This is a genomic window from Bradyrhizobium sp. SPXBL-04, assembly GCF_051853035.1.
In the GTDB taxonomy this organism is placed as follows: domain Bacteria; phylum Pseudomonadota; class Alphaproteobacteria; order Rhizobiales; family Xanthobacteraceae; genus Bradyrhizobium; species Bradyrhizobium zhanjiangense.
This window is the reverse complement of sequence record NZ_CP182472.1, coordinates 6104324-6538930: the sequence shown is the minus strand read 5'-3', so window position 1 is coordinate 6538930 and position 434607 is coordinate 6104324. Positions and strand designations below refer to the sequence as shown.

Annotated in this window: 491 protein-coding genes, 6 tRNA genes, 8 pseudogenes and 1 riboswitch (2 of these 506 only partly in view); of the genes and pseudogenes, 247 read left to right on the top strand and 258 right to left on the bottom strand. The window is 63.5% G+C overall.

What is annotated here, in order from left to right; translation table 11 throughout:
* On the top strand, positions 1-125 hold the end of the coding sequence (locus ACNJX8_RS31460; protein WP_439357991.1) for a glycine--tRNA ligase subunit alpha. 811 nt of this gene lie to the left of the window's left edge; only the last 125 of its 936 coding nucleotides appear in the window; the start codon falls outside the window, past its left edge; its stop codon occupies positions 123-125.
* A complete protein-coding gene (gene glyS, locus ACNJX8_RS31455; protein ID WP_439357990.1) occupies positions 125-2224 on the top strand; it encodes a glycine--tRNA ligase subunit beta in 2100 nt (699 codons plus the stop codon). The genes ACNJX8_RS31460 and glyS overlap by 1 nt, the downstream gene beginning before the upstream one ends.
* A 249-nt stretch (positions 2225-2473) precedes the next feature.
* Here the strand turns inward: glyS and ACNJX8_RS31450 are convergent, their stop codons facing one another.
* The gene (locus tag ACNJX8_RS31450; protein WP_128935546.1) at positions 2474-2827 is read right to left on the bottom strand and encodes a DUF1236 domain-containing protein; all 354 of its coding nucleotides are present in this window, start codon (positions 2825-2827) and stop codon (positions 2474-2476) included.
* A gap of 223 nt (positions 2828-3050) precedes the next feature.
* On the opposite strand from ACNJX8_RS31450, the gene ACNJX8_RS31445 reads away from it, so the two are divergent.
* From ACNJX8_RS31445 to ACNJX8_RS31435, 3 genes are all read left to right on the top strand, one after another.
* Positions 3051-3206: a DUF3096 domain-containing protein gene (locus ACNJX8_RS31445; protein WP_008562090.1), complete on the top strand. Its 156-nt coding sequence runs from the start codon at positions 3051-3053 to the stop codon at positions 3204-3206.
* 96 nt (positions 3207-3302) lie between these two features.
* Complete coding sequence (ppdK, locus tag ACNJX8_RS31440; RefSeq protein ID WP_439357989.1) at positions 3303-6242, top strand: pyruvate, phosphate dikinase; 2940 nt, start codon at positions 3303-3305, stop codon at positions 6240-6242.
* 643 nt (positions 6243-6885) lie between these two features.
* Positions 6886-8325 (top strand): cell wall hydrolase, encoded by a 1440-nt coding sequence (locus ACNJX8_RS31435; protein WP_439357988.1) that lies wholly within the window; start codon positions 6886-6888, stop codon positions 8323-8325.
* A gap of 125 nt (positions 8326-8450) precedes the next feature.
* Here ACNJX8_RS31435 and nadC read toward each other — a convergent pair whose 3' ends face one another.
* The 3 genes from nadC to nadA all read right to left on the bottom strand — a co-directional run bounded on the left by nadC (position 8451) and on the right by nadA (position 12278).
* On the bottom strand, positions 8451-9329 hold the full coding sequence (gene nadC, locus ACNJX8_RS31430; protein WP_439357987.1) for a carboxylating nicotinate-nucleotide diphosphorylase: 879 nt from the start codon (positions 9327-9329) through the stop codon (positions 8451-8453).
* A gap of 10 nt (positions 9330-9339) precedes the next feature.
* Positions 9340-10953: an L-aspartate oxidase gene (locus ACNJX8_RS31425; protein ID WP_439357986.1), complete on the bottom strand. Its 1614-nt coding sequence runs from the start codon at positions 10951-10953 to the stop codon at positions 9340-9342.
* Positions 10954-11147: 194 nt separating this feature from the next.
* Positions 11148-12278 (bottom strand): quinolinate synthase NadA, encoded by a 1131-nt coding sequence (gene nadA, locus ACNJX8_RS31420; protein WP_439357985.1) that lies wholly within the window; start codon positions 12276-12278, stop codon positions 11148-11150.
* 340 nt (positions 12279-12618) lie between these two features.
* On the opposite strand from nadA, the gene ACNJX8_RS31415 reads away from it, so the two are divergent.
* From ACNJX8_RS31415 to ACNJX8_RS31385, 7 genes are all read left to right on the top strand, one after another.
* Complete coding sequence (locus ACNJX8_RS31415) at positions 12619-13872, top strand: MFS transporter (protein ID WP_439357984.1); 1254 nt, start codon at positions 12619-12621, stop codon at positions 13870-13872.
* A 41-nt stretch (positions 13873-13913) separates the two neighbouring features.
* On the top strand, positions 13914-14900 hold the full coding sequence (acuI, locus tag ACNJX8_RS31410) for an acrylyl-CoA reductase (NADPH) (protein ID WP_439357983.1): 987 nt from the start codon (positions 13914-13916) through the stop codon (positions 14898-14900).
* Between the two features lie 114 nt (positions 14901-15014).
* Positions 15015-15614 (top strand): hypothetical protein, encoded by a 600-nt coding sequence (locus ACNJX8_RS31405; RefSeq protein WP_128942639.1) that lies wholly within the window; start codon positions 15015-15017, stop codon positions 15612-15614.
* Positions 15615-15778: 164 nt separating this feature from the next.
* Positions 15779-16024 (top strand): DUF6894 family protein, encoded by a 246-nt coding sequence (locus ACNJX8_RS31400; protein ID WP_091892596.1) that lies wholly within the window; start codon positions 15779-15781, stop codon positions 16022-16024.
* Between the two features lie 201 nt (positions 16025-16225).
* Entirely contained in the window at positions 16226-17968 is a 1743-nt protein-coding gene (locus ACNJX8_RS31395; protein WP_439357982.1) for a methyl-accepting chemotaxis protein, read from the top strand.
* A 198-nt stretch (positions 17969-18166) separates the two neighbouring features.
* Positions 18167-20137 carry a methyl-accepting chemotaxis protein gene (locus ACNJX8_RS31390; RefSeq protein ID WP_439357981.1) on the top strand — a complete coding sequence of 657 codons (1971 nt, stop codon included), beginning with the start codon at positions 18167-18169 and terminating at the stop codon, positions 20135-20137.
* A 270-nt stretch (positions 20138-20407) separates the two neighbouring features.
* A complete protein-coding gene (locus tag ACNJX8_RS31385; protein ID WP_439357980.1) occupies positions 20408-22096 on the top strand; it encodes a methyl-accepting chemotaxis protein in 1689 nt (562 codons plus the stop codon).
* Between the two features lie 3 nt (positions 22097-22099).
* Here the strand turns inward: ACNJX8_RS31385 and ACNJX8_RS31380 are convergent, their stop codons facing one another.
* The 7 genes from ACNJX8_RS31380 to ygfZ all read right to left on the bottom strand — a co-directional run bounded on the left by ACNJX8_RS31380 (position 22100) and on the right by ygfZ (position 28881).
* Positions 22100-24793 carry a DUF2339 domain-containing protein gene (locus tag ACNJX8_RS31380; protein WP_439357979.1) on the bottom strand — a complete coding sequence of 898 codons (2694 nt, stop codon included), beginning with the start codon at positions 24791-24793 and terminating at the stop codon, positions 22100-22102.
* 107 nt (positions 24794-24900) lie between these two features.
* Positions 24901-25869 (bottom strand): NUDIX hydrolase, encoded by a 969-nt coding sequence (locus ACNJX8_RS31375; RefSeq protein ID WP_439357978.1) that lies wholly within the window; start codon positions 25867-25869, stop codon positions 24901-24903.
* Positions 25866-26054 (bottom strand): hypothetical protein, encoded by a 189-nt coding sequence (locus ACNJX8_RS31370; protein ID WP_439357977.1) that lies wholly within the window; start codon positions 26052-26054, stop codon positions 25866-25868. Before ACNJX8_RS31370 ends, ACNJX8_RS31375 begins: the two co-directional genes overlap by 4 nt.
* A complete protein-coding gene (locus ACNJX8_RS31365; protein ID WP_128935531.1) occupies positions 26051-26557 on the bottom strand; it encodes a tyrosine phosphatase family protein in 507 nt (168 codons plus the stop codon). Before ACNJX8_RS31365 ends, ACNJX8_RS31370 begins: the two co-directional genes overlap by 4 nt.
* A 205-nt stretch (positions 26558-26762) precedes the next feature.
* Complete coding sequence (locus ACNJX8_RS31360; protein ID WP_439357976.1) at positions 26763-27380, bottom strand: YfbR-like 5'-deoxynucleotidase; 618 nt, start codon at positions 27378-27380, stop codon at positions 26763-26765.
* The gene (locus tag ACNJX8_RS31355) at positions 27377-28003 is read right to left on the bottom strand and encodes a DNA-3-methyladenine glycosylase I (protein WP_128935529.1); all 627 of its coding nucleotides are present in this window, start codon (positions 28001-28003) and stop codon (positions 27377-27379) included. The genes ACNJX8_RS31360 and ACNJX8_RS31355 overlap by 4 nt, the downstream gene beginning before the upstream one ends.
* Positions 28000-28881 (bottom strand): CAF17-like 4Fe-4S cluster assembly/insertion protein YgfZ, encoded by an 882-nt coding sequence (gene ygfZ, locus ACNJX8_RS31350; RefSeq protein WP_439357975.1) that lies wholly within the window; start codon positions 28879-28881, stop codon positions 28000-28002. Before ygfZ ends, ACNJX8_RS31355 begins: the two co-directional genes overlap by 4 nt.
* Before the next feature lie 96 nt (positions 28882-28977).
* On the opposite strand from ygfZ, the gene ACNJX8_RS31345 reads away from it, so the two are divergent.
* The 5 genes and pseudogenes from ACNJX8_RS31345 to ACNJX8_RS31325 all read left to right on the top strand — a co-directional run bounded on the left by ACNJX8_RS31345 (position 28978) and on the right by ACNJX8_RS31325 (position 33307).
* Positions 28978-30312, top strand: a complete 1335-nt coding sequence (locus tag ACNJX8_RS31345) for a dihydroorotase (RefSeq protein WP_439357974.1) — start codon at positions 28978-28980, stop codon at positions 30310-30312.
* Between the two features lie 232 nt (positions 30313-30544).
* Positions 30545-31407, top strand: a pseudogene (locus ACNJX8_RS31340) (sulfurtransferase).
* Between the two features lie 255 nt (positions 31408-31662).
* The gene (locus ACNJX8_RS31335; protein WP_439410291.1) at positions 31663-32352 is read left to right on the top strand and encodes an RNA polymerase sigma factor; all 690 of its coding nucleotides are present in this window, start codon (positions 31663-31665) and stop codon (positions 32350-32352) included.
* A gap of 91 nt (positions 32353-32443) precedes the next feature.
* A complete protein-coding gene (locus tag ACNJX8_RS31330) occupies positions 32444-32977 on the top strand; it encodes a DUF4142 domain-containing protein (protein ID WP_439357973.1) in 534 nt (177 codons plus the stop codon).
* A gap of 9 nt (positions 32978-32986) precedes the next feature.
* A complete protein-coding gene (locus tag ACNJX8_RS31325; RefSeq protein ID WP_439357972.1) occupies positions 32987-33307 on the top strand; it encodes a cupredoxin domain-containing protein in 321 nt (106 codons plus the stop codon).
* Positions 33308-33485: 178 nt separating this feature from the next.
* Here ACNJX8_RS31325 and ACNJX8_RS31320 read toward each other — a convergent pair whose 3' ends face one another.
* The 4 genes from ACNJX8_RS31320 to ACNJX8_RS31305 form a co-directional block, all read right to left on the bottom strand.
* Positions 33486-33752: a hypothetical protein gene (locus ACNJX8_RS31320; protein WP_091892566.1), complete on the bottom strand. Its 267-nt coding sequence runs from the start codon at positions 33750-33752 to the stop codon at positions 33486-33488.
* 291 nt (positions 33753-34043) lie between these two features.
* Complete coding sequence (locus tag ACNJX8_RS31315) at positions 34044-34421, bottom strand: TIGR02301 family protein (RefSeq protein ID WP_128935522.1); 378 nt, start codon at positions 34419-34421, stop codon at positions 34044-34046.
* A gap of 206 nt (positions 34422-34627) precedes the next feature.
* The gene (locus ACNJX8_RS31310; RefSeq protein ID WP_128935521.1) at positions 34628-35062 is read right to left on the bottom strand and encodes an NUDIX hydrolase; all 435 of its coding nucleotides are present in this window, start codon (positions 35060-35062) and stop codon (positions 34628-34630) included.
* 3 nt (positions 35063-35065) lie between these two features.
* The gene (locus ACNJX8_RS31305) at positions 35066-35566 is read right to left on the bottom strand and encodes a hypothetical protein (protein ID WP_128935520.1); all 501 of its coding nucleotides are present in this window, start codon (positions 35564-35566) and stop codon (positions 35066-35068) included.
* Between the two features lie 63 nt (positions 35567-35629).
* Here ACNJX8_RS31305 and ACNJX8_RS31300 point away from each other — a divergent pair, with 63 nt between their 5' ends.
* Positions 35630-36388, top strand: coding sequence for an SOS response-associated peptidase (locus ACNJX8_RS31300; RefSeq protein ID WP_439357971.1), 759 nt, complete (start codon positions 35630-35632; stop codon positions 36386-36388).
* A gap of 114 nt (positions 36389-36502) precedes the next feature.
* On the opposite strand, the gene ACNJX8_RS31295 is transcribed toward ACNJX8_RS31300, so the two are convergent.
* From ACNJX8_RS31295 to ACNJX8_RS31270, 6 genes are all read right to left on the bottom strand, one after another.
* Positions 36503-37696 carry a CaiB/BaiF CoA transferase family protein gene (locus ACNJX8_RS31295; protein ID WP_439357970.1) on the bottom strand — a complete coding sequence of 398 codons (1194 nt, stop codon included), beginning with the start codon at positions 37694-37696 and terminating at the stop codon, positions 36503-36505.
* A 34-nt stretch (positions 37697-37730) separates the two neighbouring features.
* Entirely contained in the window at positions 37731-38660 is a 930-nt protein-coding gene (locus ACNJX8_RS31290) for a glycine reductase (protein WP_128935517.1), read from the bottom strand.
* A 292-nt stretch (positions 38661-38952) separates the two neighbouring features.
* Positions 38953-39534: an NUDIX domain-containing protein gene (locus ACNJX8_RS31285; RefSeq protein ID WP_439357969.1), complete on the bottom strand. Its 582-nt coding sequence runs from the start codon at positions 39532-39534 to the stop codon at positions 38953-38955.
* 9 nt (positions 39535-39543) lie between these two features.
* Positions 39544-39987 carry a GNAT family acetyltransferase gene (locus ACNJX8_RS31280; RefSeq protein ID WP_439357968.1) on the bottom strand — a complete coding sequence of 148 codons (444 nt, stop codon included), beginning with the start codon at positions 39985-39987 and terminating at the stop codon, positions 39544-39546.
* The gene (locus ACNJX8_RS31275; protein WP_439357967.1) at positions 39984-41411 is read right to left on the bottom strand and encodes an FAD-binding oxidoreductase; all 1428 of its coding nucleotides are present in this window, start codon (positions 41409-41411) and stop codon (positions 39984-39986) included. Before ACNJX8_RS31275 ends, ACNJX8_RS31280 begins: the two co-directional genes overlap by 4 nt.
* 23 nt (positions 41412-41434) lie before the next feature.
* On the bottom strand, positions 41435-42421 hold the full coding sequence (locus ACNJX8_RS31270) for an L-threonylcarbamoyladenylate synthase (protein ID WP_439357966.1): 987 nt from the start codon (positions 42419-42421) through the stop codon (positions 41435-41437).
* Positions 42422-42489: 68 nt separating this feature from the next.
* Here ACNJX8_RS31270 and ACNJX8_RS31265 point away from each other — a divergent pair.
* Positions 42490-42566, top strand: a tRNA-Pro gene (locus ACNJX8_RS31265).
* A gap of 76 nt (positions 42567-42642) precedes the next feature.
* On the opposite strand, the gene ACNJX8_RS31260 is transcribed toward ACNJX8_RS31265, so the two are convergent.
* The 32 genes and pseudogenes from ACNJX8_RS31260 to ACNJX8_RS31105 form a co-directional block, all read right to left on the bottom strand.
* Positions 42643-43659, bottom strand: a complete 1017-nt coding sequence (locus ACNJX8_RS31260) for a tyrosine-type recombinase/integrase (protein ID WP_439357965.1) — start codon at positions 43657-43659, stop codon at positions 42643-42645.
* A gap of 26 nt (positions 43660-43685) precedes the next feature.
* Positions 43686-44102 (bottom strand): excisionase, encoded by a 417-nt coding sequence (locus ACNJX8_RS31255; protein WP_439357964.1) that lies wholly within the window; start codon positions 44100-44102, stop codon positions 43686-43688.
* Positions 44089-44376: a hypothetical protein gene (locus tag ACNJX8_RS31250; RefSeq protein WP_439357963.1), complete on the bottom strand. Its 288-nt coding sequence runs from the start codon at positions 44374-44376 to the stop codon at positions 44089-44091. Before ACNJX8_RS31250 ends, ACNJX8_RS31255 begins: the two co-directional genes overlap by 14 nt.
* Positions 44373-44687 carry a hypothetical protein gene (locus tag ACNJX8_RS31245; protein WP_439357962.1) on the bottom strand — a complete coding sequence of 105 codons (315 nt, stop codon included), beginning with the start codon at positions 44685-44687 and terminating at the stop codon, positions 44373-44375. Before ACNJX8_RS31245 ends, ACNJX8_RS31250 begins: the two co-directional genes overlap by 4 nt.
* Positions 44684-45514, bottom strand: a complete 831-nt coding sequence (locus tag ACNJX8_RS31240; RefSeq protein ID WP_439357961.1) for a thymidylate synthase — start codon at positions 45512-45514, stop codon at positions 44684-44686. The genes ACNJX8_RS31245 and ACNJX8_RS31240 overlap by 4 nt, the downstream gene beginning before the upstream one ends.
* Positions 45515-45519: 5 nt before the next feature.
* Positions 45520-45693, bottom strand: a pseudogene (locus tag ACNJX8_RS31235) (hypothetical protein); the annotation flags it as partial.
* Between the two features lie 84 nt (positions 45694-45777).
* Positions 45778-46266 carry a hypothetical protein gene (locus tag ACNJX8_RS31230; RefSeq protein WP_439357960.1) on the bottom strand — a complete coding sequence of 163 codons (489 nt, stop codon included), beginning with the start codon at positions 46264-46266 and terminating at the stop codon, positions 45778-45780.
* A gap of 69 nt (positions 46267-46335) precedes the next feature.
* Positions 46336-47211, bottom strand: coding sequence for a TAXI family TRAP transporter solute-binding subunit (locus tag ACNJX8_RS31225; protein WP_439357959.1), 876 nt, complete (start codon positions 47209-47211; stop codon positions 46336-46338).
* Positions 47212-47395: 184 nt separating this feature from the next.
* Positions 47396-47836: a hypothetical protein gene (locus tag ACNJX8_RS31220; protein ID WP_439357958.1), complete on the bottom strand. Its 441-nt coding sequence runs from the start codon at positions 47834-47836 to the stop codon at positions 47396-47398.
* A 66-nt stretch (positions 47837-47902) separates the two neighbouring features.
* Positions 47903-48313 (bottom strand): hypothetical protein, encoded by a 411-nt coding sequence (locus ACNJX8_RS31215; protein ID WP_439357957.1) that lies wholly within the window; start codon positions 48311-48313, stop codon positions 47903-47905.
* Complete coding sequence (locus ACNJX8_RS31210; protein ID WP_439357956.1) at positions 48310-48639, bottom strand: DUF6197 family protein; 330 nt, start codon at positions 48637-48639, stop codon at positions 48310-48312. The genes ACNJX8_RS31215 and ACNJX8_RS31210 overlap by 4 nt, the downstream gene beginning before the upstream one ends.
* A 2-nt stretch (positions 48640-48641) precedes the next feature.
* Positions 48642-48869 carry a LexA family protein gene (locus tag ACNJX8_RS31205; protein WP_439357955.1) on the bottom strand — a complete coding sequence of 76 codons (228 nt, stop codon included), beginning with the start codon at positions 48867-48869 and terminating at the stop codon, positions 48642-48644.
* A complete protein-coding gene (locus ACNJX8_RS31200; RefSeq protein ID WP_439357954.1) occupies positions 48869-52294 on the bottom strand; it encodes an adenosylcobalamin-dependent ribonucleoside-diphosphate reductase in 3426 nt (1141 codons plus the stop codon). The genes ACNJX8_RS31205 and ACNJX8_RS31200 overlap by 1 nt, the downstream gene beginning before the upstream one ends.
* 4 nt (positions 52295-52298) lie before the next feature.
* Positions 52299-52583: a hypothetical protein gene (locus ACNJX8_RS31195; protein ID WP_439357953.1), complete on the bottom strand. Its 285-nt coding sequence runs from the start codon at positions 52581-52583 to the stop codon at positions 52299-52301.
* Positions 52583-52900 (bottom strand): hypothetical protein, encoded by a 318-nt coding sequence (locus ACNJX8_RS31190; protein WP_439357952.1) that lies wholly within the window; start codon positions 52898-52900, stop codon positions 52583-52585. The genes ACNJX8_RS31195 and ACNJX8_RS31190 overlap by 1 nt, the downstream gene beginning before the upstream one ends.
* Positions 52901-53112: 212 nt before the next feature.
* Complete coding sequence (locus tag ACNJX8_RS31185) at positions 53113-53604, bottom strand: hypothetical protein (RefSeq protein ID WP_439357951.1); 492 nt, start codon at positions 53602-53604, stop codon at positions 53113-53115.
* A 221-nt stretch (positions 53605-53825) separates the two neighbouring features.
* Entirely contained in the window at positions 53826-54269 is a 444-nt protein-coding gene (locus ACNJX8_RS31180) for a hypothetical protein (RefSeq protein WP_439357950.1), read from the bottom strand.
* Entirely contained in the window at positions 54266-54529 is a 264-nt protein-coding gene (locus tag ACNJX8_RS31175; protein WP_439357949.1) for a hypothetical protein, read from the bottom strand. Before ACNJX8_RS31175 ends, ACNJX8_RS31180 begins: the two co-directional genes overlap by 4 nt.
* The gene (locus tag ACNJX8_RS31170) at positions 54526-54981 is read right to left on the bottom strand and encodes a hypothetical protein (RefSeq protein ID WP_439357948.1); all 456 of its coding nucleotides are present in this window, start codon (positions 54979-54981) and stop codon (positions 54526-54528) included. The genes ACNJX8_RS31175 and ACNJX8_RS31170 overlap by 4 nt, the downstream gene beginning before the upstream one ends.
* Positions 54981-55493 carry a hypothetical protein gene (locus ACNJX8_RS31165; RefSeq protein ID WP_439357947.1) on the bottom strand — a complete coding sequence of 171 codons (513 nt, stop codon included), beginning with the start codon at positions 55491-55493 and terminating at the stop codon, positions 54981-54983. Before ACNJX8_RS31165 ends, ACNJX8_RS31170 begins: the two co-directional genes overlap by 1 nt.
* A gap of 6 nt (positions 55494-55499) precedes the next feature.
* Positions 55500-55754 (bottom strand): hypothetical protein, encoded by a 255-nt coding sequence (locus ACNJX8_RS31160; RefSeq protein WP_439357946.1) that lies wholly within the window; start codon positions 55752-55754, stop codon positions 55500-55502.
* A complete protein-coding gene (locus tag ACNJX8_RS31155) occupies positions 55741-55899 on the bottom strand; it encodes a hypothetical protein (protein ID WP_439357945.1) in 159 nt (52 codons plus the stop codon). The genes ACNJX8_RS31160 and ACNJX8_RS31155 overlap by 14 nt, the downstream gene beginning before the upstream one ends.
* Positions 55892-56728 (bottom strand): hypothetical protein, encoded by an 837-nt coding sequence (locus tag ACNJX8_RS31150; protein ID WP_439357944.1) that lies wholly within the window; start codon positions 56726-56728, stop codon positions 55892-55894. Before ACNJX8_RS31150 ends, ACNJX8_RS31155 begins: the two co-directional genes overlap by 8 nt.
* 12 nt (positions 56729-56740) lie before the next feature.
* A complete protein-coding gene (locus tag ACNJX8_RS31145) occupies positions 56741-57697 on the bottom strand; it encodes a YqaJ viral recombinase family protein (RefSeq protein ID WP_439357943.1) in 957 nt (318 codons plus the stop codon).
* 57 nt (positions 57698-57754) lie between these two features.
* Positions 57755-58435, bottom strand: a complete 681-nt coding sequence (dnaQ, locus tag ACNJX8_RS31140; RefSeq protein WP_439357942.1) for a DNA polymerase III subunit epsilon — start codon at positions 58433-58435, stop codon at positions 57755-57757.
* A 234-nt stretch (positions 58436-58669) separates the two neighbouring features.
* Positions 58670-59305 carry a hypothetical protein gene (locus ACNJX8_RS31135; protein WP_439357941.1) on the bottom strand — a complete coding sequence of 212 codons (636 nt, stop codon included), beginning with the start codon at positions 59303-59305 and terminating at the stop codon, positions 58670-58672.
* Positions 59295-59888: a hypothetical protein gene (locus ACNJX8_RS31130; protein WP_439357940.1), complete on the bottom strand. Its 594-nt coding sequence runs from the start codon at positions 59886-59888 to the stop codon at positions 59295-59297. Before ACNJX8_RS31130 ends, ACNJX8_RS31135 begins: the two co-directional genes overlap by 11 nt.
* Positions 59866-60216 (bottom strand): hypothetical protein, encoded by a 351-nt coding sequence (locus tag ACNJX8_RS31125; protein ID WP_439357939.1) that lies wholly within the window; start codon positions 60214-60216, stop codon positions 59866-59868. Before ACNJX8_RS31125 ends, ACNJX8_RS31130 begins: the two co-directional genes overlap by 23 nt.
* A complete protein-coding gene (locus tag ACNJX8_RS31120; protein WP_439357938.1) occupies positions 60216-60623 on the bottom strand; it encodes a hypothetical protein in 408 nt (135 codons plus the stop codon). Before ACNJX8_RS31120 ends, ACNJX8_RS31125 begins: the two co-directional genes overlap by 1 nt.
* A gap of 151 nt (positions 60624-60774) precedes the next feature.
* Complete coding sequence (gene ssb / locus ACNJX8_RS31115; protein ID WP_439357937.1) at positions 60775-61422, bottom strand: single-stranded DNA-binding protein; 648 nt, start codon at positions 61420-61422, stop codon at positions 60775-60777.
* Positions 61423-61483: 61 nt separating this feature from the next.
* A complete protein-coding gene (locus ACNJX8_RS31110) occupies positions 61484-63040 on the bottom strand; it encodes a DnaB-like helicase C-terminal domain-containing protein (RefSeq protein ID WP_439357936.1) in 1557 nt (518 codons plus the stop codon).
* Between the two features lie 204 nt (positions 63041-63244).
* A complete protein-coding gene (locus ACNJX8_RS31105) occupies positions 63245-64009 on the bottom strand; it encodes a hypothetical protein (RefSeq protein ID WP_439357935.1) in 765 nt (254 codons plus the stop codon).
* A gap of 187 nt (positions 64010-64196) precedes the next feature.
* Here ACNJX8_RS31105 and ACNJX8_RS31100 point away from each other — a divergent pair, with 187 nt between their 5' ends.
* Both ACNJX8_RS31100 and ACNJX8_RS31095 read left to right on the top strand, forming a co-directional pair.
* Entirely contained in the window at positions 64197-64808 is a 612-nt protein-coding gene (locus tag ACNJX8_RS31100) for a hypothetical protein (protein ID WP_439357934.1), read from the top strand.
* Between the two features lie 293 nt (positions 64809-65101).
* The gene (locus tag ACNJX8_RS31095; protein ID WP_439357933.1) at positions 65102-65791 is read left to right on the top strand and encodes a helix-turn-helix domain-containing protein; all 690 of its coding nucleotides are present in this window, start codon (positions 65102-65104) and stop codon (positions 65789-65791) included.
* A 24-nt stretch (positions 65792-65815) separates the two neighbouring features.
* On the opposite strand, the gene ACNJX8_RS31090 is transcribed toward ACNJX8_RS31095, so the two are convergent.
* Positions 65816-66190, bottom strand: a complete 375-nt coding sequence (locus ACNJX8_RS31090) for a hypothetical protein (protein ID WP_439357932.1) — start codon at positions 66188-66190, stop codon at positions 65816-65818.
* A 5-nt stretch (positions 66191-66195) separates the two neighbouring features.
* Entirely contained in the window at positions 66196-66465 is a 270-nt protein-coding gene (locus ACNJX8_RS31085; RefSeq protein ID WP_439357931.1) for a helix-turn-helix transcriptional regulator, read from the bottom strand.
* A 17-nt stretch (positions 66466-66482) separates the two neighbouring features.
* Between ACNJX8_RS31085 and ACNJX8_RS31080 the strand changes: the two genes are divergently transcribed.
* Positions 66483-66914 (top strand): hypothetical protein, encoded by a 432-nt coding sequence (locus tag ACNJX8_RS31080; protein WP_439357930.1) that lies wholly within the window; start codon positions 66483-66485, stop codon positions 66912-66914.
* Positions 66915-67061: 147 nt separating this feature from the next.
* Here ACNJX8_RS31080 and ACNJX8_RS31075 read toward each other — a convergent pair whose 3' ends face one another.
* The 22 genes from ACNJX8_RS31075 to ACNJX8_RS30970 all read right to left on the bottom strand — a co-directional run bounded on the left by ACNJX8_RS31075 (position 67062) and on the right by ACNJX8_RS30970 (position 84619).
* A complete protein-coding gene (locus tag ACNJX8_RS31075; RefSeq protein WP_439357928.1) occupies positions 67062-67340 on the bottom strand; it encodes a hypothetical protein in 279 nt (92 codons plus the stop codon).
* A complete protein-coding gene (locus ACNJX8_RS31070; protein ID WP_439357927.1) occupies positions 67333-67656 on the bottom strand; it encodes a hypothetical protein in 324 nt (107 codons plus the stop codon). The genes ACNJX8_RS31075 and ACNJX8_RS31070 overlap by 8 nt, the downstream gene beginning before the upstream one ends.
* Before the next feature lie 207 nt (positions 67657-67863).
* Positions 67864-68622: a hypothetical protein gene (locus tag ACNJX8_RS31065; RefSeq protein ID WP_439357926.1), complete on the bottom strand. Its 759-nt coding sequence runs from the start codon at positions 68620-68622 to the stop codon at positions 67864-67866.
* 634 nt (positions 68623-69256) lie between these two features.
* A complete protein-coding gene (locus tag ACNJX8_RS31060) occupies positions 69257-69766 on the bottom strand; it encodes a hypothetical protein (protein WP_439357925.1) in 510 nt (169 codons plus the stop codon).
* Positions 69767-69837: 71 nt separating this feature from the next.
* A complete protein-coding gene (locus ACNJX8_RS31055) occupies positions 69838-70431 on the bottom strand; it encodes a hypothetical protein (protein WP_439357924.1) in 594 nt (197 codons plus the stop codon).
* Positions 70432-70448: 17 nt separating this feature from the next.
* Entirely contained in the window at positions 70449-70796 is a 348-nt protein-coding gene (locus tag ACNJX8_RS31050; protein WP_439357923.1) for a hypothetical protein, read from the bottom strand.
* The gene (locus tag ACNJX8_RS31045) at positions 70793-72379 is read right to left on the bottom strand and encodes a UvrD-helicase domain-containing protein (protein ID WP_439357922.1); all 1587 of its coding nucleotides are present in this window, start codon (positions 72377-72379) and stop codon (positions 70793-70795) included. Before ACNJX8_RS31045 ends, ACNJX8_RS31050 begins: the two co-directional genes overlap by 4 nt.
* Positions 72380-72444: 65 nt before the next feature.
* Positions 72445-72867, bottom strand: coding sequence for a hypothetical protein (locus tag ACNJX8_RS31040; protein ID WP_439357921.1), 423 nt, complete (start codon positions 72865-72867; stop codon positions 72445-72447).
* A 3-nt stretch (positions 72868-72870) separates the two neighbouring features.
* Positions 72871-73203, bottom strand: a complete 333-nt coding sequence (locus ACNJX8_RS31035) for a DUF7717 family protein (RefSeq protein ID WP_439357920.1) — start codon at positions 73201-73203, stop codon at positions 72871-72873.
* A gap of 68 nt (positions 73204-73271) precedes the next feature.
* On the bottom strand, positions 73272-73682 hold the full coding sequence (locus ACNJX8_RS31030) for a hypothetical protein (RefSeq protein ID WP_439357919.1): 411 nt from the start codon (positions 73680-73682) through the stop codon (positions 73272-73274).
* A 13-nt stretch (positions 73683-73695) separates the two neighbouring features.
* Positions 73696-75765, bottom strand: coding sequence for a hypothetical protein (locus ACNJX8_RS31025; RefSeq protein WP_439357918.1), 2070 nt, complete (start codon positions 75763-75765; stop codon positions 73696-73698).
* 6 nt (positions 75766-75771) lie between these two features.
* A complete protein-coding gene (locus ACNJX8_RS31020) occupies positions 75772-76236 on the bottom strand; it encodes a hypothetical protein (protein ID WP_439357917.1) in 465 nt (154 codons plus the stop codon).
* A gap of 18 nt (positions 76237-76254) precedes the next feature.
* A complete protein-coding gene (locus ACNJX8_RS31015; RefSeq protein WP_439357916.1) occupies positions 76255-78390 on the bottom strand; it encodes a hypothetical protein in 2136 nt (711 codons plus the stop codon).
* Positions 78391-78425: 35 nt separating this feature from the next.
* Positions 78426-79397 carry a M28 family peptidase gene (locus ACNJX8_RS31010; RefSeq protein WP_439357915.1) on the bottom strand — a complete coding sequence of 324 codons (972 nt, stop codon included), beginning with the start codon at positions 79395-79397 and terminating at the stop codon, positions 78426-78428.
* Positions 79398-79406: 9 nt separating this feature from the next.
* On the bottom strand, positions 79407-80849 hold the full coding sequence (locus tag ACNJX8_RS31005) for a hypothetical protein (protein WP_439357914.1): 1443 nt from the start codon (positions 80847-80849) through the stop codon (positions 79407-79409).
* 354 nt (positions 80850-81203) lie between these two features.
* Positions 81204-81398: a hypothetical protein gene (locus ACNJX8_RS31000; RefSeq protein WP_439357913.1), complete on the bottom strand. Its 195-nt coding sequence runs from the start codon at positions 81396-81398 to the stop codon at positions 81204-81206.
* A 1-nt stretch (position 81399) separates the two neighbouring features.
* The gene (locus ACNJX8_RS30995; protein ID WP_439357912.1) at positions 81400-81954 is read right to left on the bottom strand and encodes a hypothetical protein; all 555 of its coding nucleotides are present in this window, start codon (positions 81952-81954) and stop codon (positions 81400-81402) included.
* Between the two features lie 214 nt (positions 81955-82168).
* Positions 82169-82438, bottom strand: coding sequence for a hypothetical protein (locus ACNJX8_RS30990; RefSeq protein WP_439357911.1), 270 nt, complete (start codon positions 82436-82438; stop codon positions 82169-82171).
* Positions 82435-82830: a hypothetical protein gene (locus tag ACNJX8_RS30985; RefSeq protein ID WP_439357910.1), complete on the bottom strand. Its 396-nt coding sequence runs from the start codon at positions 82828-82830 to the stop codon at positions 82435-82437. The genes ACNJX8_RS30990 and ACNJX8_RS30985 overlap by 4 nt, the downstream gene beginning before the upstream one ends.
* Complete coding sequence (locus ACNJX8_RS30980) at positions 82823-83059, bottom strand: hypothetical protein (protein WP_439357909.1); 237 nt, start codon at positions 83057-83059, stop codon at positions 82823-82825. Before ACNJX8_RS30980 ends, ACNJX8_RS30985 begins: the two co-directional genes overlap by 8 nt.
* A gap of 43 nt (positions 83060-83102) precedes the next feature.
* A complete protein-coding gene (locus ACNJX8_RS30975; RefSeq protein WP_439357908.1) occupies positions 83103-84053 on the bottom strand; it encodes a hypothetical protein in 951 nt (316 codons plus the stop codon).
* A 119-nt stretch (positions 84054-84172) separates the two neighbouring features.
* Positions 84173-84619, bottom strand: a complete 447-nt coding sequence (locus ACNJX8_RS30970; protein ID WP_439357907.1) for a hypothetical protein — start codon at positions 84617-84619, stop codon at positions 84173-84175.
* A 97-nt stretch (positions 84620-84716) separates the two neighbouring features.
* On the opposite strand from ACNJX8_RS30970, the gene ACNJX8_RS30965 reads away from it, so the two are divergent.
* Positions 84717-85163, top strand: a complete 447-nt coding sequence (locus ACNJX8_RS30965) for a hypothetical protein (protein WP_439357906.1) — start codon at positions 84717-84719, stop codon at positions 85161-85163.
* Positions 85164-85388: 225 nt separating this feature from the next.
* On the opposite strand, the gene ACNJX8_RS30960 is transcribed toward ACNJX8_RS30965, so the two are convergent.
* From ACNJX8_RS30960 to ACNJX8_RS30765, 40 genes are all read right to left on the bottom strand, one after another.
* A complete protein-coding gene (locus ACNJX8_RS30960; protein WP_439357905.1) occupies positions 85389-85637 on the bottom strand; it encodes a hypothetical protein in 249 nt (82 codons plus the stop codon).
* Between the two features lie 13 nt (positions 85638-85650).
* Positions 85651-85959 carry a hypothetical protein gene (locus ACNJX8_RS30955; protein WP_439357904.1) on the bottom strand — a complete coding sequence of 103 codons (309 nt, stop codon included), beginning with the start codon at positions 85957-85959 and terminating at the stop codon, positions 85651-85653.
* Entirely contained in the window at positions 85938-86489 is a 552-nt protein-coding gene (locus ACNJX8_RS30950; protein ID WP_439357903.1) for an HD domain-containing protein, read from the bottom strand. Before ACNJX8_RS30950 ends, ACNJX8_RS30955 begins: the two co-directional genes overlap by 22 nt.
* 1 nt (position 86490) lies before the next feature.
* Positions 86491-86688 carry a hypothetical protein gene (locus tag ACNJX8_RS30945; RefSeq protein WP_439357902.1) on the bottom strand — a complete coding sequence of 66 codons (198 nt, stop codon included), beginning with the start codon at positions 86686-86688 and terminating at the stop codon, positions 86491-86493.
* On the bottom strand, positions 86688-86927 hold the full coding sequence (locus ACNJX8_RS30940) for a hypothetical protein (protein ID WP_439357901.1): 240 nt from the start codon (positions 86925-86927) through the stop codon (positions 86688-86690). Before ACNJX8_RS30940 ends, ACNJX8_RS30945 begins: the two co-directional genes overlap by 1 nt.
* Before the next feature lie 163 nt (positions 86928-87090).
* Complete coding sequence (locus tag ACNJX8_RS30935) at positions 87091-87273, bottom strand: hypothetical protein (RefSeq protein ID WP_439357900.1); 183 nt, start codon at positions 87271-87273, stop codon at positions 87091-87093.
* Positions 87274-87276: 3 nt separating this feature from the next.
* Positions 87277-87675, bottom strand: a complete 399-nt coding sequence (locus ACNJX8_RS30930) for a hypothetical protein (protein ID WP_439357899.1) — start codon at positions 87673-87675, stop codon at positions 87277-87279.
* A gap of 34 nt (positions 87676-87709) precedes the next feature.
* Positions 87710-87907, bottom strand: a complete 198-nt coding sequence (locus ACNJX8_RS30925) for a hypothetical protein (RefSeq protein WP_439357898.1) — start codon at positions 87905-87907, stop codon at positions 87710-87712.
* The gene (locus ACNJX8_RS30920; RefSeq protein WP_439357897.1) at positions 87907-88113 is read right to left on the bottom strand and encodes a hypothetical protein; all 207 of its coding nucleotides are present in this window, start codon (positions 88111-88113) and stop codon (positions 87907-87909) included. Before ACNJX8_RS30920 ends, ACNJX8_RS30925 begins: the two co-directional genes overlap by 1 nt.
* Before the next feature lie 236 nt (positions 88114-88349).
* A complete protein-coding gene (locus ACNJX8_RS30915; protein ID WP_439357896.1) occupies positions 88350-88937 on the bottom strand; it encodes a hypothetical protein in 588 nt (195 codons plus the stop codon).
* A gap of 54 nt (positions 88938-88991) precedes the next feature.
* Positions 88992-89213, bottom strand: a complete 222-nt coding sequence (locus ACNJX8_RS30910; RefSeq protein WP_439357895.1) for a hypothetical protein — start codon at positions 89211-89213, stop codon at positions 88992-88994.
* Positions 89206-89526: a hypothetical protein gene (locus ACNJX8_RS30905; RefSeq protein WP_439357894.1), complete on the bottom strand. Its 321-nt coding sequence runs from the start codon at positions 89524-89526 to the stop codon at positions 89206-89208. Before ACNJX8_RS30905 ends, ACNJX8_RS30910 begins: the two co-directional genes overlap by 8 nt.
* On the bottom strand, positions 89523-89717 hold the full coding sequence (locus tag ACNJX8_RS30900; RefSeq protein ID WP_439357893.1) for a hypothetical protein: 195 nt from the start codon (positions 89715-89717) through the stop codon (positions 89523-89525). Before ACNJX8_RS30900 ends, ACNJX8_RS30905 begins: the two co-directional genes overlap by 4 nt.
* Complete coding sequence (locus tag ACNJX8_RS30895; protein ID WP_439357892.1) at positions 89717-90322, bottom strand: DUF7007 domain-containing protein; 606 nt, start codon at positions 90320-90322, stop codon at positions 89717-89719. Before ACNJX8_RS30895 ends, ACNJX8_RS30900 begins: the two co-directional genes overlap by 1 nt.
* Entirely contained in the window at positions 90319-90540 is a 222-nt protein-coding gene (locus ACNJX8_RS30890; RefSeq protein ID WP_439357891.1) for a hypothetical protein, read from the bottom strand. The genes ACNJX8_RS30895 and ACNJX8_RS30890 overlap by 4 nt, the downstream gene beginning before the upstream one ends.
* 52 nt (positions 90541-90592) lie before the next feature.
* Positions 90593-90769 carry a hypothetical protein gene (locus ACNJX8_RS30885; RefSeq protein ID WP_439357890.1) on the bottom strand — a complete coding sequence of 59 codons (177 nt, stop codon included), beginning with the start codon at positions 90767-90769 and terminating at the stop codon, positions 90593-90595.
* Positions 90770-90777: 8 nt separating this feature from the next.
* Complete coding sequence (locus ACNJX8_RS30880) at positions 90778-91398, bottom strand: hypothetical protein (RefSeq protein ID WP_439357889.1); 621 nt, start codon at positions 91396-91398, stop codon at positions 90778-90780.
* Positions 91398-91616 (bottom strand): hypothetical protein, encoded by a 219-nt coding sequence (locus ACNJX8_RS30875; protein WP_439357888.1) that lies wholly within the window; start codon positions 91614-91616, stop codon positions 91398-91400. Before ACNJX8_RS30875 ends, ACNJX8_RS30880 begins: the two co-directional genes overlap by 1 nt.
* Positions 91603-91875, bottom strand: coding sequence for a hypothetical protein (locus tag ACNJX8_RS30870; protein ID WP_439357887.1), 273 nt, complete (start codon positions 91873-91875; stop codon positions 91603-91605). The genes ACNJX8_RS30875 and ACNJX8_RS30870 overlap by 14 nt, the downstream gene beginning before the upstream one ends.
* Positions 91875-92198 carry a hypothetical protein gene (locus ACNJX8_RS30865; protein ID WP_439357886.1) on the bottom strand — a complete coding sequence of 108 codons (324 nt, stop codon included), beginning with the start codon at positions 92196-92198 and terminating at the stop codon, positions 91875-91877. Before ACNJX8_RS30865 ends, ACNJX8_RS30870 begins: the two co-directional genes overlap by 1 nt.
* A gap of 717 nt (positions 92199-92915) precedes the next feature.
* Positions 92916-93110 carry a hypothetical protein gene (locus tag ACNJX8_RS30860; RefSeq protein WP_439357885.1) on the bottom strand — a complete coding sequence of 65 codons (195 nt, stop codon included), beginning with the start codon at positions 93108-93110 and terminating at the stop codon, positions 92916-92918.
* 328 nt (positions 93111-93438) lie between these two features.
* A complete protein-coding gene (locus ACNJX8_RS30855) occupies positions 93439-93708 on the bottom strand; it encodes a hypothetical protein (RefSeq protein ID WP_439357884.1) in 270 nt (89 codons plus the stop codon).
* A gap of 178 nt (positions 93709-93886) precedes the next feature.
* A complete protein-coding gene (locus ACNJX8_RS30850; protein WP_439357883.1) occupies positions 93887-94063 on the bottom strand; it encodes a hypothetical protein in 177 nt (58 codons plus the stop codon).
* A complete protein-coding gene (locus tag ACNJX8_RS30845; RefSeq protein WP_439357882.1) occupies positions 94057-94200 on the bottom strand; it encodes a hypothetical protein in 144 nt (47 codons plus the stop codon). The genes ACNJX8_RS30850 and ACNJX8_RS30845 overlap by 7 nt, the downstream gene beginning before the upstream one ends.
* Entirely contained in the window at positions 94200-94400 is a 201-nt protein-coding gene (locus ACNJX8_RS30840) for a hypothetical protein (RefSeq protein ID WP_439357881.1), read from the bottom strand. The genes ACNJX8_RS30845 and ACNJX8_RS30840 overlap by 1 nt, the downstream gene beginning before the upstream one ends.
* Entirely contained in the window at positions 94397-94573 is a 177-nt protein-coding gene (locus ACNJX8_RS30835) for a hypothetical protein (protein ID WP_439357880.1), read from the bottom strand. The genes ACNJX8_RS30840 and ACNJX8_RS30835 overlap by 4 nt, the downstream gene beginning before the upstream one ends.
* Entirely contained in the window at positions 94566-94835 is a 270-nt protein-coding gene (locus tag ACNJX8_RS30830; RefSeq protein ID WP_439357879.1) for a hypothetical protein, read from the bottom strand. The genes ACNJX8_RS30835 and ACNJX8_RS30830 overlap by 8 nt, the downstream gene beginning before the upstream one ends.
* Positions 94835-95044, bottom strand: a complete 210-nt coding sequence (locus tag ACNJX8_RS30825) for a hypothetical protein (RefSeq protein ID WP_439357878.1) — start codon at positions 95042-95044, stop codon at positions 94835-94837. Before ACNJX8_RS30825 ends, ACNJX8_RS30830 begins: the two co-directional genes overlap by 1 nt.
* Positions 95041-95250, bottom strand: coding sequence for a hypothetical protein (locus ACNJX8_RS30820; RefSeq protein ID WP_439357877.1), 210 nt, complete (start codon positions 95248-95250; stop codon positions 95041-95043). Before ACNJX8_RS30820 ends, ACNJX8_RS30825 begins: the two co-directional genes overlap by 4 nt.
* The gene (locus ACNJX8_RS30815) at positions 95247-95657 is read right to left on the bottom strand and encodes a DUF6197 family protein (RefSeq protein ID WP_439357876.1); all 411 of its coding nucleotides are present in this window, start codon (positions 95655-95657) and stop codon (positions 95247-95249) included. The genes ACNJX8_RS30820 and ACNJX8_RS30815 overlap by 4 nt, the downstream gene beginning before the upstream one ends.
* Positions 95658-95660: 3 nt before the next feature.
* The gene (locus tag ACNJX8_RS30810; protein WP_439357875.1) at positions 95661-96149 is read right to left on the bottom strand and encodes a hypothetical protein; all 489 of its coding nucleotides are present in this window, start codon (positions 96147-96149) and stop codon (positions 95661-95663) included.
* A 2-nt stretch (positions 96150-96151) separates the two neighbouring features.
* Positions 96152-96322 (bottom strand): hypothetical protein, encoded by a 171-nt coding sequence (locus tag ACNJX8_RS30805; protein WP_439357874.1) that lies wholly within the window; start codon positions 96320-96322, stop codon positions 96152-96154.
* A complete protein-coding gene (locus ACNJX8_RS30800; RefSeq protein WP_439357873.1) occupies positions 96313-96507 on the bottom strand; it encodes a hypothetical protein in 195 nt (64 codons plus the stop codon). Before ACNJX8_RS30800 ends, ACNJX8_RS30805 begins: the two co-directional genes overlap by 10 nt.
* The gene (locus ACNJX8_RS30795; RefSeq protein ID WP_439357872.1) at positions 96504-96668 is read right to left on the bottom strand and encodes a hypothetical protein; all 165 of its coding nucleotides are present in this window, start codon (positions 96666-96668) and stop codon (positions 96504-96506) included. The genes ACNJX8_RS30800 and ACNJX8_RS30795 overlap by 4 nt, the downstream gene beginning before the upstream one ends.
* Positions 96669-96670: 2 nt before the next feature.
* Positions 96671-97012 carry a hypothetical protein gene (locus ACNJX8_RS30790; protein WP_439357871.1) on the bottom strand — a complete coding sequence of 114 codons (342 nt, stop codon included), beginning with the start codon at positions 97010-97012 and terminating at the stop codon, positions 96671-96673.
* Between the two features lie 85 nt (positions 97013-97097).
* On the bottom strand, positions 97098-97322 hold the full coding sequence (locus ACNJX8_RS30785; protein ID WP_439357870.1) for a hypothetical protein: 225 nt from the start codon (positions 97320-97322) through the stop codon (positions 97098-97100).
* Positions 97323-97466: 144 nt separating this feature from the next.
* Entirely contained in the window at positions 97467-97757 is a 291-nt protein-coding gene (locus ACNJX8_RS30780) for a hypothetical protein (RefSeq protein ID WP_439357869.1), read from the bottom strand.
* Positions 97758-98342: 585 nt separating this feature from the next.
* Entirely contained in the window at positions 98343-98612 is a 270-nt protein-coding gene (locus ACNJX8_RS30775) for a hypothetical protein (protein WP_439357868.1), read from the bottom strand.
* A gap of 48 nt (positions 98613-98660) precedes the next feature.
* Complete coding sequence (locus tag ACNJX8_RS30770) at positions 98661-99092, bottom strand: hypothetical protein (protein WP_439357867.1); 432 nt, start codon at positions 99090-99092, stop codon at positions 98661-98663.
* 117 nt (positions 99093-99209) lie between these two features.
* Complete coding sequence (locus ACNJX8_RS30765) at positions 99210-99776, bottom strand: hypothetical protein (RefSeq protein ID WP_439357865.1); 567 nt, start codon at positions 99774-99776, stop codon at positions 99210-99212.
* A 2011-nt stretch (positions 99777-101787) separates the two neighbouring features.
* On the opposite strand from ACNJX8_RS30765, the gene ACNJX8_RS30760 reads away from it, so the two are divergent.
* On the top strand, positions 101788-102060 hold the full coding sequence (locus ACNJX8_RS30760; RefSeq protein ID WP_439357864.1) for a hypothetical protein: 273 nt from the start codon (positions 101788-101790) through the stop codon (positions 102058-102060).
* A 109-nt stretch (positions 102061-102169) separates the two neighbouring features.
* Here ACNJX8_RS30760 and ACNJX8_RS30755 read toward each other — a convergent pair whose 3' ends face one another.
* The 7 genes from ACNJX8_RS30755 to ACNJX8_RS30725 form a co-directional block, all read right to left on the bottom strand.
* Positions 102170-102355, bottom strand: coding sequence for a hypothetical protein (locus ACNJX8_RS30755; RefSeq protein ID WP_439357862.1), 186 nt, complete (start codon positions 102353-102355; stop codon positions 102170-102172).
* Positions 102321-102500, bottom strand: coding sequence for a hypothetical protein (locus ACNJX8_RS30750; RefSeq protein ID WP_439357861.1), 180 nt, complete (start codon positions 102498-102500; stop codon positions 102321-102323). Before ACNJX8_RS30750 ends, ACNJX8_RS30755 begins: the two co-directional genes overlap by 35 nt.
* The gene (locus ACNJX8_RS30745) at positions 102500-102745 is read right to left on the bottom strand and encodes a hypothetical protein (RefSeq protein WP_439357859.1); all 246 of its coding nucleotides are present in this window, start codon (positions 102743-102745) and stop codon (positions 102500-102502) included. Before ACNJX8_RS30745 ends, ACNJX8_RS30750 begins: the two co-directional genes overlap by 1 nt.
* Entirely contained in the window at positions 102742-103062 is a 321-nt protein-coding gene (locus tag ACNJX8_RS30740; protein ID WP_439357858.1) for a hypothetical protein, read from the bottom strand. The genes ACNJX8_RS30745 and ACNJX8_RS30740 overlap by 4 nt, the downstream gene beginning before the upstream one ends.
* Complete coding sequence (locus ACNJX8_RS30735) at positions 103059-103421, bottom strand: hypothetical protein (protein ID WP_439357856.1); 363 nt, start codon at positions 103419-103421, stop codon at positions 103059-103061. Before ACNJX8_RS30735 ends, ACNJX8_RS30740 begins: the two co-directional genes overlap by 4 nt.
* Positions 103421-103966, bottom strand: a complete 546-nt coding sequence (locus tag ACNJX8_RS30730; protein ID WP_439357855.1) for a hypothetical protein — start codon at positions 103964-103966, stop codon at positions 103421-103423. The genes ACNJX8_RS30735 and ACNJX8_RS30730 overlap by 1 nt, the downstream gene beginning before the upstream one ends.
* Positions 103967-104278: 312 nt before the next feature.
* Positions 104279-104461, bottom strand: a complete 183-nt coding sequence (locus tag ACNJX8_RS30725; protein ID WP_439357853.1) for a hypothetical protein — start codon at positions 104459-104461, stop codon at positions 104279-104281.
* 165 nt (positions 104462-104626) lie between these two features.
* Between ACNJX8_RS30725 and ACNJX8_RS30720 the strand changes: the two genes are divergently transcribed.
* Positions 104627-104929, top strand: a complete 303-nt coding sequence (locus tag ACNJX8_RS30720) for a hypothetical protein (protein ID WP_439357852.1) — start codon at positions 104627-104629, stop codon at positions 104927-104929.
* 111 nt (positions 104930-105040) lie between these two features.
* On the opposite strand, the gene ACNJX8_RS30715 is transcribed toward ACNJX8_RS30720, so the two are convergent.
* The 4 genes from ACNJX8_RS30715 to ACNJX8_RS30700 all read right to left on the bottom strand — a co-directional run bounded on the left by ACNJX8_RS30715 (position 105041) and on the right by ACNJX8_RS30700 (position 106850).
* Complete coding sequence (locus ACNJX8_RS30715; protein WP_439357851.1) at positions 105041-105640, bottom strand: ATP-dependent DNA ligase; 600 nt, start codon at positions 105638-105640, stop codon at positions 105041-105043.
* Positions 105641-105678: 38 nt separating this feature from the next.
* Positions 105679-106014 (bottom strand): hypothetical protein, encoded by a 336-nt coding sequence (locus ACNJX8_RS30710; protein ID WP_439357849.1) that lies wholly within the window; start codon positions 106012-106014, stop codon positions 105679-105681.
* A 55-nt stretch (positions 106015-106069) separates the two neighbouring features.
* Positions 106070-106519 (bottom strand): hypothetical protein, encoded by a 450-nt coding sequence (locus ACNJX8_RS30705; RefSeq protein WP_439357847.1) that lies wholly within the window; start codon positions 106517-106519, stop codon positions 106070-106072.
* A 151-nt stretch (positions 106520-106670) separates the two neighbouring features.
* Complete coding sequence (locus ACNJX8_RS30700) at positions 106671-106850, bottom strand: hypothetical protein (protein WP_439357845.1); 180 nt, start codon at positions 106848-106850, stop codon at positions 106671-106673.
* Between the two features lie 353 nt (positions 106851-107203).
* On the opposite strand from ACNJX8_RS30700, the gene ACNJX8_RS30695 reads away from it, so the two are divergent.
* The 69 genes from ACNJX8_RS30695 to ACNJX8_RS30355 all read left to right on the top strand — a co-directional run bounded on the left by ACNJX8_RS30695 (position 107204) and on the right by ACNJX8_RS30355 (position 155050).
* A complete protein-coding gene (locus ACNJX8_RS30695; protein ID WP_439357844.1) occupies positions 107204-107350 on the top strand; it encodes a hypothetical protein in 147 nt (48 codons plus the stop codon).
* Positions 107347-107490 carry a hypothetical protein gene (locus ACNJX8_RS30690; RefSeq protein ID WP_439357842.1) on the top strand — a complete coding sequence of 48 codons (144 nt, stop codon included), beginning with the start codon at positions 107347-107349 and terminating at the stop codon, positions 107488-107490. The genes ACNJX8_RS30695 and ACNJX8_RS30690 overlap by 4 nt, the downstream gene beginning before the upstream one ends.
* Complete coding sequence (locus ACNJX8_RS30685) at positions 107474-107755, top strand: hypothetical protein (RefSeq protein ID WP_439357841.1); 282 nt, start codon at positions 107474-107476, stop codon at positions 107753-107755. The genes ACNJX8_RS30690 and ACNJX8_RS30685 overlap by 17 nt, the downstream gene beginning before the upstream one ends.
* Positions 107752-108129: a hypothetical protein gene (locus ACNJX8_RS30680; protein WP_439357839.1), complete on the top strand. Its 378-nt coding sequence runs from the start codon at positions 107752-107754 to the stop codon at positions 108127-108129. Before ACNJX8_RS30685 ends, ACNJX8_RS30680 begins: the two co-directional genes overlap by 4 nt.
* Positions 108130-108182: 53 nt before the next feature.
* A complete protein-coding gene (locus ACNJX8_RS30675; RefSeq protein ID WP_439357838.1) occupies positions 108183-108518 on the top strand; it encodes a hypothetical protein in 336 nt (111 codons plus the stop codon).
* Positions 108515-108754, top strand: coding sequence for a hypothetical protein (locus ACNJX8_RS30670; RefSeq protein WP_439357836.1), 240 nt, complete (start codon positions 108515-108517; stop codon positions 108752-108754). Before ACNJX8_RS30675 ends, ACNJX8_RS30670 begins: the two co-directional genes overlap by 4 nt.
* Positions 108754-108942, top strand: a complete 189-nt coding sequence (locus ACNJX8_RS30665) for a hypothetical protein (protein ID WP_439357834.1) — start codon at positions 108754-108756, stop codon at positions 108940-108942. Before ACNJX8_RS30670 ends, ACNJX8_RS30665 begins: the two co-directional genes overlap by 1 nt.
* Positions 108942-109130 carry a hypothetical protein gene (locus ACNJX8_RS30660; protein ID WP_439357832.1) on the top strand — a complete coding sequence of 63 codons (189 nt, stop codon included), beginning with the start codon at positions 108942-108944 and terminating at the stop codon, positions 109128-109130. The genes ACNJX8_RS30665 and ACNJX8_RS30660 overlap by 1 nt, the downstream gene beginning before the upstream one ends.
* Entirely contained in the window at positions 109127-109573 is a 447-nt protein-coding gene (locus ACNJX8_RS30655) for a hypothetical protein (RefSeq protein ID WP_439357830.1), read from the top strand. Before ACNJX8_RS30660 ends, ACNJX8_RS30655 begins: the two co-directional genes overlap by 4 nt.
* Positions 109570-109821 (top strand): hypothetical protein, encoded by a 252-nt coding sequence (locus ACNJX8_RS30650; protein ID WP_439357828.1) that lies wholly within the window; start codon positions 109570-109572, stop codon positions 109819-109821. The genes ACNJX8_RS30655 and ACNJX8_RS30650 overlap by 4 nt, the downstream gene beginning before the upstream one ends.
* A gap of 13 nt (positions 109822-109834) precedes the next feature.
* Positions 109835-109990 carry a hypothetical protein gene (locus ACNJX8_RS30645; protein WP_439357826.1) on the top strand — a complete coding sequence of 52 codons (156 nt, stop codon included), beginning with the start codon at positions 109835-109837 and terminating at the stop codon, positions 109988-109990.
* 2 nt (positions 109991-109992) lie between these two features.
* A tRNA-Gly gene (locus ACNJX8_RS30640) sits at positions 109993-110067 on the top strand.
* 123 nt (positions 110068-110190) lie between these two features.
* A complete protein-coding gene (locus tag ACNJX8_RS30635; RefSeq protein WP_439357825.1) occupies positions 110191-110460 on the top strand; it encodes a hypothetical protein in 270 nt (89 codons plus the stop codon).
* A gap of 11 nt (positions 110461-110471) precedes the next feature.
* The gene (locus ACNJX8_RS30630) at positions 110472-111011 is read left to right on the top strand and encodes a hypothetical protein (RefSeq protein WP_439357823.1); all 540 of its coding nucleotides are present in this window, start codon (positions 110472-110474) and stop codon (positions 111009-111011) included.
* Position 111012: 1 nt separating this feature from the next.
* Positions 111013-111207: a hypothetical protein gene (locus ACNJX8_RS30625; RefSeq protein ID WP_439357822.1), complete on the top strand. Its 195-nt coding sequence runs from the start codon at positions 111013-111015 to the stop codon at positions 111205-111207.
* Positions 111204-111350, top strand: coding sequence for a hypothetical protein (locus ACNJX8_RS30620; protein ID WP_439357820.1), 147 nt, complete (start codon positions 111204-111206; stop codon positions 111348-111350). Before ACNJX8_RS30625 ends, ACNJX8_RS30620 begins: the two co-directional genes overlap by 4 nt.
* Positions 111351-111565: 215 nt before the next feature.
* Positions 111566-112051, top strand: a complete 486-nt coding sequence (locus ACNJX8_RS30615) for a hypothetical protein (RefSeq protein ID WP_439357818.1) — start codon at positions 111566-111568, stop codon at positions 112049-112051.
* A complete protein-coding gene (locus ACNJX8_RS30610) occupies positions 112048-112404 on the top strand; it encodes a hypothetical protein (protein WP_439357816.1) in 357 nt (118 codons plus the stop codon). The genes ACNJX8_RS30615 and ACNJX8_RS30610 overlap by 4 nt, the downstream gene beginning before the upstream one ends.
* A 2-nt stretch (positions 112405-112406) precedes the next feature.
* Positions 112407-112670 (top strand): hypothetical protein, encoded by a 264-nt coding sequence (locus ACNJX8_RS30605; protein ID WP_439357814.1) that lies wholly within the window; start codon positions 112407-112409, stop codon positions 112668-112670.
* 622 nt (positions 112671-113292) lie between these two features.
* Entirely contained in the window at positions 113293-114483 is a 1191-nt protein-coding gene (locus ACNJX8_RS30600) for a hypothetical protein (protein ID WP_439357812.1), read from the top strand.
* Complete coding sequence (locus ACNJX8_RS30595; protein WP_439357810.1) at positions 114480-115613, top strand: hypothetical protein; 1134 nt, start codon at positions 114480-114482, stop codon at positions 115611-115613. The genes ACNJX8_RS30600 and ACNJX8_RS30595 overlap by 4 nt, the downstream gene beginning before the upstream one ends.
* Positions 115614-115844: 231 nt before the next feature.
* Positions 115845-115919 (top strand) — tRNA-Met (locus ACNJX8_RS30590).
* A 184-nt stretch (positions 115920-116103) separates the two neighbouring features.
* Positions 116104-116523, top strand: coding sequence for a hypothetical protein (locus tag ACNJX8_RS30585; RefSeq protein ID WP_439357808.1), 420 nt, complete (start codon positions 116104-116106; stop codon positions 116521-116523).
* The gene (locus ACNJX8_RS30580; RefSeq protein WP_439357806.1) at positions 116520-116852 is read left to right on the top strand and encodes a thioredoxin family protein; all 333 of its coding nucleotides are present in this window, start codon (positions 116520-116522) and stop codon (positions 116850-116852) included. Before ACNJX8_RS30585 ends, ACNJX8_RS30580 begins: the two co-directional genes overlap by 4 nt.
* Positions 116845-117072: a hypothetical protein gene (locus ACNJX8_RS30575; protein WP_439357804.1), complete on the top strand. Its 228-nt coding sequence runs from the start codon at positions 116845-116847 to the stop codon at positions 117070-117072. The genes ACNJX8_RS30580 and ACNJX8_RS30575 overlap by 8 nt, the downstream gene beginning before the upstream one ends.
* An 18-nt stretch (positions 117073-117090) precedes the next feature.
* On the top strand, positions 117091-117642 hold the full coding sequence (locus ACNJX8_RS30570) for a hypothetical protein (protein WP_439357803.1): 552 nt from the start codon (positions 117091-117093) through the stop codon (positions 117640-117642).
* A gap of 25 nt (positions 117643-117667) precedes the next feature.
* A complete protein-coding gene (locus ACNJX8_RS30565; RefSeq protein ID WP_439357801.1) occupies positions 117668-118540 on the top strand; it encodes a hypothetical protein in 873 nt (290 codons plus the stop codon).
* Between the two features lie 15 nt (positions 118541-118555).
* Complete coding sequence (locus ACNJX8_RS30560) at positions 118556-118777, top strand: hypothetical protein (RefSeq protein ID WP_439357799.1); 222 nt, start codon at positions 118556-118558, stop codon at positions 118775-118777.
* 8 nt (positions 118778-118785) lie between these two features.
* Positions 118786-118859: transfer RNA gene (locus ACNJX8_RS30555), tRNA-Cys, on the top strand.
* Between the two features lie 80 nt (positions 118860-118939).
* A complete protein-coding gene (terL, locus tag ACNJX8_RS30550; RefSeq protein WP_439357798.1) occupies positions 118940-120403 on the top strand; it encodes a phage terminase large subunit in 1464 nt (487 codons plus the stop codon).
* A 20-nt stretch (positions 120404-120423) separates the two neighbouring features.
* On the top strand, positions 120424-122055 hold the full coding sequence (locus ACNJX8_RS30545) for a DUF4055 domain-containing protein (RefSeq protein WP_439357796.1): 1632 nt from the start codon (positions 120424-120426) through the stop codon (positions 122053-122055).
* An 80-nt stretch (positions 122056-122135) separates the two neighbouring features.
* Entirely contained in the window at positions 122136-122417 is a 282-nt protein-coding gene (locus tag ACNJX8_RS30540) for a hypothetical protein (RefSeq protein ID WP_439357794.1), read from the top strand.
* A gap of 263 nt (positions 122418-122680) precedes the next feature.
* Entirely contained in the window at positions 122681-122974 is a 294-nt protein-coding gene (locus ACNJX8_RS30535; RefSeq protein ID WP_439357793.1) for a hypothetical protein, read from the top strand.
* Between the two features lie 249 nt (positions 122975-123223).
* A tRNA-Asn gene (locus ACNJX8_RS30530) sits at positions 123224-123300 on the top strand.
* A gap of 147 nt (positions 123301-123447) precedes the next feature.
* Positions 123448-124359, top strand: a complete 912-nt coding sequence (locus ACNJX8_RS30525) for a hypothetical protein (RefSeq protein WP_439357791.1) — start codon at positions 123448-123450, stop codon at positions 124357-124359.
* 97 nt (positions 124360-124456) lie between these two features.
* Positions 124457-125437 (top strand): major capsid protein, encoded by a 981-nt coding sequence (locus ACNJX8_RS30520; RefSeq protein ID WP_439357790.1) that lies wholly within the window; start codon positions 124457-124459, stop codon positions 125435-125437.
* Between the two features lie 81 nt (positions 125438-125518).
* The gene (locus tag ACNJX8_RS30515) at positions 125519-125881 is read left to right on the top strand and encodes a hypothetical protein (protein ID WP_439357788.1); all 363 of its coding nucleotides are present in this window, start codon (positions 125519-125521) and stop codon (positions 125879-125881) included.
* 9 nt (positions 125882-125890) lie between these two features.
* Positions 125891-126319: a gp436 family protein gene (locus ACNJX8_RS30510; RefSeq protein WP_439357786.1), complete on the top strand. Its 429-nt coding sequence runs from the start codon at positions 125891-125893 to the stop codon at positions 126317-126319.
* Positions 126319-126786: a phage virion morphogenesis protein gene (locus ACNJX8_RS30505; RefSeq protein ID WP_439357784.1), complete on the top strand. Its 468-nt coding sequence runs from the start codon at positions 126319-126321 to the stop codon at positions 126784-126786. Before ACNJX8_RS30510 ends, ACNJX8_RS30505 begins: the two co-directional genes overlap by 1 nt.
* Positions 126786-127367: a hypothetical protein gene (locus tag ACNJX8_RS30500; RefSeq protein ID WP_439357782.1), complete on the top strand. Its 582-nt coding sequence runs from the start codon at positions 126786-126788 to the stop codon at positions 127365-127367. The genes ACNJX8_RS30505 and ACNJX8_RS30500 overlap by 1 nt, the downstream gene beginning before the upstream one ends.
* Positions 127368-127369: 2 nt before the next feature.
* Complete coding sequence (locus ACNJX8_RS30495) at positions 127370-128743, top strand: hypothetical protein (protein ID WP_439357780.1); 1374 nt, start codon at positions 127370-127372, stop codon at positions 128741-128743.
* 10 nt (positions 128744-128753) lie between these two features.
* Positions 128754-129116, top strand: a complete 363-nt coding sequence (locus tag ACNJX8_RS30490; RefSeq protein WP_439357778.1) for a GPW/gp25 family protein — start codon at positions 128754-128756, stop codon at positions 129114-129116.
* Positions 129117-129126: 10 nt separating this feature from the next.
* Positions 129127-130002, top strand: a complete 876-nt coding sequence (locus tag ACNJX8_RS30485; protein WP_439357776.1) for a baseplate assembly protein — start codon at positions 129127-129129, stop codon at positions 130000-130002.
* A gap of 3 nt (positions 130003-130005) precedes the next feature.
* Positions 130006-131217: a phage tail protein I gene (locus ACNJX8_RS30480; protein ID WP_439357775.1), complete on the top strand. Its 1212-nt coding sequence runs from the start codon at positions 130006-130008 to the stop codon at positions 131215-131217.
* Between the two features lie 76 nt (positions 131218-131293).
* Positions 131294-133570, top strand: coding sequence for a hypothetical protein (locus ACNJX8_RS30475; protein ID WP_439357773.1), 2277 nt, complete (start codon positions 131294-131296; stop codon positions 133568-133570).
* A gap of 237 nt (positions 133571-133807) precedes the next feature.
* Positions 133808-134566 carry a hypothetical protein gene (locus ACNJX8_RS30470; protein WP_439357771.1) on the top strand — a complete coding sequence of 253 codons (759 nt, stop codon included), beginning with the start codon at positions 133808-133810 and terminating at the stop codon, positions 134564-134566.
* Positions 134567-134589: 23 nt separating this feature from the next.
* On the top strand, positions 134590-134919 hold the full coding sequence (locus tag ACNJX8_RS30465; protein ID WP_439357770.1) for a hypothetical protein: 330 nt from the start codon (positions 134590-134592) through the stop codon (positions 134917-134919).
* Positions 134919-136109 (top strand): hypothetical protein, encoded by a 1191-nt coding sequence (locus ACNJX8_RS30460; protein WP_439357768.1) that lies wholly within the window; start codon positions 134919-134921, stop codon positions 136107-136109. Before ACNJX8_RS30465 ends, ACNJX8_RS30460 begins: the two co-directional genes overlap by 1 nt.
* Positions 136110-136111: 2 nt before the next feature.
* On the top strand, positions 136112-136495 hold the full coding sequence (locus tag ACNJX8_RS30455; protein WP_439357766.1) for a hypothetical protein: 384 nt from the start codon (positions 136112-136114) through the stop codon (positions 136493-136495).
* 15 nt (positions 136496-136510) lie between these two features.
* On the top strand, positions 136511-137830 hold the full coding sequence (locus ACNJX8_RS30450; protein WP_439357764.1) for a hypothetical protein: 1320 nt from the start codon (positions 136511-136513) through the stop codon (positions 137828-137830).
* A 3-nt stretch (positions 137831-137833) separates the two neighbouring features.
* Positions 137834-138919 (top strand): hypothetical protein, encoded by a 1086-nt coding sequence (locus tag ACNJX8_RS30445; protein ID WP_439357763.1) that lies wholly within the window; start codon positions 137834-137836, stop codon positions 138917-138919.
* A 252-nt stretch (positions 138920-139171) separates the two neighbouring features.
* The gene (locus ACNJX8_RS30440; RefSeq protein WP_439357761.1) at positions 139172-140608 is read left to right on the top strand and encodes a phage tail sheath subtilisin-like domain-containing protein; all 1437 of its coding nucleotides are present in this window, start codon (positions 139172-139174) and stop codon (positions 140606-140608) included.
* 96 nt (positions 140609-140704) lie between these two features.
* Positions 140705-141229 (top strand): phage major tail tube protein, encoded by a 525-nt coding sequence (locus ACNJX8_RS30435; protein WP_439357759.1) that lies wholly within the window; start codon positions 140705-140707, stop codon positions 141227-141229.
* Between the two features lie 88 nt (positions 141230-141317).
* On the top strand, positions 141318-141599 hold the full coding sequence (locus ACNJX8_RS30430; protein ID WP_439357757.1) for a phage tail assembly protein: 282 nt from the start codon (positions 141318-141320) through the stop codon (positions 141597-141599).
* 272 nt (positions 141600-141871) lie between these two features.
* Complete coding sequence (locus ACNJX8_RS30425; protein WP_439410290.1) at positions 141872-145522, top strand: phage tail tape measure protein; 3651 nt, start codon at positions 141872-141874, stop codon at positions 145520-145522.
* A gap of 71 nt (positions 145523-145593) precedes the next feature.
* Positions 145594-146100 (top strand): phage tail protein, encoded by a 507-nt coding sequence (locus ACNJX8_RS30420; RefSeq protein ID WP_439357753.1) that lies wholly within the window; start codon positions 145594-145596, stop codon positions 146098-146100.
* Between the two features lie 2 nt (positions 146101-146102).
* Positions 146103-146324, top strand: coding sequence for a tail protein X (locus ACNJX8_RS30415; protein WP_439357752.1), 222 nt, complete (start codon positions 146103-146105; stop codon positions 146322-146324).
* A 68-nt stretch (positions 146325-146392) separates the two neighbouring features.
* Positions 146393-147568: a phage late control D family protein gene (locus ACNJX8_RS30410; protein WP_439357751.1), complete on the top strand. Its 1176-nt coding sequence runs from the start codon at positions 146393-146395 to the stop codon at positions 147566-147568.
* 15 nt (positions 147569-147583) lie between these two features.
* Positions 147584-148756 (top strand): N-acetylmuramidase domain-containing protein, encoded by a 1173-nt coding sequence (locus ACNJX8_RS30405; RefSeq protein WP_439357750.1) that lies wholly within the window; start codon positions 147584-147586, stop codon positions 148754-148756.
* A gap of 4 nt (positions 148757-148760) precedes the next feature.
* Positions 148761-149231, top strand: coding sequence for a hypothetical protein (locus tag ACNJX8_RS30400; RefSeq protein ID WP_439357749.1), 471 nt, complete (start codon positions 148761-148763; stop codon positions 149229-149231).
* A 22-nt stretch (positions 149232-149253) separates the two neighbouring features.
* Positions 149254-149439 carry a hypothetical protein gene (locus tag ACNJX8_RS30395; RefSeq protein ID WP_439357748.1) on the top strand — a complete coding sequence of 62 codons (186 nt, stop codon included), beginning with the start codon at positions 149254-149256 and terminating at the stop codon, positions 149437-149439.
* Positions 149439-149774, top strand: a complete 336-nt coding sequence (locus ACNJX8_RS30390) for a hypothetical protein (RefSeq protein ID WP_439357747.1) — start codon at positions 149439-149441, stop codon at positions 149772-149774. Before ACNJX8_RS30395 ends, ACNJX8_RS30390 begins: the two co-directional genes overlap by 1 nt.
* 133 nt (positions 149775-149907) lie before the next feature.
* Positions 149908-151866, top strand: coding sequence for a hypothetical protein (locus ACNJX8_RS30385; protein WP_439357746.1), 1959 nt, complete (start codon positions 149908-149910; stop codon positions 151864-151866).
* A gap of 30 nt (positions 151867-151896) precedes the next feature.
* Positions 151897-152367, top strand: a complete 471-nt coding sequence (locus ACNJX8_RS30380; protein ID WP_439357745.1) for a nucleoside 2-deoxyribosyltransferase — start codon at positions 151897-151899, stop codon at positions 152365-152367.
* Positions 152361-152891 (top strand): HNH endonuclease, encoded by a 531-nt coding sequence (locus ACNJX8_RS30375; RefSeq protein ID WP_439357744.1) that lies wholly within the window; start codon positions 152361-152363, stop codon positions 152889-152891. Before ACNJX8_RS30380 ends, ACNJX8_RS30375 begins: the two co-directional genes overlap by 7 nt.
* A complete protein-coding gene (locus tag ACNJX8_RS30370) occupies positions 152888-153571 on the top strand; it encodes a hypothetical protein (protein WP_439357743.1) in 684 nt (227 codons plus the stop codon). Before ACNJX8_RS30375 ends, ACNJX8_RS30370 begins: the two co-directional genes overlap by 4 nt.
* Positions 153572-153696: 125 nt before the next feature.
* Positions 153697-153951, top strand: coding sequence for a hypothetical protein (locus ACNJX8_RS30365; RefSeq protein WP_439357742.1), 255 nt, complete (start codon positions 153697-153699; stop codon positions 153949-153951).
* A gap of 291 nt (positions 153952-154242) precedes the next feature.
* Positions 154243-154869, top strand: coding sequence for an outer membrane protein (locus ACNJX8_RS30360; RefSeq protein WP_439357741.1), 627 nt, complete (start codon positions 154243-154245; stop codon positions 154867-154869).
* Between the two features lie 43 nt (positions 154870-154912).
* A complete protein-coding gene (locus ACNJX8_RS30355; protein WP_439357740.1) occupies positions 154913-155050 on the top strand; it encodes a hypothetical protein in 138 nt (45 codons plus the stop codon).
* A gap of 150 nt (positions 155051-155200) precedes the next feature.
* Here ACNJX8_RS30355 and ACNJX8_RS30350 read toward each other — a convergent pair whose 3' ends face one another.
* Genes ACNJX8_RS30350 through ACNJX8_RS30285 form a run of 14 tightly spaced genes read right to left on the bottom strand, consistent with a single transcriptional unit; the run spans position 155201 to position 160928 of the window.
* Positions 155201-155482 (bottom strand): hypothetical protein, encoded by a 282-nt coding sequence (locus tag ACNJX8_RS30350; RefSeq protein ID WP_439357739.1) that lies wholly within the window; start codon positions 155480-155482, stop codon positions 155201-155203.
* Positions 155479-155850, bottom strand: coding sequence for a hypothetical protein (locus ACNJX8_RS30345; RefSeq protein ID WP_439357738.1), 372 nt, complete (start codon positions 155848-155850; stop codon positions 155479-155481). Before ACNJX8_RS30345 ends, ACNJX8_RS30350 begins: the two co-directional genes overlap by 4 nt.
* The gene (locus ACNJX8_RS30340; protein WP_439357737.1) at positions 155850-156479 is read right to left on the bottom strand and encodes a hypothetical protein; all 630 of its coding nucleotides are present in this window, start codon (positions 156477-156479) and stop codon (positions 155850-155852) included. The genes ACNJX8_RS30345 and ACNJX8_RS30340 overlap by 1 nt, the downstream gene beginning before the upstream one ends.
* Positions 156479-156973, bottom strand: coding sequence for a DUF7352 domain-containing protein (locus tag ACNJX8_RS30335; RefSeq protein WP_439357736.1), 495 nt, complete (start codon positions 156971-156973; stop codon positions 156479-156481). The genes ACNJX8_RS30340 and ACNJX8_RS30335 overlap by 1 nt, the downstream gene beginning before the upstream one ends.
* Positions 156970-157206, bottom strand: a complete 237-nt coding sequence (locus ACNJX8_RS30330; protein ID WP_439357735.1) for a hypothetical protein — start codon at positions 157204-157206, stop codon at positions 156970-156972. The genes ACNJX8_RS30335 and ACNJX8_RS30330 overlap by 4 nt, the downstream gene beginning before the upstream one ends.
* The gene (locus ACNJX8_RS30325; protein ID WP_439357734.1) at positions 157206-157490 is read right to left on the bottom strand and encodes a hypothetical protein; all 285 of its coding nucleotides are present in this window, start codon (positions 157488-157490) and stop codon (positions 157206-157208) included. The genes ACNJX8_RS30330 and ACNJX8_RS30325 overlap by 1 nt, the downstream gene beginning before the upstream one ends.
* Complete coding sequence (locus ACNJX8_RS30320; RefSeq protein ID WP_439357733.1) at positions 157472-157984, bottom strand: CHAP domain-containing protein; 513 nt, start codon at positions 157982-157984, stop codon at positions 157472-157474. The genes ACNJX8_RS30325 and ACNJX8_RS30320 overlap by 19 nt, the downstream gene beginning before the upstream one ends.
* Positions 157985-157996: 12 nt before the next feature.
* Positions 157997-158338: a hypothetical protein gene (locus ACNJX8_RS30315; RefSeq protein ID WP_439357732.1), complete on the bottom strand. Its 342-nt coding sequence runs from the start codon at positions 158336-158338 to the stop codon at positions 157997-157999.
* Positions 158335-158970, bottom strand: a complete 636-nt coding sequence (locus ACNJX8_RS30310; protein WP_439357731.1) for an MT-A70 family methyltransferase — start codon at positions 158968-158970, stop codon at positions 158335-158337. The genes ACNJX8_RS30315 and ACNJX8_RS30310 overlap by 4 nt, the downstream gene beginning before the upstream one ends.
* Positions 158971-159153: a hypothetical protein gene (locus ACNJX8_RS30305; protein ID WP_439357730.1), complete on the bottom strand. Its 183-nt coding sequence runs from the start codon at positions 159151-159153 to the stop codon at positions 158971-158973. It abuts the gene before it with no gap.
* The gene (locus ACNJX8_RS30300; protein WP_439357729.1) at positions 159153-159452 is read right to left on the bottom strand and encodes a hypothetical protein; all 300 of its coding nucleotides are present in this window, start codon (positions 159450-159452) and stop codon (positions 159153-159155) included. The genes ACNJX8_RS30305 and ACNJX8_RS30300 overlap by 1 nt, the downstream gene beginning before the upstream one ends.
* Positions 159452-160006 (bottom strand): deoxycytidylate deaminase, encoded by a 555-nt coding sequence (locus ACNJX8_RS30295; protein WP_439357728.1) that lies wholly within the window; start codon positions 160004-160006, stop codon positions 159452-159454. Before ACNJX8_RS30295 ends, ACNJX8_RS30300 begins: the two co-directional genes overlap by 1 nt.
* Positions 160006-160275: a DUF3850 domain-containing protein gene (locus ACNJX8_RS30290; protein ID WP_439357727.1), complete on the bottom strand. Its 270-nt coding sequence runs from the start codon at positions 160273-160275 to the stop codon at positions 160006-160008. Before ACNJX8_RS30290 ends, ACNJX8_RS30295 begins: the two co-directional genes overlap by 1 nt.
* On the bottom strand, positions 160275-160928 hold the full coding sequence (locus ACNJX8_RS30285; protein ID WP_439357726.1) for a hypothetical protein: 654 nt from the start codon (positions 160926-160928) through the stop codon (positions 160275-160277). Before ACNJX8_RS30285 ends, ACNJX8_RS30290 begins: the two co-directional genes overlap by 1 nt.
* A 264-nt stretch (positions 160929-161192) precedes the next feature.
* Between ACNJX8_RS30285 and ACNJX8_RS30280 the strand changes: the two genes are divergently transcribed.
* Complete coding sequence (locus ACNJX8_RS30280) at positions 161193-161501, top strand: hypothetical protein (protein WP_439357725.1); 309 nt, start codon at positions 161193-161195, stop codon at positions 161499-161501.
* Positions 161502-161506: 5 nt separating this feature from the next.
* Positions 161507-162127: a DUF4118 domain-containing protein gene (locus ACNJX8_RS30275; RefSeq protein ID WP_439357724.1), complete on the top strand. Its 621-nt coding sequence runs from the start codon at positions 161507-161509 to the stop codon at positions 162125-162127.
* On the opposite strand, the gene ACNJX8_RS30270 is transcribed toward ACNJX8_RS30275, so the two are convergent.
* From ACNJX8_RS30270 to ACNJX8_RS30255, 4 genes are read right to left on the bottom strand one after another with little or no spacing between them, the layout of a single operon-like run.
* A complete protein-coding gene (locus tag ACNJX8_RS30270) occupies positions 162072-162725 on the bottom strand; it encodes an SLOG family protein (protein ID WP_439357723.1) in 654 nt (217 codons plus the stop codon). The genes ACNJX8_RS30275 and ACNJX8_RS30270 overlap by 56 nt on opposite strands.
* On the bottom strand, positions 162725-163144 hold the full coding sequence (locus ACNJX8_RS30265; RefSeq protein WP_439357722.1) for a DUF6884 domain-containing protein: 420 nt from the start codon (positions 163142-163144) through the stop codon (positions 162725-162727). Before ACNJX8_RS30265 ends, ACNJX8_RS30270 begins: the two co-directional genes overlap by 1 nt.
* Positions 163141-163524, bottom strand: a complete 384-nt coding sequence (locus ACNJX8_RS30260; protein WP_439357721.1) for a DNA ligase LigA-related protein — start codon at positions 163522-163524, stop codon at positions 163141-163143. Before ACNJX8_RS30260 ends, ACNJX8_RS30265 begins: the two co-directional genes overlap by 4 nt.
* The gene (locus tag ACNJX8_RS30255) at positions 163521-163784 is read right to left on the bottom strand and encodes a hypothetical protein (protein WP_439357720.1); all 264 of its coding nucleotides are present in this window, start codon (positions 163782-163784) and stop codon (positions 163521-163523) included. Before ACNJX8_RS30255 ends, ACNJX8_RS30260 begins: the two co-directional genes overlap by 4 nt.
* Positions 163785-164308: 524 nt before the next feature.
* Here ACNJX8_RS30255 and ACNJX8_RS30250 point away from each other — a divergent pair.
* Positions 164309-164557, top strand: a complete 249-nt coding sequence (locus ACNJX8_RS30250) for a hypothetical protein (RefSeq protein ID WP_128935366.1) — start codon at positions 164309-164311, stop codon at positions 164555-164557.
* 112 nt (positions 164558-164669) lie between these two features.
* Here ACNJX8_RS30250 and ACNJX8_RS30245 read toward each other — a convergent pair whose 3' ends face one another.
* Both ACNJX8_RS30245 and ACNJX8_RS30240 read right to left on the bottom strand, forming a co-directional pair.
* Positions 164670-164996, bottom strand: a complete 327-nt coding sequence (locus ACNJX8_RS30245; RefSeq protein WP_128935365.1) for a hypothetical protein — start codon at positions 164994-164996, stop codon at positions 164670-164672.
* Between the two features lie 218 nt (positions 164997-165214).
* On the bottom strand, positions 165215-165439 hold the full coding sequence (locus tag ACNJX8_RS30240; RefSeq protein WP_091892541.1) for a hypothetical protein: 225 nt from the start codon (positions 165437-165439) through the stop codon (positions 165215-165217).
* A 234-nt stretch (positions 165440-165673) separates the two neighbouring features.
* Between ACNJX8_RS30240 and ACNJX8_RS30235 the strand changes: the two genes are divergently transcribed.
* From ACNJX8_RS30235 to ACNJX8_RS30215, 5 genes are all read left to right on the top strand, one after another.
* The gene (locus ACNJX8_RS30235; RefSeq protein ID WP_439357719.1) at positions 165674-166633 is read left to right on the top strand and encodes an N-carbamoyl-D-amino-acid hydrolase; all 960 of its coding nucleotides are present in this window, start codon (positions 165674-165676) and stop codon (positions 166631-166633) included.
* A gap of 941 nt (positions 166634-167574) precedes the next feature.
* Positions 167575-168195 (top strand): TetR/AcrR family transcriptional regulator, encoded by a 621-nt coding sequence (locus tag ACNJX8_RS30230; protein ID WP_439357718.1) that lies wholly within the window; start codon positions 167575-167577, stop codon positions 168193-168195.
* 53 nt (positions 168196-168248) lie between these two features.
* A complete protein-coding gene (locus ACNJX8_RS30225) occupies positions 168249-169442 on the top strand; it encodes an MFS transporter (protein ID WP_439357717.1) in 1194 nt (397 codons plus the stop codon).
* A gap of 138 nt (positions 169443-169580) precedes the next feature.
* Complete coding sequence (locus ACNJX8_RS30220; RefSeq protein WP_439357716.1) at positions 169581-170000, top strand: DUF4118 domain-containing protein; 420 nt, start codon at positions 169581-169583, stop codon at positions 169998-170000.
* A 138-nt stretch (positions 170001-170138) separates the two neighbouring features.
* The gene (locus ACNJX8_RS30215) at positions 170139-170348 is read left to right on the top strand and encodes a hypothetical protein (RefSeq protein WP_439357715.1); all 210 of its coding nucleotides are present in this window, start codon (positions 170139-170141) and stop codon (positions 170346-170348) included.
* 257 nt (positions 170349-170605) lie between these two features.
* Here the strand turns inward: ACNJX8_RS30215 and ACNJX8_RS30210 are convergent, their stop codons facing one another.
* Entirely contained in the window at positions 170606-171583 is a 978-nt protein-coding gene (locus tag ACNJX8_RS30210; protein WP_439357714.1) for a LysR family transcriptional regulator, read from the bottom strand.
* A 120-nt stretch (positions 171584-171703) separates the two neighbouring features.
* Here ACNJX8_RS30210 and ACNJX8_RS30205 point away from each other — a divergent pair, with 120 nt between their 5' ends.
* The 9 genes from ACNJX8_RS30205 to ACNJX8_RS30165 all read left to right on the top strand — a co-directional run bounded on the left by ACNJX8_RS30205 (position 171704) and on the right by ACNJX8_RS30165 (position 181198).
* On the top strand, positions 171704-172741 hold the full coding sequence (locus ACNJX8_RS30205) for a class 1 fructose-bisphosphatase (RefSeq protein WP_439357713.1): 1038 nt from the start codon (positions 171704-171706) through the stop codon (positions 172739-172741).
* A gap of 12 nt (positions 172742-172753) precedes the next feature.
* The gene (locus tag ACNJX8_RS30200; RefSeq protein ID WP_439357712.1) at positions 172754-173629 is read left to right on the top strand and encodes a phosphoribulokinase; all 876 of its coding nucleotides are present in this window, start codon (positions 172754-172756) and stop codon (positions 173627-173629) included.
* Between the two features lie 31 nt (positions 173630-173660).
* The gene (gene tkt, locus ACNJX8_RS30195) at positions 173661-175679 is read left to right on the top strand and encodes a transketolase (RefSeq protein ID WP_439357711.1); all 2019 of its coding nucleotides are present in this window, start codon (positions 173661-173663) and stop codon (positions 175677-175679) included.
* Between the two features lie 12 nt (positions 175680-175691).
* The gene (gene fba / locus ACNJX8_RS30190; RefSeq protein WP_439357710.1) at positions 175692-176777 is read left to right on the top strand and encodes a class II fructose-bisphosphate aldolase; all 1086 of its coding nucleotides are present in this window, start codon (positions 175692-175694) and stop codon (positions 176775-176777) included.
* Positions 176778-176806: 29 nt separating this feature from the next.
* The gene (locus ACNJX8_RS30185; protein ID WP_128935354.1) at positions 176807-178267 is read left to right on the top strand and encodes a form I ribulose bisphosphate carboxylase large subunit; all 1461 of its coding nucleotides are present in this window, start codon (positions 176807-176809) and stop codon (positions 178265-178267) included.
* A 10-nt stretch (positions 178268-178277) separates the two neighbouring features.
* On the top strand, positions 178278-178685 hold the full coding sequence (locus ACNJX8_RS30180; RefSeq protein WP_091892515.1) for a ribulose bisphosphate carboxylase small subunit: 408 nt from the start codon (positions 178278-178280) through the stop codon (positions 178683-178685).
* 99 nt (positions 178686-178784) lie between these two features.
* Positions 178785-179717, top strand: a complete 933-nt coding sequence (gene cbbX, locus ACNJX8_RS30175) for a CbbX protein (RefSeq protein WP_164934624.1) — start codon at positions 178785-178787, stop codon at positions 179715-179717.
* A complete protein-coding gene (gene rpe / locus ACNJX8_RS30170; RefSeq protein ID WP_439357709.1) occupies positions 179714-180451 on the top strand; it encodes a ribulose-phosphate 3-epimerase in 738 nt (245 codons plus the stop codon). Before cbbX ends, rpe begins: the two co-directional genes overlap by 4 nt.
* Positions 180452-180985: 534 nt before the next feature.
* Positions 180986-181198: a hypothetical protein gene (locus tag ACNJX8_RS30165; RefSeq protein WP_128935351.1), complete on the top strand. Its 213-nt coding sequence runs from the start codon at positions 180986-180988 to the stop codon at positions 181196-181198.
* A gap of 20 nt (positions 181199-181218) precedes the next feature.
* Here the strand turns inward: ACNJX8_RS30165 and ACNJX8_RS30160 are convergent, their stop codons facing one another.
* Positions 181219-182055, bottom strand: coding sequence for a universal stress protein (locus ACNJX8_RS30160; RefSeq protein ID WP_439357708.1), 837 nt, complete (start codon positions 182053-182055; stop codon positions 181219-181221).
* A 208-nt stretch (positions 182056-182263) separates the two neighbouring features.
* On the opposite strand from ACNJX8_RS30160, the gene ACNJX8_RS30155 reads away from it, so the two are divergent.
* Together ACNJX8_RS30155 and ACNJX8_RS30150 are read left to right on the top strand one after the other, a co-directional pair.
* Positions 182264-183805 (top strand): Do family serine endopeptidase, encoded by a 1542-nt coding sequence (locus ACNJX8_RS30155; protein ID WP_439357707.1) that lies wholly within the window; start codon positions 182264-182266, stop codon positions 183803-183805.
* A gap of 275 nt (positions 183806-184080) precedes the next feature.
* Complete coding sequence (locus ACNJX8_RS30150) at positions 184081-184443, top strand: hypothetical protein (RefSeq protein ID WP_128935348.1); 363 nt, start codon at positions 184081-184083, stop codon at positions 184441-184443.
* Between the two features lie 6 nt (positions 184444-184449).
* Here ACNJX8_RS30150 and ACNJX8_RS30145 read toward each other — a convergent pair whose 3' ends face one another.
* From ACNJX8_RS30145 to ACNJX8_RS30125, 5 genes are all read right to left on the bottom strand, one after another.
* Complete coding sequence (locus ACNJX8_RS30145; RefSeq protein WP_128935347.1) at positions 184450-184746, bottom strand: DUF6496 domain-containing protein; 297 nt, start codon at positions 184744-184746, stop codon at positions 184450-184452.
* 88 nt (positions 184747-184834) lie between these two features.
* Positions 184835-185029, bottom strand: a complete 195-nt coding sequence (locus ACNJX8_RS30140) for a DUF3072 domain-containing protein (RefSeq protein ID WP_128935346.1) — start codon at positions 185027-185029, stop codon at positions 184835-184837.
* A 31-nt stretch (positions 185030-185060) separates the two neighbouring features.
* Positions 185061-185534 carry a hypothetical protein gene (locus tag ACNJX8_RS30135; RefSeq protein ID WP_439357706.1) on the bottom strand — a complete coding sequence of 158 codons (474 nt, stop codon included), beginning with the start codon at positions 185532-185534 and terminating at the stop codon, positions 185061-185063.
* A gap of 229 nt (positions 185535-185763) precedes the next feature.
* Positions 185764-186006: a hypothetical protein gene (locus tag ACNJX8_RS30130; RefSeq protein ID WP_128939542.1), complete on the bottom strand. Its 243-nt coding sequence runs from the start codon at positions 186004-186006 to the stop codon at positions 185764-185766.
* A gap of 93 nt (positions 186007-186099) precedes the next feature.
* Positions 186100-186357 carry a hypothetical protein gene (locus tag ACNJX8_RS30125; protein ID WP_091892489.1) on the bottom strand — a complete coding sequence of 86 codons (258 nt, stop codon included), beginning with the start codon at positions 186355-186357 and terminating at the stop codon, positions 186100-186102.
* 140 nt (positions 186358-186497) lie between these two features.
* Between ACNJX8_RS30125 and ACNJX8_RS30120 the strand changes: the two genes are divergently transcribed.
* Positions 186498-186719 carry a hypothetical protein gene (locus ACNJX8_RS30120; protein WP_128939543.1) on the top strand — a complete coding sequence of 74 codons (222 nt, stop codon included), beginning with the start codon at positions 186498-186500 and terminating at the stop codon, positions 186717-186719.
* Positions 186720-186816: 97 nt separating this feature from the next.
* Here the strand turns inward: ACNJX8_RS30120 and ACNJX8_RS30115 are convergent, their stop codons facing one another.
* Positions 186817-188307 carry an HWE histidine kinase domain-containing protein gene (locus ACNJX8_RS30115; protein WP_128943171.1) on the bottom strand — a complete coding sequence of 497 codons (1491 nt, stop codon included), beginning with the start codon at positions 188305-188307 and terminating at the stop codon, positions 186817-186819.
* A gap of 13 nt (positions 188308-188320) precedes the next feature.
* Positions 188321-194617, bottom strand: coding sequence for a HAMP domain-containing protein (locus tag ACNJX8_RS30110; protein ID WP_439357705.1), 6297 nt, complete (start codon positions 194615-194617; stop codon positions 188321-188323).
* Positions 194618-194899: 282 nt separating this feature from the next.
* Here ACNJX8_RS30110 and ACNJX8_RS30105 point away from each other — a divergent pair, with 282 nt between their 5' ends.
* Entirely contained in the window at positions 194900-195193 is a 294-nt protein-coding gene (locus ACNJX8_RS30105) for a hypothetical protein (RefSeq protein WP_439357704.1), read from the top strand.
* Between the two features lie 3 nt (positions 195194-195196).
* Here ACNJX8_RS30105 and ACNJX8_RS30100 read toward each other — a convergent pair whose 3' ends face one another.
* Positions 195197-195709 (bottom strand): DUF4142 domain-containing protein, encoded by a 513-nt coding sequence (locus ACNJX8_RS30100; RefSeq protein ID WP_439357703.1) that lies wholly within the window; start codon positions 195707-195709, stop codon positions 195197-195199.
* A gap of 93 nt (positions 195710-195802) precedes the next feature.
* On the opposite strand from ACNJX8_RS30100, the gene ACNJX8_RS30095 reads away from it, so the two are divergent.
* The 3 genes from ACNJX8_RS30095 (at position 195803) to ACNJX8_RS30085 (ending at position 196525) form a co-directional block, all read left to right on the top strand.
* On the top strand, positions 195803-195997 hold the full coding sequence (locus ACNJX8_RS30095) for a hypothetical protein (protein WP_091892476.1): 195 nt from the start codon (positions 195803-195805) through the stop codon (positions 195995-195997).
* 112 nt (positions 195998-196109) lie between these two features.
* The gene (locus ACNJX8_RS30090) at positions 196110-196241 is read left to right on the top strand and encodes a hypothetical protein (protein WP_283806538.1); all 132 of its coding nucleotides are present in this window, start codon (positions 196110-196112) and stop codon (positions 196239-196241) included.
* An 80-nt stretch (positions 196242-196321) separates the two neighbouring features.
* Positions 196322-196525, top strand: a complete 204-nt coding sequence (locus ACNJX8_RS30085) for a hypothetical protein (protein ID WP_439357702.1) — start codon at positions 196322-196324, stop codon at positions 196523-196525.
* A 141-nt stretch (positions 196526-196666) separates the two neighbouring features.
* On the opposite strand, the gene ACNJX8_RS30080 is transcribed toward ACNJX8_RS30085, so the two are convergent.
* Positions 196667-196915 carry a hypothetical protein gene (locus tag ACNJX8_RS30080; RefSeq protein ID WP_164939091.1) on the bottom strand — a complete coding sequence of 83 codons (249 nt, stop codon included), beginning with the start codon at positions 196913-196915 and terminating at the stop codon, positions 196667-196669.
* Positions 196916-197089: 174 nt separating this feature from the next.
* Between ACNJX8_RS30080 and ACNJX8_RS30075 the strand changes: the two genes are divergently transcribed.
* A complete protein-coding gene (locus ACNJX8_RS30075; RefSeq protein ID WP_439357701.1) occupies positions 197090-197248 on the top strand; it encodes a hypothetical protein in 159 nt (52 codons plus the stop codon).
* 148 nt (positions 197249-197396) lie between these two features.
* Here the strand turns inward: ACNJX8_RS30075 and ACNJX8_RS30070 are convergent, their stop codons facing one another.
* The 7 genes from ACNJX8_RS30070 to ACNJX8_RS30040 form a co-directional block, all read right to left on the bottom strand.
* Complete coding sequence (locus ACNJX8_RS30070) at positions 197397-197882, bottom strand: hypothetical protein (protein ID WP_439357700.1); 486 nt, start codon at positions 197880-197882, stop codon at positions 197397-197399.
* On the bottom strand, positions 197882-198229 hold the full coding sequence (locus tag ACNJX8_RS30065; RefSeq protein WP_128935336.1) for a DUF3147 family protein: 348 nt from the start codon (positions 198227-198229) through the stop codon (positions 197882-197884). Before ACNJX8_RS30065 ends, ACNJX8_RS30070 begins: the two co-directional genes overlap by 1 nt.
* Positions 198226-198813 carry a phosphatase PAP2 family protein gene (locus ACNJX8_RS30060; RefSeq protein ID WP_439357699.1) on the bottom strand — a complete coding sequence of 196 codons (588 nt, stop codon included), beginning with the start codon at positions 198811-198813 and terminating at the stop codon, positions 198226-198228. Before ACNJX8_RS30060 ends, ACNJX8_RS30065 begins: the two co-directional genes overlap by 4 nt.
* Positions 198814-198914: 101 nt before the next feature.
* Complete coding sequence (locus ACNJX8_RS30055; protein ID WP_439357698.1) at positions 198915-199805, bottom strand: SDR family oxidoreductase; 891 nt, start codon at positions 199803-199805, stop codon at positions 198915-198917.
* A 205-nt stretch (positions 199806-200010) separates the two neighbouring features.
* Positions 200011-200562, bottom strand: coding sequence for a DUF4142 domain-containing protein (locus ACNJX8_RS30050; RefSeq protein ID WP_439357697.1), 552 nt, complete (start codon positions 200560-200562; stop codon positions 200011-200013).
* An 88-nt stretch (positions 200563-200650) separates the two neighbouring features.
* Entirely contained in the window at positions 200651-200878 is a 228-nt protein-coding gene (locus ACNJX8_RS30045) for a hypothetical protein (RefSeq protein WP_439357696.1), read from the bottom strand.
* Between the two features lie 8 nt (positions 200879-200886).
* Positions 200887-201243 (bottom strand): thiamine pyrophosphate-binding protein, encoded by a 357-nt coding sequence (locus ACNJX8_RS30040; RefSeq protein ID WP_439357695.1) that lies wholly within the window; start codon positions 201241-201243, stop codon positions 200887-200889.
* Between the two features lie 145 nt (positions 201244-201388).
* Here ACNJX8_RS30040 and ACNJX8_RS30035 point away from each other — a divergent pair, with 145 nt between their 5' ends.
* The 8 genes from ACNJX8_RS30035 to ACNJX8_RS30000 all read left to right on the top strand — a co-directional run bounded on the left by ACNJX8_RS30035 (position 201389) and on the right by ACNJX8_RS30000 (position 209302).
* Positions 201389-201763, top strand: a complete 375-nt coding sequence (locus ACNJX8_RS30035; protein WP_128935330.1) for a PRC-barrel domain-containing protein — start codon at positions 201389-201391, stop codon at positions 201761-201763.
* A gap of 15 nt (positions 201764-201778) precedes the next feature.
* The gene (locus ACNJX8_RS30030; protein WP_164934628.1) at positions 201779-201940 is read left to right on the top strand and encodes a hypothetical protein; all 162 of its coding nucleotides are present in this window, start codon (positions 201779-201781) and stop codon (positions 201938-201940) included.
* A gap of 192 nt (positions 201941-202132) precedes the next feature.
* A complete protein-coding gene (locus ACNJX8_RS30025) occupies positions 202133-203287 on the top strand; it encodes an HlyD family secretion protein (protein WP_439357694.1) in 1155 nt (384 codons plus the stop codon).
* The gene (locus ACNJX8_RS30020; protein ID WP_439357693.1) at positions 203284-204903 is read left to right on the top strand and encodes a DHA2 family efflux MFS transporter permease subunit; all 1620 of its coding nucleotides are present in this window, start codon (positions 203284-203286) and stop codon (positions 204901-204903) included. Before ACNJX8_RS30025 ends, ACNJX8_RS30020 begins: the two co-directional genes overlap by 4 nt.
* Before the next feature lie 98 nt (positions 204904-205001).
* Entirely contained in the window at positions 205002-206003 is a 1002-nt protein-coding gene (locus tag ACNJX8_RS30015) for an NAD(P)H-dependent flavin oxidoreductase (protein WP_439357692.1), read from the top strand.
* A 108-nt stretch (positions 206004-206111) separates the two neighbouring features.
* A complete protein-coding gene (locus ACNJX8_RS30010) occupies positions 206112-206531 on the top strand; it encodes a hypothetical protein (RefSeq protein WP_439357690.1) in 420 nt (139 codons plus the stop codon).
* Between the two features lie 113 nt (positions 206532-206644).
* Complete coding sequence (locus ACNJX8_RS30005) at positions 206645-208219, top strand: alkaline phosphatase D family protein (RefSeq protein WP_439357689.1); 1575 nt, start codon at positions 206645-206647, stop codon at positions 208217-208219.
* A gap of 264 nt (positions 208220-208483) precedes the next feature.
* Positions 208484-209302, top strand: coding sequence for an aldo/keto reductase (locus tag ACNJX8_RS30000; protein ID WP_439357688.1), 819 nt, complete (start codon positions 208484-208486; stop codon positions 209300-209302).
* Between the two features lie 65 nt (positions 209303-209367).
* On the opposite strand, the gene ACNJX8_RS29995 is transcribed toward ACNJX8_RS30000, so the two are convergent.
* Both ACNJX8_RS29995 and ACNJX8_RS29990 read right to left on the bottom strand, forming a co-directional pair.
* Positions 209368-209595 (bottom strand): hypothetical protein, encoded by a 228-nt coding sequence (locus tag ACNJX8_RS29995; protein WP_091892629.1) that lies wholly within the window; start codon positions 209593-209595, stop codon positions 209368-209370.
* An 87-nt stretch (positions 209596-209682) separates the two neighbouring features.
* The gene (locus ACNJX8_RS29990; RefSeq protein ID WP_439357687.1) at positions 209683-210135 is read right to left on the bottom strand and encodes a hypothetical protein; all 453 of its coding nucleotides are present in this window, start codon (positions 210133-210135) and stop codon (positions 209683-209685) included.
* A gap of 157 nt (positions 210136-210292) precedes the next feature.
* On the opposite strand from ACNJX8_RS29990, the gene ACNJX8_RS29985 reads away from it, so the two are divergent.
* Positions 210293-210565, top strand: coding sequence for a helix-turn-helix domain-containing protein (locus ACNJX8_RS29985; protein ID WP_128935322.1), 273 nt, complete (start codon positions 210293-210295; stop codon positions 210563-210565).
* A 23-nt stretch (positions 210566-210588) separates the two neighbouring features.
* Here ACNJX8_RS29985 and ACNJX8_RS29980 read toward each other — a convergent pair whose 3' ends face one another.
* Positions 210589-211821, bottom strand: a complete 1233-nt coding sequence (locus ACNJX8_RS29980) for a PLP-dependent aminotransferase family protein (protein ID WP_439357686.1) — start codon at positions 211819-211821, stop codon at positions 210589-210591.
* 51 nt (positions 211822-211872) lie between these two features.
* On the bottom strand, positions 211873-212400 hold the full coding sequence (locus ACNJX8_RS29975) for a DUF3124 domain-containing protein (protein WP_439357685.1): 528 nt from the start codon (positions 212398-212400) through the stop codon (positions 211873-211875).
* 67 nt (positions 212401-212467) lie between these two features.
* Here ACNJX8_RS29975 and ACNJX8_RS29970 point away from each other — a divergent pair, with 67 nt between their 5' ends.
* The 4 genes from ACNJX8_RS29970 to ACNJX8_RS29955 all read left to right on the top strand — a co-directional run bounded on the left by ACNJX8_RS29970 (position 212468) and on the right by ACNJX8_RS29955 (position 217919).
* Positions 212468-214198: a cation:proton antiporter gene (locus tag ACNJX8_RS29970; protein ID WP_439357684.1), complete on the top strand. Its 1731-nt coding sequence runs from the start codon at positions 212468-212470 to the stop codon at positions 214196-214198.
* A gap of 176 nt (positions 214199-214374) precedes the next feature.
* Positions 214375-215451: a 3,4-dihydroxy-2-butanone-4-phosphate synthase gene (ribB, locus tag ACNJX8_RS29965; protein WP_091892435.1), complete on the top strand. Its 1077-nt coding sequence runs from the start codon at positions 214375-214377 to the stop codon at positions 215449-215451.
* A 146-nt stretch (positions 215452-215597) separates the two neighbouring features.
* Positions 215598-216812 (top strand): acyl-CoA dehydrogenase, encoded by a 1215-nt coding sequence (locus ACNJX8_RS29960; RefSeq protein WP_091892433.1) that lies wholly within the window; start codon positions 215598-215600, stop codon positions 216810-216812.
* 183 nt (positions 216813-216995) lie between these two features.
* Positions 216996-217919: an MBL fold metallo-hydrolase gene (locus tag ACNJX8_RS29955; RefSeq protein ID WP_439357683.1), complete on the top strand. Its 924-nt coding sequence runs from the start codon at positions 216996-216998 to the stop codon at positions 217917-217919.
* A 119-nt stretch (positions 217920-218038) separates the two neighbouring features.
* Here ACNJX8_RS29955 and ACNJX8_RS29950 read toward each other — a convergent pair whose 3' ends face one another.
* Together ACNJX8_RS29950 and ACNJX8_RS29945 are read right to left on the bottom strand one after the other, a co-directional pair.
* Entirely contained in the window at positions 218039-218893 is an 855-nt protein-coding gene (locus ACNJX8_RS29950; RefSeq protein ID WP_128939564.1) for a DUF1499 domain-containing protein, read from the bottom strand.
* A gap of 406 nt (positions 218894-219299) precedes the next feature.
* On the bottom strand, positions 219300-220928 hold the full coding sequence (locus ACNJX8_RS29945) for a fatty-acid--CoA ligase (protein ID WP_439357682.1): 1629 nt from the start codon (positions 220926-220928) through the stop codon (positions 219300-219302).
* 65 nt (positions 220929-220993) lie between these two features.
* Between ACNJX8_RS29945 and ACNJX8_RS29940 the strand changes: the two genes are divergently transcribed.
* Positions 220994-222079 carry an extensin family protein gene (locus tag ACNJX8_RS29940; protein ID WP_439357681.1) on the top strand — a complete coding sequence of 362 codons (1086 nt, stop codon included), beginning with the start codon at positions 220994-220996 and terminating at the stop codon, positions 222077-222079.
* A 36-nt stretch (positions 222080-222115) separates the two neighbouring features.
* Here ACNJX8_RS29940 and ACNJX8_RS29935 read toward each other — a convergent pair whose 3' ends face one another.
* Positions 222116-222802, bottom strand: coding sequence for a L,D-transpeptidase (locus tag ACNJX8_RS29935; RefSeq protein ID WP_128935314.1), 687 nt, complete (start codon positions 222800-222802; stop codon positions 222116-222118).
* A 337-nt stretch (positions 222803-223139) separates the two neighbouring features.
* Between ACNJX8_RS29935 and ACNJX8_RS29930 the strand changes: the two genes are divergently transcribed.
* Positions 223140-224117: a magnesium transporter CorA family protein gene (locus tag ACNJX8_RS29930; protein WP_439357680.1), complete on the top strand. Its 978-nt coding sequence runs from the start codon at positions 223140-223142 to the stop codon at positions 224115-224117.
* 206 nt (positions 224118-224323) lie between these two features.
* Entirely contained in the window at positions 224324-224542 is a 219-nt protein-coding gene (locus tag ACNJX8_RS29925; RefSeq protein WP_128935312.1) for a hypothetical protein, read from the top strand.
* Between the two features lie 394 nt (positions 224543-224936).
* Here the strand turns inward: ACNJX8_RS29925 and ACNJX8_RS29920 are convergent, their stop codons facing one another.
* The 3 genes from ACNJX8_RS29920 to pdxH all read right to left on the bottom strand — a co-directional run bounded on the left by ACNJX8_RS29920 (position 224937) and on the right by pdxH (position 227501).
* On the bottom strand, positions 224937-225161 hold the full coding sequence (locus ACNJX8_RS29920) for a hypothetical protein (protein ID WP_439410289.1): 225 nt from the start codon (positions 225159-225161) through the stop codon (positions 224937-224939).
* 907 nt (positions 225162-226068) lie between these two features.
* Entirely contained in the window at positions 226069-226821 is a 753-nt protein-coding gene (locus ACNJX8_RS29915) for an SDR family NAD(P)-dependent oxidoreductase (RefSeq protein ID WP_439357678.1), read from the bottom strand.
* Positions 226822-226859: 38 nt separating this feature from the next.
* The gene (pdxH, locus tag ACNJX8_RS29910) at positions 226860-227501 is read right to left on the bottom strand and encodes a pyridoxamine 5'-phosphate oxidase (RefSeq protein ID WP_128935310.1); all 642 of its coding nucleotides are present in this window, start codon (positions 227499-227501) and stop codon (positions 226860-226862) included.
* Positions 227502-227614: 113 nt separating this feature from the next.
* Here pdxH and ACNJX8_RS29905 point away from each other — a divergent pair, with 113 nt between their 5' ends.
* Positions 227615-228022: an RT0821/Lpp0805 family surface protein gene (locus tag ACNJX8_RS29905; protein ID WP_164934631.1), complete on the top strand. Its 408-nt coding sequence runs from the start codon at positions 227615-227617 to the stop codon at positions 228020-228022.
* 108 nt (positions 228023-228130) lie between these two features.
* Complete coding sequence (locus tag ACNJX8_RS29900) at positions 228131-229096, top strand: DnaJ C-terminal domain-containing protein (protein ID WP_439357677.1); 966 nt, start codon at positions 228131-228133, stop codon at positions 229094-229096.
* A gap of 322 nt (positions 229097-229418) precedes the next feature.
* Here the strand turns inward: ACNJX8_RS29900 and ACNJX8_RS29895 are convergent, their stop codons facing one another.
* Both ACNJX8_RS29895 and ACNJX8_RS29890 read right to left on the bottom strand, forming a co-directional pair.
* Positions 229419-230189: an anti-sigma factor family protein gene (locus tag ACNJX8_RS29895; RefSeq protein ID WP_439357676.1), complete on the bottom strand. Its 771-nt coding sequence runs from the start codon at positions 230187-230189 to the stop codon at positions 229419-229421.
* 103 nt (positions 230190-230292) lie between these two features.
* Entirely contained in the window at positions 230293-230781 is a 489-nt protein-coding gene (locus ACNJX8_RS29890) for a sigma-70 family RNA polymerase sigma factor (RefSeq protein WP_091893603.1), read from the bottom strand.
* 171 nt (positions 230782-230952) lie between these two features.
* On the opposite strand from ACNJX8_RS29890, the gene fabI reads away from it, so the two are divergent.
* The 4 genes from fabI (at position 230953) to ACNJX8_RS29870 (ending at position 234955) form a co-directional block, all read left to right on the top strand.
* Positions 230953-231762 (top strand): enoyl-ACP reductase FabI, encoded by an 810-nt coding sequence (gene fabI, locus ACNJX8_RS29885; protein WP_128935306.1) that lies wholly within the window; start codon positions 230953-230955, stop codon positions 231760-231762.
* A 75-nt stretch (positions 231763-231837) separates the two neighbouring features.
* Positions 231838-232437 (top strand): histidine phosphatase family protein, encoded by a 600-nt coding sequence (locus tag ACNJX8_RS29880; RefSeq protein ID WP_439357675.1) that lies wholly within the window; start codon positions 231838-231840, stop codon positions 232435-232437.
* Positions 232438-232561: 124 nt separating this feature from the next.
* Positions 232562-233650: a chorismate synthase gene (gene aroC, locus ACNJX8_RS29875; protein WP_439357674.1), complete on the top strand. Its 1089-nt coding sequence runs from the start codon at positions 232562-232564 to the stop codon at positions 233648-233650.
* A 114-nt stretch (positions 233651-233764) separates the two neighbouring features.
* On the top strand, positions 233765-234955 hold the full coding sequence (locus ACNJX8_RS29870) for an adenylate/guanylate cyclase domain-containing protein (RefSeq protein WP_439357673.1): 1191 nt from the start codon (positions 233765-233767) through the stop codon (positions 234953-234955).
* A 3-nt stretch (positions 234956-234958) separates the two neighbouring features.
* Here the strand turns inward: ACNJX8_RS29870 and clpS are convergent, their stop codons facing one another.
* Genes clpS through ACNJX8_RS29845 form a run of 5 tightly spaced genes read right to left on the bottom strand, consistent with a single transcriptional unit; the run spans position 234959 to position 237704 of the window.
* Complete coding sequence (clpS, locus tag ACNJX8_RS29865; protein ID WP_091893614.1) at positions 234959-235264, bottom strand: ATP-dependent Clp protease adapter ClpS; 306 nt, start codon at positions 235262-235264, stop codon at positions 234959-234961.
* 43 nt (positions 235265-235307) lie between these two features.
* On the bottom strand, positions 235308-235649 hold the full coding sequence (locus tag ACNJX8_RS29860; RefSeq protein WP_091893616.1) for a DUF190 domain-containing protein: 342 nt from the start codon (positions 235647-235649) through the stop codon (positions 235308-235310).
* A gap of 2 nt (positions 235650-235651) precedes the next feature.
* Positions 235652-236080, bottom strand: coding sequence for a fluoride efflux transporter CrcB (crcB, locus tag ACNJX8_RS29855; RefSeq protein ID WP_439357672.1), 429 nt, complete (start codon positions 236078-236080; stop codon positions 235652-235654).
* A gap of 6 nt (positions 236081-236086) precedes the next feature.
* On the bottom strand, positions 236087-236476 hold the full coding sequence (gene crcB, locus ACNJX8_RS29850; protein ID WP_128935300.1) for a fluoride efflux transporter CrcB: 390 nt from the start codon (positions 236474-236476) through the stop codon (positions 236087-236089).
* Positions 236477-236495: 19 nt separating this feature from the next.
* Positions 236496-237704, bottom strand: coding sequence for an MFS transporter (locus ACNJX8_RS29845; protein ID WP_439357671.1), 1209 nt, complete (start codon positions 237702-237704; stop codon positions 236496-236498).
* Positions 237705-237854: 150 nt separating this feature from the next.
* Positions 237855-237932, bottom strand: a riboswitch (Fluoride riboswitch).
* A gap of 241 nt (positions 237933-238173) precedes the next feature.
* Here ACNJX8_RS29845 and ACNJX8_RS29840 point away from each other — a divergent pair.
* Entirely contained in the window at positions 238174-239052 is an 879-nt protein-coding gene (locus ACNJX8_RS29840) for a DUF1194 domain-containing protein (RefSeq protein ID WP_128935298.1), read from the top strand.
* A gap of 177 nt (positions 239053-239229) precedes the next feature.
* Positions 239230-239865, top strand: a complete 636-nt coding sequence (locus ACNJX8_RS29835; protein ID WP_128935297.1) for a hypothetical protein — start codon at positions 239230-239232, stop codon at positions 239863-239865.
* Positions 239866-239877: 12 nt separating this feature from the next.
* Here ACNJX8_RS29835 and ACNJX8_RS29830 read toward each other — a convergent pair whose 3' ends face one another.
* On the bottom strand, positions 239878-240651 hold the full coding sequence (locus tag ACNJX8_RS29830; RefSeq protein ID WP_128943142.1) for an enoyl-CoA hydratase/isomerase family protein: 774 nt from the start codon (positions 240649-240651) through the stop codon (positions 239878-239880).
* Between the two features lie 16 nt (positions 240652-240667).
* Positions 240668-241480, bottom strand: coding sequence for a nucleotidyltransferase domain-containing protein (locus ACNJX8_RS29825; protein ID WP_439357670.1), 813 nt, complete (start codon positions 241478-241480; stop codon positions 240668-240670).
* A 123-nt stretch (positions 241481-241603) separates the two neighbouring features.
* On the opposite strand from ACNJX8_RS29825, the gene ACNJX8_RS29820 reads away from it, so the two are divergent.
* Positions 241604-242203, top strand: coding sequence for a hypothetical protein (locus ACNJX8_RS29820; protein ID WP_439357669.1), 600 nt, complete (start codon positions 241604-241606; stop codon positions 242201-242203).
* A gap of 16 nt (positions 242204-242219) precedes the next feature.
* On the opposite strand, the gene ACNJX8_RS29815 is transcribed toward ACNJX8_RS29820, so the two are convergent.
* The gene (locus tag ACNJX8_RS29815) at positions 242220-243128 is read right to left on the bottom strand and encodes a GntR family transcriptional regulator (RefSeq protein WP_439357668.1); all 909 of its coding nucleotides are present in this window, start codon (positions 243126-243128) and stop codon (positions 242220-242222) included.
* A gap of 86 nt (positions 243129-243214) precedes the next feature.
* Here ACNJX8_RS29815 and ACNJX8_RS29810 point away from each other — a divergent pair, with 86 nt between their 5' ends.
* Genes ACNJX8_RS29810 through ACNJX8_RS29790 form a run of 5 tightly spaced genes read left to right on the top strand, consistent with a single transcriptional unit; the run spans position 243215 to position 248150 of the window.
* A complete protein-coding gene (locus ACNJX8_RS29810; protein ID WP_439357667.1) occupies positions 243215-244150 on the top strand; it encodes a hydroxymethylglutaryl-CoA lyase in 936 nt (311 codons plus the stop codon).
* Positions 244147-245361 carry a CaiB/BaiF CoA transferase family protein gene (locus ACNJX8_RS29805; protein WP_249760338.1) on the top strand — a complete coding sequence of 405 codons (1215 nt, stop codon included), beginning with the start codon at positions 244147-244149 and terminating at the stop codon, positions 245359-245361. Before ACNJX8_RS29810 ends, ACNJX8_RS29805 begins: the two co-directional genes overlap by 4 nt.
* Positions 245362-245404: 43 nt before the next feature.
* The gene (locus ACNJX8_RS29800; RefSeq protein WP_439357666.1) at positions 245405-246451 is read left to right on the top strand and encodes an ABC transporter substrate-binding protein; all 1047 of its coding nucleotides are present in this window, start codon (positions 245405-245407) and stop codon (positions 246449-246451) included.
* Positions 246448-247296: an ABC transporter ATP-binding protein gene (locus ACNJX8_RS29795; protein ID WP_439357665.1), complete on the top strand. Its 849-nt coding sequence runs from the start codon at positions 246448-246450 to the stop codon at positions 247294-247296. The genes ACNJX8_RS29800 and ACNJX8_RS29795 overlap by 4 nt, the downstream gene beginning before the upstream one ends.
* A gap of 2 nt (positions 247297-247298) precedes the next feature.
* On the top strand, positions 247299-248150 hold the full coding sequence (locus ACNJX8_RS29790; RefSeq protein WP_128935289.1) for an ABC transporter permease: 852 nt from the start codon (positions 247299-247301) through the stop codon (positions 248148-248150).
* A 31-nt stretch (positions 248151-248181) separates the two neighbouring features.
* Here ACNJX8_RS29790 and ACNJX8_RS29785 read toward each other — a convergent pair whose 3' ends face one another.
* The 8 genes from ACNJX8_RS29785 to ACNJX8_RS29750 form a co-directional block, all read right to left on the bottom strand.
* On the bottom strand, positions 248182-249429 hold the full coding sequence (locus ACNJX8_RS29785; RefSeq protein ID WP_439357664.1) for a class I SAM-dependent RNA methyltransferase: 1248 nt from the start codon (positions 249427-249429) through the stop codon (positions 248182-248184).
* A complete protein-coding gene (locus ACNJX8_RS29780; protein ID WP_439357663.1) occupies positions 249422-250156 on the bottom strand; it encodes a TlyA family RNA methyltransferase in 735 nt (244 codons plus the stop codon). The genes ACNJX8_RS29785 and ACNJX8_RS29780 overlap by 8 nt, the downstream gene beginning before the upstream one ends.
* A gap of 28 nt (positions 250157-250184) precedes the next feature.
* On the bottom strand, positions 250185-250739 hold the full coding sequence (locus ACNJX8_RS29775; protein WP_128935286.1) for a nucleoside 2-deoxyribosyltransferase: 555 nt from the start codon (positions 250737-250739) through the stop codon (positions 250185-250187).
* A 181-nt stretch (positions 250740-250920) separates the two neighbouring features.
* Positions 250921-252849, bottom strand: coding sequence for a 1-deoxy-D-xylulose-5-phosphate synthase (dxs, locus tag ACNJX8_RS29770; RefSeq protein ID WP_130220925.1), 1929 nt, complete (start codon positions 252847-252849; stop codon positions 250921-250923).
* Positions 252850-253451: 602 nt separating this feature from the next.
* Positions 253452-253703, bottom strand: coding sequence for an exodeoxyribonuclease VII small subunit (locus ACNJX8_RS29765; protein ID WP_439357662.1), 252 nt, complete (start codon positions 253701-253703; stop codon positions 253452-253454).
* Positions 253704-253776: 73 nt separating this feature from the next.
* Positions 253777-254706, bottom strand: a complete 930-nt coding sequence (locus ACNJX8_RS29760; protein ID WP_439357661.1) for a histone deacetylase family protein — start codon at positions 254704-254706, stop codon at positions 253777-253779.
* Positions 254707-254839: 133 nt separating this feature from the next.
* On the bottom strand, positions 254840-256501 hold the full coding sequence (locus ACNJX8_RS29755; RefSeq protein WP_439357660.1) for a bifunctional metallophosphatase/5'-nucleotidase: 1662 nt from the start codon (positions 256499-256501) through the stop codon (positions 254840-254842).
* Between the two features lie 165 nt (positions 256502-256666).
* Positions 256667-257425 (bottom strand): enoyl-CoA hydratase-related protein, encoded by a 759-nt coding sequence (locus tag ACNJX8_RS29750; RefSeq protein ID WP_439357659.1) that lies wholly within the window; start codon positions 257423-257425, stop codon positions 256667-256669.
* An 82-nt stretch (positions 257426-257507) separates the two neighbouring features.
* On the opposite strand from ACNJX8_RS29750, the gene ACNJX8_RS29745 reads away from it, so the two are divergent.
* Complete coding sequence (locus tag ACNJX8_RS29745; protein ID WP_164934634.1) at positions 257508-257672, top strand: hypothetical protein; 165 nt, start codon at positions 257508-257510, stop codon at positions 257670-257672.
* 15 nt (positions 257673-257687) lie between these two features.
* Positions 257688-258926 (top strand): MFS transporter, encoded by a 1239-nt coding sequence (locus tag ACNJX8_RS29740; RefSeq protein WP_439357658.1) that lies wholly within the window; start codon positions 257688-257690, stop codon positions 258924-258926.
* A 200-nt stretch (positions 258927-259126) separates the two neighbouring features.
* Here the strand turns inward: ACNJX8_RS29740 and ACNJX8_RS29735 are convergent, their stop codons facing one another.
* Positions 259127-260902 carry an acyl-CoA dehydrogenase gene (locus ACNJX8_RS29735; RefSeq protein ID WP_439357657.1) on the bottom strand — a complete coding sequence of 592 codons (1776 nt, stop codon included), beginning with the start codon at positions 260900-260902 and terminating at the stop codon, positions 259127-259129.
* Positions 260903-261148: 246 nt separating this feature from the next.
* Here ACNJX8_RS29735 and ACNJX8_RS29730 point away from each other — a divergent pair.
* Positions 261149-261223, top strand: a tRNA-Gln gene (locus ACNJX8_RS29730).
* A gap of 415 nt (positions 261224-261638) precedes the next feature.
* Positions 261639-262016 (top strand): PRC-barrel domain-containing protein, encoded by a 378-nt coding sequence (locus ACNJX8_RS29725; RefSeq protein WP_128935279.1) that lies wholly within the window; start codon positions 261639-261641, stop codon positions 262014-262016.
* A gap of 216 nt (positions 262017-262232) precedes the next feature.
* Here ACNJX8_RS29725 and ACNJX8_RS29720 read toward each other — a convergent pair.
* A pseudogene (locus ACNJX8_RS29720) lies at positions 262233-263120 on the bottom strand (hypothetical protein).
* Between the two features lie 167 nt (positions 263121-263287).
* On the opposite strand from ACNJX8_RS29720, the gene ACNJX8_RS29715 reads away from it, so the two are divergent.
* The gene (locus ACNJX8_RS29715; protein ID WP_439362000.1) at positions 263288-264463 is read left to right on the top strand and encodes a CaiB/BaiF CoA transferase family protein; all 1176 of its coding nucleotides are present in this window, start codon (positions 263288-263290) and stop codon (positions 264461-264463) included.
* A 34-nt stretch (positions 264464-264497) separates the two neighbouring features.
* On the opposite strand, the gene ACNJX8_RS29710 is transcribed toward ACNJX8_RS29715, so the two are convergent.
* From ACNJX8_RS29710 to ACNJX8_RS29695, 4 genes and pseudogenes are all read right to left on the bottom strand, one after another.
* Positions 264498-265181 (bottom strand): SDR family NAD(P)-dependent oxidoreductase, encoded by a 684-nt coding sequence (locus tag ACNJX8_RS29710; protein WP_439357656.1) that lies wholly within the window; start codon positions 265179-265181, stop codon positions 264498-264500.
* A 1-nt stretch (position 265182) separates the two neighbouring features.
* Positions 265183-266376, bottom strand: coding sequence for a sialidase family protein (locus tag ACNJX8_RS29705; RefSeq protein WP_439357655.1), 1194 nt, complete (start codon positions 266374-266376; stop codon positions 265183-265185).
* Positions 266373-267695 (bottom strand): annotated as a pseudogene (locus tag ACNJX8_RS29700) (sodium:solute symporter family protein). The gene ACNJX8_RS29705 and the pseudogene ACNJX8_RS29700 overlap by 4 nt, the downstream one beginning before the upstream one ends.
* Before the next feature lie 349 nt (positions 267696-268044).
* Complete coding sequence (locus tag ACNJX8_RS29695) at positions 268045-268767, bottom strand: DUF72 domain-containing protein (protein ID WP_128944033.1); 723 nt, start codon at positions 268765-268767, stop codon at positions 268045-268047.
* Positions 268768-268854: 87 nt separating this feature from the next.
* Here ACNJX8_RS29695 and ACNJX8_RS29690 point away from each other — a divergent pair, with 87 nt between their 5' ends.
* Positions 268855-269070: a hypothetical protein gene (locus ACNJX8_RS29690; RefSeq protein ID WP_128935272.1), complete on the top strand. Its 216-nt coding sequence runs from the start codon at positions 268855-268857 to the stop codon at positions 269068-269070.
* Between the two features lie 254 nt (positions 269071-269324).
* On the opposite strand, the gene ACNJX8_RS29685 is transcribed toward ACNJX8_RS29690, so the two are convergent.
* From ACNJX8_RS29685 to ACNJX8_RS29670, 4 genes are all read right to left on the bottom strand, one after another.
* Positions 269325-270473 carry an amidohydrolase gene (locus ACNJX8_RS29685; protein ID WP_439357654.1) on the bottom strand — a complete coding sequence of 383 codons (1149 nt, stop codon included), beginning with the start codon at positions 270471-270473 and terminating at the stop codon, positions 269325-269327.
* A 293-nt stretch (positions 270474-270766) separates the two neighbouring features.
* A complete protein-coding gene (locus tag ACNJX8_RS29680) occupies positions 270767-271855 on the bottom strand; it encodes a mandelate racemase/muconate lactonizing enzyme family protein (protein WP_439357653.1) in 1089 nt (362 codons plus the stop codon).
* Positions 271856-271929: 74 nt separating this feature from the next.
* The gene (locus tag ACNJX8_RS29675) at positions 271930-273123 is read right to left on the bottom strand and encodes a M20/M25/M40 family metallo-hydrolase (protein WP_439357652.1); all 1194 of its coding nucleotides are present in this window, start codon (positions 273121-273123) and stop codon (positions 271930-271932) included.
* A gap of 136 nt (positions 273124-273259) precedes the next feature.
* Positions 273260-274507 carry an MFS transporter gene (locus tag ACNJX8_RS29670; protein ID WP_128935268.1) on the bottom strand — a complete coding sequence of 416 codons (1248 nt, stop codon included), beginning with the start codon at positions 274505-274507 and terminating at the stop codon, positions 273260-273262.
* 301 nt (positions 274508-274808) lie between these two features.
* Between ACNJX8_RS29670 and ACNJX8_RS29665 the strand changes: the two genes are divergently transcribed.
* The 4 genes from ACNJX8_RS29665 to ACNJX8_RS29650 all read left to right on the top strand — a co-directional run bounded on the left by ACNJX8_RS29665 (position 274809) and on the right by ACNJX8_RS29650 (position 279126).
* Entirely contained in the window at positions 274809-276239 is a 1431-nt protein-coding gene (locus tag ACNJX8_RS29665; protein ID WP_439357651.1) for a TAXI family TRAP transporter solute-binding subunit, read from the top strand.
* 155 nt (positions 276240-276394) lie between these two features.
* Positions 276395-276619, top strand: a complete 225-nt coding sequence (locus ACNJX8_RS29660) for a DUF3606 domain-containing protein (RefSeq protein WP_128935266.1) — start codon at positions 276395-276397, stop codon at positions 276617-276619.
* A gap of 175 nt (positions 276620-276794) precedes the next feature.
* Positions 276795-276974 (top strand): hypothetical protein, encoded by a 180-nt coding sequence (locus ACNJX8_RS29655; RefSeq protein WP_091893701.1) that lies wholly within the window; start codon positions 276795-276797, stop codon positions 276972-276974.
* Positions 276975-277218: 244 nt separating this feature from the next.
* Positions 277219-279126 (top strand): outer membrane protein assembly factor BamB family protein, encoded by a 1908-nt coding sequence (locus ACNJX8_RS29650; protein WP_439357650.1) that lies wholly within the window; start codon positions 277219-277221, stop codon positions 279124-279126.
* Positions 279127-279204: 78 nt separating this feature from the next.
* Here ACNJX8_RS29650 and ACNJX8_RS29645 read toward each other — a convergent pair whose 3' ends face one another.
* The 4 genes from ACNJX8_RS29645 to ACNJX8_RS29630 form a co-directional block, all read right to left on the bottom strand.
* Positions 279205-279597 carry an avidin/streptavidin family protein gene (locus tag ACNJX8_RS29645; RefSeq protein WP_249760361.1) on the bottom strand — a complete coding sequence of 131 codons (393 nt, stop codon included), beginning with the start codon at positions 279595-279597 and terminating at the stop codon, positions 279205-279207.
* Positions 279598-279607: 10 nt separating this feature from the next.
* A complete protein-coding gene (locus tag ACNJX8_RS29640; protein WP_439357649.1) occupies positions 279608-281128 on the bottom strand; it encodes a CYTH and CHAD domain-containing protein in 1521 nt (506 codons plus the stop codon).
* Positions 281129-281287: 159 nt separating this feature from the next.
* Positions 281288-281530, bottom strand: a complete 243-nt coding sequence (locus ACNJX8_RS29635; RefSeq protein ID WP_276339323.1) for an HGGxSTG domain-containing protein — start codon at positions 281528-281530, stop codon at positions 281288-281290.
* Between the two features lie 29 nt (positions 281531-281559).
* On the bottom strand, positions 281560-282171 hold the full coding sequence (locus ACNJX8_RS29630) for a hypothetical protein (RefSeq protein ID WP_439357648.1): 612 nt from the start codon (positions 282169-282171) through the stop codon (positions 281560-281562).
* 442 nt (positions 282172-282613) lie between these two features.
* On the opposite strand from ACNJX8_RS29630, the gene ACNJX8_RS29625 reads away from it, so the two are divergent.
* Positions 282614-283585, top strand: coding sequence for a Bug family tripartite tricarboxylate transporter substrate binding protein (locus tag ACNJX8_RS29625; RefSeq protein WP_439357647.1), 972 nt, complete (start codon positions 282614-282616; stop codon positions 283583-283585).
* Positions 283586-283828: 243 nt separating this feature from the next.
* On the opposite strand, the gene ACNJX8_RS29620 is transcribed toward ACNJX8_RS29625, so the two are convergent.
* Both ACNJX8_RS29620 and ACNJX8_RS29615 read right to left on the bottom strand, forming a co-directional pair.
* The gene (locus tag ACNJX8_RS29620) at positions 283829-284290 is read right to left on the bottom strand and encodes an NUDIX domain-containing protein (protein ID WP_128939594.1); all 462 of its coding nucleotides are present in this window, start codon (positions 284288-284290) and stop codon (positions 283829-283831) included.
* 83 nt (positions 284291-284373) lie between these two features.
* Complete coding sequence (locus ACNJX8_RS29615) at positions 284374-285336, bottom strand: lytic transglycosylase domain-containing protein (RefSeq protein WP_439357646.1); 963 nt, start codon at positions 285334-285336, stop codon at positions 284374-284376.
* A gap of 182 nt (positions 285337-285518) precedes the next feature.
* On the opposite strand from ACNJX8_RS29615, the gene ACNJX8_RS29610 reads away from it, so the two are divergent.
* Entirely contained in the window at positions 285519-286553 is a 1035-nt protein-coding gene (locus ACNJX8_RS29610) for a L,D-transpeptidase family protein (protein ID WP_128939596.1), read from the top strand.
* On the opposite strand, the gene ACNJX8_RS29605 is transcribed toward ACNJX8_RS29610, so the two are convergent.
* The 3 genes from ACNJX8_RS29605 to ACNJX8_RS29595 form a co-directional block, all read right to left on the bottom strand.
* The gene (locus ACNJX8_RS29605; RefSeq protein ID WP_439357645.1) at positions 286550-286825 is read right to left on the bottom strand and encodes a hypothetical protein; all 276 of its coding nucleotides are present in this window, start codon (positions 286823-286825) and stop codon (positions 286550-286552) included. The genes ACNJX8_RS29610 and ACNJX8_RS29605 overlap by 4 nt on opposite strands.
* A gap of 77 nt (positions 286826-286902) precedes the next feature.
* Positions 286903-287760 carry a VOC family protein gene (locus ACNJX8_RS29600; protein WP_439357644.1) on the bottom strand — a complete coding sequence of 286 codons (858 nt, stop codon included), beginning with the start codon at positions 287758-287760 and terminating at the stop codon, positions 286903-286905.
* 147 nt (positions 287761-287907) lie between these two features.
* Positions 287908-289098, bottom strand: coding sequence for a urate hydroxylase PuuD (locus ACNJX8_RS29595; protein WP_439357643.1), 1191 nt, complete (start codon positions 289096-289098; stop codon positions 287908-287910).
* 228 nt (positions 289099-289326) lie between these two features.
* Between ACNJX8_RS29595 and ACNJX8_RS29590 the strand changes: the two genes are divergently transcribed.
* Entirely contained in the window at positions 289327-290664 is a 1338-nt protein-coding gene (locus ACNJX8_RS29590) for a PQQ-dependent sugar dehydrogenase (protein WP_439357642.1), read from the top strand.
* Positions 290665-290851: 187 nt separating this feature from the next.
* Here ACNJX8_RS29590 and ACNJX8_RS29585 read toward each other — a convergent pair whose 3' ends face one another.
* Positions 290852-291652, bottom strand: a complete 801-nt coding sequence (locus tag ACNJX8_RS29585; protein ID WP_439357641.1) for an SDR family NAD(P)-dependent oxidoreductase — start codon at positions 291650-291652, stop codon at positions 290852-290854.
* Between the two features lie 253 nt (positions 291653-291905).
* Between ACNJX8_RS29585 and ACNJX8_RS29580 the strand changes: the two genes are divergently transcribed.
* From ACNJX8_RS29580 to cyoD, 4 genes are read left to right on the top strand one after another with little or no spacing between them, the layout of a single operon-like run.
* Positions 291906-292739: a cytochrome ubiquinol oxidase subunit II gene (locus ACNJX8_RS29580; RefSeq protein WP_439357640.1), complete on the top strand. Its 834-nt coding sequence runs from the start codon at positions 291906-291908 to the stop codon at positions 292737-292739.
* Positions 292729-294729, top strand: coding sequence for a cytochrome o ubiquinol oxidase subunit I (cyoB, locus tag ACNJX8_RS29575; protein WP_439357639.1), 2001 nt, complete (start codon positions 292729-292731; stop codon positions 294727-294729). The genes ACNJX8_RS29580 and cyoB overlap by 11 nt, the downstream gene beginning before the upstream one ends.
* Positions 294729-295370 carry a cytochrome (ubi)quinol oxidase subunit III gene (locus tag ACNJX8_RS29570; RefSeq protein ID WP_128944015.1) on the top strand — a complete coding sequence of 214 codons (642 nt, stop codon included), beginning with the start codon at positions 294729-294731 and terminating at the stop codon, positions 295368-295370. Before cyoB ends, ACNJX8_RS29570 begins: the two co-directional genes overlap by 1 nt.
* Complete coding sequence (gene cyoD, locus ACNJX8_RS29565) at positions 295367-295756, top strand: cytochrome o ubiquinol oxidase subunit IV (protein ID WP_128935249.1); 390 nt, start codon at positions 295367-295369, stop codon at positions 295754-295756. The genes ACNJX8_RS29570 and cyoD overlap by 4 nt, the downstream gene beginning before the upstream one ends.
* Positions 295757-295975: 219 nt before the next feature.
* Here the strand turns inward: cyoD and ACNJX8_RS29560 are convergent, their stop codons facing one another.
* Positions 295976-296764 carry a thermonuclease family protein gene (locus ACNJX8_RS29560; protein ID WP_439357638.1) on the bottom strand — a complete coding sequence of 263 codons (789 nt, stop codon included), beginning with the start codon at positions 296762-296764 and terminating at the stop codon, positions 295976-295978.
* Positions 296765-296962: 198 nt separating this feature from the next.
* Between ACNJX8_RS29560 and ACNJX8_RS29555 the strand changes: the two genes are divergently transcribed.
* The 4 genes from ACNJX8_RS29555 to ACNJX8_RS29540 all read left to right on the top strand — a co-directional run bounded on the left by ACNJX8_RS29555 (position 296963) and on the right by ACNJX8_RS29540 (position 302113).
* Positions 296963-298561 carry a GMC family oxidoreductase gene (locus ACNJX8_RS29555; RefSeq protein WP_439357637.1) on the top strand — a complete coding sequence of 533 codons (1599 nt, stop codon included), beginning with the start codon at positions 296963-296965 and terminating at the stop codon, positions 298559-298561.
* A 211-nt stretch (positions 298562-298772) separates the two neighbouring features.
* Positions 298773-299222, top strand: a complete 450-nt coding sequence (locus tag ACNJX8_RS29550; RefSeq protein ID WP_128944011.1) for a hypothetical protein — start codon at positions 298773-298775, stop codon at positions 299220-299222.
* A gap of 82 nt (positions 299223-299304) precedes the next feature.
* A complete protein-coding gene (locus ACNJX8_RS29545; protein ID WP_439357636.1) occupies positions 299305-300324 on the top strand; it encodes a S1C family serine protease in 1020 nt (339 codons plus the stop codon).
* Between the two features lie 58 nt (positions 300325-300382).
* Complete coding sequence (locus ACNJX8_RS29540) at positions 300383-302113, top strand: FAD-dependent oxidoreductase (protein WP_439357635.1); 1731 nt, start codon at positions 300383-300385, stop codon at positions 302111-302113.
* A 289-nt stretch (positions 302114-302402) separates the two neighbouring features.
* On the opposite strand, the gene ACNJX8_RS29535 is transcribed toward ACNJX8_RS29540, so the two are convergent.
* Entirely contained in the window at positions 302403-305879 is a 3477-nt protein-coding gene (locus ACNJX8_RS29535; protein ID WP_439357634.1) for an indolepyruvate ferredoxin oxidoreductase family protein, read from the bottom strand.
* Between the two features lie 163 nt (positions 305880-306042).
* On the opposite strand from ACNJX8_RS29535, the gene ACNJX8_RS29530 reads away from it, so the two are divergent.
* Together ACNJX8_RS29530 and ACNJX8_RS29525 are read left to right on the top strand one after the other, a co-directional pair.
* Entirely contained in the window at positions 306043-306996 is a 954-nt protein-coding gene (locus tag ACNJX8_RS29530; protein WP_439357633.1) for a hypothetical protein, read from the top strand.
* 67 nt (positions 306997-307063) lie between these two features.
* A complete protein-coding gene (locus ACNJX8_RS29525; RefSeq protein WP_128944006.1) occupies positions 307064-307762 on the top strand; it encodes a cysteine hydrolase family protein in 699 nt (232 codons plus the stop codon).
* A 27-nt stretch (positions 307763-307789) separates the two neighbouring features.
* On the opposite strand, the gene soxA is transcribed toward ACNJX8_RS29525, so the two are convergent.
* The 7 genes from soxA to ACNJX8_RS29490 form a co-directional block, all read right to left on the bottom strand.
* Positions 307790-308569, bottom strand: a complete 780-nt coding sequence (gene soxA, locus ACNJX8_RS29520) for a sulfur oxidation c-type cytochrome SoxA (RefSeq protein ID WP_439357632.1) — start codon at positions 308567-308569, stop codon at positions 307790-307792.
* On the bottom strand, positions 308566-308883 hold the full coding sequence (gene soxZ / locus ACNJX8_RS29515) for a thiosulfate oxidation carrier complex protein SoxZ (protein WP_439357631.1): 318 nt from the start codon (positions 308881-308883) through the stop codon (positions 308566-308568). The genes soxA and soxZ overlap by 4 nt, the downstream gene beginning before the upstream one ends.
* Positions 308883-309350, bottom strand: coding sequence for a SoxY-related AACIE arm protein (locus tag ACNJX8_RS29510; protein WP_439357630.1), 468 nt, complete (start codon positions 309348-309350; stop codon positions 308883-308885). Before ACNJX8_RS29510 ends, soxZ begins: the two co-directional genes overlap by 1 nt.
* Before the next feature lie 8 nt (positions 309351-309358).
* Entirely contained in the window at positions 309359-309796 is a 438-nt protein-coding gene (gene soxX / locus ACNJX8_RS29505) for a sulfur oxidation c-type cytochrome SoxX (protein WP_439357629.1), read from the bottom strand.
* Positions 309797-309995: 199 nt separating this feature from the next.
* Entirely contained in the window at positions 309996-311267 is a 1272-nt protein-coding gene (locus ACNJX8_RS29500) for an FCSD flavin-binding domain-containing protein (RefSeq protein WP_439357628.1), read from the bottom strand.
* A 54-nt stretch (positions 311268-311321) separates the two neighbouring features.
* The gene (locus ACNJX8_RS29495) at positions 311322-313508 is read right to left on the bottom strand and encodes a molybdopterin cofactor-binding domain-containing protein (protein WP_439357627.1); all 2187 of its coding nucleotides are present in this window, start codon (positions 313506-313508) and stop codon (positions 311322-311324) included.
* An 11-nt stretch (positions 313509-313519) separates the two neighbouring features.
* Positions 313520-313969, bottom strand: coding sequence for a (2Fe-2S)-binding protein (locus tag ACNJX8_RS29490; RefSeq protein WP_128935233.1), 450 nt, complete (start codon positions 313967-313969; stop codon positions 313520-313522).
* Positions 313970-314313: 344 nt separating this feature from the next.
* Here ACNJX8_RS29490 and ACNJX8_RS29485 point away from each other — a divergent pair, with 344 nt between their 5' ends.
* Positions 314314-315918 carry a B12-binding domain-containing radical SAM protein gene (locus tag ACNJX8_RS29485; protein WP_439357626.1) on the top strand — a complete coding sequence of 535 codons (1605 nt, stop codon included), beginning with the start codon at positions 314314-314316 and terminating at the stop codon, positions 315916-315918.
* A 16-nt stretch (positions 315919-315934) separates the two neighbouring features.
* Here ACNJX8_RS29485 and ACNJX8_RS29480 read toward each other — a convergent pair whose 3' ends face one another.
* Complete coding sequence (locus ACNJX8_RS29480; RefSeq protein ID WP_439357625.1) at positions 315935-317323, bottom strand: MFS transporter; 1389 nt, start codon at positions 317321-317323, stop codon at positions 315935-315937.
* A 1009-nt stretch (positions 317324-318332) separates the two neighbouring features.
* Between ACNJX8_RS29480 and ACNJX8_RS29475 the strand changes: the two genes are divergently transcribed.
* The 4 genes from ACNJX8_RS29475 (at position 318333) to ACNJX8_RS29460 (ending at position 322290) form a co-directional block, all read left to right on the top strand.
* On the top strand, positions 318333-319925 hold the full coding sequence (locus ACNJX8_RS29475) for a hypothetical protein (RefSeq protein ID WP_439357624.1): 1593 nt from the start codon (positions 318333-318335) through the stop codon (positions 319923-319925).
* A 123-nt stretch (positions 319926-320048) separates the two neighbouring features.
* Positions 320049-321032 (top strand): TAXI family TRAP transporter solute-binding subunit, encoded by a 984-nt coding sequence (locus ACNJX8_RS29470; protein WP_420809143.1) that lies wholly within the window; start codon positions 320049-320051, stop codon positions 321030-321032.
* The gene (locus ACNJX8_RS29465) at positions 321029-321658 is read left to right on the top strand and encodes a hypothetical protein (protein WP_245508513.1); all 630 of its coding nucleotides are present in this window, start codon (positions 321029-321031) and stop codon (positions 321656-321658) included. Before ACNJX8_RS29470 ends, ACNJX8_RS29465 begins: the two co-directional genes overlap by 4 nt.
* A 26-nt stretch (positions 321659-321684) precedes the next feature.
* Positions 321685-322290, top strand: coding sequence for a DsrE family protein (locus ACNJX8_RS29460; RefSeq protein WP_439357623.1), 606 nt, complete (start codon positions 321685-321687; stop codon positions 322288-322290).
* A gap of 336 nt (positions 322291-322626) precedes the next feature.
* On the opposite strand, the gene ACNJX8_RS29455 is transcribed toward ACNJX8_RS29460, so the two are convergent.
* Positions 322627-323370 (bottom strand): SDR family NAD(P)-dependent oxidoreductase, encoded by a 744-nt coding sequence (locus tag ACNJX8_RS29455; protein WP_091892681.1) that lies wholly within the window; start codon positions 323368-323370, stop codon positions 322627-322629.
* 143 nt (positions 323371-323513) lie between these two features.
* Between ACNJX8_RS29455 and ACNJX8_RS29450 the strand changes: the two genes are divergently transcribed.
* The 5 genes and pseudogenes from ACNJX8_RS29450 (at position 323514) to ACNJX8_RS29430 (ending at position 329743) form a co-directional block, all read left to right on the top strand.
* A complete protein-coding gene (locus ACNJX8_RS29450; RefSeq protein WP_439357622.1) occupies positions 323514-324284 on the top strand; it encodes a methyltransferase domain-containing protein in 771 nt (256 codons plus the stop codon).
* A 198-nt stretch (positions 324285-324482) separates the two neighbouring features.
* Entirely contained in the window at positions 324483-325484 is a 1002-nt protein-coding gene (locus tag ACNJX8_RS29445; RefSeq protein ID WP_439357621.1) for a DctP family TRAP transporter solute-binding subunit, read from the top strand.
* Between the two features lie 155 nt (positions 325485-325639).
* Positions 325640-326116, top strand: a pseudogene (locus ACNJX8_RS29440) (TRAP transporter small permease); the annotation flags it as partial.
* 219 nt (positions 326117-326335) lie between these two features.
* On the top strand, positions 326336-327616 hold the full coding sequence (locus ACNJX8_RS29435) for a TRAP transporter large permease (protein ID WP_245471180.1): 1281 nt from the start codon (positions 326336-326338) through the stop codon (positions 327614-327616).
* Between the two features lie 198 nt (positions 327617-327814).
* Positions 327815-329743, top strand: coding sequence for an alkyl/aryl-sulfatase (locus tag ACNJX8_RS29430; protein ID WP_439357620.1), 1929 nt, complete (start codon positions 327815-327817; stop codon positions 329741-329743).
* 193 nt (positions 329744-329936) lie between these two features.
* Here the strand turns inward: ACNJX8_RS29430 and ACNJX8_RS29425 are convergent, their stop codons facing one another.
* Complete coding sequence (locus tag ACNJX8_RS29425) at positions 329937-331007, bottom strand: glycosyltransferase family 4 protein (RefSeq protein ID WP_249760393.1); 1071 nt, start codon at positions 331005-331007, stop codon at positions 329937-329939.
* Between the two features lie 159 nt (positions 331008-331166).
* A complete protein-coding gene (locus ACNJX8_RS29420; RefSeq protein WP_164934623.1) occupies positions 331167-331364 on the bottom strand; it encodes a hypothetical protein in 198 nt (65 codons plus the stop codon).
* Between ACNJX8_RS29420 and ACNJX8_RS29415 the strand changes: the two genes are divergently transcribed.
* From ACNJX8_RS29415 to ACNJX8_RS29400, 4 genes and pseudogenes are all read left to right on the top strand, one after another.
* Positions 331287-333050, top strand: coding sequence for an ABC transporter ATP-binding protein (locus tag ACNJX8_RS29415; protein ID WP_128935221.1), 1764 nt, complete (start codon positions 331287-331289; stop codon positions 333048-333050). The two genes, ACNJX8_RS29420 and ACNJX8_RS29415, sit on opposite strands and share 78 nt — an antisense overlap.
* 56 nt (positions 333051-333106) lie before the next feature.
* The gene (locus tag ACNJX8_RS29410; RefSeq protein ID WP_128935220.1) at positions 333107-335311 is read left to right on the top strand and encodes an amylo-alpha-1,6-glucosidase; all 2205 of its coding nucleotides are present in this window, start codon (positions 333107-333109) and stop codon (positions 335309-335311) included.
* 23 nt (positions 335312-335334) lie between these two features.
* Positions 335335-335856 (top strand): PRC-barrel domain-containing protein, encoded by a 522-nt coding sequence (locus tag ACNJX8_RS29405; RefSeq protein WP_164934638.1) that lies wholly within the window; start codon positions 335335-335337, stop codon positions 335854-335856.
* 23 nt (positions 335857-335879) lie between these two features.
* Positions 335880-337192 (top strand): annotated as a pseudogene (locus tag ACNJX8_RS29400) (MFS transporter).
* A 40-nt stretch (positions 337193-337232) separates the two neighbouring features.
* On the opposite strand, the gene ACNJX8_RS29395 reads toward ACNJX8_RS29400, so the two are convergent.
* The 4 genes from ACNJX8_RS29395 to fixL all read right to left on the bottom strand — a co-directional run bounded on the left by ACNJX8_RS29395 (position 337233) and on the right by fixL (position 340648).
* The gene (locus ACNJX8_RS29395; protein ID WP_164934639.1) at positions 337233-337931 is read right to left on the bottom strand and encodes a helix-turn-helix domain-containing protein; all 699 of its coding nucleotides are present in this window, start codon (positions 337929-337931) and stop codon (positions 337233-337235) included.
* Between the two features lie 103 nt (positions 337932-338034).
* Positions 338035-338451, bottom strand: coding sequence for a response regulator transcription factor (locus ACNJX8_RS29390; protein ID WP_439357618.1), 417 nt, complete (start codon positions 338449-338451; stop codon positions 338035-338037).
* 58 nt (positions 338452-338509) lie between these two features.
* Positions 338510-339127 carry a response regulator FixJ gene (gene fixJ / locus ACNJX8_RS29385; protein WP_128939628.1) on the bottom strand — a complete coding sequence of 206 codons (618 nt, stop codon included), beginning with the start codon at positions 339125-339127 and terminating at the stop codon, positions 338510-338512.
* A 3-nt stretch (positions 339128-339130) separates the two neighbouring features.
* Complete coding sequence (gene fixL / locus ACNJX8_RS29380; protein ID WP_128943991.1) at positions 339131-340648, bottom strand: sensor protein FixL; 1518 nt, start codon at positions 340646-340648, stop codon at positions 339131-339133.
* A gap of 204 nt (positions 340649-340852) precedes the next feature.
* Here fixL and ACNJX8_RS29375 point away from each other — a divergent pair, with 204 nt between their 5' ends.
* The 10 genes from ACNJX8_RS29375 to ccoS all read left to right on the top strand — a co-directional run bounded on the left by ACNJX8_RS29375 (position 340853) and on the right by ccoS (position 350395).
* Positions 340853-341686: a universal stress protein gene (locus ACNJX8_RS29375; protein ID WP_439357617.1), complete on the top strand. Its 834-nt coding sequence runs from the start codon at positions 340853-340855 to the stop codon at positions 341684-341686.
* A gap of 42 nt (positions 341687-341728) precedes the next feature.
* Positions 341729-342154 (top strand): CBS domain-containing protein, encoded by a 426-nt coding sequence (locus ACNJX8_RS29370; protein ID WP_091892710.1) that lies wholly within the window; start codon positions 341729-341731, stop codon positions 342152-342154.
* A 309-nt stretch (positions 342155-342463) separates the two neighbouring features.
* Positions 342464-344113: a cytochrome-c oxidase, cbb3-type subunit I gene (ccoN, locus tag ACNJX8_RS29365; protein WP_128935213.1), complete on the top strand. Its 1650-nt coding sequence runs from the start codon at positions 342464-342466 to the stop codon at positions 344111-344113.
* A gap of 12 nt (positions 344114-344125) precedes the next feature.
* The gene (gene ccoO, locus ACNJX8_RS29360) at positions 344126-344860 is read left to right on the top strand and encodes a cytochrome-c oxidase, cbb3-type subunit II (RefSeq protein ID WP_128943989.1); all 735 of its coding nucleotides are present in this window, start codon (positions 344126-344128) and stop codon (positions 344858-344860) included.
* 13 nt (positions 344861-344873) lie between these two features.
* Positions 344874-345038: a CcoQ/FixQ family Cbb3-type cytochrome c oxidase assembly chaperone gene (locus ACNJX8_RS29355; protein WP_063691463.1), complete on the top strand. Its 165-nt coding sequence runs from the start codon at positions 344874-344876 to the stop codon at positions 345036-345038.
* A 6-nt stretch (positions 345039-345044) separates the two neighbouring features.
* Positions 345045-345917 (top strand): cytochrome-c oxidase, cbb3-type subunit III, encoded by an 873-nt coding sequence (gene ccoP / locus ACNJX8_RS29350; RefSeq protein WP_439357616.1) that lies wholly within the window; start codon positions 345045-345047, stop codon positions 345915-345917.
* Between the two features lie 120 nt (positions 345918-346037).
* Positions 346038-347504, top strand: coding sequence for a cytochrome c oxidase accessory protein CcoG (gene ccoG / locus ACNJX8_RS29345; RefSeq protein ID WP_439357615.1), 1467 nt, complete (start codon positions 346038-346040; stop codon positions 347502-347504).
* A gap of 15 nt (positions 347505-347519) precedes the next feature.
* On the top strand, positions 347520-348005 hold the full coding sequence (locus ACNJX8_RS29340; RefSeq protein WP_128939635.1) for a FixH family protein: 486 nt from the start codon (positions 347520-347522) through the stop codon (positions 348003-348005).
* Between the two features lie 12 nt (positions 348006-348017).
* Positions 348018-350207 (top strand): cation-translocating P-type ATPase, encoded by a 2190-nt coding sequence (locus ACNJX8_RS29335; RefSeq protein ID WP_439357614.1) that lies wholly within the window; start codon positions 348018-348020, stop codon positions 350205-350207.
* Positions 350207-350395 carry a cbb3-type cytochrome oxidase assembly protein CcoS gene (gene ccoS / locus ACNJX8_RS29330; RefSeq protein ID WP_439361999.1) on the top strand — a complete coding sequence of 63 codons (189 nt, stop codon included), beginning with the start codon at positions 350207-350209 and terminating at the stop codon, positions 350393-350395. Before ACNJX8_RS29335 ends, ccoS begins: the two co-directional genes overlap by 1 nt.
* Here ccoS and ACNJX8_RS29325 read toward each other — a convergent pair.
* Together ACNJX8_RS29325 and ACNJX8_RS29320 are read right to left on the bottom strand one after the other, a co-directional pair.
* Positions 350373-351575: an MFS transporter gene (locus ACNJX8_RS29325; protein ID WP_439357613.1), complete on the bottom strand. Its 1203-nt coding sequence runs from the start codon at positions 351573-351575 to the stop codon at positions 350373-350375. The two genes, ccoS and ACNJX8_RS29325, sit on opposite strands and share 23 nt — an antisense overlap.
* A gap of 86 nt (positions 351576-351661) precedes the next feature.
* Positions 351662-352141, bottom strand: a complete 480-nt coding sequence (locus tag ACNJX8_RS29320; RefSeq protein ID WP_128943983.1) for a cupin domain-containing protein — start codon at positions 352139-352141, stop codon at positions 351662-351664.
* 237 nt (positions 352142-352378) lie between these two features.
* On the opposite strand from ACNJX8_RS29320, the gene ACNJX8_RS29315 reads away from it, so the two are divergent.
* Both ACNJX8_RS29315 and ACNJX8_RS29310 read left to right on the top strand, forming a co-directional pair.
* Complete coding sequence (locus ACNJX8_RS29315; RefSeq protein ID WP_128943982.1) at positions 352379-352663, top strand: hypothetical protein; 285 nt, start codon at positions 352379-352381, stop codon at positions 352661-352663.
* 81 nt (positions 352664-352744) lie between these two features.
* The gene (locus tag ACNJX8_RS29310; RefSeq protein WP_128943981.1) at positions 352745-353473 is read left to right on the top strand and encodes a peroxiredoxin-like family protein; all 729 of its coding nucleotides are present in this window, start codon (positions 352745-352747) and stop codon (positions 353471-353473) included.
* Positions 353474-353641: 168 nt separating this feature from the next.
* Here the strand turns inward: ACNJX8_RS29310 and ACNJX8_RS29305 are convergent.
* Positions 353642-354805: pseudogene (locus ACNJX8_RS29305) on the bottom strand (IS3 family transposase).
* A gap of 102 nt (positions 354806-354907) precedes the next feature.
* Positions 354908-355795: a LysR family transcriptional regulator gene (locus ACNJX8_RS29300; protein ID WP_439357612.1), complete on the bottom strand. Its 888-nt coding sequence runs from the start codon at positions 355793-355795 to the stop codon at positions 354908-354910.
* Positions 355796-355988: 193 nt separating this feature from the next.
* On the opposite strand from ACNJX8_RS29300, the pseudogene ACNJX8_RS29295 reads away from it, so the two are divergent.
* The 3 genes and pseudogenes from ACNJX8_RS29295 to ACNJX8_RS29285 all read left to right on the top strand — a co-directional run bounded on the left by ACNJX8_RS29295 (position 355989) and on the right by ACNJX8_RS29285 (position 359073).
* Positions 355989-356812: pseudogene (locus ACNJX8_RS29295) on the top strand (3-hydroxybutyrate dehydrogenase).
* A gap of 70 nt (positions 356813-356882) precedes the next feature.
* Entirely contained in the window at positions 356883-358031 is a 1149-nt protein-coding gene (locus ACNJX8_RS29290; RefSeq protein ID WP_439357611.1) for a patatin-like phospholipase family protein, read from the top strand.
* 91 nt (positions 358032-358122) lie between these two features.
* The gene (locus tag ACNJX8_RS29285; RefSeq protein ID WP_439357610.1) at positions 358123-359073 is read left to right on the top strand and encodes an oxygenase MpaB family protein; all 951 of its coding nucleotides are present in this window, start codon (positions 358123-358125) and stop codon (positions 359071-359073) included.
* Between the two features lie 90 nt (positions 359074-359163).
* Here ACNJX8_RS29285 and ACNJX8_RS29280 read toward each other — a convergent pair.
* A protein-coding gene (locus ACNJX8_RS29280) for an IS3 family transposase (RefSeq protein WP_439357590.1) occupies positions 359164-360338 on the bottom strand; the annotation gives its coding sequence in 2 pieces (ribosomal slippage) (positions 359164-360044 and positions 360044-360338; 1176 coding nt in all).
* Between the two features lie 138 nt (positions 360339-360476).
* Complete coding sequence (gene glgA / locus ACNJX8_RS29275; RefSeq protein ID WP_128935197.1) at positions 360477-361892, bottom strand: glycogen synthase GlgA; 1416 nt, start codon at positions 361890-361892, stop codon at positions 360477-360479.
* 194 nt (positions 361893-362086) lie between these two features.
* Here glgA and ACNJX8_RS29270 point away from each other — a divergent pair, with 194 nt between their 5' ends.
* The 8 genes from ACNJX8_RS29270 (at position 362087) to ACNJX8_RS29235 (ending at position 371080) form a co-directional block, all read left to right on the top strand.
* Positions 362087-363283 (top strand): CaiB/BaiF CoA transferase family protein, encoded by a 1197-nt coding sequence (locus ACNJX8_RS29270; RefSeq protein WP_439357609.1) that lies wholly within the window; start codon positions 362087-362089, stop codon positions 363281-363283.
* Positions 363284-363411: 128 nt separating this feature from the next.
* Entirely contained in the window at positions 363412-364947 is a 1536-nt protein-coding gene (locus tag ACNJX8_RS29265) for an ABC transporter substrate-binding protein (protein ID WP_439357607.1), read from the top strand.
* A gap of 7 nt (positions 364948-364954) precedes the next feature.
* A complete protein-coding gene (locus tag ACNJX8_RS29260) occupies positions 364955-365905 on the top strand; it encodes an ABC transporter permease (protein ID WP_128943979.1) in 951 nt (316 codons plus the stop codon).
* Positions 365892-366764: an ABC transporter permease gene (locus ACNJX8_RS29255; protein WP_439357606.1), complete on the top strand. Its 873-nt coding sequence runs from the start codon at positions 365892-365894 to the stop codon at positions 366762-366764. The genes ACNJX8_RS29260 and ACNJX8_RS29255 overlap by 14 nt, the downstream gene beginning before the upstream one ends.
* Positions 366761-367753: an ABC transporter ATP-binding protein gene (locus ACNJX8_RS29250; protein WP_439357605.1), complete on the top strand. Its 993-nt coding sequence runs from the start codon at positions 366761-366763 to the stop codon at positions 367751-367753. The genes ACNJX8_RS29255 and ACNJX8_RS29250 overlap by 4 nt, the downstream gene beginning before the upstream one ends.
* Positions 367750-368721, top strand: a complete 972-nt coding sequence (locus ACNJX8_RS29245) for an ABC transporter ATP-binding protein (RefSeq protein WP_439357604.1) — start codon at positions 367750-367752, stop codon at positions 368719-368721. The genes ACNJX8_RS29250 and ACNJX8_RS29245 overlap by 4 nt, the downstream gene beginning before the upstream one ends.
* Positions 368722-368801: 80 nt before the next feature.
* Positions 368802-369869, top strand: a complete 1068-nt coding sequence (locus ACNJX8_RS29240; RefSeq protein ID WP_128935191.1) for an alcohol dehydrogenase — start codon at positions 368802-368804, stop codon at positions 369867-369869.
* Positions 369870-370000: 131 nt separating this feature from the next.
* Positions 370001-371080, top strand: a complete 1080-nt coding sequence (locus tag ACNJX8_RS29235; protein WP_439357603.1) for an isocitrate/isopropylmalate dehydrogenase family protein — start codon at positions 370001-370003, stop codon at positions 371078-371080.
* 34 nt (positions 371081-371114) lie between these two features.
* On the opposite strand, the gene ACNJX8_RS29230 is transcribed toward ACNJX8_RS29235, so the two are convergent.
* From ACNJX8_RS29230 to ACNJX8_RS29215, 4 genes are all read right to left on the bottom strand, one after another.
* A complete protein-coding gene (locus ACNJX8_RS29230) occupies positions 371115-371402 on the bottom strand; it encodes a hypothetical protein (protein ID WP_128935189.1) in 288 nt (95 codons plus the stop codon).
* Positions 371403-371507: 105 nt separating this feature from the next.
* A complete protein-coding gene (locus ACNJX8_RS29225) occupies positions 371508-372329 on the bottom strand; it encodes an enoyl-CoA hydratase (RefSeq protein ID WP_128939649.1) in 822 nt (273 codons plus the stop codon).
* A gap of 295 nt (positions 372330-372624) precedes the next feature.
* Positions 372625-372996, bottom strand: coding sequence for a helix-turn-helix domain-containing protein (locus tag ACNJX8_RS29220; protein WP_020608151.1), 372 nt, complete (start codon positions 372994-372996; stop codon positions 372625-372627).
* 26 nt (positions 372997-373022) lie between these two features.
* Positions 373023-374072, bottom strand: a complete 1050-nt coding sequence (locus tag ACNJX8_RS29215) for a LysR family transcriptional regulator (RefSeq protein ID WP_091892753.1) — start codon at positions 374070-374072, stop codon at positions 373023-373025.
* 481 nt (positions 374073-374553) lie between these two features.
* Between ACNJX8_RS29215 and ACNJX8_RS29210 the strand changes: the two genes are divergently transcribed.
* Both ACNJX8_RS29210 and ACNJX8_RS29205 read left to right on the top strand, forming a co-directional pair.
* Positions 374554-374820 (top strand): hypothetical protein, encoded by a 267-nt coding sequence (locus ACNJX8_RS29210; protein ID WP_091892755.1) that lies wholly within the window; start codon positions 374554-374556, stop codon positions 374818-374820.
* A 203-nt stretch (positions 374821-375023) separates the two neighbouring features.
* Positions 375024-375755 (top strand): cytochrome c biogenesis CcdA family protein, encoded by a 732-nt coding sequence (locus tag ACNJX8_RS29205; RefSeq protein WP_439357602.1) that lies wholly within the window; start codon positions 375024-375026, stop codon positions 375753-375755.
* A 45-nt stretch (positions 375756-375800) separates the two neighbouring features.
* Here ACNJX8_RS29205 and ACNJX8_RS29200 read toward each other — a convergent pair whose 3' ends face one another.
* Both ACNJX8_RS29200 and ACNJX8_RS29195 read right to left on the bottom strand, forming a co-directional pair.
* Entirely contained in the window at positions 375801-376997 is a 1197-nt protein-coding gene (locus tag ACNJX8_RS29200; protein ID WP_439357601.1) for a 3-hydroxybenzoate 6-monooxygenase, read from the bottom strand.
* A 20-nt stretch (positions 376998-377017) separates the two neighbouring features.
* Positions 377018-377572, bottom strand: a complete 555-nt coding sequence (locus ACNJX8_RS29195) for a MarR family winged helix-turn-helix transcriptional regulator (RefSeq protein WP_164934641.1) — start codon at positions 377570-377572, stop codon at positions 377018-377020.
* A 159-nt stretch (positions 377573-377731) separates the two neighbouring features.
* Between ACNJX8_RS29195 and ACNJX8_RS29190 the strand changes: the two genes are divergently transcribed.
* The 3 genes from ACNJX8_RS29190 (at position 377732) to ACNJX8_RS29180 (ending at position 380658) form a co-directional block, all read left to right on the top strand.
* Positions 377732-378799, top strand: coding sequence for an amidohydrolase family protein (locus tag ACNJX8_RS29190; RefSeq protein WP_439357600.1), 1068 nt, complete (start codon positions 377732-377734; stop codon positions 378797-378799).
* Entirely contained in the window at positions 378768-380126 is a 1359-nt protein-coding gene (locus ACNJX8_RS29185; RefSeq protein ID WP_439357599.1) for an MFS transporter, read from the top strand. The genes ACNJX8_RS29190 and ACNJX8_RS29185 overlap by 32 nt, the downstream gene beginning before the upstream one ends.
* Positions 380127-380193: 67 nt before the next feature.
* Positions 380194-380658 (top strand): DoxX family protein, encoded by a 465-nt coding sequence (locus ACNJX8_RS29180; RefSeq protein ID WP_128935182.1) that lies wholly within the window; start codon positions 380194-380196, stop codon positions 380656-380658.
* Between the two features lie 486 nt (positions 380659-381144).
* Here ACNJX8_RS29180 and ACNJX8_RS29175 read toward each other — a convergent pair whose 3' ends face one another.
* Positions 381145-381489 carry a DUF1236 domain-containing protein gene (locus ACNJX8_RS29175; protein ID WP_128935180.1) on the bottom strand — a complete coding sequence of 115 codons (345 nt, stop codon included), beginning with the start codon at positions 381487-381489 and terminating at the stop codon, positions 381145-381147.
* A gap of 139 nt (positions 381490-381628) precedes the next feature.
* Here ACNJX8_RS29175 and ACNJX8_RS29170 point away from each other — a divergent pair, with 139 nt between their 5' ends.
* The 4 genes from ACNJX8_RS29170 to ACNJX8_RS29155 all read left to right on the top strand — a co-directional run bounded on the left by ACNJX8_RS29170 (position 381629) and on the right by ACNJX8_RS29155 (position 385161).
* Positions 381629-381862 (top strand): hypothetical protein, encoded by a 234-nt coding sequence (locus tag ACNJX8_RS29170; protein WP_128935179.1) that lies wholly within the window; start codon positions 381629-381631, stop codon positions 381860-381862.
* A 387-nt stretch (positions 381863-382249) separates the two neighbouring features.
* Entirely contained in the window at positions 382250-383248 is a 999-nt protein-coding gene (locus ACNJX8_RS29165; RefSeq protein ID WP_249760419.1) for a TRAP transporter substrate-binding protein, read from the top strand.
* An 81-nt stretch (positions 383249-383329) separates the two neighbouring features.
* Complete coding sequence (locus tag ACNJX8_RS29160) at positions 383330-383845, top strand: TRAP transporter small permease (RefSeq protein WP_439357598.1); 516 nt, start codon at positions 383330-383332, stop codon at positions 383843-383845.
* On the top strand, positions 383842-385161 hold the full coding sequence (locus tag ACNJX8_RS29155; protein ID WP_091892777.1) for a TRAP transporter large permease: 1320 nt from the start codon (positions 383842-383844) through the stop codon (positions 385159-385161). Before ACNJX8_RS29160 ends, ACNJX8_RS29155 begins: the two co-directional genes overlap by 4 nt.
* 65 nt (positions 385162-385226) lie before the next feature.
* Here the strand turns inward: ACNJX8_RS29155 and ACNJX8_RS29150 are convergent, their stop codons facing one another.
* Positions 385227-386501, bottom strand: a complete 1275-nt coding sequence (locus tag ACNJX8_RS29150) for a serine hydrolase domain-containing protein (RefSeq protein ID WP_128939657.1) — start codon at positions 386499-386501, stop codon at positions 385227-385229.
* 179 nt (positions 386502-386680) lie between these two features.
* Here ACNJX8_RS29150 and ACNJX8_RS29145 point away from each other — a divergent pair, with 179 nt between their 5' ends.
* Positions 386681-387598 (top strand): intradiol ring-cleavage dioxygenase, encoded by a 918-nt coding sequence (locus ACNJX8_RS29145; RefSeq protein ID WP_439357597.1) that lies wholly within the window; start codon positions 386681-386683, stop codon positions 387596-387598.
* 127 nt (positions 387599-387725) lie between these two features.
* Here the strand turns inward: ACNJX8_RS29145 and ACNJX8_RS29140 are convergent, their stop codons facing one another.
* From ACNJX8_RS29140 to ACNJX8_RS29130, 3 genes are all read right to left on the bottom strand, one after another.
* Complete coding sequence (locus ACNJX8_RS29140; protein WP_439361998.1) at positions 387726-389462, bottom strand: protein kinase domain-containing protein; 1737 nt, start codon at positions 389460-389462, stop codon at positions 387726-387728.
* Between the two features lie 59 nt (positions 389463-389521).
* Entirely contained in the window at positions 389522-390361 is an 840-nt protein-coding gene (locus tag ACNJX8_RS29135; protein WP_128935173.1) for a formate/nitrite transporter family protein, read from the bottom strand.
* A 224-nt stretch (positions 390362-390585) separates the two neighbouring features.
* Positions 390586-390867, bottom strand: coding sequence for a hypothetical protein (locus ACNJX8_RS29130; RefSeq protein ID WP_439357596.1), 282 nt, complete (start codon positions 390865-390867; stop codon positions 390586-390588).
* Between the two features lie 166 nt (positions 390868-391033).
* On the opposite strand from ACNJX8_RS29130, the gene ACNJX8_RS29125 reads away from it, so the two are divergent.
* The 11 genes from ACNJX8_RS29125 to ACNJX8_RS29075 all read left to right on the top strand — a co-directional run bounded on the left by ACNJX8_RS29125 (position 391034) and on the right by ACNJX8_RS29075 (position 404752).
* A complete protein-coding gene (locus tag ACNJX8_RS29125; protein ID WP_128939660.1) occupies positions 391034-392353 on the top strand; it encodes a CmpA/NrtA family ABC transporter substrate-binding protein in 1320 nt (439 codons plus the stop codon).
* A 60-nt stretch (positions 392354-392413) separates the two neighbouring features.
* A complete protein-coding gene (gene ntrB, locus ACNJX8_RS29120) occupies positions 392414-393310 on the top strand; it encodes a nitrate ABC transporter permease (protein WP_128935170.1) in 897 nt (298 codons plus the stop codon).
* 13 nt (positions 393311-393323) lie between these two features.
* Positions 393324-394118 carry an ABC transporter ATP-binding protein gene (locus tag ACNJX8_RS29115; RefSeq protein WP_128935169.1) on the top strand — a complete coding sequence of 265 codons (795 nt, stop codon included), beginning with the start codon at positions 393324-393326 and terminating at the stop codon, positions 394116-394118.
* Positions 394119-394458: 340 nt separating this feature from the next.
* Positions 394459-395850: an MFS transporter gene (locus ACNJX8_RS29110; RefSeq protein ID WP_128935168.1), complete on the top strand. Its 1392-nt coding sequence runs from the start codon at positions 394459-394461 to the stop codon at positions 395848-395850.
* Between the two features lie 122 nt (positions 395851-395972).
* Positions 395973-396401, top strand: a complete 429-nt coding sequence (locus tag ACNJX8_RS29105; protein WP_439357595.1) for a globin family protein — start codon at positions 395973-395975, stop codon at positions 396399-396401.
* A gap of 10 nt (positions 396402-396411) precedes the next feature.
* A complete protein-coding gene (locus tag ACNJX8_RS29100) occupies positions 396412-397629 on the top strand; it encodes an NAD(P)/FAD-dependent oxidoreductase (protein ID WP_439357594.1) in 1218 nt (405 codons plus the stop codon).
* 1 nt (position 397630) lies between these two features.
* Positions 397631-400333, top strand: coding sequence for a nitrate reductase (locus ACNJX8_RS29095; RefSeq protein WP_439357593.1), 2703 nt, complete (start codon positions 397631-397633; stop codon positions 400331-400333).
* A gap of 234 nt (positions 400334-400567) precedes the next feature.
* Positions 400568-401464: an SMP-30/gluconolactonase/LRE family protein gene (locus ACNJX8_RS29090; protein WP_439361997.1), complete on the top strand. Its 897-nt coding sequence runs from the start codon at positions 400568-400570 to the stop codon at positions 401462-401464.
* Between the two features lie 179 nt (positions 401465-401643).
* Positions 401644-402483 carry an aldo/keto reductase gene (locus tag ACNJX8_RS29085; RefSeq protein ID WP_439357592.1) on the top strand — a complete coding sequence of 280 codons (840 nt, stop codon included), beginning with the start codon at positions 401644-401646 and terminating at the stop codon, positions 402481-402483.
* 188 nt (positions 402484-402671) lie between these two features.
* Positions 402672-403613 carry a DMT family transporter gene (locus ACNJX8_RS29080; protein ID WP_439361996.1) on the top strand — a complete coding sequence of 314 codons (942 nt, stop codon included), beginning with the start codon at positions 402672-402674 and terminating at the stop codon, positions 403611-403613.
* A 59-nt stretch (positions 403614-403672) separates the two neighbouring features.
* The gene (locus ACNJX8_RS29075) at positions 403673-404752 is read left to right on the top strand and encodes a zinc-binding dehydrogenase (RefSeq protein ID WP_439357591.1); all 1080 of its coding nucleotides are present in this window, start codon (positions 403673-403675) and stop codon (positions 404750-404752) included.
* A gap of 74 nt (positions 404753-404826) precedes the next feature.
* Here ACNJX8_RS29075 and ACNJX8_RS29070 read toward each other — a convergent pair.
* Both ACNJX8_RS29070 and ACNJX8_RS29065 read right to left on the bottom strand, forming a co-directional pair.
* Positions 404827-406001 (bottom strand): IS3 family transposase gene (locus ACNJX8_RS29070; RefSeq protein ID WP_439357590.1). Its coding sequence is split into 2 segments (ribosomal slippage): positions 404827-405707 and positions 405707-406001, totalling 1176 coding nucleotides; the frame shifts between segments, so codons are not numbered across the junction.
* Positions 406002-406114: 113 nt separating this feature from the next.
* A complete protein-coding gene (locus tag ACNJX8_RS29065; protein ID WP_439357589.1) occupies positions 406115-406576 on the bottom strand; it encodes an Lrp/AsnC family transcriptional regulator in 462 nt (153 codons plus the stop codon).
* 134 nt (positions 406577-406710) lie between these two features.
* On the opposite strand from ACNJX8_RS29065, the gene ACNJX8_RS29060 reads away from it, so the two are divergent.
* Both ACNJX8_RS29060 and ACNJX8_RS29055 read left to right on the top strand, forming a co-directional pair.
* Positions 406711-409074: a transketolase gene (locus ACNJX8_RS29060; RefSeq protein WP_439357588.1), complete on the top strand. Its 2364-nt coding sequence runs from the start codon at positions 406711-406713 to the stop codon at positions 409072-409074.
* A gap of 275 nt (positions 409075-409349) precedes the next feature.
* A complete protein-coding gene (locus ACNJX8_RS29055) occupies positions 409350-410780 on the top strand; it encodes an aldehyde dehydrogenase family protein (protein ID WP_128939669.1) in 1431 nt (476 codons plus the stop codon).
* Between the two features lie 160 nt (positions 410781-410940).
* Here ACNJX8_RS29055 and ACNJX8_RS29050 read toward each other — a convergent pair whose 3' ends face one another.
* Positions 410941-411921 carry an SMP-30/gluconolactonase/LRE family protein gene (locus ACNJX8_RS29050; RefSeq protein WP_439357587.1) on the bottom strand — a complete coding sequence of 327 codons (981 nt, stop codon included), beginning with the start codon at positions 411919-411921 and terminating at the stop codon, positions 410941-410943.
* Positions 411922-412011: 90 nt separating this feature from the next.
* Between ACNJX8_RS29050 and ACNJX8_RS29045 the strand changes: the two genes are divergently transcribed.
* Positions 412012-412836 carry an NAD-dependent epimerase/dehydratase family protein gene (locus tag ACNJX8_RS29045; protein ID WP_439357586.1) on the top strand — a complete coding sequence of 275 codons (825 nt, stop codon included), beginning with the start codon at positions 412012-412014 and terminating at the stop codon, positions 412834-412836.
* A gap of 163 nt (positions 412837-412999) precedes the next feature.
* On the opposite strand, the gene ACNJX8_RS29040 is transcribed toward ACNJX8_RS29045, so the two are convergent.
* The gene (locus ACNJX8_RS29040) at positions 413000-414073 is read right to left on the bottom strand and encodes a LysR family transcriptional regulator (RefSeq protein ID WP_439357585.1); all 1074 of its coding nucleotides are present in this window, start codon (positions 414071-414073) and stop codon (positions 413000-413002) included.
* 113 nt (positions 414074-414186) lie between these two features.
* On the opposite strand from ACNJX8_RS29040, the gene ACNJX8_RS29035 reads away from it, so the two are divergent.
* The 3 genes from ACNJX8_RS29035 to ACNJX8_RS29025 are packed head-to-tail and all read left to right on the top strand — an operon-like array spanning position 414187 to position 416678.
* Positions 414187-415407 (top strand): ABC transporter substrate-binding protein, encoded by a 1221-nt coding sequence (locus ACNJX8_RS29035; protein WP_128939671.1) that lies wholly within the window; start codon positions 414187-414189, stop codon positions 415405-415407.
* Between the two features lie 23 nt (positions 415408-415430).
* The gene (locus ACNJX8_RS29030; protein ID WP_245473255.1) at positions 415431-416111 is read left to right on the top strand and encodes a nitroreductase; all 681 of its coding nucleotides are present in this window, start codon (positions 415431-415433) and stop codon (positions 416109-416111) included.
* Between the two features lie 24 nt (positions 416112-416135).
* Positions 416136-416678 carry a 4-hydroxylaminobenzoate lyase gene (locus ACNJX8_RS29025; protein ID WP_128937504.1) on the top strand — a complete coding sequence of 181 codons (543 nt, stop codon included), beginning with the start codon at positions 416136-416138 and terminating at the stop codon, positions 416676-416678.
* A 188-nt stretch (positions 416679-416866) separates the two neighbouring features.
* On the opposite strand, the gene ACNJX8_RS29020 is transcribed toward ACNJX8_RS29025, so the two are convergent.
* The 3 genes from ACNJX8_RS29020 to ACNJX8_RS29010 all read right to left on the bottom strand — a co-directional run bounded on the left by ACNJX8_RS29020 (position 416867) and on the right by ACNJX8_RS29010 (position 419521).
* A complete protein-coding gene (locus tag ACNJX8_RS29020; RefSeq protein WP_439357584.1) occupies positions 416867-417442 on the bottom strand; it encodes a hypothetical protein in 576 nt (191 codons plus the stop codon).
* A 35-nt stretch (positions 417443-417477) separates the two neighbouring features.
* Positions 417478-418650: a TAXI family TRAP transporter solute-binding subunit gene (locus ACNJX8_RS29015; protein ID WP_439357583.1), complete on the bottom strand. Its 1173-nt coding sequence runs from the start codon at positions 418648-418650 to the stop codon at positions 417478-417480.
* 184 nt (positions 418651-418834) lie between these two features.
* Positions 418835-419521: a GntR family transcriptional regulator gene (locus ACNJX8_RS29010; RefSeq protein ID WP_128935151.1), complete on the bottom strand. Its 687-nt coding sequence runs from the start codon at positions 419519-419521 to the stop codon at positions 418835-418837.
* A 178-nt stretch (positions 419522-419699) separates the two neighbouring features.
* Here ACNJX8_RS29010 and ACNJX8_RS29005 point away from each other — a divergent pair, with 178 nt between their 5' ends.
* From ACNJX8_RS29005 to ACNJX8_RS28990, 4 genes are all read left to right on the top strand, one after another.
* Positions 419700-421418, top strand: a complete 1719-nt coding sequence (locus tag ACNJX8_RS29005; RefSeq protein ID WP_439357582.1) for an IlvD/Edd family dehydratase — start codon at positions 419700-419702, stop codon at positions 421416-421418.
* Positions 421419-421479: 61 nt separating this feature from the next.
* On the top strand, positions 421480-422487 hold the full coding sequence (locus ACNJX8_RS29000; protein ID WP_128939677.1) for a TRAP transporter substrate-binding protein: 1008 nt from the start codon (positions 421480-421482) through the stop codon (positions 422485-422487).
* A gap of 209 nt (positions 422488-422696) precedes the next feature.
* Positions 422697-423275: a TRAP transporter small permease gene (locus ACNJX8_RS28995; RefSeq protein ID WP_128935148.1), complete on the top strand. Its 579-nt coding sequence runs from the start codon at positions 422697-422699 to the stop codon at positions 423273-423275.
* Complete coding sequence (locus ACNJX8_RS28990) at positions 423272-424612, top strand: TRAP transporter large permease (RefSeq protein WP_128943949.1); 1341 nt, start codon at positions 423272-423274, stop codon at positions 424610-424612. Before ACNJX8_RS28995 ends, ACNJX8_RS28990 begins: the two co-directional genes overlap by 4 nt.
* Positions 424613-424629: 17 nt before the next feature.
* Here ACNJX8_RS28990 and ACNJX8_RS28985 read toward each other — a convergent pair whose 3' ends face one another.
* Positions 424630-425424: an enoyl-CoA hydratase/isomerase family protein gene (locus ACNJX8_RS28985; RefSeq protein WP_249760441.1), complete on the bottom strand. Its 795-nt coding sequence runs from the start codon at positions 425422-425424 to the stop codon at positions 424630-424632.
* A gap of 228 nt (positions 425425-425652) precedes the next feature.
* Here ACNJX8_RS28985 and ACNJX8_RS28980 point away from each other — a divergent pair, with 228 nt between their 5' ends.
* Positions 425653-426873, top strand: coding sequence for an NAD(P)/FAD-dependent oxidoreductase (locus ACNJX8_RS28980; RefSeq protein WP_439357581.1), 1221 nt, complete (start codon positions 425653-425655; stop codon positions 426871-426873).
* A 167-nt stretch (positions 426874-427040) separates the two neighbouring features.
* On the opposite strand, the gene rbsK is transcribed toward ACNJX8_RS28980, so the two are convergent.
* Together rbsK and ACNJX8_RS28970 are read right to left on the bottom strand one after the other, a co-directional pair.
* A complete protein-coding gene (gene rbsK / locus ACNJX8_RS28975; protein ID WP_439357580.1) occupies positions 427041-427949 on the bottom strand; it encodes a ribokinase in 909 nt (302 codons plus the stop codon).
* Between the two features lie 18 nt (positions 427950-427967).
* Positions 427968-428861, bottom strand: a complete 894-nt coding sequence (locus ACNJX8_RS28970) for a sugar kinase (RefSeq protein WP_128935144.1) — start codon at positions 428859-428861, stop codon at positions 427968-427970.
* A gap of 219 nt (positions 428862-429080) precedes the next feature.
* Here ACNJX8_RS28970 and ACNJX8_RS28965 point away from each other — a divergent pair, with 219 nt between their 5' ends.
* From ACNJX8_RS28965 to ACNJX8_RS28940, 6 genes are all read left to right on the top strand, one after another.
* Complete coding sequence (locus ACNJX8_RS28965) at positions 429081-429929, top strand: VOC family protein (RefSeq protein WP_439357579.1); 849 nt, start codon at positions 429081-429083, stop codon at positions 429927-429929.
* Positions 429930-430169: 240 nt separating this feature from the next.
* Positions 430170-430877, top strand: coding sequence for a TetR family transcriptional regulator (locus ACNJX8_RS28960; RefSeq protein WP_439357578.1), 708 nt, complete (start codon positions 430170-430172; stop codon positions 430875-430877).
* 486 nt (positions 430878-431363) lie between these two features.
* Positions 431364-432173, top strand: a complete 810-nt coding sequence (locus ACNJX8_RS28955; RefSeq protein ID WP_128935141.1) for an ABC transporter permease — start codon at positions 431364-431366, stop codon at positions 432171-432173.
* 74 nt (positions 432174-432247) lie between these two features.
* Complete coding sequence (locus ACNJX8_RS28950; protein WP_164934645.1) at positions 432248-433240, top strand: ABC transporter substrate-binding protein; 993 nt, start codon at positions 432248-432250, stop codon at positions 433238-433240.
* A gap of 14 nt (positions 433241-433254) precedes the next feature.
* Complete coding sequence (locus ACNJX8_RS28945; protein WP_128937502.1) at positions 433255-434085, top strand: ABC transporter ATP-binding protein; 831 nt, start codon at positions 433255-433257, stop codon at positions 434083-434085.
* Positions 434086-434287: 202 nt separating this feature from the next.
* Positions 434288-434607: the start of a hypothetical protein gene (locus tag ACNJX8_RS28940; RefSeq protein WP_439357577.1), read on the top strand. Its footprint extends 1078 nt past the window's final position; the window shows 320 of its 1398 coding nt (coding positions 1-320); the start codon lies at positions 434288-434290; its stop codon lies off the right edge, out of view.

The following is a 434607-nucleotide window of genomic DNA, read 5'->3' as shown; positions in this document are numbered from 1 at the left end:
ACCTGCTCGACGCGCGCGGCGTGATTTCGGTGACGGAGCGACAGAGCTACATCTTCCGGGTCCGCGAGCTGGCGAAAGCCTGCGGCGAAGCCTGGGTGCACACCGAAGCGGGCGGAGCGGCCTGATGCCCGAATTGTTGCTTGAACTGTTCTCGGAAGAAATCCCCGCGCGCATGCAGGCCAAGGCGGCCGACGATCTGCGCCGCCTGGTCACGGACAAGCTCGTCGCCGAAGGCCTCGTCTATGAGGGCGCGAAAGCCTTCGCGACGCCGCGCCGCCTTGCGCTCACCGTGCACGGCATCCCTGCGCGCCAGCCTGATCTCAAGACCGAGCGCCGCGGACCGAAAGTCGGCGGCCCCGATGCGGCCGTGCAGGGCTTTTTGAAAGCGACCGGTCTGAAATCGCTGGACGAAGCCAAGATCCAGCGCGACCCGAAGGGCGACTTCTACATCGCGCTGATCGAGAAGACCGGCCGCGACGCCATCGACGTGCTCGCGGAAATCCTGCCCGTCATCATCCGCACCTTCCCCTGGCCGAAATCGATGCGGTGGGGCGCGCGCTCGGCCAAGCCCGGCTCGCTCAACTGGGTGCGTCCGCTGCACGCGATCACCGCGACCTTCGGCCTCGAGACCGAAGAGCCCGATGTCGTAAAATTCTCGGTCGATGGCATCGAGGCCGGCCAGACCACCTACGGCCATCGCTTCCTCGCGCCATCAGCTATTTCTGTCCGCCGTTTCGCGGACTACGAAGCCAAGCTCCTGAATGCGAAGGTCGTGCTCGACCCTGACAGGCGCAAGGACGCGATCCTGACCGACGCCAAGCAGCTTGCCTTCGCGCAAGGCTTCGAGCTGGTCGAGGACCAGAACCTGCTCGATGAGGTCGCAGGCCTCGTCGAATGGCCGGTCGTGCTGATGGGCTCGTTCGAGCAGGAGTTCTTGAAAACTCCCGACGAGGTGATCCGCGCCACCATCCGCAACAACCAGAAGTGCTTCGTGGTGCGCGACCCCAAGACGGGCAAGCTCGCCAACAAGTTCATCCTCGTCGCCAACATCGAGGCGACCGACGGTGGTGCGACCATCATCGCCGGCAACGAGCGCGTGATCCGCGCGCGGCTCAGCGATGCAAAATTCTTCTACGAGACCGATCTGAAGACGAAGCTCGAGGATCGGCTGCCGAAGTTCGAGCAGATCGTGTTCCACGAGAAGCTCGGCGCGCAGGCGGAGCGCATCAAGCGTATCGAACGCCTCGCCGCCGAGATCGCGCCGCTGGTCGGCGCCGATGTCGCCAAGGCGATGCGTGCCGCACATCTCGCCAAGGCGGATCTGCTGACCGAAGTGGTCGGCGAATTCCCGGAAGTGCAGGGCCTGATGGGCAAGTATTACGCGTTGGCACAGGGTGAGGATGCATCCGTCGCTGCTGCCTGCGAGGAGCATTACAAGCCGCAAGGTCCTGCCGATCGCGTGCCGACAGATTCGGTCAGCGTGGCTGTGGCGCTCGCGGATAAGATCGATACGCTCGTCGGCTTCTGGGTCATCGACGAGAAGCCGACGGGCAGCAAGGATCCGTATGCACTGCGGCGGGCAGCACTCGGGGTGATCAGGCTGATTGCCGAGAACGCGTTGCGTTTGTCGCTCATGGAGGTGGCGGCGTCTGCACTCGCCGGCTTGTCGGTCAAGCCGGCCGATGCTCAAAAGCTTCCGAGTGACCTGCTCGCCTTCTTCGCCGACCGCCTGAAAGTCCAACTCCGCGAGCAGGGGGCGCGGCACGATCTCGTCGATGCCGTGTTCGCGCTCGGCGGCCAGGACGATCTCCTGTTGATCGTCCGCCGAGTCGAGGCGCTCGGCAAGTTCCTCGATAGCGACGATGGCAAGAACCTGCTCGCCGGCACCAAGCGCGCCAGCAACATCCTTTCGATCGAAGAGAAGAAGGACAAGCGCACGTTCGACGGCGCGCCCGATGCTGCGCTCTACAGCCTCAACGAGGAGAAAGCGCTGGCGAAGGCGATCGGTGAGGTCAAGGCGGAAGCGAGCGCTGCCGTCGCCAAGGAAGACTTTTCCGCCGCGATGAGCGCGATGGCGAAATTGCGTCCGCCGGTCGACGCGTTCTTCGACAAGGTCCGCGTCAATGACGACGATGCGAAGGTGCGCGAGAATCGGTTGAAGCTGCTGAACGAGATCCGCAGCGCCACGCGGGCGGTGGCGGATTTCTCGAAGATCCAGGACTGATCGCGCAGGAGGCTGTCGTTCCGGGGCGCGCGGAGCGCGAGCCCGGAATCCATTCATCCTCATGCGCTGCGGCCCGATGGATTCCGGGTCCACGCCTTCGGCGTGTCCCGGAATGACGGCTATTGGTGTGGCGCAAAAAAGCCCCACCCGGCGGGGGGAGGACCGGGCGGGGCCTGATGTCCGATTAATACTGCTCGCGCCAGCCTGATGTGGCGCGCCGGACATCTAGTCGATCTCAGGTCGTCGATCTCAGTTCAGCACCTCGACGATGCGGCGTGAGCGCGGTTCGACCAGCACGGTCTCGCCGTTCACGACGGTGTAGCGATAGGTGGTGGCGCCGAAACGTTGCGGCACGTCATAATAGGTGATGCCGCTCTCGGGTAAGATGGCGCCGACCACCACGCGATCCGGGATGCGGAAGGGCGGCACACGTTGTTCGACGACATAGTCGCGGAAGGCTACCCGCTGGTCGGCCGCAATGGTCGGGCTGCTGTCGACCACGGCGGGCGCGCGTCCCACCGTGACATCGCTTTGCGCCTGTGCCGCGAGGGGCGAGCCGATCGCAACGCACAGCGCCGCGAGGGCAAGAATCCTGTTTCGCATGGGCAACTCCTTCGACGTGATGTTCGGCAAGCGCCAGTGGCGCATTCGGTTGCCAATGCATGCGACTTCGCAATGTTCCGGGAAAGGGCCTGCCGTATCCGCGGCAATTTCGGGCAGTTTTCGCGAAGCCGGGAACTCGCATCGGTCTTACGCGTCTCTACTCGCGGAACCGGGGCCGCTATGATCCGCCCGCGATTCGTCCACCTCCACAGAAAGATAATTCATGCACATCACCGTCGCCCACATTTCGCCGATCCTGTCGTTGATTGCGGGCGTGCTCATCCTGATCATGCCGCGACTTCTCAATCTGATCGTCGCGATCTTCCTCATCGTGAACGGCGCGATCGGGCTCGGGCTCCTGAAGTGGCTCCGCTTCTAGGCGTTCACTTTTCGGAACTGTCCGTCTTGCGCGGGCCCGCCCAAAATGGTGTAAGGCCCGCGATTTCCCATTCCTCTCGCAGGTTGTGTGCAAGCTATGGCCAAAGCCGCTTCGAAGCCGAAGAAAATGCCAGCGAAAATCCCAGCGAAATCAAAGTCCTCCGCCGCGGCGAAGGCCGCGCCGCCGGCCCGCAAGGCGCTGGCCAAGAGAGCGCCGAAGCCGGTCGCCAAGCCCGCTGCGAAGTCCGCCGCCAAGCCGGCGGCAAAGGCCGTGACCAAGGCGGCTCTGCCGAAGGTCGCTGCGAAGCCCGCACCGAAGAAGGCTGCGCCCGCGAAGGCGGCGCCAGCAGCGGCCAAGGCCGGCAAATGGGTGTTCACGTTCGGTGACGGCAAGGCCGAGGGCCGCTCGGAAATGCGTGACCTGCTCGGCGGCAAGGGCGCCAACCTCGCCGAGATGGCAAATCTGGGCCTGCCGGTGCCTCCGGGCTTCACCATCCCGGCCTCGGTCTGCACCTATTTCTACGCACACGGCAAAACCTATCCGAAGGAACTGCAGTCGCAGGTTGAGAAGGCGCTGGAGCATGTCGGCAAGTTGACCGGCAAGGTATTCGGCGACACCAAGAACCCGCTGCTCGTCTCCGTGCGCTCCGGCGCGCGCGCCTCGATGCCGGGCATGATGGACACCGTGCTCAATCTCGGCCTCAACGACCAGACCGTGGAAGCGCTGGCCGAGCTGTCGGGTGACCGTCGCTTCGCCTATGACAGCTATCGCCGCTTCATCACCATGTATTCGGACGTGGTGCTCGGCTTCGAGCATCATCATTTCGAGGAAATCCTCGACACCTTCAAAGACAGCCAGGGCTATACGCTCGACACCGATCTGTCCGCCGACGACTGGGTCGAACTGGTCGGCAAGTACAAGGACGCGGTCGCCCGCGAGACCGGCAAGGACTTTCCGCAGGATCCGCACGACCAGCTCTGGGGCGCGATTGGTGCTGTGTTTTCCTCCTGGATGAACACGCGCGCGGTGACCTACCGCAAGCTGCACGACATCCCGGAATCCTGGGGCACCGCGGTCAACGTGCAGGCCATGGTGTTCGGCAACATGGGCGAGACCTCGGCGACGGGCGTTGCCTTCACGCGCAATCCCTCGACCGGCGAGAGCAAGCTCTACGGCGAGTTCCTGATCAACGCGCAAGGCGAGGACGTGGTGGCGGGCATCCGCACGCCGCAGGACATCACCGAGGAGGCGCGCAAGGAATCGGGCTCCGACAAGGCGTCGATGGAATCGGCGATGCCGGAGGCCTTCAAGGAGCTGACGCGGATCTACACGCTGCTCGAGAAGCACTACCGCGACATGCAGGACATGGAGTTCACGGTCGAACAGGGCAAGCTCTGGATGCTCCAGACCCGCGGCGGCAAGCGCACTGCGAAAGCGGCGCTGCGCATCGCGGTCGAGCTCGCCAATGAGGGCCTGATCTCGAAGAAGGAAGCGGTGACGCGGATCGATCCGGCTTCGCTCGATCAGCTCCTGCATCCGACCATCGATCCCAATGCCAAGCGCGACGTGATCGCGACCGGCCTGCCGGCCTCGCCTGGCGCTGCGTCCGGCGAGATCGTGTTCTCCTCGGATGAAGCGGCCAAGCTCCAGGCCGACGGACGCAAGGTGATCCTGGTCCGTATCGAGACCAGCCCGGAAGACATTCACGGCATGCATGCCGCCGAAGGTATCTTGACCACGCGCGGCGGCATGACCTCGCACGCGGCGGTGGTCGCGCGCGGCATGGGCAAGCCCTGCGTCTCCGGCTGCGGCACCATCCGCGTCGATTACGGCCGCGGCACCATGAGCATCGGCTCGCGCACCTTCAAGACCGGCGACGTCATCACCATCGACGGTTCGCTCGGCCAGGTGCTCGCGGGGCGCATGCCGATGATCGAGCCGGAGCTGTCCGGCGAGTTCGGCACGCTGATGAATTGGGCCGACCAGGTCCGCAAGATCGGCGTGCGGGTCAATGCCGATACGCCGGAGGACGCGCACACCGCGATCAAGTTCGGCGCGGAAGGCATTGGCCTCTGCCGCACCGAGCACATGTTCTTCGAGGAGACGCGCATCCGCACGGTGCGCGAGATGATCCTCTCCGAAGACGAGCAGTCGCGCCGTGCCGCGCTCGCAAAGCTGCTTCCGATGCAGCGCGCCGACTTCGTCGAGCTGTTCGAGATCATGAAGGGCCTGCCCGTCACGATCCGGCTTTTGGATCCTCCCCTCCATGAATTCCTGCCGCACACCCATGCCGAGGTCGAGGAAGTGGCGCGCGCCATGAACACCGACCCGCGGCGCCTCGCCGACCGCGCCCGCGAGCTCTCGGAGTTCAACCCGATGCTCGGCTTCCGCGGCTGCCGCATCGCGATCGCCTATCCTGAAATCGCCGAGATGCAGGCGCGCGCGATCTTCGAGGCGGCGGTCGAGGCGCAGAAACGCACCGGCAAGGCCGTCGGTCTCGAGGTGATGGTGCCGCTGATCGCGACCAAGGCCGAGCTCGACCTCGTCAAGGCGCGGATCGATGCCACCGCGCAGGCGGTGATGCGCGAGACCAATACGAAGCTCGCCTATCAGGTCGGCACCATGATCGAGCTGCCGCGCGCCTGTCTGCTCGCGGCCGAGATCGCGCAGTCCGCCGAGTTCTTCTCGTTCGGCACCAACGATCTGACGCAGACTACATACGGCATCAGCCGCGACGACGCGGCGAGCTTCCTCGGTCCTTACGTGACGAAGGGCATCCTCTCGGTCGATCCCTTCATCGCGCTCGACCAGGAAGGCGTCGGTGAGCTCGTCAAGATCGGCGTCGCGCGCGGCCGCAAGACGCGGTCCTCGCTCAAGGTCGGCATCTGCGGCGAGCACGGCGGCGATCCCGCTTCCGTCGCCTTCTGCCACACGATCGGCCTCGACTACGTCTCCTGCTCGCCCTACCGCGTACCGATCGCCCGCCTCGCTGCGGCGCAAGCCGCGCTCGGCAAGGAGATCGCGAGCCAGGCGTAAGCGACGAGGTCAAATGTTGAATGCGAAGAGGCGGGGCCCAACCCCGCCTCTTTCATTTTGCGCCGTGCTGTATCCACACCGTCATTGCGAGCCCAACGGGTCCGCGCGAAGCGCGGCCCGATGACAGGCTCCGCGAAGCGATCCAGAATCTTTCCGCGGAGCGATTCTGGATTGCTTCGTCGCAAGTGCTCCTCGCAATGACGATCGTGTTGCATGTGCCTCGCGCCACACACTCAGTGTCATCGCCCGGCTTAACCGGGCATCCAGTACGCCGAGACGGCAGTGTCTGAATCGAGAAGCCGCGGCGTACTGGATGCCCGCCTTCGCGGGCATGACATCGGTTATGTGGAAACGCTTTGCGCAAACGCCAACAACGGAACTCATCACACGTCCCGTAATGATACGTGCGTACAAGAGTTCCTTCACCATATGCGTTGACCCATTATTTACCGCTTCACCTCGCTCGGCATTTACCAGCACGCGCGATCACTCCGTGAAAACACCTGTGTTCGCTTGAGTGTGCCGTGCGCGCCACGTCGATTAACGCCCCGGCAACCTAAATTAGATACTTACAATAAAGATCGAATTGCACGGACGTACTGCCGTTCGATTTTTCTGGCGTAAGCGTAGCGTGAGCGTATCGATGTCAGTGTTGCGTAACCATCCGAAGGGCGCGCGGTTCGCGTCCTTCGGCATCGGTCTCTGCATCTTCGCATTGATGCCGAGAGAGACCGGCTATCAGGACATTGCCTCGCTGCTGGCGCGCCAACCCGGCGTCGCCGAGCGGTGGCAGAAGCAGGTGTATTCCGCGGCATCCTCGATCCAGCTCGCCACCTACAGTTTTTCCCGGCCGATCGGCACCTCGGTTCCGCAGAGCGCGATGGTTCGCCTCGCCAGCATCGATGGCCGCGACGTCACCGGCGCGATCAGCCGCAATCCGGCCCTGCAGGCGCCGCCGCGCTACCAGGCCGCCGATTTTCCCAAGGTCGATCGCTCCATGAAGGGTGATCGTCTCGCGATCGTGACGCCGACGACGTCTCCCGATGCGGCTACGCCGCCGGCAGCGCCCGCGCAGGAAGATCCTGCGACGTCGAACAGCTCCGTGTTCGGCGCCAAGACCGCCACGCTACCGCAGCCGATGTCGCCGGAGTCCGCGGCCGCGCTCGATCCCGAGCTCCAGGAAGCGCTGCGTGCGCCGCCGCTGCCGCAATATACCAATGCGCCGCAGGCGAGCGATAGCGCGCGCGCGTTTGCGGTGCAGCCGCCGGAAGCGCTGAAGCAGGCCACCGCGCCGGCGCGCGATCCCTTCACCGTCAAGACGTCGAACCTGTTCTTCGGCAGCTCCTCGCTCGGCGGCAATCTCGAAAGCATCGAGAGCTGGCAGCCCGGGGCCGAGCCGCTGATCGTGATACCTGATCCCGATATGAAGGTGACGGCCTCGCTGTCGCCGCCGACAGCGGAGATTGCCAAGGACGTCGAAAGCGGTGAGAGCGTCGCGCCGAAGGGCGAGGTCAACGCCGACAACCAGCGCGCCAGGTCGCCGGCAGAGCGGCTCGCGCTCGACGACAAGTCGCGCGCCAAGTCCGAGAAGTGTCTCGCCGAAGCGGTCTATTTCGAATCGCGCGGTGAGGCCGTGCGCGGCCAGATCGCGGTGGCACAGGTGGTGATGAACCGCGTCTTCTCGGGCAAATATCCCGACACCGTGTGCGGCGTCGTCTACCAGAACAAGTACCGCCATTTCGCCTGCCAGTTCACCTTTGCCTGCGACAACAATCCGGACGTGATCCGCGAGCCCGAGATGTGGGAGCGCGCGAAGAAGATTTCGAAGGCGATGCTCGATGGCCAGATCTGGCTGCCCGAGGTCGGCAAGTCGACGCACTACCACGCCTATTGGGTGCGCCCGTCCTGGGTCGCCGAGATGAAGAAGATGTACAAGACCGGCGTGCACACCTTCTATCGGCCACGCAACTGGGGCGACGGCAGCGAGGAGCCGAGCTGGGGCACGCCCGCGCAGACCGCGGCGCTTTCCGCCGAGCTCGCGCAGGAAGCCAAGAGTTCCGCGGAGATGGGCGAGCGGCGGTAGCGCCTTCACGAAAGACCGTCATGCCCGGGCTTGCCCCGGCCATCCACGTTCTTCGCGCTGTGCCGCAAGACGTGGATGGCCGGGACAAGCCCGGCCATGACGTTGTGGAGGCGCTAGTGTTCCAATCACGCCTCGATGTCCAACGCACAGTCGAAATTCGGCGCCGAATGCGTCAGCGCACCGGCCGAGGCGTAGTCGACGCCGGTGGCCGCGATCGCCGCGATCGAGTCCAGCGTGACGCCGCCGGACGCCTCCAGCTTGAGGCGGCCCTCGGTGAGCCTCACTGCCTCGCGCAACGTCGCGATATCCATGTTGTCGAGCAGCACCGCGTCGGCCAGTCCGGTGGCCAGCACCTCGCGCAGTTGCGCAAGCGTGTCCACTTCGATCTCGATCTTGACGAGATGGCCGGCATGAGCGCGGGCGCGCTCCAGCACGGGCCGGATGCCGCCGGCGACCGCGATGTGGTTGTCCTTGATCAGGATCGCATCGTCGAGGCCGAAGCGGTGGTTGAACCCGCCGCCGCAGCGCACGGCATATTTCTCCAGCGCCCGCAATCCCGGCGTGGTCTTCCGCGTGCAGCAGATGCGCATTTTCGTGCCTTCGGCGCGCGCGACATAGTCGGCCGTGAGCGTCGCGATGCCCGACAGGCGGCCGACGAAGTTCAGCGCGGTCCGCTCCGACGCGAGAATGGCGCGCGCAGGCCCGGAGATCGTCAACACCTGCTGTCCGCGGGCAACCCGCGCGGCGTCGCGGACATGCGCGCGGACCTCGATGTCGGGTGAGAGCTTTTGCAGCGTCGCCAGCGCCAGCGGCAATCCGGCGATCACGCCGGATTGGCGCGCGACCAGGATCGCCTGCGCCGTCGTGGCTTCCGGAATCGTCGCCAGCGAGGTGACGTCGCCGGCGCGCCCAAGGTCTTCGTCGAGCGCGCGCTGCACGGCCTCGTCGATGGCGAGCGGCGAGAGAAAGGCGTCGGGATAGAGCAGTGAGGTTGCGGTGATCATGAGAACTCCGTCAGGCCATGATGGGTTGCGCGGTGTGCGGCATTGAGTGATCGGCGAGGCCGTCGGCCACCTCGCGCACTGCGGCGAGCGTGGTCATCGTTCGTTGCGCCAGGGCAGGGACTTCCGCCGGATGGTCGGAGCGGAAATGCGCGCCGCGGCTCTCCTGCCGGCTCCAGGCCGCGGCCGCGACGAGCAGCGCGGACGTCGCCATGTTGCGTAGCGCGATGCTCGTAGCCTCGCGTTCGAGCGCAGCGAAGCTGTGGACGGCCTCGGCAAGCCCGTCACTGTGGCGGATCACGCCGACGCGTGCGGTCATCACCGCCCGCAGCCGCTTCACGGCCGCAGCATCGGGCGCACCGCCGTGCGGCGTCACCAGCGCGTCCGGAAGCCGGGCAGGCGCGGGGGCGGCGCAGCCGTCGATGTCCTCAGCGATGCGCGCGGCGTAGACCACGGCCTCCAGCAGCGAATTCGACGCCAGCCGATTGGCACCATGCGCGCCGGTGGACGACACTTCGCCGCCGGCCCAGAGCCCGTCGATCGAGCTGCGGCCGCGCGCGTCCACTGCGATGCCGCCCATGTGGTAATGCGCGGCCGGCGCGATCGGGATCGCCTCTGTCGCGGGATCGATTCCGGCGGCGATGCAGCTCGCATGCACGGTCGGAAACTTTTCGGCGAAGCGCGTCCCCAGCGCCTGTCGCGCATCGAGGAAGGCGCCGCGCCCGGCCGCGATCTCGGCGAACACGCCGCGGGCGACGATGTCGCGCGGCGCGAGCTCGGCGAGCGGATGGCGCGCCGGCATGAAGCGCTCACTGTGGCGGTTGATCAGCGTCGCGCCTTCGCCGCGCAGCGCCTCGGTCGCAAGCGGCGCCGGATCACGCCCGACCATGATGGCGGTCGGATGGAACTGCACGAATTCGGGATCGGCGATCACGGCGCCGGCGCGAGCGGCGATCGCAAGACCCGAGCCGCTGGCCTCGAGCGGATTGGTGGTGGCGGCATAGAGATGCCCGAGGCCGCCGGTGGCGAGCACGATCGCGCGCGAGGCGAGGATGATCGGCCGTGCAGCGGGATTGCCGGCCTCGCGCAATTGGAGGCCCGCGACGGCGCCGTCTTCGCTCAGCAGTGCTTCGGCGACGAGACCTTCTATGATGCGGATCGACGGCGTGCGGCGCACGGCCTCGCTCAAGGCCGCGATGATCGCCGCGCCCGCGCCGTCGCCGCGCACATGCACGATGCGCCGGGCCGAGTGTGCGGCTTCGCGTCCCACTGCGAGCTTTCCTTCGAGGTCGCGATCGAATGGGACGCCATAGGCGAGAAGGTCATGGATTCGCGGCGCCGCCTCCCGCGCGATGCCAAGTGCGACGGCTTCATCGACGAGACCGCCCCCGACGGCAATCGTATCCGCGGCATGCGCTTCCGGCGTATCGCCTTCGGCCACCGCCGCCGCGATGCCGCCTTGCGCCCATGCCGATGATGCGCCCTGTCCGAGCGGGGCCGCCGAGATCAGCGTCACCGGCCGCGGCGCGAGCTTCAGCGCGCAAAAGAGTCCGGCAAGGCCGCCGCCAACGATGACGACGTCGTCGGTAGCGCGGGTGAGATTGTGGATGTTGTTTCTTGTTGTCATCGCTATTTCCTCTTGCTCCGCCGTCGTCCCGGCGAAGGCCGGGACCCATACTCCGCGGCAGCAATTGTTTGGCTCAGCTGCTCAACGTCGGTTTTTTGCAACCACGTCGGCCTGTGGTTATGGGTCCCGGATCTGAGCGCGCTTGAGGCGCGCTTGTCCGGGACGACGGCTGTGCGTGTTGCAGCGTCTTGCTCTCAATTCTTCAGATTGATCATCCGCTCGACCGAGCGCCGTGCGCGCATCGCGAGCGCGGGGTCGATCGTCACTTCCTCGCGGAGCGTCCGCAGGCTTTCCAAGATGTTGGCAAGCGTGATGCGCTTCATGTGCGGGCAGAGATTGCAGGGGCGCAGCATCTCGACGTCGGGCAGTTCCGCCCGCACGTTGTCGGCCATCGAGCACTCCGTGATCATCACCAGCCGTCGCGGCCGCTTGTTACGCACCCAGTTGATCATGTGCGCGGTCGAGCCGGTGAAATCGGCCTCCGCCAGCACGTCGGGCGGGCATTCGGGATGCGCGATGATCTGCACCGTCGGATCGCCATCGCGAAGGTTGCGCAGCTCGTCGCCGGTGAAGCGCTCGTGCACCTCGCAGGCGCCCTTCCAGGCGATGATCTTCACGTCGGTCTTGGAGGCCACGTAGGTGGCGAGATAGCGGTCGGGCAGGAAGATCACGCTTGGCGCGTTCAGGCTCTCGACCACCTGCACCGCGTTCGACGAGGTGCAGCAGATATCGACCTCGGCCTTCACCTCGGCCGAGGTGTTGACGTAGGCGACGACCGGCACGCCGGGGAATTTTTCGCGGAGCAGGCGCACGTCGGCGCCGGTAATGCTGGCGGCGAGCGAGCAGCCGGCCCGTGAATCCGGGATCAGCACCGTCTTGTCCGGGTTGAGCAGCTTCGACGTTTCCGCCATGAAGTGCACGCCGCACTGGACGATGATGCCGGCCTTCACCTTGGTCGCCTCGACCGCGAGCTGGAGCGAGTCGCCGCCGATGTCGGCGACGCAATGGAAGATCTCCGGCGTCTGGTAGTTATGCGCGAGGATCACGGCGTTCCGGGCGCGCTTCAGCTCGTTGATCGCCTTGATGGTCGGCGCTAGCAGCGGCCACTCGATCGGCGGGATCACGTGCTTCACGCGTTCGTAAAGGGATGCAGTGGCGCGCTCGACCTCGGGCGTCCAGTCCAGCGAGGGCATTGGCAGCGCGGCTCCCGCTCGGGAGGGCGCGGCGCGAGGGGAGCTGATGTCTTGGACATTGACTTGGCCATCGATTTGGCCGTGCGGCCGGTTGGCGAAGTCGTCGGGACCGTAGATTCCAGTGATCGGCATCGAAGCCTCCCTTGCATGCCAATTATGCTCAATATGAGTATATTTTGGGCCCGAGTAATCCGGCCGAAGGCCGGAGCTGGATGTCATCGAGGCTCAAATATGCTCAATATGAGTAAATCTAAGATAACACGCTCCGCCGAAGATCGCTAGGCCCCATCGCACACATTCCCGTCAAATCGCCCGGAGTGAGCCGGGCGAGGCCGCGTGAAACGCAATGCTCTCGCGACAGCTCCTCGTGGAATGCAACCGCTTTTGACTTGGGATTTTCATGCAGATGCATTAAACGACCTGACTCGTGGCTTCCTATTTGCGAATCCGCCAACGACAGACGAGGAACACCATGTCGACACAGATAGGCGAGCTCGCTCCGGTCTCACGTTCCTCGACCTGGCGCACCCCGGCCGTCATCATTCTATGCGGCTGCGCGATCGGCATGCTTGGCTTCGGCCCGCGATCGGCGCTCGGCTTCTTCGTGCAGCCGATGAGTCATGAGTTTGCCTGGGGCCGCGACGTGTTCGGCCTCGCGATCGCCGTGCAGAACCTGCTGTGGGGCTTGGGCCAGCCCCTCGCCGGCGCGGTCGCCGATCGCTTCGGCCTGTTCCGGGTGATGTGTGTCGGCGCTCTGCTCTATGCCGGCGGTCTGCTCTTGATGCGCTACTCCTCGACCCCGCTGTCGCTCGACATCGGCGCCGGCGTCATGATCGGCTTCGGCCTCGCCGGTTGCTCGTTCAATCTGGTGCTGTCGGCGTTCAGCAAGCTCCTGCCGGCCGAGAAGCGCGGCCTTGCGCTCGGTGCCGGCACCGCGGCGGGATCGTTCGGCCAGTTCCTGTTCGCGCCGATCGGCGTTGCGCTGATCGACAATTTCGGCTGGCAGCAGGCGCTCTCCGTGTTCGGCTTCCTGATGCTGCTGATCATCCCGCTGTCGCTAGCACTCTCGACGCCGCCGGTCGCAAGCCCGGCCAACACGGCGCCTGCGGATGAGCAGACCTTCACCAAGGCGCTGGCGGAAGCCTTCGGTCACCGCTCCTACGTGCTCTTGGTGCTCGGCTTCTTCACCTGCGGCTTCCAGCTCGCCTTCATCACGGTGCATCTGCCGGCCTTCCTGGTCGATCGCGGCATCTCGGCGCAAACCGGCGGCTGGGTGATCGCGGCGATCGGCCTGTTCAACATCATGGGCTCGTTGAGTGTCGGCTACCTCCAGAACACGCTGCCCAAGCGCTACATCCTCTCGACGATCTATTTCACCCGCGCGCTCGCGACGCTCGCCTTCATCTCGTTCCCGATCACGCCGTTCTCGGCGATCGCATTCGGTGCGATCTCCGGCCTGACCTGGCTGTCGACGGTGCCGCCGACCTCGGCGTTGGTGGCGCTGATGTTCGGCACGCGCTGGCTCGCAACGCTCTATGGCTTTGCCTTCGTCAGCCATCAGGTCGGCGGCTTCCTCGGTGTCTGGCTCGGCGGCGTCGTGTTCGAGCGCTTCGGTTCCTACACGCCGATCTGGTGGCTCTCGATCCTGTTTGGCGTGCTCTCCGCACTGATCAATCTCCCGATCGTGGAGAAACCGGTCGCACGGGCGGTTGCGCAGCCGGCCTGATCGGCTAAACATTCCCGACAAACAAGTCAGGGAGTTCAGTCGTGGCCACGTTCAAGGCAATCCGGATCGACAAGGCGGACAAGGGCACCACCGCGCAGCTGACGCAGTTCGACGAAGCCGAGCTGATGGACGGCGACGTCACCGTGCGTGTGGAATGGTCGACGCTGAACTACAAGGACGGCCTCGCGCTCACCGGCAAGGCGCCGGTGGTGCGCCGCTTCCCGATGATCGCCGGCATCGATTTCGCCGGCACGGTTGAAGCGTCCTCGCACCCGCAGTGGAGGGCGGGCGACAAGGTGGTCTGCACCGGCTGGGGCATGGGCGAAACCCATCTCGGCGCCTATGCCGAGAAGGCGCGGGTGAAGGGCGACTGGCTGGTCGCGCTGCCGCAGGGCCTGTCGGCGCGCGACGCCATGGCGATCGGCACTGCCGGATTCACCGCGATGCTGTCCGTCCTGGCGCTGGAGAAGCACGGCATCTCGCCGAAGAGTGGCCCGGTGGTGGTGACGGGTGCCGCCGGTGGCGTCGGCTCGGTTGCGACCGCGGTGCTGTCGAAGCTCGGCTATCACGTCATCGCATCGACCGGTCGCGCCTCGGAGGCAGACTATCTGAAGCACCTGGGCGCAGCCGAAGTGATCGACCGCAACGAATTGTCGGCACCGGCGAAGCCTCTGGCCAAGGAGCGCTGGGCGGGTGGCGTCGATAGCGTCGGCTCGACCACGCTCGCCAACCTCCTGTCGATGACGAAATACGGCGGAGCGATCGCGGCGTGCGGCCTGGCGGCCGGCATGGACCTGCCATCTTCTGTCGCGCCTTTCATTTTGCGCGGAGTGTGCCTTCTCGGCATCGATTCGGTGATGTGCCCGATCGAGCCGCGGAAAGCCGCCTGGCAGCGCCTGGCGTCCGATCTCGACCGGACGAAACTAGCTGAAATCACTCATGAAATTCCGCTTGTCGAGGTGCCCGATTGGGGCGCGAAAATTCTGGCCGGCGCGGTCCGCGGTCGCATCGTGGTAAAAATAGTCTGACGGCGTTCAGACTTTACCAACCAAGCTGCTCCAATCTTGCCATGGTTAGTATGGTAAGCAGCGGGTAAAGAGAGATAAGGCATCGCCCGCCGCGGGGTTGGTTCGGAGTTGAGCATGCTTGCGCGTATTGTGTTGGGGGCTGTCACGGCGGCAGCGACGTTTGCGCCGGCCATTGCCGGAAGCATGAATGCAGACGAGGCGCGCCGCTTCGTCGCCGGCAAGGTGTTTGCTTTCACCTGTTTCGACGGCACCCGCGGTGCGGGCCGCATCCTCGACGACCTCGGCGCCGCCGGCGCGGTGCAGTTCTCCGGCGCAGGCCCGGTGAAACATCTCCGCCTGCCCGGCAACACGCTCCAGATTCGCGGCCAGAACGTCTGCGCCTCGATCAAGGGCATTCCGTTCGAGCCTTGTTTCAACCTGGAAAAGACCGACGAACGCAGCTTCCGCGGCTCGGTGTCGGGCATGGGCTTCGCCTATTGCGACTTCCACCATCAGGGCGGCAATCAGATGCTGATGGCGCGCGCCGTCGCGCGTCCGCGCTCGCTGCGCTCATCGGAGCGCACAGGTTCGATCGGCGCGCCCAACACAGAGGTCGCCGCGCGGGTCGAGACGCCGCGTGTCGAGAGCGGTCGCCTCGAGCCGGTAAAGTCGGAAGCCAAATCGGAACCGGCGAAGACCGAGGCTCCGCTGGAGCTGCGCCGCTCGACTCAGTGAGCTGGCTGCGCGGGGCAGGCCGCGCACTTTGTCGTTAAAGATCCCTATCGAACACGAAGCCGCCGCGCCGTAGTCATACGGACGGCGGCTTTCATGCGTTGGTAGCTGTTCGCGTCCCAGTTTGCGTACGGCCGGGGGACGCGGCCCTACGCAAGGGTTCAACGATGTCGCTGTACTTTTTCCGCATCAGCACCGGCCGCTATTCCGGCGCTGCCGACCAACCTTACGAGTTCGAGGATCGCGCAGCGGCCTGGACCGAGATGACCGAGGTTTGCGCCAATCTGCTCGGCGGCATCGCCCGCGGCCTGAAGCCGAATGCCGAGTGGCGCATGGAGCTGCTTGACGAGAACAAGCAGCCGATTTTTCGCGTCAGCCTGGTTGGAGAGGCTGTCGGATGCAAAACGTCCTAGGTCCGACTTCAAGCTGCAATTTACAACTATGACGAGACTATCCTCGTTCAATTTCAATTATTTAGCGCGCAAAATCAGTATTTCTGCGAGGGCGCTCATTAACCAAAAGGGGAACTCTGACCGATAGGCTTTCACGGTAAGGGCGATCAACGTCCAAGCGGCCAGCAATGACTTGGCAGCTCGTTGCTTGGGAAACGTACCATGTTGAGCCTTTTTCAGGATATGCGGATCGGGACCAAGCTGGCGATCGCTTCGGCTCTCGGAGTGCTCCTGGTTGGAGCCATGATTGCGAGCCAGATGCTCGGCAATGCGAGCATCCGCGAGACCAGCCAAAGCGCACTTGCACAGCAGGAGATCGCGCGCGACGCAATCAGGGCCGAAGTTGCAGTTCGCGGCATGCAACTCGCAGTGCGAGACCTTCGTCTCGCCAATAGCGCGGCCGATCTTCACAAGGCCAGCCAGAGTCTCGGCGATCAGCAGAATTCGATGAGCATGCTGGTCGAGGCGATGCTGAGGCTTTCTCACGCGGCGGAGAATCGTGTCCGCATGGAGAAACTGAGATCGCTCGCGGCGGACTATGGCGAAGCTGCGCAGCAGATTGCCGGTGTGCGCGGCGAAGCCGTCGCCGTCGCCGCGTCTGGCCCAGACGGCGCGACGCGCGCCGCGAAGCTCAATGACGAAGGCATTCGCATCGCGCGGGAGGTTACCCTGCCGATCGCAGCCCAACTCGACGCGCTGATCAGCCAGATCGCCGACTATGCGAGACACAAATCCGACGAGGACAACGCCGCGGCTGCTGCTCAGATGAGATCGAGCGAGCAGATCGGAACGGCGGTCGGCGCCTTCGCGGCGCTCGTTCTGATCGGCTCCTGGCTCCTCTCCTTCCTCAGCATCGCGCGGCCGATCCGCGCGCTCACCGTGGCCATGGACAAGCTCGCCGGCGGCGATTTTTCAGTGGTGCTACCCGGGCTTGGTCGCAAGGACGAGGTGGGCGGCGTTGCTGCTGCCGTCGAGAAATTCAAGATCGTGTCCGAGCGGAAGGCGCAAGAGGAGGCCGAAGCCAAGATCAGGCAGGACCAGATCGCGGCCGCGCGACGCAAGGCCGAAATGCACAGGCTCGCCGACAGTTTCGAATCCGCCATCGGCGAGATCGTCGAGACCGTCTCTTCGGCCTCGACCGAGCTCGAGGCCTCGGCTTCGACGCTCACCTCGACCGCCGAGCGCGCGCAGGAGTTGACCACGGTGGTTGCTGCCGCCTCCGAAGAGGCCTCGACCAACGTGCGGTCGGTGGCATCCGCTACCGAAGAACTGTCCTCATCGATCAACGAGATCAGTCGTCAGGTTCAGCAGTCCGCGCGCGTGGCCAACGAAGCGGTGGGCCAGGCTCGTGTCACGACCGAGCGGGTCAGCGAGTTGTCCAAGGCGGCGACGCGCATCGGCGACGTGATCGAGTTGATCAATTCGATCGCTGGCCAGACAAATCTGCTCGCACTCAATGCCACGATCGAGGCCGCCCGCGCCGGCGAAGCGGGCAAGGGGTTTGCGGTGGTTGCCTCCGAGGTCAAGGCCCTGGCCGAGCAGACGGCCAAGGCAACCGGCGAGATTGGGCAGCAGATTTCCAGCATCCAGACCGCGACCGAACATTCGGTCGGCGCGATCAGGGACATCAGCGACACCATCGAGAAGCTGTCGGAGATCTCTTCGACGATTGCGGCGGCCGTGGAAGAGCAGGGCGCCGCGACGCAGGAAATTTCCCGCAATGTGCAGCAGGCTGCAGAAGGCACTCATCAGGTGTCGTCCAACATCACTGACGTGCAGCGCGGCGCAAGCGAGACCGGCTCGGCGTCCTCGCAAGTCCTGTCTGCCGCGCAAATGCTGTCCGGTGACGGCAACCGCCTCAAGCTCGAGGTCGGCAAGTTTCTCGGCTCTGTGCGCGCCGGCTGACGGTGGCGTCTTGAGCAGACCCCGATCTGCAACCGCCGCGCGCGAAACTGCGATGGTTGCGCGCGTTCGTATTTCGACGCCGCGACCGATGCGCGCAGGGTTAACCTTCCGGAAAAGCGATGCAGGCATGATCTCCGCAATATTCCGGGCGCTGAGTCGCCCTTCATGTATTGCGTCTCAGTCGTTGGAGCACATTCAATGAGCGGCATTTCCATTCGCCTCACCCATAAGGTCATGGCGATCGGACTCTTCGGCCTTATCGGTCTCGCCGCCTTCGGTGCAATCTACGAGATCGGCAGCCTCTCCCAGGATGCGTCGCGCGAGGTTGCCAACCGCGCCCGCGCGATCGCTGATCTCGACAAGCAGCTTTCGATCGAAATGCTGGAAGCGCGCCGCAACGAGAAGAATTTCCAGCAGCGGCGAAACGAAAGCTTCGCCAAGGCGCATGCCGAGCTGATCGGACCGATCAATCGTGATTTCGACGATGTGGAGCGGTTGTTGACGACTGGCGGCATGAGTGCGCTGTCCGACAGGATGAAGCAGGCCCAGACCGGCTTCAAGCGCTATGCCTCGGATTTCGGCGCCCTGGTGGCGGCCGAGACCAAGCTCGGCCTGAACGAGACGCTCGGCCTGTCCGGCTCGCTCCGCGCCGCGGCGCACGACATCGAGACCAAGCTGAAGCAGATCGACGATCCGCGGACGACGAGCTGGATGCTGATGATGCGCCGGCACGAGAAGGATTTCATGCTGCGGCGCGATCCAAAATACATTGCCGAGATGAAGAAGGCGGCGGCAGAATTCTCCAAGGCGATAGAAGTCGTCGCGGTCCCTACGGCGGCGATGAACGACATCACCGCCAAGCTGCAGAAATACCAGTCCGAGTTCGCGGCCTGGGCGGAGACCGCGCAGCAGACTGCGGCCCTCGACGCCAGCATGATGAAGACGTTTCGCGAGCTGGAGCCCGTCATGGCGGAAGTGCAGAGCGCCGTCGATGCCATGCAGAAGCAGACCGATGTTGCCGAGGCCGCGACCCGCGATGCCGTACGTCTGTGGATGATGGTCGCCTTCGGCGTCACCGTCGTCGTGCTCGCGGCGGTCGGCTTCCTGCTCGGACGCTCGATCTCGAACGCGCTCGGCGCCATGGTGGGCGCGATGACGCGGCTGGCGCGCGGCGAGCTCTCGATAGCTGTTCCCGGTGTCGGACGCAGGGACGAGATCGGCGAGATGGCCGGCGCGGTCGAGGTGTTCAGGACCAACATGGTGGAGGCCGAGCGGCTGCGCGTCGAGCAGACGGAGGCCGATGCACGTGGGCCTGAACAGCGCAAGGCGGACATGCAGCGGCTTGCCGATGCCTTCGAGGGCGCGGTCGGCGAGATCGTCGAGACCGTGTCATCGGCGGCAACCGAGCTCGAAGCATCATCCAACACGCTGACTGAGGCCGCCGAGCGCGGCAACGGGCTCGCCACGGCTGTGGCTGCAGCCTCGGAGGAGGCCTCCGCCAACGTTCAGTCGGTGTCGGCTGCAAGTGAAGAGATGACCTCTTCAATCACCGAGATCAGCCGTCAGGTGCAGGAATCGGCGCGGGTCGCCGACGTTGCGGTGGAACAGGCGCAGCGTACCAATGCGCGCGTCGCCGAGCTGACAAAAGCGGCGGGCCGCATCGGCGACGTGGTCGATCTGATCAACACCATCGCCGCCCAGACCAACCTGCTGGCGCTGAATGCGACGATCGAGGCGGCGCGGGCGGGCGAGGCCGGCAAGGGCTTCGCCGTGGTGGCGACGGAAGTGAAGGCGCTTGCCGAGCAGACCGCCAAGGCGACGGGCGAGATCGGCCAGCACATCGGCGCGATCCAGGCCGCGACGGAGGACTCCGTCGGCGCGATCAAGGAGATCGGTGACACCATAGCGCGCATGTCGGAGATCTCGTCGACCATCGCCGCCGCGGTCGAGGAGCAGGGCGCCGCGACGCAGGAGATCTCCCGCAACATCCAAAACGCCGCGCAGGGCACCTCGGAGGTCTCGGCGAACATAGGCCATGTCCAGCGCGGCGCCGGCGAGACCGGGGCTGCTTCTGCGCAGGTGCATTCGGCCGCCCAGTCGCTCTCGCAGGAGAGCAACCGGCTGAAGAGCGAAGTGGCGCGTTTCCTGGAGTCGGTGCTGGCCGCGTGACGACGTCGGCCCTGGCGATGTTGCTATGCATGAAGCACGGCGCCGCGCGAGATCTGTGCAGCTGCAGCGGATGGTCGGGGAAAATAGCGATTGTCGGGACGTCCAATAGTTTTACGTAGGACCATGTTAACGCCTGCTTGCGAATATAGGGCGCAATTCTACGGATTAAGAACCAGCCAGCATTGTTGAACTGACCTCCGCCCGGTCGTCCGTCGTGACGCTGTGGCGCAGGCGACGTGCGCGCTGCCAGCTATCATCGGGATTCGTGTGATGTCGAAGTTGTCGATCGTGTTCAAGCTGCTGACCGTGTTGTCGGTCCTCGTGCTCTCGCTCGCCGGTGTCGGCGTGACGGCGATCGGCACGATGCAGAACATCAACGCCCACACCGTCGAGATTGCGCAGAGCTGGTTGCCGAGCGTGCGTGCGCTCGGCTCCATGCGCGCCGACATCAACGAGCTGCGCGTCGCGCTGCGTCTGCACCTGATGCAGGATACCGCTGAAGGCAAGGAAGCCGCCGAGAAGCGCCTGGCCTCCTTGCGCGAACGCATCGAGAAGACCCGCAAGGTCTACGAGCCGCTGATCACCGCTGCCGAGGAGCGCTCGCTCTACGGACAATGGGCCAAGGCGTGGGCTGAGTATCTGAATGGCGTTCAGGACGTGATGGCGCTGTCGCGCAAGAGCGTCGGTCGCTTCCCGACCGATGCCAACGAGCTGTTGCAGACCAAGGTCGCGAAGATGGCCCAGGCCGCCGATCCCCTGCTCCAGAAGGGCATCGAGTTAAACAATCAGGGCGCCGAGCTGGAGACGAAGCAGGCGGCCGACAGCTACGCCACGATCTTCCGCGTGCTGGTCGGCATCATCGTGCTCTCGGTCGTGATCGCGATCGGCGCCGCCTATTATCTCGTGCGCGACGTCTCCCGCGGCATTGCTTCGATCATCCGTCCGATGCAGTCGCTCGGCGAAGGCGACCTCTCGGCCGAGGTGCCGCATCGCGGCGAGAAGACCGAGATCGGCTCGATGGCCGATGCGCTGCAGATCTTCAAGGAGGCGCTGATCGCCAAGAAAACCGCCGACGAGGCAGCGGCGCGCGACGCCGAGGCCAAGATCGAGCGCGGTCGCCGCGTCGACGCCATCACCCGCAAGTTCGAAGCGATGATCGGTGAAGTGGTCGGGACCGTGTCGTCGGCCTCGACCGAGCTGGAGGCATCGGCGACGACGCTGACCAACACGGCGCAGCGCGGCCAGAAGCTCGCGACCGTCGTCGCAGCTGCCTCCGAGGAGGCCTCCACCAACGTCCAGGCCGTGGCCTCCGCCTCGGAGGAGCTGTCCTCCTCCATCACCGAGATCAGCCGCCGCGTTCAGGATTCGGCGCGGATGGCCGCGGAAGCCGTCGAACAGGCGGCGCGGACCAACGAGCGCGTCAACGCGCTGTCGCAGGCGGCGGCCCGCATCGGCGACGTCGTCGAGCTCATCAACACCATCGCCGGCCAGACCAATCTGTTGGCGCTGAACGCGACCATCGAGGCGGCACGCGCCGGCGAGGCCGGCCGCGGCTTCGCCGTCGTTGCCTCGGAAGTGAAGGCGCTCGCCGAGCAGACCGCGAAAGCGACCGGCGAGATCGGAGCGCAGGTGTCGGGCATCCAGGCCGCCACGCAGGAATCCGTCAGCGCCATCCAGGAGATCGGCGGCACCATCGAGCGGCTGTCCGAGGTCTCGGCGGCGATCGCCGCCGCCGTCGAAGAGCAGGGCGCGGCCACGCAGGAGATCTCACGCAACGTGCAGCAGGCTTCGGTCGGCACGCAGGAGGTCTCGATGAACATCACCGACGTGCAGCGCGGTGCGACCGAGACCGGCTCGGCCTCGACCGAAGTGCTGTCGGCGGCCAAATCGCTGGCGACCGACAGCACCCGCCTGAAGGTCGAAGTCGCGCAGTTCCTGGAGTCGGTCCGCGCCGCCTGATCCTCAACTGCCCGTCTGTGGAACCGGCGGCGGTGCGACCTGTCGCCGGAACAGGATGCGCTGGTAGAGCCAGCCGATCGCCACCAGCACGACGCCGAGGCACATGAACGACAGCGCGCGATAGACGCCTGTCAGCGTCCACACGTCGATGACGAAGGCTTTGAGGATCGTCAGCGCGATGACGGCGGCAGAGGCCAGCCGCGCGCGCTCCGAATTGACCAGGATGCCGACGCCGAGCAGCACCACGCCGAAGGCGAGCCAGCCGATCGAATAGGTGTATTGCTCCGCGCCTGTGGTGCCGCCGTAGAGCAGGACCGGGCCGTGATAGAAGCGGCGGATCTCCAACGTCACGTAGGTGAGCGCAAACACCAGTGCCCCGCCCGCGATCGTATTGGCGTAGGCGACGGGGCGATGTCCCGCCACGGCGTAGGACAGCAGCAGCATCAGCATCGCGGGGAGCGCGTAGCCGAGCAGCAGCAGGTTGAACACAAGGCCGCCGACATTGACGCTGGAGAACAGCAGCGGGTTGTCCAGGATCAGCAGGCCGAACACGCTTATGAGCGCGGCGATCGCGCTGAGCGCGATCGCGCCGACATTGTGCACGATGCTGTGGCTGCGCAGTCGCAGGCGCTCCAGCCCGATCGCTATCGCGAGCGTGACGCAGACCTGCAGCGCGAACTCGAGCAGCGACGGCGGCGAGATCATCTCGCCACCGGTCGCAAAGTGCCGGATCTCCATGAAGGCGAGCAGCGCGGTGAACAGGATCGCGGCGGTCTCGACCATGCGCAGCGGCGGATCGTCGGCGCCGCGGCGCAGGAAGATGCTCGCGCCCCAGAACGATGCCGCCGGCAGGCCGTAGCCCCAAAGCAGCCAATTGAAGATCGGCGTGGTGCCGACGGCATCGCCGACGATGCGCGGATCGTAGGCTATCCGAGCGGTGACGATGCCGGCAAAGATGGCGGCGAGCCAGCGCAGGAACGGGATGGGCCGCTGCATCGAGATCCAGGCGGTGCCGAGCGACATCAGCGCGAGCGCGATGGTGAGCCAGCCCTTCTCCAGCGCGAAGGTCAGCGCCAGCGCCAGCGCGCCGAGCGTGCCGGTCGCGAACAGCGCCGTGGAGATCATGATGCCCGGCCGGGTCTCGCGGCGGGTGAGCGATTCGGTTGCAGCACCAAAGGCGGCGGCGAGCAGCACGGCGAGGATCGCAAACGGGATCGAGCGGTCGAGATGGGCGATGCGCGCATAGAGCGCAACCAGGATCGCGATCGGTGTGGCGACCGCCGCGGCCGACCACACCACGGGAATGACAGCCGAATTCGACCGGCCCTGCGCGAGGAAGCCGGCGATGCCGAAGCCGGCGGCGAAGGCCGCGGCCATCACCAGATGCAGCGTCACGGAGCTGTCGATCGCTGCTGGCCCGACACCCGGCAGGGGACCGCCCGGCAGCACCAGCATGTCGGGATTGGCCCGCACCGCCCATTCGGCGAACACGATGAAGACGGTTGCCGCGGCCGCGCCCAGCGCACCGGTTGCTGCCGGCCCACGCCAGGCGACGAGCAGGGTCGCGCCGACGAGTAGCGTGAAGGCGATCAGCGCCAGATCGGCATGCGCGCTCGACAGCACGATGATCATGGCTGCGAACAGATAGGCGCCGAGCGAACTCGACGACACCGGCTCGATCTCGCCGTCCTCGATGGTTGGGCCGAACATGAAGCCGCAGACGACGAGGAGGGAAGCGAGCGTGAAGCCCGCAATGACGTGGAAGGCGTGCGGCGCCACCTGCAATTCGGGCTCGAGCCCCATGAAAGTCCAGAGCACCGCGAAGACGATGGTGGTCACCGCGAGCCAACGCCACAGCCGGATGCGGGCGAGGCCGAAGCTCGCGGCGGTCACGATCGCGAGATAGATGTAGAGCGCCCAATAGTCCGGCTTGCCGCTGGAGACGAGGACCGGCGTCACGAACGCGCCGACGACGCCAAGGCCCGCGAGCGCGGGCCCATGCAGCAGCGCAGCGGCCAGCGTGCCGAGCGCGACGAGGCCGAGCAGCACGAAGGCGGTGGCGGGCACGAGGAAACCGTAGAGCGCATAGGCTGCATAGATGGTCGCGAACGCCACCGCCGTGCCGGCCGCGGTGAGGATCGCTGGGATGTTGGCGATCGGCAGCGCCTGGATCGTCGAGATGCTTTCCTTGCGCCGCGTCCATTCGCCGGCACCTAGCAGCGCCAGCGCGAACAGGCCGCCGAGGAATACGCGCACGCCGGGGCCGACAAGGCCGGCCTCGATCGAATAGCGCACCATGAAGAAGCCGCCGAGCGCGAGTGCGAGCCCGCCGATCCACACCACCCAGCGCGTGCCGAGTCGCTCCTCGAAGCCGGGTGCGGATGCAGGCAGCGGAGGCGGTGCAGCGGCCTCGGTGCTCGTTTCGAGCGGCGGCGGCGAAACAGCTTCGATGGCGGGTGGCGGTGCCGGCTCAGCTTCCGGCGCAAGCGGCGGCGGCTGCGCCGCAGCCGTCGCGGGCGCCTGCTCCCACGTCGGCGTGAGTGGCGGCGGCTGAACCCGCCGCTGCGCGTCAAACGTCTCTTCGAGCGAGCTTAGTCGGCGGCGCAGTTCGGCTGCCTGACTGGAGGCCTTGATCGCGACGAGGAAGGCGGCGATCGCAATGATCAACGCAAAGACGTCAAACGGGCCGTCGAACATGAAGCCTCCGGGCAACCGGCGGGCAGGGCCGATCGCGAAATCTTACAATCTTAGTTTGGAGCATGACCTTGCTCGGAAAACCGCTTACGCACTTTTCCGGATCATGCTCAGCGCCGGGAGCGTACGCGCAAGCCCGGCGCGGGCCGCTCCTGGAGCACGTCGCGGCGGAAGCGATAGAGCGCCGCCGGGCGTCCGCCGGTCTGTGTCGACATCGCCCCGGTCGGTTCGACCAGAGCTTCCGTTTCGACGAGGCGGCGGAAATTCTGCTTGTGCAGGTGGCGGCCGGAGATGGCCTCCACCGTATGCTGCAATTCCGTGAGTGTGAACTCGGCGGGCAAAAGTTCAAAGACGACAGGACGATACTTCAGTTTTGCACGCAGCCGCGCGATGGCTGTGGCGAGGATGCGCCGGTGATCGAACCGCATCGAGGTCCCAAGCGCGGGAAGCGTCTTGCGCGCTAATGCCGCAGGCCTGCCGTCGCGCCGCGCCTCCTCGATCAGCCCGGCCTCGTACAGGAGCTCATAGCGGTCGAGCACGCGCTCCTCGTCCCAGGGCGCACCGTCGAGACCGAAATAGAACCGCACGCGATCCTTCCGCGGCAGCGCGCGCGTCGTCTCCGGTGTCTCCTCCTCGGCCCATTTCATCAGCGCCGGGATGATGTCGCGGGCGATGATCTCTGGCGGCTGCTCGCGCCAGTCTTCCCAGGGGAAGAAGCGATACCATGGCTCGAAGCTCGCGCCTGTCGCGGCGAGCTCGCCATCGACGGCGCGCGTCAGCGCCAGATAGCCGATCGACACCATGTGCGCGCCGGTGTGGGCGGCTTCGGCATGACGGCCGCGGTCGCCGAACGTGTAGAGTTGCTCGACATAGCCAAGCCGCAGGCCCGCCTGTTGCTCGACCCAGGCGCGCAGGCCGATCTCGAAGGTGCGATGGGCGAGCGCATCGAACGGCCCGAACGGCAGGCCGGCAAGCCCGTCACCGGCGCGTGCGGTGAGGATCTGCGGTTCGTGGTCCTCGATCGCGACGATCGCGGCGGTCAGGCCAATCTCGATCGGCGTCAGCAGCTTGTCTTTCATGCGATCATGATCGCGGGTGTTCCAGCAAACTCGTCATGCCCGGGCTTGTCCCGGGCATCCACGTTCTTCGTACTGCTGGAAAGTTCGTGGATGGCCGGGACATAGGCGAGCGAAGCGACGCCGTCCTTCAGACCGCTATGCCCGGCCATGACGGCAACACCTGCGTTGTCGCGCGCAGCTGTCATTCGAGCTCGATCACGAAGGGGCGGCCCTCGACCATCATCGCGCCCGGGCCCATTTCGTCGAGCGCGCGCAGCATGCGGCCGTTGCGTCCCAATGCACGATCGGCGAGGCCGACGATGCGCCGGTTCGGCGAAGCGATCGGCGAGGCCGCGCGGATCTTCTTGGCGATCTCGATCTCGTCGCGGTTCGGATTGAGCGCGCATACCGCTGCAAACGCGCTGGCGGTGGAGCGGCTGATGCCGGCGTAGCAATGCACCACCAGCGGCGCGCTGCGGTCCCAGCCGCGCACGAAATTCAACACCTGCTCGATATGCGTCTCTGACGGTGCGACGAAGCCGTCCATCTCCTCGGTGATATCGTCCATCGACACCTTGAGATGGTTGGCCGGCAGCACGGACACGGGCCGCGCCACCTGCTCGACATTGGCCATCACCGTCAGCACGTGGCTGGCGCCAGTGAGGCGGACGGTTTCGGGAAGTGCGGCGAGGGAACAGACGTGGATCATGGCGGACCTTTTTGGCGCCGATTATAGCGAGCGGCCGTAGGGTGGGCAAAGCATCCCACATTGTCGTCCCGGCGCAGGCCGGGACCCATAACCACCGGCCGGCGTGACTGAGGCGGTGGCAACTCCCAGTCTTCGCAAAACCCCTTTCCGGAGTATGGGTCCCGGCCTGCGCCGGGACGACAACAGAGATCGAGGCACCACTGCCCTACGCAATCACCGCGCCAAACCGCTCCAGGAACTGCTTCTCGGCCCGCGCCGCGGTCCAGGGCGTGAGATAGTCGCGCCGGACGCTGTCGGGTAGGCCGGGATCCTTGCCGAACAGGCGCCGTGCCTCGCTCTCGCTGAAACCGGCAAGCTCGGTCGCCTCCAGATAAGCCGCGCCGCGATCGGCAGCCTTGATCGCCTGCGTGATCTCCTCCGGCAGCACCGGCGGCAGCCCGAAGCGGACGTGGATGGCGCTGAGCAGGCGTTTCTCGACCGTTTTGTAATGGCCCTCGAGCACGGCCTTGAACGGCGAGATCATGTCGCCGATGACATACTCGGGTGCGTCATGCAGCAGGGCTGCGAGCCGCACGCGCTGGTCGACGCGCGGCATCTCATGCCGCATCACGGTCTCCACCAGCAGCGTATGCTGCGCGACCGAGAAGATGTGGGTGCCGATGGTCTGGCCGTTCCAACGGGCCACGCGCGCCAGCCCGTGCGCGATGTCGGCGATCTCGACGTCGAGCGGGGAGGGATCGAGCAGATCGAGCCGCCGGCCCGACAGCATGCGCTGCCAGGCGCGGGACTGCGCATCGCGCGCGGTCTTCTTCTCGGCTGTCATTTGGCCTTGAGGCGCGGCTTGCGCTGCGTCTTGCCGCAGGTCGCGTGACAATGGCAGTCGACCAGATGGTCGTTGACCATGCCGGTCGCCTGCATGAAGGCATAGACGATGGTCGGGCCGACGAACTTGAAGCCGCGCGAGGACAGCTCCTTGGAGATCTGCACCGACAGCGGCGTCGAGGCTGGTACGCTCGCGCTGGTCTTGAAATTGTTGACCTTGGGGCGGCCGTCCATGAAGTCCCACAACAGCTTCGAGAAGCCCGGTCCCTTCTCCATGATCTCCAGATACGATTTTGCGCTCAGGATCGTACCGTCGATCTTGGCCTTGTTGCGCACGATGCCGGCATCGTTCATCAGCGCGTGCACCTTTTTGTCGTTGTAGCGCGCGATCTTCTCCGGCTGGAAATCGTCGAAGGCTTTGCGGAAATTGTCGCGCTTGCGCAGGATCGTGATCCAGGAGAGGCCGGCCTGGAAGCCGTCGAGGATCAGCTTTTCGTAAAGTGCGCGGTCGTCATACTCAGGCACGCCCCATTCGGTGTCGTGATAGGCGACATAGAGCGGATCTTCGCCGGGCCAGGGGCAGCGGGTCTTTCCGTCGGGATGCAGGCGAGGAGCGCGGCTCATGCGATGGGTTGCTTCGATGGAATGCGGACGATGTCGGGTTCGGCGAGCGTCAGCGCGAGGCCGCCCGCGGTGAGCGGCTGGCCCGCATCGAGCGCATCGGCGACGCGGTCGACACGCACCAGCGCGATGCCTTTGCCGCCGGCGGTCGAGCCGATGGTGCCGACCGGCTTGTCGCCGGCGAGAATGGTGGCACCAATCTCGGGCGAGGGTCCCTCAAGCAGCACCTTGACGCTGCGGGTGCGCGCGGTGCCGCGATGCTGCATGCGCGAGACGACCTCCTGGCCGACATAGCAGCCCTTGTCGAAATCGACGCCGGCAAGCCGGTCCATATTGGTCTCGTGCGGGAAGGCGTCGCTGTACATGAAATCGAGCCCGCCGCGCGGCACGCCGAGCGCGATGCGGTGAGCCTCGTATTCGGCGGCATCGACCAGCTCGGCGCCGATGAGATCGGACAGCTTCTGCTTGAGATCCTCGGGGATCAGGATGCGATAGCCGAGCTCATTGTGGCGCGGATCGGCGAAGCCGAGGTCGGGCTGAGCGGCAGGCTGGCCGTCCCAGGCTGCGAGCACGCCCAGAGCATCGGAGAGGTTTTCCACCGTGACCTTGGCGCGCAGCTTGTAGAATTTCAGCTTGGTGGCGAGGCCCTCGGCCAGCGCTTTCGGGCAATCGATCAGGAACCCGCCGCCATGGCCGGCGGGCACCTCCGTGATCAGGAAATCGACGATGATCTTGCCCTGCGGCGTCAGCAGCGCGCCGAATCGCCCCAGGCCCGGCTTGAGCCTGTCGACATCGGTGGTGACGAGGCCGTTGAGGAAGTTGCGCGCATCCTCGCCCGCGACCTTGACCACGCCCCGGTCGGGAAGAAACGCTGATTTCATGCGAAAATCTCTTGCGACATGTTGCTCCGGAACGTAAGCCCGCAAGGCAAAAACGACAAGACCTCGAGCCCTGCGCTTGGGGATGAGAGAGGCCCCATGACCCAGCGTTTTGACGTGATCCTCAAAGGCGGCACCGTGGTCAACCAGGACGGCGAGGGCCTGCGCGATATCGGTATCACGGGTGGCCGTATCGCCGAGATCGGCACGCTGTCGCAAGCCAGCGCCGCGGAGGTGATCGACTGCAAGGGCCTGCACATCCTGCCCGGCGTGATGGACACGCAGGTGCATTTCCGCGAGCCCGGGCTGACGCACAAGGAAGACCTCGAGACCGGCTCGCGCAGCGCCGCGATGGGCGGCGTCACCGCCGTGTTCGAGATGCCGAACACCTCGCCCCTCACGGTGACGGAAGCCGAATTCACCGACAAGGTGAAGCGCGCTCGTCACCGCATGCATTGCGATTTCGCCTTTTTCATCGGCGGCACCCGCGAGAACGTGCAGGATCTGCCGGTGCTGGAGCGCGCGCCGGGCTGCGCCGGCGTCAAGGTGTTCATTGGCTCCTCGACCGGCGCGCTGCTGGTGGAGGACGACGAGAGCCTGCGGCGCATCTTCCAGGTCATCCGCCGCCGCGCCGCGTTCCACGCCGAGGACGAGTACCGCCTCAACGACCGCAAATCGCTGCGCATCGAGGGCGATGCGCGGTCGCATCCGGTCTGGCGCGACGAGACCGCGGCGCTGATGGCGACACAGCGCCTGGTCAAGCTCGCGCATGAGACGGGCAAGCGCATCCATGTGCTGCACATCTCGACCAAGGAAGAGATCGAGTTCCTGCGCGACCACAAGGACGTCGCCTCCTGCGAAGCAACGCCGCATCATCTCACGCTGGCCGCGCCCGAATGCTACGAGCGGCTCGGCACGCTGGCGCAGATGAATCCGCCGGTGCGCGGCGCCGATCACCGCGCCGGAATCTGGCGTGGCATCGAGCAGGGCATCATCGACGTGCTCGGCTCCGACCACGCCCCGCATGCGCTGGACGAGAAGCAGAAGACCTATCCGGCCTCGCCCTCCGGCATGACCGGCGTGCAGACGCTGGTGCCGATCATGCTCGATCACGTCAATGCCGGCCGGCTGTCACTGGCACGGTTCGTCGATCTCACAAGCGCCGGCCCCGCGCGCGTCTACAACATGGCCTGCAAGGGCCGCATCGCCGCCGGTTACGACGCCGACTTCACCATCGTCGACCTGAAGCGCAGCGAGACCATCACCAACAAATGGGTCGCATCCAAAGCCGGCTGGACCCCCTATGACGGCGTCCGCGTCACCGGCTGGCCCGTCGGCACCTTCATCCGCGGCCGCCGCGTGATGTGGCAGGGCGAGCTCGTGACGTCTTCGCAAGGCGAGCCGGTGCGGTTTCTGGAGACGCTGAAGGCGTAGGGGATTTTGCTCGCGGCGCTGCCGTGCTGCGCGTGAGATGGGTAAATTGTGCTACACCCTCAGTGTCGTCCCGGCGAAGGCCGGGACCCATAACCACAGGGAGACGTTTGGCGAAGACTAGTCGTTGCTGGGCCTTCCCTCGGTACGAATACCTACGTCCACCGATAGATCACGCGGTATGGGTCCCGGCCTTCGCCGGGACGACATTGAGGAAGCATGGGAGAGCATTCAATTGACTCAACCCCTCATCACCACCGAGCAACTCGCAGGCCTGCTCGGCGATCCCGACCTCCGCCTCTACGACTGCACGACGTACAACGAGCCGGTGCCGCCGGGCAGCGACGTGCCGTATCGAGCGGTGCCCGGCGACAAGACGTTTGCGGCCGGCCACATTCCCGGCGCCGATTTCCTCGATTTGCAGGGCGAGTTCTCCGACACCTCCGCACAACAGTTTTTCATGATGCCCGATGTGGCCCAGTTGGAGGCTGCCTTCGGCCGGCATGGCCTCGATTCATCCAAGATCATCGTGCTCTACAGCATCGGCACGATGATGTGGTCGACGCGGTTCTGGTGGATGCTGCGCTCGCTCGGCGTCGATGCGCGTGTGCTCGACGGCGGTTTCGACAAATGGAAGGACGAGGGGCGGCCGGTCGAGAGAGGTGCGCCGAAGGGCTATCCTGCCGCACGTTCAAGGCCGCGCCGCGCCCAGGCTATTTCGTCGACAAGAACATCGTGAAGGCCCGGATCGGCGATCCCGCGGCCGTTATCGTCAACGCGCTCGGTCCGCAATTTCATCAGGGTCTCGAGCCGAGCCGCTATGGCCGGCCCGGCCGTGTGCCGGGCAGCGTCAACGTCCCAGCGGCGTCGCTCACCAATGCCGACAAAACGCTGACGACGCTTGCAGAAGCCGAGGCCAAATTCACCGCCCAAGGCGTTACGCGCGATAAAAATGTGATCTTGTATTGTGGCGGCGGCATCTCGGCGACGATCGACCTGCTCATGCTGACGCAGCTCGGCTACGATAAGCTCACGCTCTATGACGCCTCCATGGGCGAATGGGCGAGGGATCCGGCGCTGCCGATCGAGACGGATTAGGGTGCTTACTTACGCTCCCCTGAAGGGGGAGGGTCGGTCGCGCGCAGCGCGAGCGGGGTGGGGTGACAGTCTTTCGCCATTGGCGGTGCCCGTTTGGAGAGATCACCCCACCCCGCTTCGCATTGCGCTTTGCTCCATGCGAAGCGACCCTCCCCCTCCAGGGGAGGGTCGGAGCCCCGAGTAAGAATGTTGGGAACCTTTTTCCTGGGCCTGCATCCAATGTCCGGAACGAGGCGAAATAAGCAGGTACCAGCCATGCAACGGACCGCAGCCGGCCTGTCCGCCGGCGCCAGGACATTGGAAGCCGAACTGATCGACCGGGCGCGGGCGCGTGACGAAGCCGCCTTGCGCGAGATCATGCAGGCCAACAACCGCAGGCTCTATCGCCTCGCGCGCGGAATCCTGCGCAGCGACAGCGAAGCCGAGGACGTGGTGCAGGAAACCTACGTCCGCGCGTTCACCCGTCTCGATGGCTTCCGGGGCGAGGCCGGGTTGTCGACCTGGCTGTCGCGCATCGCCATCAACGAGGCGCTCGGCCGGGTGCGCAGCCGAAAGCCCGATGTCGAGCTCGGTGCGATACCAGATGCCGCGCTCGACGCGCAGATCATCAAGTTTCCCGTTTCTCCCGCAGGTGATCCGGAAAGGACAATGGCCCAACGTGAAATCCAGCGCGTCGTCGAACGCGCCATCGACGAGTTGCCGGATGTCTTCCGCATGGTGTTCGTCGCCCGGGTCATGGAAGGCATGAGTATCGAGGAGACCGCCGATCTGCTCGCCGTCAAGCCCGAGACGGTGAAGACGCGGCTGCACCGCGCCCGCACCATGCTGCGCGAGAACGTCGAGAAGGAGATCGGCCCGGTGGTGATGGATGCGTTCCCGTTCGCCGGGTGGCGCTGTGAGCGCTTGACTGAAGCAGTGCTGAAGCGGCTCGGCTTCGGCAGCTAAAGTTTTCGGGAACGTTTGCGCGAAATGCCCATCCAACTCCTGTGAAGCAACGCGCCGGCCCAAACGTCCGGCACCACAGGAGTATCAAGCCATGTTTTTCCGATCGAGCGCGGCGATCGCCGCAGCCGTCCTGCTGTCGAGTCCTGCGCTGCTGCACGGCGCTCGCGCAGCCGACAAGCCCACCGATCCGCAGATCGCCCACATCGCCTACACCGCGGGCGTAATCGACATCAACGCGGCCAAGCAGGCGCAGAAGAAAGCCAAGAACAAGGACGTCAAGGCCTTCGCCGAGGACATGCTGCGCGACCACGAGGCGGTCAACAAGCAGGCGCTCGCGCTGGTCAAAAAGCTGAACGTCACGCCTGAAGATAACGACACCAGCCGGGCGCTGTCGAAGCAGGCGAGCGACAAGATGGCTGAGCTCGACAAGCTGAGCGGCGCCGCCTTCGACAAGGCCTATGTCCAGAACGAGGTCGCCTACCACAAGGCGGTCAATAGCGCGCTGGAGACCCAGCTCATTCCGTCCGCGAGCAATAACGAGCTGAAGAGCCTGTTGCAGACCGGCCTGAAGATCTTCCAGGGTCATCAGCAGCACGCCGAGCACGTCGCGGCCGAGCTGAAATAGGAGGGTGCGATGAAGCCGGGACGCCTCGCTTCGATCGCGCTTGCGGTCATGGTCCTGTCAATCGTCGTCCCGGTGCGTGCGGCGACCATTCAAATCACGATGGACAATCTCGTGATCTCGCCGGCCGAAATGTCGGCCAAGGTCGGCGACACCGTTGAGTGGATCAACAAGGATATCTTCGCCCATACCGCCACCGCGACCAACGGCGATTTTGACGTCCCTCTGCTGCCGAAGAAGTCGGCGACGTTCGTTGTGAAGAAGGCGGGAACGGTCGATTATTACTGTCGCTATCATCCCAATATGAAGGCGACGCTGAAAGTCGAGCCCTGATGCCTGGGCGTGCATTCCCGATCGCATCGGGAACGTCTCCCGGTCATCGCCAGACTAATGCTTGTCCGCGTTCAATCGCTTCCATGCGATAAATCGCGGCAGACTTCGCGAGCACTTCGCAAAGTCATTCATCCGTGAACTGGCCCCGTCCCGTGGCGGGGTCATTTTTCGAAAACGGTTATTGCCTGGAGAGGCTGACCGAGAATTCGCCGTTGCGGATGCGGCCGGGAAAGCCCTCGACGAATTTCGCCACCGCGTCCTCGCCGTAGGTGCCGACGAGTTCGGCAAAGGCCGCGAACAGGCTTGCCTGCGCCAGGCAGTCGCCGTCGACACCTTCATGGCGCGCCTCGGCCCATGCCTCATTGAGATAGCTCAGTGCGGCCTGCTTCTGCTCGTGATCGGGCAGTGGCGCGCGGGCGGGGGCGTAGGAAATCGGCTGGCTCATGAAACTCGATCAGGGCTGGGGCGCGATCCACGGCGATGCGCTGTGCGAGAGGTGTAGCACGGGCGTTAACGACCGCTAGGCCACATCTTTAAGAACGGTTAACGGCTGTGAACAAAATCGATGACAGAGTTCCAGCTACCGCCAAACCCTCATGGTGGGGAGGCGCGCAGCGCTGTCTCGAACCATAGAGGCCCACGCTGTTGCAGCCGGGCTCTTCATCCTTCGAGACGCCGCTTCGCGGCTCCTCAGGATGAGGGACTAGCAGCGCAGGGCGCGATTGAAAGAAAGAGTCTAGTTCGCGTAGCGCGCCGTGAGATCGCGCGAGATCTTCGAGCCTTCCTCGATATAGCGGCGGATCGCCACCGTGGCCGCCGGCGTGCAGCTCCGATAGGTCTGCTGGAAGCCGTTATAGCCGCGGTTGAAGCCGGCGATCATGCGGGTGCGGCGCTCGCCGGAGGGGGTTTCGGCATCGATTAGCGCCTGCATCTCGTTGCGCCATTTGTTGCCCTCGTTGGACCCGCAGATGCCGCGCAGATAGTGCAGCCCGCCGAGGATCTCCGCCAGCCGCTGCAAATCGCCGTCAAACGGCGCTGCCCCCTCCTGGCCCCGGGCGGGCACGGAGGCGCAGGCGAGAATCAGGACAAAAATGGCCAGAAATCGCGTGGACATCGCCGGGTGTATGCCCCCTTCGCTCAATGGACGCAAGGCGAGCCACGGGAGCGGTGCGCTCCCTCCTCCGCTTGCGGGGGAGGGGTGGGGAGAGGGTGCTTCCGCGGGCGAGAAATCCCCAAGAGGAGAAAACCCTCACCCGCCGCGCTCTCGCGCGTCGACCTCTCCCGCAAGCGGGAGAGGTGCAGCGGATCTCGCGGCTCGCTCTAAGCCCCAATCAGACGCCGCGCCGACTGAATGACCTCCTCCAGCCCCCCGGTCAGCTTGAGGTCGGCGAGGCCTGCCAACGCGTCCGGGGCAATCCAGCGGTAGTCGTCGAGCTCGTCGTTCAGAACGGGTTCCTTGGCTACCCAGCGGGCGGCAAAGGACATGATCAGGTAATGACCGGCTCCGGCCGCCGCCGGCAGCACCTCGCGCCAGCCAGCGAGACCAATGATCTCGATGGCGAGCCCGGTCTCCTCATCGACCTCGCGCAGCAGGGCCTGGTGCAGCGATTCGCCGAACTCGACCCGGCCGCCGGGCAGCGAATAGAACCCTTTTGCGGGCGAGCGGGCGCGGCGGGTTAGAAGCACCTTGCCGTCGCGAAAAATCGCGGCACTGACCGCAATCTGGGGGTGAGCAGGCTGGACCGCCGAAACCACGGCTCAGTTCGCCATGATGGTGTCGATGTCGGCTTCGGCGCCGCCATTGATGATGCCGCCGCAGGCCGCGATCAGCGGCTTGACCCAGGCCGTGGCCTGCTCGGCGAGCCGGACGCGCGTCGTGTCCTTCTCGACCTCGCGCATGGCCGAGCCGACCGCGGTCAGGATCGACGTCATGGTATCCGTGATGTGGTCGAACTGGGCGCGCACGTTGGGATCGGCCTTCTCATAGGCCTCGATGGCGAGGTCGCGCGCCCTGAAATTCGACGCGGTGAAATGCTCGGCATAGGACAGTGGCGTCCAGGTCAGAAAATCTTCCGCGCATTCCGGCATGTCGGGGACCATTTCCAGCAGCATCACGGCTTCATTGAAATGGTTGAGATAGTCGGTGGCAAGCCCGGTCCGCGGATTGATGTTGGCGACGCGCAGCCGCTCGGCCCAGGCGGCGGCCTCGGGGCCCGTCTGTACATGCGTCCGCGCGGGCTGGGAGACCGTTGAGCTCATCGGCCGCAGTGTTAACGTTCGGGGTTAAAAGGACCTGAACGGACCCTATATAGATACCCCAGGATGTGTGGACGCTTCGTCATAACTTCGGCCCCCGCGGCTTTGCGGCAACTGTTCGGCTATGTCGAGCAGCCGAATTTCCCGCCCCGGTACAACGTCGCCCCGACGCAGCCGATTCCGGTCGTGCTGATCGAGAACGGCGCACGCCATTTCCGCCTGATGCGTTGGGGCCTGCTGCCGAGCTGGGTCAAGGACCCCCGCGGATTTACGCTCCTGATCAACGCCCGCTCCGAGACGGCGCTGGAGAAGCCCGCCTTCAAAAAGGCGATTCGCCGCCGGCGCGGCCTGATCCCGGCGGACGGCTATTACGAGTGGAAGGCGGAGGGTAGCCGCAAGCAGCCCTTCTTCATCCATCGCGCCGACGGCGCGCCGCTCGGCTTTGCTGCGGTGTTCGAGACCTGGGTCGGCCCGAACGGCGAGGAACTCGACACGGTCGCGATCGTCACGGCGGCGGCAGGCGAGGATCTCGCCGCGCTGCATGACCGCGTGCCCGTCACCATCAGCCCGCGCGATTTCGAGCGCTGGCTCGACTGCCGCAGCGACGAAATCGACGCGATCCTGCCGCTGATGGCCGCCCCGCGCATCGGCGAGTTCGCCTGGCATCCGGTCTCCACCCGCGTCAACCGCGTCGCCAATGACGACGAGCAGTTGCTGCTGCAGATCAGTGCGGAGGAGATGGCGGCGGAGGTGGTGAAGCCGAAGAAGGTGGCGCGGAAGGCTGCGGTTACCTCGGTGGATGACGGGCAGGGGTCGTTGTTCTGATCGCCGATGCCGTAGGGTGGGCAAAGCGAAGCGTGCCCATCATCGTGCGCCAAGCAATCGATAGGTGGTGGGCACGGCGCGTTGCGCCTTTGCCCACCCTACGGCAGCGGTGTTTCACACAATCTCCCTTGCCCGCAGCGCTGCGATCTCCGCCGCATCGAATCCCAGCTCGCCCAGCACCGCATCCGTATCCGCGCCCAGCTCCGGCGCCATGTGGTCCAGCTTGCCGCCGCCATGGGCGAGCTTGAACCCGCTGCCGGCAAAGCGCAGGCGCCCATAGGGCGTGTCCAGCTCCTGGATCGCGCCGCGTGCCTTGATTTGCGGGTGGTCGATCACCTCCTCGACCTTCCAAATGCTGGCGCACGGTGCGCCGGCGTCTTCCAGGATCGTCTCCCATTCGCGTGCCGGCCTTGCCGCCAGCGCTTCCTCGATGATGGCGCGGAGCGCGCCCTCGTTCTCGTTGCGGGAGAACCAGTCGGCAAAGCGCGGATCGCTCAGCGTGTCCTCGCGGCCGAGTGTGCTGATCAGCGCGCGGTACTGCTTCTCGTTGTTGACCGCGAGCAGGATGTGGCCGTCGCCGCATTTGAACAGGTTGGCCGTGGTCCTGCGGCTCACCGCCTGGTTGCCCGAAAGTGTTTGACGGTGGCCGGCGACCGACCAGTCCGCGATCTGCCCTGACAGAAACGCCATCGTCGCCTCCAGCATGGAGACGTCGATGAGCTGGCCCTTGCCGGTGCGGTCGCGCTGATACAGTGCGCTCGACACGCCAAACGCAGCGGTCGCGCCCGACAGCACGTCGCACACCGCAAAGCCCGCGCGCGTCGGTCCCGTCTCGGGATGGCCGGTGATCGCCATGATCCCGGACAGCGCCTGCATCTTGCCGTCATAGCCGGGCCGCAAGCGGTCCGGGCCGGTCTGGCCGAAGCCTGATACGGCGCAATAGATCAGCTTCGGATTGATCGCCGAGAGCGCCTCGTAGCCGATGCCGAGCTTGTCCATCACGCCGGGGCGGAAATTCTCCATCACGACGTCGACGGTCTCTGCGAGCTTCTTCACGATCGCGATCGCCTCCGGCTTCTGCAGATCGAGCGTCAGGCTGCGCTTGTTGCCGTTGATGGCCTGGAATGCCGGCGCCAGCCCGCGCTCGGCCCATTCGCGGCTGAGCGGCGTGCGGCGCATGTCCTCGCCCTCGCGCCGCTCGACCTTGATGACGTCGGCTCCTAGCAGCGCGAGCTGATAGCTCGCATAGGGACCGGCCAGCACTTGCGTGAAGTCCAGGATCTTCACGCCCTCGAACGGTCGCGTCACGTCGCTCTCCCTTTTTCTTCGTTATCGGAGGACGTCAGGCGGCGCGGTTGCCGCGCGCGATCTCCTTCTGCTTGTCGAATTCGGCGCGGCGCCGCGCCAGCTCTTCCGGCGAAAGCTGCGCCACGTTGTTGTAGTCGAGCTTCCAGGAGGCATCCTCGCTCCAGCGCAGCGGCGACTGCATCGTCGTCTGCGGACCGCTTGCGGTCTCCAGCAGTTTTAGCGCGAGCTCGAGCGTCTGCGCCTGCGAGGCGATGTCGTGTGGCTTGCCGGCGGAATTGCCGAGCGGGAAATCGGAGAACAGGAAGCGCGGCACGGCCGCGTGCTCGATGATGTCCTTGGCGCAGCCCATGATCACGGTCGGAATGCCGTTCCGCTCCAGGTGCCGCGCCACCAGCGCGGTGGTCTGGTGGCAGACCGGGCAGTTCGGCACCAGCACGGCGACGTCGACCTTGTCGGCAAGACAGCGCGCCAGGATCTCCGGCGCGTCGGTATCCAGCGTGACCCGATGGCTGCGGTTGGTCGGTGCGCCGAAGAAACGCGGCGCGACCTCGCCGATGCGGCCAGCGGCGCTGGCCATCAGGAGCTGCGGCAGCGGAAACCAGGTGCCGCTGTCGGTCGCGCTGGTGTGCTTGCGGTCGTAGCCGATGTGCGAGATGCGAAGGTCGTGCTCTTTCGACGTGTCGCCGTCATAGACCTGGTAGAATTTCGCGCTGCCATTATACGCCGCGCCCGGCCCCTGATCGCCCTTGGCCGGATCGAACGGCGCCGCGGTCGTGATGATCGTCACGCGCGACTGCGCCAATGGCTTCTTCAGCGGCTGGAACGGTGCCTCCGTGTAGTGCGCCCAGCGATAAGGCGTGGTGTAGCCGATCGCCGCGTAATAGTCGCGCGTGCGCTGCATGTAGGGCACGGGCGAATCGTAGTCGGGCGCAAAGCCAAATTCGTCGTCGCGCGGAGCGGACATGGGCGCGTCTCCTGGTTCTTGGTTAGGGCCCAGACTAGAGATAGTTTTCGAGTTGCTCAACGGGGAGTGGGGTGGCGCAGGCCAGAATTGCAGATGAGGATGATGCGAGGCGCGGATTCTTACTCTCCCCTGGAGGGGGAGGGTCGGCTCACATGGAGCGTAGCGAAATGTGAGACGGGGTGGGGTGACGGTCTCTCCACATCCAACAGTGCCCGAGTGGAAAGATCACCCCATCCCGCTCGCGCTGCGCGCGATCAACCCTCCCCCTCCAGGGTAGGGTGAAGAGCGTCACCTACCTGAACACCTGCAGTGCCACATACTGAAGCAGCATGATCGCCTTGGCGTCGATGATGCGGCCGTCTGCGATCATCGCCAGCGCCTCGTCGATGGAAAGCTCCAGCACCTCGATGTCCTCGCCCTCATGTTCGAGGCCGCCGCCGTCGCTGACCCGCATCTCCGGCTCGTATTCGGCGACGAAGAAGTGCAGCTTCTCGGTGATGGCGCCGGGGCTCATGAAGGCCTCGAACACCTTGTGGACGTCGTGCAGGCGATAACCGGTTTCCTCCTCGGCCTCGGCGCGGATGCGCACCTCGGGGGCGGCATCGTCGAGCACGCCGGCGGCCGCTTCGATCAGCAGATCGTCGTAGCCGCGGATATAGGCGGGCAGACGGAACTGGCGCACCAGGATCACCGTGCGCCGGGCGCGGTTGTAGGGCAGCACGGCCGCAGCGTTGTCGCGCTCATAGGTCTCGCGGTGCTGCGTCTGCCACTCGCCATTGGCGCGCCGGTACTCGAGCGTGGTGTTCTTCAGGGGAGTCCAATTGTCGGAGAGCACGCGGACGTCCTTGATGCGGACACGGTCGGAAATGGTCATGGCTCGATCTCAGTTGCTTGAAGTCGTGGCGCGGCCGTCGAGCCACTTCTGGAACATCACCGAGGTGGATTCCTCGAAGCCCAGTGACTGGTAGAACGCATTGGCCTGCGCGTTTTCGCGCCGGACCAGGAGCTGGAGCTTGAGAATTCCGGCCGCGCGCAGCCAGTCCTCGGCCGCTGTCATGATGACGCGGCCGTAGCCGCGCTTCTGGCAGTCGGGATCGACGGCGACGTAATAGACCCAGCCGCGATGGCCGTCATGGCCGACCATGATTGTGGCGACGGTCGCGCCATTGTCGCGGCCGAGCAGCACGGTGGAATTGTCGCGGCGCCGCGCCAGCGCGATGTCGGCATGCGGATCGTTCCAGGGCCGGGTCAGGCCGCAGCGCTGCCACAGCGCGACGACGGGCTCGATGTCGGCATCCGTGATGGCATCGATCGTAAGGGCGCTCACAGCACCTTCCCCGGATTCATGATTCCCAGCGGATCGAGCATCGCCTTGATCGACCGCATCAGCTCGATCGCGGTCTTGTCCTTTACCTCGGGCAGTTCGTCGCGCTTGAGCACGCCGATGCCGTGCTCGGCCGAGATCGAGCCACCCATGCGCAGCACGATCTCGAACACGACCGCGTTCATCTCGTGCCAGCCCGCCAGGAAATCCGCACTGTTGGCGCCGACCGGCTGGCTGACATTGTAGTGCAGATTGCCGTCGCCGAGATGGCCGAACGGCACCGGCCGCGCGCCGGGGATCAGCTTCACCACGGCAGCATCGGCCTCGGCGATGAAGGCGGGCACGGCGGCGACGGGCACGGAGATGTCGTGCTTGATCGAGCCGCCTTCCGGCTTCTGTGCCGCCGACATCTCGTCGCGCAGCTTCCAGAAGCCGGCGCGCTGGGTGAGGTTGGCCGCGATCACGGCATCGTCGACGATCTCCTCTTCCATGGCGCGGGTCAGGATCGTCTCCAGCGGCGTGCGCGCATCCTCGCTCGGAGAGGACAATTCCATCAGCACGTACCAGGGATGCTTTTCTGCGAGCGGATCGCGCACGTCGATGCCGTGGCGGATCGAGAAATCGACCGCCATCTGCGACAACAGCTCGAAACTCGTCAGCGCATTGGCGGCCTCGCTTTGCGCGATCGTGAGCAGCCTGAGCGCCGCTGCCGGCGACTTCAGCCCGACAAAGGCCGTTTCGACCGCCCGCGGCTTCGGAAACAGTTTCAAAGTCGCCGCCGTGATGATGCCGAGCGTGCCTTCGGCGCCGATGAAGAGGTTGTGCAGGTTGTAGCCGGTGTTGTCCTTCTTCAGCTTCGACAGCACGTTCAGCACGCGCCCGTCGGCCAGCACCACCTCCAACCCCAGCGCCATCTCGCGCGCGACGCCATAGGCCAGCGCAGCGGTGCCGCCGGCATTGGTCGAGAGATTGCCGCCGATGGTGCAGCTGCCTTCCGCGCCGAGCGAGAGCGGGAACAGCCGGTCCACGTCGGACGCCTTCTGCTGCGCGATTTGCAGCACGACGCCGGCCTCGCAGGTCATGGTGTTGGAGGCGGTGTCGACCTCGCGGATCTTGTCGAGCCGGCGCAACGACACCACGACTTCGCCATTGTGCGGCGTCTGCCCGCCGACGAGGCCGGTATTGCCGCCCTGCGGCACCAGCGCGATCCTGTGCGCGGAGGCGAGCTTGCAGATCTCCGAGACTTCAGCCGTCGAGCCCGGACGCAGCACCAGCGGCGAGCGGCCGTGAAACAGATTGCGCTCCTCGGTGACGTAAGCCTCGATGTCTGCGGCATCGGTGATCGCGTGGCGCTCGCCGACGATCTTGCGAAATTGTTCGATCAACTCGGGCGCAAGCGGCGGGGTGGCGGATTGATTGACGTTCATGGTGTTGTCTCTTCTTAAGCTTCTTATCGCGCAACCGCAGCCCGGCGCAGCCGGTCGTTGATCGCTTCGCCGAGTCCTTCTTCGGGGATCGTCATCACGGCGATCGCGCGTGGCCCTCTGGCATCGAGGGCGCGAAGATAGCCGAACAGATTGGCAGCGGCTTCATCGAGATCACCGGCGGGCGACAAATTCATGACAGCGGCGGCTTCAGCGCCAGGCGGGTGCACCGGGCCGAATGCCAGCAGCGCTTCGCCCGGCGCCACCTCGCGCGCATTGAGCCGTACGGCCGCGCGCGGCGCATAATGCGAGGCCAGCATGCCCGGCGCCAGCGGCTGGCTGTCCTTGCTCTCGGCCTCCGCGGGCGGCCGCGCCAAGGGCGCGCCGAGCACGGCCTCGATTCGCTCACGCGACAGCCCGCCAGGGCGGAGCAGCATCAAGGTCTCGAAGCAGCCGACAATCGTCGATTCGACGCCGACCTCGACGGAGCCGCCGTCAATGATCAGATCGATCCGCCCCGCAAGGTCGCTTTCGACATGGGCGGCCAACGTCGGCGAGACATGGCCGGAGATGTTTGCGGACGGCGCCACCACCGCCCCGCCAAAAGCGCGCAGGATCGCCTGCGCCACCGGATGGGCGGGGATGCGGATCGCGACCGTGTCGAGGCCGGCGGTGGCGAGATCGGCCACCGGGCAGTCGTCCGTCTTCGGCACCACCAGCGTCAGCGGCCCCGGCCAGAACGCCTCCGCGAACTTCAGGGCGCGTGCATCGAACCGGCCGATCCGCCGCGCGGCGGCAACGTCCGCGACATGGGCGATCAGCGGATTGAACGCGGGCCGCCCCTTGGCGGCGTAGAGATGGGCGATCGCGGCGGCATTGGCGGCATCCGCCCCGAGCCCATAGACCGTCTCGGTCGGAAACGCGACCAGCCCACCGGCCGCGAGCGCCCGGGCCGCGGCCGCGGCGGCAGCCTCTCCGGCCGGTAAAATCAGCGTTTCAAGACCCGTTTTCACAGGGATAAAATTCCTCAACTCGGCCGCTTGCGGTGCGCGAAACCCGACGCTATAAGCCGCCTTCTTGTCGGAGTGTGGCTCAGCCCGGTAGAGCACTGCGTTCGGGACGCAGGGGTCGCAGGTTCGAATCCTGCCACTCCGACCAACAATTTCAGATACTTAGCAAATTCCATTTCTTCAACCCCCCGAAAAACCCCACGAAGAATAGCCACCCCCCGGGTTTAGGCTGCGGCTTTCTTCTTCGCGGTCTTCTTCGAAATCTTGGCGACAGCGTCTGCCATGTAGTCCGGATGATGGTGGCCGTAGACGCGCTCCAGCACCTCGACAGTCATGCCCAGGTAGCCAGCGGCGGTGTAGATGTTGGCGCCCTGCTGCATCAGCCAGGTGGCCGCCGTGTGCCGCAGCGTGTGCGGCGTGACGTTGCCGCCAGCCTCGACGCTGGTGTCGATCTTGGCCCCCGTGATGACCGTCCTGAAAGCCTTCTTGACGCTCTGGACGGGCTTCCCATTCCACTCGACAAAGTGCTCCTTGGCGATGCCGAGGCGCGCCCAGCGCCGCATATGGGCCAGCAGGCCGGGCGGAATAGGAGCTGGTGGCTGCCGCTTGTTCGTCGCCTTCTTGCCGATAGGCTTGCGGTAAAACAGGCCGCGATCCAGGTCGACGAACGCTTTCCCGACCGCGCGCTTCGTGGCGGCAGCGGCGAGAGATCCAGCTCGGGTTCCCGTGTAGCAGCCCATCAGCATGAAGCGGGCGACATGGCGCAGGGTCCGGCGATCGGTGATGACCTTCTGGCCCTTGTTAGGACCGACGTGGATGGTCTGCACCTCGCGGTACCGGTAGGCGTACCAGATCGCGGCAGCCGCCTCGTCTCGCGTCAGCCACCGTTCTCGGGCCTCGCCCTTCTCAGGAAGCCAGACACTGACGTTGCCGCGGTGCAGGTTCTCAGCCGCGTGATGATTGATCGCTGCTCGCAATGCTTCCAGGTCGCGACGGGCGCCGCCCTGTCCGCCGCCATTCTTCTTGCGATGGGTGACGTAGCCCTTGCATAGCTGGGTGTTGACGTCGGCCAGCACCTTGTTGCCGAAGTACTCGGACAGTCGAGCAATGCGCTGCTCGGTCTCGCGCTCGTCGGCAGTCTTGTCCTCATCCGGCTTGTCGGGGTCAATCTTGTGATTGAGGTAGACCAGCAGGACCGTGGCGCAGACGATCTCCTTGATGTCGTCAGTGGTGTGAGCCACCTGCGCATGCTTGGTGATGTAGTCGCTTAGCGCCTGCTTCGCTTCGATTGGAGGCTGCGACTGAGACGGGCTTGCAGCAACTCCTGTGGAGACCTCGGCGCTTCCATCCCGGATGACCCAGACGGCTCGGGAGTCGAGCTTGCCGTTCTTGTAACGAGCTTTCCGCCGGGCGAGGTGAGGCCCTTGGCCGGTACGCGACATAACTTCCTCATTTCATCAATATCGGCGAGCGTGGTGTACTGCTTGCCTGCGATCAGTTCAATGTTGAGACGACCCTTCGCCGCCTCTCTTCTGAGTCCGCGCAGCCCGATCGAGCCGTCCGGAAAGGCGATGCGAGCGGCGTACTCCAACCGCAGTGGCGTATCTCGATAGACGACGCCGATCTCAGTCTGGATTCCGCCAGACTGGATCTCGTTGTCATTTGCGTGCTCAGGCGTCTTCATCTTGGAACTCGAACAACGGGTCTCGTGTCAGTTGGCAGAGACGGCGTACCTCGTCGGCCTCGTCGTTCTCACCGTAGTCGCAGTCGCCGCACCGGGTGCATTTGTGGACCGGCACCGAGCAGCTGCACAGGCCTCGTTCGCCGTCGCAGGAGGCGCAGAAGCCGCCGACCGACTGCATGTCGCACCCTAGCTCCCGGCAGGTAGCGGTCGCCGCGATCATCTCGAGTCGGGCGACCTCGGCCTTCGCGGCCTCGATCTGATCGGCTAGGTTCATTGCTTCTTTCCGAAAACTGTATCGATGGTGGGACCGTCCTCCGGCGGCGCAGTCCAGACCCTCGTATGCTTGTTGCGGCGGCCCTTGACGCGGAACTCCTGCTCCTGCCGGGCCCGGTTCAACTTTGCAGCCATCAGACGAAAGCCTGCCAGTTCAGCCTCGTCTGATGACCTGAAATATTTCGGCCTGCCTTTCTCGTCCAACACCCACTGCGGCGGATCGCCTGGCACGGCGAATGTCGACATGTAGATGCCTGGCATCTCCTGGTGACTGACGACCGCCGAATAGTAGGAATTGGCGATTTTTGTCATACAGCCACCTGCGCTTTGATCGAGGGGTGGGGGTCGTAGCCCACCAGCTCGAAGTCTTCGTATTGGAAGTCGAAGATGCTCTTCACTTCGGGATTGATCTTGACGATTGGCAGGGATCGGGGTTCGCGGAAGAGCTGAAGCTTCGCTTGCTCGATATGGTTCAGGTACAGATGCGTGTCGCCGAACGAATGAATGAACTCACCGGGCTTCAACCCAGTCACTTGAGCGATCATCATGGTGAGCAGCGCATACGACGCGATGTTGAACGGCACCCCGAGGAAGACGTCGGCCGATCGCTGGTATAGCTGGCAGGACAGTTTCCCGTTCGCCACGTAGAACTGGAAGAGGCAGTGGCAGGGCGGCAGCGCCATTTGGTCGACATCTGCGGGGTTCCAGGCGCTGACGATCATGCGGCGAGAGTCGGGGTTGCGCTTGATCATCTCGACGACATTGGCGATCTGGTCGATCGGCCGGTTCACCTTGTTGATGAACTCGAAGTCCGGACCTGCATCGACCCAATTCGGCCAGCTGCGCCACTGCTTTCCGTAGACCGGGCCGAGATCGCCGTTGGCATCAGCCCACTCGTCCCAGATCGTCACGCCGTGGTCGTGCAGGAACTTGATGTTGGTGTCGCCACGCAGGAACCAGAGCAGCTCGATCGCGATCGCCTTGAACGGCAAGCGCTTCGTCGTCAGGAGCGGAAAGCCTTGTGCCAGATCGAACCGCATCTGGTGTCCAAAGATCGAGAATGTCCCGGTGCCCGTGCGGTCGTGCTTTTGCACGCCGTTGCGCACGATGTATTCGAGCAAACGTTTGTATTCAAGCATTTGTTTCAGTCCCTTTCGACGATTTCGAGGGCGGTCTCTGGATAAATTTGCACAGAGCCAACTTCACGTTCGCTCTCGACGGCGTAGCCAATGGGCGTCAGGGATGTGCTGTAAAATCCACAGATTTTGCCTTGCCACTGTGAGCCCTTCTTCTTCCGAACCCGTTCACCTATTTTAAACTTGCCTGCAATCATGTTGCATTCCCCTGCAAAATGCGCTTTGCTTTGTCTTCGCTTTCGAACGAGTAGTGATCGGCCATGCCCCTATGCAGTCTCCGGCTTGATCGGGATCGACTTCAGGAGCAGATCCACCTGTGCCTTGAGCTGCCGGATCTCGTCGCGCTGAGCCCGGTTCTCAAAAAGCTTCTCATTGTTGGACGAAATCAGCTCCTTGATGCGATCGTCCGCGACAGACTCGCGGATGAAGTAATCTTCGATGGCCTCAAGCAGGCGCGGTAGCGAACGCATCAGGCCGGTCAGGAAGCGAGCGCGCTCGGCGGCGTCAGGGGTATTCCCGGTCATCGCCAGAACGAGTCCGCTCTCGGCGCCTCGAACCGAATGCATCACCGTCTTCTCCGGCAGCTCGATCCGCTCGCGGGTCTTCGCCAAGTGCGTCTTCATCTCCTCGACGTGCTGGTCGTCCGTCAGCTCGGCTGATCCGGTCCACTCCGGGTCCTGCACGAACTTGAGGAACTTCCTCGCCTCTCGGACGAAGGAGAGCATCTCCTGATCTGTGTTCTGCTTGTCTGACATCGTGGGTCTCCAAAAATTTCCAAACAGAAAAGAACGGCCGCCCCGTAGGGCGACCGTGCGAGCAAACCGTTATTGCGGCTTGGCGAGCTTCTGGATGTCGGGCTTGGCAGCGTTGAAGCCGCGGAGGATGTGGTTGTAGTCGTCCTCGTGGGCGTTGATCCAATCGACGTTGGCGACGAACACCGCATCGACCTGCACCGTGCCGACAGACTTCGTGCCGTAGACCGTGCCGGACGGTTGGATGCGCGGATAGGTGTCCGCGGGGATCTCGCCGTAGGTGTAGACGGGCTGCTTGCGTGCATCGAGCGCCGTCCTGGTCATGTCGCGGTCGTCGGTGCCCACCAGGATCACGGTGTCGCCGGCCTTCTGCACCTCGTTCTTGATGAACGGGGCATTCAGCGCCGTGACGATCAGGCCACACTGCACGAGCGTGCCGTCAGCGACAGCCGAGAGCATGCGGTCACCCGAGAGCGGGGACGTGCTGATCTTGCCGTAGCGAGCCTTGTCAGCCATCACGAAGCCGGCCCAGGTCGTGTTACCGCCGGAGCCGTCAGCACCGACCGCGACCGTCATGTCGCTCTTGAGGTTCACCATGCGACCGAGGTCGTATTTGCGGTTACAGATCATGTGGACCTGCTCTTGATAGAGCACGCCGGCACGCTCCAGCGTCGAGATCGCCTTGGCGTTGCGCGCCGAGTAGACCATCAGAGCGTCGGACTGGACAAAGCCGCCGTCACACTCGCCGGCCACGATCTTGTCGAGGTTGTCGATCGAGCCCTTCGTGTAGATGACGTCCACGTTCTGAGCGCGCTGCTTCAGGTAGTGGCCAGCCTTGGCATAGTTCAGTTCGGCATTGCCGGTGCAGAGCCGAAACTTCTCGGCCGCATGGGCATTTGCGGTCATCGCGCTCAGGGCGAGCGCAGCGATCAGCAAGAGCTTCTTCATGTAGTTCTCCTTTTGGATGGCCCCCGCATCCGCGGGGACCAGTTGCATTCAAACAAACGCGAGGGGACTAAAAGAACCAGCGGGAGATGGGCTTCCGCAGGGTGATTTTGACGGCGACGGTGATCAGCAGGTACAGGCCGCACGCATCGAGAAAATGGTTGGCGAGGAAGACGCCGTACATGGCTTATGCCTCGGCGGCCGACGACTCGGTCGAAGCCTCGGGGGCCGTGGTCACCTCGGGTTCGACGGTGTTGGGCAGGCCGGTCGCTGCGTTGTACTTCTGGTCGGGTCGGCGAGCGACGCGGGTCGGGTCGACACCATCCATCAGCAGGCGCTTGGCCTCGTTGATCAGGAAGCAAATCGCGACAACGCCATTCGGGATGTCGGTGCCGTAGCTGCGGAATCCGCTCCAGTCCTTCGGATAGGTCTCCGGGATGACGTGGAAGGCGTCAGCGTTGGCCTGGCGGCGATCCTTAACAGCGGTGAGCAGCGCATAGCCGGCGCCGAACAGCTGGCCCTGCGAGATGTCGGCGCGCTCGTTGTTCGGACCCCACATCTGGTTCTGGAGTTCGAGTTCCGCGTTGATCATCTCGAAGATTTTCGTCTGAGCTTCAGTTGCGTCCAATGGTATTCTCCTTTGCAGTGGTATTTGCATTCAAGCGCACAAGAAAGCAAGCGAAATTTCGCCTGGTCAGTACTTCTTTCCACCCTTCTTCACCCGGTTTTCGGCCTTGTGGTCCGGTCGCACCAGGTTGAAGGCAGACTTCTCGCGGGCAGCAGCGCCGAGGTTGAGGGTCAGCGCTCCGCCGAGGTCGCCGATCCGGATCAAGGCGTCCGCCAGCTCGACCTCGAGTCCCTTGCGGTGAGGCAGCTTGTCGTCCATCAGATCCTTGCGGTCGGCTTCCATCGCCTCGCAGATCTCGCTGACCGTCAGCAGCAGCTTGGTGGGGACGATCAGTTCCTTCTTGCGAAGGTCTTCTCCGGTGGCCGGGTCGGTCCACCAGTGCTTGTTCATCTTGTGGCAGATCGCCACCAGGGCGTTGACCGATCTTTCAAGCTCGATCAGGTCCGCCTCTGTAAAGTTGTCGTTCGCTACAGTCACGATGCCTCCTTAAATCGGAACTCGTCAGCTAGGTCCTCGAACATCCTGACCACCTCCTTCTGGTGGCGGCCCGACTGGTCATTCCAGTCGAACGGGTGCTTGCCCAGCTGACCCTTGATCAATGGGACGAAGCGCGCATACGCGCCTCGATCTTCTTGTCCAGCAGCCCGGCGGATCGCTCCCTCGATGTCGAATGAGCGCGCCGCCTGGCTGAATACGGGGACCGGTTTACCCTGCCGATCCCGAGCGCATGTCTTCTGCGTCCACCTGCCGGGCTTGGAGAACAGCAGCAGGCAGCGCTCCACAATCTCCAGCTCTGTGAACATGGCTACGCCAATGAGATTGACCTCTTGCCCTTGGGGGCGAAGTTGACGTGACCTCGCTCCTTTAGGCACCGCACCGTGTAATGCACCTGGCTGACGGACTTCATGCCCGCCAGCTTCATGATCTCACGGAAGGACGGACCGACGCCGTCCGCGCGACCAGACAGTTCTCGGATTGCTCCGAGAACCTTTGCCTGCGTCTTGGTCAGACCAAGCTTCTGTTGCTCTTCCATCAGGAGCACCCCGTGGTCTCGCCACACGTCTCACACTTCAAGCAGGTGCCGTTACGCACCATCGTGAAGCTGGAGCAGTTGCCGCAGCTATCGCCCGTGTAACCGGACATCTTGGCCACCGAGCGCTGATCGGGCAGCTGAGCGTTCTGGCTGCTGGCGATCAACACGTCGGGCTTCATTTCCATGTTGTGGAAGGTGCCCGCGAGCTTCTCCAGCGCCGTATCGCTCAGCTCACTCACACCACCCGGACCGACCGAGGTGTTCTCGCTCTCGTCGGGGGTGACGTGAGCCAGGTCATCGCGATTGGCATAGTTGATGCCGAGATCGCGCCAGACGAAGTCGATGATCGACGATGCGTTCTTGATCCGATCGTGCGACTGGACGAAGCCAGCCGGCTCGAACTTGAAGAACGTGAAGGCGTCGACATACTCCTCGACCGGCACCCCGTACTGGAGACCGATGCTGACCGCGATCGCGTAGGCGTTCATCATGGACCGGAAGGCAGCGCCCTCCTTGTGCATGTCGATGAAGATCTCGCCGAGCCGACCATCCGGGTACTGCCCGGTGCGGAGGTAGACCTTGTGACCTGCCACGATCGACTTCTGCGTGTAGCCTACGCGCTTGTCAGGCAGTCGCTCACGCTTACGCACGATCTTCTCGACGACCTTGACGACGTCCTGCTTGACCTCGACGAGGGTGGGCTCGCCGACCTCGTCCTGATCATCGACCAGAGCGGAGGTGAGCGGCTGCGACAACTTCGAGCCGTCGCGATAGATCGCGTTGGCCTTCAGACCCAGCTTCCACGACATCATGTAAGCCTTGCTGATGTCCGCCACGGTGGCATCATTCGGCATGTTGATCGTCTTGGAGATCGCACCCGAGATGAACGGCTGAACCGCAGCCATCATCTTGATGTGGCCCTTCCAGTGAATCGATCGCGTGCCGATCTTGCCGCACGGGGTGGCGCAATCGAAGACCGGATACTCGTCGGTCGACAGATGCGGGGCGCCCTCAAGCGTCATCGTGCCCACAGCTCGGATGTTGGCCTGCTCGATCTCCGGCTCGCTGAAGCCCAGCTTCGACCAGTCCGTCAGGAAGTTGATGTGAAACACCTTCTTGACGGCCTCGACGCTAACATCGACACCAGCTGCGCGACCGGCGATGGCGAACTTCGCCGGCAACACACCCGTGCCAACGGCGTAGTCCACGATCTCGTTGATCGGTCCGACGTCGTAGCCGAGCGACTTCAGAGCAGCCGGGACCGCCTGGTTGATGATCTTGAAGTAGCCGCCGCCGGCCAGCTTCTTGAACTTCACCAGAGCATAGTCCGGCTCGATGCCGGTCGTGTCGCAGTCCATCACCAGGCCGATCGTCCCGGTCGGAGCGATGACCGTGGTCTGAGCGTTGCGGAAACCGTAGTCCGCGCCCATCTTCAGGACATCGTCCCAGATCGAGGCGGCGGTCTCAGCCATCCCCTGCTGGTACTGATGATCCCAATCCAGCCCGTCCGGACGGATGGAGAGACCAGCATAGGCGATCGAACCGCTCTCCTCTGCCGCAGCGTGATGGTTGTGCATCACTCGCATCATCGAAGCGGCGTTCTCCTCGTACTTCGGGAACGCGCCCAGCTCCTGCGCCATCTCGGCGGAGGTGCGGTAGGCCACACCCGTCATGATCGCCGAGATCGATCCAGCGAAGGCACGAGCCTCGTCGGAGTCGTAGGCGAGACCTGCCGACATGAGCATGCCGCCGAGGTTGGCGAAGCCGAGACCGGTCGTGCGATACTCGTAGGAGAGCATCGCGATCTGCTTGGACGGGAACTGCGCCATCGTGATCGAGATGTCGAGCACGATCTGGATCAGCCGGCAGGCGTGGATGAAGCTCACCTCGTCGAACACGAGCGGGCCATTGCCGTGCCGGGTGGTGAACTTGATCAGGTTGGCCGAGGCCAGGTTGCACGCCGTGTCGTCCAGGAACATGTACTCCGAACACGGGTTTGAGGCGCGGATGCGCCCGCCAGCCGGGCAGGTGTGCCAGTCGTTCATGGTCGTGTTGAAGTGCAGGCCGGGGTCAGCCGACTCCCAGGCAGCGCGACAGATCTGATCCCAGAGGTCGCGGGCCTTGATGGTCTTCATGACCTTGCCGTCTGTCCGGCTCTTCAGCTCCCAATCCATGCCGAGCTGAACGGCCTGGAGAAAGTCGTCGGTCACCGACACCGTGTTGTTCGAGTTCTGACCCGACACGGTTTCGTAGGCAGCCGACTGCCAATCGACATCGAACTCGGGGAAGTCGAAGGGCTGGCCGTCCTTTGCGAGTTGGATCACGCGCTGGATATAGCTGTCCGGCACGAAGGCTTTGCGAGCCTGACGGATCTCCGCCTTGCCGTCACCACCCAGGCTGATGGCCAGGTGCAGAGCTTCCAGCCACTTCTTCGTAGCCTTGGAGCCGGCCACCAGAGCAGCAACCTTCTTCTCTTCCTCGACCTTCCAACCGACGTACTCCTGAACGTCCGGGTGATCGACATCGACGACGACCATCTTGGCCGCGCGCCGCGTCGTGCCGCCCGACTTGATCGCACCAGCTGCCCGGTCCCCGATCTTGAGGAACGACATCATGCCCGACGACGTGCCGCCGCCCGACAGCTTCTCTCCCTTGCCACGCAGGCTCGAGAAATTGGTCCCGGTTCCGGAGCCGTACTTGAACAGGCGGGCTTCGCGGAGCCACAGGTCCATGATGCCGCCGTCGCTGATCAGGCTGTCATCGATCGACTGGATGAAGCAGGCGTGCGGCTGCGGGCGCTCATAGGCCGACATGGATGGCACCGAGGTCGGCACGACGAAATCCTCGTCGTTGACCCAGAAATGACCCTGCGCCGGACCGTCGATGCCGTACGCCCAATGCAGACCGGTGTTGAACCACTGCGGGGAGTTTGGCGCAAACATCTGAGCGGCGAGCATGTAGCGAAGCTCATCGAAGAAGGCGAGGGCGTTGGCCTCGGCGTCCTCGTTGAGGTCTGCCATGGTTACGTACTGGCTCATGGTGCCCGGCTTGAAGTAGCCGTGCTTCCAGCCCCAATAGGTCCAGCAGCCGGCGAGGCGGTCGAACACCTGCTTGGCCGAGGTCTCTGAGGTCAGGTAGTCCTTGGCGTAGTCGGCGGGGTAGGGCATCGCCACGCTGCGCTGCAGCCACTCGGGGACGCCGTCCTCCTGCACCTTCACCAGCTCCCGCGGGACGCCGGCCTTGCGAAAATACTTTTGCGCCAGCACGTCGACGGCGACCTGCGACCAGCCCTCGGGCACCTCGATGCCTTCCAGGCGGAAGACGACCGAGCCGTCCGTGTTCTTGATCTCGCTGGTGGCATTGCGCCAGCCGATCATGGCGTAGGGCGAGACGCCTGCCTTCGTGTATCGTCGTTCAATTCTCATTCAGTCACTCGTCTTTCGGTAGGAAAACGCAGTAGGGCCAGTCGGGCGGAAGCGGGTCGTAGTCGGACGTCGGCTTTGACGGCGGCGCCCATGTCTCGATGCGGTAGATGCTGCCAGCTGCCGTCCGGAAGACGTTGGGCTCGATCTCTTCCACGACCTTCGCCGTGTAGATGAACCAGCCATCCCGGTACTGCTGCTTGGTGTCTCCACGAATCACGCCGCGCAGCGAGAAGCCGCCGGAGGGGATGGAGACACGCTGGGCCTTGTTCAGCGTGCCGCGGATCTGCATCACGCTGCTCGCCGATAGGACTTAGAGCGATCGATGCGCTGCTCGTACTTCAAGGGCACGAACTTGACCGGCAGCTTGCTCAGCTCCTTGAGGAGGGCCTGGTACTGCTTGGCCTCTTCGTGGTTGTTCGGATCGAGCTTCCGGAGCTTGGCGGCGATCTCATCGACGGCCTTGTTCTCGTCCTTCGTCAGCCGGCGCGTGGCATGGATCGCGCTGCCGAACGGGCTATAGGTGAATTTCTGCTTGATGGTGCGCTGCCGGCCCATCAGCAGGCCGAATGCTCGCAGCAGGCTATCGTGGGTGGTTCTGACTTCCATAGTTTCTCCTTTTGCATTCAAGCAAGCTTCACGACATGTCTCTGATGCGACGTCGGATCTGTTGTCGTGCGTAGTTGGACGAGTAAGGAGTCCGTGGCGACACCGCGACCGGCACCGACATCCATTTTCCCCTGACTCGAAATTCTATGAGGTGGTGCTTCTTGTCGCGGCCGAATGTGAAGGCTTCAATCTCGCCATCGGCCTTCAACTGTTCAGCGACCTTTTTCACCTCTCGAACGTGATTTCGCATCTTGCTTGCCCCGTTTCGGAAACGGCCTCTTGGGCCATGCTTTCTTCCGTCGAGGCGGCGCGGGCGGCTCCGCATCCGGATCACCTTTGGCCAGCATTCGACGCTTGAACTCTTCGGTGTCCTTCGCAATCCGCTTGGTGCGGGCGATTTCTTGCACGTCGCCACGGGTCAGCTCCTCGCGGGAGCCGAACGTCTTCTTGGCGTGGCAGTCGGCGTGCTTCGCAAAGATGAACTCCGGATCGTTGGATCGCGGAGTGACATCCTTGGCTTCAGCGTCCCAGCATCGCAGCTGGATGGCGGGGACGTGGTCGAATTGTGTGTCGTCGAGCTTGCCCAGTCGCTCGCCGCATTTGGAGCAGAGGCTGTGTTGTCTGATCACCACCTCCAGCTTCACGGTCACCGGGATGGCCTTCCGGAAGCCTGGAGGAGGGGCAAGGTCGAGGACGCTGGTCATTTGCGTTTCCTATTTGCATTCAAGCAAACAGTCAAGCAAATGTTTACGGGTCCGGGAGAGGGAGCGGCACTCTCCCGAGGCAGCCATCAGGTGTGGGATCACCTGGCTTCCAGCCGTGCTCCCGGGCGCAGCCGTAGCTCTTGGGACAGCCCTCAGGAGGGCAGAACAGCTTGCCCTGCTGCTTGCCGCAGAGCCAGCTCGCCCATTCGTCGAGACCGCCCTCAGCCATCGACCCGCTCCGGATCGACGAAGAAGCGATACTCCAGGCCTTCGCGGTGCCACTGCCCGTCGCACACCGCGATCATCTTGTAGCTGGACAGAAACTCTTCGTCTGTCATGTCTTCGCCATCGTACAGCTCGCGCAGCTCCTTGGCCGGCACCAGATCGTTGGTCCAAACCAACTCGGAATTGCCGACCTTGATCCGAGCGATGTCGGTGAGGCTGTTCTCGACCTGGGAGATGGCGTGTCTGAGGTCAGCCAGCTCCGAGAGGAACATGGCGGCATTGTTCGGCCCGCCGCCGGGCGAGGTGCTGTCCAGACCGAATCGACCGATCTTTCCGAAGATGCGAAGGCAGCGGCCGATCACTTCGACGACCTCGCCGGACTCCTCGACGACTCTGACGGTCTTGCCGTCGACCGTAGTGGGGAGATATTTCGGGTTCATTTCAGGGTCTTCATCTCGATCTTGAGGGTGGTGAGATTGTTGCCGATCAGGTAGGCGAGGACGTTCATGGCCTTGAAGTGCCAGACCCTGGTGCCGTCCTCCTTGACGACATTGAGCCTGCCGCGTGGAAACCGCGGTGGCGGCTTCCATCCCTTCGGCGTGGTGAGCAAGATTCCGGCGTCCTCGATCGGCCACTTGTTGAGTGTGTGGAAGTTGATGTTCTCCACACACTGTCTGGCGATCTGGTCAGCGTTGTTCACGCGGCTTCCTTCCTGGGGAAACGCGCCGCCAGCTCGGCCTTCACGCGGTCGACGATGCGGCTGGAGAAGTTATCGGGGTGGCGCGGGTCGGTGATGATACCGTCCGTGATCTCGACGCCGTCATCGACGCTGAAGGCGGTGTGCGGATTGTCTGCGTGCCACAGGCCGTAATAATTGCGGATGCCTCGATCGGCATACAGCAGGCAGCCTGCATGCTCCGGCGGTTCCGGGGCGTCCTTTGAGAACGGCATCCGGCGTCCAAGGTACGGGAACTTCCAGCTCCAGGGATCTAGCCATCGCCGCAAAGCAATCTCGTCGGCAGAGACACGCTTGATCACGTCGGCAACGATGCCGTCCTCATCGAGGTAGGAGCCAAACCACTTGTCGGCTTGCGGTTTCTCGGTCTTGCCGAGTCCGCGCATCAAATTGGAAAGTTTGTTCAGCAGATTCATTACGCAACCTCTCGGCGGGGACGCTCGTCATTGTCGTTGGCGGCGTCTTTGTAGTTGGACTGAGCCCGGGCTTCCTTCAGCAGCTCGTCGAGATCGAGCCCGGGGATGATCACGGAGGCGACGATTTCCATCGCCCGGTCGAAGTAGACCTTGAACTCCTCCTCCGGCATCGCGTCGAACGCAGTGGAAGAGGGGACGTAAATGAACTCGCCCTCGGTGGTGAGGATCGGCTCCGTCACGTTGCAGGCCAGCAGCAACGTCTTGTGGAGGGCGTCCTCGGTCGAGAACTTGTCGGTGTTCTGGACGATGATCCGCAGCGTCACCCGGTACAGGCGATGCCGCGGCCCGCTGCGGGGCTGGGCGAGTTGGATCCGGAGAGGAACGCCCTCCGGAAAGCGTTCGAACATCTCGACGTCGTAGCCAGCATGCGGAAGCAGGACCGCTCCGATGCCGTCCAGGAATGCCTTTCTGAACAGCATCCACTGGTTCTTGGACTTGTTGCTCTTGCTCATGTGACCTCAGATTGCAGCGCGCTTCTTCGGCTTCGGCTTCCGCTTTGGAGCCGGCTCCGGAGGCCGCTCCTTGGCGACTTCACCCAGGTCTCGGATGTGATCGCGGCAGGCATCAGCCAGCATGTCGATCTGCTCCCGGGACAGCTCGTATTGCTCCCGGTGGGCGGTCTCTTCCGTCCACCAGGCACGCAGGCCGCTGGCGCTGCCCGACAGTTTGATCGCGAACAGCGCCAGCTCGCAGTAAGCCTCAGCTCGGGTCATGCCACTTGCCGAGGAATCTGGCTGCCTGCTCATAGAACTCCATCCAGTCGCTCTTGAACGTCGTGTTCTGATTGGCCTTCAGGAAGTTGCGATGGAGCTTCTTCGCCAGCTCCACCGCTTCGGTATCAAACGTCAGATCAGCCATTCGCGGCTTCCTTCTCCGGCTTCTTCCAGCCCAGATCGTGCAGCTTGTCGGTGGCGAAGCCGCGCAGGTCGGCGACCTCATCCTTCGACATCTCGGCCATCGCGTCCTTGATGTCCTTGCTGTTCATCAGGTCCGTGACGTCCTTGATCGTCTTGCAATTCCGGATCTTGGTCTCGCAGGAAACGATCAGGTCCTCGATCCGCTGCTCGGTCGCGGTCTTGCCGCCGTCGCCGCCGTTGTCCCGCTTGTTGTCGTTGCTCGCCTGGTCGCGGCGATCATCGCGATGGTCGTCGCGGCGATCATCCCGGCGGTCGCTACGGTCGTCGTCGGCATTGACCTTCTTGAAGTCGTCAGCTTCCTCAGACGAGTAGGCATCGCCGTGCAGATCTGCCAGCTTGAGGATTACGCGATCCTTCGCCCGCTTCTCCGCCATCGCCCAGGGATAGGCAGCCTGGCCACCCGTCACGATGTAGTTGCCGAAGGTGCCGTCCTTCGGCTCGCGGACCGGCTTTCCCCAGTTGTTCTTGCGGCCGGTGTCGACCATCTGCATGATCTTGGCTTCGCCGATCGACCACTCCATCTTGCCGTTGAACCTGCCGACGACCATGATGACGGCCTCATCCGCTTCGGCGCGGATGATCTGGGGCTTCTCGTACTCGATGCCCATCGCGGCACCGAGGCGCTCGACATCCTTGTGCTTGACGACCGGGGTGCCCTGGACCTCCCAGATGGCATCCTTGTCGACCGGCACATTGTGCTTGTCGAAGACGTCGTAGATCTTGTCGAGCTTCGCGCGGTTATCGGCGCTGTTGTTCTTCCGTCCAGCCATCGTGGCCTCCGTTTATGCCGCTTCGGAAGCGGCGGGTTTGTCGTTGGAATTGGCGGGCTTCTTGCGAGTTGCCCGGGTCTTTTTTGCCGGTTCTTTTGCCGGTTCCTCGGCGCCAGACTCGGTCGACGGCGGCAGGTTCGCGGCCCGCTCGACCGCATCCTTGATGGCCTCCTCGTCGAACTTGATCAGCTGCTTGCCGTCCTTCGACAGGTTGATCGAGACGCCCTTGCCGGTTGCCGACTTGGCGTCAGCGGGGAAGAGCTTCTTGATCGCCTTCTTCGCCTTGTCGTGTTTCTCGACTGCCGGCTTGGTGCTGAGCAGGGTGAACGCAAGGTCGCACCACTCGTTGTTGGTGCTCATGTCGTGGATCTTGATGCGCTCGGCGACCGGGATCTCGACCTTGGGAGCGCCGGGCGTGCGGCCGGTGACGACGCAGTCCCAGAAGTCCTTCTCGGCTTCCAGCAGGGCGAGCTGATAGAACAGGTCGGCCTCGACATCGATGATGACGTGCTGGGCCGCGCCGGTCAGGATCGACAGATAGCCCTTCGGCAGATCCGTCACCATCATGTTGTGCTGGACCTGCGGATAGTACTTCTCGTAGGCAGCTTCCTTCGAGAACCCGAAGGGGAACATGAACTTGAACTCGGCGATGGCGATCGGGTCCGACTCCGGAGTCCGGCGGACCAGACCGTCGAGCGTGGTGTGCGCCTTGTCCCAGGCGTAGTAGTGGACCTTCTTCTGCTCGTCGGTCACGAGCAGATCCATCTCGTCCTCAAACAGGTCGGCGTTCAGCGGCTCGGTCAGGTTGCCGAGGTTGATCAGGATGACCTCACTGAGATCCTCAGGGATCACCTCGCCGCGCTTCTCCAGCCACAGGCGCTCGATCGCATCTTGATCACCGGACATGATGATCTTTGCGTCCGATCCGCCGATCGACTTCATGCGGGCGGCGCGAGCCTCTTCGCTCATGCCGATGTGTCCAGTACGCCTGCGCATTTTCGCTATCCTTTGCATTCAAACAAGTGGTTAAACGTACTCACGCCAGATGGCCTTATCGCCGAGGGTCTCGACGAAGGCTCTGTGCGCAGCGATTTCCTCGTTGGTGAGCCGGCTGGGCAGCGGTGTTGGCCGTTGCCTGGCAGGCTGCACCTCAGTCTCAACCTCCTCGCCGCCGAGAAGATCGAGCTGCATGCCGTGTTGAAGGCCGCCCTGCAGCTCGACATAGACCTGAGCCAGAAGCTCGGAGTCGACGAGAGCGCCGTGATGCTCAGATCTTCTCGAAGCATCGATGTTGTATAGCGAGCACAGCGCATCCAGCGTGTGCCGGCGACGAGGGTGGACCTGCTTTGCCAGCGCCAGCGTGTCGACGACCTCGTTCTCCAGAGGATCGATGCCGAGTCGGTCCAGCTCGGCGTTGATCATCGGGATATCGAACCCGGCGTTGTGCGCCACAAGCCTGGCGCCCTCGATGAAGCTCAGGAAGCGGTTATGGATCCGCTTGAACGTCGGCTTCGTGCGAAGAAACACGTCGCTCAGGCCGTGAACCTTATAGGCCTCCTTGTGGACCGCCCGCAGCGGATTGCAATACGTGTGGTACGTGCGGCCGGTCAGGACGCGATCGACCATCTCAACACAGCCGATCTCGCAGATCCGATCTTCCTTTCGATCGAGCCCGGTCGTTTCAGTGTCGAGGATGATCTCCCTCATCGTCGTAATGGTCTCCTGGTGAACGGGTCGATGCCGTCTTCCCGTATCTGAACGAAGAGTTGTTCTTGTGCTCGATCCAACACCGCGTCTGCAGCGGCGTGATAGGCGGATCGTGCCAGCTCGATCTCGTGAGGCGAGGCGGCGGCGAGGACAGTCGCCTTGAACCGCTCAAACGTTGAAGCCTGCACGCAGAGAGCGGCATGCAGGTTCAGGTGAGCCTCGGCTCCTTCGTCACTACGCTGCGTCACGGAAGAGGGAGGTCTTGAAGGTGATGCCGGTACGCTCCTCGAAGCGTCGGATCAGGGCGATTGCTTCGTCGGCCGTGAACTTGGTGTAGAGGCCGTCAAGCGAGGGTGCCTGGTCCTTGAAGAAGGTCGAGGAGGGCTTCTCGATCGGATAAATGTCCTCGAATTGGAGGAGCATCAGGACGGTCTCATTGCCCGCGATGCGAATGGTGTGCAGGTCGTCGGCCTGGAGGTAATAGGACTCACCGTTCGAGAAGCGGAAGCGGGCCGCCTCGTATAGGCATTCCTCACCGGCAAAGGTGAAGCCATTGCCGCCGTTCATCGGCGTGCGGTACTCGAACCAGTTGAACATCTGACCCTTGGTCAGATCGTCGGTGCGACGGAACGTGACGTTCTCGACGGCGCCGGCAGCGACGTAGGTCTCAAAGTCGTAGCGGTGATCGTGCGGGGCGACGACCTCCGGCAGCTTGTTCACGTCACCGTCGAAGAAGTACAGCTTGACGGTTTCTGTCGGCGTCCGCTGGAGGCAGAGGTAGTGGAAGCCCTTCTGGTGCATGTCCTTGAAGGAATGTTCGACAACGTGGTCGATATCGATTCTCTTGGGCAGCGGCAGGTCAGTCAGCATGAGAGTAAACCTCTTGGAAGGAGATGCCTTCACCCGGCACAATGCCGAGTTCGTTCTTCAGGCCGGTCAGGATGAAGCCGACTGTCCGGACACGGATTTCGTGGATGTTCTGGCGGTGCGGCTTGCGCGTCGGGCAATAGAGCCGATGAACGACTTCCGTATCTCCACCACGAGCCAGCGCGACAGCTGCTTTCGTAAGTCGATCCGATAGGCGCGCATTGCTGCACCAGCGCAGCCACTCAAGGACACCAAGGGCTCGCTCGATGTCGTCTTTCTGGATGCCATATCTCGCGACCCCATCGAACGGCTTCATTCCCGACATCAGTCGGTTCTTCTCGATGTCGATCAGTTCGGCGCGGGACATGCCGACCATGTTCCAGCCACCTGATCGCTGGCCTGACGTCAGCCAGCGACGATCCTGGTCAGGCGTCTTGTCGATGACCTCGACGGCATCGACGAGCAGCTGCCAGATGACGTCGGAGTGGCGGACGCGATCGCCGTGAAGGGCCCAGGCCAACTTGCCACCGTAGGCAAGCCAGCCGAGAGCCTTCGTGCGATCCTCATGCGGGGACGAGGTTGTCATTCCGGATTTCCGAGACCGTGGGTTGGCCGCCGGAGGTCCGGCGACGGGTTGCGCGGTATTCGAAGAGGTTCGTTCCGATCCGGAGCTGCGTCAGGTGAAGCAGACCTTCTTTCGAGTCCTTGAGGACCCGATCCGCAACGAAGTTGAGTGCTTGGATGCGGGTGCGCAGTGCGGACCGGAGAACATCATCCGCCGGCACTTCGACTGAGCGGTCGAACTGGAGGTCTCCCTGCCAGTAGACCAGGACGTCACCCGCGGCGGCGTCCTTGACCCAGTCGTAGTACTCAGAGAGCGCGCCCGGACCGACTTCCAGGACGGTTCTCGTCATCACGCCACCAGCTTCGTCAGCAGATCAGCGTGGATGCCGACGAGAACGGTCATGTTCTCGATGACGCGGCCGAGCTGTGCGACGGCGCCGACCTTGTCCTCTTGGGGCATCTCGATCGGATCGAAGTCGAAGTCCGGATCGAACACGACTTCCAGCTCATCGTCCTCTTCGTCCTCGAGGTCATCCTCGTCGCCGCTGTCCCTGGCGAGGCCGAGATCGAACTCGGAGTTCAGGTTGCCATTGAGAGCGTCCTGCTCACCGAGGCAGACGCCTGGCGGACAGTCGCACAGGTCAGCCGGCGCATCGGCGATGCTGCCGAGCAAGCTCAGGAAGGTGATCAGCTCAGCGGGCATTCCGGCCAGGGCCAGAGCTTCCGGGCTGAGGTCGGCCGGGTTGAAGGCTTTCATTCGTACTCCGTTTGCAATCGTGCAAATCATTGAATTTGAAAAGGGGCGCCCTGGCACGCACAACCAACAGGGCGCCCCTCGGTATTCCCCGCTCAACGGGGAAGCTCAGAGCATGCCGAACCTCAATCGATCCAGCACGGACAGCCGATCGTTAAAACGGGATGTCATCATCCATGTCGTTGCGACCGCCGCCACCCGTGTTGCGGCTGTTGCCGCCACGGTCATCGCGATCGTCACGGCCACGGCTGCTGCCGCGGCTCGCACCGCGATCATCGCCACCACGGTCATCGTCGCGGCCACGGCCACGGGAGCCACGGTCATCACCGCCGCGATCATCGCGATCACGGTTCGACGAGCGGCCCGAGGAGCGGCTGCCACGGTCGTCATCGCGGTCACGGCTGTTGCCGCCACGCGAACCGCCACGGTCGCCGCCGTTGTCGTTGTCGAACGACAGCTTCATCAGCGCGTCGATCGAAGCGAAAGCGGGGATCACGATCTCGGTGGCGTAACGATCCTTGCCATCCTGATCTTCCCACTTGCGGGTCTGGATCTTGCCCTCGATGCGGACGAGGTCTCCCTTCTTGAGGTAGTCCTCGACGAACTTGATCGTGTTCTCATTCCAGACCACGATGTTGTGCCACTCGGTCTTCTCGACCTTCTCGCCGGTTCGCTTGTCCTTCCAGCTCTCGCTGGTGGCGACGCTGAAGTTGGCGACGGAAGAGCCGTTCGAGAGGTTCTTGACCTCGGGGTCTTTGCCGAGGCGGCCGATCAACTCGACCTTGTTCAAACTGGAAGCCATAGATCTTCTCTCCTTCTGTGGTTTGCATTAGCAGGTCGTTTGCATTCATGCAAGCGAAAAATTACGAAAATGGTTTGACAAACAGCCCGGTCCGCTCGTCAAACGACAGGGTTGCAATGCCGGTGTTGCCGGCGATCCGCTTGAGACGGACCTTGCAGATGTCGATCTCACGAGCATACGGGTCCTCCGGATCGCCGCTGTGAACGACGACGCCGAGATCCGCCTTGTTCGCCCAGTGGGCGGAGTCCGATATGTTGTAGAGACCCGGCTTCTGGTCTGCTGCCAGCTTCGTCGGATGCGCCACAACCACCACGCAGACGCCAAACTGTTTGGCGAAGCGCTTCATCTTCTTGATCATCTTGCCGACGTACTCGGTCAGCGAGAGGTTCATGGGCCTGTTGTGCTCCAGCTCGTTCCACGGGTCGATCAGCAGCAGCTTCACGCCGTCGCGGAACACGGCGGTTGCCGCACGCTCCAGCAGGAAGTCGACGTCAATGTCGAAGTCCGTGGTCTCGTCGTAGTCGATGAACTGGAAGTAGCGCTCGACGAATGCCTCGGCCCGCTTCTTCTCCTCGAACGTCCAGTCCTTGCGCGGCTTCTCCAGGAAGGCCGTCATCAGCTCGTGCGCCAGGAACGGCTTGACGTCCTTTTCGCCCGAGAAGATCGCGACCGGCCACTTGTGCTTCTTGGCGAGCAGCACCGCGGCCTGGTTCATCAGCGTGGACTTACCGACGTTCGGTACGCCCGTGGCGATGACGAACTGGCCGGCGTAGAACTTCATCAGGGCGTCCAGCTCGTCCGACAGGCCGATCTCGCACATGACCGGGATCTCCATCTCCGGATAGTGGGAGAGGCGGAACAGACCGGTGACGGGCCAGGGCTTGGCATTGTCGATCATCTCCCGGACGCGCTCGGCGCCGAGATACTGCTTGACCTCGTTGAGGTCCTTACAGGCTCTGAACTTGCCCTTGTTCTTTTTGTCGGGGACAACCTCGTCGCTGGGGTACTCGGTCCATAGGCACTTGGCCGCGCCGATGCGTCTGACCAGCTCCTTCGCCAGTCGGCGGCCGGGCTCGTCACCATCTGTGCAGATGATGTGGTGCTTAACCTCCATCAGCTGGCCGTAGAGCCGAGCCATGAAGGCGAACTTGTCGTCGTCCTCGGGATCGATATCGCTCGCGTCATCAGGGACGTGGATCAGCTTGCCCTTGGCGTCGCGGGCCGGCGGCGCCCCATCGGGCACTGAGATGATCGTCTCGTAGCCGGACTCCTTGCCGGCCTGGACGTCGAACTCGCCCTCGCACCAGATCAGCGACTCCTGCCCCTCGCGGAGCATGTGCATCAGGTCGGGATCGAACAAGACGTCGGCGTTGAACACCGTCTTCACGGCGTCCTTGCGCTGCATGAAGCGTCTCTGGCCATCTTGCGACCAGCGATACTTCGTGTTCACCTCTTCGCCCTGCTCGAAATAGGGCCAGCAGAGGATGTTGCCATTCTCGTCAGGTACGATTGACCCATCGCGCAAGCGACGCCCGCTGTAGAGCCCCATAGCCACCGACATTTCCACGTTGAGGCCGCGGTCCTCGATCCCCCTCGCGTGTTTTTCGCTTAGACTCATTCTCTGATCCAACCCATCCGCAATTTTTGCAGTTCCAAACGACGCCACTGTTGTCGATCTTCACCGACAGGCAGCGGATTTTCTTGTGAGCGCCCTTCCGCTTGTGCGAGCACTGCGGACAGAGCGTGTACTGGTTGCCGAATTTGATGGAACGAAGCTTGATCCCTTCCTCCGACAACACCTTCTCGATGTCCACGCCGGCCATCAGATCGCGACCCGCTTGGTGCTGCGGGGTTTGTCCGGCGGGCTTTCGCTTTCCCACTTAGCCTTCTTCAGCCAGCGGAAGGCATGCTGGATGAATTGCTCGTTCTCGCGATCCTTCTTGACGTCGGCGTTCATGCGGTCGGCGTACCACTTGGTGCCGGCCAGGATGTCCTCGAAGGCGACCTCGTCCTCTGCATGGATCCGATCCAGTGCAGCTATGGCTTCCTTCCGGCTGTTGCCCCGACGCTTCGGATAGGCCTTCCAGAACTGATCGCGATAATCCTCGGGCCACACATGCTTGCGCGGCTTTGCGGTTCTCGCTTTCGGTTCATGGTGGGGTTCTAAGTTATGGTTCAAGGTGTCATCCTGGCCAACACCCCTCTGTTCGCCAGCATTACAGCCGGAGTCATCCTGGCTGACTCCCCTGTCATCCTGCCGAACACCGGGGGTGTCATTCTGCCGAACACCCTCAGGCCGATCTTTCCGCGGTACGAAGGGCGGGCAATTATCGGGGTCTTTGTAGAAGAGAGTCTGATCGACGGCCGGATTCTCGTCGATGAGGAGGTGATATTCTGACGACCTGGTGCCGCCATTGGCGTGCTTGCGGCCGGTCATCTCGATTAGACCGATGTCCTGCAGCTTGCCGAGATTGATGTTCACTGTTGGCCGGCTATAGCCTGTGATCAGCGCGATGATCGATTGCCGGGGAAAGCAGGTGTCCTCATCACCCGCGAAGTCGGCCAGCGTTCTCAGGATGTTGCGCATGGTCGATGTTACTTCCTCGCACGGCCCAAGGTGCTTGGCCCAGTTGATTGCTCTGATGCTCATGATGTTCCGATAGTTGCTCGCCGGTTTGACACCGTCGCGAGGGTGGTGTATTTGCACGAATGCAAATCAAAATGCAAGCCACGACATGTGGTTGCTGCGTCTTTCGAGTCACACCAGGGAACTCATGAACCGCATCCTCGTCGCCGGCCTCGACCCGGCGTTCGCCGGCTTTGGCATCAGCAGACTGTGGCTCGATCTAGATACCCTGGAGTTCACGTTCGACCGGTTTCGGACCATCTGGACCGAGAAGCTGGCAGGCAAGAAGAAGGTCGTCAGGCAAAACTCCGACGACCTCCGCCGTGCGATCGAGCTGCACGACGGGCTTCACGAAGAGCTGAAGGGCTGCACCGTAGCCTTCGCGGAAATCCCATCAGGATCGCAGCGAGCCCGCGCCGCCTACGCTTTTGGCGTGGTGGTCGGCATCCTGTCATCGGTCAAGATCCCATTGATCCAGGTTATGCCCCTGGAGACGAAGCAGGCGTCCGTGGGGAGCAAGACTGCCGAGAAGCCTGAGATCATCGCCTGGGCGGCGAAGCGCTTCCCTGAGGCTCCCTGGCAGCTCTACGAGGCCGATACGCGGAATAAGACCGGCAAGATCGTCAACCGGGCCGGAGACCTGCACATCGACAACGAGCACGTCGCGGACGCCTGCGCAGTGCCGCATGCTGGCATTCACACGCCTGAGTTCAAGCAGCTGCTTGCACTGCTGAAAGCGACTCAACTAAACTGTGGTTGATAAGCCAACACTTGTCACCCCGGACAACAGTCTGATATTGCCGGCTTTTCCAACGTTTTCAGAACGTAAGGAGAACAAAAAAACATTTGCAATCCGTCGAAACCTTCGGTATTCGGCCTCGTTAGCATCCACGCAAACGATGGGGTCCGACACGGATGTCTGCAAATAACATGCTTTTGAGAAGTGATTGACCGTTCAAAATTGCACACACGGACCCACCCGGGTCATCACTAAGAACTTGTTATGCGAACCATGTTGGTGGAGGATCGCAAATGGCATTGTCGGCGTCCGGTATGAAAAAAGCCCAGACTACGAAGGAAATCGTGATCGAGTGGATCGATCACATTCTGGACCGCAAGAAGTGGACCGGAACAGATCTCGCTCGGGCGGCAGAGTTGGCTCCGTCGACGATCCTGCGCCTGCTCAACAACCCCAAGCACCCTTTCGTCCCGACCGTCTCGACCCTGCAGAAGATCGCCACTGGCTCCGGCTATCCGATCCCGAAGAAGGTGATGGCCGCACTCGGAGCGGCGGAGGGTGAGGGGACAGCGAGCGACGAGCCGGAGAACGTTCGGCGCGTGAACTTGCGGCCAGCTCGCCAGCCGACCGTCGAGCTTCGACATGTGTCCTCGCTGCCTGCCGCGCTACAGTCTGCGGCAAGCCCACGCCGTGAGGGTTACGCGCCGGCTCCGCCACAGCTGGAGGGGGATGAGACGGCGTTTGCGTTCCACATGCCGGACAACTCGCTTGGTAACTGGGCCAAGACCGGCTGCCTGATGTATGCCACCAAGCGCCGCGATCCCGTTCCTGGTGATCTGGTCGTGATCACCGACAAGAACGAGAAGACTCGCGTTCGAATGCTGTTGGACATCACGGAAGCCGGACTGAAGTTGTCGAAGTCGATGCCCGAGAAGGAAGACGAGACGCTTACATTCGACGAGATCAGCGAAATCGCCATCGTGGCGATGACCTGCCGGATCTGATAGAGGGTCGCCGATCGGCGGCCCTCACTTCAATTCAAACATCTTACTGACGCGATCAAGCATCTTCCTGATCGTTTCTGGTGGCGACGTCATCACGTCGATGTTGAAATCTTCTTCGAGCTTGGCGAGCTGTTTGAGCCAGGCCTCGGCCTCGCTCACTGCTGCGCGGTCGACCTGCGGCTCCCAGCGCAGCCGCTGGACCTCAATGGCCGTCTTCTGGATCTCGAAGTCCAGATAGTCCAGAAACTCTCGCAACTGGACCCTGACCCGATCGATCGCCGGCTCGATCACCATCAGAGAGTCGCAGATCTCTGACATGATGAGCGGAAGTCGATCCTTGAAGTGCGCGTTGATCGGACGCGCCAGCGGTGGCTTTGGTGCGGCGACGTCACTTTTCATCATCATCAACTTTCCTTGGTGCGTAGTGCTTTCATACGACCGCGGCTGGCGAGCACATGGAGATCAGCCTTGGTCGGCTTGAAAGGCTGTAGCCCGCGATCAATCGCGGACAGCGCGAGCGCCGTCGTTTTGGTGGCGCCGTTGACCTCGTATTTACCGACCGCCTGGGTCGTAAGCCCGAGCCAGTCGGCAAGATCTGCCTGCGTCAGATTGCGAGAAACGCGAAACGCCTTGACTTCGTCGCCGCTTAGAAACTTCTTCGAACTGTTGGCCAATTTCCTGACCTCACACAATGTTCTACGACCGCATTCGCGCAGGTCCTGTTTCGGAAAGAGCCGCCGGCAGGTGGGCGCACCACCATGCCAGCGACACCGGTTCATTCAACACAAGCTGGAACTGGGCGGCTACCGATACCGCAGGCGGGGCACCATCTCCTGGCGCCCCCCCTGTTTTTCAGCGTACGCTCGAATGTTCTCGACGCTCCAGGAAAGAACTGAGCGACGTGTATCCGACTGCCAGCGGCAACAGCAGCCTTGACCAGGGGCGACCCGCGCCCGGCCAGATGCTGCTGAAGTCTTCGTTCAGGGTGATCGTCCTCGCAGAAGCCGATGTAATGACCCGCATGTTTGTAACTCGGATCGAAGTGAAGGACATAGACGCTCATTTGCTTTCCCGCAATGTGCATTTTTGCGCTAGGCAGCTTGTGCAATCGGCGCAGGCCTGATTTGCGCTTGGCGCCCTCGTGCCCACTGATCGCGAACTTCCAGTAGAAGCTGCGCGCGGGGCTTCGGCTCGGTTGAGACCTGGCGCCATTTCGGGCCAGGCTTGCAAAGCGCCCACACCACGAACAGTGCAGGCATCGGCTTCGGCTTCATTGGGACTCCTTGGCTTTGATGAAGTTGTTGATGGGGCCGTCCAGTTCGTCGAAGACGTTCACGATCGAACGGTCGCGCTCGCTGTTGACCCAGATCACGACGGTCACGGCGACACCCTGGTCATTGGTGTACCGCTCGATGTGATCGACAGTGCCGACAGCGCCTGTCGGCATCGTGTGTTCGATGTCCTCGTGGTCAGCGCCCATCGTCTCGATGAGCAGCTCGACGTCCTGACCAGGTACAAAGCCGTGCCATTCCTTCAACAGGTCAGGCATCGACCTTGCCCTCCAGCTCGGCGGAGAGCTTGAGAGCGCCGGACAGCACGCTCTCGATGTTCATGGTGTGATCGCAGATCACATCCCATCCGTACTCGCCATAGACCAGGAAGACCCAACCCACCGACTTGCCCCCCTTGCAGAGGTAGAGCTTGTCGGAGTCTGTTGAGAACATGGCGCCGAGAATCATCTCTGCGTCGTCGCTGTCCTTCAGCGGAAAGTCCATGCCGTCGTAGACATCGATTTTATAACCCGCAGTTATGGCGTCTTCGATGATCTTGCGAGCGATCTGTCGCTCGGCTTCTGCAATTTTCATTCCGTACTCCTCAGGCGAAATCGAGTTCGCCGTATCCGTCTTCTGTGAAGCGGTTCGATCGACGATGTTCCCCGGATCGCCGGGGAGAAGACCTCCGTTCCCCTCTGCTGGTGTTGATGACCTCGCTGACACTGGTGTCATCGAAGTCTTCATCGAGCAGCGTGACTGTGTCCCAGCTGTCGTCTGCCGGTCGTATCGGCCGCCTTTTCATACTGCCTCCTTGGCGCGCTCGTAGTTCTTCGCGCCTGCTCCGTGAGCGATGATGGTGATGTCAGCCTTCGCTGCAGACCGCGCGCCGCCGCAGAGCATGCACTGGGCGCATTGGGTGGCCTTGCCCATCTCCTTCGAGGCAGGGCAGTGGCCTTCGCCGGTCAGCTTGGGGTCGGTCCTTCCGCGAACACGGAAGGTGCGGAAACCGAGAGCCTTCGCTTCCTCGCGATCATGCTCACTGTCGCATGACGCCATGCAGAATGCCGAAAGCATCGGATACTGGCGCCACAGATGCGTGTAGCCGGACAGTTCGGTCACCAGATCGAGCGCCTGCTCCCAGACCGTGAAGGGGACTGCTCCGGGGTCGCCGTAAGCGCCGAGCCGAACCTTGCGGTGAGCCAGCAGCTTGCGCGCCTTGGCGAGGGGAATGTCGGGATAGATGCCGCGGGAGAACGCATCCCAGACCACGCGCGGGCCCTGGAAGAGGGTGACGTAACAGGAGCGACCCACGTTCTTGCGCTCGCCGGTCTTCGGATCGGTGACGACCTTGCCGCGGTGAGCGCACCCGGCGCAGATCGATACGTCAGCGCCAATCTGAACCGCGGTGAGGGGGTTCATATCGGAACGCAGGACATACACCTGAATCATGCTGCCGGTTTTTGAATTGTTGCCACCTGTAAGAAGCCCAGTGGCGATGACGACGATTGGTTCACCGTCCACCTCGGACGGACCTCGATAGAGAACGAATCCGTTCATTTGTCTCTCCGTTTGCATTCAAACAAACCCCATGCCAAGCCAAGCCACGCCGGGCCTCGCCATTGGGTGCCCAGCCATGCCTAGCCATGAATTAGTCAAGCCATGTCAAGCCTTGCCCGGACAGGACGCGCCACGCCGCGCCACGCCCGACCCAGACGAGCCATGAATTAGTCCAAGCCTCGCCCCGACACGCGGAGCCTTGCAATGCCCTGCCGAGCCATGCCTTGAATGAGTCCAAGCCCATCCGCGACTTGCCCGGCCCAACCTGGCCTTGCCAATCCTCGAATTAGTCCAAGCCTTGCCTGGCCTCTCCTAGTCTGGCCATGCCCTGCCATGAATGAGTCCAAGCCATGCCAAGCCCTGCCTTGCCGAGCCATGCCCCGCCTCGCCGAGCCATGAATTAGTCCAAGCCATGCCGCGTCAAAACACGCCAGGCCTTTCCTCGCCGTGCCTAGCCTCGCCTTGAATGAGTCCAAGCCTTGCCCCGTCATGACAAGTCCAGCCGTGCCTCGCCATGCCTTGTCCTGAATTAGTCCAAGCCACGCCGTGCCCCGCCATTACTTGCCCTGCCGCGCCATGCCTCGCCTCGCAAGGTAGCTGGACCGGATCTTCTGAAAATCCGGCCCATGGTTCGTCAGGTGTTTCGTCCACTAGACTCGATCGCCTCGATGCGTCGCCGCAGCTCGGAGATTTCGTCGGACGTCGAACTCTGCACCTTCTTGTTGGTGATCTGCGCCTTTCGCAGTTCGTCGACTGCAGACGATACCTGGTTGAGACGCTCATCGTGCATCACTGCGATGGTGGCGAGTGTGACCAGGCCGCCTTCGACCTTGTCAGCCCACTTGCGATCCTCGGGTGACATGATCGAGCGGTCTGACAGCTTAACGAGATTGAGGCCTCGTTTGATGCTGCGGACACCGCGCTTGCGATGGTTCTGGCCGATCTCGACCTGCTCGACTCCGGCCGTCAGACGGTAGCCGTCTCCGCGATATGAGCGCAGAACACAGTGTCGCGTCTTCGCCAGCTCGTTGCTGGCACGATTGACGGCCGGATAGTACGATTGCAGCTCGCTGCCGACCAGGACGCTCTTTAGGCGATCGTGGCTGGCAACATCGCCGATCGAGATCTCCTTCGCGTCAATCATTCTGACGACCTCATCGTATATGAGGCGCCAGATCGGACGGCCATCGTTCCGTTTTGCTGTGAACGCCATTTTTATGCCGCCTCCTTCGCGACCTCGCTGACCAGTATCTTGGTTTCGTAACGGCCCCAGCCGTTGACGCGGTTGTCGCCAAGGCCCTCCACGCGACCGGCCAGCTTGACGATTTTCTCGAAGGCGTCGAAGTCGAGCACTTCAGTCATCAGTTCCCAATCGATCACGACTGCCCAGTTGCGGAAGATCGGGCGAGTGCGAACGACGCGACTGGTGCCAACAGTGACCAAGGTCTGATCCCTGAAATCGTCGCGCTCTAGCAGCTCTTCCGGCGTCTGTGGGCCGGTGAAGATGAGGGGAACATGGATGTCGAGCGGAGACAGAGCGCGGCTGACAGACTTTCCTTCCTTCGTGATCTTGGCGGCGCCCAGGAACGACTTCAGGACATTTGCTGTCGGCATCACGATCTGATTGTCGTGGACGTAGAGCGATCCCATCCACTCGAGGCGGGCCATGTCGCGCCGGTCGTCTTCGGTCTTCTTGCGCTTTTTCGAGATCTCGGCGATCCGCTTCGCCCAGACGTTGTCAGGGTTAGCGAGCTGAATGTTGTGCAAGAGAAGTGGCTTGGTGCCAGTGATGGTGGTGCGGATTTCCATGGTGACGGTCCTTTCAGTTAAAAGAATCTCGGTTCCGTGAGCGCCAGTTCTTGCTGGGCTCGTCGGAGCTGGTTGGTGACGATGCGAATCTGCTTGCGCTTCCGGGCCTTGAAGTCGTTGATCGCGTCTTCTTCGGTCTCGGAGAACTTCTTCTTGAACGCGGTGAGCAGCTGAAACTCTCCGCACACCCAGGCGCCCTTGGGCGTCCGGCGATCGACGGGGTACCAACGAAGCTCCAGGCGAGGGTCAGTGACCCCGTACTGCTCGCGGTCCGCGTCGATGATGTAGGAATAGCTCTGGGCCTCGCACCGCCAGAGGACATCGCAGCCCTCTGGCGGCTTGCCGTGCGGATAGTGCAGCTTCACGCCGCCTTCTCCTTCGGCTGCTTCTCGTTGTCATTGACCGCCTTCTGCTTCGGCAGCGGAGGCAGGAGGTCGATCAGCTCACCCATTGAGCGGGTGGCTGCGACGTATTGGAGGTTCTTCTCCTGCTCTTGCTCCCAGTCTTGGGTGGCATACTTGGACGGACAGGTGTTGAACCGGTCGAGCCAATAGACCCGCTTCCATTCCCGGCCTTTCGATCGGTGGATGGTCGACAGCGTCAGGATGCCGGTGACGTTGTCAGCGAAGATGTTGTCGATGTAGGCGACGACGTCGGTGATCCGAAACAGCTTGGCCTCACGGCAAGCGTCCATCACGACCTTCAGCGTCTCGACCTTGTCCTCGGCCTCCTGGACCTTGGCCATCTTCTTCTTGGGCAGCCACTTCGCCCGTTCCTTCTCCAGCCACTCCTCGAGTTTTTCTTCGAGCGCGGAGATGTTGGAGATTGACTTCCAGCGAGTCGCCAGCTTCTTCAGCTGCTCGCCGATGTCGCGCCCCTCGATCCGGCAGGGGATCTTGGCGCGGATCAGAGCGAATGCTGCGGTGACGAGCGGCCGGGTGTTGCGGCAGAGGATGGCGGCGTCACCGTCGAGACGAGCCGGGTTCTCCATCATCTTCTCGAACGACTCCAGCGTGACCGATCCATCGGGCGAGGAATCGTGAGCCTGGATGTGGCTGACCCAGGCCTGAGCCATCTTGACCACGTTCTTCGGACACCGGTAGGTGACCGTCAGCGGCATCTCCTTGGCGCGGAAGTCCTGCTTGATGATCTCGATCGAGTCGTTGTCGGCGCCCGTGAAGCCGTAGATCGCCTGATGTGGATCGCCGACAGCGAACAGCCGGCCGCGGGGCTTCATCAGGCAGCGGGCCAGCAGACGGCGAACCGTGTTGGTGTCCTGCGCCTCGTCAATCCAGACGTTGTCGAACTGCCAGAACCTGATCTTGTAGAGCAGGGGAAGGTAGATCATGTCGTCGAAGTCGATGATCTCCGGCTCGGAGTTGGAGGCCTTCAGCACCTCGATCGCCAGCTCGATCAGGGCGTCGGACTTTTTGGCTAACTCCTCGCTATCGAATAGGTCGAAGTGCTCGACAATGTCCTCCCAGATAGAGGTGTCGTCGATGTGGCCTTCGCCTTCGATTCCGAGGCCGCTCTGCTTGGCGAGCGATACCAGGTGGCAAACCACCGACATGTGGAAGGCCAGCTCAGGACTGATCTTGTTGCTCTCGACCCATGCCGCGGTAATGTTGGCGACCTTGTCCTGAACGACGCGGACCTTAGGGAAAGCCTTGCGATAGTTCCGCAGGCCGATCGCATGGACCGTGGAGGCCTCGGCCTTCTTCCAGTCGATTCCGGCCTTCTGGAGCTTGCCCTTGATCTCCTCGGCAATCTTTTTGTTGAAGGCGAGGATGATCGAGGAGCCGGTCATTCGCTCGACGGTCTTGAGGATGGTGGTCGTTTTGCCTGCGCCGGCAACGGCGATCAGGACCAGGGAACTTGTGCCGTTCCAGGCCTCCTGCATGAAGGCCGACTGTTGCGGCGATGGAACAAAGATAGCGGGGGCTTGCATGGTCCTCGTCTCGATCGGGTGTGGGTGACGGTTAGCATTGTGTTTGCATTCAAGCAAACAAAAAATCAAACGTCGACGGTTTCATTGGTCAGTGCCGCAGCCATCTGCTCAGGAGCGAGGCTGGCGACCAAGCCGGGCATCTCATGCTGCCGCAGCAGCTTCAGAGCCTTGACGATGCGGTTGGCCATCTCCTCGGATCGCGGCTTGGCGACCAGCTTGCGGTCCTCGAAGATCAGCCAGCAGTTGTCGTAGATGTCCTGGATCGCGAACACGACGTCGTTGTCGCCGAAGAAGACCGACTTGATCTCAGGCGTCAGGTACTGCGACTGCACCATCGACGCATAGCAGTGCTTGCTGAGTAGCCCCTTCTCGATCAGGCTCTTCGCCGAATTGACGTTGCCCTTCGAAAGGTACAGCGTGTTCATAGGATCGGCCAGCACACGAGCGACGATGCGCTCCTGCAGCTTAGTCAGCGTCTTCTTAGACATGGATCACCTCCGGAGATAGGCTGGGCCATACGTGCCCATGTTGGCGAGGCCGTTGTGTTCGTCGAAGATGTTGCCTCGGGCGTGCTTGGCCGGCTTGGACCAGCTCGCCGGCATCAGGACGTCGCCGGTATTCTTGTCGACGAAGGCGTGGACGCTTCCATCACGACGGACGCGCCAGCGAACCTTCATCTCTTCGAGTTTGAACTCCGGCTTCGGGAGACGCGGATAGTGCTGCGTCATGTGCTCGTGGTTGATACGCTGACAGCCTTCGAAGAAGGTCTGCAACGCAGGTCCGAACTCGCGCTCGAACTTGGTCAGAAACGGTGCGGGTGGCATTGCATTCTCGGTGGGGTTTGCAGGCAAACAAACGGCCGGGCAGCATGAGCCACCCGGCCAGATGTCGATTACAGTTCGGCGACCGCCTTGCGCAGATCGTCGAGCGACATGTTGGAGAGCTTCTCGTCCTCCTTCACAGCGATCAGCGAGAGCAGCTTCTGCTTCTTCTCGCGGTCGGCCGCCGCCGTCGCAGCCTTCTCGGCCTCAGCCTTCTTGGTCTCGACGATGTGCTTGACGATATCGAAAGCGAGCTGGTTCTCGTCGTCCTGCTTCGTCGTGGACGTGCTGAGCCACGGCAGATCGTCATTGGTGGTGCTCTTGAGCCGGGTGTTCAGCTCGCGAGCGATGGCGGTGAGGTCGGCGCCGCTCTTTGCCTTCGTGGAGATCGGAAGATCCCACACCTGCTCGACCGACAGAGCGCCGATCGGGGAGGGAAATCGAAGCTTCAGTCGGGCAGCCTTTTCGAACAAGTCTGACATTGTAGTCCTTTCCTTAGAAGACGACCTTGAGGGTCCGGTTGAAATTGCCAGCCACCTTGACCACGAGGTCAGCACGCTGCGTGCTGGAGAACCCGAGGCCGCTGACCTGGTCGGCCGACTTTTCGGCCTTCATCTTCGAGCCGACGAGGTTGATGACCTTGCGGTGCGGTTCGAGGTCCTGACGCAGGAACTCGTTGTAGAAGCCGCGCGCTTCGCCATCGTTCTGACAACCATCGATCATGAAGAAGTAGTGCTTGTTGCCCGCACCGCTGTTGCCCCAGAAGTTCGGGGACAGCATCACGGTGTTGACCTTGTGGAAGTCCTGGGTGTCGAGGCCCCAGATCTTCTTGGTCGACTGGGTCGACGCCATCGAGTTGAGCATCGTGAACACGCCATTCCGCAGCTCGACCCGGGCGACGGTGACCCATTCCTTCTGCTTGAGCGGAGCGGGATGCTCGAACTCGTAGGTGTTGCCGGCAAACTCGATCTCGGCGCTGAAGCCGGAGTCGGTCGGCTGGCGGTGCGACCAGTTGTGGATCTTGAAGGTGTAGACACCCTCCGGCATACGCTTCAGGTCGGGGAACGTGATGTTCTCGACCGGAACGTAGCCAGCAGGCGCGGCGTCGACATAATCGACGTCCTGGATGCCGCCCGATAGGTGATCGTTGCGCTGGTTCCAGCCGATGCGGCGTCCGGCGGGATACCGATCGTGGCAGCCGTCCTTGTGCTCTCGCGTCCCGGGCATGAACACATGCAGGTCCATCAGGCTGGCATTGCGGCCCAGGTGATTCCACATGTGGGTGAACCGCAGCACGCCGTCGACGCGACCGCCGCGCTCCTGCACCTTCTGGCGCATGGACGAGTCCGCCATGTCGCCATTGTAGGACCACGAGAAGTTGTTGCCCCACTTGAACAGCGGCTCAGCGGTCGGATCGACCGGCGCGATCAGGCTGACCAGATTGCCGACGTGGCGGTTCTCCAGCATCACCTCCAGCGATTGCGCCCGTGGCACGACATCGGAGAGAAACTTCTCGATGCCGATCTCCTCGACCTTGTCGAGCTTGCGCACCGTCTTCTTGACCGGCAGGCTGTCGAAGACGTCGCCAGCGATCACGCTGCGGACCGAATGGTCGGCGAACAGGATGTCGGCCGCGGAGATGTCCGTGAGCCTGGCATAGCGGCGCTCCAGGGCGGAGGTGAGGCCCAGCTCCTGGACGGTCTCCTTCGCCTTCTTGATCATGGCCGGCGTTACCAGCGCGGTCGGCCGCTTGTAATTCTCGGGCGCCATGATCGACTTCTCGAACTTCCGGACCGCGTCCTCGAGTTCCATGCCTTCCGACAGGTCGATCAGCAGCGTGCCGATGCCGGTATTGCGAATGCGGGTGACAGAGCCGGGGTTCGCCTTGATGGCCAGCCAGATCCACGGATCTCGCGCGCCGTCAGCCAGTTGGTCGTAAGCCTGCTTTGCCTTGCGGAAGGCATCGACCGCGAACTTGTGCTCGGTGCCACGATAGAGCGAGTTCTGACCGATCAGCTCCAGGACGGTGTCGACCGCATCTATCGTCAGCTCAGTCAAGCCGCGCTTGAAGACGTCGTAGGTCGAGCGCGTTTCGCCGAGGCGCGGACCGATCTTCGCCTTCGCCACGATGACTTCCTTCGGCATGCGAACGTGGAAATGCTCCCAGGTCTGGACCTTGCCGAGGACGTCTTCGAAATTTTTGTCGGTGCCGGCCGAAGTCTCCGAGGTCAGAAACTCGTTGACAATCGGCTTCGACTTAACGACCGACGCCATCACGGCGGAGACTGCGGCGTAGGTCGGGTCGCTGATCGCGCCATCCCAGATGGTCACGATGTTGTGGTTGTCGTCGATCGAGACGACGTTACCCACCGCGCGGATGAACTGGCGGCAGCAGCTGCAATCGTGCTCTGTGCGCTCGCGGTACACCGGATTGGTGCCGGCCGGGAAGGCGCCGATATAGGTTGACCAGAGGTCATCCTTCTCGACATCGGTGCAGAAGAGCTTGCCGGCGCTCATCGCCTTGAACTGCTTGGCGACGGCGTTTTTGAACAGGCAAAAGTCCATAGTGGCTCAATCCTTGATGATTTCTTTGATGGATGCGTTGGCGACGAAGCCGAGGAAACCGTCCTCGGACTCGACCATGATCGTCTTGTCCGTGTCGTCACGGTCGGAGTCGCCGACCATGTAGATGCCGTCCGGCGCATCCTCGTCGCCCTCGACGCGGACCTTGTCGCCGGGATTGACGACGAGGACCCGCATTGCGTCGGGGTTGGAGGCTGCCTTGTCATGCCAGACCTGAGACAACTGCTCCCCGTCCAGGAATAGGCCATCCTCGCTGAGGACAGCCCTCCCTTCGGTGGCGTCATTCACCGCAACGCGAACGTCCGTGAGGCGGACTATTTCGTCTTCGTCGTCACACCCTTCGGTGAGGCGAGACTTCACCTGATCGAATGCCGGGTGATCCACCGCCAGGGTCCACGGACGACCCTTGGCGAGGAAGAAGATGGACGTGTCGGTGATTACGCTGCGGATCATGTTGCGCTCCGTTTGGCCTTAGGCCGCTTCTTCGAATTGGTCATCGAGGAGGTCTTCGACACATCCGATGACCTCCTCGTTGTCGTTGGCGGGCTCGGGTCGGGCGAGCAGCTCGAAGTAGTGGTTGAGCTTGCCGGCCTTATCCTGACCGCGGTGGGTGTAGTCGTAGGCTTCGAGAATGCCCTTCAGCAGCATGTATTCGTTGCAGAGGAGGGCGTAGCGACGCTCGATCGCGGCGATCGGGCAATCGACTTCCGGCTTGTTGACCTCGACGCCGATCTTCCTCAGCACCGAGAAGGCGCGGTCGCTCTCTGTCGACGCCGTGGAGTTGGTCTCCAGTTGCCGATAGAGGGTCTTCAGATCGCGAATGAACGCCTGGACGTTCTCAGGCGCCTTCATGATCCGCATCCGAGCCAGTTCCTGGAGGTTGTGGTTCAGATTGTTGAGCGACTTCTTGTGCAGCCCGGTGAACTCCGCGACGTTCACGCGGCTCCGGATCGCCTCGATCATGTCATCGGCCAGCATGCTCCAGTCACCCGGAACCTCCTGGTCGATCGACTTGACGAGGATCACCGTGCCGACTTCGAGAAGACCGAACTCGACTGCGGCCATCGTGAAGCTCTCGACTTCGCTGAAGCCGATGGACCCGATATGAGCGTCGTAGATCTTGTACCAGTCGTTGCCACCGCGGCGACGGCGGTACGAACCGGGGGTGCTCTCGACCATCAGGCCGCCCTCGGCCAGGTCGACGTCCTGGGTGATGCGCTGGAGCCGGCCGCCATTGGTGACGACGAGCGTCTTGCGCTTACGGATCGTCTTGCTGACCCGCTTGGTGACCGGCACCTTGTAGGTGTCGAGATCGACGATCTCGGGATTGCCGAGGGCATTGATCACCTGGTCGCGGAACAACCGCTTGCAGCGCACCCAGAGGACCTTCTTCCCGACCAGCTGGGCCATGTGGAATCGGCTCAGCGAGTAGCTCGGGTTGTGCTCGATGACGACCGTGGCATCGGACGCCCACTTGGTTCGGACCGTGCAGTCCTCGAACTTGTCGAACTGCTGCCAGCCCTCCGAGAGGGTGTCCATCTTGCAGTTGTCCTTGCTGAGGTGCAGCTGGATGATGCGATCATTCCAGCGGACCACGTTTCGCAGGCTCTGCTGCCGGCTGCTGCCGAGCATCTCGGTCTCGGTCTCGAAGATGTCCGCCGCCTCGAACAGGGTCTCGGCCGCGTCCACCTTGGTCTGGAGCTGGCTGATGAACGTATCCTCGTACTGCTTGACGAGAGACTTCAGCGTGGTCCGGGTGGTGTCGTCATAGGCCAGCTCTTCTCGGGACAGCGTGACCTTGAGCGAGCCGATCGGGGCGTCGAACAGCACCTCGTCGCTCGTGTCGAGGAAGCCGCTGTTCTCGATCTGGCGCAGATCGAAGGGGTACATGACGCAGCCCATGCGAACCCGCGGACCGTAGAACGGCACGCTCTGGCCCTTGAACTTCGTCCAGTTCTCGCCCTCGGTCTCGACGACCGGGTCTTTCCAGCTGACCGCTTCACGCGGGAAGATGTTCGGACGCGGGTTGAACGACCACAGGATGTCGCGTGCCCCCTGGTGGAAGTCGTCGATGTCCTCGCGGCGGACAGCGAACGAGACGTCCAGTCCGTTTCGCTCCTCGGTCGGAGCCTCAGCCATCAGGCGCATGACCGGCGCGCCGTCCTGGGCCAGCGAGAGCACGTAGGCTCGCATGACGCCGTCGTGGTAGGATGTGACGTAGTAGGAGCCGGCACCGGTATCGCCGATCAAGTAGGCGAACGGGCTCTTGGAGCCGAGGCCCCAGCCGCCGACCTGGTCGTTGGTGGCGCGCTTGGTCGAGGCGTAGAGGCGAGCGTAGACGTTGACCATCTGCTCGTGGGTCATGCCCGGGCCGTAGTCACGGACACGGAACACCGGGTTGAGCCGGGTGGGAAGATGAACCTCGAAGTCGCCGCGGGATGCGTCCCAGGCGTTAGTCGACAGCTCGCGGATCGGATAGCGGATCTTGTCTTTAGCGAGACCCGAAATCTGAGCGTAGAAGGCCACGCTGTTCGCCTCGAAGGCGATCTTGATCTCGTCCTGCACGCCGGTTGCAACGTCGACGTGATCCTTCATTCCAAGCTTCATGTGGTCAGTTCCTTGTTCGTGTTGTCAGGTTGAGATCAGGAGGCCTTGCTGAACAGGTCGTCGACGTCGTCGAAGACGCTGCCCAGGGTGGGCTGCTTCTGGCCGTAGATCGCATCGTGGAGCTGATCGAAGGTGACGCCCGTGTTCTCCAAGAACGCGGCGACCTTGTCGGCGTGGTGCCAGACGAGATCACGCAGGGTCTCCTCCCGGCGGTAGCGCAAGCTGCCGAAGGAAGATTTCCCAATATCCTTCATCGTCAGCTTCCGCTTCTCGGGCGCTAAAGGGTCGCGTTCGATCACCACCTTTGACTGATCGAACTGGATCATGTGGTTGCGCAGCTCGATCAGATGGTGGGTATCGAGCGCCTCGTGCGGCCGGTGCTCGTTGTAGTAACCGACCGCGATGTTGGTGCATTCCGCCACCAAGCCCCGGTACTGCTTGGTATCGGTCAGCACGCCCTTGTCGGACGGCTTGAACCGGTTCGGCAGCTGCAATGCCACAGAATCTGCGAAAGCATCGGACGCCGTCCTAACGCCCTGGTGCGTGATGATCTCGGTGGTGCCGCGGCGGTCAAAGGCGATGGCTGCCTGGATGTTCTTGAGTAGACCTGGCTCCTTCTCGACGATGGCGCGAGAGCCAACGCACCCGATCTCCTCCGCGAAGTGGAACACGTACAGGCCCGGCACCTTCGCCTTGATCATCTCCGACATGATCCAGACACCAGCGGCGCAGTCGGCGCCGAGGCAGCTGGACTTGGAGTTGGCCGGCAGCGAGATGAACTTCCCGTCGTAGTCCACCTTCTGATAGCCCTCCGAGTGGTGGACGCTGTCGGTGTGCGACGACCAGAGCACTGTCGGATCGTTGCCGATCGTCAGGCGCCAGTTGCCGTGCTTGTCCATGGTCGCGCCCAGCGGGATGATGAAGCGCTTGATGAACTCCATCTCGGAGCCGGAGCCTGCCGGGCGCCGGTAGGAGAGCATGGAGATGATGGTTTCGATATCAGACATGGATGTCCCTTAAGCAGCGCGGCGGCGGCGATTGAGGAGGAGGTCGTTGACGGTGGGTTGGTTTGGGTCGAGCAGCTGGACCTCATCGACGATGAAGCCGTCTGCGGTGTTGCCGCTGAGGGTGGCGATGGCCGTGCGGTCAGGCCCAGAAGCCGGATCAATGCCGATGATCTTTTTTCGGCTGCGAGGCTTCTTCGGCGGCTCCTTCGGCCCCAGGTCGACCTCGTCGTAGTCGGCGTTGAGACGATGAACCCACTTGCCGGGCTTCTTCTCGATCAGCTCGGACTTGGGCCAGTGCTGGCCGTTCACGGAACAGGTTTCGCCGTGCTCGGCGAAGTATTCCTTCGACCAGCGCTGACCGTCGCCGAGGATGACGATCTCGGTCTTGGGCCAGGTCTTGCCGCTGCCGTCACAGGTGAAGGCATGTCGCTGGATCGCTGACGCCGACCAAAGCTCGTCGGCGCCATGCACGTACCGCATCTCGCGGACCTGCACTGCGATGTTCAGCTTCGGACAGAGGGCTTGGATATAGGCTAGACCGCTCGACGAGCTGGTTACCCAATGATCGCTGTTCTCGCGAGCCTCGACCGTTTCGAAGTAATCGCCCTTGTCGATCGCCACGGTGATGTCGTCGAAGTAAGGCATGACGAACGCATCGCCGTGTGGCACCTTCAGGAGGCGTGCCCCGACAAACACGTTCTTCTTGGCGTTGGTGCCCTCGCGCAGGTCAATGTAGCCTTCGTTCGCCAACGCAGTCCGCATCGCTTCGACGGCGCCATAGCACCGGCCGTGAAGCTTCTTCTCAGGCCAGCACAAAGCACGGGACTGGATGCGACCACGGTTGTTCTTGGTGTAAGCTACGGCCAGATCGCCAGCGCCGTAGGGCCCTGTCGGCCACATGGGTAGGCCGTTGAAGTTATGGTCGCCGTCCATGCAGGAGTCGGGACCGTTCTTGTAAACGTACTCGATTTCCTCCGGCGTCCTGGCGTAGAAGATCTCGCCGCTGGGGTCGATCGCAGCGATCAGCGTGCGGCGCCTGGCGTCGGTGATGTCTGCGCTGCCCTGAACACCGCCCTCGTAATAGGCGGTGATATAGCGACCTGGCTTGATCGCCGTGAATTTCTGGATGATCCCGTTATCTTCGCTCTCGATGTAAGCGATCATGCTGGGATCGTTTGCCCATAGGTGGGCGAAGTGATCCGTGATCGGCGGCAGGTCCCACTTCTTGGGAAGAGGGGTCAGCTCGCCGGACTCGAGCTTGGCCTGGATGGTAGCGCGCCAGTCGCCGGCCTGCGCCTTGCGTCGGCATTGCACCTTCGCGCCAAGCTTCGTTGCGGCGTCCTTGGATGCCTTGGCTGCATCCGCGCCCTTGTCGAAAAGTCCGTAGTCGGGCAGCGGCGTCTCGACGAGGTTGTTGTCGGCGTCGCGGTCCAACCTGACCAGGTAGAACATCGTTTGCTCCGTTTGCATTCAAGCATGCCGGCAGGCATGGCTTTCCCGTTGATTGGCCCGCGGAACCCCAATTTGGCTCCGCGAACCGCGACCAGCTCTGTTTGCATTCAAGCAAGCAAAAGAGCAAGTGAAATCTCAGCCCAATCGAGGGCAATGTGCTGCAGGTCTATCCCTTGAATTGAAAAGGCGAAGCCAGAAGACGGCATCGCCGAATTTGAGAACAATCATTTTTGACGCCTGTTTTTTTACTCTTACTTTCCCGCCCAGAAGTCAGAGGTCTTTGCAATGGTGAAGCTTTCAGTTCGAGTTCAGGTTCAGTCTCGCCGGCTCACCGCATCGGCCGGCTCTCTTGGTTCAGTCCTCCTTGTCCACGTAGTCGATGATGAATGTTGCAAGGCCATCTTCGTGGGCTGCGTCGCAGACCTCGTCGATGCTCTTGTACTTGCCGTGCCAGCGCTTCCCGGGCCACTTCGCCCTGAGAGTTCGGTCCGGCGTCAGCCTGGCGCTGAGCACAGGCTTGCCAGCTTGTTCGTCTGAGACGTCGGACATGTCACTCGTCCTTCCAGTTGATGGTGAGTTCGCCGCCGAAATACTCGACAGCCTTGGCGATACGATCCCACCGAAGCGGGGCGCCCTTCTTGACCGCTGTGATGCAGTCAGAGGCGAAATAGTTCTTGGTTCCAAGCTCCCGATCGAGCGCCATGATCGTCATGCCGTCTTCGAGGCATCGATCGCGGATCGCGTCGATGATCTGGTTGCCCGTGCGGGTGTGCGGCTTGCTGCGTGAGCGCAGCTTGATGCCGAGCGCCTTGGCACGGCGGAACACCGTGTCGTAGGTGCGCCCAGGCATCTGCTTGGCGATGTCGGTGGCGCACAGCGTCTCGGCCAGCCGCCGCAGCTTGCGGTCCTCAACATCGTTCCATGCGGTCGGCCTGAGATAGGTCCAGCCGGTCTTGTCTCTCATCGACACGATGGACGAATGAGAGCGTCGCGGCAGCAGCTTCATCAGCTGTGTGGCCGACTTGTCGCGGCTATCCTTCAGGACGTTGCGCTCGGCGTCGGTCCATGGGATGCCGCCGGTTCTGATGACCTTCGGCTTAGGCAAGCGCTCGCTTGTAGGAGTCAACGAAGCGACGCTCGCTCCGCCGATCTCGACCGCGCTTAGTCTTTGCAAATGGTTCATGGTGACGTTTCCACGTACTGGCCTCCATCAGGAAGCGGAACGCAGCTCCGAGGCTACGGGCTGATCGCGACCCCCTATCGCAGGGGTGCCTCATCCTCAGGTAACGCAGTTTCATCGAACCCATCGTTCGCCTCCTTCATGCGATTGCCCGTCGTCTGATGGTGTCCACGATGCAGTCGTATTCCATCGGGTTGTTGTCCTTGATGAACTGCAGCGCCCTTTGGTGATAGACGCTACCGGCGTCGGCATAGGTGACGACCAGACGCCAGACGTCGATGTCGGTGTTGAACTTGCCGGCATCGTCCATCTTTTGGATCTGCCAGGGACCGTTCTCGCTGCCGAAGCATTCAAAGATGCTCCAGCCCTCGTCGATCGCCTGACCGTTGTCGAATGCCGACCCGATCATGCCGCCTCCTGAAGTCGCGGGATTTCGTGGCGGTAGAACTGCGGTTTCGGCGCCTCGTACCAGAAGGCGACACGCGGCGGCTCCTCGTAGACGGCGATCACGATCGGGTTGGCCTTGCGATACCAGCGCGCAGCCTTGCGCAGCGTACGTCCGCTCTCGCGGGCAGTGTCGATGATCAGGAGCCGGAATTTCTCGGGGCACAGCTGCCCGAACGGGATGAACGGGATGTGCAGCATGTGCGAGGTGTAGACCGCGGCGATTGCGCCAGACCGGCCCGGACCCGTGACAGCGCCGACGCTGTCCACGTTGTGCTCCTGCAACGCGATGCGCAGCTCGGAGGCAAACTCTTCTTCGCTGACGATGCGGACAGTTCTTCTGCTGGGCTCAGTCATGGTGCGGCTCCTGGTCGGCGTTGAGTTCGTTGACGAGAACACGTTCCGGAAAGTCGGGCGGCAGGCCGTACGCTTTCAGCGCCAGCTCGACGATCGGTTGAAATTCCTGGGGCACATGGCCTGGTGCTTCGCAGATCACGTTGATCAGGCGGCGCGACGCCTCGAAGGCGTGGAAGGCATCCTTGACTTGGGCATCGTCACCCAATCTTCGGGGCATGTTCGTCTCCATCGGCGGACCCGCCTCCCGAAGGAGACGGGCCGCTGTTGCGGGCTCAGTAGCGGACGTTCTTGTTCAGCGCCCAGTACGGGCCGTTGCCGTCCTTCGGGTCGAGGTACAGCGACTTGCGGCTGTCGCGGCGCATCTTCACGATGGTGCAGACGCGGACGCCGAAGCCCTGACGGTAGGCGTGGACGGTCTCACCGACTCGACGCATCCGGCTGGCGACGTACATCTCGGTCGGCGCTGCCTCGATGGCCGGCGCTGCGATTGCGGGCGCCTGCTCGTCGTCGTGCTCCTCCGCCTCGTCCTGCCCGTCGATGCCGTCGTGGACGCTGCCAGCACCAGCCACATCGGTGACGACCGGGGCGGGCTCCGCCGCCTTCGGCGCCTCGATGAGGACCGGGAAGATGCCGGCGATGTCCTTGACGTCCGTCTCGCCGCGGGCCGCGTCCTCGGAGAGGTACAGCTCCTCGTCGACGACCAGGTTGCGACCGTCACGACCGATGACGACGAACCGGGTGGCCGGGTAGATCAAGTCCTGCTCGACCTTGAAGTCGCCACAGGACGAGTTACCGTCCGTGTCGAACTGTGCCAGGCACTGCTCGCCGTCCTTCCAGAAGCTGATCGCGACGGGATAGAGGCTGCCCTTCAGGATCGTGACGATCTGGGAGCTGTCGTAGGGCTCCTTGTCGTCAGAGATGCTGTACTCGTCGTGGTCGACGACGACGAAGGGCTGGTTGAAGTCGATCAGCCCGATCGGGTACTGCGGGACGCTGGGTGGCGTCTCGGGTGCCGGCGGGATGATCTCGCCATTGAGCGGCGCTTCGGGAGCGAAAGCCGGAGTCTCGGCGATGACAGCCGTCTCGTTGACGACAGCCTGGGCGAGGACTTCGGTGGTCGCGATGGGAGCCTCAGCCAGCACGACGGGAGCGGGCTGCTCCTGCTGCACCAGCTGGTCGGCCACGTCGCGGTAGCGGAACGGGTCGTTTGCGGTCGGATCCATAGTTTCTCCTTCGGGGTTGCGTGCCGGGTTCGAAAACTCACCCCCGTCGTGAGGGCGGCGCGCTGATCAGAACGGGGGTGTTTGCATTCACTTGCATTCAAGCAAGCGGAAAGGCATGGCTATGCCGTGAGGTCGACCGATTGATCGAGACCAACAGCGCTGCGCCAGTCGGGATTGCCTGTCGTCAGGAAGCTGTCGATCGCCGCGAGCGCAGCGCCCGGCGTGATGTCGTCGTAGGCCACGTCGTCGAGGTCATCCATGGGCGGGAAGAACAGTGCCTTCAGCGCGCCGGACGATTGCTTGTTCACGTATTGGCCGGCTGTCGAAGCCGTTGTTGTGCGGTCGCGGTTCATTGCGTGCCACATCCAGCCACCGATGCAGCAACTGGTCCCGCACTCCGAGGAATGCTCGGGAAAGTTCATGTTGAACCCGTCCGGATGCTCGGCAGCGCCGGAGGGATCATGCTTGAATGTGCCGGTAGCGAAGAGTCCCCTGATCTCCAGGAGCGCTCTGTGCTCGGACGGGGTGATCTCCAGCGCCTGGGCTGAGAGGGTCGGCTTGTTCATCAAAACCTCCGTATGGGTGCGTCTCGAATAGGGGGCGTTTGCAGTAACCGCAAGAGTTAATTTGCACGAATGCAAAAATTCTGCTAAGTGATTGGGAATGCAGAAGACTGAGATTGTTTTTGGACTCCCATGGCTTCAAGAGAAGCGGGAACGCGCCATCTTTAAGGAACTCAGCTTCGCCTGCGTCTATGTGGTCGGCCCCTCCGGGGGTCGGCCGCTACGCATCAGCTGGGCCAAGCAGCTGAAGGACAAGCTCGCCGAGCTTCAACCCGGCTACTGGAGACCTTTGTCCGTTCATGATGTCCTCTGGACAGCGGGCGACATGCTCGCAGTCCGTGTTCTGAACGAAGCCACCGCGACCCTTGACAAGGCGAAGCGCAGGCTTACCGGCGACTGGTTTGACGTGACCCCAGAGTACGCTCAGCAAGTCCTGCGCCTCGCCGCGGAGAAGACCGGCACACCGACCTTCACCCACATCGAGATGCTCGACAAGGTGAAGGCGGAGCGCAAGCGTCGCAATGACCTCACGGTCAAGAGTGCTTGATCACCTCGGGCCGGTATGCAGCGTTCCGGCCTCGTCGTAGTGCCAGATGCACTCTCGGCCTTGCCAGCATTCCCAGCGCATCCACGGTGTGATGTCCCACTCTCCGAGCTTGAGAGTGGCTGTGATACCAGCAGCACGCGCTGCCGGCACCAGGGCATGAGCTGTGCTTCGCCGCAGCTCTCCCGTCGTTGGGTTCCTGAAGACGTATTCGTACTCGTTCATGGCTCAGCTGGCGTTGTTCGTCTGTGAGACCGAGACGACCTTCGGGATGAAGACCGACTTGATGATGGACACGGCCATGAAGAGGCCGACGCACTGCCAGAAGCCGGGCCTGAGATAGGGAGCCGGCAGCCAGTAGAAGAAGGTCTGCCCGATCTCGAACACGCTCCAGATCAGCCAGAAGGGCACTGCCATGCTGGCGGCGACCAGGACCGAGATCAGCCAGCCGATCACGGGGATTCCATTGATGTTCACTTCGTCGTTCTCCTCAGTTGCCGATTAGAAAGTCCATGAGACGATCTTTCACATCGTGATCGTCACACTGAATGGTGATCTCGGTGCCGCTGCACGACACTGTTGCTGCCAGCAGATCGGGATGGGGGAGGTGATCAGTGTCGACATGACGCTGACCACGGCTTTCTTTGATGCGGTCGATCTCCGCCTGCGCCTGCTTCAGCGCCTTGTTGCGACGGTCTTCCATCGCCGCCTTGAAGAAACGGCCCTTGCCGCTGTAGCTGACCCAGCACGGCGGATCGATCGTGTAGGCCAGCTCCTTTACGTCTTGCTCGTAGGGCATAGCAGCTCCTGCTCAGCTCGAACGACGCCGTCCGACGCCTCCTTCCAGATGCCGAAGCAGTACTGGCGGACGTTGGTGAGGGCCGGCATCAGCGCCAGCTTCTCGGGGATGTAGACCTTGGAGGCGAACCCACGATCGTTCTCGACGATGTCCCGAGTGTTGCTGATGGTGTCGGCGCACTTGATCATCTGTCCGCGCCAGGACGCACCGGCCAGGTACTGCCGATCGAGGCGTTTGCGGATCGGGCGGAGCCCGTGCTCAGGGCGGCTCACATCCGTCACCTCAAGCACCAGGTCGGCGACGCCAGCGCCAAACTCGTTGGCGATCATCCCATAGCGGACGTTCGTGTCTTCGAGCACGTCGTGGAGCCAGCCGGCGGCGACCACGTCAGCCGTTGCCGAGTAGCGCAGCAGGATCGTGGCCACCTCTTGCAGATGGTGCCAGTAGGGTTCGCCGGTATACTTGCGCTTCTGGTCGCCATGCGCCTTGATCGCGTATTCCCTGGCTCTTCCGATCAGGTCCATCTCCATGTCAGGCAGCCCTCTGGTTGTCGTTGACCGGCATCGAGATCTTAGAGAGGTCCACCGCCAAGACGTGGATGTCCTGCGTGATCTGCTCCTTCCAGCCGAAGCCGGAGACATCTCGGTGCATGTGGGGGAAAGTGCGCTGTCCGAGGACAACGGTCGTGAAGGGCAGTTTCGTGCCCGGCGGAACGCCGATGGCGAACATCAGATCCTCCTGAGTTTTTGCCGCTGCGTGGTGCTCAGTCCGAGCAGCAGGCAGGCCAGCTCGTGGCCTTCTGTGTCGCCCTGTTCGAGGGCGCTCTCGATGCAGAAGCGGACGTGCTTGTCGCGAACGTTGCCGTCTTCCATGACGAGGTGGAGCACACCCCAGGCCGGGTTGGCTTCGCGGTAGGCACGGAATTGATCGACGACTTCGGCGACGGAGAGGGTGTTGCTGGGCTTCATTTGCAATATCCTTGCACGAAAGCTAATTGCATTCAAGCAAAGATTATGGCACACCAGACCAGCGCCGAGATGCCGATCGCGGTCAGGATGGTCCTGGAACTGATGAACTCGGGCGCTGGAGCCTGGAGCATGCTGCTTTCCTTGTTGATGTTGGTGGATTGGATCAGGCGAAGCCTGCGGCCTGGCCCGACTTCATGAGGATGGCGACGAAGCCGAAGTCCCAGGATCGATCGTCATTGCGCTGGCGGGACGGCTTGACCCGGTAGCTGTCGGCGCGGTTCTCGCTGACCGCCTTCTGAGCGGCGGACTCGGCGGAGCGCGGAGAGATGTAGAGCTGCTTCTCCATCGCTCACTTCCTCTTCATGAAGCCGACGTTGAGCATCACAGCCCCGTACTTCTTGCAGAAGTAGCCGTCGCCCTTCTTGATCTCACCTAGCAATTCTTCGAGGTTATTGCGGACCTGCTGCGTGACGGACGGGATCAGCTTGGTCCGGTCGTACTCATTGCCCATGATCGCGAAGATAGCGTTCACCGTGGCAGGGCCGTACGTGTCGTAGTCGGCGCCCATCTGATCGGCCTTGAGCTGGCCGCTACCTTCGATGTACTCGAAGTCGGGACACTTCATGAGGACGGTGTAGCTGATCGTCGCCAGCGCCACGAAGTCGCTATTGACGTTGCTGGCTTCGGCAGGAGAAATGAAGGCAAGCGCCAGCGTTACCGCCGACGCAGCGAGTGCGTGCAGTTTCATAGTAGATCTTTCGATGTGGTGAGGTTGGGACGGTCTATCGACCGGTGGTCTCGCCTTTGCCGTCCAGGGCGAGCTGGAGCTTAGAGATCAGATCTCGCGCCTGGTCGGGCGTGAGAAACTCGGCATTCCGGTATCCACCGCGAGGACCTTTCGCGCTGAGCCGGATAACTTCTTCGGACTGCTTGTAGGAAGCCACGTCCGTCGTATCGAAGACGACGTGCTGGTGAGCCATCACTGCACCTCGCCGCAACCGTTGCAGATGTAGGCCTGCTGATCCTTGTGCCAGTCCCATTCGGACTCCATGCCGGCTTCTTGGCATGAGCAGCCGACGTCCTCGGCTTCGTAGATCGGATCGCCTTCCTCATCGTCTTGCGGGCCGATCAGCAGCTCCTGACGTCGGCGCTGCAGCTCGGCCAGCTCTTTATCGCTGATGCTCATGATCGAAACTCCATGGGGAAACGGGAGACTGACGTCGGACACGGACGAAAGCCGAAGGACGATGCACAAGGAACAATGAACGACAGCTCATAGGGCCGGTAACGATGGACAAAGCCCACACTGATGGGGGCCATAGGGTTATCCGGCTAACGAGGAGCGTTTGCTTGTGAAAGCTGTTGCCAATGCAGTCCGAGGACTACGGGGTGTGTCTTTCGTTCAGTCTCCCGCCCACCGCCTTAGAGGACGCCGAGCTGCCGGAGCAGCTGACTGTCCTCGTCGGCGATCTCGATCTGCACCGACGCATTCTTGCCGGTGCGGCTGTCTTCCAGCGTCTCCAGCAGACGCTTCCAGCCGGTGACGCTTTCGGATGCCTTGTCCCGCAGCTCGGGGAGCACGACCGACACGTTCACCGCGCGCTCCGGCCGACCGTAGCCGGCGGACTGGCCGGTCAGGGCCTGCTTGCTGTAGCTCAGCTCGGCCGTGAGCTGATCGATCTCCGGCGTCACGCCGGCCGACGCCAGCTTGCGGTACAGCGCGATCATGCGGGTGGCGTGCGCAGCCTCAGCGAGGTACTGCTCGACATCGCTCTCGATGTTCGCCTTGGCGATCTTGGTGCGGACAACCGCCAGGATCTCCGAGAGCTTCTGGTATTCCTCGACGCGCTTGATCAGCGCCTCGGCGCCGGGCTTGAGCGCCGCGGTCGGGTCGGTGAGGTTGGCGTCCACGAGGAGCGAGACCTGGACGGCGGTCGGCAGGTCGACCTTGGCGACCAGGGCTTCGAGTTCCTTGCGCAGCTTGAGCGCACGCTTCAACGAAATCTTCACGATTGTTCTCCTTTGCTGTCGGTGTTTGCATTCAAGCAAGCGACCTGTCAAGTTTTAACGAGGGGTAGGGAGGCCTTCCTCCCTGCGGACTTCGGCGTCCCTGATCTTCAGCAGCGCGATGTCCAGGCTGTCCCGCAGACTCCTTGCCTGGAGTGGCGTGAGTGGCTCAGCGCAGCGGGTGCCGCCGCGAGGCCCGCTGATGAACAGCATGACCACGTCATTCTCGCCGTCGTCGTAGGCGTGGCCTGCGCTGTAGGCGTTAACGAACTCACGCATCGTCGTCCTCCTCCTCTTCCTCTTCCTCGTCCTCTTCGAGGTCGGGATCGGGCAGGTTCTGGAGCTTTTCGATCAGCTCGCGGGAGGCCTTGGCGTCGTCCGGCCGGTCATTGTCGTCGTCGATGTCCTGCACGGTCGACAGGGCGCCGATGATGTGGTCGAGATTGTCCCGAAGCAGCTTCTCGATGCCCTTCAGGCGGTGAACTTCCGCGACGGCGATGTTGGTCACCAGCTCGGCACCGTCCTCGACGGCGATGTTGATGCCGAGCGCCTCGTTCACGTAGTCCATGTAGTCACAGGCGGATACGGTCATTGTTCCTCCCAGGATGCCATCCATCCGGAGATGAGGCCTATGGTCAGCGATAGCCAATGGCCCGCATAGATGAACAAGAAGAGGTTGACCCCGGCGATGTACAGGCTGGTTGATCGCCCGCTCATGGTGAAGCTGAAGATCAGGTAGCCGACCCAGATCAGGACGGCGTATATCCATTCGTAGTCGGTCATCATTTCTTCTCGGGGTTGGGAATTTCGGTGTCTCGGGTCATGTCGATGACGAACCCAAAGCCGGCTTTCCGTTTCGAATACAGCTCACCATCGACGATGAACCACTTCTCTGATTTGTCGGAGGCGCGGCGAGCGAGGACGCCAACCTTGCCCTTCGGCACCCAGCTCGCCCAGTCGCCCCAGGCAGCAGCACCCACGTAGTTGTTCTCGTTCTCCAGATCGAAGATCTGCTGATCGCGAACGATTGACATGCCCTTTTCGAGGATTGTGCCAGTGAAGCTCTCGTAGGCACTCGGGTGCCAGTTGCGGAGCGTCTCGATGGCAACCTCGCACTCAATCCGATCAGGCTTGCCTTCGGTCTTGATGATGCGCTGGAAGCCGATCGGATGAACCACGGCGGCCTTCGCCCAGTCGCAGTCCTCCTCGTACCAGCCGCCCTCGTTGCGCATGTATTTCGGCACGGCGGCGTTGCGCTCGCGGGACAGCTTGATGCCGCCATGCCCTGCCGTCGAGACCTGCCAGATGCCGGGCGCCAGCTCGCGTTTGTCCTGGATGGCGCCCCAGGGCGAGGTCTTGGGGCATTCGCTTCGTTCGTATGCGCTCATGGGATCACCAGATTAGTTTCGAAGTTCTCGTCATGGGCGGAGAGAACCTCCGTCCAATCGTCGATCACGCCGTTGATCGCATCGACCAGATGGGTCGGCACGTAGACGGTGCAGGGGTAGGTTTCGACCGCGTCGATGGTCTTGTGCATGAAGTCGATCGCCTCGAAGCGGACCTCGTGTGTGACGTCGTCGGGGTGGTCGACAAGCCACGCCGCCAAGTCAGACAGCTCTTCCTCACTGGCGGCAACGAGCCGGCCAGAGCGATGATTGTCAGGCATCGCTCTCGGCCTTGTTGTTCTCTTCCCATGCCAGATGGCGGTCCAGCTCGGCCGCCAGCTCGTATGTGTCGCGGTACTTGCCGCCGCGATAGCCCTTGCGGGGTATCATGTTCAGCGCCTGCGACACTTCACGCAGCAGCTCCAGGCGCGTCAGTTGCCGTTCTCGCATTGTGATGCTCACTTGAAGTCGATCAGCTCAAGCTCTTCGCCGAGGGACTTGATGAATGCGGCTGGCTCCTCGCCAACCTCGAAGGCGTTGCGGACGGAGTCGATATGGTCGTTGACCAGGCCGCGATACTTCCACTGCGACTCGGCCTGGCTCTCGCACTCGTCCTCGAACTTGCGCCAGCAGAACTCCTGCGCGACCAGCTGGGCAGCGCTGTGCGGATCGATCAGGCCCTTGCCCGTGTAGATGTAGTCGCCGCGGTACATCGAGACCTTGCCGTCCTTGTCGACAGCGTGCGACAGCATGCACGGGATCACCTCCCAGTCGTACGACCACCAGGAGAAGAACTCCTCGTCGTCTTTGGTGAGGAGGTCGTAGATCTCCAGGCACCACAGGCCGAGAACGATCGACTGCGAACGCATCTCGCCGGACCCGGTGTCCTCGCGCAGCTTGATCCAATCGACGCGGAGGGCGGCGTGGGAATTGGGGTTCTTCGCGGCCTCTTCCTCGAGTTTTTCGACGTCCTTCTCGTTGCCGAGCGTCCACTCGTTGAGGCATTCCCACACGCAGAGAGCAGCCTCGACCTGGACCGGCGTGAAGGTCTCAAACTTTTTCTTTGCCATCTTCGCCATCACTTCCGCTCCTCGATCTTCTGCTGAATTTCCTTGGCCACTCCGACCCAGGCCTCGCCATTGATCATGGCGCTGTCGACCTGGGCCGGATCGACTTCCGAGATTTTCTTCGACCACTTGTCGAGTGCATCGATCACGAACACCTGGGCGAGGGCGCCGTACCGGCTAAACTCCATCAGGTCGGTGACGAACTGGACGTTGGTCTTAGGCTTGGGCATTGGCCTGCTCCGGCGGTGTTTCGGTGAGGTCTGCATTACTGATCCAGATGAAGCGATAGATCTTGTCGTGATCGAACAGCGCTTTCGTCTTGCTCAGCAACTCGACGTCTCGCCAGTGAACGGCATAGCTATCGCCCCAGCCGGTGCGCTGCCGCTCCACGCGGGTGCCGCGCCTGACCGCCAGCTTGTGGATGTCCTGGTAGGTGATGACGAGGTCGCGGGCGACGTACTTCCATTGCGGTGGGATGATCTTGTCCATCACGAGAACTCGTAGTGCGCGATGGGGTAACCGTCCGCGTCAATCTCCATGCGGTCGCCGTACGCAACGCGCCCGTCATGCTTGGAGCGGATCATGTCGACGAAGTCAGTCAGCTCGTGATGGTGGCCGTATTCGTCGACGATGGGCTTGTCCTGCAAGAACTCCAACCACGCCTTGGCGCTGGTCAGTCCCTCTTCGCGATAGCCGCGAAACTGGAAGCGCCATCCAGCGCTGCTCTTACCGATGTGGACGACTTCTGAAGTTGTCTGTCCGCACGTCGGGCAGCAGGGCCGCGGCCGGTCGACGTAGTAGTTCGTTCCCATGTGCATTTGCCTTCAAGCAAGGCCCAAGGCGCACCTCGGGCGTGAATTGGGTTGGTGGGCTGGGCGTGCTTCACTGGCCTTAATGAGGGCCTCCACCGTGTCCAGCTGTCGCTACCACCATCGCGACCTCTCCGAGGTCCGGGCCTGAGTTTTGCCGAGAGCGCTCGGCTTCACTTCATGGGGACGGCATCCCCACTAGCCCGGCGCTACCCGGGCTCGTCTCTTCCGGAGCATTTAGCTCCGGTATCTTCACTTCGGGAAACCAGTGGGTCGGCGTCCAGTCGTACTCCTGGCAAACCGCCCAGTGAGAGATGCGCCAGCGCCATTCCGGCGGTGTATCTGGCGTGGCATAGACCACGGCAGTCCACTTGCCGTCCGTCGCCAGAATGCGTGTGTCATACGGCGCGGTCTCGATAGGCTCTTGGCGCATCTCTCACCTCGAATTGCACCAGCGGATTGGGTTTGCCCGCCGCTGGTCGGGCTGTGCGTCCGGTCGCTCGCGGCTTCACCGGTCCAAAGAAAAACTCAGTCACTCTCGTTCGGGTTAAACAGTGGGGGTCGCTTACTTCATGGCCTGTCTCCTCTGCACTTATGTGAGCGCGGTGGACCATCCGATTTGGCAGTTACCCGGCTCAACCGGGATTAGCTTGCTGTGTGTGGGGATGACCGCGCTCGCATAAGAGCAGGGGAATGGCCGGATAGCGCCGGCCTCTCCGGTCACTTCAGGGTCGCGACCCAGTTGCCGCCGCGATCAGCCAGCTCGTAGGCGTAGCGGAAGTGGTTGCAATTGATCGTGAAGCCGCGGGACATCACGAACGGAACGAGTGACGACACGCTGTCGCACCGCCAGCCGTTCGATCGAATAAGCGCGACAGCAGGATCGACGATCGAAAGCGGGAGGCTCTTGCTCATGATCGCGTCAGGCTCGATGGGAACGCTCTGAGCATATGCTCCCGGTGTCGAGAGGAGCAAAGCGACGATAATCGTGAGGGTTTTACGCATTAGTGTTCCACTATTGAATGATGGCCGGATAGCGCCGGCCTCGCCACTGCGTTTGGGTCGCAGCAACCAAATACGCCGCCCATTTCTCCGGGCTCGCGAACTTCACAGTCATGTCATGGGTGGCTATCCTGGCCAGGCGCGGACCATGGGCGCCTATAGCTAAGCCGTTTGATGAGTGGCCCTGCGGCTTTCCCCTGCCTTCGTGTGCAGACCGCTTTACTGCACACCGGGGACCTCGCTACCAGTTGATGTCAGACGAGAGGATGTCTCGCGTGGCAGTCTTCCAGTGATGAGATACCTGACCGCTTTCGATCGCGATCAGGCGCGCCTCCTTGCGGGTGACGAAGCGACCCGTGGAGGTGAGGAAGCCGTCGACGTCGCCCTCCTTGCTGATTCGCGGATCGGGATCGCTCGGGTCGAGAGATTGACGGAGCTGGTAGTGCGAGCGGAAGCCGCTCTTTACCTCGCCATCGCGTTTAATGGCTGTTTCGGTCAGTCGTTCGGTCATGGTCATCCTTCCTCGGACCAGCGATTGGTCCGCCAGTGGAGGTCGCTCTCGCACCACAGGCGATCGCTGACTCGGACTCCTTCCAGCATCCGTTCGTGTGCTGTGGTTGGCGGATTGAGATCCTCGCCGCAGTCGGCGCAGACGTCGTTCCCATCATTCCAGTGGTTCGATGGGCACTTCATCGCGGCTGCACCGACTTGATGCCGAGCAGGCGCAAGGCACGCTTCACCCGACGCGGATCATGGGCCATCTGGCCGCGATGCTTGAGCACCTTGCCCTCGCGGGAGACGATGATGTCGGCAAACTGCACCGCTTGGGTCGGCAGCTGCTCCAGTTTCTTGACGACGATCAGCATGTCTTCTCCAATCCTCGCAGTTCGACTTCGAGCGGGTGGTAGTCCTCGAACCGCGCTCCTGCCCAACCATTGCGGGACATGTCGGACAGGGCGCGGATGATCTCCAGGCGGCGCCGCCTGCGCTGACGCTCGGTCATCACAGTCGCCAGTGATTGATGCGAGCGCGCTGTTCCTCGCGGTTGTCGTTGCTCGGCGACGTCTCGGTGTAGTCGAGCGGATCGATGCAGCCGATGAAGGCCGGATCGACATCGACCTGCATGTTCCCCATCGGGAGCGAGCAGGGCAGTCTGCATGCGGCGTTGTAGGCCGCATCAGTCTTGGCGGTGAGCACGGTCATGCTGCGTCCTTGTCGACGAGTGTGAGTTGATCCTCGGTGCGGAGCCACTTCACGCGGTCTCCGTCACGGACGATGTATTCGCCCTGGCTCATGCCGACGATCTGGCCGACGAACGCAGCCTTCTCGCGGTATCTGGCAGAGCGGACCCAGTCCTTGTCCTTGAACTTAGGCACGGCCGATCTCGCCCCACGGCAGCTCCAGGGCGCGGACCATGTGCGCCGACGTGAAGGCGACGAAGGTGTCGAACTCCATGCAACGGGCAGCGGTCGCGCGGTTGACGACGTAGTGCCGGCCGCCATCGTCCTTGAACTCGAAGGCATCCATGCCCAGCTCGCAGAACGTCCGCGTCGTCCTGGCCGCACGGTGCTGGCTCTCGATGATGGCCGGATCGGTCTGGAACGGATCGGCCGGGTGGAATGGAAGTGACGACAGCATCAGCGCCTCCCGACATGCAGGGTGGTGGTTTCAGGGGTGAGGAACGCGCGGATGCCGTTCGTCAGCTCGGTGTCATCAGCGCCGTTGGCAATCAGCTTCTCGGCGTGGGCATAGACTCGCGGGATCGAGGTCATGGGGATCAGGATGCCGTTCACGGCACGCTGGATGCGTGCAGCGTCGATGTCCTTCTGCTTCTTGGTGCGCTTCATCGGCGGCGCTTCCTTTCGCGGTTGTCGAGTTTGTGCTCGCAGGCGAGCATGTGCATGATGCTGGCGCCGAGTTCGCTCGCGGCGTCGGCATAGTTGAGGTCCGTCTTGACATCGTGCCCGTAAGCGACGGTGAAGCGGTCGATCCCCTGCTGAAACAGCTGGATCGGGTACGGACCGTTCTCGTGCTCGAAGCAGAGCTTCATCATCGCGGCGGCACCCGGGTCAGGCCGAGTTCCTCGCGGGACTTCGCGAGATCGATAGCTTTGTCGAAGACGGCAAGGATGCCTTCGTGCGCCGGCTTGCCGCCGACGCTGCTGCCATCGCCGTCATTGATGCTGACGTAGCTGTCTTCGCCGGTCAGGTACTGGGCGGCCCGACGCATGATCCGCGTCGCATCCCAGTAGTTCGGCCCCCTGTTCAGGGAGCCGTCAGCCTCGGCGGTGACACCGGCCGCCAGAGCGATCGCGCCATCTGCACAGAAGCAGACGGCGGACTCGGAGGTGATCATGACCGCGTTTCCGGACCGGTCCCGGGCATGGGCACCTTGCGTCCAGTTGGTCGGGTCAGCGATCTTCGCTCTGGCGGCGGCGAGCAGCTCGGAAATCTTCGTCATGGTTCAGGCTTCCACGGATTGCCAGCCGGCCGGCACGCGGCGTGCCTTAACCTGCTCGATGGCCTTGGGGTTGAGCTTGTGGACAGCGGAGACGCTGTTCAGCGAGATGGCGAGGCCGGCGTAGTTCCAGCTCCGGTCCTCGGTCCAGTTGTGATGCTCGTCGTGAACCTTCTGCAGGCTCTTGAGCAGAGGCAGATGTTCGGCGAACCACGACGGCAGACCTGCGAAGTAGACCAGCAGGTTCTCGATGCCCGAGCCGCCGCCCTTGTAGGTGCTGCCGAGCTGGGTGAGGTCATCCATCGCCGGGCTGTATTTGTCATCCGGGATGAAGTGGCCGGCGATGCATTCGCGGCCGGTCTCGTTGTTGCGGTACAGGCAGGCGTCGCCATAGGACCGCATCCTGGTCGACGGACCGTCCGTCGTGGCGAAGTAGACGCAGGCCTGATCGAAGATTTCCTGCGCGGTCGGGGTGTGATCGAAGACGTGCGGCATTGTTATCTCCACATGGCGAAAGCGGCACGGCAGGCGCCGGCCTCGTTGAAGCTGCGAGCGGCGGCGCGGGCGATGCGGAGGGACCGCATGCAGACCTGCTCGATGATGCCGTCGCGGCGGACCACGATCAGCGTTGGGATGGGGCGGGGAACTGAGCGGAGCTTCACAGGCATGCGATCAGCTCCTCGCCGTAGTAGCGCTTGGCCTTCTCGACGAAGCGGGGCTTGGCTTTGCCGCCTGCGATTTCGATCGCGGTCAGCTGGGCGGCGAGCCAGCTCTCGGCCGGCAGTGCCTTGTGGAGCGGATCGGCGCGGAACAGGCGCTCGATGATGGGTCCGATCTCGGCAGCGGTTTTCACGGCTGCACCTCGGGGACCGGCCGGACCAGGAACAGGACGCGGCACATCATGCGGTAGCAGCGGCGCATGGCATGCGGATCGTGCGAGGAGCGCCAGCGACGGCTGAGGCGTTGGTGCAGTTCCGCGATCTGGTCGGCGGAGAGGAAGGACAGGGTTCGCATGATCAGTTCCTCGGTAGCGCGGTGGTGACATCGAGCACGATGTCGGGCTTCGCGAGGTGGCGGTCGAAGGTCAGCTGCTTGCGACCGAGGCGGAAGGTGTCGGTGTGGAAGGTCATCAGCACGAAGCCACGGTCCTTCAGCTCCTGTCTCTCGACGGGGTCGAACCACGCCTGAAACTGAGCGAGCGAGGCGAAGCCGCACTGCTGGCCGTTGACGCTGCCGATGTCGTCTTCGATCGGCGGCGGGTGGCCGGGATCGCAATGGCGAAATCCCAGATCGCCGATGCTGTTGGGGCCAATGTAGGGGCCTCCACCTTCGGGGTGCTCAACTCTGTAGACCAGCATGGTCCGCTCCGTTTGCGTTTGCGCTGTTTGCATTCAAGCAAGGCAAAAAGCAAGCGCAATCTGCCTTGGACGTAATTTTGCGGGATCACCCCTTCACGCGGACGGCGTACTCGTCCTTCGTGTACCCCTTGACGTAGATCACGCGCAGCATCTCGTTCATGATCCTGCGGACTGACTTCGGGTCTGCGCCGTCAATGGTCTCGTGAATGTCGACGACCACGTTGTTCTCCCAAACGACCAGGCGCACGTTGCCTCCCGGCATGGGGAGCAGTTTCAGCGTCAGTTCCTCGGGCGGATCTTCGGCGGACATCGGGGCTAACCTCTTGATTTTCATTTGCATTTGTGCTATAGAGATGCAAATGGAATTGCTGTCTCCGAGCGCTCTCGCGAGCGTTCTCGCCGCCTTCAGCGCCCTCTTATTCGGGGCGCACATGGTACAGGCGTACCGCGGGAATTAGGGTCGGGGAAATTCCAGAATAATTCCCGATTTAGGGGCCGCCGGGGTATTTTCCGGACCCCGATTTCGAATTTCGAAGGCCGCCTCCAGCTCCTCGATCGTGGCCGTGATCACCGCCTCGGACACACTCCGAGAGAAGAGGACACAGAAGGCCTCGGCCAGGATCGCCGCCTGCTTGGCGGACTTGCCGGTCCGGTCTTGAAGGCTCGTATAGAGCACACGAAGCCGGTCCCGAGCATTCCCGGGCCGCATGCCCAGAGTGGCACGAAAGCCTATAAATCCAGACATCAGACGAACTCCTCCATTCGCGGGCCGCCGGCTAAGCAGACCACGCAGATTAAGATCCCATAGGGGGCGCATAGAGAGGGGGAGAAGAGACTGGCCAGTGGTTGAGCCTGATCTGTGTCAGGGCACTGCAAGCCAGCCTTACGCACACTGAGGGCGCATACAGGCCCAACGAACGCACTAACGAGGCCGAAACAGAGGAAAGTTGGTCGAATCGAAACCACGCTTCCCATAAAAGGCATCAATTAAAATCGCCAAATCAGCCCCTCCGAGCACTAGATCTAGTGCTCTAGAGGCCAAAAGTGTCCCCAAACAGGGGGTCTAGACCCCAAAAACGGGGGTACAGCCACTATATGTGGTAATTGGCCTATCTAAGCAGGCGCTCCAGCGTGGCGATTTGGGGTTCGAGGCCGGACTGGGAGGCTTTGCCGCCCATGTGCCAGCCGGCCCATGCAAATGCGCAAAGGAAAATGCAAGCGACGGGGACGGGGATGACGAGCGCGTTCAATCTTCTCACGGGGGTTACTCCATTTACTGGGGGTCAGGATCGCCAGCCGGGTTGGGGGCAGAGACCCGGCGCTCTGTGGTTCAGAGATAGATGGCCTTGCCGTCCTTGGAGACGGTGCGGGCGCCCTGATAGGGCGTGGTCATCCAGAACTGGGCGTCGAGGGGCGCGGTATGGCGCATGCGGGAGCCGGTGATGACCGCGTCCTCGAGATCGTCCGTGTAGTAGGCGCTCGGCTCGGCATCGCGGTAGCTCAGCTCGGCGAACGCGACGCGGTAGTCGCCAGCTTGCGTGCGGCCGATCCGCATTCCGGACAGGGTGAGGCGTTGACGAGCCTCGGTGAGGGTCATCATGGGACGGACTCCAGGCGTTGGTTGGGAGGTGGACGGGAGGGTGAGGGGCTACGCGCGCTTCTTCGGGGGCACGAAGCGGGCGTCTTGGGTGGCGACCAGCATGGCGCCGGTGATGTGGGTGCGGTTCTTGGCGACCGTGCCAGCCCACCACGAGCCGATGTGGTTCTTGGGCGGAGGGATGACGACCGGTGCGAAGCCATCCGGGTTCTTCTTGCGGATGAGCGGACGCGGGGCGGGCGCAGCTGGGGCGGGGGTGCCGTAGCGAAGCCGGGCGCGGGCGATCTCGACCGTGTTGCGGGTGGCGACGACCTCGCCCGTGACGCAGTCGACAAGCCGGGCGTTGGCGGGTGATGCCGCGAGCATGAGGAGGGTGGCGTGGCTCAGGGTGTATTCGAGCCGGGTACGGCGCTTGCCGACCGTGGGCGTGACCCAGCTGCCGCGTGGGCAGGTTTGCAGATAGACCTTGCGGGGTGCAGTCATGGCAGACTCCTTGCGTGAGGCGGGAAGGCCGGCTTGCGGCACTCGCGTTTCAGGCAAAGAAAACCCCGCCCAAGGGCGCACCTCGGGCGGGGGTAGAGTCGGGGGAGGATGGAGGGGTTAGGCGGCCTGCTTCTGCTCGGCAGCCGGAGCATCGGCCGGAGCGGTGGCGGGGGCGACGGTGGTCGGCTCGGCATCCGGGCGCAGGTTGACGAGGCCCGCGATCAGCGCGGTGTGGTCGCGGCCGGTCTCCTTGGCATCCTTCTCCAGAGCCTTGACCCAGCGATCGAACGACTTGCCGATCTCCATCGGGACGTAGGCAGCCTCCGGCTTGAACTTCCAGAAGGGCGTACCCATGGCCTTGGCGATCTGGGTAGGACGTTCGCCCGCGTAGCGGATGGCGCCCTTGTCGTCGAACGCGACCGGACCGTGGGCTTCGAACCACGCACGGATGGCGTTGGTGCGGACCATGTCACCGACCGACTCGAGGAGCGTAGTCACGAGTCGCACATCCTTGTGCTTGCCGACATGGGCGAGGACAGAGCAGGCGAGGAGATGAGTCTCAGCTTGCGCGCTGGCCATGGTCGTCTTGAGCGTGGCCAGACGCTTGGTGATATTGCCCGCGCCTTCCACAAGCTTGAGAGTGGCGGAGGTTTGGGGCTTGGTTGCAATGGTCTTGGAAGACATAGTTCGACTCCTGTTTGACAATGTGGGTTGATAGGGGTCACGCCTATCGGGAAACGGTCCCGATTGAACCGCTTGCCGATAGGCAGACTCCGGGCGCCGTTTGAAGCGACGCCCGGAGAGAGTGCGGTGATTGTGTTTTGTTACCCGGGGGAACCGGCCTAACTAGTTCCGTTCATGTCCGGCAAAGCGAAAACCGACGCTGCAAATTCAATTGCGCGTTTGATCGGTCCGCCGCGATGCTAACTCATGAAAGGCTATGGAAAGCCGGGACTAACCCGGGGACGATACGCAACCCCAAAGCATGCCATTGCGGATAGGGGTTATTCGGAAATGTCGTATCGTCCGGAGACTAGCCAAATCGAAAGAGGCCCAACTAACCTTGCCGCTTGCGCGACTACGTTCCGGTTAGCGGCGCCGCTTATCCCGTCACATTCGGGTTTAGTACGGCGCGCCGTTACTGGCATTACTGGCCATGCATTGAAAATCGTGCAATTGCCGGACTCGGTCCGGAACGACTCTAGCGTCTCAATTGCACCATTTCCGCATAGGTACAGGGTTTTCGACTTAACTACCTTTAGTACACTAGGACTCCGTCGCGAGGGGTTGAGTCCCTCCGGCGGCTAGTGGCGTTACCCGTGCTTCCCGTCAGGGGGAAGCTTTCTAGACCGAAACTTGCGCCACATATTGCCAATTGAATGGCTGCAAATCGCCTTGTCGCGGTCCGGTTTCGATCCCGGGGTTAGAGGCTTTAGGCAAGAGGCCTAACGCCATTCCACCGCGCAAGCACACTTAACGGTTTCCCTCGCTTGGCTATCGGAAAGCATGCCATGCATGAACGGCTATTCGCCTCTTTCCATCGGTCCGGTTTGTCACCGTCCCTCGCTTCGCTACCGGTCAGGGTTTCCCCCAAAGGCTTTCGGCCCTAGTCCCGTGCTTTGCTATGTCCGCTTGGTTTCGGTCCGGGTTTGCTGCCATGTTGCCAAGCTTTGCAGCCATCCAACATGAAACGGAAACGCGGTCCGGAAACCGTCAAAGGAAAGGGAAAGCCCCTCCGCCTTTGGCGTCTCGAAACTCCGTTGTTTCGATGGATTGACAATAGCGAATGAAATCAGAGTTGCAAACGAGAAAAAAAGTCCAATGATTTCAACGGTTTAGCGAAGTGGAAAATCCGAAATCATCGATTTTCGGAGATCGATCGATCATGAAAAGCTCAATAAATTCAATTGGTTAGCATCAATGCAAATGCCGAGTCGTCAATCCCTCGGATTGAGCCTCTAGAGTATTCGAAAAACCCTGATTTTCATTAGACTTTCGTCTAGTCCCGAGCCCTTTTGCGAGGAGAAAAATATTTCAAAGTTTCGAGCTTTGGGGGAAGATTTTTTTATTGACATAGCCCCCTCGGTTGGCCGTCCCACTCATACTTTCGACCCCTAAAAGGCCATTTTCCCCGCAGTGGCAGGGACTTGCCCGAACGTACCCGTCGTGACCGAGAAACAGGGGCTGTGTGCGTTAGAACTGGCGGCCCGCGACTGGCGTACCCTGGACTGGCAGGCCGCTCCTGGGGCTTCCCTGGCCGTTTGCATTCGGGGCTGTCCGAAAAACGTATGCAAATTTCTGACAGGGGGTGGCCTGCAAAAAGACCCCACCCGGTTTTGGGGCCCCATGTCCGCGCCGCGAGCCCCAAAAGGGCAATTGCAGCGAGGGCTCCGCCCTGAGACTGGCCGATCCCCTGGCCGATCTTTTTGCCGCATGGCCGGCGAGGGCTTCGCCCTAAGAATACCAGGTCCGCCGCGCCGCCGGCTGCCGCCGGATTGCCGGTTTATTTGCCGGTTGGTGACATTGACAGTACCGATGTTGTCGAATGTAGCGAGCGCTCCGCGCTACCAGCTCTTCACAGGCATCGCGGGGTCGATCAGTTCGGGCTGGCGCACCAGCAGCGCGGCCACGCCGACCAGCAGCAGCATCGAGGCGGCCATGATGGCGATCCAGAACTGTCATCCATGAATGGCCAATGCGGGTCGCCATCTCGCGTTCCATGGGTAGCGAGCGCTCCGCGCTGATGGTAGTCAGACCCGAGCACGGAGCGACGCAAATGTCATTCAGCAAATACGAGTTCCGGGTCGAGCTGTGGCGCTTGATCGAGAAACATCTGGCCAAAGCCGACACGGCCTTAACCTACTGCGAGATCGACGGGGAGCTGGAGAATGCGGAGGTTCGCCTGACCCGACTGGCCGACAAAATCCCCGACGAGGAGTTCGACAAACTGGATCCCATGGATCTCTAAGCCCGTGTGGCTGGTGAGCGCTTCGAGCTGACAGCAATTCCTATGCGTCCCGACGCCGCGTTCGGCCTTGAATCCGCTTGGCCAGTTCCTCGTACTCCTCCGCTCCGCGCTATTTCCAGTCAATGTTCGGCCTCTTCGGGTCGCGCCAGGATTGCCGCGGCGTGCCGCGATGCGGCTCCCAGTCCTTGGCCGCCGCTTTCTCGGCCGCCTTGCGTTTCTTCTTCCGGCTGTCGATCACGCGCTGACGGTACAGCGGGCTCTCAAGGGCCTTGGCCGGGGCGCTTCGCCGCTTCATTTTCGATCGCCTTCCAGATTTGCTCCGGGATGAAGTAGTGGTCGCCGTCGAGTTCGTAGACCCGGGTGCCGCCGTAATCCGCGGTGAGCTTGCCGCTCAGAACGGCGCGAACTCCTACCGCGTTGCTAACGGAGTGGCCGCTCATCACCGCACCACGATCAGGTCGTCGAGCGAGAAGCCGTCCGTCCATCCGCTGGCGTGCTTGATGTCGTCGGCGGACGCGATGCCGACGTTGATCCAGCCCATGTCCTGATACTCCCAGGTCATGGACACGACCACGTACTCGCCGGGCCACTCGCCGGAGAACTGGCAGGACGGGCTGACGGTGACGCGGCTGCCGACGCGGATCTCGGATAGCTCGATCTCCTGGCGCATCTGCTCGGTGTTCACGGCAGCTCCTCCGGCCGTGGGGTCTTGAGACCCTGGAGGATGCGCCACCACACGCCGGCCCCGCTCTCGCACTCCGAGACGGGCGGCACGGCGTCGAGACCCAGCTTGCGCTGAACCAGCTTGCCGAGAGTGCTGTCTTCGGGCCATGAGCCAGCCTGGCCGAGTCGGCTGAGCACGAGCCCGCTGGGGATCTCAGCCTCGCTGCGGATCGCCGCGATCAGTCCGAACTCGAACTCCAGCGAGTCGATTAGCATGCGGCGCAGCTCCTCGATGCTACACCGGTTGATGTAGCTGGGGTCGACGTAGCTCTTGGTCACAGATGGTCTCCCAGGCGCCGCTTGAACTCGCGGAGGAAGGCGTTGGCGTCGTTGAGATCGGCCGGCAACTCCGTTGCCCAGCTGACCGAGATGCGGCTGATCGGCGTCGGGATCGCGAAGATCGTGTCCCGGAAGAGCCACAGGAATTGGCGGCGGCTCTGGAATGGCCGGAACCGCTTGCCGCGGATGACCCTCTCCTCACCGGGTAGAGGATGCCGCCACTGGAAGCTCTGCAGCTGGGCGCCGAAGCCGCCGATCCATGTGTAGAGCCGGCCGCCCAGCCAGTAGAACCGGTCGTCGAAGTAGGGCGACGCGAGCCCGTGACCGTTGCCGAAGATCTTGTGATCGAGCCAGAGCATCAGAACAACATGCCTCCGGCAGAGACGAACTCCTCCGGCTTCGGCGGCGCGACCTTCTTGTCTGTCTTGAAGTCGTGCTTGTGGTTTCGGGCCTTGTGGGGCTTCTCAGACTGCGGCTGACCCGCGAGCGCTGCGCGCTCTTTCTCACTCAGAACCTCGCCCGGGCGGTAATGGGCCGCGACCGCCATGCACATCGCGACGAAGTAGTCCTCGGAGTAGTCCCACTTCATCTCGTTGACGACTTTGTGGACCCACTGCACGTTGCCCTTGATGTAGCCACGGCTCGAGTCCCGCCGGTCGAGCGAGGCGGTCGGGTTGCAGGCCGCCCAGTCGATGATCAGCGGCAGGCCGGAGATGGCGCACTTGCCCTCCTGCACGGCGAACAGCTGCTCGATGTACTCGGCGTCGATCTCGAAGGAGAGGCCGCGCTTCTCTGCGCCGGCTCTGGCGAGCCTGGTGCGCTCCGACCACACGGTCTGGGTTTTCGGCCTTCCGCGGCCCTGCTTGGGAAGTCGGATCTGGTCTTTGAGGGAGCGCTGTGCCATCGTTCCGCATTAGCATGAATGCAAACGCGAGGCAAATTTTTGGCCCCCAAGGCACTGCCCGCTGCGGGCCGTCCGACACGCCGCTGGCAGCACCTCAGAGGATGTCTAGCCCTTGTCCGGATCTGATGATCGGGCCGACACAAGCGGCAACCGCCGCCGGGTGTCGGCGTTCCCGCCGTTTGCAGATTTTGTTTGCAGTTGCATTTGCGGAACGGTTTCATGTGAAACAAATGCAAGCGGGAGCGGGGCGGGCGCTTCGCGCCAGAGCAAACCAGTTCCGCGGCGGCCGGCGGTCAGCCGAGGCGTTCACCTTCAGCGCTGATGGCCCAGGCTGATGCCGAGCACATGCGCCTTGGTGCGAAGAGCCGGCACCGTGCGCTTCATCTGCTTGGCGATCTTGTCGATCGGCGTGCGAGCCTTCGAGTGGGCCTTAAGCGCCTTGATGTCGTCGCGAGTGTACTCGCGGCGGGCTGTCGCCTTCTTTTTTGCCGGCATAGATCCTCCTATGGCACCGAAGCAGTCAGGTGCAGGAGGGAACGGGCTCAATGTGACCACAATGTGTTTTCAAGCAAATTTGCTGCAATTCGCATTTGCGGAGCTGCCTTGCATTCGGGTATAGGTCGCGCAAGAACCATGGAGCCGCCTGCTGCGTTGCCCGCGATGGAAGACGGCACCTACCTCTACGATGAAATCGCAAATGTCGCGGTCATTGCTCCCGCGGTTGCCGCAGTCATGATGCTGTGGTGGATCGAAACGACGATGGAAGGAGGCATGACCGATGCGGGGGTCACAGTCGAGCAGCTGCGACGGCTGCTCGGGATGCGCGACGTCATCCGCAAGATCATGACCGGACCTAACCCCGGCGAGGAGATCGTCGCTTGGGCGATGCGTGGCTGGAAGGCCGAGGTGATAAATCTCGACGACTTCAGGGCTGAACGCGAGCGGCAGAGGACCGCCGAATGAGCTGCCCCCGCTGTGACATGAAATGCCAGTCGGTCGAAGAGTTGAGTGACGGCCGGCGCGTCTACCGCTGCCGCTTCTGCCGACACCTGGTCTGGCTCGTCCAGTCTGAGCTTATCCGAACTGATCGGCCACTCGACCGAACGCTGGGTGCGCCCGGTTCTTCACCTTGATCCAGTCGCATACTCGAGGTCGGTAGCCGCGCTCGCGGTGCTTGGAGACGATCCCCTCCAGTCCCATGTCGCAGGCGGCTCGGAACAGCTTCGGTCCCCAGTCACCACGCTCATAGGGCGCCACGAAGATGCCCTCCGGCCGCCGCTCCAGAATCTTTGCGAGCCGGTCCTTGCGGTCATCGAGCTTCATCAGTCGCAGGTCATCGCCGTCGAGCGACACGATGTCGAAGGCGTAGAGCTGGGCGTCCTCGTTGTACTTGCCGGAGTGCAACCAATCGAATTGCGAGACGCCGCGGACATCGAGCACGCAGATCTCGCCGTCGATCACGAAATGTCGCTGCTTCATCCGCCGCGCCGCCTCGGCGATCATCGGAAACCGCCAGGTCCAGTCGAGGCCGGCTTTCGAGAGCACCTGCACGACGGCGCCATTGCGTACCACGCGCCCGCGGTAGCCGTCGTATTTGATCTCGTGGATCCAATCAGGACCGTCTGGAACAGACTTCTTGGCCGTGGGCCTGCAAAATTCAAAGGATTTGGTCATGGCCGGCATCTATGTACGGGCGGCCAAATGTGGAGTCCTCAGATTAGCTTCAGCTGGACGCCGATCTTGCGGCCGAGCTGCCCTTCGATGAAGTCCTTCACGGCCTCGCTGACCTCGTGGTCCTCAGCGGCGATCCGGCGCTCCAACTCCCGTGCAATGTCCTCGCTCGCGTCCCTTGACCATCCCTCTACCGGATTGAAAGCCACGACCCGGAGCACCTGGTCATACTCGCCGCTCAGCAGATCGTTGATCAGGGTGGCGCGGTCGATGCCTTCATCGGTCTCGCGGAACGCGGCGCCGCCCCGAAAATCCTCAAGGACGAGGTAGAAGTCCTTGTCGAGCCGGTCATTGGGAATGATCGAGGGCGAGGGCATACGCGGAACTCCTTTGCCGGAGTCCAAGATAATCGAGGCATCGCCTGATTGCGAATCACTCCGCGCCGATGCCGCGGTGCGCCGTGTAGACGTGCCGATCCATGCCAGCCGCCGTGGTCAGCGTCTCGCCGCAGAAGCATCTCGACTGGCCATTGGCCCGCTGGGTCGGCAGCGGCAAGTGCTCGGCGTGCATTCGCTCCTTCCAGGCGTGCCAGTCCCTGTTCTTCCGCCAAAGCTCAAAGTGCGCCTCGGTGCGGGTGGCCGACAGCTTGTTCCAGTCGCGCTCGAACCCGGCTCTGGCGTCCTCGAAGGTTTCGGCCACGCCGTTGGTCTGCTGGCCTGGGTCGCAGCCAGGTTGGAAGCCGCAGCTCCAGCCCCACTGCGGGGCGTGGGTGGGAGCACCGGCTCGCTTGCCGATGTGGCCGACCCTGACATCGCCCCAGTAGACGAACCATCCGCCGGCTTGGTGCGGGTCCTTGTCGGGCTTGCGGTGGAGATGGGTCACAGAGTCAGCGCCGCTAACAGGGGGGTGTTCGTCTGCCTAACAGGGGGTGTTCGTCTGCCCAACATAGGGGTGTTAGCCTGGCGAACACCTTGAACCTTTACCTTAGAACCCCACCATAGATCCAAGTAAGGATTCGTCGCTCCGCTCGCCCTCAGGCCGTCAGTTTCACATGAAGGACTTTTGCGATCTCGATCGGTTCCGCGAGTCCCTCCTTCACGAGGTCGCCGGCCGCCACCAGGTTCTCGATGGTCACCTGGATCGGGGCGCGCTTGCGCTGGAGAGCCTGGAGCAGAGCCAGGCGCCGGGTGGTGTCTTCGTCGGTCGTCGTCATGGCCGGCAATGTAGCCGACCGGCCGGAAGTTTCAACAATTGGGTCCGAAAAGGGTCGGAACTGTTGAAACGGGCCGTTTGCATTTCGATTCCGGGAAGGGGTTGACAACAACCACCCCCCTGCTGTAGGACTTGCTGTACCGTTAGCATTCGTGCAAACGGAAAGCCCCAAGCCCCAGGACATGGTCCGGCCATCAGCCGGAACATTGGGCGGTGCCCGGACCCACAAACCCCATGCTATCCGGCACGCAGGCCGTAAGACCCTCAGGGCAGGTAGCGTTCGAAGCCCGGACAGAGCCAGGCGACAGGAGTTCGGCATGTCCGGGGACTTGCTTGAATGCAAACGGAGGAGCCATGAGCACTGAGCTGACCCAGTACGTCGCCTACGTCGGCGCCATGGCCCTGACCCCCGCGATCGGTTTCGTTGTGCTCGGCTGCTTCTGGCTGGTCCGCAGCGCGGGCGAGGCCATCTTCCGGCGGATCGCGAGGTTTCCCTCGTGACCGCTGACATCGAATTTCTGGCCGTGCTGTCGAGAACGATCCTGCAGCTGATGCTGCTGACCGGTTCGGCCATCGCAACCATCCTCGTTGTGATCCTGATCTTGAAGCTGTTCGGAGGTCTCAATGACCGACCGCGCTGACGAGATCATAGACGCAGCCGAGCGCGTGCTCCGCGATCGCCGCGGGCGCTCCGCACCAGTTCAAAATCAAGCCCCTGTCTCGGACTGGGGACCGCTGTACCGCTACATCCAGGGCGTGGTGCTCGGCGCCGTCGCTGGCCTGATTATCGGCTACGGCCTCGGCGTAGCGTTCCCGCAGGACACCTGCAAGGTCCGCGCTTCAGCGTCGCATCTGTCGGTCTGCCTCGACGGCCAGATCGCAAAAGCCAAGGGGCTAATGCGATGAGCGTCGGCCAGAGCAAGGGCATCCGCGCCCGTCAGGGCAAAGCCAACGGCGCCATGCAGCGGACCGACCGGATCCTCGCGGATCGCTGGCGCGACCTCGAAGTCAAAATCGACGGGACGCCGCTGCCGGTCCTCGACTTCCATCTGCCGGTGCCAGGCCCCGATCTCGACGACCCGTACCTGCTGACGACCTACTCGGTGACCAACCAGGTCATCAAGGTCGAGGACGAGCTGACCATGACCGATGAGCAGCAGGAAGAGCTGTCTAAGTGGTGGGCCGACCGGATGCAGGAAGAGTTCATCCGCCAGATGACCGGCGGATCGGGCCCCAGCGAATACCAACACAGCCTGCGTGCGGCAGGCGCCAAAGTTTAACCAGAGCCCGTGGTCTGCCCCAGGCAGCCCGGGTCACCATTTCGAGGCCGTGCATGCCCGCCACTTCGCCCATCCCAGCTGATCTCGTGAACATCGCACTCGATGCGCTGGACGCTGAGGTCAAGCTGTGGCGGCGTGTGCCGTGGGCGCCCGGCCACATTCGCCTGATGCGATACTCGGAGCCGATGGATGTCGGCCCCGCTGAGGTCTCCGTCGAGGCCAGCATCCAGTGCCACGACGTGCCAGAGCGCATGGCCGACGACATGATCGTCCGTTTCGCCATGGAGAAGGCGCTCGAAGCCGCGATCGGCGCGATCTCGGTCGTGCCGTCGTTGCCGAAGCCACGCGCCAAGCGGAAGAAGCCAGCGAAGAAGGCGGCCAAGAAATGATCGGCCACCTGTTTTTCCTGAGCCTCGGCGCCTTCATCGGCTTCGTGTTGGCGGCGCTCATGAAGCGCCGGCCCCGCGGCAGCGGCATCAGCGCCGAACTGGCCGAGAAGATGAGGACGCCGCTCTACATCCAGCACGCCAAGGCGCTTGCCAAATTCTATGGTTACGATCCCGAGAGCGAGTGGCACCGCTTCAAACACAGGGCCATCGCCGAGATCATCTACAAGGTGCGGTAATGGAGCAGCTCTTCTCTGCGGCCCACGCAGCATCGCGCATGTACGCCCAGAGCTGGCGTCGCGGCAACATAGTCCGCGCCCAGAACCAGCTCCGGAAGGACAAGCTGAGCAAGCGTCTGGTCAACTTCTATCTCGATGACATCGATCGCGAGATCGACTTCATCATCTTCGAGAAGGATGCAGCCTGATGGCTCGATCCTCGTACGTCTACATCGTCCAATCGGCGGCGACAGGAACCCCTGAGGCGGCCTTCACGGTCAAGCACGAGCTGGTCACCTGGCTCGGCAAGCGCGACCCGCTACGGCCGCCCTACCGCATTCACCGGATGCGCGATGGCGGCAAAGAGCCCGAACGCAACGAGATCATCGAGCTATGACTACGCTGGTTTATCGCGATGGCGTTCTCGCGTCGGACACGCAGATGACGTCGTCCTGCATCATGGGCCGGAACGCGGTCAAGATTGTGCGGCGCGACGACGGCGTGCTGGCCGGCGGCACGGGCGACTTCGCCTGGCTCCAAGCCTTCCATCGCTGGTTTCTCGACGGCGAGCAGGGCGATCCGCCGGCCATCGACGAGGACAGCGTCGGGCTCATCGTCCGCAAAGGCAAGCCCTTCGAAGCCTTCGAGACCAACGGCACCGTGGAGTCCCGCGGCCCCTACATCGCCTTCGGGTCCGGCAAGCACTTTGCGCTAGGCGCGATGTTCGCCGGAGCTTCAGCAGAGGAGGCCGTCCGCGCCGGAATGCACTTCGATCCTTTCTCAGGCGGCCGGGTGGTCAGCCTGAGCCACGACCTCAAGCGCAAGCGGAAGCGCAAATGACTGATCCGATCTCGACCAGTCCGAAGGCTATGATTGCCTTCGAACTGATGAAAATTCTCGACCCGCTCGTCGGTGTTGCCGAAGCTTCATTTTTCATGCAGCGCGGCAACGACCTCCTCGGCGGCACGACCCCTGTCTCGGCAATCAAAGAAGGCCGGATCGACGAGGTGCGCCGTGCCGTCCAGGCGGTCGCGATGGAGAAGGGCATCTTCGCCGAGCCCTGGCTGCCGCCGAAGACCCGACGCTGAAAAAGGAAACGAAATGCTCGACGCCATCTCGATGAAAGTAGCCTGGCTGCTCCCGCGCAGCATCGTCTACTGGGCCGCCATTCGGCTCGGCTGCAATGCTACGCAGGGCCAGTACAGTGACCAAGTCGTCCCTGAGCTGAACTTCGTCGAAGCACTCAAGCGCTGGTGATTGCTGGGGTAGCTCAACGGTAGAGCGCCACGCTTCCAACGTGGTGGTTGTGGGTTCGAGTCCCACCCCTCGCTCCAGGTCCAGCATGAAGAACAAAACCCGCAAGCCGGCGAAGCGGTATTGGCCGCTCTCGTGCGGCTGCTGCGACGGTCGTGACTGTCGCGAGACCATCACACATCAGATCGAGTGGCGAGAGGCCCATGACGAGATTGCAGAAGACCGAGCCCTGGTGCGCGGTGATCGCGCCGACTGAGGACGTCGCCCGTCAGTACATGGACGCCTTCGGCTTGTCCGCGGAGATCTGGAAGCCGTTGATGCTCAGTCAGAGCACGATGGGCTTCCAGTTCGATCGCATCGTCATCATCCGCCCGCACTGGCGCACGACGCCGGCCGAGATCAACGAGTTCGAGCGCCAAGTCTCGGACTGGTTTCTCCGCGTGAACCGCGGCGGCGTCATCAAAGTCATCTGAAAGGGAACGTCATGGACAGCGCGCAGGTCACGGACCACACGTCAGTTTCGATCTGGAATAAGCTCAATCCGCTCTGGTGGCTCGTCGGCGACGAGGGCTGGAACGTGCCGGCCGTCAATAACGGCGAGCCGTATCTGCCCGAGGTCACCAACATCTGGCTGCGGCGCTTTTACTGGTTCTTCTGCCGCAACCCGCTGATGAACTTCGTCGGCTACATCCTCGGCGTCGAGGACAAGAACTATACCGTCTATGGCTCCGACCAGGTGCTCCGCACCACCGGACGCGACTGCACCCTGCAGGCCTTTGGCTTCCGCTGGGCGGTGCTCGCCCCTGGCTTCAGCCTGGGCGCGCTGATCGTCTCGATCATCGTCGCGGCGCTCGGCTGGTTCGTCCACCCGATCTTCTACGTCGCGCTCGCAATCAGCGCCTTCAAGGCGATCGGCTTCCTGCCGTTCGTCAACTACTGGAACGGCAAACTCGAGTTCTACATGGGCTGGCGGCCGGCGAGCGGCGGCTTTGGCACCAAGATCGTCTTCGCTGGAGGTATCTGACATGTTGAGCATCAAGGAACGCCTCTACCTCCTCTACTTCCAGCTCGCCTGCATGCTCGTCGCCTTCAGCGCCTGGCTCACTCACGTCATCACCTGCATCAAGGATGATCGCATCGCCTTGCTCATCGCTGGTGCGATTGCATTCCCGATCGGCGTGATCCACGGCTGGGGTATCTGGCTGGGCTTCTGGCCGTGATCAGCTGGGACGCGCTTCTCATCGCCGCCGCCGTCGTTTTGGGGGCAGCCATCATCTCCAACACCATCGAGAACGTCGTGAGCGACTTCGCCGAAGAGCTATTCGAGCGATGGGACGCCTTGGACGACGAAGACGAAGGATAATATGCCGTTTCCGTTCTGCTTCATCATGTTCAGCTACGCGGTCTGGCAGGCGTCCATCGAGCGGGCTTTCGATCTGAACCCGTCCGAGGTGCGCCATGAGGCCAAGAACCTTTGACCTAGTCCTGGTGCCGCTGCTGATCGTCATCCTCCTCGTTTCGATGGCGCACCTGTTCAGCTGACGACCAGCCCGGCTCCCAAAAATACCGAGCACGAAAATGAAGGCTCTCAAAGCACTGGCCCTCGCGGGCCTGGTGATGATTTCGGCTGTCTCGCCATCGCAGGCCCTGGTCATAAAGAACGATCCCGGCGGCGTCATCGTCGATTTCGTCAGGAAGTATTCCGACATCCGCGACAGCAACGAGATCGTCGTCGTGGACGGTGAGTGCGACTCAGCATGCACCCTGTTCCTCGGGATCGTGCCCCGTAAGAACTATTGCATCACGCCCAACGCGAAGCTCGGCTTCCATACGGCGTCCGAAAAGAGCACCAACAGATTGACGGGGAAGATCAGGTACACGCACGCGCCCGAGTTTTCGGCGCTGATGTGGAACCTCTACCCCGCGCGTATCCGCACCTTCCTCAAGGTGGTCGGATGGAACGGCGACGATGCAGAGATCGCGCACCCGCAGATCGTCTATCTCGGTCCGGAGCAGCTCGGCGAGCTTGGTGTTCGCTCCTGCGGTCCTGGAGATCTCTCGTGAGCCGTTCCCGAAAGCTTCCAGATCGTCGGAAGCTGCCGCGACTGATCAAAGTCGGCATAAACGAGTACCAGCTTTTGGATATGGATCCGGAGGAGGCTGACAAGCTCGGCGTCGCCGGTACATGCAACGTTTTCGACTTCAAGGTCTGCGTTCGCACGGACCTTCCGGACAGCGGCTACGCAGAGACGCTGGAGCACGAAATCAATCACGCCTGCTGGGAAGCCGCCAAGCTGAAGAGCAGAGCCAGCGAAGAGACCGTCGTCAACCGACTGACCCCGGTGATGATGATGGCCCGTCGAGACAATCCGGAAATTTACGCCTGGATCGACCGGGCTATCGCTCAGAAAGCCTGACCATGCTCAACGCAATGGTTGCCGCTACCAAGCGGCATGCAGAGGCGATGATCGCCCTGCTGAAACTGAACCCGCACGAATGGCAACCCGTCGTCTACGGGGAGCCGATCAAACAGCTCTTCGGTCACGCCAAGCTCATCCGCCCCAGCGAGGGCGTCGAGCGATCGCACTGCGACTGGGTGCTTGGAGTGCTCGTCCCAAACCTGTGCCTGACGGTGACCACAGTTCCTCCAAACTGGCGGATCCCGCAGGAGCACGTCCAGTAAAGAAACAATAATGAAAAAGCAGACCCCGTTCGGGGAAATGGACAGCATGTCGATCGAGCGCTTCAAGGCGCTCGGTCTCTACCGTACGAAGCCGACCCGGCAACTGCGGTCGCGAGCATGGTGCTCTAAGCCATGACGAAGAAGCATCTCAAACACATCAAGCCGGTGTCCAAGGGCACCAAGGCTACGGAGCTGCGCCTTGAGCGCAAACGTCGGCGTCGACGCAAATCCGCAGGCTCGTGATCTACGAATAACTCGGAGCACAGAACAGGGAGCGGCGACATGAGAGCGCCGACCGACTGCTAAGGCCCGACTGCGGCGGGGATTTCTCCTCCTTTACCCCGCCGCGCCCGAGGACAAATCAGCTCAGCTGCAAAACTCGGGCGCCTCCCGTTTCTGCAGAACTAGACTCCGAAAAGAAAAATCTCATGAAGAAGATTTCACGAAGACTCTGGGCCGCGATGCGGCGACTAGAGCACACCAAAAAGCGTCGAGCAAATCCGTCGCTCAATGCGCCATACCAGGCTCCTGATGGATTTTATTGGGACTTCGTAACTTCAGCCGGAAAGACCGTGACCAACAACGGCGCTCGGGTTGTAGCTCTGGTGAGGACGACCTAATCATGTCGATCGAATTGAAAGGTCTTCTCAATGGGTCGTATGTCCCAGTATACGTTATTGGCGATGACACCGACGACGCTGTTATCAAGTTCAGATCGAGCAAGAACGGAAACGACTACGATGCCAAGATCGTCTCGCATGACGGCGGCGTAACCGGGGTATTTGGTCATGCCTTTCTGTCGTACTCTGCTGGTCGCCACGCGTTCATTGGCTGGGACGGAAACGAGCAGGCTCGTATTTCCACAACGCCTCTGGCCGTAAATTTCGTTGAGTTTGCTGGCGGCACGACGAACAAAGGTGCGAACATCTTCACAGATGGCGCCGATGCTAACGTGCCACTAAATCTTACCGTGAAAGGAACCGCCGGTTTCTCGTTCGGCAATGAGAGCGGTGCGCTCTTCAATATCGGTGATCCAGGGGCGCTTATAACGTCTAACGCGACGCATTACCCCGGCACCGCGTTGATCCCTCCCGGCGTCGACACGTCAGGCGCCGATTGGGCGGTCACGCGTGATCGCAATATCGTGCTCAAAGTATCGAACCCAAGCCCGTCGAATCCAGCGACCGGCTATGTTAAGATCAATGCAGGCACGGGCGCCACGCCATTCCCAGGGCTCACGGTTGATGGCGCCAACGCGAACATCCAGCTCGCGCTATCGTCGAAGGGCACTAGCCTCGTATCGATTGGCAACAGCGGGCAGGGCAATGTCGCCTATTTCAGTGCTGGCGGGCTGATTGCGAACCGCTGGTCGGTCCAGGCCAATGCGACTGGTCAAGAGATCAACATCGGCCCGTCGTCTGATAGTGAGAGCACTGCAATCGCGCGCCTGAAGGCTTCCTCGACGCAGTTGTGGAAGTCAGACCAGATGGCGTTCCAGAACGTCATCGCCAAGCAGGGTTACTCGATTGTCGTCGCGACGGCGGCTGGTAACCACACGGTTGGAGCGGGTAAGTCCGGCATCGTCTACAACCCCGCTGGCACCATCGCATCGTTCACCGAAACACTTCCCGCTTCGCCGATTGACGGGCAGGAATGCGACTTCACGACCACACAGACCATCACGGCCTACACGCTCAGCCCGAACTCCGGGCAGTCTATCGCGTCTGGCGCCGCACCAACGACACTGACCCCATCCACGCCTTTCAAGATGCGGTATGTCAGTTCAATCACGACATGGGTTAGGTCAGCATGACAGTGACGGGTATTACGGCCGGAGCGATCCGGTGGGATGCTTGGTACGACGCATCGGCGGGCGGCGCACCAATCCAAGCGCAATACGCGCTGAGCCCAACGAAGTGGCGCTACAAAGCTCCGTGGTTCGCCGCCAGCAAATCGTCGTTTCTGCAACTCGCCGTAGGGTCGCAGGCCAATATGGACCTTGAATGCCAGCTCGCGGCTGCGGCCGGACTGAAATATTGGGGATTCGTCTGGTATGGCCCCTACGCCGATGGCACGTCGGGCGCAGGTTCGACGATGAATAACGCGTGGAATCTCTTCCAGGCAAGCCCCAACAAGGGGCTCATGAAGTGGTGTGGCATCATCGGGACGTCCTACTTCGGGACCGCTTCGGGCTTTAACAGCAACACCGCCAAGTGGCAGGCGAACGTAAACCAGTGGGTCACCTACTTCAAACAGTCGAATTACCTGACTGTTCTGGGAGGTCGTCCTGTGCTTTACCTCATGTACAGTGCGGGCGACTTGACCGGGTGGTTTAGCGGCTCAATCGCAAACGTTGCCGCGGCGATTTCCTATCTGCGTTCGCAATGCACGGCGGCCGGTCTTGGCAACCCGTACGTGGTCCTCATGGCGGGGAACGGCGCGACGGCCCACCCCACCCTCGTATCTATCGGGGCTGACGCTCTGTCGAATTATACGTCTTCGTGGAGCTATGCGGCCACGCCGGACACGTACAGCAGCCTCGATACGCAGTCGCAGGCATTCTGGCCGAGCTTGGCGTCCCAGGGCGACGCGATCATCCCGATCTGTCAGATCGGTTGGGACACGAGAGCGCGGAAGGACTACCCTGAGAGTTGGGTCGGAGGACAGCCCCGCGTCGGTAAGCGACAGACCGCAGCTATAGCCACGCCGAGTCAATTCGCCGCGCACGTTACCGCCGCCATCAATTACATCGGGGCCAACCCGTCGATCTGCCCGTCGAAGACGCTCTTGATGTATTCGTGGACGGAATGCGACGAGGGCGGCGCGCTCATCCCGACAATCGGGGATCCTCCCGTTAACACCAACTACAACAGCGGATATAGTGGAGTTCAGACCAGCAACATGCTGAACGCGCTGGCTCCTGTATTGCTCGGTTCTGCATAGCGAGCGGCGACATAGAGCGCCGACTGCCTGCTAAGCCCGGATGCCGGTGGGGAGTTTTCCTCCTTTCCTCCCCGCCGGCAAGGACTTCATCAAGGTCACCAACTGAACGTTTCCTCGGTCCAGCCGATCGTCACCTAAGGACATAGGGGTGGCTGGTTAAACAGGAGCCATGCGTCCAACCGAGCGCTCGCGTTGTCGAGCACAGCTCGCCGCCCATCGGCGGCGGGCATTGCCTGGGTAGCTCAGTGGTAGAGCAGCGGGGTCATAATCCGCATGTTGCAAGTTCAACTCTTGCCCCCGGCACCAATTCAAGCCGCAAGGCGCACGCCATCCCCAACATAGGCGTCCCGACGACTGGGTAATCCGTCGCGTGAAGAAATCGGGTGGGGCTCCATCCTGCATCGGCGTAGCTCAACGGTAGAGCGCAGGTCTCCAAAACCTTGAGATCCAGGTTCGAATCCTGGCGCCTTTGCCAACTTTCAGGCTCATCATGTTCATCTTCGATATCCTGCTCGGCCTCGTGCCGAAGCTCGGGACGTTGTTTCTCAATTATCTCGGCAAGAAGTCAGACAACGAACTCGAAAAGATCAAGGCGACGATCGGCGGGGATGTCCAGCTGAACGTTGCCGAGCTTCGCTACAAAGTCGAGGTCGCCAGAATGGCGGCTGACATGCGCAGGGACGATCGCGAGCACTGGTTCACCGCATGGATGGTGCCGTGCGCCTTCGCGATCTTCATCATCCACATCGCAGCTGTCGTCTTCGACAGCATCCCGCTGCTCGGCCACGAGGTCGGAAGCTGGCAGGTAGCCAAGCTGCCAGGCCTGTACGCCGACATGCAGTACAACATCGTGATGACGATCTGTGGCGTGGCCGGCGTCGCCTCACTCAAGAAGATCTTCTCCCGATGAAGTCTATCACCGACCACAACGTGGTCGCCGAACTCTCTGCGGCCAAGACCCCAGTCATCATCAAATTCGAAGCAAAGTGGTGCCAACCGTGCAAGGCGATGACCCCAACGCTGAACGCCATCGAGCAAGAATACGGCCAGCGCGTTCAATTCTTCACCGCCAACGTCGAGCACTGCGATCTGATGGCCCAGCGCTACCAAGTTTCGCAAATTCCGGCGCTTTTGGCGGTCGAAAACGGAGTGGTTCTGGCGAAGCGCGTCGGATCCGATTCCAGACAGGAAATCGCTCAGTGGATGCGCCAGTCAATCCCGGGCCTAAGAGATGACTGACGAGCGTGACCGCTTCGTCGTCGACTTCTATGCGATGTGCATCGTCTACGACGGAGGGTTCTCTGTGCCGATCGTCGGCATGATCGATCGCTTCGACATGGAGACGGACGATCCCGACGAGGCTGAAGTGCTGTTGGTCCGCTTCCCGCCTGATGGAATCATCCTCACCATGCTGATCGACGATCTCGACATGGTGATTGACCGAACCGGCAGCGCCTAAAGAACAAGAAGAAAAGCAATGACGGATTTACCCAAGCGTCGCCGGGGACGGCCGACGAAGGAGGAGGCTGCTGCCCGTGAGGCGGCGGTCAAGGCGAAAGCGGAGAAGGATGCTCAGGAGACTGAGTTCCTCGACGACGTCCTCGCTCAACCTATCAAGCGACGCGCCGCCCAGGCGAAGCTCCAGCCCGACGAAGACACGCTCCGAACAATCGGAGAATTGGGCAAGCTGTTCTGCACCCAGGAAGAGGTCGCCGCCGTGCTCGGCGTGTCACGCAGAACGTTCCAGACCTTCATCTCAGAGTGCCAGGAAGCCCGCGACGTGTGGGACGACGGCCTGATGCACGCCAAGGTCTCGCTCCGTCGGAAGCAGCTCGCGCTCGCCGACAAGAATGCGCCAGCCGCGATCTTCCTGGGCAAGAACTACCTCGGCCAGAAGGACGAGAGCACGACCAACATGAACATCACCAAGCCCGTCGCCGAAATGAGCGAAGCGGAGCTGATGGAGATCGCCATGCGCAAGTCGGGCGCCGACGCCAAGCCGCAGGCCAGGAAGGACAGCGTCCACTGACAATCGCAACCGTAAGAGCTTGCCAATGATTCACGACCAGAAGCGAGCCCGAGCGGTGGTGCTGAACGAAGGCATTCGTCAGCAGCGCAGCCAAGTCCTCAACGGCTGGCAGCCAAAGAATTTCTCAGAGATCAAGCGTGAGGTGCCGGAGGAGCCGCTGCCTCCTGCGGCGCAACCACCTGACATGCAAACCGATCTACCAAAAAGGAAGGAACTAACCATGGGTCTGCCCCATCTCGTAATCGTCGGCGCCGACAAAGGCGGCGTCGGCAAGACCGTCGTTGCGCGCACCGTGCTCGACTATTTCAAGAGCGTCGGCGTTGATGCCCGCGCGATCGACACCCAGATGCCGGCCGGCAACCTAATTCGCTTCCACAAGGACGTGACCGAGGTTGTCGACCTGTCCAGCTCGAACGGTCAGATCAAAGTCTTCGACTCTCTGCCGAAGCACGCGGTCACGGTGATCGATATCCAGGCGGGCCTGCTCTCGCCGACGCTGACGCTACTCAGCGAGATCGGCCTGCTGTCCATGGTTCAGGACGGTAAAATGAACGTCACGACTATGCAGGTCATCGGCAGCACGGTCCAGTCGCTCGGTGAGATCGAAGGTGCCGCCAAGATACTGGCGGGCTCTCGCCACTTCATCGTCAAGAACCACACCAACGACGCAGCGTTCTTCGCTGGTCTCAACGTGGCGACCGACGCCATGAAGGCCGGCACAGCGCTGATTGACATCGCCAAGCTGGACGAGCGCGCCACCGAGTACGTGGAGGCCTCCGCCACCTCGTTCTCCGACTATGCCAAGAACGGCGACTCCTTCGTGATGAAGGGCAAGGTCGGCCATTGGCTGAAGGGCGTGTTCGCTCAGTATGACCTGGCGAAGCTCCACATCGCCTAACAGAAAGAAACGCACATGACTGACATCAGCCTTCGCTACCAGAAGATGGAGGTCTCCGACACGCGCCTGATCACGGTCTCGGACTTGGTCCAGGACACTGACGGTTCGTGGGTTCGATCCGTCCGCTTCTATGGCGACCCAATCGTTAACGGAGCGCCGACCGGTTTCGTCGAGATCCTTACGCGGTCCGACAACAAGGATGACCTCGAAATCCAGGCTCCGGGCTTCAAGTACTAAAGCCCATTGACGCGGTGGCCGAGCGGTCAGGCAGCGGACTGCAACTCCGCGCAGGCTGGTTCGACTCCAGCCCGCGTCTCCATTCTTCACTCTGGTCGAGTTGCCCCTTCTGGGGCATTAGCGCATTGCGCCTCGACCGGAGTCTAAACTCCGGAAGTTATTGTGAACGATCTTATCGACGTCTCCCCCGAGGAGGCGGCGGCCGAAATCCTGCGTCGTAGGAGGGGCCGCGAGCACCTCATCGACTTCACCCAATACACACTCCCTAAATACAAAGCGGACCCGTTCCACAGGCTCGTCGCCGAGAAGCTGGAAGCGGTTGAGCGCGGGGAGATCAAGCGCCTCATGCTTTTCGCGCCGCCGCGGCACGGAAAGTCCGAGCTGTCGACACGGCGCTTCCCGGCCTACTTCATGGCCCGCAATCCCGAGAAGAACGTGATCTCGGCGTCGTACAACGGCGACTTCGCGACCACGTTCGGACGGAACGTTCGAGACATCGTCAAGGGGAAGGAGTTCGCAACTCTCTTCCCCGACGTGAAGATCAAGTCCGACAACCGCGCCGCAGACGAATGGGCGCTGGACAGCGGCGGACAATACTTCGCGGTGGGCGTCGGCACCGGTACCACCGGTAAGGGTGCCCACCTCTTTCTGATCGACGACCCGATTAAGGACCGCAAGGAGGTCAGCTCCGCCAACTTCCGTCAGGACCAGTGGGATTGGTACCGCGACGTCGTCTACACCCGTCTCGAAGAGGACGCCGCAATCGTCCTCACGCTGACGCGGTGGCACTACGACGACATCGCCGGCCGGCTCATCGAGCTTATGAACGAGAAGAAGGGTCTCCCCTGGGAAATCCTATATCTGCCGGCGCTGCCCTACACCACGAAGATCAAGCGCGACGACGGCACCGAAGAGCTGATCCTGAATGAGGATGGCACGGTCCCAGGAGATCCGCTCGGCCGCAAGCCAAACGAGCCGCTGGCGCCGCAGCGCTTCTCCTACAACGCGCTGATGGACCGTCAGGACGTTCTCGGCGAGCGCTCCTTTGCCGCGCTCTACCAGCAGAAGCCGATGGCCGACGACGGCGGCATGTTCAATGCCGAGTGGTTCAAGGCTCCGACCGAGCTGCCGGCACGTCGCACCAAGGTCCGTGCATGGGATTTGGCCGCGTCAGCTGACGGCGACTACACGGTCGGCGTCCTGATGTCGAAGGACCAGCACGGCGTCTTCTACATCGAGAACGTGATCCGTTTTCGCGGCACTCCGCTCGAAGTCGAGAAGAAGATCTTCGAGACTGCCAAGAACGACGGCCGGTCCGTCCAGATCATCCTTCCCCAAGATCCGGGCCAGGCAGGCAAGAGCCAGGCCCAAAGTTTCATCCGCCGGCTCGCCGGCTACATCGTCAAGGCTGTTCGCCCCACAGGACCGAAAGAGACCCGCGCCGCAGCGTTCGCTGCGCAGTGCGAGGCTGGCAACGTCAAAATGGTAACCGCTCGCTGGAACGACTGTTTCACCGATGAGCTGGAGACCTTCCCCCTCGGCGTCAATGACGACCAGGTCGACGCCGCCGCCGACGCATTCAACGCGCTCCTCGGTCCCCGCAAAGCCGCAGTCCTTGACTGGTAACGTCAGGACCACCCCGCCAAATGGCCGATAACACGAACCAGTTCGTCTACGTTCCCTCACCGCAGACCGGCAACCCCGGCCAAGTCTCCAATGCCTTCACGACAATGCAGACCCGGACGGCGCTGCTCCGCGCTGTCTATGGCGGCACGGAGACCATGCGCGCCAAGGCGCAGGAGTTTCTTCCGCAGTACGAGAAGGAGTCCGACGCTCGCTATCAATCGCGACTGAAATCCACATTCGCTCTGAACAAACTGCGTGAAGCTGTCGATGCCGCCTCAGCGAAGCCATTCCGCACGATGCTCAAGGTGGTCGATCCGGGTAACGACCAGGACCTGCCGCTTTGGATCCAGGACATCGACTTGCAGGGAAATCACCTGCACGTCTTCGCTCACCAACTCTTCAACAACGCCATGCTCGACGGCATGGCCCACGTTCTGATCGATCATCCGTCGACGTTCAATATGCCGAATCTCGCGGCGCAGAAAGCCTCGGGCGCTCGCCCGTTCTTCAAGTTGTACAAGGTCGACGACGTTGCGGCTGCTTACGACGCCTACGTCGGTGGCGACGTCAAGACGTGGCATGTCCGCATCCGCGGCTTCCGCGCCGATCGCGACGGCTTCAAGGAGAAGAGCTACAACCAGTTGCGCGTCATCGAGATCGACCCCACCAAGGGGACCGGAATCGTGCAGCTTTGGGAGCAGCTCGCATCGTCGGGCGGCGGCAGCTGGAACTTCATCAGCGAAGAACCGCTGAAGAACATGCCGGAGGTGCCGTTCGTCACGCTGTATGCCGGCGAAAAGGAGGCCGACTATCAAGTCAAATCCGTCTTCCAGGACCTCGCCTACAAGCAGATCGAGCACTGGATCTCCAGCTCGGATCAGCGCTCCATCCTCTCGGCCGCCCGCTTTCCCATGCTGGCGTGCTCCGGCGTCCAGATCGACCCGGAGGACGAGGCACAGTTCGCCATCGGCCCGTACAAGGTGCTCTATGCTCCGGAGGCCAATGGCCGCTGGTACTACGTCGAGCCCCGCGGCACGGCGATCGAGAGCGGCGCCAAGGATCTCGACCGACTCGAAATGCAGATGGACATGATGGCGCTCAACCCGGTCACGGGCACGCACCGTCAGTACGTTCCGCAGAACGAGCGCGACATCCAGGAGACCCGCGTTCACTCGGTCGTCCACGACATGGCGATCAACTGCCAGGACGCCATCGAGAAGTGCATCCTGTTCATGGGACAGTGGACCGGTAAGGACCTGACCCAAGCCAAGGCGATCCTCAACACCGAGTTCTCGAACACCAAGGACCGGCTGCTGGAAGTCGCCCAGCTTGTGAAGATGTGGGAAGAGCGTGGCTTGTCGCGGAAAGCCCTGTTAACCGAGGTGGTGAACAGGAACTTGCTCGGCGACGACTTCAGCCTGGATGACGAGCTGGCGTTCTGGGCCAAGGTCGACCAGCTGAACATGGAAGCAGCGGACGGCATGCTGCCAGGTCGCTGGACCCAGGCCGATCCGACGAAGGAGCCGGTCGGTGGCGGGTCATCCTCGACCCCAGCAGCTGACCCGAATGCTCCGGCCACACCCGGAGCCGCTCAGCCGCCGAAGACGTTCGACTTCCCGAAGGGCCAAACTCGGCCGACGAAGCAATTCTAGTTTCGTTTTCACCATGGTTTGCACTGCGAAAGCAAATATCGTTGACTCGGTGCAAACCGGCATGCTACTGACCGCGCCCCATGGCTGACCTGACCCTGAAGCTCGAAGTCTCCGAATATCGCTGTGAACCCTGCACCCAGCAGCAGGGCACGGTGGTGCGGGAACTCGTGCAGATGATCCCCAAGTCAGTCGTGGTGTTCGGCAAGCTCGTCGGCCCGGCATACTGGTGCTGCCCGATCTGCTTCGAGCCGAAGTTCGACGCCAAGACGAGGAAGCCGGTAAGTGCTAAAAGGCCTGTGGAACCAGACGCGAGCGGACATCAGCGCCGCTCTGGAAAAAACCAAATCCGGGTCATCAAGTAGCGCTCCGCCGCTGCCCGCCGGCTCCCTGAATCAGCCAGATCCCACCGTGAAGCGGATGGCGGACGATCTGTCCTTCCTCCGCAGGAAGTCGGAAGCTGAGTCGTGGGGCGCACTAGTCGGGGTGCTGTTCCTGGTAGGCCTAGTTTGGTGGATTTTCCACTCCTGAGGCCGTTTTCCGGGTTTGCATTTTCAATTCCCGAAAGGGGTTGACACGGAGGGGGTACCCGTGCTAGTTCATTTGCTTGAATGCAAATGGAGTGACAGTGAAGCTCTTCCGACGCAAAAACACCCTCGCTGAGGCATTTCGCCTCCCGCTTTGGGGTCAAATCGCCGAGGACACCCCGCCGCACTGGCTGGTGAGCCGCATGCAGGCGGGAGAGCTGGAGATCAATCGGCTGGGGGGTCTGACCATGCAGACGCCCTTCGGCGTGCTCCAATGCGCCGCTGGCGACCTCGTCCTCCTCTTCGCCGACAATTCCATCGGGTTCGAGAAGCCCGACACGTTCGAACTCGAGTTCGAACCCGTCACGATCGAGCTGCTGCAAGCCGCCGCGTGACCCAACGAGCGTGGCAGCGGGACCGCTAGTTACCCCGTGATGCTCTAACCACCCTTGAGCCCGTTCAGGACCGTCCTGGGCGGGTTTTTCTTTGGGCCTGCGCCTTTGACGGCAGCGGCCGAGAACCCATCCAGATCGCGCTCCCCGTTGGGTAGAGCGCGGTTTCAGCGGTCTCAGTTCGCATCCCGCACAAGACGAGCAGAGATACCCAAGAGCGTGCCGCACGCCCGCGCCGCCGCTGAACGATTTTGGCAAGTAGCTCAGATCGGTAGAGCGCCTCGCTGTTACCGAGGATGTCGCAGGTTCGAGTCCTGCCCTGCCAGCCACCACACAAGTTTCGCCAGCACTGATCAACCGAATGCCGGGATGGCTTCGGAACGATCGCCGCTGGCTCCTACGATTCCCCGACTCCTCGGGGATATCGCCGGCTCTCACGACGGGATGTCTGAGGGCCTTTTATCACGAGGGGCGGGATGCCCCGCATTTCCGGGATGGATATGCTCAAAGCAGTCGTCAAAGATATCAACGAACTCGATGAGGGCCTCCGCGGCTATTACGTGCAGAAGGACGGGAAGTTCTTCCTCAACGTCACGCCGGTCGAAGGTTACGAACTCGACAACGTCACGGGGCTCAAGACCGCCCTCGGCGCGGAGCGCAACAGCGTCGCCGTGCTCAAGGAGCAACTGAAGCCCTACGAAGGCCTGGACGTCACCGCGGCTCGCACCGCGATGGAACGCATCACCGCCTTCGGTGACATCACGCCGGAAGCCGCGAAGACCGCGGTGGAAACGGCGCAGCGACTGTCTGCACTCGATCCCGAGAAGCAGGCCGAGCAGATCGCCAACACCAAGCTCGAAACCATCAAGGGCCAGCTCTCCGCTCAGTACGGACTGAAGGAGACCGAGTGGACCACGAAGGTGAAGGGCCTGGAGGATTCGGTCTCCAGCCTGACGGGGCAACTGAAGAAGATCATGGGCGAGAGCCTGATCCAATCTGAAGTCGCCAAAGCCAACCCCCTGGACGACGCGCGGGATGCCGTCGAACTCCTGGTGGGCAAGTTCGTCCGCACCTCCATGAAGGACGGCAAGGTCATCACGGAAGTGATCGACACGAACGGCAACCCCCGCATCAAGGACGTGAACGGCACGCCGTTTACGGTCGCCGATCTCGTTGCTGAGATCCGCGAGAAGTCCGCATCTCTCTTCAAACCCGACGAGAAGCGCGGACTGGGTACCAACCCGACCAATCAGGGCACCCAGCCGGCAGGCGGGGTTGTGAATCCCTGGGCCGCGGAGACCCGCAACATCACCCAGCAGATGGTGCTGGAAAACACCAAACCCGATTTGGCCAAGCAGCTCAAAGCAGCGGCCGGCGTGAAGGACTAAGTCCTCCCGCCTTCCAACACGCACGCGCCCGGACCTGTGTCCGGGCGTTTGCTTGAATGCAAAAGCTCGCGGCCAGTCATCACAACAAGAGTGAGAAATGACTGCCACTGCTCTCGCGGACATGATCGTCCCGACCAAGTTCAACAAGTACGTTCAGGTCCTGTCGACCCAGAAGTCCGAACTGTTCCAGTCGGGCATCATCACCGACCTGTCCAGCGTCATCGACGCCGAGATCGAAGGTAAGACGGTCAACATGCCGTTCTTCAACGACCTCGACGCCTCCGACGCCGAGCAGATCCTCGATGACTCGACCGATCTGACCGTCAGCAAGATGACGACCGGCCAGGACGTGGCCGTGAAGCTTCTGCGCGGTAAGGCGTTCGGCGCCACCGACCTCGCGGCCGACCTGTCGGGCGCTGATCCGATCGACGCGATCGCCAACCGTTTCGCCGACTGGTGGAACAAGCGCATGCAGACCGCGTTGCTCGCGACCCTCGCTGGCGCGATGGGCTCGGCCAGCATGGCTGCGAACGTCAACGACATCTCCGGCCTGACCGGCGGAGCCCAGTACTTCGACGCCGACTCGTTCATCGACTCCGCGTTCTTGCTCGGTGACGAGCAGGGCGGTCTGAACGCCGTCGCCGTCCACTCGCTGACGCTGAAGGCGATGGTCAAGGCTGACCTGATCGACTTCGTGCCCGACAGCCAGGGCAAGCTGACCGTCCCGACCTACCTCGGCAAGAGCGTCATCGTCGACGACTCGATGCCCGTGTCGGGTGCCGGCGCGACCCGCATCTTCACCACCTACATCTTCGGCCCCGGCGCGATCGGCTACGGCGAGCGCTCCCCGAAGACCCCGGTGGAGGTCGAGCGCCAGGCTCTGAAGGGCATGGGCCAGGAGTACATCGTCAACCGCCGCCAGTGGGTCATGCATCCCCGCGGCGTGAAGTGGCTCGGCGCCAACCAGGCAGGCGTGACGCCGGCCAACACCGAGCTGGCGGACGCCACCAACTGGCAGCGCGTGTACGATCCCAAGATCGTCCGCATCGTCGCCTTCAAGCACATGCTGGCGGCCTAATCGTCTCTGACGGTTAGTATGTGAAACACAAGACCCTCCTCGGGAAACCGGGGAGGGCTCTTTGTGACTCTGGAGACAATCATGTTTGGATCGAAGGGCTTCCGGATGCGCGAAGCCGCGGCATTCCGCCGTAACCGCAACCAGCGACTCGTTTCGGAGGACATCCGCAATGCTCGTTTCGACAACATCAATGGCCGGGCCGCGCCGAAGGCGGAAGCGCCCGTCCAGTCCGAGCCGGAGGTGAAGGTCGAAGCGCAAACCGCCGTCGAACAGGCCGAAGAGACGCAGGTCGAGCAGACCGAGGCTGATGCAGACGCCGCTGGCGACGATGCTGGTGACGCTGAAGTCGATGGCGAAGGCGACGAGGACGAAGGTGAGGCTGATGCCTCAGCCGACAAATCCAAGAAGGCGCCGAAGAAGAAGGCCGGCAAGGCCAAGAAGTAAGGACCTGTGATGGGCTACGCGACCAAGGAAGACATCGACGAGCTTTACGGCACCGACCTCCTTGTTCGCGTAGCCGATTACAACAAAGACGGCACCCCGGACCCAGAAGTTGTTGCCAAGGGCCTGCAGGGCGCCGACGAAATTTGCGACGCCTATCTGTCGGCGATGTACACGATCCCGGTCGTCCCGACGCCCGGCGTGGTGAAGAACTGCGCGATCGACATCGCCGTCTACAAGATGGCGCTCGGACTGACCAGCCGAACGACCGAGATGCGGACCCGCTACGAGGACGCACTGGCGCTGCTGGAGAAGATTTCAACCGGCAAGGTCGGCCTTGGGCTGCCGCCGGAGACCACCGACAACGGTGACGGCACCAGCACCACGACCAACCCGAATGCCAGGCGCTCCGGAGGGTCATTCGACTGCGGGAGGGCCTAATGGCTGGCCTAAAGCTCGAAATAGACAGTCACGACATACGTCGGCTGACCAAACGCATTGAGACCCTGCTGCACGATGTGCTCGAAATGCACGAGGTGTACGGGCAGGCCGCCGAATACATGAAGCGGTCTACCGTGAACCGCGTACTGCGCACCAAGACATCTCCGGAAGGAGAGCGCTGGGAAGCGCTTCGCGATGTGACGGTGAACCTGAAGGGCAACGACACCATCCTGTTCGAGTACGGGGATCTGGCCAGGAGCATTCAGGTCTCTGACGTCAGCAACGACGGCTTCGAACTGATTGCCGACTCCAATCACGCCTCATTCATGCAAGAGGGCGTCAAGCGCACCCGCGGCATGATCAAGGGCAAGACCATCCCGCCGCGGCCCTTCATGGGCTTCTCGGACGAAAATAAGCGACGGATCGCTACGATGATCCGTGACTATCTGGCCCATGGAGGCGACTGATGAGCAAGATCGTCGACTTCCGGCAACGGATCATCGACACGATCAAGGGCATGTACCCCGACATGGATGTCGATTGGTACGATGGCCTGTTCGACGAGCACGACATCGCTGACTGGACGGTGAAGACGCCGTCCGCGCGTGTAGCTGTGATGAGCACGACCGGTGAGCACGAAGTGACTGGCGAGCTGAATGCGCGCCTCCGATGCGTGGTCGTCGTGATCGACGAGAACCGGTATGCAGCCCTCGATGGCGATGCTCGTGCCTGGGAATACGTCGAGAACATCGCCCTGAAGGCGAACCTGAACAAATTCGGCGACCCGAACGCGGCGCCGGCAACCATGGTCAAGTTCCGCAGGATCAGCCAGCCCGTCCTCCGCCGCGAGGGCGTGTCAATTGGCGTTGTGGAATGGGAGAGCGATCTCACGATCGGCACCAACCGCGTCCTGACACGGGACTTCTTCTACCGTCCGGACGGCACGATGATCACGCAGACGCCGCAGACGGTTCACACCAGCGGCTACGTCCACAACGCCACTGGCGCAGCGGAGACCGAGACGACGGACTTCACTGTCGAGGAGTAGCAATGAGAGCCCTTCTGGCGATCGAGCGCCGCATGCAGGACCTCGAACGCAAATTCGAGAACAAGGAGCGGCTCGGCAAGATCGTCGCGGTCAAGTACGAGAAGGATCGCTGGTACGTCAAAATGAACGACGGCCAGGACCAGACACCCAGCGGATCGCAGTCAAACGCCGATCCGATGAACGGCGAGGGCACCGTCAAGAGCGACTGGCAGCCCTGGCAGAGCTTCTCGCACGGCACGATGAAATTCTCGGTGCCCCCGAAGGTCGGTCAGGAAGCCCTGATGCGATCGGTCGGCGGCCAGGCCGAGCTTTCGACGGTCGAACCGTTCCACTACGGACCCAAGACGCCGTCTCCGCACGGCAAGCAGGATGAGACTGTCGGCCTGATCCACGAGAAAGAGGATCAACAGCACTGGCAGCACTCGACCAAAGACACCAACCACCTCATCATCAAGACCAAGAAGAAGTCAGGCGGCATCGGCGGCCTCGGCGACATCGGCGGACTTGGTGACCTCGCCAACATCGGCCAGATGGCGGGCTTCAGCGGCCTGGACTTCTCCGGCATGCTGGGCAGCCTCGGCAATCTCGGCAATCTCGGCAGTCTTGCCAATCTCGACATCTCGAACATCGCCAACCTGACCGGCATAGCCGGCCTCGGCGACATCGCCAAGCTCGCCGACTTCGGCAGCATGGCCAAGATGGTCGGCCTGCCTGACATGGCACAGCTCGGCAATCTAGCCGGCATCGCCCAGCAGGTCACGGGCGCCGGGCTCACGAGCCAGGCCGGTCAGATGATCGGCGGCGGCGCGGGCGGAGGTGCAGGCATCCCCGAGAGCCTCGGGGGCAAGAGCAAGGAAGACGCTCCCAAACTGCCGGACGTTCCGGAGGAGGGCGACGACGGCGTCACGCAGGTGAAGTCGACCAAGGAGTTCATCCTCAAGACGGTCGGCAAGAGCAAGTCGTATTACCGCCAGGACGAGAACAAGGTCCACATCCGGTTCGGTGAGGACAACGCCAAGGCCGACGTTCTCATGGACGAGAACCAGGTCAAGATCCAGTTCAAGGACAAGAAGGCCGTCGTCACCTGGAAGGAAGACCAGCTCAACGTCACCTACGGCGAGGACCAGTCGAACATCCAGCTGACCGACGAGGAGATTGTCATCACGCAGGGCAAGGACGCCTCGCGTGTCACGATCCAGCAGGACTACGTCGAAGTGAAGGGCGCTGCTGAGTGCTCCTGCGGCGTGGACGGTCGCTGGGTCTACATCAATCAAGGCCGCGTCAATCTCGGCGTCTCCGGTCCCAAGGAAATGGCCGACAAGCGCGTCATGACCGAGGCAGGACCGTCAGAGGTCGTCTGGGCCAAGACCGCCTAACGGAGGAACAATGGCGACGTCGCAGTCGACCGAGCACCTGGTCGACGTCGACCGCTTTACGGGCGAGTTGATCCAGGGCTGGGAGCGCATCAAGCAAAGCATCTACGTCATCCTCACCACCAGGCTGCGCACTCGTTTGATGCGCCTGTGGTGGGGATCGAAGTTCATCGACATGCAGGACAAACCTGGCAACCAGGAAGTCATCATGGCCGGCATGATGGCCGCGATCGCGGCGATCAACACCTACGAGCCCGAGTTCAAGGTGACGCGCGTGTCGATCGATGAGTTCGATGCATCAGGGAAGATCACGATTACGATCGAGGGCGTCGACCTCGTGGATGCCGCTCTGAAGCGGACGAAAGTATCACTCTAGCGAGGGTCAAATGCCCAACTACACGTCGCCCGCGCTGTATATCGACTTCGCGCGACTACCACCGCCGGACGTGGTCGAGACGATCGTTTACGAGGACCTGCTTCAGCGTTACAAGGACGAGGTCATTGCCAAGGACCCGAGGCTCGCGGCGGCAATCAACCTCGAACAGTCGCCAACGAACGTCATCCTCGAACCTCAGGCATACGGCGAGTTGCTCGTTCGAGCCCGCATCAACGCGGCGGCCAGGGCAGTCATGCTGGCCTTCTCGAAGGGCGCAGACCTCGACAACCTCGCCGCCTTCTTCGGCGTTCAGCGCGCGGCCGGCGAGACCGACGACAGCCTGCGGCGCCGGGCACAGCTCGCTCCAGAGGCGTTTACGACCGCCGGTTCTGAAGGCGCCTACATCTACCAGGCGCTCACCGCCGACGTCCGGATCCGGGACGCCACCGCCGTCAAGATCAATGAGCGCGGCGGGGTTCAGGTCACCATCATGCAGAATGGTTCTGACCCGGTTCCGACCAAGGACATCATCTACAACGTCATCACCAGGCTGAACTCGAAAGGGATCAAGCCTCTGACGGACGTCATCACGGTCGTACCGGTCAAGGTGCTGAAGCAGCAGATCGTTGCCAATGTCACCCTGTATCCCGGTCCCGACGCTTCGCTCGTCATGGCCGACATCGGCAAGGCGCTCAACCAGGTGCGTGCCAATGTCTCCCTGATCGGGCGGGACCTGACACGGTCAGCAATCATTTCGGCCCTCAATCAGGAGGGTGTCCAGTCCGTCGATCTGATCTCGCCGGCACAGAATGTGGTGGTGGATAACAGCCAGTGCGCGCTCATCGAGTCCGCTACGGTCAATCCGCTGCCGACCCGGATGGAGTAAGCGATGGCGAACACTCCGACCCGGTTGATGGACAACATCCTGGCGCCGAACGCGACGGTCTTCGAGCGTACGCTCGCCTCGCAGGTCGATCGCCTGCTGGACCTCGACATTCCGATCCGGCTGCTGTGGGATCCGTGGCGATGCCCTGAGAACCTGCTGCCTTACCTGGCATGGGCTCTCTCGGTCGACATGTGGGATCCGAGCTGGCCGATCACCAAGCGCCGCAGTGTGATCGCCAATGCGATCAAGCACCACCAGATCAAGGGCACGCTGAAGTCGATCGAGACCTATCTCGATCTTATCGGCAGCCAGGTGATCAAGGCAACGGTGCCGCCTGCCAAGCTGTTCTCCGGAGCTTCTCTCACCAAGGAGCAGCGCGAGGCATGGCTCAGCCAGCTTCCTCAGGTCAGGATCTACCAGAATTACCTTCTGGGCGCCGGCAAGAAGCGGATGTTCTCGGGCGGGGCGCGCTATCACAGCTTCCTGGAGAACAGGTTCACCTGTCCGAATGATGCCATCACGCGGCTTTCAAAGAAGTCGGTCTGGGTCGTTGGCGGCGTGGAGCAGGACACCAGGATCGAAGTTGACCGCGGACAGTACCGCCTCTTCGTGAAGGCGCATCTGCCGTACTCGATCTTCTGCAACCGGCCGCTGAACCTGAAGAAAAAGTTTCCGGTTCCGTCGACCGCCTACAAGCGCATCATCACGATCGCCCCGCTGGTACTCAGCCCCTGGCGAATTGCCGTTGGACCGTCGCTTGAGCCGGTATCGACCACGCCAGAGATCGTGACGATCACCGGCAAGGAAGGTCATGCAGTCTATAGTGGCCGGCCGATCCACAAGCGCTACTACGTTCCGTCGATTGCTCCATATCAGACCTTCGAGCGATACGCGATCAATGATGGCTCCATCCAGATGCCGCAGCGACCGACTGTCCAGTTCATGGGGGTCGGACGATATGGCATCCAGCCGCACTCGGCAGAGCTGAAGGTGCGGATGCAATCCAGGTGGAGCAGGTTCAAGGCTCGGCTGGGGCAGCCGTTTGCTCCGAGAACCAGCTTCTTTACGCCGCACGACGGCCGCCTGATGCTGGAAAACCGCAAGGCTATCATGGCTGCCAAGCGCCTGAGCGACAAGATCGTCCTAGACACCAACACCAAGCCCGGGTTCATCGCCGGGCTGCCGAAGTTCGCTGGCGATCCCATCGTCATTTGATCTTTTACACCCCAAACGCACATAGCCCATCGTCGCGGGACGGTGGGCTTTTTCGTGCCCAAAACAGAGGCCTTAGATGGACCGCGAAGTAATCTTTAGGGACTATCAGGAACAGGTAGCGACCGACCACAACAACATCCAGGACTACGTTCAAACCGCGATGGACAACATCGTGCATGACGCAGTCGCCGCTACCCGGAAGTATTCTGGCCTGATGGCCACCAAGACCGGCCAGGTCGAAGTCACGGTTGGCGCCGGACGGGTGTATGACGCTGGTGCCGTCTATAACCTCCGTTCAGTTTTGACGCAGTCGCTTGCAACCTACGTTGCTGCCGCCGCCCGTCGAATGGTCACCATCTCCGCCTACGGCCAGACCGTAGAGACCGATGTCGAGACCCGCGACTATCTGACCGACGTTGACACCGGCACCGTCGAGCCGCGTGCTGTCGCGATGACGCGCTCGCGCGATGTGCAGATCGTGTTTACGGCCGGCGCAGAAGCCGCCGATCCGGTCCCGCCCGCAGTGCCGGCCACGCATGTCGTGATCGCGAACATCCTGCTGGATACCACCCAGATCATCTCGATCGACATGCAGGATCAGAACGCGGTGGTCTCCACCGACGCTCTCGACATCCGCACCGATCTGCTCGAAGCTTTCAAGGCGATCATCGAGCCGCGCGTCACCTCGCTGGCCTCGGACCTAGCGGACCTCGCGAACCGCGTCTCGGGCCTCAGTGACAAGCAGGATCTGTCCCGGGTGGTCGAAGATCTCGCCCGCGTCAAGGAGAGCCTGCGCTATCCGTCCGACGCTTCGGGCTTCGACGCCGACTTCTTCCTGGACATCAACAAGTCCGACACCACCAACACCCTGCTCCTCGGCTACGACACGAAGATCCAGGAAGGTATCCGCTTCCCCGACGCGAATGCCAACCAATTCGAGATCTCGCTGTTCTCGGCCAACGACCCGAACGCCTCGAACGTCGGCGGCTTCTTGATGCCGAAGTATATCGAGGTGGTGAAGGTCCAGACCGGCGCCTACAAGGAGTCGCTCGGCATCGCCCAGTACGGCTACCAGGTCCACAACATGCAGGTGGGCTACATGTCCCGCACGCGCCTGCGGTACGGCGGTGGTCTCGAGGTCTGCACCAACGGCAACAACTACAACATCCCGGGCCAGCCCGCGAACGCGACGAACCTGTACGACTTCGGCAGCGTCGGCTTCACCACGTACTACCAGAACTACCAGGACACGGCTCCCGGGATGCAGTGGCATCAGGGCTACCGCACCGACAACTGGTGGCTGGACACCTGGGAAGAGCCGTTCATGTACGATGTGTACACGAACCAGGCCATCACTGGCGCTCAGGTCGCCCAGACCTTCCTGGTCTCCAACGACATGATCGCGACCCGGGTCGGCTTCTACATCACCGCCAAGGGTGCCAACGAAGACATCCACATCGCGCTCGCGGAAGTCACCGCGGGCCAGCCCGATCTCACCAAGGTCTGTCTGAAGACGGTGTATCCGCAGGCCTCGATCGTCAACGGTTGGAACACGCTTCCGATCCAGCCTACCTTCCTGGCGAAGGGTAAGCGGTACGCCTTCGTGTTCATCTCGAACGCGAACCACCAGATCGGCATGACCTCCGGTCAGAGCTACCTGGACGGCACGTTCTTCTACTCGACGGACGGCCTGTACTACCTCGGTGACCTCACCAAGGACATGATGATCCAGGTCTACGGCGCCCAGTTCGCCGCGGCCCAGGTTGCGATCGAGTTCGCTCCGATCACGCTCGACGGCGGCTTCCGTACCGTCGACATCCTCACTGAGCAGTGGGTACCCGGCTCGTGCGATCTCGTCTACGAGATGCGCCCGAACGGCTCCGGCCAGTGGGAGCCTCTCGTTCCGGATAACTCCGGCGTTCTGGCCCAGGCTCCGCCGCTGGCGCAGTTCAGGGCTCGCTTCGTCGGTACCCAGGACATGATGCCGATCCTGCATCTGACGGGATCTCGCGTCACGGTCTACCGGCCGAAGACGGCGTTCAAGCACGTCTCCAAGGCACAGACTGTTCCGGCGATGTCGAGCACCGCCAACAACCTGGTCATGGAGATCCTGCTCGAAGGTTTCGACTCGACGCCGCATACCTACGGCATCACGGTTCGTGTTGGATCGACCGAGTACAACCCGGTCACCACCGTCTCCGCCGTCAAGGATGCGACCGCCAAGCGTGTTCAGAAGACGTTCACCTTCAGCCTCCCGGCTGGAACGACGTCCTTCGTGATCGAGCAGACCGGCACCACCAACTCGCCCCAGGTGACGTATCACGTCGCCGAGCGCGTCTACTACACCAAGTAAGGCTCAAACATGGCAGACACGAACACCGCAGCCGCTCCGGCGGCTGCTCCTGCTGCTGCGCCCGCGGCTCCGGCAGCGCGCACTCCGGATCCCAAGAAACGCTACAGCATCAAGCTGGGGCGTGCCGCTCAGGTTGCGCCCGGGATCTGGGCAAGTCCAAGACACGAAGTCACCGTTTTCGGAGATGTTGTCTCAGCGCTCGGTGATGCCGTCCTCAGTTTCGAAGAGGTCTAAGGAATGGCCCGCCGATTTCAGCAGATCTATCAGGTCAAGCCGAGAGACAATCTCGGCGACCCCGAGTATTGGAATCGGCGGTTCGATGACATCGATCGTCGCGTTTCCTCGAACGAGGATGAACTCGATTCGATCGGCGGTCTAAGCACCTACATCGAAGGCCTCGCGCTTGACCGGTTGAACCTGGTTCTGGCGCCGGCCCTCGACAAGGTGGCGCTGGTATCCCGTCAGGGCTTCCTTGTCGTCCACCCGAATACCTCGATCACCCTCGATACGACGACCAGCCAGACTTTCGTGGTCAGCGACACGGCAGAGCGCGAGCTGTTCGAGCCATCACCGTTCCTGACGGTCTGCCGTGTTGGCAGCCAGAACGACTACGCATTCGCCAAGCTGATCTCATACAGCAAGGATACGGGCGAGCTGGTGATCCAGCCGGTTGAGATCCACGGAAATCCCGGCCCGTTCACCGATTGGGTCATCTATGTCGGCACCGCCATTTCACAGGCGGTGGTCGACATCCTGGCGCAGGTGCAGTCCGCACGTACCGACGCCATCGCCGCTAGGGACGCCGCAGCTGCAAGCGCTGTTCAGACCGCCAGTGACGCCGCCGCTGCCCACGCCGACCGACTCGCAGCTGACGCCTCTGCATCCGCCGCAGCGACCATGGTTGCCAACGTAACGGCAGGGTCATCGCCGGGTGTGAACGACACGCTGGTGAACACCCTGAACACAGCCATTGGCCTCGCCATCGCTCTCGGCTGACCGTCAAGATTTAAGGACCATCAATGCCTCTCGCTCGCTTTACGACTCGCAACATCGGCACGGCGTTGACGGCGCTGAACACGGCTGTCCCGGCTGGCAGTAGTTACACCGTGATTGGTATGTCGATGTGCAACACATCGCCCAACCCGATCTCCGTCGACCTTCTCCTTCGTGAGACGGGTCCGAACGACACCTACGTGCTGAAGAGCTTCACGATCCCGGCCGGCGAGACCCTGTTCCCATGGGGGACGCTGGGCAAGGTCGCCATGATCGCTGGAGACCAGGCCTTCGCCAAATCAAGTGCCGCCGCATCCCTCGATGTGGTCATGCCGTATTATCAGAGTGGTGCATAATGACTGCGTTCGCAGGACCGGGTCCGGCTTCACGTCCGCTCACTGAGGCCGATATCGTCGCTGCGGGCGACAGCCGATATCTGAACATCAAGCCAGAGTCATCCGGCGCCCGTCAATCGCAATCCTCCTACCTCGATAGAGCCTCCGCCCGCGCTGTTCTTGGCGTCACCAAGAAGAATTACATCATCAACGGCGGGATGCAGATCTCGCAAGAGAATGGCTCGACTGCTGGCACAGTAAATGGATTCTACCCGGTTGATCAGTGGACTCTGGCGACGACCGCAGGGGTATCATTCTCTGTCGCACAGGTTGCAAAGCTGACGCCTGGAGGTTCACCCAACCGAATCCGCGTGACTGCAACTGCTGCCGTCACTCCAGCTGCCGGCACCTACACCACCCTTCGACAAAAGATCGAAGGGGCGAGAATGGCCGATCTCCTCTTCGGAACTGCTTTGGCCAAAACGATCACGATCCAACTTGGCGTGAACGCTCCCGCCGGCACCTATGGCGTGACCATCTTCAACGGCGCCACGAACCGCTGCTACACTGGGCAGTTCACCATTGCGCCGGGGGAAGCTGGCACTGACGTGGTGAAGGCAGTGGTCATCATTGGCGATACTACCGGAACGTGGGCGACCGACAACACCACTGGCATTCAGCTTGATATCGTGTTGACCTCAGCAGGCTCAGTGCAGACCGCTCCAGGTTCGTGGGGTGTGCCAGGTGGATTCTTCACCAACGCACAGACGAACTTCTTCGCCACCAACGGCAACGTGTTCGAACTGTTCGACGTTGGACTCTATGATGGTTCGGTGGCCCCTGTGTTTCAGCTTCCAGACTACTCAAGCGAATTGGCTCTGTGTCGGCGCTATTATCAGAACCTTGTCGGTTCGGGTGTCAACGCTTCGCTCGCCGCCGGGGTGTGTCATAGCAGCACGTTGGCTTTGGCCACTTGGGTGTTTCAGCCGTCCATGCGTGCGACACCCACGATATCGGGCACCGGATCGGGTGGTTTGCAAGTTCGCACCAACGGAACAAGTATTTCGGTTTCGAGTATCGGCACCAACGGTGTCACTGCCCAGTCCGCAACAGTATCTGCCATCGTGTCAAGCGGCATGGTCAGCGGTCAGGGGTGTCAAATTGAAATCTCTGTGGCCGGCTCTGGCCTCTTTGCCAACGCAAGGATGTAACAATGTCTGACTATCAACTCACCGAATCCGATACCGTCATTCGCTTGGCCGACAGCGCCTGCATCCCGAATGATCTGGCGAACGTCGATCGCCAGGCCTACGAAGCCTGGCTTGCGGCCGGCAACACGCCCGATCCCTACGTTGCTCCGCCGGTTCCCGTGCCGACGAGCTGCACCAAGCTCGGGCTCAAGCGCGCCTTCGACGAGATCGGCCAGTGGTCCGCTGTGAAGGCGAACATCGCTGCCAATCCTGCAACCCAGGAAGAGTGGGATCTCTGCATCGAGGTCAAGCGCTCCGATCCTCTGGTGCAGGGCATGATCGCGTCGATGAATCTGACCAGCGATCAGGTCGACAATCTTTTGATCCGGGCGAACGCGCTCGTCTAAACAGGAAATCCCACCATGTCAGGTTTCGTCGGCAACGGCCCCAATGGAGTGGGGCGGTTCGCGCGGTTTCAGTTCTCGGCAGCCGCAAGGCAGGCCACGTTCGGCGGCACCGACAAGAATGGCCTGACGCTGCGTTACACGCCCGGTCAGGTCGAGGTTAGTCTGGACGGCTCCTGGCTGTCGCCCGATGACTACATCGCCACCGACGGATCCACGATCACGCTTTCGCGCGGCGCGAATGCGGGCGACACCCTCTACGTCTTCGCGCCGACCAATTTTGGCGTGGCGGACTCGGTCTCCTTCCTGGCGCCGCAGCAGCTTTCCGCCGCTCAGCAGGGGCTCGCGGCTGCGAACCTGGGCGCCTTGAGCTACTCCGTGGTCCAGGCGACAACCGCGGTTCAGCAGGCGATCGCGCGCGCCAACGCCGGTATCACGAAGAAGAACTACATCATCAACGGCGGCATGCAGATCTCGCAGGAGAACGGGACGACTGCCGTCACTGCGGTTGGATCTCATCCGGTCGATCAATTTGCAATGCGCGGCAACACGCTTCCCTGGTCGGCGGCCCAGGTTGCGAGCCCGACGCCTGGCGGATCACCGAACCGCATTCGTGTCACCTCAACTTCGGCGCACGCTCTCGCGGCGGGAGACCTCACGGCCATCTCGCAGTCGATCGAAGGTCAACGGTGCGTTGATCTGAAGTTCGGACAGTCGGGTGCAAAAAATTGCGTCTTACAGTTCGGGGTGAAGGCGCCCGCAGGAACATACTGCATCACCGTTCAGAACTCAGCTTCGACGCGCTCATACGTCGCGGAATATACAATCTCGGCGGGACAGGCCAACACCGATATCATGGTGTCGATCCCTATTCCCGGAGACATCGCTGGCACCTGGAACACCGACAACACAGCAGGGATCATCATTTGGTGGACCCTGACTTGCGGTAGCTCTTTTCAAGGACCGGCGGGTTCTTGGCAGGGCTCGGCGATCTACGCGACATCGAACCAGTTCAATTTGCTCGCCGCCAATGGCAGCGTCTTCGAACTGTTCGACGTTGGGCTTTACGAAGGCAACGCTGCGCCGCCATTCCAATTGCCTGACTATGCCGGTGAGATCAGCTTGTGCAAGCGATACTGGCAGCAGTTGCAGTCATGGGTCGTTGACACGGGTGTGCAGGTTTTCTCCACAGTGTTGCCGGTGAAAATGCGAGCCACACCTACGTTTACCGGGGGTGCAGCAGGCTTCGCGGCCAACGGCTTCACAGATGGTCAAAGCGGGTATTTTTCCCAGACCTCCCGTGGTGCTCAGACAATCAACGCGAACGCGAGGCTTTAATCTATGACACGCGCCTTCGAACGCGGGCTCTCGCAGTTCCGCAAGAACTACATCATCAACGGCGCCATGATGCTGTCGCAGGAGAATGGAACGACGGTAGGAACGGCGAACGGCTACTTCCCTGTCGATCAGTTTTATGCGGCGTTCAGCAATTCGGGCACCATCAGCATGGCACAAGTTGCTAGTGCTACGCCCGCAGGATCGCCCAACCGCTTGCGTGTTACGGTGACAGCCGCTGACGCTTCGGTTGCTTCCGGTGACTTCTTGAACATCACGCAACCTGTTGAGGGGTTGAGGATTGCTGATCTGAAATCTGGATCGGCTACCCCCAAGACAGTTGTTTTGCAATTCGGTGTTAAGGCGCCTGCGGGGACCTACTGCGTTGCGTTCAGAAACGGTGCTCCAAATCGGAGCTATGTTGGCGAATATACGATTTCGGCAGGAGAAGCTAACACCGATGTCGTAAAGACGATCAATTTAACGCTCGACAACACCGGGACTTGGGCGATCGACAACACTGCGGGTGTGTATCTGTCCTGGTCGCTTATGGCTGGCTCTACCTACCAAACCCCAGCAGGTGTATGGACTGCTGGAAACTTCTTGGCTAGTGCCAATCAATTCAACTTCATGGGCACCAACGGCAACGTGTTCGAGCTGTTCGACGTTGGTCTCTATGAAGGCACGACGGCACCTGCGTTCCAGGTTCCCGATCCGGTGATCGAGCTACTGCTCTGCCAGCGGTATTTCTGCTCCGACTTCGCAATCAACACGCCTCCTGCTGACAACATCCAAACTCAGAAGTTCTTCGGCTCGGCGGTGAACAGCGCTGGTCTGGCGTCGCAGAAACTCAAATTCCCGGTCACGATGCGGGCTGCGCCGACAATGACGTTCTATGCGTCCAACGTGAAGGCGTCCCCGGTCGCAGGTCAGTGGCAATGGTTCAACGGCTCGGCCTATGTCGATGGGTCCGGGATCAGCACATTCATGGTCGGAGCAGACGGATTTGGCGCCTCTTTCTCCACGTCAACGGTCACCACAAACAACTCCTACCTCGTCGCGGGTAGCTGGAAAGCCAATGCGAGAATGTAACCGATGACACGCGCCCTCGAACGTGGCCTCAAGCAGGTCCAGAAGAACTACATCAGCGGCGATCCAAAGCTCCTTCACCAACAACCGTAGCGCGCTGTTCTACAAATCCGCGAACGCCACAGGCAACGGCTACTTTGAAGACGAATACGTGCTGAACGCGAGAATGTAACGCCTCGTCGAGACCCTAACTAACCAACCAACCTCCACCAGGCCGCCCTCACGGGTGGCTTTTTTCGTTTGGGAGAACCCTACGTGACTGTTCAATATCTCCACGGCATCGAGACGATCGAACTCGACAGCCCCTCGGGACCGGTTGAGACCGTCAAGTCGAACGTGATCGGCTTGGTCGGCACCGCCCCTGACGCCGACCCGAATATCTTCCCGCTCAACACTCCGGTGCCGGTGTTCGCCGACGCACTGAAGGCGGGTCAGCTGAAATCCACGGGCACGCTGCTCGACGCCGTCGACGCGATCTACAGCCAGAAGTCGGCTGTCGTTGTCGTGGTCCGCGTCGAAGAGGGCATGACCCAGGAAGAGACCTGGTCGAACGCCGTCGGGTCGCCGTCAGGCAAGACCGGTATCTGGTCGCTGCTCAAGGCGCGTCCGATGCTCGGCCTGGTGCCGAAGCTCCTGGTCGCCCCCGGCCACACCTCTGGTCGCCCGAGCAACGGCATCAAGAACCTCGTGATCGCCGACCCGGGCTCGAACTACGTCCTCGCCACCACGACCATCACGATCGACCCGCCCGCAGCGGGCGGACGTCAGGCCACGGCTGTGCCCCAGGTGGTCGCCGGCAAGCTGACCGGCGCGATCATCACCGACCCCGGCTTCGGCTACGACACCGTCCCCACCGTCACCATCGCTGGTGCAGGTGCGGGTGCCGCGGTCACCGCGACGGTGGACCACGTCGCCAACCCGGTCGGTGTCGCGATGGCTTCCATCGTCGATCGCCTGCGCGCAGTCGCCTTCCTCGACGGCCCCGGCACCTCCTACGAGGACGCGGTGTCCTATCGCCAGGACTATGGCAGCCAGCGCATCTCGATCGTCGACCCCGGCGTTCTGAGCTGGGACATCGAGAACTCCATCTACGTGACGAAGCCTGCTTCGGCCTACGCGGCCGGCATCCAGGCGCGCATCGACGAGGAGAAGGGCTTCTGGTACTCGTTCTCGAACGAGCTGATCCAGAACATCGGCGGCCCGGCGCGGCCCGTCGACTTCATGCCGAACGATCGCGACTGCGAAGCCAACCAGCTGAACAGCCAGCAGATCACGACCATCATCCACGATGACGGCTTCCGGTTCTGGGGTCTGCGCAACACCGGCACCGACCCGCTCTGGGCTCAGCTGTCGGTCCGCCGCACCGCTGACATGGTCTACGAGAGCCTGGAGCGCGCTGAGCGTTCGCGCCTCGACAAGCCCTTCAGCCTGCAGCTGCTGTCCGGCATCCAGGGCGACGTCAACAAGTACCTCCGACTGCTCCGCGCTCGCGGTGCTCTGATCGGTGGACGGGCGTGGATCGACCCGACCATCAACACCCCGGCGACCTTCGCTGGCGGCGAGCTGACGGTCGACTTCGATCTCGAGCCCCCGGCCTGCTTGGAGCACCTCCAGTTCCGCGCTCGACGAAATCCGAACTACTACAACGATTTCATCGAAGAGTTCACGCGCACGATCGCCAACAACGCCTAAGGCGTAGGCGCTCCGCAGCATCAACCACAACACAGCTAGTCATGAGCCGCTCGGTCCTGATGGGCCGGGCGCGCTCTGGCGTGGCCGGAGACATAAATGAGCAATCTTCGCGACAGCAACATCTTCCAGGACTTCACGGTCTGGATCGACGACATCGGCAAGATCGGCGAGGCCCCGAACTTCCAGCCGCCCGAAATCAACATCCAGACGGAAGAGTTCCGCGGTGGTGGCATGGACGGCACGGTGGAAATTCCGTACGGCATCGAAAAGATCGAGTTCGACTTCAACCTCCATACCTGGGACGAGCAGGTCTGGTCGAACCTCGGCTACGGTCCCGGTTCGCTTGACGTGCCGATCACCTTCCGCGGTTATCTTCTGACCGCGAGCGGCGCCGAGAAGGGCGTCGTGATCGAAACCCACAGCCTGATCAAGTCGATCAAGCCGAGCCGCGTCGAGGCCGGCAAGAAGGTCGACATGGCCGTCAGCCTGTGTGCGAACTATTTCCGTCACGAAATCGACGGCAAGACCGTCACCGAAATCGACGTGTTCAACAAGATCACGGTCATCGGCGGACAGGACCAGAGCGCAAACGCTCGGCGGATCCTCGGCTTCACCTACTAAGGCGTAGCTGCAGAGATCGGACTACCCACTGGCCTCGCCTTAACTGGCGGGGCCTTTTTCTTTCTGTGCAAGACAAGGCGTGCAAACTATGGCTACCGACAAGAAGAACTTCCCCCTCAAATTCCCGTTCGAGCACCGCGGTGCGACCTACATCGAGTTCAAAGCTCGTCGGCCGAAGGTCCGCGACATCCGCACGTTCATCAAGAACGTCGAGAAGGACGGCATGGGCGCGATGGAGAAGGTGCTGGCCGACCTGTTCGAGGTCGACACCGTCGTCATCGCCGAAATCGACTCCGAGGACTTCGCCCCCATGAAGCAGTGGTTCGAGGGTTTTTTGGAACTCATGACGAACGTATCGGACGAATCCTAATCGACAGCTTCCCGATCTTCGAGCGCTTCCACTGGACGCTCGAAGACGTGGAGAGGCTGGAATGGGACGACTTCATCGCAATTGCTGAAGGCGTCCACGCGCTGAACATGCGCGACGCCGAAGAAATGGCACGGATACGTGCAGCTCAGGGCCAGAAATAGCCCTGAGCATCCTTTTTTTTGACTCCGGGGAGCGGAATGTCCGACAACAATCTCGACATCAGGGCGCGCCTTACTGGCGAAGACAAGCTGTCCCCGACCGTCGTGAAGCTTTTGGCGAAGATCAAGAGCCTCGAAGACCGGATGGCCAGCTTCGGAAAGAAGGCCAGGTCGACCATCACCGATATCCCGATGGAAGGCTACATCAAGAAGCTCGATAAAACGGGCAGGTCTCTGAATGGTCTCACCCAGAAGCACTTGACCTGGGCCAAGCAGAACAACGTTCTCAACGAGAAAGCCGGCCTCACCTGGGGTCTGCTCACCAACGAAATCATCAAGCTGCAGAAGCAGCACGAGAAGCTCGAAGGCGTCAGGAAGCGCGGAACGAAGAAAGAGCGCGACCGCCTCGAAGGGCTGCTGAAGATGCACTACAAGAACGCTCAAGCGTTCATGTATCTCCACAACAAGGTTGGCGACGATAAACTCAACCTCTCGCGCCGCATCTATGAGCAGGAGCAGAACCTGCTGGCGGCCCACCTGCGCAATGAGCAGATCAGGCAGCGTCGGCACTTCACGAACATTGCCCGTATGCGCCGTGAGGCGATGGGCGCGTTCGGCTCAATGTCCCGGATCGGAAATCGAGCCGCCCCATACGCCGTCGCCGCAGCTGGCGCAACGGGATACGGCGCCGTCAGCGCCTTCAGAACGCGCATGAGGGCAGACACCGCAGAGACGAACCTGCGGATGTTCGGCGAAATGAGCCAGGATGAAGTGCGCAAGATGCGCCAGTCCTACGGCAACGGAGCGGCCATCAAGTACGGCTTATCGCCCGACAAGATGATCGACGCCTACACCGAGGTCATCAAGGCCGGTGTTCCCAAGGATAAGGCGCAGGCCGTCACCGACACCATCTTGAAGTCTGGGGCGGGTCTCGATCTTGATCTGAAGGAGACGACCAAATTCGCCACTCGTGTGGCGACGCTTACGCAGGACATGTCAAAACTTGATCCTGACAAGCTGAAGAGCGTTCTCAACGCGGTCGCAATCGCCAACATCGATACGGCTGCCGACTCGAACGAAATCATCGCTGCCAACCGCAGGGCGGCCGGCGTCCTCGTCAACAAGAACTTCAAGGCCGAGGACCTTTCTGCCTTCACGTCGATCGGAGTTTCGGCCGGTCTTCAGTCGGCAAAGGCCGGCTCGGCGATCCAGTTCATGTACAACGAACTGGCCGGCGCCAAGAACGCGAGGGGCAAGCGCGCGCAAGACCTGGCCCAGGTCGGGAATATGCTTCACATGGGAGGCCGCGAAGGTCTGTCCCGCAAGATGTTGGCTAGTCCGGCCGACACCATGATGGAGATTTTCAAGCGTATCTCCGGCATGAACCCGCAGGATCAGGCGAAAGCGCTGAATCTGTTGGGTATGCGCGAGTGGCGTGATGAGCTTGCTGTCTTCGCTAAGGAATACCCCAATCTCGTCAAAGTTCTCGCGGACATCCGCGATCCAAAGAACAAGCTGAAACTCGATGAGATCAGTGCGCAGAAGCTGAAATCGCTTAGTGGTCGGTGGAAGTCGCTGACTTCTGCAATGGCCCTGATCTGGGAAGCGGCCGGCGCCGGTCTTGAGAAAGCGTTCGGAGAGATCTCGGAGTTCTTTACCGGATATCTCCAGAAGTTCGATACGCAGAAAATCTCCTCAATCGTCGAGGGGTTCACGACCGGTCTCGTCCAGGGCCTCGGTTACGAGAACTGGACCGCGATGCTCAAGGACTCCTTCGGTGATCCGAAGGACTTCGATGCAGCCGGCTGGGCCGAAAAGGTCCGCCTGTTCACGAAGGGGTTCATGTCAGAGCTGGTCAAGATGTGGCATGTTGCCTCTGAGATGTTCAACGGAGCTGCAGCCGCGTTCGGCGGTAGTGATCCCGAAGCGCTTGGACGTTTCACCGGACACATCCTCGAACTGATCGTTGCGCTGAAGTCGATAGGCACGCTTGCCGAGACGATGAACAACGTCATCACCTTCTTCAAGGGTTTCGCCGCTATCCTTGGCGTGCTCAAACTCACCCCCGTCATGCGGTTCATCGCTGGGTACGCCGGAGCTGCTCCCGCAATCGCTGGAGCGACCACGAACCAGGAAGACGATGAGCTGAACAACGGTGCCGACAAATGGAAGATGCTCCGTGACAAATACGGGCAGGCGACCATCGACGCAGCCCGTAAGAAGTACCAGCCCTGGTATCAGTTCGGCAAAGGCTACGCTGGTGAGAACGAGCAGTGGATCAAGCAGTATCTTGAGGAGAAGGCGAAAGACCCGAACTTCAAGAAGTCCAGCTACACCGGCTCGACCGACTTCTCTGGTCGACGTCGAACCAGCGATCTGGCTGACAGTCTGACCAAGTTCACCGGCAAGGTTGAGCGCGCAGCGTTCATCAATAGCGGCCCGGGCGGTCTGCAGTACGCAGCGCTCGGCGGCGGATCTGGTCGGGGGCTTAGCGGCTCAGGTGGGGGCAGCCTTGGCGGTCGCATCATCGGAGGCGTTCCCGCTCTGCTCAAGAGCACTCCGGGCAGCGCGCTGCCGAACATGGGTATCGGCCCGAGCGGCAGCATCATCCGGCGCGACAAGATTCCGTCGTTCGGCGGCGTTGGGCCGGGTGGCATACCCGGCTCGCTGAACAAGGGAGCGTTCGAGAGGACGTTCGCTGGAACGCCGCTCGCAGGCAAGTACGACTCGGTCGTGGCGGCTGCTCGAAGGGCAGGTGTAAGTCCGGCGCTGCTTGCGTCTGTGATGGCTCAAGAGACCGGGCGCGGCAAGCACATGTTGGGCAATAACCCCGGCGGCATCATGGGCAAGGGCGGGTTGATGCAGTTCGGCGATCTTGATGCCGGCATCGACAGGACGGCGCTTGCGGTCGCGAAGAACTACAACGCGGCCGGCGGAGACCTCGCCAAGATGCGTGATCGTTACGCACCTCTGGGTGCCTCGAACGACCCGAGGGGTCTGAACGGCTCCTGGCTCCCTGGCGTCCAGAAGTTCATGGGCGAGATGGGTGACGGCACGCAGGTCGCGAGCAACTCGGCTGCGGCGATTGCGCCTGGCGTCACTCCAGGCCTGGCTGACAAGCTTGGACTCCGCGGCAAGGCCAACTTCATGCATGGCCAGTACGGCGGTGTCGGAGAGAACCTGCAGACGATCACACTGGCATCCGGCAAGAAGCTGACGGTCAACGCCGCGGCGGCAGAGTCCTTCAAGGGATTTGCCGACGAGCTTGAAGCCTCCGGCTACAAGATCAGCTCCATCGGCGGCTTCGACAAGCGCGGCAAGCGCAAGGGTGGCGGCTGGTCGCAGCATGCCTACGGCAACGCGATCGACATCAACCCTGGAAAGAACGCTCAGGACGGCACGGGTCGAACCGACATGCCGGCGAACGTTCGCGACATGGCGGCCAAGTACGGCCTGTCATGGGGTGGCGATTGGTCCAAGAAGTACAACGATCCGATGCACTTCGAGTGGAATGGATCGCAGCCCTGGAAACAGAAGGGCGTCACCGATCAGGTGCCGCCAGCGAGTATGATCCAGAACGTTCCGCCTCCGGCCTCGCCGGCAAGCGGAATGCTGCAAACGATGAATGGTGGCGGCGGTGGCCCCGTCCAAATCCACATCAACGGCAGCAGCCACGATCCGGAAGCGCTGGCAACGCTGGTGCAGCGTCGCATCGACGAGTCCATGAACTGGCGCACCCACGACACCTCGTCGGAATACACCTAAGCCCCGCGGGGCAACAACTAAAGCTCGGCCCTGCGGGGCCGGGCTGCTACTCTCAAAAATCAGAGGAAATAATGGCTGAAGTGCTGCTCGGTCTCGGATCTCAAGATCCTGCTGCGACCGACGAGACCGGATTGATCCTCTTCTACGTGCCACAGAAGGGCATCGACACCCCAAACTTCGAAACAATTCAGCGCGACGCGCAATACACCTGGACCTCGGCCGATCGCCTATCACGCGATCCTGCGATGCAGTTCACAGGTCCAGGCGAGGACAATGTGGTCGTCGACGGTCGCATGTTCCCTTACCATTTCGGCGGTCTCTCAACGATTGAGCGCATGCGCGCCGCGGGCCGCGCCGGCAAGCCGATGATCCTCGTCAGGTTCTACCCGCTGACAAATCCAGACGGGTACGGCTCAGAGGTGCTTGGCAATTACGTCATCAGACGAGTCCGCACCGTCGAGTCCAAGATCGGCGTGATCGGCATCGCACACAAGATCGACTTCACGCTGGAGCTTCAGCGTTACGGCGACGACCTAGCGTCAACAACCGATCTCCTTCAAGAGGTCCTCACGAGCTAATCATGTCGACGTACATCACAAAACTCTACGATCGACTCGATCGCATCTGCTACGCCCGCTACGGCTCGTCGGACAACGATATCGTCGCTTGGGTGATCGAGCAGAACGACGGCATCGAGCTGCAAGGGATCGTGCTGTCCATGGGTCTGATGATCAACCTGCCGGAGCCGCCGCGAAAGCTGAAGCAGGCGCCGGTCATCCCCCAAATCTTCCTCTGGAAGTAACACCAGCATTCAAAGCGAGCGCATTGGCCGTCCTCCGGGGCGGCCTTTTTGCGTTTTAGGAGGCATGAGTGACCACCGGTTACACCCCGATCTATCAGGTCTACAAGGGCGCTGAGGACATCACCGGCCGGCTCAACGACCGCACGTTACAGATCAGGGTCGATCTCCAGTCCGGAAACGGCAATGACGACCAATGCACGATCATCATCGACGACCGGGATTGGCGCGTCGCGAGGCCGCTGACTGGCGAAGATATCCAGGTCTGGCTCGGCTATGAGGAGGTCGGTCTCGCCTATATGGGCACCTTCGAGATCGACGACGTGACGTTCCTGGGTCCACCTCGGCAGATCAAGTTGGTGGGAAAGTCGACCGGCTCCAGCGACATTCAGAAGGCCCCGGCGATCAGGGAGTACGCGAACTTCACGATCAGCCAAATTCTTGGCCACATGGCGGGGCAGACCGGTCTCGCAACAGCAATCTCCGGTGACCTCGGCAATATCCAAATCCCTTTCAAGAACCAGATCACCAGCAACCTCCACATGATCCATGAGCTGGAGCGCCTCACTGGCGCTGTGGCGAAGGTGGTTGATGGCAAGCTGATGTTCATCAAGCGGGACGGCGCAGAAACAGCCAGCGGCACGGCTCTTCCGACCCTTGTGCTACATCCCGAGCATTTCGGCACCTGGCAAGTCCGCTACACCAGCAAGCCTGGATACGGCGAGGTGAAGGCCGCGTGGTTCGACAAGGACGAAATGGTTCGCAAATGGGTTGGATCAACAGTCACGAGCGGCGATGGTGGCGTTGGTCTCGCGAAGAAGTTCGGCGGTGCATTCAACATCGGCCAGCTCTTCAACTCCGAGGCTGAGGCCAAGGCTGCAGCAGCATCGCAGGCCGAGAACTTCAAGCGGGCCGAGGTTCAGGCAGTGTTCGATCTGGCCAAGGGCGATCCATGGATCAGGGATCAGCAGACGTTGCTCGTCACAGGCATGCGTGACGGTATCGACGGCTCGTACGTCATCGACAAGGTCACCCACAGTTACATCAAGAGCACCGGCATCAAATCGCAGATGGAATGCAAGGCGCCGGGTGACGGCACCAACTACGAGGAAGCGTCCACGGAGTTCATGCGGCCAGGTCCGGGCGAAACGCTCGGCGAGTACCTGCGCCTACACCCCAACGTCAATCGATGGGATCTGTCCCAGAGCGACATCGACGCGATCAATCAGGGTGGTTTCGACCACTAACCAAACGAGTATCAGATGTTCAGTCAAGAAATCATCGACGCCATTGTGGCGGCGGCGAAGGCCGAAGGCTGGCCCGCTTCAGCGCTGCTGGCAGTCGTGGAGTGCGAGACTTCAGGAAAGCCTTTCGAGCAGGACAATCACACCCCCTCTCTGCTCTTCGAGCGCCACAAGTTCTACTCGGAACTTCAGAAGCATCAGCCGAGCAAGCTCACCGCGGCGATCCGTGCCGGGCTCGCGATCCCGAAATGGAGTCGCAACACCCAGTACAAGGACCAGGGCACGTCTTCCGGCCGCCTAAACGTCATCGCGAAGGCGAGGGCGATCGACGAAGAGGTCGCCAACCGTGCGGCGTCCTGGGGCCTTGGCCAGACCATGGGCTTCAATGCCGAGAGCCTGAAGTATCCGAACGCGACTGAGATGGTCGCCGAGCTGTCGAAGGGTATCGCCGAGCAGGTCGACGCGCTGGTCCGCGAGATCAAGGTGAACCACCTCGACAAATATCTCATTGCGAAGAACTTCGCGATGTTTGCCCGCGGTTATAACGGCGCCGGCTACAAGCAGAACAACTACGACACCCGCATGAAGACTGCGGACGATCGCTGGGGGCGTCGCCTTGGGCAGATCGCGTCGGGTGAGTTCTATCCGAAGCCGGGCAAGACGATCACCATGGTCTATCAGACCAAGCTGAATGAACTCGGGTTCAAGGTCGGCAAGGTCGACGGCGACTGGGGCGACCTGACCACGGGTGCGTGCTCCGCATTCCAGCGGCGCGAGGGCCTGAAGATCACCGGTCACCCGAACGATGAGACCACGGCGCTGCTCGACAAGAGCGAGGAGCCCCGCGAGATCGCTCCCGAACGTCAGACAGCCACGGTCGATGACCTGCGCTCTGCAGGCTCTCAGACCATCCAGGCTGCCGACAAGGGCTCACTGGTGTCGAAGATCCTGGTCGGCGCTGGCGCCCTCGGAGGCGCTCAGCAGAGCGGCGTCCTCGATCAGGTCCAGGGCATGGTCGACAAGGTTCAGCAGCTCCAGGGCATCGTGGACAGCGTCCATAACCTAGTTCACGCGCTCGCGCCCTACTGGTGGGTCGGTGTGATCGCGGTCGGCTTCGTCACCTGGAAGCTCTACGGCGACGTGATCAAGCGTCGTCTGCACGACCACCAAACCGGAGTTCACCTTGGATAACGTCATGGAGAAGGCCGCTGCCATCAGGGACGCGGTCACCTACTACTGGGCAAGAGCCACTGCGTTGTTCGCGAGCAAGGCTGTCAGGGTCGGTCTGGCCCTGGCAGTGGTCGCGGCGATCGCCGGCTACGCCTATCACTGCGGTGCCGCCGGCAAGGCCGAGCTGAAGGCTCAGGTCCGGCAGCTCCAGGAAGATCTGCGACAGGCCGACGAACGGCCGGCGCCGCAACCTGCAATCCCCTACTGGCAGTGCAACGGTCCGAAAGAGACCCGCCACCCGCAGTGCCCGGACGAGAGCGCCGCCGATCAGCGCGGCGAAGAGCTGGCTCGAAAGCTTGTCGAGTCCGAAGAGGCGAAAACCCAACTTCAAAGGAAGGTCAAGGACTATGAAACGCGGCTGGCTCGCCGGCCTGCGAAGGGCGGGGCTTTTACTCTGTCTCCCGCTGACGCTCGCAGCCTGTCAAACGTCCGGTAGCAACGCTCCCATCGAGCGGCGCATGGACGTCACGCCCTGCCTGAAGGTCGCCCAGACGGTCTCGCTGCCGTCCATCAAAGCCGGCATGGATGCCCGTGCTGTCATTGCCAGGTACCGGCAGGCACTCATCGACGCAAACACCAACATCGACGACACCAAGGCCTGCATGGCCCTGCTCGATCGAGCAGAGACGGAAGGCTATTTCTAATGACTGACTTCAGCGACATGCTGCCGTACATCGGGCCCGTGGGGGTCCTGTTCGGCATCTTCTCGGGCGTCTGGTATCGCGTCGAAGGGAAGATCACCGCTGGTGTTGCCGACGCCAAGGCTGCGGGCCTCGCCGCGGCTAAGAAAGCAGAAGAGGCCGACAAGGCCCTGAACGAGTTCAAGCTCAAGGTGGCCGAGGAGTACGCCTCCTGGGACACCGTTCGCTCGATCGAGGCCCGCCTTACGGAGCGGATCGACGGCCTGTCCGAGCAGGTCATGAAGATGCCCGACACGATCGTCGCGCGCATCGTCGACATGATCAAGCTGTCCAAATAAACCGACCGCTCAGGCCCTCGGCCAAGAGCCGGGGGCCCTTACCCCATCAGTTGCATGAATGCAAGTAAATTTGCGTTTTGTTTGCATTCGTGCTAGTGCGTTATGGAGAAAATCCCGTAAATCATAGGGTTCCATGACGTTCCAACCGCTTCCCATTGAAGAGCGCGCCCGCAGAAAGCAGGTTATCGAGGATCTGCTGAAGCAGGGGTATCACCCCCAAGGCTCGCGTGGGGGCATCGCCTCCGCGACCAAGACTGCCGAGCGCGTCGAAGGCATCAACTATCCCAACTGGGTCCGCGCCGAAGAGGCGCTGAAGCGCAAGCGCAAAGAGAACTATGCGGTCAACTGGTCGCTCTACGTTCCGCCTGAGCCCAAGGCTACCGTCACCTCATGTGGCGAAGAACTGTCCGCCGAACAAGTCGACCCGCTGATCCGGGCGAAGACGCTCTCGGCCGAGGTTACCGAACTCATCACCCGATCGAACTACCCCGTCATCAACCCGGAAGCCGTCATCGTCGACACACCGATGCTGCGGAGCTGGTCCACGAAGCATCGTCGCTACGAGGAAAAGGAAGGCAAGCCGCGGACCTGGATGGTCGAGACCCTGAGGGTCGAGGCGATCAAGGACTCACGCAACCGGAACTTCATCTTCACGGGCGCACAGAACGATGCGCTGCTCCATGAGGAGTTCTGGGCCAATCTGCAGGCCTACGCCGCCTACATCAATGCCGAGATCGTCGTCGGCCCCTGGACCTACGAGACCCAGTGGTGGTCCGAGAACGACCCGCAGGCGCGCGAGTACGCGCCCGAGCTGCAGGAGCACCTGTGTTTCGGCCAGATGAAGATCGGCGACAACTTCGTGTTCTGCGGCGAGATGAACACGCTGCCGACCGCGGCGCAGCCGATCTCGGATCTGGTCACGTATAGCCGTGGCCGCTGGGCCGTGTTCCCGCACGCCAAGCGCCAGCTGAAGTCCGTCCCGTCCACCGATCCGACAATCCAGGCCCATCAGGTCATGACGTCGGGCGCCTGCACGCGGCCGAAGATCATCCCGCGTAAGGCGGGCGTGAAGTCGCTGTTCCACCAGGTGGTGGGCGCGACCGTGGTGCAGTTCGACGAGGAGGGGGACATCTTCTGCCGCCAGATCACGGCCGGCGATGACGGCGCCTTCTATGACCTCGACGCCCATGTGGCCAGCGGGGAAGTGACCACGGGCCATCGGGTCCGTGCGATTACCTATGCCGACATCCATGTCCGCAAGCTCGATCCCGCCAACACCATGGCGACGTTCGGCTGGGACATGCGTGGCAACCAGGCTCAGTACCGCAATTCGGTGGTCCACGTTCTCCGGCCCGAGAACCAGATCTTCCACGACATCTTCGACAACGAGCCGGGCAACCATCACCACGTCGGTGACAACGCCTACAGCTACGAGATGGCCTTCCGCGGGCGCGACAGCATCGAGCAGGAGGTCTATCAGTGTGGCGACTTCCTGCTGCGGACGACTGGCGAGGACAGCCAGGGCATCGTCGCAGAGGGTAACCACGACATCGCTCTGGAGAAGTACGCCCGCGAGGCGCGCTACCGGAACGACGGCATCAATGTCCGCTACGGCCTTCAGCTGGAGGAAGCGTACCTCGCGCACGTCGAGGAGCGCTCGATCGCGCTCGACAACGGCCAGCCGGTGCCGCGCTTCTCACTGTTGGAGCACGCGATCCGTCTGAAGTTCCCGCAGATCGGCTCCAAGGTCGAGTGGTGCCACGACGGCTACAGCCGCCTGATCGACGGCATTGAGGTCGGCAACCACGGCTTCCGCGGCGCGAACGGCGCCAAGGGCACCGTGACGGGCTTCGCTCGCATGGGTCGCAAGATGACCATCGGCGACAAGCACAGCCCCGAGATCCTGGAGGGCGTGTACGTCGCTGGCGCGATGAACCTGCGGCACGGATACAACAAGGGGCCGAGCGGCTGGGCCGTGACACACGTCGTCCAGTACGCCGATGGCAAGCGCACGCTGATCACGCTCCAGAAGGGCAAGTGGCGCCCTGAGCGTCCCATCATCCGCATGCCGGCGCCGTCTTTGGCTGCCTAATCGTTTGCTTGAATGCAAAAGGAGAACTGCATGAAGCCGCTCGTCTACCTCGCTGGTCCGATTTCCGGGCTGAACTTCGAGGGCGCCACGGACTGGCGGCAGTGGGCGAAGGCTGAGCTGCACCAGTTCGGGATCAAGGCGCTCTCGCCGCTCCGCGAGCAGGAGCACCTGAAAGAGGTTGGCGTCTTCACGAACGCCGCCAAGGAGACCGCGCGCTTCAAGTCGCCGATGTCCATGCCGAAGGGCCTGACGATCCGCGACCGCTGGGACGCAATGCGGTGTGACGTCCTTCTGGTGAATCTGCTGATGGCGCCGAAGGTCTCGATCGGCACGGTGATGGAGATCGCTTGGGCGGACTCCAAGGGCATCCCGATCGTCTGCGCGATCGAGGACGACGGCTCCAATGTCCACGAGCACGCCATGCTCGATCACTGTGTCGGCTACCGCGTTCCCGACCTCTGGGACGCCGTGGATGTCACGCGGCAGCTGCTTGCATGCTGACCGTCGAACGCCTGAAGCAAGTGCTGCGCTACGACGCCGAGACCGGAGAGTTCACCTGGGTCTCGCCGCCGGAAGCAGTAGCATGGATGGCAGGCAAGCGGGCCGGATGCCTGTGGGATCACGGCTACCGTGTGATCGTGATCGATGGAGTTCGCCACTACGAGCACAACCTCGCGTGGCTCTACATGAAGGGGGAGCAGGCGCCTGAGGGGCTCACAGTCGACCACGAGGATCGCAACCGCGGCAACAACCGCTGGCGCAATCTCCGCTTGGCGACACGGGCTCAGCAGAACGCCAATCAAGGCGCGAAATCGACGAGCAAGACCGGTGTCCGCGGCGTCCACAGCGACGGCAAGGGCAAATTCAGGGCTCGCATCAAGATCAACGGGAAGTCCGTCAGCCTGGGGACTTACCGCACAGTCGCGGAGGGTGCGGCAGCTTACGAGGCAAAGGCCAAGGAGCTGTACGGCGACTTCGCATGTCCGGGCGCTTGCGTGAATGCAAATTTAAGGAGTGCAAAATGACGGTAGTTGGATTGTCGGGGTTCGCTCAGTCTGGAAAGACCACGGCGGCGCTTTATTTGGAGAAGAAGTACGGGATCAAGCGGCGCCACATCGCCGAGCCGCTGCGGGCCATGCTCGCGGTGTTGATGCAGGCGAACGGCATGAAGGCCGACGAGATCACCGACTACCTGGAGGGCTCGAAGAAGGAGCAGATCGTGCCGTGCCTCGGCGTCACCTCGCGCTACGCTCAGATCACGCTCGGCACCGAGTGGGGCCGCGAGCTGATCAGCGAGGACCTGTGGTCGAACACCTGGGCCGCCGGCGTGAAGGACGGGGAGTCCGTTATGAACGACTCCGTGCGTTTCCCGAACGAGGCGGATGCGATCCGTGGTCTCGGCGGCGTCGTGATCATGATCAAGCGCCCGGGCACGCGGCCGGCAAAGTTCAAATGGGGCAAACTCGGCGAGTTCCTGTACGACAAGCTCGGTCTGCTGTGGGGCGTCCACGACAGCGAGCGCATCGATCGCATCAAGCCGGACTTCGTGATCCACAACGACGGGAGCCTGGAGACGCTCTACGCCGACCTGGACAAGGCCATGGCGACGCATTTCAGCCGCGTGCAGCTGATCAGCTTCAAGCACTCGCGGCAGGCCATCGCCGCGGCGCACGGGCTCGCGCTCGCAACGGGGCTCAGCCTCTAATGGCTGGGCTCGGTCTCCGTTGGAAGGCGGACAGCAGGCCGCAGCGCCATGGGTGGGCTCCAGGTGAGTACGTCCATAGCCGGTGCGAGGGCGAACTGTGCAAGGGTCTGGAGGATTCAAGCTGGGTGGGCGCCAAGCGCGCCTGGATGTGCGCCGACTGCGCCTATGCGATGCCAGATCCGGTGCCAGTCGATCGCGTGCAGAACGTCGTGGCGCAGCTGATCCTCGACCACAAGGACAAGTGGGGACAGGCGCAAGACAGGCCACAGCTCTTGGGCTGGTTCGTCGGGCGGGCCATGAAGGCGCTGGGCGGCAATGCCGACCCCGATGAGGTCTTCGAGAAGGTGATGCGGTCAGTTTCGACTGGGGGGAAACTTTAAACTCGGGTTGGCTTTCAATTGCAATCAGTTCCCTGATAGGATATCGGTTGCGTTGATCCGGAGCTTGGTTGGTTCGGATCAGCGCACTGCGCGTCAAAACACGGGACCCCGCTATGTCGGGCGGCCCACCAAATACAACACCCCGCCAAAGTCCTCGGGTAGCTCCCGGGGGCTGGGGAAATACGTGGGGCGTGCTTCCGTGTTTTGCGCGCAACCAACCGTCCCGGCGCCAGGGCCTCCTGGCGCTGAGCGCGGTTGCGTCTTTGAAAACACGGAAAGGAATATTCCAAAATGCGGCGTTTATTACTGGGGGTTCTGCTCGCGGGCGTTAGCCTGCCAGCGGTCGCAGCCGATATGGCTGCTAAGGCGCAGCCTGGCTATGTGGCCAGGAATTTCGACTGGACTGGGTTCTACGTCGGAGCAAACGGGGGCTACGGGTTCACCAACACCGATGGCCTGGACATGAAGGGCGGCTTTGTCGGCGGCCAACTTGGCTACAATCTTCAATCCGGGATGGTGGTCTACGGGATCGAGGGCGATCTCCATTGGGCTGACATTTCTCAGTCAGTCGGAGTCGCAGGCATTGCCTCTGCAGAGGCGAGGATCCAAGCCTTCGGAACGGTGCGCGGCCGGATCGGCGTCGCCTTCGATCAGGTCTTACTCTACGGCACGGGTGGCGCCGCATTCGCCAATAACAAGCTCACGGCGACGCTGGGTGCCGCTTCAGTCTCTGACACACAGTGGCATGCCGGATGGACGGCTGGAGGAGGCGTCGAGGTCGCCTTCAACCGCAACTGGTCGGGCAAGGTTGAGTATTTGTTCAATCGCTTCTCGAGTCAGGACTATTTCAACGGCGTGATTTCCAGCGGTGATGTCGATCTCTCGACGATCAAGGCCGGCGTCAACTACCGCTTCTGACGGTCGTCAACCTAGGCAACTACACAAAATCATTGGAGACATCATGAAGAAGATTCTTTTCGCGCTTTCCGCACTGGCTCTCTTGGGCACTGTCATTCCGGCCAAGGCAGGATGCCCTGCCGGAACGCGCTACGATTGCTCATCGACCTACAACGGCAAGCAGTCCTGCGGCTGTCGCTGATCGTCCGATACGTCCTCTTCTGCCTCATCATGGCGCTCGCCGTTGCTTGGGGCTACTTCACATCCTTCATCGGGGCGCAGTGAACATCGCCTCAACGACTTCTGAGGCCCGGCTGAACGCCGGGCTTCATTGCTCTTAGGCGGATGTCCGTCAGAAAATCCGCAGTGTTGCGCGCGAAATCTTCCACGGGATGAAGCTGCTGGGCCCATCACCGATCTTCTCGGTCGAGAACTTCAGGTCATCCAGCGTGATCTGTTGCCTGATTCGTTCCAGGGCCTCCTTCTTGAACTCCTCCTCGCCACGCGGCAGCGGATGCGTGCGGCCGAACTCCAGCTTGCGCTTGCCCTCGCTCTTATGGCGCACCTCGTAGCCGTGGTACTCGAGGATTTTGATCACGTCGACGAGGGGGTAACCGTAAACTGTCTCTCTCATGAGCGCTCCTTGAACCAAGCCTTGATGAATGCGTCGAGCTTCGGCGCGCGGCGCGGCAGTTGCGCCAGGCCGGTCCCGATCCCGTCCTCAGGCACGATGACGGTCTCGCCTTGGGCCAGCAGGCGAGCGACCTTAGTCAGGTCTTCAGTGACCCGGGCCCAGCAACTCGGATCGTCGTCGAAGAAGTCGGTCGTGTTATTGCTCGGAGCCCATTTGGTTACGACCCCGATTGCGTTCGACTCTCCGCGCATCTCGCGCGCCTGGCCGCCGTATCCGATCCGCAACACGTTGTCGCCGAAGACGTAGAACTTGTCTCGGTTGTTCCGCAGGTCCTGCCGGCGGATAAATTTCTGATAACGGATCGGCATCACGACTCCGACGTGGTGTGGTTGCGTTCGACGCCGCGGGGCACATATTCCCACCGCGGGAAAACGTGGTTGATCGAGTTGCCCTCCAGGTCGTAGCGATGCTCGGAGACCGAGACCTTCACGAAGGTCCGCATCCCGGGTGTTAAGTTCTCCGCGACGCGGTGGATAACGAACTCGTCCAGGCGCAGCAGATGCTTATCGGGGTAGGTGACGATCTGCGGCTCGTACGCAGCGGCGGCCTCCATCTCAGCAAGCGAGGCATGGTGGTCTCGCGAGAACGGGCGCAGCTGATTGGGCTGCCAGAACTCGGTGCCGCAGCGATCAGACCAGATGTAGTTGAAATCATCGGTCATGTAGCCGTCCGAGTGCCATCCCGGTCGATTGCCCGGATTATCCTTCGAGACCCACAGCGTCTTGGCGGTCAGATAGACGTAGCTGTTCACCCAGCGATCGTTGTCGAGGTCGGCGTCCACAGCGGCGATTATCGGCATGAATTGCCGAAGGTTCGCCGGGCAGCGCTCCATCTGCTGACCAGGCAGCTTGATCGGGCAGTACATCCAGAACATCATCTCCTTCGGGGAGAGGTCGATCAGGCCGAGATCGATAGGCGCGGTGCCGTAAAGTCCCATCAGGCGATCTCCTCGAAGATGTAGAGGCCCAGCTCCTGCTGGACGAACACGGCGCAGAATCCGACGTAGCGGAGGTTCAGGTTGTCGGGGATCTTGCCGCCGCACTTGAACGCCCAGAACTTGCGCTCCTCGTCCGGAACGTCGGTCCGCACGACAGCCCACAGCCAGAACATGCCGCCCTGGTCCTGCATGCGGATTATCTCGGCGCCCTTCGGGAGCCTCATCGTGAACTGCTCCAGCACCGGCATCTGGTATTTGAAGATCACGCGGCCGGTCGCGTCGGACATCTTCTTGCCGCGGGTCTTCTCGTCCCACTGGTCAGCCTGGGTCGGCACAGGCATCTTCAGCATCCGCTCTTGGCAGCGCCGGCACTTGCCGCAGCCGCTGCCGATGCTCATGTCGCCCTTGCACATCGGTTCACCGCGCAGGCGATCCTCAGCCTCATGCAAAGCGCCGAACTCCCGCTCATAAGCGGCTCCATCAGACAGGCTCAAATCCCACCTCCAAATTCTTCCCAAAGCTTCGTCCGCGCCGTCTCGCGGAACTCCTCCGCTGCCGCCACGGCCTTCTTGCTCGTGGCGTGGCAATCCTCCTCAGCCTCCGAGAGCTGGCAGACCATGCCGGCGACGGTCGGCACGTACTTGGTCCGGTTCTCGAAGTGCCGCGGCGAGGCCCGACATTTGCCGGTCGCCACGATCCTCAGTCGTTCTTCACGCGACTCCGTCATCATTCATCACCGACGTGCTGCAGGAGCGTCATCCCATCGTGAGTGCAGCAGTAGCCGGCACCACGCGGGCCATCTTCACACCACAGCCCCTTACCGAACTCGGCGAGCCCCTTGCGGGCCAGGGCTCGGACTGACCGCCGCACATGCGACGGATCAAGTCCGGACCTCTGAGCGATCCCGCGGAACGACAGGTAATTCCCGTCGTCCGCGTAGACCTGGCCAAGCGCGCGGAGAGCCTTCAGCTCTCGTTCGCTGACCGGAATGCTCATGTCGGCGAAACCCATGCCCTGATGCGGCTGCGCGGATAGACGCTCTCGGCCACGCGGTGACCGTGGTTGCCGCTGATGACGATCGGATCGCCGTTCTTGGTAAAGCCCGATACGATGCCGACATGCCCGCCGCCGCGGCGACCCATGGTCACGACGGCACCGACTTGCGGCGCGATGTGCTGGTGCTTCTCCCACGAGAGGGCACGATCATCGACGTCCTGTGCGCCCGTTACCTTCCGAAGAAAGGCCGAGCACCACAGGCTGGAGCGCACCCCAACCTCATGGGCGGTGTCGCCGACGAACTGCCGAGCGCGCTGAACGAAACCGCCGCCGGCCGAGAAGCCCTGCTGGAAGCCGCCGAAGAACGACTGCTCCTGCGGAGCCGTGACCTCGATCTTGGCCACGCGAGCGTGATGATGATGATGATGATGCCTCGGACGGGCCTCTGCGGCCGAAAAAGAGACAGCGAGGATCGCGGCGCCGATCAGCGCCGTGGTCAGTTTTCTCAAGATACTCTCCTGTTATGCGAGGTGGTCGGGCCAGCCAGCCGGCGCCGTTGCCTCGTTGGATTGGCGCCGTTCAGCGACGGCGCGACGATCAGCCTCTACGGCTGCGTAGGTCGGCAGACGGGTCCACTCGTCGTCGTAGACGCGGGCGAGGGTCTGCTGGACCTGGGATGAGAACAGGCGCGCGGCCTGCTCACCCATTTCAGCGAGCACCTTGTCTCCGAACGTCATTTTGAACGTTAGGGGGTGCTTCGCTTCCGTGCCGTCCTCACATCGGACAGCAACGAATTTGATCGGACCTGCAATCAGTGTCGTCACCGGGATGACAGTCACGCGCTGGGTGTTCTGGTCGGTCATGCTGCAATCTCCGCGGCTTGCTTGTTGTCGTTGTCGAACTTGGTGATCTCGTTGCCCCAGGCGTCCCAGCCGGGGCGCTGCACGCGGGCGAAGATGTCGGCCTTCGGATATGGCCCAGCCATCTTCGCGGCATCGACGTAGCCCTGCTCGGGCTTGCGGGAGTGCTCGCGGCGCGTCTCCAGGATCGCGGAACGGATGTTGCGGCTGTGGATCTTCGGCTTGCCGATCTTCCCGATCAGGAAGGGCTCGTGGCAGTTGCGCAGGACGTAGCCCGTGCCGAAGGTCGGCTTGCTCATGTCCTTGACCATCTTCACCCACACGCCCTGAGTGACGTAGGTGACACCCCAGTGGTCGAAGCAGGCTCTGGCCGCGTCGTACATGGGAGCCGTGGCGTACAGCCAAACCCACATGCCATCGCGATGCGCGAGGCGCTCGACATCGAGATCGAAGATGTCTTCGAGCGTCATGCAGTCGTAGTGCTGCTCAGCCGACTTGCCCTTGCCGGCCGCTGAGTAGGTCTTGAACGTCCACGGCGGGTCGATCTTCGCGAGGCCGTAGTGGTTCTCCTTCAGCGGCGCGAGGTTGAAGGCAGGAGCCGGCATCTTGGGGAACGGCTTGATCATCATTTGCATTCAAGCAAGCCTCTGGGCACGACGAGTCGCTTCCACGGCACGGATGCCGTAGACCACGATGCCCGAGCCAGGGATCTCAGCCAGCTCGACCGCCGACACATTGTCCCGCTCCAGGATCTCGATCGCTCTGCGCTTCGTCGCGTCCATCTTCCTGCGCTTGAAGCGCTTCATCAGCTCGAACATCACTTCCCCAATTTCTCTTTCCATTCACGGGCCTCGGCCAGCAGCCGAGGATCGATCACCTTGCGCTCATCCTCCGCCATGATCGCCTGCACCAGCAGAGCGTCGGGGAGGGTGGACATGCAGGGCTGTTTCTTGTTCTCGCGCTTGCAGCCCGGCTCCGTCAGCTTCTCGCGGACCACGAACATCTCGCGGTCGGGCCCGAAGCGTTCGATCAGGCCGGCGATCTTCATCCGGCCCTCTCGATCACAGCTGGCGCACTTCACCCTGACGTAGGGCAGGGGCCATTCGCTGAGTTTCATCAGAACTCCGCAGGCCTGGTGGTGTCGATCAGATCGCAGGTCACTCCGACCTCGTCGTAGATCGACTGCGCCTCAGCCAGCGAGTCCTTCCAGCGCTCCTTCAGCTCTTCAGGCAACTCGGGCGCAACAACCCGCGTGATGCCGGTCTGGACGACGTGCAGAGAACATCGCTTGCAGGTCAGGAACGGCCAGGTGTAGAGCGTGTAGCTGTGCAGCGGCTCGCGAGCTGTCAGGATCGCATTGATCTCGCCGTGAACCACGAGGTCGTACTTGATCTCGCGGGTGTTCAGGCGATGATCGGTGTCAGCGATTCCGCGAGGGAAACCGTTGTAGCCGAGGGACGCCACCGTGCGGTCGGGGCGCACGATTACGGCGCCGACCTTGGTGCTCGGATCCTTCGACGCAGCAGAGGTCGACTTCGCGAGGCCCAGGAAATACTGGTCCCACCAGAGCTGGGAGCGCTTGTTCGTCTTGATGGGCTCGGGCTCGGGCTTCGTCACGGGGTAGAGGTTGTCCGCCTTGTTGCGAAGGTCGTCGTGATCCCACTTCGCCATTACGAGATCACCTTCAGGCTCAGGATGCAGTAGCCGGGCGAAAGCACCGCGCTGGAGAAGGCGCACGGCACGGTGCGGTTGGTGATGTAGGTGATTTCGACCTCCTGCTCGTCGCCCGTGTAACAGCCGTTGATGTTGTCGTATTCCTGGAGGATGATGGTGTCTCCGATCTGGAAACCCTCATCCTCCCGCACGTCGTGAAGCTTCCGCCCGGCCTTGATCGCCTGGAAGAAGTGGGTCCAGGACTTCTTTCGCCACTGCTGCGACATCAGCGGGTCTCCACCTGGTTGAAATGGTCGTAGCCGTCGCTGTCGATGCCGGTCGGGCACTTCGTGACCTTGCCGGCCGCAAGTGCTGCGGCAGCCAGGTCCAGCATCTCGGTCGTGATCACGCCCTGGACGCCACGACGACGCATCGTCGTCATGATATTGGCTCGGCTCTGGATGCGCGGGGAGAGCGTCTCGATCAGGTCTGTGCTCGGCAGCGGCTTCAAGTCGATTTTGCGCTCGACATAGATCTTCTTCTGCCGACCGGGCAGTTCCACGCCGCGAGCGGCTGCTGCCTGCTCGATGGAGAGGCCAGCGTCGATCTCGGCCTTCGTCCGCTTGAAACGCTTCAGTGCCTTAATCTCGACAGGCTTTGCGGCTTTCACGGCTGAAGGCTTGTTCATCTTCGCCGCCGGTTGCGGGAAGTTGGCTCGAGCTTCCATCGCCTGCTCGATGGTCAGACCGAGTTCCAGCTCCGTCTTGGTGCGACGAAACCGCTTCGCCTTTTCTGGCGCGACGGGCATCGGCGCTTGTCCTGCGTTTACAACCACGGTTGGCGTGATGGCTCGTTCCTGTTCGGGCGCGGTCTCCGAAACCTTCGCCTGGAACGACGGCAAAACCCTACCTATCAAGGCTCTGAAGCTCTTTCCGAACACTCTCGCTCTTCCCCTTTTCGTTTGCATTCTGTGTTTGCATTAAAGCAAATTGAGACAGAAAGCAAGAAGTCATACCAACCCAGGTTGCAGGTTCCCTGTTTCTGGAACTACCTACTATCGTAGGAGTTTCGGTCGATGGATTTCCGCGGTGCGGTAGTTTTACGGTGCGATACAACTACTTGCATTTGCCTGCAAATCTCATTAGCAATCTGCACAAGAGGCAGGCACCGCTGGTTGGGGCCCGGAATAACGAGAAACACGAAAATGCAGACGACTTTTGAGTACCGCTCCTATGTCATCAGCCATGACGGGAGCGCCTTCAGAGCGCAGCCCATGGACGAGGAGCCCCTGTCGATCAGATCAAAGAACCTGCTCCGCCTTACCCGCTCGATCGATGCCCTTTGGAATGTGCTCGAAGGAAAAGTCGCTGCGCCCTCGTGGCTCTATCAAGAGACCGACGTGGTCGATCTCGATGCCGCTTCGGAAGCGATGCTGGTGGTAGATCACGGGAAGGCAGTACCGATGTTCCCTTTAGGGCCAACGGTAGGGCTTCCCGCTCGCGCCGCGGCCTGAGCGGAATGGGGGGCGTCATGGCGACTGTGTACCGGAACTACGTTATAGCCAGATTGGGCGACAAGTTCGTGGCTCAGTCCCGAGACGATGAATGCATCCTCGTTTCGTCGACGCAGCAGCGGCTGCACACCGCGATCGATGATCTCTGGGCCTCGCTGGATCGAGGTGTCGAGCCAGCATGGTTCTCGGGCAGCACCTCGATCGACCTCGATACGTTCGGTCCTGAATCGGTGTCATCGAGCGCTGACCCTCCTGCTCCTACGGCGAGGCCTGAGACGCACAAGATCAGCTACTGGCTATTCGGCCTGACAACGCTTTTGGTCTCAGCGTCGCTCTCCTACCTCATGGAGACGTTCGCATTCCCTATGCGCGTCGATGCCATGCTGACGCTCGGCGTTTGCGCCGTCGCGGTGTACGGCAGGCGATACGCGCTGATCGCCACCGCGATCGCCGCCCTCGTCTTGAACTTCTTCGCCACCGAACCGTTTCTGGAGTTCTCGATGCCAACAGCCAGCGAGATTGCCTTCTCGGCATTCAATTTGCTCGCTTCGATCGGCATCCCCGAACTGCTCAAGAAGAAATGTCTTCAGGCGAAGCAGGAAAAAGGCCGTACTGGACGCACCTGATTGTCATGTCCTGGGTGCCGCTGCCGCCGGGGCAGGCGACAGCGAACTGAGGCCGACCTTCTCGTAGCATTTGTTCATTGCGTACATGGCCAGCCAGCGTGTCGTAGAGCTTGCCATACTTGTTTCTTCTGACGACCGCACCCGGCCGATCGATGTTGTCCCAATCGGCCGGGTAAGGGTCGACCGCGACACCGCGGTCCTCAGCCCACTGGCGAGCCAGCCTGTCGGCTCCTGACGCCTCCCCCTCAATGATGCACGTAATCCGGCGACGCGCATGGAGGGCGTCCAGACCGCGATACAGGGTGCTTCTGGCGGCATAGTTACGACCACCGAACACGACCACGCGGAAGTTTGCCTTTAGCCAGATCAGGTCGCCGTGGCAGGCCTGTGGATGGCAATAGCAGAGGAGGTCACGGCCAGCTAGCGCCGAGACGTCCAGGTCCGGGAGCTGCGAGCACTCGAACTTCCTGATCACCTCATCTCTGGTGCCGCAGGGTCCGATGGCAAAGTGGTTGCCATACGGCGAGCCGCGGCCGATGTAGACCGCGTCTGCCGGCGCGTCGCCGTGATGAATGTTGTAGACTCGAGGTGCAGGCATCAACCACCCAGCGCGTTCTTCATCCAGCTCAGCTGCTGGCCCATCATCAACCCCTTCATAGGGACACTCACCTTGCTGAAGCGTCGGTATAGTTCGTCCATCAGGAAGCGGCGATAGTTCTCACCGGCCAAGACGACCGCAAGGTCGCCTCGCAAATCCCACTCCCCGATCTGGTCGATCACGTTTAGAGACCACTCGAAACGCTCGTCAACTTTTGCTCCATTGAGGGTCGCTTCGTATGGCGCGATGCAGTGGCGCGGCTCAATCATCCCGTGGAGCGCCGACAGGATGAACCATCGGTCGGAGTTGCGACGTGCGTACTCGGCGGCCATCCGGAACCATGGCGAGATGTAGAGGTGCTCGGCCAGGTCGGGCTCGTCAGCCTTGGTCTTGACGCAGGACACGAACGCGACCCTCATGAGCTGACTCCTGCCCAGTGCAGATTGAACTTCTTCTCGAAGGTCCAGTTGTTGATGCGACCGACCTGAGACGGCTGGACGCGGCTCTGGCGCATCCAGGCATAGGCGGCGTTCTCGGCAAAGGCCGTGACCTTCACATGGAAGCCGCTCGCCCGGATCTCGCCCGGCGAACCGAGCATAAACTGCCGGACTGGATCGAGCCCGCTCCAGGCGCCGGCCACGCGCCGGCACATGTCGTCGAAGTCGTGGTCCGACATGAATGAGTGGTCGTGCCGGTAGTAGAGCAGGGACGCCACGACGATCTGTCTGGCACAGAGGTCGAGCGAGGGTCCGGCCTCGGCCTTCGGCGGGTCAACAAACAGATCCAGAGTCTCAGTCATCGGAAGCTCTTGCAATAGTCGCCGCTGGAGAAGGTGCCGGACGGGCAGGGTTCGCCCTTGATCTTCGGGTAAGCCCGGGGCGTGTCCTTGTGGAGCGCCTCGCACTTGTTGCCGAGACCGACGTAGCCGGTGGGGCAGGTGCCATGCCGCGGGAGGGTCTCGCGACCGTCCGGAAGAGGCCGCGGGTAGGGGTTCTCGGCTAGTGCAGCAGAGGTAGTGATGAGAGCGGCGCACGCGCCTACGATGATCGTCTTGATCATGAGTTTTTGTCCTTGAAATTTGGTAAGATGTAGGGGCGCAGGTTCAGGAGAACGAACCGCTACCCCCCGAAAACCCCACGAAGAATAAGGGGAACAAAAAGGGAAACCGCGGTCTGAAACGGTCCAAAAAGGTCAATAAAATCAATGGGTACCTAACAGGGGCCCACGTTCGGGACGCAGGGGTCGCAGGTTCGAATCCTGCCACTCCGACCATTCTTCCAAAAGTCGACGTATTCCCAGAGGCTTGGCAGACCGGCCGCCGGCGCCTCGGGAGTGCCTTTTTGCAACGATTTTCGGGGCGGGTCCACGGCCGATTTGGCCCAAGCAGGGACGTCTGTGCGCGTGGCATGGCTCGCGCGGATCAAGGCGTTTTCCGTCCACGCCGATTGCGGTCGATCCTGTGCAGGCCACGAGGTCGCGCAGGTTGGCGCATCTGACCGGCCCGCAGCCCTGGCACTCCGTTTGCTCAGTCATGACCAAAGGCAGCCCCTAGCGGAGGGACTGTTTCAGGTTGAGGCAAAACAATGAAAGAAGTGTCCCGTTTCGGCTCCAATGGAGAGCTTCGGCTGAGCGCGCTGATTGCGGATCTGTGGTGGCGCGTTCAGCTCATGAACTCCGATATCCTCGAAGAAGAGGCCAAGGCCGGGGTGTTTGACGTGAAGGACCCGTCCTATCCGTTGCTCGCGATGAACCTTCGCGCGCGACGTGAGAATCTCGTGTCGACGATAAACGCGCTGGAGCAACGCGCGAAATCGGGCCGCGCCGCGGCGTGAGGTCGGTGCTCTGGCTGCGCGCCAATGGTTGGGTTGGTTGACCGGCCGCCTGTTTCGGCAATTTGGCCCGCGTCGCCCACGGCAACGGCCTGGGCCGCAAGACACAGCGAGATCACCGCCGCGCCACCAGCACGCCGACCAAAAACGCCACCATCAGCGACGGCAGCGGCGCCTCGCGCACCATGCCGCGGACGATGTCGGGCCAGTGCGGGGCCGGGACGAGACTTGGCGACCTGACGTCGGCCAGCGGCGTCATGCCCCATTCCGAGGCGAGGTCGGTGATCTCGCGTGTGGCCAGGCGCGAGCCGTCGCGGACGCGGAAGATGGCGGCGTCGGATCGGTCGCGCGGCGCGAGCGCCATCAGCGTCGCGATCGCGGTGCGCAACGTCATCTCGCCATAGCCTTGCAGCCTCACCGACTCCTCGGGGTCGGACGTCATGCGAAATCCCTCACGGCGCGAAGTGGCGCGCGATGGTGAATGCAGCCGCCGCGCATAGGACCAGCGTGGAAATCGCGCCGGTGACGCCGCGCGCAAGATGGGCCCGCGTCAGGTGCCTGGTCATGATCTTGCTCCATGTTCAGCATGGAAATGGTGGTGCGCGAGGTTGGTTCCTTGCGGCACGCGCGAATCGCGAAAGGCCTGATGACTTGCCCTGATTACTTGCGCAGCAGCTCGCTCAGGGCGGCCGTCGCCTCGGCGCAGCGGATGTCGTCGATCTCGCGCGACAGGCTGAGCGCGCTCGATCTCAGCTCTTCGATCTTCCAGCTCTCGGGATGCTGGCTTTCGAGCTGGCCGAGCCGCTTGTTTAGCTCGTCCAGTCTCGACTGGAGCTGCCCGATGCTGGCGGCCCCATTCACTTTCCAAACGCGCTGTGCACGCATCGTATTTCCCCTGCTGGTCTCACGGCGTTGTGAGAGCGGTTCGTGGCCGGAATGGGAGTTTCTTTTGTCCGGCTTCAGACGGTGGGGAACCGTTGCAGATTGGCAACGAAGTTCCCTTGTTTTAGCGCGCAATCGCATGATGAGACCTGCAGGCACAGAATTTGATTCCAACCGGCAAGGTCGTGGGTGTTGCCGCGGTATCGGCGAACCGCAAAGCGAATAAAGGAAAGACGCGTGGCGAGATTTGTGAATGTTGCGGCCGGTCAGCTTGGCCCGATCGCGAAAAGCGAGACGAGGACCGAGGTGGTGGCGCGGTTAATGACCATGATGCGCCGGGCGCACGCAGACGGCTGTGACCTGATCGTGTATCCCGAGCTCGCGCTAACCACGTTCTTTCCGCGCTGGCATTTCGAGAATCAGGCCGAAATCGACAAATTCTTCGAGCGCGAAATGCCGGGGGCGGAGACGCGAGGCCTGTTCGACCTCGCGCGCGAACTCGGCATCGGGTTCTATCTCGGCTATGCCGAGCTGGCGGTCGAGGCAGGGATTCTCAGGCGCTACAACACCTCCGTCCTGGTCGACAGAAGCGGCGCGATCGTCTTGAAATATCGCAAGGTGCACTTGCCCGGCCATGCCGAGCACGAGCCGTGGCGCAAATTCCAGCATCTGGAGAAGCGCTATTTCGAGCCTGGCGCAGGTTTTGGTGTGACCAGCGCCTTCGGCGGCGTGATGGGCATGGCGATCTGCAACGACCGCCGCTGGAGCGAGACCTACCGGGTGATGGGCCTGCAGGGCGTCGAGATGGTGCTGATCGGCTACAACACGCCAGTGCACAATCCGCCCGCACCCGAGCACGACCATCTCTCGCTGTTTCACAACCATCTGGTGATGCAGGCCGGCGCTTATCAGAACGGCACTTTCGTGGTCGGCGTCGCCAAGGCCGGCATCGAGGAGGGCGTGGAGCACATCGGCGGCAGCTGCATCATCGCGCCCTCGGGCGAGATCGTTGCGAGTTGCACGACGAACGGCGACGAGATCGCGATCGCCCGCTGCGATCTCGATCTCTGCAATTCCTACAAGCGGACGACGTTCAATTTCGACGTCCACCGCCAGCCACGGGCCTATGGGGTGATCGTCGACCGGAAGGGCGTGACGACGATGGCGGATGGGTCGCCGGTGCCGCCGAAGGCGTGATTGGCCTCGTGCCTTACCTTGCGACGCTGCTTCTCCGATGTCGTCCTGGCGGAGGCCAGGACGATGGAGCTTCGTTGCCCGACGGGCAAAACACCCGGTACGGTGTCAAGCGGCTCGGTCAAGAATATTCCACTTTACCGAAATTCGGATTTGTCGTATGTGTCGTTCATCCCGGCTCGCCCTTGAGGGGCGATCATGTGTCGTGATGATCGCAGAGTCGGGCTTGCGGTGGACGCGGCAGCGTCGGGCGCGAGAGCTGCGGGCAGGGCGGATTGCTCTCCGTGAGCCCTTAAGGCTTCGCGCGTACGGACGGCGCTGTCAGGTTCGTCGTGCCAGCATTTCGATGGCAAGGTGCACAACGCCGTCGAACCCTGTGGCGCAGGCGAACCGCGCGTACGGCAAAACCGTGTGGTCCTGGTCGTCGTTGCTACGGTCAAGCCCTGGCGGATGCGGCATTGGCGTCAACCGGCGCGGTGTCCGTGACTTTCGCCGGGGTGAGGGAGGCCAGAAGGAACTCGGCTCCCGGGAGAGCGCGGCATAAGCCGTCAAACCACTGCGCAGGGAAGGCCGTGTGTTGGGCTTCACCTGTATGCTGCTGTGCGGTCTTCTCTGCGTGTGCTTTTCGCGCAGCGGACCGCGGGTGCCGCCGGCACCCGGCCTTCCCTGCGCCCTCTTGGCTTTAGAGGGGGGAGAGATCAAGCAAAGCTCGGGCGAAACGCGCCGCGAGGATGCGAAGGCGTGTCTGCAACGCAGATGCGAATTGGAGAACGACGCCATTGCCCCTTGCTCCGTCATTGCGAGGAGCCCTTGCGACGAAGCAATCCAGAGTCTTTCCGCGGAAAGATTCTGGATTGCTTCGCTGCGCTCGCAATGACAATGCTAAAGTAGCGTTCACAACCAAGTGTCTTTATTCGGAAACGTTCATTCCCTATCATGCCGCGATGCAAAAAGCTGCCCGCCGATCTCAGTCTGCCGCCCGTCCGCCCGGCCGCCCCCGGGAGTTCGACATGGATACCGCGCTCGACAGGGCCGTGCGCGTGTTTCGCGAGCGCGGTTATCATGCCACCTCGATCGGCGACCTCACCGCGGCGATGCGGCTGGCGACCGGGAGCGTCTACAAGGCGTTTCGCGACAAGCATGCCGTGTTCCTGGCCGCCTTCGAACGCTACACCACGCTGCGCCAGGAGCAGACGCACAGCGCTGCGGCGCGCGGCGCGAACGGCCGCGAGCAAATCCGCAACGTGCTCCTGTCCTATGTCGAGCATTCCCAGGGCACCGAGGGGCGGCGCGGCTGCCTTGTCGTCGGCAGCGCGGTCGAACTGTCCGCGCTCGATCCGGTGGTCGGCGCCCGCGTCAATGCGCAGCTCAAGACAAACGAAAGCTTCATCGCCGGCCTCATTCGCAAGGGGCAGACCGATGGCTCAATTCCCCGCCATGTCGCCGCCGACGACACCGCGCGGCTGATGATCTGCATCACGCAGGGCATGCGCGTCGTCGGCAAGGCGCGCCTGCCGCTCGACGGGATGCGTCTGGTCGCCGTCGCGATGAAGCTGCTCGCCTGAATTTTTTGTCATATTAGGGAATAATCATTCCCTAATCCTGGGGGACCATGTGAATGACGATGAATGCCACGATCGAGACCGCGCCCGGACCGGACGCGGTGTCGCAGCGCCTGACCTTCGTGCTTGCCGCGGCCTGTGGCATGGTCGCCGCCAACATCTATTATGCCCAGCCGCTGATCGCGCCGATCAGCGCCGCGCTCGGCCTGTCGCATGCCGCCGCCGGGCTGATCGTCACCATGACGCAGATCGGCTATGGCGTGGGGCTTCTCTTCATCGTGCCGCTCGGCGACCTCGTCGAGAACCGCTCGCTGATCTGCTCGGTGATCGCGCTCGGCGCGGCGGCGCTGCTTGCCGCGGCGTTCGCGACCCACGCGCTGCCGTTCCTGATCGCCGCGCTGTTCATCGGGCTCGGCTCGGTTGCGGTGCAGATCATCATTCCCTATGCCGCGCATCTGGCGCCCGAGGCCATCCGCGGCCGCGTCGTCGGCAACGTTTCGACCGGCCTGATGCTCGGCATCATGCTGGCGCGCCCGGTGTCGAGCTTCGTCACGGCGGCGCTGTCGTGGCACGCAGTGTTCTTCGGCTCGGCCGGGCTGATGATCGTGCTCGCAGCCGTGCTCTGGGTGACGTTGCCGCAGCGCAAGCCGGTCGCGCGGATGCATTATGGCGCGTTGCTGCTGTCGATGCCGCAGCTGGTGCGCACGACGCCGCTGCTGCGCCGCCGCGCGCTTTACCAGGCGAGCCTGTTCGGCTGCTTCACGCTGTTCTGGACGGTGGCGCCGCTCCAGCTCGCGGGCGCGTTCGGCTTCACCCAACGCGGCATCGCGCTGTTCGCGCTCGCCGGCGTCGCCGGCGTGTTCGCGGCGCCGATCGCAGGACGGCTCGCCGATCGCGGCCATAGCCGCATCGCGACGCTGATCGCGATGCTGCTCGCGGCCGTCGGATTCCTGATCACGCATGTCGGCGCGGCCGGATCGGCGCTGAACCTCGCCTGCCTGGTCGTGGCCGCGATCGCCATCGACATCGGCGTGCAGGGCAACGTCGTGCTCGGCTTCCGCGCCATTTTCCTGCTCGGGCACGAGCACCGCAGCCGCCTCAACGGCCTCTACATGGCGACGTTCTTCGCCGCCGGCGCCGCCGGCTCCGCGCTCGGCGCCTTCGCCTTCGCGCAAGGCGGCTGGACGCTCGCATCGGCCATTGGCCTTGCCCTGCCGGTGGCCGGCTTGGTCTATGCGGCCACCGAGTAGCCGCCGGCATGGCCGGAATGGTGCGATACGGCCCGTTTACCAACGCCGCGAGCCCGCAATTTCCGGCTCGCGGTCCGGCCGCCGCTGTAGTACTTTGGTCGCAAGCGGACCTGGTTAACAGGCGGCAGGGGGAGGCTGATGAGGCGTACGGGGCTGTTTGGCGTACCGCAGGTACGGCCATGGTCGTGGCAGGCGTTTCTGCTCGGATTCGTGGCCGTCGCGATGTCGGCGCTGCTTCAGGGGATTTGTGTTGCGCTAGGCGCAAAACTCTATTTCGCGGCGTTCTTGCCCGGCCTTTTCGTGCTCGGGCTTGTCGCAGGCGTGCCGGCGGCGACCCTCGCCACGCTGCTGACCATTCCCCTGGTGTGGTGGGCGTTCATGCCGCCCTTCTTCGAGTTCAATGCGCTGACCAGCGCGAACACCGATTCCATCAACCTGTTCTGCCTGCTGGCCGTGCTGCTGATCGGCCTCGCCGATCTCTGCCGCGAGACGATGGCGATCGTCAGCCGCGGCGGGCTGCAGCGCCCGGGCGAGAGCGCGGCAACGAATCCGCAATAAGTCGGCTTTGCACGACCATACGCGTTGCGCGCGCGCAACAGTTCGGCAACCATCCGCGAGCTTGCCGCGCGCCGCTAACTTTTCGAAAAAGATTTGGCCGCAGTTTCTCCCGCGGGAATGACGAGGGAGTTTTCGGACATGAACAGCCAAATAACCGGGCACGCCATCTTGGAGAACGTGCGCCGCTACCGCGGCATCGCATCGCTCTATCGCCAGACCGCAGCATTCCGCCCGGGCCAGAGCTGGTCGCTGCTGGAGCAGGCGAGGGATTGGGAAGCGCGGGCGCTGTCGGAGCTGGAAGCCTATTTCGCGGCCCGCGCGGACCACGCGGCCCCACTCGCGGCCTGATCGTTAACCATCGGCGCGGCCTCGGTCCATCTTGCCGAAGGTGCGATCGTCGGATCGTGCACGGGACACCACGCGGCGATTTCGGAGTTGTCTCGGCGCGCGCCTGTGCTAGCAACGGCTCAACGAGATCCTTCACGTCGGCCGGGGCAAGCGATGATCACCTTCAACCGCATCTTCACGACGGAGCGCCTGCTCCAGATCATCGTGGTCCTGATCGCGACGATCGCCATGAAGCTGATGAGCTGAGCTTCGGCTGCCTATCGCCCGCCGAGTTCGGGCACCTCGGGCAGATAGTTCGAGCCTTCCGAACCCAGAAAATCGAACATCGCCTGCGCCGGCGGCAGCAGCACCTTGTCGCTGCGGCGGATCACATACCATTGCCGGACGATCGGCAGGCCGGCGACGTCGAGCACGATGAGCCGGCCCTCGGCGAGCTCATGCGCCACGGTGTGCGCCGAGATGAAGGCGATGCCGAGCCCGGCGATCACCGCCTGCTTGATGGTCTCGTTGCTGCTCATCTCCATGCCGATGATCGGCTCGAGATCCGACTTCTGGAACATGCCTTCCATCAGCGTCCGCGTGCCCGAGCCCGGCTCGCGGGTGAGGAAGGTCTCGTGCACGAGGTCGGTCAGGTTGAGGCCGGAATCCTTCTCCAGCCAATGTCCCTTGCGCGCGACGATGATGTGCGGATTGCGCCCGAGCTGACGGACGTCGACCGTGACGTCGGCCGGTGGCCGACCCATCACGGCGAAATCGAGGTCGTAGCCGTGCATGGCCTCGCGGATCTCCTCGCGGTTGCCGATGGTGAGCTTGATCTCGATCTTGGGATAGCGCTTCGAGAATGCCGCGATCGCGTGCGGCACGAAATATTTTGCGGTCGAGACCGCGCCGAGCTGCACCGTGCCGCCGGTCCGCCCCGCCAGCAGGTCGAGCGAGCCCTGGCAGTCCATGATCGCGGCCTCGACCCGTTCGGCCAGCGCCAGCACCTCCTTGCCAGCCTCCGTCAGCAGCATGCCGTCACCGGTCCGCTGCACCAGCGGCAGGCCGGCGAGGTCCTGAAGCTGCCGGAGCTGCTGGGTCACGGCGGGCTGCGTCAGCCCGAGATGGCTGGACGCCGCCGTCACGCTGCCCTTGGCCGAAAGCGCCGCGAGCGAGCGCAGCTGCCGGATCGTCAGATGCCGGAGCTGGGCCGCCGCATGGCCGGGGCCATTATAAGAAAATTCTTTGGGGCTCATTATGAATAGAAATTTTCCTTATTAAGCCGGCCCTGTCAATCTCGTCGTGCTGGGACGGACCGCATCGACCCTCCAAGGGGGAGGGAAATGGATGCGGCGCCAGCAAGGGGATGGACGCAGATGACCGGGCAACTCAGGCTGGACGACCACCTTCAACGGTACTCAGAGACCGCACCGCATGCGCTCGCCGTGGCGGCCGCAGTCGATGCCATCGCGGCAGCAGCGGTCGAGATCGCCGATCTCATCGCCTCCGGCGATCTCGCCGACGCCTCGGGCCTGACGACGGGCCGCAACAGCGACGGCGATGTCCAGCGCGATCTCGACGTCCAGGCCGATGCGATCCTGCGCCGCTGCCTCGTCAGGCTGCCGATCGCGGCGCTGGCGTCGGAGGAGATGCGCGAGGCCCAGATCGTCGACCGCGAAGGCCGCATCTGCGTCGCGATCGATCCGCTCGACGGCTCCTCCAACATCGACATCAACATGACCGTCGGCACGATCTTCTCGATCCTGCCGGCACCCGATGATCTCTCACTCGCCTTCCGTCAGCGCGGCTCGGCGCAGCTTGCGGCGGGCTTCGTCACCTACGGCCCGCAGACCTCGCTGGTGCTGACGCTCGGCGACGGCGTCGACATCTTCACGCTTGACCGTAAGGCGGGCTGCTTCCGCCTCGCGCGCAGCGGCGTGCAGATCTCCGAGGCTTGCGAGGAGTTCGCGATCAACGCGTCCAATCGCCGGCACTGGGATGCGCCGGTGCGCGCCTTCATCGACGAATGCCTCGCCGGTGTCGAAGGGCCCGCCAACCACGATTTCAACATGCGCTGGATCGGCTCGCTGGTCGCGGAGGCCTATCGCATTCTCACCCGCGGCGGTGTGTTCCTCTATCCCTCGGACGCGCGACCCGGCTATGGCGACGGCCGCCTGCGCCTCACCTACGAGGCGCACCCGATGGCGATGATCATCGAGCAGGCCGGCGGCTCGGCCACGACCGGGCGCGAGCGCATCCTCGAGCTGTCTGCGCAAAGCCTGCATCAGCGCGTGCCGCTGATCATGGGCTCGAGCAACGAGGTGCGGCGGGTCGAGGAATTGCATTGCGATCCCCTGTTGGTTGCCAGCGTCTCCGCACCGCTGTTCGCGCGGCGCGGATTCTTCCGGCTCTGAGCGAGGCGTCCCATGTCCAGGAAGCATCCGATCATCTCGATCACCGGCTCCTCCGGCGCCGGCACTACCTCGGTCAAGAAGACCTTCGAGCAGATATTTTTCCGCGAGAAGGTCAACGCCGTCTACATCGAGGGCGACGCGTTCCATCGCTACGACCGCGCCGAGATGCGCGCGCAGATGGCGAAGGAGGCCGAGCGCGGCAACAAGCACTTCAGCCATTTCAGCCCTGAGACCAATCTGTTCGAGGAGCTGGAGCGCGCGTTCCGCGACTACGGCGAGACCGGCACGGCGGTGACGCGGCATTACGTCCACGACGCCGAGGAATCCGCGCTGCATGGCGCGGCACCCGGCACCTTCACCGAGTGGAAGCGGCTGCCGGAGAGTTCGGACCTGCTGTTCTACGAGGGCCTGCACGGCGCCGTCGTCACCGACAAGGTCAACGTCGCGGGCTATGCGGATCTCAAGATCGGCGTCGTGCCCGTGATCAATCTCGAATGGATCCAGAAGCTGCACCGTGATCGCAGCGCGCGCGGCTATTCGACCGAGGCCGTCACCGACACCATCCTGCGGCGGATGCCCGACTACATCCACTACATCTGCCCGCAATTCACCGAGACCGACATCAACTTCCAGCGCGTGCCAACGGTGGACACCTCCAATCCGTTCATCGCACGCTGGATCCCGACGCCGGACGAATCGATGGTCGTGATCCGCTTCAAGAACCCACGCGGGATCGACTTCCCCTATCTGCTCTCGATGCTGCCGCAAAGCTGGATGTCGCGCGCCAATTCGATCGTCTGCCCCGGAGCCAAGCTCGATCTCGCGATGCAACTCATCCTGACGCCGCTGATCATGCAGCTGATCGAGCGCAAGCGGAGCCTGAAGTGATGCACAGCAACGACAACAACGGGAGGATCCGATGAATATCTCGGTTCATGCCGAAGCCGACCTTACGGCGGTCACGCATAACGATCTCGCCAACGCCGTCCGCTTCCTCGCGGTGGACGCCATCGAGACCTCGCAGTCGGGCCATCCCGGCCTGCCCATGGGCATGGCCGACGTCGCGACCGTGCTGTTCTCGCGCTTCCTCAAATTCGACTCGGCCCATCCCAACTGGCCCGACCGCGACCGCTTCGTGCTGTCGGCGGGCCACGGCTCGATGCTGCTCTATGCGCTGCTGCATCTGACCGGCGGCGATGTCAGCCTCGACGACATCAAGGCGTTCCGGCAATGGGGCTCCAAGACGCCGGGCCATCCGGAATGCGGCCACACGCCGGGCGTCGAGACCACGACTGGACCGCTGGGGCAGGGGATTGCGACGGCGGTCGGCATGGCGCTCGCCGAACGCATGGCCAATGCGCGGCATGGCGACGGCCTCGTCGATCACTTCACCTATGTGATCGCCGGTGACGGCTGCCTGATGGAGGGTATCAGCCAGGAGGCGATCTCGCTCGCCGGTCATCTCCAGCTAGCGCGTCTGATCGTGCTTTTCGACGACAACGGCATTTCCATCGACGGGCCGACCTCGCTCGCGACCTCCGACGACCAGCTCGCCCGCTTCGCCGCCTCCGGCTGGTCGGTGCGCCGTGTCGATGGACACGATCCCGAAGCCATTGCACAGGCGATCGCGGAGGAGCGTGAGACCACAAAACCGTCGCTGATCGCCTGCCGCACCATCATCGGCTATGGCGCGCCTGATAGACAGGGCACCGAGAAGGCGCATGGTGCGCCGCTCGGCACTGAGCAGACCGCGGCCGCGCGGCGGGCGTTGGGCTGGGACTATCAGCCTTTCGTGGTGCCGCTCCCGATCTCGAAGGCGTGGCGGATGATCGGACAGCGCGGGCAGGTCGCCCGTCTCGCCTGGCTCGATCGCTATGAACGTGCGACGCCCGAGCAGCGCGACCTGTTCGTCGAGGGTAAGGCCGTCGCCTTGCCGGGCGCCTATGCGCTGGCTGCGGCGAAGTTGCGCGAGCGCTTCGCCAGCGAGCGTCCGAAGATCGCAACGCGCCAGGCCTCGCAACAGGTGCTCGACGGCATCGCCGGGGCGATTCCGGGCTTGGTCGGCGGCTCCGCCGACCTCACGCATTCGAACCTCACGCATGCCAAGGTGCAGGCTCCCGTCACACGCGGGGCGTTCGCCGGCGACTACATCCACTACGGCATTCGCGAGCACGGCATGGCTGCCGCGATGAATGGCCTCGCGCTGCATGGTGGCTTCATCCCCTATGGCGGCACCTTCCTCGCCTTCTCCGACTACAGCCGGCCGGCGATTCGCCTTGCGGCCTTGATGCGGCTGCGCGTGATCCATGTGATGACTCACGACTCCATCGGCCTCGGCGAGGACGGCCCGACGCACCAGCCGGTCGAGCATGTCGCCGCACTGCGGGTGATCCCGAACCTTCTGGTGTTCCGCCCCGCCGATGCGGTGGAGACGCTGGAAGCCTGGGATTGCGCACTCACCTCCGAGAGCCGTCCGTCCGTGTTGTGCTTGTCGCGTCAGGCCTTGCCGACCTTCCGCAGCGATGTCCGCGGCAGAAATCGCGTCGCGCGCGGCGCATATCTCGTCGTCTCCCCTGACGGCGGCCGCGACGTGACGTTGATCGCGACCGGCTCGGAAGTGTCGATCGCGCTGGAGGCGGCCCGCCTGCTCGCGACCGAGCACATCCGCGCAGCCGTCGTCTCTGCACCCTGCTTCGCTCTGTTCGAGGAGCAGCCGGACGACTACCGCGCCACGGTGCTCGGTACTGCACCGCGTGTCGGCATCGAGGCGGCCGTAGCGGGTGACTGGCCGCGCTGGATCGGCACTGAGGGCGAGTTCGTCGGCATGCGCGGCTTCGGCGCCTCGGCGCCGGCGCCCGTGCTGTACCGCGAGTTCGGCATCACACCGCAAAGCATTGCGGAAGCCGCCCGGCGGGCGATCGCCCGGAAGAAACAATAAGGAGGATTAATCGTGGCTCGTATCACCCTTCGTCAATTGCTCGATCACGCCGCCAGCCACGGCTACGCGGTGCCGGCGTTCAACATCAACAACATGGAGCAGGGCATCGCGATCATGCAGGCGGCGGCCGAGGTCGATGCGCCGGTCATCATGCAGGCCTCGCGCGGTGCGCGCAGCTATGCCGGCGATCTCATGCTCTCGCACATGATCGATGCGCTGGAGCGGACCTATCCCGACATTCCGCTCTGCATGCACCAGGACCACGGCAATGACGAGGCGACCTGCGCCTCCGCCATAGCCCATGGCTTCACGTCGGTCATGATGGACGGCTCGCTCAAGGCCGACGCCAAGACGGCGGCCGATTATGACTACAATGTCGCGATCACGCGCCGTGTCGTCGACCTCGCCCATTGGGTCGGCGCATCCGTCGAAGGCGAACTCGGCGTGCTCGGCTCGCTCGAGCATGGCGGCGGCGAGCAGGAGGATGGTCACGGCGTCGAGGGCAAGATCAGCCACGACCAGCTGCTGACCGATCCGGACCAAGCCGTCGATTTTGTCCGCGCGACGAAGGTCGATGCCCTGGCGATCGCGATGGGCACCTCGCACGGCGCCTACAAGTTCAGCCGCAAGCCGGATGGCGACATCCTGGCGATGCGGGTGGTCGAGGAGATTCATCGCCGGCTGCCGAACACGCATCTCGTCATGCACGGTTCGTCCTCGGTGCCGCAGCCGCTGCAGGACATGTTCAACCAGTTCGGCGGCGAGATGCCGCAGACCTGGGGCGTGCCGGTCGAGGAGATCGTGCGCGGCATCCGAAGCGGCGTGCGCAAGGTCAATATCGATACTGACTGCCGTCTTGCGATGACTGCGGTATTCCGCAAGGTCGCCGCGCAAACGCGCTCCGAGTTCGATCCACGAAAGTTCCTCAAGCCGGCGATGGATGCGATGCGCGAGCTTTGCCGCGAGCGCTTCGAGCAGTTCGGGACGGCAGGCCACGCCAGCAAGATCAAGGTCGTCCCGATGAGCGAGATGGCGCGGCGCTATCGCGCCGGCGAACTTGATCCGCGCATCGACGCCCGCGAACCGGTCGCTGCCTAGTCATTCAGAGAGAAGAGCAGGAGAGAGTCATGAACGCACACGCAGGAACCGTTCGCGGCAAGGAACGATATCGCTCGGGCGTGATGGAATATAAGCGTATGGGCTATTGGGAGCCCGATTACACGCCAAAGGACACCGACGTCATCGCGCTGTTTCGTGTCACCCCGCAGGAGGGGGTCGACCCGATCGAGGCGTCGGCTGCGGTCGCCGGTGAATCCTCAACCGCGACCTGGACCGTGGTGTGGACCGATCGGTTAACCGCGGCAGAGAAATACCGCGCCAAGTGCTACCGCGTCGATCCGGTCCCCGGCTCGCCCGGCTCTTACTTCGCCTATATCGCCTATGACCTCGACCTGTTCGAGCCAGGCTCGATCGCCAACCTCTCGGCCTCGATCATCGGCAACGTGTTCGGCTTCAAGCCGCTCAAGGCGCTGCGTCTGGAGGACATGCGCTTCCCGGTCGCCTATGTGAAGACGTTCCAGGGACCGGCGACCGGCATCGTGGTCGAGCGTGAACGGCTCGACAAGTTCGGCCGCCCTTTGCTGGGTGCGACCATCAAGCCCAAGCTCGGTCTTTCGGGGCGCAACTACGGCCGCGTAGTCTACGAGGCGCTGAAGGGCGGGCTCGACTTCACCAAGGATGACGAGAACATCAACTCGCAGCCCTTCATGCACTGGCGTGACCGCTTCCTCTATTGCATGGAGGGCGTCAACCGCGCGCAGGCGGCCTCGGGCGAGGTCAAGGGCACCTATCTCAACATCACCGCGGCCACCATGGAGGACATGTACGAGCGCGCTGAGTTCGCCAAGGAGCTCGGCTCGGTCGTGGTCATGATCGACCTCGTGATCGGCTACACCGCGATCCAGTCCATGGCGAAGTGGGCGCGGCGCAACGACATGATCCTGCATCTCCATCGCGCCGGCCACTCGACCTATACGCGGCAGAAGAGCCACGGCGTGTCGTTCCGCGTCATCGCCAAGTGGATGCGGCTCGCCGGCGTCGACCACATCCATGCTGGCACCGTGGTCGGCAAGCTCGAGGGCGATCCGAACACCACGCGCGGCTATTACGACGTCTGCCGCGAAGATTTTAACCCGACGAAGCTAGAACACGGCATCTTCTTCGACCAGTCCTGGGCGAGCCTGAACAAGATGATGCCGGTCGCCTCCGGCGGCATCCATGCCGGGCAGATGCACCAGCTGCTCGACCTCTTGGGTGAAGACGTCGTGCTGCAATTCGGCGGTGGCACCATCGGCCATCCCATGGGCATTGCGGCCGGCGCGACCGCCAATCGCGTGGCGCTGGAAGCGATGATCCTCGCCCGCAACGAGGGCCGCGACTACGTCCACGAAGGGCCGGAGATCCTCGCCAAGGCGGCCGAGACCTGCACGCCGCTGAAGGCCGCGCTCGAAGTCTGGAAGGACGTCACCTTCAACTATCAATCCACCGACACGCCGGACTTCGTGCCGACGGCGCTGGAAACCGTTTGAGGAGATTCACATGAAACTGACCCAGGGCTGCTTTTCATACCTGCCCGATCTGACCGATGACCAGATCTACAGCCAAGTGCAGTACTGCCTTGCCAAAGGCTGGGCGGTGAACATCGAGTTCACCGACGATCCGCATCCCCGCAACACTTATTGGGAGATGTGGGGCCTGCCGATGTTCGATCTCCAGGACGCCGCCGGCGTGATGATGGAGCTCGCTGAGTGCCGCAGGGTGTATGGCGACCGCTACATCCGCATCAGCGGCTTCGATTCCAGCCACGGCTGGGAATCGGTGCGCATCTCCTTCCTCGTCAACCGGCCGAAGCAGGAAGCGGAGCTCGAGCTGGTGCGGCAGGAGGTGGGCGGCCGCGCGATCCGTTACACCACCGTGCGCCGACCGGCCGCGCACGCGTCAACTTAAGGCATCCGCTTCCGCGCGGAGCTCTCCCTGCTCCGCATCCTTGGCGGACCACTGCTTCGCCGCTCCCCCCGCGGCGAAGCCCTTTTCTTCGAGGTGCCGATGCTCGATGTGCCCCACGCAACGACGACCGAACACAGCGAGACCAGTTTCGATCTCCGCAAGGAGGCCGAAGCGGCTGGGATCACCGACACGCTGCAACAGCTCGAGCAGGAGCTGGTCGGATTGAAGCCGGTAAAGAACCGCGTGCGCCAGATCGCCTCGCTGCTGTTGATCGAGCGCATTCGGCAGCGCGCTGGATTGGCCTCCGCGCCGCCGACGCTGCACATGTCGTTCACCGGCAATCCCGGCACCGGCAAGACCACGGTGGCGCTGCGCATGGCCAAGATCCTGCACGGCCTCGGCTTCGTGCGACGAGGGCAGGTGATCTCGGTCACGCGCGACGATCTCGTCGGCCAGTATATCGGCCATACCGCCCCGAAGACCAAGGAGATATTGAAGAAGGCGATGGGCGGCGTGCTGTTCATCGACGAGGCCTATTATCTCCATCGCCCCGACAACGAGCGCGACTACGGCCAGGAGGCGATCGAAATCCTGCTCCAGGTGATGGAGAACCAGCGCGAGGATCTGGTCGTGATCCTCGCCGGCTATGGCGAGCGGATGACGAGCTTCTTCGCCTCCAATCCCGGCTTCCGCTCGCGCATCGCGCATCACATCGAATTTCCGGACTATGCCGAAGCCGAGCTGCTCGTCATCGCCGAGCTGATGCTGAAGGAGCGCGGCTATCGCTTCTCGGCAGCGGCGCGCGAGGCGTTCGAAAAATACATCGCGCTGCGCCGGACCCAGCCGTTCTTCTCCAATGCGCGCTCGATCCGCAACGCCGTCGACCGCATTCGCCTGCGGCAGGCCGATCGCCTGGTGTCCGATCTTGATCGCATGCTCGACGTCGCCGACCTCGAAACCATCGATCCCATGGACGTCCTGGCGAGCCGCGTCTTCAGCGGCGGCGCCGACTCGCGGAGTGCAAAATCATGACGAGAGAGATGATCATTGCTCCTTCGATCCTGGCCGCGGATTTCGCGCGTCTCGGCGAGGAGATCGCGGCGATCGATACGGCCGGGGCCGACTGGATCCATTGCGACGCCATGGATGGACACTTTGTGCCGAACATCAGCTTCGGCGCCGACGTCATCAAGGCAATCCGGCCGCTCACGAAGAAAGTCTTCGACGTGCATCTCATGATCGCGCCTGCTGATCCTTACCTCGAGGCGTTCGCGAAGGCCGGTGCGGACGTCATCACGGTGCACGCCGAAGCCGGCCCGCATCTCGACCGTTCGCTTCAGGCGATCCGCGCGCTCGGCAGGAAAGCCGGCGTTAGCCTGTGTCCCGCAACGCCGGAGAGCGCGATCGAATATGTGCTCGATCGCCTCGACCTCGTGCTGGTAATGACGGTCAATCCCGGCTTCGGCGGCCAGTCCTTCCTCGACTCCCAGCTGGCGAAGATCGCACGGATCAAGGCCATGATCGGCGACCGGCCGATCCGGCTCGAGGTCGATGGAGGTATCACGCGCGACAATGCCGCTGCCGTGGCTGCAGCGGGCGCCGATACGCTCGTGGCGGGGTCCGCCGTGTTTCGCGGCAAGAGCGCCGCCGAATACGCATCCAATATTGCGGCCATTCGCACCGCCGCCGAGGCCGGCCGGGTTCCAAAGACGAAAGATAATGCTGCGCGGCCGCTGCGCGTCGGAGAAAGTGCGCGCATCCGGTAGACTACGGAGAGCATCACCAGGCGATTACGCCGAGGTATCGATCGCTTCATAGCGCGCATTTTTCTCCGGGGTCCTACGGAGAATCCAGCGCGAATCGGCAACACCCTTCATGCCAGGGTAACCAAGAGCGCCGAAGCACGCGTTCGATTAATGCGCCGCGCTACAATCTGTGGTTTAATAACTGCAGAGGCGTGGATGCACATTCAATATCTCCATTGGAATGCTGCCCATGGCTGGCGCGGAGCTGATCCACTGCTCGGGCCCGCTCAGCTCGTGCTCTAATTCGGCAGCCGTGAGGAGCTATCTCGATCTCGTCGGCGTGACCGTCGAGCGTCGCCTCTATGCCTAGCCCTTGATGGGTGCGGCGGGAATTCAGAGCGAGAGTCCGCTTCGACTGGAACTTTGGCTTCCTTGGGCATTTGCTAGAACTAGCTGAAGTCGGCGCCGCGGCGGGCGCAGCAAAACTTTTGCATGACCGCCATCGGCCTGACGCAAATCGGGGCAATAAGCCCTGTGAATGCGAGGGAGGGTCTCATGGAGAACGTACGTCGCTACCGGGCGCTGGCGTCCCTCTGTCGTCAGCAGGCCGCTTATCGGCCGCTCCAGAATTGGGAGCTCCTCGGCCAGGCCGAACATTTCGAATATCTCGCGGAAGTCGAGCTCAAGGCGCATTTCGACGCGTGCAATGCACAAGGCGGCGAGGACGTCGCTGAAGCCGGGCCATTGAAGACACCTGCCGCGGCGTAGCAGCGGCGGGCCGGCTCGGCTCAATGCGACATCAGCGTCGGAATCGTCATGGCCTCCAGCATGCCGCGGGTGACGCCGCCGAGAAAGCGCTCCTGCAATCGCGAATGGCCGTAGCCGCCCATCACCAGGAGATCGAGGCTCTCATCGGCCGCCAGAGACAGGATCGTGGGCTGGATGTCGGCGCGCGTGGCCGACAGGCCGACCGTGCGGGTCGAGAGCCCGCGCCGGCCGAGATGTCTTGCCAGATTGGTCGCTGAAGCTTCGCCGCAGGCCGCATCGGCTTCGTTGATCGTGATGATCACGATTGCCTCGGCGCGGGCCAGGAACGGGGCTGCGTCGCGCATTGCGCGGGCAGCGAGGGGGCTGCCGTCCCAGCAGATGCCGATCCGGTTCGCCTTGAAGGTCCCGCGGAAGGTGTACGGCAGGAACAGCACCGGGCCGCCCGCCTGGAACAGGATCTCGCCGGGCATGTCGTTGTCGAACGAGCCTTGCGTCGGATCGGGCTGGAGCACGATGCTGAGGTCGTGTAGTCGCGCCATCTCGCCGAGCGTGCCGGCTCCATCCATCGGGATCGCGCCGAGCGGGTGGCAGGCGTGGGAGATGCCCGCGTTCACCGCTTCGCTCCTGAATATTGCGAGCGCGGCCTCGGCCCGCTCCATTGCGCGCTCGCGTTCCAGCTCGAACACGGCCGCCGCGGCGGCGCCACCCTCCACGACGTAAGCCGCACTGGTTGCGATATAGCCGACCGCGACCGCGTCGAGATGGGCGTTGAGGTGCGCCGCGAGCGAGATCGAGCCATCGATCGCGGGACGCATCGGACGCTCGGTCGGGATGTGGACGAGAATGTCTTTGTACATGGCGCGCCTCCGATGAACATCATCCGGTGACGCAGTTTTTCACTGCACGAAGGACCTGCGTTGAGCTGCATCAATGTGCAGCGACGAACTCGCCGCGGGGCCCGGTCCCAATCCTTTGCCAAGATTTAATCGCCTGGACGGGACGCCGTAAGGTGGCAACGCCCATGTTACGCGCAAGGCGACACCTGCTCAACATGGACATTTCGACATGAACGATCGCGTCAATTCCGACACCCCCACGTCCCGCAAGATCTTGAGGCCGCGCAGGCTCACGCTGCTCGGCACCGCAGCCGCGCTCGGCGCGGCCGTGCTGGCGGCTGCTCCCGGTGCTTCGCCATTCGGCCTGACCTCCTTCGTCGCGCCGGCCCAGGCCGCGGAAACGCCTGCGACCCCGCCAGGCTTTGGCGATCTCGTGGCCAAGGTCAAACCCGCCGTCATCTCGGTGCGGGTCAGAATCGACCAGGACAGCGACAAGAGCGCGATGCTGCAACAGAACCGGATGGATTCGGACGAAGACTCGCCGTTCGACCAGTTCTCGCGACAGTTCGGCTTCCGCTTTCCCGATGGCATGAACGGCATGCCGCGTCAGCGCCACCAGATGATCACGGGCGAGGGCTCGGGCTTCTTCATCTCGGCCGATGGCTATGCCGTGACCAACAACCACGTCGTCGATCACGCCGAGTCCGTGCAGGTGACCATGGACGACGGCACGACCTACACCGCGAAGGTCGTCGGCACCGATCCGAAGACCGATCTCGCGCTGATCAAGGTCGACGGCAAGAAGGATTTTCCGTTCGTCAAATTCTCCGACCAGAAGCCGCGCATCGGCGATTGGGTGGTCGCGGTCGGCAATCCCTTCGGGCTCGGCGGCACCGTCACCGCCGGCATCGTCTCGGCCAGCGGCCGCGACATCGGCAATGGTCCTTATGACGACTTCATCCAGATCGACGCGCCGATCAACAAGGGCAATTCCGGCGGTCCCGCTTTCGACATGAACGGCAACGTGATCGGCGTGAACACCGCGATCTTCTCGCCCTCCGGCGGTTCGGTTGGCATCGGCTTCGACATTCCGGCCACGACCGCAAAACTGGTGGTGGCGCAGTTGAAGGACAAGGGCGCGGTCACCCGCGGCTGGCTCGGCGTGCAGGTGCAGCCGGTGACGTCGGAAATCGCCGATAGTCTCGGACTGAAGCAGGCGCGCGGCGCGATCGTCGACAATCCGCAACCCGACAGCCCGGCGGCGAAGGCCGGCATCGAGGCGGGCGACGTCATCACCGCCGTCAACGGCACGGCAGTCAAGGATTCCCGCGATCTCGCCCGCACCATCGCCACCCTGGCGCCCGGCAGCTCAGTCAAGCTCGACGTCTTCCACAAGGGCGAGAGCAAGACGGTGACGCTGGCGCTCGGCGAACTGCCGAACGAACGGCAGGCTCAGGGCAAGGCCTATGACGGCAAGGTGCAGCCGGGCGCCGGCATGCCGCGCCTCGGGCTTGGTCTGGCTTCGGCCGGCGATGTGCAGGGCGCCGGCCAGAAGGGGGTCGTCGTCACCGAGGTTGATCCGGAAGGGCCGGCCGCGCAGCGCGGCATCAAGACCGGTGACGTCATCCTCAATGTCGGCGGCAAGGCCGTCAGCAATGTCGGCGAGGTGCGCTCGGAGCTGGCGCAGGCCAAATCGTCCGGCAAGCGCAGCGTGCTGTTGCAGATCAGAAGCGCGGATGCCACCCGGTTCGTCGCGGTGCCACTCGCGTAAGGCGAACCTCGATCGGTACAATTCAAAAAGGCGGCCCCTTGGGCCGCCTTTCGCATTCGCACTCAAGATTCCCACAGGTCACCCGATAACATTCTCGTTAACGGCAGGGAGGGTGACCCGGTTCGTCCGAAAAAGCCGTGTTCGGCCATCACACTTTCTGGTCGGGCATCTGCTCGGCGGCAACGCAGCCGCGGAGTGGGCCCGCGAGCGTGGAACCTTCGAACCTCCGGCCGCTTTGTGGAACTGGCCGCTGGTTCACATTGATCGGTGCCGACATGGATCGATTGAAGCTCTCGCTGATGAGTACGCTGCTCGTGGCGTGGTTCGTGCTGCCGGCTGGAAACGCCTTCGGGCGCGACGATGGCCGCTATGCGAACTCGCCCCTGAAGCCATGGTTCGACAGCCTGCGCAGCCACCTCGGTCCGTGCTGCTCGGATGCGGACGGCTTTGCTGTCTCCGACCCAGATTGGGAATCGCACAACGGGCATTACCGCGTTCGGCTGGACGGACAATGGGTCGAGGTGCCGGATGAAGCCGTGATCACCGAGCCGAACCGCGCCGGCCGCACCATGGTGTGGCCGGTGAAGACTGCGTTCGGGATTTCGATCCGCTGCTTCATGCCGGGCAGCATGATCTGACTGAGGTCAGCGCGACCGCTTGCTGGATTTGCGCTTCGACGATTTCTTGGAAGATTTCTTGGAAGATTTCCTGGACGTCTTCTTCTTGGACGTCTTCCGCTTCGAGGCCTTCTTCGGGACCTTCTTGCCCTTCTTGCGGGCCTTCGACAGCCCGATCGCGATCGCCTGCTTGCGGCTCTTCACGCGTCCGCCGCGACCGCCACGTCCGCTCTTCGCGGTACCTTTCTTGTAGCGCCGCATCTCGCTTTCGACATCGCTGCCGGAGCTGCGCGAGTAGCGGCGCTTCTTTGCCTTGCGTGCCATGCCTGTTCTCCCTTGGCGGAGGGAGAACCATTCGACACTGGCATGGTTCCGACAGCACGCGTGCAATGTTCCGGGCGGTGAAGGCGGCTCAGAACGAATTCGCCAACTCGATCTCGGCCTCCAGCACCTGAATGCGCCGCGCAGCCTCGGCAGAGGACAGATCTCGCGCATATTGTGCCGGCTGATAGGCCTCTTCGCTCAGCCGCTTCAGCCTCAGTCCCTGCGCCCGTGTCATCTGCTCGCCAAGAAAAACCCTGGCGTCGTATTTGGCCTGGACCTGCATGTCGCTCCTCCGTCCTTGAAATCTGGCTTGACTATATGTTCTTATTTTGTTCTAACAAGCCATGGACAACAGAATTAATGAAATTCGGCGTAAAATCAGCGCTTTGAGGCTGGAAATGGCCGATGTCGAGGCGTCTGTGCGCGCTCTCGTCAACGGCGATTGCGACTGCACCGAACAAGCTCTGGCGCAGATCAATCTGCGCCGGAAGATCAACCTGCTTATCGACGAATGGAAGTCGGCCGGGGGCGGCGATGTCCTGCCCGACGTTCGCGACCGGATGCGTCTTCGCTCCTTGAAGAATGTCGACAAGCCGGCGCGCGTGTTGGCCCGCCGCTGAGACATCGGGGGCCGCGCGGTGGAGGAAGACCCGGACAACTACCGGATCCTGAAATTGCGCGCGTAGATTCTCGAACTGGGCTCCGCCATCCGGCAATTGCAGCGCGAGGGCCTCGACGACGCTGCGGCCCAACTCCTGATCGCGCGCAAGCGGGCGCAGCTCGATCATCTCGTTAAGACGAATTCCGCGGCAAGCTGTCTTAACATCACTGACATCCGACGCAGCTAAGGCGTTCGCGCAAGCGACAGGCTGGAGATTGTCGATGCTGTCGGAGGATCAGCGCGCCGACCATGTGGCGCTAGCCTAGAGCGCGAGGGAGAGGGCAAGATGAATCGTCGTCGTCCTCGAGTGAAGAGCCCCGCGCTGAACGCGGGACTCTCACCGTGCCAGCCAGAGCTCACTTGGTGTTGCTCATGCCGCCCTTGTTCGTCATCGTGCCGCCCTGGTCGGAGCCGGGGCCAGAGCCGCCTTGACCGGAGGGATCGGCACCCTTGGAGGACTTGGTATTCGCGCCCGTGGTCTGCGACGATGACATCGAGGATCCATGTTTGGCCTTGTGCGACTTCGCCTGCACGGCGAACGGCGCGGCGGCGAGGCCCGTTGCCAACATTGCGGTGAGGACGAGCTTGACTGTCTTCATATGGGGGAACTCCCTGGGTTAAATTGACGCAGGAGGCCAACGGCCGTTCCTCGCAGGAGTTCCCAACAAAACTTCTCCACGCGTCGCAACGCTTCAAGATTGCTTGTTCTCTTCGAGGATGAACACGATGCCGGTGAGCGTCGCGCCGATCGCGAAAGTCGTCACCAGCGTGAGAGCGAAGACAATAGCGGCTTGGCTTCCGCCATGGCTCAGCAGGTTGGCGACGGCTGGATTGGTCAGAATGAGTGCGAGGCTGAAGGCGAGGCCGAGGGCTGCACCCATCATCGCATGTGTCATCAGCTTGATAAGGCCGGTGGGAGAGATCAGGTTCGACGACTTTTTCGCGCGCATGGAACTATGTCCCGATCTGGCAGGCAAACGCGCGCGATCGCCATTGGTTCCATCAGGATGAAGGGATTGTCATCGTCTGCTTCATCCGACGTTCATGCCCGGCTTGCGAAGATGAGCGCCGTCAACACGGGAATATCGATATGGGCAAGGTAGTCTTTCTGTACCGCTCGCTGGCCTATCGCAACGCGGCCGCGGACATCCTGCGCAAGGCGCGCAAGCTCCCGCGCGGCGCGGAACGAAGCGCGGCTCGCCACTATGCGAAGGCGCTACGCGATCTCGCTCGAACGGAGGCTTGGCTCGAAGGACGCGTCGCGCGCGATCCCCGGACGGAGCAGCGCATGACGAGCGCGGCGTCCGGCTAGAGCTTTCCGTTCCGATTGAATCGGAACGGTAGCTCTCGATTCTTCGCTTGACGCGTTTTCTTGACGCGAACCGGTCACCACTTCGCTGCAAAACGCTCTAACCGGATGCGCGCTGCAATTCGGCCGCGGCGGCGGCATCGAATTTGCCGGGTGCCGTCGTCGCCACCGGTTTGCGTGTCAACGGCACCTCCAGGCGGCACAACAAGCCCTCGGCGCGCCAATCGAATTGCGCCTGTCCGCCAAGCTGGGACTCGACGCTTGCAAGCAGACTCCGCGTGCCGAAGCCGCGGGATTTCGGCGTCCTGACCAGCGGGCCGCCGGATTCCTCCCAGGTCAGTGTGAGGCGGTCGTCCTCGGTCTGCCAACCGATCATGAGCCGACCGGATCGCGTCGACAGTGCGCCATACTTGGCCGAATTGGTGAAGAGCTCGTGCAGCGCCAGCGCCAGCGTCTGGGCGGTCGCCGGCAGCAACTGAACCTCGGGCCCGGCAAGCTTGATCTGGCCGCCTAGCGAATAGGGCGCAAGCTCCTCGTCGATCAGCTTGGAGAGCTCGGCGCCCTGCCAACTCGACAGCGACAGGATCGTGTGTACGCGCGCGAGCGCATTGATGCGCCCCTCGACGGCATTGACGTAGGCCTTGACCTCGTCGGCGCGGGTAAGGCGCACGATCGATTGCGCCAGCGCCAGCGCATTCTTGGCGCGATGATCGACTTCCCGCGCAAGGAGATTCTGCCGCTCCTCGGCACGCTTGCGTTCGGTGATGTCGACGGTGACGCCGCTGACACGAACCACGCGACCACTCTCGTCAACCGTTGCCGCCGCGGTGCCGACGCACCAGCGCACATCACCGTCGGGCCGCACGATGCGGAATTCCGTTTCGTAGGCGCGTGCGCCCTTGTTGAACTCGGAGATCGCCTTGCGCAACTGATCGACATCATCGGGATGCAACAGCGCCTGAACGTTGGCCGGGTTGACCTCGAAGCTCTCCGGGCTGACCCCAAAGATGCGATATTGCCCCTCGTCCCACATCCAGTCGCCGGTGATCCAGTCCCAATCCCAGGAGCCCATCTTGCCGGCGGCGATCGCCATGCTGCGCCGCTGCTCGCTTTCGCGAAGCTTGGCGGTGGAGTTTTCCAGCTCGGCGGTGCGTGCGCGGACGCGGTCCTCGAGCTCCTGGTTCAGTCGTTCGAGCTCGCGGGTCTTGCGATAGAGTTCGGAGAACACCTTGATCTTGGCGCGCAGCACCTCCGGCACGACGGGCACCGGAACGTAGTCGACTGCGCCCATCTCGTAGCCACGCAACCGGTCGATATCGCTCACCTGAATGGCCGAGATGAAGATCATCGCGGTCTTCTGGAAGCGCGGATGCTCGCGGATCATCGCGGCGAGTTCGAAGCCGTCGAGTTCGGGCATGCAGACGTCCACCAGGATGACCGCGATCTCGGTCTTGAGCAGAACCTCCAGCGCTTCGCGTCCAGACGAGGCGATCACGAGGTTCTCGCCGAGATCCTTCAGGATCACCTCATAGGCCAGCAGCTTGGCTGGCTGGTCGTCGACGAGCAGGATGTTGACCTTCTCTTGGTCCATTCGCGGATCCAACTCAGCGGTGCAGCCACATGCGGATCGCAAGCAGCAATTGATCGGTGTTGACGGGCTTGGCGAGGTAGTCGGACGCGCCGGCTTCCAGGCATTTTTCACGGTCGCCCTTCATCGCCTTGGCGGTCAGCGCGATGATCGGTAGCCGCGCGAAGGCCGGGTTCTCGCGGATCACACCCATGGTCTGATAGCCATCCATCTGCGGCATCATGATGTCCATCAGCACGATGGCGATTTCCGGATTGGATTCGACAAGCGCGACCGCCTCGCTGCCGGTCGTGGCCGTCAGCACCTTCATGCCGCGCCGTTCCAGCACGCTCGACAGCGCGAAGATGTTCCGGGCGTCGTCGTCGACGAGCAGGGCCGTCTTGCCGATCAGGTCCTCGTCGGAACTGTTCAGCTTCTCCAACATGCGCTGCTTCTCGATCGGTAGTTCCGTGATGACACGGTGCAGGAACAGCGCGGTCTCGTCGAGCAGGCGCTCTGGCGATTCCACTCCCTTGACCACGATGCTGCGCGCCATGGTGTGGAGTTCCGCATCCTCTTCCGCCGAAAGCTCGCGGCCCGTGAACACCACGACCGGGACGTTCGACAGCGCCTCGTCGTTGCGGATCTCGTCGAGCACCTCGAAGCCACTCATGTCGGGCAGCCGCAGGTCGAGCACCACGCAATCGCAAGGGGATTGACGCAGTGTCGAGAGCGCGCCGGCACCGGTATCCGTCGTCACGATCTCGATGTCGTCGTGATGCAGCAGCTCGCGGATCGAGAGTTGCTCGGCCTCGTTGTCCTCGACGATCAGGAGTCGCTTGCGCCGCGGCCGCGCATATTCCTTGATCTGCGTCAGCGCGGCGGAGACGCCTTCCGTCGTTGTCGGCTTGTTGACGAAGGAGAACGCACCGCGCGCCAACGCGTGCTGGCGGTCCTCGTCGAGCGTGATGATCTGCACGGGAATATGGCGGGTCAGAGGATTGTGCTTGAGTTGGCTCAGCACGGTCCAGCCCAGCATGTCCGGCAGGAACACGTCGAGAGAGACGGCCGTCGGCTGGTACTGCTTGGCGAGCTCCAGCGCTTCGGCGCCGCGGGCCGCAACCAGGACCTTGAAGCCCTTGTCGCGGGCAAGATCGACGAGCACGCGCGCATAGTGCGGATCGTCCTCCACAATAAGGAGGATGGTGTCGCCGGGCTCGAGGTTGAGCCGGTCATCGGGAAGCTGCTCGATGACGCGCTGCTGGTCGGGCGCGGCCGACTGCAGTGCCGGCGGCTGGCTGTACTGCTGTGGCGCAGGCGCCGCGCGCGGCGCGAGCGTCGGGCCGGAATATTTCAACGGCAGGTAAAGCGTGAATGACGAGCCCTTGCCCGGCGAGCTGCGCAGGTGGATTTCGCCGCCGAGCAGGCTTGCGAGCTCGCGGCTGATCGCAAGCCCGAGGCCCGTGCCGCCATATTTACGGCTGGTGCCGGCGTCCGCCTGCTGGAACGCCTCGAAGATCAGCTTCTGCTTCTCCAGGGGAATCCCGATGCCGGTATCGGTCACTTCGAACGCGATCACGGCCGGCGCGGAGTTCAGCACCGGGTGATCCGTCCCCCAGCCGCCGACCGCACCGGCGACCTTCAGCCGCACCTCGCCTTCGGCGGTGAACTTGAAGGCGTTGGAGAGCAGGTTCTTCAGCACCTGTTGCAGGCGCTTGGAATCGGTCACGATACTGCGCGGAAGGTTCGGATCGATGTCGATCTTGAACGCCAGATTGCGGTTGTCCGCCTCGTGCCGGAACGGCCGGCCGACGGTCTCGAGCAGGTTCGCGGTCAGGATTTCCTCGGCATCGACCGTCACCGTGCCGGACTCGATCTTGGAGAGATCGAGAATGTCGCTGATGAGATTGAGCAGGTCGGTGCCGGCGCCATGGATGGTGCGGGCGAATTCGACCTGCTTGGCGGAGAGGTTACCGTCCGGATTGTCGGTGAGCTGCTGCCCGAGGATCAGGATCGAATTCAGCGGCGTGCGCAGCTCGTGGCTCATATTGGCGAGGAATTCAGACTTGTATTTCGAGGTCAGTGCGAGCTCGGTCGCTTTTTCCTCCAGCGCACGGCGGGCCTGCTCGATTTCCTGGTTCTTGCGCTCGACCTCGACGTTGCGCTCGGCGAGCTGCTGCGCCTTCTGTTCGAGCTGGTCGTTGGTCTGCTGCAATTCGCGCTGCTGGGTCTGGAGCTCGCCGGCGAGCTGCTGCGATTGCTTGAGCAGGCCTTCGGTCTGCATCGTCGCCTCGATCGAGTTGAGCACGATGCCGATGGAGTCGGTGAGCTGCTCCAGGAACGTCATCTGCGACGTCGTGAACGATATCAGCGAAGCAAGCTCGATCACGGCCTTGACCTGGCCCTCGAACAGCACCGGCAGCACCACGAGGTTCTTCGGTGCGACGCGGAGCAGTGCCGAGTTGATCGGCACCACGTCGGATGGAATGTCGGCGACCAGGCGCGGCCGCTTGTCGAGGGCGCATTGGCCGATCAGGCCTTCGCCGAACTGAAGCACGCGCTGATAGGGATAGATACCGTCGCTGGCGTAGGACGCCAGCAGCAGGAGCTGAGAATTGTCCTCGTTCTCGACCTGGTAGATCACGCCGGTATGCGCGTTCACCAGCGGCGACAATTCGGTGAGCAGCAGCCGGCCGACAGTCGTGAGATCGCGCTGGCCCTGGAGCATGTTGGTGAATTTCGCGAGGTTGGTCTTCAGCCAGTCCTGCTCCGTGTTCACGTCCGTCGTCAGACGGAGATTCGTGATCATCGTGTTGATGTTGTCTTTCAGCTCCGCGACTTCGCCGCGGGCATCGACCTGGATCGACCGCGTCAGGTCGCCTTTGGTCACGGCGGTCGCGACTTCCGCGATCGCACGCACCTGCGAGGTCAGGTTGGCCGCGAGCAGATTGACGTTGCCGGTGAGGTCCTTCCAGGTGCCGGCGGCGCCGGGCACGTTGGCCTGGCCGCCGAGGCGGCCCTCGACGCCGACCTCGCGCGCCACCGACGTCACCTGATCGGCGAAGGTCGCGAGCGTCTCGGTCATGTTGTTGATGGTGTCGGCGAGGGCTGCGACCTCACCGCGCGATTTCATCGTCAGGTTCTGCTTGAGGTCGCCGTTGGCGACCGCAGTCACGACCTTGACGATGCCGCGCACCTGCTCGGTCAGGTTCGCGGCCATGAGGTTCACGGTATCGGTGAGGTCCTTCCAGGTGCCGGCAACGCCAGGCACCTGCGCCTGTCCGCCGAGCTTGCCTTCGGTGCCGACCTCGCGCGCGACGCGCGTGACTTCGCCGGCGAAGGCGTTGAGCTGGTCCACCATGGTGTTGATGGTGTTCTTCAGCTCGAGGATTTCGCCCTTCACGTCGACCGTGATCTTGCGGGACAAGTCGCCACGCGCCACCGCGGTGGTGACTTCGGCGATGTTGCGGACCTGCGTGGTGAGGTTCGCGGCGAGCAGGTTGACGTTGTCGGTGAGGTCCTTCCAGGTGCCGCCGACGCCGGGCACGACGGCCTGACCGCCGAGCCGGCCCTCGGTGCCGACCTCGCGCGCCACGCGCGTGACCTCGGCGGCGAAGGAGCGGAGCTGCTCGACCATGGTGTTCAGCGTGTCCTTCAAGAGAAGAATTTCGCCGCGCACGTCCACCGTGATCTTCTTCGAGAGGTCGCCGCCGGCGATCGCGGTCGCCACCTCGGCGATGTTGCGGACCTGGGCCGTCAGGTTGGAGGCCATGAAGTTGACGTTGTCGGTGAGGTCCTTCCAGGTGCCGGCGACGCCGGGCACTTCGGCCTGACCGCCGAGCTTGCCTTCGGTGCCGACCTCGCGGGCGACGCGCGTGACTTCGCCGGCAAAGCCATTGAGCTGGTCCACCATGGTGTTGATGGTGTTCTTCAGCTCGAGGATTTCGCCCTTCACGTCCACCGTGATCTTGCGGGACAAGTCGCCACGCGCCACCGCGGTGGTGACTTCGGCGATGTTGCGAACCTGGGCCGTGAGGTTGCCCGCCATCGAGTTCACGCTGTCGGTGAGATCCTTCCAGGTGCCGGCGACGCCGGGCACGTTGGCTTGACCACCGAGGCGGCCTTCGGTGCCGACCTCGCGCGCGACGCGCGTCACCTCGCCCGCAAAGCGGTTGAGCTGATCGACCATCGTGTTCAGGGTGTCCTTGAGCTGGAGGATCTCGCCGCGCACGTCGACGGTGATCTTGCGCGAGAGGTCACCGCCGGCGATCGCGGTCGCGACTTCGGCGATGTTGCGCACCTGGGCGGTCAAATTGCCCGCCATCGAGTTCACGGAATCGGTCAGATCCTTCCAGGTGCCGGCGACGCCGGGCACGCCGGCCTGGCCGCCGAGCTTGCCGTCGGTGCCGACCTCGCGCGCCACGCGCGTCACCTCGCCGGCGAAGGCGTTGAGCTGGTCCACCATGGTATTGAGCGTTTCCTTCAGCTGAAGGATTTCGCCCGAGACGTTCACCGTGATCTTCTTCGACAAATCGCCCTTCGCCACCGCGGTCGCGACTTCGGCGATGTTGCGGACCTGTCCGGTCAGGTTCGAGGCCATCGAATTGACGCTGTCGGTGAGGTCCTTCCAGGTGCCGCCGACGCCGCGCACGACGGCCTGGCCGCCCAGCTTGCCTTCGGTGCCGACCTCGCGCGCGACGCGCGTGACTTCACCGGCGAAGGCGTTGAGCTGGTCCACCATGGTGTTGATGGTGTCCTTCAGCTCCAGGATCTCGCCGCGCACGTCCACGGTGATCTTCTTCGACAGGTCGCCGCCGGCGACCGCCGTCGTCACCTCCGCGATGTTGCGGACCTGCGCGGTCAGGTTCGAGGCCATCGAGTTGACGCTCTCGGTCAGGTCCTTCCAGGTGCCGGCGACGCCGAGCACGTTGGCCTGACCGCCGAGCCGCCCCTCGGTGCCGACCTCGCGGGCGACGCGCGTCACTTCGCCGGCGAAGGCGTTGAGCTGGTCGACCATGGTGTTGAGCGTTTCCTTCAGCTGAAGGATCTCGCCCGAGACGTTGACGGTGATCTTCTTCGAGAGGTCGCCGCTGGCGATCGCAGTGGCGACGTCGGCGATGTTGCGGACCTGCGCGGTCAGGTTCGACGCCATGAAGTTGACGTTGTCGGTGAGGTCCTTCCAGGTGCCGGCGACGCCGGGCACCTGGGCCTGGCCGCCGAGCTTGCCTTCGGTACCGACCTCGCGCGCCACGCGCGTCACTTCCGAAGCGAACGAGTTGAGCTGGTCCACCATGGTGTTGATGGTGTCCTTCAGCTCCAGGATTTCGCCGCGCACGTCCACGGTGATCTTGCGCGAGAGGTCGCCGCGCGCCACGGCGGTGGTCACGTTGGCGATGTTGCGCACCTGTGCGGTCAGGTTGCCGCACATCGCATTGACGCTGTCGGTGAGGTCCTTCCAGGTGCCGGCGACGCCGGGCACGATCGCCTGGCCGCCGAGCTTGCCGTCGGTGCCGACCTCGCGCGCCACGCGCGTCACTTCGGAGGCGAAGGAGCGGAGCTGGTCGACCATCGTGTTGATGGCTTCCTTGAGCTGGAGGATCTCGCCGCGGACGTCGACGGTGATCTTCTTCGACAGGTCGCCATTGGCGACCGCGATCGTCACCTCGGCGATGTTGCGAACCTGGTTGGTCAGGTTGTTCGCCATCGAGTTGACGCTCTCGGTGAGGTCCTTCCAGACGCCGGTCACCTCGGGCACCTGGGCCTGGCCGCCGAGCTTGCCTTCGGTGCCGACCTCGCGCGCCACGCGCGTCACCTCGGAGGTGAACACGCCGAGCTGCTTGATCATGGTGTTGACGATGGTCGCCGATTGCAAAAACTCGCCGCGCAGGGGGCGGCCGTCGACGTCGAGCTTGACGGTCTGGAGCAGGTCGCCTTGCGCCACCGCCGCGACTGCACGCGTCACTTCGCGGGTCGGCCACAACAGGTCGTCGATCAGCGTGTTGACGGACCCTTCCATGTCGGCCCAGGAGCCCGAGGCGAGGCCGAACTTCACGCGCTGGCGGGTCTTGCCCTCGCGGCCCACCACCTGGCCGACCAGCTCGAGCTGCTGCGCCATGCGCTGGTTGGCCGCGATGATTTCGTTAAAAGTGTCGGCGATCTTGCCGTCGATGCCGAGATAGTCGCCACTCATCCGCACGGAGAAATCGCCGCTACGCATTGCCTGCAAGGCAAGCAGCAATTCCGCCCGGGAATCCTGCTCCAACGTACCGTTGGGTTTTGGCTTTGGGACGCGACGACCGGAGCGTGATGCAGTGCCGGGATCGAGGTCGCTCATACTGATTCCCCCGCAGGCGTCGGCCGAATCCCAGGCAAGACGCGTTTGGTCAAAATAGAGCGTCAGCCAAATTCGAAATCAAGCGCCAAGGTTGCGGCGCAGGGAAATGGAACCTGCTTTGCTCAGCCCGGTTCTACTAACCGCGAACGATCGGCCTGGTTCCACGCAAGTTCCAAAGAATTTGGCCTCGGCGGCCCCCATTGGTCGGTGCCTCGCGGACCACTCCTCGCGGAACGCAGCAGGAGCCCTGCGGTTAGCCCGCAAAGAACAGGGAGAGCGCAGATGAAAGCTGGATTGGCCGCGATCGTCGTCATGTTGCTTGCCGGATCGGCCTTCGCACAGGGCGGGGCGCCCAGTGGCCGGGGGGCCGTGACCGGCGATCCCGCCGCGAGCTCGGCCACGCCTCGCGCGGATCCGTCCACCACGGGAACGGCGACCCGATCGAACCCGAGCGGCAGCGGCACCTCGACCTCGGGCGGCAAGGATGACAATGGCGATGCAGGCCGGGACAGAATGCCTGAGAGCGACCGGACCGTGCGGCCGCAGAGTCAGCAGCATCATCCGAATGACAAGTAAAGGCTACTTGTCCGCCATGGTGCGCTCGGCAGCCTTGACCTGCGCACGCAGCATCGGGAGCTGCTCGCGCGCGAACGCCGCAAGCGCAGCATTGTCGGGCGCCTTCAGATAGCGTTCAAGCAAGTTGATAGCCGCTTCATATTCGGGAATCTGCGAGGCATAAAAGCTTCTGACGTAAGTCGGTCCGTCCGAAGTTTCGGGTTCGATGAGGCTCGCGCTTGCCGACGCCGCCTTGCTGACGCGGGGCTCAGCACCGATCGTCTCTTGAATCTGTTTCAGCGCCTTGTCGCGCTTGGCTGCTTCTTCAGCCCGCAGCGCAGCAAGGTTCTTGACCTCCGTGTTGCCCTTCAGGTCGGTACTCTCCAGCAGACCTTGTTGGAAGCGGCTGAAAGCGTAGAGGCCGCCGATGACGTCGGTTGCGCTCGGCATGCGGTCGCCAAGGTTTCGCTCGCCAGTGCTGTCGGCAGGGGCCGCGGTGCTGATGAACACCAGGACTATGGCGACGAGAACTCGCATCGGTATCAATGACGGATGACGTGCAAAGTTCCCCGAACGTTACGATCCGGTAAGGGCATTGCGACCCGAGAGTTCCGTCCCCACGTCTTTCGCATGAAACAGTCTGACATTTTCAGAGACAACGCCGACAACTGTCTTCAGCTCGCTGAGCGCGCGGAAGGGAAACCCGCTTACAGGCGCTATTCGCGCATGGCGGACGCCTGGACGGCGCTTGCGACGGAACAGGATTGGCTCGATGGAGAAATCCCGCCCGTGACGATCCATATCCCTCAGAAACAGGACAGATAGTCGTCCTCGTGAAGCCGTGTGTGAGACCGCGCACGGAATGCAAGAGACCAATCCAGGATCATCCGTGAACAGTCGATCGCGTTGATTTTCGATTCCAGAAGGAGGTTTCGCAATGACTCCACGTCTGGCCCTTCTTTCACTGATTCTCGCTTTTGGCGTTTCGGTCGCCTTCGCAACGGTAACGACGGTACGGCAGGTGCATCTGGAAAATGCATCGGCTGCGGTCCATGCGGCACACAGCTAGCGTCGGGGTGCTCTCGCCCGGAACAATCGACGTGCCAGCGCGTAACCGCTGCGAAACATCAAGAGAGGCGAGAGCAGATCATGGCCCATTCCGATCACGGCATCGTCAAGGACAAGCGGGCGGAGGAGCAGCCGCGCGACAAGCGGCGTGCGCAGTCCGTGCACAGGACGGATCCTAAAGGTTCGCCGTCGCGGGAGGCGACACGCGATCCCAAGCTGAGCGATGATAGTAAGACGCCAGGCTCCGGCGCGATGCCGGACGGTTCGAGCGACGCTACGGGTTAGCGCTTACGAGGAACGAATTCCCGCGCGAAGAGTCGACGGATTGCTTCCGGTTGTCATGCCCCCGGTGCGCCGGAAGCAATCTCCAAGGACGGCCCTGGCACCCCCGTGCCAGGGTCGTTTGTTTGTGGAGCGTCCTATGGCTTAGTTCTCGGTCCCGCCGTCGGGATCGCCCTGAGTATGTCCGTCAGGTCCGCGGCCAAATACGCCGAAGCTGCTCGACTTCACGCCGGCTGCCGCATCGACGCCCACGGCGGCGAGCCCGAACTTGAGGAGTTCGCGGACAGCTGCCGCCCGTGTCGGCATGCGGTGTTTGAACCGGAAATCATCGATGGCGGCCAATTCTTGTGGCGAGAGCATAACCTGAAGGCGCTCGGCGCGAAGGTCGTTCATGGTCAAACACGCAAATTGAGCAAGTTGAGTAGTTTACTCAATCGACGAATTTGGCGGGAGTTCCACAAGAGTCGAAATAATCACCAAATGAGTAAGAATAGCAAATAAAATCAATAAGTTAATATTGAAACCAGTCGTGTGCTGGCGCATTTCCCATGCGAAGGGAGAGAGGCCATGACAGAGGACGTCAGGTTGCCCCGCAAGCTTTCCGAAGAGGCAGAAGCATCGAAGCCCGTGCGCCCCAGCCATCAGAAGGTGATCGAGGAGGTGGAGCGCTGGGCGAACAGCCCGGGCCTGCAGCCACCGAGGACGGAAAATGCGAAGACGTTCTGAACCACACACATTTGAGCAACGGCTCGAGGCGCAGAGGGTGCGGCTCGAGCACGAGATGGCGAGGCTGCCGGACGGGCGGCAACGCGATTGCGTTGTTGCACGTCTCGAACAGCTCCAGACTGCCGCCGAGATGTACGATTTCCTGATGCTACGGCAAGAAACTCCAACCCCTCGCTGATCGCGCCCCGCGTTCGGGCTGCCGGCGGCCCGAGGTGACGCGAAGCTTCCGCCTCAGCCACCATGCCGACACGGACACCATGGCCCAAGCCAGAATGGCGGCGGCGAATGCCCCGGTGATGCTCGCCGACACCACGACGTAGAAGACCGCTGCGAACGCTGCGAGGCCAATACTTCCGAGGCCGGCGCCCGCCGCGTCCAACGCTGCAGCCTGCTGCCCGCGTCTTCGCCCGCTGAGGCCGGCTTTTTCCTTGGCGCGGCGTTCATGGCGCTCGATCAACGTCGCGCTGGCGCAGAGGATGGCGGGAAGCGCGAGAAAGAGTCCGCCGATCGCAACGCCAAAATGGCTGCCGATCAGGCCCGCCGCTACCGTCGCGAGGCCGCCCAGCACGAAACGCGCCGCGTACTCATACCAATGCGTCTGCTTCAGCGCGGATGATGACAGCTTGACCAGCATCAGGCGGCGCCTCCGAACCCGGCAAGCAACCCGAAGGCGACCACGAGCCAAACCGCAAATGCGAGAATGGTGGCCGGCAGCGTGGCAAGACGAAATCTCATCAGGAGGTGGCAGACGGCGAGGCTGTAGCAGCCGAGGGCGACCGCGCCATAGATCATGGTCCAGCTATCCGCCGCGGCATATTGCGGGCCGTGCTGAACGACTGCGATGCCAAGCGTGGCGAGTGCGACCGACGGCGCCGCACCGAGAAGCCCGGCAAAGCTCTTCGGCCGCAGCATGTCGCCGACGATCGCGAACGCGGAGACGATCAGGCCGCCGGCGACGAAGCGCACGAGATATTCCGTCATGGCCGTCCCCGCGAGGCTGGAGGCCGCTGCTGCCGTGACTTTGCCAGCGTGAACGGCCTGAATAATCGCTCGACGACGATGCCAAGGGTGAAGCCCGCCACCACGTCGCTGGCCCAATGTGCAAGCACCACGACGCGCGTCAACGACAAGGCCACGGCAAGGCAGCGCACCAAGCGGCGCGGGACCGGCGGCAACAGGCCGGCGGCCGAGGCGAGGGCGCCCATGTGCACGGCGTGACCTGAGGGAAACGCATCCCGCGGGCGCCCCGAATAGGGAATCCCGCGCCGGTGGCCGCTAACCGTCAGACGGTCCGGCCTCGTCTGATCAAACAAGGATTTCAGAGCATGCGGCAGCACGGCCGTCGCCAGCGATACCATCAGCAAGTGATCGGCGATGCGACGCTTCTGCGGTTGCTGTAGCCGGGTGTAGAGCCATCCTGCCGTGGCGAGCGCGACGAGCACATGCTCGTCGGCACCCCAGGTCAATGTCTGGGCGACATGCTCGAGTCCCGAAGTGGTGTTGTGCGCGATCTCGTTCGCGATCGCCGCGTCGATCCGGGTGGGTTTGATTGCTACGAGCGCCATCAGTCCGCCGGCGAGAAGTCCTCCATGTCAGTTTTGTAAAACTCGGAGACAAAGAAGGTTCCTCAGTTTCAATCGCGTGGTATCAGCCCGCCGCGCCGCGACTATGGCTGTCCGGCTCCGCCGGCGGAGCCATACACTTGCCCGGTTGCATAGCTTGCGTCAGCCGCGGCAAGCTGCACGTAGATCGATGCCAGCTCGACCGGCTGGCCGGGACGACCGAGCGGTGTCATGCCGCCGAACTTTTCCAGCTTCTCCATCGTGGCGCCGCCGGAGACCTGGAGCGGCGTCCAGATCGGTCCGGGCGCGACGCCATTGACGCGGATGCCCTTGGAGGCGAGCTGCTTGGCCAGTGACTTCACATAGTTCATCGTCGCCGCCTTGGTCTGCGCATAATCATAGAGATCCGGCGAGGGATCGTAAGCCTGCTCGGAGGTCGTGCCGATGATGCAGGAGCCCGGCTTGAGATGCGGCAGCGCTGCCTTGATGATCCAGAACGGCGCGTAGACGTTCGTTTTCATGGTGGCGTCGAAGTCCTCCGACGAGACGTCGAGGATGGAGGCGCGCGTCTGCTGCCGCGCTGCGTTGTTGACGATGATATCGAGCCCACCGAGGCCTTGCACGGCCTGCTCGACCAGCTGCTTGCAGAAGGCCTCGTCCTTGAGATCGCCGGGGATCGCGAGCCCGGTGCGCCCTTCCTTCCTGATCAGCGCGATCACTTCCTGCGCATCGGGCTCTTCCGCCGGCAGATAGTTGATGGCGACATCGGCGCCTTCGCGCGCATAGGCGATCGCGGCGGCGCGGCCCATGCCGGAATCGCCGCCGGTGATCAATGCCTTGCGGCCGGCGAGCCGGCCGGAGCCCTTGTAGCTGGTCTCGCCATGATCCGGCCGCGGCTCCATCTTGCTGGCAAGGCCCGGCCAGGGCTGCGCCTGCTTCTTGAACGGCGGCTTCGGATAGCGGCTGACGGGATTGATCAGGTCGTGCTCAGCCATGGACGTATCTCCTTTAGCCGTCGAGGCGGCCAGCGAAGCCGCCGCGAATGTTGGCTCGCGGCGTGGACGACGTGCCGGCGGGATATCGAGGTCGTGTCTTGCTGCGCCATGAGGATCTCCGCGATTCTGTGATCCAACGTGCGGAGAAGGGCATCGTTGCTGAGACGAGGAGGACGCCGGCAGAGTCGGCGTCCCCGGTCGAGACCTACTTGGACTGACCGACGCTCGGCGCCTTACCGAGCTCCTTGGCCATGTCGAGATGGTGCTTGAGCGCCGGCAGCGTCTTGCCGGCCCAATCCTTCAGTGCGGCATTATCGCCGCCCTTGGCATAGCGGTCGAACAGGGAGACGGCGTCCTGATGGGCGCTGACCTGGTAGGAATTGTAGTCCGAGCTGAAGTCCTTACCGGTTGCGCTCTTGAGCTTGTCGAGCTTGCTTTGGTGCGAGCTGTCGAGCGCCGTCGGCAGCGTCGCCTGGACCTTGCCGTTGCCAACCAGTCCCTTCAGCTCGCCGCTGGTCTTGGTGTGATCGGTCACCATCTGCTGGGCGAAGGATTTCTTCTGCGCATTGCCCTTCTGCTCGGCGAGCTTGCTCGACTCGATCTCGAACATGTCGCTGATGGCGACCTCCTTGACGAAGTCGGCGGTCGTTGGCGCGACGCCGAGCGCCGAATTGACGCCGGTCTTCTCGCCCAGCGATTGGGCCAATGCGGGGCCTGCAAGAAGCACGCAAGCAACGGCGACAATGGTTCGTTTCATGGTCCGATCCCTCTAATTGGTTGCGCAGCCACTTGCCGCGCCATGTTGCGCCGATCAACACGCCGCAAGGGCCGAGGTTCCTAGCGGACTAGTCCGTTGGATGGCGCCCCGTGCGCGGATTGATGGGATCGGTCGGCTTGCGTCGAAGCCGCTCGGGCAGAAACGCCTCGGCCGGTGCGGCGGTGGCGTCGGCACGCACGTCGGCATGACGCTGTGCCCGCTCATGCGGCGTCCGGTTGTCGTTGAAACGCCACTTCACGTCGACGCCGTCGACGGGGTCGTTGACGCCGTGCTGGATGTCGCGGAAGTCACTCATGGTTCACCTCATTGCTTTCCGGCCAGAATCGATTCGAGCACCTGCCGCGCAGCTCCCTTGATCATCCCGCTCTCGTTCGGATCGCCCTTCATCAGAGCAAGCGAGAAGTTCTTCGCCTGCTGCAAGGTGATGTGCGGCGGCAGCGGCGGCACCTCGGGATCGGTTTTCACTTCCAGCACGACAGGCATATCGCTCGCCAGCGCCGCCATCTCCTCGTGCCGCGCCTGCACGAAATTCATCTTGCTTTCGGCCCGGCTCATCGCGCCGAACACGCCGTTGATGCCGTCTCCGGGATAACCGAAGATTTGGCGCACGCCCCATTGATGCAGGCGCCGAACGATGAAGTCGGAGACGGTCTGAGACATTGCGCGTGGCTCTCCAGGTTCGAACCCAGTTAGCCTCAGAACCTGTTGCCTAAGGCGATGTTCCCTGGCGCTTGCGGAACACACGCGCCGGAACGATCGCTGACCCCTCGCGGTTGATTCACAAATGGCTGAGTGGAGAATTACGATGCTGAATCAGGGCGAACTGGACCGGAACGAGATGGGCCGCCTGATCGGGAGCGACAAGGTCGAGGGAACATCGGTCTACGGGGCCGATCGAAACAGGATCGGTTCAATCGAACGCGTGATGATCGACAAGATCACTGGCAAGGTCTCTTACGCAGTGCTTGGCTTCGGCGGATTTCTCGGCCTCGGCAATGATCACTACCCATTGCCCTGGCAGTCGCTGAAATACGACACCGAGCTTGGCGGCTATGTTACCGCAATTACCGCGAAGGATCTGGAAAGCGCTCCAAAATACGGCGAAAAGACCGAGTGGAACTGGAGCGATGACGCTGCTGTACGCGGTATCAATGCCTATTACGGCGTCCCCTTCGTGTAGCAAAAGGACGATGCGATGAGCAAGGAACGGCCCACCGACGATCCCCGGGATCGGAACGACTGGGGCTCGCACAGACAGACGGACAAGCCCTGGAAGGGCAATCCGGAGAAAGAACAGGTCTCGAACAAAGAAGTAAAGCCCGATCTCGAGAAGTGGCACGAGACCAAGACGCACTAGTGGTGCGCATTTTCCCGTAAGACCATCGAAGCGTGGCACGCCAGCGCCGCGCTTTTTTGCTGCACCGTGTTCACGAATGGCAGCGGCGTTCCAGCAAGACGGAACCATGCTTCTGCGCTGTGGTTGGGCTCCCGGCGCGCGAGCTCGGCTCAATCGGCTCGCGGCCGGTAGTCCCGAGAAAAGGTGTTCAGCGTGGATGCTCAAACCCGGGAGCGTGGGCCGTCCGCGGAGCAGCCGCAGAGGGCGAAGGAAGCTCCGACCACGAATCCTGATCAAGCCCGCGACGTCAAAGACCAGCCGGACAAGCCGGCGCCGCCGTTGCGCGCGCGGCTTCGCGAGCATTGGCTGCTCACAACTGGCGGCGCCATTTTGCTGATCGCGGCGCTGGTCGGCGGTCTGCTTTATTGGCTTGAGATCCGCCATTACGAATCCACCGACGACGCTTTCGTCGCCGCGCGCAGCTTTTCCGTGGCTTCGAAGGTGGGTGGCTACGTGACTGACGTTCCGGTCACGGATAACCAGCACGTCAATGCAGGAGATCTGCTCGCCAAGATCGACGAGCGCGACTACCGGATCGCGGTCGACCAGGCCAACGCGCAGGTCGCGGTCTCCAAGGCGAACATCGACAATGTCGAGGCGCAGATCGTTTCGCAGGAGGAGCAGATCAAGCAGGCCCAGGCTCAGCTCGAGCAGGCGCAAGCCCAGCTCCAGTTCTCGCAGGAAGAATTTGCGCGGGCGCAGGATCTGGTCGAGAAGGGCGCCGGCACCGTGCAGCGCCAGCAGCAGACCCGTTCCGATCTTCAAGCCCAGCAAGCCAACACAGAGCGCGCGAGGACCGCAGTCACGGCGGCACAACTCGGCATCAAATCGCTGCAAGCGCAGCTCGAAGGCGCCAAGGCGCAGCTGGAGCAATCGCAAACGCAGCTCGATCAGGCCAAGCTGAACCTGCAATATACCAGCGTCGTTGCCGCGCAGTCCGGCCGCGTCGTCAAGCTGAGCGGCGCCAAGGGCACATTCGTCACCGCCGGCCAGAGCCTGATGATGTTCGTGCCCGACGAGGTCTGGATCGTCGCCAATTACAAGGAGACGCAGCTCAACGACATGCGTCCGGGTCAGCCGGTGGAGATCCGCATCGATGCCTATCCCGGCCGCAAGCTGACCGGCCACGTCGATTCGGTGCAGCCGGGCTCGGGCACCGCGTTCAGCCTGCTGCCGGCGGAGAATGCCACCGGCAACTACGTCAAGGTGGTACAGCGCGTGCCGGTGAAGATCGTGATCGACAATTGGCCGCCCGATCTGCCTGTTGGTCCCGGCATGTCGGTCGTGCCCTGGACCAGGGTGCGATGACGGACGTCACGCAAGGCGGCGCGTCCGCCGGCGGCTGGTCGCCGGAGCGTTCAGCGGCGGGCGGGCACAATCCCTATCTGATTGCCTTCGTGGTCTCGATCGCGACTTTCATGGAGGTGCTTGACACCACCATCGCCAACGTCGCATTGCGCCACATCGCCGGCGGGCTCGCGGTCGGCATCGACGAGAGCACCTACGTCATCACCAGCTATCTCGTCGCCAACGCCGTCGTGCTGTCGATCTCGGGCTGGCTATCGACCGTGATGGGACGCAAGCGCTTCTACATGATCTGCGTCGCGACTTTCTCGGTGGCCTCGCTGTTGTGCGGATCTGCCTGGAGTTTGCAGTCGCTGGTGCTGTTTCGCATCCTTCAAGGCCTCGGCGGCGGCGGCATGGCGACCAGCGAGCAGGCGATCCTTGCCGATTCGTTTCCGCCGCAAAAACGCGGCCAGGCCTTCGCCATCTATGGCGTCGCCGTCGTGGTCGCCCCAGTGATCGGCCCGACGCTCGGCGGCTGGATCACCGACACCTATTCCTGGCATTGGGTGTTCCTGATCAACGTGCCGATGGGTCTGATCTCGCTGTTCCTGGTCGGCACGCTGGTCAAGGAGCCGTCGGGCGCGGAAGAGGAGAGGGCGGAGCTGCTGAGCAGAGGCCTGCGCGTCGACTACATCGGCTTCCTGCTGGTCGCGATCGGGCTCGGCGCGCTCGAATTCGTGCTTGACGAAGGTCAGCGCAATGATTGGTTCGGATCGAACATGATCCTGTTCTTTGCACTTCTTGCCGCCTTCTGCCTGCTCGCATTGATCCCATGGGAGTTGATGCGGGATGATCCGATCGTCGACATCCGCCTGATCGGCAGGCGCCAGTTCGGGTCCTGCTTCCTGGTCATGCTCGGCACATTCGCGGTGCTGATCTCAACGACGCAGCTATTGCCGCAGCTTTTGCAGACGGAGCTGGGCTATACCGCCATGCTTGCAGGATTGGTGCTGTCGCCGAGCGGCGTCGTGACGATGATGTTGATGCCGGTGGCGGGACGACTAGTCACGATCGTGCAGCCCAAATATCTCATCATGTTCGGCGCTGCGACTGCCGCACTTTCCATGTGGCATCTGACCGGGCTTACCGGGGAGATCACCTACGGCTATGCCGCGCTGGCGCGAATCTATCTCGCGGTCGCTCTTCCGTTCCTGTTCCTTCCGGTGACGACGGCATCCTATGACGGCTTGCCACCCGAGAAGACCAACCAGGCCTCCGCCCTAATCAATGTCGCGCGCAATATCGGCGGCTCGATGGGGGTTGCGCTGGCGCAGACGCTCCTGGCTCAGCGCCAGCAATTCCATCAGAGCCGTCTGATCGAGCACGCTGCGCCCTCGGATCTCGGCTACCAGCAGACCATCGACGCGATGACGCGCTACTTCCAGGCCCAGGGCTCGAATGCGAGCGATGCGGCGTCACAGGCGATCGCCTGGGTCGGCCGCACCTTGCAGCAGCAGGTCGATCTGCTCGCCTATATCGACGTGTTCTGGATGCTCGCGATCGTCGCTGTACTGATGATTCCCACGGCGGCGGTGCTGCGCCCGATCGATTTGAGCGCGCCGGCGCGGGGGCACTGACGCGCCCTCCACCCGTCCGGAGAGAAATGGTGACCGTGGCACGAGACTGCGGCTAGACTGAACCTGACACCAGGCAAAATTCCGGGAGGAGAAACTAAGTGAAGACCGCGATCACCGAACTGTTCGGCATCGAGCACCCGATCATCCAGGGCGGCATGCATTTCGTCGGCTTTGCCGAGCTGGCTGCCGCCGTCTCCAATGCCGGCGGGCTTGGCATCATCACCGGGCTGACGCAGAAGACGCCCGAGCTGCTGGCCAAGGAGATCGCGCGCTGCCGCGACATGACGGACAAGCCGTTCGGCGTGAATCTCACCTTCCTGCCGACCTTCTCGGCGCCGCCTTATCCGGAATACATCGCGGCCATCATCGAAGGTGGAATCAAGGCGGTTGAGACCGCGGGCCGCAGCCCGGAAGCATACATGCCGGCGCTGAAGGCGGCCGGCATCAAGGTCATCCATAAGTGCACTTCAGTCCGCCACTCGCTGAAAGCAGAGCGGATCGGCTGCAACGCCGTCAGCGTCGACGGGTTTGAATGCGGCGGCCATCCCGGCGAGGACGACATTCCCAACATGATCCTGCTGCCGCGCGCTGCGGAAGAATTGAAGATCCCGTTCGTCGCCTCCGGCGGCATGGCCGACGGGCGCAGCCTCGTCGCGGCGTTGTCGCTGGGCGCAGCCGGCATGAACATGGGCACGCGCTTCATCGCCACCAAGGAAGCGCCGGTGCATCAGAACGTCAAGAATGCGCTGGTCGCCGCCACCGAGCTCGACACCCGCCTGATCATGCGGGCGCTGCGCAATACCGAGCGCGTCCTGAAGAACGCCAATGTCGACCGTCTGCTCGAGATCGAGCGCGAGAAGGGCGCCAAGCTCACGATCGACGACATTCACGACCAGGTCGCGGGTGTCTATCCCAGGATCATGCTGGATGGTCAGATGGACGCGGGCGCCTGGAGCTGCGGCATGGTCGCAGGCCTCATCCACGACATTCCCTCCTGCAAGGAACTCGTCGACCGCATCATGAGCGAGGCGGAAACCATCATCCGCAGCCGCCTGATCGGGTTCCTGGATGGGACAGGGACGACGCGAAAGGTCGCCTGACATCGCCAAACTTCTTAACCACGGCGGCAATTGGCCGCTGGAATTGCGCGCGACGCCTCCTAAATACGGGTAAATTGCCCCTTTCATAATCGATTTCAGGAGGCGTCCGTGGTCCTGAAAAGCGTTCCCTTTGCAATTGCCGTGGCCCTCGTGCTCGGAGGGGCGGGCATCGCGCGCGCTGACGACTACAAGCCTGACGAATATCTCGGTCTCGATCTGTCCAAGGCTGTGCTATCGCCCAAGCGGCTCGGTCCGGAGACGAAATTCGCGCCGGTCGCTTTGGAGGCACGCGGCGGCAACGAGGCGCAGGCGCGCGCCGAGCCGATTGACGTGCCGAGGAAGGTTGCCGCTGAACGCGTGCACGTGGCCGAGCCCAAGGTCGGCCATGCCCGGAGCGCCCAGCCGCGCGGTGCGGCGCGCACCAAACTCTCACGTCGTCACGGCAATCCGCTGGACGCGCAGGCAAGGGACACGCGCATCCAGACCTGGCCGTGCCGCTCCGGCGGCATCTGCAACTGGAAGCGCTAGCTCATAGGCGTCATCCCTGCGTCGCAAAACCGTAGGCGCGCAGTCAAGAAACCGTAAGCTGGAAGTCAAGGAGCGCAGGCACCTTCCGTCGCGATTCGACGAAGGTTTCCTGAATGGCAACGCTCCGCGCCGCGCGGGCATGGACCCGGCGGCAATTTTTGGTTCGCTCGACCTCCAGCCTCGCCATCGCCTCGCTTGGGACGCTCGCAAAGCCGCATCTCAGCCGCGCCGCCGATCGTCCGCAGATCACGAGCGGCATCCAGTCCGGCGATGTCTCTGACGGCGCCGCCGTGATCTGGGCGCGCGCCGACCGGCCGGCGCGGATGCAGGTGGAATGCTCGACCGTCGAGAGTTTTAAGACGATCATTGCGTCGGCTTCGCGAGATGCGCTGCCCGATGCCGACTTCACTGCAAAGCTGCTGCTGAACGATCTGCCGCCCGGGCAGGACATCTTCTATCGCGTGCGCTTCGACGATATTGCGACCGGTATCGCCGGCGAGAGCCGCATCGGCCATTTCCGCACAGCACCGATCGCGGGCCGGTCGATCTCGTTCCTGTGGTCCGGCGATACCGCGGGACAGGGCTGGGGCATCGATGTCTCGCGCGGCGGATATCGCAGCTATCGCACCATGCTCGACAACCGCCCGGATTTCTTTATCCACTCCGGCGACCACATCTACGCCGACTGCACCATTCCCTCCGAGCAGAAGCTGCCGAACGGCGAAATTTGGCGCAACATCGTCACCGAGGAAAAATCCGAGGTCGCGCACACGCTGGCGCAATTCCGCGGCAATTACAAATACAGCCACCTCGACGAACACTTCCGCGCCTTCCATGCGGAGGTGCCGATGTTCGCGCAATGGGACGATCATGAGGTCACCAACGACTGGTCGCCGACCGGCAGCTACGACGCCGCCGGTTATGAGGACGACGGCACGCCGCTCCTGGTCGCGCGCGCCCGCCGCGCCTTCTTCGACTTCATGCCGATCCGCGACATCGGCGCGCAACGGGGCCGGGTCTATCGCAAGATCGCTTACGGCCCTCTGCTCGACGTCTTCATGATCGACATGCGCAGCTATCGCGATGAGACCTGGAACAAAGGAAACGACGATCGCGGCTGGATTCTCGGCGCTGAGCAACTCGCCTGGCTCAAGCGCGAGCTCGCCGCCTCGCGCGCAACCTGGAAGGTGATCGCGGCCGATTTGCCGATCGGCCTGATCAGCCTCGACGCCGTTGCGCTCGGCAATGGGCCGCCCGACCGGCGCGAGCACGAGATTGCCGATCTGCTGGCGTTCATGAAGCGCGCTGGAATCCGCAATATCGTCTGGCTCACCGCCGACATGCACTACACCGCCGCGCACTACTACGATCCGAACAAGGCGCAATTCCAGGATTTCGATCCGTTCTGGGAGTTCGTCTCCGGCCCGCTGCATGCCGGCACCTGGGGGCCGGGCGAGCTCGATGATACGTTTGGTCCGGTCGCTATGTACCAGAACGGCTGCAGCGCGGCGCAGGGCGAGAATCTCGCTCCCTGCTTCGGCCTGCAGTTCTTCGGCCGGGTCGACATCGACGGCCGCAGCGGCGTGATGACCGTGACCCTGAAGGACGTCGACAACCGTGACCTTTGGTCGGTCGATATCGTGCCGCGGCCGCCGGCCCGACCGGCTGTGGTGGCGCAGCATTCGTGAGGGACGACCGCACTGAGCCCTGATCGTCATGCCCGGGCTTGTCCCGCGCATCCACGTTCTTTGTGCCGCGGGGCAAGGCGTGGATGGCCGGGTCAAGCCCGGCCATGACGATGGGGAAGCATCGTGCGCCCCAAAGCTAACCCGATCTTGCTTGGCCGCCCGGCGCCGCCCGCGCTATGGTGGCCACTCCCACCACTTCCTTTCCATCACCGAAGAGTCTGTCACCGCGCGTCCGGCGGGATGAATGACGTCAGGAGCCTGTTCATGGAGCATCTGAATACACAGGGCATCAGCATGCCTAAGCTCGGCCTCGGCACCTTCCGCATGCAGGGCGACGTCTGCCGCGCCGCGGTCGAGAGCGCGCTGTCGATCGGCTACCGCCACATCGACACCGCTGAGATGTATGCCAACGAAGAGTCGATCGGTTCGGCCATCGCCGCTTCCCGCGTGCCGCGCGGCGAGCTGCACGTCACCACAAAAGTCTGGCACGAGAATCTGGCGCCGGAGGCGATCCGTCGCGCTTTCGACGCCAGCCTGAACAAGCTCAGGCTCGACCATGTCGATCTCTATCTCGTGCACTGGCCGTCGAGAGCCGCCAATTGGGGCGCGGTGTTCGAGACCCTGATGAAGCTGAGGGAGGAGGGACGCACACGGGCGATCGGCGTTGCGAACTTTACCACAGCGCTGCTCAAGATCGCCGTCGAGGACATCAAGGCGCCGATCGCCTGCAACCAGATCGAATATCATGCCATGCTCGATCAATCGAAGGTGCTGGCCTATCTCAACGCCAAGTCGATCCCGCTCGTCGCCTATTGCCCGCTGGCGCAGGGGCGCTTCGCAACAGATCCGGTGCTGAGCGAGATCGGGATCAAGCACAATGCGACCGCTGCGCAGGTCGCGCTGAAATGGCTGCTCGATCAGAACGGCGTCGCGGCGATTCCGAAGGCCTCGCGGCGCGAGAGCCAAAAGGCCAATCTCGATGCCCTGAAGATCACGCTCGACGACGCCGACCGCAACAAGATCGCCGCGCTGCCGAAGGACAGGCGCTGCGTTAATCCCGGCTTCGCGCCAGCGTGGGATTAGCCCCGAGTGCTTTCGAACGCAAAGAGATGGCCCCGTAAGGGGCCATCTCCACGCTGCGTTGCGCATCAGTCCCAGTGGTGGCGATGACTGCGCTTGATCACGACGACCTTGTCGCCGCGATGGTGCCAGCCGCGATGCCAGCCGTAGTCATGGTGCATGCGATATTCGGCGCGTGCGCCGTACGGGCCGTGATGATGACCGCGTTTGATCACCACCGTCTCGGCGCTCGCCAGCGTCGGCGCCGCGATCACCAGCGCGCCGAGAGCCGCAACCACATAACCAAGCCTCTTCATGATGTCTCTCCTCCAATCGAATGCACATCTAAACCGCGCGTGCACGCGAACGTTCCGGAGGAACTGCGGGAGAATTCTGAACGGCTGTTAATCGCAGCGTTGCTGCGCCGGTGTCTGCGCGCCGGTCGCGACGTATTTGCCGTCCCTGATCGTGTACTCGCCGCGCTCGCTGCGATTGTAGATCGCGCGCAGGCTGCCATCCTTCTGCAAGAGGAGTCCAAATTCGCGCGTCTGATGCAGCGAGGGGAAGAACACCATCACATTGAGCAGGCCCTCGGCATTGACCGTGGCGGAGACGACCTCGTTCTCGTCCCTGGCGTCGCCGAAGTTGCGCCCGTACATCACCCGGCCGTCCTTCCTGATCTCGTAGGTCAAGAGCGCGCGCTTGTCGCGGTCGGGCCGAACCGCGCAGTCGACCGCCCAAGAGCCGAGCAGGCCCCATTGTCCAACTGTCGCCGCAAGCGTCTCGGCACGCGTCGCGGACGCGAGTGCGACCCACAGCAGCGCAGCCGCGATCCAGCGGCTCAAACAACCCGTCATGTCCTGGCAAGCCCCGCCTCGAAGAATTCCAAAGTGTAGCATCCCGCGCACGGCCGTCCACGCCAGCTGCCGATCGCGCGCGAATTTGATCCGCGTCAATGAGGCCGGCCGTTTCCGGGGTAGGATGTGCTTCCCGAAGGCGAACGTGGATAGACCAATGCTGAATCAAGTCGTGGATTTTGCGGGCGAAGTGCTCCCGGGGAGCTGCGCCGTGCCGCCTTATTCCGAGACCGCGTTTCTGGCCGAGCTGGGCGAGCGCTTAAGGTCCTCGCGCACGCGCTGCGACCTGTCGCGCCGTGAGCTGGCCCGCCGCTCCGGGATTTCCGAGCGGTACATCGCCCAGATCGAGGCCGGCAAGGGCAACGTCTCGATCGTCCTGTTGCTGCGGCTGGCCTCCGCGATCCACGGCAGCCAGCCCCAAGTGGCTTAATATCAGGCGGCTTAATATCAATATCAGGCCCGCTTCTCCACATTGGCGCTACGGGCCGGCACGCCAAATTCCTTGCGGCAGACCTCGGCCAGCACGGCGACGCCCTCACGGATCTGCTGATGCGTCGGGCTCGCAAAGCACAGTCTCAGCCGCGAGCTGGAATGGTTCTTGTTGGTCGACCATTCCGGCCCCGGATTGATCGAGACGCCGGCGGCAAGCGCGGCCTGATAGAGCTTTAGCGTATCGACCTGGTCGGGCAGCTTCACCCAGAGGAAGATGCCGCCCTTGGGCTCCTCGAATTCGGCCGCCGTCCCGAACTGCTCGTTGAGGGCTTCCATCAGCGTATCGAGCTTGGTGCGCAGCGCCTTTGTCAGGGCCGGCACGTGGGTGGAAAAATGCGGCTTGCAATAGGTGGCGAGCACCATCTGCTCCAGCGCGCCCGAGCCGGCATCCGTCTTCAGGGCCAGCATCCGCGACATCACATCCCAGGGCGCCACGACGAAGCCGACGCGCAGTGCCGGCGCGATCGATTTCGAGAACGAGCCGATATGGATCACGCCGCCGTTTCGGCTCATCGCATGGATCGCAGGCGGCCGCTGGCCCGACCAGACGAGATCGGCATAGCAATCGTCCTCGAAGATCGGCACGCCGTATTCCGATGACAAGCGCAGCAGCTCCGTGCGCCGGTTCTCGGGCATGATGCTGCCGGTCGGATTTTGGACGGTCGGTATGGTGTAGATGTATTTGGGACGGATGCCGCGGCTCTTCAGGTCGGCCAGCGCGGAGGCCAGCGCGTCCATGCGCATGCCATCCTTGTCGAGGGGGATGCCGACCACATTGACGCCGAGCCGCGCCAGGCGCGTCAGCGCGCCCTGATAGCTCTCCTGTTCGAAAATCACGGTATCGCCGCGCGTCAGCAGCGTGGCGTTGACGAGATCGAGCGCCTGGAGCGAGCCCGAGACGATCAGGAGATCGTCGACCGTGCAGGTGATGCCGGCATCGCGCTTGAGCTTTGTCACCAGGAATTCGCGCAAGGGCAGGTAACCCTGGGGACCGTGCGCCAGGCCGTAGGTGGCAAGTGAGCGGCCCTCGCGGCGTAGTACCGTGTTGGTTGCATCGATCAGATCATCGAGCGGCACCTGCTCGGAATCGTTGTTGCCGCCGACGAAGCTGTATTTGGCAAGGCCCGTCCAGCGCGCAGTGGGGGCCGGCAGCCCTGCGGGAAACAGGGGCGCGAAATCGAAGCTGGAGGTCATGGGCGTTCCTCGTCTTGTTCTTGTTGGTGGCCGGCGTTGCACCGGCCTATCTTACTTCCTGCTGGCCGTCCGGGTCGGACGTCCCTGGCTGATGAAAGCGTAATGCGCATTGGCGACGCCGCCAACCATCAGGGCTTCGACCACAGGCTCGGCGATCTCGCTTGTTGCGGCCCAGTCCACGAGAAAATTGGCTCCGGTGCCGCCGCGGACGTCGTCGGTCGGAATGAAGATCGAGACGGTGGCGAGCGGCCTCAAGGCGACCGGCGCCTTCAGATAGCTCTCGACTTGCTTGCCTGCGGTGTCGAAATAGGCGATGCGTTTGACCACCAGCGGCCGGGTCTCGGAGGCGTTGTGCACGCTCAGCGTCACAGAGAAGTCGACACGCAGCTTGCCCTGGCTCATCGCGACGCTGGAATAGGCGGGCACGTAGAACCCGCCGGAGACGGCGAGTTCTTCCTTCGGCAGCGCGGTTAGCGAATCAGCAAAGTTCTGTTCGATACTGACCTTGGATTGCGCGGCGGCGGGCGCGGCGTAGGCGAGGGGGCATAGCAGCATTGCCGCGAGGAGCCCTTTCCGCATGTGACGAATTGCTCGCTTGCCGCACCGCAACCCGTCTCTAGGGTGCGGCAAAACGGACCAATTTGGCATGCACGAGCTCATTCGCGACATCACTCTCTGTATCCTGTTTGCCTGGATGCTGGGCCTCCTCGCCCATTTCTCCCGGCAACCCCTGATCCTGGCCTACCTTATCGCCGGCTTCTGCATAGGTCCATTCGGCGCCGGCTGGGTGAAATCGCAGGAATCGATCAGCGTCATCTCCGAACTCGGCCTGATCTTCATGCTGTTCATGATCGGGCTGGAGATCGACCTGAAGAAGATCGTGCGGGCAGGAAAGGTGATCCTGTTCGCGGCGGGCGGCCAGCTGCTCGGGGGCTGCCTGCTCGGGGTCTTGTTCTTCGTCGGCATCGGCCTGTCGCTCGGCGGCGGGCATTTCGATGCGCTCTATCTCTGTGTCGCCTGCGCGTTGTCGAGCACCGTCATCATCGTCAAGGTGCTCTACGAGAAGCGCGAGCTCGACACGCTGCCGGGCCGCATCACCCTCGGCGTGCTGGTGCTCCAGGATATCTTCGCCATCCTGTTCCTGGCGGTGCAGCCGAGCCTTGCCAATCTGCAAGTCAGCGTCATCCTGCTCTCGATCGGCCGCGTCGCGGTGCTGGTCGCCGCCGCGCTTCTGGTCAGCCGCTACGTGCTGCCGCGCCTGTTCCACCAGATCGCACGGCGGCCCGAGCTGATCCTGCTCGGCGCGCTCGCCTGGTGCTTCCTCGTCGCCGAAACTGCGGAGCGGCTGTCGCTGTCGCGCGAGATGGGCGCGCTGATCGCCGGCGTCTCGCTCTCGACCTTTCCTTACGCGCTCGACGTCACCGCCAAGGTCACGACGCTCCGCGACTTCTTCATCACGCTGTTCTTCGTCGCGCTTGGCATGACCATTCCCGTGCCCGGTCTCTCCGTCATCGGGCTGGCCTTGATGATCGCGGCGTTTACGGTGGTGAGCCGCCTCGTCACCACCTTCATCCCGCTCTACCTGATGAAGCAGGGGCTTCGCGCGAGCCTGTTGCCGGCCCTCAACCTCGCCCAGATCTCCGAGTTCTCGCTGGTGGTGATCCAGACCGGCATCGCCGACCACCATATCGCGCCGGAGACGGCGAACGCGGCCTCCTTCGCCTTCGTGGTGCTGGCCGTGCTCTCGACCTTCGTGATGACGCGCAGCGACGAGATCACCCGCTGGATGATCGGCCCCCTGAAGCGGATCGGCCTGCGCGACCTCGATCATGGCAGCGGGCATGCCGAGGAGGCCCATGGGGGCGGCCATGGCGAGGCCCGCCGCATCGTCATCCTCGGCTTTTTCCGTGCGGCGAGCGCGCTTTTGGCCGAGATCGAACGGCAGGCCCCGGTGCTGCTGGAGCAGATCACGGTGGTCGATTTCAACCCCAATGTGTACCAGACCCTGCTCTCGCGCGGCCTGCACGTGATCTATGGCGACATCAGCAATGTCGACACGCTGCTCCATGCCGGCGTCGGCAAGTCCGAGATGATCATTCTCAGCGTGCCGGATTCGCTGCTGAAGGGCGCCACCAACGAGAAGCTGGTCCGCCACGTCCGCGCGCTCAACCCCACCGCCCTGATCGTGGCGACCGCCGACCTCCTGGCCGATGTCGGCGAGCTCTACGAGGCCGGCGCCAGCTATGTCACCGTGACCCGGCTCAGCGACGCCCACGAGCTGTTCACGGTGATCGAAGCCGCCCAGGCCGGCCTTCTGGCCGACAAGCGCGCCGAGCTCGATCAGCGGCTCGGCGAGCGGCGCGAAGTGCTGCCGTGACCGCGCCCGGCCGCCTTCCTTTCCGGCGGTCGGTGCCTATATCCCTGGTATCTTCGGTGCAAGCCTGAACCACCCTGGCAGGCCTGCCGTCCGGCATATGTGGTTGCGCTGGGAAGACTAGCGCCCCGGCTCAAGTCCGGCTAAGCCTCCCGGCCATAACCGATAGAGATTGGGAAATGCCCGATAGCATTCAGGAAGTCTTGCAGGCCTTTGCCCGGGGCGAGCTTGTCGTCGTCACCGATGATGAGGACCGCGAGGGCGAGGGCGATCTGATCGTCGCTGCCTCGCTCTGCACCGCCGAGAAGATGGCGTTCATCATCCGCCACACCTCCGGCATCGTCTGCGCGCCCGTGACCACGGAGGACGCGCGCCGCCTGCGGCTCGATCCGATGGTCGCCCACAACGATTCCGCGCACACCACGGCGTTCACGGTCTCGATCGACTACAAGCCCGACGGCGGCACCGGCATCTCCGCCGAGGAGCGCGCCTCGTGCTGCCGGGCGCTGTCCAATCCCAATGTCGGCGCCAACGACTTCGCCCGCCCGGGCCACATCTTCCCGCTGATCGCCAAGGATGGCGGCGTGCTGCTGCGCTCCGGCCATACCGAGGCCGCGGTCGACCTCTGCAAGCTCTCCGGCCTGCCGCCGGTCGGCGTCATCAGCGAGCTCATGAACGACGACGGCAGCGTGATGAAGGGCGAGCAAGTCGCCCGCTTCGCCGCCGAGCACAAGCTCAAGCACGTCACCATCGCGGACATGATCGCTTACCGCCAGGGGCGCGAGAAGCTGATCGAGCGGGTCTCGACCTTCGTCACCGAGAGCCCGATCGGGCCCTTGCAGGGCTATGCCTATCGCTCGCCGTTCGATTCCATCGCCCACGTCGCCTTCGTCTACAATGGCGTCGGTGACGGCAAGAACGTGCTGACGCGGTTTCACAAGCCGAACATCGTCAAGGACGCTTTCACCGGCCACAAGCGCATGGCGGCGGTGCTCGAGCATTTCAAGAAATCGGGGCGAGGCGTGCTGGTCTACCTGCGTGATGGCGCAGCCGGTGTGCCCGTGGAGCCGCTGCCGGACGAGACGTCCACGGAAGCCGACCGCAACCGCCAGTGGCGTGAGGTCGGCGTTGGCGCGCAGATCCTGCGCGATCTTGGCGTCACCTCGATCCGGCACCTCACCTCTTCGGTGCACGACTACAAAGGCCTGTCAGGCTTCGGCATCGAGATCGTCGCCAACGAGCAGCTCGAAAGCTGACACGCAGCGTAGAGGCGAGGAGATTGCGGGTTCGACGTTTCGCCTCGCCCCGGAATGACCGAAACCAGGATGCAATTGCACTTGTTGCCGCGGCGCTTTAATTTGTCGGGCAATTTATGACGGAACCAGACGCGAAAGGACGTTTCATGAGCGTGCGCCCTCAGGCCAAGGACAAGCCGGCTGCGGCTTCTTTCCAGTGGGACGATCCGTTCCTGCTCGACGAGCAGCTCACCGAAGACGAGCGCATGGTGCGCGACACCGCTCGCGCCTACGCCCAGGACAAGCTGCTGCCACGTGTCTCCCAGGCCTATCTCGAAGAGAAGACGGACCGCGAGATCTTCAACGAAATGGGTGAGCTCGGCCTGATCGGCATCACGCTGCCCGAGGAATATGGCTGCGCCAATGCGAGCTACGTCGCCTATGGCCTCGTCGCGCGCGAGATCGAGCGGGTCGATTCCGGCTATCGCTCGATGAACTCGGTGCAGTCCTCGCTGGTGATGTATCCGATCTATGCCTATGGCGACGAGAACCAGCGCAAGAAGTACCTGCCGAAGCTCGCCAGCGGCGAGTGGGTCGGCTGCTTCGGCCTGACCGAGCCCGACGCCGGCTCCGACCCGGCCGGCATGAAGACCCGCGCAGAAAAGGTTTCGGACGGCTATCGCCTCACCGGCAGCAAGATGTGGATCTCGAACGCGCCGATCGCCGATGTGTTCGTGGTGTGGGCCAAGTCGGCGGCGCACGACAACCAGATCCGCGGCTTCGTGCTGGAGAAGGGCATGAAGGGCCTCTCCGCGCCGAAGATCGGCGGCAAGCTGTCGCTTCGCGCCTCCATTACCGGCGAGGTCGTGATGGACGGCGTCGTGGTTCCCGAAGACGCGCTGCTGCCCAACGTCTCCGGCCTGAAGGGCCCGTTCGGCTGTCTCAACCGCGCCCGTTACGGCATCTCCTGGGGTGCGTTAGGGGCCGCCGAGGACTGCATGCACCGTGCCCGCCAGTACACGCTCGACCGCAAGCAGTTCGGCAAGCCGCTCGCCGCGACCCAGCTGGTGCAGAAGAAGCTCGCCGACATGGAGACCGAGATCGCGCTCGGCCTGCAGGGCTCGCTTCGTGTCGGCCGCCTGATGGACGAGGGCAAGTTCGCGCCCGAGATGATCTCGATCATGAAGCGCAACAATTGCGGCAAGGCGCTCGACATCGCCCGCACCGCCCGCGACATGCACGGCGGCAACGGCATCTCGATCGAGTATCACGTGATGCGCCACGTCCATAACCTCGAGACGGTCAACACCTACGAGGGCACCCACGACGTCCACGCCCTGATCCTGGGCCGCGCGATCACGGGCATTCAGGCGTTTTTCTAGTCGCCGCTTTCTTCGGCTGTGGCTAGTTTGCTCCGTTGTCATCGCCCGCCTTGTGCGCAATGCGCACTGGGGCGGGCGATCCGGTATCCCAGAGACCTCGCCTTCGTCACAGGCGCCGCGGCGTACTGGATGCCCCGCTTTCGCGGGGGACGACGAAGAGTGTGGGTACGCACAGGAAGTCCCATGTCCGACAATGACGACGTCCCGTTCAACCGCAACTTTCCGCTGAGGCCCGGAATCGTCGAGGAGGTCCGCCCCGGCGTCCGGCGCGTGCTCTGTAACAATCCGAGCCCTTTCACCTTCACCGGCACGGTCAGTTACATCGTCGGCACCGGCAATGTCGCAATCATCGACCCCGGCCCGGACGACGCGGCGCATGCGGCAGCGCTGCTCGATGCCGTGCGCGGTGAGACGGTGAGCCATATCTTCGTCACCCACACCCACCGCGACCATTCGCCGAACACTGCGCGGATCAAGCAGGCGACCGGCGCGCCTGTTTATGCCGAAGGCCCGCACCGTGCCTCGCGCCCGCGCTTCGAGAGCGAGAAGCACAATCCGGAATCCGGCGCCGATCGCGATTTCGCGCCCGATGTCAGGATCGCCCATGGCGACGTCGTCGAAGGCGCCGGCTGGCGGCTTGAGGCGGTGGCAACGCCCGGCCACACCGCAAACCATCTCGCCTTTGCCTGGCCCGAGCGGAAACTCAACTTCGTCGGTGATCACATCATGGGCTGGTCGACATCGATCGTGGCGCCGCCCGACGGCTCGATGATCGACTATATGGAGTCGCTGGACCGCCTCGCGTCCCGCGAGGAGGACCTCTACTTCTCTGGCCATGGCCCGGAGATTCCGGACGGTCCGCGCTTCGTGCGCTTTCTGATCCGTCATCGCAAGGCGCGCGAGGCCTCGATCCTGCACCGCCTTGCCAAGGGCGAGGCCGACATCCCGACCATGGTGCGTGCGATCTATATCGGGATCGATCCCAGGCTGACGACCGCCGCCGGCTACTCCGTGCTGGCGCACCTGGAAGACCTGGTCGCACGAGGCGTGGTCGCGACGGATGGCGATCCCGTGATCGGCGGAACGTATCGGATGGCTAGCGCCTAGTGTCCCACTGTCGTTCCGGGGCGATGCGCAGCATCGAGCCCGGAATCCATTCATCCACCGACGCTGCGGCCCGATGGATTCCGGGTTCGATGCTGCGGACCGCCCCGGAATGACAGCCGCTACTTCTTCACCGTCTTCGCCGGCGCCTTTGGCGGCGCGACCGGCGTCTTCTTCACCGGCTTGAGCGCATCGGCATCGGCGGCGGTGTTGAGATCATCAATGAATTTCTTGACGCGGGCAGCGTTGCTGCCGAGGTCGCTCTCGAAATAGCGCGAGGCGGAGCGGATATCGACGCGGGAATCATCGCCATCAGGCACGACCCGGATCGAGATGTCCTCGCGGAACCCCATGATCGGCGTGCGCGCGACCGCCTCGATGCGACCGATACGGCGCGGCGGCTGCGGCGCACGCTCGTCGATGACGAGCCATTTGCGCTTGGTGACGAGCTGGCGCGCGATCGCATAGGCGCGGTCAGCCGGGATCTCCAGCTCGATCGGCTCGATGTCGGGGTAAAACTGGCGCTGCTGCTCGGCCGAATAGAGACCGGCATAGACCGCGGTGTTGGTGCCATCGCCGGTGCGTATGGGCGCCAGCGCGTCGAAGCGCGGCGGGTCGATCGGGTTGGTGGTGATGTCGTGGATCGCCGGCAGCTTACGATATTGCAGGGCGAGATAGGCGGGATAGGCGAGGATCAGCGCATCGATCAGGAAAGCGAGCAGGATGCGCGCCATGCCGCGCGAGCCGTTCTGCCAGATCGCGGCAAAGCCGGCGAGCCCGAACAGGATCGACAGACCGGCAATCGCGAGCCCGCCGAAGAAGGCCATCAGCGCCGGTTTCATCTCCAGGAAGTCGAAGCGGACGATGATGATCGAGACCACCACCGCCACCACCGCGAACACGGCCAGATTACGCGCCCAGCTCGCGAGGCTGGACACGGGCTCCGACTGATAGGGAGCGGAAAACCTGCGGGCCATCGGGTGAGCTCTGCCGGGTGTTGCGGGCGGCGCCGGCCGATCTGGCGCGGCTATGCGCCGTTGAGACCACGGCCCGAGGGCAAATTCAAGGGTCGTTCACCCTCCCCTGGAGGGGGAGGGTCGATCGCATATGGCGTGAATAATGCTTCGGCATCGGCAGTGGGCTCCCTCTCCCGCTTGCGGGGGAGGGCGGGGGTGGGGGTGCCTCCGCGTCGGGATTGTCGAGAATTGCGGAGGCGATCCCAGTGCGGTGAGAGCCCTCACCCGCCGCGCTCGGGACGATGCTTCGCATCGCCCGGGACGCGTCGGCCTCTCCCGCAAGCGGGAGAGGCGGAGCAAACTCGCGGGTGGTCCCCGCGAAATCCATATGCGATAGCCCTACCCTCCAGGGGAGGGTGGCACCGTCTTACGCCGCCGCGTTCGGGAAGCGGTAATCCTTGAACTGGTCGCGCAACTCCGTCTTCAGGATCTTGCCCGTCGCGGTGTGCGGAATGCCCTCGACGAAGACGACGTCGTCGGGCATCCACCACTTGGCGATCTTGCCGTCCATGAACTTCAGGATGTCCTCGCGCGTGGCCTGCTGGCCCTGCTTGAGGTGCACGATCAGGAGCGGCCGCTCATCCCATTTCGGGTGGAACACGCCGATCACGGCGGCTTCGGCCACGGCCGGATGGCCGACCGCGAGGTTTTCGAGATCGATCGAGGAGATCCACTCGCCGCCGGACTTGATCACGTCCTTGGAGCGGTCGGTGATCCGCATGTAGCCGTCCTCGTCGATGGTCGAGACGTCGCCGGTGTCGAAGAAACCTTCCTCGTCGAGGATGTTGGCGTCGAGCCGGTAATAGGCCTTGGCGACGGCTGGGCCGGCCACCTTGAGGCGGCCAAAGGTCTTGCCGTCCCAGGGCAGCTCCTTGCCGGCATCGTCGGTGATCTTCATCTGCACCGCGAACGGCGCATAGCCCTGCATCTGGAGCACGTCGAGCCTGGCGTCGCCGGTCGCGTTCTGGAACGGCGGCTTCAGCGCCGCGACGGTGCCGATCGGGCTCATCTCGGTCATCCCCCAGGCGTGACGGACGTTCGAGCCCATGTCGAGGAAGGCCTTGATCATCGAGCGAGGCATCGCCGAGCCGCCGCAGATCACCATCTTCAGGTCGGGCAGCTTCAGATTGTTGGCGGCCATGTGCTGGAGCAGCATCAGCCACACCGTCGGCACGCCCGCAGTGTGTGTCACCTTCTCGGTCGAGAGCAGTTCGTAGACCGAGGCGCCGTCGAGCTTGGCACCGGGCATCACCAGCTTGGTGCCCTGCGAAGGCGCGGAGAAGGCGATGCCCCAGCTGTTGGCGTGGAACAGCGGCACCACCGGCAGCATCGTCTCGGAGGCGCTGGTGCCGAGCGCGTCGACATTGTTGGCCATCAGCGCGTGCAGCACGTTGGAGCGATGCGAGTACAGCACACCCTTCGGGTCGCCCGTCGTGCCCGACGTGTAGCACATCGCAGCTGCCGTGTTCTCGTCAAAGTCCTTCCATTTGAATTTGCCGTCGGCCTGCGCGATCCAGTCCTCGTAGGCGACCACATTCTTCAGCGTGGTTTCCGGCATATGCGCCTTGTCGGTGAGCACGACATAGCGTTCCACGCTCGGAAGTTTGTCGGCGATCTTCTCCAGGATCGGAACGAAGGTGATGTCGGTCATCACGATGCGGTCCTGCGCATGGTTGATGATCCAGCCGATCTGCTCGGGGAAAAGGCGGGGATTGACGGTATGGCAGATGGCGCCGATCCCCATGATGCCGTACCACACCTCGAGATGGCGCCAGGTGTTCCAGGCGATCGTTGCGACGCGGTCGCCGAGCTTGATGCCGTCGCGCTCCAGCATCTGCGACACCTTGAGCGCGCGCTGGTGGATCTCGGCGTAATTGGTGCGATGGATCGGCCCCTCGACCGAGCGCGTGACCACCTCCTGCTTGCCATGAATCCTGGCGGCGTGTTCGATGATCCGGTGGCAGAGCAGGGGCCAATCTTGCATCAAACCGAGCATTCTGACGTTCCTCCGAGAAGTCGCTGGGCGCGTTATCGCTCTCAGCCTTGGGCCAAACAATTGTGATGAGTTTTAGCCTGCCGGACTTTCGCCGCAAATGGTCTTGTCGCGGCTATATGTCCACCGGGGCGGCAATGGTTACCGCCGCGCTCGCGCTGTCGCTTGTGTTCGCCGAGAGGGCTGAGGCGCGGAAATATCCTGCGCCATGGGATATCTTCGGCCTTGGTACACCACGACCGCGCGCAGCCGTTCGTCACGCCAAGATTCCACTGCCAAAACCGCGCCCCGAACAGGCCCCCAAGGCGTCGGACGAGGGGGCGCCGGAGCCAGAAGGCAAGCCATCCGAGGACAAGCCAAGCGCCGACAAGCCCGCCGAGGCCGCGCCGCCGCCCGAGAAGCAGGCCTCGGCCTGCCGGCTGGCGCTGACCGAGGAGATCGCGATCGCGCCGTCGATTCCGGATATCCGCGGCCCCGGCGCCTGCGGCGGTGAGGATCTGGTGCGGTTAGAGGCCATCGTGCTGCCGGACAAGCGTAAGGTGGCGGTCAAGCCGGCGGCGATCCTCCGCTGCACCATGGCGTCCGCGGTCGCCGATTGGGTGCGCAAGGACATGGTGCCGCTGGCGGCGAGCCTCGGCTCCACCATCAGCGACCTCGACAATTTCGACAGCTTCGAGTGTCGCGGCCGCAACCGCGTCGTCGGCGCGATGCTGTCCGAGCACGGCAAGGCCAACGCCCTCGACGTCCGCGCCATCAAGCTCGCCAACGGGCAGTCGATCGGCCTGACCGACCGCACCATGTCGCGCGACGTGCGCGAGCGCGTGCTGCATTCGGTGTGCGCGCGCTTTTCCACCGTGCTCGGCCCGGGTTCGGACTGGTACCACGAGGACCACATCCACCTCGATTTGGCGCAGCGGCGCAATGACTACCGGATCTGCCAGTGGAACGTCTGGGATCCCCTGCCGCAGGTCGCCCCGCTGTTGCCGGCGGAGCGCCCTGAGGAGGCACCGCCGCGCGAGGTCGCGGCCAAGCCCGACGGCAAGGAGGACGCCGACGAAGGGGCGGCGGACAATCCCCCTGCGCCTGCGGACAAGCCGTCTGCTGATGGCAACAAAGCCCGGTCGCACAAGCCGGCAACAAAAAAGCGCCGGTAAAACCGGCGCTTTTGGATGTCAGAGATCAGGACGCGATCAGTAGCTGCCGGCTTGGCCGGTTTGGCTGCTGCCGAGCGCCAAGCGCGAATTATACGGCGAGTCGCCATGCTTCGGCTCGAGCACCACGACGATGGTGCCGACCTTGACGCGATTGTAGAGGTCGATCGCGTCCTCGTTGGTCAGGCGGATGCAGCCCGACGAGATCGAGGCGCCGATATATTCCGGCTGGTTGGTGCCGTGGATGCGGAACAGCGTGTCCTTGCCGCCCGAATAGAGGTACATGGCGCGGGAGCCCATCGGATTGTCCGGACCCGGCGCGACATAGGTCGGCACGCCCAGGCGCGAAATCTCGCCGGGGGTCGGATGCCAGGCCGGCCATTCGGTCATGCTGCCGACCTTGGCAATGCCGGACCAGGCCATGGCCTCTTCACCGACGGTGATGCCGTAGCGGATCGCCTTGCCGCCCTCCAGGACGTAATAGAGGTAGTGGTTGTCGGAATCGACCACGATCGAGCCCGGCGATTCCTTGCGGTGATACTCAACGATGGCGCGGCGGAACGGCTCGGCGACGGGGGTGTTTTCGTACCGGACCTTGGCGAGGAGTTCCTTGTCCTTCGGCTTGAAGGCTTTGGTGTCGGTCGCCTCATAATGCGTGGCCTGCATGCAGCCCGACAGCATCAGGCCGGCGGCCAAGATCCCCAATTTAACTTTCAGCGACGACATGGTTTGTGGTTCCAATCGAAACAATACCGTGCGGAAGGCCTGAGCTTAGCGCCCAAGTTCCTCGACTCCGTTAATCCCATTATCGTTGAAATCTGCCACAATTCCAGCACTGAAGCCTTTATCCCGCGCTGCAAGACCCCAGCTGTGGCTTTTCTGCCGCAAGTTTTGCGGCGCTGTGTGGATTTTGCGGCAGGCGGCTCCGAACTGTCGATTCCGCGCCACAGTTGAGCCGCGCCCCCGCCATAAATACCAACGCTTCGTTAATCCGGTTGTCATCGTGAACTTGTCAGAATCGCGCTAAGGGCTGTCATTCTGTCGCAGGTTCTCTGGAGTTGTCATGTTTTCGGTGTTTGTTCCCTCCGAGGCCTCCCTCAAGAAGGCCGTCATCGAAGATCTCACCGCGCTGCCGGAGAGTGCGGTCTGGATCGACCTCGTCAACCCGAGCGCGGCCGAGGACAAGGCGGTGGAGCGGCTGGCGGGCATCGCCATCCCGACCCGGGAAGACATGCAGGAGATCGAGATCTCCAGCCGGCTCTATATCGAGAACGGCGCGCGCTACATGACCGCGACGCTGATGTGCCACTCCGATACCGACATGCCCCGGACCACGGCGGTGACCTTCATCCTCGGCGACCACCGCCTGGTGACAGTGCGCTACGATTTGCCGAAGCCATTCGCCCTGGTCGAGGCCAAGCTCGGTCGCTCCTGCACGCCTTCCATCACCGGCGAGATGGTGCTGATGGAACTCCTGGACGCCGTGATCGACCGCTGCGCCGACATTCTGGAGCGCTGCGGCGCCGAGATCGACCAGGTCTCGCACGACATCTTCGAGCCCGAGAGTGAGCGCCACGGCCACGCCAAGCAATATTCCCAGATCCTGATCTCGATCGGCCGCAAGGGCGATCTGACCTCGAAGGTTCGGGAGAGCCTGGTGTCGATCGGCCGCGTCGTGACGTTCCTGTCCGCAGTGGTCGAAGGCGTGAAATGGTCGAAGGACATGCGCGAGCAGCTCAAGACCATGCAGCGCGACGTGGCCTCGCTGACCGATCACGCCTCCTATCTCTCCAACAAGATCACTTTCGTGCTCGACGCCATGCTCGGCGTCGTCAATCTCGAGCAAAACAACATCATCAAGCTGTTCTCGGTCATGGCTGTTGTCCTGATGCCGCCGACGCTGATCGCCTCGATCTACGGCATGAACTTCAGGGTGATGCCGGAACTCGAATGGATCCACGGCTATCCGATGGCACTGGTGATGATGCTGATCGCGGCGATCGTCCCGTACTGGATCTTCAAGTGGAAGAAGTGGCTCTGATCTCCCGCGCTCTCGGAAAATAGCTACCGAGACCTTACGCGGTTCGCAAAGACACGGTCGATCGTGTCGCAGAATAGAGCGGGATTGCGGCGGTGCCGTGATGTGTGCTCTGTGCCCCAATTCCTCCGGTAAAATTTGAGCGGTGGGCTGAACGTTTGCGCGAAACTTGTCTGCGATAAGCAGCGTGTTAGCCGCGAGGAACAGCCATGGTTGAAAAACACATAACGACGCCCCGCAACGTCATCGATCTGGCGAACTATCGTCAGGCCGTGACGAGCGGCAAGGCGCCGTCGTTGTCGGCACGCCTGTGCCGGCACTGTGGTGCTCCGCTGCTCGACGGCGAAAACGACGACGACTGCTCGACTGCATTGAACGCCGCCGCTCCGCGGCTGCGTGAACGGTCGCGTCGGATTCGACTCGATTGAGGAACGGAAGGAAGGGCGGGCGATCCAGGTCTTGCGGCGGCGTTGTCTGGATCGCCTAGCTTCCGTCTTTCGGAAAATCAGCTAGCGCTTCACGATATGCGCCGTCGAGACGATGGTCTCGGCGATGGCGCCGTCACGGCCGGACGAAGCGAGATGCTCTCCGACGTCGCGCAGCACACTCAAATTGGCAGGCGCCGATTGAGGACGCTGTCGCCGTAATTCGTGGACTGTCGCCGCAATTGCACCGCCTATTCTTCGCTCGGCGAAGCTTGATAAGCTGAAACCGAAACTGTGATGCCGAACTCTGCAAGCATTGCAATGAGTTCGCCGTCGAATGTCGCGCCTTTTACCGGCGGTCCATCCATGATGATTCCAACGTCGAGATTCGGGGCTTCTACTTCACCTGGGTGCTGAAGCGCGTATGCAAAGCCCTCCCTATTTCGGCGATGAACTGCTTGATTTGTCTCATAAGCTCAGTACGGCTCGATGCATCAGCGACATCGTAGAACAACTGCTCGCGCCCATCATCCGATACTTCCTTTCGATAGAAGGGAACGGTCAGCTGGTCAGCAATGCCGGTCTCAAGCGGCCGGCCCACGATCTGCAAAACACACAGCATAGCTTCCTCACATAAGAGGCACCGGGAAAGGCATCAGCCGTCCTCCACCACCTCCGGGCGTACCTAGCCGCGGCCCTAGGAGGTTGTAAACAAGAAAACATGCAACGCTAAAAATTCTGCTGAATTGAGCGTGTCCAAAAATGGTCACGTTTGTCCGTCCTGCAAAACACCGCGCGACGGCAACAATCGCTGTCAAGAGGCTGGTGCAAAAATATTCCGCTTTACCGAAATTCGGATTTGTCGTATGTGTCGCCCATCCCGGCTCATCCTTGAGGGGCGATCGTGTGGTCGTCATGTTTCGCGAGCCGGGCTTGCGGTGGACGCAGCAGCGTCGGGCGCGAACAGCCAGGGCAGGGCGGATTGCTCTCCGTGAGCCCAGGGCTTTGTGCGGACGGACGGCGCTGTCAGGTTCGTCTCGCCTGTAAGTTTCCGGCTCCGTCGACGAGGCTGGGAAAACTGCGGCGAAATGGCGGGCCGTGCGTACGGCAAAACCGTGTGGTCCTGGCCGTCGTTGCTACGGTCAAGCTCTTGCGAATGCGGCAATCGCGTCAACCGGCGCGGTGCCGGTGACTTTCGCAGGCGTGAGGGAGGCCAGAAGGAACTCGGCTCCCGGGAGAGCTCGGCATACGCCGTCCGACCATCGCGCAGGGAAGGCCGAGTGATTGGCTACACCTGTATGCTGCTGTGCGGTTCTTCCTGCGTGTGCTTTTCGCGCAGCGGACCGCGGGTGCCAGGTCAGCACCCGGCCTTCCCTGCGCCCTCTTGGCTTCGAGGGTGGAGAGATGAAGCAAAGCTCGGGCGTAATACGCCGCGAGAATGCGAAGCCGTGTCTGTAAACCGAGAGGCGGGTTGGTTGCCGACGAGATCGCCCATTGCTCCGTCATTGCCGCGCAGCGACAAGAACGGATCAAACGTGCTGGCCGCCGTTGATGTGGATCTCGGCGCCGTTGACGTAGGAGCTCGTGTCCGTGCACAGCACGTAGATGATCTTGGCGACCTCGTCGGGCGTGCCGAGGCGATGCATCGGGATTTGCTGCTCGACGATCTTCTCGGTGCCGGGCGAGAGGATCGAGGTGTCGATCTCGCCGGGCGCGATCGCGTTGACGCGCACGCCGATGCGGCCGAAGTCGGAAGCCATTTCGCGCGTCAGCGCGGCGAGCGCGGCTTTGGACGTCGCGTAGGCGGCACCCGCGAAGGGATGCACGCGCGAGCCCGCGATCGAGGTGACGTTCACGACCGATCCCCTAGCCGCCTTCAATTCCTCGATCAGCCCGCGCGCCATCATGATCGGCGCGAAGAAGTTGACGTTGAAGACATGCGTCCAGGTGTCGAGGTCGGTGTCGACCGAGCCGAGCCGCGCGCCGCCCGCGCCCTTCGGCGAGATCGCGGCGTTGTTGACCAGCGCATGCAGCGTGCCGCCCTCGAGCCGGCGGCGGATCTCGGAGATCGCGCGCGCCGTATCCCCGGGATCGCCGAGGTCGACCTGGATATGGTCCTCGGGGCCTGCATCCCACGGGCAGTCCTCCGGGAAGGCATGCCGTGAGCAGGTGATGACGCGCCAGCCGGCCGAGGAGAAACGGATCACGGTGGCGTGGCCGATGCCGCGGCTGGCCCCGGTCAGGAGCAGCGTACGACGCGGCACATTGGACGAATGTGGCATGGACATCTTTCAGGTCGGCCCAAAGCTAAAGACAAGGCTCAAGGATACATCCGCGTCTTGGACCATTTCTGGCCGGCCGCGTCACGGCGAAATTCGATGCGGTCGTGCAGGCGGAATGGGCGGTCGTGCCAGAACTCGATGCGCACCGGCGTGATGCGCCAGCCGCTCCAGCCCGGCGGCCGTGGCACTTCGCCGATGACGTATTTGGCCGCGACTTTAGCGATGGCCTGCTCGAAGGCGAAGCGGCTCTCCAGCGCCTCGGATTGCTTGCTCGCCCAGGCGCCGATCTGGGCCTGCTTGGGGCGGGTGGCGAAATAGGCATCGGCCTCGGCGTCGGTCACCGGCGTCACGTTGCCGCGGATGCGGACCTGACGGCGCAGCGACTTCCAGTGAAAAAGTAATGCTGCCTTAGGATTTGCGGCGAGTTCGCGGCCCTTCTGGCTGGCGATGTGGCTGTAGAAGACGAAACCCTCGGTATCGAAACCCTTCATCAGCACCATGCGCACGTCCGGAAGCCCGTCGGGGTCGACGGTCGCGAGCGCCATCGCGTTCGGATCGTTCGGCTCGCTCTTGATCGCCTCGTTCAGCCAGGACTCGAACAACGCAAATGGCTCGTCGGCGGCGGTGAAATCACCGGATGTTAAGGGTGTCTGGTGTTTCATCGATGTCGTGTCGGTCATGTCTGGAGTCCGAGTTGCGTCCCGCGGCCCAAAACGCGCTATTGTCCGCTACCGCCCTATATAGGGCATGGGGACGCGTTGGCCTATCGGTGATCCGTCCGTCCGGCTTCGTCATGACGATGATTCTAATCGGGCTTGGTGCCGGCGGTTGCAGCTTTTCGCGCAACGACAGCAGTGCCTATGCCAAGGCCGACGACAGCGACCTGACCGGATCGATCGCGCGGCCGGCGAAGGACGCCCCGCCGACCGAGACCGATCTCGCCTTCGCCCGCAACGCCGCCTCCGACGTCCTCAGCAAGGGCGACAAGGATTCCAGCCAGCACTGGGAGAATCCGGAGACCGGGGCGCGGGGCTCGGTCACCCCGATCGCCCAATCCTATGCCGCGGAGGACGGCCGCAAGTGCCGCGACTTTCTGGCGAGCTACGTCAACGGCAATACCGAAAGCTGGCTCCAGGGCGCCGGCTGCCAAAGCAGCCGTGGCCGTTGGGAGATTCATACGCTAAAGCCGTGGCGGAGCTAGGATCCGGCGCGGGCCCTAGTTGCAAAAATGCCACTCTCTCCCCACATGATCCGCAGGTGGGGCGGGGAGCCCTTTGAACAATTCGATTCCGTGAAGGAGACGTGACGGATGCGCGACCCCTATGAGGTCTTGGGGGTGCCGCGGAGCGCCAACGCTGCCGCCATCAAGAGCGCCTATCGCAAGCTTGCCAAGAAGCATCATCCCGACAGCAACAAGGGTGACCCGAAGGCCGCCGAGCGCTTCGCCGAGATCAACTCGGCCAACGAGATTCTCGGCGACGAGGACAAGCGCAAGCAGTTCGACCGCGGCGAGATCGACGCCGAGGGCAAGCCGCGCTTCCAGGGCTTTCCGGGGGGCGGCGGGCCGCGCGGGCGCGCGGGCCCCGGCGGGTTCGAGAGCTATACGTTCCGGAGCGGCGGTGCGGGTGCCAGCCCGGGCGGCGGCGCGTTCGAGGATATCCTCAACAGCATGTTCGGCGGTGGGATGCGTGGCGCGCGGCCCGGGGCCGGGGGCGGCGCCCAGTTCGACTTCGACACCGGCGGGATCGGGCTCGATCTCGACGTGAACGTTGCCATGTCCGTCTCTCTGGAAGAGGCGGTCAAGGGCGGCGAGAAGCGTGTCCGGCTGCCCACGGGCAAGGAGCTGAACGTCAAGATTCCGGCCGGTGTCACCGAAGGCCAGCAGATCCGGCTGCGAGGGCAGGGCGAGAGCGCACAGGGCCATCCGCCCGGCGATCTCCTGATCACCATCAACATCGCGCCCCACCCCCACTTCAAGGTCGAGGGCACGGACTTGCGGATCGATCTGCCGGTCACGCTCTACGAGGCGGTGCTCGGCGGCAAGGTCCGCGTCCCCACCCTCGGCAATGCCGTGGAGCTCTCGGTCCCTAAAAACACATCCAGCGGCCGAACCTTCCGCCTCAAGGGCAAGGGGCTGCCGAAGGCCGGCGGAGCCGGAGACCTCTTCGTCGTCATCAGGATTATGCTACCGGACGGGAACGATGCCGAGCTTGAGACATTGATGGAAAAGTGGCGGGACCAACATCCCTACAATCCGCGTAGCGGGCTCGGCTAGGGCGCTATCCGAGGCCGCCTCGACGATCGGAGCATTCTCTTCCCGAAAGGATGATGCTCAACATGCGCCTGAAGCGCGGTAGCGCTTCAACGCTGACGTTTGAGGCGCGTCGACTGTCCGGCGGGGCAGCCGATAAGAAGGTGCGGCCTCGAGAGGGGGACCAGCGCGGTACCAAAAACCCCAATCGAGGCCGCCTGCGTCGATCGGCGGATCGAACGCTGCTCATTTTCGCGTGATCATCCGGTGCGATTCTGAGACGCGCCGATGTCCTGATTCCAAATTTTCGATGTCGGAATCGAGGCATCGCGCTTGCAGGGGTTGTCTAGGTACCGTGCTTCTCTGCCTGGTCGTAGACGGCCTGCGCCACCTTGGTCAGCCGGTCGCGGTCGGCGCCGCCGCTGACGACGTAACCGACGCCGCGCTCGGCCCAGAACAGCGCGCCGTCCTTGTCCGTTTGGGCGTAGCGCATCTGCGTCGCACCATTCTCGGTCTTGGCAGTGTAGATCGTGTACCGCTCGCCCGAGGCGCCCTCATACATCAGGAACGACGCCGGACCTTTCGGCCCCGGCAAGAGCCGGCCGCCGACGAGCTTCAGCCCGCTCGCCTCCAGGTTCGGCGCGAACACGGTCCAGCCGCAGCGCCGGGTCAGCCAGGCCTGGAGATGGTCGCGCTCGTTGCCGCCGACCTCGACGGGGTGGCGGACCTCGACGACATAGAGGCGGTGGGCGTCGAGTGCGTCCGCCGTAAAACTCTGGAAGGTCGAAGGCGCGTTGGCGGCGCCATGCGCGATCCAACCGGTCGTGCCGCCGGCGACGAAAGCAACCAGCACAGCCGCGGCGGCGCCATAGAGCCATTGCCGGGGTCGGCGCTCCAGCCGCTCGAGCTCCAGCCGTGCCGGCACCGGCTCCTGGGCGACGGCATCGTAGCGGGCGTGCAGCATCTCAGCCATGGCGCGCCAGGATTGCACACGCTCGGCCTCGTCAGGATGGGCGGCAAGCCAGGCCTCGACATCGGCGCGACGTTCGGCCGGCAGCTCGCCGTCGACATAGGCGTGCAGCTCGTCTTCGGTGATCGGAATGTTGCGGTCGTTCATATCGGTCGTCTCTGGCTCTGCGGCCCAAAATGTCCTTCGTGGCTTAACGTCGCCCGCTCCATCGGCATGTGGGCGGACAACACGCAATGCATCAGCCCTGCCATCATTTCACCCGCCTGAGCGCCGGGCGCGCGCCCTCCAGCGAGGCTTTGACGTGGGCGCGGGCGCGCGCCAGGCGCGACATCACGGTGCCGATCGGCACGCCCTGAATGTCGGCGACCTCGCGATAGCTCATGCCCTCCAGCATCACCAGCAGCAGCACCGAACGCTGCTCCTCGACCAGCGTCGCCAGCGCCTTCTCGATGTCGCGCCCTTCGGCCTCGGTCCCGCTGGCATCCGGATTGTTCTCCGTCAGCGGCATGAATTGCGGCCGCCTGGCCAGTGAGCGCCGCCGATTCTTGTTGAGGTTGGTCAGGATCGTGTAGAGCCAGCTCCTGACGTCGCCCCCGAGGAACAGACGCTCAGAACGAAGCGCGCGTACCAACGTATCCTGTACCAGATCGTCGGCCGCATCCGCGTCGCGCGTGAGTGCGCGGGCATAGCGGCGCAACGCCGGGATCATGGTTTCCACACTCTGGCGAAACGCATTCATTGCGGTTTTCACGTCCCGGTATTCGGCGCGAGCGCCACAACGATCATAACACCCGAATGAAACGGCTATTCCGGCGCTCGAAACAGCGTTAACGCCGCGTATTAGGACTGTACCGCGAAGGAGGGCTGGTGTACCTCCAGACCTTAACCCGCTCGATGGGACGTTGAAAAAATGGCGCAGAATTCAGGTCTGATGCAGGGCAAACGGGGCGTGATCCTCGGCGTTGCCAACAACCGATCGATCGCCTGGGGCATCGCCAAGGCATGCCGCGCGGCCGGTGCCGAGCTCGCCTTCACCTATCAGGGCGATGCGCTGAAGAAGCGCGTCGAGCCGCTCGCCGCGGAGGTCGGCGGTCTCGTGCTCGGCCATTGCGACGTCACGGATGCCGCCACCATCGACGCCGCCTTCGCGGTGCTGAAGGAGAAGTGGGGCAAGATCGACTTCCTGGTGCACGCGATCGCCTATGGCGAGCAGCTCGACGGCCGCTACGTCGACACCACGCAGGAGAACTTCTCGAAGTCGATGCTGATCTCGTGCTACTCGTTCACCGCGGTGGCGCAGCGCGCCGAGAAGCTGATGACCGACGGCGGCTCGCTCATCACGCTCAGCTATTACGGCGCCGAGAAATGGATGCCGCATTACAACGTCATGGGCGTGGCGAAAGCCGCGCTGGAAGCCAGCGTGCGCTATCTCGCCGCCGATCTCGGCGAGAAGAACATCCGCGTCAACGCGATCTCGGCAGGTCCGATCAAGACGCTCGCCGCCTCGGGCATCGGCGATTTCCGCTATATCCTGAAGTGGAACGAATACAACGCGCCGATGCGTCGCAACGTGTCGACCGAAGACGTCGGCGGCAGCGCGCTGTATTTCCTCTCCGACTTGTCGCGCGGCGTGACCGGCGAGGTGCACCACGTCGATTCCGGCTATCACGTGCTCGGCATGAAGCGCCCGGACGCGCCGGATATCTCACTCGGCGGGTAGAGCATGATCCGGAAAAGTGGGAACCGGTTTTCCGGTAAGATCATGCTCGAACAAGAAGACTAGCCTTCGAACCGCATGCCCGTGCCCACGATCTACTTCCTGCGCCACGGCGAGACCGAGTGGAACGCGCTCGGGCGGCTCCAGGGCGCCCAGGACATTCCGCTGAATGCACGCGGCCGCGGGCAGGCCGTGCACGCGGCCGGGGTTCTGGCCGATCTGTTCAGGCGCGACAGCAAGGACAAGGCGGCGCTGCCCTACGTGTCGAGCCCGCTCGGGCGTGCGCGCCAGACCATGGAACTGGTGCGCCGCAAGCTTGAACTGCCGCTTGCCGATTATTCGCTCGACGACCGCCTGCGGGAGATCGGCTACGGCACCTGGGAGGGGCTGACCCTGGCCGAAAGCGAGGCCTCCGATCCCGAGATCTATGCAAGGCGCCTCGCCGACAAATGGACGGTCGCGCCAATCGGCGGCGAGACCTATGCGGCTGTGCAGCTGCGCATGCTCGATTGGTACGAGTCGCTTCTGGTCGATACCGTCGCGGTCGCCCATGGCGGCACTTGCCGGGCCCTGATGGTGGCTTTGGGCATCGAGACCCCCGCCGGTGCCGCCGAGCTCTATATCGAGCAAGGCGCCGTCTACGTGTTCCGCGACCGCCGGCTGGAGAAGTTTAGTTAGCCTGGAACGCGGTCATTGCGGGTTCGATGCTTCGCATCGCCCCGGAATGACCGAGTGTGTGTTTGACCCGGGTGTTCCCCCGCGTTACCACCACAAGTCAGAACTGACTGACGAGTAGAGACGGATGTCCTTCAACACCTTCGGCCACATGTTCCGCGTCACCACCTTCGGCGAGAGCCACGGCGTGGCGATCGGCTGCGTGGTTGACGGCTGTCCGCCCATGATCCCGCTCACCGAGGCCGACATCCAGGGCGATCTCGACCGCCGTCGGCCCGGCCAGTCGCGCTTCACCACCCAGCGCCAGGAGCCGGACCAGGTGAAAATCCTGTCCGGCGTGATGGCGCATCCGGAGACCGGCGTGCAGGTGACGACGGGCACCCCGATCGGGCTCCTGATCGAGAACACCGACCAGCGCTCGAAGGACTATTCCGAGATCAAGGACAAGTTTCGCCCCGGTCATGCCGACTTCACCTATGAGGCGAAGTACGGCCTGCGCGACTATCGCGGCGGCGGGCGCTCCTCGGCGCGCGAGACCGCCACGCGCGTTGCCGCCGGCGCGATCGCGCGAAAAGTGCTGCCCGACGTCAAGGTGCGCGGCGCACTGGTGCAGATCGGTCCGCACAAGATCGACCGCGCCAAATGGGACTGGGACGAGATCGGGAAAAATCCATTCTTCTGTCCCGACAAGGACAAAGCTGCGTTCTTCGAGACCTATCTCGATGGTATCCGCAAGAGCGGCTCCTCGATCGGTGCGGTGATCGAAATCGTCGCCGAAGGCGTGCCAGCGGGCCTTGGCGCGCCGATCTATGCCAAGCTCGATTCCGATCTGGCGGCCGCGATGATGACCGTCAACGCGGTGAAGGGCGTCGAGATCGGCGCCGGGTTCGGCGCGGCCGAATTGACCGGCGAAGAGAACGCCGACGAGATGCGCACCGGCAATGACGGCACGCGCTTTCTCTCCAACCATGCCGGTGGCGTTCTGGGCGGCATCTCCACCGGACAGCCGGTGGTGGTGCGTTTTGCGGTGAAGCCGACCTCGTCGATCCTCCAGCCGCGCCGCACCGTCGATCGCAAGGGCACTGATACCGAGATCGTCACCAAGGGCCGCCATGACCCCTGCGTCGGCATCCGCGCCGTCCCCGTAGGTGAGGCCATGATGGCCTGCGTGCTGGCCGATCACTTCCTGCGCGATCGCGGGCAGGTGGGACGTTAGTTTTTTCACCTCTCCCGTAGGGAGAGGTGAGCACACCGCCGATAACGCGCCCTGTCGCGGTACTAGCCCACCGCGCAGCTTGACGGGCCCACAACTTCGTCCGCAAATGCGGGCATGAACAGCTCCGAGCTCCAGCGCATCTGCAACTGGCTGATCGGCGGTGCCTGGTCGTCGCTAGAGCCGGCCGAGATGATCGCCGATTTCTGCGAACGTCTGGTCGCGGCCGGCCTGCCGCTGTGGCGGTTCGGCATCTTCATCCGCACGCTGCATCCGGAAATCTTCGGCCGCAATTTCATCTGGCGGCAGGGTGGGGAGGTCGAAATCGGCAGCGTCGATTTCGAGATCCTGGAGACGCCCGAATTCGCCCGCAGCCCGCTCCGCATCGTGTTCGAGCAGGGGGTGGAGGTCAGGGGACGCGCGAACGATCCCGACAGCAAGCGATTTCCGTTCCTCGACGACATGCGCGCCGAAGGCGCGACCGACTATATTGCCGTGCCGGTGCCTTTTCTCGATGGCTCCATCCACGCCACGAGCTGGATCACGCAGCATCCCGGCGGGTTCAGCGACGACGACATCGCGGCGATCCGAAGCATCATAGCGCCGCTCGCGCGCGTCAGCGAGATCATCAGCCTGCGACGCACCGCCGAGATGCTACTCGACACCTATGTCGGCAACCGCGCTGGCGCACGCATTCTCGGCGGCCAGATCCGCCGTGGCCACACCGACACCATGCAGGCGGTGATCTGGCTCTCGGACCTGCGCGGCTTCACCGCGCTGTCGGACCGGCTGCCGGCCGAGACGGTGGTGGCAATCCTCAACCATTATTTCGACTGCCAAGTCACCGCGATCAGGGGTCATGGCGGCGAGGTGCTGAAATTCATGGGCGACGGCCTGCTCGCAGTGTTTCCGATCGATGAATATGTTGGCGATGCCGCCCATGTCTGCGCGCGCGTGCTGGAGGCGGCGCGTGAATCGCGCGCCAGCGTGGAGCAACTCGCGTTTCCGGTCGGCGATGTCGTCGAGCGCTTCCGCTTTGGCGTCGCGCTGCACATCGGCAACATCCTCTACGGCAATATCGGGGGCGGTAACCGGCTGGACTTCACCTGCATCGGCCCCGCCGTCAATCTCGCGGCCCGGCTGGAGAAGATCACGGGGCGGCTGGGGCGGACCGTCGTCGCCTCGGAAGGTTTTGCCAATGTCTGCCACCACAACTGGCACGAACTCGGCGAATTTCCGATCGCAGGATTTTCCAAGGCACAGCGCGTGTACGGGCTGGCGGAAGAAACGCACGCGATGGCCGGCTGAGCCTTATTCCTCCGGCTCGGTCGTGAACAGCAGCGGATAGCCCTTGGCACGGCCGGCATCGGTGGCACGCGTCGCCTTGGTCTCGGCGACGTCCTTGGTGAACACGGCGACGACGCAGGTGCCCAGCTTGTGCGCGGTGATCATCACCTTGTAGGCCTGATCCTCCGTCATGCGGAATTCGGCCTTGAGCACCATGGTGACGAATTCGCGCGGCGTGTAATCATCGTTGATCAGGATGACCTTGTGCAGCCGCGGCCGCTCGACCTTGGTCTTCGTCCTGGTTTTCGGTGTGGTAACGGTATCGTTCATTCCGCCTCCCAGACACGGCGGGCTCGGGTTCCTGCTGGAGCGATCAACTCGCGGCCTTCGCACCATATTGCAGGACCTGCACCTTCTCCAAGGTGATCAGGCCGCTCGACATCATGCCATCAAGGATGGGCAGGAATGCGTTGATGTTGTCCTCGCTGTCGACGATCTCGATCAGCAGCGGCAGGTCTTCGGAAAGTCGCAGGATCTTCGAAGTGTGGAGCCGGCTCGATTTGCCGAAGCCCATCGGACCGCGCAGCACGGTGGCGCCGGCGAGGTGCCGCTCGCGTGCCGTCATCACGATCGCTTCATAGAGCGGCTTGCCGTCGAAATGGTCGCTCTCGCCGATGAAGATCCGGAGCAAAACGGCCTGAGCGGGGATTTGCATGATCAACTCCTTGTCAAGCGGTTGTAGCGGCTCGCCATCATATGCCCGAGCCACGCCGACACCAGCCAGCAGATGACGGACGCTGCGACATAGGCAAGTGCCGTGTACTTCATGCCGCCGTGGAGGAGGCGGAAGGTCTCCAGGCTGAACGTCGAGAACGTGGTGTAGCCACCGCAGAACCCGGTCATGACGAACTGCCGGTGCTCAGGACGCGCCAGCATGCGGCCGTCGGGGCCGGTCAGCGTCGCGTAGAAGCCGATGATCAGCGATCCCGTGGCGTTGATGAACAGCGTAGCGAAGGGAAAGCCCGGTCCGGTGTCGAACGCGAGACCGACCAGATAACGGGTCAGTCCGCCGACGATGCTGCCGGCGGCAACCCAAGCGTAGAGTATCGCGCTACGCCAGCGCTCGGCGGAGGAGGGGACGGCCATGCGCTTCTATCCTCCAAGCCTGTCCGCGAGGAGGAAGCCGCAACTGACGGCCGCAAGGCACAGCCCGACCGAGAGCACGACATTGCCGAGTGCGGAGAGCGGCTCGCCGCTCCGCGCCAGCGTCAGGGTTTGCAGGCTGAATGAGGACACCGTGGTGTAGCAGCCGAGAAAACCGGTCACCGCGAACAGCCAGGGGGTGGGCGCGGCGAAGGCCGAGCCGGGATGGGTCGCGAGCGCGCCGAAAATGCCGATCAGGAAGGCGCCGGTGACGTTGATGGTCATGGTGCCCCACGGAAACGTCTCGCCCAACCGCCGCGCGATCGCGCCGGACACGAAATAGCGCGCACAGCCGCCAAGCATGCTACCCATCATGATCGCAAGCACCCCACTCAGCACGACGAAAAACTCCCCGTCATCATTTTCGCTCTGCTGCCAGACCGTTCCTGACGGCAAGCAGCCCCATGAGCGAGATCAGCGCAAAGCCGAGCCCCGCCAGGAACGTGCCTGCCGGACCATAGGCATCCCACAACGCGCCGGCGATCACGCTCGCAGCCAGCAGGGCCAGACCCGTGAACAGGTTGAAATAGCCGAATGCGGTGCCGCGCAGGCTCGGCGGCGCGGCATCGGCGACGAGCGCCGAGAGCAGGCCTTGCGTCAGCCCCATATGCAGCCCCCACAGCACGACGCCGAGCGCGAGGCCTGCAAGGCTCGGGAGCAGTGCCAGCGCGAGGTCGGCGCCGGCGAGGAAGATCAGACCGAGCGCGAGCAGGCCGGTCCGGTTGATTCGATCCGACAGCACGCCGGCGGGATAGGCCGACAGCGCATAAGTGACGTTCATCAGCACCAGCACCGCCGGCACCCACATCGGGTTGAGCCCGATGTTCTGCGCGCGCAGGATCAGGAAGGCCTCGCTGAAGCGCGCGAGCGTGAACACGACACCGACCGCGACGACGCGCCAGTAGACCGCCCCAAGCTGCCGCATCGCGGCAAGATTGAGCGGGTTCGTTGCAGGTTTGCGGTTCGGATCCGGCTCCGGCTCGTGCACGGCGAAGGCGATCAGGCCGAAGGACAGAAAGGCCGGCAGCACCGCCACCCAGAACACGATCGTAAAATTGTCAGCTGTCCACCACATCATGCCGATGGCCGCGAGCGGCCCGACGAAGGCGCCGATGGTGTCGAGCGATTGCCGCAGGCCAAAGCTCGCGCCGCGCAGACCGATGGGCGCGATGTCGGCGATCAGCGCATCGCGCGGCGCGCCGCGAATGCCCTTGCCGACGCGGTCGATGAAGCGCGCCGCCACCAGCCATCCGACGCTCGGGGCGAGCGGAAACAGCGGCTTGGTGAAGGCGGCGAGCCCGTAGCCGAGCGCGGCGAGCAGCTTGCGGCGGCCGAGCCAATCCGACAACGCGCCGGAGAAGATCTTTGTGATCGAGGCGGTCGCCTCGGCAATGCCCTCGATGAAGCCGACCGTGAGCGTGGAGGCCCCGAGCGCGGTGACGAGATAGACCGGCAGCAGCGCATGGATCATCTCGGAGGAGATGTCCATCAGCATCGAGACGAAGCCGAGCACCCAGATTCCCCTGGGCAGCGAGGCGCGCGCAGCATTCGGTGTCGTCGTGGTCACGTCTTCACTTTCTCCTGGCCTTGGCTTGACTTTCTCCTGGCCTTGGCTTGCTGGCCCAGTTTCCTGCCTTCGCCATCAGGCAACAAAAAACCCGCCATCGGCGGGTTGGTCCATGCTCCCACCAAAGGCAGAGGCTCAAAGATTGCCCCACCTCAAGCAGGAGTCATCAGCCCAGTACGATCATCGACCGCCGGGCGGTTGTCGGGGGACTCCATCCCCATCTGTGCATCCAGCCTAGCATGGAAATTGCGCCGGACAAGTGGGCCGGCCGCGCTGTCCCTAGGCGTCATTCTGCGCGCTTCGCGCGAGCTCTGGAACGACGGTGGCGGTCTCGCTGCGTGTTCCAGTCACTCGAAGCGAGGCAACACAGCGGCGATCCTAACTCGAATGTGAAGCGCAAGCGATCTTCGCACTTTGCGGCAAGGCGATTGCATGTCACCATCGCGTCATACGACGGGAGACCGCTGCGATGCGCTTGCTGTTCTCGATCGGGGCTGTGCTGGTGGCCGGCGTGCTTGCCGGAGGGGACGTCGCGGGCATCGCGGCGCCAGGGCCTAAATTTGAGCCGCCCAAATCTGAATCGTCTCAAAATCAGCCGCAGCGGCTGGCTGCCGACAAGGATGCACAGACGGTCGATGTCGAACTGATCCTCGCGGTCGACGTCTCCTACTCCATGGACATGGACGAGCTCGCGGTCCAGCGCGAAGGCTATGCGCAGGCGATCCAGTCCAAGGAATTCCTCCAGGCGCTGAAGCTCGGTCCGAACGGCCGGATCGCCGTGACCTATTTCGAGTGGGCCGCCTCCAGCGACCAGAAGATCATCATCCCCTGGCGCCTGATCGACGGCCCCGAGACCGCGGATGCGGTCGCCGCCGAGATCTTGAAGACGCCGATCCGGCGTGCCTCGCGCACCTCGATCTCCGGCGCGATCATGTTTGCGATGCCGCTGTTCGACGAGGATCCATATCGGGGCTTGCGTCGCGTGATCGACATTTCCGGCGACGGCCCCAACAACAATGGCACACCGGTCACGGTGGCGCGCGATGCCGCGCTCGAGAAGGGCATCGTCATCAACGGTCTGCCGATCATGGTCAAGGAGCCGTCCTATTCGACTATGGATATCGACAATCTCGACTTCTACTATGAGGACTGCGTCATCGGCGGTCCCGGCTCTTTCGTCATCACGATCAAGGACCGCGACAAGTTCAAGGAAGCGATCCGCACCAAGCTGCTGATGGAGGTCGCTGGCCGCATGCCGGAGCGCCCCGTGATGCGGGTTGCGGACAAGGAGCCGCGCGTCAGTTGCATGATCGGCGAGAAGATCTGGTCGGACCGCTGGGGTCGCTGATAGCGTACCCCGTTGGGACCTTTCGCCTCATCTCGCCCGACGGTTGAATTTAACCGCTCGTTAACCGGCACATGGCCCTAATCCGGTTGTTTCAGTTCGTTTCCGACTGCCGTTTTGACGTTGCTGTCGGGCGCACGAACGAGAGCGGGTGCGTCGAACCCGTCCACCGAGCAGACCATGGCCATCGTCACGTCGAGCACCAGCCAGATTTCGCCCGCCAATGAGCGGGTCTTTCACCAGAGCAAATTGCTCGGTGAATGGAAGGGCAATTGGGTGGGCAACAACCAGCCCGTCGGCTTCAAGGTCGTGAACATCCGCGGTGCCCGGGCGCAGGTCGAGTACACCCATAACGGGCATACCGAGCGCGGCTTTGCCGAGGTCAATGGCTCGCTGATCACGTTCGGCGGGGTCACGGTCGGCACCAAGGACGGCAAGAGCATGGTGCTGTTGTTCTCGGTGGGCGGCGCTGGCAAGCAGACCGCGAACCTCGAGAAGCAGGACCCGCCGGCTTCCGACAGCCGCCTCATGGGAAGCTGGGGCGGCTATTCCAGCGATAACGGCAAGAGCGCGAGCTTCAAGGTGCTCTCGGTCAACGGCAAGGAAGCCCAGGTCAGCGTCACCACCGACGGCGTCACCCGCCAGGGCACCGGCACCGTCTACAAGAACGTCATCATGTTCGGCCAGGCGCAGATCGCAACCGATGACGGGCAGAACGGCAAGATCATTTACCAGGTCGGCACGAAATCCTTCATGGTGCCGGTGACGAAATATCCGCCGGCGGACTCCTCGTCTTCGGTCGACAAGACCGCCTGAAGGCTGCCGTCCTCACCATTTCGGCGGCCGCTTCTCCACGAACGCTCTCAAGCCCTCCTGCGCCTCATCCGACGTCGCGACATTGCAGAAATCGTCGACGGCGCTTGCAATGCTGCGCCGATAGTCGAGATCGATCTGGCGCATGAAGGCGGCGCGGCCCATCCGCAGCACTGCGGCCGATTTGCCTGCGAATTGCGCCGCGAGCCTTGCGACCTCGGCCTCGAGCTCCGCATCGGCGACGACGCGGTTGACCACGCCGAGCTCGCGCGCCTCCGCGGCGCTGAAGACGCGGCCGGTGAACAGCAGCTCGAAGGCGCGGTGACGTCCGACGATCCGCGGCAGATGGGCATAGTGGATCGCCGGGATGACGCCGACGTCGATCTCGGGATAGCCGAACGTCGCGCTCTCGGCCGCCAGCACCACATCGCAGGACACTGCCATGGTCATGCCGCCGCCCCGCGCCGCACCGCCGACGGCGGCGATCGACGGTTTGCCGAGCCGATACTGCGCGTCGTAGAGGTCGATATAGAGCGCCTGGAGGAATTCGCGGATCTCGGCGCCGGGCTTGCCGAGCAGGATGTCGAGATCGAGGCCCGCCGAGAAGCGCTTAGGGATAGCGCTCGCCAGCACGACCACGCGCGCCTCGGGATCGTCCGCGGCGCGGCGGAGCGCCGCGACCACCGCGCGGATGAGTTCGAGGCTGAGCGCGTTGACGGGCGGGCGGCGCAGCGTGATGCGGGCGATGTTGCCTGCACGTTCGTAAGTGACGGGACTATCCGATGTCACCGGATTCTCCATACCTTTAAGATGTCAGCACCTTCAACTGCCGGTCGATCCTGCGCAAGGCCTCACAAGCGGGCGCAAAGGCACCGTCGCCGATCAGCCGCCAGACCGTGTTTGCCTGCTCCTCCAGTTGCGGGATCGTCAGCGGCAGTCCAGCCGCCTCCTGCAGCGCGCCCTTTTCATTGATGAGATAGCGTTCGTTCAGGGCGAACAGCACCTGCGCAATGCAGGCGAGCGATCTGTAGAGGCATCCCGCGATGTGGGTCCGCTCGTCACGGGCCGCCGCGAGCTCGGCATTTTCGATGCTGAACAGGATTTCCCACTGGAAGCGCCGGATCAGGGCGCGGCGCAGAGCCTGCGGATAGGGAAGTGCGATTGATTTGAGCTGAGCGATCAAACCCTTCGGATCGTGCAGCGGCTGACAATACGCGATCTCACCCATCCAGATGGCCGAGCAGAAGCCATGCGGATGGCCGGGCTGGTAGGCCATGAGGACCGTACCGCTCCGGCAGGCTGCCATGACGCGCTCGACGTTGTCGGCGTGACGGTACAGCAGATCGACCTTTTGCCCTTCAACCGACAGCCAGGCTCCGCCGACGATCCACGATCCCCATTCGTCATATTTTGTCACGGTCGTGGCGCCAGGATCGTCGGCGATTTCCTTCACCACAGTCAGGAGTCGATCCGTATCGAGCGGGCCGGCGTTGGAGCAATACAGCCCGATGTCATAGTCGGAGGAGGGATGCACGTTACCCCGCGCGCGTGAGCCACCGAGCACCACGGCCTGAACGCCCGGTACTCCGGCAAGAATGGGTGTCAGGCGGGTGGGCAAGGGATCTGGGGACATCAGTTGCAGCTCTCCGGGAGGCTCGGGCCGTGACGTCGGCGCGGTCGCACCGCTGGCATTGGTGATGTCCGAGGAGTATAATTTGCAAAACTCTCGACGGTAACCTGGATGTTCAACTTCGCACGTTCACGCGCTCTTGCAACTCTCGCCGTGCTCTGCCTCACCGGCGCACCGGCTCATGCGCAAGTTGCGCCGCTGCGATATTGGATTCCCGGCGGGCCTTTCGGCCTCAGTGGTGGTGCCGGGCAGAGTTCCGATACTTACGGCGGCTTCTCGAGCTTCAATGCCGGCGATGCGGGTTGGCGTACCAGCTATGCGAACGGTTTCTTCGTCGGCAGCGAGCGCGGCAATTTTGGTTTGAGCGGCTTCAATCAGGCCGGCTCGGCCGGCAATTTCAGCGCGCTGTCCTATGACAGCACGCAGTTTGGCTACAACACCAAGACGGCGGGCGGCATGCCCGTCACGTTCTTCGCCGGCTTCGACACGCTGAAATTCGGCAACGGCATCGGCAGCTCGCTGGCGCCGCTGACCTCCAGCGCCACGCCCGGTTATGGCGCGTTCGCGGGTGTCGAGTTCAAGCCGACCTCCAATCTCAGCCTGTCGTTCGGTGCCGGCTTCATCCAGCAGCAGTCGGGACGCATGGACAGCGACATCAACTCCTCGATGCTGCCCGGCGAGTCGCCGGCGTTGGGCGGCTTGCGTCGCTGAGCAATCCCCACAGGCATCACGACAAGCCCGCCACCAGCGGGCGTTGCAGGTGCCGGGCCATCAGGTCGGCCGCCTCAGTGTAGCGTCGCGTCTCCAGGACGTCGAGCAGGCGCAGATGCTCGCGCACGTGCCGTCGCATGCCGTCGCGGTCGGCGAAGCTGCGATAGGCGAACAGGCGTCTGATCGAGTTCACGCGCTTGAGCGCTTCGAGAAAGAAGGGATTGCCGGCGCCGCGGATGATCTCTTCGTGGAATTCGCAGCCGGAGTGAAAGATCTCGCCGATCGTCATCTTTTCGAGCTCGCCTTCGAAGACGCGTTGTTGGCGCTCGCGCAAACGTACGATCACCTCCTGCGGCAGCGCAAAGCCCGGCTGCGCGATCGCCGCCGGCTCGATCACCGCGCGAAATGCCTTGGCCTTGGCTTGGGCTTCGGGGTTCGAGACCGTCTCGGCGAAGCGCCAACCATAGCCGGGCAGACGTGCGATCCAGCCCTCGGCGGCGATCCGGTCGAGCAGCCGCTGCAGCTCGGCCCGGCTGAGCCCATAGCGGCGCATCAGCTCGGCCTCGGTGACGTCGGCCGGTAGCCGTGTTGCGAGCACGTCGCCTGCGATGGTCGCATAAACCTGCTCGTTGCGCCTGACCGCCGCGAGCGCCGGTTGGGCTGCGCCGCTGGTGGGGTTCTTTGCCAGCACAAAGCCGCGATGCGGCTCGCCGCGCGCCAGCCCCGCCGCTTCCAAGGCCTTCAGGCCGAGCCGGATCGGTGCGCGTGAAAGGTCCAGCGCATCCGCAAGCCTTTGTTCGATCAGGCGGTCTCCGGCCTTCATGCCTTCGCGCCGGGCCAGCGCCATGATCAGGCCGGCGAGGTGCTCGGCGCGCTCGGAACCGTTTTTGACGCTGCGCTGTCGGGAACTGTCGGATGCGATCATTGCAGTGCACGCAAGTTTTGGGGCTTGACAGACTGTCCCATGGATTGTTCTTTTATGCAACAATATACAATCATAGGGAGAGCCCGATGGCGCGCGCGCCCGATGTCCACATTTGCGAGGTTGCTCCCCGCGATGGTCTGCAGAACCTGGACATCTTCGTTCCGACCGAAGCCAAATGCGCGCTGATCGACACGATCGCCGCCGCCGGCATGCGCGAGATCGATGCCGGATCCTTCGTTCCGCCAAAGGTCGTGCCGCAATTCGCCGACGTCGACGCAGTGATGGCGCATGCGCTCACGCACAAGTCCGCAACCATCGGCGCGCTGGTACCGAACCCGAAGGGCGCCGAGCGCGCCATCGCCGCAGGCGTCAACGCCGTCTATTTCGTCATCTCGGCAAGCGAGACGCACAACCGCGCCAATGTGCGCCGCACAGTCGATGAGCAGATCGAGGGATTTCGTGCGGTCCGCGCCGCGATCGACGCCCGGCCGGTGGAAGAGCGACCGCAACTGATGGGCGCGATCTCCACCTCCTTCGGCTGCTCGTTGGAGGGCGAGGTGAGCGAGGCGGCGGTGTGCCGTGTGGCACGCGCTTTTGCCGAAGCCCGCGCCGACGAGATCGGGCTTGCCGACACCGTCGGCTATGCGACGCCCAAATCGATCCGGCAGATCGTCGCGGCCGTGCGGCGCGAGGTCGGGCCGCAAATGACGCTGCGGCTGCATCTGCACGACACGCTCGGTGCGGGCCTTGCCAATGCCGTCGCCGGCCTCGAAGCGGGTATCCGCCGTTTCGACGCCGCGGTGTCCGGCCTCGGCGGCTGTCCCTTTGCTCCCGGCGCGCGCGGCAATATCGTCACCGAGGATCTCGTGTTCATGCTGGAGCGCATGGGACTCTCCACCGGCATCGACCTCGACCGCCTGATGCAGACGCGCGAGATACTCGCCCGCCATATCCCGGCAAAACATTTGACGGGGCATCTGCACGAGGCCGGCATCCCCAAGGTCCTGCGGAGCGCGGCATGACCAGGGCTGCGCGCGAGACGCCATCGGAGCTTCGTCCGCTGGCAGGCCTGCGGGTCATCGAGTTCAGCCAGATGGTGATGGGGCCGAGCTGCGGCTTGATCCTCGCCGATCTCGGCGCCGACGTGATCAAGGTCGAGCCGCCCAAGGGCGACCGCACCCGCTATTTCAAGGGACCCGCCGCCGGCTTCTTCGCCACCTACAGCCGCAACAAGCGCAGCATCGCGCTGGATACATCGACCGCGGAAGGCCAGACGATCGCACGCAGGCTGATCGAGAACAGCGACGTCCTGATCGAGAATTTCCGGCCGGGCCTGCTGAAGCGGATCGGCCTCGATTACGAGACCGTCGCGGCCTTCGCGCCGCGCCTGATCTATTGCTCGCTCAAAGGCTATTTGCCCGGGCCTTACGAGAACCGCCTCGCGCTCGACGAGGTCGTGCAGATGATGGGTGGCCTCGCCTACATGACCGGCTTGCCCGACCGTCCCATGCGCGCCGGTGCCTCGGTCAACGATGTCATGGGCGGCATGTTCGGCGTGATCGCAATTCAGGCTGCGCTCGCCGAGCGGCAGCGCACCGGCCGGGGTCGCTACATCCAGAGTGCGCTGTACGAGAACAACGTGTTCCTGATGGCGCAGGCCATGATGTGCGAGGTGGTCAGCGGCCAGCCCTCGATCCCATATTCGATCAAGGACAGCCCATGGCCGGTTTATGATCTCTTCGATACCAGGGACGGCTCGAAACTGTTCGTCACCATCGTCGGTGAAGAGCAATGGGCGGCATTCTGTCGCGCCTTCGATCGCGAAGCCTGGCTCACTGATCCGCGCTTCGCGACGAGCAACGACCGCGTCGATCATCGCGGCTGGCTGATCCCCGAGATCGCGAAGATCTTCAAGCAATGGGACAAGGCCGATCTCGCCGCGCGTCTCGAGCAGCTCGATCTGCCCTATGCGCCGGTGAACAAGCCCGGCGATCTCTTCGATGATCCGCATCTCAACCAGTCCGGCGGCCTGACCGATATTCGGCTGCCTGACGGCGGCGAGGCCAAGACGCCGCTCTTGCCGATTTCCATGGACGGAAGGCGCCTGCCCAACCGCTACGATCCACCTGAGATCGGCGAGCACAGCGGCGAGATCCTGAGCGAGATCGGCATGTCGCCGAATGAGATCGAAACGCTGCGACAGGCAGGGACGATCAAGGTCGCGCCGTCCTGACCGATCGGCGCAATCGAACAAAGAAACAAGGGAGGAGGAGCACATGAGCATTACCAGGCGCCAGGCGCTGATCGCGGGCTCCGCATGGGCCGGCGCATCGCTGCTGCCGGGGCAGCTGCGCGCCGAGGCCAAGCAGGTCTCGCTCGCCTTCGGACCGGTGTCGCCGGTCTATGCCATCGGCATGATCGCGGAGCTGAAGGGGTACTTCAAGGACGAAGGACTCGATTCCAAGCTCGTCACCGGCAATGCCGGCACATTCGGTCGCCAGACCCTGGCGGCGGGGCAGGCGCTGTTCGCCCATGGCGATGCCAGCCACCCGCTCCAGCTCAGTGCGCGCGGCAAGCCCTGCAAGATCCTGCTCGCGACCGAGATGGTGTGCTCCTACGCCAGCATCATGGTCCGGCAGGACCTCTACGACGCCGGCATCAATTCGGTCGAGAAGCTCGCGGATTACAAGCGCACCGATGGCGCCAAGCCGATCGTCGCCGCGACCGCGATCGGGTCGGGCACCTGGGTGTTCGGCACTTATGTGTTCGAAGCGCGCGGGCTCGGCGGCAAGGTGAACTGGGTCGCGGGCGGCGGGACCAACACCATGTTCCCCTCGCTCCAGACCAAGCAGTTCGACGCCATCATGGCGCCGCCGAGCTGGATCGTCGAGGTCGAGAAGAAGGGCTTTGGCCGGACGATCTACGACACGTCCAAGCCCGGCGTGTTCGAGAAGGATTTCGGCGGGACGTTGCCCGTGCTGGTGATCTACACGCTCCAGGACACGATCGAGCAGGACAAGGCGATGGTGCAGGCCTATGTCAATGCGATCCATCGCGCGATGGCTTTCGTGAAGGCGACGCCGCTCGCCGAGGTGCAGGCGCTGGTCACGCCGAAATATTTCTCGGGCATCGATCCCGACGCGGTCAGCGTCGAGCTCGGCTTCGACAAGTCGACCTGGGCCTATGACGGTGTCATCGACAAGCCCGCGTTCGAACGTGGCGCCAAGCCCTGGTACCGCAAGGGAACTGATATTCCCGAGACCAGATACGAGGATGTCGTCGACATGAGCTTCCTCCAGGCAGCCAGGGCAAAATACAAATGATCGCCGCGCCAGGTCAGGGCCTCGCGCTCGCGCGCGACGAGGATCAAACAGCGGCGGCGCGCACCCGCATTGCCGTGCTGGGGCTCGCCAAGCGCTTCAACGCGTCCGGCCGCGAGTTCGTGGCGGTCGATGACGTCTCCTTCGAGGTCAAGCAAGGCGAGTTCGTCGCGCTCCTCGGTCCCTCCGGCTGCGGCAAGAGCACCATTCTCAACATGGTCGCAGGGCTATTGCCGCGTTCCGGCGGACGCATCCTGATCGATGCGGACACGGTCGAGACCGGCAAGATCAACCCCAGGGTCGGCTATGTCTTCCAGCGCGATACGCTGTTTCCCTGGCGAACCGTGGAGCGGAACATCGGCTATGGGCTGGAGATCGCGGGACTGCCGAAGACCGAGCGCGCAGGGCGCGTCGCTTCGGCGGTCGAGAAGGCCGGGCTCTCGGGCTTTGCGCAGAGCTTTCCGCGCATGCTGTCCGGCGGCATGCGCCAGCGCGTCGCCTTGATGCGCACGCTGATCCTGGAGCCCGAGATCCTGCTGATGGACGAGCCGTTCGGCGCGCTCGACACCCACACCAAGCTGGAGATGCACAAGACGCTGCTGGAGATCTGGGAACGCGAGCGGCAGACCGTGCTGTTCGTGACGCACGATCTCGGCGAAGCCTTGACACTGGCGAGCCGCATCATCCTGCTTTCGGCGCGGCCCGGGCGTCTCAAGGAAGACTTCGACGTCGCCATCCCGCGTCCGCGCGATCCCGTGGCCGTGCGTGAGACCGCCGAATTCGGCCGCCTTTATTCCCACATCTGGCATTCGCTCGGCGAAGAGTTCCGCCGCACCAGGGCCGACTGACCATGTCCAACAGCCGCACCGTCATCCTGTTCTGGCAACTGGCCATTCTCGCGGCCGTTCTCGTCATCTGGCAGTGGGGCTTCGAATGGAGCAAGGCGCTGCTGCCGAAGGCCTACGTGCCGAAAATCCTCGATCCCTATTTCGTCGCCAAGCCGTCGCTGATCTGGCAGAGCTTCCTGCGGCTTGGCTGCTTTGCCGATACCAGCGGCTTTGCCGCCTGTATCAAGGGCAACGACAACAATCTGTGGCTTGCGACACTCGTCACGCTGAAGAACACCTGGTGGGGATTTTTGTTCGGATCGGCGAGCGGCATCGCGGCTGGCCTGATCCTCGGCCGTTCGGATTTCCTTGCCCGCGTATTCGGGCCCTACATCGTGGCATTCAATTCGATCCCGCGCATCGCGCTGGTGCCGCTCGTCATCCTGATCTTCGGCCTCGGCGATCTCTCCAAGATCGCGACCGCCTGGCTGGTCGTGTTCTTCGTGGTGTTCTTCAACACCTTCGAGGGAACGCGTGCGGTCGACCGCGACCAGATCGCCGCCGCTCGTCTGCTCGGCGCCAGCGAGTTCACCGTGCTGCGCACGGTCGTGATCCCCTCCGCGCTCGCCTGGGTATTCGCCTCGCTGCTGCCGGCGGTGTCCTTTGCGTTGATCGGCGTCATCGTCGGCGAATTCATCGGTGCCGAGCGCGGGCTCGGCAAGCTCATTATCGAAGCCGAGGCGCGGGCCAATGCCAGCGAGATGATGGTCGCCATCTTCGTCATGATGTTCGTCGGCATCCTGCTGGCGATCGCGGTGCGCTCGCTCCAGTCCTACCTGCTGCGATGGCAACCGCAATTCGAGCCGTCGACATAGCAGTCCGCACGGAATTGGGGGGCGGGTTGCGTCACCGGCTGAACCGCGCCACCAGCTCCACATGCGGCGTGTGCCGGAACTGGTCGACCGGCACCACCGCCTCCAGCCGATAGCCGCCGTCGATGAGCAGTCGTGCATCGCGGGCGAAGGTCGCGGCGTTGCAGGATACGGCGACCACGACGGGCACCTTGCTTGCGGCAAGCTTCAGCGCCTGCGCCTGGGCGCCCTGGCGCGGCGGGTCGAACACCACCGCGTCGACGTCGCGCAGCTCCTGCGGCATCAGGGGACGGCGGAACAGGTCGCGCGGCTGGGCTTTGATCGGCTTCAGGCCGGGCGTGCGCGCCGCTTTCGCCAGCGCTGCGATCGCGCCGGCGTCGCTGTCATAGGCGGTCACGCGCGCCTTCTCGGCCAGCCTCAACGCGAACGGGCCGACGCCGCAGAAGAGATCGACAATTTCCTTGGCCTTGCCGACGCGCTCGGCGACGAGCGCGGCCAGCGTCTCTTCGCCTGCGACGGTCGCCTGCAAGAATGAGCCCGGCGGCAGCGTCACCTCAGCGCGGCCCATCTTTACCGCTGGTGGCAGGCGCTGCAGCACCAGCTCGCCATGCCGCGTCAGTCGCGCCAGGCGGTGCTGCTCGGCGACGCGGGACAACGCGGTCACCAGCGGCGTCGGCAGCGGGCCGGAGCCGCGCACATCGACATCGAGGCCGTTGGTGGTGGCGGTGACCTGGATGTCGAGCGGCTTCGTCACCGGCATCTTGGTCGTCAGCGGTTCGGCCAGCGCCCAGGCGGCGTCGATCGCGCCCGCGAGCGCGGGATCGAGGATGGGACAGCGATGGATCGGAATGACGTCGTGCGAGCTCGTCGCGGAGAAGCCGACCTTGAGAACGTCATGCGTGCCAAAGCGGCCGTGCAGCGTGATGCGCCGGCGCCCGGCGCCGTGCGCATCGACCAGCGGCGCCACCTCGCAATCGACGCCGGCCTGCGCCAGCGTCTCGACCACGATGCCGCGCTTCCAGGCGTGATAGGGCTCAGCCGCCCAATGCTGGATGGCGCAGCCGCCGCAGACGCCGAAATGCGGGCAGAACGGTTCAATGCGCTCGGGGCTTGCGACGTCGATCGCGAGCAGCTTGCGGCGGTCGGGATGGTGGCCCGCGACGTGATCGACCTCGACGGTCTCTCCGCCAAGCGTATAGGGCACATAGATCGCTGCGCCGACGTCGAGGCAGACACCGTCGCCGCGATGGCCGACATGATCAATCGTCAGGCGCTCAACCACGGCGCGCGCCCAGGAAGAATTCGATGTTGCCGTCACCGCCCGTGATCGGTGAGGGGAATATCTCGATGTCGGTGCAGCCGAGCGAAGCGGCAAAGGCCGCGATGTCGTCACAGATCTCCCGGTGCACGGCGGCGTCGCGGATGATGCCCTTCTTGTTGTGCTTCCGCTCGGCTTCGAATTGCGGCTTGATCAGCGCCAGCAGGCTCATGGGTGCCGCCGCCAGCGACAATGCCACCGGCAGCACCGCCTTGAGTGAGATGAAGCTGACGTCGATGACGACGATATCGGGCCGCGCCGGCAGACGCTTGCCTTCGTAGGACCTTATATCGGTCTCCTCCATCGACACGATCTTGGGATGATCGCGCAGCGAGGGATGCAATTGGCTGGTGCCGACGTCGATGGCGAACACCAGGCTTGCCCCGTTCGCCAGCAGCACCTCGGTGAAGCCGCCGGTGGAGGCGCCGACATCGAGGCAGACATGGTCCTCGATTTCAATCGGGTAATGCTCCAGCGCGCCGGCGAGCTTGACGCCGCCGCGGGAGACATAGGGATGCGCCGGCTCGGCCTGGATCACCGCGTCCTCGGCGATCGTCTCCGACGGTTTCAAAACCGGCTTGTCGTCAGCCGTGACCAGGCCGGCCTCGATCGCCGCGCGCGCCCGTGCCCGGCTCTCGAACAGGCCGCGCTCGACCAGCAATACATCCGCGCGCTTGCGGGCAGGGGGCATCACGCTCTCATGGGCACGACTGAGGTGCTTATGTAGCGATCAATCGCGCAGCCGCCATCCGGACGCAAGCCTCGAAGGCGGCGAGATCGTGCCAGACATCGATCGGCATCTGCGCCGGCGTCACCAGCGGGCAGCCGTGCAGTTCCAGCGCATGGATCATCATGAGGTTGTCGACGAGACCAAAATCCTCGACCGTCAGTCCCTGCGCATCGACCAGTCGTCCGTCCTCGGAGGCGACGTCCATGAAACGGCCGACGCGGTCGGCATAGACGGCGCCGTCATTGGAATAGGCGAGGCAGAACTTACGCCGCCCGGCCATGTAGCCGAGCTCGTAGACGGTGCCGGGATCGGCGCCGGCCCCGCGGAACGGGGTGAGGTTCGCAATGATGGCGTCGGCCTCGTCCATCATCGCCTCGTTGCCGCAAAAGATCTGCCGCGAGACATCGGGCGCGGTGAGGTCGATGGCGTTGTCGAGGGGATAGAGGCCGGTAAGGCCATGAGCCGTGCAGATATCGACCTTGCGGCGGCCGATCTCTACCGCGTCCGGCAGGAACACGTCGGGGCCTGCCAGATAGATCTTCATGGGAGTAAAGCCGAAGAAATTTGGATCGAGATGTGAGCCACGGCACGCGCTCTGCTCCTCCCCCCGCCTGCGGGGGAGGGGTGGGGAGAGGGTGTCTCCGCAAGCGAGAACCCCCAAGAGGAAAAACCCTCACCCGCGCCTTCGGCGCGACCTCTCCCGCGAGCGGGAGAGGTGAAACCCATCAAGCCAGCTTGACCGTCTCGGCCTTGACGTCCTTGCCGAGCGCTTCGAACACCTTGGCGACGATGCCCTTGGCGTCGAGACCGGCGCGGGCGTACATCGCGGCGGGCGTGTCGTGGTCCTGGAACACGTCGGGCAGCACCATCGAGCGGAACTTGACCATGCCGCTGTCCAGCACGCCCTGATCGGTCAGGAACTGCGCGACATGCGAGCCGAACCCGCCGACCGAGCCTTCCTCGATCGTGATCAGGATCTCGTGGTCGCGGGCGAGCTTGAGCACCAGCTCGGTGTCGAGCGGCTTCATGAAGCGCGCGTCCGCAATCGAGGTCGACAGGCCGTGGGCTGCGAGCTCGTCGGCCGCCTTCTCGCATTCGGCGAGGCGCGTGCCGAAGGAGAGCAGGGCGATCTTGCTGCCCTGGCGGATCATGCGGCCCTTGCCGATTTCGAGCGGAATGCCAACCTCGGGCATGTCGATGCCGCGGCCTTCGCCGCGCGGATAGCGCAGCGAGCTCGGGCGGTCGTCGATCGCGACCTGGGTCGCCACCATGTGCACGAGCTCGGCCTCATCCGCGGCCGCCATGATCACCATGTTCGGCAGGCAGCCGAGATAGGCGTTGTCGAACGAGCCGGCATGGGTCGCGCCATCGGCGCCGACCAGGCCCGCGCGGTCGATGGCGAAGCGGACGGGCAGGTTCTGGATCGCGACGTCATGCACGATCTGGTCATAGCCGCGCTGCAGGAAGGTCGAGTAGATCGCGCAGAACGGCTTGTAGCCTTCGGTCGCAAGACCGGCGGCGAATGTCACCGCGTGCTGCTCGGCGATGCCGACGTCGAAGGTGCGGTCGGGGAACGCCTTGTTGAAGATGTCGACGCCGGTGCCCGACGGCATGGCCGCGGTGATGGCGACGATCTTGTCGTCCTTCTGCGCTTCCTTGACGAGGCTCTGGCCGAACACGTTCTGGTAGGCCGGCGCGTTCGGCTTGGCCTTGGCCTGGGTGCCGGTGGCGACATCGAACTTGACCACCGCATGATACTTGTCGGCGGACGCTTCCGCCGGGCCGTAGCCCTTGCCCTTCTGGGTCACGACGTGAACCAGGATCGGGCCTTCCTCCATGTCGCGCACGTTCTTCAGCACGGGCAGCAGGTGGTCGAGATTGTGGCCGTCGATCGGGCCGACATAATAGAAGCCGAGCTCCTCGAACAGCGTGCCGCCATCCATCATGAAGCCGCGGGAGTATTCTTCGACGCGGTTGGCGCGGTTGGCGAGGATCTTGGGCAGGCGCTTGTTGATCTGCTTGGCCGCATCGCGCAGCGTGCGATAGGTCTTGCCGGAGTAGAGCCGCGACAGATAGGCGCTCATGGCGCCGACCGGCGGCGCGATCGACATGTCGTTGTCGTTGAGGATGACGATCAGGCGCGAGTTCATCGCACCCGCATTGTTCATGGCCTCGTAGGCCATGCCCGCCGACATCGCGCCGTCACCGATCACGGCGATAACGTTGTTCTTGCCGCCGGAGAGATCGCGCGCCACGGCCATGCCGAGGCCGGCCGAGATCGAGGTCGAGGAATGCGCCGCGCCGAACGGATCGTAGTCACTCTCGCTGCGCTTGGTGAAGCCGGACAGGCCGCCGCCGGTGCGCAGGGTGCGGATGCGGTCGCGCCGGCCGGTGAGGATCTTGTGCGGATAGGCTTGATGGCCGACGTCCCAGATCAGCCGATCGCGCGGCGTGTCGAAGACGTAATGGATCGCGGTGGTGAGCTCGACCACGCCGAGACCCGCGCCGAAGTGACCGCCGGTCACCGAGACAGCATCGATGGTCTCCTGCCGCAGCTCGTCGGCGACTTGGCGAACCTGCTCGATCTTGAGCTTGCGCAGGTCTTCCGGCGTCCGGATGGTGTCGAGAAGCGGCGTTTTACTGTATGCGTTCACGGCCATTTCCAATTTGTCAGCGCCGGAAGGTTCCGGTGCGCGATGGGTTTGCTCAATATCGGCGCAGCGCGAGTCCCCAAACCGTCGGAGCCACCTGCATGGGGCCAGGCCCCGTCTTCAAGCTTAGGTAAGCTTAAGTGCGCTCCGGTTCAGTCTCTGTGATCCCTGTCACTTAGATCGGCTTCGCCCGTCCCAGCCAATTTCATCAGCAGTTTGAAGCGCTTGTCGTCGGTAATCGTTGCCCACGCAAGGCTTACAAAAAGCCACACTCCGCGCAGCTTTACACCAAAGCTTGGGCCAAAGCCAACCCGCCGGGCCGATTGGGGGTATGCAGGTGCAACCGGCGGGCCGGCTTGGTTAACTGCGGCCCGTGACGAGGGGTTCCGGGCTCGTCCGGTTTCTTGGCGGACTTTTTGCCAGAATCAGATCTTTTTCGTCCTCGGAAGGCCTCGATCCGGAACGACCCCCACCCAGCTCCCACCCATGGAACCGTCACGCTTCGAGGGACGGCGCCGTGCGATCATGAAAAATGCAGCCGGCAGCGCTCCCTGTGCCCTGTTAAAGGGACAAGCGCGGTCAGAAACCGAAGGGGGGAACTCGGCTTACTGGACGTCGAGCGGTGCGGTGCCGATGGCCTGGCCGCTGGCATCGGTGGTGATCTTGTCGACGCGGGCCTCGGCCTGACGCAGCAGGTCCTCGCAGCGGCGCTTCAGGGCCTCGCCGCGCTCATAGATCGTCACGGATTCCTCGAGCGGCACCTTGCCGTCTTCGAGCCGCTTCACGATCGTCTCGAGTTCCTCGATCGCGCGCTCGAAGGTGAGCCTGGAGACGTCGATTTGGGTATTTTCGGCCATATCCGTTTCCGATTGCCCGATTCGCTTCACATGAGCAAAAGCAGAATTTTGCGGGCTTAATGTGGCGGGTCCGTCACGCGCCCATCAGGGCGCCGACATGCGCCGTAACAGATTCTTTCAGCCCTTGCAGGTCATAGCCGCCCTCGAGTACCGAAACAATGCGGCCCCCTGCGGTCTTGTCGGCGAGGTCCATCAGCTTGCGCGTCACCCAGGCATAGTCCTCGGCGCGCAGGTTCAGCGAGGCCAGCGGGTCGCGATAATGCGCGTCGAAACCGGCGGAGATGATGAGGAGCTCGGGGCTGAATTTTTCCAGCTGCGGCAGGATCAGATTCTCGAACGCGTTGCGGAATTCCGGCCCGCCGTCCTCGGACGCGAGCGGCACATTGACGATGGTGTCGTGGTCGCCGCGCTCGCTCTTGGCGCCGGTGCCCGGAAACAGCGGCATCTGGTGCGTCGAGCAGTACATTACGGTCGGGTCCGACCAGAAGATGTCCTGCGTGCCGTTGCCGTGATGTACGTCGAAATCGACGATGGCCGCGCGCTTGATGCCGAATTTGCGCTGCGCATGGCGCGCCGCGATTGCGACATTGTCGAAGAAGCAGAAGCCCATCGGCTTGCCGATCTCGGCGTGATGTCCGGGCGGGCGCACCGCGACGAAGGCGTTGCGATGCTCGCCCGCCATCACCGCTTCGGTGGCCGCGACCGCGCCGCCGACGCCGCGCATCACCGCTTCCCAGGTGCCTGGCGACATCGAGGTGTCGCCATCGAGATAGACTTGGCCGCTGGTCGGCGCGATGTGGCGCAGCTCGGTGACGTAGTGCTCGTTGTGGCACAGCGTGACGAGATCGAGATCGCCCTCCGGCGCCTGGTCGCGCGCCAGAAACTGGAAACGCTCGTGCGACAGCGCTTCCTCCACCGCGCGCAGACGATCCGGCCTTTCAGGATGTCCCGGCGGCGTGACGTGGTCGAGGCAGGCCTTGTGGGAGAGAAGGAGCGTGCTCATCAGGTCGGCCTCACAGAAAACGGCTCTTGACGTCGCTTGGCGCATCCGGCGCCAAAACGCAATGCAAAACCCAATCTAGGCGTTTGGACGGCAATGGCAAAGGGTCGTCCCGCGCCGGCCCGTTTGATCCGGATCAATTCACCCGCAGGATGCGGGTGGGCGGTAGCGGACCGATCGGCCCGTGCGCCCGGAAGAACGCGAACAGCGCGTCGGCGTCGTAGCCGCCATATTGCGGCGCCGAGCCCTGTTTGGCGACGGTAAAGCCGTCGCCGCCGACGGCGAGGTAGTCGTTGAGGGTGACGCGGTAGCCGCTTCCAGCTTCGATCGGCCTGCCGCTGAGCGTCATCTTCTCCGGCATTACGCGCTCGCCGAATGGTTTCGCCGCATCCCAGGCATAGCTGAATCCGTTCGACACCTGCAGGATCCGCGGCCGCTTCGGGTCGAGCCATTGCTGTTCCAGCAAGTCCTTGAGCTGGCGGCCTGTGAGCGTCATGGTGACGAGACGGTTGCGGAACGGCTGGCTGGCGAAGACATCGCCAAATGTTATCGCGCCGTTCTCCTTGGGAACGATGTCGGTGCGGATGCCGCCGGGATTGGTGAGCGCGATCACGGCGCCGCCGTCCTTGGCATCGCGGGTTGCAAGCAATTGCGCATCCGCAATGATGTCGCCGAGCGCGCTTTCGCCGGCCTCGTTCGGAATGCGCGACAGCGTCTGCGTCACCGATCCGGCCGGCCGGTTGGCGATCGGCGCCGACAGCTTGTCGTAGGCCTCGATCAATGCGGTCTGCTCGGCATCCTTAGGCAGCGAGGCATTGGCGACGATGACGTTCTCGGCCCTGGCGCTGACGATGTCGTGGCTTGCGGGATCGAGCTTGAGGTCGATCGCGGTGACCAGTGTGCCGAATTTGTCGCCGCTGGTGACGAGCCGTCCATCGATATTGCAGACATAGGCGCGATGGGTGTGACCGCTGACGACGACGTCGACGGCGCGATCGAACTTCTTGACGATGTCGACGATCGGGCCCGAGATGCCGGGACATTCGTTGTAGTCGCCGGCAGGCTCGCCGCCTTCGTGGATCAGCACGACGATCGCTTCCACCCCGCGCGCCTTTAATTGCGGCACGAGCGCATTCACCGTCTCGGCTTCGTCGCGGAATTCGAGACCGGAAATGCCGGCGGGCGAGACGATGCCGGCGGTGCCTTTCAACGTCAGTCCGATGAAGCCGACGGAGATGCCGTCGAACTCCCTGATCTCAAACGGCGGCAGCACGCTTTTGCCGGTCGCGGTCTCGATGGTCGAGGCCGCGAGATAGCGGAATTTGGCGCCCGTGAAGGGATGCGGCCCCTGGCAGCCGTCGACCGGATGGCAGCCGCCGTTCTGCATCCGCAAGAGCTCGGTCTTGCCCTCGTCGAATTCGTGATTGCCGACCGAGGTGATCGCAAGACCCATCATTGACAGCGACTCGATCGAAGGCTCGTCGTGAAACATCGCCGACAGGAACGGGCTCGCGCCGATCAGGTCGCCGGCAGCGACGAAGATTGTGTTCCTGTGGCCTTCGCGCAGCTGCTTCACCAGCGTCGCCATGTATTCGGCGCCACCGGCCGCCACCATCACCTTCTTGGCTCTATCCTCGGGATCTCCGATGCGAATGCCGCCCGGCGGCGGACGCAGATTGCCGTGGAAATCGTTGACCGCGAGGATGCGCAGCTCGACCGGCGCGGCGGTCTGGGCCGAGGCGGGGAGGGCAAAGGTAAGGGCGAGTGCGAAGGCGGTCAGGCGGAGAAGATGTCGCATGGAACCAGATTAGATGTTCGGCGCGAAGATTTCACGAAGCCTTCTGTTGCGTGCGGCGACTGCCGCGCACTCCCACCCGCCCCTTGAGGGGGCGGGTCGGTTCGCATGAAATGCGAACCGGGGCGGGGTGACCCTCCAGGGGAGGGTGGCAGCAGCGTGCTCACCTCACCGCTTCTTCCGGTTCGCGAACGCATTGAACGCCGCCACCGCTTCCTCCGACTTCAGCCGCTCGCCGAACAGATGGCCTTCCTGGTCGATGCGGCGGGTGAGCTCCTCGGGCGGAGCGCGCAGCAGTCGGCGCGAGGTCGCGACCGCCTCGGCCGGCAAGCGGCAGATCTCGCGCGCCACCTTGCGCGCCTCGACCTCGGTGTGGCCCGGCGAGACCACGGTGTTGACGAAGCCTGCGGCGTGCGCCTCCGCGGCGGAAAAAGTCCGCCCCATCACCAGCATCGCGAAGGCGCGCTGGTAGCCCATCGTGTTCGGCATCAGCAGGCTGGCCGCGCCGACTGGTACGAGCCCGAGATGGATATAGGGTGCGGAGAAGGTCGCAGCGTTCGAGGCGAGCACATAGTCGCAGTGGAACAGCATCACGGTGCCCATGCCGATCGAGGCGCCGTCCACGGCGGCGATGATTGGCTTGGCATTGAGGGCGAGCGAATAGAGAAACTTGGCGCCATTCGACAGCATCTCGGGCTGCGAGGCGTCGGCCTTCAGGAAATCTTCGATGTCGTCGCCGGCGGTGAACACGCCGGAGCCGCCGGTGATGATCATGCAGCGAATGTCGGAGTTGCTCTGCGCGGTGTCGATCGCGTGACTCATCTCCCGATACATGTCCTGCGTGATCGCGTTCTTCTTGCTTGGACGACGCAGGGTGATCACGCGCGTTCCACGCTCTTCGGTGACGACGATATTGCCATTCGGCATGAGAGCCCCCTGCGGTCGCCGCGGCGCTTGCCTTTGGCGTGACTCACGAAACGTCAGCCTACATCATCTTGCAGGCGTGCCAATGCGCTGGCTCAAGCTTTTCGATGCCGATCTTGTGACGCAGGTACATGGCGCCCGCCGCATCGGTGGGGTCTCGCTATTGCGCGTTGCAACAAATGGCTACAATGTTTCAATTGAAAAACCGCTGGTTGTGGGGCACGATCGCACATTGCACCGTTTGCTTTGACCGATTGCTCGATTGATGATTGCCAAAACTGGTGTCGACGAATCCTCGCTGCACTACCGCGGCTGGCGCGTGGTGTTGGCCTGCTTCCTGATGGCTTTCTTCATGTTCGGCTTCGGCCTCTACGGCCAAGGCGTCTATCTCGCCGAACTGCAGCGCGCCCATGGCTGGCCGGGCACGCTGGTCTCCGCGGCCAGCACCTTCTCGTTCCTCCTGACCTCCGTCCTCGTCATCTTCACCGACGATCTGCTCGCCCGCATCGGATTGCGCGCGCTGATCCTGTGCGGCCTGTCGGCGCTCGGTGCTTCGACCGTGCTGCTGGCGCTGATGCAGACGCCCTGGCAGCTCTATCTGGCCTATGCGCTGATGTCGGTCGGCTGGACCGGCATGGGCACCGTGGTGATCGCGACCGTGCTGAACTCCTGGTTCGAGCGGCGCCGCGGGCTCGCGCTCAGCCTCGCCTTCAACGGTGCGACCTGCGGCGGCATCGTCCTCGTCCCGCTGCTGCTGTCGCTGACCGGCAGCATCGGCTTCCGTTTCGCGATGCTGGCGGTCACGCTCGCAATGGTGCTGCTGGTGCTGCCGGTGGTCGTGACGTTCATCGGTTGGCCCGCCGGGACCTCGCTGGCACCGGCCGGACGTCCGTCCAGTGGCGATGCGGCCGCACCCGGCCAGTCGCGCAAGGCGCTGCTCGCCAACGCAGCGTTCTGGACCATGGTGCTGCCGATCGCGATCGCGCTGCTGGCGCAGATGGGCTTCATCATCCATCAGGTGACGTTTCTCGAGCCGCTGATCGGGCGCGCCAGCGCGGGCCTCGCCGTCACTCTCATGGCGGCGATGGCGGTGATCGGCCGCCTGTCGCTCGGCCTGTTCGTCGACCGGCTCGATCCGCGGCTCGCCTGCGCGGCGTCGATGACGAGCCAGGCCGCGGCTCTCTTCGTGCTGCTCCAAAGCACGAGTCCGACCGTGCTGCTGGCCTGCTGCGCCGTCTACGGCTTCTCGATCGGCAACATGATCACGTTCCCGCCTCTGATCATCCAGCGCGAGATCGGCGCTTCTGCCTTCGCGGCCGCGATGGGGCTCGGCACCTCGATCAGCGGCATCGTCAGCGCCTTCGGCCCCGGCATCGTCGGCCTGGTGCGGAGCTTTACCGGCAATTACACGACGGCGTTCGCGCTGTGTGTGGTGCTCGATCTCGTCGCGGCGGCGGTCGTGTTGTGGCGGCCGGGGGGAAGGGCGGATGTCGAAGCTTCGTAGCCTGGAGCGCGGCGCAATCCGGTCGTGTGTGGTACGCTCGTCCCACACATTCGGCGTCATCGCCCGACTTGATCGGGCGATCCAGTACCCAGTGGCGTCAGTCGCTTATCGCCGCGGCGTACTGGATTCCCCGCATTCGCGGGGAATGACAGCGGGGAGGAGGTGAGATCTCCCATCCCAAACGCGGCAGTGCTTCGCGCCTACAGCAGCACCGCATCCGCCGCCGCGACCGACTCCGCACTCTCCGTCACGGTGCGCTCGAGCGAAGGCGCCTGCACCGTGATGTTCTCGGCGAAGAAGCGGGCGAGCGAGACGTAGCGCGCGGCGTCCGTAGTGCCGTCGGCCTTGGCGGCGAGCGCCTCAGAGGCCAGCATGCAGCCGCCGAGCGTGGCGCCGAACTGCTGCAGATAGGGCGTAGCTCCCGCAAGCGCCTCGTTCGGCGCGGACGTAACGCGCTCCAACAGCCATTTGCTGGTGCGCGTCAGCGCTTCCACCGCCTCGCGCAGCTTGGTGGCGGTGGTGCCGAAGGCGGGATCGTTGGAGGCCTCGACTTGGCTGACGATAGCCGAGAGCTCGTCGAGCAGCGCCCACACCGCCGCACCGCCATTGGCCGCGAGCTTGCGCGTGACGAGGTCGATCGCCTGGATGCCGTTGGTGCCTTCGTAGATCGCGGTGATGCGGGCATCGCGATAATGCTGCGCAGCGCCGGTCTCCTCGATGAAGCCCATGCCGCCATGCACCTGCACGCCGAGATAGGCGACCTCATTGCCGATGTCGGTGGAATAGCCCTTCGCGATCGGCGTCAGCAGCGCCGCGCGTGCGGCCGCATCGGCACGCACCTTCGCGTCCTTGGCGCGGGTGGAAACGTCGATCGCGACCGCGGTCGCATAGCAGATGGTGCGCGCCGCCGCGGTCTGCGCCCGCATCCGCATCAGCATGCGCTTGACGTCGGGATGGACGAAGATCGCATCCGAGCCGTCGCCTTTCTTGCCGACCGCGCGGCCCTGCTTGCGCTCTTGGGCGTAGGACAGAGCCTGCTGATAGGCGCGATCGGCGACGCCGACGCCCTCGAGGCCGACGCCGAGGCGGGCCTGGTTCATCATCGTGAACATGCAGCGCATGCCCTGATTCTCTTCGCCGATCAGGAAGCCGATGGCGCCGCCATGATCGCCCATGGTCATCGTGCAGGTCGGCGAAGCATGCATGCCGAGCTTGTGCTCGACGCCGCTCGCATAGATGTCGTTGCGCTGCCCCAGCGAGCCGTCGGCATTGACCATGAATTTCGGCACGAGGAACAGCGAGATCCCCTTGGTGCCGGCGGGCGCGTCAGGCAGGCGCGCCAGCACGAAATGCACGATGTTGTCGGTCATGTCGTGCTCGCCATAGGTGATGAAGATCTTCGTCCCCTTGATGCGATAGGTGCCGTCGGCCTGCCGCTCGGCGCGGGTGCGCAGCGCGCCGACGTCGGAGCCGGCCTGCGCCTCGGTGAGTTGCATCGTGCCGGTCCACTCGCCGGAGACGAGCTTCTCGAGATAGATCTTTTTCAGCTCGTCGCTGCCATGCGCCTCCAGCGCCTCGATCGCGGAGGCGGTCAGCAGCGGGCAGAGGCCGAAGGCGAGGTTGGCGGCGCTCCAGATCTCGGTGCAGGCGGCGTTGATCGCAAGTGGCAGGCCTTGGCCGCCAAAACCTTCCGGGCCCGAGACAGCGTTCCAGCCGCCCTCGGTCCAACGCTTGTAGGCGTCCGGCCAGCCCGGCGCGGTCGTGACCTTGCCCTCGCTCAGCTTGATGCCGTGCTCGTCGCCAACCTTGTTGAGCGGCGCCAGCACGTCGGACGCGAACTTGCCGGCTTCCTCCAGCACCGCCGCGGCAATATCGGCGTCGAAATCGCCGTAATGGCCGGCCGCCACGGCGGCCTTGAGGCCCGCGCCGTGGTTGAGCGACAGCAGCATGTCAGAGATCGGCGCGCGGTAGGTCATGGCTCACTCCCGTGGACAAAATATTGGCGCCGTATTCCCATGAAACGGGGGCGGTCTCAATGGCCGGGAGGCGGGCCGGCCGGGAGCGGGGCCATCGCCGTGCCTATAATATAGAGTGAGGAGGGGAGGGTCGCCCGCCCGTGTGGTATTTTGCCCCTCCAGGCGGTTGAAATGCCGCGTCGCTCCCTATAGACCGGCAGCACCTGAGGGGAATCCGCGGTAGCCCGATCTTCCGTCGTTCCCTGTTGGGGCGTAGCCAAGCGGTAAGGCAGCGGATTTTGATTCCGCCATTCGGAGGTTCGATCCCTCCCGCCCCAGCCAGATTGCCCGCCCCGCCTGAGACCACTCCCGAAATCAGCCTGGCTGGGGAGCTGCCGGGTCTGGCGCGGCCTCGTCATGCAGTGAAGTCGCATCGGAGCGCGACCGGCCGTCCGGGTCTCAGCGAGATGCGCGCTGTCGCTCGAAAGTGTCGTGGCAGACCGACGAAGCCCGCGACGTGGAGCGTGCCTGCACCGTCCTCGTTGGGCGTCCTTTCGTAGCTTCTTTGTCGGCCTGTCGCCCCGGCTCTTGTCGCCAGATGTGTGTGCCTCCCCGGAGCGACCAGGGCTGGGTTGTCATAGTCGGTGTCAGCGACGACAGGTTGATGATCGGCGCTGCGACATGTTCTCCCAAGACAGGAACGCCCTCGGAGCGGCCGAGTTAGGCCGACAAAACCACTTGTGAAGGAGACAAGGTCATGGCCCGCGCAACAGCACATCCGAATCATCAATGCATCTCAAGCGAAGATATTCAGGGAACCAAGGTGTATGGTGCAGATGGAAAGAATATCGGTGAGGTTGATCACCTCATCATCGACAAGGTGTCAGGCCGCGTGGCTTATGCCGTCATGAGCTTCGGCGGATTTGTTGGCTTGGGTCACAGCCACTACCCCATTCCCTGGGGCGCTCTGACATTTGATACGTCGCTTGACGGTTTTCGAACCAACATCACCGAGCAACAGCTGAAGGATGCGCCTGAGTTCAGCGATGACTCCTGGCAGGATCGAGACTGGGAAACGCGAACTCACCGCTATTATGGGATGCCCACCTATTGGGAAGGGCGAGGTGGCCTATAACGCCTGGCGGCGCGTCGGAAATTTCCAATCGTGAGTGCCAGCTGAATTGATCAGCCGGCCCTCATTGGATGCTGTCGGATTTGATCCTGCCGACAGACGCTAGAATAATCCGGCCCCGAAGGGCAGCGTTAGTGCAAAGTGTGCAGCGGTTTTCCTCGCGACAAACGCCGAACGCGTTTGCGCGGAGATCATGCTCAAACGTTCAGCCAGCGCTCCCTATCCCTCATACTGGTCCGGCCCCATTGCCCAGGCCGCCTCGTCGTGCCCGTACGCATAATTCCGGTTGTTGATCGCCGGATTGCGATTGACCATCGGGCGCATGAACATCGGATGGGTGGCGCTGCGCACCTCGTGCTCGACGGTGAAGAGGTGCTTGCCGCTATCAAGGTCGACGATGTCGCAGAACCGGTACTGGTATTGATTGTCCTCGCGGGAGATCAGGCCGCGCGCCAGCAGCTTGCGGTACGGGCCCGAGAAGTCGGTGATGTACATCTGCACATGGTGGCCGTCATAGTCGCTGTTCAGCCGATCGGTCTCGCGGAACAGCAGATGCTGGTCGCGGCCCGTCTTCACCGCGGCAACCTTGCCGTTGCCGTTCCGCAAGTCGGCGGGCATGCCCATGACTTCAGGATAGAACGCGCAGATGCCGGCCGCGGAGCCCACCGGCACGTCGAACTCGACATAGGGAATGCCGAGCGCGATGCGCCCGAAGCGCGCAGCGTCCGGCTCGTAGCAGCTCAGGCGGTTGCCCCACGGGCAGGTCGCCTCGACATGGTCGTTGCGCTCGGCGAATGCGAAGGCCGTGCCCTCGAGCTTCTTCGCGACCGATGCGAGCCGCGCCAGCAGCGCCTCGCGGCCCGCGATGACCAGCCCGATATGGCCGCGCAGCACCTGCGGCCTGCCGCTCGGCAAATGAAACTGGCTTCGCCCGGCATTGATCCACATGTTGGTGTCGGACACCATCAGATAGGGATCGCGGGTCAGCCCGAGCCCCGTGACGTAGAACAGGGTCGCCAGGCGCTGGTCCGGGACCTACACGTTGACGTGCTCGAAATGGATCGCATTCCCGAGATCTTCGGCTGATCGATCGAATGGCTGCGGCATGGATGTGTGCTTCCGGCTGGAGGATCTAGGGCCATACTAGAGCAGAATTTCCGTCCGCCGAAACTGGTCGCCGTTCACATCTCGCGGGCTGGGCATCATGTCCATTGCCGCCTTGCTGTGGCGGGCAGTCCCTGTAATCTGACGAAAACATTGGGGAAGGGATCGATCTGGACGGCGTCCGCGTTCTCGATTTCGGGCGCTATATCGCAGGTCCCTATTGCGCGACCTTGCTGGCCGAATTCGGCGCCGAGGTCATTCGCGTCGAAAAGCGCGACGGCAGCGAGGATCGCTTCGTGGCGCCGGTGGGCGAAGATGGCGAAGGCGCGCTGTTTCTCCAGGTCAACCGCAACAAGAAGTGCATCACGCTCGATCCGATGAAGGCGGAGGGGCAGGACGTGATGCGCCGCCTGGTTGCCACCGCGGACGTGGTCGTCGCCAATCTGCCGCCGCAGACCCTGCGCGCGATGAAGCTCGACTACGAATCCTTGAAGGCGATCAAGCCCGACATCATCCTGACCACGGCGACCGCGTTCGGCGGGCCGGGGCCCTGGTCCGACCGCGTCGGCTTCGACGGCGTCGGCCAGGTCATGTCGGGGTCGGTGTACATGACGGGCGCGGGCGATCCGCCGTATCGGGCCGCGGTGAACTGGGTCGATTTCGGTACGGCGCTGCACTGCGCGTTCGGAACGCTCGCCGCGCTGATCGAGCGCGGCAAATCCGGGCGCGGGCAGGTCGTCGAGGGCGCATTGCTCGCAACCGCCTTGTCCTTCACCAATGCCACGCTGATCGAGCAGGCGGTCATCAACGTCAACCGCGTGCCGACAGGCAATCTCGGCCAGACCGCGGCTCCAGCCGACATCTACCGCACCAAAGACGGTTGGGTGCTGTGCCAGGTCACCGGTCATCCGCTGTTCAAGCGCTGGGCGAGGCTGATGGGCGAGGAGGAGCAGTGGCTGAACGATCCGCGCTTTGCCGACGACATCAGCCGCGGCAACAACGGCCCCATCATCAGCGAACGGATGGCGCGCTGGTGCGCCGAGCGCACCACGCAGGAGGCGGTCGACACGCTGGGACGTGCGATGATCCCGACCGGACCTGTCCTCAGCCCGCAACAGGCGCTGGACCATCCGCACATCCGTGCCGCCGGCTTCATGCAGGACGTCGATTATCCCGGCCTGCCGAAGCCCGCACCGGTCGCTCGCGCCGCCGTGCGGCTGTCGGAGACGCCGGGCGACATCGCAACGCGTCCGCCGACGCTCGGCGAGCACACCGATCTCGTCCTGACTGAGCTCGGCTACGACGAGGCCGCGATAGCGGCGCTCCGGCAGGGCGGCATCATCTAGCTATCACGGTGCAAGCTCCGGGATGGCGGAGCATTCAAAGCGAGCTGCCGCCGCAGATGACCAGCTGCTGTCCGGTGATGGCGGCGGCTTCCGCCGAGAGCAGGAAGGCGACTGCGCCAGCAACTTCCTCGGGGCGGATGTAACGGCCGATTGGCGGCAGTTTTGGTGCAACATCAGCGCGCGAGGGATCCTTCAACATCGGCGTCTCGGTCGCAGCTGGCGCAACCACGTTGACCGTGACGCCGCGCGGCGCGAGCTCGATTGCCCAGGACCGGGCCAGCGCGATCAGCGCCGCCTTCGTCGCGGCATATTGCCCGCGGCCGGACGCACCAGATGCGGTTCGGCTGCCGATGAAGACGATGCGCCCTCCTTTCGGCAGGCGCGGTGCCAGCGCGTCGGCGAGGCGCTCGGCGGCGTCGACATGCAGCCGCCACATCGCCGCTCCCTCCTCGTGGTCGAGCAATCCGAGGTGACCGACCCTCAGCATGCCGGCGGCATGAACCAGTGCGGTCGGCGCGATGCCCGCGACGGCGTCCGCGATGGCCCCGACGTCGGCAAGGTCGAGCGACACATGATCGAAGGCCGGATGCTCGAACGACCCGGGCCGGCGGCTGATGCCGGTGACGCGCCAGCCGTCGCGCAGCAGCCGCTCGACGATCGCAGCGCCGATCCCCGAGCTGGCGCCGGTGACGAGGGCGTGAGGCCTCATGTGCATCATCTCAGCCCCGGGCGGCGCGCGTCACCCATGGTTCTGTCACGCGTACATATTTGATGGCGCGGCGGTGGAAGGTGAACGCCATGTGGAGCGCGCCGTCGGCGGTCTGCTTGACGGTCGGGTAGGATAGCTCGCGATTGCTTTGCTCGCGCGAATTGTTGGTCATGCAATAGCCGTCGCCGGTCTCGACGTTGCGCCTGGTCCAGCTCCGTCCACCGTCGGCCGAGACCGCCAGCGTCATCGGTGCCCGCGGCGCGCCCCAGAATGCGGTGCGTCCGTTCGCCGTGCTGGCGTCGGCGGCGAGAACCGGTGGCAGATCGTCCTCGATCTCGTCATACAGCGAGAGGCGGCGGCCGGTCGCATCATTGGCGCTCGAGTCGTTGAACACGAGTGCGAGATGGCCGTTCACGAGCCGCGTAAACTGGATAGATGAGTTGTTGTTGGGAAGCGCGGTCGCAATCGGCGCTGACCAGGTGCGGCCGTGATCCGCGGACCTGCTCTGATAGATGTTGTCGGCCCAGCGGCTGCGATACAGCGCGAGCAGCGAGCCGTCGTCGAGGCGCGCGATGCACATATGCACACAGCCGCGGCTGCCGGGGACGTCGACATCCCGCCAGGTCGCGCCGGCGTCCGACGAGATCTTCACCGCGCTGGTGTCCTCGTCGCCGTTCCATTTCCGGCCTGGCGTGCTGTGGCAATAGAACACGGGCAGCAGCCAGTCGCCATTGTCGAGCACGACGACCGGCTGGCGGATGAAGGTGCCGCGGCCGCGCTGCTCCGGGAACAGCGTCTCGATCGGGCCCCAGCTCTTGCCATTGTCACGCGAGAGACGGCGGCGGATCAGCGCGGTGTCCTGGTTTCCGGCGAGCTGAGCCGTCCACATCAGCCACAGCGTGCCGTCGGGAGCGGGAAACAGCACCGGGTTCTGCTCCGAACGTCCCTTGTCATCGGAGAGCTTTTCGGCCGGCGACCACTGTGTCGCGCCACGGGGGAGGCGTGAAAAGTAGATGGAGATATCCGACATGCCCTCCTGCGTGCCGCCGAACCAGACGCAGGCCAGATCGCCGCCCGCGAGCGGCATAAGATTGGCGGCGTGGTTCTGCACGCAAGGCGAGGGAATGAAGGCGTCGAACCGCTCGGGATCATCGGCCACCGGGCGGAGGACCCCATCGGCGACGATCTCCATGTCGGCGATCATGTCGAAGTCCTTTCCAACAGGGCGTTTGGTTGCGCCGCCTGCGGCGTCGCCGGGGCGGTGGGCGAGCGGCCCAGCACCAGGCGCTCGATCGCCATCACGATCAACGGCGTCACGGCGGCGACGTACATGTTGTCGATGCCGAACGGATTGCCCAGCAGGTACCAGACCGTGGTCGACACCGCCGCGCCGATCAGCCCGGCCGTGGCGCCGCGGTTGCTGGCAAACAGCGGCAGATAAAAGCCCATCATCGCCACCATCGTGATCGACAGCCGCAGTGCGCGCGTGAAGAACGACAGCTTGAGGATCTCCGGAACGAAGAAGACGAAGACCAGCGGCACGATGCCGATCAGCACCGAGAACACGCGGGTCATATTCAGCTCGCGCTCCGGCGTCGGCTTCCAGTAGGGAACGTAGAAGTCGCGCACCACGAGCGAGGCGATCGCGAGCGCCACCGTGCAGACGCTGACGAAGATCGAGGCGACGAGCGAGGTCGTCACGAAGGCCGAGGCCAGCGGCGGCATCTTCTCGAGGAACACCGGCAGGGCGTAGAGGCTGTTCATATCAGGATAGAGGAATTTCGCGGCGACCCCGATCAGTGCGAGAAGGATGCCGAGCGGCAGGCAGAACGCGGCGGCATAGAAGGTCGCCTTGCGGGCGTCGTCGGCGCTCGGCGTCGAGGAGATCGCCTGGACAATGAACTGCGTCGAAAAGATCGCGCCGACCGTGCCGAAGGTCCAGGCGAAGATGGTCGCAAAGCCGATCTTGCCGTCCCAGCTGAAATAGTGCACCGGCAGCTTGGCCCGCATCGGCGCAATCCCGCCGGTCAGCGACATCGCCACCGCAAAGATGATGAGGATGCCGACGACCTTGATGGCGCTGTGCAGGATCGTCACCCAGGCGACGCCCTTCAAGCCGCCGAACACGTAGTAGAAGGTGCTGACGACGGCGATGACGCACATCGCAACAGGCAGGCTGACATGCAGCGCCGTGGCGATCGCGGCTGCCCCGCTGACGTAATTGCCGACATTCACCAGCAGCAGGGCGTAGATCATGATCACCGATACCGTGAGCATGGTCGACTTGCCGTATTTCTACGCGATCGCGGCCGAGATGGTGTATTCGCCGGAATTGTAGAGCTTCTTCACCATCAACAGCCCGAACAGCAAGAAGCCGATCGAGGCGCCGAGCACGGCCCAGCCTGCCGCGATGCCCGACTGGAACGCCTCCTGCGCCGTGCCGACGGTCGACTTGGCCCCAACGAATTCGGACATCATCAGCACGCCGACGACGACGGCCGGCATTGCGCGCGCGCCAGTCATGAACTGGTCGCTGGTTCGGCTGCGCAGTTTCAGCGTGAGCCAGGACGTGAAGGCGATATAGGCGACGATCATCGTGACGATGAGCGTGCTCTCGCCGTTGAGGATGGCTTGCATCGTTGACGTTTCCTCTGGTGACGGACGCGGTGTTGTGGAGCCCGCTCTGGTCCAAGCAAAATGTTCGGAATGCGAACAATTGTTGTCAACGTCTATTAGACCTCTCAAGACGCCGTGCGTCAAGCGCACGGGCGCGCCGCGAGGTCGGAACGCGCGGGGCAGCGGGTGTCCGTTTCCTTCGTCCACGGCGGGAATCAAAAGGTCGAGCTATGCGGGGCGAGCCGGCGTCCGCCTGCTACAGCAATTGCTTCAACGCCCGTGCATCGGCCGGTGCCGCGCTCTTCTGGTCGTTGTCGAAATAGACATAGACGTCGCAGCCCTGCCGCTTCCACGATTTGATCCGCCGCGCCCATTGCGCGAGCGTGGCTTTGGTGTAGTGCCCGTGATAACGCCCGCTCGGCCCGTGTCCGCGCACATAGACGAAATCCGCCGTGCGCTTCCATGGTGCCGGCGCATCGTGATGGTCGGACAGGCACAGCGAGATGTTCTCGTCGGCCAGCATTCGCAGAATGCGCGGCTGATACCAGCTCGGATGACGGAATTCGAAGCTGTAACGCCGTTTTCCGGACAACAGCTTGAAGAAGGCGGCGAGGCGGTCGGCGTCCGCCTCGAATTGCGGCGGGAGCTGGAACAGGATCGGGCCGGCCTTGCGGCCCAGCCGTGAGATGCGATCTTCCAGTAGCTCGAGGCTGTTGACGGAGCGGCCCGACAGGCGCTTCCAGTGCGTGATGAATTTCGACGCCTTCCAGGCGAAGACGAAATCGCGGCCGGTCTGCTCGCGCCATCCTTTCACCGCCTCCGGCGTCGGCGTGCGGTAGAACACGCCGTTCAGCTCGGTGGTGTCGAACTGTCCGGCGTAGTAGCGCAGCTGCTCCTTCAGCGTCACGCCCTCGGGAAAGAACGGGCCTCGCCAGGAGGCGTAATGCCAGCCGGAGGTGCCGATCAGAACGCGCGCCATCTTTTACGTGCCATTCGTTGCAATTTGCCGGAAGGGAACGTCCGTGCGGCCGATACGTTGCTCTTGATCAACGCAGGACCGGAACCGATGTACGCGCTGTTCGAAGGCAACAAGCAGATCGGCAGTCCCTTTCCGACCGAGAAAGAGGTGTGGGAAGCCGCCTTGATCGAGGGATTGGTGACCGACGTCCCGGTCGCCGACGAGGAAGGCGGCCGGATTCTGCCGGCCGGCTATCACGTCAAGCGGGTGGACGAGGTTTGCGAGCCGCGGCCGGATTGGAAGCTGCCGCGCGAGATTTCCTGAACGGGCCTAGAGCGAGATGGCTTCAGGTTGAATCACTTGAAGCGCCGCCGGCTCCGTAAACCTCTCCCGCTTGCGGGAGAGGCGTAGGCTGCCTTCGGCGGCCGTCATCTCAAAAGACGCCGAGGCAGAGCCTCGGCTACGGCGAAGCGCCGGGTGAGGGCTGTTTCCTCATCGGAAGTGCCCCATTGGGGAGACACCCTCTCCCCAGCCCTCTCCCGCAAGCGGGAGAGGGAGAAACTCAATCTCATTGCGCTCTAGTTCGACGCCAGCGCCGTCTTGGCGACCTCGGCCATCCAGCTCGATGCGACCGGGAGGATCGCGTCGTTGAAATCATAGCGCGGGCCGTGCAGCTCCGCGCCGTCGCGCAAGTCCCCATTGCCGATCCAGACGAAGGCGCCCGGCCGCTGCTGGAGGTAGAACGCAAAATCCTCACCGGCCATGCTGGGCGCGAGGTCGCGCCGCACCGGAGCCTGCACCTTCTCTGCGGCGATGCGGGCGAGGCCCGCTTCCGCCGACGTGTTGATCACCACGCCGACACCCATGACGATCTCGGGCGTGACCTTGACGCCAAAGCTGGTCGCAATCCCGGCGCAGCTGCGCTCGATCCCGTCGAGGATGGTGTCCTTGACCGCGTCGCGGTGGTATCGCAGCGTGCCGCGGATCGTGACGCGTCCGGCGATCTGGTTCGGCGCGGTGCCGCCTTCGATCGTGCACAGCGAGAGCACGGCGGTGTCGAGCGGATCGACGCCGCGCGCCACGATCGATTGCAGCGCCACGATCAAATGGCCGGCCGCCATCACTGGATCGCGCGTCAGATGCGGCATGCCGGCATGCCCGGCATGGCCCTCGATGGTGATGGTGATGCGCCCGCCGGAGGCCATGACGACGCCGTCATGGACCGCGATGCTGCCGGCGGCAAGGCCCGGCCAGTTGTGAAAGCCGAACACCCGTTCCATCGGAAAGCGGTCGAACAGCCCGGCCGCGACCATCGCGCGGGAGCCGCCAAAGCCTTCCTCGGCCGGCTGGAAGATGAAATCGACCGTGCCGTTCCAATCGGTGTCGGCGGCGAGCAGCGCCGCCGCACCGAGCAGCGAGGCGGTGTGTCCGTCATGGCCGCAGGCATGCATCACGCCAGGCGTTGTCGAGGCGTAGGGCAGGCCGGTGTCCTCGGTGATCGGCAACGCATCCATGTCGGCGCGCAGGCCGACGCGCCTCTGCGCATGCCCGCGCATCAAGGTCGCGACGATGCCGTGCCCGCCGATGCCTGAGACGAAGGGAATGCCGAGCTCGGTGAGCCGGTCCTGCACGAAAGCGGCGGTGGCCTTCTCCTGGAGGGACAATTCGGGATGCGCATGCAGGTGCTGGCGCCACGCGGTCAGTTTCTGGTGCAGCTCGGGTGTCAAGGTAGAGGCTCTTGGGTGATGTCGGTTGCGGCTATCATATCGAAGTCTGCGACCTGTGCATCCAGCAGACGAGAATAGCACGCGTGCAGCAACAATCAGTCTGATGACGGCCGATGAGCCCAATCTTGCCGCGGCCCCACTTACCTCTCCCGCCTGCGGGAGAGGTCGGCGCGTAACGCCGGGTGAGGGTTCTTTCCGCCTAGGAGATTGTCCCGTTGCGGAGATCCCCTCTCCCCAACCCTCTCCCGCAAGCGGGAGAGGGAGCGCACCTCGTTCGCGGCCACGATTGAACCCTACCCCGTCAGCTTCGCCAGCCCGTTCCAGTCAAAACCGATGCCGTGGCCGGGCCGGTCCGGCGCCAGCGCCATGCCGTCCTTCAGCACCAGCGGATGCTCGATATATTTGTCCAGCCCGAAACCATGCGCCTCCAGATAGGAGCGGTTCGGACAGGCCGCGAGCAGATGCACGGTGATGTCGTGCGCACCGTGGCTGGTGACGGGCAGGTTGAAGGCCTCCGCCAGCCGCGCGATCTTCATGAACGCACTCACGCCGCCGCAATTGGTGACGTCGGGTTCGGGATAGGACACCGCGCCACTGGCGATGTAGTTCTTGAACTCCCACAGCGAACGCAGATTCTCGCCGGCCGCGATCGGCACGCCACCGGCCTGCATGATCCGTGCGTGGCCTGCGACGTCATCGGGAATGATCGGCTCCTCGAGCCAGGTGAGGTCGTAGGGAACGAAAGCACGCGCGGCACGGATGGCCTCCTCGATCGTCCATTTCATGTTGGCATCAGCCATCAGCGGAAAACCGTCGCCGAGATGCTGCCGCATCGCGGAAACGCGTGCGACGTCGGATTTCAGGTCGGGCCGGCCGACCTTCATCTTGATGGCGCGAAATCCCTTGGCGAGATTGCCGTCGGTCTGCTTGAGCAGCGCGTCGACGGACAGATCGAGGTCGATGCCGCCGGCATAGCACGGCACGGCCGCGTCGAAACCGCCGAGCAGGCGGAACAGCGGCAGCTTGGCGCGCCGCGCCTTCAGGTCCCACAGCGCGATGTCGAGCGCGGAGAGCGCCAGCACCACCGGCCCGCCGCGGCCGCCATAATGCAGCGCCCACCAGAGGTGATGCCAGATCGCTTCGGTGTCGTCGGCCTCGCGTCCCTCGATCAGTACGGGGATCTCGCGCTTGAGGATGTCGGCGACGGCGCCGCCATTGCGCCCGACGGTGTAGGTGTAGCCGACGCCCTCGGCGCCGTCGGCATCACGGATGCGGCAGGTGATCAGCTCGAACGCGGCGATCTCGCCATGGGTGGAGTCGGAGAGCGTGATGGGGAGGGGGATCCGGTAGAGTCCGGTCTCGGTCGTTGCGATGCGCGCCATGGTTCCTTCCTGCGTTTTCTTTGCAGGCTAGGACGGTGCGCACCGGCGGGCAAGCGCGCACCGTGCAGGGCGGGTCACCGCATCGTCGCGAGCTGAAGCGCGAGCGCGCAGGCGCGGTCATATTCGTCGAGATTGATCCATTCGTCGATCGTGTGCGCCTCGTTCTGCCCGGCGCCGAAGGTCACGGTCGGAATGCCGTGGCGGACCATCCAGTTGGCATCGAGGCCGCCATTGGCGGCGCGGACGTTCGGAGTTCCACCTACGGCAGAGACCGCCGCGATCGCGCGTTTGACCACGGGCAGGCTCTCCTTCATGCGGAACGGATAATAGTCGGTCTGCGCCTTGAACTTGACCTTGCCGGATTTGCCTTGCGCGTTGGTGACTTTCTTGGCGGCCTTCTCGAACGCGGCCTTGTAGGCCTTGGTGATCTCCTTGAAGAACTTCCCGTCATGGCTGCGGCATTCGCCGCGCACATGCACGTAGTCGGTGACGACATTAGTGGCATCGCCCGCCGGGCGGCCCTCGCCGCCGGTGACGGGACCGACATTGCTGGTGCCTTGCTGCTTGCCCTTCACCACCTTGCCGAACCAGCCGCCCGCCTTCACCTCGGCGAGCGCGAGCGCCATGATCATGGTCGCGGAGATGCCGCGCTCCGGCGCCACGCCGGCATGCGAGGCGCGGCCGAAGATCTCGACGGTCCAGCGGTCGGCGCCGACCGCGCCGATGACGACGTTGGAGGCCGAGCCGCCGTCATAGTTGAAGGCCATCATCGGCGCGCCGAGCTCGTCGAGCTTGACGTGGCGCGCGCCATAGAGCCCGCTCTCCTCGCGCACGCAGAACAAGAGCGTGATCGGCGGATGATCGAGCTTCTGCTTTTCGAGCTCCGCGGCCAGCGTCACCAGCACGCCGCAGCCGCAGCGATTGTCGCCGCCGAGCGCGGTCTTGGCCTCGTTGACGATCTTGCGCCCCGATTTCTTAGGTCTCGCGCCGGCGCAGAGCGGCACGGTGTCCATGTGGGTCATGAACATGATGCGCGGCTGGTTGTGCAGCGCGCCGCGGCCGGGCAGGTCGACGATGAGGTTGCCGGTCTCGGTCGGCACGGGAATGCGCGTGTTGGCATCGTCGAGCCGGATCGCCTTCGCCGGCACGCCGCTCTCCTTCAGCGCGGCCGTGAGCTCTCGCCCGATCGCCGCCTCTTGTCCCGTCACGCCCTCGACGGAGAGGAAGCGCATGAGGCGGTCGGTGGCGGCTTTGGTGTCGACGGGCATGAGTGATTCCTTTGGCGAGCGGGGCGCGTCATCCTAGAGCATGATCCGGAGAAGTGTGCAGCGGTTTTCCGAAAAGATCATGCTCAAACAAATAACCTAAAGCTGCGATGACGATTCATTCTGATCTCATCGCGCTTTATGGACTTGGCGAGGTGTAAGCCAAGAAGATCAGCACGCCGAATGCCAGCATGGCAGCCATGAACAGCAGCACCGCCGGCAGCCCGGCGAGTGCCGCCACCGCACCGGTGACCGACTGCATCAAGGCCGCGCCGAGAAAGAACGCGAGGTTCACGGCCGCGAGCGCCTTGCCCGCGGTTTGCGCATCGACCAGCTGCCGGGACATGCCGAACAGCAGCGGCTGCGCGGAGGTCGCAAGGCCAATGAGCACGAACAGCACGAGGTCGTATTGCGGCGGCATCATCGGCATGCCGAACAGCACGGAGACCGCGTAATGCGGCGCCCCCAACGCCATCAGCGCCAGGAGCAGCGCCCCGACCATATGCGAGGCCGCCACCAGCGCGCGGCGGCGGCCCAGCCTGCGGTCGATCATGCCGATGCAGAGAGGACCGGCGATCATCGCCAGAGTGAACGCGCCGAGCTGGTTGCCGGCCTCGACCCGCGACAGGTCCTTGACCTGCATCAGCCACGGCCCGCCCCACAGGCCGCGCAGCACCAGCGAGCTCGCGAGCGACACCAGCGCCAGCGCGATCAGGCCGCGCAAGGGCCGTGACAGTCCGAGCCGGAGCACCTCGATCATCTGCGATAGCGGCGAGGAATCGTCCTTGTGCTCGGCCGCCTGGTGCGGCACCAGCGCGAACACGGCGAGCGCCACCGCGATGCCGCCAGCTGCGGAGATCCAGAACCCGGCGCGCCAGCCCCAAGTGTCGACCACGAAGGCGAGCGGGCTCGACGACAGCAGCATGCCGATATTGCCGATCGAGAGGATCGCGCCCGACCATAGCCCGAAGCGGCCGGCCGACAATTGCTTGGCGGCAAGAGTCATCGGGCACATCAGCATGCCCGAGGTGGCAACGCCGAGCAGCACCTGCCCGACCGCAAAGCTCGCAGGCCCGGTCGCAAACCCCGACGCGATGGCGCCGATCACGGTTCCCGCGAGCAGGCTGAGCGCCACCGGCCGCACACCGAAGCGATCCATCGCCGCGCCGACCGGAATCTGTGCCGCGGCAAAGGCGAAGGGATAGACCGAGGTGAGGCTGGCCAGCGCCTGCGGCTCGATATGGAAATCCGCCGCCATCAGGTCGAGGCTGACCGCCGGAATGGTGCGCAGCAGGGTCGAGAGCATGTGCCCGCAGGCCAGCGCAAGCAGCGCAAAGATCAGCGCGCGGGTGCCATCTCCCGCGTCTTTCGTGGCAGCGGTCGTCATGGGCGTCCCGTCCCGAGAAGATTTCGGATCGGCGTACATGATCGCGGGGCGGGCGCCAATGGCGGCAGCGGGACCCCCTCATTCCGGAATGTGGCTTCTCTGGATCACCGCGCGAATGACCACGTGCAGGCAGCCGGCCATCAGCATGACGCTTGCCGAGTGCCGGCCGTCACGACGGCGCGCTTGGCAGGCGTTCAGGCCTCGGACGGTTGTGAACCAGGACGGCCGCCAAGACGTTATGCTCGGGAAAACGTGGTATCCTGCCAAGCGGGAGGCGCCTCGATCTGCGGCGGCAGCGGCAATGTCCTCGTCCGAGAGTCCAAGTCAGACGACCAGTGACGCGGCCCGCCGAGAGCGGAGAAGGAGCAATTCCTTACTGCTGGTCCTCGCCGTTGGATTTCTTGTTTTTGGCGCCGCAGCGGGTGCACTCTATTATGCGTTGCGGCCGGACGTTCTCAGGATCGCCGTTGGACCGCCGGGCAGCGACGACTACAAAGTCATTCAGGCGATGGCCGATGCCTTCGGCAGCGAAAGCCGAACGATCAGGCTGGCTCCGATCAAAACCGAAGGGGCGGTGGAGTCTCTCGCCCTGCTTGGGGCCGGCAAGGCGGACCTTGCCGTCGGCCGGGGCGATCTGGAAATGCCCGCCGCGGCGCAGACCGTCGCCGTCTTGCGCAAGAACTTCGTTGTGCTGTGGGCGCCGTCTGGGCTTGCCGGCAAGAGTTCGAAAAGAAAGAGCCCGCCGAAAATCAAGGAGGTCGCCGATCTCGCAGGGCGCCGTGTCGGCGTGATCGGGCGGACCGCGGCGAACGCCGCGTTGCTGCGCGTCATCCTGAGCGCCGCCGGAGTGCAGGCGGACAAGGTCGCGGTGACGCACTTTGGCACTGAACAGATCCAGGAGCTGGCGCGCGATCGCACCCTCGATGCATTCATGGCGGTCGGGCCGCTCGACAGCAAAATTACAGCGGACGCCGTCGTCGCAACGGCGCGGGCACGCGGCGAGCCGAAGTTTCTCGCCATCGAGACATCGGAAGCGATCGCCCTGAAGCATCCCCGCTATGAATCCGAGGAGATTCCGCCCAGCGTCTTCAATGCGGATCCAGCTTGGCCGGATGACAAAGTCGAGACGGTCAGCGTCAGCCATCTCATCGTGGCGAGAAAGACCTTGTCCGAAACGACGGTCGCCGCCTTTTTCCGGCAGCTCTTTGCCGTTCGCCAGACGATCGCGCGGCTGGCCCCCGGCGCTGCACACATCACCAAGCCGGACCTCGAGAAGGACACCGAGCTGCAGGTCCATCGGGGAGCGGCGGCCGTCATTGACGGCAATGAACGCACCTTCCTCGACCGGTATGGCGATTACTTCTGGTTCGGGCTCCTGCTTCTCTCCGGAATCGGCTCGGCCGGCGCCTGGTTGCGCCGCTATTTGAACCGCGACGAAAGGGAGGACAACACCAGCCATCGCAAGAGAATCCTGGCCATGGTGTCCAGCGCGCGGACCGCGGAATCCAATCAGGAACTTCTGGCCCTGCAGCGTGAGGCCGACGCCATCATCGCTGAAACGCTCGAGTGCTACGATGACGGCGCTATCGAGGGAGAGGAGCTGGCGGCATTTGAGCTGGTGCTCGACCTCTTGAGCAACGCCATTGCCGAGAGGCGAGCCGCGTTGCAACGCGCCACCCTCGAAACCGTTCGCGGCGCGGTAGCGGGCCATGGCGTTACGCCGCGCGGATAAGGTCGGCCATCTCAACCTGTCGTAGCTGGCTCCGCGGTGCCCGCGACGGCTGCCATCGCCGCCTCGCCGTACTCATCGCCGTTCGGGACTTCGGTCGGCGGACGATAGGAACAAAAAAGACATCGTCGCTCTTACCTCGGTCAGGAGATCTACTCATGCTGTCCTCAAGACCACCACGGCCCATTCGCACAACGCTCGATCTTACGAACGCAGTGCAGGTCAAGTCCGTACGCAGGCGGCTTCGCATCTCCAATACCGATCTGGTCAGGATCGTCGACAAGATCGGCAACTCTCTAACGGCCATAGAGAAGGAAGTGGAGATCGAGAAGCTGACCGTTCAGCAGTGTAATGCCAAGGATACGCCCACGACCCTCGAATAAATTCAAGTCATCAAGTCGAAGAGGAGAATTGCGATGAACGGCCTGATTTACCTCATAGGGCTCGTCGTTGTGATCGCGGCCATTCTTTCGTCTTTGGCTTGCGATCACCGTCTCGGTCCTGCAGGCTGACGCACTGGCGATCCGGTGACGTCATTCGCAATTTCGCGTGCAGAAAATGGATGATCCGCACCAGGTGAATACCATCATCGCCACGACGGTTTGCGCGTTCTTCAAGGGACATCCTGACGTCCAAATCGGAACCGAAGAAGCCAAGCTGCTGGCCAAGCAGATCACTGAAGCGCTGAACGAGGCTGGGCTGCAGATTGCTGCCGTCAATGAGATCACGCCGCGCTAGCGCGGACATCAATCCGCCTAAAGTCCCGATGAATCCGCCGAAGCGCCTACGAGGCAGACGCCGCCGCAAGCGGATAAGCCGCGGCGCGGGCGGCCCGTGATAGGACCGTATCGGGAGAATGATCCCCTCCGGTAATCCTGGATCGCTCAAGCTCGCTTTGGTTGTTTATTCGTGGTACGCGTTGACGACCGCGCGCTGATCTTCTGTTGCCGAAGCAGGCTTCAGTTATGCGAGGGAGGCGAGAATGACGGGTACGGCCAGGCGCCGCTCTGGATGCACGCTCTCCGCACGCCTCCTGCTTGGAGTGGGCATATTGCTCACTGGCGTGCTTCCGGATCATGCGGAGGAGGCGCTAAACTCGCGTGGCGAGGCGCTCTACCGCACGCGCTGCGCATCGTGCCACGAGGGTGGTGTGGCACGCGCGCCTGACGCCAACGCGCTGCGGCAATTCAGGCCTGAGCGGATGAGCTTTGCCTTGATGTTCGGCATGATGAGCCAGCAGGGGCGCGACCTGAGCCAACGCGAAATTCAGGCCATCGTTCGCTATCTCGTCGGGACAGCGCCGGAGCAGCAGCAACCACTGCCGGATTCCACGTGCGGTGAGCGGGGCCCCGCGCTGGCGGACGCTTCGTTGCCGCGCTGGAACGGCTGGGGCGTCGACATCGCTCAACACCGGTTTCAACCCGCTGCCATGGCCCAGCTTTCGCCGGACGATGTTCCGCGCCTGAAGCTCAAATGGGCGTTCGGCTTTCCCGGCGATACCAGAGCCTACGCGCAGCCGACGGTTTGGGGCGGCCGGGTCTTCGTGGGCAGTGCAGGGGGCAAGGTCTATGCGCTGGATGCCAGACTTGGCTGCCAGCGCTGGGTGTTCGACGCCGGCTTCGGCGTACGCACCGCGATCACCATCGGCGAGGATGAGCGGGGAACGACCGCCTATTTCGGCGATCAACGCGGTGAAACTTATGCGCTCGATGCCGAGAGCGGAAAGCTGCTGTGGAGGCAACGTGTCGATACGCATGCGGGGGCCGTCATTACGGGCGCGCCGACATTGGCCAATAATGTGCTTTATGCGCCAGTCTCCTCCGTCGAAGAGGTATTGGCGATCGACCCACGCTATTCTTGCTGCACCTTCCGCGGTCTGATCGCCGCGCTCGACGCCAGGACCGGCGAGGTGCTGTGGCGCGGCTATGTCAGCCCGCCGGCCCAGCCAATCCGCCTCAACGAGATCGGTGTCCAACTCTTCGGACCCTCTGGCGGCGCGATCTGGTCGTCGCCGACCGTCGACCTCAAGACAAGTCGGATCTATGCGACGACGGGCGACAGTTATCTGGACCCGGCCTCCACGACCTCCGACGCGTTTGTGGCCTTCGATCTGGGCACCGGACGGCTCGCCTGGTCGCGGCAGCTGACCGAGGGTGATGCCTACAACATCGCGTGCAGCAGCCAGTATCGCGCTAACTGCCCCGGCACCAAGGGTCCCGATTTCGATTTCGGCTCCTCTCCGATGCTGGTCGATCTACCTGACGGACGTCGTGCGCTCATTGCCGGCCAGAAATCCGGCATGGTGTACGCGCTCGATCCGGACCGCGATGGAGCCATCATCTGGCAGCGCCGGGTGGGGCTCGGCAGCACGCTCGGCGGCGTGCAATGGGGCTCGGCTGCGGATGATGCGAACGTCTATGTCGCGGTGTCGGATGTCGGCATGAAGCCCGTGCCTCCGGCCGCCGCCGGCGCGCAGAAATCGGTCTTCGGGATACCCATGAAGCTCGATCCAAATCAGGGCGGCGGGCTGTATGCGATGAACCAGGCGACGGGCGAGATCGTCTGGCACGCGGCACATCCGGGCTGCGGAGATCGGCCGGGATGCAGCCCTGCGCAGTCGGCTGCGGTAACCGCCATTCCTGGTGTGGTATTCTCCGGCGGACTGGACGGCCACCTGCGGGCCTATGCCGCCAAGAGCGGCGAGATCATCTGGGACGTCGACACCATGCGGGACTATGCGACCGTAAACGGCGTGTCGGCGCATGGCGGCTCGCTCGATGGACCGGGACCGGTGATCGCCGGAGGCATCCTCTACGTCAACTCGGGCTACACAAATTATGGTACCGCGCCCGGCAACGTGCTGCTCGCCTTCTCCGTGGACGGACAGTAGGGGGAGTTTTCGCGCAACGCGGCTGGAATTCACGAGAAAGTCCGCTGTGCGCCGTAAGCAGAGCGAAGCGGACACGATTTATGATGGGCCGTAGCTCCGTTCGAACGTATCGACGTTCGTGGTCACGGCGCGCCACCAATTCACCGGTTTCAGCTTCGCCGGCTCGCCCTCCCTGGACGCGCGCAGCGCCTGGTCTGCGACCACGAACCAGGCGGTCTCCATCTTTCCGTGACGCAGCAGTCCGGTATAGGAGACGGCCCGGTCGCCCGTCGCAGACGAGCCTACCGCGACAAAGGCGATGCAATTGCCCCTGTGAAACCCGGTGACCGGCACCGCTTGCCCGTAAAAGCCGCTGTCTTCGAGCGCGGTCTCGAAATTCCCCGCGATGCGGCCGTTCGCATCATCAGTGATGCGCAAGATGGAGCCGAATTGATTTCGCCAATTGCCGACCCAAGCCACATCGGATCCCATGTCGGTTCTCCTACGCTCGTCCATTCGGCGCCGCGCGCAGCCGGCGCAATCGATGCAGCTCCTTTGCTGCGTCCTTCATCAGGCCGTCCGCGGCCTTGCGTTCCGCACCGACGATGAAGCCCGCTGCGAAAGCCTGGGCGCGGCGGTGCGCAGGCGGCGCCGTCAATGCGGCCTCCGTCGCCAGCTCGCGATGCGCCATGAAGTCGTTCAGCGATCCCAGCGCGGATTGAATCTGCTTCAGCCGGTCGGACAGGGCTGCGAGCTCGTTCTGGTCGCCATCGCTGTAGAGGCTCTCGAAGAAATCCACGGCGTAACGAATCTTCTTGATCTTGATCCGCAGCTTGTGACGCTGCATCGGATCGAGATCGTTCAGTCGATTGCCCTGCTTGCGCGCCTTCCGGATGCGCCGATCGAGAATCTCCGCAGCGTAGGCGGCGATCGCGCCATCGTCATCGGTGTGAGGCCGTCCGCCTTCGATCCACTCGATCACGTCGATCAGCAGGCGGCGGTAACGCCCCGACATCACCGCCTCGCGTGCGCGCTCGAATGCCGCCTGTCGTTGCCCGGAGAACCTCTTGCGGATCGCGCGGGCGCCGCGTCGCGGCACGTCCTGCTCGGTGATCGGCCGGATGCTCTCGTTCAGGAACACGTCGATTTCACGCGCAGGCGCCAGTTCGCCCGTGAGCCATTTCAGCTCGGCCTTGATCCGCGCAGTGCTCGCGCGCGGCAAGATATCGGCGAACAGCGAGATGGCCGCCCGCAGGCGCCGCAGGCCGACGCGCATCTGATGGACTCCTTCGGCGTCCATGTCACGCACCGGATCGGCATTCGCCGTGACGTGACGCAGCGTCGAATGCGCGATGATCCGGAAGGCCTCGCGCGGCGACAGCCCAGCCTTCAGCGCGATCGGCTCGGCGCGTTGCGCGCCGCCGCCACTGCCCGCGACGAGCAGATAACCTCGCTCGGCCTTCGAGCGCAGATCGAGCTCTGCCCCAGTTCTGCGCTCGACATCGCGGGCAAGGCGGAACAGGTCTGCAACATGGCCGGACTTCAGTTCCAGCTCCAGCTCGGCAACCGGCCGCGAATGGCGTCCGGCGCTGATGCGACCGCGGTCGACCGCAAGTTCAATCTGGCTCTTCCTGACGCGTCGCGCCTGCGCCATGCGATGAATGTCGGTCCGGAAGACCGGCTTTAGCTTGCGAGGGAGCTTTCGGGTCGCAAGGTCCTGGAGCGGCGTATGCCTCGTCTTGCTCAGGTCGGGGTTTGCACCGGAAACCTCGTGCTCCCATTCGCCCCGCGTCACGCTGCCCGCGCCGCCGGCTTTCACGGTCTGCACGTAGCGGCCCTCGATCTTGCGGACGCGCAACGTCACGCCATGGCGTTTGAGCTTATGCTTGGTCGTATCGTAGTAGGTCGACGCGAGCGACTGTTCGCACTGGTCGCCGCGCCGCCCGCTCAAACGGCCCTTCCGCAACACTGACGACAAGTTTCGCGGCGCAACGCGGAATTTCAGTTCCGTTTCGGAGGTCATGGCGAATTCTTCCATTTGTCGAATTCAAAGCGATGCCAGTGCGGGAAGTTCCGACGCCGCGATGCAATGGCTCACAGACGGACCGTATGGGAACATATGGACCGTTGATGGATCATTGAGTTGTCGAATTCCTGAAAATCGCTACCGCCCCTCCGTGGGCTAGCCCGACTTCAGCTCGGCCAGCAGCTTCCTTGTCTCGCCGAGCAACTCCCGGATCGCCCGCTGCTCCGCGAGTCCGTCTTGCGCGAACGCGCCATGCTTCCGCGCATTCTGATTTCCCCTCGGTGCGCCTGATCTCCGTGCGCCGCCGTGCATGCGGCAACGGGCCTTGCCTTGCCTCGCCGGCGCGCGGCAGACGGTACCGCTGCGCGTCCGTGCGCCGCAGCGTGGGCTCGACTGCATGGCATCTGTATTGCGGATGTGATCGCGGCTCATGCGCTGGCGCCGTTCTCTGCATTCGCAGTCTTATCCGTCGCGCTCGCCTCCGCCACGATCACGTTCGCGTGCTGCGTGACGTTGCCCACGATTGCGCTGCCGCCGTCCTGCACCGACACATTCTGCACCGTGATGGCGCGCTCGCCATTGCTGCGGTGGCGGCTGAGGGCCTCGATCTGGGCTGCAAAAGTGCGAGCCAGCCGGGTCAATGCGCGGGTGACGCCTTCCTGCTGCTGCAGATGGTCGGTGAAGGCGAGGCGGCAGGCGGAGCGCATCGCCGCGACGTGGACGGACACCATCTGCGCCACCAGCATGGCCTCGACCGAATCCCTGGGTGCGATGCTCTTCATCATCGAGATCATGAAGGCGAGGTTGGCCTCATTTGGCTTCTGCTCGATCACGCTGGCCTTGAGCAATTGTTGGAGGATGCCGTGCAGCGCGTCGCGATCGACGGCGCCGAGCGCCTCAGCCAGCAGCCGCTCGCCGGCTTGCGGGTCGGGATGTTGGATCTCCAGGCGCCGCCGGGTGAGCTTGATCCGGGGCGTGGGTCTGCTGCAATCCGTTGCCGCGATCGGTAACGTGCTGGTGCGATGGGGAGTTGACGTCATGTCCTAAGGTCCTTTGCGGGCGCGAGCGCTTGCGGCGCGAAGCCGGTCGCGCGCGTGCCGCGCGGTGATTGCAATTTTCAGATGTCGATGAAGGACTTACGCGCAACCAGCTCGCGGCGTGCAGGGCTGAAATGGCCTGGGCGCTCACGGCTGTTGCGATCATGCCATTATGCCGGTGTTTTGCCCGACGTGTCAATTCGAATTCGCAATACCAGAAATTCGCCTTGTCCTGCCCAAGTCCTTGTTTCGACAACGGTCGGCTACTGTGCATGGGGTTGTTTTCGCATTTTTTGTTGCGGAGCTGCTCTTTCGTGCCGCGCGGCGGAATGCCGACGCGCAAACGCGATTGCGAATTCCGGCGCCGCCGCTCATCATCGACCTTCGAATGCGTCGCACCAACAAGCATGCACAAGCGGCGCGATGAGGTCTGGGGAGGGAACGAATGCAACGAACGCTTCGCCTGTTGGCGATTGTCGCCGGATTGTGCGTCACGACACAGGCGCTCGCGCAGAAATATCCGGCGCGCCCGGTCAAGATCATGGTCGGCTTCAGCGCCGGCGGCCCGGTCGACGTTGTCGCGCGCATCATCGGCGATCGCTTAAGCAACAAGCTCGGCCAGCCCTTCGTGGTCGAGAACCGCGCCGGCGCCAATGGCATGATCGCCGCCGAAGGCGTCGCGCGTGCGGAAGGCGACGGCTACACCATTCTCGCCTGCAACTCGTCCACCATCACGCTCAACAGGACGCTGTTCAAAGATATCCGCTACGATCCGGAGAAGGATTTCGCGCCGCTCACGACCGTGGTCTCGGCGCCGCTGGTGCTCGTGGTCAATCCGGAGAATCCCAAGACCGCCGGCATCAAGACCGTCGCCGATCTCGTCGCCGCCGCGAAGGCCGCCCCCGGCGCGCTCGCTTACGGTTCGGGCGGCAACGGCAATCTCGCCCATCTCGCCATGGAGCTGCTCAGCCAGAAGGCCGGCATCAAGATGATCCACGTGCCTTATCGCGGCGGTTCGGCATCCGAGGTCGGCCTGCTCGCGCAAGAGGTGCTGGCGGTGTTCGATCCGCTCTCTGCCGTGCCGCTGGTCAAGGCCGGCAAGCTGCGCGCGCTTGCGGTGTCCTCAGCCGAGCGGCTGCCGGCGCTGCCTGATGTGCCGACCGTCGCGGAAGCCGGCTATCCCGGCTTCGACATCTCGTTCTGGGTCGGCTTCTTCATGCCGAAGGCGACACCGGCACCGATCCTGGAGACGCTGCACCGGGAGATCGTCACCGCTGCCAAGGATCCGGCGGTTGAAGAGAAGCTCGGCTCGCAGGGCGTGGTCAGCGTGCTCAGCCCGACTGAGTATGCCGCCAAGATCGCGAAGGAAACGAAGGAGCTTGCCGAAGTCGTTGCCGCCGCGATCAAGGCGGAGTAGGAAAGTCTGGCTTTGCTCGAAATAGCCGTCATCGCGACGCGCCTATTCGCCACCGGCTCTTCTTAACCTCTCCCGCTTGCGGGAGAGGTCGGCGCGTAGCGCCGTGTGAGGGCTCTTTCCTCTTGGGGATTGTCCCGTTGTGGAGACACCCTCTCCCCAACCCTCTCCCGCAAGCGGGAGAGGGAGCGCACCTCGTTCGCGGCTGCCTTCGAAGCTCGCGATAAGCCGGTGTAAGCGACGCGCCTATTCGCCGCCGGCCAGTCGCTGTAGCCGATCAAGCAGCGGGCGTTGTCCTGCATTGATCCTCTCCTGCGCCTCTTTGAGCGTGAACCATTCGGCACGATCGACCTCCGGGAAGGTCTGCCGTTTGCCGCTGCGGGGCGGCCATTCGATCTCGAAGGTGTTGCTGCGAAGGCTGCTCGTATCGATGTCGAGCTCGGCAGCAAACGCGGTGACGAGCTTGCCGCCGCGCTGCTTGACCTCTCCAAGCGCGATCAGCGGCACGGACAGCTCAAGCCCAAGCTCTTCGGCAAACTCCCGCCGCGCGGCGATTTCCCCATCTTCTTCGTCCGCATATTCGCCCTTCGGGATCGACCATGCGCCGAGATCCTTGTTGCGCCAGAACGGCCCTCCAGGATGAACGAGGAGAACCTCGAGCCTGCGGCGCTTCCGATAGGCGATGATCCCGGCACTCTTCAATGGCATCGCAAGTTCCGTGCAGACACAGGGTCCATCCCCCTGTCCGGGAAAGTGGAACGGAGCGTTTTAGCGCTCGCGCGGCTCCAAAACTAGCCGGAAGGCCGTTCGCGCGATGCGAAGCGGATGGCGCGGGCCTTCGCACTGTTGCCGGCCGCGCGTGCTGCAATCATGCTGCGCGCCTTGCCGTGCGCCGAAGTGTTCTTCCGGAGCATGGTTGCGAATCGCTTGCGGGCGCGGCTCGCCATCAGTCGCGCGGCAAGCTGTTCGGCTTTGCGGATGATGGTCGTGACCGATGGCGTCAGGTTGACCGGAACCCAGGCGACATCCCTGGCTTTCGAGAGGCTGCCGATGCCTTCGCACGGCGCCTCGCGCGGCAAGTCGATCCGGATCGCGAGCGCTTCCGCGCGCTCGGTCCAGTCCTCGGCCTTGGTGCCGGTGATGATGCGAACATAGTCGCGCGTCTCGCGCGGCAGCTCGCTCTCCTTGGCAAGCCACTTCTGGATGCGGCCGGGACCTGCATTGTAGGCGGCTGCGGCGAGGCCGAGATTGCCGAAATCGTCACGGAGCTTGCGTAGGAATTTTGCCGATGCCGGCAGCGCCTTCATGGGATCGAAGGGATCATCGAGTCCGACCTCGGCGGCGGTCTCCGGCATGAATTGCGCGACGCCCTGCGCGCCGGCGTGGCTGACTTCGTTCGACTTGAAGCGGCTCTCCTGCCAGATCAGGCGCGCGAAGAACGGCACCGGAATGCCGCTGGCCTCGGCGGCTTCGCGAAGCGCGTGGCAGAATCGGTCTGTCGGTGAAACCGGACCCTCGGCGACGGTTTCGGCCGCGCGCGGCGGCTCGCTATTCTCCTCAAGGGCCGCGTGTGCATTGGCGAGCTCGACGGCCTGCACGCTGGCGAGGAAGAGTTCGACCACCGGAACAAGTGGCGAGGCATGATTGTTCTGGAGAGTAGTGGTGTCGAATGCTGATGTTTGCCGGGACGCCGGCGGATCGAGGTCGCACATCAAAATCATGAACGCGGCGCAAGCCGCGACGACAAATCGCATTTGCTGGGGCAACCTCGAACTGTGGGATGAACGGCCAGCGATGCGCCGGCGATAAGGAATTCTTAACCGCGCGATTGCGGCAAAGCTGCGGTCTCATGGGTTCCGTCGGTGTTACTACGGTGTTTCCAAAGAGAAACTCTCCGCGGTTTTGCGGATCACTTTGCGAATTGGGACGAGCCATCATGATGCGATGGATGCTTGGTGCGGTGATGTCGCTCTGGATCTTCTGCCCGGCACTCGCGGGCAATCTCGACGCAGTGGCGGTGAATGATGCTGCGCGTCCCGAAAAGCAGCCGGCGACCGATAAGCTCAACGCTTCGGTGACGAAGCTTCAGATCCTGCTCGATCGTGCGCAATTCTCGCCCGGCCAGATCGACGGCAAGTTCGGCGAGAACGCGCAGAAGGCGATGAAGGCGTTCGCCGAGCAGAACGGGATCGCCTTCGACAAGACGATTGCCCCGGAACTGTGGGACCAGCTGAACGCAGCGAGCGAAGGTCCCGTCGTCGTCGACTACACGATCACCGACGCAGACGTGAAGGGGCCGTTCCTCAAGAGGCTGCCGGCCAAGCTCGACGAGATGAAGTCACTGGAGGCGCTGAGCTACACCAGTCCGCTCGAAGGGCTCGCGGAAAAATTCCACATGAGCGAGGAGCTATTGAAGACGCTCAATCCAAGGAAGGCTTTCGACAAATCCGGCGAGACGATCGTCGTGGCCAACGTTCCGGCGCAACGGGAGCTTCCGCGCATTGCGCGGGTCGAGATCGACAAGACGCGAGCGACGTTGAAGGCGTTCGACGGCTCCGGTCGTCTCATCGCGTTCTACCCGGCGACAATCGGCAGTCCGGATCGTCCGACACCGATGGGGACGCTGAAGGTGACCGGCACCCACGAGCAGCCGACCTATCACTACAATCCCGAGTACAAGTTCAAGAGTGTCAAATCCAAAAGGCCGTTCGACATCAAGCCGGGGCCGAACAATCCGGTGGGTTCGTACTGGATCGGACTGTCGGCGCAGGGCTACGGCATTCATGGAACGGCAGAGCCCGACAGGGTCAGCAAGTCCGCGTCTCACGGCTGCATCAGGCTCACCAATTGGGATGCGCGTGTGCTCGGCGAGAACGTGAAGCGCGGCACACCCGTCGTCTTCCTCGATGCGCCGACGGATACGTCCTCGAGGCAGCAGGGCAAGACGGCCGGCAGCCGCGCCTCGAATTAGTCTTTCGGAAAATCCTTGCGCATCGCGATCTCGGCGGCATCGCCGGGCGACAGCACGGTCTGGTCGAAGGCCGGTTGCGGCTTCGTCATGATGTCGTAGAGCGAAATGCCTTTGATCGGCTTGCCCATCAGCTCGCGGACACAGTCGGCGAGCGTGCCGTTGTAGACGAGATAGGGCGGGCCTCGGTCCTTCTGCCTCTGCCCCTTCAGCGACGGCCACTTCTTCAGTTCGGCCGGCGCGTCATAGGCGATCGGCGATCCCTCTTCGAACATGCGCTTGGCTCCGGCGGCTTGGACTGCCGGAAATCCTAGAGCCGCTGGGTAAATACGCGTTAAAGAATTAGTTCAAATCAGCTCGCAATGAAGGCGAGCAGGGTGCCGTTGGCCTTGGCCGGCGGCACGCAGATCGCAGCTCCGCTGCGCACAGCGACTGATCCCAGCGCCTTCTCGGTTGCCGCGAGATCGCCGCTGATGAGCACCAGCGCCGCGCCGCCGCGCTCTGAGAGGCCCGCGAGCGGCACGCCGGGATAGCGTTTGCCGAGCTGGTCCAGCGTCAGATAGACGAAGTCGGCACGGTCGCCGCCGGAGGGCACGGTGACCGCGCCGTCGGCAGCCGTTTTCGGCTCGCGGTCGATCAGCCGGCCGAGATGCGCGGCCTCGTTCGCAGGCTCAGGCGTTGCGATCAGCGTCTGCTTGATCCGCCTGGTCGCATTGGCGTGCTTCATCAATTCGGGAATCCACACCGTCTCGCGAGTCTTGTGCTGGCAGGCGAAGATACGCACGCCGCCGGGCGCTTCCGCGGTCGGCCACATGAAGGTACGGAATCTCGCCGCCGAGACCGTGCCATCAGGCAGCGTCACCGGCCGTTCGAAATCGGTCGGGCCGATCGGCGCCAGGCCGCGTGCGCGGATCTCCTCGGCGCCGGCGGCGGAATCGATTGCGGTGAAGGCGATGCGCTCGATGCCTTCGCCGTGCTTGTCGAGAAAGGCGCGCGCCGGGGCATTGAGCTCGGTCGCAGCGAGCACGCCGAGCAGCTCCATGTAGTCGGGGTCGAACATGATGGTGTAGTTGCCGGTGCCCATATGGACGCTGTGGGTGCCGCGCGGGGAGACGGTGAAGCCGAGCTGCCGGTAATTCTCGGCAGCCTGGTCGAGATCCTTCACCATGACCACGGCGTGGTCGATACCGATGACGTTCTTGAGAGCCACTGTTCTTTCCCCGCGCATGCAACTGACTTTGGCCGCGGCGGCGGCCACGGCTCCTGTCTACGCCGGATAGACGGTCGAGTCATTTTCAATTCGGTGGGAGATGCGGGAATTTCATTCCGCGAAATGCCGTGCCGACGCGGGACGGCATCAATGCGCCTGCTCGACATAGGCGGCGAGAATGGCGCGCTCCTCGCTGGTCATCTCGGTGACATTGCCCGGCGGCATCGCATTGGACCAGGCCGCGACACGCCCGATCAGGCGGATGTTGCGATGGATGTGCTCGGGCGCGTCAAGCAATATGCCTTTCGGCGCAGTGACGATGCCGGCCCAGACCGGCTCGGCCGCGTGGCACATGCTGCAGCGGGACATCACGATCTCCTCGACATTGGCGAGCGTCGGCTGTGCCGGCAGCGCGCCGGTCTTGACGTCGCGCGGTCCGGCGGCGGAGAGGAAGAGGATCGCGATCACGCCGATTGCTGCGACGCCCCACACCCACCACGGCGATTTGCGCCCCGCATGCCGCGCGTTGAAGAAATGGCGGATCACGGGGCCGAGCGCCAGGATGATCGCGACGATGATCCAGTTGAAGCGCGTGGCGTAGAGCAGGGGATAGTGGTTGCTGATCATCAGCACGACCACGGGCAAGGTCAGATAGTTGTTGTGGACCGAGCGTTCCTTGCTGGCCTTGCCGAGCTTCGGGTCGGGCGCCTGTCCCGCGATCAGGCTGGCCACGATCTTCTTCTGGTTCGGGATGATCAGCGCGAAGACGTTGGCGACCATGATGGTGCCGATGATCGCCCCGATCTGGTTGAAGGCGCCACGACCGCTCAGCACATGGGTGAAGGCGTAGGTCAGCGCGACCAGGAACAAATAGCCGCCGATAGCGAAGGGCAGCTCGCGCTGCGCAAGCCCAGAGCGGCACGCGGCCTCATAAAGCAGCCATGCCAGAGCGAGGCTAAAGAAGCTGAACAGGCCGGCCTGGAATGGCGTGAGGTCGAGGATCGCCTTGTCGACCAGAAATAAATCGGCCTCGAGATAATACACCACCACCATCAGCGCGAAGCCGGACAGCCAGGTGGTGTAGGCCTCCCATTTGAACCAGGTCAGCTCGTCCGGCATCTGGCTCGGTGCGACCAGATATTTCATGATCCGGTAGAAGCCGCCGCCGTGGACCTGCCAGGCCTCGCCCTGCACGCCATCAGGCAGGTCGCTTTTGGGCCTGAGGCTGAGATCGAGGGCGATGAAATAGAATGAACTGCCGATCCAGGCGATCGCGGCAACCACGTGCAGCCAGCGCAGCAGCAGGCTCGTCCATTCCGATATGACGGATCCCCACATGATCACCCCATCAGCCGCGACACCAATGCCGCAGCTTTGAACAACCGCCGGTCGCGCCCCGCCAATGTGTCGCACCGATCAGCCGCATTTTCCAGTACGATGGGCCGCGGCTGATGCCCATCGTACGGGCATGAGCTGACGTGGAATTCGGCAGGCGCATGACCTGCCGCAGAACGGTTGCGGGTTGTCGCATATTGACGTTTGAGACGTGCAGGCCGGGAGGGAGACGTGAAGAACAGACTATGGTTCGTTGCGCTGTCCGCGGGATTGCTGGTCGCGGCTGCGACCAGCGCACGAGGTGAGCCGGTGCTGCAGGGCAAGGACGCCTATGGCGACTGGCGGGCCGACAGGCCTGGCACGGTCAGGTTGATCCGGCCACAGGATCTGGTCAGGCCCGGCGCGACGCGGTCGGTTGCAAGCTCCGCGCGCGTGGTGCCGCGTCCGCCCGAGGCTGCGCTCCAGGTGCCGACTGGATTCAAGATCGAGCTGTTCGCCGAAGGCTTGCGCACGCCACGCGTCGTGCGGATCGCGCCGAATGGCGATGTCTTTGTCGCGGAGACGCGGGCCGGCAACATCCGCGTGCTGCGCGCGGGCGATGGCGGCAAGGTGACCAACGAGGTGTTTGCCAGCGGACTGAGGCAGCCGTTCGGCATCGCCTTTTTTCCGAACGGCGACAACCCGCAATGGGTCTATGTCGCCAACACCGACAGCGTCGTTCGCTTTCCCTACCAGGCCGGCGATCTCAAGGCACGCGGCAAGGCGGAAACGATCGTGGCAAGCCTGCCGCATGATGGCGGCCATTCCACCCGCGACATCGTGTTCACGCCGGACAACAAGCGCATGCTGGTGTCGGTCGGCTCGCTCAGCAACGTCGCAGAGGGCATGGGCACGCCGCCGGGCGGGATGGAGGCGTGGTCAAAAGCGCAGCCGCTTGGCGCGGCCTGGGCCAGCGAGACCGAGCGCGCCGCCGTGCTGGTGTTCAATTCTGACGGCAAGGAGCGGAAGATCTACGCCACCGGACTCCGCAACTGCGTCGGCCTCGCGATCCAGCCGCAGACCGGTCTGCCCTGGTGCTCGACCAACGAGCGCGACGGCCTCGGCGACGATCTGGTGCCCGACTACGTGACCAGCGTGAAGGAGGGCGGTTTCTACGGCTGGCCCTGGTTCTACATCGGAGGCAACGAAGACCCGCGCCACGCCGGCTCGCGGCCGGACCTCAAGGACAAGGTGACGGTGCCGGATGTGCTGATCCAGCCGCACTCGGCCTCGCTCGGCATGACCTTCTACCAGGGCACGCAGTTTCCGCCCGAGTACCAGGGCGACGCCTTCGCCGCCCAGCATGGCTCCTGGAACAGATCAAAGCGCACCGGCTACAAGGTGATCCGCATCAAGATGAAGGACGGCAAGCCGACCGGGGAGTACGAGGATTTCGTCACGGGGTTCGTGGTGAGCGACACCGAGGTGTGGGGACGGCCGGTCGGAGTGACCGTGGCGAAGGATGGATCGCTGCTGGTATCGGAGGACGGCAATGGCACGATCTGGCGGGTGACGCGCGTGCCGCAATGACACTGCACCCTCCCCTGGAGGGGGAGGGTCGGTCGCGCGCAGCGCGAGCGGGGTGGGGTGATCTCTCCACTCGGGCAGAGTTCGATGCGGAGAGACCGTCACCCCACCGCGCTACGCATTGCGCTGCGCTTCATGCGTGGCGACCCTCCCCCTCCAGGGGAGGGTAAGTGCAGCGTCCCTTTGGCACTCACCCCCGCCTCACGCTCGCCCCACCATCCACTGGCAGTGTCACGCCCGTAATGAAGTTCGCTTCATCTGATGCCAGGAACAGCGCGGCATTGGCGACATCCCATCCGGTGCCCATCTTCTTGCGCAGCGGCACCTTGCTGTCGCGTTCGGCTTCGACTTCGGCGCGGGTCTTGTGCCATTCGCGGGCGCGGGTATCGACCGCCATCGGCGTGTTCATCAGGCCGGGCAGGATGACGTTGGCGCGGATGCCGTATTCGGCGTTCTGGTAGGCGAGCTGTTCGGTGAAGGCGATCATCGCCGACTTCGTCGCCTTGTAGGCGACATAAGGGTAGGTCGTGATCGCGGCCATCGAGGAGATGTTGATGATGGCGCCGCCTCTCTGCGCGCGCATGATCGGGATCACCTCTTTCGCGGCGAGAATGCAGCTCTTCAGGTTGATGGCGACGACGCGGTCGAATGCCTCTTCGGTCAGCTGCAGCAATTCGGCATCGCCGCCGGAGAGACTGACGCCAACATTGTTGTGCAGCACGTCGATCCGGCCCCAGCGCGATTGCGCGTCCGCGACCATCGCTTTGATGTCGGCGGCTTTGGTCACATCGGCCTTAAAGGCTGCGGCCGTGCCCTGCTCCGCGGTGATCATCGCAACCGTTTCCTGCGCCGATTCCAGCTGGTGATCGACGCACAAGACCTTGGCCCCCTCGCGCGCGAAGGTAAGCGCGGTGGCGCGCCCGTTGCCCATGCCCTCGCCGGGGCTCTGGCCGGCGCCGACGACGATCGCAATCTTGTCCTTCAAGCGCATCTCGGTTCACTCCCGGGCTCGGTCTGTTCATTCAGTATTTTCGTGCAGATTAGCAATCGCCCCAATCGGAGAGAAGGGCGCGCCTCTGCGTTCATGTCATTGAGATCACGTGGAATTGCATGTTGCGCCCGGCCCATCGCGCATGGCTGACCCTTTGCGGTTCAGGAACCGTTTTCAGGCAATCGCGTTTGTTGCGGAGCCTTTCCCGCGCTAGGCTCTGTCCCGGGGCTTCCCAACCGCCAGTGGCTCGCCGATGAATCTGTTCGATCCGCAAGGGCCTGTGGCTGCGGCCAACAGCACCATCCTGGTCGATTCCGTCTTCATCATGCTCGTGATCGTGGTGCCGACCATCGTTGCGATCCTCGGCTTCGCGTTCTGGTTTCGCGCGTCCAATCCGAAAGCGCGTTTCCAGCCCGACTTCGTCTATTCCGGCCGCGTCGAGATGGTGGTGTGGGCGATCCCTGCGCTCACCGTCATCCTGCTCGGCGGCGTCGCCTGGATCGGCTCGCACCAGCTCGATCCCGCAGCGCCCGTGCCAGGCACCGGCAGCCCGGTGCGGATCCAGGCCGTCTCGCTCGACTGGAAATGGCTGTTCATCTATCCGGATCAGCGCATCGCCACGGTCAATACGCTGACCGTACCGGCGGGCGCCGAGCTGAATTTCCAGCTGACGTCGTCGAGCGTGATGAACACGTTTTTCATCCCGCAGCTCGGCAGCATGATCTACACCATGAACGGCATGGTGACGAAGCTGAACCTGCGCGCCGACAACGAGGCCAAGCTGCAGGGCCTGTCGGCGCATTTCTCCGGCGACGGCTTCCCCGACATGATGTTCGACGTCAACGTGATCTCGCCGCTCGCCTTTCCGGAGTGGGTGGCGACCACGGCGAAGACGGACGCCGTGCTGAATGCGGACAGTTACACAAAGCTGATGCAGCAAGGCGTCGAGACGGGGCGGCCGACCTATCGGCTCGAAGATCCGCGTCTGTTCGACCTGATCGCGACCCAGCATATTCCGCCGGGTCCTGGACCGGAGCTCGCATCCGAAGCGGGCCGGTCGCACAGTGGAGGCCACGATGCTCGGTAAGCTCGACTGGTCCGCCATTCCGTTCGATCAGCCGATTCCGCTCGTTGCGGGCGCTGTGGTGCTGGTCGCAATCCTGGGCGTGCTGGCCTGGGTCGTGATCAAGGGGCATCTGCCCTATCTCTGGCGCGAATGGATCACCAGCGTCGACCACAAGCGCATCGGGGTCATGTATGTGCTGCTGGCCTCGGTAATGCTGCTGCGCGGCGGCAGCGACGCCATCATGATGCGAATCCAGCAGGCCGTCGCCTACCAGTCGCAAGGCTATCTGCCGCCCGAGCACTACAACCAGATCTTTTCGGCGCACGGCACCATCATGATCTTCTTCGTGGCGATGCCGTTCGTGATCGGGCTGATGAACCTGATCGTGCCGCTCCAGCTCGGCGTGCGCGATGTCGCGTTCCCGACGCTCAATTCCGTCGGCTTCTGGCTGACCGCGACCGGCGCGCTGCTGGTCAATATCTCGCTCGTGGTCGGGGAATTCGCGCGCACCGGCTGGCTCGCCTTTCCGCCGCTCTCGGAATTGTCCTACTCGCCCGGCGTCGGCGTCGATTACTACGCCTGGTCACTCCAGATCTCCGGCGTCGGCACCCTGGTCGCCGGCATCAATCTTGTCACCACCGTGCTGAAGCTGCGCACCAAAGGCATGAACTATCTCCGCATGCCGATGTTCTGCTGGACCACGCTGGCCTCGAATCTCCTCATCGTCGCGGCGTTCCCGATCCTCACCGCCACGCTGGCGATGCTGCTGCTCGACCGCTACCTCGGCTTCCACTTCTTCACCAACGAGGCCGGCGGCAACCTCATGATGTTCATGAATTTGATCTGGGCCTGGGGCCATCCCGAGGTCTACATCCTGGTGCTGCCGGCCTTCGGCATCTTCTCCGAGGTGGTCTCGACCTTCTCCGGCAAGGCACTGTTCGGCTATCGCTCGATGGTGCTGGCCACCATGGCGATCTGCGTCATCTCCTTCATGGTATGGCTGCATCATTTCTTCACGATGGGAGCTGGGCCCGACGTCAACGCCATCTTCGGCATCGCCAGCATGATCATCGCGGTGCCGACGGGGGTGAAGATCTACAATTGGCTGTTCACTATGTATGGCGGCCGCATTCGCTTCGCGACGCCGATGCTGTGGGCGGTCGGCTTCATGGTGACATTCATCGTCGGCGGATTGACGGGCGTCCTACTCGCGGTGCCGCCGGCCGATTTCATGCTTCACAACAGCATGTTCCTGGTGGCGCACTTCCACAACGTCATCATCGGCGGCGTGCTGTTCGGCGCTTTCGCCGGCTTCGAATATTGGTTTCCAAAGGCGTTCGGTTTCCGTCTCGACGAACGCTGGGGCAAGGCTGCGTTCTGGTTCACCTTCCTCGGCTTCTTCATCACCTTCATGCCGCTCTATGTCGCCGGCATGCTCGGCATGACGCGCCGCATGCAGCACTACGATGTCGCGGTCTGGCGGCCCTGGATGCTGGTGGCGGCGGTCGGCATGGCGGTGCTGACGATCGGCGTGATCTGCCAGATCATGCAACTCGTCGTCAGCATCCGCGACCGCGAGGCCCTGCGCGACCGCACCGGCGATCCCTGGGACGGCCGTTCGCTGGAATGGGCGACCTCGTCGCCGCCGCCGGTGTTCAACTTCGCGTTCAATCCCGATGTGCGCGGCGAGGACGCCTATTGGGAGATGAAGGCCCATGCCAAGCAGCAACTGCTCGAGCACGAAGAGCCGGAATATCAGGACATCGAGATGCCCCGGAATTCGCCGACCGGCTTCGTCTGCGCGTTCTTCGCCACCATCATGGGCTTCGCGCTGATCTGGCACATCTGGTGGATGGTGATTTTGGGCGGCCTCGGCGCCTTCGCGACCTTCGTCCTGTTCGCCTGGCGCGACCATGACGAATACGTCATCCCGGCCGATCAGGTCGCCCGCATCGACCGCGTCAATCTGGAGGAACGGCGCAGGCTCGTCAGCATGGCGGGGGCCGTCTGATGTCGATGACCGCGACCGCTGGCCACGCCCATGCCGATCCCCATCACATCGGTGTCGTCATCGAGCATACCGGGCCCGCGCCGAAGCGGATCGTGACCGCCTACGGCTTCTGGATCTTCCTGCTCTCCGACATCGTGATGTTCTCCTGTTTCTTTGCGGCCTACGCCGTGCTGGCCGGCCAGACCGCCGGCGGCCCGAAGGGCTCGGAGATCTTCGACCAGAAGAACGTCGCGATCGAGACGGTCTGCCTGTTGCTGTCGAGCTTCACCTGCGGCATGGCCAGCATTGCCGCCGACGTGCGCAACCGGTTCTGGTTCTATCTCGGCATGGCCGTGACCTGCGTGCTCGGCCTCATATTCCTCACCATCGAGTTCCGCGAATTCGCCGACCTCGTCGCCCGTGGCTATGGCCCGTCGCGTAGCGCGTTCCTGACCGCGTTCTTCTCGCTGGTCGGATGCCATGGCCTCCACGTCTCGGCCGGCGTGTTGTGGCTGCTCACCATGATGGCGCAGGTGTTCGCCAAGGGCTTTCGTGCCGACATCCAGCGGCGGATGATGTGCTTTGCGCTGTTCTGGCACGCGCTCGACATCATCTGGGTCGCCGTGTTTTCCGTGGTTTACCTGCTTGGGAGTGCGCCATGAGCGATCAGACGCATGAGTTGGTCAAACACGACCTCGCGCCCGGCGAGGAAGAGCAACACAGTGTCGGCGTCCGTATCCTCGGTTACGTTGTCGGTCTTGTCCTGGCCCTGCTGCTCACGGCGACGTCGTTCTTCATCGCCGGCACCGATCTGGTCTGGCAGCCGTCCATCCCCGTGGCGCTGATCGTGCTCGCGATCGCACAGATGGGCGTGCATCTCGTTTTCTTCCTGCACATCACCACCGGCCCCGACAATACCAACAACGTGCTGGCGCTCGCCTTCGGCCTCCTGGTCGTCTTCCTGGTGGTCGGCGGCACGGTCTGGATCATGGCGCATCTGAACGCCAACATGCCGCCGATGGACCAGATCATGCAGATGCGGAGTTAGGGCCCCGCCCAAAAAAGAAGAGCCGCTTGTGATGACAAGCGGCCCAAGTCTAGGGAGGAAACGCCCGAGCAAGGCAATCGGACCGAAGTCGGATTGCTGCCAAGGAAACGCTCGCGCAAGGCGCTTGCGTAACCATACAAATGGCGCAACCCCCGATCGAGTTCAATTCCGGATCAATACGGTCTCGGACTACCACTCACGGATGTGTGAAGGAATTTTTCACTTCGGCCGACGGCAGTTGTAGGCCCTGCGGAAGCCGGCGGCCTGCGCGTCATCCTCCGAGCAGAACCAGCGGTCGGGCTTGGTGGTCGCCGGATAGCTCGGGCAGCCCCGCAAATGATAGATGCCGATATTGCCGGTGACGCGTGCGCGCACCGCGAGCTTGCCCTTGATGCTGCAACTCGGCGGCATCGTCAGCTCCTCCGGGAACAGCACGGCGCGGATCTCCTTGTCGCGGTCTGGGCGGCACGCGGCGCCGAGGAGCGCGCCGTCCTTCTTGCCGCCACGGAAATCTTGCGGTGCAACAAAGCAGCCCTTCCAGATCCCGACCGCCGCCGTCTTGGCTTCGGTGGCCGCCGGCTTGACGTTGGCCTTGATCGGCTCGCGCGCGAGGGCAAAGCCGAGCTTGATCAGCTGCTCGTTCAAGCTGGCCTTGTCGCCCTCGGCCGTGCAGATGGCGCGGTGCCGCTTGCCAAAACTCTTTTCCGGTCCGACGTCGTCACAGCGCACCGTCCGTTTGCCGATCAGCTTCGCCAGTTGGTCACGAGCCTCGATGCCGCAGGCCCAGGAATCGGCGTGATCGTCGATGCAGACCTGGTCCAGCTCGGGTGCGTCGACGCCGTCGAGCCGGTAGGTGACGTCGCCGAGCTGGATCGAGTTGCCGTCGCGGACCGTCGCGGCGGCAGTCAGCGCGGAGGCCGGCCCCGACGAGGCCAGAAATCCGGACAAGGCGAAAAACGAAACGAGCGCAAAAGCGCGGGCGGGGGCAAAGAAATTTCGGATGGACATACGATCTCGCTATCGATGGCTCGTGCGCCCTGTTCCTAGCATCCGGATGTGGCGATACCAATGGTCTGCGCCCTGCGAAGTGCGACATTCCGGCCTCGCGGCTTTACTCAGCCATTGCTCTGATCCTATCGTTCGCGGGCCTTGCGGATTGCAGAGGCCGAATCGCCCGGAAGCGGCGAGGGGGAGGACAAGGTTGCAATGAAAGACCCCGTGGACGTCCTGATCATCGGCGCCGGCGCTTCGGGCGCGGCGGTGGCGTGGTCGCTGGCCGAGACCAAGATGCACATTCTCTGCCTTGAGCAGGGCGGCTGGATGAATCCGGCGGAATATCCCAGCACAGGCCGCGACTGGGAGGCCAAGTTCTACGGCGAATGGTCGTCGAGCCCCAACGTTCGCGGCCGGCCCGAGGACTACCCGATCAATGACGACCATTCGCCGATCAAGGTCGTCAACTACAACGCGGTGGGCGGCTCGACGGTGATGTACACCGCGCACTGGCCGCGGCTGCATCCGTCCGATTTCAAGGTGAAGACGCTCGACGGCGTCGCCGACGACTGGCCGATCGACTATGACGCGCTGACTCCGTTCTTCGAGGAGAACGACCGGATGATGGGCACGTCGGGCTTGTCAGGCGATCCGCTTTCGCCGCTGACGCATCCGCCGATGCCGCAGCAGCCGCTCGGATTGTCAGGCGCCATCATCGCCAAGGCCATGAACAGGCGCGGCTGGCACTGGTGGCCGTCCGACACGACGGTCGCGACCATGGATTACGAGGGCCGGGCGCGCTGCATCAATCTCGGCCATTGCACGCCGGCCTGCGCGCAAGGCGCAAAGTCTTCCACCGACATCACCTATTGGCCGCATGCGATCCGCGCCGGCGTCGAGCTGCGCACCCATTGCCGGGTGCGTGAGATCACCACCGACGAGAACGGCATGGCCTCGGGCGTGGTCTATTACGACAAGGACGGCGTCGAGCAGTTTCAGCCCGCGCACGTCGTCATCATCGCCTGCAACGGCGTCGGCACGCCGCGACTGCTGCTGAACTCGGCCTCGGGGCGCTTCCCGAACGGCCTTGCCAATTCGTCCGGCCTCGTCGGCAAGAACCTGATGTTCCATCCCTATGCGCAGATCTACGGCTATGTGAAGGAGCCGACGGATTCCAACCGCGCGCCGCCGACGTGCCTGTGGAGCAAGCAATGGTATGACACGGACCTGTCGCGCGGCTTCGTGCGCGGCTACGGCGTGCAATTCGTGCGCGGGGCAGGGCCGGTGTTCGAGGCCGTCGTCAGCGAGCAGAAGGGCATTCTGCCCTGGGGCGCCGATCACCATCGCGTCTTTCGCAAGCTCAATGGCCATCGGCTGGGTTTCTCCGCGATCTGCGAGGACCTGCCCGAAGAGCACAATCGCGTCACGCTCGATCCCGTGCTGAAGGACAGTCACGGCATTCCCGCGCCGAAGATCGACTATACGATCAGCGAGAACAGCCGGAAGATGATGGAGCATGCGCTGGCCCGCGGCCGCGAGGTTCTCGAAACGGCGGGGGCGGCCGACATCTGCATCAATTCGCCGATTCCGTGGGGCGGCTGGCACCTGCTCGGCACCGCGCGTATGGGCACCGATCCCGAACGCTCGGTCGTCAACGAATGGGGCCGTTCGCACGACGTGAAGAACCTCTTCATCGTCGACGGCAGCATCTTCGTGACCTCGGGTGGGGTGAACCCGACGTCCACCATCCAGGCCCTCGCGCTCTACATCGCCGATCAGATGAAGCAGCGCCTCGCCAATTTGTTCGACTGAGGCGCGTGATGGATGCACCGAACCCGCCACGAACTCGCTGCACCTCTCCCGCGTGCGGGAGAGGTCGACGCGCTCGAAGAGCGCGGCGGGTGAGGGCTCTTTCCTCTGGAGGCGTCTCTTTGCGGAGACACCCTCTCCCCAACCCTCCCCCGCAAGCGGGGGAGGGAGCGCACCGTCACCCTTAGCCGCAACGTTCCGACGCGAGGCCCCAATGACTGATCAGCTCACCCTCACGCCTCGGCAGCGCAAGGACTTGCGCACGATCGCCGCGATGATCATTCCGGCGAGCGAGGAATACCGCGTCCCGGGCGCCGATGACGACATCATCCAGGCCGACATGCTGGCCACGCTCGGCCGCGACACCAAGCTGGTGGTGGCAGCGCTAGATCATCTGGCGCGGCTCGCGGGGATGCCGCTTGCCGATCTCGAGCCTGCCGCGCGCGATGGCGTTGCGCAGGAGTTCCGCAGCTCTGGCGGCGTCGCCGCCGCAACGCTCGTCCGCGTCGTGCTGCAATGCTACTACCGCGACGACCGCGTGCTGGGCTCGCTCGGGCTTGAGCTGCGCGCACCATTCCCCAAGGGCCACGTGCTCCCGGATGGAGACTGGTCGCTGCTCGATCCGGTCAAGGCAAGAGGCGGCTCGCTGAGGCGGGCCCCCTAGCAGCCCAGCTCTGCGCCCCGGTTGGGCCACTTGCGCTGGAGGGAACAGGCCACCATCTGTGTGAGCCTCAAGGACTCTTGCCATGTTGGACTTCACCTCAGATATCGCCGGTGACGCATCGTCATCGCGAACGACGGCGTCTGCCCCGGCCGATGACCGGGCCTTGCTGGATGCCTATTCCAATGCCGTGATCGACGTGACCGATCGCGTCGGCCCGGCGGTCGTGCGGGTCGAGACCGGGCCGAAAGTGCCGAACGGCCGCGAGCGCGGTGGGCTCGGCTCGGGCATCGTGATCTCGCCGGACGGACTCGTCCTCACCAACAGCCATGTGGTCGGCTCCTCCAAGGAGATCCGGCTGCGCGACGTCGAGGGCCATGTCGGCGATGCCCAGGTGCTCGGCGTCGATCCCGACACTGACCTTGCGCTGCTGCGCGCCAATGGCGTGCGCCATTTGCCCTATGCTGCGCTGGGCAATTCCAAGAACCTGCGGCGCGGTCAACTCGTGATTGCGATCGGCAATCCGCTCGGCTTCGAATCGACCGTGACCGCTGGCGTGGTCTCGGCGCTCGGCCGCTCGATCCGTTCGGTTAGCGGGCGCACCATCGAGGACGTGATCCAGACCGATGCCGCGCTCAACCCGGGCAATTCCGGCGGCCCGCTGGTGTCCTCGAATGCCGAGGTGATCGGCATCAACACCGCTATCATCAACGGTGCGCAAGGCATCTGCTTTGCGGTCGCCAGCAACACCGCGCAATTCGTGCTGTCGGAGATCATCCGCCACGGTTACGTCCGCCGCGCCTATATCGGCGTTGCCGGGCAAACCGCGCCGGTCCCGCGGCGGCATGCCGTGCTGGCCGGTGTCGAGAACAAGATGGGCGCGCTCTTGATGCAGATCGAGCCGGACGGCCCGGCCGCGAAAGCGGGCCTGTTGCCCGGCGATGTCGTCGTCAGGCTCGACGGTGTCGAGATCAACGGCGTCGACGACCTGATCCGCGTGCTCGACCGCGACCGCATCGGCCGGCGGCTGGCCATGAACGTATTGCGGCTCGGACGCCTGCGGGCGATCGACATCGACCCGGTCGAGCGCAAGAAGGCGCGCTAGCTGCGGGCCGGTGAGCGAGGTATGACGGGGTCATGCCTCGCTCCCGGAACCTTGCCGCATGATGCCGGCACATGAGACCTACGATGTCGTTGTCATCGGCGCCGGTGCCGGCGGCATGACGGCGGCGGCCGTTGCGGCCGCCGAAGGGCTGCGTGTGCTGGTGATCGAGAAGACCGCCTTCGTCGGCGGCACCACCGCATGGTCCGGCGGCACGGTCTGGATCCCCGCCAATCCCAAGATGAAGGAGGCGGGGCTGTCCGACAGCGTCGCGGACGCCGTGCAGTATCTGTCGAGCACGGTGCCCGAGCCGGCCAATGCCGGCCTGCGCGCCGCCTTCCTCGCGCGCGGACCGGAAGCTATCGCCTATCTCGAAGCCAACACCGAATTGCGGCTCCGGCCGGTGAAAGCCTATCCGGACTATTATCCGGAGCGGCTGGGTGCGACGTCCGGCGGCCGCGTGCTGGAGCCGGTGGCGTTCGACGGCACGCGGCTTGGCAAGGCTTTTGCGCGCTTACGGCCGCCGCTGCCGGAATTCACGCTGTTCGGCGGGATGATGGTCAACGGTCTCGACAATTCGCATCTGCGCCAGGTCGGAAAATCACTGCGATCGACGTTACGCACAGCGCGGCTGGTTTCAGCGTATGCGTGGCAGCGCTTGCGCGCGCCGCGCGGCACCACGGTGCATCTCGGCAATGCGCTCGCCGCGCGGCTGTATGCCTCGCTTCTGGCGCGGCGGGTCGAAATCCTCTTCAGCGCCGATGTCGAGGATTTGTCGATGCAAGGCGATCGCGTGGCCGGTGTGGTGATCCGACACGGCGCCCGCGATCGCCTGATCGCGGCGCGCCGCGGCGTGGTGCTCGCGACCGGCGGCTTCTCGCACGATGCGCGCTTGCGCAAACGGTTCTTCCCGGCCGCTGCCGGTTTTGTTTCGGCCACCAACCCATCAGGGACAGGCGACGGGTTTCGGCTTGCGGCTGCTGCCGGTGCCGCGCTCAACACGGACGCGACCAGCCCGGCCTATTGGGTGCCGGCCTCGTTGTTCCGCCGTGCCGACGGCAGCCGTGGCGTCTTCCCGCACACGGTGACCGATCGCGCCAAGCCCGGTGTGATCGCCGTCAACGCCGCAGGCCGGCGCTTCGTCAACGAGGCGCTGTCCTACCACGAATTCGTGCTCGCCATGCTGCGCGACGGCAATGGCGAGCCGGACCGGCCGTTTTACCTCATCTGCGACCGCGAGTTCCTGTGGAGCTACGGTCTCGGCCGTATCAAGCCGTTCACGCGCAATTATCGGCGCTATGTGGCGAGCGGCGAGTTGATCGAGGCGCCTGACGTTGCGCAGCTCGCGGCGAAGATCGACATCAAACCGTCTACGCTCGCGGCGACGATCGCGGCCTACAATGCCGGTGCGAAAGAGGGCCGCGATCCCGAATTCGGCCGCGGCAGCACCATCTACCAGCGTCATCTCGGCGATGCCGCTCACAAGCCAAATCCTTGCGTCGCGCCAATTATCCGCGCGCCATTCTTCGCGATGCGCATCCATCCGGCCGATCTCGGCACCGCGATCGGAATGAAGGTCGATGCGCAGGCGCGCGTGCTGCGCGCGGATGGCACGCCGATCGTCGGCCTCTATGCCTGCGGCAACGACATGGCCTCGATCATGAACGGCAACTGTCCGGGCCCGGGCATCACGCTGGGGCCAGCGCTGACGTTCGGGTACATCGCGGGGCGGCATTTGGCGGAGGGTGGTGTAGCGTCGATCGCATCAAGCGTTGCCACGACGTCGGTCTAGCCATCTCCACCGCAGTCATGCTCCGCGAAGGCGGGGCATCCAGTACGCCGCGGCTTATGGGCTTAATCACAACTGTCTCGGAGTACTGGATCGCCCGGTCAAGCCTGGCGATGACACCGAGTGTGTGGCGAGCGCATTCCACAATCTCGTCATTGCGAGCGTAGCGAAGCAATCCAGGTTACCTCTGCGGAAAGACTCTGGATTGCTTCGTCGCATCAGCGCAAAATTGCTACGCAATTTTGTCGCGAGCTCCTCGCAATGACGGCGTAGAGACAGCTCGCGCTTCCCGTCATTCCGCAGCCGCCGCAAAGCGGCTGTTCTCCAGTTCCGCCTCCAGCCGTGCTGTCTCGGCCGCCGCCTGCTTGATGTTGGCTTCCTTGACGTGACCGAAGCCGCGGATCGTCTCCGGCACGCGCGCAAGCTGTGCCAGCAGCGGGATCTGCTCGGCCTTCAGTCTCGCAATCCGCTGATCGATCATGCCGAGATAATTCTCGATCAGCTTGCGCTCTGTCTTGCGCTCCTCGGTGCGGCCGAACGGATCGAACGCGGTGCCGCGCAGGAATTTGAGCCTCGCGAGAACGCGGAAAGCGTGGATCATCCAGCCGCCGAACTCCTGCTTCTGGAGCCGGCCCGTCGCGTTATCGCGCTTCGCAAAGATCGGTGGCGCCAGGTGGTATTTCAGCGTGAAGTCGCCGTCGAATTTTTCCGACACCTTCTTGGCAAAGCTCCCGTCGGTATAGAGCCGCGCGACCTCATACTCGTCCTTGTAGGACATCAGCTTGAACAGGTTCTTTGCGACGGCCTGCGTCAGTTCCGTGGAGCGCGGCGAGGCCGCGCTCTCCGCCTTGCGCACCTTGGCGACAGCTGTAAGGTAGCGCTCGGCATAGGCCTTATCCTGATAGCCAGTCAGGAACTCGGCGCGGGTCGCAATGACATCGTCGAGTGACTTCGTCGGCGCGGCCGCTCTGTTCTTGAATTGGAGCACGCTGCGCACCCGCGACATGTCGTGGGCGGCGAGGCGGCCCCAGGTGAAGGCGAGCTTGTTCATCTCGATCGCGGCGCCGTTGATCTCGATGGCGCGGAGCAGGGCCTCCAGCGACAGCGGGATCGCGCCCTTCTGGAAGGCGAAGCCGAGCATGAAGGGATTGGTCGCGATGCTATCGCCCATCAGCGCGGCGGCAATGCCTGTCGCGTCGATGATGTCGAGGTTCTTGTCGCCGATCGCGTCGCGCAGCACGGTTTGCATCGCGCCCATCTCGAAATCGAGATCGGGGTTTTGCACGAAGCTCGCGGTCGGCTGCAGGTCGGCGTTGATATAGGCCCTGGTCACGCCGCGCTCGGCGCGGCTCAGCGCAGTGGGACCGGCTGAGACGATCATGTCGCAGCCGAGGATGACGTCGGCGCCGCCGGTGGTGATGCGGACGGCGGAGATGTCTTCCGGCTTCGGCGCGATGCGGACATGGCTCATCACGGCGCCGTTTTTCTGCGACAGGCCGGTGAAGTCGAGCGCCGAGCAGCCGCGACCATCGACATGAGCGGCCATGCCGAGCAGCGCGCCGATGGTGATGACGCCGGTGCCACCGATGCCGGTGACGAGGATGTTGTAGGGACCGTCCAGCTCGCGCGCCGGCGGTAGCGGCAGGTCGGCGAACAGCTGGCCGGAATCGACCGCTGACGTCTTCACGCGCTTCAGGCTGCCGCCATGCACGGTGACAAAACTCGGGCAAAAGCCCTCGACGCAGGAAAAGTCCTTGTTGCAGTTCGACTGGTCGATCTGACGCTTGCGGCCGAACTCGGTCTCCAGCGGTTGTACCGAGACGCAGTTGGAGGCCTGAGAGCAATCGCCGCAGCCTTCGCAGACGAGCTCGTTGATGAAAGCGCGTTTGGCCGGATCGGGATAGAGCCCGCGCTTGCGGCGGCGGCGCTTTTCGGCGGCGCAGGTCTGGTCGTAGATGATGACCGTGAGACCCTTGATGTCGCGCAGGTCGCGCTGCACGGCGTCGAGCTCGCGGCGATGGTGGATGGTCGCGCCGTGCGGGAAGTAATTTCCTTGCGGATATTTGCTCGGATCGTCCGAAACGATCGCAAGACGCTTGACGCCTTCGGCCCAGACCTGATGCGCGATCTGCGCGACGTTGAAGCTGCCTTCGGCCGGTTGGCCGCCGGTCATGGCGACGGCGTCATTGTAGAGGATCTTGTAGGTGATGTTGATGCCGGCGGCGGAAGCGGCGCGTAGCGCGAGAAGACCTGAGTGGGTATAGGTGCCGTCGCCCAGATTCTGGAAGATGTGCTTCTCGGTGGTGAAGGGCGATTGCCCGATCCAGTTCACACCTTCGGCGCCCATATGCGAGATCAGATCGGTGCGGCGCGTCGGCATGCTCAGGGCCATGCCGTGGCAGCCGATGCCGGCCATGGCGCGGCTTCCTTCGGGCACGCGCGTCGAGGAGTTGTGCGGGCAGCCCGAGCAGAAGAACGGCGTGCGCGCGAGCTTGATTGGCGCGCTGGTGGTGACAGGCTTGTCGAACGCCTCGAGCCGCGCCAGGCGTTGTTCCAGCACCGGGCTGTGATGGCCGAGCTTACGTAAGCGCGCCACCAGCGCAGAGGCGACGATGGTCGGCGTCAGCTCGCCCTCGCTCGGCAGCAGCGGTGCACCGCGCTCGTCGCGCTTGCCCGTGACTGTCGGGCGCCTGGACGCATCGATGTTGTAGAGGATGCGCATGAGCTGGTCTTCGATGAAGCCGCGCTTCTCCTCGACCACGAGGACCTCCTGAAGGCCCTCGGCGAAACGCTTGGCGCCGCTTTCCTCCAGCGGCCAGGTCATCGCGACCTTGTAGATGCGCAGGCCGAGATCCTGCGCGTCCTTGTCGGTGATCCCCAAGTCGGCGAGCGCCTGGCGCAGGTCGAGATAGGCCTTGCCGGTGGCGACGATGCCGAGCCGCGCGGGCTTGGAATCGAGCACGATGCGGTCGAGCTGGTTGGCGCGGGCGAAAGCCTGCACCGCCTCCATTTTCGGGCCGAACAGGCGCTTCTCGGCGTCCAGCGGTGGATCCGGCCAGCGGATGTTGAGGCCGCCGGGCGGCATCTCGAAATCGTCGGGGAGCACGATCTTGATGCGTTCGGGATCGCTGTAGATCGATGCCGAACTCTCCACGGTCTCGCTGATCGCCTTGAAGCCGACCCAGCAGCCGGAGAAGCGCGACAACGCAAAGCCGTAGAGGCCGAGGTCGAGATAATCCTGGAGCGTGGCGGGATTGATCACGGGGATCAGCGCCGCGGCGAACACCTGCTCGCTCTGATGCGCCAGCGTCGAGGACTGGCAGCCGTGGTCGTCGCCGGCCAGCGCCAGCACGCCGCCATTGAGCGAGGTGCCCGCTGCGTTCGCGTGCTTGAGCGCATCGACCGAGCGATCGACGCCCGGCCCCTTGCCGTACCAGATGCCGAACACGCCATCGACCTTGGCGCCGGGAAACAGGCCGACCTGCTGGCTGCCCCAGACGGCGGTCGCGGCCAGATCCTCGTTCAGGCCGGGGACGAAGGCTATGTCATGCTGCTGGAGGAAAGACTTCGCGCGCCACAGCGCGTGGTCGTACATGCCGAGTGGGGAACCGCGATAACCCGAGATGAAGCCGCCGGTGTTGAGGCCCTGGAGCCGGTCGCGTTCGCGCTGCAACATCGGCAAGCGGACCAGGGCCTGGGTGCCGGACAGGAAGATCCGCTTCGATTCGAGCCGGTATTTATCGTCCAGCTCGACCTGCATCAGCGTCATTTCGGAAGTCCTCGGCTCTCGTTGGGCGTGGGGTTTGCGCTGCGGGAAGGATTGCGGCGGCGCGACGCGAATTGTGACAGTCAAAGGCATGCACGGGCGAAGTCAATATCGCTGGCCGCATCCGTGGCGCTCCTGCTAGTCATGGCTGCTTGTGGAGAACACCATGGCTGCAAACGCATTCGACACCGAGATCACTGAGACGGCCGAGGCCCTGATCGGGCCGTGGCGCCGGCCGCGCCAGATGCTGCAAGCGCAAACTTACGACGCGCACGCCTCGATCCATGACGACGCAACCGCACAGAAGCTCGGCTTCAAGGGCGGCACCATCGAGGGGCCCACGCATTTCAGCCAGTTCGCGCCGCTCGGCGAACGGCTGTGGGGACGCGCCTGGTTCGAAACGGGGTGCCTCTCCGCGCATTACCGCAGCGTCTGCTATGAGGGTGAGGAGGTGCAGGCGATCCTGTCGAAGCCGCTGCCTGCTACCCGCCAATGCCAGATCCAGATGGTCAAGCGCGATGGCACCGAGGTGCTGCGCGGCACAGCCTCGGTCGGCGAGCCGCACGCAGCGACCGCGCTCGAAGCACGCCTTGGCGAGCTCAAGCCGCTCGCCGATCCCGTGATCCTGCGCGACGTGAAGGTGGCGCAGACGAGCAGGCGGCAGACGGTGCGGATGGCGTTCGACCAGATCATGGGCGACCTCTATCCGTTCTCTCTCCGGCAGAAGCTCGCCGTGATTACCGAAAACTCGCCGTACTATTCCGGCACCGACAATCCGTGGCGCAAGCCTGTTATCCCGATGGAGATGCTGAGCGTGCTGTTCCAGTACCGCTCCAAGGACGATCCGCTGCCGGCCAAGGGCCCGGCGGTCGGCCTGTTCGCCGATCAGGAGATCAGGCTGGTGCAGGGGCCGCTCTTTGTCGATGAGGACTACGAGGTCGAGCGGGAGGTGGTCGCGCTCTCCGGCAGCCGCCGCACGGAGAGCGCCTGGGCCAAGACGCGTGTGTTCGACAAGGCGGGCACGATGGTAGCGACCATGCTGCTGAACATGGCGACGCTGAAGGAGTCTTATGCGCCGTATGAGGACGAGTATCGGCGGCTGTACGGGGCGGGAGGGTAGGGGGCCGAGCGGTGGCACGGCGCTTGCAGAAGTTCCAGCAACGGGTGTTCTTGCAGGGGCTGGCATCATGCTGAACTCAACCAAACCGACAGGCGGCGTCATCAGCGCCGAGCCTGAGCCGATCAGGCTCGACTGGCCCGCCACCGCGCTTCTCATCATCGACATGCAGCGCGATTTTCTCGAGCCAGGCGGCTTCGGCGAGACGCTCGGCAATGATGTCAGCCAGCTCGGGCGCGCGGTGAAGCCGATCGGCGCGGTGCTGAAGGCCGCGCGCGACACTGGCATGCTGGTGATCCACACCCGGGAGGGCCATCTGCCTGACCTCTCCGACGCGCCGCCGGCGAAAGTCGAGCGCGGTGCGCCGTCGTTGCGCATCGGCGATCCCGGCCCGATGGGGCGCATCCTCATCCGCGGCGAGGCCGGCCACGACATCATTCCCGAGCTCTATCCGCTCGACAGTGAGATCGTGATCGACAAGCCGGGCAAGGGTGCATTCTACGCCACCGAGCTCGGCAACGTCTTGGAGAAATACGGCATCGAGAATTTGCTGGTGTGCGGCGTCACCACGGAAGTCTGCGTCAACACCACCGTGCGTGAGGCCAACGACCGCGGCTATCGCTGCGTCGTCATCTCCGACGGCTGCGCATCCTACTTTCCCGAGTTTCACGAGATGGGCCTGAAGATGATCAAGGCCCAGGGCGGCATCTTCGGCTGGGTCGCTAGCTCGGCCGCAGTCCTGGAGGCGATGAAGGCTTCGACGGCTTAGACGACAGCCAGTCCAGGCCGTTATCGCCTACGGCCGCACCGCGGGCGTCTCGATCGGCAGGCCGCGCCCTCGCGACATCAGATAAAGCTCGAGCGCGACAAGCTCGGGCGAACCGTAATCATAAGCCTGAGCGCGCACCCCGGTCATGCAGCTGCGCAACCGCCGCTCCAGCGACCCCAGCGTCTGCCATTCCAGGCGGTAGAGCGGATAGCCGGTCGGCTGTCCCTGCGTGATCGGCGCGCCGGCAAGACGTTTGTCGAAATTGTCGTCATGGCAATTGGCGCAGGCGAGATTGAGCTGGCCCTCGCGCTGCATGAAGAGGTCGCGGCCCTGTTCGATGAAGGGTTTTACCTGCGGATCATCGCCAGCGGTGATCGGAACGCCGCGCGATTGATGGGCGACGAAGGCGGACAACGCCAGCAGGTCGCGGCTCTCATAGGGCAGCGGCGTCGCCTGCTGGTGATTGCCGCGACAGAGGTTGATGCGCTGGTCGAGCGTGACGGGACGGCCGAGCGCCTTGTCGAAAGCCGGATAGCGCGCCGCGACACCCTTCATGCTGCTACGTGCATCGCCATGGCAATCTGCGCAGGATTTCTCTGCACTGCCGGTGTTCTTTCCCCACAGTGCCTGACCGTCGAGCACGAACAGCATGCCCGGATTGGACGTATCATCATCCTGCATCGCGCGCGTGTCGGGTCCCATGAAGGAATAGCCGGAGCGGCGCGCCTCGGGCGGGATTTCACCTGCGAGGAGGGCAGGGACCGTGGCGGTCAGCGCCGCCACCGCTATCGCGCGCCAAGACTTCATTCGACGATGATCGATGCCGATGCGGTGGACGAATAGCCGTTGTCGCCGATCCATTCGAACTCGAACTTGCCGCTCTTCTTGGCCACAGTGAAGAAGGACAAATATGGATTCGCGGCGATCGCCGGAAACAGATCGGCGCGAAAGATCTCGGCGCCGTTGTAGCGGCAGCTGAAGCTCGTGATGATGTCGCGCGGCACCAGCTTGCCGTCCGCGGTGTGGCGGAAGCCGGTCTCCATGATGTGCGAGGTCAGCGTGCGGATCTCGATGATCTCGCCGCGTTTGGCCTTTGCGGGAACGTTGATGAGGGCGGCCATCAGTTGATCTCCTCGGTGCAGGCGGCCAACGTCACGACGACGTCGGCGACGACCTGCCAGAAGCTGTCGTCGGACAGGCGCGCGATCGCCACCACCTTCTGGCTGTCGGCGAGCCGGATCCGGGTCGAGACCTGGGCCCGGCCGGACGAAGGGCCGAGATGGAAATTGCCGATGTTCGGCTGCGGGTTCTTCTCGTTGAAGACGTGGATGGTCTTGACGTAATCGTCCGCCGTCATCGGGCTTGCGACGCTCACCGTCATCGGCACCGTGTTGCCGTTCTCGACCAGCGGCGGGATGTCGAGCTTGACTTTGCCCGTGCGAATTTGCGCCTCACCGACGATATTGCGGATCGCGGTGGTGAGCATCGCGGGTGTCGCCTCGACCGGCCGCAGCGTCACGATCGGGATCGCGCCGGCGGCCGTCACGCTGCCGGCAAGGCTCAAGAATTGGCGTCGCGTGGTCGGCATGATCAGTCCTAGTCCCGAAGCGTTGCAAGAAAGGCCACGATGTCCTCGATCTCCGCAGCCGATAATATCGGCTTGCCGGCGAAACTGCGTCCAACACGCACGAGGTCATCCTTGCGATAGTAGGACGGCATGATGGTCTGCGGGTTGAAGTGCGACGCATCGACCAGCCGAAGCCGTAACTGGCTCGCCGTCCAGCGGTTCCCGGCACCGGTGAGATCGGGCGCAAGATCACCTTGGAAACGCGTTTCTGGGAAGGGACCGGAATGGCAGAGGATGCAAGTCGTCGTGCGCGCCAGCATCAGCGCGCGTCCGCGCGCGGCATCGCCCGGCGAGCCCGTGAGGGAAGCCGGAATGCCATCGCCGACGATTTTGTAAGGCACTAGGTCTTCGGCAGTCGCACCACCCGCAAGTGTAAGATTTGCCGCGACCAGCGCAGCGACAATCAATCGGTTGTGTGACGAGAAATCTAGCCGCGAGCTCCACTTACCTCTCCCGCTTGCGGGAGAGGTCGCGCCGAGGGCGCGGGTGAGGGCTCTTTCCTCTTGGGGGTTCTCGATTGTGTAGAAACCCTCTCCCCAGCCCTCCCCCGCAGGCGGGGGAGGGAGCGCACCGGATTGGTGGTGACAGCTTCGTCTCACCATTGCATTAGCCAAAACAATCCGCCGTAATGGTTTGAAACCAGTGCTCCGCCTCGGCTGCCTCGCGGGTGCGCAGCTCGCGCGGGGCATCGACCGGGCTGGTCGCGCCGCCTTCGACCTCGGCGAAGATGTCGCCTTTCGGCTGGTAGTTGCCGGCAAGCGAAAAGCCATAGCCAGGTGCGACGGTGGTGTAGCAGACGCCCGTCAGCCGCGGCGCTTCCGGCGTGCGGCCCGCGAGCAAAGCGATGATCGCGGCGGCGCAAGCCTTGCCTTGCGCGCTTGCAGCGGAAGCCGATTTGGGAATGCCGCCGCCGAGGCAGGCGTCGCCGATGACGTGGATGTCTTTGACGAGCTTCGATTCGAAAGTGACAGGATCAATCGGGCACCAGCCGGTGGCATCCGCAGCGCCTGCGATCTCGGCAATGCGCCCGGCGCGCTGCGGCGGAATGACGTTGGCAACGTCAGGCGTGTAGTTGCCGAACTCGGTGACGATGGTCTTGCTCGCCGCATCGACCGAGGTGACGCGGCCGCCTTGCGACAGCGCGACGCGCTCGATCATGTCGCCGTAGAGCTCTTTCCAAGCTCTCTCGAATAGCCGCTGCTGGGAGAAGGCGTCCTTGGCATCGAGGATCAGGACTTTCGAGCGTGGCTTCGTGGTCTTGAGATAATGCGCGATCAGGCTGGCGCGCTCGTAAGGTGCCGGCGGGCAACGCGAGGGATTGGCCGGGATCGCAATCGCGACCGTGCCACCGTCCGCCATCGCCTCCAACTGCCTGCGCAGCAGCAGTGTCTGCGGACCAGCTTTCCAGGCGTGGGGCATCTTTTCCGACGCAGCGTCGTCGTAGCCGGGCAGAGCCTCGACATGGAAGTCGATACCGGGCGAGAGCACGAGACGGTCATAACCAAGCGCTTCGCCATCGGCGGCCGTCACGCTGCGCTTTTGCGTGTCGATGGTCGTCGCAGCCTGAGCGACGACGCTGATGCCCTCGGCGGCGAGCTTATCGTAACCGAACTGCTGCGCTTCCATATCGCGCAGGCCCGCGATTACCTCGTTGCTGAAGGGGCAGGAGATGAAAGTCCTGTTCGGCTCGATCAGGGTAATCTGCAATTTCGCGTCAGCGCGCTTGAGTGCGCGGGCGCAAGTCGCGCCGCCAAAGCCGCCGCCGACCACGACAATGCGGCCCGCCGATTGCGCGCGCAGGATCGAAGGTGCGGCGAGCGATGTGGCCGCGGCGGTGATGCCGAGGATGGCATTCCGCCGTGTCACCGACGCGTTCATGAGTCTTGTCCGGAAAAATGCTGCGGCTGCCATTGTGGCAGCCGCAGCGCTCTCTTAAGCGAAGGTGATGTTCTGGTCGCGCAGCGGCACCGAGCGGATGCGCTTGCCCGTCGCCGCGAAGTAGGCGTTGAGCACCGCGGGCGCCGCGACGCCGATGGTCGGCTCGCCGACGCCGCCCCAGAACCCGCCGCTCGGCACCATCACCGTTTCCACTTTCGGCATCTCGTTGATACGCATCGAGTTGTAGGTGTCGAAGTTGGTTTGCTCGATCTTGCCATCCTTGACGGTGCAGCCGCCGTAGAACAGCGCGGAGAGGCCATAGACGAAGGAGCCCGCGATCTGCCGCTCCACCTGCGCCGGATTGACGATATAGCCGGGATCGGTGGAGGCGACGATGCGATGCACCTTGATCTTGCTGCCGTCGGTCACCGAGATTTCGGCCGCGCCGGCGACGTAGCTGCCATAACCCATGACCTGGGCGATGCCGCGATAGACGCCCTGCGGTGCCGGCGTGGTCCAGCCGATCTTCTCGGCGACGGCATTGAGCACCGCGAGGTGCTTGGGGTGATTGCCCATCAGCTTGCGGCGGAATTCGAGCGGGTCCTGGCCAGCGGCCTGGGCCAGCTCGTCCATGAAGCATTCCATGTAGATCGCGTTGTGATTGACGTTAACGCCGCGCCAGAAGCCGGGCGGAACGTGCGGGTTGCACATCGCATGCTCGATCAACAGGTTCGGCACTGAATAGCCGAACGCGGCCTCGCCGGATTGGGCGACGCCCTGGAATGCGGCCGGATCCATGCCGTTCTGCAGCGCTTCGGGGCGCAGCGAGAACAGGATCGACTGCCCGGACAGGCGGTAGTGCAGCGCGACCAGATTGTTGTTGGCGTCGAACGCGCCGGTCATCTTGCACTGGGTGATCGGATGATACCGGCCGTGCGCCATGTCCTCTTCGCGCGACCACAACAGCTTGATCGGTGTGCCCGGCATTTGCTTGGCGATCATGACCGCCTGACGGACATAGTCGGTCTGGCCGCGCCGGCCGAAGCCGCCGCCGAGCATCACTTTGTGCACGTCGCACTTTTCCGCCGGCAAGCCCGACGCCTCCAGCACCGCCGCGAAGGCCGCCTCGCCATTCTGCGTGCCGCACCAGACCTCACATTTGTCCGCCGTGTAGAGCGCGGTGGCGTTCATCGGCTCCATCGTGGCGTGGTTCTGGTAGGGATAGCTGTAGATTGCCTCGATCTTCTTGGCGGCACTGGCGATCGCGGCCTTCGCGTCGCCGTTCTTGTTGCCGACATAGGCCGGCTGTGCGTCGTCGAGGCCTTCAGTCAGCCATTTCGCAATCGACTCGCTGGAGACCTTGGCGTTGTCGCCCTCATCCCAGACGATCGGCAGCGCCTCCAGCGCGGTCTTGGCGTGCCACCAAGTGTCGGCAACGACGGCGACCGCGGTGTCCCCGACCTTGACGACCTTCTTGACGCCCTTCATGCCGGAGATCTTGGACTCGTCAAAACTCTTCAGCTTGCCGCCGAACACCGGGCAGTCCTTGATCGCGGCGTTGAGCATGCCCGGCAGCTTGACGTCGATGCCGTAGGTCATGGCGCCGGTGGTCTTGTCGGCGGTGTCGAGCCGGTTCACGCCCTTGCCGATCAGCTTCCAGTCCTTCGGATCCTTCAGCTTGACGTCCGCCGGCGGCGTCAGCTTCGCCGCAGCCTCGGCGACCTTGCCGTAGGTCGTGGTCCTGCCCGAGGGCGCATGGGTGATGACGCTGTTCGCGGCCGTGCATTCGGATGCCGGCACTTTCCACGCATCGGCGGCGGCGTGGATCAGCATCACGCGCGCGGTGGCGCCGCCCTTGCGGACATAGTCCTGCGAGGAGCGGATGCCGCGGCTGCCGCCGGTCGAGAAATCGCCCCAGACACGCTTGCGGGCGACGCTCTGGCCGGGCGTTGGATATTCGGTCGTGACCTTGGTCCAGTCGCATTCGAGCTCCTCGGCGACGAGCTGGGCGAGGCCGGTCAGCGAGCCCTGGCCCATCTCGGAGCGGGCGATGCGGATCACGATGGTGTCGTCGGGCCGGACCACGACCCAGGCGCCGACCTCGGGCGAGCCGTCGGCGGCGCGGACCACGGCGGGGCCGCCGAAAGGAAGGTCGAAGCCGATTGCGAGACCGGCACCGACCGCGGCCGTGCCGATGACGAAGGCGCGGCGGTTGAGCCGCGGCGAAACATGCTTGTTCATGTGGGATTTCCTTACGCGCTTGCGATCGTGTGGATCGCCTCGCGCACCTGCTGGAAGGTGCCGCAGCGGCAGATATTGGTGATGGCCTCGTCGATGTCGGCGTCGGTCGGCTTCGGCTTCTCGTTCAATAGTGCCGCGACCGCCATGATCATGCCGCTTTGGCAATAGCCGCATTGCGGCACGTCCTGGGCGATCCAGGCTTCCTGCACCTTGTGCAGCGAATTCCCGGATGCGAGCCCTTCGATCGTGGTGATCTTCTTGCCCTCGGCCTCGCTGACCGAAACGCCGCAGGAGCGCATAGCGACGCCGTCGATGTGAATCGTGCAGGCGCCGCATTGTGCAATGCCGCAACCATATTTGGTGCCGGTCAGGCCGGCATTCTCGCGGATCGCCCAGAGCAGCGGCGTATCCGGCTCCACGTCGAGGGTGAAGGTTTTTCCGTTGATTGTTAGGTTTGCCATCGCAAGTCCCCTGATTGGCCCAATCCACCGATTGAACTCAGCGGCGCAATGTGTCCGGCAAACTGGAACCGTTCAAATCAAGAGTCCGCGGGGCGGGGTGGCCGGGATGCATGGCCCTCCTGCTTGAAAGTATGGACCGGGGCGTTGTTTTGCCTCATCCCTTCTCAATCGATTCGGATTGGCACCTCTTCCGTGGGCGCCAATCCACGGTTTGAGGCGACGTCCGGCCGTGAACGCTGGTTCCGGGCCGCATCGCCGCTGTACAGCGGCGACAGTTTGTCCCTTTTGCCGGGGTGCAAGACGCAGGCGCTTTGATACACTGCGCCGCCGCCAACAGGAGTTCCATGAACGTGCCGAGTCCCTGCAACGTGCTGATGCTCTACCCGCTGTTCTCGGCGGAGTCCTTCTGGACCTTTGGCGAATCCTGCAAAGTGTTGGGCGTCAAGCGCCCTGCCGCCCCTCTGGGCCTGATCACCGTTGCCGCGATGCTGCCCGAGAGCTGGACGGTCCGGCTGATCGATTGCAACACGGCGCCCCTCGGCGACGACGATCTCGCCTGGGCCGACGTCGTCTTCACCGGCGGAATGCTGCCGCAGCAGGCCGACACGCTGCGTCTGATCGAGCTCTGCCGCGCGGCGGGCAAGCCGGTGGTGGTCGGCGGGCCCGATCCCACCTCGAGCCCCCACATCTACGAGCGGGCCGACTTCCGGGTGCTCGGCGAGGCCGAGAGCGTCATCGACCAATTCATCACAGCCTGGGACAGCGGCGCACGGTCCGGCGTCTTCACCGCGCCGAAATTCCAGGCCGACGTCACCAAGACGCCGGTGCCGCGTTTCGACCTGCTCAAGTTCGACGACTATCTCTATCTCGGTGTGCAGTATTCCCGCGGATGTCCGTTCACCTGCGAGTTCTGCGACATCATCGAACTCTATGGACGCGTCCCACGGACCAAGACGAACGAGCAGATCCTGCGCGAGCTCGATACGCTCTACCAAATGGGCTATCGCGGCCATCTCGACTTCGTCGACGACAATTTCATCGGCAACAAGAAGTCGCTGCGGCTGTTCCTGCCCCAGCTCGCCGAATGGCAGCGCGTCCACGGCTATCCGTTCGAATTCTCCACCGAAGCCTCGGTCAACCTCGCCGACGATCCGGAGCTCTTGGAGCTGATGGGGGCGGCCAATTTCTTTGGCATCTTCGTCGGCATCGAAAGTCCGGATCCGGCAACCCTGGTCGCGATGCGGAAGAAGCAGAACACCCGGCGCAACATCGCCGAGAGCATTCACAAGATCTACGCCGCCGGCATTCTCGTCACCGCGGGTTTCATCGTCGGCTTCGACAATGAGAAGGTCTCGATGGCGGAGTCCATGATCGAGTTCATCGAGGAGGCCGCGATCCCCGTCAGCATGGTCGGCCTGCTCTATGCCTTGCCGAACACGCAGCTGACGCGCCGGCTGGAGCGCGAAGGCCGGCTCCACGCGGGCCACGATGTGGCGCCGACCATCGGCGCCGATCAGTGCACGGCCGGGATCAACTTCGATCCGGTGCGCCCGCTGCGCGACATCCTGATGGACTACAAGCGGGTGCTTGAGCACATCTACAGCCCGGCAGCGTATGCAGGACGCGTCGACCGTTTGATGACGCTGCTCGATCGCTCGCGGCAGCGCCACGAGCTCGCGGAAGGCGATATCCGCGCCAAGCTCGGCGCGATGGAGACGGTGCACCGTGTGGTCAGCGCCCTTCCCGAGGCGCGCGGGCCGCTGTGGCAGACCTTCATGAACTGCGCCAAGCGCGACACGTCATCGGCACGCATCGCCGTGCAGATGATCGCCGCCTACGCCCATCTCGGACCGTTTTCGCGCAAGGTCATCGCTGCCATCGATGAGCGCTTGGCGGCGCTGGACAACGAAACCGTCGCTCCGGCGACTGCCGACGTGACGGCGGCCTGACACCTGGCTTGAGCGGTTACTTCACTGCCAGTCGCAGGAAGCTCATCACGCTGCCGAGCGCGGCAAAGCCTGCGCCGAGCGCCAGCGCCAATGTCGCGCCGTCGTGGCCCGCGAGTGCGAAGCAGGCCGCGGCGAGCGCGGCGCCCGTGGTCTGGCCGGTCAGGCGCGCGGTGGCGACGATGCCGGAGGCGCTGCCGCTGCGATGCGGCGGCGCGCTCGACATCACCGCCTTCATGTTCGGCGCCTGGAAGAAGCCGAACCCCATGCCGCAGATCACCATCCGCCAGATGATGTCGGCAATGGCGGGATTGGCCGGCAGCATCGCGAGCAGCGCCATGCCGAGGCCGAGCAGCACGAGGCCGATGCCGCCGAGCAGGCCGACCGCGTGGCGGTCGGACAGGCGTCCGGCGATCGGCGCCATGATGCCGACCACCAGCGGCCATGGCGTCATGAAGAATCCGGTCTCGACCTGCGAGCGCCCGAGCACGTCCTCGAAGTAGAACGGCAGCGAGACGAAGGCGAGACCCTGCACCGCAAAGGAGCAGACCGCTGTCGCCGCCGACAGCGCGAACATCGGCCGGCTGAACAAGTCGATCGGCAGCATCGGCGCGGGATGGTCGGCGTGGCGGCGCGTCAGGATGAAGCCGAGCGCGAGCGCCGAGACGAGCTCGATGCCCACGACCACCGGCGACAAATTGTGCGCGGCGCTGCCGATGCCGGTGATGAAAAGGCCAAGGCAGGCCGACGCCAGGATGGCGCCGAGAAAGTCAAAGCCGTGATCGGCGCGCGGTGTGTTCGGCAGCATCGCAAAGCCGATGCCGATCGCGACCAGGCCGAACGGGATGTTGACGGCGAACAGCCACGGCCACGGGCCGAGCGCGAGGATGGCGGAGGCGATCGAGGGTCCGAAGGTGAAGGCGGTCGCGACCACCAGCGCGTTGTGGCCGAAGCCGCGGCCCAGCATCCGGCCCGGATAGACGAAGCGCACCAGCGCCGTGTTGACGCTCATGATGCCGCTGGCCCCCAAGCCCTGCAGCGTGCGCGCGAGAAGCAGGCTGTCCAGCGACCACGCCACCGCGCAGAACAGCGAGGCGACGGTGAACAGGATCAGGCCGCCGAGATAGATGCGCTGGTGACCGACGATCTCGCCGAGCGCGCCGAGCGGCAACAGCGTCGCCACCAGCGCGATCTGATAGACGTTGACGACCCAGACCGATTGCTCCGGCGTGACATGCAAGTCGGCGGCAATCGCAGGCAGGGCGATGTTGGCGATCGCGGTGTCGAGCGAGGCCATCGCGAGCGCGGTGAAGATCGCGGCGATGGCCCAGCGCCGCTGCGCGGCCGGCAGGCCATCGGACGTGGTGTGATCGGGCTCGCGCGCCGCGGCAGGTAACGTGATTGTCATTCTCTTATTGTCATTGCCTGGCGTGTTGCTCCGGCGGCGTGGCCAAAAGGGGCTTTCGGCATGTACTACGGCCGGGCGGCCTGCCACAGAGACAAGCACGCATGCAGTGTATGCGCCGTCCGCGGCTGTGCGCTCAGACAAAAAGTGCGAAAACAACCCCATGCACAGTAGAGATGGGCTTGATCGACAAGGGATTTTCAAACTGCACCCGGGATGACACCCGTCGTCGCCGCGACGTTGACACGTCGGGCAAAACACCGGCAAAATGCTATGCTGCCAGCGAGGGGTCACAAGGCCCGCATAGGTTCGCTTGAATGCGCGATGTCCGCTTCGCGAGCAAGTTCAGCGCATCCGCTCATCTCATCGCCACGCGCCCAACTGACCGGATGCTCGCTGTCGTCAACTGATCCGGACGACGTCAGCTCGTTGAGCTCATCGCGCCACCTCTCGCCCGTGTAGTCCAGGGCAGCGTCAGCGCCGAACCTGATCGCAAATCGTCGCTTGTCTGCGGTCGATGCCGCCGCGATCACCCGAGGTGCGGGCCTGCCTGTTATCTCGATTGCGATGTGGCCGAGCGGCACATCTACTTCGCCGTTAGCCTATGAATTCGCACGACCGCGCCAGGAGAGGGGACCTCTTCCCTAAGGGGAAGACAGAGCGCGCATTCATCTGTTGATGGCAATGTTGAACAGCGCGCCAGACCGCGGCGCGGCCTTCGAACTGGAGTTCCGTCGGGATGGACCAGACGTGCTTCGGCCAATGCTCCGGTGCCGGCTATGCCGTACCGGTTGATTTAATTTGACTTTTGCGCAGGGTCAAAATTATATAGTTAATATATTTAATTATTTAATAATTATAGACAGTTATTTCGATCTAAGCGTGTTCTGATCGAGGACTGTAACCATGCGAACAGGCCGGGCCATTCGCTCCACTGGAGTTGCTGTCGAGAGAGGCGTGATCCATGCGCCGACCAATTGAGACTGCACCGAGGAACGGAGAAGGCATCTGGGTGGAAGATGCGACCGGGGCTGTTGAGGTCGGCCATTGGTCATCGGAGGCAGGCAAATGGGTCTGGCAGGACGGCTCTCCAATCAATCCTGCGCCGACCCATTGGTGTCCCGTGATCGAGGATGTCGATCCAGAGGAGGAACGATCGGGCAGTTGGCTTGTGGCGGTGGCAATTTTTGTTCCCGTCATCCTCGTTGGGGCTTCCTTGCTCGGGGTGTTCGAGCCATTCCACCCTCAACCCTTTCCGGACATGACGCGCGCCGGCGACGAGAGCGCCCTCAGCCTCAATCAGCGGCCGGAAATCACGACCGGATCGCTAGCTCTCCTTCAGCGCGAAACGGCCGGAGCCCTGATGCAGGCGGAGCCGGCAAGCGTGGTGCGACCACAGCCGCGGCTGGACGAAGAGGCTCCGCGCATTGAAGCGCTCGCCAACGAGCTGGCCGAGGCGAACAGAGAGCTCGACGAGGCAGTCCAGCGCACGCAGACGGCGGAACTCGCCGGTGAGGAGCTGCGGAAATCACTTCAACAGGAGCAAGCCCACAGCGCCGAGCTCGCGAACGAACTTGCCGGAGCCCGCCGCGAGATCGATGCCGGTAAGGCACAATCCCGCAACGCGGACGATGTGGCCGCGCAGCAGAGAGAGGCGGCGGCGGGAGAGATCGCAGAACTGCAGCAGTCCCTGCAACAGGAGCGGCAAAGAAGCGGCCTCCTCGTGAAGCAGGCGAACACCGCGCAGGCAGCAGCGGCGAACGCGGAGCAGGAACGCCACGAGGCGCAGGCACGCGCCGCCGCACTCGCGAGCGAACTTGCCGGAATTCCTCGCGGATCGCTCATGGCGGAAGCTGCGGCCGCGGAACAAACGGAGGCGACGGAGCGGGAGATCGCAGAGCTGCGGCAGTCTTTGCAAGATGAGCAGCGGAAGAACGCCGACCTTGTCGCCGAGGCCAAAGCGGCGAAGGCGGCAATGGCCAATGCCGAACAACAACGTCGCGCTCTCGAAGAGGCCCAGGCGCACGCCGCCACGTTGGAAAGAGAACTCGCTGAAACGCGCCGTGAGATCGAAACCCGAAACGTGCAATTGCGCGAGGCGAACGATGCGACCTCGCAGCAGAGACAGGCCGCAGACCGAGAGATTGCTGAACTGCGGCAGTCGCTGCAACAGGAGCGGAGCGCGACCGAAGCCAAGCAAAGAGACCGCGCATCGGCATGGGCCCCCACCGATGCGCGCCTTCCGGTGGAGCAAGCAAATGAAGCCCCGATCTTGCCGGCGACGCAGAACGTGGAAGTGACCGCAGCGGAGCCGCCGACAGCCGCAAACCAAAACGAGGCGGAGGCCCGATTGATCCCGCGCGCCAGGGCGTTGCTCGATCAGGGTAATATCGGTGCGGCGCGCATCGTCCTCGAGCTCGCGGCCGAGAAGGACATTGCGCAGGCAAGTTTCATGCTCGCCGAGACATATGATCCGGCGATTTTAGCCGCCTGGGGTACCTATGGAACGCGCGGCGAAGCGGCCAAGGCGCGTGAGCTCTACGCTAGGGCATACCGGGGCGGTATTCGCGAAGCGAAGGAACGGCTGGATGCGCTGCAGCGCTGAGAATGGGCTCGTTGCATTTCGGCGGGACGAAAGGTTGTGGTGGCTGATTCAGAAGGGAACGACATGAACAAGGCGCCAAAGTCACTCTCGTTGCTCCTGCTCACTTGGTTGGTGCCGGTTGCGATGATGCTTCAGACGGCCTGCTTGGAAGCGCAAACCGCGAGAAATACCAGGGCCGATGCTCAGCTCGTCCGACGGCCGCTCCCGCAAGAGAATGAAAAGGACCGGATGAATGCCTGGACGGTCGGGCTCGCCGGCGGCCTGCTCGAGGGCGCGCCGATCCGCCTCGCCGCCGAAATGGCGCGCGTCGTCGACGACGGAGCAGACCTGCATCTTCTGCCGATCGTCACCCGGGGCGCCACCGACAATCTGAATGCGCTGCTCTATTTGCGTGGCGTCGATACCGCCATCATCAATTCCGACGCGCTCGAAGAATATCAGGCTCAGGCACCGCAGATCCGGAGCCGCATCACGTATCTGCTCAATCTCTTCCCATCCGAGCTGCACATTTTTGTGCGACCGGAAATCGCGAGCCTGCAGGATCTTGCCGGCAAGAAGGTGAACTTCAACACCCTGGGCACCGCAGCTGCCTATTCAGGACCACTGATCTTCAGCCGTCTCGGCATCGACGTCGACAAGACATTCATTCCGCATCAGGTCGCCCTGGAGCAGATGCGCAAAGGCGAGATGTCGGCCGTCGTGTTCATCACGTCGAAACCCGTCGACGCCTTCGTAAAGGGCCGCTGGGAGGCCGGATTCAAGTTCCTCCCGGTGCACTACGACAGGAAGTTCGAGGACTATTATCTGCCTGCGACCTTGGACCCCAATGAGTATCCCAATCTGATCAAGCAAGGCGAGCGGGTCTCGACCATCGCGGTGCCGACGGCGCTCGTTGCGTTCAACTGGCCGCCACGCTCCAATCGCTATCAACGTGTGGCACGCCTTGTCGAGTACCTGTTCTCGCGAATCGACCGCCTGCAGGCTCCGGGCTTCGATCCGAAATGGCGGTCGATCAATCTCGCGGCATCCGTTCCCGGGCTTACCCGCTTCCAAGCCGCGCAGGAATGGCTGGATCGCAAGGCGCGCAGCGTACAGGCGGGGCCATGAAGACTGCCGCTCCTCGGCTCGCCGTCGCCTTGAATGTCGCCTGCGGAATCGCTTACGCGCAAAACACTGGCGATCCCATGGAAACACTTCGGGCTTGTTCGGCGATGGAGGGGCAAGCCCGGCTGGAATGTCTGCAAGACTTATCACGTAAGATCCCACCGCCAAGTCGGCGGGGGGCAGATGACGGCTGGCTGGTCAGCGAGACCACTTCGCCGGTGGATTATCTGCCGATCGTCACCGCCACCACCTCATCCGTCAGCGGCTCTGATGGCGCCGCGATGCAACTCGCAATCCACTGCCGCAGAGGCCGCACGGAAGTCGTAGTCACCGGACCGGCGCTGTCACGCAGTGCCAACGAATACGTCATCTCTTTTCGGCTGAATGCGGATACGCCAATGCAACTCACGGCATCGTCGCCCTCATTCGGCTCCGGCGTCGCTTTCGGGGGCGACGTCGTAAAGTTGCTGAGCTCGCTACCCGACGACGGTCACATCGTTGTGCGCCTTTTCACCCGCGCTGGTCCGGTGCAAGACGGACAATTCCTGCTCAGCGGATTCGAAAATGTGCGCAAGAAAATGGCGGCTGCATGCAAATGGCCCCATGCCGTCGCCAGACCAGCAAGGTGATGGGCAGGGAAAATGGGAGATACGAGATGATCAATCCAAAATGGGCGATGGCAGTCATCAGCGGACTGGCGATGCTGCTTCTGATCGGACCAAGCGCGCAGGCGCAGCAGGACAACCAGTTGATCCCGCAGGTGCGTGAGAAGAGCCAAGCGAGCAACCCGAAGCATCCGGCTCGACAGAAGCAGGTGAGCAAGCCGGCGATCAAGCAGGATCCTGCGAACAACACGAAGATGGCTGAGGCGACGAAAGCCGAGAGCGCCAGGAAGCCGCACCGGCTGATCCTGCAGGTCAATTCCAACGAACCTGCGATGATGAACCTCACACTCAACAATGCGACCAACGTCGCGCAATACTACCGCGGTCTCGGTGAACCAGTATCGATCGAGGTCGTCACTTTCGGTCCTGGCCTTCACATGCTGCGCGATGACACCTCGCCGGTGAAGCCGCGCATCGAGGTGCTCGCGATGAGCCATCCCGAAATCTCCTTCAAAGCCTGCGGCAACACCCAGGAAAACATGCGCAAGGCGGAGAACAAGGACATCAACCTGATTCCACAAGCCACGGTCGTCAAATCCGGTGTCGTCCGCGTCATGGAGCTGCAGGAACAGGGCTGGAGCTACGTCAAGCCGTGAGGTCCGGCGGCAAACCGGACATGGCGTGCCTTTCTCGGGCCGACCGGATTCGGGCCAGGGGAATCGCATATGGTGTCCACGCTGCGGCGGCATCCGCACTGGGCTCCCTCTCCCGCTTGCGGGGGAGGGCTGGGGTGGGGGTGTCTCCGCGGCGGGATTGTCGAAAAATGCGGAGCTGTCCCTGGGCGGCAAGAGCCCACCCGCCGCGCTCGGGACGATGCTTCGCATCGCCCGGGACGCGTCGGCCTCTCCCGCAAGCGGGAGAGGCGGAGCAAGCCCGCGAAAAGTCCTCCTAAAATCCATATGCGATAGCCCTGGGATTCGGGAGTCCGCCTCCTAGAACTGATACCGCCTTAGTCCCCCGTCCACCGGGATCACCGTACCCGTGATGTAGCGCGCCACCGGTGAGGCCAGGAACACCGCGAGCGCCGCGAGATCCTCCGGCTCGCCCCAATAGCCGACTGGGATCTCTTCCTCCGCGAAGCGCTCGCGATAATCCGGCGGGTAGTTGCGGCGGATCTGCTCGCTCATGATGCGGCCGGGCGGGATGCAGTTGATGGTGATGCCGTGCGCGCCGATCTCGCGCGACAAGCCCTTGGCCCAGGCGTGCACGGCGGCTTTCGCGGCAAAGGCGGCGTTGAGGCCTTCCGGCTCGGACTTTCCGGTGATGTTGACGATGCGGCCCCATTTGCGTTCGATCATCTGCGGCAGCAGCGCATGCGCGATGCGGCGGTAGCTGGTGAAATTCAGCGCGATGGCCTCGTCCCATTTGCTGTCGGGCGCATCGACGGGGAGGGGACGGCTGCCACCGGCATTGTTGACGAGGATGTCGACATGGCCGAGCTCCTTGATTGCAAACGCCGCGATCCTCTCCGCGGCGTCCTTCGCCATCACGTCCTGCTCGAACGGCGTTATCAGCCCGCCGCCGACTTCTTTCACCAGCTCGGCGAGCAGATCGGTCCGCCGCGCGACGCCAACGACGCGCACGCCTTCGGCAGCAAGGCCCTTGGCGATGGCGCGGCCGATGCCGATGCTTGCGCCCGTGACGACTGCGGTTTTCGATTTGAGCCCGAGGTCCATGGTCACACGCTCTCTTGTTGTTTCTTGGCTGTTGCTTTCGTTTCCTGCCCCGTCCCGCGGGCTTTGCGAATTGCCCGACCGGGACGAGCAGTGGTAACCAAGAGCTTCGGCGAAGGAAACACGAAAAAGAAAAGGCATCAGCGATGGTCTGGGACCCGCAGCAATATCTGAAGTTCTCCGGCCACCGGCTCCGGCCCGCCGTCGACCTGTTGATGAGGATTCCGGATTTCGCTCCGCGCGCGATCGCCGATCTCGGTGCCGGCGCCGGCAATGTGACAAAACTGATCAGGGAGCGCTGGCCGGATGCCATCGTGACCGGGGTCGAGGGCTCGGCCGAGATGGTCGCGGCCGGCCGCAAGGCCGCGCCCGACGTGGAATGGTCACATGAAGACCTCGGCCATTGGCGTCCAGCGAAGCAGTATGACCTGATCTATTCCAATGCCGCACTGCACTGGCTGCCCAATCATGCGGCACTATTTCCGTCGGTGATGGAGAAGGTGACGCGTGGGGGCATGCTTGCAGTGCAGATGCCGCGCAATTTTACCGCGCCGTCGCATGTGCTGATTGGCGAGACCGCGCTGAACGGTCCCTGGCGGTCCAAGGTCGAGCATCTCGTCACCCCGCCGCCGGTCGAAGGGCCGGCCTTCTATCACGACCTGCTCGCGCCGCTCTCGCAGAATATCGACATCTGGGAAACTGAATATCTGCAAGTGCTCGAAGGCGAGAACCCGGTGAAGGAATGGACCAAGGGGACCTGGTTGACGCGCTATCTCGATGTCTTGCAGGGTGATGAGAAGGCTGCGTTCGAAGCCGCCTATGGGATGCGGGTCGCAGGGGCCTACCCGAAGAATGCGGCGGGGCAGACGCTGTTCCCGTTCCGGCGCCTCTTCATAGTCGCCCAGCGCAAAAACTGATGGCACTGCCGCAATGCGGCAAAAGCGCTCGTTTCCTTGGACTGAAGCGGGCGCCGGGTTGCGCATCCGGCAGCGGTCAAGTTAGCTTGGCTGCGGCAAATTGGGCTTAGGTCTAGTTGTTCGGGTGGCGGATTGCTGCCACTACTGACCTGAAAAACAAAAAGACCCAGTTTAGACAGGTTGTTGGGAGGTTACTTCATGCGCAAGCTGCTTCTTGCAGTCGCCGCCGCGGCTATTCTCTTGGCCCCTGCCGTCGCCCAGGCTCAGAATCCCATCGTCATCAAGTTCAGCCACGTCGTCGCCAACGACACCCCGAAGGGCAAGGGCGCGCTGAAGTTCAAGGAGCTCGCCGAGAAATACACCGACGGCAAGGTCAAGGTCGAAGTCTACCCGAACTCCACGCTCTACAAGGACAAGGAGGAGATCGAGGCGCTTCAGCTCGGTTCGGTGCAGATGCTCGCGCCGTCGACCGCTAAATTCGCGCCGCTCGGCGTCAAGGAGTTCGAGGCGCTCGACCTGCCATGGCTGTTCAGGGATGACCAGACCTACGCCAACGCGATGAAGGGCACGGTCGGCAAATGGCTGTTCCAGAAGCTCGAGGCCAAGGGCATCACCGGGCTCGCTTATTGGGACAACGGCTTCCACATGCTCTCCGCCAACCGCCCCTTGTTGAAGCCGACCGATTTCCAGGGGCTTAAATTCCGCATCTCCGGATCGAAGATCGCCGACCAATATCTTCGCATCATGGGTTCGATCCCGCAGATCATGGCGTTCTCCGAAGTCTACCAGGCGCTGCAGACCGGCGTGGTCGACGGCTGCGAGAACACGGCGTCCAACTACCTGACGCAGAAGTTCTACGAGGTGCAGAAGGACATCACCGTGTCCTATCACGCGCATCTGCAATATGCCGTCATCGTCAACGCGAAATTCTGGTCGGGCCTGCCGCCCGACATCCGCACCCAGCTTGACAAGGCGATGGCGGAGGCGACCGACTACACCAACTCGATCGCGCGCCAGGAGAACGAGGACGCGCTGGCCGAGATCAAGAAGACGGGCAAGACCAATCTGCATTATCTCACCGATGCCGATCGCAAGGCGTGGCAGGAGGCGATGCAGCCGACCTACAAATGGGCGAAGGGACGGGTCGGGCAGGAGGTGCTCGATCTCCTCGCCAAGGAACTCGACGTCAAGATGAACTGACGGCCGCGCCCTACTAAGAACAACAACAACGGTCGGGGGTGATCGCACTCCCGGCCGTTTCGCTCTTGAATGGACGAGCCAATGCTGGGGGGACCAAGTTGCTGCGTGTGCTGAATCGGGTGCTCGATCATCTCGAGGAATGGCTGATCGCGACGATGATCGCGGCTGCGACGTCGCTCATCTTCGTCGCGGTGCTGCATCGTTACGGCGCCGGCCTGTCAATCGATATCGCCAGATGGGCGGAAGCCCGCAATCTGGCCTTCCTCGCCGTTCCCGCGCGCGCGACGTTCAGCTGGCTTGCCTCGCTCGACCTGTCCTGGGCGCAAGAGCTCTGCATCTACATGTTCATCTGGATGGCGAAGTTCGGCGCCGCCTACGGCGTGCGCACCGGCATCCATGTCGGCGTCGACGTGCTCGTCAACATCCTTCCGGGCGGATCGCGCCGCCGCGTCATCACCTTCGGGCTGTTGTGCGGCGCGCTCTTCACCGCCATCGTGAGCTATTTCGGTGCCGCGTTCGTCAGCCAGATGTGGCAGACCGGCCAGCAGTCCAACGATCTCGAAGCGCCGATGTGGGTGGTGTATCTCACCATCCCGCTCGGCTCCGGCTTGATGTGCTTCCGCTTCCTCCAGGTCGCGTGGTCGTTCTACCGCACCGGCGAGCTGCCGCATCACGACATGGCGGGCGTCGAGGGCGTCGAGGCGGACCCGGTGCATCCGGCCCCGGTCACACCCAGCCAGGTTGTCCGGGACGAGCGTAGCCCGCTCGGCTGGATCCTGATGCTGCTGCCGGTCCTGATCGTCGCCCTGTGCTTTGCGCATGCCGGCCACGTCATCACGCTGCCGCATGGCCTGCGCGTCGTCATCGTGTTCGCACTTCTGCTCTCGTTGATGCTGACGGGCATGCCGATCTCGATCGCGCTGGGTCTCACCGTGCTCAGCTTCATGTTCACGCTGACCGATGTGCGAACGGAATCGGTGGCGCTGAAGCTGTTCACCGGCATCGAGAATTTCGAGATCATGGCGATCCCGTTCTTCATCCTTGCCGGCAACTTCCTGACCCATGGCGGCGTGGCGCGCCGGATGATCACGTTCGCGACCGCGCTGGTCGGCCATTGGTACGGCGGTCTCGCTTTGTCGGGCGTGGTCGCTTGCGCGCTGTTCGCGGCAATTTCCGGCTCGTCGCCGGCGACCGTGGTGGCGATCGGTTCGGTGATCCTGCCTGCGATGGTCGCGCAAGGGTTTCCGAAGCGGTTCGGGGCGGGGGTGATCACGACATCGGGCTCGCTCGGCATTCTCATTCCGCCGTCGATCCCGATGGTTCTCTACGCCGTCTCCACCAACAGCTCGGTCGGCAAGCTCTTCATCGCCGGCATCGTGCCGGGATTCGTCCTCGCAACGCTGCTCGGCGCCACAACGTTCTATCGTGCCTGGCGCAACGACTATCCGCGGATGCCGAAGGCCACGTTCCTCCAGCGTCTGGATGCGTTCCGCAAGTCGATCTGGGGCATCCTGCTGATCGTGATCGTGATCGGCGGCATCTACAGCGGCTTGTTCACGCCGACCGAAGCTGCGGCTGTCAGCGCGGTCTACGCCTTCATCGTCGCGGTGTTCATCTACAAGGATCTGAAGCTGCGCGACGTGCCGCGGGTGCTGCTGTCATCGGCGAACCTTTCGGCGATGCTGCTCTACATCATCACCAACGCCGTGCTGTTCTCGTTCCTGATGACCTACGAGAACGTGCCGCAGGCGCTGGCGCAATGGATGATCGACCAGGGCTTGGGGTGGATCGGCTTCCTGCTCGTCGTCAATCTGCTGCTGCTGCTGGCGGGCAACGTGATGGAGCCGTCCTCGATCATCCTGATCATGGCGCCGATCCTGTTTCCGGTCGCGGTCAAGCTCGGCATCGACCCGATCCATTTCGGCATCCTGATGACGGTCAACATGGAGGTCGGGCTGTGCCATCCGCCCGTCGGCCTCAATCTCTACGTCGCCTCAGGCATCGCCAAGATGGGCATCACCGAGCTCACCGTCGCGGTGTGGCCTTGGCTGTTGACCATGCTGACGTTCCTGGTGATCGTGACTTATTGGCCCGGCCTGTCGTTGTGGCTGCCGACGCTGCTGGGGATGTAGCGGCTTAACCCCGTCTCGTTCTGGGGAGAGGGCAAATCATAGCCCGGATGGAGCGCAAGCGTAATCCGGGACTTTCCCGCGTCTGGATCGAAACCCCGGATTGCGCTTCGCTCCATCCGGGCTACGGTTCGCTCCTTCCTCCGATGGCAATCAACCGCGAGATGCGGTTAGATGGCCGCGACAGGCCGGAGAACAGATATGACAGAATCCAGCAGCGAGCCGAAAAGCGCAACGCCGTCCGTCATCGCGCAACACGAGGCCATGCTGAACGCGCTGCCGTTCTCCGACACGCGGGATTTCGACGATGCGGCGCGCGGCTTTCTCGGCACGATCGAGAACGCGACGGTCACACATCCGCAGGGGCGGACGGTCTGGAGCCTTGCGCCCTATGGCTTCCTCGCCGAGCAAGAAGCGCCGCCCACAGTCAATCCGAGCCTGTGGCGGCAGTCGCGGCTCAACATGCATCACGGCCTGTTCGAGGTCGTGCCGGGCGTCTATCAGGTGCGCGGGCTCGACATCGCCAACATGACGCTGATCGAGGGCGACAGCGGCGTCATCGTCGTGGATACCCTGACCTCGATCGAGGGCGCGCGCGCCGCGCTCGATCTTTACTTCAGGCATCGTGGCAAGCGCCCGGTCGCGGCCGTCATCTTCACGCACACCCACACCGATCATTGGGGCGGCGCGCGCGGCGTGCTGGAGGAGGATGCGCTGGCGACTAGCCGCGTGCCGATCATCGCGCCGAACCTGTTCATGGAGCACGCCGTCTCCGAGAATATCATCGCGGGACCGGCGATGCTGCGCCGGGCGCAGTACCAGTTCGGCCCGTTCCTCGCCAAGGGCGCGCGCGGGCAGGTGGATTGCGGCCTCGGCAAGTCGATGGCGGCAGGCTCGGTCGCGCTGCTGCGCCCGACCGATTTGATCATTGCCACCGGCGAGAGGCGCGTCATCGACGGCGTCGAGTTCGAATTCCAGATGGCGCCCAACAGCGAAGCACCGGCGGAGATGCATTTCTTCGTCCCGCGCTACAAGCTTCTGAACCTCGCCGAGAACTGCACCCACAATTTCCACAATCTGCTGCCGTTCCGCGGCGCCGACGTGCGCGACGCGCTGGCCTGGTCGAAATATCTGGGCGAGGCCCTGCTGCTCTGGGACGGCAAGGCCGAGGCGATGTGCGGCCAGCATCACTGGCCGGTGTGGGGGAGGGATCGGATCGGCACCATGATCCGGCAGCAGCGCGACCTCTACAAATTCGCGCACGACCAGACCATCCGCCTGATGAACCACGGCCTCACCGCCGCCGAGATCGCCGAGACGATCCAGCTGCCGAAGAGCCTGGAGGCCGCCTGGCACGGCCGCGGCTATTACGGCCACATCCGGCATAATGTGAAGGCGATCTACCAGAAATATCTCGGCTGGTACGACGCCAATCCGGTCAATCTCGACCCGCTGCCGCCAGTGGAGTCAGGCAGGAAGTATGTCGAGTACATGGGTGGCGCAGATGCCATTCTGGCGCGGGCGCGGACGGATTTCGACAAGGGCGAGTTTCGCTTCGTCGCGCAGGCGCTCGGCCATCTCGTCTTCGCCGAGCCGGACAATCAGGCGGCGCGCGCGTTGCTGGCGGATACGCTCGAGCAGCTCGGTTATGCCGCCGAAAGCGCGACCTGGCGCAACGCCTATCTGTTCGGCGCCCAGGAATTGCGCCAGGGCATGCCGAAGGTGTCGGCGCGCCCGCCGATGCCGCGCGAGACGCTGGCCGCATTGCGCACCTCGCAGCTCTGGGACGTGCTCGGCATTCGCCTCAACGGCCCGAAAGCGGAAGGCAAGCACATCGTGCTGAACTGGCGTTTTTCCGACACCGGCGAGACCTTCGTTCTCAATTTGGAGAACTCTGCGCTGACCTACACCGAGGGCGCGCAGGCGGACGGCGCCGATGCCAGCTTCACGCTGGCGCGCTCGACGCTCGACGAAGTCATCGCGAAACAGACCAGCTTTCCGGAGGCGGTCGCCGCCGGCAAGATCAAGCTATCAGGTAATCCGATGCGGCTCGCCGAACTGATGGGCCTGATGGACGAATTCCCGCGCATGTTCGAGATCGTCGAGCCGAAGCGGACGGGCGTGGTGTAGGGCGCCGTTGACGACTTCTTCCCTTCTCCCCTTGTGGGAGAAGGTGGCGCGAAGCGCCGGATGAGGGGTCTCTCTCCGCGAAGAGCCTTTGGATGTGGAGGCAACCCCTCACCCAAACGAGTTTGTGGCCCGGTTCTCGCAGCCCTCTCCCACAAGGGGAGAGGGCACATCGATTGGCAGCGGCGTAGAAGGCCTACTCCGCGCTGCTCACCAGCTTGATCCGCGGTGCTTGTTCCTCGGTCAGGCTGCGATAGGCGGCGAGATAGTCCAGTGCCATGCGCCGCGCCGTGAAGCGCGTCTCGAACTGCTTGCGGATCGCGGCGCGGTCGAGCTGCGGCAGGCGCTTGATCACCCCTGCCGCGCTGATGACGTCCTCGACCACGAAGCCGGTCAGGCCTTCGTCGATGATCTCCGGCGCCGAGCCGCGGTTGAAGGCGACGACCGGCGTTCCGCAGGCCATGGCTTCGATCATCACGAGACCGAACGGCTCTGGCCAGTCGATCGGCAGCAAGAGGCCGAGCGCGCCGCTCAGGAAGTCCGATTTCTCGTGATCGCTGATCTCGCCGATGAACTCCACCAGAGGATTGTTCTCGATCATCGGCCGGATCAGCTCATCATAGTAATCCTGGTCGGCGCGATCGACCTTGGCGGCGATCTTTAGCGGGATGCCGCAATGGGTCGCGATCTTGATGGCGCGGTCGACGCCTTTCTCCGGCGCGATGCGGCCGAGCACGGCGAGATACTCTTGGCGAGTCGGCTTCGGCGTCAGCAGATTCTCCGGCAGGCCGTGGTGGATCGTCGTCACCCAGTTTGCCTGCGGCACCGGTCGCCGCTGCGCATTGGAGATCGAAATGACGGGCATCTTGGTGAAGGTGTTGAAGACCGGCTGATGCTCCGGCAGGTCCAGTCGGCCATGCAGCGTGGTCACGAACGGCGTCGGCTGCCGGTGGAACAGCGACCACGGATAATAATCCAGATGGAAGTGGAGGAAGTCGAACTCCTCATCGTCACATTTCTGCCGCACCCGCTCCAGGAGCACCATGTGCAGCGCATTGGGATCGCGCACGGAACCGTCGAGACGGAGTGCCCGCGGCCATAATGCATCCAGCTTTGCCGAGGTTTGCGAGTCGCCGCTGGCGAACAGCGTCACATCGTGTCCAAGGGCCACCAGCTCTTCCGTCAACCAATGCACCACCCGCTCGGTGCCGCCATACAGCTTGGGTGGAACAGCCTCCGTCAACGGAGCAACCTGCGCGATGCGCATCTCACCATCTCCTTTGTGCGATCATGATCGAAGAGCCCCCGCCAGTACGGCACCGGCAATGCCAGACAAGGGAACGTTCCCGCACTTGCGAAGTTCCTTCCTCCAAACGTTACATATTCGACACGTGCGGGGCCGTCTCGATGCTGCCATCACATCTTCTCAGATCGTCCGCATCCGCATGTCGTGATCGCCCCGCCCGGGAACCGAGGCGAAGCGGTCGATGTTCAGTTCGATCGGTAAACAACATCCGAAAATCATCACGACGGGGTCGGTAGCCATATGGATCAGCTTTCTGGATACGCGCGCAGGCCATTTGCCTTTGTCCTGCGCTATCTCCGGCGTCGTCTTGCGTCGCATCTGGTGATCCTGACCGCCGTCGTGGCAGCCGTTGCCTGCTCCGTGGGCACGCAGTATGGCGTCAAATCCCTGGTCGACAGTCTGTCCGCCGGACCATCACATGGTGGCAGCGTATGGCTGGCATTCATTTTACTCATGTCGCTGATCGCCGCCGACAACTTCCTGTGGCGGATCGCGAGCTGGACCGCGAGCTTCACCTTCGTCCGGGTCACGGGTGATTTACGCCGTGACATATTTCGTCATCTGACCGGTCACGCGCCGAGCTACTTCTCCGATCGCATGCCGGGCATGCTGACAAGCCGCATCACGGCGACCTCGAACGCGGTGTTTACGGTCGAGAACATGTTCGTCTGGAACGTGCTGCCGCCCTGTATTGCCACAGTTGCGGCAATCATGCTGATTGGAACCGTGAGTCCCTATATGGCGCTCGGCCTGATCGTGATCGCCGGTGGCATGGTGATCGCGATGTTCCACCTGGCCGCCGCCGGCAAGCCGCTGCATGACGATTTCGCCGACAAGGCGGCCGTGGTCGACGGCGAGATGATCGACGTGATCAGCAACATGCCGCTGGTGCGCGCTTTCTGCGGCATCAGCCACGAGCATGAGCGCTTCGATGCGACGGTGAACCGGGAGCTCACCGCGCGCGGCCGCAGCCTGCGCTATCTGGAGAAGCTGCGGCTCACGCATGCCGGCGTGACCGTCGTGCTGACGGTGGCGCTGATGGCCTGGGCGATCACGTTGTGGCAGCGGGGTGAGGCGACCACCGGCGACGTCGTGCTGGTCTGCACCCTCGGCCTATCCATTCTCAATGCCACGCGCGACCTCGCGGTGGCGCTGGTCGACGTCACTCAGCACGTCGCGCGGCTGACCGAGGCGATCGCCACGCTGCTGGTGCCGCACGAACTGCGCGATCACCCCGAGGCCGAGCCCCTCGTCAAGAGCGGCGCCGCGATCGCGTACAACAACGTCACCTTCGGCTATCCCGGCGGCGAGAAGATCTTTGAGCGGTTCAGCCTGCGCTTGCAGCCCGGCCAGCGCGTCGGTCTGGTCGGCCAGTCCGGCGGCGGCAAATCGACGCTGTTCACGCTGCTCCAGCGCTTCTACGATACCGACGAGGGCAGCATCACCATCGACGGACAGGACATCTCGAAGGTGACGCAGCTGAGCCTGCGCGAGGCGATCTCGGTCGTGCCGCAGGATATCTCCTTGTTTCATCGTTCCATCCGCGAGAATATCCGCTATGGTCGCCCGAACGCGACCGATGACGAGGTGCTGCGCGCGGCGATCGCGGCGCGCTGCGATTTCGTCGAGAGTCTGCCCGACGGCCTCGACACCATGGTCGGCGACCGCGGTGTGAAGATGTCGGGCGGCCAGCGCCAACGCATCGCGATTGCGCGCGCCTTCCTCAAAGACGCGCCGATCCTGCTGCTCGACGAGGCGACCGCAGCGCTTGACAGCGAATCCGAGGAGGCGATCCGCGAGGCGCTGTCGCGGCTGATGCGCGGCCGCACGGTGATTGCGATCGCGCACCGCCTGGCGACGCTGCGCAATTTTGATCGCGTGGTGGTGCTCAAGGCCGGTAAGATCATCGAGGACGGCGCGCCCGACCGGCTGATGCAGGCTCACGGTCCCTACCGTGAGCTGGTGACGCAGGAGATGAGCCGGCTCTCGAAGTTCGCCGCGTAGATCCAGCAGTCGCGTTCGTTGGTTGCGTTTCGAATCAAGGCGCAGGGGAGCAGCTCATGGCAGCCGAAACCGTAACCCAGATCATTTCGATATCGCAGGCGGCGGAAGCCGTCGCGGAGCAGACGTTCTACATTCCGATGACGGGACCCGCCGCCCGGCCGCGGCGGTCCCTCAAGCACGACGACACCTTCATCGTGCTCGACAGCCACGGCGACATCGGCGCTTCGGCGGGCGGGCCGGACGGGCTGTTTCACCACGACACGCGCTATCTGGCGCGGCTGGAGCTCGTGCTCGACGATCTCCAGCCGCTGCTGCTCGGCTCGAATCTGCGCGACGACAATTCGGCGTTGACAGTCGATCTGACCAATCCCGACATATACCGTCAGGGCCGCCTCGTGTTCCAAAAGGATCTGCTGCACATCGTGCGCACGATCTTCCTGTGGCGCGGTGCCGCCTATCAACGCATCGGCGTGCAGAACCACGGCGATGCGCGCGCCAGCTTCGAGTTGACGCTGCTGTTCGACAACGACTTCGCCGACCTGTTCGAGGTCCGCGGCGAGCGGCGCCCGCGCCGCGGGACGGGCACGAGCCGGCTGCTCGGCCCGACCGACGTGCTGTTCGGGTATCGCGGCCTCGACGACGCCGAGCGCACCACCGGCCTGCATTTCGACCCGCGCCCGACGCGGCTGTCGGTCAATGCCGCGACATGGCAGCTCGAGCTCGACCCGCACGAGGCCAGATCGCTGTTCGTCGCCGTCTCCTGCAACCGACCGGTGACGGAAAAGCCGGCGCGGTTCTTCCAGGGCCTCCTGGCGCACCGCCGCGAGATGCGGCAGTCGACCATGGGCGCCGCCAGCATCGAGACCTCCAACAACATCTTCAACGAGGTGCTGTGCCAGGCCATGGCCGACCTCAACATGCTGATGACGGAGACCCCGCAGGGCCGTTATCCCTATGCCGGCATACCCTGGTACTCGACGACGTTCGGCCGCGACGGCCTGATCACTGCGCTACAGATGCTCTGGATCGATCCGCGCGTCGCCAAGGGCGTGCTCAGACGGCTCGCGCATTTCCAGGCGAAGGCGATCGATCCGCTCGCCGACGCCGCGCCCGGAAAGATCCTGCACGAGATGCGCGGCGGCGAGATGGCGGCGCTGGGCGAGGTGCCGTTCTCCCAATATTACGGCAGCGTCGATTCGACCGCGCTGTTCGTCCTGCTCGCCGGAAGCTATTTCGAGCGCACTGGAGACGAGGCCACGTTGATCGAGCTGTGGCCGGCGATCGAGGCGGGGCTCGCCTGGATCGACGGTCCTGGCGATCCCGATCAGGACGGCTTCGTCGAATACCAGCGCGCGACGGAAAAGGGGCTGGCCAACCAGGGCTGGAAGGATTCCTACGACGCGATCTTCCATGCCGACGGCCAGCTCGCGGAAGGCAACATCGCGCTCGCCGAGGTCCAGGGCTACGTCTACGCGGCCAAGCAGCTCGCCGCGCGCTGCGCGCTGCGGCTCGGCAAGCCGGACCGCGTGCGCCAGCTCGAGGCCGAAGCCAAGGCGCTGGCCGAGCGCTTCGAGAAGGCGTTCTGGTGCGAGGAGCTCGGCACCTATGCGCTCGCCCTCGACGGCAGGAAGCGCCCCTGCAAGGTGCGGACCTCGAATGCCGGGCAGGTGCTGTTCAGCGGCATGATCCGCGAGGATCGCGCCCGTCTCGTCGCCGCCGATCTGATGCGGCCGCATTTCTATTCGGGCTGGGGCATCCGCACCGTCGCGCAAGGCGAGGTGCGCTACAACCCGATGTCCTATCATGACGGCTCGATCTGGCCGCACGACAACGCGCTGATCGCGCTCGGGCTCGCGCGCTACGGCCTCAAACATTCGGTGGCACATGTCTTCAAGGGGCTGTTCGACGCGGCGACCTACATGGACCTGCGCCGGCTGCCCGAATTGTTCTGCGGTTTCCGGCGCGAGAAGCGGCGCGGCCCGACGCTCTATCCGGTCGCCTGCGCGCCGCAGGCCTGGGCCAGCGCGACGCCGTTCACGCTGCTGGAGGCGGCGCTGGGCATCGAGTTCGACGTGGCACGCTGTGAGATTCGCCTGCGCAATCCGCATCTGCCGACGTTTCTGAACGAGGTGATCCTGCGCGATCTGCGTCTGGGCGGGTCCAGCGTGGATCTGCGCGTCAGCCGCCACGGCGACGACGTGGCGCTGGAGGTGTTGCGCACGCGCGGCCAGATCCAGGTCTCGATCGTGCTGGCGCGCTAGCGGCGCGCCGAGAGGAGGGTGCGATGCGTGCGATCGGAGCGCTAATCCTGGGCATAGCCATCGTCTCGGGCCTGGCGGTGGCGACCTCGCACGCCGCGGAAGATCAACCCGCGGGCGCGAGCGAAGCGAATGCGCCGGCGACGGCACAGCCGCCGGCCTCGACCGTTCCGGTCACCCCCAAGGATGCCGCCCCGCCGCCCTCGGTGACCATCATCGGCGCAAGCGAGGCGCATGGCGTCCTCGGCCGCGACGTGCGCAGCGCCGCCGGTGAAGACATGGGCCGCATCGTCGACGTCATCGTCGATCGCACCGGTCATGTGCGCGCGGCGGCGATCGATTTCGGCGGCTTCCTCGGCGTCGGCAGCCGCAAGATCGTGGTGGACTGGAACGCGCTGCGTTTCGGCAAGATCGCCAACAAGAAGGACAGCATCACGCTGGAATTGACCAAGGCGCAGGTCGCGGCCGCGCCGGAATACAAGGAAGACACGCCGATCGTCGTGCTCGGCGCGTCCGGCAGCCTTCAGCCGCTGCAAGCGATTCAGTGAGGTGCCCGGAGGGCTGACCGCCTGTGCTGTTGTCGAGGAAGCCGAAACATGCAGATCGCGACGGCCGCGTTGAGCAGAACAACGTCGCCGCGCCGCCGGCTGCAGGCCTTCCGGCACCGTCGCGCCAGAGCCTGCGCGGGCTCGACTGGTTCATCTTCTTCCTCGCTGATGTGCAGACCGGATTCGGTCCGTTCATCGCGGTTTATCTGACGACGCAGAAATGGACCCAGGTCGAGATCGGCCTCGTGCTGTCGATCGGCGGCATCGTCGCCCTGATCGGGCAGATGCCGGGCGGCGCGATCATCGATGCGGCCAAATCGGAACGGCTGGTGGCCGCCCTTGCGATTGCCACCATCGGCTGCTGCGCGCTTGCCTACGCCGCGATGCCGATCTTCCCCGTCGTGGTGACCGCCGCCACCCTGCATGCGATGGCGAGTTGCGTGCTGGGGCCGGCGATTGCGGCGATCAGCCTCGGCCTCGTCGGCCCGATCGCGATCGGCGAGCGTCTCGGCCGCAATGCGCGCTTTGCCTCGCTCGGCAACGGCGTTGCGGCGGCGGTGATGGGCACCGCCGGTTACCTGCTGTCGAGCCGCTCGGTCTTCCTGGTCACCTTCCTGCTCGCGATCCCGACCCTGATCGCGCTTTCGCGCATCCGCGAGCACGAGGTCGACATTAGACGCTGTCACGGCGAGATGCCGCCTGAAGCCGCGGATCGCGGCGACACCAATGTCTGGCACCTGATCCGGCAGCGTCCGCTGATCGTGTTCGCGCTGAGCGTGCTCTTGTTGCAGCTCGCGAATGCCGCGATGATGCCGTTGATGGCGAGCGCGGTGACGGCGCGGTCGAGCCAGTGGGCGACGGTGCTTGTCGCCTTTTGCATCGTCGTTCCGCAAGCGATCGTGGCGCTGCTGTCGCCGAGCATTGGACGCAAGGCGCAACTCTGGGGCCGGCGGCCGCTGCTCCTGATCGGATTCGGCGCGCTGACGATTCGCGGCCTGTTGTTCGCAACCGTGCGCGATCCCTATCTGCTCGTGCTGGTGCAGGTGTTCGACGGCCTCACCGCGGCCGTGTTCGCAGTGATGATTCCGCTGATCGTCGCCGACGTCGCATTCGGCAGCGGCCACTTCAACCTGGCGCAGGGCATCGTCGGCACGGCGACCGGCATCGGTGCGTCCTTGAGCACCGCGCTTGGCGGCTATGTCAGCGACAAGTTCGGCAACGCCACCGCCTTCATCGGACTGTCCGGCATCGCCGCCACGGGGCTTCTGCTGATTTTGTCGTGATGCCGGAGACGCGGCGCGCGGGTATGACCGCGACCAAAGAGATGGCCGACTGAACGAATTCAGCCGGCCAAGTAGGTGGGGACGAAAGAGAGATCAGGCGTCCAGATTGTGCAGGCGCTGGCGGTTGCGCAGCACGATTTGGCGGGCGCCGGAGAAGCCCAGGATGCCCTGGGTGTGAAGCTGCGACAGCGCTCGCGACACGGTCTCGAGCGTGAGGCCGAGATAGTCGCCGATGTCGCGGCGGCACATCGGCAGCGCCATCATGCCAGCAACGGCGAGGCGGCGGTCCATTTCGAGCAGGAAGGTCGCAACGCGCTCCATCGCGGTCTTGCGCCCCAGCAGCAGCATGTGGTCCTCGGCGTGGCGCAGCTCGGAAGCCGTCATGGCCCAGAGCTTGCGGGCGACCTGGACGTCGATGCCGGCGGCCTTCTCGAGGCTGGCGCGCTTCACGAGGCGCACGGTGGTGTCGATGATGGCTTCGGCGGCGAGGCGGTGAGTAGCGCCGGATTCGAGCCCGAACACGTCGCCGGGAAGATGGAAGGCACCGATCTGGCGGCGGCCGTCGGAGAGAAGCTTGTAGCTGCGCACCGCGCCGGTGATGACCTGATAGACATATTCGGCCGGCTCGTCCTCGCCATAGATCTCCTCGTCCTTGCGGTAGGAGAACTCCGTGGCGACGAGGCCGACATGGCCCGTGATCGCGCCGAACTGGTCGGTGACGGGATGGGCAGGAGCAATCTTGCCACCAATCTGGGTATTGATTGCCTTGGTGTTGATCGTCTGGGTCAGCATCTGCGCCATCTCCGTTGTGATGACGCATTGGTACGCGGTATCGGGGGCTTCGAAAATTTCGAGCGATATCTTAAGGGGGTTGCCTTACGTAGAATCCCGTAGGTCAGGCGTGGCGGTGGTCCTGGATGGCGCGGCGGATGCGCTTGAGCAGGTTTTCGTCGAGAAGCGGCTTCAGGACTACGTCTTTCACCCCGGCCGCGGCCGCCCGGGCCGAGATGTTCTCGTCCGGATAGCCGGTGATCAGGATCACGGGGGTCTCGCCGTCGGACTGGCGCAGCCGGCCGGCGAGCTCGATGCCGTTGATGTCGGGCATCTTGTAGTCGATCACGTAGCAGTCCGCGCCCGGAGCGCCGCTCGCGTTGAGCAGGGCCGTGCCGCTCCTGAAGGTCCGCACGGCAAAGCCGTCGGTCTCCAGCAGGAACCGCAGGGATCCCAGGACGGCGGCATCGTCGTCGACCACATAGACGGTGGGTCTTGTGGGAGACGACGGCCGCGCATGGTGTGAGCTGACCTCGATCATGCTGCTTGACTAGCACGGGTCTCGCCAAGGGCCTTGACCTGCCTCAAGGCTACCTGGCTCAATCGTTGAGCATGCCGGCGCGCATCGCCATGCGGACCAGCTCCGAGAGGCTGCCCGCCTGCATCTTGGTCATCACATTGGCCCGGTACACCTCGATGGTCCGCGGGCTGATGTCGTATTCGCGGGCGATCAGCTTGTTGGAAAGGCCCGCGATCAGTCCCTCCATGACCTGGCGCTCTCTCGGGCTCAAGGAGGCGACGCGGGCGGCGATGTCCTGCGAAATGGCCTCACTCTTGGCCGCCGGTTCGGCCTGGCGGATCGCCGTCTCGATCATGGTGATGAGACGATCGTCCTCGAAGGGTTTCTCCAGGAAGTCGACGGCCCCGAGCTTCATTGCCTCGACCGCGAGCGGCACGTCGCCATGCCCGGTCATGATCAGGATTGGAAACGGGCTGTTCTGCGCCTTCATGCGCTTCAGAAGCTCGATCCCGTCAAGGCCCGGCATGCGCACGTCGGAGACGACGCAGCCGAAGGCGAGGCCGGGCAGGGTGTCGATGAAATCTTTCGCATTGTCGAACAGCGTGACGCCGAAGCCGGAAGAATCCAGCAGGAAGTTCAGCGAGTCCCGCATCGCAGCGTCGTCGTCGATGACGTAGACATGTCCCTTGTTGGTCATGAATCAGTTCTCGTCGGCTGCTGGCAAGGTGAAGCGGAATGTCGCCCCGCCCGATGCGTTGCTCTCGGCCCACATGCGGCCGCCGTGAGCCTCGATGATCGAACGGCTGATCGACAGCCCTACGCCCATGCCGGTTTCCTTGGTGGTGAAGAAAGTTTGAAACAGGTTTGGAATGACGTCGTCCTGGAAGCCGGAGCCGGTGTCGGAAACCTCGACCTCGATCATGTCGTCGGCAACCGGCTTGTTGGCCACCACGAGCTCTCGCTGCGGCGACTGCGCCATCGCTTCCAGCGCGTTGCGGAACAGGTTGACCAAGACCTGCTGGACCTGCACGCGGTCGGCCAACACGAGGTCCGCCTTCGGATCGAGATTGAAGCGGAGCTGGACATTCTGCTCGCGCGCGCCGGCGAGCCCGAGCGCGCCGGCCTCCTCGATCAGCTTGGACAGGCTCTCAATCCGCTTTTCCGACTCGCCGCGGGAGACGAAGTCGCGCAAGCGGCGGATGATCTGGCCGGCGCGCAAGGCCTGCTCCGAGGCGCGGTCCAGCGCGCTTTCGATCTTCGTCGTATTCGGATCAACGCTGCCGGCAAGCAGACGCCGCGATCCCTTCATGTAGTTGCTGATCGCCGCCAGCGGCTGGTTGAGCTCGTGGGCGAGCGCCGAGGCCATTTCGCCCATCGCGGTCAGCCGCGAAACGTGGACGAGCTCCGACTGCAGCTGCTGAAGCCGCGCCTGGGTCTGCTGATGTTCGGTGAGATCGCGGACGAAGCCGGTGAAATAGAGCTCGCCGCCCCGTTGCGTCTGCCCGACGGAAAGGTGCATCGGGAACGTCGTGCCGTCGCGGCGCTTGCCGGTCACGATGCGGCCGATGCCGATGATGTGGGGATCGTTGGTCTTGAGGTAACGCACGATATAGCTGTCGTGACGCGATTGATCAGGCTCCGGCATCAGAATGCTGACGTTCCGACCAATGGCTTCCTGCCTGCTGTAGCCGAACAGCCGCTCCGCGGCGCTGCTGAAGAGCTGCATGATGCCGCGCGAATCGATCACGATCATCGCGTCCGGCACCGTTTCGAGAATCGAGCGAAGATGATTCTCCTGAGAGCGCAGGGCCTCTTCCAGATGTCTTTCCTCGTTGATGTCGAGGAATATCCCGCTGAGATGACGTGGCGAGCCCGAATCGTCTCGGATCACGCCGGCCCTGGCCCGGATCCATTGGCCCTTCCCCGAAGGACCGCCAACCTTGAAGGACACGTCGAATCCTGCGCCGTTCTCCGAGCTGCGCTCGATTCCCTGCAAGACGCGGTCCCGATCGCTGGGGGCCAGCAGCGACAGAAAGAGATCGTGGCTGACGGCATCATCCCCCGCGAGGCCAAACAGCCGCTTGGACATCTCGGACCATTCAAGGTCCCGAGTTCGCAAATCGAGATCCCAGGTGCCAACCCCAAATCCCTCGATGCGGAGCCGGAAATGCTCGCCCCGACCATCGTCCGCCGGATGGGTTACGCGGGTCGGCGCCAAACTTCACTCCTCGCTAAAGCGCGGTCGGCAGGATGCGCTTACCGCTCATGACAATGTCGCTCAAGGTTCGTTCGGAGGCAAGCCGGATTGAATTCATTGGCGGAATTCCTGCGACATGACGGCCGGCGATTTGATCTATCTCATCCTGCCTTGCGTCGGCGAGGCTAGATTTCGCGGCAGTTCATTGCCTGCCGGAGAATCCCGATGACATATGCGACCGTGATGGTCAGCCTCGCGCTCGATCAGTCCAACGAGGCGCGCCTTCAGGTCGCGGGCGAGCTCGCCGAGCGATTCGAGGCGGCCATCGTCGGCGTTGCCGCGGCTCAGTTCGCGCCGCCGCTTTATTTCGCCGACGGCGCCGAAGCACAAGTGCTGATCGAGGACGGCGAAGCGTCCGTCAAGCGGCGGCTCGCCGGTCTCGAGGCGCAGTTCCGCGCCGCCACCAGGAATCGCGGCGGACACGCAGAGTGGCGCAGCGCCATGGATTTTCCGATGCGTTTTGTCCTGGAGCAGGCGCGCTGCGCCGACATCGTCATCAGCGGCGGACAGAGCCCCGCCTTCTCTGACGCCTTTGCGCTCGCAAGCGCCAAGGACCTGGTGATGCAGGCTGGCAGGCCGCTTCTGGTCGTTCCCGATAACGCCAATTGGCTCGATCTGCGCAGCGTGCTGGTGGCGTGGAAGGACACGCCGGAGGCGCGGCGGGCAGTCGTCGACGCGCTGCCGATGCTGCGCAAGGCGAGGGACGTCACCATCGTCGAAATTCCGGAGCAGGGCGACAACCGCTCGGTCGTGATGGCCGGCGTCAGCGACGTGGCCGCCTGGCTCGCCCGTCACGGGGTCACCGCGACAGCGCGCGTCTCGGAGGCGGCGCGGAACGGAAGCGCTGCCGCGCAATTGGACAAGGTCGCCGGCGACGTTGGCGCCGGCCTGATCGTTGCGGGCGCCTATGGTCATTCGAGATTTCGTGAACTGATCCTGGGCGGCGTCACCCAGTATCTGGTCACACAATCTGCCCGCAGCGTGCTGCTGTCGCACTGAGGGCCGGCCGCCCGGCCAGTAGCGAATCGAGGAGGACGCGCCATGTACAGATTTCTCGAACAAACCGTCGACCGCTACATGACACGCAACGTCAAAACGGTGCAGCGCGACCGCGACTTGCTCGAGCTCAGCGAGATGTTCGAGACCGACGACTTCAACTCGTATCCGGTCGTGGATGACGGCCAGGTGGTCGGCATCGTCACCAAGTTCGACATCCTGAAGTGCTTCGCCTTCACGCCGAGCCAGATGCTGCCGCGCTATCCCGACTTGATGAGTCGCAAGATCGGCGACGTCATGACACCCGAGTTCATCTATGTCGGCCCCGAGACGCGGCTGACGCGCGTGCTCCAGATCATGGTCGAGCACCGCATCAGGAGCATCATCGTGCTCGACGGCGCGCAGAATCTGGCCGGAATCATCGCCCGCGAGGACGTCATCGCGGCGCTCAAGGCGACGGCGCGGGACTGACGCGATGCCTTTCCCCTTCTCCCCTTGTGGGAGAAGGTGGCGCGAAGCGCCGGATGAGGGGTATGTCTCCACAGAGACGCCGTTCCCCGCCGCACCAACCCCTCACCCAAGCGAGTTTGCCGCGCTGTCCTCGCTGCCCTCTCCCACAAGGGGAGAGGGCACTTTAACTGGCCGCACCGAAAAAATACGGAGGAACCCAGAAAATATTCGTCGGCTACGGCTAACCTCCAAGGCCATCTTGATTTCAATCAATTCCCCGCGAGGGTGAATGTGGTTTCTGGCGTCGTGTTCTTTCGAGAGAGAATCCGCATGAGCCAGCCCTCCATCTCCAAATCCATGACCATCGGCGAAAGCGGCCTGTCTGTCGTGTTTGCAGTCGCCGCCTTCCTCTGCGTGATCGCTGCGGCCAAGGCGCTCGATGCGCCCTTTGCCTTCCATGCTGCGCTCAGCGCTGCGGCGAGCCTGGCTGCGGTGTTCTTTATCGTGAATCGCTATTTCGAACGGCCGGCCACGCTGCCGCCGGCGGAGATCAATGGCCGGCCCAACTACAACATGGGGCCGATCAAGTTCACCGCCTTCATGGCGATGTTCTGGGGCATCGCGGGCTTCCTCGTCGGCCTCATCATCGCCTCGCAGCTGGCCTGGCCCGCGCTGAATTTCGACCTGCCCTGGACCAGCTTCGGCCGTCTGCGGCCGCTGCACACCTCCGCGGTGATCTTCGCCTTCGGCGGCAACGTGCTGATCGGCACGTCGTTCTACGTCGTGCAGAAGTCCTGCCGCGCGCGTCTGGCCGGCGATCTCGCGCCCTGGTTCGTCGTGATCGGCTACAACTTCTTCATCCTGATCGCCGGCACCGGCTATCTGCTCGGTGTCACCCAGTCGAAGGAATATGCCGAGCCGGAATGGTATGCCGACCTCTGGCTGACCATCGTCTGGGTCGCCTACCTGCTGGTCTTCCTCGCCACCATCTTCAAGCGCAAGGAGCCGCACATCTTCGTCGCGAACTGGTTCTATCTCGCCTTCATCGTGACGATCGCGGTGCTGCATCTCGGCAACAATCCGGCGCTCCCGGTCTCGGTGTTCGGCTCGAAGTCCTATGTCGCCTGGGGCGGCATCCAGGATGCCATGTTCCAATGGTGGTACGGCCATAACGCGGTCGGCTTCTTCCTGACCGCCGGCTTCCTCGCCATCATGTACTACTTCATTCCGAAGCGCGCCGAGCGGCCGGTCTATTCCTACCGGCTGTCGATCATCCACTTCTGGGCGCTGATCTTCCTCTACATCTGGGCAGGTCCCCACCACCTGCACTACACGGCGCTGCCGGACTGGACGCAGACGCTCGGCATGACCTTCTCGATCATGCTGTGGATGCCCTCCTGGGGTGGCATGATCAACGGCCTGATGACGCTGTCGGGCGCCTGGGACAAGCTGCGCACCGATCCCGTGCTGCGCATGCTCGTGGTCTCGGTCGCCTTCTACGGCATGTCGACCTTCGAAGGTCCGATGATGTCGATCAAGGTGGTCAATTCGCTCAGCCACTACACCGACTGGACCATCGGCCACGTGCATTCCGGCGCGCTCGGCTGGGTAGGCTTCGTCTCCTTCGGCGCGCTCTACTGCCTGGTGCCGTGGGCCTGGAATCGCAAGGGCCTCTACAGCCTGAAGCTCGTCAACTGGCACTTCTGGATCGCCACCCTCGGCATCGTTCTCTACATCTCGGCGATGTGGGTGTCCGGCATCCTCCAGGGCCTGATGTGGCGCGCCTACACCTCGCTCGGCTTCCTCGAATATTCCTTCATCGAAACCGTCGAGGCGATGCATCCCTTCTACATCATCCGCGCCGCCGGCGGCGGCCTGTTCCTGATCGGTGCGCTGATCATGGCCTACAATCTCTGGATGACCGTCCGCGTCGGCGAGCAGGAAGTCCAGATGCCCGTCGCTCTTCAGCCGGCGGAATGAGGAGCTCAAGCAATGTCATTCTGGACACGCCATCAAGTCTTCGAAAAGAACTCGATCATCCTGGTCGTCGGCATCCTCCTCGTGGTTGCGATCGGCGGCCTCGTCGAGATCACCCCGCTGTTCTACCTCAAGAGCACGATCGAGGCGGTCGACGGCGTCAGGCCTTACACGCCGCTGGAGCTCGCCGGGCGCAACGTCTACGTCCGCGAAGGCTGCTATCTCTGCCATTCGCAGATGATCCGCCCCTTGCGTGACGAGGTCGAGCGCTACGGCCACTTCTCGCTCGCCGCCGAGAGCATGTTCGACCATCCGTTCCAGTGGGGCTCGAAGCGCACCGGTCCCGACCTTGCCCGCGTCGGGGCGAAATATTCCGACGACTGGCACGTCACCCATCTGACCAACCCGCGCGCCATCGTGCCGCAATCGGTGATGCCGGGCTATCCGTTCCTGAGCCACACCGAGGTCGATCCGGACACGATCGCCGACCACATGCGCACGCTGAAGGCCGTGGGCGTGCCCTACACCGACGACCAGATCGCGAGCGCAGGCGCCGACCTGAAGGCCCAGGCCGATCCGGACAATGCCGGCGGCGATGCCTTCAGCAAGCGCTACGCCAAGGCCGTCGTGCGCAACTTCGACGGCAAGACCGGCACGCCGACCGAAATGGACGCGCTGATCGCCTACTTGCAGATGCTCGGCACGCTGGTCGACTTCAAGCTCTACAACGAGAAAGCCAATCTTCGCTGAGAAGGCATCAACGATGAAAGCTATCCTGACAGTCCATAATCTCGCGTCCGAGCTGGTGACGACGATCTGGACGCCGGTGTTCGTCGCGATCTTTCTCGCGATCATCGCCTACGCATTTTGGCCCCGTAACAAGGCTGCGTTCGACGAAGCAGCGCACCTGCCGTTGCGGGAGGAGTGAGAGACCATGACCGATCATAGCGAAGTCGATACCGTCACCGGCAAGTCCACGACGGGACACGAATGGGACGGCATCAAGGAGCTCAACACGCCGCTGCCGCGCTGGTGGGTGATCGCCTTCTACCTCACCATCGTGTGGGCGATCGGCTACTGGATCGTCTATCCGGCCTGGCCGCTGATCGCCAGCAACACCACGGGCGTGTTCGGCTATTCGTCGCGCGCCGACGTCGCGGTCGAGCTCGCCAATCTCGAGAAGATCCGCGGTGACAAGATGGTGGCGCTGGGCGCAGCCTCGCTGGCCGACATCGAGAAGGACCCCGCGCTGCTCGCGCTCGCCCGTGCCAAGGGCAAGACCGTGTTCGGCGACAATTGCGCGCCGTGCCACGGCTCCGGCGGCGCCGGCGCCAAGGGCTTCCCGAACCTGAACGACGACGACTGGCTGTGGGGCGGCACGCTCGACCAGATCATGCAGACCATCCAGTACGGCGCGCGTTCCGGCCATGCCAAGACGCATGAAGGCCAGATGCTCGCCTTCGGCAAGGATGGCGTGCTGAAGGGCGACGAGATCGTCACGGTTGCCAATTACGTGCGGTCGCTGTCGGGCCTCTCGACCCGCAAGGGCTTTGATGCCGCCAAGGGCGAGAAGATCTTCGCGGAGAATTGCGTCGCCTGCCACGGCGACGGCGGCAAGGGCAACCAGGAGATGGGCGCGCCGAACCTGACCGACAAGATCTGGCTCTACGGCTCGGACGAGGCGAGCCTGATCGAGACCATCAGCCAGGGCCGCGCCGGCGTCATGCCGGCCTGGGAAGGGCGGCTCGATCCCGCCACCATCAAGGCGATGGCGGTCTACGTTCATTCGCTCGGCGGCGGCAAATAAGCCGATCCACGGCCAACGACTTCCGGCGGGGGCGAAGAAAAGCGCCCCCGTTTGCGTTGGATCAAGGGACGTGCCGGCGCCGAGTCTAGGTTTGATCGCACCTCTTGAGAAGATTCCGCGATGAACAAGACCGTCAACCCGAACGAACTCAAGCCGGCGGACGACAACGCGCCGCTCTACGCTGCGCGCAAGAAAGTCTATCCGCAGAGCGTCTCCGGCACGTTCCGCCGGATCAAATGGGGTCTAATGGCGTTCTGCCTCGGCGTCTATTATCTCCTGCCGTTCGTGCGCTGGAACCGCGGCCTCGGCGCGCCCAGCCAGGCCGTGCTGATCGATCTCCCCAACAGCCGCTTCTACTTCTTCTTCATCGAGCTGTGGCCGCAGGAGGTCTACTACTTCACCGGCCTGTTGATCGTCGCCGCGGTCGCGCTGTTCCTGATGAACTCCATCGGCGGCCGGATCTGGTGCGGCTACCTTTGTCCGCAGACGGTGTGGACCGACCTGTTCTATGCCGTCGAGCGTCTCGTCGAGGGCGACCGGCGCGAGCGGATGAGGAAGGACAAATCGTCCGACTGGCTCAAACTCGAGCGCATCTACGAGATCGTGCTCAAGCACTCGATCTGGCTGCTGATCGCCTGGTGGACCGGCGGCGCCTGGGTGCTCTATTTCAATGACGCGCCGACGCTGGTCAAAGAGCTCGTCACCTTCCAGGCGCCGATGATCGCCTATGTCTGGATCGGCATCCTCACCGCGTCGACCTATGTGCTCGCCGGCTTCATGCGCGAGCAGGTCTGCACCTATATGTGCCCGTGGCCGCGGATCCAGGCGGCGCTGACCGACGAATGGGCGCTCAACGTCACCTATCGCTACGACCGCGGCGAGAAGCGCACCTCGGTGAAGAAGGCCGCGGAGCTGCGCGCCCTCGGCCAGCAGGTCGGCGACTGCGTCGACTGCTATCAATGCGTCGCGGTCTGCCCGACCGGAATCGATATCCGCAACGGGCCGCAGCTCGAATGCATCCAGTGCGGACTCTGTATCGACGCCTGCGACAACGTGATGACCAAGATCGGTCGGCCGAAGCGGCTGATCGGCTACGACAACGACATCAACATCCAGCGCCGTCAAGAAGGCAAGCCGCCGATCTACCGCATCGTTCGTGCCCGCACGATCGTCTACAGCGCGATCATCGCCGCGGTCGGCGGCATCATGATCTATACGCTCGCGACCCGCAGCTTGCTCGACGTCAACGTCCTGCACGACCGCAATCCGGTCGCGGTCAAGCTCAGCGACGGCTCGATCCGCAATGCCTACACGGTGCGTCTGCTGAACAAGAGCGGCTACGACCGCGTCATCGCCATCGACGTGGAGGGGCCAGTCAACCCGACGATGCACGTCGTCGGCGTCGATTCGGTGACGCCGGACCGCCCGATCATCGTGATTCCGCGCGACTCCACCAGCGAACTGCGGCTGCTCGTCACCGCACCGGCCGAAAATAATCCGGAGAAGTCGATTCCGGTCCGCTTCCACGTCATGGACATCGGACTGGGCGTCGCCGCGAGCGCCACCGACAATTTCGTCGCGCCGTAAATCCAGGAGACTGTCATGTCATCCAAGCCGCTGACCGGAACCAAGGTGTTCCTGATGTTGGTCGCCTTCTTCGGTCTCGTGATCGGCGTCAACGTGACCATGATGAAGCTCGCGATTGCGACGCTGCCCGGTACCGACGTCGACAGTCCTTATGCTGCGGGCCTCACCTACGACCGCGAGATCGCGGCGGCGCAGGACCAGGCGCTGCGCAAATGGAAGGTCAACGCCCATGTCGAGCGCCGCAACGACGGCGGCGCCGTGCTTCAGGTCGAAGCACGCGATGCGAGCGGCCAGCCGATCGCCGGACTGAAGTTCGGCGGCCGCCTGGAGCGGCCGACCGACAAGCGCGCCGATCTCGCCGTCGAGCTCACGGAAGCCGGCATCGGCATCTATCGCGGCCATGCCGCCGCCGTCGCGCCCGGCCAGTGGGATCTGGTGATCGAGGGCGAGGCGCGGGGGGCACGTGTGTTCCTGTCGCGCAACCGCGTGATCCTGAACTGAAGGGATTTCGTCATGCAGGTCACGCGGGATTTTTCGCACTACGTCCGGACCGCAGGCGATGGCCTCCAGCACATCGATCTCGCCGTCGAAGGCGTCCATTGCGCCGGCTGCATGGCCAAGATCGAGCGCGGGCTGTCCGCCATCCCTGATGTCACCCTGGCGCGGGTGAACCTCACTGACCGCCGCGTCGCGCTGGAATGGAAGGCGGGCACGCTCGATCCTGGCCGATTCATCGATCGGCTCGAAGAGCTCGGCTACAAGGCCTATCCGTTCGAGACCGAGAGCGCGGAGGCAACCGAGGTCGCCGAATCTCGCTTCCTGCTGCGCTGCCTCGGCGTCGCCGCGTTCGCCACCATGAACGTGATGATGCTGTCGATCCCGATATGGTCGGGCAACGTCTCCGACATGCTGCCCGAGCAGCGCGACTTCTTCCACTGGCTCTCGGCGCTGATCGCGCTGCCGGCGGCGGCCTATGCCGGCCAGCCGTTCTTCTGTTCGGCCTGGCGCGCGCTGGCGGCCAAGACCACCAACATGGACGTGCCGATCTCGATTGGTGTGATCCTCGCGCTCGGCATGTCCGTGGTCGAGACCATCCACCACGCCGAGCACGCCTATTTCGACGCCGCGATCATGCTGCTGACGTTCCTCCTGGTCGGCCGTTTCCTCGACCAGAACATGCGGCGGCGGACGCGTGCGGTCGCCGGCAATCTCGCGGCGCTGAAGGCGGAGACGGCGGCCAAGTTCGTCGGCCCCGATGAAATCTCGCACGTGCCGGTGGCGGCCATCCATCCCGGCGACATCGTGCTGCTGCGCCCCGGCGAGCGCTGCGCGGTCGACGGCACCGTGATCGAGGGACGTTCCGAGATCGACCAGAGCCTGATCACCGGTGAGACGCTCTATGTGACGGCCGAGCAGGGCACGCCGGTCTATGCGGGGTCGATGAACATCTCCGGCACGCTGCGGGTGCGGGTCTCGGCGGCGTCGGAGGCGACGCTGCTCGCCGAGATCACGCGGTTGCTCGACAACGCGCTCCAGGCGCGCTCGCGCTACATGCGGCTCGCCGACCGTGCCTCGCGGCTCTATGCGCCGGTGGTCCATGCGACCGCGCTTCTGACCATCCTCGGCTGGGTCATCGCGGGTGCTGGGTGGCACGATGCGATCGTGACCGGCGTCGCCGTGCTGATCATCACCTGTCCCTGCGCGCTCGGGCTCGCGATCCCGACGGTGCAGACGGTGGCCTCGGGCGCGATGTTCAAGTCCGGCGTGCTGCTCAACTCAGGCGACGCAATCGAGCGGCTGGCCGAAGCCGACCATGTCATCTTCGACAAGACCGGCACGCTGACGCTGCCCGATCTCGAAGTCATGAATGCCGCCGACATCCCTGCCGATATCTTCGCGCTCGCCGGCCGCCTCGCGCTGTCGAGCCATCATCCGGTCGCAGCCGCAGTTGCGCAGGCTGCCGGTGCGAAGTCTCCGATCGTCGGCGCTGTCGAGGAATCCGGTCAGGGAGTCCGCGCGACCGTCGACGGCGTCGAGCTTCGCCTTGGCCGTCCGCCGTTCTGCGGTGCCGAGACGCTGGTCGGCGGCGCCACGCTCGATCCCGAAGCCTCGATCGTGGCATTCAGCAAGGGCAACGAAAAGTTCATCCTTTCCGTCCGCCAGGGCCTGCGCCCCGACGCGCAAGCCGTGATCACGGCGCTGAAGGCGCGCAACATCGGCGTCGAGATCCTCTCCGGCGACCGCGAGCCGGCGGTGAAGGCGGCGGCGCACGCGCTCGGCATTCCCGAATGGCGCGCCGGCGTCACGCCGGCCGACAAGATCGCGCGGATCGAGGAGTTGAAGCGGCGCGGCGCAAAAGTGCTGATGGTCGGCGACGGCATGAATGATGCGCCGTCGCTGGCGGCGGCCCATGTCTCGATGTCGCCGATCTCCGCCGCGCATCTGAGCCAAGCCACCGCCGATCTCGTCTTCCTCGGCCGGCCGCTCGCTCCAGTCGTCGCCGCCATCGACTCCGCGCGCAAGGCGCTGCATTTGATGCGGCAGAACCTCTGGCTTGCGATCGGCTACAATGTCCTCGCCGTGCCGGTCGCGATCAGCGGTGTGGTGACCCCCCTGATCGCGGCGGCTGCCATGAGCGGATCGTCGATCCTGGTGATGCTCAATTCGTTGCGAGCGCGCAGCGCCTCGCGGGAGATGGCGTGATGGAGATCCTGGTCATTCTGGTTCCGCTGGCGCTGGCTCTCGGCGGTGCCGGTCTCATAGCTTTCCTCTGGTCGCTGCGGAGCGGCCAATACGACGATCTCGACGGCGCCGCCTGGCGCGCGATTGTCGACGACGAGCCGCCGCAGCAGCAGGCGCCGACTAGCGCTAGCGCTTCAAGTCAATCGTGAGCAGAGCTGCGGCCGCGAGGGCCAGACCCACGCCGGCCACGCAAGCCTGCCAGCCGAAGGCGTCGAACAGCCGTCCGAGCACGGCCGTGCCGACGAGCCCGCCGCAGAAATAGCAGGCGAGATAGGTGCCGCTGGCGATGCCGCGGCCGTCGGTGGCCGCCTGTCCGACGAAACCGGTGGCGGTCGCTTGCGCGAAGAACGTGCCGACACCGACCAGGACCATCCCCGCGAGCACCGCGCCCAGATGCGGCGTCAGCATCAACGGCAAACCTATCCCGGCGACGGCGAGCGAGCCCCAGATCGTCGGCCGTGGTCCGAGGCGCGATGCTATTCTGCCCGCTAGCAATGTCGTGAGCACCGAGGGCAGGAAGACGACATAGACGAAGCCCAGACCCATCATGCCGAGCGATAGCGGCGGCCGCACCAGAATGAAATTGACGAACGTGAAGGTGCCGATGAAGGCGAACAGGATGCAGAAGCCGATGCTGTAGGCGGCGCGCAATCGAGGGTCGCGCCAATGTGCGAACATCGCGGCGAGCGGCGACCCCGTGGCGCTCATCGCATGCGTCGGCTGGACGTGCTTGATGGTGACATAGACCAGCGCCGCGCCGGCGAGATTGAGGGCAGCGAAAACGTAGAAATTCCACGCGAGGCCGAGGCCATCGGCGACGGCCGCTGAGATCAGCCGACCAACGAGATTGCTGGCGACGTTTCCGGTGATATAGGCGGCAAACGCGCCGCCGGCGTCCATCGCGCTGCATTGCTCGCCGAGATAGGCGAGCGTCAACGCGAAGGCGGATGCCATGCAGAGGCCCTGAGCAACGCGTAAGGCGGTAAAGACGGCAAGATTGGGTGCGGACGCCAGGAGGCTCGTCGGAATCGCAAGAAGTGCCAGGCTGAGCAAGATGCCATTCCGACGATTGATATGTGGGCTGAAGAAGCCAACGACGAGGCTCGCGACGGCCATGCCGAAGGTGCTGGCATTGACCGCGAAGCCCATCGCCGCCGGCGTGACGCCATAGTGGCGCGTCAGCGAGGGTAGGATCGCCTGCGTCGCGAACAGGTCGACGACAGTCAGGAATGCGGTGAGGCCGATCACGAGCGAACGCAGCGCGAGACCTGGGGAAAGCCCATCCATGGGCACCGCGCCCGGTTTGATCGGAGTGGAAAGATCGATCATGGCACGCTTGTCCTGTGAGGGATGTGGCGCCCGGCACGAGATCCGGGCACCACATCGGGTAACGATACGCTGGGGCCGTGCGCTCGTTACATGTGGTGGTCGTTCGGGTCCTTGCGGACGTCGCCGACATAGAGAATGACGGTCTCCTTGCCGAGGTTCTTCCACCAGTGCGAGGTGCCGAAGACTTCGGGACGGATGTCGCCAGCCTTGTGCACGATCGGATCGGCGCAGTTGGAGGCGTATTCGACGATCTCGCCCTGCTGCACGAAGATCAAAGCAGGGCGGTCGTCATGGCTGTGCCAGGGCACGATGCCGCCGGGCGCGATCGTCAGCTTGCGGAAGCGCAGCTCGCGGCCCTCGATATGCGCCGGCTGCTTGCCGAGGTCGATCGCACCGAGCGTGACATCGGTGACGCCGACCGGCTTGTAATCGACCATCTGCTGGGCGTTCGGCTTGATCTTGTCGGCCGGACATTCGCCGGCGAAAACCGGTGTCGCAAATGTCAGCGCCCCGAGAACGGCAACGCCTGTCCAAACCACGCGCGACACGATGTGATGCCTAGACATGGGAACTCTCCTGTGTTGGCCGCAACCGTGGTGGTCGCCGGCTATGGCAGGAGCTTCGTCGAGACCGCGTCGATGTTGAAATGCCGGCTCGCTTTCGATGCGATAGCCCGGCGCTATGTTGATGCGCCGCGGCTATCGAACCGATTGGGCATCGGCATTTCCGCCTCCGGGGGATCTGGCGTCCGATGGCAGGACGCCCGATTGGCGGGCGTTCACGTCAATCCGGAGGAGCATCTCATGACGAAAGTGTCCAAAACCCTGATCTTTAGCGCGGCCTTCGCCGTCATCGCCACGTCGGCCTTCTCGGAGGCCGCCTGGGACTTCAAGGCTGGCATGGCTTACGTCTATGGCGGACCCGGCAAGATGTCGGCGATGGCCATGGCGCCGGCCGAGAAGAACCACGACGCCATGATGAAGAACGCGAAGAGGGTTCCCGACAACACCGTCTTCTTCATGGACAAGGGTACGCTGTACTCCACGTCGGGGCGGCTGGATCCGACCGGAAATTTCTACGTGAACTGATCGCGTGCGCAGGACGGCCGCCCCCTTGCGGGCGGCCCGACCACGCAACTAATATTCGTCCCCTGAACGCCGGAGCAGAAGATGACGTCTCTCTCGCCCGCCGACGCCGAACAGCTCAGGCTTGCTTTCCAGCGCTGCCGCGACATGGACGGTACGCTGAACGACCAGCTCCGCGCCTATGCCGACGCCAGCCGGAAGGTGTTCCCCGCCTATGGCGAGGCGGTCGATCGCCTGGTCGCGCGGTTAAATGGAAACGGGGGTGGTGAGACGGCGCCGCGTCCGGGCGATGCGATGCCGCCGTTCATGCTGCCCGACGAGAGTGGACGTCTCGTCGCGCTGAATGCGCTGTTGGAGAGCGGCCCGGTTGCGGTGATGTTCTTCCGCGGTCATTGGTGCCCGTATTGCCGGCTCAATGTCCGCGCGGTGGTCCAGGCACTCGGCCGCATCAAGGCGATAGGGGCACAGGTCGTCGCAATCGTGCCGGAAACGCAGGAATATACGCGGCAGCTGAAGTCAGACGCCGGTGCGCCGTTTCCGATCCTGACCGATCTCGACAACGGCTACGCGCTCTCGCTCAATCTCGCGATCTGGCTCGGCGCCGAGATCCAGCATCTGTTGTCCTATCAGGACATGGCGAAATTCCACGGCAATGACGGCTGGGTCCTGCCGATCCCGGCCGTGTTCGTGGTCGGACGCGACGGCCTCGTGAAGGCCCGCTTCGTCGATCCCGATTTCCGCAAGCGCATGGAGATCGATGATCTCCTGGCCGCGCTGGAGGATGCACGCAGGGGAAAGCTGAGCTTCGCATAACGCGCTTTCCTCCCTTCTCCCCTTGTGGGAGAAGCTGGCGCGAAGCGCCGGATGAGGGGTTCTCTCTGCGCCCTCGATGCAAGAGACTAGCGCGCTGAGACAACCCCTCACCCGTCTCGCCGCTGTCGCGGCGAGCCACCTGATCTTCCCCCGAAAAAGTGGACGGGCTTAAGCGGCTTTTAGCTCCATCTCGATCGGGGCGATATATCCGATCGCGGAATGGAGCCGGGTGCGGTTGTAGAAGCCCTCGATGAAGGCGAAGATATCGCGCTGGGCCTCGGCGCGGGTCTGGTAGTCGCGATGGTGAACGAGCTCGGTCTTCAGGGTATGGAAGAAGCTCTCCATCGGGGCATTGTCGTAGCAATCGGCCTTGCGGCTCATCGATGCAACGATGCCGGTGCCCGTGAGAACGTCGCGATAGGCGTGTGAGGCATACTGCACGCCGCGATCGGAGTGGTGATCAATCCGGCCTGCGGCCGTTGCTGCTGGATGGCCATCGTCAACGCCGCGGATGCGAGTTCGACTTGCATGTGATCCCGCATGGCCCAGCCGACGATCTTTCGACTGAAGAGATCCATGACGGCCGCCAGATACAGCCAGCCCTCCGCGGTCGGGATGTAGGTGATATCGGCGAGCCAAACGCGGTTCGGGGTTTCCGCTGTGAAGTCGCGCGCGATCAGGTTCGGGGCGATCGGCAGGTCGTGACGGCTGTCGGTGGTGCGCACCCGGCGCGGCGGCGCCGTGATGGCGCGGATACCGTGCCGGCGCATCATCCGCTCGATCCGCGGCTGGCGCCACGGCCCTGCGTCCGCAGCACGGCATGGACGCGGGGACTGCCGTAGCGTCCGCTGCTGTCGTGATGGGCCTGCCGGATCGCAGCCAGCAGCGTGGCATTGGATTTGGTCCGCTGACTCGCCGGGCGATCGCGCCAGGCGTAATAGCCGGCCGGCGAGACCTTAAGCACGGCGCACATCAATCGTACCGGATAGGCGTCGCGATGGTCCTCGATGAAGCGGAAGCTCATGTCCGGGTTCCGGCAAAGATCGCGATCGACTTTTTTAAAATGTCGCGCTCCATGCGCAGCCGTTCGTTCTCCTGGCGCAACCGGGCGATCTCCGAAGCCTGGTCCGCCGACATCGGCGTCGCCTGCGTGGTGGGGCGCCACGCCGCCGATGCCGGCTGCTGCCCGGCCTTATCCACCCAACGCCGCAGCACCGAGTCGCGCAGCCCGAGTTCCTTGCCTACCGACGTGATCGAGCGACCGCTCGACACCACCAGCTCAACGGCCTGGCGCTTGTACTCTTCGGTAAATGACCGACGTTGACGTTCCATTCGACACCTCCGGGCTCAATGAGCCTACTACAGGTGTCCACTCATTCGGAGGAGGTTCACACCCTCTCCCGCAAGGGGAGAGGGGAAGAAAGAGCGTCCGCACTACCCCGCCAGCTCTCGCCAGTCCGCGCCGCGCAGCATGCGCATCACGGCATTGCCCACTGCCGTGCGCTGCCGGCCGGCCACCCCGTACAGGCTGACGGTACGGCGGGCGTCCAGCCCCGTCACCGCGGCGCGCGTCAGCCGTTCCGGCACGGCCGAGGTGTGCGGCACCATGGCGATGCCCATGTCGGCGTCGACCAGCTCGATCAGATCGCGCTCGTTCGAGACTTCGTGGCCATGTTCGATGTCGATGCCGTGTTCGCGCAGGCTCGCAGAGATCCGGCCGGAATGCTCGCAGAACGTCCGGCTCAGAAGCTGCTCCGATCGCAAGTCCTCCAGTTCGACCGAGCTGCGGCCGGCCAGCCGATGGCCATCGCCGACGACGAGCTCAAAAGTTTCCGTGAATAGGGGCCAGGCGTCGAGCCGCTCCCAGGCCTCATCGATCTCGGCGGCAATCCCGAGCTCGGCCTCGCCCTTCTTCAGGAATTCGCCGACCTCGCGGCTCGTCCCGCGCAGGAAGCGGAATTCGAGCCGGTTGAACTGCCGCCTGATCTGGTTGAGATGGGGAATGAGCAGCGACAGATCGATCGAATGTGTCAGCGCAATGCGGAGCGCGCCGATCTCACCGCTCTTGAACGAGGAGGCGAGGGAACGCGCGCCGACGGCGGCGTCATAGCACTGCTTCAAGAGCGGATGCATGCGCTGGCCGAGCTCGGTCAGCTGCGCAGCCGGTCGCTCGCGACGAAACAGGTCGCCGCCGAGCTCGGCCTCGAGCTGCTTGATCGCGCGCGTCAGCGACGGCTGCGTCACGTTGCACTCCTCGGCGGCACGCGTGAAGTTCAACAGCTGCGCCACCGCGAGGAAATAGCGGACCTGATGCATTTCCATGGATCGGCTCCCCAGCAGGATCGGGCAGCAGAACTCTAGCCGATCGGGGCAGGGAATGACATCCCGGCCGCAATAGCGGGCGCGTATGGTTTCGGAAGCCAGGCGGCATTTCCATTCGGGCCGGCGCCGCTTCATGGTCCTGCGAAAGCGGGCGCCGGGGCCAAGCCCAGCGATCGCCAATGGAGGATCTCGCATGAACATATCGCTGAAGCCACAGACGTCTCAACCTGCGCGCGCGCTGGCCGGAAAGGTTGCGCTGGTCACGGGCTCGACCAGCGGCATTGGGCTCGGCATCGCATGGGCGCTGGCTGCCGCGGGTGCCGACATCGTGCTCAATGGCCTCGGTGTCGCGAGCGAGATCGACCGGACGCGCGAGCAGCTCGCCGCCGAATTCGCATCAAGGCGAGCTACTCGCCCGCAGACATGACTAGGCCCAAATCGATCGCCGAGATGATCGCGGCCACCATCGCCCAATCCGGCCGGCTCGACATCCTCGTCAACAACGCCGGCATCCAGCATGTCGCGCCGCTCGACCAGTTTCCAGTCGAGAAATGGGACCAGATCCTCGCGATCAATCTGACGTCCGCCTTCCACACCACGCGACTCGCGTTGCCGGCCATGCGCCGGAACGGTTTTGGCCGGATCATCAACATCGCCTCTGCGCATGGTCTGGTCGGCTCGCCGTTCAAGGCGGCCTATGTCGCCGCCAAGCATGGGATCGTCGGTCTCACCAAGGTGACGGCGCTCGAGACCGCGGAGGAGGGCATCACCTGCAATGCCGTCTGTCCGGGCTACGTCTACACACCGCTGGTCGAGGCGCAGATCGACGGACAGGCCAAGGCGCACGGCGTCTCCCGCGATCAGGTAATCCGTGACGTGCTGCTCGTGCAGCAGCCGAACAAGCGTTTCGCCACGGTCGAGGAGCTTGGCGCGCTCACGGTGTTCCTGGCGACGGAAGCGGCCGCTTCCATCACCGGCATTGCGCTTCCGGTCGATGGCGGCTGGACCGCGCATTGACATGGGGCGGCGCAACAAGCTGCGGCGGACTGCGAACATTCGATCGGCGCAAGCTCATGAGGAGCGAGACATGAACGGCATGCAGGACAACGCGCAGAACAATGGTACGGACCTGCCGGGCCAGGTCGTGCTGGTGCTTCAGGGCGGCGGCGCACTCGGGTCCTATCAGGCCGGGGTGTATCAGGCGCTGCACGAGGCCGGCATCGAGCCTGACTGGATCATCGGCACCTCGATCGGCGCTATCAATGCGAGCCTCATTGCGGGCAACGCGCCTCGGCAGCGACTCGCGCATCTGAGGGAGTTCTGGAAACGGATGGAGCAGAATCCGATCTGGAATTTGCGCACCGCGTTTCCCGGCTTCAACGAGAAGCTGACCTATTGGTCGACGGTCACCAACGGCATTCCCGGCTTCTTCCGGCCCAATCCGCTGGCGCATGCGGGGGATTCCTTTCCGCTCGGCGCCGACCACGCTGGCTTCTATTCGACTGCGCCGCTGGAGAAGACGCTGCTCGAACTCGTCGATTTCAGCCTCGTCAACCGCTGTTCGCCGCGCTTGACGGTCGGTGCGGCTCATGTCCGCACCAGCCAGATGCGCTATTTCGACAGCCGCGACGGTGATCTCTCGGTGAAGCACGTCATGGCCTCGGGCGCGCTGCCGCCGGCCTTCCCTGCGGTGCGCATCGACGGCGAGCTCTATTGGGACGGCGGCATCCTGTCCAACACGCCGACAGAGGCGGTGTTCGACGACAATCCGCGTAAGGACTCGCTGATCTTCGCGGTGCATCTGTGGAATCCGGTTGGAGCCGAGCCGACCACGATGGCGGAGGTGCTTAACCGTCACAAGGACGTGCAATATTCCAGCCGGATCGCCAGCCAGATCGCGCGCCAGCAGCAGGCCCATCGCCTGCGCCACGTCATCAACCAACTCGCCGCGCGATTGCCCGAGCGCGAGCGCAGCGATCCGGCGGTGCGCGAGCTCACGAGCCATGGCTGCCCAACGCGCATGCATGTGGTGCGCCTGCTCGCCCCGCAGCTGGACCGCGAGAGCCACACCAAGGATATCGATTTCAGTCCGTCAGGCATCATGCAGCGCTGGGATGCAGGCTATGCCCACACGAGATCCGTGCTTGCGCGAAAGCCGTGGATCGGTGAATTCGATCCGCTCGCCGGCGTGGTGCTGCACGAGCATATGGACGTGCTGCCGATTGCGGCGGAGTGAGGGCCTTGTTCTTCATTGTTTTACGTGATGACGATTTCGCAGCGGCGCGGTCCGGGGTATTGTCGCCGTGTCTTCGTCGCGAGGCTTGCAATTGGTCGGTGAGAAAGATCTGGAGGCATCGCTCGAAACGCTGCGTGCGAACGCGGCGGGACGGGTCGCCGGCGTGTTCGGTCCGTCCTCGCTGACCTGGCGGATCGACCGGGAGGCCGTGATCTTTCTCGGCGCCGGCCGTGCGCTGTTGCTGCAACTGGCGCATCCGTGGGTGGCGGCCGCGATCGCCGAGCATTCGAGCACCCTTGCCGACCCGATCGGCCGCTTCCATCGCACTTTCGACATCGTCTTTACCATGGTGTTCGGCTCGCTGGACCGGGCGCTGCTGTCGTCCCGGCAGCTGCACCGGCGCCACAGCATGATCATTGGCGAGATGCCCGAGACCGTCGGTCCGTTCGCGGCCGGCTCGCGCTATTGCGCCAACGACATTCCCTCGCTCCGCTGGGTCCATGCGACGCTGGTCGAGACCGCGCTGATGGTGCATGATCTGGTGCTGCCGCCGCTCTCGGCGGAGGAGCGCGAGCGCTATTGGAGCGAGGCCCGGCTGTACGGCGCCCTGTTCGGACTGACGGGGGATGATTTGCCGGCGGACTGGTCCGGCTTCGCAGCCTACAATGCGGCGATGGCGCAGTCGGATACGCTGACCGTCAGCCCAGCGGCGCGCCAGATCGCCGAACAGATCTTCAGCGGCGCCCGCCCCTGGTTGCGGCCACCGCGATGGTACCGTGCGCTCGCGGCACGCATGCTGCCGGAGCGACTGCGCGCCGAGTTCGGCCTTATGCTTGACGAGCGCGACATCAGAGCTGCCGACAATGCTCTGACCTGGATCAGGCGCGTCTATCCGAAACTGCCCGACCGGCTGCGCTATGTCGGCCCCTATCAGGAGGCGCAGGCGCGCTTGCGGGGCGAGCCGCAGCCCGACTGGATGATCCGGTGCCTGAACCGCGCCTGGATCGGGCGGCCGCAGATGGACGTGCGCGGGAAGGGGTGAAGTCCTCCGCTGCTGCCAACAACTTCCGTCATTGCGAGGAGCCCTTGCGACGAAGCAATCCTGATCTTCCCCCAAAAAAGTGGACAGCGTTCAAGCCGATTTTAGCTCCATCTCGACTGGGCTGATATAGCCGATGGCCGAGTGTCTGCGGTGTTGATTGTAGAAGCCCTCGACGTAGGCGAAGATGTCGCGCTCAGCTTCATCGCGGGTCGGATATTGACGGTGATGGATCAGTTCGGACTTGAGCGTGTGGAAGAAGCTTTCCATCGGGGCGTTGTCGTAGCAGTCGGCTCTGCGGCTCATCGAAGGCCGGACGCCGGCGGCTTGCAGCGCTTGGCGGTACTCGGTTGAAGCATATTGGATGCCGCGATCGGAGTGATGGATCAGGCCGGCGCCGGGCTTTTGCCCCTTGATCGCCATCCTTAATGCGGCGAGCGGCAATTCGGCGCGCAGATGGTCGTCCATCGCCCAGCCCACGATACGGCGACTGTACAGATCCATGATGGCGGCCAGGTACAACCATCCTTGGCCGGTCCAGACATAGGTGATGTCGGCGAGCCAGACCTGATTGCGCATGGCGGCCGAGAAGTTCCGGCCGAGCAAGTTGGGCGCGATCGGGAAGCCATGCCCGCTATCGGTGGTGCGGCATCGTCGCGGCCCGGCCGAGATGGCTCGAACGCCATGGCAGCGCATCTGCCGCTCGATTCGGCCACGGCTTGCATGGTGTCCCTGGGCCTTGAGTTCGACATGAATGCGCGGGCTGCCATAGCGACCATGACTGTCGCGATGAACCCGCTTGATGTCCTGCAGCAACTCTCGATTGGCAGCGGCCCGGGGGCTTTCCGGGCGCGACCGCCAAGCATAGTAGCCCGCAGGCGAGACGCCGAGGACACGGCACATGATCTTAACCGGATAGTCGGCGCGGCGATCTTCGATGAAGCGGAACTTCATGTCCTGGGTCCAGCAAAGATCGCGATCGACTTTTTTAAAATGTCGCGCTCCATACGCAACTGTTCGTTTTCCCGCTGCAACCGGGCGATCACGTCAGCTTGGGCCGCCGACGGCACCGCCGCTTGCGACGTGGGCGCCGCGGCGCTGCCGCCGGCTGCTACCGTGCTCCGCTCCTTCACCCATCGGCTGAGCACGGAGCCGTCCAGCCCGAGCTCCTTCGATACCGACTTCGCCGAACGGCCGCTCGACAAAACCAGATCAACTGCCTGCCGCTTGTACTCGTCCGAATACGAGCGTCGCTGCCGTTTCGCCATCTGACACCTCTCGCTGCCTAAGCTATAGGTGTCCACCGATTTAGGGGAGGCTCAATCCAGACTACCGCCGCTAAGAGACTCTGGATTGCTTCGCTACGCTCGCAATGACGGAGTGCGTAGCCACGCCTCGGCCCAATCTCACACCGACGCCAGCTTCCGGTACAGCGCGCTGTAGCAGCCGGCCGAGATGCTCCAGGAGAACGATCGTCCCATTGCGCTGCGGCGCATGGTATCGAGCTGGTCCTGCGCCATGAACGCCTCGAACGCGCGGCGGACGCCGCCGATGAAGGATTCGCGCGAGGGCCTTGCGAACAGGAAGCCGGTCTCGCCGTCGGTAATGGTCTCGGCCAGACCGCCGGTCTGGTGTCCGATCGGCAGCGAACCGAAGCGCTGGGCGTACATCTGGCTGAGCCCGCACGGTTCGAAGCGCGAGGGCATCAGGGTGAAATCGCTGCCGGCGAAGATGCGGCGCGCCTGGGCGTCGTTGAAGCCGATCACGACCCCGATGGCATCGGGGCGGCGGCGATGCGCGTTGATCACGGCCTGCTCGAGCGCCGGTTCGCCGGAACCGGTGATCACGATCTGGCCACCGGCATCGACGATCTCGTCGGCGGCCGACAGCACGAGGTCGATGCCCTTCTGGTGCACGAGGCGGGCGACGATGCCGAACATGGGGCCGCGTGAGACCGCAAGCCCGAACTGCTTGCGCACGTAGTCCGCATTCGCTTTCTTGCCGATCCAGTCGCCGGCGCCGAATTGCTGGGCGAGCTGTGAGCAGGAGCGTGGGTCCCAGCTCTCGTCTATCCCGTTGAGGATGCCGGTGAGCTCGGCGGCGTCGGAGCGGACGCGAAGCAGGCCTTCGAGACCGCAGCCGAATTCGGCCGTGGTGATCTCGCGCGCATAGGTGCCGCTGACCGTGGTGAGGTGCGAGGCATAGACCAGCCCGGCCTTGAGGAAGGAGACCTGGTCGTAGAATTCGACGCCGTCGATATGGAACGAGCTCTCCGGCGCGCCGATCCGCCGCAGCGAGTCCTTCGGAAAGAGGCCCTGATAGGCGAGGTTGTGGATGGTCAGGATCGACGGCAGCTTGGCGCCGCGCCAGGCGAGATAGGCCGGCACGAGTGAGGCCTGCCAGTCATTGGCATGGATCAGGTCTGCTGCCCAATTCTTGTCCAGCGTGCCCATGGCCAGCTCAGCGGCGGCCGAGGCAAGGCGCGCGAAGCGGATGTCGTTGTCCGGCCAGTCGCGCCCGGATTCGTCGCCATAGGGATTGCCGGGCCGGTCATAGAGCTGTGAGCACAACAGCACGTAGACCGGCAGGCCGTCCTTGGTCGCGGCCCGCCCGAGCGAGCAGGCTGGCATCTCCGCGAATGCCGGACAGCGGCCAACGATTTGAATGTGCGTGAGTTGTTCGATGATGTCGCGATAGCCGGGCAGCATGATCCGGATATCGGCAAAGGAGCGAAGGGCGCGGGGGAGAGCAGCCGAAACGGCTCCAAGTCCGCCGACGCGGACGAAGTCGTCCATCTCTGTCGTGACGAACAAGACCCTCAAGAACAGCCGCCCTCTGCCGATCCCGTTCGCTGCTATGCAAGAACGGGTCCAGTTGTTCCGGAATTCCCAAGCCCGCCCATGCGGCGCGTCGGTTCGGTAAACACTTTCCTACTCAGCCGCCGCCCTCTAGGGTCGCCGCATCAACAACAGAGAACTTCGATAAGTTCCTAAGACACCCAAGGACGTGAGCAGGCATGCAGCTAGCAGATAAGCATGAGGGGACGACGACAAAGGCCTTCGCCGGCCTGCGGGTCCTGGATTTTTCGACCACGATTGCCGGTCCCCATTGCACGCGCATGCTCGCCGACATGGGCGCCGAGGTGATCAAGATCGAGACCGACGGCGGCGAGACGATGCGGACCCGGCCGCCGCTGCGCAAGGGGTGCAGCACCACGTTCGGCCAGCTCAATGTCGGCAAGAAGAGCGTGGTGCTCGACCTCAAATCCGAGGACGGCAAGGAGGCGGTGCGCCGGCTGGCCGCGACATCAGACATCCTGGTCGAGAACTTCCGCCCGGGGGTGATGCACCGGCTGCGGCTCGACTACGACAGCATGCGTCAGGTCAACCAAAAGCTGATCTACTGCTCGATCTCAGGCTACGGCCAGACCGGCCCCTCGGCCGAGCTGCCGGCCTATGCGCCGGTGATCCATGCGGCCTCGGGCTACGACTTGGCGCATCTCGCCTACCAGCCCGGCCGTCACCGCCCCGACTATTGCGGCATCTATCATGCCGACGTCGTCACCGGCACCTACGGCTTCGGCGCGATCGCTTCGGCGCTGTATCAGCGCACCGTGACAGGCCTTGGCCAGCACATCGACGTCTCCATGCTGGAAACGATGCTGTCGCTGACGCTGACCGAGTTGCAGAGCTCGCAATTCGCCGTGAAGCCGCCGCCGCGCCCGATGTTCGGGCCGACCGAGACGGAAAACGGCTATGTCATGATCACGTTCGCGAGCGAGAAGACGTTTCAGGGTTTGATGGGGGTGATTGGCCGCCTCGCCTGGATCTCCGATCCGCGCTTCTCCACCTACGCCGCGCGTCGCGAGAATTGGGCCGACATGATGGACGGCGTCGAAGCCTGGTCACGGCAGCTCACGACCGATGCATGCCTTGCCGCGCTCGGCGCGGCCGGCGTCCCGGCCTCGGCCTATCGCACCGTGTCAGAAGCGCTGGCCGATCCGCAGCTCGCGCACCGGCAGGCGCTGTCCGAGGTGCGGGACGGGGGCGGTTCATTCCAGGTCCTCAATCTGCCGTTCCGAATGTCGGGCGCCGACACCACGCCGGCCAAGACGATGGCCGTGCTCGGCGAGCACACGGATGCGCTACGCGATGAGATCGGTCTCGCGGACGAAGCGCCAATTCCGTCAGGCAAAACGGCCGCGACGTGCTGAACGCGCCGCGATATGCGGCGCTCGAACCCTCGTGCGTTCCTCTTGCCGTGGCGGACATTTGTCGCCAATCTCGCTCCCCGAGTCATTCAACGATCCGAAACATCGGACGAGGGACCCCGGGAGGAACCATGACGAATGCGGCTGCCGTGGCACGCAAGTGCGTGCCGATTTTCCTTGTTGCGGCATTTGCACTGGCAGCGCCGGCGCAGGCGCAGAAGTCGGGCGGCAGCATCACCGTCGGTCAGGAGCTGGAGATTGCAGGCTTCGATCCGCTCAAGGTCGGCGTCTACGACACCTCCACCTTCACCGCAGCCGCCGCGATCTTCGACACGCTGACGACGCTGGACGAGAAAGGCGAGGCGGCGCCAAAACTCGCGGTGTCCTGGACCCATTCCGACGACTACAAGAGCTGGACCTTCAAGCTGCGTCAGGGCGTGAAATTCCACGACGGCACGCCGTTCAACGCGCAGGCGTTCAAGGAAAACTTTGACCGGCAGAAGGATCCCGCCAACAAGTGCCGCTGCGCCTTCTACATCACCAACGTCAAGGAGGTGCTGGCGCCCGACGAATACACCATCGTCTACAATCTTACCGATCCCTCCGTGAACCTGCCGGCGGTGATCACCATCCAGAGCTCCAACAACGCCATTCATTCGCCGACGGCCTGGAAGACCAAGGGCGACGACTATAATCGCAATCCCGTCGGCACCGGCCCCTACATTCTGAAATCCTGGACTGCGGGCGACCGCATGGTGCTGGAGAAGAACCCGGACTACTGGGACAAGGGCCGTCCGTATCTCGACCGCATCATCTTAAAGCCGCTGCCCGACGCGCAGTCGCGCTTTGCCTCGCTGCAATCGGGCGAGGCCGACATCATCTGGGACGACGAGAACGACGCCGACAACATCATGAGGGCGCAGAAGGACTCAAAGCTCACCGTGCACACCTACAAGGGCTCGGGCGCGCAGGTCTACGCCTTCAACACCAAGGTCGCGCCGTTCGACGACGTCCGCGTGCGGCAGGCGCTGGTGATGGCGATCGACCGTCCAAAAATGTCGCAGGCGATCAGCAACGGCCTGAGCCGGCCCGCGACCAATCCGTACGGCGACGGATCCTGGGTCAAGTGCAAGGACGACGGCGCGCTGCCGTTCGACATCGAGAAGGCCAAGGCGCTGATCAAGGATTACGGCAAGCCGGTCGAGTTCAAGATGCTGGTGACCGCGACGCCGCGTGGCCGCATGATCGGCCAGGTGCTCCAGCAGTTCTGGAAGCGCGTCGGCGGCAACATGGAGATCGAGCAGGTCGACCAGGCCACCATCCCGTCGCGCGCCTTCACCCGCCAGTTCCAGTTGACGCCGTGGCGCATCGTCGATCTCGCCGATCCCGATCCACAGATGTATGCGAACTTCCGCGGCGGCAGCCCGCTCGCGCTGTCCAACTACGCCGATCCAGAGCTCGACCGGCTGCTCGATCATGCCCGCGTCACGGCCGACCTCGGCCAACGGACCGAGGATTATTGCGCGATCAGCCGCCTGATCAACAAGCAGGCGATCTGGTTCTGGACCTTCCAGAACACCTATTACGCGCTGTCGAGCGCCAAGCTGAAGGGCTTTCCGAAAATCTACAACGGTGTGATCGACGTCTCGAACACCTGGCTGGAATGAAAGCGCGATGCTGAACTTCGTCGTTCGGCGGCTCCTTGCGATTCTGCCGGTCCTGCTGGCCGTCTCGCTGCTGACCTTCCTGATTGCCTCGCTGCTGCCGGGCGATCTCGCCTTGGTCATCCTCGGCGACCAGGCAACGCCGGAGAATGTCGCGGCGCTGCGCCGCGACATGGGGCTCGACCAACCACTGTGGTGGCGTTACCTGAGCTGGCTCGGCCATGTCCTGCAGGGCGATCTCGGCCGTTCCTTCCGCACCGGGCAGACGGTGCTCCAGGCGGTGGCCGAGCGCATCCCGGTCTCGCTCCAGCTGATGCTGATGGCCGAGTTCATCGGGCTCGCGATCGGCGTGCCGCTTGCGATCGCCTGCGCCGCGCGCGCCGGCGGCGCCTTCGACCGCTTCATGACCGGCAGCGCCTTCGCCATGCTGTCGATGCCGTCCTTCCTGACCGCGATCCTCCTGATCTATCTGTTCGCGGTCGAGCTGCACTGGCTGCCCGCGACCGGCTATGTGCCGTTCACCGAGGCGCCGCTGGCCAATCTGCGCTTCTTCGTGCTGCCGGCGCTGACATTGGCGCTGGCGGAATGGCCGGGCATCATGCGGGTGCTGCGCTCCGACATGATCGCCACCTTGCAGGAGGATTATATCGCGCTCGCCAAGGCCAAGGGCCTCAAGCCCGCACGCATCCTGTTCGTACATGCGCTCAAGCCCTCGTCGCTGACGCTGGTGACGGTGACCGGGATCAATATCGGCCGTCTGCTCGGCGGCACGCTGATCGTGGAATCGATCTTTGCACTACCCGGAATCGGACGGCTGCTGGTCGGCGCGATCTACACCCGCGACCTCGTCATCCTGCAGGGCGTGGTGCTGCTGGTCGCCTGCGGCTTCGTGCTCGTCAACTTCATCGTCGACATGCTCTACGCCGTGCTTGATCCGAGGATCCGCCATGGCCACGCTTGAGCTCTCGATTCAGGACGAGGCGGCGTCCGCGCCCGTTCGCGGCAGGCGCAAGCTCTGCCTGCTGTTCTGGCTCGCGAGCGGCTGGCTTGCGATCATTCTCGCGCTCGCGATCCTGGCGCCGGTGCTGCCGCTGCAGAACCCGACCGACATGGACATGCTGGAGCGTCGCGCGGCGTTCTCCGGCGAGCACTGGCTCGGCACCGACGGGCTCGGCCGCGACGAGCTCGCCCGCCTGATTTTCGGCGCGCGAGTGTCGCTGACGGTCGGGCTGATCGCGCCGATGATCAGCCTTGTATTCGGCGGCGCACTCGGCCTGCTCGCCGGCTATTTCCGCGGCCGGTTCGAGACGCTGGTGGTCGGCAGCATGGACGTGCTGCTGGCCTTTCCGCCGCTGATCTTCGCGCTCGCCGTGACCGCCTATCTCGGCCAATCCGTCCCCAATCTGACCTTGATCCTTGGCGTGCTCGGCATTCCTGCCTTCATGCGCGTGGCGCGTGCGGCGACGCTGACGCTGTCGCGGCGCGAATTCGTGATTGCCGCCGAGGCGCTCGGCGCCAGCCACGCGCGGATCCTGCTGCGCGAGCTTCTGCCGAACGTGATCCTGCCGCTGCTCGCCTTCTTCCTGCTCGGTGTCGCCGTCACCATCGTGGTCGAGGGGGCGCTGTCCTTTCTCGGCCTCGGCGTGCCGCCGCCGATGGCGAGCTGGGGCAGCATGATCGGCGAGGGGCGTGAGAGCCTCGACGTCGCGCCGCGGCTCGCCTTCCTGCCGGCGGCGGCGCTGTTCCTGACCGTGCTGGCTTTCAACCTCGTCGGCGACACCTTGCGGGCCCTGACCGACCCGCGTCAGGGGGCATTGTGAGCGCGCCGCTCTTGACCATCGAGGACGTCGCGGTCGAGCTGCCGACACCGCGCGGCAATTTGCGCGCGGTGGATCACGTCGACCTGTCGCTGGCGGCCGGCCGCACGCTCGGCATCGTCGGCGAATCCGGCTGTGGCAAGACCATGCTGTCGCGCGCGGTGCTTCAGCTCCTGCCGAAGAAGGCGAAGCTGACGGGCCGGGTGATGTTCGACGGCGAGGATCTGGTGCGGCTTAATGCGGAACGGCTGCGGCGCCTGCGCGGGCGCGATCTCGCGGTCGTGTTCCAGGATCCCATGACCTCGCTCAATCCCGTGCTCACCATCGGCACCCAGTTGATGGAGACGATCCAGGAACACCTTGAGCTGGATGCCCCGGCGGCCAGGAAGCGCAGCATCGAGCTGCTTGCGGCCGTCGGCATTCCGGCACCGGAGCAGCGGCTCGCGCAATATCCGCATCAATGTTCCGGCGGCATGCGCCAGCGCATCGCGATTGCGATCGCGCTGTCCTGCGAGCCGAAACTGCTGATCGCGGACGAGCCGACGACGGCGCTCGACGTCACCATCCAGGCGCAGATTCTCGATCTCCTGGCGCGCGAGCAGCGGCGCCGCCACATGGCGATGATCATCATCACCCATGATCTCGGCGTCGTCGCCGGCCGCGCCGACGAGGTCGCCGTGATGTATGCGGGCAGGGTGGTCGAGCGCGCGCCGACGCCGGCGCTGTTCAAGCGCATGCACATGCCCTACACCGAGGCGCTGCTGGCGGCGATCCCGAAGCTTGAGACCGCGCCGCATACGCCGCTGCCTGCGATCTCCGGCCGTCCGCCCGACCCGACGCGGCCGCTGTGTGGCTGCTCCTTTGCGCCGCGCTGCCGCTATGCCGCGGGGCGCTGTCACGAGGCCAAGCCCGAGCTGAAGAGCGCGGAGGTGCCGGGGCATCTCTATGCCTGCTTCCATCCGATCCAGATGGCTGAGGGGATCGGCGCATGATGCCGCTTGCCCTACGCCCCGAGCCGCTGCTGAACGTCGACAATCTCGTCGTCGAATATGGTCTCGGCAACAAGACGGTGCATGCCGTCTCCGGTGTCAGCCTTCAGGTCGCGCGTGGCGAGACGCTGGGACTGGTCGGCGAATCCGGCTGCGGCAAGTCGACGCTGGGGCGCGCGGTCCTGCAGTTGCGCCGCGCCAAATCCGGGCGGGTGATGTTCGACGGCGAGGATCTGACGGCGATGGAGGGCGAGGTGCTGCGCAAGATGCGCCGCCGCGTGCAGCTGATCTTTCAGGATCCTATCGCCTCGCTCAATCCGCGTCGGCGCATTGGCGACATCGTCGCCGAACCGCTGATCATCGCCGGCGTCAAGGATGCCGCCGAGCGCAAGCGGCGCGTTCACGAGGTGCTTTCCGCGGTCGGGCTCGACCCTGATATCGTGGCGGGTCGTCTGCCACATGAATTCTCCGGTGGGCAATGCCAGCGCATCTGCATCGCGCGGTCGCTGGTGCTCAATCCTGAGTTCATCGTCTGCGACGAGCCGGTGTCGGCGCTCGACGTCTCCATCCGCGCGCAGATTCTCAATCTGCTGGAGGAGATGAAGGCGCGCTTCGGCCTGACGCTGCTGTTCATCGCGCATGATCTCGCGGTGGTCAAAGCGGTCAGCGACCGCGTCGCGGTGATGTATCTCGGCCGGCTCTGCGAGGTCGGGCCGTCGGAACAATTGTTCGCAAAGCCGGCGCATCCCTATACCGGGTTGCTGTTGCAGGCGATCCCGGTGCCTGATCCGGATGTGCGTCCCGTTGAGAGTGTAGCGAGTGGCGAGCCGCCATCGCCGATTGCGCCCCCGTCCGGCTGCCGCTTCCGCACCCGCTGTCCGCGGGCCGATCAGCGATGCAGCGCGGAGATACCGGAGTTGCGTGAAATCGCGCCCGGCCAGTTCGCGGCTTGCCATCATCCGCTGGCCTAAACTAAGACGGTCGGGGTTTGTCTCGCCTCGCCGGTCGTGGCATGCTGGCGCGACAACAAGAACATGCCGGGAGGACGTCGATGAAGAGCTTCAAGGTCGCCGATTTCAAGGCGCCGCTGCAGGAGGTCGACGAGGCCACGCCGCAGCCCTCGGGCACCCAGGTTCTGATCAAGGTGAAGGCGGCCGGCGTCTGCCACAGCGACCTCCACATCTGGGAAGGCGGCTACGATCTCGGTCACGGCCGCAAGCCGCTGTCGCTGAAGGACCGCGGCATCAATTTGCCGCTGACCATGGGCCACGAGACCGTCGGCGAAGTCCTCGCCTTCGGGCCCGACGTAAAGCCGACCGACCAGGGCGACCTCAAGCTCGGCGATGTCGGCCTGGTCTATCCCTGGATCGGCTGCGGCAAATGCGCCACGTGCCTTGGCGGCGAGGAGAACATGTGCCTGACGCCGCGCTCGCTTGGCGTCTATTGCGATGGCGGTTATGCCGACCACATGCTGGTGCCGCATCCGCGCTATCTGCTCAATCTACGAGGGCTCGACCCCGCGACGACCGCGCCCTATGCCTGCTCGGGCGTCACCACCTACAGCGCGCTGAAGAAGGTCGAGCAGCATTTCGACACGCCGATCGTGATGTTCGGCGCCGGCGGCCTCGGCCTAATGGCGCTGTCGCTGCTGAAAGCGATGGGCGGCAAGGGCGCGATCATGGTCGATATCGATGCGAAGAAGCGCGAAGCGGCGGAAAAGTCCGGTGCGCTCGCGACGGTCGATCCCAAGGCGCCGGATGCGCTGGAGCAACTCGCGAAGAAGGCGGGCGGGCCGATCCGCGCCGTGATCGACCTCGTCGGCAATGCCGCGACGACGCAGCTCGGTTTCGACTGCCTGACCAAGGGCGGCAAGCTCGTCATCGTCGGCCTGTTCGGCGGCGGTGCGACCTGGGCGCTGCCGCTGATTCCGATCAAGGCCGTGACGATCCAGGGCAGCTATGTCGGCAATTTGCGTGAGACGCAGGAATTGCTCGATCTGGTGCGAGCGAAGAAGGTGCCGCCGATCCCGGTGACGACGGTGCCGCTCGCCAGGGCCAACGACGCGCTGCTGCAGTTGCAGCAGGGCGCGGTGGTCGGACGCACCGTGCTGACGCCGTAACGAACGCTCTCTCCTCCGTCATTGCGAGGAACGAAGCGACGAAGCAATCCAGACTGCCCCAGCGGAAAGATTCTGGATTGCTTCGCTTCGCTCGCAATGACGACTTGGCTAACTCCTTCCTCGAGGCTCTTATGTCCGCAAATAACGCCTTCCACATTGCCGTGCTCGCCGGTGACGGCATCGGTCCCGAAGTCATGGCGCCGGCGATCGAGGTGCTGCGCAAGATCGAACAGAAATCGGATTTGCGCTTCCGCTTCACCGAGGCCCCGGCCGGCGCCAACAATTATCTCGCCACCGGCAAGTCGATGTCTGATACCACCATCAAGCTGTGCGAGGAGGCGGATGCGATCCTGTTAGGTGCCTGCGGCCTACCTTCGGTACGCTACCCCGACAACACCGAGATCGCGCCGCAGATCGAGCTGCGCTTCATCTTCGATCTCTATGCCGGCGTGCGTCCGGCGCGGCTCATTCCGGGCGTGCCGAGCCCGATCGTCGGCGCCGACCGGCGCGGCATTGATCTCGTTGTGATCAGGGAGTCCACCGAAGGCCTGTTTGCCTCGATGGGCAAGGGCGTCGTCACCCATGAGGATGCGCGCGAGACCATGGTGATCACACGCAAGACGTCCGAACGCCTGTTCGAGTTCTCGTTTCGCCTTGCCGAGCGGCGCAAGGCGCGCGGCAAGCCCGGTGCGCTCACCTGCGTCGACAAGGCGAACGTGTTCAAGGCCTTCGCCTTCTTCCGCGGCATCTTCGACGAGATCGCCAAAAAGCATCCCGAGGTGAAGACCGACCGGCTCTATGTCGATGCCTGCTCGGCGATGCTGGTGAAGCGGCCCTGGGATTTCGACGTGATGGTGATGGAGAACATGTTCGGCGATATCGTCTCCGACATCACCGCGAGCCTGATCGGCGGCCTCGGCATGGCGCCGTCGGCCGACATTGGCGACAAGTATGCGGTGTTTCAGCCGTGCCACGGCACCGCGCCTGACATCATGGGGCAGGGCAAGGCCAATCCCACCGGCATGATCCTGTCGGCGGCGCTGATGCTGGACTGGCTCGCCGACAAGCATGGCGTCGAGAGCGCGACGGAGGCCGGCGAGACGATCGAGCGTGCGGTAGACAAGGTCTACGCCGGCGGCATCAAGCCGATGGAGTTCGGCGGCAACAACGGCACGGCGGACATCACGAAAGCGGTGCTCGCGGCGCTGTAGTCAAGGAAAAAGGGGCCCGCAGGCCCCCTGTCGTTCACCAGTGGCGCCAGTGGTGGTAGCGGTGACCCCAGCCCCACGGACGCGGGCCGTAGAAGCGTCGCGGGCCGCCATAATAGCCGTAGGCGCCGTAGTAGTTCGGACGCCACCAGCAGCGGCCCCAGGGGTTACAGACCCAGCGCACCTGATCGACATCGGCGGCGGGACCGCCTGCAATCTTGTCCGCCTGCGGGATGCCGTTCGGCATTGCCGCGAGAGCGGGACCCGAGGCGAGCGCCGCACCGCCCAAGGCAGCCAGACCGAGAACAGCAAATTTGAGTTTCATCGCAATCTCCCTCGTTGGTGGCGAGAGAACTTTCGACAGATCAACTGGTTGCTATCGCGGTGCGTGCGCGTGGGAAATTTAATCTTCCTGAACGAAGGTTCAGTTTCACCGCCCTTGGAACTTGGGTCTGCGCTTTTCCATGAAGGCCTGCCGGCCCTCGCGGAAATCCTGGGAGTCCATGCAGGCGTTGCCGATCGCCTTGATCGTGTCCATGTCGCGCTGGCTCTCGTCCTTCAGAACCTGCGCGATGGTGATCTTGGCGGCCCTGATGGCGAGCGGCGCGTTTTCGGAAATGGTCTGCGCGATTCCCATGGTCTCGCCCCAGAGCTGGTCGTCGGGGATCACGCGCTCGACGAGGCCAATGCGCAGCGCCTCAGAGGAATCGATGCGCATGCCCGTGTACATCAACAGGCGCGCCCAGGACGGGCCGACCAGCGACACCAGGTGACGCAAGCCGTCATAGCCATAGGCGATGCCGAGCCTGGCGGCGGGAATGCCGAACTGGCTGTCGTGCGAAGCGATGCGGATGTCGGCAAGCATCGCGACCTGCATGCCGCCGCCTAGGCAAAAACCCTGGATGCAGGCGATGGTCGGCTTGGGATAGTCGGCGAGCAGCGCGCGCTGGGCGGCGCTGCGCTTGGCGTATTCCTCGGACGCCGCCGCATTGTGCCTGACCTTCTCGAACTGGCTGATGTCGGCGCCCGAGACGAACGCCTTGCCGCCGGCGCCGCGCAGGATTACGACCCGCACCGTCTCGTCGTCGCGCAGGCTGGTCAGTGCCTCGCCAAATCCCTCCCACATCTCCAGCGACATCGCGTTGCGCTTGTCGGGATTGTTGAAGGTGATCACGCCGACGCCGCTGGTCGTGTGCTTGAGGATCTTGCTGTCGGCGTAAGCCGTTTCGGTCGTGCTGGACATGTCGGACATCGCGCGCTCGCTGATCGTTGGCGAGGCAATGTGCGGCGCGGGCGCCACCGCGGTCAACCGGAGCCGGGGTAGGCGAGCTTGCATCCGCCTGTGCTGCGATTGCATGGCGCGCGCGAAGTTCGGCGCATGGCAGCAGATCGCCAAGAAAAAGGGGCGACTAGACCGCCCCGAGAAAGACCGCGCGCAAGCGCGCGGGCGCAGACATATCTTCTCGTCCGGCCTCGTCCAATCCGGCCGCGCCCCCGCGACGCGGCGGATTGAACGTCGGCCGCAAAGGCCGGACCGTCGATCGATCTCAGCTTTCGTTCGCTGCGATCGATTCCATCAGCGAGACGAGCTGACGCTGCACCGTCTGATCCTTGATCTTGCTGTAGGCGCGCAGCAGCCGGAGGCTGAAGGCGCTGTCGAGGAAGAGCAGGCTCTCCACTTCGCGCGCCTTGTTGTCGCCGTCATAGAAGAAGGTCACGGGCACATCGAGGGCGGAGGCGATCTGCTGAAGCCTGGCCGCGCCGACGCGATTGACGCCCTTCTCGTATTTCTGCACCTGCTGGAAGCTGACGCCCAGCTTCTCGCCCAGCTCGGCCTGCGAGATCTTCATTTCGACTCGCCGCAAACGGATCCGCTTGCCAAGCTCAATGTCCGGCTTGCCGGCACTGCGCTGCTTCATTCTCTTCGCCGCTGCTTTCATACTTCTCACCGTTGTTCTTCGGTTGAAAATCCCCCGAAGAGCTGGGTCAGGGGTTCGCCCATATACGAGTCCTTGAATTCATGCGGATGCACGAACTCCTCCTTAAACCACGGGAAGCGAGCCGGATTGAAAGCCTCGATCAGCCAGTCAATCATGTGCCGCACGCGCGGAATCCGTCCGCTACCGGGATGGTAGGACAGCCAGATATCCAGCGGTCGGTTCAGCTCGACCTCCAGTGGAATCAACTTCCCGCCAAGCGCAATGGCGTAGCTCGGGAATACGCCGATTCCGGCGCCATTCGCGACCGCCCAGTAGTTGGCGCTCGAGACGTTGGTTTTCATGACCAGAAGGTCACGTTCCGAAACGCCCGGGAAGAAGCTCTCGAAAGATTCCTTGGCGGCGAGCTGGTCGGCGAATTGCAGCACCAGGCGATGCTTGATCAATTCCGCTGCCGAGCGCGGCGCGCCATGTTTTGCGATGTATTTCTCTGAGGCCCAGAACATCAGATGCATGCGGCCGAGCCGCACCAGCTTGACGTCGAGCGCCGAGGGACGTGACAGATGGATAGCGACGTCGGCCTCGTGGCGGGAGACGTCGGCCGAGCGCATCGCGCAATGCAGGTCGACCAGGATCTTCGGATAGGCTTGCTGGAATTCGACCAGCCGCGGGGCAAGCCAGAACGTCCCAAGTCCCTCGGTGACGGCGACGCGGACTTCGCCGGACAGGGCGTTGACCGTCGAATCGCTGGTCCGCATCACGTCGAAGGCCGCCGCCTCCATGCGCTCGACGGCAGAGACCACGATCGCGCCTTCATCGGTCAGATGGGTGCCGTGGACGTCGCGGGTGAACAGGGTGGTGCCGGTCTGACGCTCGAAATCATCGATCCGGCGACGGACGGCGTTGATCGACAGGGACAGACGTTCGGCCGCCGAGCGGAAACTTCCACATCGGACGACTTCCAGGAATATGCGGGCCGCGTCCCAATCGGAGAGGCCGCTGATATTTATCTTCGGGCGTTCTTCCAACGGAACGCCCCTTTCCGCCAAGGAGTGCATACAATTCCCTTTGGTTTGCTAAACTGGCAGAATCTGGCGCAAACTACAACCACGGCGGGTTGCGGGGGTGATGAGTTTTGAACGTCATCCTTACTGCGGCGCGAGCGGTATTTGAGTGCTGCCAGGGCTGGGATCGGGCAGCCTGTTGCCCGTTTGAGGGGTATCGCGTGAGTTCCGTTGCAAGCCTCGAGATGGCTGCGGGATTGTCGGCGCTGTCCGCAGTGGACATTCCTGCGCAACAGCGGTTGCCGTGGTCCCGGATGGAGCAATCGCAGCGCACGAAGCGTCTCGTCCCGAATCGCTCCGATGATTGCCAACGGCGTCGTGGCACGATGTTGGCGGGAACCGCGGTTTCATCGCAGAAACGCACTGAATTCATGTTCAGAGGCTCAGCGGCCTCGTGCTATCCTTGGTGCTTCACGGGGGCCGCAGGGGTCGTCACAGACAATTCTCGCAGGCCGAATTAACGGAAAGAACGCTTGTGTCGCATTCAGACGAACAGTTGCAGTCGGTCCTGGAAACGCTCGAAGAGTGCCGCAGGGTTCTCAATGCGAGCAACAGCCGCGACTCGGCCGAGCTGCTGTCCATGGTCATCCTCGACGTCAGGATGAAGCTCAAAGGAATTGACGATGCCGATCTCAAGGCATTGTGCGACGAAATGCTGCGGAGCGCTGCGAGCGAACCGCGGTCCCCTTCCAAGCAGACGCAGGACCAGCCCCGGCGTCCGCTGCTCCGCGTGGTGAAGTAGCCGCGCCGCCGAGTCTCGCTTTTTGGGGAGATTTGTGCGCGTCCCGATGCCGCATCTGTGATCACGGACGGCATCGGGAGGAGCCCTGGTTTCGCGCGCCTCTGTTGCGCATTCCGAGCCATCGGTTACACCAGAGCCGGTTCGGCTCCGGTCCGCGCGCTCCCCGCGCGTCGTGTCGGGCCTGAGATGGCTCCGATTGCATCATGCAAAATGTTTCGATCCCGGCGGCGCTGATTGCCGGCCTCGTCAGCTTCCTCTCGCCCTGCGTCCTGCCCTTGGTTCCGCCCTATCTGATCTACCTCACGGGGGCCACGATCGAGCATGTCGAGAGCGACGAGCCGGCCGCGGCCTCCAAGCGCGCGATCTTGATGTCGGCGCTCTTGTTCGTGCTCGGCTTCTCCACCGTGTTCGTGGCGCTCGGCGCCAGTGCCTCGCTGATCGGCGGCCTGATCCGCGCCTGGTCGGCCGAGCTGTCGATCCTCGCCGGCATCGTCATCATCATCATGGGCCTGCACTTCCTGGGACTGACGCGGATCCGCCTGTTGATGCGCGAGGGCCGGCTGCCGATCCCCAAGCCCGTCGGGCTCTGGGGCGCCTACATCATGGGGCTCGCCTTTGCGTTCGGCTGGACGCCCTGCATCGGCCCGATCCTCGCCGCCATCCTGTCGATCGCCGCGGCGGAAGCGACGGTCACCAAGGGCGCCGGCCTGCTCGCCGTCTATTCCGCGGGCCTCGGCATTCCCTTCCTCATCGCCGCCCTGATGATCGAGCAGTTCTCCGCGCTGTTCGCGCGGATGAAGGGCCAGCTCGTCAATGTCGAGCGCGCCATGGGCGTGTTGATGGTGATCACCGGCATCGGCTTCCTCACCGGCGCGGTTTCGAGTGTGAGCATCTGGCTGCTGGAGACGTTCCCGGCGTTGCAGACGATCGGCTAGAGCGGGATCGGCGAGCTGCAACGGCTCAGGACCGCCCGGGTCTTTTCACGAAGCCGGCGCCCGTTCCGGGAACGGCGACTGATAGAGCCAGGCGAGATTCTCGCAGAAGCGCTCCAGGCTTGTCTCGCGTATGAGCTGATTGCGCAGCAGCGCGTGGACTCCGGCCGGATGATAGACGTGATCGCCGAGTTCCCGGGCCTGAAGCTGGACCCGCGCAGTGCGCAGCATCCGGGCATTCCTGTATTGGTCCAGCGCGTGGGCGACATCGCCGTCCGTCTCGTCGAGTTCGTCCGCGAGGCAGACGGCATCTTCCAGCGCCATGCAGGCCCCTTGCGCGAAATATTGCAGCATCGGATGCGCAGCATCGCCCAGGAGAGCGACGCGCCGGTCGATCCAGCGATCGGTCGGATCGCGATCGCAGGTCACCCAGGCCTTCCAGTCCCTTCCATGATGAATGATCGCCTTGGCGCGAGGGTGCACGTCCCGAAAACCTTCGAGCACCTCCTCGTGGGTCACGGGCCTTGCCGCAAACGCCTCGACGGGATCGTTATGGCAGGTAATTGCGAGATTGAACACCTTCCAGCCCGAGAGCGGATAGTGCACGAGATGGCACTTGGCGCCGGCCCACAATGTCGCGGCGTTCCAGCGCAGATCCTCCGGCATCTGCTCGGTCGGGATCACTGAACGATAGGTGGTGTGGCCGGCGACCCGCGGCGCGCCGTCGGCGACCATCTGCTGGCGAATGCGGGAGCGAAGTCCGTCCGCGCCAACCACGAGGCACCCGGTGACACGCTCACCAGACTTGAGCAGTGCCGTTGCCGAAGCATCGTTCTGCTCGTAGCCGATGACATCGCAATCGGACCGCAGCGTGACGTGGGGGTGCGCCTCGCAGGCGCGCACGAAGATGCCGTGAAGATCGCCGCGATGGACCACGGCATAGGGATTGCCAAAGCGTTGCCGGAAATAGCTGGTCAGATCGACGCTGGTGATCTCTTCCGCCGAGATCGCATCCATCAGCCGCAGCTGGTCGATGAAGACGGCGATCGATCGTGCGGCATCACCGAGTGCGAGTCGGTCGAAGGCGTGGAATGCGTTGGGACCAAGCTGGATGCCGGCGCCGATCTCCTGATAGCGCGGTGCGCGTTCCAGGACGGTGACGTGAAAACCCTTCCGCGCCAGCGCGATCGCGGCCGCAAGTCCGCCGATGCCGCCGCCGACAATGATGATGGGATCCTGTCGCATGTCCTCTCCTCGGTGGTTTGCTATTTTCTCGATGTCCTGGCACGCGGCGGCCTCGCCTTGCCGCGTGCCTCCGGCTGCTCGTCAAGAACGTCCTTCGGCCGCGCCGATGGGGGCACCTTGATCAATCCGGCTTCGACTTCCTGCTCGAGCCGATCGATATTCTTGTAGAGCTCGACCAGCACGCGCTTGAGCTCCGCCGCTTCCTTGGCGGACATGCTACCGGTTGCGACTTCTTCGTAATAGGCGGCGAGCGGCATGAGCCGCCCTGCCAGCTCAGCACCTTTGGGCGTCAGGACGACCTGGAGGCTGCGCTGATCGTTCTCAGGCCGGTCGCGTGTCAAGAGGCCGGTGCGGCTCATCTCCGCGACGATGCGCGACAGGGTGGACACGTCGGCCGACGTCAGTTCGGCGATCTCTCCAAGGCGCAACGGATGGCCCTGCTCTGACAGTGCGGCCAGCACGCGGTACATCGGAAGCGTCAACTTCTCGTGACGGATCACGCGCGCGAAGAGGTCGCCCATGCGAACGCCGAGCCGGGCGAGCAGATAGGGCAGCGAATTCGAAAATCGATACATGGACTTGGATCCTGGCGGGAGAACTCCGCCCGGAATAAGGGTCAACCTTCGCACGCGCAATATTTGCCTACCAATCATTTGCAAATGCAACTTTATCATTGACAAATATTTGCGCCCGGTGCTTTGCTTTGTCAACGCCAGAATTGAAGGGACGACGCCATGCAGGGAAAGATCGCGCTCGAGGAACACTTCGCGCTTCGGGAGACTGTTCAGGACAGCGCGGGCTTCGCGCCGGCCGACGACTGGCGCGAGCTGGAAGCGCGGCTGCTCGACATTCACGAACGTCGCCTCGCCGAGATGGACGGTCACGGAATCGAGATGATGCTGCTGTCGCTGAACGCGCCGGCCGTCCAGGCCATTCCCGACCGCAGCCGTGCCCTGGAGCTGTCGCGACGCGCCAACGACTTCCTCGCCGAGCAGGTCGCCAAGCGGCCGGATCGCTTCCAGGGCCTTGCAGCACTGCCGATGCAGGATCCCGACGCGGCCGCGCGCGAGCTCGATCGCAGTGTCGGCACGCTTGGATTTCGCGGGGCGCTCGTCAACGGCTTCAGCGAGCTCGCCGGCACCGATCATGCGATCTATTATGACCGCAAGGAGTTCTGGCCGTTCTGGTCGGAAGTCGAACGCCTCGGCATTCCCTTCTATCTGCACCCGCGCAATCCGCTGCCGAAAGACTCGGCGATCTATGAAGGGCATCGCTGGCTGCTGGGACCGACCTGGGCGTTTGGGCAGGAGACTGCGGTCCACGCCCTGCGCTTGATGGGCTCCGGACTGTTCGACGCGCATCCGCGGCTCCAGATCATTCTCGGTCACATGGGGGAGGGGCTGCCGTACTCGATGTGGCGGGTCGACAACCACAACAAATGGATGCGGAGCCAGAATGCCTATCCCGCGCGGCGCAAGATCGCCGACTATTTCCGGGAGAATTTCTACATCACCACGTCGGGCAACTTCCGCACCCAGACGCTGATCGACGCAATCCTGGAGATCGGTGCCGACCGCATTCTCTTCTCGGCCGACTGGCCGTTCGAGAACATCGATCATGCCGCCGACTGGTTCGACAGCGCGGCGATTTCCGAAGGCGACCGCATCAAGATCGGCCGCGACAATGCGCGTGCCCTGTTCGGGCTCGGCAAAGCAACGACCCAATCTGCCGCAGAGCAGAACGTGTCAGCAATCCCAATGGAGGAAACCCGTGAGCTTCTCGTCCGAAATCGACGTGCATGAGGAATTGTCCGGCGCTCCGATCGGCCCGTTCCACAAGCTGCTCGGCATCCTGATCACGCTCATCACGCTGTTCGACGGCTATGACACCTTCAATCCCGCCTATGTCATCCATTACGTGGTCCAGCCCTGGGGACTCCGGCCAAGCCAAGCGGGGTTTCTGGTGAGCTCGGGTCTCGTCGGCTTTCTGTTCGGGGCGATCAGTCACGGCAGCGTGGCCGACCGTTTCGGCCGGCGTGGCACACTGCTCGCAGGATTGTGGGTCGTCACCGTCTTCACATTGCTGACGGCCGTGCTGGCGAACGATTTCTGGAGCTACTGCGCTCTTCGCTTCGTCACTGGACTCGGTCTCGGCGTGCTGCTGCCGCTTGGCACGACCTTCATCAACGAGCTCGCGCCCAAGCGTGTCAGCAACACGTTTTCGCTTTGGGGCGTGACGCTGGGCTGGTCGCTCGGCGGCGTCTGCGCCGGTCTCGTCGGCGTATTCCTGACGCCGCAGCACGGCTGGCAGATCCTCTACTACGTTGGCGCGCTGTCGATCCCGCTGACTTTCGTGGCACACGCCATCCTGCCGGAAAGTCCGCAATTCCTGGCGACCCGATCGCGGGTCCCGGAGTTGCGCGCGCTGCTGGCGCGGCTGCGGCCCGAGCGGGCGGCCGTCTACCAGAATGCGACATTCGCATCGGATGACGGTACGCGGCCGCAGAGCACGATTGGAGCATTGCTGAGCCCGCGCTATCGCCGCGTTTCGCTGACCATCTGGATCACCGCGTTTCTCAGCCTGTTCGCGATCTTCGGTCTCACCGGGTGGATTCCGACGGTCATGCTCAAGCGCGGCGAGACCTTTGCGGCATCATTCGGCTTCGGTGCCTTGATGCAGGCGATGTCGTTCATCGGCGGCCTCACGCTCGCAATGCTGGCCGATCGCAATTTCTCGCTGACGCCACGTTATCTCGCGACCTGGTGGCTGACCGGCGGAATTGCCGTACTGGCGCTCGTCTTCGTCAGCGGTCATGGCGTCAATCTCGCCATCGTCGCCGTTGCGGGCTTCTGCATCATCGGCGCCCAGCACGTGCTCAACAATTTTACCGCCGGGTCATACGAGACCTGTTTCCGCGCCAGCGGCGTCGGAATGGAATTGGGCATCGGCCGGGTGGGAGCGATCCTCGGCCCCTATGTCATCGGTCTGTTGCAGCAGGCGACCGGCGGCCCCGACGCTGTGTTCTGGGCGATCGGCGGCGCGTCCATGGTCGGTGCGCTGGCGATCGGATCGCTCAGTGCTGCCGCAGCAAATCATCTGCCGCGCGCCGATATCGCACCCGCGGAGTGATGAGGCGGGCCGATCGACAATCACCGGCCGCGCCTTGACTGGCCAGCTTCACCAAAGGAGATCCGAAATGCCGACATCCACTCGTTCCGCTGCGACCGCAGGCGCGTTCGACGCCTGGGTACTTCTGTTCGCACGCGTCGCGATTGCGCCGCTGTTTCTCTACAGCGGCATCGGAAAGGTGATGGCATTTGCCACGACCGCGGGCCGGCTTCCCGGCGGCGCCGAGGGATTCGGCGCGGTGCTGGCCGCTGGCGCGATTGCAGTCGAACTCGGAGGCGGCACGGCCCTGCTGCTAGGCCTGTTTGCGCGCCCGGCGGCGGCGGTCCTGATCCCGTTCACCATCGTCGCCACGCTGATGTTTCACAATTTCTGGGCCGCTCCCGAAGCGCAGGTCGTGATGCAGACCATCAACTTCCTGAAGAATCTCGGCCTGCTGGGCGCCCTTGCGCTCATCGCCTTTTACGGGCCGGGCATCCATGCCGTGCAAGCGGCCATCAAGCCGGGCTCCAAAGGTGCTCCCGAGCTCTCGTAATTCTTAGCTACGCCGAGGAGCTGACCGCGAAGCGCGCCAGCGCCTTGCGGTCCACATGAGTGATCTTCATCGTCGATATCCTTTTCGTCCATTCAACGCGTCTCGTCCAGCACGCATGTCACCGCGCCGGAAGCCTGCTTGCCGACCGTCTCGCTCGGGTTCGGCGCGCGTGCGAATACGATGCCCTGGTGTCGAGCAGGGATACCGTCCAAAGCCGGTGGCGCCGGATTATGGTTTTGGCAAGACCATAAGGGCAGCACTTGCCCGGCGCCACGATTTTCGCATCTGCGAGCAGTCCGGGAGAAGATTTTGCGATGCAGTCGGGGCCGAGGTCAGATCATCGCGATCGCGGTCAATAGCAGACACGTGGCGTAGACAGCTGCCAGACTGAGCCCGACGATCCGGGCCTCTCGATGCGATTTCATACGGTCAACTCCAGGTCGGCGGCCGCCGTTGGGGAGCAGCCGCCCGGAGGTCGCGTCGCGATCAATCGATTTCCTGAACGACCACGCGTGAGCCCGGATCCACCAGCATCACGCGATCGCCGGAATAAACGTAGCGATACTTCGTCAGTGAGGGACCCCAATCCGTCGGAACGGCCTCAAGCTCGACGTCGGTCGGCACCGTCGCACCGACGATGATCTTTTCCTTCGTCACCACCGGACGAACGCGGTGCTCGGTGATGTAGGATTTGATCTTGGTGCGGTACTCCGGCTCGATCTGAACTGCCGCCGCATGACCGGTTCCAGTGGTGGTCACCACGGTGGACTGCGCGAACGCGCCGGTCGAAATCAGGACCGCCGCGGCGGACAGCAGGAACAGCTTTTTCATCTTATCCTCCTCACAGGAATATGCGCCGCAACAACATCTCACCATGCGCGCCGTTCCTCCCGCGTAGGAACAAATTGCTATTTTTTCCCGTTTCTGAATCGACCGGGCCCGGAAGCTCGGGAAATTGGAGGAGGAGATAATGACGCTGAGAATAGCGAGTGCAGCGCTGATGGTTGCTGCATTGTCCTTGCCGGCCTTTGCGGCCGACGAGTTCTACGTGGTCCAGGACGTGAAGACCAAGAAGTGCACCATCGTCGACAAGAAGCCGACAGACGCCTCCATGACCGTGGTCAGCCCGTCGGGCACGGTCTACAAGACGCGCACCGAGGCTGAGAGCGGCATGAAGACCGTCAAGGTCTGCACATCCAATTAGGAAGAATGTGATGCCCGTGATCCCCGTATTTATTCTCTGGGCCGTGCCAGCGATCATTGTGATCGGCAGCGGCATCTATCTGATTGGTCACATGCACTAGGCCTGTCGAGGAAGGCGAGCGGGCCTCTGCGTGCAGCGCACAGGTCCGCAAGTCTGCCGTTTCTACGAGAGCGGGAGGCCGCCTATGCGGCCCCGCACGCCAGCAGGAGTGCGAGTTGCAGTGCAACAGGTCGTGGGGGCGTCGCTCTGCGACGAAGAGTGCCTCCGGCGTGCGCGAAATGACTTCCGTCCCGCCGTCGTTTTTCATACGCTCCCCGAACGCTGGCCGTTAACCGGCTGCGCTCACGCCCCGGCGACAGGGGCGGGGCATCAATGGGAGGGGAGACGATGAAGCGAAGGTCATTTCTCGCTGGTATCGGTGCGACCACTGCGGCAGCTACGATTGGCATGCCGTCGATCCTCAGGGCGCAAGCGCCGATCACGCTGAACGGCGCGGTCCAGTTCAACGACGACCATGCCTTCAACCGCGCGCTGATCCGGTTCGAGGAGCTGGTGAAGAAGTACTACGGCAAGCCCGTCAATTTCACGCTGCACAAGAACTCCTCGCTCGGCCTCGAGAAGCAGTATTTCGAGTACATGTCGCAGGGCAAGGCGGTCGATTATGGCATCGTCTCGCCGGCCCATATGTCGACCTTCGCCAAGGCGGCCCCGTTCATCGATGCGCCCTTCGTGTTCAAGGGCATCGAGCACATGAACAAGGTCGTCGAGGCCAATATCCTGGCGCCTATCGCCGACGAGGTCGCGGCGAAGGCCGAGGTCGTTCTGATCGGTTATGCCGGCGGTGGCATCCGCAACATCTTCGCGAACAAGCCGCTCAGGAATCTCGCCGATCTTAGGGGTCTCAAGGTTCGCGTGCAGGGGGCGCCGATCTGGTCGAAGACCTTCGCGGCAGTCGGCATGAGCCCGACGGTGATCGCCTATAACGAGATCTACAACGCGATCCAGAACGGGGTGATTTCGGCCGGCGAAAACGAGGCGGCCGGCGTCGAGGCGATGAAGTTCTACGAAGTGGCCCCGCATCTCAACCTGACCCAGCACGCCGTGTCGATCCGGCCGATCTGCTTCTCGGTGAAGACGCTGAAGACCTTGCCGAAGGATTTGCAGGACGCGATCATGAAGGCCGGCAAGGAGGCAGGCGACTACGGCCGTCAGCTCGAGTCGAGCGAAGAGGTGGTCAAGCTCGACACGCTCGAGAAAGCCGGCAAGCTCAAGCGCGTTCCCTTCGAGGAGCGGGACGCCATGAAGAAGCTCGCCGATCCCGTGATGGCCACCTACGCCAAGGAAATTGGCGCGGAAGGCATTTTCGAGAAGATCAACGTCGTCTGAGGTCGTTGCGTCCGCCGACAATAGTCCGGGCAGGTCCCGCTTCTTGCCCGGAAGGCGGATGAGCTGCCGCACGGAGCCCCAATGTCTGAAACGCCGGTCTTGTCCACACGGTCGCTGTGGCGTCGCGTCACCGCGGCCTATGCGAAGTTGCTGGAGTTGTTGCTGGCCGCCTGTGTCGGCGTCCTGATTGTTCCGGTCACGCTGCAAATCATCTCGCGCTACACGCCCTTCATTCCCTCCTACATCTGGACGGAGGAAATGGCGCGGTTCCTGTTCATCTGGACGATCATGATCGGCGCCATGGTCGGTGTGCGCGAAGCGCAGCATTTCGAGGTCGACGTGTGGCCGAATCTGTCGCGACGATCGGAGGCCGCGGTGCGGATCCTCGCGCGTCTCGGCGTACTGGCACTGGCGCTGGTGTTCGTATCGGCCGGCATGGAGTTCACCCGCTTTGGCTGGAACAGAACTTCGGAGCTGGCCGATCTGCCGCTTTGGCTGATTCACGTTGCCTGGCCTGTGACCGGCGCGACGTGGATCGTCTTTGCGGGTGAGCAGATCGTTGATGAGATGCGCGTTCTGGTTGGGGCAGGGCGATGAGCGGCAATGTGCTCTCTGCCGGACAAGCCGCGATGGTGCTGTTCGGGGTTTTCATCGGCCTGCTCATCGTGCGCGTGCCGGTCGCTTTCGCGCTCGGCCTTGCCTGCGTGCCGATCCTGCTGATCGAGCCGCGTCTGTCGCTGATGACGCTCGCGCAGGAGACCTTCAATGCATACAATTCATTCATCCTGCTGGCGGTGCCGTTCTTCCTGCTGACGGCGAACCTGATGAGCATCGGCGGCATCACCGACCGCCTGGTGGCACTGTCGCGCTCGATGGTCGGGCACTGGCCGGGATCGCTGGCGCAGATCAACGTCGTGCTGTCGGTGTTCTTTGCGGGCATCTCAGGCTCCTCCACGGCCGATGCGGCGAGCCAGTCCAAGATCTTCATCGATGCGCAGACCAAGGAGGGCTACGATCTCTCATTTTCGATCGCCATCACGGCGGTGTCGGCAGTGCTAGCGGTCATCATCCCGCCGTCGATCCTCATGATCGTGTGGGGCGGGCTGATCTCGACCTCGATTGCGGCGATGTATCTGGCCGGCATCGTGCCGGGCCTGCTGATCGCCGGCGCGCAGATGGCGACGGTGCACGTCTATGCGGTGCGCCGCGGCTACCCGACCTATCCGAAGGCGACCTGGGTCGAGATGCGATGCGCCATTTGGCAGTCGTTACCGGCGCTGATGACGCCGCTCATCATCGTTGGCGGCATTCTGCTCGGGTGGTTCACCGCGACCGAGTCCGCCTGCGTCGCGGTGCTCTATTCTATCGCGCTCTCGGCGTTCTTCTACCGCGAGACAGGTCCACGCGAATTGTACAAGGCCTTACTCGACACCGGGCGCCTTGCCGGCGTGGCGCTGTTTTGTGTCGGCACCGCAAGTGCGTTTGGCTGGCTGCTCGCCTACTACAGGATTCCGCAGGAGCTGCTGGCCAATGTCTCGACATGGGGCATGGGCGCCGTCACCGCCGGCTTCTTCATTTCCTTCTGCTTTCTGGTGGTGGGCTGCTTCCTCGACGCCATCCCGGCCATCATCATCGTCGGCACGGTGCTGGAGCCGCTGGCAAAGTCCGTCGATCTCCATCCGGTTCAGTTCGCGATCATTTCCATCGTATCGCTGGCCTTCGGACTGGTGACGCCCCCCTATGGCTTATGTCTGATGATCGCCTGTTCGATCGCCGGTGTACGGCTGCGCTATGCTCTGAAGGACACGGTGATCATGCTGGTTCCGATGCTGCTCGTGCTGGCGGCAGTCATCATTTGGCCAAGCGTGTCGCTGTTCCTGCCACGCCTGATCGTGCCAGAGATGCTCAGATGAGCGTCTGCAAATTAGCTTCTGAGAGTAAAGTCCCGCGGCCGACGGCCGCGGGATCGATTCAATGGTTACAGATTGCTCTCGGTGATCGCGGCGTAGACCATGCTCCGCAGCTCGCGCCGGATCGGGTAGGCGCTCGACGGCAACACCTGCGTCATGAAGATGGTGATCAGCTCTTCGGCCGGATCGATCCAGAACGAGGTCGTGGCCGCGCCGCCCCAATTATATTCGCCGGGGCTCCCGGCGATCAGCGTTTCCGCCGGGCGCATCGTCACGGCGAAACCGAGACCGAAGCCGATGCCGTTATAGGCGGCTTCCGAGAACAGCGAGCGTGACACCTCGGGCAGGAATCGTCCGCCCGGGATGTGATTGGTGGTCATCAGCGCCAGCGTCTTCGGCCCGATCAGCCTGACGCCGCCAAGCTCGCCGCCGTTGAGCAGCGCGCGGCAGAAGGTGAGATAATCGGCGACCGTCGAGCACAGTCCGCCGCCGCCGGAGATGAAGGAGGGCGGCGACAGGAACGAGCTGGTTGCCGGATCGTCCTGAAGCGTCAGGCCCTCGCGCCGCTGGCCGGCATGGAAGGTCATGCCGCCGCCGGGGTCTGCCGAGTAGCAGGCGGCGAAACGATGGGCCTTCGAGGCCGGCACGTGGAAATCGGTGTCGCTCATGCCGAGCGGATCGAGGATGCGTGCCTTCAGAAACTGTTCGAACGGCATGCCTGAGATCTTGCCAACGAGATAGCCGAGCACGTCGGTCGCGACCGAGTAGTTCCAGGCCTCGCCCGGCGAGAACTCCAGCGGGATCTTTGCCAGGCCCTCGATCATGGTCTGGAGCGTGCCAGACTTCTCGACCTCGCCGATCTTCTCGGCGCGATAGGCGGCATCGACATTGGAGCGCTGCTGGAAGCCATAGGTGAGGCCGGAGGTATGACGCAGGAGGTCGACGATCAGCATCGGCCGGGACGGCGGCCGGGTCAGGAAGGCCGGATAGGTGCCGGCGACGAAGACGCCGAGATCCTTCCATTCCGGAATGTATTTGGCGACGGGCTCGTCGATCGCGACGAGGCCCGCCTCGACCAGCATCATGAAGGCGACGCTGGTGAGCGGCTTGGTCATGGAATAGATGCGGTAGATGGTGTCATCCTTGACCGGCACCTTGCGCTCGACGTCGGCAAGGCCCTGAACCGAGCTGTATGCGACCTTGCCACGGCGGAAGACGAGAAGATGCGCGCCGGGGAACCGGCCGGCATCGATGTACCGGCTCTTCACATGCGCATCGACGCGGTCGAGTGCAGTCTTGGACATGCCGACGGATTCGGGCGAGGCAGGGGTGGGCGCGAGCATCAGTTCCTCCGGGGCAGTTTTGTCTGTCAGTTGATAGCCGAAATGCCGGCCTCATTCCAAGGGCGGCGCGCTTAACGGGAGCAGGCCTGCTGGTGTAGGCTGCAGCCTGGAACGCCTCCAGGGAGCCCCAAGGGGGCCTCTCATGGGGCCAACGAGAAAAACCCAGGGCAAAACGTACCATGACCCAGTTCAACGAGACCGAACTCACCGAAGCCGTCGTCAAGAGCTTCGACAGCACACCGAACCCGCGTGCGAAATTCCTGCTCCAGGAATTGGTGAAGTCGCTGCACGATTACGTGAGCAAGACCGATCTCACCTTCGCGGAATGGGAATATGCCATCGACTTCCTGACCCGCACCGGCCAGAAGTGCACCGACACCCGCCAGGAGTTCATTCTCTTGTCCGACGTGCTCGGCGTCTCCATGCTGGTCGATGCCGTCAACCATCGTGACCGCGAGGGCGCGACGGAGACCACCGTGCTCGGTCCGTTCTATGTCGGCGAGCACAAGGTCACCGCGCACGGCACCGATATCTCCCCGAACAACCAGACCGGCGAGCGGATGTTCGTGCAGAGCCGAGTCACGGATCTGAAGGGCAAGCCGCTCGCGAACGTCCCCGTCGACGTCTGGCATGCCGATGATGACGGCTTCTACGATTCACAAAAGGCCAACTATGACGAGGTCGGCGCCTCGGCGCGGGCGCGCTTCATCACCGACGATGACGGCCGCTTCTTCTTCCGCACCATCCTGCCGTGCAGCTACCCAATTCCGACCGACGGCCCGGTCGGCGAGATGATTGCGCAGACTAAGCGTCATCCGATGCGCCCGGCGCATGTGCATTTCCTGGTCAATGCGAAGGGTTATGAGCCGCTGATCACCCATGTTTTCATGGACGGCGACAAATATCTGGATACCGACGTCGTGTTCGGCGTGAAAGACGACCTCATCGCCAAGGTCGAGCCGCGCAACGATCCGGCAATGCCCGACGGCAGTAAGGCGAATGGGAAGTGGCACCTGATGAGCTACGAATTCCACCTTAAGCCCGGCGGCGGCATGGCGCCGAAGCCGCTGGGGACGAAGGCGGCCCAGCCGGCCTGACGCCTAAAAGCGCGATGAGAATAGGATGAATCGTCATCGCGCTTTAGGTTATTGTTTGAGCATGATCTTTTCGGAAAACCGCTGCACACTTTGCGCTAACGCGGCCCTTCGGGGTCCGGATCATGCTCTAACGCGCGTGCAGCAGTGCCAGCAGCACGACGACCGCGCAGGCGAGCGCCGCCGAGGTCAATTTCCAGAACATCAGCGGGCTGCGCTCCAACAGGGGCGTGATCCGCGTGTTGAGATAGGCCGGATTGGGCGTGCGAAGCTCGAAGACGAATTCGGACAGATCCTCGTGCCGCTTGTACGGATCGGGATGCAGCGCGCGCCTGAGCGCGCCGTCGACCCAGGCCGGCACGTTGCGATCGTCGTCGGCTGGGCGATACTGAAGTCTCCGCACGTCCGCCTTGCGCCGGATCTTGGCGACCTGAGTGCCATAGGGAAGCTTTCCGGTCAGCATCTGGTAGCAGATCACGGCCAGCGAAAACATGTCGGAGCGCGGCGAGCCGCCCTGCCCAAGAAAATATTCCGGCGCCGTATATTGGACCGTGCCCAGGATTTCGTCGGCCTCGTCCGGCGGCGCGGCTTCCGCGACGCCGGCGACCCTGACTGACCCAAAGTCGATGATCTTCGCGGTGCCGGTCTTGTCGATCAGGACGTTGTCCGGCCTGAGGTCCTGATGCAGCATCTCCATGCGGTGGAAGGCGCGCAGGCCGGCGGCGATCTGCTCGATGAGGCCACGGACGGCTTCGAGATCGGCGCGCGGGTTGTCGGTCATCCACTGCTTCAGGGTCTGGCCTTCGACGAATTCGGTCGCAACGTAGAGGTAGCTGCGCCGTCTGGACTGTGACATCGGCTTCAGCACGTGCGGGCTGTCGATCCGGCGCGCGATCCATTCCTCCATCAGGAAGCGCTTGAGATAGGCAGCATTGTCGCGCAGGTCGACTGATGGCAGCTTGAGCGCGACCGGCTCCTCGGTCTCGGTGTCGACGGCAAGGTAGATATGACTGCGGCTGCTGCCGTGGATCTCGCGGACGATCCGGTAGCCGTCGAAGATCGCCCGCGGCTCCGGCAGCGGGGGCAGCGGCAGTTGTGAGGTCTGATTGATGATGCCGGACGGCTCACGCTGGGGCACTGCGTCAATCCGGAGAATCTGGACCGTGATGTTGTCATCGCTGCCGCGCCGGTAGGCTTCCTCGACGATGGCCTTCGCCGCCCCGTCGAGCTCGCCTGCATACTCGTTCAGTGCACTGGTGACGAAGCGCGCGTCGACGAATTCGTAGGCGCCGTCGGTCGCCAGCAGAAAGATGTCGCCCGCTTCGATCTCGAAGGCCTGATAGTCGATCTCGAGCTGCGGGTTGATGCCGAGCGCGCGGCCGAGATAGGTCTGCTCCGACGACACGATGATACGGTGATCGTCGGTCAGCTGCTCGAGCGCCTTGCCGGCGACGCGGTAGATGCGACAATCGCCGACATGGAAGATGTGCGCGGTGGTCGCCTTGATGACCATGGCGCTCAGCGTGCAGACATAGCCCTTGTCGCGGTCATAGGCATATTGGCTCTTGCGCGTCTGCGCATGCAGCCAGGAATTGGTGGCGTCCAGCACGCGGCGGGCGGAGGTCTTCACCGTCCAGGATTCCGACGTGCAGTAATAGTCCATCAGGAAGCTCTTGACCGCCGACTCGCTGGCGATCTGGCTCACCGTGCTGCTCGAGATGCCGTCGGCGAGGACGGCGGAAATGCCCTTCAGGCTGAGCAGCGGCTCTTCCGGAATCAGGACGCCGTGAAAATCCTGGTTGATGGGCTTGCGACCCTTGTCGGAATGCTGGCCGACCGAAATCAGGAGACCGGGGGTCATCGTCATCACCAGGAGAGGGGAGCCTCACCCTGAGCGGGTGAGGCTCCCCTGTCGAGTCGCTTTGATCAGGCCGCGACGCGGGGCTTTACGGCCTTGTCGGCCTGGCGCTTCGGCAGGGTCATGACGTGGGTGGCATAGAGGGTCATGCCGGTGAAGGCGAGGCCGCCGACGAGATTGCCGAGCACGGTCGGGATCTCGTTCCAGATCAGATAGTCCAGGATCGAGAATTTTGCGCCGAGCAGCAGCCCGGACGGGAACAGGAACATGTTCACGACGGAATGCTCGAACACCATGTAGAAGAACACCAGGATCGGCATCCACATCGCGATGACCTTGCCCGGGACCGAGGTCGAGATCATGGCGCCGACGACGCCGGTCGAGACCATCCAGTTGCAGAGCATGCCGCGCATGAACAGCGTTGCCATGCCGGCCGCACCATGCGCGGCGTAGCCGAGCGTCCGGCTTTCGCCGATGATGCCGATGGCGGCACCGACCTTGTCGGGGGCTTGCGTGAAGCCGAACGTCGTCACGAAGGCCATCATGAAGGCCACGGTGAAGGCGCCGGCGAAATTGCCGACGAAGACCAGGCCCCAGTTGCGGAGCACACCGCCAAGAGTGACGCCCGGGCGCTTGTCGATCAGCGCAAGCGGTGAGAGCACGAATACGCCGGTCAGGAGGTCGAAGCCCAGCAGATAGAGCATGACGAATCCGACCGGAAACAGCAGCGCACCGAGCAGCGGCTGGCCCGTGTTCACGTTGATCGTGACGGCGAACCATGCGGCGAGCGTGAGGATTGCGCCGGCCATGTAGGCGCGGATGATGGTATCCCGGGTGGACATGAAGATCTTGGATTCGCCTGCATCCACCATCTTGGTGACGAATTCCGAAGGCGCGAGATACGACATCAATGGTTCCTTTTGCTTCGTAAGTGAGATCGACACACCCTCTTGGAGAGCGCGGCTGAACGTCTTGGACCGTGCGGGCCGGCCTGCCGCGCACGAGGGCTATGGAGATTGGAAGCCTTGGGAATCGCGTCACGACGGCCTAGAGGGCCGCGAAGCAGTTGAGCTTCCGGAATGCAGCCGCCAGAGGCTGCAACAATGCGGCAAGCCGCAGTCTTCGTTGACGCTTAGGGATAAGCAAGTTGCGTGCCGTCTGGGTGCGTGAGGAAAATGGAAGCAACATCAATGCGATGGGCCGTGTCCTGATTCTCTCCCACCGTGCCGCCGGCCTTGTGCTTGAGCTGTTGCACAAACTTTGTGCGACGCACAAGGATTGAGCAGTCCGCAAGTTTCACATGCGGGGCGATCCTGCGGCAGCCTGTCGCAACCTCCATAACATATTGATTATTCGATTGTTTCTTGGTCGTCGGGCTTGGCATGAAGCTTGAATAGTTCCAGTCCGACGCCATTGAAGCCGTCCCGCGAGACTTCTCATCCGATTTGCTGACGCCACCAGACGGGGGTCTCCCCCGTCGTGCGTTCGCACGCGCCAAAGATGGCGCCACCGGACGGACGGGCTGCTCGTGTGCACTGACGCCAATCAATTCTGCAACGACGCAAAGGACGACACTGCCTATGACGAAGCGCACCCGCCGGCCCTCGGATAATGGGCTCAGCCGCCGCCAATTGTTGAAGGCCGCAGGCTCTACCGCCGCACTCCTCGCCGCCGCAAAGCTGAATTTCCCCGCTGGCGCCTTCGCGCAGGAGGCGGGCCCCGAGGTCAAGGGCGCCAAGCTCGGCTTCATCGCGCTCAGCGACGCCGGCCCGCTCTTCGTCGCCAAGGACAAGGGCCTGTTCGCCAAGTACGGCATGCCCGACACCGACGTACAGAAGCAGGCCTCTTGGGGCACCACGCGCGACAACCTCGTGCTCGGCTCCGAAGGCAACGGCATCGACGGCGCGCATATCCTCACCCCGATGCCGTATCTGATCTCGGCCGGCAAGGTGACGCAGAACAACCAGCCGACGCCGATGTACATCCTGGCCCGGCTCAATCTCGACAGTCAGTGCATCTCCGTCGCCAACGAATATGCCGATCTCAAGCTCGGCGTCGATGCATCGCCCTTCAAGGCGGCGCTGGAGAAGAAGAAGGCGTCCGGCAAGGCCGTGAAGGCGGCGATGACCTTCCCCGGCGGCACCCACGACCTCTGGATCCGCTACTGGCTCGCCGCCGGCGGCATCGACCCCGACAAGGACATCGAGACCATCGTGGTGCCGCCGCCGCAGATGGTGGCGAACATGAAGGTCGGCACCATGGACTGCTTCTGCGTCGGCGAGCCATGGAACCTGCAGCTCATCCACCAGAAGATTGGCTATACCGCTGTCACCACCGGCGAGCTCTGGAACAAGCATCCCGAAAAATCCTTCGGCATGCGCGCGGCCTTCGTCGACAAATATCCGAAGGCGGCAAAGGCGCTGCTGATGGCCGTGATGGAAGCCCAGCAGTGGTCGGACAAGGCCGAGAACAAGGCCGAGCTCGCCGCCATCATGGGCAAGCGGCAGTGGATGAATTGCCCGGTCGAGGACGTGCTCGACCGCACCGCCGGCAAGTTCGACTACGGCATCCCCGGCAAGGTGGTCGAGAATTCCCCACACATCATGAAGTACTGGCGCGACTTCGCCTCTTACCCGTTCCAGAGCCACGATCTCTGGTTCCTCACCGAGGACATCCGCTGGGGCAAATACGAGGCGAATTTCGACACCAAGGCGCTGGTCGCCAAGGTCAACCGCGAGGACCTGTGGCGCGACGCGGCCAAGACGCTCGGCGTCGCGGCCTCCGAGATCCCGGCCTCCACCTCGCGCGGCAAGGAGACTTTCTTCGACGGCAAGGTGTTCGATCCGGAAAATCCGGCTGCCTATCTGAAGTCGCTCGCGATCAAGCGTGTCGAAGTCTGATGGAGCCAGCGGCCGCCTTCGGGCGGCCGCATCGTCTTTTGAAGCCGGAGAGAGATTGCAATGAATATGTCTGCCGCCAAGATTGAGATTGAAACCGCGACGCCTGCGGTCACCGCCGCGCCCGTCGTCGCGATGATGCCAAAGCGTCCCCCGCGCACCGAAGCTTACGCACGCATGGCACGGGAGACGGCCGTGCGCGTGATCCCGCCGCTGGTCGTGATCGCGCTGCTGACGCTGGTGTGGGAGCTGGTCTGCCGCCGCGCCGGCTCGGCGCTGCCGCCGCCGTCAAAGGTGTTCAAGGATACAAAGGAGCTGATCCTCGATCCGTTCTTCGATCATGGCGGCATCGACAAGGGTCTGTTCTGGCATCTGTCCGCCAGTCTCCAGCGCGTTGCGTTCGGCTATTCGCTGTCCGCCGTCGCCGGCATCGCGCTCGGCGTTCTGGTCGGACAGTCGGTCTGGGCGATGCGCGGGCTCGACCCGCTGTTCCAGGTGCTGCGCACCATTCCGCCGCTGGCCTGGTTGCCGCTCTCGCTCGCAGCCTTTCGCGACGGCCAGCCCTCGGCGATCTTCGTCATCTTCATCACCTCGATCTGGCCGATCATCATCAACACCGCGGTCGGCATCCGCAACATCCCGCAGGACTATCGCAACGTCGCCGCGGTGGTGCAGCTCAATCCGCTCGAATTCTTCTCCAAGATCATGATCCCGGCGGCGGCGCCCTACATCTTCACGGGCTTGCGCATCGGCATCGGCCTGTCGTGGCTCGCCATCGTCGCCGCCGAAATGCTGATCGGCGGCGTCGGTATCGGCTTCTTCATCTGGGACGCCTGGAACTCCTCGCATATCAGCGAGATCATCCTGGCGCTGTTCTATGTCGGCATCGTCGGCTTCGTGCTGGACCGCCTGATCGCGGGCCTCGGCAAGTTCGTCACCCGCGGCACCGCGCAGAATTGAGAGGAGGGGGCACATGACCGCCTATCTGAAGCTCGACCACATCGACAAGGTCTTCACCCGCGGCGCCGCCACCACGGAGGTGCTGAAGGACATCAATCTCACGATCGAGAAAGGCGAATACGTCTCGATCATCGGCCATTCCGGCTGCGGCAAGTCGACCCTGCTCAACATCATTGCAGGCCTGACCAATGCCACCATCGGCGGCGTGCTGCTGGAGAACCGCGAGGTGAACTCGCCAGGGCCGGATCGCGCCGTGGTGTTCCAGAACCACAGCCTGCTGCCGTGGCTGACCGTGTACGAGAACGTCAGGCTCGGCGTCGACAAGGTCTTTGCCAGGACCAAGTCCCGCGCCGAACGCGACGCCTGGGTGATGCACAATCTCAATCTCGTGCAGATGGCCCACGCCAGGGACAAGCGTCCTTCCGAAATCTCCGGCGGCATGAAGCAGCGCGTCGGCATCGCGCGGGCGCTGGCGATGGAGCCGAAGGTGCTGCTGCTGGATGAGCCGTTCGGCGCGCTCGACGCGCTGACCCGAGCGCATCTCCAGGACTCCGTGATGGCGCTGCATCAGAAGCTCGGCAACACCATTTTGATGATCACTCACGACGTCGACGAGGCCGTGCTCTTGTCCGACCGCATCGTGATGATGACCAACGGGCCCTCCGCGCGCATCGGCGAGGTGCTGGAGGTGCCGCTGGCGCGCCCGCGCAAGCGGCTCGAGCTTGCGACCAGCGCCACTTACTTGAAGTGCCGGCAGCGCGTACTCGAATTCCTCTACGAGCGTCATCGCTTCGTAGAAGCGGCGTAAACCAAAGGTTAATGCGCGAAACGTCTGCGCCTAAATAATCGACATCCCGCTCAATCCTTGTGCGCCGCACAAGGATTGAGCGAATCGCAAATTTAGCGTGCGAAAAAGCCCTGCAAGAAATTCGGGCAATACGAATAACGTGCTGAAATCCCTGTATTTCCAGCGTGCGCGCAACTGGCACGGAAATTGAAGTGTCTTTGAGCGACGCCAACGACGACGTCCCTCAACATCATCAATCAGCATCGTGAACTCGCCACCGGGGTGAAGCCTCGGAGCGCGCCTCCGTGGCCCGGAGGCTGAGCCTGCAACGACGCAGCGGTGAGCTTAGAAGGGATACTCAATGACGAAGAATCCGACTCTGAACTCCAGCTGGATTTCAGACTGGCGCCCCGAAGATGAGGCGTTCTGGAATGCGACTGGCAAGACGATCGCGCGGCGCAACCTGATCTGGTCGATCGTAGCCGAACATATCGGCTTCTCGGTCTGGCTGATCTGGAGCATCGTCACCACGAAGCTGCCGCAGGCCGGCTTCCACTACACCACGGACCAGCTGTTCCAGCTCGTCGCGGTGCCGGGCCTGATCGGCGCCCTGATGCGCTTTCCCTATACCTTTGCAGTGACGACCTTCGGCGGCCGCAACTGGACCATCTTCAGCGCGGCGATCCTGTTCATTCCGACTTTGTCGCTTGCCTATTTCGTGAGCCAGCCCGACACGCCGTTCTGGCTGATGCTGCTGATCGCCTCGACCGCGGGTCTCGGCGGCGGCAATTTCGCCTCCAGCATGACCAACATCTCCTTCTTCTTTCCCGACCGGATGAAGGGATGGGCGCTCGGTCTCAACGCGGCCGGCGGCAATATTGGTGTCTCCAGCGTGCAGCTCCTGACCCCGATCCTGATGACGCTTGCCGTCTTCAACCTGTTCCAGGCAACGCCCGTGGACGGCATCTTCCTCCAGAATGCCGGCCTGATGTGGGTGCTGCCGATCGCGGTCGCCGTGTTCGGTGCGGTGTTTTTCATGAACAACCTCACCACGGCCAAGTCTTCGGTGAAGAACCAGCTCGCGATCGTCAAGCGCAAGCACACCTGGATCATGGCGTATCTCTATATCGGCACGTTCGGGTCCTTCATCGGCTACTCCGCGGCGTTCCCGCTGCTGATCAAGACGCAGTTCCCCACCGTGACGATCTCGATCGCCTTCTTGGGCCCGCTGGTCGGCTCGCTGTCGCGTCCGCTCGGCGGCTGGCTTGCCGACAAGCTCGGCGGCTCGATCATCACCTTGTGGAACTTCATTGCGATGGCGGCGGCGACGATCGGCGTGCTCTATTTCGTCGGCCAGAAAGATTTCATCGGCTTCCTGTCGATGTTCCTGATCCTGTTCGTCACGACCGGCATCGGCAACGGCTCGACCTATCGGATGATCCCCTCGATCTTCCGCGAGGAGAACCTGTTCAAGGTGCGCGGTAAGGGCGATGTCGCGCGTGCGGCTGCCCTGAAGACCGCGAGCATCGAGAGCGGCGCGGCGGTCGGCTTCATCGGCGCGATCGGCGCCGTCGGCGGCTATCTGATCCCGAGCGGTTTCGGCAAGTCGATCGCCATGACCGGCGGGCCGCAGCTCGCGCTCGCGATCTACCTCGCCTTCTACGGCTCCTGTCTCGCCCTGACCTGGTGGTTCTACCTGCGTCGCGGCCCGCAGACCGAAGGCGCACCAAGCCTCGCCGAAGCAAGAGTGTGACACTTGGTATGAAACTCGCTTCTCCCCGTACGCGGGGAGAAGACTCTCTGATGACGTTTGACCCATGAACCTTGTTCGCAACGGCGCGCACCAAGGCAAACTGAAACAGACAGGAGAACCACATGACGCCCGAACAGATCACTCTCATCCAACAGAGCTTCGCCAAGGTCGCGCCGATGTCGGAGCAGGCCGCGGTGCTGTTCTACGATCGTCTGTTCGAGGTGGCGCCGTCCGTGCGCGCGATGTTTCCCGAGGACATGACCGAGCAGCGCAAGAAGCTGATGGGCATGCTCGCTGCCGTCGTCGGCGGCCTGTCGAACCTGGACTCGATTCTTCCCGCGGCCTCCGCGCTCGCCAAGCGTCACGTCGCTTACGGTGCGATGGCCGAGCACTATCCCGTGGTCGGCGCGACCCTGCTGTGGACTCTGGAGAAGGGTCTTGGCGAAGCATGGACGCCCGAACTGGCAAAAGCCTGGACCGACGCCTATGGCGTGCTGTCCGGCTACATGATGTCCGAAGCCTACGGCGCCCGGCCGCAGGCCGCTGAATAGGAGATGCCTCGTGAGTGAACCGCTGGTCATCGTCGGTAACGGTATGGCGGCCGCGCGTCTGGTCGACGAGCTCGCCAAGACCGCGCTCGGCCGCTACGCGGTCGCCGTGATCGGCGAAGAGCCGCGGCTCGCTTACAACCGCGTGCTGCTCTCATCCGTGCTGGCCGGCGAGACCGGCTCGCACGAGATCGAGCTCCGGCCGGCCGATTGGTGGCGCCATCGCGGCGTCACCGTGCGCTACGGCTATCGCGTTACCGAGATCGACACCGGCCGCCGCGAGCTCAAGATCGCCGGCGAAGAGAGCATGGAATATTCCAAGCTGGTGCTCGCCACCGGCTCGACGCCGCTGCGGCTCAACGTGCCGGGCGCTGATCTCGCCGGCGTGCACACCTTCCGCGACACCCGCGACGTCGATCTGCTGCTGACGCTGGCCGCGGCGAAGAAGCGCGTCGTCGTGGTCGGTGGCGGCCTGCTCGGTCTCGAAGCGGCCTATGGACTTGCCAAGGCCGGTGCGCCGGTGACGCTGCTGCATCTGATGGACCGGCTGATGGAGCGTCAGCTCGATGGGCCGGCCGCCGATCTGCTCAAAATGCTGGTCGAGCGCAAGGGCATCCGTATCCTGCTCAACGCCTCCACCGCCCGCATCCATGGCGATGGTCACGTCGAGGCCGTCGAGCTTGCCGACGGCAGCCGCATCGAGGCCGACGCCGTGATTTTCGCCGCCGGCATCAGGCCGAACGTCGCTCTTGCGAAGGAAGCAGGCATCGCGGTCAACCGCGGCGTCGTCGTCAATGACGTGATGCAGACGGCTTCGCCCGACATCTTCGCGCTCGGCGAATGCGCCGAGCATCGCGGCACCTGCTATGGCCTGGTCGAGCCCGCCTATGAGCAGGCGCGCGTGCTGGCGGGGCATCTCGCCGGCCGGCCCGCCGCCTATCAGGGCAGCGTGGTCTCGACCAATCTGAAGGTCTCCGGCGTCAGCGTGTTCTCCGCCGGTGACTTCATGGGCGGGGAGGGCAGCGAGAGCCTCGTGCTGTCGGACCGCAGGCGCGGCACCTACAAGAAGCTCGTCATCGCCGACGGCCGGCTCACCGGCGCGGTGCTGATCGGCGATACCCTCGATGCGCTCTGGTACCTCGAGCTGATCCGCAATCGCGACAAGGTCGCGGCGATCCGCACCGACATGATGTTCGGCCGCGCGCTGGCGCTGCCTTCGAAAGCGGCTTGATATGACGGCGATCGACCCCACGCTCCACGCCACCAAGACGACCTGTCCCTATTGCGGCGTCGGCTGCGGCGTGCTGGCGACACCCGACGGCAAGGGTGGTGCAGCGATCGCCGGCGACCCTGACCATCCCGCCAATTTCGGCCGGCTGTGCTCGAAAGGCTCCGCGCTCGGCGAGACCGTCGGGCTCGAAAGCCGGCTGCTCTACCCGATGATCCGCTGCAAGGGCGTACTGGAGCGGGTCGCCTGGAGCGATGCGCTCGACCATGTCGCCCACCGCATGCAGCACATCGTGGCGCGCGACGGCGCTGACGCGGTAGCGTTCTATCTCTCCGGCCAGTTGCTGACCGAGGATTATTACGTCGCCAACAAGCTGATGAAGGGCTTTGTCGGCACGGCGAACGTGGATACTAACTCGCGGCTGTGCATGTCGTCCTCGGTTGCCGGCCATCGCCGCGCCTTCGGCGCCGACACCGTGCCCGGCTGCTACGAGGATCTCGACCAGGCCGACTTGCTCGTCTTCGTCGGCTCGAACGCGGCCTGGTGCCATCCGGTGCTGTTCCAGCGCATGCTGAAGAACCGTGGGGAACGCGGCGCGCGCATGATCGTGATCGATCCGCGCCGCACCGACACCGCGAGCGATGTCGATCTATTCCTCGGCCTCAAGCCCGGCACTGACACCGCGCTGTTCTCCGGCCTGTTCGTGCATCTCGCCGACCACGGCGCGCTCGATCAGGATTACATCGCGCAGAACACGAGCGGATTCGACGATGCGCTGGTGCGTGCGCGGAGCATCGCCGGCAGCGTCACCGCGACGGCGCTTGCCACGGGCTTGTCCGAGCAGGACGTCGCCAGCTTCTTCAAGATGTTTCGCGAGACCGCGAAGGTCGTCACGCTCTATTCGCAAGGGGTCAACCAGTCGGCGCAGGGCACCGACAAGGTCAACGCGATTCTGAACTGCCATCTTGCTACGGGCCGCATCGGCAAGCCTGGTGCCTCGCCGTTCTCGCTCACGGGCCAGCCCAACGCGATGGGCGGCCGCGAGGTCGGCGGCCTCGCCAACATGCTCGCCGCTCACATGGGTTTTACGCCGCCCGACATCGATCGTGTCAGGCGGTTCTGGAAGGCGCCGCGCATTGCCACCCATGAAGGGCTGAAGGCGGTGCAATTGTTCGAGGCGATCAACCGCGGCGAGGTCAAGGCGCTGTGGGTGATGGGCACCAACCCGGCGGTGTCGCTGCCAGATGCCGACATGGTTCGCGATGCACTGAAGAAGCTCGAACTGTTCGTCGTCTCCGAGAACGTGCTCTCCAACGACACGGTCGCGGCCGGGCCGCATGTGCTGCTGCCGGCGCTCGCCTGGGGCGAGAAGTCGGGCACGGTGACAAACTCCGAACGCCGCATCTCGCGCCAGCGCTCGTTCCTGCCGGCGCCGGGCGAGGCGCGCCCCGACTGGTGGATCCTAAGCGAGACCGCAAAGCGTCTCGGCTTCGGCGACAGCTTCAATTACAAATCGGCCGCCGAGATTTTTCGCGAGCACGCCGCGCTCTCGGCCTTCGAGAACGACGGCAGCCGTGATTTCGACATCGGCGCGCTGACCTCGCTGTCGAACGAAGCCTTCGATGCGCTCAAGCCGGTGCAGTGGCCGGCGCGCCAAGGCGAGGCGCCCCGCGCGCGCTTCTTTGCGGAAGGCGATTTCTTCACCAATGACGGCAAGGGCCGCTTCGTCGCGCCGGAAGTGCCGTCGTTGCGCAGCGAGACCGGCGCCTCGCGCCCCCTCAGGCTCAATACCGGACGCATCCGCGACCAGTGGCACACCATGACGCGCACGGGCCTTAGCCAGCGGCTCGGCGCACATCTGCCCGAGCCTTTCGTCGAGATCCATCCCGATGACGCCAGCAAATACGGCGTCGCTCACGACGGCTACGCCCGCATCACGACCGATTACGGCCAGTGCATCCTGAAAGTCGTCGTCAGCGAGCGCCAGCAGCGCGGCACGCTGTTCGCGCCAATCCACTGGAGCGCGATGAACGCCTCACATGGCCGCGTCGGCGCGCTGGTGCAGTCGTTTACCGATCCGTTCTCGGGCCAGCCCGAGTCCAAGGCGACGCCGGCTGCGATCGCGCCTTACGAATTCGTCTTCCGCGGTTTTGCGCTGTCGCGACAGCAGCTCGATCTGCCGCCGAACCTGTTGTGGACCCGCGTCACGGTTGCCGGCGGTTTCGGCTATCTGTTCGCCGACAACGCGGATCTGTCGCGCTGGCCGGTTTGGCTCGACGGCGTTGCCGGCGAGGACATCGCCGAATATCGCGATTTCGGCGGCGGCATCTATCGCGCTGCCTCGTTCGCGGGCGATCGCATCGAGGCCTGTCTGTTTGTCGGCCCCGGGCATGACGCCGGCGATTGGGAGGTGATCAGAACTGCCTTTGCGGCCGATCACGTCACCGACGAGCAGCGCCGCATGCTGCTGTCAGGCAAGTCGACGGAGGGAACGGCCTCGACCGGGCCAGTCGTCTGCGCCTGCTTCGGTGTCGGTCGCGGCACCATCTGCGACACCATCGCCGCTGGCGCACGCACCGCGGCCGAGATCGGCGCCAAGCTCAAGGCCGGCACCAATTGCGGCTCCTGCATCCCCGAACTGAAGCGGCTGATCGCGACGACGGAAACGCCGGCGAAGCAGGCCAAGCTCGCGGGCGCGGCGGGGTAGGCCCGACATTCTCAGTCGTCGCCGTATACTCCGCCGTCATCGCCCGGCTTGACCGGGCGATCCAGTACGCCGAGACAACTGTGATTAGGCGGTGGGGCCGCGGCGTACTGGATTCCCCGCTTTCGCGGGGAATGACAGCAAGGACAGGGCGCCATGCCTTCCGCCCCAATCGACGCACCGGCCATTGTGCCCTATGTTGCCGCGCTCTCCCTCTCAACGCGCACAACAACAATGATGTACCTGGAAACGCCGCCGCGCCTGATCGAAACAAGAATCTTCTCCGCCATGCCTGACAAGTTCCGCCGCAAGGGCGTGCGGACGGATTGGGCCGACGCCAACCGGCCGGGCGTGCCGACCGATAGCTTCATCGAGGGGCCATCCTTCGACAAGGAAGGCAATCTCTACATCGTCGATATTCCCTTCGGCCGCATCTTCCGTATTGCGCCGGATGGCGCGTGGTCGCAGGTCGTCGAATATGAGGGCTGGCCGAACGGGCTGAAGGTCGCATCCGACGGCCGCATCCTGATCGCCGATTACATGCATGGCATCATGGAGCTCGATGCCAAAGCCGGCCGCGTCACGCCGGTCCTGACCGCGCGCAATTCGGAATCGTTTCGCGGCTGCAACGATCTGTATCTCGCGTCCAACGGTGACATCTATTTCACCGATCAGGGCCAGACCGGCCTGCACGATCCGAGTGGTCGGGTCTATCGGCTGGCATCGAGTGGCCGGCTCGACTGCCTGATCAACACCGGCATCAGCCCGAACGGCCTCGTGCTCGGCCCGACCGAGACCGTCCTGTTCGTTGCCATGACACGCGACAATGCGGTGTGGCGGCTGCCGTTCATGCAGGATGGCAGCGTGTCGAAGGTCGGCCGCTTCTGCTCGCTGTTCGGCACCAGCGGCCCTGATGGCATGACCATGGACGCCAAAGGTCGCCTGTTCGTCGGCCACGCTTCGCTCGGTCACGTCTTCGTATTCGCGCCCAACGGCGAATTGATTGCGCGGATCAAGTCGTGCGCGGGGCCGAATTGCACGAATGTGGCGATCAGTGGCGAAAGGAAAGATCGTCTCTATATCACGGAGTCCTCGACCGGGAGCGTACTAGTCGCTGACATCAGCGGTCTGTAGCGCGTGGCTCTTCGCCTCGCCCCGCTTGCGGGGAGAGGCCGACGCGCGAAGCGCGGCGGGTGAGGGGGAGTCTCCGCGAGTCCAACTGCTAGCGAATTGGCGGAGGCAGCCCCTCTCCCCAACCCTCTCCCCGTAAGAACGGGGAGAGGGAGAGAACAGAGCGGAGATCGGAAAAGAACATGAACACAAACCCTTTCGGCAAGACCGGCGCCAACGTCTCCGTCATCGGGCAGGGCACCTGGTATCTCGACCACGGCGACCGCAAGCGCGCCATTGCCGCGCTTCAGCGCGGGCTCGATCTCGGCATGACCCACATCGACACCGCCGAGATGTACGGTGACGCCGAGCTCGTCATTGCGGACGCGATTGCGGGCCGTCGCGATGAGGTGTTTCTCGTTTCAAAAGTGCTGCCGAGCAACGCCTCGCGCCGCGGCACGATCACGGCCTGTGAGCGTTCGCTGAAGCGGCTGAAGACCGATCGGCTCGACTGCTATCTGTTGCACTGGCGCGGCTCCTATCCGCTCGAGGACACCGTCGCTGCGTTCGAGGAACTGGTGAAAGCGGGCAAGATCAAGTCCTGGGGCGTCTCCAACTTCGATGCCGACGATCTCGACGACATTCTCGACGTTGCGGGCGAGGGACGGATCGCATGCAATCAGGTGCTCTATCATCTCAAGGAACGCGCGATCGAGCATGCCGTGATTCCCTGGTGCGAGCGGCATGGTGTCGCCGTGGTCGCCTATTCGCCGTTCGGACACGATGATTTTCCGGATGCGCGCAGCAAGGGCGGCGCCGTGCTGGTGAAGATCGCGGAGACGCGTCGGGCGACACCGCGTCAGGTCGCGCTCAGCTTCCTCACCCGTGCAACTACGGTGTTCGCGATTCCGAAAGCCTCATCCGCGGAACATGCCGCCGAAAATGCGGCCGCCGGCGATCTCGTGCTGACGAACGAGGAGATTGCGGCGCTCGATGCGGCGTTTCCGCGCGGGCCGAAGCCGCGCAGCCTGCCCATGTTGTAGTGCAAAAACGCCCATTATTAATGGAATATTGACGCGCGCGGACGTCAGCGCATATCGGCATCCTGTTTTCGGAAGTTGTGAACGCGGCGCATTTGTCGTTTTTTACGAGCGTTCTCGATTCGCATTATTTCCGGGTTCCAGCCGTGACACCGCCGCCCGCCGCAGCCGCAAGGCTCGACAGTATTCCCATGCCCGTGCCGGAGAAGAAGCAGGCGGCTCGCCGTGCGCCCGCGCGCGTCGATCATCCCTTCAAGGGCATTGCGCTGGTGCTGCTGTCGACGGTGTTTCTCGGCACCTCCGACGTGACCGCGAAATATCTCTCGACCAGCCTGCCGTCGATCGAGATCACCTGGATCCGCTTCGTCACCTTCGCGCTGATGTTCACGCCGGTGATGCTGCCGGGCTCACCGCTGCATGCGATGCGCACCGAGCGGATCGGCCTGCAGCTAATGCGCGGCGCCGCGCTGCTTGGCTCCTCGCTGTTCTTCATCACCGGTCTGCGGTTCCTCCCCATTGCGGAAGCTTCCGCCACCGGCTTCGTGTCGCCGCTGTTCGTCACCGCGCTGTCGATCATCTTCCTGAGCGAGAAGGTCGGCCTGCGCCGCTGGATCGCCACCGCGATCGGTCTGACCGGCGTGATGATCATCCTGCGCCCGGGCTCCAGCGCGTTTCATGCCGCCGCGTTCTTCCCGATCATCTCGGCGTTCTGCTGGGCTGCCGCGCTGATCCTGACGCGCATGATGAGCGGTCGCGAGGCGGTGCTCACTACCATGGCCTATTCCGCGCTGACGGGCGTTGCGATCCTTTCCGTGATGGTGCCGTTCGTCTGGGTCACGCCGAGCTGGACCGCGATCGGGCTCGGCATCGTGATCGGTGTTGCCTCGACCGTCGGCCAGTGGATCATCGTGCTGGCCTATCGCTATGGCGATGCCTCGGTGCTGGCGCCGTTCTCCTACACGCAGCTGCTGTGGGTCAGCATTTTGGGCTTCTTCATCTTCGGTGAGGTGCCTGATCTCTGGACCATCATCGGCGCGGCCTTCATCGTCGCGAGCGGCCTCTACATCGCCCATCGCGAGCGGGTGCGCCGCGCCCAGCTCCTGGTGCTGGAAGAGCATTCCCCGAACCCCTGACGCAAGATCGCACGCCCGCGTCGTGCTATGAACGGCTCCGACACCACGGGAGGAGCCGGATGCGCGCTGCGATTTTCAGGAACGGTGAGATTGTCGTCGACCGGATGGCGGAGCCGACGCCGGGTCCCGGCCAGGTTCTGGTCAAGACGCTCGCCTGCGGCATTTGCGGTTCCGATCTGCACGCGCGACAGCACGCGCACCGCATGGTGGAGATGGCGCGGAAGACCGGGCGTAAGCCGATGGACCTCAGCCGCGATGTCGTGTTCGGTCATGAGTTCTGCTGCGAGATCGTCGACTACGGTCCAGGCACCGCGCGCAAACTCAAGCCGGGCACGCGCGTCTGCTCGCTGCCGGCGCTGGTGACGCCTGCGGGCATCGAAGGCATCGGCTATTCCAACGACAATATCGGCGGCTATGCCGAGGCGATGCTGCTCAGCGAAGCGCTGCTGCTCGAGGTGCCCAACGGTCTTGCGCCGGAACATGCCGCGCTGACTGAACCGCTCGCGGTCGGGGTTCACGCCGTCGCAAAAGCCAATATCCGTGGTGACGAGGTGCCGCTCGTGATCGGCTGCGGCCCGGTCGGCCTCGCGGTGATCGCAGCGCTGAAGCTCAAGGGCTTGCATCCGATTGTCGCCGCCGACTATTCGCCGGCGCGGCGTGCGCTTGCGGCGAGGCTCGGCGCCGATATCGTCGTCGACCCCAAGGTGTCGCAGCCTTATGCGACATGGGCCGAGCACGCGCAGATGTCGGATGCGGAGAAGGCGGCGCGACCGCCGTTCCAGGCCATGCTGCCGGCGCTGAAGCCTGCGATCATCTTCGAATGTGTCGGCGTGCCCGGCCTGCTCCAGCAGGTGTTCGAAGGCGCGCCGCGTGACGCGCGCATTGTCGTGGTCGGCGTCTGCATGGAGACCGACAGAAGCGAGCCGATGCTGGGCATCATGAAGGAGCTCAATGTCCATTATGTGCTCGGCTACACGCCAGACGAATTCGCAGCGTCACTGCGCCTGATCGCGGAAGGGCAGGTGGATGCCGCGGCGATGGTGACGGCAGAGGTGGGTATCGACGGCGTCGCAAGAGCTTTCGCTGATCTCGCCAATCCAGAGGCGCACACCAAGATCATCGTGCAGCCGTGGCGGTGATGCATCGTCATTGCGAGGAGCGAAGCGACGAAGCAATCCAGACTGTGATCTTCCCCCAAAAAAGTGGACAGCGTTCAAGCCGATTTTAGCTCCATCTCGACTGGGCTGATATAGCCGATGGCCGAGTGTCTGCGGTGTTGATTGTAGAAGCCCTCGACGTAGGCGAAGATGTCGCGCTCAGCTTCATCGCGGGTCGGATATTGACGGTGATGGATCAGTTCGGACTTGAGCGTGTGGAAGAAGCTTTCCATCGGGGCGTTGTCGTAGCAGTCGGCTCTGCGGCTCATCGAAGGCCGGACGCCGGCGGCTTGCAGCGCTTGGCGGTACTCGGTTGAAGCATATTGGATGCCGCGATCGGAGTGATGGATCAGGCCGGCGCCGGGCTTTTGCCCCTTGATCGCCATCCTTAATGCGGCGAGCGGCAATTCGGCGCGCAGATGGTCGTCCATCGCCCAGCCCACGATACGGCGACTGTACAGATCCATGATGGCGGCCAGGTACAACCATCCTTGGCCGGTCCAGACATAGGTGATGTCGGCGAGCCAGACCTGATTGCGCATGGCGGCCGAGAAGTTCCGGCCGAGCAAGTTGGGCGCGATCGGGAAGCCATGCCCGCTATCGGTGGTGCGGCATCGTCGCGGCCCGGCCGAGATGGCTCGAACGCCATGGCAGCGCATCTGCCGCTCGATTCGGCCACGGCTTGCATGGTGTCCCTGGGCCTTGAGTTCGACATGAATGCGCGGGCTGCCATAGCGACCATGACTGTCGCGATGAACCCGCTTGATGTCCTGCAGCAACTCTCGATTGGCAGCGGCCCGGGGGCTTTCCGGGCGCGACCGCCAAGCATAGTAGCCCGCAGGCGAGACGCCGAGGACACGGCACATGATCTTAACCGGATAGTCGGCGCGGCGATCTTCGATGAAGCGGAACTTCATGTCCTGGGTCCAGCAAAGATCGCGATCGACTTTTTTAAAATGTCGCGCTCCATACGCAACTGTTCGTTTTCCCGCTGCAACCGGGCGATCACGTCAGCTTGGGCCGCCGACGGCACCGCCGCTTGCGACGTGGGCGCCGCGGCGCTGCCGCCGGCTGCTACCGTGCTCCGCTCCTTCACCCATCGGCTGAGCACGGAGCCGTCCAGCCCGAGCTCCTTCGATACCGACTTCGCCGAACGGCCGCTCGACAAAACCAGATCAACTGCCTGCCGCTTGTACTCGTCCGAATACGAGCGTCGCTGCCGTTTCGCCATCTGACACCTCTCGCTGCCTAAGCTATAGGTGTCCACCGATTTAGGGGAGGCTCACTGTCTCCGCAGATGCATTCTGGATTGCTTCGCTACGCTCGCAATGACGAGGACAACCGTCACACCGGCAGCGCGATTGAATATTTCACCTGGCTCAGCGCGAAGCTGGACTCGATCGAGGCGATGCCGTCGAGCCGGGTCAGCTTGGTCTTCAGGAAGGTCTCATAGGAGGCGAGGTCGGCCGCCACGACGCGCAGCAGATAGTCGCGGTTGCCGGTCATCAGATAGCATTCCAGCACCTCGTCCCATTTCGAGATCGCACGCGCGAAGCGGTTGAGGTCCTCCTCCTTCTGCCGCGCCAGCTTGATCGAGATGAAGACGCTGACATGCAGGCCAAGCGCCGTCTGGTCGACGGTCGCAACGTAGCGCGAGATGACGCCGCGCTCCTCCAGGAGCTTGACGCGGCGATGGCAGGGCGAGACCGAGAGCCCGACCTTGTCGGCGAGTTCCTGCATGGTCATGCGGCTGTCGGTCTGGAGCAAAGCGAGGATCTTGCGGTCGATGGCGTCGAGCTCTGGCATTGGGATGGAACCTGTCCTTCGTCGGGCTACATTGGTAAAATATCCCAATATCTAGGGATATGGCGCGAAAAATTGAGAAGTTTGGCGCCGCCCGCAGGAGTATCATCGCAGCGTCTGTTTCCGGGAGCATTGCCATGCCCGTTGATTCCGCTCGTCTCGACACATTGACCGCTCTTAGCCGCAAGGCGCTGTGGCTGTCGTCCTGGACAATCCACCACGCCAACCACGTCCGCGCCAACGCGGACGGGCTCAAGGTCGGCGGCCATCAGGCCTCATCCGCCTCGCTCGCCACGATCATGTCGGCGCTGTACTTCCACGTGTTGCGCCCTGAGGATCGCGTCGCGGTGAAGCCGCATGCGAGCCCGGTGTTCCATGCCATCCAATATCTGTTCGGCCGGCAGACCCGCGAGAAGCTGGAGAATTTTCGCGGCTTCAAGGGCGCGCAGTCCTATCCTTCGCGAACCAAGGACGTCGACGACGTCGATTTCTCCACCGGCTCGGTCGGCCTCGGCGTCGCGCAGACGCTGTTCGCCTCGCTGGTGCAGGACTACGTCAAGGCGCACGGCTGGATGAAGGATCGCCGCGAGGGACGGATGATCGCGCTCGTCGGCGACGCCGAGATGGACGAGGGCAACATCTTCGAAGCTCTTGCAGAAGGCTGGAAGCACGGCCTGCGCAACACCTGGTGGGTGGTGGACTATAACCGCCAGTCGCTCGACGCGGTCGTGCGCGAAGGGCTCTGGGAGAAGTTCGAGACTATGTTCCGCAACTTCGGCTGGGACGTGGTGATCGTGAAATACGGCAGGCTGATGCGCGAGGCCTTTGCCGAGCCCGGCGGCGAGGCGCTGAAGCGCTGGATCGACAATTGTCCGAACGCGCTCTACGCCGCGCTGTGCTTTCAAGGCGGTGCGGCGTTCCGCAAGCATCTGCACGACGAGATCGGCGATCAGGGCCCGATCACAAAACTGATCGATAAGCGCAGCGACGACGAGTTGCTGGCGCTGATGTCGAACCTCGGCGGCCACGACATGGCGAGCATGCTGGAGGCGTTCGAGTCCATCGACCACGATCGCCCGGTCTGCTTCATCGCCTACACCATCAAAGGCGTCGGCCTTCCGTTCCAGGGCCACAAGGACAACCACGCCGGCCTGATGACGGTCGCGCAGATGGAGAAATATCGCGACAGCCAGAACATCCGTCCCGGGCACGAATGGGACAAGTTCGAGGGCCTGGCGCAGGATGCGGCCGAGTTGGAGGCTTTCCTCGCGCGCGTGCCGTTCAACCAGGACGGCCGCCGGTTGAGCGCGCCTGTCGTCGAGGTGCCCCAGCAGCTCGCCTTCAAGCCGTCGCCGCAGATGTCGACCCAGCAGGGGTTTGGTCTCGTGCTGAACGAGATCGCACGCAGCGACAGCGAGCTCTCGCGGCGCATCGTCACGACGTCGCCTGACGTCACCGTCTCGACCAATCTCGGCCCCTGGGTCAATCGGCGCGGGCTGTTCGCGCGCGCCGAGAAAGCAGACTTATTCCGCAGCGAGAAAATTCCCTCGACCTACAATTGGGATGCTTCCCCCAAGGGGCAGCATCTCGAGCTCGGCATCGCCGAGATGAACCTGTTCATCATGCTCTCGGCGCTCGGCCTGTCGCACCAGATCAATGGCGAGCGGCTGCTGCCGGTCGGCACGCTCTACGATCCCTTCATCGAGCGCGGGCTCGATGCGCTGAACTATGCCTGTTACCAGGATGCGCGTTTCATGGTGGCGGCGACGCCATCGGGCATCACGCTCGCGCCCGAAGGCGGGGCGCACCAGTCGATCGCAACGCCGTTGATCGGCATGGCGCAGGATGGCCTGGCCTCATTCGAGCCGGCCTTCGTCGACGAGCTCGCCGTGATCATGGCTTTCGGTTTCGAGCACATGCAGCGCGATCCGGGCGAGGGCGGTTCGGTCTATTTGCGGCTCTCGACGCGCAGCATCGAGCAGGCGCAGCGCATCATGACGCCGGAGCTTGCGCAGGGCATCACGGATGGCGCCTACTGGCTGCGAAAGCCGGGCCCGAATGCCGAAGTCGTGATCGCCTATACCGGCGCGGTCGCGCCGGAAGCGATCGAGGCGACCGGCTTCATCGGCGAGAGCCGCCGCGATGTCGGCCTGCTCGCGATCACCTCGGCCGATCGTCTCCACGCAGGCTGGACCGCCGCACGGAAATTGCGCCGCGACCGCCGCGGCGTGCAGCATCTCAGCTCCATCGAAAAACTGCTGGCGCCGTTGCCGCGCGACTGCGGCATCGTGACCGTGATCGACGGCCATCCCTCCGCGCTCGGCTGGCTCGGCAGCGTCCGTGGCCACCGCGTCGAGGCACTCGGCGTCGAGCAGTTCGGCCAGACCGGCACGATCGCGGACCTCTACCGCCACTACGGCCTGGATGCCAACGCCATCATCGATGCGGCCGAAAGCCTCACCACCGGCGCGCCGGTGCTGCATCGGAAGATGGCGGTTTAAGTCTCCGTCGTCGTCCTGGCGAAGGCCAGGACCCATACGCCGCGGCGGGTGTTGTAGGCGACGGGCGGTAGATGTCTGAGCAAGCCAACTGGTAATGGGTCCTGGCCTTCGCCAGGACGACGGCAGTTGAGACCTTGCCTCGCTCGCGCCACCGGCTCATATAATCTCCGTCCGCCGCAACGCTGGCCCCGCATATGGCGGGTTCAATTGCTGGCGCTTTCGTGCAAGGATGCCTGCCGAAACGCCCCCTCCAAGCCCCCAAGAAGAGGTTAACGATGGTCAATCGCATGCAATTCTACATCGACGGCGCCTGGGTCGATCCCGCCGTCAAGAAGTCCACCGCCGTGGTCAATCCGGCGACGGAAGAGGCGATGTACGAGGTTGCGCTGGGCTCCAAGGCCGATGTGGACAAGGCCGTGGCCGCTGCCAAGCGCGCCTTTGCGACGTTCTCCCAGACCAGCCGCGAGGAGCGCGTCGCGCTGTTCTCCAAGATCATCGAGATCTACAAGGGCCGGCTCAAGGAGATCGGCGCTGCCGTCTCCGATGAGATGGGCGCGCCGCTGCCGATGGCGGAGAAGCTCCAGGCCGGCGCCGGCCTCGGCCATCTCATGACCACGCTCGACGTGCTCAAGAACTATCATTTCGAGGAGCCGGTTGGCACCGCCATGGTGCTGCGCGAGCCGATCGGTGTGGTCGGCATGATCACGCCCTGGAATTGGCCGCTCAACCAGATCGCCTGCAAGGTCGCCCCCGCGCTCGCCGCCGGCTGCACCATGATCCTGAAGCCGTCGGAGTTCACGCCGACCTCGGCGTTGATCTTCGCGGAAATCCTGCATGAGGCCGGCGTGCCGAAGGGCGTGTTCAACCTCGTCAACGGCCTCGGCCCCGAGGTCGGCGCGGCCATGAGCGAGCACCCCGATATCGACATGATCTCCTTCACCGGCTCGACCCGCGCCGGCATCGACGTGGCGAAACGCGCGGCGCCGACCGTGAAGCGCGTCAGCCAGGAGCTCGGCGGCAAGTCGCCGAACGTCATCCTCGAAGGCGCCGACCTCACGAAGGCGGTGACCGGCGGCGTGATGCACATGTTCAACAACTCCGGCCAGTCCTGCAACGCGCCCTCGCGCATGATCGTGCCGGCCTCGAAGATGAAGGAAGTCGCCGCGATCGCGAAGGCCGTCGCCGACAAGACCAAGGCCGGTGATCCCCGCGCCGAAGGCACCACCATTGGCCCGGTCGTCAACCGCGGTCAATGGGACAAGATCCAGGGGCTGATCAAGAAGGGCATCGACGAGGGCGCAACGCTCGTCGCCGGCGGCCCGGGCCTGCCCGAAGGCGTCAACAAGGGCTTCTATGTCCGCCCGACCATCTTCGCCGACGTCACCCCTGACATGACGATCGCCCGGGAAGAGATCTTCGGACCGGTGCTGACCATCATCGGCGCCAAGGACGAGGCCGACGCGGTGAAGATCGCCAACGACACGCCGTATGGCCTCGCCGGTTACGTCTCGGCCGACACGGTGGAAAGCGCCAGGCGCGTTGCCCGCCAGATCCGCGCCGGCAACGTCAACCTCCAGGGCGTGCCCAACGACCGCACCGCGCCGTTCGGCGGCTACAAGCAGTCCGGCAACGGCCGTGAGTGGGGCAAGTACGGCCTCGAGGACTTCCTCGAAGTGAAGGCCGTCGCCGGCTTCAACGCGGCGTAAGCTTTAGCGTCTGAATGAACGCGACGCCGGAGCGGGAAACCGCTCCGGCGTTTTTTTGTTTCCGTCATTGCGAGCGAAGCGAAGCAATCCAGCATCGTTCCGCGGCGATAGTCTGGATTGCTTCGTCGCAAGTGCTCCTTGCAATGGCGGTGGAGAGACCTCATCCCCCAACCGCGCCTTGCGTGTTCACATACAGCGCGTAGATCGACTGGCTCGCGGCCATGAACAGGCGGTTGCGCTTGACGCCGCCGAAGCAGAGATTGGCGCAGCGCTCGGGCAGCGCGATGCGGCCGATCATGACACCGTCGGGCGCGAACACGACCACGCCGTCAAGCTCGGGATCGCCCATGCCCCAGCCGCACCAGAGATTGCCGTCGATGTCGCAGCGCATGCCGTCCGGCGTGCCGGGACCTGCATCGATGTGGACGCGCTTATTGGACATCGTGGCGCCATCAGGCGAGACATCATAGGCGAGGATCTTTCGGTTCGGTTGCCCACGCGATTCCACGACGTACAGAATCTTCTCGTCCGGCGAGAAGCACAGCCCGTTCGGCCCTAACACGCCTTCTGCGACGATGGTCGCCTTACCGGTCGCGGGATCGAGCCGGTAGACGTTCGGCTCGATCTCGGGCTCGGCCTTGTATCCCTCGTAATTGCCGAGCAGGCCGAAGGTCGGATCGGTGAACCAGATCGAGCCGTCCGATTTAACAACGACATCGTTCGGTGAGTTCAACCTCTTGCCGTTGAATTGATCCATCAGCACGGTGATGCTGCCGTCATATTCGGTGCGCACCACGCGGCGGCCGCCATGCTCGCAGGTGACGAGCCGGCCCTGACGATCCCTGGTGTTGCCGTTGGCGAAATTCGAGGGTTTTCGGAACACGCTGACGGCGCCGGTTTCCTCCTCCCACTTGATGATGCGCTGGTTCGGGATGTCGCTGCACAGCAGATAGCGCCCGTCGCCGAACCACACCGGCCCCTCGGCCCAGCGCAGGCCGGTCGCGAGTCGCTCTATCGCCGAAAGCTTCAGCCAGTATTTTTCGAAGCGGGGATCGAGTGCACGTATCGCCGGATCGGGGTAATAGGTCGCCGGCCGCCAGCCTTGCGGCCGTTCTTGGGTCTGGGACGATGCATCGTTCATGTGCAGGTCTCGTTGTTGCGTTCCCTCTGTCCAAGTCTGCTAGCATCAGATATCTACGGCCGCAAATCGGTCGCAACTATGAGGAAAGACATGCCGCGCATCTTGATGACGGGAGCTTCGGGCGGGATTGGAACGCGCCTGCGGAAACTGCTGCCGCCGATCTATCCGGACCTGCTGCTCAGCGACATCCGCAAGCCGGCCGATCTCGGCCCCAACGAGCAGTTTAGGGCGGCGGACCTGTCCGACCTCGCGCAATGCGAGGCGATCTGCGAGGGCGTCGACGGCATCATCCATTTCGGCGGCTATTCGGTCGAAGGCCCCTGGGACGACATCCTCCAGGCCAACATCATCGGCTGCTATAATCTGTTCGAGGCCGCGTACCGCAAGGGCGTCAAGCGCGTGGTGTTCGCCTCGTCCAATCACGCCGTCGGCTTCTATCCGCGCCACCACAAGATCGGCACCGACGTCACCCCGCGCCCCGACGGTCGCTATGGCGTCAGCAAGGTGTTCGGCGAGGCCGTCGGCGCGCTCTACGCCGACAAGCACGGGCTGAAGGTGACGTGCCTGCGCATCGGCAATTTCGGCGACATGCCGCTCGACCAGCGCCGGCTCGCGATCTGGCTCAAGCCCGACGACCTCGTGCAGCTCTGCCAGATCGGGCTCGAGCATCCCGACATCCATTTCGAGATCTTCTACGGCGTGTCCCTGAACGAGCGCGCCTGGTGGGACAACCACCGTGCCTACGAGTTCGGCTACCGCCCCACCGGCCGCTCCGAGGATCATGTGGCGCACGCCATGGCCGAGCAGGCCAAGCTGAAGCCGGACCCGATCGGCGACCACTATCAGGGCGGCGCCTTCTGCAGCAGCGAATTCGACGGCGATGCGAGCCGGATCATCGACTGGAATAAGCGGTAGGGCTGTTGATGTAGCCTAGGCTCTCGCCACCATGCAGGTGCACTCCCTCGCCCCGTTCTTACGGGGAGAGGGTTGGGGTGAGGGGCTTTCACCGCGAGGACCGTGAGAGTTGGACTCGCGGAAGTCTGTTGCCCTTGGTCTGCATACCGCCGCACGCTTCATCCTAGTCTCCGCGTCTGAGGTTCTCAGCAGCGCGTCTAAGGACGTCATGGAGCCATTCGTGCGAGGGTTCGCCGTCGACGCGCTCGTGCCATAGCAGCCGGACCTCCAGCGGAGTCGCTGTGTAGGGAAGCTCGTAGATCGCGATCGGGTAGTTTTGCTCCAGTGTTTGCGCGAGCGGGCGCGGGACGATAGCTGCCAGTTCGGAATCCCGAATCAGCGCTGGGACCGCGAGAAAATGCGGCAATGACACCGCCATCCGCGGCGGCCGGTCGCTCTCGGCGAGCGCCCGCTCGAGCGCATCGCGGTCGTACATCTCCGAGCGCCGCGCCAGGCCTCGCTCGGAGATGAAGCCGCCGATCGCGCCCTCCTGCTCTCCACCGAAGGAGACCACCACCAGCGGCAGCCGTGCAAGCATCGCCTTGTCCAGCCGACCAAGCTTGCGTTTTTTGCCGACAATCAGCACGTCGTCATATTCGAATAGCAGCGACGTGCGGAAACGACTCGGCGGGAGCGAGAAGACGCCGATCGCAACGTCGATGCGACCGAGGTCGATCTGCTCGGCAAGGTCGATCCGCGTGACCGGCTTGATCGTCAGGTCAATGTGGGGCGCCTCGCGCCCAAGTATCTTCAAGAGGGGCGACGCCAGCACCATCGTGGCAAAGTCATTTGCGGCCAGCGTAAACTGCTTGGTTGACGTCGCCGGAACGAAGGTCGGCAGTTCCACAGCTGCCTCGAGCACGCGTAGCGCCTCGCGAATTTGGGGGGCCATCGTCAAGGCCCGCGCCGTCGGCTGCATGCCCGCGGCCGTGCGCACGAACAGCTCATCTTCCAGCATTTCTCGAAGCCGGGCGAGCGAGTGGCTTACGGCGGACTGGCTGAGCGCGACTTTCTGGCTGGCGCGCAATACGCTCCTTTCCTCCATGACGGCGTCGAACACTTTAAGCAGATTCAGGTCCAATGTCTTGAATGAAACCGACACGATGAGGATCCAGTTGATGGCTGACGGCGCGCCGCGACGGCGACCAGTTAAGGTCAGGGGCGCCGTAGATGCAACCGGTGCAAACGATCGAACCAAGCCTTGAGTCCCGGGCAAACTGAAGGAGGTTCAGGATCAATCTGCAAGAGTTTCACTTCCGCAAGAGACCGATCCCGGCATTATTCAATCGCTGCGTTCGGAGGAGGTGAACGATGCGATCGACCGCGACGACAGGTACCGGTAAGGCGGTTGTTGCGACGTTGATTTCGCTGATGCTCACGACCGCCGCGATTGCCGACGAGGCACCGATCAAGCTCGGGGTGCTGACCGACATGTCCTCGCTTTATGCCGACAATGGCGGGCAAGGGTCAGTGGTCGCGGCGCAAATGGCCGTTGACGATTTCAAGGGCAGGGTTTTGGGGCGTCCCGTCCAGATCATTGCCGGCGACCACCAGAACAAGGCTGACGTAGGATCGGTGATTGCACGGCGCTGGATCGAGAACGAGGGTGTCGAGGTGATACTCGATGTCCCCAATTCGGCCGTCGCGTTGGCTGTACAAGGCATTACCCGTGACAAGAAGAAGCTGTTTCTCGCCACTGGCGCCGCCACTTCGCGCCTCACCGGCGACGAATGCTCGCTGAGCGGCATTCACTGGACCTACGATACCTTTGCTTTGTCGCAGGGCACAACCAAAGCGATCGCGCGCCTTGGCGCAAGGACCTGGTTCTTCCTCTCCGCCGATTATTCGCTGGGCGCACAGCTCGAGGCCGATAGCCGCCGGGTCATCGGCGCGACCGGTGGCAAGGTCGTGGGCGCGGTCAAGCATCCTATCAACACGCCGGATTTCTCCTCCTTCCTGCTGCAAGCGCAATCTTCGAAGGCGGATGTGATCGCACTGGCCGATGCTGGCGGAGATTTCATCAACGCGGTCAAGCAGGCCGGCGAGTTCGGGATCACGCGCGGGCAAAAGCTTGCCGGACTGATCGTTTTCATCGCGGACATTCACAGTCTGGGATTGCAGAGTGCTCAAGGCTTGATGCTCAGCTCGGCATTCTACTGGGATATGAACGACGACACGCGTGCATGGTCGAAGCGCTTCATCGAGAAGACCCGGAAGGTCCCGACCATGATCCATGCCGGCACTTACGGCGCGGTGATGCACTATCTCAAGGCGGCCGAAGCGGCGGGCACTCTCGATGGACCTGCCGTTGCTGCCAAGATGCGCGAGATGCCGGTGAATGATTTCATGACGAAGAATGGCCGGATCCGCGAAGACGGCAGATTGATCCGGGACATGTATCTCTTCCGGGTCAAGTCACCGCAGGAATCGAAACATAAGTTCGACTACTATGAGCTGCTCGCGACCATTCCCGGAGAAGAGGCCTTCAGGCCGATGGAGGACGGAGGATGTCCGCTCCTGAAGAAGCCGTGATGGCTGGAGATGAGGCGCGTATCGTGGCGCCGAGCCCGATCGACGCGATCCTGACCGGCCGGTTTGCGTGCCGCCAGTTCTGCAACGCTCCGGTCGCCCGACGAACAATCGAGCAGATCCTCCGTGTCGCGCGATTCGCGCCCAGCGGTGCGAACATCCAGCCCTGGCACGTCTACGTGCTGACAGGCGAGGTCAAGGGCAAGGTGTCGGCGGCGCTGCTGGAGGCGCACGAGACCTCTCGTGACGAACACGTCTCGGAGTACAAATACTACGCCAGCGATTTACCCGGTCTGTATCTCAAACGGCGGCAGGAGTTCGGCCGGCTGTTCTATGGCTCGCTCGGCATTCATCAAGCCGATTCAGAGGGGAGGAGCAGACAGACCGCGAAGAATTACACATTCTTCGGCGCGCCCGTGGGACTGATCGTGACCATCGACCGTCGCCTGGAAGTCGGTAGCTGGCTCGACCTCGGAATGTTCGTGCAGAACATAATGCTCGCGGCGGCAGGACGCGGGCTTCAATCGTGCCCGCAGGAAACGTTCGCAAAATACCATCGAATCCTGCGCCCACTGCTGTCGATTCCGGCAGAGCAAATGGTGGTGTGCGGCATCTCGGTCGGCAAGGCCAAGCTTCAGGGGCAGGACAGATTGATGCCGCGGGCGGACATCGATGAGTTCGCGACGTTCCTTGGTTTCGAAGATTGAAGCTTGGTCGAAGAGGAGATCACGATGCAAAGCCGAGAAGAACTGATCCAGTGCAGCATTCCGTTTCTTCGGGAGGTCAAGGACATGACCCCGGGAGCTGAGATGGAGCGTTGGCTCAACGAGACATATGGGGAAGAGAGCGCGCTCTATCAGGATCTCGCTCGTCTGATCAAGGTCGGGGTCGAGGAAGGATGGGCCGCAAACCAGGAAGTGGACGGCCCAAACTACCGGCGCAGCCGCATCCTTGAGCCGACGGCCGACACGTTCCAGTTCAGCATCACTGCTGTGTACATGAACAGCGCCGATCCGCGTCGCTTCAAAGACGAGGACGACCACGACGTGTTGCGGGGACAATATCACGGCCATCCCTACGGCGAGCTCAACCTTGTGGTGCCCTTGAACAAGGGCGCGGAGTTGAGGGGATTACAGGGTTGGCAGGGAGCCGGCTGGACGGCGCCTGATCCGGGCAGCAGACACTATCCTGAAGTCAGGGGCGGCGCGGTCATTGCACTGTTCTATCTGCCGGCTGGGCGCATCTCATACGATTTCAAGGCGCCGGCCGGATGAATGCGCGACGCGAAGCGCTCGGGTGCGCTCTCGTCAATTCCTGACAATTGCTGCGGCCGGGCCAAGCGTCCGGCTTGCAGTTCAAGTCGGGCCATTGCCGATCACCGCATGTCCGCGGGCGCCGCGCGCAGATCGTCCGTGATGTGTTCGAACAAGCGGGCCCCTTTGATCGCACGAGCTGTCGCACGTCATTTTGCAACGCGTGCTTCCTGTTTCTTGGTCACATGCCACAGCACCACATGGTAGTGCGGCACATCCACGCCGGGGTGACCCGCGTTGAAGTAGAGGCTGACGTGGTCAACTGGTGCCGCGGACCCAGCCCCCTCCAATGACTTGTGATCGTCGATGTCCTTGTTCGGGACCATGTACACGGTCGCCACCAAGCGATCCCTGCGATCGAAGCACAGGAACGGCCCCAACGGCAAAGTGTCGGGCTTGACGAAGATGACGCCGAGGCCCGGAAAGAATTTCGGGAAGTTCACGAGATCGCTGACCCGCTTATATCCGTTTTTTTCGGCGACCTTCCGCTGATTTGGCGGCCGACGAACGACTTCGGGCTTCTCGTCGTGCTTCCTGTGCGCCTTGCTGCTTCGGTGAGGGGCTGTCCTGGTTTGATCGACCTTGGCGGCCGGCGGCGCGGTGGCTGGCGCGAGCGTCTGCGGCGCTGGCGGAAAGAAGGGAGCAAATTGGGCGGCAGGACGCCTTACGTCGGCGATCAAGGCGAGCAACGCAACCAGGGCTGCCTTCATAAGCGCGTTGCGCATCGACATCTCCCCGAGATTTGCCTACCAAATTTTGCTCACTTATCTGGATTGCGTTCTCGCCAGCGCAGGAAGTCCCGGAACAATTCTTCGCGGTCTGGCGGATTGGCGGTTGGCTTTCCCTCGAGGAAGCGGCCGAACGCCTTGCGAAGCGCGGCCTCGCCCCCGGATTGCTGCTGGAGCCAGCGCTCTGCCGGTCGGAATCGTTGCCATCCCGGGAGCAGCGCGGCCAGGTTCACCTCGCGCCATTTGGGGTGATGTGCGTCGCCGAGAAATTCGGGAAAGCGCGCGAACAATGTCTGGACGAAGAATTCCAGCAACCGAAATCGCTCGTTGCCGCTTGGCCAGTTGTAGGCGAAGAGAGCGGATTTGATCGCGATCGTGTCGACACTTGCTTCGGCCGCGATGATGTTCGGGTAGTCCTGATGGCGAAGCGTCGATGGTAGATAGTCTTGTTGCAGCAACTCTTTGGAGTAGGGGATGGGCAGGAGGTGAATATCATCGAGCTGCGAGACCTGCGTCAGGAAGCTGACCGGTTTTCCTGAGACCAACAGAGCGGCGGAGAGATCTCCCTTCCTCAGACCATCCAGCGCGGCCTCCGGTCCCAAGTTCGACTCGCTGACCTTGACGCCCAGACGGTTCAACACTTCGCGGCCGAGTATGGCGCCGGCACTGCCGTCGTCCCCGAGATTGACCCTCTTTCCCGACAGCTCCGACAGACTTCTGATCTCGAGCCGCGCGAGAAGATGGAACTCTTCGATATGGAGCGGGGCAATGTAGGTCAGCTTGTCAGAGATATCTCCGAACGTCCTTGCTTCCCGGAGCCGGTCGACCAGGACGACGGGCGCGATCGCCACGTCGGCACCTGCGAGGGTGAGCACATCAAGGACGTTGCGGATACCGCCGTTTCCCACGATGGGCAGGACCCGCAAGGCGACCTCGCCACGAGGGCCGGTCTCTTGGCCGCCGGCGAGCGTGGTTGCAATGTCCTGAGCGATCGCGAATTCAGTGCATTGCGGTGTACCGGTTACGAATCCCACCGTATACGGATCCGCAGATCGTCCCGTTTCCTTCCGCGGGGTGCTTTCTTTTCGCAGAGCTTTCCCGGTTTCACTTGGAGACGCGGGCAGCCGCTTTTGTGCGAGGGACTCCTGGACCTGTCCGCCGAGCCAGGCCGCTGCAATCAACGCGATGAACAAACCGGCCCGCATCGCTGCGCAGACCCTCATTGTTCAAATAGCCGGCCCTCCCTTGGGCCGACATGCTGATCGATCGTCACCCGGCCACGTCCAAAGCATGACGGGCGAATGAAGCTCGCTCGAGCCTTCCAACGCGCCGGGGCTTGCGACGTTCCGGGGAGCGAATTAGGCTCGTTTCGTGGCGGGAAGCCCCCACCTAGAGCCCGGCCTTATCCTCAGCGATGCGCTTGAGATAATCCGACTTGCTGAACTGCATGTGGTCGACACACAGCTGCGCCAACGCCCAGCTGTCGCGGCCCTTGAGCAGCTCGATCATCAGCTCGTGCTGGCGCCGCGATTGTGCAAGACCCTCGCGGTCGGCGAGATTCTTTGCGCGCATCGGCAGCGTCAGGTTCATGTAGTGCTGGAGCGAGCGCACCAGATAGGGATTGCCGCAGGCCGAGAACAGCGCAAGGTGGAAGGCGTCGTTGGCCTCGTGAATGCCGCGCAGATCCTGCACATCCGCCTTCGCGCAATATTGCCGTTGCAGCGCGGAGAGTTCGTCGATCAGGGCTTGCGGCGCAGGCAGGGAGATCATCAGCGCGGCCTGCCGCGTCAGCATCTCCCGCACCTCGTAGATCTGCCGGACTTCCTCCGCCGAGTAGAACCTTACGGTGGCGCCGACGTTCTTCTCGCGGCGGACGATACCGCGCCGCTCGGCTTCCACCAGCGCCTGACGCACGAAGTGCCTGGAGGTGCCGTAGCGCGACATCAGCGCGTCCTCGGTGAGGCGCGCGCCCGGTGCGAGGCGGCCGAAGATAATGTCCTCTTCCAGACGAGCGACGACGTCGTCCGGATCGTCGCGCCGGACCGGCATGCTGTCTGCAGTGCGAATATCGGACATGCCCTCAGCCTCCCGGCGGTTGGCCGGTTCGTCCCTGTGGAGCAGGGGAAGCCTGGATTGTCAATAATTTGTGCCGCAAGGGATGCCAAAAGCTTAGAAAGTGCGACAATATTGGCCAATCTTATTGACAATCGAGGGGCAGGCTGTACCACAATGGCAAGGTGAATGGAGTGGCACGATGACGAGTGGTTTGCGCAAGGGTCTGACGAGCTATGGCGATGCCGGCTTCTCGCTGTTCCTGCGCAAGGCGTTCATCAAGGCCATGGGCTATTCCGACGACGCGCTGGAGCGCCCGATCGTCGGCATCACCAACACCTATAGCGACTACAATCCCTGCCACGGCAACGTCCCGCAGATCATCGAAGCCGCCAAGCGCGGCGTGATGCTGTCGGGCGCCATGCCGTTTGTGTTCCCGACCATTTCGATTGCCGAGAGCTTTGCGCATCCGACCTCGATGTACTTGCGCAATCTGATGGCGATGGACACCGAGGAGATGATCCGCGCCCAGCCGATGGATGCGGTGATCGTGATCGGCGGCTGCGACAAGACGCTGCCAGCGCAGGTGATGGCGGCGATCAGCGCCGATTTGCCGACGGTGGTCATTCCAGTCGGCCCCATGGTGGTCGGCCATCACAGGGGTGAAGTGCTGGGCGCCTGCACCGACTGCCGCCGGCTGTGGGCAAAATATCGCGCCGGCGACATGGACGATGCCGAGATCGAGGCGGTGAACGGGCGCCTCGCGCCGTCGGTCGGCACCTGCATGGTGATGGGCACGGCCTCGACCATGGCCTGCATGATCGAGGCGATGGGCCTGTCGTTGCCGATGAGCGCGACGATCCCGGCGCCGCATGCCGAGCGTTTCCGTCTGGCGGAGGCGAGCGGCAAGGTTGCCGCAGAGATGGCGAAGACCAAGGGGCCGAAGCCGAGCGAGTTGCTGACGCCGGCGTCCTTCAGGAACGCGCAGGTCGTGCTTCAGGCGATCGGCGGCTCGACCAACGGCCTGATCCATCTGACCGCGATGGCGCATCGCTCGCCGCACCGGCTCGATCTCGAAGTGTTCGACCAGATCGGCCGCGAGGTGCCGGTGCTGGTCGATCTCAAGCCGTCCGGCGAACATTACATGGAGCATTTCCATCACGCCGGTGGCGTGCCGAAACTGCTGGCGCAGCTCGGTGATCTCGTCGACCTCGACGCCAGGACCATCACCGGCCAGACGCTGCGTGATATCGCGGCGAATGCAGAGGACGTGCCCGGCCAGGACGCGATCCGTCCACGCGACAATCCGATCAAGACGGAAGGCGGTCTTGCCGTCTTGCACGGCAATCTCGCGCCGCGCGGTGCGGTGATCAAGCAGTCGGCCGCGAGTCCAAAACTGCTGCAGCATACCGGGCGTGCGGTGGTGTTCGAATCCGTCGAGGATATGACCCTGCGCGTCGACGATCCCGATCTCGACGTGAATTCCGACGACGTGCTGGTGTTGCGCAATGCCGGCCCTAAGGGTGCGCCGGGCATGCCCGAGGCGGGCTATCTGCCGATCCCGAAGAAGCTGGCGCGCGGCGGCACCAAGGACATGGTGCGCATTTCGGATGCGCGCATGAGCGGCACCGCGTTCGGCACCATCGTGCTGCACATCACACCGGAATCCGCCGTCGGCGGGCCGCTGGCGCTGGTGCGGAACGACGACATGATCCGCCTCGATGTGGCCAAGCGCAGCATCGAGCTGCTGGTCGATGCGGTCGAGCTGGAGCGGCGGCGCGCCGCGTTGAAACCGACCGCAGCGCCCGAGGAGGCCCGGCGCGGCTACGCCTGGCTGTTCAACGAGACCATCATGCAGGCCGACGAGGGCTGCGACTTCGATTTCATGCAAGGGACTGGGAAGAAGACCGAGAAGGGCTGATCAAGACTCGAACGAGCGCTCAGACCGCACAAGCGGCGGGCGATAAAACAGGGGGGAAACGATGATTGCGCGATCCATGCCAAGATTCTTACATGGGTTGGCGGCCATGGCCGCCGTGCTGTTCGTCACGGGGGCCGGGGCACAGGAGGTGAAGCATTATCGCTTCGCCTATGACCAGCCCCGCAACACCGGCTATTCCATCGCGGGCGACCTCTTTGCCGAGAAGCTCAAGGAATTGAGCAAGGGCACCATGATCATCGACCAGTATCCGGGCGCGCAGCTCGGGCAGGAGCCGCAGGTGCTCCAGCTCGTGAAAGCTGGCGACGTCGAATTCTCGATCATCTCATCGGCCAACACCGCGACGATCTCGCCGCAGGCCGGTGTGATGTCGCTGCATTATTTGTTCCGCGACGAGAACCACGTGATCAAGGGGCTGGCCGATCCCCGCGTCTTCGAAGCGCTCAGGACCATGATCGACGAGACCACGCAGGGCCTGCACGTCATCGCGACGGGATCGCAGGGCGTGCGCCATATGTACTCCAAGAAAGAGATCCACAACGTCGGCGACGTCAAGAACCTGAAGGTCCGGGTGCAGGCCACCGCGACCGAGGACACCATGTTCCCCGCCTATGGCGCCCAGACCGTGCACATGCCGTTCGGCAGCGTTTACACGAGCTTGCAAACCGGCGTGGTCGACGCCGCCGAGAACAGCATCAACGTCTACCTCGTCAACAAGCATTACGAGGTCGCGCCCGTCCTCAACATCACCGAGCACGAGGCCAACAACGCGCTGGTGTTCGTCTCCGACAAGCTCTGGCAGAGCCTGTCGGCCGAGCAGAAGGGGTGGGTGCAGACGGCGGCCAACGAGATCAGCACCAAGGAGCCGGCGAAAGCGTTCGAGCTTGAGCGAACCGCGGCTGAGAAGCTGAAGAAGATGGGCGTCAAGCTCGTCCAGGACGTCGACAAGAAGAGCTTTACGGCGATCGCCGATCCCTATCTCGACAAGCTCGCCAAGGAGCTCGGCCCGCATGCCGAGAAGATCAAGGATTTGATCCGGTCGATTAATTGACGTGGTGCCGGAAGTCGGTGCGCTCCCTCTCCCGCTTGCGGGAGAGGGTAGGGGAGAGGGTGTCTCCTCGGAGGGACTCCCAATGAGGCGAGAGCCCTCACCGGCGCTCCGCGCCGACCTCTCCCACAAGCGGGAGAGGTTCAGACAACCCACAGCCACCGACTCAACTAAATCGTTCCGCACCACGTCGGAACGACGGGGGACATTGAATGGCCATCGCCGACAAACTGCTCGTTCAACGCCAACGCCACCTGAAATGGCGCGCGCTCGACTGGCTCGAACTTGCGCTGATGATCCTCTGCGGCTTGCTGTGCTTTGGCTTCTCACTGTCGGTGACCGCCGACATCATCACCCGCACCATCGGCCATCCCTGGCTGTGGCTGCAGGAGGTGACGTCGACGCTGTTCATCTACGCGATCTTCATCGGGACGGCGGCCGCGACCCGGCGCAACGACCATCTCTATCTCACCGCGATCTCCGAGGCGATGCACGGCACCTCGCGGCTCATCGTCGAGGTGATCATCCGCCTCGTCGTGCTCGGCGTCGCCTTCTGCCTGATCTGGTACGGTTACCAGAATTATCTGCGCGGCTTCGGCAGCTTTCGTCTGCCGTCGGGCACGCCGATCGCCTCGCTCTATGCGATCATTCCGCTGTCGGGCGTGCTGATCGGCCTGTTCACCATCGAGCAGCTCGTCAATGGCCTGCGCAACGGCTTCGATCACCCCGAGCCGCCGGATGAGGATGCGGAGCCGATCGCCGCTGCCGCACAGATGGGGGTGCAGCCGTGAGCGCACCCATCGTGCTGGCCTTGATGACGGTCTGCTTCCTGTCCTTCGGCTATCTCGGCGTGCCGGTGCCGTTTTCGCTGATGGCCGGCGTCTTCATCGGCGCACTCTTGTCGGACGTGTCGCTCGCCGCGATCATCCAGAAGATCTTTGACGGCGTCGATTCAGAGGCGCTGCTGGCGATCCCGTTCTTCCTCCTGGTCGGCGAGCTTATGAGCTCGGCCAATGTGGTGGTGCGAATAGCCAACCTCTCGGTATCGCTGGTCGGACATATCAGGGGCGGGCTGTCGCAAGTCGTGGTGGTCTTCAGCATGTTCTTCTCGGAGATGTCGGGCTCGACCACCGCCGACGTCGCCGTGATGAGCCGCGCGCTGGGCGGGCCGATGAAACGCGAGGGCTACGAGCCCGCCTTCATCGCCGCGATCATCGCCTCCGCATCCACGATTGCGGCGCTGGTGCCGCCGAGCATCACCGCGGTGGTCTATGGCGCGGTCGGCAACGTCTCGATCGCCGGCCTGTTCATGGCGGGCGTGGTGCCGGGCCTGATGATCGGCTTCGGCCTGATGATCTACTGCTACTTCTTCGGTCCCTCCGGCTTGCGCAAGCCGCGCGCGCCGCTGCGACAGGTGGTGTTCGCCGCCGGCGATGCCGCCCTGCCGCTGATGATCCCCGTGATCCTGCTCGGCGGCATCCTGACCGGCTGGTTCACACCGACGGAAGCCGGCGTCGTCGCCGTGGTCTGGATCGTCCTGGTCGTGATCCCCGCGCTCAATCGCGGGCACTTCAGGAAAATCCCTTATGATTTCTGCCTCGCGGGCCTGATCTTCTCGCTGCCGCTGATCACGATCGGCGCCGCCAACGCCTTCGGCTGGATGCTCGCCTATTTGCGCGGGGCGACCTACATCGCCGAGTGGATCACCTCGATCGCCGGGAATGACCCGCATTTGATCATGCTGTTGATGGTGCTGCTCTTCACCATCGTCGGGGACTTCATCGAGCCGGTGCCGACCATCATCATCTTCATGCCGCTGGTCAATGCACTGACGGAGGCCGGCGAGATCAACGCCGTGCACATGGGTGTGGTGCTGATCGCGACGCTCGCCTTCGGCCTGATCACGCCGCCTTATGGGCTGGTGCTGCTGATGGCGTCGAAATTCGTCGGCATCAGTTTTGCCAAGGCCTTGCGGGCGGCGTTGCCGATCTATCTGGTATTCCTCGCGACCATCGCGTTTGCAATCTATTTCCCGAGCGTGGTGCTGTGGCTGCCGCGGCACGTGCTCCCCGAGTCGGTCGGCTGCTTCAAGTCGCCGGCCGGCACGGGCTACATCTGTCCGCAGTAGGCCTGCTCGAGTGAACGCTACTTGCCCTTGCTGGTGAACTTCTTCACGGCGGTGCGGAACGCCTCCGTGTTCATTGCCATGATGATCTTGTGCTCCTCGGCATCTAACTGCTGCTTCACCGGCGTGGTCGCGGCCTGGTAGACCAGCGACTTTGTGCCGGCGATTGCCGCCGGTGGGTTCTGCGCCAGCCGTTCGGCGAGTTGCCGCGTCGCCGCCTTCAGCTCCGCGGCAGGAACGACTTTGGCGACCAGACCCCAGTCGTGGGCGTGCTGCGCGGTAAAATTATCCTCGGCCAGGAAGATCTGCAGCGCGCGGCGGGAGCCGACCGTGCCGACGATGCCGACCGTCGAGCCGCCATCCGGCGACACGCCGATCTTGGCATAGGCCGGCGTGAACTTGGCGTCGTCTGCGGCGATGCAGAGATCGGTGACGAAAGCGAGCCCCATGCCGGCGCCGGCGGCCGAACCGTGCACGCTGGACAGCGAGATCTTTGGCATACGGCGGAGGATCTCGATGAAGGCGTGATAGTGCTTGAGCAGTTCGCCGACGACAGGTGTTACCGTGCCCGCTTCGGCGGCAGCACCGATCGTCTGCAAATCGCCGCCGGCGCTGAAGGCGCGGCCTTCACCCTCGAGAACGACGACGCGGATGCTGTCGTCGCCTTCGATTTGGGACGCGAGCTGTTCGAGCCTCTGCGCGATGGCGAGGTTGATGGAATTGAACGCGGCGGGGCGGTTGAGCGTGATGGTCGCGATCGGGCCATCGATCCGCAGCAGGGCAGGATCATCGGGCTGGGAGACGGGAGCTGGCATCTTGAAATCCCCGGCAAGAGGTTCGTTGCTGCAACTAAATCGCAGAAGGCGAGGGGTGACAATCCCCGTCCGCCGCTCTTGCGTTGGGCGGAACGATAGGCTCAAATGGGCCCGCCTTCGCCAAGGGACGGACACGAGCGCCGGCTCCTCGTAAGGCCAGCAAATCAAAATCAGCGAGAGAGGAGACGACATGGGTCACGCTCGTGTCTCCGGAAGTGGGCTGTTGCAATGACGGATGGTCCGGTGATCATTGTCGGTGCCGGCCATGGCGGCTATCAGGTCGCGGCATCCCTGCGCCAGGCGGGCTTTTCGCAGCGCATCTGCCTGATCAATGACGAGGCGCATCTGCCTTATCAGCGGCCGCCGCTGTCCAAGGCCTACATCAAGGGCTCGGCCGGGCCGGAGAGCCTGATGTTCCGCCCCGAGAAGTTTTACCACGACCAGACCATCGAGCTGATCGCCGGCCGCGCTGTGTCGATCGACCGGGCGGGGCGCAAGCTGCATCTCGCCTCGGGCGAGGCGCTGCCCTACGGCCACCTCGTGCTGGCCACGGGCGCGCGCAACCGCCTGCTCGACCTGCCCAACGCCAATCTGCCCGACGTGAAATACTTGCGCATCCTCGACGAGAGCGAGGCACTGCGCCAGATCATCCCGTCGAAGACACGTGTCGTGGTGATCGGCGCCGGCTTCATCGGCCTCGAATTCGCCGCCACCGCGCGTATCAAGGGCCTCGAGGTCGACGTGCTCGAGCTCGCCCCGCGCGTGATGGCGCGCGCGGTGACGGCTGAGGTCTCGGAGTATTTTCAGGCGCGGCATCGCGAGGCCGGCATCCGCATTCATCTCGGTGTGCAGGCAACCAGCATCGAGGCGGAGGGCGGCAAGGTCACCGGCGTCTCCTTGAGCGACGGACGGCATCTGCCCGCCGATCTCGTCGTGGTCGGCGTCGGCGTGCTGCCGAATATCGAGCTTGCCGCAGAGGCGGGGCTGCCGGTTGCCTCCGGCATCATCGTCGACGAATATCTTGCGACGGCTGATCCCAATATCTCCGCGATCGGTGATTGCGCGCTGTTCGCAAGCCCGCGCTTCGGCGGCTCGCTGCGGCTGGAATCGGTGCAGAACGCCACCGATCACGCCCGCTGCCTCGCGGCGCGGCTGACCGGCGACCGAAGGCCCTATGACGGCCATCCCTGGTTCTGGAGCGACCAGGGCGAGGACAAGCTCCAGATCGCCGGTCTCACCACCGGCTATGACCGCGTCGTGCTGCGCGGCGATCCCGCCAAGAAGGCGTTCTCGGCGTTCTGCTACCACGGCGACAAGCTGCTCGGCATCGAATCGATCAACCGCGCCGGCGACCACATGTTCGGCCGCCGCTTGCAGGCCATGGATCGCTCGATCACGCCGGAGCAGGCCGCCGATGAGAGTTTTGACCTGAAGAGCGCGCTGGCTTGAGTCTCTTCTCCCTCGCCCCGCTTGCGGGGAGAGGGTCGGGGTGAGGGGGACTTTCCGCGGGGACGGTGATAGCTGGGCTCGCGGAGCTTCCACCTCACCCGGATTGCATCTTCGATGCAATCCGACCTCTCCCCGCAAGCGGGGCGAGGTGATGAAAGCGCTCCGTCTTACAAGACCGCAGCCACTTCCTTCGCCGTCGGCATCGACGGCCCGGCGCCCATCCGCTGGACGCTGATCGAAGCGGCGGCGTTGGCAAAGGTGAGCGCGTCGCGCAAGGCCGTGCCATCGGCGAGGCGCGCCGCGAGCGCGCCGACGAAGCAGTCGCCGGCGCCTGTGGTGTCGACCGCCTGCACCGCGCGCCCCGGCACCGAAATCTCCTCGCGCCCCGCCAGTGCGAGCACGCCGCGCCTGCCGAGCGTAACGCAGATGGTCTGGTCCGGCCGTGCCTGAAGCTGCCGTGCCACCTCGATGATCCGCGCGGCCTCGTCTCTGTCGGAGAGCTCGGTGCCGGCGAGGAAGCCGAGCTCGGTCTCGTTCAGCACGAGGATGTCGACCAGCGCGAGCAACTCGCCGGGCATGCTTTGCGCCGGCGCCGGGTTGAGCAGCGTCATGGCTCCGGCGGCGCGTGCCCGCTGGAAGAACGCGGCAATCGCCGGCAGGGGAATTTCGAACTGGCTGACCGCGATATCACCCTCCAGCAGCGGCACGACGCTGACGTCATCGGCGTCGACCAATGCATTGGCGCCGGGGATGACGACGATGGTGTTGTCGGCCTCCGCCACCGTGATGATGGCCGTGCCGGTGTGCGCAGCAGTCGTCTCCTGGAGATAGCCGAGATCGATGCCCTGACTGCGCAGGAAAACCTTAAGCTCAGCTCCGAAGGAATCCTTCCCCAACCGCCCGATCAGCGTGGTCCTGGCACCGAGCCGCGACGCCGCCACCGCCTGGTTCGCGCCCTTGCCGCCCGGGAAATACAGCACCTGGCGGCCGGCGATGGTCTCGCCGACCTTGGGATGGCGATCGGCCGTCGCCACTACATCCATGTTGATGCTTCCGGCGACGAAGACGCGCCCCATGACACACCCTTCCGAACGCTAGACCCTGACCTCGAATTCGTGCCTGACCTTGGCGATGTCGACGAGCGTCGGCAGGCCGGCCTCGTTGCCGAGGCGCTGGATCTTGTAGGTCGATGCGGCGCGGGCAAAATCAAAATGCTCGCGCCAGCTTTTGCCGGGATGGGCGAGGTAGGAATAGACATAGGCGCCGTGGAAGACGTCGCCGGCGCCGTTGGTGTCGATCACGCGCTCGCGCGGGATCGGCATCGCCGGCATCACCTGCACCGTCCCGGTCTCGTCATACCAGAACAGGCCCTTCTCGCCCATGGTGACGCCGCCGATCTTGCAGCCGCGGCTCTTGAGGTAATCGAGCATTTTCTCCGGCGTCAGGTCCATCTGCTCGCACAGCCGCTCGGCGACGATCGCGACGTCGATATATTCCAGCAGCTCGTGGGTGTTGGTGCGCAGCCCGCCGCCGTCGAGCGAGGTCAGGATGCCGGCCTCGCGGCAGACCTTGGCGTAATGGATCGCCGCATCCGGCTGGTGGCCGTCGACGTGCAGCGCGCGGCAGCCGCCGAGATTGAGCATCGGGAACGGATGAATGTGCTCATCGTCGCGGCAACGGACGATGGCACGCTTGCCGTCCTTCGGCATGATGAAGGAGAGCGAGGACTGCTTCACCTTCCGCGCGTGCAGCGAGATCGCGTATTTTGCGCACATGTCCTGGAACATCCGCCCCAGCCAGTCATTGGCGGCGGTGGCGATGAGATCGGGCACGATGCCGAGCTTGGCGCAGCAGAACGCCGCCGTCACCGCGTTGCCGCCGAAGGAAACCGCGTAGTCCGAAGCCACGTGCTTCTCGTCGCCGGTCGGCATGTGGTCGGTGATGAAGACGACGTCGATATAGGTCTGTCCGATGAAGAGAGCCTGCATTGCTTGTCCGTGATGCGCTTGTGGTCCCGGCCGGCACGCCTACTCTAACACCGGTTCCGCCGAGGGATCGCTGAAAATATTCGCAAGACTGCCGCCCGAAGCGCTTGAGGTCAGCATGGTGGGGGAATACGACCATGACAGGGAAATGCCAAGCCCGGACAAACGCCGTTTTTCGGCCTTGGTTCCGGGTCGACAAGGGGCGGTCAAAAAGGGGGGAAGATGATCACCGGCCTCGATCACGTCGTCGCTCTGGTCAGGGATATCGGTGCGGCCAAGGCGGCCTATCAGACGCTGCTCGCCCGCGCGCCGGCCTGGCAGAATTCCGGCGAAGGCGCTGACCGGGTGCTGTTCACCCTCGACAACATGACGATCGAATTGATGGCGCCGAGCGGCTTCAGCGTCACCGCCGACCGCATGCGCGCGCTGCTCGACGACCAGGAGGGCGTGCTCGCGAGCCTGTGCTTTCGTGTCGCAGACATGAGCAAGATGCACCGCCGGCTGGAGCGCGTGGCGTTGAGGCCGGATCCGGTCGCGGAGGTCGAAAGCAGCGATGCCGCATCCGATGCGGTGCTGCACTGGAAGCGCACGCGTGCCGCCACGGAGCTCACGCGCGGCGTGCGCATGTTCTTCCTCGAGCTCGCCGACGAGCGGCCCAAGTCGATCGCGACCGACATCGCACCGATCGACGCGCTCGATCACGTCGTGATCACGACGGAGGATTCCGAGCGCGCCGCCGCGCTCTATGGCGCGCGGCTCGGGCTCGATCTGGCGCTCGACCGCTCCCACCAGGATTGGGGCCAGCTGATGTTCTTCCGCTGCGGCGATCTCATCGTCGAGGTGGTGCGCCGCCCGGTGGCGGGCGGCGATCCCGCGCACGACCGGCTCTGGGGCCTGAGCTGGCGCGTCGCCGACATCGACGCCACCCGCGCCCGCCTGATCGCTGGCGGCCTCGACGTCTCGGAGGTCCGCAACGGCCGCAAGCCGGGCACGAGGGTGATGACAGTGCGGAACGGCACCTGCGGCATCCAGACCGTGCTGCTGGAGCGCTCGCCGAAGCCGGTGGAGTAGGGAGCCGGTCTTTCCGTCGTCATTGTGCGGATGCGACGAAGACTCCTGTAGGGTGGGCAAAGCGGAGCGTGCCCACGTTTTGGCGACTTGATGAAAGACGTGGGCACGGCGCAAACGCGCCTTTGCCCACCCTACGAAGCTGCCTGCTTAGCTTCCGCCGTTGCCCTCGCAATGACGAAACTATGCGGCGGCCCGGCCGCGTGTTACATGCATACCGGCAGCACCCAGCGAGCAACCGGTTTGGCGAAGGCAAAGCGAACTCTGAAATGGCAGCGCGACCCCGAGGGGATGCGGCTGCGCATTCTCGAAGCCGCCAAGCAGGAATTCTCCGCCCATGGCCTCGCCGGCGCGCGCGTCGACCGCATCGCCGCCAAGGCCGGCGCCAACAAGCGCATGCTGTACTACCACGTCGGCAACAAGGACGAGCTCTATCTCACCGTGCTCGAAGGCGCCTACGACAAGATCCGCAGCGAGGAGCGGGGGCTCGACCTCGAACATCTCGACCCGCCCGAGGCCATCCGCCGCCTGATCGAGTTCACCTGGAATTACTTCCTGCGCAATCCAGAATTCCTGTCGCTGCTGCAGACCGAGAACCTCGCGCGTGCAAAGCACCTGAAGAAGTCGACCAAGGTCAAGTCGATGCACTCGCCCTTCGTCGAGATGATCCGCACCGTGGTGCGCCGCGGCGTCGACAGTGGCGATTTCCAGGTCGCGGTCGATCCGGTGCAGCTCTACATCTCGATCGCGGGACTCTGCTTCTTCTACCTCTCCAACTCGGCGACGCTCAGCGTGATCTTCGGCCGCGATCTGCTCGCCAAGGACGCCAAGGACGAGCGCCTCGCGCACATGGTCGGCCTCGTGCTCGCCGCCCTGACGGGGCAGTCCGCCGCCCTGTTCGAGCTCGCCAAGGCGCCGAAGTCGCGCGCGAGCGTGGTGCAGACGGTTTAGCGCTGCGGTTCGCGCGCTGGTCGACGTCGCGCCAGCTGTTTCCTCAATCTCCGCCGTCATTGCCCGCGCAGGCGGGCAATCCCGTATTCCAGAGGCGGTTGAGATTGAACCGATAAGCCGCGGCGTACTGGATTCCCCGCCGGAGCCTGTCATCGGGCTCGCCGAAGGCGAGACCCGGTGGCGGGGAATGACACCGAGAGTGCGGCGCGAATATGCCTCCTCATCGTCGTCCCGGCGAAGGCCGGGACCCATACCGCGTGAACTCTCGGCTGTGTTTAGTGCCAATCCCGAACGACCAGCCTTCGCCAAATTTCCCCCTGTGGCTATGGGTCCCGGCCTTCGCCGGGACGACACTGCTGGTTTGGCGAGCTGCATGATCCCAAACGCCCGGAACCCGCCGCAAAACGTCACAGGGAAAGGGCTGGACAGTATTTATCCAACGGGTTAATTTCTCCTCGTAACGAAGAAGAATGCCGGGAGTGAGACGTGGCTGAGTTGAAGCCGCAGAGTGCGGTGTCCAAGATGCTGAATGCGGCCTGGGTTCGGCCGTTCTTGTTCCTGGTCTTCATCGTGGTCGCCTGGGATCTCGCAATCCGGCTGTTCAAGATTCCCGCCTACCAGATCCCGTCGCCCGCCGATGTCGTTGCGGTGCTGCGCACTGAATGGCCGGAGCTCTTGCGCCAGTCGTGGCCGACCACTTATGCGACCGTGTGCGGATTCCTGCTGTCGGCGCTATTCGGCATTCCCGTCGCCATGCTGATCGCGGGGTCGAAGACGGTGGAGAGCTATGTCTATCCGCTGCTGGTGTTCTCGCAGTCCGTGCCGAAGATCGCGATCGCGCCGCTGTTCGTGGTGTGGTTCGGCTTTGGCATCATCCCGAAGGTGATCTCGGCCTTCCTGCTCGGCTTCTTTCCTGTGGTGGTGTCGGCCGTGCAGGGCTTCAAATCGGTCGATCCTGATATGGTCGATCTCGCCCGCGCCATGCAGGGCAGCCGCTTTCAGGTGTTCCGCGCGGTGAACCTGCCGCATGCGCTGCCGGCGATCTTCTCCGGTCTCAAAGTCTCGGTGACCCTTGCCGTGGTCGGCGCCGTCGTCGGCGAGTTCGTCGGCTCCAATTCCGGCATCGGCTACGTGATGCAGCGCTCGATCGGCACCTTCGACCTGCCGACGATGTTTGCGGCCCTCGTGATCCTGGCGCTGCTCGGCGTGGTCCTGTTCTGGATCGTGGACCGCATCGAGAAGCTGATCATCCCCTGGCATGTCAGCCAGCGCGAAGACGTGATTTTCGCCTCTTAAGTATTTTCAGGCTCTGAAGTGAAGCAACGAGCGGCCGCCAACGGTCGACGCAATAAGGGCAAGGGAGAGTGACAATGAAGCGGTGGATAGGAGTCGTCTCGGCGGCGCTGATGGTGCTTGCGGCGATGCCGGCGCAGGCGGCCGACAAGGTCGTGCTGATGCTGAACTGGTACGTCTATGGCGAGCACGCGCCGTTCTATTACGGCAAGGCCAAGGGCATCTACGCCGCCGAGGGCATCGATCTCGAGATCCAGGAAGGCCGCGGCTCGGCTGCGACCACGCAAGCCGTCGCCGCCAAGACTGCGGATTTCGGCTATGTCGACGTTCCCACCATGATGCGCGCCGCGATCAAGGGCGCGCCGGTGGTCGCGACCGGCGTGCTGCTCCAGACCAGCCCGATGTCCGCGATGGGCTTCGTCGACAAGAACATTAGGAAGCCGGAGGACATCAAGGGCAAGACGGTGGCGATCACGCCGGCCGATTCCATGACCCAGATCTGGCCGCTGTTCCTGAAGAAGACCGGCCTGAAGGAGAGCGACTTCAAAACAGTCGCCGGAGACGGCCAGACCAAGCTCAACGCCGTCATCAATGGCCAGGCTGATCTCCTGCTCGGCTACGTCATGGACCAGTCGATGAAGATCAAGGACGCCACCGGCAAGGACGTCTATCCGATCAAGTTCGCCGATTACGGCATTAACATGGTTTCGTCAGGCATCATCGCCAACACCGACTATGTGAAGGCCAATGCCGATCTGGTCCGCCGCTTCATGTCGGCGACGACCAAGGCGGTCGAAGCCGCCGAGAAGGAGCCGAAGGCCGCGGCGCAATCGATCCTCGATGCCAACCCGAAGGGCGGCAAGATCGATACGCTGACCCAGGGTTTTGAGCTGACCATCCCGCTCTACCGGACCGCGGAGACCAAGAGCAAGCGGCCGTTCCAGGTCACCGATCAGAACATGAGCGAGACCGTCAATCTGCTGGTCGAATATGGCGGCCTCGACGCCAAGGCCAAGGAGAACCCGAAGGCGTTCTACACCAACGACTATCTGCCGAAGAGTGGCTCGTGAAATCAGCGACCGTAATGAGCGAAACCGTCCAGCCGGCCGCGCATCTGAGACTGGTGAGCGACCGGGCTGCCGGCGATGCGTCGGGCATCAAGCTGTCCGGCGTGTCAAAAACCTACCGGACGCGCGACGGCGATGTGCCGTCGCTACGGCCGCTCGATTTCCATATCAATGACGGCGAGTTCTTCGTCGTGGTCGGCCCAAGCGGCTGCGGCAAGTCCACGCTGCTCAAGCTGATCTCGGGATTGCTGCCGCCGACCACGGGCGAGGTCCTGGTCGAGGGCGAGAAGGTGACGAAGCCGCACGGCAATGTCGGCATCGTGTTCCAGAACGCGTTGCTGCTGCCCTGGCGCAACATCCTCAACAACGTGATGCTGCCGATCGACATGAAGCGGCTGCCGCGGCAGCAATATCTCGACCGCGCCAAGTCGCTGCTGAAGCTGGTCGGGCTCGAAGGCTTCGAGAAGAAGCTGCCTTGGCAGCTCTCCGGCGGCATGCAGCAGCGCGCCTCGATCTGCCGCGCGCTGGTGCACGATCCCAAGATCATGCTGATGGACGAGCCGTTCGGCGCACTCGATGCGCTGACGCGCGAACGCATGAACGTCGAGCTGATGCGGATCCAGCGCGAGACCAAGAAAACGGTGCTGTTGATCACGCATTCGATTCCGGAGGCGGTGTTCCTCGCCGACCGCGTGCTGGTCATGACCGAGCGTCCCGGCGCGGTCGCCGCGATCTACGACGTGCCGCTGCCGCGCCCGCGCTCGCTCGACGTGATGGCTGACCCGGTGTTCACCGAGCTCGTGCAGCGCATCCGCAAGCATTTCTTCTCGCAAGGTGCATTGGACTAAGGGCAATGCGATTGAGTCGGGCTGTAACCGCGGCGACGGTGCGCTCCCTCCCCCGCCTGCGGGGGAGGGTTGGGGAGAGGGTGTCTCCGCAGCGGGAAACCCCCAAGAGGAGAGAACCCTCACCCGGCGCTGCGCGCCGACCTCTCCCGCAAGCGGGAGGTGCACGGCGCCCGCGGCCACACCTCCGGAGCCAAGTAGCACCATGGCGCCGCGCCTGAAGCTGCGAGACATCGCCTTCTTCGAACGTCCCGTGCAGTTTGCGCGGCCGTTCCGCTTTGGCGCGATTACCATCAACGCGACGCCGCAGCTGTTCGTGCGGGCCGAGATCGAGGTCGAGGGCAGGGGCGTTGCAGTTGGCGCCAGTGCGGAACTGCTGGTGCCAAAGTGGTTCGACAAGCGCCCGGAGCTGTCGCCGGCGCAGACGGTCGATGGCCTGCGTCGCTCGCTCCAGATCGCACGCGGTCTTTATCTGGCGCGGACTGGATATCTGACGGCGTTCGATCTGCATGCCGCGTGCATCGG

Excerpts from the sequence above, each read along its gene's own strand:
- ACNJX8_RS30975 (WP_439357908.1), bottom strand. The coding sequence starts at position 84,053 with ATGGATCCGACCGCAAACGACCCGTTCCGCTACCGCGACGTGGCCGAC.
- ACNJX8_RS29220 (WP_020608151.1), bottom strand. The coding sequence starts at position 372,996 with ATGAAGCAGCGCAGTGCCGGCAAGCCGGACATTGAGCTTGGCAAGCGG.
- ACNJX8_RS30925 (WP_439357898.1), bottom strand. The coding sequence starts at position 87,907 with ATGGCTCACCAGCACGTCGTCTTCGATACGACGGACGTGGCTTCCTAC.
- ACNJX8_RS29455 (WP_091892681.1), bottom strand. The coding sequence starts at position 323,370 with ATGGACCTCGGGCTCAAATCGAAAACCGCAGTCGTCACGGGCGCAAGC.
- ACNJX8_RS30240 (WP_091892541.1), bottom strand. The coding sequence starts at position 165,439 with ATGCGTGCACAGCGCGTTTGGAAAGTGAATGGGGCCGCCAGCATCGGG.
- ACNJX8_RS31285 (WP_439357969.1), bottom strand. The coding sequence starts at position 39,534 with ATGACCATTTCCGACCGTGTCCGCATCAAGGACGTCCGCGTGCTCTCC.
- ACNJX8_RS31080 (WP_439357930.1), top strand. The coding sequence starts at position 66,483 with ATGTTCTACGACCGCATTCGCGCAGGTCCTGTTTCGGAAAGAGCCGCC.
- ACNJX8_RS29640 (WP_439357649.1), bottom strand. The coding sequence starts at position 281,128 with ATGACCTCCGAAACGGAACTGAAATTCCGCGTTGCGCCGCGAAACTTG.
- cbbX (WP_164934624.1), top strand. The coding sequence starts at position 178,785 with ATGCTCGATGTGCCCCACGCAACGACGACCGAACACAGCGAGACCAGT.
- ACNJX8_RS29480 (WP_439357625.1), bottom strand. The coding sequence starts at position 317,323 with ATGACAATCACGTTACCTGCCGCGGCGCGCGAGCCCGATCACACCACG.
- ACNJX8_RS31025 (WP_439357918.1), bottom strand. The coding sequence starts at position 75,765 with ATGGACTTTTGCCTGTTCAAAAACGCCGTCGCCAAGCAGTTCAAGGCG.
- ACNJX8_RS29795 (WP_439357665.1), top strand. The coding sequence starts at position 246,448 with ATGATCGCCGCGCCAGGTCAGGGCCTCGCGCTCGCGCGCGACGAGGAT.
- ACNJX8_RS30775 (WP_439357868.1), bottom strand. The coding sequence starts at position 98,612 with ATGATGACCCTCACCGAGGCTCGTCAACGCCTCACCCTGTCCGGAATG.
- ACNJX8_RS29390 (WP_439357618.1), bottom strand. The coding sequence starts at position 338,451 with ATGATCGAGGTCAGCTCACACCATGCGCGGCCGTCGTCTCCCACAAGA.
- ACNJX8_RS29975 (WP_439357685.1), bottom strand. The coding sequence starts at position 212,400 with ATGCGGAAAGGGCTCCTCGCGGCAATGCTGCTATGCCCCCTCGCCTAC.
- ACNJX8_RS30460 (WP_439357768.1), top strand. The coding sequence starts at position 134,919 with ATGACTGCGTTCGCAGGACCGGGTCCGGCTTCACGTCCGCTCACTGAG.
- ACNJX8_RS29815 (WP_439357668.1), bottom strand. The coding sequence starts at position 243,128 with ATGATCGCATCCGACAGTTCCCGACAGCGCAGCGTCAAAAACGGTTCC.
- ACNJX8_RS31165 (WP_439357947.1), bottom strand. The coding sequence starts at position 55,493 with ATGAGCAAGAGCAACAAGTCCAAGAACCAGTGGATGCTGTTCAGAAAG.
- ACNJX8_RS29645 (WP_249760361.1), bottom strand. The coding sequence starts at position 279,597 with ATGGGATCCGATGTGGCTTGGGTCGGCAATTGGCGAAATCAATTCGGC.
- ACNJX8_RS31375 (WP_439357978.1), bottom strand. The coding sequence starts at position 25,869 with ATGAAAGACAAGCTGCTGACGCCGATCGAGATTGGCCTGACCGCCGCG.
- ACNJX8_RS31225 (WP_439357959.1), bottom strand. The coding sequence starts at position 47,211 with ATGAAGAAGCTCTTGCTGATCGCTGCGCTCGCCCTGAGCGCGATGACC.
- ACNJX8_RS30035 (WP_128935330.1), top strand. The coding sequence starts at position 201,389 with ATGCTGAATCAGGGCGAACTGGACCGGAACGAGATGGGCCGCCTGATC.
- ACNJX8_RS29240 (WP_128935191.1), top strand. The coding sequence starts at position 368,802 with ATGAAGAGCTTCAAGGTCGCCGATTTCAAGGCGCCGCTGCAGGAGGTC.
- fixJ (WP_128939628.1), bottom strand. The coding sequence starts at position 339,127 with ATGACCAACAAGGGACATGTCTACGTCATCGACGACGACGCTGCGATG.
- ACNJX8_RS30180 (WP_091892515.1), top strand. The coding sequence starts at position 178,278 with ATGAAACTGACCCAGGGCTGCTTTTCATACCTGCCCGATCTGACCGAT.
- ACNJX8_RS30885 (WP_439357890.1), bottom strand. The coding sequence starts at position 90,769 with ATGCGAGAACGGCAACTGACGCGCCTGGAGCTGCTGCGTGAAGTGTCG.
- tkt (WP_439357711.1), top strand. The coding sequence starts at position 173,661 with ATGAATATCTCGGTTCATGCCGAAGCCGACCTTACGGCGGTCACGCAT.
- ACNJX8_RS30680 (WP_439357839.1), top strand. The coding sequence starts at position 107,752 with ATGAGCGTCGGCCAGAGCAAGGGCATCCGCGCCCGTCAGGGCAAAGCC.
- ACNJX8_RS29355 (WP_063691463.1), top strand. The coding sequence starts at position 344,874 with ATGAAAGCTATCCTGACAGTCCATAATCTCGCGTCCGAGCTGGTGACG.
- ACNJX8_RS29340 (WP_128939635.1), top strand. The coding sequence starts at position 347,520 with ATGTCATCCAAGCCGCTGACCGGAACCAAGGTGTTCCTGATGTTGGTC.
- ACNJX8_RS30130 (WP_128939542.1), bottom strand. The coding sequence starts at position 186,006 with ATGAAGACAGTCAAGCTCGTCCTCACCGCAATGTTGGCAACGGGCCTC.
- ACNJX8_RS30400 (WP_439357749.1), top strand. The coding sequence starts at position 148,761 with ATGGAGAAGGCCGCTGCCATCAGGGACGCGGTCACCTACTACTGGGCA.
- ACNJX8_RS29710 (WP_439357656.1), bottom strand. The coding sequence starts at position 265,181 with ATGATGCACATGAGGCCTCACGCCCTCGTCACCGGCGCCAGCTCGGGG.
- ACNJX8_RS29080 (WP_439361996.1), top strand. The coding sequence starts at position 402,672 with ATGCCCGTGCCGGAGAAGAAGCAGGCGGCTCGCCGTGCGCCCGCGCGC.
- ACNJX8_RS31305 (WP_128935520.1), bottom strand. The coding sequence starts at position 35,566 with ATGAGCTCAACGGTCTCCCAGCCCGCGCGGACGCATGTACAGACGGGC.
- ACNJX8_RS29755 (WP_439357660.1), bottom strand. The coding sequence starts at position 256,501 with ATGCGACATCTTCTCCGCCTGACCGCCTTCGCACTCGCCCTTACCTTT.
- ACNJX8_RS29110 (WP_128935168.1), top strand. The coding sequence starts at position 394,459 with ATGACGAAGAATCCGACTCTGAACTCCAGCTGGATTTCAGACTGGCGC.
- ACNJX8_RS29190 (WP_439357600.1), top strand. The coding sequence starts at position 377,732 with ATGCAGGGAAAGATCGCGCTCGAGGAACACTTCGCGCTTCGGGAGACT.
- ACNJX8_RS29555 (WP_439357637.1), top strand. The coding sequence starts at position 296,963 with ATGAAAGACCCCGTGGACGTCCTGATCATCGGCGCCGGCGCTTCGGGC.
- ACNJX8_RS30480 (WP_439357775.1), top strand. The coding sequence starts at position 130,006 with ATGGCGAACACTCCGACCCGGTTGATGGACAACATCCTGGCGCCGAAC.
- ACNJX8_RS30840 (WP_439357881.1), bottom strand. The coding sequence starts at position 94,400 with ATGACCGTGCTCACCGCCAAGACTGATGCGGCCTACAACGCCGCATGC.
- ACNJX8_RS30300 (WP_439357729.1), bottom strand. The coding sequence starts at position 159,452 with ATGAAACTCAGCGAATGGCCCCTGCCCTACGTCAGGGTGAAGTGCGCC.
- ACNJX8_RS30270 (WP_439357723.1), bottom strand. The coding sequence starts at position 162,725 with ATGCCTGCACCTCGAGTCTACAACATTCATCACGGCGACGCGCCGGCA.
- ACNJX8_RS30220 (WP_439357716.1), top strand. The coding sequence starts at position 169,581 with ATGAGGCGTACGGGGCTGTTTGGCGTACCGCAGGTACGGCCATGGTCG.
- ACNJX8_RS31330 (WP_439357973.1), top strand. The coding sequence starts at position 32,444 with ATGTTTTTCCGATCGAGCGCGGCGATCGCCGCAGCCGTCCTGCTGTCG.
- ACNJX8_RS29375 (WP_439357617.1), top strand. The coding sequence starts at position 340,853 with ATGACATATGCGACCGTGATGGTCAGCCTCGCGCTCGATCAGTCCAAC.
- ACNJX8_RS30720 (WP_439357852.1), top strand. The coding sequence starts at position 104,627 with ATGGAAGACGGCACCTACCTCTACGATGAAATCGCAAATGTCGCGGTC.
- ACNJX8_RS30500 (WP_439357782.1), top strand. The coding sequence starts at position 126,786 with ATGAGCAAGATCGTCGACTTCCGGCAACGGATCATCGACACGATCAAG.
- ACNJX8_RS29025 (WP_128937504.1), top strand. The coding sequence starts at position 416,136 with ATGCAAAGCCGAGAAGAACTGATCCAGTGCAGCATTCCGTTTCTTCGG.
- ACNJX8_RS30525 (WP_439357791.1), top strand. The coding sequence starts at position 123,448 with ATGCCCCGCATTTCCGGGATGGATATGCTCAAAGCAGTCGTCAAAGAT.
- ACNJX8_RS30375 (WP_439357744.1), top strand. The coding sequence starts at position 152,361 with ATGCTGACCGTCGAACGCCTGAAGCAAGTGCTGCGCTACGACGCCGAG.
- ACNJX8_RS29215 (WP_091892753.1), bottom strand. The coding sequence starts at position 374,072 with ATGCACTCCTTGGCGGAAAGGGGCGTTCCGTTGGAAGAACGCCCGAAG.
- ACNJX8_RS29525 (WP_128944006.1), top strand. The coding sequence starts at position 307,064 with ATGCTGAACTCAACCAAACCGACAGGCGGCGTCATCAGCGCCGAGCCT.
- ACNJX8_RS31110 (WP_439357936.1), bottom strand. The coding sequence starts at position 63,040 with ATGAGTCTAAGCGAAAAACACGCGAGGGGGATCGAGGACCGCGGCCTC.
- ACNJX8_RS30200 (WP_439357712.1), top strand. The coding sequence starts at position 172,754 with ATGTCCAGGAAGCATCCGATCATCTCGATCACCGGCTCCTCCGGCGCC.
- ACNJX8_RS28950 (WP_164934645.1), top strand. The coding sequence starts at position 432,248 with ATGAAGCGGTGGATAGGAGTCGTCTCGGCGGCGCTGATGGTGCTTGCG.
- ACNJX8_RS30735 (WP_439357856.1), bottom strand. The coding sequence starts at position 103,421 with ATGCTCTGGCTCGATCACAAGATCTTCGGCAACGGTCACGGGCTCGCG.
- ACNJX8_RS29430 (WP_439357620.1), top strand. The coding sequence starts at position 327,815 with ATGACAGAATCCAGCAGCGAGCCGAAAAGCGCAACGCCGTCCGTCATC.
- ACNJX8_RS30120 (WP_128939543.1), top strand. The coding sequence starts at position 186,498 with ATGGGCAAGGTAGTCTTTCTGTACCGCTCGCTGGCCTATCGCAACGCG.
- ACNJX8_RS30490 (WP_439357778.1), top strand. The coding sequence starts at position 128,754 with ATGGCGACGTCGCAGTCGACCGAGCACCTGGTCGACGTCGACCGCTTT.
- ACNJX8_RS31355 (WP_128935529.1), bottom strand. The coding sequence starts at position 28,003 with ATGAGCCGCGCTCCTCGCCTGCATCCCGACGGAAAGACCCGCTGCCCC.
- ACNJX8_RS31300 (WP_439357971.1), top strand. The coding sequence starts at position 35,630 with ATGTGTGGACGCTTCGTCATAACTTCGGCCCCCGCGGCTTTGCGGCAA.
- ACNJX8_RS31320 (WP_091892566.1), bottom strand. The coding sequence starts at position 33,752 with ATGAGCCAGCCGATTTCCTACGCCCCCGCCCGCGCGCCACTGCCCGAT.
- ACNJX8_RS30445 (WP_439357763.1), top strand. The coding sequence starts at position 137,834 with ATGACACGCGCCTTCGAACGCGGGCTCTCGCAGTTCCGCAAGAACTAC.
- ACNJX8_RS30935 (WP_439357900.1), bottom strand. The coding sequence starts at position 87,273 with ATGGAGAAGCAGCTCTACATCTCTCCGCGCTCCGCCGAGTCCGCCGCT.
- ACNJX8_RS30265 (WP_439357722.1), bottom strand. The coding sequence starts at position 163,144 with ATGAGGGTCGCGTTCGTGTCCTGCGTCAAGACCAAGGCTGACGAGCCC.
- ACNJX8_RS30910 (WP_439357895.1), bottom strand. The coding sequence starts at position 89,213 with ATGCGTGAGTTCGTTAACGCCTACAGCGCAGGCCACGCCTACGACGAC.
- ACNJX8_RS30045 (WP_439357696.1), bottom strand. The coding sequence starts at position 200,878 with ATGAGTGACTTCCGCGACATCCAGCACGGCGTCAACGACCCCGTCGAC.
- ACNJX8_RS30815 (WP_439357876.1), bottom strand. The coding sequence starts at position 95,657 with ATGACGAAGATTTCCGAGCTGCTCGCCGCCGCCAGAGCGAAGATCGCT.
- ACNJX8_RS30675 (WP_439357838.1), top strand. The coding sequence starts at position 108,183 with ATGCCCGCCACTTCGCCCATCCCAGCTGATCTCGTGAACATCGCACTC.
- ACNJX8_RS30955 (WP_439357904.1), bottom strand. The coding sequence starts at position 85,959 with ATGCCCTACGAGCAAGACGTAAAGGAGCTGGCCTACACGATCGATCCG.
- ACNJX8_RS29370 (WP_091892710.1), top strand. The coding sequence starts at position 341,729 with ATGTACAGATTTCTCGAACAAACCGTCGACCGCTACATGACACGCAAC.
- ACNJX8_RS31015 (WP_439357916.1), bottom strand. The coding sequence starts at position 78,390 with ATGAAGCTTGGAATGAAGGATCACGTCGACGTTGCAACCGGCGTGCAG.
- ACNJX8_RS30715 (WP_439357851.1), bottom strand. The coding sequence starts at position 105,640 with ATGACCAAATCCTTTGAATTTTGCAGGCCCACGGCCAAGAAGTCTGTT.
- ACNJX8_RS29450 (WP_439357622.1), top strand. The coding sequence starts at position 323,514 with ATGGTCTGGGACCCGCAGCAATATCTGAAGTTCTCCGGCCACCGGCTC.
- ACNJX8_RS29500 (WP_439357628.1), bottom strand. The coding sequence starts at position 311,267 with ATGAACGCGTCGGTGACACGGCGGAATGCCATCCTCGGCATCACCGCC.
- ACNJX8_RS30540 (WP_439357794.1), top strand. The coding sequence starts at position 122,136 with ATGGCTGACCTGACCCTGAAGCTCGAAGTCTCCGAATATCGCTGTGAA.
- ACNJX8_RS29670 (WP_128935268.1), bottom strand. The coding sequence starts at position 274,507 with ATGACGACCGCTGCCACGAAAGACGCGGGAGATGGCACCCGCGCGCTG.
- ACNJX8_RS30385 (WP_439357746.1), top strand. The coding sequence starts at position 149,908 with ATGACGTTCCAACCGCTTCCCATTGAAGAGCGCGCCCGCAGAAAGCAG.
- ACNJX8_RS29470 (WP_420809143.1), top strand. The coding sequence starts at position 320,049 with ATGATGCTTCAGACGGCCTGCTTGGAAGCGCAAACCGCGAGAAATACC.
- ACNJX8_RS30360 (WP_439357741.1), top strand. The coding sequence starts at position 154,243 with ATGCGGCGTTTATTACTGGGGGTTCTGCTCGCGGGCGTTAGCCTGCCA.
- ACNJX8_RS29015 (WP_439357583.1), bottom strand. The coding sequence starts at position 418,650 with ATGCGGGCCGGTTTGTTCATCGCGTTGATTGCAGCGGCCTGGCTCGGC.
- clpS (WP_091893614.1), bottom strand. The coding sequence starts at position 235,264 with ATGAACGATACCGTTACCACACCGAAAACCAGGACGAAGACCAAGGTC.
- ACNJX8_RS30520 (WP_439357790.1), top strand. The coding sequence starts at position 124,457 with ATGACTGCCACTGCTCTCGCGGACATGATCGTCCCGACCAAGTTCAAC.
- ACNJX8_RS30075 (WP_439357701.1), top strand. The coding sequence starts at position 197,090 with ATGACAGAGGACGTCAGGTTGCCCCGCAAGCTTTCCGAAGAGGCAGAA.
- ACNJX8_RS29060 (WP_439357588.1), top strand. The coding sequence starts at position 406,711 with ATGCCCGTTGATTCCGCTCGTCTCGACACATTGACCGCTCTTAGCCGC.
- ACNJX8_RS31385 (WP_439357980.1), top strand. The coding sequence starts at position 20,408 with ATGTCGAAGTTGTCGATCGTGTTCAAGCTGCTGACCGTGTTGTCGGTC.
- ACNJX8_RS30060 (WP_439357699.1), bottom strand. The coding sequence starts at position 198,813 with ATGGCGCTCGTAGCAATCAAACCCACCCGGATCGACGCGGCGATCGCG.
- ACNJX8_RS29570 (WP_128944015.1), top strand. The coding sequence starts at position 294,729 with ATGTCGATGACCGCGACCGCTGGCCACGCCCATGCCGATCCCCATCAC.
- ACNJX8_RS29630 (WP_439357648.1), bottom strand. The coding sequence starts at position 282,171 with ATGACGTCAACTCCCCATCGCACCAGCACGTTACCGATCGCGGCAACG.
- ACNJX8_RS30710 (WP_439357849.1), bottom strand. The coding sequence starts at position 106,014 with ATGCCCTCGCCCTCGATCATTCCCAATGACCGGCTCGACAAGGACTTC.
- ACNJX8_RS29680 (WP_439357653.1), bottom strand. The coding sequence starts at position 271,855 with ATGGCGCGCATCGCAACGACCGAGACCGGACTCTACCGGATCCCCCTC.
- ACNJX8_RS29310 (WP_128943981.1), top strand. The coding sequence starts at position 352,745 with ATGACGTCTCTCTCGCCCGCCGACGCCGAACAGCTCAGGCTTGCTTTC.
- ACNJX8_RS29915 (WP_439357678.1), bottom strand. The coding sequence starts at position 226,821 with ATGCCACATTCGTCCAATGTGCCGCGTCGTACGCTGCTCCTGACCGGG.
- ACNJX8_RS30395 (WP_439357748.1), top strand. The coding sequence starts at position 149,254 with ATGGACGTCACGCCCTGCCTGAAGGTCGCCCAGACGGTCTCGCTGCCG.
- ACNJX8_RS29230 (WP_128935189.1), bottom strand. The coding sequence starts at position 371,402 with ATGAAACTCAAATTTGCTGTTCTCGGTCTGGCTGCCTTGGGCGGTGCG.
- ACNJX8_RS30230 (WP_439357718.1), top strand. The coding sequence starts at position 167,575 with ATGCAAAAAGCTGCCCGCCGATCTCAGTCTGCCGCCCGTCCGCCCGGC.
- ACNJX8_RS29225 (WP_128939649.1), bottom strand. The coding sequence starts at position 372,329 with ATGTCCGACATGTCCAGCACGACCGAAACGGCTTACGCCGACAGCAAG.
- ACNJX8_RS31000 (WP_439357913.1), bottom strand. The coding sequence starts at position 81,398 with ATGTCCGACGTCTCAGACGAACAAGCTGGCAAGCCTGTGCTCAGCGCC.
- ACNJX8_RS28970 (WP_128935144.1), bottom strand. The coding sequence starts at position 428,861 with ATGCAGGCTCTCTTCATCGGACAGACCTATATCGACGTCGTCTTCATC.
- ACNJX8_RS30405 (WP_439357750.1), top strand. The coding sequence starts at position 147,584 with ATGTTCAGTCAAGAAATCATCGACGCCATTGTGGCGGCGGCGAAGGCC.
- ACNJX8_RS29740 (WP_439357658.1), top strand. The coding sequence starts at position 257,688 with ATGATTGCCAAAACTGGTGTCGACGAATCCTCGCTGCACTACCGCGGC.
- ccoP (WP_439357616.1), top strand. The coding sequence starts at position 345,045 with ATGACCGATCATAGCGAAGTCGATACCGTCACCGGCAAGTCCACGACG.
- ACNJX8_RS29880 (WP_439357675.1), top strand. The coding sequence starts at position 231,838 with ATGCCCGTGCCCACGATCTACTTCCTGCGCCACGGCGAGACCGAGTGG.
- ACNJX8_RS30165 (WP_128935351.1), top strand. The coding sequence starts at position 180,986 with ATGGAGAACGTACGTCGCTACCGGGCGCTGGCGTCCCTCTGTCGTCAG.
- ACNJX8_RS29105 (WP_439357595.1), top strand. The coding sequence starts at position 395,973 with ATGACGCCCGAACAGATCACTCTCATCCAACAGAGCTTCGCCAAGGTC.
- ACNJX8_RS30390 (WP_439357747.1), top strand. The coding sequence starts at position 149,439 with ATGACTGACTTCAGCGACATGCTGCCGTACATCGGGCCCGTGGGGGTC.
- ACNJX8_RS31450 (WP_128935546.1), bottom strand. The coding sequence starts at position 2,827 with ATGCGAAACAGGATTCTTGCCCTCGCGGCGCTGTGCGTTGCGATCGGC.
- ACNJX8_RS31030 (WP_439357919.1), bottom strand. The coding sequence starts at position 73,682 with ATGTCAGACTTGTTCGAAAAGGCTGCCCGACTGAAGCTTCGATTTCCC.
- ACNJX8_RS30895 (WP_439357892.1), bottom strand. The coding sequence starts at position 90,322 with ATGAGCGCATACGAACGAAGCGAATGCCCCAAGACCTCGCCCTGGGGC.
- ACNJX8_RS29585 (WP_439357641.1), bottom strand. The coding sequence starts at position 291,652 with ATGCGCTTGAAGGACAAGATTGCGATCGTCGTCGGCGCCGGCCAGAGC.
- ACNJX8_RS29245 (WP_439357604.1), top strand. The coding sequence starts at position 367,750 with ATGATGCCGCTTGCCCTACGCCCCGAGCCGCTGCTGAACGTCGACAAT.
- ACNJX8_RS29510 (WP_439357630.1), bottom strand. The coding sequence starts at position 309,350 with ATGCCGACCACGCGACGCCAATTCTTGAGCCTTGCCGGCAGCGTGACG.
- ACNJX8_RS30595 (WP_439357810.1), top strand. The coding sequence starts at position 114,480 with ATGACAGTGACGGGTATTACGGCCGGAGCGATCCGGTGGGATGCTTGG.
- ssb (WP_439357937.1), bottom strand. The coding sequence starts at position 61,422 with ATGGCTTCCAGTTTGAACAAGGTCGAGTTGATCGGCCGCCTCGGCAAA.
- ACNJX8_RS31195 (WP_439357953.1), bottom strand. The coding sequence starts at position 52,583 with ATGCAGATCCGCGGCACGCTGAACAAGGCCCAGCGTGTCTCCATCCCC.
- ACNJX8_RS29725 (WP_128935279.1), top strand. The coding sequence starts at position 261,639 with ATGGCCCGCGCAACAGCACATCCGAATCATCAATGCATCTCAAGCGAA.
- ACNJX8_RS31255 (WP_439357964.1), bottom strand. The coding sequence starts at position 44,102 with ATGAAGACGCCTGAGCACGCAAATGACAACGAGATCCAGTCTGGCGGA.
- ACNJX8_RS29870 (WP_439357673.1), top strand. The coding sequence starts at position 233,765 with ATGAACAGCTCCGAGCTCCAGCGCATCTGCAACTGGCTGATCGGCGGT.
- ACNJX8_RS30855 (WP_439357884.1), bottom strand. The coding sequence starts at position 93,708 with ATGACCGAACGACTGACCGAAACAGCCATTAAACGCGATGGCGAGGTA.
- ACNJX8_RS28995 (WP_128935148.1), top strand. The coding sequence starts at position 422,697 with ATGGCCATCGCCGACAAACTGCTCGTTCAACGCCAACGCCACCTGAAA.
- ACNJX8_RS30470 (WP_439357771.1), top strand. The coding sequence starts at position 133,808 with ATGGCCCGCCGATTTCAGCAGATCTATCAGGTCAAGCCGAGAGACAAT.
- ACNJX8_RS29420 (WP_164934623.1), bottom strand. The coding sequence starts at position 331,364 with ATGCGACGCAAGACGACGCCGGAGATAGCGCAGGACAAAGGCAAATGG.
- ACNJX8_RS29425 (WP_249760393.1), bottom strand. The coding sequence starts at position 331,007 with ATGCGCATCGCGCAGGTTGCTCCGTTGACGGAGGCTGTTCCACCCAAG.
- ACNJX8_RS30685 (WP_439357841.1), top strand. The coding sequence starts at position 107,474 with ATGACCGACCGCGCTGACGAGATCATAGACGCAGCCGAGCGCGTGCTC.
- ACNJX8_RS30970 (WP_439357907.1), bottom strand. The coding sequence starts at position 84,619 with ATGAACAAGCCGACCCTCTCAGCCCAGGCGCTGGAGATCACCCCGTCC.
- ACNJX8_RS30090 (WP_283806538.1), top strand. The coding sequence starts at position 196,110 with ATGACTCCACGTCTGGCCCTTCTTTCACTGATTCTCGCTTTTGGCGTT.
- ACNJX8_RS29980 (WP_439357686.1), bottom strand. The coding sequence starts at position 211,821 with ATGACCTCCAGCTTCGATTTCGCGCCCCTGTTTCCCGCAGGGCTGCCG.
- ACNJX8_RS29410 (WP_128935220.1), top strand. The coding sequence starts at position 333,107 with ATGGCAGCCGAAACCGTAACCCAGATCATTTCGATATCGCAGGCGGCG.
- dnaQ (WP_439357942.1), bottom strand. The coding sequence starts at position 58,435 with ATGAGGGAGATCATCCTCGACACTGAAACGACCGGGCTCGATCGAAAG.
- ACNJX8_RS31120 (WP_439357938.1), bottom strand. The coding sequence starts at position 60,623 with ATGAAAGCCTTCAACCCGGCCGACCTCAGCCCGGAAGCTCTGGCCCTG.
- ACNJX8_RS31125 (WP_439357939.1), bottom strand. The coding sequence starts at position 60,216 with ATGACGAGAACCGTCCTGGAAGTCGGTCCGGGCGCGCTCTCTGAGTAC.
- ACNJX8_RS30575 (WP_439357804.1), top strand. The coding sequence starts at position 116,845 with ATGACTGACGAGCGTGACCGCTTCGTCGTCGACTTCTATGCGATGTGC.
- ccoS (WP_439361999.1), top strand. The coding sequence starts at position 350,207 with ATGGAGATCCTGGTCATTCTGGTTCCGCTGGCGCTGGCTCTCGGCGGT.
- ACNJX8_RS29150 (WP_128939657.1), bottom strand. The coding sequence starts at position 386,501 with ATGCTCGCGCCCACCCCTGCCTCGCCCGAATCCGTCGGCATGTCCAAG.
- ACNJX8_RS29995 (WP_091892629.1), bottom strand. The coding sequence starts at position 209,595 with ATGAAGAGGCTTGGTTATGTGGTTGCGGCTCTCGGCGCGCTGGTGATC.
- ACNJX8_RS29170 (WP_128935179.1), top strand. The coding sequence starts at position 381,629 with ATGACGCTGAGAATAGCGAGTGCAGCGCTGATGGTTGCTGCATTGTCC.
- ACNJX8_RS31010 (WP_439357915.1), bottom strand. The coding sequence starts at position 79,397 with ATGTCTGATATCGAAACCATCATCTCCATGCTCTCCTACCGGCGCCCG.
- ACNJX8_RS30545 (WP_439357796.1), top strand. The coding sequence starts at position 120,424 with ATGGCCGATAACACGAACCAGTTCGTCTACGTTCCCTCACCGCAGACC.
- ACNJX8_RS30315 (WP_439357732.1), bottom strand. The coding sequence starts at position 158,338 with ATGACCGACCAGAACACCCAGCGCGTGACTGTCATCCCGGTGACGACA.
- ACNJX8_RS30805 (WP_439357874.1), bottom strand. The coding sequence starts at position 96,322 with ATGCCTGTGAAGCTCCGCTCAGTTCCCCGCCCCATCCCAACGCTGATC.
- ACNJX8_RS30150 (WP_128935348.1), top strand. The coding sequence starts at position 184,081 with ATGGATCGATTGAAGCTCTCGCTGATGAGTACGCTGCTCGTGGCGTGG.
- ACNJX8_RS30415 (WP_439357752.1), top strand. The coding sequence starts at position 146,103 with ATGTCGACGTACATCACAAAACTCTACGATCGACTCGATCGCATCTGC.
- ACNJX8_RS29620 (WP_128939594.1), bottom strand. The coding sequence starts at position 284,290 with ATGCCATTGAAGAGTGCCGGGATCATCGCCTATCGGAAGCGCCGCAGG.
- ACNJX8_RS29035 (WP_128939671.1), top strand. The coding sequence starts at position 414,187 with ATGCGATCGACCGCGACGACAGGTACCGGTAAGGCGGTTGTTGCGACG.
- ACNJX8_RS30135 (WP_439357706.1), bottom strand. The coding sequence starts at position 185,534 with ATGATCGAGCTGCGCCCGCTTGCGCGCGATCAGGAGTTGGGCCGCAGC.
- ACNJX8_RS30330 (WP_439357735.1), bottom strand. The coding sequence starts at position 157,206 with ATGACGGAGTCGCGTGAAGAACGACTGAGGATCGTGGCGACCGGCAAA.
- ACNJX8_RS30495 (WP_439357780.1), top strand. The coding sequence starts at position 127,370 with ATGAGAGCCCTTCTGGCGATCGAGCGCCGCATGCAGGACCTCGAACGC.
- ACNJX8_RS29235 (WP_439357603.1), top strand. The coding sequence starts at position 370,001 with ATGTCCGCAAATAACGCCTTCCACATTGCCGTGCTCGCCGGTGACGGC.
- ACNJX8_RS30040 (WP_439357695.1), bottom strand. The coding sequence starts at position 201,243 with ATGTCTCAGACCGTCTCCGACTTCATCGTTCGGCGCCTGCATCAATGG.
- ACNJX8_RS29655 (WP_091893701.1), top strand. The coding sequence starts at position 276,795 with ATGGATGATCCGCACCAGGTGAATACCATCATCGCCACGACGGTTTGC.
- ACNJX8_RS30340 (WP_439357737.1), bottom strand. The coding sequence starts at position 156,479 with ATGGGACTTTACGGCACCGCGCCTATCGATCTCGGCCTGATCGACCTC.
- ACNJX8_RS30345 (WP_439357738.1), bottom strand. The coding sequence starts at position 155,850 with ATGCCGATCCGTTATCAGAAATTTATCCGCCGGCAGGACCTGCGGAAC.
- ACNJX8_RS29925 (WP_128935312.1), top strand. The coding sequence starts at position 224,324 with ATGGTTGAAAAACACATAACGACGCCCCGCAACGTCATCGATCTGGCG.
- ACNJX8_RS29615 (WP_439357646.1), bottom strand. The coding sequence starts at position 285,336 with ATGCGATTTGTCGTCGCGGCTTGCGCCGCGTTCATGATTTTGATGTGC.
- ACNJX8_RS30355 (WP_439357740.1), top strand. The coding sequence starts at position 154,913 with ATGAAGAAGATTCTTTTCGCGCTTTCCGCACTGGCTCTCTTGGGCACT.
- ACNJX8_RS29790 (WP_128935289.1), top strand. The coding sequence starts at position 247,299 with ATGTCCAACAGCCGCACCGTCATCCTGTTCTGGCAACTGGCCATTCTC.
- ACNJX8_RS29765 (WP_439357662.1), bottom strand. The coding sequence starts at position 253,703 with ATGGCCGAAAATACCCAAATCGACGTCTCCAGGCTCACCTTCGAGCGC.
- ACNJX8_RS30765 (WP_439357865.1), bottom strand. The coding sequence starts at position 99,776 with ATGTCTTCCAAGACCATTGCAACCAAGCCCCAAACCTCCGCCACTCTC.
- ACNJX8_RS30210 (WP_439357714.1), bottom strand. The coding sequence starts at position 171,583 with ATGAGCCCCAAAGAATTTTCTTATAATGGCCCCGGCCATGCGGCGGCC.
- ACNJX8_RS31360 (WP_439357976.1), bottom strand. The coding sequence starts at position 27,380 with ATGACAGCCGAGAAGAAGACCGCGCGCGATGCGCAGTCCCGCGCCTGG.
- ACNJX8_RS30660 (WP_439357832.1), top strand. The coding sequence starts at position 108,942 with ATGGCTCGATCCTCGTACGTCTACATCGTCCAATCGGCGGCGACAGGA.
- ACNJX8_RS29175 (WP_128935180.1), bottom strand. The coding sequence starts at position 381,489 with ATGAAAAAGCTGTTCCTGCTGTCCGCCGCGGCGGTCCTGATTTCGACC.
- ACNJX8_RS30780 (WP_439357869.1), bottom strand. The coding sequence starts at position 97,757 with ATGTCTGGATTTATAGGCTTTCGTGCCACTCTGGGCATGCGGCCCGGG.
- ACNJX8_RS29690 (WP_128935272.1), top strand. The coding sequence starts at position 268,855 with ATGTACGCGCTGTTCGAAGGCAACAAGCAGATCGGCAGTCCCTTTCCG.
- ACNJX8_RS30325 (WP_439357734.1), bottom strand. The coding sequence starts at position 157,490 with ATGGGTTTCGCCGACATGAGCATTCCGGTCAGCGAACGAGAGCTGAAG.
- ACNJX8_RS30565 (WP_439357801.1), top strand. The coding sequence starts at position 117,668 with ATGATTCACGACCAGAAGCGAGCCCGAGCGGTGGTGCTGAACGAAGGC.
- ACNJX8_RS31005 (WP_439357914.1), bottom strand. The coding sequence starts at position 80,849 with ATGTTCTACCTGGTCAGGTTGGACCGCGACGCCGACAACAACCTCGTC.
- ACNJX8_RS31325 (WP_439357972.1), top strand. The coding sequence starts at position 32,987 with ATGAAGCCGGGACGCCTCGCTTCGATCGCGCTTGCGGTCATGGTCCTG.
- ACNJX8_RS30635 (WP_439357825.1), top strand. The coding sequence starts at position 110,191 with ATGACGAGATTGCAGAAGACCGAGCCCTGGTGCGCGGTGATCGCGCCG.
- ACNJX8_RS30695 (WP_439357844.1), top strand. The coding sequence starts at position 107,204 with ATGAGCACTGAGCTGACCCAGTACGTCGCCTACGTCGGCGCCATGGCC.
- ACNJX8_RS29775 (WP_128935286.1), bottom strand. The coding sequence starts at position 250,739 with ATGAAGATCTATCTGGCAGGCCCCGACGTGTTCCTGCCGGACGCGGTA.
- ACNJX8_RS30560 (WP_439357799.1), top strand. The coding sequence starts at position 118,556 with ATGACTGACATCAGCCTTCGCTACCAGAAGATGGAGGTCTCCGACACG.
- ribB (WP_091892435.1), top strand. The coding sequence starts at position 214,375 with ATGCCCGATAGCATTCAGGAAGTCTTGCAGGCCTTTGCCCGGGGCGAG.
- ACNJX8_RS29260 (WP_128943979.1), top strand. The coding sequence starts at position 364,955 with ATGCTGAACTTCGTCGTTCGGCGGCTCCTTGCGATTCTGCCGGTCCTG.
- rbsK (WP_439357580.1), bottom strand. The coding sequence starts at position 427,949 with ATGGGGCGCGTCTTCGTCGCCGGAAGCATCAACATGGATGTAGTGGCG.
- ACNJX8_RS30115 (WP_128943171.1), bottom strand. The coding sequence starts at position 188,307 with ATGGACCAAGAGAAGGTCAACATCCTGCTCGTCGACGACCAGCCAGCC.
- ACNJX8_RS30665 (WP_439357834.1), top strand. The coding sequence starts at position 108,754 with ATGGAGCAGCTCTTCTCTGCGGCCCACGCAGCATCGCGCATGTACGCC.
- ACNJX8_RS29125 (WP_128939660.1), top strand. The coding sequence starts at position 391,034 with ATGACGAAGCGCACCCGCCGGCCCTCGGATAATGGGCTCAGCCGCCGC.
- ACNJX8_RS31290 (WP_128935517.1), bottom strand. The coding sequence starts at position 38,660 with ATGTCCGCTCCGCGCGACGACGAATTTGGCTTTGCGCCCGACTACGAT.
- ACNJX8_RS29750 (WP_439357659.1), bottom strand. The coding sequence starts at position 257,425 with ATGCCGAATGGCAATATCGTCGTCACCGAAGAGCGTGGAACGCGCGTG.
- ACNJX8_RS29705 (WP_439357655.1), bottom strand. The coding sequence starts at position 266,376 with ATGATCGCCGACATGGAGATCGTCGCCGATGGGGTCCTCCGCCCGGTG.
- ACNJX8_RS31130 (WP_439357940.1), bottom strand. The coding sequence starts at position 59,888 with ATGACAACCTCGTCCCCGCATGAGGATCGCACGAAGGCTCTCGGCTGG.
- ACNJX8_RS30965 (WP_439357906.1), top strand. The coding sequence starts at position 84,717 with ATGCAGAAGACTGAGATTGTTTTTGGACTCCCATGGCTTCAAGAGAAG.
- ACNJX8_RS31145 (WP_439357943.1), bottom strand. The coding sequence starts at position 57,697 with ATGAGCGAAGAGGCTCGCGCCGCCCGCATGAAGTCGATCGGCGGATCG.
- ACNJX8_RS28965 (WP_439357579.1), top strand. The coding sequence starts at position 429,081 with ATGATCACCGGCCTCGATCACGTCGTCGCTCTGGTCAGGGATATCGGT.
- ACNJX8_RS30515 (WP_439357788.1), top strand. The coding sequence starts at position 125,519 with ATGTTTGGATCGAAGGGCTTCCGGATGCGCGAAGCCGCGGCATTCCGC.
- ACNJX8_RS31380 (WP_439357979.1), bottom strand. The coding sequence starts at position 24,793 with ATGTTCGACGGCCCGTTTGACGTCTTTGCGTTGATCATTGCGATCGCC.
- ACNJX8_RS29930 (WP_439357680.1), top strand. The coding sequence starts at position 223,140 with ATGTTTTCGGTGTTTGTTCCCTCCGAGGCCTCCCTCAAGAAGGCCGTC.
- ACNJX8_RS29990 (WP_439357687.1), bottom strand. The coding sequence starts at position 210,135 with ATGACGGGTTGTTTGAGCCGCTGGATCGCGGCTGCGCTGCTGTGGGTC.
- ACNJX8_RS30260 (WP_439357721.1), bottom strand. The coding sequence starts at position 163,524 with ATGACTGAGACTCTGGATCTGTTTGTTGACCCGCCGAAGGCCGAGGCC.
- ACNJX8_RS30105 (WP_439357704.1), top strand. The coding sequence starts at position 194,900 with ATGAAAGCTGGATTGGCCGCGATCGTCGTCATGTTGCTTGCCGGATCG.
- ACNJX8_RS31040 (WP_439357921.1), bottom strand. The coding sequence starts at position 72,867 with ATGTCTAAGAAGACGCTGACTAAGCTGCAGGAGCGCATCGTCGCTCGT.
- ACNJX8_RS31160 (WP_439357946.1), bottom strand. The coding sequence starts at position 55,754 with ATGACCCGAGCTGAGGCTTACTGCGAGCTGGCGCTGTTCGCGATCAAA.
- ACNJX8_RS29675 (WP_439357652.1), bottom strand. The coding sequence starts at position 273,123 with ATGCCCGTCGACACCAAAGCCGCCACCGACCGCCTCATGCGCTTCCTC.
- ACNJX8_RS29050 (WP_439357587.1), bottom strand. The coding sequence starts at position 411,921 with ATGAACGATGCATCGTCCCAGACCCAAGAACGGCCGCAAGGCTGGCGG.
- ACNJX8_RS31365 (WP_128935531.1), bottom strand. The coding sequence starts at position 26,557 with ATGATCCACGTCTGTTCCCTCGCCGCACTTCCCGAAACCGTCCGCCTC.
- ACNJX8_RS29800 (WP_439357666.1), top strand. The coding sequence starts at position 245,405 with ATGAGCATTACCAGGCGCCAGGCGCTGATCGCGGGCTCCGCATGGGCC.
- ACNJX8_RS31205 (WP_439357955.1), bottom strand. The coding sequence starts at position 48,869 with ATGGAAGAGCAACAGAAGCTTGGTCTGACCAAGACGCAGGCAAAGGTT.
- ACNJX8_RS30810 (WP_439357875.1), bottom strand. The coding sequence starts at position 96,149 with ATGCCGCACGTCTTCGATCACACCCCGACCGCGCAGGAAATCTTCGAT.
- ACNJX8_RS30125 (WP_091892489.1), bottom strand. The coding sequence starts at position 186,357 with ATGCGCGCGAAAAAGTCGTCGAACCTGATCTCTCCCACCGGCCTTATC.
- ACNJX8_RS29955 (WP_439357683.1), top strand. The coding sequence starts at position 216,996 with ATGTCCGACAATGACGACGTCCCGTTCAACCGCAACTTTCCGCTGAGG.
- ACNJX8_RS29090 (WP_439361997.1), top strand. The coding sequence starts at position 400,568 with ATGTACCTGGAAACGCCGCCGCGCCTGATCGAAACAAGAATCTTCTCC.
- ACNJX8_RS30825 (WP_439357878.1), bottom strand. The coding sequence starts at position 95,044 with ATGAAGCGCACCAAGAAGCAGAAGGACATCGACGCTGCACGCATCCAG.
- ACNJX8_RS30155 (WP_439357707.1), top strand. The coding sequence starts at position 182,264 with ATGAACGATCGCGTCAATTCCGACACCCCCACGTCCCGCAAGATCTTG.
- ACNJX8_RS30750 (WP_439357861.1), bottom strand. The coding sequence starts at position 102,500 with ATGAGCGGCCACTCCGTTAGCAACGCGGTAGGAGTTCGCGCCGTTCTG.
- ACNJX8_RS29550 (WP_128944011.1), top strand. The coding sequence starts at position 298,773 with ATGACTGATCAGCTCACCCTCACGCCTCGGCAGCGCAAGGACTTGCGC.
- ACNJX8_RS30655 (WP_439357830.1), top strand. The coding sequence starts at position 109,127 with ATGACTACGCTGGTTTATCGCGATGGCGTTCTCGCGTCGGACACGCAG.
- ACNJX8_RS29760 (WP_439357661.1), bottom strand. The coding sequence starts at position 254,706 with ATGAGCACGCTCCTTCTCTCCCACAAGGCCTGCCTCGACCACGTCACG.
- ACNJX8_RS29735 (WP_439357657.1), bottom strand. The coding sequence starts at position 260,902 with ATGACCTACCGCGCGCCGATCTCTGACATGCTGCTGTCGCTCAACCAC.
- ACNJX8_RS29595 (WP_439357643.1), bottom strand. The coding sequence starts at position 289,098 with ATGTGGGGATCCGTCATATCGGAATGGACGAGCCTGCTGCTGCGCTGG.
- ACNJX8_RS29665 (WP_439357651.1), top strand. The coding sequence starts at position 274,809 with ATGTCCTCGTCCGAGAGTCCAAGTCAGACGACCAGTGACGCGGCCCGC.
- ACNJX8_RS29290 (WP_439357611.1), top strand. The coding sequence starts at position 356,883 with ATGAACGGCATGCAGGACAACGCGCAGAACAATGGTACGGACCTGCCG.
- ACNJX8_RS30605 (WP_439357814.1), top strand. The coding sequence starts at position 112,407 with ATGCTCAACGCAATGGTTGCCGCTACCAAGCGGCATGCAGAGGCGATG.
- ACNJX8_RS30275 (WP_439357724.1), top strand. The coding sequence starts at position 161,507 with ATGGGGGGCGTCATGGCGACTGTGTACCGGAACTACGTTATAGCCAGA.
- ACNJX8_RS31035 (WP_439357920.1), bottom strand. The coding sequence starts at position 73,203 with ATGCCACCCGCACCGTTTCTGACCAAGTTCGAGCGCGAGTTCGGACCT.
- ACNJX8_RS30485 (WP_439357776.1), top strand. The coding sequence starts at position 129,127 with ATGCCCAACTACACGTCGCCCGCGCTGTATATCGACTTCGCGCGACTA.
- pdxH (WP_128935310.1), bottom strand. The coding sequence starts at position 227,501 with ATGACCGACACGACATCGATGAAACACCAGACACCCTTAACATCCGGT.
- ACNJX8_RS29625 (WP_439357647.1), top strand. The coding sequence starts at position 282,614 with ATGCAACGAACGCTTCGCCTGTTGGCGATTGTCGCCGGATTGTGCGTC.
- ACNJX8_RS30760 (WP_439357864.1), top strand. The coding sequence starts at position 101,788 with ATGCGGGTCGCCATCTCGCGTTCCATGGGTAGCGAGCGCTCCGCGCTG.
- ACNJX8_RS30990 (WP_439357911.1), bottom strand. The coding sequence starts at position 82,438 with ATGATCGGGTCGGCATTCGACAACGGTCAGGCGATCGACGAGGGCTGG.
- ACNJX8_RS31065 (WP_439357926.1), bottom strand. The coding sequence starts at position 68,622 with ATGAACGGATTCGTTCTCTATCGAGGTCCGTCCGAGGTGGACGGTGAA.
- ACNJX8_RS30050 (WP_439357697.1), bottom strand. The coding sequence starts at position 200,562 with ATGAAACGAACCATTGTCGCCGTTGCTTGCGTGCTTCTTGCAGGCCCC.
- ACNJX8_RS29610 (WP_128939596.1), top strand. The coding sequence starts at position 285,519 with ATGATGCGATGGATGCTTGGTGCGGTGATGTCGCTCTGGATCTTCTGC.
- ACNJX8_RS29005 (WP_439357582.1), top strand. The coding sequence starts at position 419,700 with ATGACGAGTGGTTTGCGCAAGGGTCTGACGAGCTATGGCGATGCCGGC.
- ACNJX8_RS30950 (WP_439357903.1), bottom strand. The coding sequence starts at position 86,489 with ATGGAGATGGACCTGATCGGAAGAGCCAGGGAATACGCGATCAAGGCG.
- ACNJX8_RS29540 (WP_439357635.1), top strand. The coding sequence starts at position 300,383 with ATGATGCCGGCACATGAGACCTACGATGTCGTTGTCATCGGCGCCGGT.
- ACNJX8_RS29485 (WP_439357626.1), top strand. The coding sequence starts at position 314,314 with ATGAACGTGCCGAGTCCCTGCAACGTGCTGATGCTCTACCCGCTGTTC.
- ACNJX8_RS28980 (WP_439357581.1), top strand. The coding sequence starts at position 425,653 with ATGACGGATGGTCCGGTGATCATTGTCGGTGCCGGCCATGGCGGCTAT.
- ACNJX8_RS30850 (WP_439357883.1), bottom strand. The coding sequence starts at position 94,063 with ATGCTGATCGTCGTCAAGAAACTGGAGCAGCTGCCGACCCAAGCGGTG.
- ACNJX8_RS31070 (WP_439357927.1), bottom strand. The coding sequence starts at position 67,656 with ATGAAAATTGCAGAAGCCGAGCGACAGATCGCTCGCAAGATCATCGAA.
- ACNJX8_RS30645 (WP_439357826.1), top strand. The coding sequence starts at position 109,835 with ATGCTCGACGCCATCTCGATGAAAGTAGCCTGGCTGCTCCCGCGCAGC.
- ACNJX8_RS29320 (WP_128943983.1), bottom strand. The coding sequence starts at position 352,141 with ATGTCTAGGCATCACATCGTGTCGCGCGTGGTTTGGACAGGCGTTGCC.
- ACNJX8_RS29020 (WP_439357584.1), bottom strand. The coding sequence starts at position 417,442 with ATGCGCAACGCGCTTATGAAGGCAGCCCTGGTTGCGTTGCTCGCCTTG.
- ACNJX8_RS28945 (WP_128937502.1), top strand. The coding sequence starts at position 433,255 with ATGAGCGAAACCGTCCAGCCGGCCGCGCATCTGAGACTGGTGAGCGAC.
- ACNJX8_RS31180 (WP_439357950.1), bottom strand. The coding sequence starts at position 54,269 with ATGAACCCGAAATATCTCCCCACTACGGTCGACGGCAAGACCGTCAGA.
- ACNJX8_RS29095 (WP_439357593.1), top strand. The coding sequence starts at position 397,631 with ATGACGGCGATCGACCCCACGCTCCACGCCACCAAGACGACCTGTCCC.
- glyS (WP_439357990.1), top strand. The coding sequence starts at position 125 with ATGCCCGAATTGTTGCTTGAACTGTTCTCGGAAGAAATCCCCGCGCGC.
- ACNJX8_RS30875 (WP_439357888.1), bottom strand. The coding sequence starts at position 91,616 with ATGCCCAAGCCTAAGACCAACGTCCAGTTCGTCACCGACCTGATGGAG.
- ntrB (WP_128935170.1), top strand. The coding sequence starts at position 392,414 with ATGAATATGTCTGCCGCCAAGATTGAGATTGAAACCGCGACGCCTGCG.
- ACNJX8_RS31345 (WP_439357974.1), top strand. The coding sequence starts at position 28,978 with ATGACCCAGCGTTTTGACGTGATCCTCAAAGGCGGCACCGTGGTCAAC.
- ACNJX8_RS30020 (WP_439357693.1), top strand. The coding sequence starts at position 203,284 with ATGACGGACGTCACGCAAGGCGGCGCGTCCGCCGGCGGCTGGTCGCCG.
- soxA (WP_439357632.1), bottom strand. The coding sequence starts at position 308,569 with ATGAAGTCTTGGCGCGCGATAGCGGTGGCGGCGCTGACCGCCACGGTC.
- ACNJX8_RS29650 (WP_439357650.1), top strand. The coding sequence starts at position 277,219 with ATGACGGGTACGGCCAGGCGCCGCTCTGGATGCACGCTCTCCGCACGC.
- ACNJX8_RS29255 (WP_439357606.1), top strand. The coding sequence starts at position 365,892 with ATGGCCACGCTTGAGCTCTCGATTCAGGACGAGGCGGCGTCCGCGCCC.
- ACNJX8_RS31095 (WP_439357933.1), top strand. The coding sequence starts at position 65,102 with ATGAAAAAAGCCCAGACTACGAAGGAAATCGTGATCGAGTGGATCGAT.
- ACNJX8_RS30205 (WP_439357713.1), top strand. The coding sequence starts at position 171,704 with ATGACCGGGCAACTCAGGCTGGACGACCACCTTCAACGGTACTCAGAG.
- ACNJX8_RS30055 (WP_439357698.1), bottom strand. The coding sequence starts at position 199,805 with ATGGCTGAGCACGACCTGATCAATCCCGTCAGCCGCTATCCGAAGCCG.
- ACNJX8_RS30785 (WP_439357870.1), bottom strand. The coding sequence starts at position 97,322 with ATGTCCGCCGAAGATCCGCCCGAGGAACTGACGCTGAAACTGCTCCCC.
- ACNJX8_RS30570 (WP_439357803.1), top strand. The coding sequence starts at position 117,091 with ATGACGGATTTACCCAAGCGTCGCCGGGGACGGCCGACGAAGGAGGAG.
- ACNJX8_RS29145 (WP_439357597.1), top strand. The coding sequence starts at position 386,681 with ATGACCCAGTTCAACGAGACCGAACTCACCGAAGCCGTCGTCAAGAGC.
- ACNJX8_RS30110 (WP_439357705.1), bottom strand. The coding sequence starts at position 194,617 with ATGAGCGACCTCGATCCCGGCACTGCATCACGCTCCGGTCGTCGCGTC.
- ACNJX8_RS30085 (WP_439357702.1), top strand. The coding sequence starts at position 196,322 with ATGGCCCATTCCGATCACGGCATCGTCAAGGACAAGCGGGCGGAGGAG.
- ACNJX8_RS29660 (WP_128935266.1), top strand. The coding sequence starts at position 276,395 with ATGCTGTCCTCAAGACCACCACGGCCCATTCGCACAACGCTCGATCTT.
- ACNJX8_RS30140 (WP_128935346.1), bottom strand. The coding sequence starts at position 185,029 with ATGCAGGTCCAGGCCAAATACGACGCCAGGGTTTTTCTTGGCGAGCAG.
- ACNJX8_RS30830 (WP_439357879.1), bottom strand. The coding sequence starts at position 94,835 with ATGCTGTCGTCACTTCCATTCCACCCGGCCGATCCGTTCCAGACCGAT.
- ACNJX8_RS29950 (WP_128939564.1), bottom strand. The coding sequence starts at position 218,893 with ATGGCCCGCAGGTTTTCCGCTCCCTATCAGTCGGAGCCCGTGTCCAGC.
- ACNJX8_RS29580 (WP_439357640.1), top strand. The coding sequence starts at position 291,906 with ATGAATCTGTTCGATCCGCAAGGGCCTGTGGCTGCGGCCAACAGCACC.
- ACNJX8_RS29085 (WP_439357592.1), top strand. The coding sequence starts at position 401,644 with ATGAACACAAACCCTTTCGGCAAGACCGGCGCCAACGTCTCCGTCATC.
- ACNJX8_RS30310 (WP_439357731.1), bottom strand. The coding sequence starts at position 158,970 with ATGCAAATGATGATCAAGCCGTTCCCCAAGATGCCGGCTCCTGCCTTC.
- ACNJX8_RS31020 (WP_439357917.1), bottom strand. The coding sequence starts at position 76,236 with ATGATCCGCAGCGTAATCACCGACACGTCCATCTTCTTCCTCGCCAAG.
- ACNJX8_RS30600 (WP_439357812.1), top strand. The coding sequence starts at position 113,293 with ATGTCGATCGAATTGAAAGGTCTTCTCAATGGGTCGTATGTCCCAGTA.
- ACNJX8_RS30100 (WP_439357703.1), bottom strand. The coding sequence starts at position 195,709 with ATGCGAGTTCTCGTCGCCATAGTCCTGGTGTTCATCAGCACCGCGGCC.
- ACNJX8_RS30820 (WP_439357877.1), bottom strand. The coding sequence starts at position 95,250 with ATGATGAAGCTCTGCTTCGAGCACGAGAACGGTCCGTACCCGATCCAG.
- ACNJX8_RS30065 (WP_128935336.1), bottom strand. The coding sequence starts at position 198,229 with ATGACGGAATATCTCGTGCGCTTCGTCGCCGGCGGCCTGATCGTCTCC.
- ACNJX8_RS30585 (WP_439357808.1), top strand. The coding sequence starts at position 116,104 with ATGTTCATCTTCGATATCCTGCTCGGCCTCGTGCCGAAGCTCGGGACG.
- ACNJX8_RS29405 (WP_164934638.1), top strand. The coding sequence starts at position 335,335 with ATGCGTGCGATCGGAGCGCTAATCCTGGGCATAGCCATCGTCTCGGGC.
- fabI (WP_128935306.1), top strand. The coding sequence starts at position 230,953 with ATGGCGCAGAATTCAGGTCTGATGCAGGGCAAACGGGGCGTGATCCTC.
- ppdK (WP_439357989.1), top strand. The coding sequence starts at position 3,303 with ATGGCCAAAGCCGCTTCGAAGCCGAAGAAAATGCCAGCGAAAATCCCA.
- ACNJX8_RS29180 (WP_128935182.1), top strand. The coding sequence starts at position 380,194 with ATGCCGACATCCACTCGTTCCGCTGCGACCGCAGGCGCGTTCGACGCC.
- cyoD (WP_128935249.1), top strand. The coding sequence starts at position 295,367 with ATGAGCGATCAGACGCATGAGTTGGTCAAACACGACCTCGCGCCCGGC.
- ACNJX8_RS31415 (WP_439357984.1), top strand. The coding sequence starts at position 12,619 with ATGTCGACACAGATAGGCGAGCTCGCTCCGGTCTCACGTTCCTCGACC.
- ACNJX8_RS29545 (WP_439357636.1), top strand. The coding sequence starts at position 299,305 with ATGTTGGACTTCACCTCAGATATCGCCGGTGACGCATCGTCATCGCGA.
- ACNJX8_RS30980 (WP_439357909.1), bottom strand. The coding sequence starts at position 83,059 with ATGGAGACGAACATGCCCCGAAGATTGGGTGACGATGCCCAAGTCAAG.
- ACNJX8_RS29130 (WP_439357596.1), bottom strand. The coding sequence starts at position 390,867 with ATGGCGTCGGACTGGAACTATTCAAGCTTCATGCCAAGCCCGACGACC.
- ACNJX8_RS30380 (WP_439357745.1), top strand. The coding sequence starts at position 151,897 with ATGAAGCCGCTCGTCTACCTCGCTGGTCCGATTTCCGGGCTGAACTTC.
- ACNJX8_RS31055 (WP_439357924.1), bottom strand. The coding sequence starts at position 70,431 with ATGGAAATCCGCACCACCATCACTGGCACCAAGCCACTTCTCTTGCAC.
- ACNJX8_RS31315 (WP_128935522.1), bottom strand. The coding sequence starts at position 34,421 with ATGTCCACGCGATTTCTGGCCATTTTTGTCCTGATTCTCGCCTGCGCC.
- ACNJX8_RS30725 (WP_439357853.1), bottom strand. The coding sequence starts at position 104,461 with ATGCCGGCAAAAAAGAAGGCGACAGCCCGCCGCGAGTACACTCGCGAC.
- ACNJX8_RS30630 (WP_439357823.1), top strand. The coding sequence starts at position 110,472 with ATGGACAGCGCGCAGGTCACGGACCACACGTCAGTTTCGATCTGGAAT.
- rpe (WP_439357709.1), top strand. The coding sequence starts at position 179,714 with ATGACGAGAGAGATGATCATTGCTCCTTCGATCCTGGCCGCGGATTTC.
- ACNJX8_RS29985 (WP_128935322.1), top strand. The coding sequence starts at position 210,293 with ATGCTGAATCAAGTCGTGGATTTTGCGGGCGAAGTGCTCCCGGGGAGC.
- nadA (WP_439357985.1), bottom strand. The coding sequence starts at position 12,278 with ATGCCGATCACTGGAATCTACGGTCCCGACGACTTCGCCAACCGGCCG.
- ACNJX8_RS29920 (WP_439410289.1), bottom strand. The coding sequence starts at position 225,161 with ATGCTGTGTGTTTTGCAGATCGTGGGCCGGCCGCTTGAGACCGGCATT.
- ACNJX8_RS30000 (WP_439357688.1), top strand. The coding sequence starts at position 208,484 with ATGGAGCATCTGAATACACAGGGCATCAGCATGCCTAAGCTCGGCCTC.
- ACNJX8_RS29940 (WP_439357681.1), top strand. The coding sequence starts at position 220,994 with ATGAGTTTTAGCCTGCCGGACTTTCGCCGCAAATGGTCTTGTCGCGGC.
- ACNJX8_RS29115 (WP_128935169.1), top strand. The coding sequence starts at position 393,324 with ATGACCGCCTATCTGAAGCTCGACCACATCGACAAGGTCTTCACCCGC.
- ACNJX8_RS31170 (WP_439357948.1), bottom strand. The coding sequence starts at position 54,981 with ATGAATCTGCTGAACAAACTTTCCAATTTGATGCGCGGACTCGGCAAG.
- ACNJX8_RS29465 (WP_245508513.1), top strand. The coding sequence starts at position 321,029 with ATGAAGACTGCCGCTCCTCGGCTCGCCGTCGCCTTGAATGTCGCCTGC.
- ACNJX8_RS30845 (WP_439357882.1), bottom strand. The coding sequence starts at position 94,200 with ATGACCGAGCGTCAGCGCAGGCGGCGCCGCCTGGAGATCATCCGCGCC.
- ACNJX8_RS30350 (WP_439357739.1), bottom strand. The coding sequence starts at position 155,482 with ATGAGAGAGACAGTTTACGGTTACCCCCTCGTCGACGTGATCAAAATC.
- ACNJX8_RS30435 (WP_439357759.1), top strand. The coding sequence starts at position 140,705 with ATGAGCAATCTTCGCGACAGCAACATCTTCCAGGACTTCACGGTCTGG.
- ACNJX8_RS31155 (WP_439357945.1), bottom strand. The coding sequence starts at position 55,899 with ATGGCTGATCTGACGTTTGATACCGAAGCGGTGGAGCTGGCGAAGAAG.
- ccoO (WP_128943989.1), top strand. The coding sequence starts at position 344,126 with ATGTCATTCTGGACACGCCATCAAGTCTTCGAAAAGAACTCGATCATC.
- ACNJX8_RS29160 (WP_439357598.1), top strand. The coding sequence starts at position 383,330 with ATGTCTGAAACGCCGGTCTTGTCCACACGGTCGCTGTGGCGTCGCGTC.
- ACNJX8_RS30030 (WP_164934628.1), top strand. The coding sequence starts at position 201,779 with ATGAGCAAGGAACGGCCCACCGACGATCCCCGGGATCGGAACGACTGG.
- ACNJX8_RS30305 (WP_439357730.1), bottom strand. The coding sequence starts at position 159,153 with ATGTTCGAGCTGATGAAGCGCTTCAAGCGCAGGAAGATGGACGCGACG.
- ACNJX8_RS29945 (WP_439357682.1), bottom strand. The coding sequence starts at position 220,928 with ATGCTCGGTTTGATGCAAGATTGGCCCCTGCTCTGCCACCGGATCATC.
- ACNJX8_RS29325 (WP_439357613.1), bottom strand. The coding sequence starts at position 351,575 with ATGATCGATCTTTCCACTCCGATCAAACCGGGCGCGGTGCCCATGGAT.
- ACNJX8_RS31200 (WP_439357954.1), bottom strand. The coding sequence starts at position 52,294 with ATGAGAATTGAACGACGATACACGAAGGCAGGCGTCTCGCCCTACGCC.
- ACNJX8_RS31390 (WP_439357981.1), top strand. The coding sequence starts at position 18,167 with ATGAGCGGCATTTCCATTCGCCTCACCCATAAGGTCATGGCGATCGGA.
- ACNJX8_RS30945 (WP_439357902.1), bottom strand. The coding sequence starts at position 86,688 with ATGTTCGCCATCGGCGTTCCGCCGGGCACGAAACTGCCCTTCACGACC.
- ACNJX8_RS30905 (WP_439357894.1), bottom strand. The coding sequence starts at position 89,526 with ATGACCGTATCCGCCTGTGACTACATGGACTACGTGAACGAGGCGCTC.
- ACNJX8_RS30930 (WP_439357899.1), bottom strand. The coding sequence starts at position 87,675 with ATGAAACTGCACGCACTCGCTGCGTCGGCGGTAACGCTGGCGCTTGCC.
- ACNJX8_RS30430 (WP_439357757.1), top strand. The coding sequence starts at position 141,318 with ATGGCTACCGACAAGAAGAACTTCCCCCTCAAATTCCCGTTCGAGCAC.
- ACNJX8_RS28985 (WP_249760441.1), bottom strand. The coding sequence starts at position 425,424 with ATGCCAGCTCCCGTCTCCCAGCCCGATGATCCTGCCCTGCTGCGGATC.
- ACNJX8_RS29490 (WP_128935233.1), bottom strand. The coding sequence starts at position 313,969 with ATGGCAAACCTAACAATCAACGGAAAAACCTTCACCCTCGACGTGGAG.
- ACNJX8_RS30250 (WP_128935366.1), top strand. The coding sequence starts at position 164,309 with ATGAAAGAAGTGTCCCGTTTCGGCTCCAATGGAGAGCTTCGGCTGAGC.
- ACNJX8_RS31425 (WP_439357986.1), bottom strand. The coding sequence starts at position 10,953 with ATGACAACAAGAAACAACATCCACAATCTCACCCGCGCTACCGACGAC.
- ACNJX8_RS29635 (WP_276339323.1), bottom strand. The coding sequence starts at position 281,530 with ATGCAGTCGAGCCCACGCTGCGGCGCACGGACGCGCAGCGGTACCGTC.
- ACNJX8_RS29140 (WP_439361998.1), bottom strand. The coding sequence starts at position 389,462 with ATGACGATGACCCCCGGTCTCCTGATTTCGGTCGGCCAGCATTCCGAC.
- nadC (WP_439357987.1), bottom strand. The coding sequence starts at position 9,329 with ATGATCACCGCAACCTCACTGCTCTATCCCGACGCCTTTCTCTCGCCG.
- ACNJX8_RS29860 (WP_091893616.1), bottom strand. The coding sequence starts at position 235,649 with ATGCAAATCCCCGCTCAGGCCGTTTTGCTCCGGATCTTCATCGGCGAG.
- ACNJX8_RS30870 (WP_439357887.1), bottom strand. The coding sequence starts at position 91,875 with ATGGACAAGATCATCCCACCGCAATGGAAGTACGTCGCCCGCGACCTC.
- ACNJX8_RS29200 (WP_439357601.1), bottom strand. The coding sequence starts at position 376,997 with ATGCGACAGGATCCCATCATCATTGTCGGCGGCGGCATCGGCGGACTT.
- ACNJX8_RS31370 (WP_439357977.1), bottom strand. The coding sequence starts at position 26,054 with ATGACAGCTGCGCGCGACAACGCAGGTGTTGCCGTCATGGCCGGGCAT.
- ACNJX8_RS30225 (WP_439357717.1), top strand. The coding sequence starts at position 168,249 with ATGACGATGAATGCCACGATCGAGACCGCGCCCGGACCGGACGCGGTG.
- ACNJX8_RS30080 (WP_164939091.1), bottom strand. The coding sequence starts at position 196,915 with ATGAACGACCTTCGCGCCGAGCGCCTTCAGGTTATGCTCTCGCCACAA.
- ACNJX8_RS31090 (WP_439357932.1), bottom strand. The coding sequence starts at position 66,190 with ATGAAAAGTGACGTCGCCGCACCAAAGCCACCGCTGGCGCGTCCGATC.
- ACNJX8_RS29045 (WP_439357586.1), top strand. The coding sequence starts at position 412,012 with ATGCCGCGCATCTTGATGACGGGAGCTTCGGGCGGGATTGGAACGCGC.
- ACNJX8_RS31060 (WP_439357925.1), bottom strand. The coding sequence starts at position 69,766 with ATGATTGACGCGAAGGAGATCTCGATCGGCGATGTTGCCAGCCACGAT.
- ACNJX8_RS30370 (WP_439357743.1), top strand. The coding sequence starts at position 152,888 with ATGACGGTAGTTGGATTGTCGGGGTTCGCTCAGTCTGGAAAGACCACG.
- ACNJX8_RS29745 (WP_164934634.1), top strand. The coding sequence starts at position 257,508 with ATGCGCTGGCTCAAGCTTTTCGATGCCGATCTTGTGACGCAGGTACAT.
- ACNJX8_RS29315 (WP_128943982.1), top strand. The coding sequence starts at position 352,379 with ATGACGAAAGTGTCCAAAACCCTGATCTTTAGCGCGGCCTTCGCCGTC.
- ACNJX8_RS29445 (WP_439357621.1), top strand. The coding sequence starts at position 324,483 with ATGCGCAAGCTGCTTCTTGCAGTCGCCGCCGCGGCTATTCTCTTGGCC.
- crcB (WP_439357672.1), bottom strand. The coding sequence starts at position 236,080 with ATGGCCGTCCCCTCCTCCGCCGAGCGCTGGCGTAGCGCGATACTCTAC.
- ACNJX8_RS29205 (WP_439357602.1), top strand. The coding sequence starts at position 375,024 with ATGCAAAATGTTTCGATCCCGGCGGCGCTGATTGCCGGCCTCGTCAGC.
- ACNJX8_RS30290 (WP_439357727.1), bottom strand. The coding sequence starts at position 160,275 with ATGTCGCAGCAGTGGCGAAAGAAGTCCTGGACCCACTTCTTCCAGGCG.
- ACNJX8_RS29810 (WP_439357667.1), top strand. The coding sequence starts at position 243,215 with ATGGCGCGCGCGCCCGATGTCCACATTTGCGAGGTTGCTCCCCGCGAT.
- ACNJX8_RS30940 (WP_439357901.1), bottom strand. The coding sequence starts at position 86,927 with ATGAAGCCCAGCAACACCCTCTCCGTCGCCGAAGTCGTCGATCAATTC.
- ACNJX8_RS29265 (WP_439357607.1), top strand. The coding sequence starts at position 363,412 with ATGACGAATGCGGCTGCCGTGGCACGCAAGTGCGTGCCGATTTTCCTT.
- ACNJX8_RS30455 (WP_439357766.1), top strand. The coding sequence starts at position 136,112 with ATGTCTGACTATCAACTCACCGAATCCGATACCGTCATTCGCTTGGCC.
- ACNJX8_RS31210 (WP_439357956.1), bottom strand. The coding sequence starts at position 48,639 with ATGTTCACAGAGCTGGAGATTGTGGAGCGCTGCCTGCTGCTGTTCTCC.
- ACNJX8_RS29460 (WP_439357623.1), top strand. The coding sequence starts at position 321,685 with ATGATCAATCCAAAATGGGCGATGGCAGTCATCAGCGGACTGGCGATG.
- ACNJX8_RS30505 (WP_439357784.1), top strand. The coding sequence starts at position 126,319 with ATGGCTGGCCTAAAGCTCGAAATAGACAGTCACGACATACGTCGGCTG.
- ACNJX8_RS31275 (WP_439357967.1), bottom strand. The coding sequence starts at position 41,411 with ATGAACGTCAATCAATCCGCCACCCCGCCGCTTGCGCCCGAGTTGATC.
- ACNJX8_RS29890 (WP_091893603.1), bottom strand. The coding sequence starts at position 230,781 with ATGAATGCGTTTCGCCAGAGTGTGGAAACCATGATCCCGGCGTTGCGC.
- ACNJX8_RS29560 (WP_439357638.1), bottom strand. The coding sequence starts at position 296,764 with ATGTCCATCCGAAATTTCTTTGCCCCCGCCCGCGCTTTTGCGCTCGTT.
- ACNJX8_RS31105 (WP_439357935.1), bottom strand. The coding sequence starts at position 64,009 with ATGCGCAACATCCTGAGAACGCTGGCCGACTTCGCGGGTGATGAGGAC.
- ACNJX8_RS29805 (WP_249760338.1), top strand. The coding sequence starts at position 244,147 with ATGACCAGGGCTGCGCGCGAGACGCCATCGGAGCTTCGTCCGCTGGCA.
- ACNJX8_RS30005 (WP_439357689.1), top strand. The coding sequence starts at position 206,645 with ATGGCAACGCTCCGCGCCGCGCGGGCATGGACCCGGCGGCAATTTTTG.
- ACNJX8_RS31100 (WP_439357934.1), top strand. The coding sequence starts at position 64,197 with ATGAACCGCATCCTCGTCGCCGGCCTCGACCCGGCGTTCGCCGGCTTT.
- ACNJX8_RS31400 (WP_091892596.1), top strand. The coding sequence starts at position 15,779 with ATGTCGCTGTACTTTTTCCGCATCAGCACCGGCCGCTATTCCGGCGCT.
- ACNJX8_RS30580 (WP_439357806.1), top strand. The coding sequence starts at position 116,520 with ATGAAGTCTATCACCGACCACAACGTGGTCGCCGAACTCTCTGCGGCC.
- ACNJX8_RS29335 (WP_439357614.1), top strand. The coding sequence starts at position 348,018 with ATGCAGGTCACGCGGGATTTTTCGCACTACGTCCGGACCGCAGGCGAT.
- ACNJX8_RS29935 (WP_128935314.1), bottom strand. The coding sequence starts at position 222,802 with ATGTCGTCGCTGAAAGTTAAATTGGGGATCTTGGCCGCCGGCCTGATG.
- aroC (WP_439357674.1), top strand. The coding sequence starts at position 232,562 with ATGTCCTTCAACACCTTCGGCCACATGTTCCGCGTCACCACCTTCGGC.
- ACNJX8_RS30255 (WP_439357720.1), bottom strand. The coding sequence starts at position 163,784 with ATGATCAAGACGATCATCGTAGGCGCGTGCGCCGCTCTCATCACTACC.
- ACNJX8_RS30475 (WP_439357773.1), top strand. The coding sequence starts at position 131,294 with ATGGACCGCGAAGTAATCTTTAGGGACTATCAGGAACAGGTAGCGACC.
- ACNJX8_RS31230 (WP_439357960.1), bottom strand. The coding sequence starts at position 46,266 with ATGTCAGACAAGCAGAACACAGATCAGGAGATGCTCTCCTTCGTCCGA.
- ACNJX8_RS29530 (WP_439357633.1), top strand. The coding sequence starts at position 306,043 with ATGGCTGCAAACGCATTCGACACCGAGATCACTGAGACGGCCGAGGCC.
- ACNJX8_RS30790 (WP_439357871.1), bottom strand. The coding sequence starts at position 97,012 with ATGCTGGTCTACAGAGTTGAGCACCCCGAAGGTGGAGGCCCCTACATT.
- ACNJX8_RS29820 (WP_439357669.1), top strand. The coding sequence starts at position 241,604 with ATGTTCAACTTCGCACGTTCACGCGCTCTTGCAACTCTCGCCGTGCTC.
- ACNJX8_RS30070 (WP_439357700.1), bottom strand. The coding sequence starts at position 197,882 with ATGCTGGTCAAGCTGTCATCATCCGCGCTGAAGCAGACGCATTGGTAT.
- ACNJX8_RS30650 (WP_439357828.1), top strand. The coding sequence starts at position 109,570 with ATGACTGATCCGATCTCGACCAGTCCGAAGGCTATGATTGCCTTCGAA.
- ACNJX8_RS29535 (WP_439357634.1), bottom strand. The coding sequence starts at position 305,879 with ATGACGCTGATGCAGGTCGAGCTGGACGATAAATACCGGCTCGAATCG.
- ccoG (WP_439357615.1), top strand. The coding sequence starts at position 346,038 with ATGAACAAGACCGTCAACCCGAACGAACTCAAGCCGGCGGACGACAAC.
- ACNJX8_RS31075 (WP_439357928.1), bottom strand. The coding sequence starts at position 67,340 with ATGCCTGACCTGTTGAAGGAATGGCACGGCTTTGTACCTGGTCAGGAC.
- ACNJX8_RS29905 (WP_164934631.1), top strand. The coding sequence starts at position 227,615 with ATGACGATGATTCTAATCGGGCTTGGTGCCGGCGGTTGCAGCTTTTCG.
- ACNJX8_RS31185 (WP_439357951.1), bottom strand. The coding sequence starts at position 53,604 with ATGACCAGCGTCCTCGACCTTGCCCCTCCTCCAGGCTTCCGGAAGGCC.
- ACNJX8_RS31435 (WP_439357988.1), top strand. The coding sequence starts at position 6,886 with ATGTCAGTGTTGCGTAACCATCCGAAGGGCGCGCGGTTCGCGTCCTTC.
- ACNJX8_RS30450 (WP_439357764.1), top strand. The coding sequence starts at position 136,511 with ATGTCAGGTTTCGTCGGCAACGGCCCCAATGGAGTGGGGCGGTTCGCG.
- ACNJX8_RS30700 (WP_439357845.1), bottom strand. The coding sequence starts at position 106,850 with ATGACGACGACCGACGAAGACACCACCCGGCGCCTGGCTCTGCTCCAG.
- ACNJX8_RS31045 (WP_439357922.1), bottom strand. The coding sequence starts at position 72,379 with ATGCAAGCCCCCGCTATCTTTGTTCCATCGCCGCAACAGTCGGCCTTC.
- ACNJX8_RS30770 (WP_439357867.1), bottom strand. The coding sequence starts at position 99,092 with ATGACTGCACCCCGCAAGGTCTATCTGCAAACCTGCCCACGCGGCAGC.
- ACNJX8_RS29155 (WP_091892777.1), top strand. The coding sequence starts at position 383,842 with ATGAGCGGCAATGTGCTCTCTGCCGGACAAGCCGCGATGGTGCTGTTC.
- ygfZ (WP_439357975.1), bottom strand. The coding sequence starts at position 28,881 with ATGAAATCAGCGTTTCTTCCCGACCGGGGCGTGGTCAAGGTCGCGGGC.
- ACNJX8_RS31405 (WP_128942639.1), top strand. The coding sequence starts at position 15,015 with ATGCTTGCGCGTATTGTGTTGGGGGCTGTCACGGCGGCAGCGACGTTT.
- ACNJX8_RS29075 (WP_439357591.1), top strand. The coding sequence starts at position 403,673 with ATGCGCGCTGCGATTTTCAGGAACGGTGAGATTGTCGTCGACCGGATG.
- ACNJX8_RS30795 (WP_439357872.1), bottom strand. The coding sequence starts at position 96,668 with ATGCGAACCCTGTCCTTCCTCTCCGCCGACCAGATCGCGGAACTGCAC.
- ACNJX8_RS29165 (WP_249760419.1), top strand. The coding sequence starts at position 382,250 with ATGAAGCGAAGGTCATTTCTCGCTGGTATCGGTGCGACCACTGCGGCA.
- ACNJX8_RS29270 (WP_439357609.1), top strand. The coding sequence starts at position 362,087 with ATGCAGCTAGCAGATAAGCATGAGGGGACGACGACAAAGGCCTTCGCC.
- ACNJX8_RS29695 (WP_128944033.1), bottom strand. The coding sequence starts at position 268,767 with ATGGCGCGCGTTCTGATCGGCACCTCCGGCTGGCATTACGCCTCCTGG.
- ACNJX8_RS29000 (WP_128939677.1), top strand. The coding sequence starts at position 421,480 with ATGATTGCGCGATCCATGCCAAGATTCTTACATGGGTTGGCGGCCATG.
- ACNJX8_RS31135 (WP_439357941.1), bottom strand. The coding sequence starts at position 59,305 with ATGCTGACTGACCTGCCGCTGCCCAAGAGAATCGATATCGACCACGTT.
- ACNJX8_RS29900 (WP_439357677.1), top strand. The coding sequence starts at position 228,131 with ATGCGCGACCCCTATGAGGTCTTGGGGGTGCCGCGGAGCGCCAACGCT.
- ACNJX8_RS29300 (WP_439357612.1), bottom strand. The coding sequence starts at position 355,795 with ATGGAAATGCATCAGGTCCGCTATTTCCTCGCGGTGGCGCAGCTGTTG.
- ACNJX8_RS29055 (WP_128939669.1), top strand. The coding sequence starts at position 409,350 with ATGGTCAATCGCATGCAATTCTACATCGACGGCGCCTGGGTCGATCCC.
- ACNJX8_RS30465 (WP_439357770.1), top strand. The coding sequence starts at position 134,590 with ATGCCTCTCGCTCGCTTTACGACTCGCAACATCGGCACGGCGTTGACG.
- ACNJX8_RS30615 (WP_439357818.1), top strand. The coding sequence starts at position 111,566 with ATGAAGGCTCTCAAAGCACTGGCCCTCGCGGGCCTGGTGATGATTTCG.
- ACNJX8_RS29195 (WP_164934641.1), bottom strand. The coding sequence starts at position 377,572 with ATGTATCGATTTTCGAATTCGCTGCCCTATCTGCTCGCCCGGCTCGGC.
- ACNJX8_RS29395 (WP_164934639.1), bottom strand. The coding sequence starts at position 337,931 with ATGCTGACCCAGACGATCAACACCAAGGCAATCAATACCCAGATTGGT.
- ACNJX8_RS31245 (WP_439357962.1), bottom strand. The coding sequence starts at position 44,687 with ATGACAAAAATCGCCAATTCCTACTATTCGGCGGTCGTCAGTCACCAG.
- ACNJX8_RS29010 (WP_128935151.1), bottom strand. The coding sequence starts at position 419,521 with ATGTCCGATATTCGCACTGCAGACAGCATGCCGGTCCGGCGCGACGAT.
- ACNJX8_RS30185 (WP_128935354.1), top strand. The coding sequence starts at position 176,807 with ATGAACGCACACGCAGGAACCGTTCGCGGCAAGGAACGATATCGCTCG.
- ACNJX8_RS29970 (WP_439357684.1), top strand. The coding sequence starts at position 212,468 with ATGCACGAGCTCATTCGCGACATCACTCTCTGTATCCTGTTTGCCTGG.
- ACNJX8_RS29960 (WP_091892433.1), top strand. The coding sequence starts at position 215,598 with ATGAGCGTGCGCCCTCAGGCCAAGGACAAGCCGGCTGCGGCTTCTTTC.
- ccoN (WP_128935213.1), top strand. The coding sequence starts at position 342,464 with ATGAGCCAGCCCTCCATCTCCAAATCCATGACCATCGGCGAAAGCGGC.
- ACNJX8_RS31445 (WP_008562090.1), top strand. The coding sequence starts at position 3,051 with ATGCACATCACCGTCGCCCACATTTCGCCGATCCTGTCGTTGATTGCG.
- ACNJX8_RS29895 (WP_439357676.1), bottom strand. The coding sequence starts at position 230,189 with ATGAACGACCGCAACATTCCGATCACCGAAGACGAGCTGCACGCCTAT.
- ACNJX8_RS30920 (WP_439357897.1), bottom strand. The coding sequence starts at position 88,113 with ATGAGCATCAGCGATAAAGAGCTGGCCGAGCTGCAGCGCCGACGTCAG.
- ACNJX8_RS30985 (WP_439357910.1), bottom strand. The coding sequence starts at position 82,830 with ATGACTGAGCCCAGCAGAAGAACTGTCCGCATCGTCAGCGAAGAAGAG.
- ACNJX8_RS29415 (WP_128935221.1), top strand. The coding sequence starts at position 331,287 with ATGGATCAGCTTTCTGGATACGCGCGCAGGCCATTTGCCTTTGTCCTG.
- ACNJX8_RS29135 (WP_128935173.1), bottom strand. The coding sequence starts at position 390,361 with ATGTCGTATCTCGCGCCTTCGGAATTCGTCACCAAGATGGTGGATGCA.
- ACNJX8_RS30900 (WP_439357893.1), bottom strand. The coding sequence starts at position 89,717 with ATGACCGACTACGAATGGATATACGCCGTCCTGATCTGGGTCGGCTAC.
- ACNJX8_RS29495 (WP_439357627.1), bottom strand. The coding sequence starts at position 313,508 with ATGAACAAGCATGTTTCGCCGCGGCTCAACCGCCGCGCCTTCGTCATC.
- ACNJX8_RS31250 (WP_439357963.1), bottom strand. The coding sequence starts at position 44,376 with ATGAACCTAGCCGATCAGATCGAGGCCGCGAAGGCCGAGGTCGCCCGA.
- ACNJX8_RS30625 (WP_439357822.1), top strand. The coding sequence starts at position 111,013 with ATGTTGAGCATCAAGGAACGCCTCTACCTCCTCTACTTCCAGCTCGCC.
- ACNJX8_RS29840 (WP_128935298.1), top strand. The coding sequence starts at position 238,174 with ATGCGCTTGCTGTTCTCGATCGGGGCTGTGCTGGTGGCCGGCGTGCTT.
- ACNJX8_RS31240 (WP_439357961.1), bottom strand. The coding sequence starts at position 45,514 with ATGCTTGAATACAAACGTTTGCTCGAATACATCGTGCGCAACGGCGTG.
- ACNJX8_RS30860 (WP_439357885.1), bottom strand. The coding sequence starts at position 93,110 with ATGAGCAAGAGCCTCCCGCTTTCGATCGTCGATCCTGCTGTCGCGCTT.
- ACNJX8_RS30095 (WP_091892476.1), top strand. The coding sequence starts at position 195,803 with ATGAAACAGTCTGACATTTTCAGAGACAACGCCGACAACTGTCTTCAG.
- ACNJX8_RS30880 (WP_439357889.1), bottom strand. The coding sequence starts at position 91,398 with ATGGCGAAGATGGCAAAGAAAAAGTTTGAGACCTTCACGCCGGTCCAG.
- ACNJX8_RS30295 (WP_439357728.1), bottom strand. The coding sequence starts at position 160,006 with ATGGCGAAGTGGGATCACGACGACCTTCGCAACAAGGCGGACAACCTC.
- ACNJX8_RS30215 (WP_439357715.1), top strand. The coding sequence starts at position 170,139 with ATGAACAGCCAAATAACCGGGCACGCCATCTTGGAGAACGTGCGCCGC.
- ACNJX8_RS30245 (WP_128935365.1), bottom strand. The coding sequence starts at position 164,996 with ATGACGTCCGACCCCGAGGAGTCGGTGAGGCTGCAAGGCTATGGCGAG.
- ACNJX8_RS30730 (WP_439357855.1), bottom strand. The coding sequence starts at position 103,966 with ATGGCACAGCGCTCCCTCAAAGACCAGATCCGACTTCCCAAGCAGGGC.
- ACNJX8_RS29605 (WP_439357645.1), bottom strand. The coding sequence starts at position 286,825 with ATGTTCGAAGAGGGATCGCCGATCGCCTATGACGCGCCGGCCGAACTG.
- cyoB (WP_439357639.1), top strand. The coding sequence starts at position 292,729 with ATGCTCGGTAAGCTCGACTGGTCCGCCATTCCGTTCGATCAGCCGATT.
- ACNJX8_RS29835 (WP_128935297.1), top strand. The coding sequence starts at position 239,230 with ATGGCCATCGTCACGTCGAGCACCAGCCAGATTTCGCCCGCCAATGAG.
- ACNJX8_RS31395 (WP_439357982.1), top strand. The coding sequence starts at position 16,226 with ATGTTGAGCCTTTTTCAGGATATGCGGATCGGGACCAAGCTGGCGATC.
- ACNJX8_RS31335 (WP_439410291.1), top strand. The coding sequence starts at position 31,663 with ATGCAACGGACCGCAGCCGGCCTGTCCGCCGGCGCCAGGACATTGGAA.
- ACNJX8_RS30510 (WP_439357786.1), top strand. The coding sequence starts at position 125,891 with ATGGGCTACGCGACCAAGGAAGACATCGACGAGCTTTACGGCACCGAC.
- ACNJX8_RS30160 (WP_439357708.1), bottom strand. The coding sequence starts at position 182,055 with ATGTACAAAGACATTCTCGTCCACATCCCGACCGAGCGTCCGATGCGT.
- ACNJX8_RS31190 (WP_439357952.1), bottom strand. The coding sequence starts at position 52,900 with ATGGAAGTCAGAACCACCCACGATAGCCTGCTGCGAGCATTCGGCCTG.
- ACNJX8_RS30280 (WP_439357725.1), top strand. The coding sequence starts at position 161,193 with ATGCAGACGACTTTTGAGTACCGCTCCTATGTCATCAGCCATGACGGG.
- ACNJX8_RS30670 (WP_439357836.1), top strand. The coding sequence starts at position 108,515 with ATGATCGGCCACCTGTTTTTCCTGAGCCTCGGCGCCTTCATCGGCTTC.
- ACNJX8_RS30755 (WP_439357862.1), bottom strand. The coding sequence starts at position 102,355 with ATGAAGCGGCGAAGCGCCCCGGCCAAGGCCCTTGAGAGCCCGCTGTAC.
- ACNJX8_RS30145 (WP_128935347.1), bottom strand. The coding sequence starts at position 184,746 with ATGGCACGCAAGGCAAAGAAGCGCCGCTACTCGCGCAGCTCCGGCAGC.
- soxZ (WP_439357631.1), bottom strand. The coding sequence starts at position 308,883 with ATGGCCGCCCTCATCAACGTTCCCGCAAAGGCCAAACGCGGCGAGATC.
- ACNJX8_RS29780 (WP_439357663.1), bottom strand. The coding sequence starts at position 250,156 with ATGCCCCCTGCCCGCAAGCGCGCGGATGTATTGCTGGTCGAGCGCGGC.
- ACNJX8_RS29065 (WP_439357589.1), bottom strand. The coding sequence starts at position 406,576 with ATGCCAGAGCTCGACGCCATCGACCGCAAGATCCTCGCTTTGCTCCAG.
- ACNJX8_RS31150 (WP_439357944.1), bottom strand. The coding sequence starts at position 56,728 with ATGGCTGGACGGAAGAACAACAGCGCCGATAACCGCGCGAAGCTCGAC.
- ACNJX8_RS30865 (WP_439357886.1), bottom strand. The coding sequence starts at position 92,198 with ATGGGAACGAACTACTACGTCGACCGGCCGCGGCCCTGCTGCCCGACG.
- ACNJX8_RS30420 (WP_439357753.1), top strand. The coding sequence starts at position 145,594 with ATGGCTGAAGTGCTGCTCGGTCTCGGATCTCAAGATCCTGCTGCGACC.